The organism is Savagea serpentis, assembly GCF_015351395.1.
Taxonomy (GTDB): Bacteria; Bacillota; Bacilli; order Bacillales_A; family Planococcaceae; genus Savagea; species Savagea serpentis.
In genome coordinates this window covers 173,014-634,386 of sequence record NZ_JADKPV010000001.1, presented here as the reverse complement: position 1 = coordinate 634,386, position 461,373 = coordinate 173,014, and the positions used below count along the sequence as shown (strand labels likewise).

Here is a 461,373-nt window from a genome sequence, read left to right as displayed (position 1 = left end):
CTCAAGCGTCCAATGCTCACTCTCCCCTGAAAAAACGTGTTGCACATTTTGTTCCAGCGGTTTCGCATCGCAAGCGCCAAGCAAGAAAGCGACGATGAGCACCGATATGAGAATAAACCTTCTCTTCATCTTACCATCTCCTCCTATTTATTATACAGGAAAGGAAGACGCTACGGACTCATAAATGAAAGGACTCTCTACAAATTAGACTTCCTCTAATCTCTAGAGAATCTTTTCGATTTATGGACGGATTAATTCACAGACAATTTTCTCATTCCTGACATTCGGCTTTGTCGAAGGTGTGGAATATTCCATCAAATAGGCATAATTCAAATTATCTGCTTCTGGATAAATAAGGTAGTACTCTTCTGCCTCAATCATTATATAGTAATAAAGAGCGCGATTATCTTTTCCTTTCTTTCCTGTTGAATAGGTCAACTCTCTTTGTTGATCACATGTCGTATGAATCAATCGTTGATTTTTTGTAAACTCAATCAATTGCAAAGATTCGTTTTCCTCAATGGCCATCCACTCGCCTAGAAAAGACGGAGGACTACTTTGAATGGTATACACGAAATAACTAAGACCACTAAACACGCCCACTAACAACATCACGATTTTTTTGCTCATGCCACTCCCTCCTCATTCATTTATACGGCTATTTTTTCCAAATGTTTCATTATTTTCAGTAAATATGAATAATAGACTAATTCGCTCTAAAAACTTTCACTATGTAGTCTTTCTGGCTCATTCGATGTCACACCGCTTATGAACGTTTCCAAAATTAAAAAACAAGTTTTGCGGGATGCAAAACTTGTTTTTTATTACAATGCTAGAGGACCTGCTACTTTTACTTTGACTAAAATTGCGTTTCCTGGCATATAAGCAAGCGGATAGTCTTCCAATTCAATTACTTCTATTTTACTGCGTTCAGCTCCGGCTTCTACTGCTTGTTCAATCGCTTCTTCTTTCGCTTGTTGAAGCGCGTCTTCATGTGTAATGTTTTCAAGTGCGTACACTTTTTCGACCGTTCCGCTAATATCTCCTAATGCTGCACCTACCGCATTGGCAACGCTCGCATGAGCTGGACGAATCACTTCGGATGCACCTTCTAACACGGTAGGCATTAAAGCTGCGCCACCCCCCACTAAAATGACAGGAATTGGCGTCGCACTCGTTTTCATACGATCGACGGCTTCTGCTACTAATTGTGTAAACAAAGGATAAATGTCATGGACGGGTTCAGTAATTCGAGAACAATCCGCTCCTTCTATTTCAAGTTCTCCTACGGCAAGTGCTACGTCAGTTGCTGTCAACGTTTCCCCTCCAAATGAAATCGCTTCTTGCATTAAACAATACCCGACACTTTCCGGTCCGACTTTCCATGATTCATTTTGTTGGGTGACACAAGTACCTCCTCCGAAGCCAATCGCATAAATGTCTGGCATACGGTAATTCGTTCGCACTCCTCCGACTTCCACCGCTAAAGACGTTTGACGCGGAAAACTATTTACGAGCACACCGATATCTGTCGTCGTTCCCCCGATATCAACGACTATCGCATTGTCTACATTCGATAAATGTGCCGCTCCTCTAATCGAGTTCGTCGGTCCACAAGCGATTGTAAAAATCGGATATTGTTCCGCATAGTCGCCCGTCATTAACGTTCCGTCATTTTGACCTAAATATATAGCCGCTTCAATCCCTGCCTCTTTTAATGCACGACGAAACCCTTGAGATACTTGTCGAATTGTCGTCATAAGTGCCGCGTTCAAAATCGTCGCATTCTCTCGCTCAATCAATCCGACAGAACCAATTTCACTAGACATCGAAATCGGCATATTTGGAAAAGCACGTTGTAAATACTCGACTACATATTTTTCTTGATCTTGTAAAACAGGAGAAAACACACCGCAAACAGCGATTGATTCTACTTTCCCTCTCATCTGTTCAATCACGTGATCTAATTCCTCATGGCGAATGTGTGAAATCGGTTCACCGTTATATTCATACCCTCCATGAATGAGTGCAATTTCCGGTTGTAATGCTTCGACTAAATCATTCGGCCAACCGAGAAATGGTGGAATTGTCGTCCCTGATGGTAAAGAAAGGCGAATCACCCCTACACGATTTAACTGTTTTCTTTCGACGATGGCGTTTGTACAATGTGTTGTTCCTAATGTGGCTACTTGAATATCCTCTAAATTTACAGCAGGATGTGAAGCAAATTGTTGAATAATCGTTTGAATCCCGGTAAATACGTCATCCGTCGTTGGGGTTTTCATGCTTGTAATGACACGATACGATTCATCCATCAATACACCATCTGTATTTGTCCCCCCGACATCTATACCTAATCGAATCATGATAACTCCTCCTCATGCAATTGTTCTAATGGAACATAGTCTACATCATATTTAAAATAACGTGGACCTGCCGTTTCAATCCCGATCGGCGTGCGCCATTTTTCGTGCGCAGGAAAAGCGACAATAATCACGCGCGCTCCGTATCTCAATCCCTCTGTTGTAATAGGCATTCCTGTTTCTTCATCCAAGACAGCAATCAAATCAGGAGTTAATGCAATCGGACGGCCATCTCGTTTCGCGATTAAATGTTCATTTTGGAAATATAAAATACATTCACTGTGCTCATCGTCATCCATTCCGGTAAAATGAGCTTCTCCTCTTGTAAAACCACCTTGAATACCTCGTTTAATGAGTTGCGCTTTTCCTTTGAAAAGTAAACGCCCCTTTAAAAGTTGCAACATTTTTTCAATGGGATGGACAGCTTCCGTTCTTTTTTCTAACAATTCTCCAATTTTCTGTGCCAATGTTAGCGTATTTGGAATGACGCTCTTTTTCGCTTGTTTTCCATCTACCCCATAATCACTGACAATGGTAGACCCACCCATCGCTACCGTTACTTGGCGAGACAATTTTTCACTCCATAGCCCATTTACAGGCCGTATCGTTACATGGTTCCCTTGTTCGTCAGCCATTGTGACAAGTTCTGGTTTTAATCCATCTAAATGGAAGCTCACCATTTGCGCTTCTGGAAAAGCTCGCCCCATCGCATCTCCGTCTAATATCGGTAAGCCCGTCATCGCCGCAACAGCGACAGGAATGAGTGAATTGACTCCGCCGACTTCAATCGGCATAATGACCGTCACTTTTTTTCCAATCGCTTCTTCATATGCTTTCAGTGGATTTACTAATTGGTCGAAAGATGGTATTTTTTCAACGAGTACACTCGGTGCTCCCATTCCTGAGACAGGAAGGACGAAATCATCATCTTTTAATTCGTCTATATTTATCACTTTGACAGGTCCATGTTTGTCGATAGCTCCTAACGCCATCATCTTTCCGATAAACGGATCTCCTCCACCGCCTGTTCCTAATACTGCTGCTCCTACGGCAATATGTTCAATATCATTTTCTGTTAACCATCTCATGTTTCATAGGCACTCCCTTTTGTTTTTGTAATTGAATAAACAATGCTTGCGCTAAAAAAGCGACAATAAAACTGTCTAAAGAAGAAATAGACGTAATCGTGAATAACGCTAATCCAATCGGAGCTTCCATCGTCAACCAACTCATTAAAGAACCGATAGCCCAGGCGAGGAGGGGCAATTTCCGATAAGCGACGACACACTCTTCGTGAAATGTCGATCGTTTTCCAATATAAAAACTAGCAGTATACACTCCACCGATTGGTGCAATAAACATCGTCATCACCGTTAAAAAATCGATGAAATGACCGTAAATCCCTAAAACAGCTAGCAATGTGCCGATAGATCCTGCCATAACCGTCAATGTTGATTTCTTAATATTCGGAAATATTACAGAAAGACCGAGCCCTGATGAATACGCATTACTTGTGTTCGTCGTCCATTGCGCTAAAATTAACACTAAAATTCCTGGTACACCTAATCCGACCGCAATCATAATCGTCGTTAAACTACTTTCATCCATAACGCGAGATAAAATAATTGCCATCGTAATCATGAACGTATTTCCGAAGAAAAACCCGAAAAATGAAGCGAGTATCGCGTCTTTCGGTGTACGTGCCCAACGTGAAACATCAGGAGAAATGACCGCTCCTACAACAAAAATACTAATGACTAGCGAAATGGCCATACCGATTGAAAATACATTTTCAACGGGCATCGATAATGCGACACTACCATTCATGCGAACGGCTAATATGACCGCTAATACGACTAGCAATAACAGAAGCGGTACACTCCATACGCTTAAACGCTCAATCGCTCGATAACCAATGACCGCTGTCGTCATCATTAAAATGCCACCGATTAAAGATAATATCCACAGTGGAAGAGTAATACCGAATGTCTCAACCATCATCACTTGAGCGTTTTCAGCGAAAAAACCGGTTTGTACCCCGAACCATCCCATCAATGAAATGGCTAAAAATAAAGAAACCATTTTCGCTCCACGCGCTCCAAATGTAAAGCGTGAAATCATCGATGTGGACAATCCCGTTACAGCGCCAACATATGCGCAAAATGCTGCTAAAATACCGAGTAAAACAGACCCGACAACGACTGCGAATAAAGCATCTTGAAAACTCATCCCACTCCCGAGCTCTGCTCCGAAAAGCATCGCTGATAAATCAATCCCTACTGCAATCCAAACAAAACTGATCGATACCCACCATTTCCGTTCGCTTTGCGGTACAACTTCTCTTGCATAATCATTCATCTTAATCCCCTCAATCTTGTAATTGTTTCAAATAAAATAAAATGAAGTGAATCGCTACATCCGTTTGCTTTTTGATCTTTTCATCATCGTAAAAATTCAATTCCCAAAATAACCCGTCCATTTGCAATACAATCAGTTCACTAATCGTTTCATATTCTTGAGTCGACAAACACTCCTCTTTCAAAATGAGCGCGAGGGTTGACGTTAACCATTGGTCGAATGATTGCATATGGTTTTTCAAAATCGGTTGGGCCATGATTGGAGGAGCTGTCACTAAAGCAATATAAGCTCTTGTTTCCGCAGCATGTCTACGATGATAGTCGGAAACAGTGGAGAACAGTGTGCGAATCATCGTTTCTACATCTTCTCCTGATTTCAACACATGCTCCATACTGCGTCGAACATACGCAAAATGCTCCATTAAGACATGTTGAAACAACTCTTGAAAGAGCGCTTCTTTGTTTTTAAAAAAGAAATAAATCGAAGCTGCTTTAATTCCTGCTCCCTTTGCGATTTTTGCCATAGAAGCACCGTGATACCCTTCTGTTGCGTAGAGTTGTAAAGCCGAATTTAAAATATTATCTTTTGTCATAGTTTCACCACCTAATGAACGTTAGGTAAAACTATATCACTCCCTAAATATTCTGACAAGTCTTTCTTTTATATTTCTGTATTTTTATTAATAAACATACAAGACTTCTAAACGATTTTTCTTGTTTAACCTAAAAAAATCTTGCGCAAGGAATACTTTATCAGTTATCAAATCTGAAAAAGCTTGATACTCCTTCTACTCTCTTTCATAATAAAGAAGTAGGAGGGATAGTCATGTGGTGGGGAATCGCTCTTTTTTGGCTCGTCGTATTCGTCTTGATCCGAAAAAGTCGCAAACGACAAGAAACAATGGAACGTGCGTATTATAAACAAGTAAAACTCATTTGGCTCTATGCAGGAGCGGCGGAAGGTTTGGCACTTATTCAAGAAGCGAGGCAAGTCTCAAAGCGAGAATGGCATGTAAAGGTGCAAATCGAAGGACAAACATTCGAGTTGAACATCGCGTTGCCAAAACGCTCTAACATATGTTTTCAAATCGGCGAAGAGTTACCGATTTTATATGCGTACACATATCGAGAAGCAGTTCTTCATCCGATGTATTACGAATGGTTAAAAGGAGACGATACACTGAACGACTACGATGTCGGCATCATCTCTCAATATATTCAACGCCAAAACGCTACAAACTAATATGCAGTTTGTAGCGTTTTTCAATAGAAATCAGAGAAGCTATTTTCAAATATACTTTAATGTGATAAAGTATAGAGGTTTCCATTAACAAAATGTTTGGAAAATAGAGAGGGAGTTTTGCACATGAAAGTAAAGATTGGGTTAGTATGGCGCATTATCATCGCCATCGCACTAGCCGTCCTATTCGGTACCTTTTTGCCGAGTCTGCATGAAGGATTCGCAGAAGGATTCGTCCGATTTTTTGCGACATTTAACTTATTATTCGGCAGTTTCTTAGACTTTGTCGTGCCATTAATTATTATTGCCTTTATTACACCTGGTATTGCGAACTTAGGGAAAGGCGCTGGGAAATTACTCGGCTTATCGACTGTAACGGCTTATATTTCTACCATTATTGCTGGACTTTTAGCGTATGTCGTTGCATCAAACTTACTCCCGAACTTTATCGGAGGGATTGAAGGTGAGTCGATTTTAAGCGCTGGACGCGATCCATTGGACAGCTTCTTAGACATTGAAATCGCACCGATCATGGGTGTGATGTCCGCATTATTGCTCGCATTTATTCTCGGAATTGGTATGGCGTCCATCAATAGTAAAGCGATGCTTGCTGTATTTAATGAGTTTAATGCTTTAATTGAAAAAGTCATTACATATGCAATCATCCCATTACTACCGTTTCATATTTTTGGTATTTTCCTCAACATGACATTCGCTGGGAAAACAGGGAAAATTTTAGCGGTCTTCGCTGGCGTATTCGTCATGATTATCGTTTTACACTTCGTCATGTTAACAGTGCAATATACTGTAGCGGGATCTTTAAACAAGAAAAACCCATTCTCTTTATTAAAAACGATGATGCCTGCTTACATGACGGCGGTTGGAACACAGTCATCGGCAGCGACGATTCCCGTTACATTGCGTCAAGCGAAACAAACAGGAGCGTCGGACCGTGTCGTAAACTTTACGGTTCCCCTTTTCGCTACGATTCATTTATCAGGAAGTATGATTACCCTCGTTTCTTGTTCGATTGGTGTATTATTAATGACTGGAATGCCGATTGAATTTGCAAGCTATGCGAAATTTATTTTCGTATTAGGGATCGCGATGATTGCAGCGCCAGGCGTGCCCGGTGGTGCGGTAATGGCAGCGGTCGGATTTTTAACATCGATGCTCGGCTTCGATGAGTCGATGATTGCGTTAATGATTGCGTTATACTTAGCACAAGATAGCTTCGGAACAGCGACAAACGTTACAGGCGATGGTGCGCTCGCATTAATCGTCGATCGTTTCTCAAAAAACACATCAGCCTCTTAAACAAATAAAACGTCAGTAGCGGGAGCTCTCATTAGAAGAGATTGATCCGTTACTGACGTTTTTCCATTATTTTGTCCATTCTTATAGGCTCTGTTCTTTCACGTCAATCATGCATCGGGAGCCATTGATTGAAAAGCCTGTTTTATCCAGTCTATCTCATTGTCCGAATGAGTAAACATGAGTGTACAGCGTAATCGACTTGTATGTTCCGGTACAGAAGGCGGTCTGATCGCTGGTATGAATAGCCCCAATTCCAATAATTTCTTTTGGAATTGGAGGGCTACTGAAGCCTCCCCTAATAAGATGGGAATAATGGGGGTCATCCCTTGAGGTACAGAATAGTTCAATGTTCGTAAAAAGTGACGCATATCATTTGCTTTCTCCTTCAACATAACATGCCGCTTCTCCGTTTGAATAATATGTAGACTCTTTAAAGCCGCTCCGATATTCCCTGGTGATAGAGAAGTTTGAAAAATAAACGGTCGTGATTTCTGAATGAGGTAATGAATAATCGTTTTATTTGAACAAACAAATCCCCCTTCGCTTCCTAAAGCCTTACTCAATGTTCCAATAATGACATCAGGTTTTGTTGAAAAATGTTCACTCGTGCCTCTACCACATGAACCAATCACTCCTGTCCCATGTGCATCGTCCACAATCAATAATGCATTATATTTTTCTTTCAAATTATTCAACTGATCTAAAGGAGCTAAATCGCCATCCATACTAAATACTCCATCAGTTACAATTAATTTTTTAAAATGATTTTTATACTCTCGCATTTTTCTTTCTAAATCTATCATATCATTATGTTTATAAACGATGATGCAAGCTCCAGATAATCGGCACGCATCGATAATACTCGCATGATTATATTCATCGCTATAAATGATCGTGTCCCGATCTGCTAAAGCCGTTATGACTCCTAAATTCGCTAAGTAGCCACTCGAGTAGAGAAGACATGCTTCTGTTCCTTTAAAATGGGCTAATTCCTTTTCCAATCTTTCATGAATATCAAAATTGCCTGTCGTCAATCTCGAGCCTGTACTCCCCGTCCCATATTTCAAAATCATTTCTCGCGCCGCATGAAGGACTCTCTCATCTTTCGCTAATCCTAAATAATTATTGGAAGAGGCGATGACTTTTAAATTTTGCATCGTCGGGGAAGGTAAACGTCTGTATAAACTCGATTTTTCCCGTTTATTTAACTCATCTTTCAACCATTGAATCATCCTATTTTACCTCCTACTATAACAGGCGTCTGTTCTAAAAATTGTATGATTTCCTCTACATTTGTTTGTTCACTATCGACTAAAAATATCCTTCCTCCGCTCGCTGAATTTTCTTCTTTCATATGAGGAATGCTCGTATATGTATTCTTCAATGTTACATAACCTGTTGTGTAATGAGGGTCATCTGAACAACATAATTCAGCGATTACACCAGAATGTTGAACTTTTGATGCTAGGGCAATTGCTTCTAATTTTCGTTCACTATTACAATCCGGATTCCATCTAATAAAATCTTCTTTTGTTTTTTCTTGCCAATCAAGCCTTGATACACGCACTCCATTTTCTTTCGCATCTAAACGTTCCTGAGAATCGATGTCTATTAATAATGCACCGGAAATACTTGTACCTGTAGTGATGATTTCATATAAAGACTGAATAAATGATGCCTGTAGATTTAATGGCTTTAAAATTTTCATCATCGCACATAAAGCTGAGTTCACACTATAATTTTCAATGTTTTCGATTGTGGAAATTGGAGAAATCACTTTCACTTCTTCTTTTATTTTTTCGATTTTGATAGAGATAAAATCCGGCTCTCCCCTCTTATGGTGAAAAGAACGATCAATCATACTCGCAACGCAATTGTGAATCCCTTCATAATGAACCATCCGCTCAGCCCCTGAAATATGCTGTTGATTTTCAGAAGAGCGCATTCGAATATTATAAAGCTTTTCCATATTGTTTCCCTCCTATTTGTTGATCTGTTTTTCTTAATAACTTTGTAAGTGGAACACTCATGAAAGCTGTTAGTAACATCCCAGGAATGGCTGGAATGATTAAAACGATGGCTGGGACTTGTAATGTGAAAGCTAAAACGATTCTTGCCACTAAAGTGCCGAGTGGTCCTGCAATTAAAATAACGCCAGTATGCCTTCCAAATAGCGCCATACTAATGCCCACTACTATGCGAAATATCATCGCAATTTCCACATGAATTAAAGTATGCGCTCCCATTAAAAATAATGTAATACTTGAAAGAATACCCGCTATTATATAGCGTTTAAATCCAAACACCGCACATATCGCAACAGCAATCGGAGCGGACATTTGAAATTCACTGCCCATTATAAAAGTCGGAATTTTGATAAACCCAGTTACAGAAATGAAAGAAGCTAATAAACTCGTTTCTATTAAAGAATATAATCGATGATTCACCTTTTATTTCTTCCTTTCCCTAAAACCATTGTCCTTTTCATTCGAAAATGATGAGGTTTTTTCCACTTATAAAATATAATATAGCATATGTTAACCTATAACGAAAATAAATTTACTCATTTGTACATTCACTCGATTTATAAAGAGGCGCTAAATGTATGAAAACAATGCTTCCTTTATCGTTCACTACTTCTATAAGAAATCATATGAAAAATACCTGTAGAGGAGACTTTTGAAAAGAGAATCCCCCTACAGGTATTTTTCATATATTTTATTAAAGGATGCCGTTTTGTGTTTAAATAAAAGGCTCTCAATAAACGATGTTTCATAAGTCTTTTAAATTCATCACCCATTTAACGTATTGATTCATTCACTTCACAAAATTCAACTCTTGTCACCAAATATATAGAAGTAAACATCGTTTTTTATGCCATATACGCCTCAAGCGTATCAAACGGCTCAGCAAGTTCTTCTTCTGTCATTAAACAAGCATCGAGTGACGCGCGAATGGCTTGTTCATCCATCTCGATTCCGATGAACACAAGCTCATTGATACGGTCGCCATAGACCGGATGCCAATTTTCACCGAATGACGGATCTTCTTCTTTCGCCGCTCGTTTCGCCGCGTCTGGTAAACTCGCCTGCCAATGAGCTTGCGGTGCGATCGTCACTGTACTTCCTGCTTGGCTCATCGTCATCGCGATATCATAATGGCTCGCTACGTACATAAAGCCTTTCGCGCGCACGACTTCGAGGGGCAGTTCGTTACACCATTCTCGAAAACGCGTCGGATGAAACGGTTCATAGGCACGGTAGACGAATGACGTAATGCCATACTCTTCTGTCTCCGGCGTATGTTGTTCAGGTCCTTGTTCGAGTTCTTGAATCCACCCTGCGTGGTGTAACGATTGTTCAAAATCAAAACGCTTCGTATTGATCACTTCATCGATCTCCACCGCACTATTCGTCGTGCGAATCAATTTCGCAGACGGTTGTACTTTACGTAAAAACGCTTCTAATTGCGACAATTGTTCCTCTTTTAATAAATCGCATTTATTCAATAGCAATACATCACAAAATTCAATTTGGTCAATTAATAAATCCGCGACATCTCGGTCGTCGGTATGGTCGACTGCTTCCTTCCGATCGAGCAATGACTCCCCTGATTGATAATCGTCCCAGAAGCGTTTTGCGTCGACAACGGTCACCATCGTATCTAAACGACAGCGGTCCGATAATTGAATGCCGAGCGCATCGTCCATGTACGTAAACGTTTGAGCGACCGGAATCGGCTCACTGATCCCGGTTGATTCGATAATGATGGCGTCTAGCCCTTCTTGTGCGCTCAATTTTTCAACAGCGAGCAATAAATCTTCTCGCAATGTACAACAAATGCAGCCGTTTGACAATTCGACGAACGACTCCTCTGTTCGCGTAAACGAACTCCCTTGTTCGATTAAATCTGCATCAATGTTCACTTCACTCATATCGTTCACTAAAATCGCAAAGTTTTTGCCTTCTCGATTATTAAGCAAATGGTTCAATAATGTCGTTTTCCCTGCACCTAAGTAACCGCTCAACACCGTCACTGGAATTTGTTCTGTCATTAGTATAGCCTTCTTTCTTTTTAAATCGTAATGATTACTATTTAAAAATACCACGAACAATTGAAGGGCGCAACTCTTTTTTGAAAGAACGACAAAAAAACTTCGAAAGCGAATAAACTTTCGAAGTTTAGATGAGTCCTTTAAAGACGATGGCAAACATTTTACGCAAGAGACGTAACGTTTGTTCTGTAAATTGTGTGACGTCACTCGTCGCGACACTTTGATTGTCGAACATCATTTGAAACGTGTGCAATTGGTCTTCCGTCGGCTCTGTATCGTTTAAAAATAAATGAAGAACGATCATTCCTGCGCGGCGTGCTTCAATGACCGCTTCTCTCGTATCGACAATACCGTTCTGCCCATATTCAAAAGCGGAAGGTTCTCCGTCCGAAAATACGAGTAAAAAGCGATGGGTCACTTGTTCATGTTTTAATGCTTCTGTCATCCAACGAATCGCAAAGCCGTCCCGGTTATCATCATGCGCTTCCATCGAGGCGATGATTCGGTCGCTATTGCGCGTTCCGTCTTGAAAGCGGTGAAATAGTTCAAATGTATTGTACTGCGCTTCTTTCGATGCCGTAATCGAGTCTTCCGAATATCCCGCGATCGCATGGCGGACCGCGAGTTCACGCAATACAGTATGAAAGAGTAAAACCGCTCGCTTCGTTTCATCTAATTTATCATGCATGGAAGCCGATTGGTCGATAAGTAAGCCGAATGCGGCGTCGATCGGTTTTCCTGGATTCGTTTTTTTATAAAATAGTTTCGGACGTTCTTCCGTCCATAACTGCAAGATCGCTTTTTTCGATAGTCGACCGTACGTTAAACCTGTTCGCTCCGCTGTTTTTTTCTTTTCCATCCGTTCATTCATTTCTCGTTTAAAACGTTGGACGAGCGGTGTTTGAACGAGGAGCCATTCTTTTAACTTCGCTTCGTCTATCTTTTGTTGTTCAGCGAGCACTTCTTCATAGACGACGTGACGATTCGCATTGCCGAATGTGTGTCCTGCTTGTTGGCTACTTGAACCAGTCGCGAGCTCCTCTCCTTCTTGCACTTGTTCTGCAGACGCATCGGACTCGCCTTCTCGAATGTGATCGATCGTCGCTTCTGGAGAGCCTGCTGTCGCTTCATCAGAAAGACTGCGACCTTTTGCACCGTGTTCTAATTCGTACTGGAGATGCAAGCCACTTTCGTCTTCTGATTCTCGATGCCACGTGCGGTACACTTCTTCAATCGTCTCTTTTTCGCCTTCTTGTCCGAGCTCACTTTCCTTCATTCCTTCATGGTAATGAAAAGGAGTGAACGCTTCTTCTTTTAAAAATTGTTCAAACGCATAATACGAATAAACGAGGTCTCTTTGTAAGACCGGTTGTAACGCATACATAATGCCGCTTGCCACGTCAATACTGTCTGAAGTCGAGCGAAGGCTGTATACCGATTCCATTAAACGCGCGATGCGTTCCATCGGATACTTCGTCGGAAAAGGACTTTGTGCTAATGTTCCTTCCATTCCATACAATACGCATTGATGAAAAATAGCATCCGCTAAACGACCGCGTTCTAAATTGACCGTTAAACGTTTTTTATGATGTTCAATCATCGTATCTCGACGAATTTGAAATTTTTTCCGTGTTCCTTTTCGCTCTCGTTCGATTCGTTCCATAAAACGAAGTTCTTCCAGTAATAAAATAAGTTGCTCGAACAATTTGGGCGATATGCCGTCATAGTCAGTATTTGCTTCTTGCCATTCCCGCAATCGGAATTCGCGCCAAAATCCGAGCGTCAATAAATAAATATCGGTCAGTCTACCTGCCCGAATGACTTCAGGGTCGCGGTGACGCCAAAAGACAGACATTGCGATTTTTTTCTCTGCAATTTGAATTTCCATCAATTGACGCTCCGTCACATCGACATCTGCCCCGCTCAATGCTTTCGCCAAATAATCGTAAGACAATAATTCATTCGCATCGACGAGTTCATCATTAAATTGAATAAATCGGCGCATCGTTACACCCACATTTCGATTAATTGTAAAACGAGATCACGTTCTAACGGATCTTCTATTTTTTCGACGATCGCATATTGGAGCGCACGTTCAATCGGCATATGAGCAGACAGTTGTAAGGCATCAAGCACACTTCGAATCGACGCGATTTCTTCTGCGAGTAAGCCTTCCTTCACTTGCTTTTGAAGTTCTGTCGCGATGTTGTACATCATGTCGAGTCGCTCATCTTCTAGATCGACACTCTCTGCTAACAACTGACGTAATGCATCGCCCGTTAAATAATCGATGCGCGCGGCGACGAAACGGTTTTTTAACGCTTCGTTCATCGGCGTCGTTCCAACATATCCTTCGTTAATCGCAGCAAGCACTTTAAAATTAGGATGCGCTTCAATCACTTCTCCTGTAAATGGGTTCGTCAATGTGCGACGATAGTCGAGAACACTATGCAAAATGGGCAATGTCTCCGGTTTTGCCATATTAATTTCATCGATGTATAAAATGTGCCCGTGCTTCATCGCATCGACAACTGGGCCATCGACAAATTCAATGACGCTCACGCCGTCTTGTTGCACAATCGTTTTAAAGCCGAGTAATGCTTCTGCATCTAAGTCGACCGAACAGTTAATGCTATTCATCGGCAGTTCGAAAGACTGCGCTAGTGCTTCTGCTAGTTTTGTCTTCCCTGACCCTGTTGGCCCGATGAGAAGGAGCGGTTTTTTCAAATGTAAAACGGCGCGCAAGTCTTCCCATAAAGGCGCTTCTTGTACGCGATATCCAAATTTCATTTCCATACGTCTTCATCCTAACTATTCATTTTAAGGTTTCCATAAATGTGTATTGTATAAGGCGCGAATGGCTTCACGTCTTTTGTTCTCCGTGCGGTACATGTTCCAAATCTCTCGGTCGAGTTCAGGCACCCCTGTCTCTTCCCCTTCTTCTAAACGGCGGAAGTGTCGAAGCCGCGTTCGAATGCTCGGCGTACTGCGCGTAACCGGTGCATCGTCGTGTAAGCGGAAGTGTGCAAGCATCCGTTGTAAAAAGTGAACATCTTCCGCGTTCCATTGACCTTTCGTTTCACAATGGGTCTCGAAAACGAAAAGCACTTCTTCTTCCATCCAACGTCTATTTTTTCGTGTTGTCATCGTCGTTCATCCTTCCTTCATTCATTATAATATAACGCTAGAAGAAACGACATGTAAACGAGTTTTGGTGGACAAAAAAACTTGCGCTCTTAAGAGACACAAGTTTTGTCGTTTATTCGAAGTATGTTTTGTAATAGCCGCCGACTTTACCGCTATTGTCGATGACAAAAATAAATTCTTCTGTTTCGTTTTTCACTTCGTACTGTTTGCCGACTGTTAATTTGTCCGCTACCGTAAACTTTGCAGCATCCGTATGCGTGCACGTTACCGTTTTAATCGTCGGGTTCGTTTCCCACGTTTTAAATACTTCCATTGTCGTTCCTCCTTATACAAAAAATCGACCCGAAACTTCGGGTCGATCCGGTTGAGTAATCTTATGAACCTAAAAGTAAGTCTTCTGGGTTTTCGATTAATTCTTTCACCATTTTCAAGAATCCGACAGAATCTTTTCCGTCGATGACACGGTGGTCATATGAAAGTGCCACGTACATCATTGGACGTAATTCGATTTTGTCACCTACAGCGATTGGGCGCATTTTAATTGTATGCATACCGAGGATCGCTACTTGTGTACCGTTAATGATTGGTGTAGAGAAGAGTGAACCGAATACTCCACCGTTTGTAATTGTGAATGATCCACCTGTCATATCTGCAAGTGTTAATTTATTGTCGCGTGCTTTCGCTGCGAGTTCTGCAATTGTACCTTCGATTTCAGCAAAGTTTTTGCGGTCTGCGTCTTTCACGTTCGGTACAACGAGTCCACCTTCTGTAGAAACTGCAATTCCGATGTCATAGAAGTTTTTGAGTAAAATTTCGTCGCCATCGATTTCAGAGTTCACGTATGGGTATTTTTTAAGTGCTGCTACGACTGCTTTTGTGAAGAATGACATGAAGCCTAAACGCACGCCGTATTTTTGTTCAAATTCGTCTTTTTTACGTTTACGAAGATCCATCATCGCTGACATATCGATTTCGTTGAACGTTGTAAGCATCGCTGTTGATTGGCTTACTTCGAGTAAACGTTTAGCGATTGTTTGACGACGACGTGTCATGCGCTCACGTGTGATGCGTCCGTCATCTGCTTGTGCTGCTGGCGCTGCCGCCGCTTGTGCTGGTGCTGCTTTCGGTGCTTGTGCGTGTGCTGCAACGTCTTGCGCACGAACGCGACCCATTGGATCTACTGGTGATACTTCTGCCAGGTCGATGCCTTTTTCACGTGCTAATTTACGTGCTGCTGGGCTAGCAATTGTACGGTCTGTTGTTGAAGTTGTTTCTTCAGCTTGTGCTGCTGGTGCAGGTGCTGCAGCCGCTTCTTCTTTTGCTGGTGCTGCTTCAGCTTTCGGTGCTGGCGCTGCGCCACCTTCTCCAACGATTGCGATTACCGCTCCGATTTCAACTGTGTCGCCTTCTTCGAAAAGAAGTTCTTGAACGATTCCAGCTTCTTCAGAAGGGATTTCAACGTTTACTTTATCCGTTTCAATCTCAACGATGTTTTCACCTTTTTCAACGTGGTCACCTGGTTGTTTTAACCAAGATGCGATCGTTCCTTCCGTAATCGATTCCGCTAATTCAGGTACAATAATTTCTGCCACAATAAATTCCTCCTCAAGTAAGTTGTGCCTTCAGGCAATAGTACTGCTTCTATTTGGAATAGTCCCCATCTCAATGTAAAACATTAAGATGGGATTGTCTATATACTACAAAAGTTTATTCGTCTTTTTTCAATGCGTCTGCTACGATGCGTTTTTGTTCTTTCGTATGGCTCGCACCGTCACCTTCAGATGGGCTTGCACGGTGAATACGTCCAACATATTCAATCGTGCGCCCTTCTGCGATGTCGAGTAAGTAAGGCAATGCATATGAGTATGATCCCATATTGCGTGGCTCTTCTTGAACCCAGACGAGTTTCTTCGCGTTCGGGAAGCGTGCGATAATTTCTTGAATGCGCGCTTCTGGGAATGGATACAATTGCTCTACACGAACGATGTGTAAGTGGTCGAATCCTTCGCCATCTTTCACTTGTTCCGCTAAGTCAATGGCCATTTTACCGCTTGCGAATAAGATTTTTTCGACTTTCTCAGGGTTCTGACCTGTACCTTGTTGCTCAAGCACTGTCTGGAATGAACCTTTTGTTAAATCTTCTACATCCGCTCCAACGAGTGGGTGACGAAGTAATGATTTCGGGCTCATGATCACAAGTGGACGCTCTTGCTCTGTTCCTACGATCGCTGCTTGACGGCGCAACACGTGGAAGTAGTTTGCCGCACTTGAAATGTTTGCGACTGTCCAGTTGTTCTCAGCGCTCAACTGTAAGAAGCGCTCGAGGCGGGCACTTGAGTGTTCTGGTCCTTGTCCTTCATACGCATGTGGTAAAAGAAGAACGAGTCCTGACTGTTGTCCCCACTTTGAATGGCTCGCTGCAACGAATTGGTCAAACATCGCTTGTGCCATGTTCGCAAAGTCACCATATTGCGCTTCCCAAATCGTTAAGCCTTTTTTGTTTTCTAATGTATATCCCCACTCAAATCCGACAAGTGCGAACTCTGTAAGTGGTGAGTTGTATGCGACGATTGACGCTTTTGCATCTGAAATGTGCTGAAGTGGCGTATACTGCTTCCCTGTTTTCTCGTCATTTAATACGAGGTGACGGTGAGCGAATGTACCACGTTGCACGTCTTCACCTGATAAGCGGACAGGTTTACCTTCTTGTAACATTGAACCGAATGCTAATTGTTCCGCATGTGCCCAGTCAATTTTACCTTTTTCAGGGTTTGTGAATGGTAACTCACGGCGTTGTAAAATACGTCCTAATTTGCTGAATACTGTGAAGTCTTCAGGGTATGTGAGCAATTCTTCGTTCATCTTCTCAAGACGCTCGCGCTCAACACCTGTTTCGATGTTTGGCTCGATGCCTTCTAAAACGATTGCAGGCGTGTCATTCACATGTGGTTCCGCATCTTTCGATTCTTCTTTCACACGATCGTTTGCTGCTTGCATCAATTTGAAGATTTTTTCGTCGAGTTCTTCGACTTGTTCTGCTGTCATAACGCCTTCTTCCACTAAGCGCTGACCGTATAATTCACGCACTGTTGGGTGCTTGTGAACTAAGTGGTACATCATCGGGTTCGTCACGAGTGGCTCATCCATCTCGTTATGACCGTAACGGCGGTAACCGATCAAATCTACGATAATGTCTTTGCCGAATTTTTGACGGTATTCGAATGCGAGTGCTGCTGATTCAATCACCGCTTCTGGATCATCTGCGTTAACGTGCATAACAGGCACTTCAAATCCTTTTGCAGGGTCTGATGAGTACATCGTCGAACGTGAATCCCAAAATTCAGTCGTAAATCCAATCATATTGTTTGCGATTACGTGGATGGAACCGCCTGTGCGGTATCCTTCAATACGGCTGAAGTTGAATGTTTCCGGAACAATTCCTTGTCCAGGGAACGCTGCGTCACCATGAATCATAATTGCATATGCGTCTTTTTCATTGCGAGTCGGTGCACCTGGTTGTGACGTATCTTCCTGTGCTGCACGTGTTTGACCTGCGATGACTGGGTTTGCTACTTCCAAGTGAGATGGGTTGTACGCTAAGAAGCGGTCCATCGCTTCACCTTTATAAAGAGCTCCCATATGGTATTTAACGTCGCCGTACCAGCCGCTCGTTACTTCGAGTGAACCATCTTCTGGTAAAAATGGCTCAGGTGGAACGCCTGCGAATTCGGCGAACATCATTTCATAAGGTTTGTTTAAAATATGTGTTAAGACGTTCAAACGACCGCGGTGAGCCATTGCGATAAGCATTTTCTTCACTGCGTCTGATTCTGAACGACGTACGAGTTCTTCGAGGAATGTAACGAGTGTATCTAATCCTTCGATAGAGAAACGTTTTGCACCGATAAACGTACGGTGAATAAATTTCTCGAACCCTTCTACTTTCGTTAAACGCTCGAGTAATTCTTTCTTTTCGTCTGCGTTAAACGTCGGTTTGTAAGCTTTAGTTTCCACTTGAGAAAGCAACCATTTGCGTTCTTCTTCATCAATCACATGACCGAATTCGTAAGCAATTTTACCCGTATAAAGTGATTTTAAATAGTTTACTGCATCTAAGCCGGTCTCGACTGTCGCTGGCACTTCTTGCAAGAAGAGTGCAGCTGGCATTTTTTCTAAGTCGGCTTCAGTTAAACCGTAGTAAGATAACTCAATACGCGTCGTATCTCGCGGGCGATCTTTCAGTGGATAAATATCCGCTGCTAAGTGTCCGTAATTGCGAATCGCATCGATCAGCGTATACGCCGCTAATACTTTTCCGAAATCTCCTTCCGGAACTTCAGCTGCTGCTTGCGCATGCGCACCTGTAGTACCCGTCATAACCGGTGCACCATAATAGCGGAAAAACTCTGCCATGTCTGGACTCACTGATTCTGGATCTTCTTTAAAATTCTCATACATTTCCATTACATACCCTAGGTTCGGTCCCGAGAACACATCGTAAGGGGAACGATGGGCATTAACGTTGTTCGACATTGTAATATGACCTCCACATTTGCTTTTTCAGCATGTTGTCTATATTAATTTCTGCATATTCATAATAACATTTAACAGGCGGGACGGAAAGTGTTTCGCACTAAGTTCTTTCCTCACAAATAAAGATGTTCAAAGCCCGCTGTCCTTCACGCTTTCTTCACTTTCCATACGAAACAGTTATTTTGCGTTAGAAAGTATTAAATCAACGACTTGAGAAGCTGTTTTTACGCTCGACATCGTCTCCATTTTGTCTTTCATCTTCGGAGCTTCCTCGGCGAAAAGTCCTATCTCTCGTACAACATCACATTGTTCAAACTGCTCTTCTTGAATTACTTTCGCGATTTCGAGTTGTTTAAATAAGTTCGCATTGAGCAATTGATCCCCACGACTTTGCTCCGCGGATAGCGGCACGAGCAACATCGGAATCGATAAAGCGAGAAGTTCGAATATCGCATTGGAACCTGCTCGGCTGATTGCATAGTCGGAAGCCGCAAGTAAATCAGGTAACTCCTGCATGACGTACTCATATTGACGATACCCTTTTTGCTCATCTAACGTACGGTCAATATTGCCCTTTCCACAAAGGTGAATGATGTCGTACGTTGGCAAAAGCTCAGGTAAAGCGAGACGAATTTTTTCATTTAAAATGCGCGCACCTTGACTGCCTCCCATAACGATAATAACGGGTTTATCTCCCGCAAATTTCGTCAAGGCTAATCCGCGGTCACGCTCTCCTTCAAACAGCTCTTGACGAATGATTGGACCGATATGCGCTGATTTTTCCGCTGGGACATGTTGCAATGTCTCTTCAAACACAGTAAAAATCGTTTTCGCAAATGGTAGAGCAATTTTATTCGCAAGACCAGGTGTTACGTCTGACTCATGTGCTATCACGGGGATGTTGCGACGTTTCGCAGCGAGCGCAACAGGCACACTAACAAATCCGCCTTTAGAGAAAACAACACTCGGGTTAATTTTTTTCAGCAGGCGAGATGCTTGACGAACTCCATTTAACACCCGGAACGGATCGGTGAAGTTTTTCGCTGACATGTAACGGCGCAATTTTCCACTTGAGATCGCATGATAAGTGACAAATTCATATTGGCTCATAATGTCTTTTTCAATGCCTTCATAAGAGCCGATATAATGAATGTCGTATCCACGGCGACGCAGTTCTGGCAGGAGCGCTTCATTTACGGAAACATGCCCCGCTGTGCCGCCGCCTGTTAAAACGATTGTCGGACGACTCATCGTACATTCCTCTTTTCTTTCTTTCTTTTCTACCATCTGCCATTATAACAGAAGTTTCGTGCTACAATGGAAGTAATTTTTGGGTGAAGGAGTTTTTTAAAATGAATACAACGATTCCGATTCGTGAAAAATCGAATCGCCTCATGCGCATAATTGGGCCGATTTTAATGACTCAAATTGCGCTTTATTTAATGACTTTTTTCGATATCGTTATGACTGGACGATACGATACCGCCCATTTAGGCGGCGTGTCGGTCGGTTCTTCATTATGGATGCCGATCTATACAGGGCTCGCGGGTATTTTGTCTGGACTGACACCGTTGATTGCCCATGAGTACGGAGCGCGCAAAAAACAAAACATTCGGCCGCTCGTGCAACAAGGACTATACATTTCCATTGCGCTCGCACTGTTCATTTTCGGACTCATTTTTTTACTGTTGCCGAGCGTCATTCAAATGATCGACTTAGAACCACTCGTACGCGAAGTAGCGATGTCGTATTTAATCGGGATGAGTCTCGGGTTATTCCCACTCTTTGCGTATACCGTCTTCCGTTCGTTTTTCGATGCGTTAGGAGCGACGCGTGTTTCAATGTTCATTATCGGACTCACAGCGCCGATTAATATCGTTTTAAACTATATGCTCATTTACGGGAAATTCGGTCTCCCTGAACTCGGTGGAGCAGGGGCAGGATATGCTTCGGGGATTACGTATTGGATCGTCTTTTTCGTAGCCGTCGCCATTGCCACATGGAATCGACAATTCGCTTCGTATCGCCTTCTTTTCAATTGGCCGCGCATTCGCTTTGCCGAATGGGGACATATTTTGAAGATCGGGATTCCAATCGGCATTGCGATTTTTGTTGAAACGAGTATTTTCTCAGCCGTTACTTTACTGATGAGTAATGCGTATTCGACTGAAATTATTTCCGCCCATCAAATCGCCTTGAACTTCACATCGTTCTTATATATGATGCCACTTTCTATTTCCTTCGGTGTGACGATTGTCGTCGGGCAATCAGTCGGTGCGAAAGCGTGGCAAGATGCGAAAGAATACAGCTTTTTAGCGGTCGGTGTTGCGCTTCTCTTTAGCTTAATATCCATCATGATTTTATTGACATTCCGTCATTCAATCGCCAGCATTTATACAGCGGATGCACAACTGATCATGCTGAGCGCAAAGTTCTTTATTTTCTCTGCGTTCTTCCAGCTATCCGATGCTGTGCTCGCACCGATTCAAGGGGCGTTGCGTGGATATAAAGACGTCAATGCGACATTCATTACCGCCATCATTTCCTTTTGGGTCATCGGCCTCCCTGTCGGATATGTGATGGCGACATACACATCGCTCGGCCCTTACGGCTATTGGGTCGGTTTAATTACAGGGTTAACGTTAGGGGCAATCGGCCTCTTCATCCGTTTGCGCATCGTTCAACGGAAAATCATCGCCTAACAAAAAGCGTCACCGCTCTACAATTTGTAGAAAGGTGACGCTTTTTATGCATAAATTGACTCTGGAATGTCGAGTGCTTGAACGTGATCTCCGATAAAGACGAGCACTGGTTTCATTTTCATCATTTCTGGAAGCCATTGAATCATCCCGTATGCGTATTGCACAGAATACGTGCGTATCTCGTCAAGACGGACGTACCCTTTCATGCGGTAAACGGAATCCGGTAATTGCTGAATCCATTCCTCAAAACGCTCTCGGTGAACCGGGCGCTCTACGATGAATGACTTCGATTGTAAATGGTGATGAACATGTTCTGTTTCCCCATACGACGCCACTTCAACCGTTTGTTGCAACGAGTCAAAAATATCCCGCACATTCACTTTAGCATCTGTCGTTTGGACGAGTGGCACATTCGGCAAAAGTTGCGCTAAATGAATCATGACGGAAGCAAGTTCACTATCGGTTAACGTATCCATTTTATTCGCCACGATAAAGTTCGCATGTCGAATTTGTTCCATAAACAACACTTGCATTTGGGGACTCATTCGGTCACGTGCTGCGAAACGTTGCAAGTCAACGACCGTAATAATTCCTTTAAACGTAATTTGATCGGCAAATAGCGGTGAAAATACTGCATCGAGCGCCTCGACCGGATGAGCCGCTCCTGTCGTCTCAATGAACAATACATCGACATCCGGATGCTCGACTAAAATCGTTTGAATTTCCGCTTCCGATTGTTCAGAACCTGTACAACAAATGCAACCATTCAACATTTCGCGCATCGGAATCGCGCCGTCTTTCGTCTCAATCATTTGACCGTCAATATTCGTATCTCCAAACTCATTCATAAAGACGGCCGGTTTCTTTCCTTCTTCTTTCGCTTGTTGCAATAAGCGCATGAGAAGCGTCGTTTTTCCGCTTCCTAAAAAACCGCTCACTAAATAAACATCTACCACTGTCTACACTCCTTAAAAAATAGCCAAAGTTGCATGAACTTTGGCTACTGTTTGTTATTTATTCATTAATTCGTACAATACTTCTGTCGCTTTTTTCAATTGTGGATCATCTTCTGTCATTTGTTCACGCACTTTTTGCATGAGTAAAAATGTCGTATCCCCTTGAAGTTCGCCTGTCACTTCTAATTGTCCTTCACGTTGCAGTTGTTCTACTGCTCGTTGTAAAGAAGCATCAAATTGACTGTTCACTTCTGGAATATCGTATCCGATTGCGATAAACAATTTTTTCGCCACTTCTACAGAAGAGGAAATCATATCGCGTTTTAACGGAACGGCTGGGTCAATAAATGGCAATGACGCATACTCTGGGTAATCGACTTTAATATCTGGCTCGATTCCTTTTTCATGAATGTGATTGCCTTTTGGCGTCAACCAATTCGCTGTCGTCAATTTCAACATCGAGCCATCTTTCAATTCTTCAGGTGTTTGTACCGTCCCTTTACCGAATGATTTCAATCCGATAATCGGATAGTCTGTAGACTCTTTAATCGCACCCGCTAAAATTTCAGAGGCTGATGCACTGCCGTCATCAATTAATAATGTAATCGGTACGTTAATTTTCGTACCACCTGATGCTTCTGTAATTTGACGCGTACCTGATTTATCCGTCTGTTGGAAAATTGGCTTTCCTTTTTCCACGAATAAGTCTGTAATGTATTTCGCCGTATCTAAACGACCGCCTGGGTTTTGACGCACGTCAATGACGAATCCTTCCGCCCCTTGTTCTCCGAGTGATTCAATCGCTTCTAGTAATTCATCGTACGTATTTTGAGCAAAACTCGTAATGCGAATGTGGCCTACTTTATCGTCTACCATTTCTGGATAAACCGACTCAATCGGAATGACGTCGCGAGTGACTTTTACTTCAAATGGCTCTGAGTTGTCGCCACGTTGTACTTTCAAACGTACTTCTGAGCCTTTTTCTCCACGAATTAAAAGGACCGCTTCACTTGAACTTAATCCTTGAATCGACTCATCATCCACCGCCATAATTAAATCATTCGGCAATAAGCCTGCCTTTTCAGCAGGTGAGTTTTTAATCGGAGAGACGATGCGAATATAATTGTCCGATTCGCGAATTTCTGCCCCAATTCCTTCAAATGTGCTTGAAATGCTTTCTGTTAAGCGCTGCGCTTCTTCTTGATTTAAGTAATCCGTATACGGGTCACCGAGCGCGTCGACCATTCCGTTAATCGCTCCTTCAATTGCGGTATTTGCATCGACGTCATGCAAATATTTCTTCTGCAATTCATCGTAGACAAAATAGAGCTTTTTAAATTCATCACGTTCTGTCGACTGTGGACTTACGACTTCTACCACTTTGTCTTCCCCTACGGTTAACGCAAAAAAGGTGACAACAGCAGTCAATAAGACAAGGCCGAACACTAACATGACAAACGGAAAAGGTTTCATGCGAATGAAGCGTTCTGCAGGTTTTGCAGGTGTCACTTCTTTATTTTCTGTCATAACATGTTTCCCCTACTTTCCATCCAACTCGTCACGAAAAAGTCACGACAAGCGTGACTTTTCATTATTTTTGTTTAATTGCTGTCTCGAGCGCTACGATGATCATGTCATTAAATGTCGTCTGACGCTCTTCAGCTGTCGTCACTTCACCTCGAACGATATGGTCACTCACTGTTAAAATCGCAAGTGCTTTACGCCCATGTTTCGCTGCGAGTGTATAAAGTGCCGCTGCTTCCATTTCAACGCCGAGAATGCCATGTTTCGCTAATTCTTCATGCGGTGCATGCTCATTGTAGAAGAAGTCTTCTGTATAAATATTTCCGACTTTTACGTGCAAATCTTTTGCAATCGCTGCGTCGTAAGCATCTTTCAACAAACCGAAGTCTGCTGTCGGTGCATACGATACATTCGGGAAGAAGTTTTGAATGATCGATGAGTTCGTTGAGGCAGATTGCCCGATGATGACGTCGCGCACATTTACGTCTTCACGAATCGCGCCACATGTACCGACACGGATCAAGTTTTGGACATTGTATTCCGTCATTAATTCATTAACGTAAATCGAAATCGACGGTACACCCATCCCTGTTCCTTGAACTGAAATACGGTGGCCTTTGTACGTGCCTGTATATCCAAACATATTGCGCACATCGTTGTATTGGACGACGTCTTCTAAATACGTCTCCGCAATATATTTCGCACGCAATGGATCTCCTGGTAATAAAATCGTTTCTGCAATTTCGCCTTGTTTCGCATTAATATGTACACTCATTTTAAAATACCTCGCTTTCAAATTTCAACACTAATGATACTCGTTTACTCCTCATATTGCAACGGAAGTATCGGTCTTTCATGCAAATGGAGCTCTTCGTACTTTTGGTACAAATCGTCAAAGACAGCCGCTTCCAGTCCTTCGATTTCCGTTTCTTCCACATAGCGAGACAACTCCTCAAAACTTGTCGACTGCTTCGGGAAGCTCGGATCGCGGAAAGCAGCTTCAGCGAATGCTCCTTCTTCTGAACGCTGCTGTTCGCCCCGATACGTCATGACATATTCATAAAACGTTCGAATCATCGCGCGTCATCCTTAAATAACGCAACGTAAGCCCCGTATCCTTCCGCTTCCAACTCATCGACAGGAATGAAACGTAATGCTGCCGAGTTAATGCAATAACGTAACCCACCTTCTTCTTCTGGACCATCTTCAAAGACGTGCCCGAGGTGAGCGTCCGCTTCTTTACTGCGAACTTCTACGCGGCGCATGCCGAAGCTCGTATCGAAATGCTCCGTCACTTCCATCTTTTCAATCGGACGAGTGAACGCCGGCCAACCGCACCCTGCATCGTATTTATCCCTTGAACTAAAGAGTGGCTTCCCGCTAATGACATCGACATAAATCCCTTCTTCAAAATGAGCATCGTACTCATTTTGGAACGGAGGTTCTGTCCCATTTTCTTGTGTCACATGATACTGCATCGGTGTCAGTTTCTTTTTCAATTCTTCTGTCATTCTTTATCCCCCCATACCCGTTGTAAAAACGGTACGCGACCTGAGCCGTATGCATAGCGTTCATAGTGAAACGGTTGTTTTTGATAATAATCTTGGTGATGTTCTTCTGCTGGATAAAATGTTGACGCAGGTAATATATCCGTCACAATTGGACTTTTGAAAAGACCCGTCTCTTCTAACTCATACTTTGAACGTTCTGCAATTTCTTTTTGCGTAGCGTCCATGTAATAAATCGCCGTTTTATAAGAATCGCCAAGGTCCCCAAATTGGCCGTTCGGGTTCGTCGGGTCAATTTGCTTCCAAAAAATCGTGACAAGCTCCTCGTACGTTATTACACTCGGATCAAATGTGATTTCAATCGCTTCACGATGTCCGGTCTCATTAGAACATACCTCTTCATACGTCGGATTCACTGTATGACCGCCCGTGTATCCAGATACGACTTGTTTTACCCCATCATATTTATGAAAAGGCTTCACCATGCACCAAAAACATCCTCCAGCAAATATCGCTTTTTCCATCATCATTTCCCCTCTCCTACTGGAACCGCTACGTCCAGTTGAATGTGATCGTTCGGTAAATCAATCGCATGTACGCGCACTTCAATCCCATTGGCAAATGGAATGCGATCTAGGTTGATGAAAATACGTTCTTCTTTTGGCTGTACTTCCATCCACGTTGGCAATGCTTCCGTATCTCGAATGACTTTTAACACAGCTCTTGGCGAAACATTCAAACGCCCGACTTCCAATTTCGTTTGATTGAGCATTAAATTTCCTTCTTCTGTTGGGACAGGGTCAAAATATAAGCTCACTGGAATTAAGCTCGTAAAAAATGGCACTTCTCCGCTTAAAATAATTTCATCTTCTACGCGCAAATCAACATCGATTGGCGTGTCTTTCGGAATCGCTCGTTGCATATACGTGTTCGCAATCGCTTCAAAATCTTCTCTCGTCGTTTGTACTTGCAATGTTCTCTTCTCTTCTAAATTCAGTGGCTCTTCTTGAATCGGTGCACTCGCGCTTACCGCAAACACTTTCCAATAAATAATGCCGACGATGAGTACGAGAAGGAATAACAATACAAAGAAAGCAATTTTCCATTTATTCATCTTCTTTTACCTCCATCAACCATAAAAGCGGTTCATCCCGACGTTCGTTCCAATACAATAATTGTTGAAACCAATTGTCTGCAATAAAAGCATATCCTTCTGCATTAGGATGAAAATAATCTGCCGAATAGACAGCCGGGTTAGAACTGTATTGCACGTCATCGATTTGAACGAATAGGCGACGTTCTGATTTTTCAGCCATTACATCTTCCATCTCTTGATTCCATTCTTCGATGATCGAAGCAAATTCACGTTCTTCTGTCGTCACGAGATTGACAGGGTTGTAAATACCCGTCAATACAATTGTCGCTTTCGGATTTAATTTTTCTAGTTCTTTTATAATTTGATATAGTCTCTTTTTAAATTTCGGCAATTCTGCTTCAAAAGGGTCTTTTTTCAATTCGAACAGATGTTGTTTCATGACGGCCATAATATCATTGCCGCCAATTGTAAAAGCGATGAGATCCGCTTCTTTTAATTGACTACGCACTTCTTCGTCTTCTTTCAATTGCTTCAACAGCTGTTTCGACGTTCTGCCTCTTTTCGCAAAATTGACGACATGCAATTGCTCAATATGCTCCACTTGAGACAGCTTTTCTGTAATGCGACCGAAGTATCCACCAGATTGCTCATCATCGCCAACCCCTTGAGTTAAAGAATCACCTAGACCGACGATTTGGGCGTGTTCAATCGTTTGTGGTTCATATTTTTTATCCATCATACTCTCTTCCTGACACCCCATCAAAATAAACGCCACACTTATGAATACGATGATTAATCGCTTCATCCCCATCACTCCGTATAATACATAAATCCGATGGCGCCTTCCCCTGTATGCGTACTGACAATCGGTGTCGTAATCGCCACAGATACTTCTACTCCTAGATTTAATGCATCAATTTTTTCTTTTAAAGGACCTGCCATCTTCAAACCGTTCGCATGTGGAATGGCGACGCCTTTTACATGTTTCCCTTCAATCTCTTCTTCAAATATTTTAAACAATTGAGAAGCGACTTGTTTATAGCTACGTGCTTTTCCAACCGGTGTGTACACACCGTCTTCAAGGCGCGCAATCGGTTTAATATTGAGTAAAGAGCCAAGCATCGCTTTTCCTTTACCGATGCGTCCACCCTTCACCATATTATCAAGCGTATCGACAACGACGAATAATGTCGTATTGCGCTTCACTTCCTCCACTTTCGCAACGACTTCTTCCACTGTCTTTCCTGCTTTCGCAGCGAGGGCTGCTTCTTTCACTTGGAAGCCGAGGGCGAATGAAATGTATTCGGAATCAATGACCGTTACATCTGTCTCTGTCATGCTCGCCGCTTGTCCTGCTGCTTTCACAGTCCCACTCATACCCCCCGTCATATGAATGGAGATGACAGAATCACCGTCTTTTCCAAGTTCGTCGTAGAGCTCTTTCAAAACACCGACTGCAGGTTGCGAGCTTTTCGGCAATTCTTCCGATGTTCGCATTAAATCTAAAAATTCATCCGGTTGTAAATCGACGCGGTCGACATACGACTTCCCGTCGATGAAAATATTTAACGGTACGACATGAATGCCGTACTCCTTTTGTTCTGCTTCTGTTAACTCCGCTGTTGAGTCAGTTACGATATGAATCATTTTCACTTTTCACGTCCTCATTTTTGCTGTTGTAATCGTTGTACTTCTTCTTTAATAATCTCCTCTGCATGTTCGGTCAGTTCTTTGCGACTCATCGATATCACTTCTTCCGCTTCGATGAGTGGCAAAATCGAAATTCTTACATGCGCAGGCTTAATCCAATTTTTATTCTTTTCCATAATATCACTCGTGCCGGAAATGGCGATCGGAATGATTGGCACATTCGCATCTTGTGCAACTTTCGCAAAGCCTGACTTAAACTCTTGTACGCCTGCTCCTTTACTGCGCGTCCCTTCTGGGAAGATGATGATAGAGTGGCCTTCTTGTAATTTTGTCGTAGCATCTTTCAACACTTGCATCGCACTGCGACGATTCGTCCGGTCGAGAAAAATACAATTCATCTCTTCCATCCAATCTCGAATAACGGGTAATTTTTTCACTTCCGCTTTCGAAATAAATCCGAACGGCTTTGGAATGTTGGCGATTAATGTAGGGATATCAAAGTTTCCTTCATGGTTGCTAATGAGCAATGCGGGACCATCGATTAAGTTTTCGGTTCCTTCTACTTGAAACGTGCTTTTCGTGCGCTTCAAAATACCACTCGCCCAATGGATCGGCTCCTCATCAACGAAAGCATCTTTCTCTTGAATCGACGTCGATTCAGGCAAAGCTTGCACTTGTTTTAATTTTTTTAACGAAAATGGCAAATACCCGAATAGGTAACCATACGTTCGCATCGATCGAATCACTGCGATTTCTTCCTTTCGTACGTATAAAATGTATATTCCACACCTTCATCATTTTGAAACGTCTCCGACTGTTCCACTACATTGTAATCCGCTTCATCATAAGTAGGGAAATGAGCATCTCCTTCAAAAGTGGCGTCAATTTTTGTCACATATAAACGATCTGCTAAAGGTAATGCCTCTTCATAAATTTGAGCACCGCCAATAATCATAATGGTGTCGCTCTCCCGCTTCGCTCGCTCGATAGCTGCTTCAAGCGACCCGACGAGCACGACTCCTTCTGGCACTTCATAAGACGCATTGCGACTAATCACGACATTTAAGCGTCCAGGAAGTGCACGTCCAATCGATTCGAACGTTTTCCGTCCCATAATGATAGGATGTCCGAGCGTCACTCGTTTAAAATGTTGTAAATCATTCGGCAAATGCCACGGCATCGCATTGTTTTTTCCAATGACGTAATCGTGAGCATGTGCGACGACTAATGCGATCATTTTTACTCCTCCTATACTGCAATCGGTGCTTTAATACTTGGATGTGGGTCATAGCCAAGCAATTCAAAGTCCTCAGTTTGTAAATTAAAAATAGACTCTTTCTGTGCAATGCGCACCGTTGGCAATGCTCTCGGTTCACGCGCTAATTGTTCACGCACTTGGTCGTAATGGTTTGAATAAATGTGCGCGTCCCCTAACGTATGCACGAATTCTCCGAGTTCATAACCCGTTTCGCGTGCAATGAGCATCATAAGAAGCGCATACGATGCGATATTGAACGGCACACCTAAGAAAATGTCCGCGCTGCGCTGATACAGTTGACACGACAATTTGCCGTCCGCCACGTAAAACTGGAACATATTGTGACACGGAGGCAATGCCATATCGTCTACTTCCGCTGGATTCCACGCGGTCACAATATGTCTGCGTGAATCAGGGTTCTGTTTCAAACTTTCGATAACATTCGCAATTTGGTCGATCGACTCGCCGTTCGGACCGACCCACGACCGCCACTGCTTGCCGTATACCGGCCCGAGATCCCCGTATTTTTCAGCGAATGCATCATCTTCTAGCACACGCGTGCGAAACTGCTCCAATTGTTCTTCATACTGTATGCGAAAGGCGTCGTCTTTTAACGCCCGACGACCGAAATCTGTCATGTCTGGCCCATCATATTCCGCGCTATCCACCCATTGTTTAAACGCCCACTCATCCCAAATGCGGTTGTTTTCTTCAATGAGTGTACGCACATTCGTATCGCCTTTTAAAAACCAAAGCAATTCCGAGACGATGAGACGAAATGCGGTGCGTTTCGTTGTCAATAAAGGAAATCCTTCCTGCAAATTAAAGCGCATTTGATACCCGAAAATACTTTTCGTTCCTGTACCTGTACGATCTCCTTTTTCGACACCTTCATCCATCACTTTATGTAAAAGTTGTAAATACTGCTGCATGTTGTGAAACCTCCTTCAAATCCATAAAAACTATTATAACAAACTATGGCCGTATGCGCTCTCTAGAGCTATTTTTAAAAAGGTTTCTTTTACATTATATCACTATAACTTAATCGAGGAATGGATGCGAATAAAAAAGCTATTTTCCATCGATTGATAGAAAATAGCTTACGTGTTCCTATTATGATAACCATTTCGGTGGTGTGTTTTTGCTCCAGTAAATGTCACCGATCGTATGATGCTCATCAAAGTCATCCTCTTGTACGTGATAGTGGAAATTGTAGTAATACCCTTCTTGTGGGCGTTTTTCAGTGCGCACATGGAAATATAGCAATTCGTCTCCTGACTGCGCATCGTATACATTGAACATTTTTTCAGAATAGTTCCCGCTCGGATTTTCAGTTACCGCAAGTGTGCGATTCCCTTCATACACTTGAGCGATCACTTTTTCAATTTCAGGGAAGATGACATCATCAAATTCATTTTGAATTTTCGGCCCAATTTTTGAGCCAAATTTCGTATAGGCGACGGTTTTTGCTTGCTTATATAAATCATCGATACTCGATGGTTGAAATTCACTTTGCCACTCAACTTGGTAATTCTCTCCACTTAATTCCGCTGCTGAGTCGCTAAACGGCTCTGACTTCTCATCCACATTCGCCCATATTTCATGACTCGGTGAGATAACACCTAATGTAAAAATGGCAACGGTTCCAATTAATAGTTGTCTTAACCATTGTTTCATCCGATTCAACTCCTTTCCTTTCTATTATAGACGGACTTTTTATAAAAAAGTTTCATCACGTTCACGATTTCTCCCTCATTTTCCTTTGGAACAGTAGCGAGCGACTGAAAATTCATGGTATACTGTGAAACAGACAGATTGTCTCTTTAAAATGAATATATGAAAGTAAAGGAGGGTTTCTTCATGAATATCGAATTATTCGTTGGTATCGCAATGCTCGTACTTACTTTTTATTTATCTTCACTCAATTTTACACATTAATCTTTCCTTTACGCAACTAAAAAGGATTGCACATTAAAAATAAGCTACTTCCGTTCTAAAGTGAACAGAGGTAGCTTATTTTTTATTGGCACGTTACCCGAACCGAATCACACCGTAATGAAATTTACTCGTCTTGCGAACTTCGCGCTCAAATCCAAATCGCTCGAATAATTGCGATGTGTAATGCCCTTTTAAAATGATTGATTTTTTCGCTACACGCTTCGCTTCCTCGACCCATTCTGCTGTCAACGCATCCCGTGACGCTTTCGTACGCAAGTTTTCGAATGGTGTCGATTCTTCGATAACAGCGTCAAATAGCGGATCGAGATAAATGTGATCGATAGATGCGTCTTGTTGGTCTTGCAAATACGTATACGCATCTGTGCAATGCGTCTGAATACGACGCATCGCCTCACAAAATGTCGGGTCCGCTTCGTCGTAACGCGCAAGCCCCGTCGCTGTAATGTAATGAATGTCGAACTGTTTTTCAAGCGCGGTCACCGAGCCTTTCGAACCGACGCCATGCGATAAAATGATGCTGTCCGCTCCCCGCCCAAGCGTGCAATCGAGCACGGAGTCACCCGGTTGGATTGAACCGATTTCAAGTAGCGGATCTTGATCACCTTTTAATAGTCGTTTATAACGAATGAGCGCCATGTTCGGATGAAAGAAAAACGGCTCCACTGAACCTTCTGTAAACAATTCATCCCGCTCTTCTCCAAATACGAGAATGCGTGTCGCTTCTTGGTACAGCTGGGTAATCGAACGTTTCTTACGCGGTTCGTAGCGAATGTTATGCTTTTTAGCAAAAGATTGGGCACGCATCTTTGTAGCTTCAGATGCGCGCCCTGATGTAGTGACAATCATTCAACAAATTGTGCGAGCACATCCGATAAATGTGTCTCGATTTGTTCCATTTCGTAATTTTCGATTTGCTCACGTGGGATGAAGTATGCGAGTTTCCCATCTTTTAAAAGTGCGATCGACGGGCTTGATGGTGGGACTTCTGTGAAATACTCACGCATCGCTTCTGTCGCTTCACGGTCTTGTCCTGCGAATACCGTCCATAAATGTGTCGGTTTGTTTTCCGCTTTATTCAATGCTTCACGCACTGCTGGACGTGCAAGACCTGCTGCACAACCACAAACAGAGTTGATGACGACGAGTGCTGTTCCTTTCATACCGTTCATCACTTCATGTACTTCTTCTGCTGTCGTCAATTCACGGAACCCTTCATTGACGAGCTCTTGACGCATACCGCGCGTCATTTCCATCATATGTCGTTCATATGCGTTCATATCCATCGTTCCAAAACCCCTTTACCCTTATATTTTTTCGCTTTCAGTATAGCATGTTTAAGCGTCGAATTGCTCGGTCATTTGTTTCCAAATCGAGCCTCGTGCTTCTTCTCCACCTTCAATGCGCTGAATCGCTAATTTAATTTGCAATTTCACTTCGAATTCTGGGTCTTCCTCTACTGCACGCAATGCAGGAAGTGCGCGTTCTGTACCCGTTTCGTACAAGTACATCGCCGCGCGCCAACGAACGAGCTTATTTTTATCTCCAAGGGCGCGAATCGCTGCCTCTTCAAACGCTTGGAAGCCGAGGTCACTCATACAGTCTCCTGCCGTACGACGCACCGCCCAACTTTTATCGTGCAACGCTTTTTCAACGAGAGGTACGACACGCTCATCTTCAATCATGCCTAAGTAAGCCGTTGCGAGTCTGCGAATTGACATTTTCTCATCGTCCAATGCCGCATTTAAAACAGGTAAATCTTCCACATCAGGCTCTCCAATTTGATCAAGCAATTGGAAACGAACTTCCCACGCTTCGTTTGAAAATTGATCTAATGTGACGCGCTCTACCTGGCGCTGTTCCTCTTCTTCGCCACGTTGATGTGCTGCGATGATTGTTTGAAGACGTTCTTTCGGATACGCTGCTTCAATTTCTGCGATGATCGCTTCTCCAATTTCGTCTTTTTCTCCATAACGAATGCCGTAATCTGCCCATTTTCGTAATAAAATGTAGTTTTCCGCTTCCGTACTATGCACGCTTTCCATCGCATGGATAAAACGCTCGCCTAACGCAAAACGCTTTTCTTCCATCGTGTCGAATACTTTCACTTGAATCGGAATGTCTTTATATGTTTGAACGTGGACGTACACTTCACCGAAATGATCATCTTCAACCGCTTCTGTCTCGATTGATGATTGGTCGCTACCTTCTAATACGCCACGAATTTCTTTTAAAATCTTTTCCCATGGCACGTTGGCGATTCGTTCGACGGCCATGAAATCTTCAATGCGGTAAATGCCACGCACTCCGTGAAGGGAAAGCAATTCCTGATAAGGAGATGGTGCACTGTCATCTTTTCGATAATTGTAACGCTCCCCATCTGGTAATCGTTCATCCACAAGGATTTTCATCGAGTTCGGACTCGGCGTTGGTTCAATCGTTATAATGTTCACGTATATCCTCTCCTACTGTTCATTTGCGAGCTGTTCTAAATACTCCCATCGCTCTAATAATACATCAAGCGCTTCGTTTTTTTCATTTAATTGCTCGGTTAACTTCGCAATTTGTTCATAATTGCTTCCTGCTTCTTCCATTTGACCGTTTAACTGTTCAATTTCTTCTTCCAGCTGCATTAAATCATCCTCGATTGTTTCCCATTCGCGCTTTTCATTGTAGCTCATTTTTTTCTTGCGCTCTTTCGGACGCTCTTCTTGCTTCGTCTCTTTGACAACTTCCACAACCTCTTCAGGCTCCGCTAAATATTCGCTATACAAACCGTAATAGCTGTCGACTTTCCCTTTGCCATCTAATGCCCAAAGTGTCGTACACGTACGGTCCAAAAAGTAACGATCATGGGAGATGACGATGACGACACCGCCAAATGTATCTAAAAAGGATTCGAGTACTGTTAACGTTTCGATATCGAGATCGTTCGTCGGCTCATCGAGTAATAAAACGTTCGGTTCTTCCATTAATAAGCGCAGTAAAAAGAGACGCTTTTTTTCACCGCCGGATAATTTGCGAATCGGCGTGCCGTGAACGTGGCTCGGGAATAAAAATCGCTCAAGCATTTGCGTCGCTGACAAACGTTCTCCTGAAGCTGTTTGAATCGAGTTCGACACTTCTCGAATGTAATTGATCACGCGTTCATCGGTATCCATGTTCGGAATATGTTGGTGGAAATGTGCCATTTTCACCGTTTGACCGATCGTGATCGTTCCTTGGTCGGGCTGTTCTTCTCCTGCGATCATTTTAAGCAATGTCGATTTTCCTGCTCCGTTCGGTCCGACAATCGCAATGCGATCTGTCCGTTTCACAAGCGCTGAAAAGTCTTCAATGAGTTGACGGTCGCCGAATGATTTCGCAAGCGACTCAATTTCAATCACTTGCTTTCCAAGACGGGTCGAAGCGACGGCCATTTCGAGTTCGGTTTCCCGCGTTTTCGTCAACACATCATCTTTCAAAATATCAAAGCGTTGCAAGCGTGCTTTTTGTTTGGTTGAACGAGCTTTCGCGCCACGCATAACCCATTTTAATTCATTGCGGTACCGATTTTGTTGTTTGGCAGCCGTTTGAACAGCTAGCTGTTCACGTTCTGACTTTTGCATGACGAAATCGGCATAGTTCCCTTCGTATTCATATAACTTCCCTTGATCAAGCTCATAAATTTTCGTCGCCACTTCATCTAAAAAGTAGCGGTCATGCGTAATGAAAAGTACCGCCCGCTTCGTCTGTTGTAAATACGTTTGCAACCATTCAATCGAATCGATATCTAAATGGTTCGTCGGCTCATCAAGCAATAATAAATCACTTTCTTCGAGCAATACTTTCGCGAGTGCAACACGTTTACGCTCTCCTCCCGAACAGTCGCGCACTCGTTTCGCAGGCTCTAACATATGAAGCTTCGATAAAATCGTCCGCGCTTGCGTATTCATATCCCAAGCCCCTTGCGCATCCATCTCTGCTTGAATATCTGTAAAGCGCTGTTGAATTTTTTCATCTGTCGGATGTTCACTCAATTGGCGTGTCACTTGTTCGTATTCATAGTTTAAACGCATGAGTGGCGTATCGCTTTGGAATAATGTTTCAATAATCGTCAAATCCAAATCGAGACGGTCTTCTTGTGTTAATAGACGAATTGTATAATCATTCGGATGTTTCTTTTCATACTCGTCCGCAATCACTTCATTCGCCAATACCGAGAGCAATGTCGTTTTACCTGTTCCATTTTGACCAACGATTCCGATTTTTTCTCCGGAATGAATCGTAAATTGTATATTTTCAAATAATGTTTTTTCCCCTATTGTTTTTGTCAGTTGCAATACTTGAAACTGTTTCATCTTGCCACTTCCTTCACTAATTGTCCGTTCTATCGTACACGAAAGTAGCGCCTTTCGCCAAAAAACTTTCCTTCTTTCTCCTATAATTCCCGTATAAATTGACGGACAATTTAGATAAGTCCGTTTCAATTCTCGTACTTTCATGTTATTATTATGTAATCTTTACATATCCATTGGAGGTTTTATCAATGACGAACTCAGTGACCAATAAAGAAACAGAAGACGTAGCGAAAAAATTACCGCTACAATTAGAAGATGTCCTCATCGCCAACCAGCTACTGAAAGACATCGTCAGCCACACACCTTTACAAAAAAACGAACGGCTTTCAGAGCAATATGAGTGCAATGTCTACATTAAACGGGAAGACTTGCAACATGTGCGCTCTTTCAAATTGCGTGGCGCGTATTACAAAATTAAACGCATTGAAAATGATGCTCGCAAATATGGCGTCGTCTGTGCGAGTGCTGGAAATCACGCGCAAGGAGTCGCCTACGCATGTGCTCACCTCGAAATCGAAGGTAAAATCTTCATGCCACAAACGACACCGAAACAAAAAATTAACCAAGTGAAAATGTTCGGTCGCCACTTCGTCGAAATTATTCTCGTCGGCGATACATTTGATGAGTCTTCAAAAGAGGCGATGGCATACTCGGAGGAACACGGACAAATTTTCATCCATCCATTTGACGATCCTGACATTATTGCTGGACAAGGTACCGTAGCGGTCGAAGTGATGAACGACATCGACGAGCCGCTCGACTTTATTTTCGCAAGTGTCGGCGGTGGTGGATTAGTCGCTGGTTTATCAACCTACATTAAAAACGTCTCTCCTCACACAAAAATTATCGGGGTAGAACCAGCAGGGGCGGCGAGCATGAAAGCAGCGCTCGCACATGGCGGACCGGTCAACTTGCCACAGATCGACAAATTTGTCGACGGAGCTGCTGTCCAATGTGTCGGCACGATGACGCATCAAGTCATTTCACAATCCGTCGATGATATTATCGTCGTTCCAGAAGGAAAAGTATGTACGTCCATTTTAACGATGTATAATGAACATGCGATCATCGCGGAACCAGCAGGAGCATTACCGATTGCCGCTCTCGACTTCTACAAAGATAAAATTAAAGGAAAATCTGTCGTCTGTGTCGTATCTGGCGGAAATAACGACATCGGTCGCATGCAAGAAATTAAAGAGAAGTCTCTCTTATATGAAGGTTTACTTTACTATTTCATCATCGACTTCCCGCAACGTGCAGGCGCACTTCGCCAATTTCTCGATGAAGTGCTCGGCCCAGATGATGACATTACGACATTCGAATACACGAAGAAAAACAATAAAGAAAATGGCCCAGGTCTCGTTGGCATCGAAATTAAACGTCGCGAAGATTATGCGAGCTTAATTCAACGGATGAAGGAGAACGGCTTCCCTTATAAAGAAGTGAATAAAGATAGTTCTTTATTCGGCCTTTTAATTTAAGTATTACAAACAGCAAATCGTCATGTCGATTTGCTGTTTTTTTATTCATCTCATCAGAAACAATCACGGTTCTTTGACCAAAATAGAATAGATTCCTTCTATCTCTTAATGACCCGAACCATCATTTTCGTCACATATTGTTCGGTATTGCTCGAAATAATTTCATCGAGCATATATTGCTCATAAACATCTCCTGCGACAATGTATTGCTCCGCTTCCATCCATCGTTTAATCCGTTCATACGCTTCTGTAACTGCATTGTAATCTCCTACATGATATGTACAAGCATACGTCCCCGCTTCTTTCATCACCGAACAGTTTGTTTTCGGTTCTTCCACTCGAATGTAAAAACACCCACCCGTTACATAATCCCCTTTTTCAAACTGTTCCTTAGAAAATAGACGGCTCATCGGGTAACCCGCATCACGCTCATTGTTTACGAAATATTGTGCGAAATGTTGAATCCGTTCTGAAATTTCTTTCTCCGAAGTGGCAATGATCGGCTCACTTACAATTAAACATTCCGCTTCCATCTGTTCAATAAAGACCTCTTCTACAACTTGCCCCGCCTCTTGAATGAGCGCTCGCTTCGTGCGAATAATTTGTTGCAGTTCGCTTAATTCTTCCATTTTGCGAATGAGCACTTGTTCTTTTTCTTCCAATAAACGTACCGCTTCTTCCAATTCTTTTTCATTTAAAAATTGCTTAATCTCTTTTAACGGAGTATCCAATCGTTTCAATAAATCAATAACGGCAAAACGTTCCAATTGATGCACCGAATAATATCGATAGCCATTTTTTTCGATAAAGTCTGGCTGCAGTAGTCCTATTTTATCGTAGTAAATAATCGTTTGCTTCGAGATTCCACACGCTTTCGCAAATTCTCCCGTCGTAAAAAATTGTCCTTTATCTTTCATTTCTACTTTCCTCCATTGTTCGCTTGACTATATAGTAACTATATCGTTTAACATATAGAAAGCAAATTGAAATATGAAGGATGATCGCAATGATGACAACTACAGAGAAACTTCAAACGATGAAGCCTTCTCGTTTATTTTTATCGTATTTAATTCCCTCGCTTCTGGGGATGATGCTCATGGCGGTGAATATTTTAATCGATGGACTATTCGTTAGCCACGGAGTGGGAGAACGTGCACTTGCCGGTGTGAACGTCGCAGTACCTGTTTATTCTATTTTACTCTCGATTTCATTATGGATTGGGATGGGTGGCGCGACGATGTATTCAATCGCACTCGGTCGCGGTGAACAAAAACGCGCTCAGTCGATCTTCAGCCAAGCGATTGTGACAGCAGTCTTACTCACAAGTGTCATCATTATTTTTAGTTTAATTTTCGAAAAACAGATGGCTTACTTTTTCGGTGCAACGGATGAAATTTATCCGTTCGTACGCGATTATTTGCACGTCATTTTAGTCGCTGGGCTCATTTATATTTTAGAAAATATTTTAAGCATTTTCATTCGGAACGACGGCAATCCTGTACTCGCTACTGCCGGTCTCGTCGTCAATTCGATTTTGAATATTATTTTAAACTATATTTTCATTTTCCAATTCGGCTGGGGAGTGAAAGGTGCAGCGTGGGCGACCGTTATTGCGACGATTATCGGCACACTCGTCTTACTGCTCCACTTCCGCAAACCGACGAATCATTTAAAATTCATTACATGGCGACTTGAATGGGCGACGGTGAAGTCGATGCTTCTAATCGGTTTACCGAGCTTTATCGTCGAAGGAAGTGCAGCGATTATGATTGTGGCGACGAATATGTCGTTCAAACATTTCACAGGGGAACTCGGCATTACGGCGTTCGCCGTCGTCAACTACGTCCATGCGGTATTCATCATGATCTTCATCGGAGTAGGTGCAGCACTGCAACCGATTACGAGCTATCATCACGGTGCAAAACTGTTCGATCGTCTCCAAACTTTCGTGAAAATCGCCGTTTGGACGGGCTTTGGTATCGGACTTCTCTCTTTTCTCGTCGGATCACTGGCGAGCGATGTATTCATCGACTTATTCGCTATTCAAAATGAAGAAGTTGCGGCATTCACTCGAAAAGGAATCGTACTCTTTTTCATCGGCTATTTATTTTTAGGGGTGAATATGGTGTATGCAGAGTTTTATCAATCGATTGAACAAATCCGCTTCGCTACACTGATCATACTCAGTCGAAGTCTCGTATTTTTATTACCGAGCTTATGGATTTTACCGACTTTATTCGGTCCAGATGCCATTTGGCTCGCCTTTCCTGTCGCGGAAGGTATCACTTTACTGTTATTGATCGTTTTTAAAACATATCACAAGCATCGCGATCAATCGCTCATTTCTTAACGAAAGCGTAGAAGATTAAATCTTCTACGCTTTTTGTACATTCCTTATCTTTTTTACAGCATTTAGGATACTATAAAGAGAGTAACTATTTTAAAGAGGTGATGAGATGAATGATTTAAAATTAACACCCGAACAGTTAAAACATACCGTTTCCGCACAACAGTTTCCGTTCGAAACGACGGAAGAAGTTGAAACACTACAAGCAATTATCGGGCAGAAGCGTGGCGTAGATGTCATGAAATTTGGCTTACATGCGAACCGTGACGGCTACAATATTTATATCGCCGGTCTCCCAGGTACCGGAAAAACGACATTCGCGCGCGCCATGGTAGAAGATTTTGCAAAACGTGAAACATCCTTATTCGACTGGTGTTACGTGTACAACTTCAAAGACCAATACAAACCGAAATTGTTACAACTTCCAGTCGGACTCGGACGTAAATTGTCAGAAAGTATGGAACAATTAATTAAAAACTTAAAAACAGATATTCCGCGCGCTTTCAATGAAGAAAGTTATTTAGCGGAGAGGAAAGAGCTGACAGAACAATTTCATTATGCGAGTACAGCCATCGCTGAAAAAATGAATGAACTCGCACAAGAAGAAGGTTTTATGATTCAACCGACAGCAGCGGGTATCGTCACGATTCCAATCATCGACGGTGAACCGTTGACGGAAGAAGGGTTGGAATTACTTGACGACGAAACGATTGAAGAAATGGAGAAAAATAGTGCAAACTTGCAACAAAAATTATCCATTTATATGAATGAAATTCGAGCATTAGATGATAAATTAAACGAACAACTCGACGCCCTTGATCGCCAAGTCGCCTTACATGCTGCCGGGCATCACCTCGAAAAATTAAATGAACAATTCGAACAATGTCCGAGCATTTTGCAATACGTACAAGAAGTGAAAGAAGATATTTTGAAAAATATCGACCACTTTTTACAAAGCGACGAAGAAACTCAAGAGGAAATGGCGAAAGCTTTAAGCGAGTCCGATGCATTGTTCAGAAAATATGAAGTGAATATTCTCGTACATCATGAAGAAACGAACGGAGCACCTGTCATCATCGCGGACAATCCAACATATTACAATATGATTGGAAAAGTGGAATACGAAAGCCGCATGGGTGTCATGAGCACAAACTTCACGAAAATAAAACCAGGCTTTTTACATGAAGCGAATGGCGGCTATTTAATTATTCAAGCGCGTGATCTGTTGACGAAAAGTTACGCATGGGAAGGATTGAAGCGCGCCCTCCTGCATAAAGAATTAAAAATTGAAAATATCGCAGAACATGCGAGTTTAGTTGCGACGACATCACTACAACCCGAAGCGCTCCCTCTCGATGTGAAAGTCATTTTAATCGGCAATGTCGACACGTATCAAATGCTTTACCATTATGATGAAGATTTCCGAAAGCTCTTTAAAATTAAAGTCGATTTCGACGTAGAAATGGACGCTTCTGAACAAAATATGATGAGCCTCGTCCGCTTTATCCATACACATGCGACGGAACATCATTTGCTTCCTTTTCACCGCGATGCTGTCGCACGCATTATCGAATATAGTATGCGACTTGCAGATGAACAGACAAAATTGTCGACACGTTTTAATGAACTCGTCGAATTGCTCTATGAAGCAGATACGTGGGCAAGATTGGAAGACGCAACAACCATTCACGCCTCTCATATTCAAAAAACGATTGACGAAAAGCAATATCGCAACAATCTATATGAAGAAAAAGTTCAACAAAACGTGTTGGACGAAACGATTTTAATTGAAACATCTGGCGCAAGCGTCGGACAAGTGAACGGGCTCGCTGTTCTCAACCTCGGACAATATCAGTTCGGAAAGCCGACACGCATTACAGCGACGACTTTTGTCGGTGAAAGTGGCATCGTCAATATCGAAAGAGAAAGTGAATTGTCGGGAAGTCTTCACAATAAAGGGGTCTACATTTTAAGTGGATATCTCGGACAAATCTTCGCGCAACAATTCCCACTCTCTTTAACAGCTCATCTTGCATTTGAACAATCGTACAGTGGCGTCGACGGAGACAGCGCTTCGAGCACTGAATTGTACGCACTCCTTTCTAGCTTAGCGAATGTGCCGATTAAACAAGGTTTTGCCGTGACAGGCTCGGTTAACCAAAAAGGAGAAGTCCAACCGATCGGGGGCGTCAATGAAAAAGTCGAAGGGTTTTTTGCCATTTGTGAAAAACAAGGACTGACAGGAGAACAAGGCGTCCTCATCCCAAAAGCGAATGTGCGTCAACTCATGTTGAATGACCGAGTCATTGAAGCGGTCAAAAATAAAAAATTCCATATTTATGCCATCGAAACGGTTGAACAAGGAATTCATATTTTAACAGGTATTTCTGCTGGCTTAAAAGAAGATGGTACTTTCGAACCTAATTCTATTTATGGACGCGTGCATAATCAATTGAAAAATTTTGCGAAATTCGCTAGAAAAAACGATTAATCGCTCGCTTCCCTACTTTTCCTATCTTTTAGGTCTTTCCCCTTATCATAACGAATATTTTTTATTTTTTCATGCCGTTTTATTTTTTTCAATTTGCTATTTTTATAAAGTTATTATATGATGATGACACAAATTTATAGTCCAATTAAAGCGCTCTCAAATATTGAGAACGCTTTTTCATTTGGTCTTTTTTCGAAAAGGAGATGAACAATGTGATTGAAATTAGTACACATTTATGGATTCAGTTTGGCATCTTTATGGCCATTATGGTCGGTGTCAGTATGTATGCCGCACGCAAAACGAAGACGATGGAAGACTTCGCGATCAGTGGCGGTACACTCGGTCCATATGTGCTCGGCTTATCACTCGCTGCGACACTATTTAGCGCCGCGACATTTATGGGGTATCCTGGATACTCATACGCTTGGGGGCTCAGTAACTTATGGCTCTATTTAGCGATCTTTATCGGGGCTCCTCTCGGATTTATTACGATTGCGAAAACCGCATACAAGCGCAATCAAGAGCAACACTCCCTTTCGCTTCCTGACTGGTTAGGCGATTATTACGATAGCGATATTTTACGTGTCGGCACAGGACTCATTATGTTATTTAATTTATTTTACATCGCCGCACAGTTTTCAGCAGGTGCGCAAATTTTCCAAAACATGCTGAATTTAAATTATTTAACAGGGCTCATTTTAATTGCCGTGATTGTCGTTGCATATGTATATGTCGGAGGTTCGTATGCGGACGTCTACACCGATGCGGTACAAGCGATTATGATGGCCGCAACAGGCATTATCGTCTTTTTATCTGGATTGTATTTCTTCGGAGATTGGAGCATTTCAAAAACGTTCCAAGCGATTACAGACAACTTTAAAGAACAAGATATGCAATTACTTTCTGTCTTTAATCCCGATTCGAACTATTATGCGATTTCAGCGGTACTCGGTTTACTCATTATTCAATTTTCTTTCGCCTCACAACCGCAATTATTTAACAAAGTATTATCGTTAAAAAACGAAAAAGACTTGCGTAAAATGATTATCGTTTACATTTTCGCAGCAGCCGCTTCATTGTTCGTTTTATTCGGTGGATTTTTCGCCCGCATAGCTGTTCCAGGATTGGAACAAGCAGACCTCGCTTTACTTGAGTATGTCGCATGGGGCTTCCCTGCTGCGCTCGCTGCATTCGTTGCGGTCGTTATTTTGGCCGCGGCTTTATCGACGACAGACGGTTTGTTCGTCGTCATGAGTACGGTATTTGCGAATGACATTTATAAAAAAGTGCTCGTGAAACGTGGCATCATTAAAACGACACCTGAAAAAGCGGATGCGACTGCGCTTAAAATTAGCCGGATTGTCGTTTTAATCGTCGGTTTGCTCGCTGCACTCATCGTCTTAAACCCGCCGCCATTTTTAGCGGATTTAATGTGGGTCGGCATATCCGGAGTATCTGCAGGAACACTCGGCCCTGTGATGTATGCGGTATTCGGGAAGAAAAAAGCGCATCGTCGTGCAGCGGAAGGTTCGATGATCATTGGCTTAGCCTTTTATTTAGTGATCGTATTTACAGGCCTCGAGCCGAGCCCACTCGCTGCAGGCGGTTGGTCTACGCTCGTCGGAATCATCACGATGTTCGTCTTAGCGAATGTATTACCACGTCCGATAGAAGTAACAAAATAAGGAGGCGTTCCTATGTTTAGTTCTACGATGTTTACCATTTGGATTATTGGAATGATTGCATCTACTGCAATTTTTTCCTTTTTGCTTTTAAAATATTACAAACTAGACTAAAAAAAGGATGTTGCTCATGTATGTGCAACATCCTTTTCTTTATTTTGCCGCCATGCGAATACTTCCATCGAGTCGCACAACTTCTCCGTTCATATATTCATTTTCGATTAAAAATGTCACAAGATGCGCAAATTCTTTCGGCAAGCCAAGTCGCTTCGGAAATTCGACCGTCTCTTCTAAACTTGCGACGACTTTTTCGCCTAACCCTTCCGCCAGCGGTGTGCGGAATAAACCTGGCGCAATCGCATTGACGCGAATGCCCGTCGATGATAAATCACGTGCGGCCGGCAAGCTCATGCCGACGACACCCGCTTTACTCGCACTGTATGCAATTTGCCCCATCTGTCCTTCAAATGCAGCGACAGATGCCGTATTAATGATGACACCACGCTCTCCATGTGTGGAATATGGCTCATTGTTCGCCATTTGTTCTGCTGCAAGACGCATCACGTTAAACGTTCCGACTAAATTCACTTGAATGACACTTTCAAAGTTTTCAAGCGGCATGACACCTTTTCGTCCGAGTATTTTTTGCGGCGGTGCAATGCCCGCACAGTTGACGCAAGCATGAATAGCTCCGAACGTATCGATCGCATGCTTGATGCCTGCTTTTACAGAGTCTTCATCCGTCACGTTCATATGCGCATGCGTCACACGCTCTCCGAATCTGTCACATACTTCTTCTGCTTTCGCTTCATCTAAATCGAAGATGACCGCGCGTCCTCCTTTTTCAACGACAGCTTCTACGACACCTAAACCTAATCCTGAAGCGCCGCCCGTTACGACGACGACATAATTCTCCCATTGCATCATGTAGTTTCCCCCTTTGGAATGATCCGCCCAACGTGACGATACGTTGGCAGATAGTTTTGAAATTGAATCGGTTGTCCGATTTGTTGCACGACGGTTCCATCTTCTTTCGGTACGCCGACAATCATGCCGCGCGCCCGCAATTGTGGGTGGTTCATCGCTTCTTTCAATGTGAGCACAGGCTCCACACAGCAATCTGCTTCTTCAAATACGGCACACCATGATGCAAAATCACGCGTTTTCAACCGTTCTTGCAACGCTTCTTTAAATGCGTGTAACACCATCTCGTCTTCTGTAAATGTCCGCTCATACCATTCCTCTAAGCCGACAATTTCACACAATTTTTTACGAAATGGCGGCTCTAAACTACCGACCGATAAATAGCGGCCGTCCGACGTTTCGTAATAATCGTAAAAGTCGCCCCCATTTAATAAATTCGACTCCGGCTCGACATCTTCCCCCGTCGCGAGTACACTTGACCCGAACAAGACATTGAGTGAAAAACTCGCATCCGTCATACTAATGTCGACGTATTCCCCTTCCCCCGTTTGCGTTCGCTTATAAAGTGCGGCCAAGACACCGACTAAACTGTATAAAGAGCCCCCCGCTAAATCTGCTAATTGAACACCGAGAGGAGATGGACGTTCTCCTTTTCTACGCGAATAGTTCGGAATACCAGCGATTGATAAATAGTTTAAATCATGTCCTGCACGGTCTCGGTAAGGCCCTGTCTGTCCGTATCCGGTAATCGAACAATAAATGATGCGCGGATTGATTTTATGCAATGTCTCATAATCGAGTCCAAGACGAGCCATCACGCCTGGACGAAACTGTTCAAAAATAATGTCGTACTGCTCAATGAGCTCGTAAATGCGCTCTTTCGCTCCTCCTTCTTTCAAATCGAGTGGGAGCACTTCTTTCGAACGGTGCAATTGACGCCCCGCAGCAGACATTCCTTCCTCATCGACCGGCGACAATGTTCGCACGAGATCGTGACGCGTTGGCGAAACGATTTGCAAAACATCCGCTCCGAGATCCGCTAATGTTTGCGTCGCAAATGGCCCGGGCAACAATGTCGTAAAATCTAATACTTTAACCCCTTGTAACATCGTCATCGCATACTCCCCTTTACTTAACGTCCGAAAATATCACGGCTAATAATTTCTTTCATAATTTCAGAAGTTCCCCCGTAAATTCGTTGAACGCGCGCATCGACGAACGCACGAGCGATCGGATATTCACGCATATAGCCGTAACCGCCGAACAGTTGTAAACACTCATCGACGATGCGCCCTTGCGCTTCTGTACATGCGAGTTTCGCCATACTTGCTGTCGCTGTATCGAGCTCTCCGCGGTCGAGCAATTGATAACATTTTTCGATAAATGCACGATTCATCGCTGCTTCCGTTTTCATCTCGGCAATTTTGTAGCGCGTATTTTGGAAGTTGCTAAGTGGCTGGCCGAACGCTTGACGCTCTTTCACGTATTGGATCGTCCACTCTAGTGCTCCTTCTAACGCACCGAGTGCCCCTGCTGCGAGGGACAAACGCTCTTTCGGTAACTCTTTCATTAATGTAATAAATCCGCCGTGCAATTCCCCGAGCAATTTATCTTTCCCGACGACGACATCTTCGAAAAATAACTCCATCGTATCGCATGAAAGAAGACCGATTTTATCTAAATTCGTTCCGCGTTCAAATCCTTCGATCGGCGCATCCACTAAGAAGAGCGACGTTCCTTTTGAAGCGCGAACACTCGAATCCGTACGCGCTGCGACGATAATTAAATCGCTATGCTCCCCGTTCGTAATAAATGTTTTTGCACCATTAATCGTATACGTTTCGTCTGCTTCATTGTAAACAGCCGTCGCTTTCATTCCTTGTAAGTCACTTCCTGCGTTCGGCTCTGTCATCGCGATAGCCCCGACGATTTCCCCCGTCACCATCTTCGGCAAATAGTGTAATTTTTGCTCTTCTGTTCCTGAGCTTAAAATGTAGTGTGATACGATATTCGCATGTACCGAAATGTTCACCGAAATCGAACCGTACCCTAAACGGTTAAACTCTTCAACGACGAGTGCTGCAAATTGATACGGAACCCCAAGTCCGCCGTACTCTTCTGGAATATCGACGCAAAGAAATCCTTCTTCCCCTAACTTATTCCATAATTCGCGTGGTGTATTCCCTTCTTTTTCCCATTGATCAAAATATGGTGCAATGTGCTTTTCAGCAAATGCTTCAATCGACTTTCTAAACAAATCTAATTCTGCTTGCATAATGTTCCTCTCCCTTTGTATGTATGATGCCAATAGAAGAGATGCAATAAGCGTGCCAATCGTTGAAAGATGGCTATTGAAGCGTTTACATTTTTCATGTAAAGTGAAAATGTAAACAAAAATTAACAGAAAAGTGTAAACTGTTCACAATACTTAACGAAAAGGTGGAATGTATATGCTCGTTCGAGATGTGATGACACATCAATTTGCTACATTAGAAACGACGGATACACTACAATACGCACTCGTTCAATTCGCAAAGACGAAACAACATATTTTACCGGTCGTCCAAGAAACAGGTCAACTCGTTGGCATTTTGCCGAAAAACCGCTTGATTGAAGCATTAGCGGACGGTCGTTCTGTCGATAGTTATATTGAAGTGCTCGTCAATTACGAGCCGTACAGCTTGCAACCGACGGAAACGATTCCTGACGTTAGACAAAAATTACTGCGCCTAAAAATCGGTCACGCTCCTGTATTGAATGAACAACAGCAACCGATCGGCATCATGTCGACGACGGAAATTTTAGCAGCGTACAATCAAATTTTAGAACGGATGGAATCTGAACTTGAACTCATGTTCCACCATTTAAACTTCGGTTTGTTTTCCGTCGATTTGCGTGGCCAAATGATTTCGATGAATCATTTCGTTCAAAAACTACTCGGGTGGCCAGATGACTACTTCCATTTCGGAGAGCTTCCTCAAGATGCTCCGCTCGTAGAAGTCGTGCAATCGGTATTAAACGAACGTCAAAGTTTAACCGTCCGTCTCACAATCAATCAACATAGCTTATTTGCTAAAGGGCATCCGCTCTACGACCAACACGACGAACTGATCGGAGCGATGATCGTCTTAGAAGATGTCACCCAACTTGAACAGACAGCGAAAGAACTACATTTTTCAAAAGAATGGGAGCATAAATTGCGCACAGTCGTTGAACTTGCCTATGACGGACTTATTTTAGTGAATGAACAATTTCAAATTACGATGGTGAATGACGGATTTTGTCAATTGTTTAACGTGACAGAACGCGACGTGCTCAACCAGAACATTACGACGCTATTTCCAGAGTTACAAGTGGAAGAAAGCATTCAAAAAGGCGTGCGTCTTCAAAACGTACCCACGTTAATTAAAGAAAAACAATCGCTCATTACGATTTTACCGATCCATGACGGGGACCATTTCGTTGGCGCTATTTGTAAAATTACGTACCAAGGCTTGACCCAACTTCAAAAAGCGATTCAAAAAGTGAATCAACTCGAACAACAAGTGACCTACTACGAACAAGAATTGACCGAAATGAAAGGGACGAAATATACGTTCGCACACATTATCGGAGAGTCAGAATCGATGCAAAAAATGAAACGAGAAGCGTATGCAGTCGCTCAAAGTCGTTCGACTGTTTTATTGCTCGGTGAAAGTGGAACCGGAAAAGAACTATTTGCTCACGCCATTCACGCTTCGAGTAAACAAACGGGCGCTTTCATTCAAATTAACTGTGCGGCGATTCCAGGTGAATTGTTAGAAGCAGAGCTATTCGGCTATGCCGAAGGGGCATTTACAGGGGCGAAAAAAGGTGGAAAAAAAGGGAAATTTGAACTCGCCCAAAATGGAACACTGTTTTTAGACGAAATTGGCGATATGCCGTACCCGCTTCAAACGAAATTGCTACGAGTGTTACAAGAAAAAGAATTTGAACCGCTCGGCAGCCATCAGACGATTCAACTTGACACGAAAATTATCGCCGCAACGAATCGTGATTTACCGAGTTTGATTCAACAAGGGAAGTTTAGAGAAGATTTATATTATCGTTTACACATTATGCCGATTCACATCCCACCGTTACGCGAACGGATGGAAGATTTGCCGAGCATCGTCGAGGAGATCATTCGCGACTTAAACCGTTCAGGCTTTCGCATTCAAGGTATTACACACCCTGCCTTAGCCCGACTGCTCACATATGATTGGCCCGGGAATGTCCGTGAATTGTACAATATGTTAGAACGCGCGGCGAACTTAACGACAATCCACGCCGAATATTACATCGATCTCCACCATTTACCGGAGCAAGTGACACCTGCTCAACAAGACATGCCCATTCACAACCGTTACGAAGCGACAAAGCGTGAAGCAGAACGCGCAACCATCATTCAAGCATTGCGAGAGGCAAACGGCAACAAAGCCCGCGCTAGTCGCCTCCTCGGCATTAGCCGCACATGGTTGTACAACCAAATTCAACAATTCCATATTGAAGAACGAGAATACCTCGACTAAAAAAGCGACCTCAAGAAGAGAGGTCGCTTTTTTTAACACGCCATACGGTTAATATTGTCGTAATCGGAATGACGAGTGCGATCGCCATGCCCGCTGAAAAGATCGTTACCATTTCTGCGCTAAATACTTTTGAATTGATCATTTCTCCGAATGTGTAGGAGAGGTCTTTGAACCAGAGTAAAAGCGCTAAATAGCCGCCGAAAAAGGCGAAAAATAATGTATTCGTATCCGTTCCTAAAATGTCGCGACCGATTCGTATGCCTGAAGCGAATAGTTCACGTCGTGTGATGGCTCGGTCGTATTTGGCTAGTTCATAGAGCGCCGTCACGATGGAGATCGCGACATCCATGATTGCCCCGATTGTACTCATAACGATGACCGCCGCACCAATTTTGACAAAATCTAACCCGACAAGTAAAGAAAAAATCGTCAGTTCGTCCATCTCTTCTTCCCCGAATCCTTGAATACTCCCCATCTCATTCAACCACGTAATCCAGCCAAAAATGAGAAGAGCTGTTAGCAATGTCGAAGCGAAGGCGATTTTCGTCTTTTCATGAACACCGTTGATGAAAAATAAATTGATTACGCCGACGACAACGACGAGTAAAGCCGTCACTAAAATAATCGGTACGTCTGGATTGACGAGGAAAAATAATAAGACGATGAGGGCGCCGAAGTTTAAGAAGAATGCGATAAAAGCACGCACTCCTTGCCACTTGCCGACATAAGTCATTAAAGCGAACAACACAATACTCATCAATACGAGTGCACTCATGTGATCACCTTCTTCCGCGTCAAGTAACGAAGCGTCATATGAAGACTAATTGGAATCGCTAGTACAATGCCGATACTACCTGCAAGCGCCCGCGCAAATTCCAGGGATAAATTCATCGAAAACGTATAATTTAACGGCACATCATTCATGACATAGAGCAACATGACAGGGACCGATCCGCTCATATAAGCGAAAAATAAAATGCTCGTAATCGTCCCCATAATATCGCGTCCGACTTCTTCCCCCGCTCCCTTTAAACGAGCGAGTGTAGCATTCGGTTGTTCGGCGAGTTCAAATAAAGTAGACGCCATCGTCATCGCCACGTCCATCACCGCTCCGAGTGAACCGATGATGAGCCCTGCGATAAATACCGTACGGTACGGACGACTTAAAAATTGCATCTCTTCATAATTCAGCCCTCGCTCATTCGTCCACGCAAAAATGAGCAATACGACACCGAGCGAGACGAATGTCGCGACGAGACTCGTCACAATCGCCACATATGTTTTCGGCGACAACCCACTCACGCTAACGAGCGAAACGACGACGAAACAAATCGCTAACATGATGGCGAGCGCAATTAATGACACGTTATTCGTCTGCACATACAGATGAATCGCCCCGTATAAGAGCAAAACATTCACCCCAAAACTGATGAGTGAAAACATCCCTTGCTTGCCACCGACAAGCAGCAAGAACCCGATAAAACCGAACATCGCTAACACGACGACATGATCCCGCTTCACTTGAACGGCCATCCATTCTCCTTGATGACGCTCCATAAAGACGTGCATCCTTTCTTTCAACAAAAAGTCCGCAGCGCCAGAACGCGAGGCGATATGCGTCCATTCCACTTGCTTCCCTTTCTTTTTACCGTTTTGCCATTCGCCGACAATTTGTTGCGTGACGAGATGGTCTTCATTGCGATACGAATCGACAATCGTCTCTTCTTCTACGACGGTCACTTCTTGTACTTTAACAATCGGTTTGTCATAATACGTCGCATTGTTCCACGTAAACGCTAAACTGAGTGAAGCGACGACTAGAAAAATACTAGCGATGATCCATTTTTTCATTCGCTCACTCCTTTCTCGTTCAGTTTATCACGTTCAAAAAGAGAAAACGAGCGTTCCTCTCGTTATGAGGACGCTCGTCTTTATTAAAAGATCGTGTACATAAGAACAACTACCGCTAACACAATAGTAGGAATGATGACGCTTAAGACGAGAATCGGTTTATACGCCGCCTTATGCGTTTCCTTCGCTACCCCTTGAACGGTCGTGACGATATATCCGTTATGCGGTAAAGAATCGAGTCCACCTGAAGCGAATGCCGAAATACGGTGCATCGCGCCTGGATCTAATCCTTGCGCCATATAAATCGGCGCTAAAAGTGGTAATGCAATGCCGAGTCCACCTGCTGCAGACCCTGTAATCCCGGCAATAATCGTCACGGCAATCGCGAGTCCTGCATATTCTAAACCAGGCATATTCGTCAAGCCATCGACGATTGACGTAAATGCGGGAACTTTGGAAGCGACCGCTCCGAATCCGACGACCGCACTCGTATTTGCAATCGCGAGTAGAGCGTTCTCCACACTGATCGACAAAATCTTCATATGTTCTTTCACATTTCGGTACATGAGCAACCATGCGATAACACTACCGGCAAACAATGCGACAATAACCGCATGTTGTGTCGCGATAAATTTCGCAAGCACGTTCAACACCGTGACGACGGTCACTAAAGGTAAAATCGCAATAATAATCGACGGTAACTTCGCATCATTTTGTACGACCGGCTCCGTTCGTTCATACGGCAATTGGAACATTTCACCGTTGCGCACTGCACGATTCACCATCATTTGGAACGCAATTCCACCAAGAACCATAATCATCAATGCCCCGACGACCCCAATCCAGCCTCCTGCTGTCGGCGTCGTACCGAAATATTCAGTCGGAATTAAGTTTTGAATTTCCGGTGATCCTGGTGACGTCATCGTGAACGAAATCGAACCGAAGACGAGAGCCGCTGGAATAAAGCGGTGAGGAATATTGGCGCTTTCGAATAATGAGACCGCAATGGGATAAATACAAAACGCTACAATATAAACGCTCACGCCCCCGTACGTCATCACCGCTGCCGCTGCAACGACGGCTAATGCTGCTCCTTTATTGCCGACGCGGTGTTTAAACCATTCGGCAATCGCTTGTGCCCCTTTCGTATCTTCCATCACTTTTCCGAAAATGGCTCCGAGTAAAAAGATTAAAAACCACGATTTAAAAAAACCTGTAAATCCTGTCATATAATCTTCTGTTAATGCATCAATTAAATTGAGTCTCCCCGTTAATGCTAAAATAACAGCTGATCCGACAGCGGCAATAATAATATTAATGCCTCGCATCGTCAAATAAATTAATAATGCCAAACTCCCGATTAACCCCAAAATACTAACCATACAGTATCCCCCTCGTTTTATAAAAAAGTAAAGATTCAAGAGCAATCGACTCCCCCAAGTCTTCATGCGCTTGAATCTTCGTATGAAAGCTCATGCCCTTTCATATGCCGATATAAGATATGCAAGGACTGTGCCAATCTTTATTGATAGCGCTTACAATGTTTCTTATATTGACTGTCTATGGCATTCGACAAGTCAATGTCCAATCGTCTAAATGATCTAACAATTAATTCCCTACTTTTAGACAAAAACTATACAAGCAATTCATATAAACGCGCAACATCTAAAACACGTTTATCTTCGAATGCTGGGCCAATAATTTGCATTCCGACTGGTAAATCATGTGCGAAACCTACTGGCACACTTGCAACAGGTAAACCTGTTAAATTAAACGGTCCTGTAAAGCGAATGATATGATCTAATAACGAGACCTCTTCTCCATTAATCGTTGCCGTATGTGAACCGATAGATGGTGCTACAAACGGAATTGTCGGTGTGAATAATACGTCTACTTGTTGGAACATATGTTGAAACTGTATATCTAGTTGCTGGCGAATTTGTTGTGCTCGTAAATAATCAACCGCTGATGGCAATTCCCCGAGCTTCAATAAAAATCGAACATCTTCCCCAAAATCTTCTTCTCGCTCAATTAAATCGTCATGATGAATGGCGCTCGCTTCTGACGTAATCGTAATCATTTCAGCATATTCGACATGAGCTAACGCAGGTACATCTACTTCTACAATGGTTGCACCTGAATCTTCAAACAATTGAATCACTTCTCGTACACGTTTTGCAACTTCGTCATCCACTTGATTGAAAAAATACGATTCATTGACACCAATCCCCAAGTTTTCTAGTGAAATATCCACTTCTCCTGCATAAGATGCTGGCTGTACACATTGAATAGAAGTCGGATCTTTCGCATCGTATCCTGCTAACACATCCAACATGAGCGCGCTATCTATAGCCGTTTTCGTCATCGGCCCGACATGATCTAATGACCAAGCGAGCGGGAAACAATTTGCTTTACTGACTAGACCGTGCGTCGGCTTCAAACCGAATATTCCACAAAAGGCTGCAGGTATACGAATAGACCCACCAGTGTCTGTTCCAAGCGCACCGATCGCCATATTCGTCGCAATCGCGACACCTGATCCGCCACTGGAGCCCCCCGATATTTTCGTTGTGTCATGCGGATTGCGACATGCGCCATAAAATGGATTATCATTCGTCGCCCCCCATGCGTATTCATGCATGTTCAATTTGCCTAAAAACACAGCCCCTGCTTCTCTTAATTTTTTCACGACTGTCGCATCTTCTGTCGGAATGAAATGTTGATGAATTTTCGAGCCCATCGTCGTCGTTTCATTCGCGAAGTAAATATTATCTTTAATCCCGATTGGAATACCGTGTAAAGGACCACGATACTTTCCTTCTGAAATTTCACGCTCCGCTTCTTTTGCTAAATGAATCGCGCGATCTTTTTGAATATCGATGTAGGCATTATGCTGTTGTTCTTTTTCTTCAATTTGTTGAAAAACATCTTCCACTAATTCCACCGGCGATATTTTTTGCGTACGAATTTGTTCAGCGAGAACGTATAAAGATTGTTCACTTAATCTCATCGCACTCACCTCCTGGCTCATACGTTAACGCAATATCCGCTTCATTTAATGTAACGTGTTGAAAATTGTTTTTTAATGCTTCAATGACTTCCCACTGACGATGCAATTGCTCCCATTCTGCGTCTGTGACACGCACTCCTTTTGTTTCTAACATTTCTCTCATTAGTTTTCCCCCTTATTTTTGTAAACGCTTTCTAACTCAATATAAGGGGCGTTTTTTATTATGTCAAACATAATATTATTCTTTTAACAATCAATTATGCTCATTTAACTAATTATTTCGTCCTCTAACAACAAAAACCATGCTCCCTTATTAGAGAACATGGTTATATATTTAATTAATCGAATGTTTTTAAAGGTGTAACGCTTTTTGTGAATGCGCTACCTGCATTTAATGCGCTTGCGATGAATACTGTTTCTGCTAATTCTTCTTTCGTTGCGCCTGCTTTTTTCGCGTTTTTCACGTGTGAGTCGATGCAGTATGGGCATCCTGTAATTAATGCGACTGCTGTTGAGATCAATTCTTTTTCTTTCACGTCAAGTTCGCCTTTTGCTGTCGCTTTCATCGTGAAGTTGAAAAATGCACCGAAGTCGTCCGGCGCTAATTCTTTCAAGCCTGGTACGTGTGATAAGTACGATTTTTTGAATAACTCATCGTCTTCTGCGTCATTAAAGGCTTGGAATGCGTTCGCTGCATGTGCAAATGCTGCGCCTGCTTTCCCTGCGGTTGCGATCATGAGCGCTTCTGCTACTTCTGTTTCTGTTGCTCCCGCTCGTTTTGCGCTTTTACCGTGAACGTCTAAGCAGTAGTCACAACCTGTCGTTGCGGCACAAGCGATCGCCATTAATTCCTTCGTTTTCTGTGAGAGTGCACCGTCTTTAAATGCAACCGCGTTCCACCCTTGAAATGCTTCCGCTGTCGCTGGCGTTAATTTACCGAATTTACCTAATTGTTTCATCGTTTCCATAAATAATTCCTCCTTCACATTGTCACTTCAAAGTAACTTCATTTACAAATATACTAGAGGGGGTATATTTTGTCTACCGTTTTGCTTCCGTTATTATTTTCACGATAAAAAATAGCCGATATCATTGTGAAGTAGGAATTTTAGAAACTCCTCCTCTCTACGATATCGGCTACTCTTTATATTATTTTTCCCAAATGATAATCGTGTCAGCGCTCACTTGTTTTTGTGACTCGCCTTTTGCTTCACCATTGTAGTGAATTTCGATGTAATCTTCTGGGCGGATGCTTTCATACACACTTAAATCGATATTATGTGTCTGTACTTTAATAACGTCACCCGGTTCAAATTCGTATCCCGTCACCGCTTCTTCGACTTCTACTTGCAAGTCACGGTCATTGATTTCTAACACTTCCCCGTAAATGAACCCTTCAGGTGCTTTCGAACGTCCGTCCTCGATTTCCGCAAGTGGATCGGACTGACAAGCCGTTAAAACAACTAAAAAAAGAACCGCTCCGAGCGCTATCATCCATTTCTTCACATTTGCCACCACACTTTCTTTTCATGTCTCGTTCTAGTGTACTTGCTTTTCATGAAAACTTCATGCAAATATTATTTTTATTCGAGTGATGGAGTCAACATTTCTTCCGTGACATAAAAATATTCATTTCACAATTCACCCCTCATGACAAAGTCGGGAATGTGCGCTCTTTTTTCTCATTCCCATGTATGCTATACTTCATAATGTTTCGCATACAGAAACATTAGAGGTTCGCGAAATCCCTCTATAAAAAACTAAGGAGATGAACGATTATGAAATTACATGAAGAAAAAGCGGTCGTCGTATTTAGCGGCGGTCAAGACAGTACGACATGCCTCTTTTGGGCATTGGAACACTTTCAAGAAGTGTATACGATTAGCTTCGACTACGGGCAACGTCACAAAGCCGAATTACAACATGCCGAAGCGATCGCAAAAGACAGAGGTGTTCCTTTTTACGTCATGCCGATGCACGTCATGAACGAGTTGTCCCCGAATGCTTTAACGAAAGCGAACATTCCGATTGCAAAACGAGAGGACGGATTGCCGAACACCTTCGTTCCAGGCCGCAACCATTTATTTTTCTCATTCGCTGCCGTTTATGCGTACTCTGTTGGAGCACGCCACATCATTACAGGTGTGAGCGAAACGGACTTTAGCGGATATCCCGATTGTCGTGACGATTTTATGAAAGCGTTAAATGTCACCGTCAATTTAGCGATGGATGCGAATTTTGTTTTCCATACGCCGTTAATGTGGCTAGACAAAGCGGGTGTTTGGCGCTTAAGCGATGAACTCGGCGCACTCGATTACGTCCGAGAACACACGCTCACTTGTTATGAAGGTATTCCCGCAGACGGATGTGGCACATGCCCTTCTTGTGTATTGCGTCAAGAAGGATTGGAACAATATTTACGCGAAAAGGAGGCAGAAGCATGATTCAACAAATTTACCCTTCTGTCGCTCACGACTTTCGCTATGAATTAAATAAAGATATGCATTTTGCTGCAGCGCATTTCATTCCACATGAAGCGGCGGGAGTTTGTGCGAATATGCACGGGCATACGTATTTCGTCAATGTGACAATCGCAGGTGATGAACTGGATGAAGTCGGCTTTTTAATCGACTTTAAGGAATTAAAACGAGCGATTCATGGCGCATTCGATCATACGGTAATGAACGATCACCCTGCCTTTACAAACATGTATCCGACGACAGAACGTGTCGCAGCATACATTTGGCAAGCGGTGCAGCAAAAATTAGATGATAAACCGAACGGCGCGCGTTGCCTCCAAGTATTCGTGCGTGAAACACCGACGAGTTACATTTGTTATCGTCCGAAAGCGAGTGATTTCCGTGGCTAAAATTCCCGTACTCGAAATATTCGGACCGACGATTCAAGGGGAAGGGATGGTCATCGGTCAAAAGACGATGTTCGTCCGCACGTCCGGTTGCGATTACTCATGCGCTTGGTGCGATTCTGCCTTCACTTGGGACGGCTCTCAAAAGCCAACACTTCTTACGCCAAAAGCGATCATTGAAGAGCTCGATCGTCTCGGACTCTCCCGCACAGGACATGTCACGTTATCAGGCGGGAATCCATTGCTTCATAAAGCGCTCGGCGAACTCGTCACCTTATTGAAAAAACGCGACATTTCACTCGCAGTGGAAACACAAGCGACGTTTTGGCAAGATTGGCTCCTTGAAATTGACGACATTACATTGTCACCGAAGCCACCGAGTTCCGGGATGACGACAGACTTCGACAAACTGGATAGCTTCATCGACAAGCTTGGCTCTGCGAATTACAGCTTGAAAATCGTCATTTTTGATGAAGCGGACTATGCGTTTGCGAAACAATTGTACGTGCGCTATCCGAACGTCCCTTTCTATATTCAACCTGGCAATGCCGAGACGGAACAATCCGATGAGCGAGCAGCTTCTGCTTACTTACTCGAGCGCTACGAATGGCTCATCGAACGCGCGACGAATTGTGACACGATGATTCATGCGCGCGTCCTCCCTCAACTTCACACCCTCGTCTGGGGAAATCGCCAAGGGGTGTAAATGCAAAAAAACGAGAGACATCACGTCTTCTCGTTTTTTATTTCCACAATTTTTTCATCATCATTCAGACGAATGGGTTCACCCCTCGGTGAGAAGCTTATACGTCTGTTGATTCGTCAAGCCCTTCGCTATTCTTTTCGAATCTCCCGATACGAATGTTTTCGCCTCGTCGTCACTGTCTTCAATTCTCGCAACAATTTATACAATTGTTGTTCCATTGCGTTCCCCCTTGAGACTTTTCCTCTTTTTATCATTTAACGTGAGGATAGTCACGATTTATAAAAATAAGGCAATGGCACAGTATATGAGTAAAAGCGCCATAACATTGTTGAAAAGTCGCTCTTCTCGCTCAATCCACGTTTGGAATAGCCCACCGAGCATACTCCAGCTAAACGAACTTAAAAATCCGATTCCACCGAGTAAACAAGCGAATAACAATAAAGAAAGTGGTGAGGTGTAATACGGGATGACGAACGAAGACATGACGGTAATTGCATAAAAGATTGCTTTCGGGTTCACAAACTGCATGACGACTCCGGTGAAAAAGCGATTGTTCGCTTCGATTTGTTCGGTATTTTGTTCGCTTCCTGTACTTTTCCACACTTGATACGCTAAATAGATTAAATAGATTGCTCCGACAATTTTCATTCCCCATTCCATTTTCGGAACCCATGTCGCAAGCAATACCCCAAATACACTACTTGCGACGATTAAACTAAAAAATCCGACCGACACACCGACGCAAAAGCGCAATGTGCGGCGGACGGACGTTTGACTCGCAAACGTCATCGCCATAATATTGTTCGGTCCTGGTGTGAAACTCGACACGACCGCGTAAATGAAAAATGGCATCCACGGCATGATGCTCTCCCCTTTATTTTAATTTCGTCAAACGTTGAACCGCTTCTCGTAATTTCTCTACAGGTTGGACGAGTGCAATGCGGACGTACCCTTCGCCTTCCGCACCGAATGAACTTCCAGGTACCATGACGACACCGACTTTTTCGATTGCTTGAATCGCAAATATTTCATCATCGAGTTCAAACGGATACTTCGCCCAAACGAACATGCCCCCTTCTGAATCCGCGACGTCCCAGCCTAATTGTTCGAGCCCTTCTTTTAAAACATGGTGACGTTCTTTAAATACTTCACGGAGCGGCACAGTAATTTCTTCCGCTCGGTCCAATGCAGAAACGGCCGCTTCTTGAATCGGTTCGAATACCCCGTAGTCTAAATTCGATTTCAATTCTTTTAAAATGCGGATCGCTTCTCGGTTTCCGACGAAGTAAGCGATCCGTGCTCCAGCTAAGCTAAAGCTTTTCGATAATGAATTCGTCTCCAATCCGACTTCTTTCGCTCCTTCTGTCGCTAAAAAGCTCGGGAATGGTTCATCCGTATAATAAAATTCCGAATACGCCGCATCATGCAAAATTAAAATATGATACTTTTTCGCAAAAGCGACGGCCGCTTCAAAAAATTCCTTCGTAGGAGTTGCTGGGACAGGATTTCCCGGCAAATTTAAAATCATCAACTTCGCACGTTTCGCGATCTCTTCTGGTATCGCCTCAAACTGCGGTAAAAATTGATGTTCCTTCAATAATGGCATGTCATACGGTTCCGCTCCTGCTAAACGAATGCCCACATCGTATGCGACATAGGCAGGATTCGTCGTCAAGACAATATCTCCCTCATCACAAAAAGCGAGCGGTAAATGGACGAGTCCTTCTTGAGAACCCATCGTCTGCAAAATTTCCGTCTCAGGATCTAATTCGACGCCGTCCCGTCTTTTATAATAACGCGCGACCGCTTCATAAAAACGCGCTGTTCCTGACATCGTATAGCCGTAGCGACTCGAATCTGCACTCGTCTTCGAAAGACGTTCACGCACGAATGAGGCAGGTGGTAAATCGGGGCTTCCTAAACTTAAATCAATGACAGAACCTCCATCCTTTTTTCTCTTTTCTGTCACTTCACTTAAACGCGAAAAAATGGATGGTTCAAAAATAGACATTCGTTTCGCTTGTTGAATTTTCAATGTAACGTCCTCCTTCAAAATAACATACGAATAGTATACTATATTCTGAATACTCACGATACTTATTTTCAAAAAACGTTTCATTCCCTTTCATAAGAGGTACAAATGCAACAATCATCATCCCTTCACATCCTATTTTTACACTTAGATTACTTGAAAGGAGAATGTGCTATGACAACGATGACTTTTTTACAACTAAATGATGTCCACGGATATTTACATGAACATCCTGAATGGTTTTTACAAGATGGAAAAGAGACGTTTCGACAAGTTGGAGGATATGCGAGGCTGAAGACGATGATCGACCGCATTCGAGCGGAAGAAGAACATGTCGTGTTATTCGATAATGGAGATACGTTTCACGGAACGTATCCTGTCGTCAAAACGAAAGGTGAATCGCTCATCCCGATTTTGAACGAACTCGGATTTGATGCGATGACGGGTCATTGGGATTTCGCCTACGGACCCGAACATTTACAACAGCTCGTTCAACAACTAAACTATCCATTTTTAGCGAATAATTGCTTTCAAAAAGAGACGGACGAACTGCTTTTTCCTCCCTCTCTTCTCCTTCCCATCGGTGACACGATGATCGGAATCATCGGCATCGCATCACCGATTATCGCCAAAACGATGCCTGCTTCTTTTTCAGAAGGCGTTTATTTTACGAACGGGGATGAGCATCTCCAAAAAGACATCGACGACTTGAAAGAACGCGGAGCAGAACTCATCGTCATTTTGTCCCATCTCGGCTTTCCACAAGAGACAAAACTTGCCGAATCATTCGATGACATTGACATTATATTAAGCGGACATACGCATAACCGATTAACGGAACCCGCTACTGTGAACGATACACTACTCATCCAATCCGGTTGCCACGGCTCGTTTCTTGGAAAATTAACGGTGACGGTCGAACGAGGTAAAATCGTTCATTATACGCATGAATTGCTCGAAGCTGAAGCGGGCATTCCAGAACATGCCGAAACGAAAGCGCTCGTTGAGGAAGCAATGGCGCCATTCGAACAACCATTACAACAAGTGATCGGAACGACAGAACTGCCGTTACATCGGAACGCCCAACTCGAAACGACGATGGATACAGTATTGCTTGAAGCGATCGCAGAAGCTGCTAGGGCAACGATCGCCTTTTCTAACGGTTGGCGATACGGCGCACCGATTGAAGCGGGTCCGATCACACTCGAACAACTATACGAAATCATCCCGACGAATCCACCTGTCTCGACTGCCACTTTAACCGGACAAGATATATGGGAGATGTTAGAAGAAAATATCCACGCTACGTTCGCAAGCGATCCGCTCGAACAAAAAGGCGGCTATTTAAAACGGATGCTCGGCATCACCCTCTATTTCAAAGTGGAAAATGCCTATCCGTTTCGCATTCAACAACTTTTCGTGAACGGTGAACAGATTGAGCGTGACAAACAATATAATGTTGCATTCGTCACCGTCCAAGGCGTGCCAGAAAAGTACGGAACGAACCGTCAAAACTTAACCATTCATGCGATTGACGCTTTACGCGAATATATCGCTTCACGTGGAACGATTCGCATCGAACTCCCTCAACAGATTCACCTCATTTAAAAAAATCGCCATTCCTACTCGATGTAAGAATGGCGATTGTCTTAGATGAATAGTAACACGACGAGGCTTAAGACGAGAAAGACGAAAGCATTCGTCGACGCTTGAATCGGATGCTTCACTTTCATATGCGAGCCGATTGCCCCGATCATAATGACAGCGAGAATGCCGGCTCCGATTTTCCCCATGAATGGCTCCCAAAAACCGACAATTAACAAAATAGCTGCAACCCATTGGGCGAGTGCCGTAAAAATGCGAAACCCGTCCGAATAACCAAACGCCTGAAACACTTTCTTCATCGATTCCGCTGTTAAAATTTGATAACCGAAAAACAAAAAGGCCAACACTAAAATCCCTTGAATGATACTCACAATGATTTCCATTACATCCCCTCCTTATGATGAGCGTATCGCAAATAAAAAAAGAGTGCAAAAAAGTTACCTGTTTAACATTCACTTGATGATGGTTTATAGCAACCTCTTTAGTTTTTCAGCCCTTTTATTAATCGTGCTGATGTTAAACACGTTTCCCATTTTTCAAATAAACGATGCGTTTTTTGTCATCTAAGGATTCCACATGATTGCGATTGACGATAAATGCTTTGTGACAACGCTATAACTGTTCATGAACAGATTCAACATCTTTCAAGCGACCATATTATAATTATTCATGCAAACAAATAACATACTTTCCTCTAATTAAATGAAAGCCATTCGTACGAATGGTTCAGCCGTTTGTATACTCGCTTCCATCGCATAATCGATGGGGATGCCACACATACGATTTAATTGAATATCATCGATTGAAATAGTCTCAATCGATTCGATAATCTCCACCTGTATGTGTAAACATTGTGCTTGTGCCTGTATTCATTTCGTTGTCAATCATCCTTTTAAGCTAATTGCTTTCATACGATTCAACATCGATAATGCCATATATTGTAGCTCTTCATTTTGCTCTGTCTTCAAAATATTATTATAAAAATAAGTTTCCAAACCTTCAAAATTTTTATATCGATAATATGACTCTTTATAAAAGGGTTGAAGTACGGCTCACAAAAATAACGCAAGCTGAGAACCTAAACGCTCCTATTGTTTTCACCTATTTAAAAAAACGAAATGACATCATGTCTTTTCGTTTTTTTAAGACGAGCGCTATTTCGCTCTTCAATTTTCGATATGCACTTTAGACATTGACATATCTTTCATTGAATTTTTTCTCAGCCTGTAAAAAGCTATACGATGTTTGGTCCACATGGGTAAGATGCTTGGCATAGCGTTCATATGCTTCAACATTTTGTGTCAATATCGCTTTTGTACGTGCCACCGATAAAGCGTCAAATGCGGGTAAATCTTGTAATTGCGATTCAGTAATCGTCATCGGTTCACCAAGTAAATATTGAGTAGCGACATAATAATGATAGATGGCAGCAAGTTGTCCTTGATGAGAAGCTTGCGACGATATTTGGTGGAGATCAATCGTATGATAAAATTGGCGTAAATGAGACAATTCGCGTGTTTCAACGGCACTATAAAATAAAAACATGAAATAAATCGACAGTTCAGTCGGAGTCAATCGTTTAGCATCAATCGTCCCCACTTCTTCCTGAAGCTCCTTTCCCCATTTTTTGGGTGAATCTTTCGCAAGTAAATGGTTCGTCATTTTATAATAATTAATAAATACGTTATTATTTTTTAAAATTTGAAGCATCGTATATCCGTCTGAGAAAAATCCTGTAGCATTGTAAGGTAACATCGTGACGAGAAATAAGAAAAAGCTTGTGACACCTACAATTTCCAAAAAATAAATAGGTGAAAAGTAGACAGAAGCGAGGACTAAACTGGCGAGCGGCCCACCAAAAACGCTAATTAAAATGGCATTCTCAATTTTTTTCTGATGATGCTCAATCTGCACATATCCTCCAACTTCTGACCAACTATCTACCCACCCCCATTTATATTGATCATTTTCCATACGTTTAATTTTAATAGGGCCCACCGCGAATGTTAAAACTTTAGAACGCGACACCATCGCACCGCATACGTGGCCCAACTCATGAATCATAAGCGCAACAAAAATGGCGAGCAATGTTAAAACTACACTCGTAAAGGCATCAGATTTTGACCAATCTATAATTGCTCCTATTGTTAGTAAACCGAAAATAGAAAGGATCGTACTCGCTACTTTACTCATGGACTACACCTACTTTCTTTAGAATACTTTAAGTATATCAGTTCTGCTTATCCTTTTACGCATATAATTCTTCATTCAGACATCAACGTTCCTCTTCATATCGATGTTGACGCTTACGTCACCATGAACGTTTATAAAAAAACACCCATGCATACTTAAAAGATAAGCAAATGGGTGTCATCATGATTTTCACTATTAATCTGATAGAAATGATTTCTTATTTTACATCCCCTAACCCCTTACTCCACCGTCACGCTTTTGGCGAGGTTTCTTGGTTTGTCTACGTCCAGTCCTTTCGCTTGGGCGATTTCGTAGCTGAGAAGTTGGAGTGGGACAATCATGGCGAGTGGGGCGAAGAGTGGATGGGTTGCAGGTAAGGTGAGCCAGTCGGTCGGTTGTTCGAGCCCTTCTGACGCCAGTACATACACCCGCGCTCCTCTCGCTTCTACTTCTGCGATGTTGCTGCGCACTTGGTCGGCTGTTCGTTTGTTTGAAATGATCGCAATGACCGGTGTCTCGTCTTCGATAAGGGCAATCGGTCCGTGTTTTAATTCCCCGCTCGGGTATGCTTCCGCTTGAATGTACGTCACTTCTTTTATTTTCAGTGCCGCTTCTTGAGCGATTGCATAGTCGAGTCCGCGTCCGAGAATGAAGACGTTTTTCGCATCGACAAATTGGTTAGCCGTTTGTCGAATGAGCGATTGCATTTGGAACGCTTCGTACATGACGTATTGAACGATGGCAAGTTGTTTCGTCATATCAAATGTTTCATACATACCTGATAAACGACCGAGACTTCCTGCGATCAAGCTCAACAATGTCACTTGAGCGACGTACGCTTTCGTCGAAGCGACCGCCACCTCTGTTCCCGCATGCAACAGTAAGACATCATCCGCAAGTTTTGCCATCGTGGAATGTTTCACGTTGACGAGTGCTAATGTTGGCCAGTCGTTCGCACGACACTTTTTCAAAGCGGCAATGCTGTCTGCTGTTTCGCCTGATTGCGAAATGAAGATGAACAATGTGCCGTCTTCGATGAGCGGTGTATAGTAATTAAATTCACTCGCATAATGGACAGTCACGGGAATGCGGGCGAGTCGTTCGAATAATTCTTTGCCGACGAGTCCTGCGTGATAACTCGTTCCACAAGCGACGATTGCGATACGAGAAGCATTCGCTAATTGTTCCGACAAGTGGAGCGGTAACTCGATTTGTCCGTGCATATTCATATATTCTCGCGCTAAGCCACAGACGACATTCGGTTGTTCTTCGATTTCTTTCAACATGTAATGCGCATAACTTCCTTGATCGAATGTCATCGACTCGACCTGCAGTTCATAAGGTTCGCGGTCAATGCGCTCTCCTTGTAAAGTACGCAACATATGACAAGTTGGCTGGATGATGGCCAGTTCGCCATCTTCTAATTGGAGCGCGCTATGGCAACGGTCTGATACGGCCATTTCATCAGACGCGACCATCGTGCTATTTTCTGCGAAAGCGATAACGAGTGGGCTTTTATTTTTCGCCACGTACAATGTTTGTTGATTTTGTCGATCGAGACAAACGACCGCATAAGACCCTTTCAACAATTGAATCGTTTTTTGAAATGCGTCGCTCACGTCCAATCCGTCCGCTACGAATTTTCCTAACAATTGAACGATCACTTCTGTATCCGTCGTCGATGTAAATTCGACGTCCGCAACGTATTGTTGTTTGAGCGCTTCGGCGTTTTCGATGACGCCATTATGGACGAGCGCAAAACGACCGTCCGCACTCACATGGGGATGGGCGTTTTGTTCGGTCGGCTTTCCATGTGTCGCCCAGCGTGTATGGCCGACCCCGATATTTGACTCTTCCACTTGCTCTAGCGCTTCTGCTAATCGTTCGACACGCCCTACTCGTTTCACCACTTCAAACATTTCTCCACCTAATGCGATTCCTGCTGAATCATATCCTCTATATTCTAAACGACGCAACCCTTCTAAAATAAGTTGCTTCGCCAATCGGTCATTTCCGATATATCCTGTAATTCCACACATATTTTTTCCTCCTCACACTCTTTGCATTACTATTCCACGTTTTTTATCATTTAAAACGCATTTTCAAAACGAACGCAAAAAAAATACAGAAGTGTCTAAAACGCCTCTGTATAAGGAAATCATTATGCGTACCAATTGAGAGGAGGGATCTTATCGTAAGTTCAACTTTGCTAGGTTTACTCAGTATTGTATTTTTAATTATTCCTATCGCAATCATTTACTTCGCAATCAAGTATATGAAACGCATGGAAAAACGTTCAGAAGAAAAATTACTATTTGAAAAACAGAGCACAATCACTTTGCAAAAGCGTGTAGATGAATTAAATGAACGTTTAGTCATCATCGAAAAAATGTTAAAAGAGGTAGAATGAAATCTGTGAACTACCCACCACTTAGTTAACCTTACGGTCTACTTGAAGTGGGGGCTTCTCGACTTATCGTTGCTTTTACTAGCCAACGAAAAATGACCGAGCTAACCCTCTTGTTCCAAGAGTTTTTGTTTCTATGCTAATAAGCGTAACCCTTCATTTTTAATGTTGATTGCGGCATTGTGGTCACGTTCTAGCACAAAACCACAAGAACAATGGTATGTACGTTCAGACAAGGGCATTCTCTTTTCAGCACCACAACATGAACATCTCTTAGTAGAGGGAAACCATTTATCAATTTTGATAAGCTGTTTTCCTCGTTCTTTTAGCTTGTACGCTAAGAAAGTAGTGAACATGCCCCAACCGTTATCATGAACGCTTTTTCCAAAGCGAAGGGCTTTAGACATACCTTTCATGTCTAAATCTTCAATAATCACAGCGTCATAGTTTGTTGCTAATTCTTTTGATTTATGATGAAGAAAGTTTTTGCGCTGGTTCGCTACTTTTTCATGCAACTTAGCCACTACTAGTCGTTGCTTATTCCAACGTGCAGAACCTTTCTTCCTTCGAGAAAGAATTCGTTGTGCTTTTGCTAATTTGTCTAACGATTGTCGATAAAAACGTGGGTAATTGGCTTTCTTACCCTGTTCACTTTCGACATATAGACCATCCATAGCGAAATCTAGCCCAACAACTTTTTGAATGGACACTGGCTTGATCTCTTTCTCGTATTCTGTCAAACTCGAAATATAGTATTTCCCTGTTTTTGTTTTAGAAATCGTACAAGATTTGATTTTATGATCAGCGGGTATTTCTCTATGCTGTTTTATTTTTATTGGCTTTTTGATTTTTGGCAATTTGATATGACCATTTTCTAGCTTAATATTGCTATTAACCATGTTGGTTGTGTAAGATTGTTTCTTTTTCTTGCTTTTGAATTTAGGAAACTCCGCACGACCTTCAAAAAAGTTCTTATAAGCATTTTGCAAATGGATCTGTGCGTTTGCTAAAGCTAAAGAATCCACTTCTTTTAGGAATGGAAATTCACCTTTGTACTTTGCAGGAGTAGGAAACTTTTGCTTTTTAAGTGCTTCTTTATCATCTTTGAACTTTTCATACGTTTCTTTGCGTTCAGCTAACATCTTATTGTAGACAAAACGAGCACAGCCGAATGTTTTAGCTAATAGTACAGCTTGTTCTTTGTTTGGTAACAAACGAAATTTGAAAGCTTTATTTTGTTTAGTCATATCCATTCACCTCACTTTGTACGTAATAATGTCGTATATATATATTGATTCTATCGTAGAAATGCCGTACAATCAAGTGAGAGGTGATAATTTTGAAAAATGATAAAGAGCGTGTAGAAGTTCGTATGCCTAAATCAATTATCGAGAAATTAGATAAATACCAAGAAGAAAATGGACTATCTACAAGAACAGCAACTATTCTCGAATTATTGCGAAAAGGCTTAGAAAAATAACTTTGGCTAAAGCCAACCGAAATTCATCTCCCACCTACTCACTGAGCTACATCCTTCACACTCCTTGAGGATGGGAGACTTCTTTCGGAAAGCCGTTAAAAAGTTTAAAAACGCATGAAATCAACCGTTACAATTTGATTTCATGCGTTTTCTTTTTTGAAAATTTTATCGCTTTATGAAGTTTCGTCTTCCATTTCTATCTCTTTTTACTTCACAACAGTTGTTCGATCGGCTTTTCGATCGATTCCGGTTTCGTTTGTGGCGCGAATCGGTCGACGACTTCTCCGTTACGGTCGATTAAAAATTTCGTGAAATTCCATTTAATTTTATCTCCGAACATGCCACCTTTTTGATCTTTCAACCATGTGTACAATGATGCTTCATTGTCGCCATTCACTTCAATTTTTGAAAACATCGGGAAGGTCACTCCGTAGTTGATACTACAAAATTGTTCAATTTTATCATCACTTCCTGGATCTTGACCTCCAAATTGATTACACGGGAAACCTAAAACGACAAGACCTTGTTCTTTATACTGCTGATACAATGTTTCAAGCCCTTCGAATTGTGGCGTAAAACCACATTCGCTCGCTGTATTGACGACGAGTACAACTTTTCCACGAAATTGTTCGAAGTCTACTTCATTTCCTTTAATATCGGGCATTTTAAAATTGTAAAATGTCATGTCTATCATCCTTCCTTTACGCTACTCTTAGTGTACCCGTTTTTTAGAATTTTAGACATGTAAACCGTTAAAATTGGCGAAGAATGTTTGCCATTTCAATCGCAGCGATTGCCGAATCCCATCCTTTGTTGCCTGCTTTCGTTCCTGCGCGTTCAATCGCCTGTTCGATCGTTTCTGTCGTGACGACACCGAAAATCGTCGGCACTCCTGTTTCCATATTGACGTGTGAGACACCTTTCGCTACTTCGTTACAAACGTAATCGTAATGTGTCGTCGCCCCGCGAATGACCGTGCCTAATGTGACGACCGCATCGTACTTTCCGCTTTGCGCCATTTTTTTCGCCACGATTGGAATTTCAAATGCGCCCGGTACCCACGCGACATCCACATCTTCTTTTTCGACACCGTGACGGTAGAGCGCATCTTCTGCCCCACTTAGCAATTTGCTCGTAATAAATTCATTGAATCTTCCGACAACAATTCCTACTTTTAATCCTGTTCCAACGAGTGATCCTTCGTATACCATATTCATTTCCTCCTAGTTTGTTAAAATATGTTCTAATTTTTGTTTTTTCGTTTCCATATATTTTGCATTTTCTTCTTTTAACGGCAGTTCTAATGCGACGCGCTTCGTCACTTGTAAGCCATGTCCTTCAAGTCCCGCAATTTTGCGTGGGTTGTTCGTCAACAAGTGCAAAGTACGCAATCCGAGATCCGCTAAAATTTGAGCACCGATGCCGTAGTCGCGCAAGTCGTCTGGAAATCCGAGCGCAACGTTCGCTTCGACCGTATCGAGCCCTTCTTCTTGCAGTTTGTAAGCGCGCATTTTATTGACGAGTCCAATGCCTCGCCCTTCTTGGCGCATATAAAGTAAAACACCTTCTCCGGCCGCTTCAATTTGACGCATCGCTGCATCGAGTTGCGGACCGCAGTCACAACGTCTCGAACCGAACACGTCTCCCGTTAAACATTCCGAATGGACACGTACGAGCACGTCTTCTTTCCCCGCTACGTCCCCTTTAACGAATGCGATATGTTCTTGATTCGTCAGTTTCTCGACATATGTCACCGCACGAAACTCTCCGTAATCGGTCGGCATTTTCGTCTCGACAATCCGTTCGATCAGTCGTTCTTCATGTCGACGGTACTCGATCAATTGCTCGATCGAAACGATGACGAGATCAAGTCGCTCGGCAATTTTTGCTAAGTCTGGAAGTCGTGCCATCGTGCCGTCTTCATTCATAATTTCACAAATGACACCGACTGGTTCACTACCCGCCAATTTCGCAAAATCGACAGCCGCTTCCGTATGGCCTGCACGTTTCAACACGCCACCACGTTTGGCGATGAGCGGAAAAATATGCCCCGGTCGTTTAAACTCTTCAGGTCGGGCATCTTTCGCAAGCAGTCGTTCGATCGTCGTCGCCCGTTCAAAAGCTGAAATGCCCGTATGACAACTTTCGTGATCGACACTTACCGTAAACGCCGTTCCGTACGGGTCACTATTGTTCGTCACCATCGGATTAAATTGGAGCGTTTCTGCCCGCTCTTCTGTCATCGGCACACAAATTAATCCGCGTCCTTCTGTCGCCATAAAGTTCACCATTGCACCATCTGTAAATTCAGCTAATGATACGAAATCCCCTTCATTTTCACGATCTTCATCATCGACGACGATAATCGCTTTACCACGCTTCAATTCTTCTATCGCTCGTTCAATTGTCGCAAACATAAAACCCCTCCTATACAAATCCATTTTGCATTAATACGTCCATCGTTACACCGCTTGATTGAGTCGTTTGTTCTCTTGCTGTCAACAGTTCATCGATATATTTCGCAAACATATCACACTCGATATTTACCGGATCGCCGACATCTTTCGCTCCTAATACCGTATCGCGTTCAGTCGTCGGGATGAGCGAAATGATAAATCCTCGCTCCGTCACACCAAATAAAGTGAGTGAGGTCCCGTCTACCGCTACTGAGCCTTTTTGAATGAGGTAACGGCGAAACGGTTCTGGAATATCAATTTCGACGTAACGCGCATTATCTTTACGACGCGTCTTCACGATTTGACCGACTGTATCGACATGCCCCGATACGAAATGACCGCCAAATCGGTCTCCCGCAGCGAGCGCTCGCTCTAAATTGACCGCACTTTGTGTGCTGAGTGAGCCTAATGTAGTCGCTTTCATCGTTTCATGCATAACATCTGCGGTAAATGTATTCGCTCCGAGCGTTTCCACTGTTAAACAAACACCGTTCACGGCGATGCTGTCACCAATTTTTGCATCTTGTAACACTTTTTCTCCAGTAATCGTCAATTTCATGCCGGCAGAAGAAGGTTGAATCGCACGAATAGCGCCGATTTCTTCTATAATTCCTGTGAACATGAATCGTCCTCCTTTTCGAATTGAGCATACGCTAAAATATCAGGACCGACTTGTGTCACTCGTTCAAATTGGAGCTTCGTACTGTCATTCATTTCTGCACGGTCCGACGTAAATAAACTCGGTCCGTTCCCGATCAATTTGGGCGCGATGAAAACGTACGCATCTTGCGCTAATCGTTCTTCGATCATACTCGCATGAATGGACGGACCACCTTCGACAAATAGCGTCATAATACCTTCTTCACCTAATTTTTTTAAAACGGTGCGCAAAAAAGGACGTGACGGGTCAATGCGTTCGACTCGTACGAAATGAGAAGGATACGCAACATTTCGGTCGCTCGTCGTAAATATGATCGTTTGTACCGCTCCATCGGTCACAACATTTGCATCGATTGGCGTTTGAAGTCGCCGATCTAAAATAATTCGTATGGGATGTTTTCCACCTTGGGGTAATCGGGTGGTTAAAAATGGGTTATCATCTAAAACAGTGCCGCTTCCGACGAGAATCGCATCGTATTGGTGGCGGAGTTCATGCACGTGGTGACGCGCTTCCGCAGATGTGATCCATTTGCTGTCGCCACGGGATGTGGCGAGTCGACCATCGAGGGTGATGGCTGCTTTCAATGTCGTATAAGGCATTCCTGTTTGTATGTAATGAAAAAATGGTCGATTCAACATGTTTGCTTCTCGTTCGCATAAACCAACGTCCACTTCTATACCAGCTGCGCGCAACTTCTCAATTCCGCGCCCTGCGACTCGTTCGTTCGGATCAACCGTCGCCACGATGACGCGGCGGATTCCGCTTCGAATAATCGCATCGCTACAAGCTCCTGTGCGTCCCGTATGGGAACACGGCTCTAACGAGACGTATAAATCCGCTCCTTGCGCTCGGTCTCCTGCCATTTGTAAAGCGTGGACTTCCGCATGAGCATCACCGGCTCTTAAATGCGTCCCGATTCCTAAAATTTCTCCCTGCTTGACACATACTGCGCCAACAGAAGGATTCGGTGACGTTTGGCCGATCGTCTCTTTCGCTAACTGTAATGCAAACTGCATATAGTGTAAATCTGTCATTGGCATCGCCTCCTCTTGTACGTCATATACGAACAGAGGCATGTTGAAAAAACACGACATTTTCCTTCTCCCATCCAGACTTTAACTGTCGGTGCTGGAATTTCACCAGCTCAACCGCTCGCGATATGCTTGCGGGTCACGGACTGTCGAACCTATTCGTTCGAGTCACCGTCGGTAAGGAATTGCACCTTGCCCCGAAGGAAAAAACATCTTGTGAAAAACTGTATCACAGCATTCTGAAAAATGCAAAGTCTTTTCTTTTATTATTTTTAAATAACTAATTATTATTTTAAAAATTTTTTATTCTATCTATATCCATATTTTAAAATACTTTCATAATGATAAAGAAAATAAAAAAGCGCCAAAAATGAAAGGGATTCACTTTTGACACTTTCCATTTACCCTATTTTTTCTTTCCGTTTTTTCGGAACAGGTTTCCACCAATTCATATTTTCTGTCTTATTGAAATTGATGACCATCACGGTAACGATCGGCGCAAAAATCATACCGATAAATCCGAATACTTTCAGTCCGACATACATGACAAATAAAGCTAAAACAGTGTTTAAACCAAGTTTCGTTCCGACAACTTTCGGTTCCATCACATTGCGTACGAGCGTCACAACTCCGTAAATGACCGCAAGTTGAATGCCTAATGTAATATTTCCATTTAAGAAGGCAATGATGATCCACGGAACCATAATCCCTCCCGTACCGAATACCGGAATCATATCAAAAATGGCAATTCCGGCTGCAATTCCTATAGCGTTCGGTAATCCAATAATTAAAAATCCGATCGCAAGTTCAACGAATGTTATTGATGCAATAATCATATATGCTTTAATATAATCAAAAACACTTTTACCAAAACTGTTTTTTACTTTACTTAAGAACGTAATGGTTTTCGGTTGCAATTGAGCGAGGAAAAATTGTTTTAATTGATCGAAGTCCCAAATGATAAAAATAGAAGCGAGTAAAGCAAATGACACCGTAATGAAGAAGCTCGGTAAAGAAAGTGAGAAAGATGTAATAATCCCTGCTAAATCTCCTGACCATGAAATGATCGCATTCGTAATTGATTTTAAAACATCATTTAACATCGAGCGATATTGCGATGATAATTCAGGTGAAATGCGCGCAAATATCGCTTCACTCCACTCTTTCACTTTTTCGAGCGCTGGCAAAATGCTATCGTAATAAAGATGAGGCGCTTGTTTTACCGCATCTCCAATCCACCCTAAACTTTTAAAAACGAGCCAAGTGATGAGGCTACCGATTAAGGTGTATAGGGCGAAGATGACGATGAGCGCCCACACTCTCACATTGTGAAGTGGTGTCCTTTTCGTCAACCAACGAACGATCGGCATACAAACGGCAGCGATTAAAAAAGCGATGACAAAGGGCATGATGACAGGAAATACATATTTGAAAAATAACACAATCAACGTTAAAATAATCGCGATATATGCGACACGTATAATAAACGTACGTTGTTTTTCAGTGCGAGTCGTAGTGTCCATAACAGTCTCCTTTTATATTATTTCAATATATTTATAGCATATACTATTTATTCCCTTTTTTCCTTCTAATAAAACAAAATAGTTGAAAAGAAGTACAAAAAAGCGCGTCTCATCGACGCGCTTTTTATCATTTTGACTGTTGAATCGCTTGAATAACGATGGTGAACAGTCGTTTCAATTCATCATGGGACATCATCAGAACAGGAACAATCGTTAAAATGGAGCCGAGATTGCGGATGATGAGTCCTTCTTCTTTACAAATCTCTAAAATACGTACGACACGCGCAGCATCAAGCGGCGTTTTAGCCTGTTGGTTTGACACGAGTTCGACCCCGATCATTAACCCTTGCGCTCGCACGTCACCGACTTCTTCCATTTGTCGTAATGCGTCTAAATACGGCTCAATGTACTCGATACTCGATTGCACGTGAGCGATAATTTGACGCTCGTCAAATAGCTCCAAATTGCGAAGTGCTGCGCGACACGTCACTTGATTTCCGGTATACGTGTGACCGTGTAAAAACGTTTGATCGCCGTATCCGTCTCCTAAAAACATATTGTAAATCTCATCCGACGCCACCGTCGCAGCGAGCGGTACATAACCACCCGTTAAGCCTTTCCCGAGACAAATAATATCCGGGATGACGTCTTCTTTTTCAATCGCAAAGAGCGTGCCGGTACGGCCAAATCCGACCGCTACTTCATCGATGATTAATAAAATATCGTATTTGCGACAAAGTCGTTCGACACCTTTTAAAAATCCGTCTGGATGACGCAACATCCCTGCTGCTGCTTGCATGAGTGGCTCTAAAATGAATGCTGCAATTTGTTCGTGATGGCGTTCCATCACGTGTTCAATTTCATCAAGCACACGGTCCCGCGCTTCTTCTTCGGATTCCACATCCATTCGATACGTATGCGGTGTATTCACTTTTAAACTTTTAAAGAGAAGCGGTTCAAAAACGCTATGGAATAAATCAACGCCTCCTACACTAATCGAGCCGATTGTATCTCCGTGATACGCTTCTTTCAATGATAAAAATAAGTTGCGGTCTTTGTAGCGTTCGCCGTCTTTATTTTTCCAATATTGATACGCCATTTTAAGCGCGATTTCAATCGCTGCCGATCCCGTATCTGAGTAAAATGTTTTATTTAAGTTTCCAGGTAATCGTTTCGCTAATTGTTCCGCCAGTAAGATTGACGGGACATTCCCAGCACCGAGTAACGTGGAATGTGCGATTTTTCCGAGTTGGTCGATGATCGCTTCATTCATCGATGCATCATTATGTCCGTGCACATTCACCCAAAGCGAGGCATAACCGTCCAAATACCGATTGCCTTCCGTATCGATTAAATACGAGCCCTCTCCTCGCTCAATGACGAGGGGATCTGATTCAATGTATTGTTTCATTTGTGTAAACGGATGCCATACGTATTCTTTATCTAATTGTTTTAAGTCCATCATAATTCCTCCCATTGTAATTCGTACTGCAACATTTCAACCGATGTCGTAAAGTGGGGAATCGTCGCCCACTTTTTAGGTTGCACGAGATGCGTAATCGTTTCGACATTGTCCCGTTCCATCTTTGACGAGGCATCGTAACGATTAAATAGTACCCCTTCAATTGGTAACCCTTGCGACACCGCATAACTCGCTGTCGTCACCGCATCATGAATCGACCCGAGCTTCGTGCCGAAAACGAGATAGATCGGTATTTGAAGCGCTTTCACAAAGGCGTCTGTTAACACGTAATTTGCTCCGCGTTGCACGAGTGGAACCGCAAGCCCTCCCGCTCCTTCAATCAATGTCGTATCATAACGCGACGCGATTTGTTCAATTCGCGTTTGAATGTCAGCTAAATCGACATCCATTTCCGATTCCTTCAATGCTAAATGTGGCGAACAAGCAGGTGGTAATGCGATGAATGGTTCGTGCTTTATATGTAAATAATCTTCAAACCACGCGAGGTCTGGATAACGCTTTGTCGTTTCATCCAATCCAGTTTGAAATGGCTTCACGACTGTCACCGTTCCTTGGCGCTCATACCATTTAGCTAAAACGGTCGTCGCTACGGTCTTTCCGACATCCGTTCCAATCCCTGTTACAAAATAGTTCATGCGAATGCACGTCCTTTCATTTTTTCTGTATATGGAATAAGGCGCATAACGAGTGCTGCGCATAATAGAGATAATAATAAGTCACCAGGCATCGGGATTAAAAATCCGTATAAAAAGGCATGCGTTAATGTGATCGCTTCTGCACCTACGACGAGTTGCAAGTTCGCCCACATCCAAATGCTTCCGATAATATAGAGTAAAATAACGCCGATAAATTGATGCAAGGCGATTTTAGCGAATGTTTTTTCCTCGAGACGTTCGACTGCCCATCCGACATAAAATCCTGCTACTGCAAACCCTACGATGTATCCGAATGTCGGTACAAATAGATAGCCGAGCCCCCCTCCCGCAGCAAATACAGGCAATCCGATTAACCCTAAAGCGATGTAGACGAGTTGACTGTATCCGCCTACTTTCCATCCGAATAAAGACGCGCCAATATACACCGCCGCAATTTGCAAAGTGAAAGGTACGAACGGAATCGGTATTTTAATAAATGCGCCGATTACACTCAATGCCGCAAAAATCGCAATGAATGCTAATGTTGTCGTTTCATTTCTTCTCAATTAGTTTCACCTCATTAGTTAACTTATTATTAAATTTAGTTTACACAATAAATGATGAATGATTTAAGCTTTATTGTCAACCCTATTTTTATAAAAGTTAACTGAAATAAAAAAATACACAACCCTTCCTAAAAGAAAGGTTGTGTATCGTTTAGTACATCGATAAACCGCCGTCGACTGTTAATGTTTGCCCTGTTACAAATTTCGCTTCTTCCGATAAAAAGAATAAGACGGGACCGACAATATCTACAGCAGTAGCAAGTCGTTTGAGGGGAGTATCTGCGATAATGCGTTCACGCACTTCTCGTTTCGTATGGCGACTCGTATCGGTCGGATAGACGAGTCCAGGTGCTACATTGTTCACTGTAATCCCGAAAGCTCCCGCGTCTTTCGCGAGTTGACGGCTATACGTTTCAATCGCGCCTTTTGCTGTCGCATAATCAGCATAACTGATGCGAGGATCATGCATTAAATTCGTCAAAATATGCACGATGCGCCCTCCTGATTTTTCAAGTAGTGGGAAAGCGTGTTGATTGAGTTGAACGACAGGACGTAACGAACCTGTCAACTGTTCATGAAAGGATTCCCACGTTACATCTAAGGCGAACGTTCGCTTTTCAGGGTCAAAAGCATAGGAACGAAAAGCATTGTGGACAACACCATGTAATTGCCCGTATTCCATTTCAATATCTGCGAGCATGCGACGCACGTCCTCTTCGTTCGTTACATCCGCTTGATACGCCCACGCGTCTCCACCGAATGAGACAATGTCACGTTCGGTTTGTTCAGCCGCTTCTGTATTATTCAAATAATTCACGATAACTTGTGCACCTTGTTTAGCAAGTGCGAGCGCAATTTCACGACCAATTCCGCGCGAAGCTCCTGTCACGAGCATTACTTTTTGATCGAATCTCATCTTGTCACATCCTATGGTAATAAATCATTTGTTACATATTGCTCAATCTCTATTTTATTTTCGATTAATCCTAATTGTTCATACACATCGATGGCATGTTGCATCTCTTCTAAATCGATATAGCCGAGTGGATGTTCCGCTTTTGATTGTTGAGAAGAGCGATTGCGAATGTCAATAATCGCTTCATTTTGCTCGATATCTTGACCATCGATCGCATATGTTTTCGCTAATTGAGCCGCTTCTTGCGGATTTTCCATCATCCATTCCGCACTGCTTCGATACGCTCGTAAAAAATCTTTTAATAATGCTTCATTTTCTTCATAGTACTCGCGTGTGACGACAAATAAATCGCTCGAGAAGTTTAAATAATCTTTCACTTCAAACACTTTATAATCGTCCAAACCTTTTTGCTTTCCAATATGCAAGCCCGTATCGGTCGCTGCTGTTGCATCAACTTGTCCTTGCATGAGAGGAGCAAAATTAAGCAAGCCTGTTTCCACAATGGTCACATCGTCTTCCGTTAAACCCGCTTCATGTAATAAAATTAATAAGTTCTCTCTCGTCCCACTCGCTAATGAATAAACCCCGATCGTTTTGCCTTTTAAATCTTCCGGACGTTCAATCCCTGAATCTTCTTTCGTCACCACATTGAATACATTTTGGGGATAAATATTATAAATCGCTACGAGATCTTCCCCTTGATTCAAGGCATTAAAATAAGAACCAGCATCAGTAAAGGCGATATCTGCATTATTTGCTAAAATGTTTTTAATCGCATCTCCTCCCCCTGCTCCTGGGATAAATTCCAAATCAAAGCCTTCATTTTTGAAAAACTTTGTTTCTTCATCCGCTAAAATATTCGTTTGTTCTGTAATCGGTTGAGACCAACTTGCCATTCGAATTTGTTTATTTTCTGTTGCATTTTCTTTTTCTACTTCTTGTTCTTCTTTTTGTTGTGAACATGCAGCAAGAAGCAACACACTCACTAGCAATACAAACCAACTTATTTTTTTCATTTTATTCTCTCCTTAAATAACGGCGTAACCCATACGTTTCAATCATGTGAACGAGACCGTACAGCATCATGCCGAGCAAAGTTAAATTGATTAATACCGCAAACATGAGCGGTGTATTCATCGTGCCTTGAGAAGCGATAATGAGCGCTCCTAATCCTTCATTCGCCCCGATAAATTCTCCAACAACAGCACCGACGACCGCTAAAATGACCGACACACGAAATCCTGACATAATGTGAGGGATGCCGTTTGGAATTTTGAGACGCATTAAAATTTGAAAACGAGAAGCTTGCATCATTTTGAATAGTTCAATTTGTTCACGCTTCACTTGATGCATCGCGCGCAATGTATTTTCAAGAATCGGGAAGAAACAGACGAGCGCTGTAATGACCACTTTTGACGTCATACCAAACCCGAACCATAAAATAAATAAAGGAGCGAGTGCTAATTTAGGTACAGCTTGGCTCATGATGATGTAAGGCTGTAAAAATTGGCGCATCATGCGTGACTCCCCCATCATAATACCGAGGCCAAGTCCAAAAACAGTACCGATGGATAAACCGTATACAATTTCGCGTAACGTGCGCGAAACATGTGGCCAAAAATAGCCGCTCGTCCACCCGTCTACAAAAACAGATCCAACAACGAGCGGACTCGGCAATACGAGTTCACTCATTGATAAAGATGCGCGATGCCAAAGCCAAATCAAAAGGATAAAGAAGGCGAAATGAAACATATACTTACGCATATGCCCCCTCCAATACCGAACGCAACAATCGCTTATAAGACAGCGCTTGTTCTGTATCACGTCGCACTATTTGCTCACGCAACGGATTTTGTTCTTCATAAATGAAACGTCCCGCTTCCATCACTCGAATTTCATCCGCTATGATGATCGCTTCTTCGATATCATGCGTAATAAAAATAACCGTCATCTCTCGCTCTTGAACGAGAGCGACTAAATCATCTTGCAATTGTTCTTTCGTCATGACATCTAGTGCGCTGAATGGCTCATCTAAAAATAACACGCGAGGATTAGTCATTAAAGCTCGGCAAAGCGCAACACGTGATCTTTGTCCGCCCGATAGTTCGTCAGGATAGCGCTCGGCTAATGCTCCAATCCCCATTTGACTCAGTAAGTGCAAAGCTCGCTTTTCAAGCATGGCATCTTTTCTATGTCGAATCACAAATGGCATACAAACATTTTGTAAAACCGTTTGCCACGGGAGTAAATTCGGATTTTGAAACATGTAACTAAATGAAGCATCTGGATGGCGTAGAGATTGTTTATCGTACATAATATGACCGTTTGTCGGTGTCAATAATCCGCTCGCCAATTTAAGCAAGGTCGTTTTTCCACAACCACTTTTTCCTAAAATGCTGTATACGGTCCGCTCGCGAAATGTCGTCGTCAAATCGGATAAAATCCGTTCTGTTTCGTACGCATAGGACACTTTTTGCAATTGTAACAATGAAATCTACCTCCTCTTAATCGCGATACGAAACGTATCGTTCGCTTTCATGTAATACAGAGGCGTCAATATCGCACATTCGCACAAAGTCTAGCAAACTGAAGCGCCCGTCATGATGCCAACCTGCCTTTGTCTCCGTCATCGTTCCGACAGCAGCAAAACGAGTGACGCCAATAGCACCTAATGATTCCGTCCAAGCTTGCATACGCTCACGTGACATATGAATACTCGCCGTTTGTAAATAATGGCGATACGGGCGTAATACATGCGTTAGCTGGTTCATGTCTTCATACGGCATGACCGTGACATGGCGATTCAATGGGCTCGGTTCAATGCGCACATCCGGCTCATATTTCACACTGAAACGACCGCGTTCATCTTTCAGTAAAAAACTATCACTTTGTAATGCACGAATGGATGCTTCACTATAAAAACGTTGAATTTGTTGCTTATCGGCCAATGTCGCTTCTTGAATTGGATAACGCACGTCTAACTGGCGCAATTCATGATACAAAGCGTGCGCTACACGTTCTGCTGACCATTTTCCTCCTGCTTCTACAAAGAAAAAATGAGGCGAGTAACATCCTTGCTGATCAAAAGCGGCGACATCTTTTGCCATCCTAGCAACCGTTTCCGCAATGTGATAATGATTCAATGTCTCTTTCCCGATCACCCCGAAACTCATTTTATGACCGTATCCGAGAAAACGTGTCGTCACAGGAACTTCACGTGCAATCGTCGCTAATGTGTCATTATGTCCATAAGCGACGACGACTTCAGACGCTTCGTACAATTTATATCGAAATGAAGCATCGTATGGATACGTCATGATGGCTATCGCTTCACTTATGGAAGGGGCAATGCTCGACAAAGCTTGCGCAAAAGCTGATGCGACAAATGGCTCACGTGTCGACACGCGACCGATTAAAGGACCTTTCGTCAATAAATTGGATATGAGACTCCAAAGAGACACTCCTGGAACATTTCCTGACCAAATGTGCGTCGTCAATACAGGAGCATATGCTTTTGCTAATCCCCCTGTGACACGCGGTTGAAATGTATCCAGTACGTGGTAATTTCCAAAGTCCTCTACTAAAAAGCGACGCAATTCTTCCGCACGAAACTGACGTAAATAAGACGACAATTGCTGTTTGACAAATGCATTATCATAAGCTCCGTACCTTGTTAAATCACATTCTAGTTGCTGGCGTATAACGCTATTTCGATCAAGTAATAGGTGAATCGCTTGATCGATTGCGCAAATGATTTGTTCCACGGTATGTTTTGCTAATTCAACGACAGCTTCCTCACGCATATAATGAATGAGCGCATCCATTTCCGCATCACTCATCGTATAGGCTTCTCGCTCTTCATAAAGAAGAACTCGTTCTGCCCGCGTCTGAAAACGCTTAGGAACGTGACCGATTACGTTCATACGTCTTGCACCGCCTGTAAAAAGTCCGATAATTGAACGGAGCAACCTTTCGCTTCCGCACCTTCTGCACGCCCAAGCAAAATGAATCCTTCTTCCGTTTCATACCCGACATCTTCCGTCATGACCGCAATGACAGAATTGACATTTGCTAAATCATAGTGAACGATAATTCCAGTCTCGCCAAATGGGACATCTTCTTCCGTTAACGGATCGATAATGCGCGTCTTCATCCATGGCGGTCCTATTTTTACAGAAGGAACTCGCGCATTTCCCCGGTCGTAATATTGCGTACTCAACTCCGACATGCCGTACATGTTTAGGCAAGAAGAACGCGGAACGTCAAACATAGTAGCTAAACGCTCATAAAACGTATTTAAATCTAGTGCTTCCGATTGATTTTTGTATCCACCCGTATCAAAAATTCGACTTCCTTCTGGCAATGGATACATCGCGTCTTGAAATTGTTCAAAAACGTGTACATAGCTATAAGAAGCACCGAGTAATAAAACGGGAACTTGGTCCTTTTGAGCACGCTGTAAAAATTCAGCAAACGCGTCGTATTGAATCCCTGTTTCATCGATAAAATATCCGCTCGAAGCATCTCCATAGTGCTCATAAATCCAATTTAAATAGTGGGCGAGGCTACTGTTCGGCATGCTTTCTCTACTTGGAAAAATAACCCCGATTCGCCATTTATCGCTCCCTTGTAATACGAACTGGCGCACTGTCTCATCCATCGACGCATTGTAAACATCTAAATGAGCATGATAATGTTTACCTCGCTTTCCAGAAGTAGAGCCACTCGTCATAAAACAAGCTGCTGTCTCTTCCACTGGTTTCCGGCTCAATGTTAAATGTTTGAACGCATCGACAGGCACAAACGGAATTTGATCCCACTTCTTCACATTGCGCAATGTCTTTCCCTTTTGACGACAAAACTTTTGATATGGCATATTCTCTTTAAATTGTCGTTGAAAGAGCTGTATCATTAACTCGTTTAATCGTTCTTCGTCTCGCTCATTTTGTTGAATAAATGCGATAATTTCTCGTTCCACTCTCATCACCTCAAAAAAGCGCACATCGGTGAATTGTCCGATGTACGCATAGTTTCGTATTCGACTCCCTACATTGGCATGACCCAACAGGTTCAAATGGTCTATGATCACATCATACTCTCAGCCTGTTTACAGACTCCCACATCTCGTATTCTTTTGCTTCATTAGTGTAACGTGAAAACCCTATTCCTGCAAACGTTTTTACTGCTTCAAGGCAATGTTTTGAAAGATTCAAGTAATTTTCACAATCGCTTTAAAAAATGCGCTATAATAAAGGAGCAACATATTTTTTCAATTACACAAACGAGGTGGAACCATTGACAAGAGAAACTACATATAACTTTAACGCAGGTCCTTCTGCTTTACCGACAGTCGTGTTAGAACGTGCCCAAGCACAATTGCTCGACTTCGAAGGCAATGGCATGTCAATTATGGAAATGAGTCACCGTGGCAAAGTGTACGAAGCGGTGCACAATGCAGCGATTGAACGCATGCGCAAACTTTACAACATTCCAGAAGATTATGAAGTAATTTTCATGCAAGGTGGCGCAAGCTTACAATTCTCGATGATTCCGATGAACTTCTTAAGCGAAGGCGAAACAGCAGGATACGTCATGAGTGGTTCATGGTCACAAAAGGCATTAAAAGAAGCAAAAATGCAAGGGGTCGCATATGAAGTAGCCTCTTCAAAAGACAATCAATTTAAAAATATCCCGATGGACTGGAACGTACAAGACAATACGCGCTACATCCATATGACATCGAACAATACGATCTACGGTACGCAATTTAAAGACATTCCAGAAGTGAATGTTCCATTAATTGCTGACATGTCAAGTGACATTATGTCAAAACCAGTGGACGTATCGAAATTCGCGATGATTTATGCAGGCGCTCAAAAGAACTTAGGTCCTTCTGGTGTAACAGTTGTCATCGTGAAAAAAGACTTCCTCGAAACAGCGAAAGAAGAAAATCCGACGGTGCTTCAATACAAAACACATGCAGATTCAAACTCGCTCTACCATACACCACCGACATTCGGCATTTACATGTTAGGTGAAGTATTAAAATGGATTGAAGAACAAGGTGGATTAGAAGCAGTCGATCGCCAAAACGAAATGAAAGCAGGACTCATTTACGATGTGATCGATGCGAGCGAAGGCTTTTATTATGGACATGCGGACAAAGATAGCCGTTCACTTATGAACATTACGTTCCGTGTAGCAGATGAAGCGTTAGAAAAGCAATTTTTAGCAGAAGCAGCGGAAGCTGGATTCGTCGGCTTAAACGGTCACCGTTCTGTCGGTGGATGCCGCGCGAGCGCATATAACGCTGTTCCGGTAGCAGCTTGTGAAGCACTTGCAACATTTATGAAAGAATTCCAAGCGAAACATGCATAATAGCTAAAACAAAAGCGAGCGATGATTGTCGCTCGTTTTTTTGTCGACTTTTTGAAAACACCAAAAAACGGCAATGCGGTAAACATTGCCGTTCGTAATGGGATTGTTTGTACAATTAATCTTTTTGTTGATCAGGTAAAATCGTTTGAGCGATATTTGCATCGAGTGCTTCGAAGTCGTGCAATTGAATCGTTTCATACAATTCTGCACGTGATTGCATATTGTCCAATTGACTCTTTTGTGTGCCTTCTTCCATAATTGCGTTAAATACACGCTCGTATGCTTTTGCTGCAACACGCAATGATGTCACAGGATAAATGACGAGATCATATCCGAGTTTTTTGAACTCTTCTGCCGTATAATACGGTGTTTTTCCGAACTCTGTCATGTTCGCGAGCAACGGTGCGTTCACACGCTTACTGAACTCTGCGAATTCTTTCTCATCGTGAAGCGCTTCTGGGAAGATGACATCCGCCCCTGCTTCTACGTATTTGTTCGCGCGTTCGATTGCGCTATCTAAATCTTCTACTGCACGAGCATCCGTACGCGCGACAATGACTAATGTCGGCGCAACTTGCTTAATCGTGCTAATTTTTTGCATCATTTCTTCTGTCGTCACGAGCTGCTTTCCGTTCAAGTGACCACATTTCTTCGGAAGCTGTTGGTCTTCGATTTGAACAGCCGCAACACGCGCTTCGACCATTTCTGTTGCTGTACGAGCGACGTTCAATACGCCACCGAAACCTGTATCGATATCGACAAGTGTCGGTAAGTTCGTTGAGCGGATGAGATCACGTGCACGGTCCGCTACTTCTGTAGACGTTAACATGCCGAGGTCTGGAATTCCTTTACTCGCAGTGTAGGCTCCTCCTGATAAGTAGAGTGCTTCGAATCCTGTTCGTTTTGCAACGATCGCTGCCATCGAATCGTGAGCACCCGGAATTTGAAGAATTTCCGGGCTTTTCACGAGTTCAAGGAAGCGTTCTGCTAATTCTGCTTGTGGCGTTGGCTGTTGGATAATCCACGTCATCGTAATCTTCCTTTCTATGCGTACGTCTTATGCGAATGCAAGTAATGCCATTAATTCGTGTACTGGTGTATCTTGGAGACGCTCATCGTCAAGCAATAACTCTTCGATTGCGTTCGCCTGTTTCGATGCGAAACGTGTTGCGATATTTTGTTCGAACTTTTTGACGATCTCTGGGAACGCTTCTTGACGGCGGAAACGGTGACCGAGTGGGTATTCTACTGCAACATTGTCCGTCGTCGTGCCATCTTTAAATTTCACTTGAACCGCGTTAGCGATTGAGCGCTTCTCTGGGTCTAAGTAGTCTTTCGTATATTGTTCATTTTCAACGACAACCATCTTATCGCGCAACTGGTCGATCATCGGGTTCGCTGCTGCTTCATCTTCATAATCTTCCGCTACTACGTTACCGTTCATCAATGCGATTGCTGTGATGTATTGTAATGAGTGGTCACGGTCAGCTGGGTTGTGGAGTGGTCCACGCTTGTCGATAATACGGATTGCTGATTCGTGTGTCGTAATTGTAATTTCTTCGATTTCGTCGAGACGATCTTTCACTTCTGGGTGCAATGTTACGCCAGCTTCTGCCGCTGTTTGTGCGTGGAACTCTGCAGGGAATGATACTTTGAACAAGACGTTCTCCATGACGTAGCTTCCGAGTTCGCGCTCGAGTGTAACTTCCTGTCCTTTGAAGAGAACATCTTGGAAGCCCCATCCTTTTGTCGTAAGTGCTCCCGGATAACCCATTTCACCTTTCATTGCGATGAGTGCTAATTGAACAGCACGGCTCGTCGCATCTCCAGCAGCCCACGATTTACGTGATCCTGTGTTTGGAGCGTGACGGTACGTACGTAAGCTTCCGCCGTCTACCCATGCGTTTGAAAGTGCGTTTAATACTTCTTCACAGCTTCCACCGAGCATTTTCGCTGCTACTGCAGTCGATGCTACTTTAACGAAGAATACGTGGTCAAGTCCGACACGGTTCAAACTGTTCTGAAGTGCGAGAACCCCTTGAATTTCGTGTGCTTTAATCGACATTTCAAGAACTTCTTTCACTTTTACTGGCTCTTCACCGTTCGCTAAACGAACTTGGCTTACGTAGTCAGCGATCGCTAAGATGCTTCCTAAGTTATCTGATGGGTGACCCCACTCTGCTGCAAGCCATGTATCATTATAGTCTAACCAACGGATAAGAACACCGATGTCGAATGCACCTTTCACTGGATCGAGTACATGTGATGTTCCTGGTACGCGCACACCGTTCGGTACAATTGTCCCTTTCACGTGTGGGCCTAACATTTTTGTACATTCTGGGTACTCTAATGCTAAAATAGCACATGAAATACTATCCATCAATACATAGCGTGCCGTTTCGAAAGCTTCCTTGCTGTCAATCTCCTTGTCGAGTACGTAATCAGCGATTGCTGTGATGATCTCGTCATACTCTACACGTTCGTTTAAATTCGTTAATTCAGTCATCTAACTCTTCCTCTCATATACAATTTATTTTCTATTAGTAGTCGCGTCCGATATACTTAACACGTGGACGGAAAATACGGTTGTTCTCATGTTGCTCAATAATATGAGCTGTCAGTCCTGCTGTACGCGCTACGAAGAAGATTGGCGTGTACAAAATAATCGGAATATTAAGCTTCCAATAGACAGGAGCTGCATAGTAGTCGAGGTTCGGGAATAATCCTTTTTCCTCTTTCATGACGCGCTCACCTGCTTCACACATACGGAGCAATGTATCGTCACCATCGCGCTCTGAAAGCTCACGCAAGTGCTCTTTCATCACTGAAGCACGTGGGTCCATACGGTCCATGTATACGCGGTGACCGAAGCCCATAATTTTTTCTTTGTTTTTCAACTTCTCACGGATGAGTTCTTCGAATGCTTCTGGTGTTGAAACTTCATTCAACATATGCATCACTGCTTCGTTCGCTCCACCGTGTAAGTTCCCTTTCAATGAGCTGACTGCTCCTGTCAATGCACCGTATAAATCTGCGTTTGTCGATGCGATGACACGCGCTGTAAATGTCGAGTTCGGCATTTCGTGCTCACTGTAAAGTAAAAGTGATTTATCGAAGATTTTCACTTCTTGTTCTGTCGGTACTTCCCCAGTAATCATATACAAGAAGTTTGCGCTATACGATAAATCGTCTTTCGGCATCAATGTTGGTTCATCCACTAAAATGCGGTAGCTGTTCGCTGTAATGATCGGTAATTGTGCAAGCAACATGTAAGAACGTTTAATATTCATCGCATGTGAGCGATCTTCTAAATCATCATCATACCCTGCGAGTACAGATACTCCCGTACGTTGTGCGTCCATCGGATGAAAACGACCGTTTTGGAGTTTCAAAATATCGAGCACCGTTGTTGGAAGTGCCTGATACTTATGTAGCTTTTTCTCCACTTCTTGGCGTTGCTCATCTGTTGGTAGTTCCCCTTCTAACAACAAGTGTACAATGTCTACATATGAGTTTGTTTTCGCTAACTCGATTAAATCATATCCACGGATGACGATTTTTTCGACCTCCGTGTCCAATACTGAAATTTCCGTCTCACTAACGACGACCCCTTCTAAACCTGGTTTAAACTGTTCCATAACAATTCCCTCCCCAATAAATTCTAAGCGTGTAAGCCTTTACATTTCTGGCCCGACGTCTTATCTTTACTTTAAAGGATGTGGAGTCATTTGTGAACTAGGCATTTTTGAATACTAGCCATCGAAAAAATCGATTGCTGAGGAGGAATCACCATGAACTGGCAAGATATCGAACTACTCGTTACGTTATATAACACGAAAAACATCACTCATGCAGCGAATCAGCTGTATGTTTCACAATCTACATTATCGTCACGTTTACATAATTTAGAGAAAAAATACGATATTCCGATCGTTTTACGCAAGCGACGTGGCATTACGTTCACCCCAGAAGGCGTCATGTTAGCGAAATTCGCGCAAAATATGCAACGTGAACATGAAAAAATGCGCGAACAACTCGACAATTTACAAGGAGCGGTCGCTGGTACACTGCGCGTCGGCGTCTCCAACTTCTTCGCTTTAAACAAAATGCCAAAGCTACTCCGCCTCTTCCAACGCGAGCATCCGAATGTCGAATGTCACGTCATTACAGGGTGGAGTAGCGAAATGTATCGCAAGCTGCTCAATCATGACGTCCATGTCGTCATCATTAAAGGTGACTATCCGTGGCAAGAAGGGAAGCAATTGCTTTATCAAGAGTCGATCGTCGTCGCTTCCCCTTGGGATTTCGACTGGGTCGACTTACCGAAGCTTCCGCGCATCGACTACCATACCGATCAGACAATGAAACAAACAGTTGAACAATGGTGGTATACGAAATATAAACAAGAACCGTTCACAAATATTTACGTCAACCAAGTTGAAACATGTAAAGAGATGATCGTCAATAAGCTCGGATACGGTATCGTCACCGAACTCGTCGTCCAACGCAATCCCGACCTTGTCATCAACCCACTCATCACGAAAGACGGAGAGTTGTTAACGCGACCGACATGGCTCTATTACGGGTCTGATGCCCTCACATTAAATGTCGTTCGTGCCTTTATCGATTTCGTCTTAAAAGTCGATGTGAAACGATTTTAAAAAGCAGAGAATCTTCTCAACGAGGATTCTCTGCTTTTACATATCGGCTTCTTTCAATGGAAGAACGTGCAAGCATGTTTCGAGCACTTCTAAGTTGTTTAAAATGACGACATATAATTGCTCGCGCGCACGCGTCATATTTTGATGAATCATATGCGCTGCTAAATAATCATTCGGCGTACGATCGACGAGACGTCCTTCTTCATTATAAGTGACGGCCTCTCCAATAATGATGATTACTTTATCAAATTCTTGCCCGATTACTTGAAGGGAATTTCGTTCATAATTGAGCGACATTTCTCGAATCAAATCCCCGTTCATCGGTGGGACAGTATAATCGATGAACTGCCAACCACGACGAGCCTTTAATTGAACGAATTGTTTCGCATCCTGCAAATTCGTAAAATATTGAAAATGAATATTTTCATACGGACGGAGTTGATCCGGACGACGACGGTCGAACAACTTTTTCGTAAATGAAATAATTTCTTTATTTGAACGTATGCGTCCAGTCAATCTGAAGGGGCGCTCCGCAGTCGTCACGCGTTGAAATGTTTCTTCATTGCGGTATTTCGCTTCTTCTCGACCGATATATTGACGCGGATCGTAAGAAAATAATAAATGGACATCGTTTTGATAACTATAGGTAAGCAATTTTTCAATATGACTCGGATGCATGCGTTGCGCTTCATCCACGACGATTAACGATGACTTTGGCAAATGATGATCTAAAACGTGAGCGGCTCGAATATCAAAGCCTTCTTGTTTTAACCTGAGATGTCCTTCATTTAATAAACCACAATGGATGATTGTCACAGCTTGTTGCTGATCATGGAAATGCTTCGCAATATCGTAAGTGAGTAAAGTTTTCCCTGTTCCTGCTTCTCCTTCTACTGCCAAAATTTGATTGCCTAGCTTCGTATGCAATAAATGCAAAATCGTATTTTTAAATTCTTGTTGTTGAGACGTTAAAAAATATTGTGAATTTAAAAAAGGACCGATTTGATTAAATGGGGATACTAAATATTGTGTCGGCGTAAATAATTGCCCAACATCCGCTTCCAACAAATTTTCCTGTCTCGCTAAGACGTCCAGTAATGTCTTTAATGAAGTTTCTTCAAATCGGTCATCTTTTAATGTATACAATTTTCGTTCTGAACTGACGAATGTAAAGAGGTGAACTTCTCGATTTAAACTGTTTAAATAGTATCGGTTTTGACGCAATTGTTTCTCCATCCGCTCTCCTGTCTGTTGACGCTTCAATTCAATATCAACGACGAGCCGATCACAAACACGCAATAAATCAAACTCTTTACTAATTTGTTCAATGCGATAGCCGACAAAAAAATTATGAAGCGGGAAAATTGTCCCATGTTCATAAATCGCTTCGACGAGTAACTCCAAATCTTCCAGTTCGTGCGCTTTTATTTCAATTCCGAAAGAATCTAGAAAACGTTCAAGCATCGGCGTCGGTAAACTTTGTTTCGCCGCAATAATCGATTGCAAATTAATGGCTTTCAACGGATTCTCCTCTTTTCTCATCTTTCGATTCATTTATACTATAATCATTCTTATAGTTTTTCATTTTAACATTTACTATTGAATCATGCATCTTTCTGCTTATTTAAAAAACTACCACTTACTGACTCATTCAGTAAGTGGTAGTCCATTTAATCTTTATACGGATCGAATTCATTCGCTCCTGCCATTGCGACACCGATTGGACGCAATGTGTGTAAAATATCGAGCGTTTCATCATGCTCTGCTAAAACAGAAGCTAACTTCCGGTAAACGAACGGACTTTCATCTGTTCCTCCCCCGCGCAATTCAACGCCTGCTTCTCGAATCGCATCTTGCATCATACGCTCTGTCACCTTCCCACCACGGCGTTTTTTCGTCTTCCAGTTCATTTTGCCTGCCGCTTCCGTTCGGCTCATAATGCGACCTGCTCCGTGCACCGTGCTATACCAAGCTTCACGATTCGCTTCATTATCTTTACCTCGCACAATGACCGATTGATCGCCCATACTTCCTCCGATAAAACCGAGCTGCCCTGGTGCTGAAGGTGTTGCCCCTTTACGCACGACGATGTATTCACGTCCATCATGTTGCTCTTTCCAAGCATAATTATGATGGTTGTGCACTTCAAATGTTGTTTCTGCCCCTAAAATATCGAGCACTTCGTTCATAACGACGTCGCGTCCTGCATACGCGTAAATTCCCGCTAGACGCATCGCTTCCATATACAATTGACCGAGCTCTTCCTCTAAACTTAAAAGCGTTGGCAATTGCTCCATCGACTCTCCTGGCGCACGGTCTAAAAATTGGCGTCCTGTTGCGACATTCAAAAAGCCACTCGCTGTCTTATGCCCGAATCCACGGCTACCGAAGTGATTCGCAACCCAAACATCACCTGTTGCTTCTTCTACGAAAATATCGACGAAATGATTACCCGCTCCTACCGTTCCGAGTTGTTCATAGGCGAGTTTCTTTAAAATATCATGTTCTTGTTGACCGAATTGGCGATACACGTACCAGCCGTCATCTTCAAACAAAGCATGATCGACACGCTCTTTATTTTTCCGACCGATTCCGAATGAAATACGCGATGCGACCGCATCCATAATGTTCGGTAAATCTTCTCGAATGTCTTCATACTTCAAATTCGTACGGACCGCTTTATTTCCGCAAGCGATGTCATACCCTACGCCAGACGGTGCGACTTGCTCTTCATAGGCAATGACGCCGCCGACTGGTTGGCTATAACCGTAATGCCCGTCTGCACAAAGTACACCGCCTCCAACTCGTCCTGTTTGTAAACAGTTTTGAAATTGGCGCAATGTGCCTTCTTCATGTTGACCGAATACTTTCGTCTTCATGTTCATTCTCCTCTAAATGTGAATTTGCCGGTTCACTCTACATGCAATATAATATGTATTTTTTCATTTGTCAATTTCAAGTGAGAAGGCAAGTATCCTCCATACTTTGGATGTACACAACGACTTTTCTTCCATAAAAAATAATAGCTCACTCCACTTACGGAATGAGCTATTATCCATTAATTCAATTGCAATGATTTTTCCGCTGCCATAATCGCATCAACTACGTAGTCTGCTGTAACGATTTCCGCTTCTGGAATTAAATCTTCTGCTTTCACACCGTTGTGCTCCATGCAGTTGGAACATACTTTAATTTTTGCTCCTGCTTCTAAAAAGAGTGGAAGCAATTCACCTACCGCCTTAAATGGTGAACCGATATCGATCGTTTCTGCATAGCCTTTTGAAGCTAAATGAACCGCATCTGATAATAAAAGTAATTCTGTTTTCAAGCCTTTTTGTGCAGCTTTCCAACCCATTGTAAATGCGATTGTGACGTTGTTGCTGTCGCGCTCATGCGCTGTTAATGTGACGAGTAAATCAATTTTATCCATTATTGTTCCTCCTCTTTCTATACCCTTATAGGTATATTAACATGTGAATTTCAGAAGAACAATGTATTTGCTTATTAGTAATAAGGACGAATTAAAATGTAGACGAGCACACCTGTAAAGGCAACATATAGCCATAACGGCATCGTAATGCGAGCAATTTTACGGTGCAGTTCGACATTGCGATTCCATGCGCGCGTGACAGAGATAAGCACCAGTGGTACGATACCTGCTGCGAGCACGATATGGGTAATGAGAACGAAGAAATAAATCGGACGTAAAATCCCTTCTCCTCCGTACGGTGTTGACGGTGCTAAAAAGTGAAATGTGACGTATGTTACTAAGAAAAGTGTCGTCGTCGTCAGCGCCGCATAAATCATTTTCATATGCGCATCGACATTCCCTTTTTTAATCATGATGAGCGCAAGTACTAAAAAAATAAACGTAAAGCTATTGAAAATGGCATTCATGAGCGGAAGAATGGTAATATCAAATGCATCAAAATTTTCTACCCCTGGCAAGCGTGATAAGATGGCGATTGCTCCAATTAAAATGATGGAGACGATCCAAATAAATGGTTTGTAATTTCTTTTTTTATACGGTTTCGTGTAGTAATTAGACATAAAGGACTCCTTTTATTTTTTATTAAAAAATGAACGACCGAGTGTTTCGACGAGACTCGGCATTAAATTGTACAATTTACTCGACCAAAACATTGCTTTCGGTACATTCGTTTCTCTTTTTCTCGTACGCATAATCTGAATGACCGCATCAGCAACTTGTTCAGGAGATAGAAGCCATCGTCCGAGCGACTGTTTATAACTCCCTGATTCATCAGCTAAATCGATGAACGGTGTGTCAATCGGCCCCGGGTGCACGACGCTCACTTTCACATTGTGCGGAGCAAGTTCCATACGGAGCGCGTTCGTATAGCCGATGAGTGCATGTTTCGTCGCAGCATATACGCTCGCTTTCGGCGTCGCGACCTTCCCTGCTTGACTGCCGATATAAAGAAGTTGTCCTCCGCCTTGTGCGATCATATGACGTGCAATTCGCGATGTTAATTTCATCGGCATTTCAATATTTGTGCGACACATTTGTTCAATTTGTGCATCCGTCACATCGACAGCCGCTTCAAAAAATCCACACCCTGCGCTGAAAATGACAATATCCGCTTGCCATTCATCACGCCAAGCATCCTTTAAGCCGTCAAAAGCAGCAACATGATAGCCACATGCCCTCATTTCTGAAAGGCGCACTTCATTGCGACCGAGTACGAGCAATTGACACTGGTCACGCAAGCGTTCTGCCACAGCGTAACCGACCCCACTCGTCCCACCGATAATGATCACACGCTTATGCTCGAACATATTCATACACTCCACACAAATTCAAATGCTCCACAACATCGCCTCGCAATACGAGAAGATCCAGTTGCCCGATCACTTGAGATAACGTAAGACCTAATATTTTATCATATTTCGTCGGGTACATTTCTTTAGTCAATTGAAACACAGTTTTCGGTTGCTCCGTTACATGCTTCCATAAGCGTTCCAAACGACGTTCAATTTGTGCAAGACGCATGTCAATCAGTTCATTCGGACGATCGATGATGATCTCGTCATGCGCCGCATAAACACGACTTAATTCCAAGTTTCGCATTTTCAATAAAGAATCTCGGTATTGTACGAGTGACTTCGGACGTGCCGCTCCAATTTCCAAAGGCGCTTCAAGTAGCGGATTCGGCAAAGTTCCCGACAATAACATATCTCCACCGAAACATTCTCTTGTCTCTTCATGAACGAAAATAAAATGACTTTGCGCATGTCCGAGTGTTTCATAGACGAGCCAATCCGGATGATGAGGTAAATGGTCCCCTTCTTGTAAAAATTGATCCATTGAACGATGCGCCATATATTGAAAATTACCTTCTATAGCTTTTTTCCAATATAAAAAGTGTTCAGGTACCCCGAAAGATAATAAGGTTTGCATAAAGAAAGAATAGTGCCAGTTAAAAAAAGATTCACTTCGCGCCATCCATTCTCCGGTATAACGATGTCCAATCACGACAGCGTTCGGGAATAAATCAGTCCATCCCGCATGGTCGGGGTGATGATGCGTTAAAATAAGTTGTTCGATTTGTTCGAGTTTAATTTGTTGAGCAGCGAGTTGTTCGATAATTTGCGTGCGTGCGACTTCTGTTCTAGGCGCTGCATCGATTAACGAGAGCACTTCGCCATGAAGTAAAAAACTATGAATCGGACCGACTTGGAACGGGGTATCAATCGAAATCGATGTAATCGTTTCACGCATCGGCATCCCTCCTTTATTTTTCATATTGTTCTATTACACATGATTTTCCTCACAATTTCAACTGTCGGTCTTTCCTATGGTAAACTGAAAAGAAAGTTTGTTTTTATGAAAGGATGTTTGAAATGAAAAAAATTGCTTTTATCGGTGCCGGTTCAATGGCAGAAGCGATCATTGCAGGTGTTGTCAAAAACGAAGTCGTCCCTGCGGACGCGATTTATGTAACGAATCATTCCAATGAAGAACGTCTCACACGTCTTCATAAGCAGTATGGCGTCACGCCTTTTCGCGAGATGACAGATATTCAAGATGTTGATGTAATTATTTTTGCGACGAAGCCAAATCAAATTACTGACGTCTTACCGCAATATGCCGCCCTACCGAATGCGGTCATCGTTTCTGTCCTTGCTGGAACACCAATCTCCACTTTCGAAACAATATTCCCAAATCAAGCAGTGGCCCGCGTCATGCCGAATACGTCTGCTACGATTGGCGAATCAGCAAGTGGTATCGCTTGGAATACGAAAGTGACGGATGAAGCGAAGCGCTGGGTAACGTCGCTCGTCGAAGCAATTGGCATCGTCCAAGAAGTGGAGGAAGAACAGTTACATACCGTGACTGGGCTTTCAGGAAGCGGACCCGCTTACGTCTATTTCTTCGTCGAAGCATTAGAAGCTGCAGCAATTCGCGAAGGCTTGGATCAAACGACGGCACGTAAACTCGCGGTTCAAACAATCAAAGGTGCCGCTTTAATGCTCGATGAAACGCGAGAAGAACCTGCTACATTACGCGAACGTGTCACGAGTCCGAACGGTACGACAGCTGCAGGTCTCGAGGCATTGCGCGAACATCAATTCGAACAGACGATTCACGCTTGCGTTCGTGCAGCGAAACAGCGCTCCATCGAACTCGGAAAAGCATAAGGACAAAACAACACGACAATTAAACTGTCGTGTTGTTTATATATAAAGGAACGTCCACTGTCATAAAATCTTCCGCGATCGAAATCGGTGAAAAAACCGCTTCTCCCTGTGCTAAAAACGTAGGTAAGTCATGTTTCATAAATCGAGCGCTAATATGGGTGACGAGGAGATGTTTCACTCCCGCCTCCCTCGCTACTTGTGCCGCTTCTCGTATCGTCGCATGTCCGTACTGTTTCGCAATCGTTGACGTCGCATCGTCGAATGTTGCTTCGTGAATGAGTAAATCCGCTTCGTGTGCAAGTTCTACCGACGCCTTCGTGTAAGAAGTATCTCCTAAAATGGTGACCACTCTTCCTCTTTGCCTTGCTGTCGTCACCTCTTCACTTTTTACGAGGGTTCCGTTCGCTAGTACAATATCTTGTCCATTTTTTAGTTGGCTTAATAAAGGCCCACGTGGTACACCCCGTTTTAACGCTTCTTCAATTAATAATGTACCAGAGCGCTCTTTTTCTTCTACTCGGTACCCATAACTGTCAATCACATGGGCGAGTTTTCGTATAGAGACACGAAATTTCGGAAAATCTATGACCGCTCCATCTTCGATAATTTCATACTGAATGGGATAGGGAATATAGGTTTTTGTCGTTTGCATCGTCAGTGTGAGCCACGCTTCTAAACCAGCTGGACCATAAATCGTCAGCGGAGTGTCACCCCCTAAGAAGGAGCGAGAACTGAGGAAACCAGGAAGCCCAAAAATATGATCTCCATGCAAATGCGTGATGAAAATACGATTAATTTTGGACGGTTTGATCGATGTATGCAACAGTTGGTGTTGTGTCGCTTCACCACAATCAAACATCCAATAATCTTCCCCTTCATTGCGCAAATTCAAAATCATACTCGACGTATTACGTGTTTTCGATGGCATCCCTGCCCCTGTTCCAAGAAATGTGACGTCCATTAACTCTCCTTCTTTCCTTTCGAAATGACATCGCGTCCAAATTTTTGTTGGAGTTGATGTAGCACCCGCAATGTTTCGTTTTCTTTTTCGTAGCGCTCATACGTATCAAATGTCAGTTGTTCTACTATGTCAGTTTGTTCAATGAGCTCACTCACTGTTACACCGATCAAACGGACCGGTTGTCCATTCCATAGTTGTTGCAATAATTGGTCGGCCTTTTGCGTCAAATCATCACTTTCCACTAACGGCACAGTATACGTATGACTGCGGGATTGTTGTTTCCAATTTGCATATTTAATTTGAACGGTTAATGTATAACCTACTCGCTCTAGCTCTTTTAAGCGTCGCGATACTTTTTCGCTCAATTTTCCGAGCGTTCGATACAATTCATTTGAATCCGTCTCATCTGCTGGCAAAGTCGTAGATGAACCGACACTTTTTCGATCTTCTGCGGCTTCTGGGTCAACGATTCTCGTATCTTCTCCGTTCGCTCGTGCATGCAGTCGTTCTCCATGTTTACCTAAATTCCCTTTAATTAGGGCATGAGAAGCATTCGCTAAATCACCAATCGTTTGAATGTTTAATGCATGCAGTTTTTGCTCCGTACTTTCCCCGACTCCGTACATTTCAATGACAGGGAGTGGCCATAATACTTGCGGTACGTCCCGCTTCCGTAAAATCGAAATGCCGAGGGGCTTTTTTAAATCAGATGCTGTTTTTGCCAAAAATTTATTCGGCGCAATACCAATCGAACAAGGCAGATCAAGTTCCGCTAATAAACGCTTCTGAATACTTTCAGCAATTTCAACCGCATGTGTCAAACCGCCGATATCCGTAATATCCATATACGCTTCATCAATCGATACTGGTTCGACAAGAGGTGTAAATTGTCTCAACAAATCAAAAATTTTTTCCGAATATTGGCGATAGAGGGCATGGCGCGTTTGAATGACGACGAGATGAGGGGCGATTCTTCTCGCCTCTCCAACATTCATCGTCGTGTAAACGCCGAGCGCACGCGCTTCGTATGAACATGTTACGACAACGCCTCGACGTTCTCTCGGATTTCCTGCGACTGCGATCGGTTTGCCTTTTAATTTCGGATTTTCCGCTTGTTCGACCGATGCAAAGAAACTGTTCATATCGACATGTAAAATGACACGAACCTTTGCCACTTTCATCACTTCATTTCATTCATCTCATCTTGCGCAAATTCAATAACATCTTCCATACCTTCTGTAGCATTAACTAAAATATCGAAATCGATAATCGTCACAAGCTCATCCTGTAAATCATAAATCGCTCGAAAATAAGGGACTTGCGAATACGTTTGTAAACTTTTTTCAGCGAGTTTACTTTCTTCCATTTGAAGAATTTGATCTGCATGTTCAACGAAAAATGCAATCGTTAATGCTTCCGCTCGGTAAATAATATACGCCTCGCCATCTTTACGACTCGTTTTGCGATCATATAATAAATACCCGAGGTCTAATACTGGAATGACTTCCCCTTGTTGCTTCACAAAGCCGTCGACATAGGCCGGCATTTTAGGGACGAAAGAAACGCGCAAATTATTTTCAATCGACTGTACTTTTTCGATATTGCAAGCAAATCGTTGCCCATTCGTACGGAAGGTTAGTGCGTTCATACGTGCACCGCTCCTTTGACAATTTCAGTTAATAATTCATGTAGTTTTTCCAATTCTTCTACAGGCATGCGCTCATTGACCGTATGGATTTCTTCATATCCTACTGACAAAGTAACTGTCGGTACACCCATTCCGTTGAAAATATTGCCGTCGCTACCGCCACCGCTCGCCATTAACTCTGGAGTACGACCGATTTTTTCAATGGCACGCATCGCCACTTGTACGACATCATCTTGTTCTGTAAATGAAAAACCTGGATACATCTTTTGAACGTCGACCAACGCACGTCCTCCTAATTTTTCCGCTACCCGTTCAAATGTGTCTACCATATGTTGAACTTGCGCGTCTACTTTATCTTCTCGAATTGAGCGGGCTTCCGCTACGATGATCACTTCATCACAGACGATATTCGTCGCTTTTCCACCGTGGAAACTTCCGATATTCGCCGTCGTTTCTTCATCGATGCGACCGAGCTTCATTTCGGCAATCGCTTTTGCAGCAACTTGAATCGCTGATAATCCTTTTTCTGGCGCTACACCTGCGTGGGCTGTCTTCCCTTCAATCGTCACATTCATCTTCACTTGATAAGGAGCAGCGACGACGATTCCGCCTACTTTCTCCGTGCTATCTACCGCATAGCCGTACTCCGCTTCTAATAGCTTAGCGTCCATCGCCTTCGCTCCTTGCAGTCCGCTCTCTTCTCCTGCTGTGATGATGATTTGCATCGGACCGTGAGCGATATTTTGTTCTTTTAATGTATCTAACATTTCAAAAATCGCGGCAATTCCTGCCTTATCATCCGCTCCTAAAATTGTCGTACCATCAGAATAAATATAACCGTCTTCTTTCAAAATAGGTCGGATCCCGATACCTGGTGTCACCGTATCCATATGACATGTAAAATATATGTAATCTCCGTCTACCGTTCCCGGAATGGTCACAATTAAATTTCCTGCTCCGTGACCAGAGCGCTGTGCAGAATCATCTTCTACGACATGATAGCCTCGCTCTTGAAACGCTGCGATTAAATGATCCGCAATCGCTCGCTCATCTTTCGTTTCAGAATCAATTTGTACTAATTTCATAAAGTTTTCTACGATACGTGTTGTCATTTTATGTTCCTTCTTTCCATTCGTGATTGAGGTTTTTATATTTTCTGTTAAAATAGAGATATTACAATGCGATGAGGGGTTTAATAAAAATGAGTAATAAAAAAGTTCAAAAATTTATCGTCATGGCGATGATCATCATTATGCTCGCTTCAACAATCGTCTTTGGCGTCAGCGCAATTTTATAATGGAAAAAAGCGAAGAGTGTTCGAGCTCTTCGCTTTTTTGTTACCATTATACTTCTTCACAAAACTCCATAAATTGTGATTGTAAGTTCGCTACGACAGACATCGGATCATGTCCTTCAATTTCGTAACGACCGACTTCTCCCACTACTTCTCCATCTTTTAATAAAACGAATGAAGGTGATGAAGGTAAATGATCCTCACCGAAGAGCATACGTGCATATGCTGTCGCTTCTTTATCTTGTCCTGCGAATACTGTCGTCAAATGTGTAGGACGATTATCGTGATGAATCGCATGTGTCGCGGCTGGGCGAGCGATTCCTCCTGCGCATCCACATACTGAGTTAATCATAACAAGCGTTGTGCCTGGACGTTTGAACGCTGCATCTACCTCTTCAGGTGTTTGCAATTGCTCATATCCTGCTGCTTCCATCTCTTGGCGCGCTTGATTGACGATATCTTGAACATACATATTAAAATCCATTGTCATTTGTAAATCTCCTTCCTCATCTATCGCATATCTTCATTCAGACATGCTCATTAAATTAGACAGTTCTATTCTAATCGTTCCCTTTCATTTTAACCATATTCCATTTTCGTTGCAAGAATAGAGCGATAGAAAGAACAAAAAGCACTCATTTTTCAAGTTTTTTGAAAAATAAACGCTTTTTTAAGGCTTTTCGAACGTTTTATATTATTTCTGTTTCAATAAATTGATGACTGATTTGTTAGATGGTAAAAAATGTGTACGTGAATCGCGAATGAGTTGAATTCGTTTTTCCGCAAGTTGATTCGCCGCTAAGTGAGAAGGAATGTCGTGTGTACGGGAAATTTCAAAAATTTCTTCCAACACATCATAAATATGATTTACTTTATGGAGTGCGCGTTCACGATTATAACCGATCATTTCATCTGCTACGTTAATGACTCCACCCGAGTTAATAACATAATCTGGCGCATAGACAATGCCTTTTTCACGCAATGCATGACCGTGACGTGGCTCCGCTAATTGATTGTTTGCACTACCTGCGACTGCTTTCACTTTCAATCGTGAAAGTGTGTCATCATTAATGACTGCCCCTAGCGCACATGGTGCGAAAATATCCGCTTCTACATCGTAAATATCATCTGGCCCGACCGCCGTTGCACCGAAATTGTCCACCGCACGCTGTACAGCTTCTTGATCGATGTCCGTTACGATTAATTTTGCGCCTTCTTCATGCAAATGCTCACAGAGACGATACGCAACTTGTCCAACGCCTTGAACCGCAACCGTTTTGCCTTTGAGGGATGGCGTTCCGAACGCTTCATTTGCTGTTGCTTTAATGCCTCGGTACACACCGAATGCTGTCACTGGAGACGGGTTACCTGAAGTGCCGTCGACTGTCGATGTACCTGTTACGTAATCTGTTTCTAAATAAATATAATCCATATCTTGTTCTGTCGTGCCGACGTCTTCTGCTGTAATATAGCGACCGTTCAACCCTTCTACATAACGACCGAATGCGCGGAACATCGCCTCTGTTTTATCCTTTTTCGGATCTCCGATGATGACCGCTTTACCGCCACCTAAGTTTAAGCCTGCTGCTGCGTTTTTGTACGTCATCCCTTTTGCAAGGCGCACCGCATCTTCCAAAGCTTCTTCTTCAGAATTGTAAGGCCACATGCGCGTTCCACCAAGTGCTGGCCCGAGTGTCGTATCATCAATGACGATGATTGCCTTTAAACCAGACGCCTTATCTTGACAAAATACTACTTGTTCCACATCTTGCTCTTCCATCGTTTTAAATAAATCCATTGTACAGTCACTCCTTTTCCTATTCTTATAATTTACAACATTCTTGCTATAGTTTCCATTCTTTTTTAAATAAAATCTAATTTTTCAAATAATTCATCCGATTTTACTTAAGAAAACGTGCTTGACAATTCCGATGAACCACGTAAAATTAACATAACAGATAAGGAGTTGTTTCAAGTATGGTAAGACTTTTAGCGGTCATCGTACTGCTTATTCCAGGCATCGCAGCTGCTTATGGGATTAAAATGATGCGTGATTCATTGTTCGCTATTCCGATTGAATTTTTAAACACGTCTGCTTTCCAATTCATTTTTGCTAGCGGCTTACTTGTAATTGGCGTCGGATTTTTATGGACATTAAAAACCCGCACTTCACATCGCTCTGCTGGAATGACGGTTACAAATATATTGCTCGGACTCATTGCTTTCGGGTTCGGCGGATTTGTATTCTATGATTGGATTCGTAAAGTACCGACAACGTTCTTAACGAATATGACATTCCAATTTATTTTTGGTTTCGTTTTAATGGTGCTAGGGGTCGGATTTTTCGGTGGTTTTTTACTGCGTCGTGACCAACGAAAAGGGCGCGTTCAAGATCGCTTCCAATTGCCCACTGAAGCTCCTGAAAAAAAAGATAATTAAAAACTGTTTTAAACGTCGATCAATGATTGAACGTTTAAAACAGTTTTTTTATGCTTGTCGTACTCGCTTCGGATAATCGGTAATCCATCCGATGATACTCGTCGGTGAGTTTTGCAATACCTTCTCCGAGCCGTCTACTCCGTATAAACGAATCTTATACTTTCTTTGTGCTGCGTAAGCCGCGATTTGACTTGTCCAATACTTTTGATGAAAATGAAAAACATCGGCAGCTTCATAATTCGACCAGTCCATTCGCTGAACTTGCTTTTTCTTTAAGAGATAGGCTGTTTCAATCGAAGCATTGTGACGAATTGATTCTTCAATCAATTCGTAATGAAAAGAAGAAATATGCACTGAAGATGCAATCGGTTCAATGAGGTCCATAATTTGTCTCACTTGCTCAGGGCGTTCTGCTACCGTTTCTTTCAATTCAACATTTAATTTCAATTTATGCACTTCACAAAAATGAACAACTTCTTTCAACGTTGGGATATATAAGTTTTTCGTGCGGCGTTGCCATAGTGAACCTAGTTTCACCCGCGTTAATGATTTGAAGTTCATCTCATCTACGAGACGGTCTCGACTTGCTAATCGACTTAAGTTGCGGTCGTGGATGACGACAGGTACACTATCTTTCGTCAACTGTACATCGATTTCAATGCCGTCTGCCCCTTCAACGACTGCTTGTTGAAAAGCGCTAATGGTATTCTCAAAAGCCACCCCACTTGCACCACGATGCCCATAGATTTCTCTTTTAAACATTGAGTGTATCCCCCACGATTTCAAAAACACCTTGTGTTGGGGAATGGATTGTGGATGATTTCCCTTCGATTTGAATGATGACGCCAGGATGGGCTTCCCTAACGACTTCAATTCTCGGTTTTAAACGAATTTTCATCATTTGCAAATTGTTATAAATAGAACGTTCTAATTGCGAAATAACACGCACTTTTTTCTGAACTTCTTGTTCTAATTTTTCAAATGCTGCGAGCTGTTGACCAACTAGACGCGAAGCATGGGGCTTCACTTTTAACAATTGTTCTTCCAGGCGTTTGCATGCTTTTTGTTCTTCGCTCAATTGCTCTGCCATCTTTTGAGATTCACGTCGCAATTTATCTTTCGGAATCCCGTACACTTCCAAATGTGTCATTCGTTCATGAACATTCCCTGCAAATGCTGTTTCAATATATTCACGAGCACGAATATGTCCTCCAATTACTTTTCCTTTATTGCGATCGATGAATACTTTTTCAGCTTCTACGGTCGAACCGAGCAAATACGAACCGATATGTACTTCTTTCCCTTTTAAGTTTCCGTTGTTCGAATGCTTAATATAGAGCGCCTCTGCTGCTTCAATAATCGTACGATTTGCACCGAAGACGCCCCCTTTAATATAAATAGAGCCTTGTGTCGATCGAATTTCTTTCGCGTTTGAAACACTGTCTCTTCCCTCAATTGAAATATCTCCTGTTGCAACGACCGAGTAACTCGCAAGCACTGTTCCCCGAATGATAATGGAGCCGTCGAATTTAAGAGAACCTGTTTCAGGACCGACGTCCCCTTGAACGACAAGTTGTTTATCGACCGAAACGACACCGTTTTTCCATTGCAATGCGCCACCATGAATGGCACGTAAAACAATCTTATCCTCTTCTTCTACTTCTTCTACTGTTTTTTTATCATAATAGAGCGCAACATCTTCCCCATTGAGTGCTGCAATCGGTTCACCATATACGTTAAATCCTGGCGTCCCTTGTTTTGCCTTCTCTTTTTCGCCTAACCAACCGCCTTGTTCAATCGGCGTTACGAAGTTCATCTCATATAAATCTGCTGAACCATCTTCTCGAATGACTGGACGACGCTCTGGTTTCGGAATGTAGCGCACGATTGCATTTGCACCACGGACAGGCGCTTGTCCTTGTGCAATAATTAATGGTTCCTTCACCTGCACATTTTCTGGAATTTCTTGAATGCCGTGCGTGACGTTTGATTTTGCAACAGTTTCTTTAATTTCAGCGATATACTTTTCACGGTTTTCATCAAATTCTTCTTGTGTGACGTTAATGTATAATTCTGCTTTCATTTTATCTTGAGATACGATAATTTGATACGTCGGAACGTATTTTCCAATCTCATGATTTTGTCCGACCACGGTCAGTGCTTGCCTAAGTGCCATAAATGAGCCGACTTCAATACGGGGATGCTGTTGAACGAGCAAATCCAAATCTTTCATAGAATAGCCACTTTTCTTTAAATGTAAAATGACTTTTCTGTCTTTTACAAATAAATCAAAGTATTCATTTTGTTCTAGCATATCAAGCCCTCCTTACAATAGACGATATTCAAAGGTCATTATGACCACTCGTAGTGCCAATGACTTAATTTACATCTCTTCGTTTTTATTATCTCAATTCATGAACTTAACAAACAATACTACTTTCCAATCATTTTATAACGAATTTCCCTCTTTATTTGCAATTTGTGACTTTCGTCTCTCTGCCAATTGTAAAAGTTCATTCGCTGCTTTTAAAGAAAGCGGAGTAATTTCTGCCCCAGATAACATGCGGGATAATTCTTCGGTCCGTTCTGCTTCCGCAAGCGGTGCAATCGTCGTCGTCGTCCGTTCGCCGGAAACAGCTTTAGCTATGAAATAGTGATAGTCCGCCATCGCTGCTACTTGTGGTAAATGCGAAATGCAGAGCACTTGAGAATGAGCACCAATCATCGCAATTTTTTCTGCGATCGACTGCGCCACTCGTCCACTTACTCCTGTATCCACCTCATCAAAAATAATAGAGGTGATACCACGATGCTCAGAAAATACGGTTTTGAGCGCTAACATCATCCGTGAAATCTCTCCACCTGATGCTACTTTAATCAATGGCTGGAGTGGCTCTCCAACATTTGTTGAAATTAAAAATTGCACGTCGTCATATCCGTACTGATCAAATGTTTGATGGTCTTTTCTTTCAATCGAGACGACGAAATTTGCTTTCGCCATGTGCAAATCAGACAATTGTTCGATAATAGCTTTTTCTAATTTTTTTGCGACTTTTTTACGTTTAAATGATAATTCCTCAGCTTCTATTTGCAAGTCTGCTTCGAGTTGCTCTAGCATTTCTTGTTGAGCGAGGGCAACTTCATCCCGGTGGAGCAATTCATTTAACTTTTCTTCAATCGTTTCTCGATATAACAAAATTTCTTCTACGGTCTGTCCATACTTTCGCTTTAAATTAGCAAGTAAAGCAAGACGACTCTCCACATATTCTACACGTGCTGGATCGTATTCCATTTCGTCAATTTTTTGACGCAACGTATGAACCGCATCTTGCAAGCTGTAAAAGCTTGAAGATATCGTTTCGCATAACGGTTGTAATTCGGTGTCGACCGACATTGCATCTTCTAAATCGCTCATCGCTGAACCGACGTAGTCGAGCCCTTTCGATTCTCCATTTAATGCTTCATACGCTAAATTTAGACGTTCGTATAAGCGATTGTAATGATCAAGCTTCATTTTTTCATTCTCTAACTCGATGTCTTCATCAACTTGCAATTCAGCTTCATCAATCTCTTTTAATTGAAATGAATACAAATCGATATGTTGCGCAATTAATTGCTCGTCTTCAATCGCTCGGGCAATCGTCTGCTTCAATTTCATATAGCGCTCATAGGTCGTACTGTAATGCGCTAATGCATCGTGAAAAGACTCTCCCGCGAATTGGTCGAGTAAGACGATATGATATTTCTCTTGCATGAGCTCTTGGTTTTCATGTTGTCCGTGAATGTCGATGAGGAAACTCGTCACTTCTCGCAAAATTGCGATTGTGACGAGTTTGCCATTTATGCGCGTCGTCGTTTTCCCGTTACGATTCAGCTCGCGTCGAATAATTAATTCATCCTCAGCTTCAATGCCAAATGTTCGAAGTAACTCTTTTAACTGTTCATGAGGAGGAATATAAAACAATCCTTCAATCTCTGCCCGCTCTGCTCCAAATCGAATAAAATGGGTCGATGCTCGACCACCCGCTAAGAGCTGAACGGCATCGATGATGATGGATTTTCCCGCTCCTGTTTCACCAGTAAGCACTGTCAATCCGCCATTAAAAGATACCGTTAATTGTTCAATGATCGCAAAGTTTCGTATCGATAATTCCGCTAACATCGCTCAACCTCTTTTCTATTGTTACAATAATGCTAAAATTTGATTTTTGACACTTTCTGTCTCGCTTGCATCTCGGCAAATGAGCAGGCATGTATCATCGCCACAAATCGTTCCAAGCAGTTGCTCATCCCATCCGAGATTGTCGACAAGCGATCCTACTGCTTGTGCGTTACCTGGCAATGTTTTTAAAATGATAAAGTGACTTGCACTATCAATACTAATAAAGGCGTCTCCAAGCATCCGACTCAATTTTTCTTCCGTATTGTATTTTTGTACTGTCGGCAAACTATATTTATATCGTCCATCTGGAAGTGGGACTTTAATTAAATGTAACTCCTTAATATCGCGTGAAATCGTCGCTTGGGTTACTTCGACTCCTGAAGCTTTCAATTGTGCGACGAGTTGGTCTTGTGTTTCAATTTCATTGTTCGCGATAATATCACGAATACGAATATGGCGTTGGCCTTTATTCATTGATGGTCACTCCATTTCTTTTTCATTCGATTAGCACATTCACTTTGTCTGAAAGTGATAGGTATTCATATTTTTTATTTTTCTAACTAACGTGTACTATACATAATTATACATCGAATGTATAGTTTTTTCACATAAAGAAAGCACGCTCAAGGCGCGCTTTCCCATTTAATTATCGTGCTTCTTCATCTTCGTTTAGCTCAATGATTACTTGTGCAACATCTTCTGCTGTCAAATGAATTTCATTTAATAGTTCGTCCACCGAACCGTGTTCGACATATTCATCTGGTATGCCGAGCACTTTCACTTGTGGGACATCTTCTTGGACGATTGCATTCGCATGATACCACTCAAGCACACCACTTCCGAATCCGCCTGCAATGACGCCTTCTTCCAAAGTGATGATCGTCTTACCTGCGTCACGAATGTCCGCTAGCATACGCTCGTCCATCGGTTTAATGAAGCGTGCATTCACAACTTCTACTGAAATACCACGGCGCTGGAAAGCAAGACGTGAAGCTTCTAAAGCGACAGGAATCATCGTACCAAATGTTAAAATGGTAACATCCTGGCCACGTTCTAACACTTCCCAAGAACCGATCGGTAATGATTGTAACACTTCATCCATCTTTACGCCGACTCCATTTCCTCTTGGGAAACGAAGTGCAATGGGCCCGTCGTCGTACGTTAAGGCTGTTTTCACCATATGTTGTCCCTCGTTTTCATCTTTCGGTTGCATGATAACGATATTTGGTAAATGACGTAAAAATGCGATATCGAATACGCCGTGATGCGTTTCACCGTCTGCTCCGACAAGACCCGCTCGATCAATGCCGAAAAAGACATTTAATTTTTGGCGGGTTACATCATGAAGCACTTGATCATACGCACGTTGTAAAAATGTTGAATAGATAGCGACAAACGGTTTCATCCCATCCGCTGCGAGTCCTCCTGCCATCGTCACCGCGTGTTGTTCGGCAATTCCAACATCGTAAAAACGATCTGGAAAACGCTTCGCAAATTTTTCTAGTTTAGATCCAACAGGCATAGCAGGTGTAATTGCGACGACACGTCGGTCTTCTTCTGCGATTTTTTGAACGGTATCCGCAATTAGTGCGCTCCAGCCTGGACCTTTCGCTGGAGACTTTACGAAGTCACCCGTTTCAATTTTATATGGACCTGTTCCATGCCAAGTTCCAATTTTATCATTTTCAGCGGGTTTGTATCCTTTTCCTTTTTTCGTCACGACATGAACGAGTGTCGGACCGTCTACCTTTTTTGCATAGGTTAACGTTTTTTCAAGCTCTTCATAATCATGACCATCGATTGGACCGAGATACGTAAATCCGAGTTCTTCGAAAAACATGCCCGAAACGACCATATATTTTAAGCTATCTTTCAATTTTTCCGCAGCGTCGGCTAAATGTCCGCCAATTGCTGGGATTTTACGCATAATATATTCTAATTCGTCTTTTGCAGTATTGTATTTTCCACTCGCACGAAGTCTTCCAAGCATCGTATGCATCGCGCCAACGTTCGGTGCGATGGACATTTCATTATCATTTAAAATGACAATCATATTCGTCTTTTCATGTCCGATATGATTGAGTGCTTCCAGCGCCATACCGCCTGTTAATGCACCGTCTCCAATGATTGGAATGACGTAGTTTTTCTCCCCGCGAATATCGCGAGCGGCTGCCATACCCATCGCGGCAGAGAGCGAAGTGGAACTGTGCCCTGTCTCCCATACGTCATGCGCTGATTCCGCGCGTTTCGGAAACCCGCTTAATCCTTTATATTGACGCAACGTATCGAATTGATCGGCACGTCCCGTTAAAATTTTATGGACATATGCTTGATGCCCGACATCCCAAATAAATTTATCTTGCGGACTGTCGAATAATTTATGCAACATAATCGTCAACTCGACCACACCAAGGTTCGGACCGATGTGACCGCCTGTTAACGAACATTTTTCAATTAAAAATTGTCGAATCGTTTGCGCTACTTCTCCTAATTGTTCATAATTGAGCGCCTTCAACTTAGATGGATCGTTAAATTGAGAAATATCCACCGCTATCACACACCTTCATAAATTGATTCCTTGCAAATACTATGTTCATTATATCAGGAAAGGATAAGGACACAATGCAGGAACGCTTATTATAAATTCCGATCAATAATATAATGAGCAAATTGATGAAGCAGCGACCCTTCCTGGAAAAAAGCAATCGCATCAATTGCTTGTGTATAATGCGACTCCATTTGGTCTTTCGATTGCGCTAACCCAAGTATCGCAGGATACGTTGATTTCTCTGAAGCTTCATCACTATTTGCAGGTTTACCGAGTTGTTCCGTTGTGCTCGTCACATCTAAAATATCATCTTTAATTTGAAATGCTAACCCGATATGGTGAGCATAACGTTTTAATTCGCTTCTTTCATATTCGCACATACGCGACAAAATTGCACCTGCTTCAATGCTATATGTTAAAAGTGCACCTGTTTTATGAATGTGTACATGTTCCAGTTCTTCTAATGAAAGTTGTCTCGTCTCGCCTTCTAAGTCTAACACTTGACCGCCAACCATGCCGTCTGCACCACTTGCTCTCGCTAATAATTGCACAAGTTCGATACGCATGTCCGCCGGTATAGCATATGCTTCTGCAATGCTTTGAAAAGCCATCGCCTGCATCGCATCGCCTGCTAATATAGCCATCGCTTCACCGAACTTTTTATGATTTGTTAATTTTCCTCGTCGGTAATCATCGTCATCCATCGCAGGAAGATCATCGTGAATGAGAGAGTATGTATGAATGAGCTCAATCGCCGCTGCAATTGCATAGCGCTCTTCCAACGTATTATCCGCTCCTAACGCATCTTCCATCACCGCTAAAACGAGCAATGGGCGAACGCGTTTCCCTCCCGCTTCAATCGAATAGCGCATACTTTCTTTTAAAGTTTCAGGCATCACACTGTTGTCAAGAAGTGCATAAAGAGCAGCATCTACTTTCGGCAATTCTCGCTCGATAAAAGTTTGTAATGTGCTCATTCTACACTCTCCTCATTTTCCAATGTCGTCTGTTCGCCATTTTCTTGTACGACGGTCATAATTTGTTTTTCTGCTCGTTCTAATTGACCTTTGCAAAGCGCTGAAAGTTCCATGCCCTTTTTATAAAGCTCAATCGACTGCTCTAAAGGAGCCTCTCCGCGTTCTAATAATTGAACGATTTCTTCCAATTGTTCCATCGCTTGTTCAAATGTTAATTTCGTCATCATATGTCCTCCTTTTGCACATCGTTTACTATCGCTTCAATCGAGCCGTCTTTCAGTTGAATTTTCAACGAATCACCCACTTCGATTTGAGAAGCTGACGTCACGACATTTCCTTCTTCATATGTTACCGAAAATCCACGCTCGAGTATAGAGAGGGGGTTCAATGTCTGCATTAATCGAATTTGATGCAGCAAACGGTCTTGTCTTTGTTCTTGCGAAGCGGTCATTGTACGCTGTAATCGTTCTGTCGCATAGCGATGACGATGACGTGCTTCACTTAATTTATTGTTTGGTGATTGAAGAGATAAAGCGTGCGACACTTCAATCATCTTTTGTCTTTTCATCGAAACGGTCTGAATCATGGCTTGATGCAGTGCGCGTTCTACTTGTAAATAATGTTCGATTTGCGGTCGATACAAACGCTCCGCTTGTTGAAAGACATACGACTGTCTAATATGTTCATAGCGTTTTTTACTTTGTTGAAGTTGATGACGAAGCAATTGCGTAAGTGACCATTCTGTTTGCTTTAAACGCTCTTGTAATTCAAGTCGAGAAGGTACTGCTAGTTCAGCAGCTGCTGTCGGAGTGGGTGCCCGTAAATCTGCGACATAATCAGCAATCGTCGTATCTGTTTCGTGACCGACCGCACTAATGACAGGGATGCGCGACTCAAAAATAGCGCGGGCTACTCGTTCTTCGTTAAATGCCCACAAGTCTTCAATCGAGCCGCCACCACGCCCGACAATCAGTACATCATACTCTCCTTCATTTGCACGTTCAATAGCACGTACAATTGATGGCGCTGCGTTTTCGCCTTGCACGAGCGCTTCGTAAAGTGTAAGCTCCACAAGCGGGTAACGTCGCTGAATCGTCGTGTACATATCTCGAATCGCTGCACCTGTTTTCGCCGTAACGATTGCGATTTTTTGTGGATAAGCAGGCAAAGGTAATTTCCACTTCTGCTCAAATAGTCCTTCCTTCGCTAAATCTGCTTTTAATTGCTCAAATCTCAAGTAGAGAGAGCCGATACCATCCGGTTCAATATGTTCGATATAGAGCTGGTATTGTCCCATGCGCTCGAACACTTGAACCGACCCTTCAATGAGTACTTGCATCCCTTCTTCTAGCCGAAACTTTACATGTTGCGCTTGTCTCGCGAACATAACGGCACGAATTTGCGCCCCTTGATCTTTTAATGTGCAATAAATATGACCTGAGGAATGAAATGTAATATTCGATAACTCGCCCCTAACGGACAACTTTGTCAAATGCGGATCGGCTGAAAATTTGCGGGCTACATATTTCGTCAATGCGGTAACGGTTAAATAACGCTTCTCTTCTGTCATCGTACTCCTCCTCTACAAAAGATAACGCTGTCTAATTGAATTAGACAGCGCCCCATTATGTTCTATGCTCCGTATTACTGCTCGATGCCACATGCACGCTTTGCGCTATGCACCGTGTTTTTAAGTAACATCGTAATCGTCATCGGCCCTACGCCACCCGGTACAGGAGTAATGGCACTGCTCACTTCTTTTACAGAATCGAAGTCGACATCTCCACAAAGTTTCCCCTGTTCATCACGGTTCATCCCGACATCAATGACGACTGCACCTTCTTTTACGTAAGATGCATCAATCATTTTAGCGCGTCCTACCGCTACGACTAAGATATCTGCCTGTTTCGTCATTTCAGCTAAATTCGGAGTGCGTGAATGGCAATAGGTAACCGTCGCATCTCGCTGTAATAACAGTTGTCCCATCGGCTTTCCTACAATATTACTGCGTCCAATGACAACTGCATGACGTCCTGCAATTTCAACATTCGTACGCTCTAATAATTCAATGATGCCATATGGTGTACATGATAAATAAGTCGGCTGACCGATGACCATCTTCCCAACGTTTATAGGATGGAATCCATCGACATCTTTGTCCGGTGTGATTGTGCGGATGACTTCATCTTCATCTAAATGTTTTGGCAATGGTAATTGTACTAAAATACCATGAATATCATTATCTTCATTTAACTGACGAACGTGTGACAATAATTCTTCTTGCGTCGTTTCTGCTGAAAGACGGATTAAACGAGAAGTCATGCCCGCTGCAAGCGTCGCCTTCTCTTTATTTTTCACATATGTAGCACTCGCTGGATCATCCCCAACTAAAATCACTGCTAGTCCAGGTTTACATCCTTGTTTAACGAGCTCTTTTACTTCTTCTGCAATTTCTGCTTTAATCGTTTGACCGATTCCTTTGCCGTCGATTAATTGTGCAACCATCTTCTTCACTCCATTACTTATTCATTTTAGATAGTACGCCGTTGACGAATTTACCTGACTTTTCATCGCTGAACGTTTTGCAAAGTTCAATCGCTTCGTTTACGACAACACGCGCTGGAACCTCCGTGTAGTTCATTTCATACACTGCCAGACGTAAGATCGTCCGTTCAATTTTAGGTAAACGTCCGAATGACCAGTTTTCTAAATGTTCCGCTATTAAAGCGTCAATCTCTTCTCTATAAGCAACCGTCCCTCTAACAAGTTGTTCGTAAAATTCATCGAGAGGGATTTCGACGATAAAAGGAATCGCCTCTTCTAAAGTAATTTCGGTTTCATCTAGCTGAAAAAGAGTTTGGACCGCTTTTTCACGTGCTTCATGTCGTTTCATTATACTATCTCCTAACTATTTCAATGTCTCGGGGTTAATCATAGCATATTTTACGCGTTTGCACCTACTTGAAAGTAAAAAAAGAAGCTAGGACAAAAAAGAAGCTTCTTCATGGATTGATGATCATGTTAACGAGAGATTCCAGCGGTTGTTTACACTTTTTCTCTTCCAGTCGTAAAACGACTATGTTAATCATCTATACCCATCGCTCTTTGTCTGCCCTAACCTCTTTCATGCGAAAACTTATTGCTGTGGAAAATGAATGCCTGTAATATGCACATTCACTTCTTTCGTTTCTAGTGATGTCATATGATAGATTGTTTGACGTACTTGTTCTTGAATTTCTTGCGCTACTTTCGGAACGACATAACCATACTCAATGACGCAGTAAATATCAATTGCGAGCTCGTCATCTTGCCACACCGTTTTGACACCTTTGCCATGAACGGTTTTACCAAACTTTTCAACGACATCATCTGCGAAGTTTCCTTTCGTCATCGCGACGCCTTCTACTTCATTTGTTGCGATTCCGATAATGACTTCAAGCACTTCTGGAGCTAAATGAATACGTCCTAATTCTTCCCCTTGCGCTGGACCTTTTCCAACGAACGAAGGATTCGTTTTTTCTGCCATCGTAATTCCTCCTTCAACTATTCCATAACAGAATATGTCTCTAAAAACTTCGTATCGAAGTCACCCGATTTAAAGACAGGATGTTCCATCACTTTCGAGTGGAATGGAATTGTCGTGTGTACGCCTTCGATTAAAAATTCATCGAGCGCGCGCTTCATGCGTTCAATCGCTTCTTCTCGCGTGTTCGCATGGACGATCAATTTCGCAACCATCGAATCGTAATAGGGTGGGATTGTATATCCATTATACACGGCTGAGTCAACTCTGACACCAAATCCACCTGGTGGCATATACATTTCAATTTTTCCAGGAGACGGCATAAAGTTTTTCGCTGCATTTTCCGCATTAATTCGGCATTCGATGGACCAGCCGTTAAACTGAATATCTTTTTGTTTATATTGCAGTTTTTCTCCTGATGCGACGCGAATTTGTTCTTTAATGAGATCCACTCCTGTGATCATTTCTGTCACAGGATGCTCTACTTGAATACGCGTGTTCATTTCCATGAAATAAAATTTACGTTCAATATGATCAAAAATGAATTCCACTGTGCCCGCTCCACGGTAGTTGACCGCTTCAGCAGCTTTCACAGCCGCTTCTCCCATTTTCGCGCGAAGCTTCTCATCGATTGCTGGCGAAGGTGCTTCCTCTATGAGTTTTTGCATACGGCGTTGAATCGAGCAGTCACGCTCTCCTAAATGAATCACATTTCCATGTTTATCTGCAAGCACTTGCACTTCGACGTGACGGAATGTCTCGATAAACTTTTCCAAATAAAGCCCTGGGTTTCCGAACGCTGCTTCCGCTTCTTTTTGAGTAATCTGAATCCCTTTAATCAAATCTTCTTTATTGCGCGCGACACGAATACCACGTCCGCCGCCACCTGCCGTCGCTTTAATGATGACAGGAAAACCGATTTCCTCTGCAATTTCAAGTGCGTCTTCCGCGTCCGCGACGAGCCCCGTAGAACCTGGTACAATTGGGACTCCTGCTTTTTTCATCGTTTCCCGTGCGATATCTTTTGTCCCCATTAAGTTAATTGCTTCAGATGTCGGACCGATAAATTCGATATTCACTTCTTCACAAAGCTCTGCGAACGCGGCATTTTCTGCTAAAAATCCGTACCCTGGATGAATGCCATCACAGTCTGTCAGCTTTGCAACGCTAATGACATTCGAGAAATTCAAATAACTGTCCTTCGATAATGTGGGGCCGATGCAGTATGCTTCATCTGCTAGTTCCACATGGAGCGCTTCTTTATCCCCTTCCGAATAAACAGCAACAGTTTCAATGTTCATTTCTTTACAAGCGCGAATAATGCGCACCGCAATTTCGCCTCGATTGGCTATTAAAATTTTCTTCAAAACAGTTCCTCCTTAATTCGGACGTACTAAAAAGAGTGGTTGTCCATATTCGACGAGTTGACCATCTTCTACTAAAATGTCAACGATTTCTCCATTTACTTCCGCTTCAATCTCATTGAATAATTTCATCGCTTCTACGATACAAACGATCGACGTTTCCGTCACACGATCGCCGACTGCGACATAATTATCCGCTTCAGGTGATGCTGCTGCGTAAAATGTACCGACCATCGGCGATACGATTTCCACTAAACCTTCTTCACTGGGTGCTTCCACTTCTTCTTGTACTGGCACAGGCGCTTCTTGTACAGGTGCATTCGTCACTGCTACAGCTGGCGCTTCCGTTTTAACAGGTGCTGGTTGCGCTTGTTCTTGAACGACTTGTTGCACAACTTGTACTTCTCCCGCTTTTTTCGAAATGTGTAATTTTACTCCGTCTTGCTTAAATTTAAAGCTCGTTAATGACGATTGATCAACTGCCTCGATAATCGCACGAATATCTTCTACTTTTAACATATTGTTCGCTCCTTTAATTTCAAGAAATTTATTCTTTTTACATTGTACCTGTTTTCGAGTGGTCATACCACTTTTTTCTGTAAAAAATTGCTCACCTTCTCAAAGTATGAAAAGGTGAGTCTTTTATTTTGGAATTAAGCGCGTGAAACGTATTCGCCTTCTTCAGTATTGATCACTAATTTATCGCCAGCGTTGACGAAAAACGGCACTTGGACGACGAGTCCTGTTTCCATTTTCGCTGGTTTAGAACCACCGCTCGCTGTATCTCCTTTAATGCCTGGCTCTGTTTCTGCTACTTCAAGCGTAACGGTTACAGGTAAAGAAACACCGAGTACTTCGCCTTCGTATTGCATAATTGAAACTTCCATATTTTCAAGCAAGAATTTTAATTCGTACTCAATTTTATCTGATGGAATTTCAATTTGGTCGTACGTTTCGTTATCCATGAAAACGTGCGCGTCGCCGTTCGCGTATAAATATTGCATTTTACGGTTGTCGATTTGTGCACGATTTACTTTTTCGCCACCGCGGAATGTTTTTTCTTGAATGTTGCCGTTACGGAGGTTACGGAGTTTCGAACGAACGAAAGCTGCTCCTTTACCTGGCTTTACGTGTTGGAACTCAAGTACGCGCCAAATATCTCCATCTACTTCGATTGTTAATCCTGTACGAAATTCGTTTACTGAAATCATATTGTCTCCACCTTTATGTTCATTCGTAATTTTCGGATAATCCGATTATAATATGCGTAATTCTTTTGAAGATTTCGTTAAGCGACGGTTGCCATCTTCTGTGATGACGAGATCATCTTCAATGCGGACGCCTCCGACATTCGGCACATAAATACCAGGTTCTACTGTAACACACATATTCGGTACGAGTACAGTGTCAGAGCGGAAAGAAAGTGACGGATTTTCATGAACTTCCAGTCCAATTCCGTGACCTGTTGAGTGACCGAATTGTTCGCCGTATCCTTTTTCGGTAATGTAGTCGCGTACGATTGCATCCGCTTCTTTACCTGTCATGTTCGGACCGATTTTTTCAACGCCGAGCAACTGTGAATCTAAAACGATTTGATAAATTTCTTTCATCTGTTCAGAAGGTTCACCTACTGCAACTGTGCGTGTCATGTCAGAAATATACCCATTGTATAAAGCACCGAAATCAAGCGTAATCATATCGCCTTCTTCAATTACTTTATTCGATGCGACACCGTGTGGTAAAGCCCCGCGCACACCGCTTGCGACGATCGTGTCAAATGATGACTGTGTCGCGCCGAGTTTGCGCATGTAAAATTCCATTTCGTTCGCAATTTCAAGCTCTGTTACACCTGCACGAATTTTCGTACAAATGTATTCATACGTTTTGTCCGCAATGTCCGCTGCTTGTTGTAAAATAACGAGTTCTTCGTCCGTTTTAATGATGCGGAGCTGTTCGACTAAACCTGAAACGGGAACGAGTTTCGCATCTGTTTGACTGTCGTACAATTCCATTAAACCGTACGTAAGATTGTCTTTCTCGAAGCCGAGCGTTTGGACATTCATCTCTTTTAATTGAGCGCCTGCTTCTTCGAAGATCGTCTTCGTATGTTGCACGATGCGGAAATCTTTCACTTGCTCTGCCGCTTGTTCAGTGTAACGGAAATCCGTAATAAATACCGCATCGTCTTGAGAGACGATGGCGATTCCTGCTGATCCTGTAAACCCTGTCATATAGCGACGGTTGTACGGATTTGTAATAAGTAATGCTTCTACTTCTTTCTCTGCTAACAATTGACGTAATCGTTGTAATTTCAATTGGCGTCCTCCTTTAGTTGTATGAGCGCTTGAAGTGCTAATAAGTAGCCGTTTGAGCCAAAACCAGTCAGCTGACCGATGCAAGCGGGTGCTGTGACCGAATTCGTGCGAAATGATTCGCGCGTATGTACGTTTGAAATATGCACCTCTACCGCAGGCACGGAAACACCACTGAGCGCATCGCGAATCGCGATACTGTAATGGGTGAATGCTGCTGGGTTAATGATGATTCCGTCGAAAGATTCATCTTCTGCACGGTGAATCGCTTCGACGAGTTCATATTCTCGGTTCGACTGCAAACATTGTACTTCAATGTTCCGCTCTGTTGCATAGTGAACAATTTTCTCTTCGATCATCTGTAATGTTTCATGACCGTAAATATGTGGTTCGCGTTTTCCGAGTCGATTTAAGTTCGGCCCGTTTAAAACGAGTATACGCATATGTGTCCACCCCTTTTATTCATCTCATTTATTTTATCATACTCTCGTAGTCGTTGAAATGCTTTTCAGTTTTTTCAGAATGAAAAGCGTTATGAGTAGTCGTTCGGGTCATTTTTTAGTACAATGAACGAATACATTAGATTAAAGTAGGTGACAATATGGCCAAAGAACAATCTTGCCCCACATATGGTGGTCAAGCGCTAGTAGAAGGTGTCATGTTCGGAAGTCGTGAACATACGGTAACCGCAATCCGAAGAAATGATGACACACTCGATTATTTTTATGCGAAGAAAAAATCAAATCCTACGATGCAAAAACTTAAAAAAATTCCTTTTTTAAGAGGTGTCGTTGCCCTTTTCGAATCTGCTATTTTAGGCTCAAAACATTTAAATTTCTCAAGCGACCGATACGATGTCGACCCGAATGAAGAGATTGTAGAAGAAGAGCCCTCTAAACTTGCGATGATTTTAGGTGTAGCCGTCGTCACAGTCCTCTCCTTTTTATTCGGAAAATTCGTCTTCACGCTCGTTCCTGTCTTCCTCGCGCAACTCTTTCAATCCGTCGCTCCTGGAAAAACAGCCCAAGTATTGATTGAAACATCTTTCAAACTCGCTTTGTTGCTCGGGTATATTAGCTTAATTTCGATGACACCACTCATTAAACGGGTATTCCAATATCATGGAGCAGAACATAAAGTCATCAATGCGTTTGAAGCAGGTAAAGAATTAACAGTGAAAAATGTTCAAGCGGCTTCACGCTTGCATTATCGTTGTGGAAGTAGCTTCATTTTATTCACGGTCATCGTCGGGATGTTTATTTACTTCCTCGTTCCACATGACCCACTTTGGTTGCGCATTACAAACCGCATCCTTCTCATCCCTGTCGTACTCGGCGTATCGTTCGAAGTATTACAACTCACGAATGCTGTACGAAACGTCCCTGTCTTAAAGGTCATCGGCTACCCTGGATTATGGCTACAACTCATTACGACAAAAGAGCCCGATGACGAACAAGTCGAAGTCGCGATCGCTTCATTCAATAAATTGCGTGAAGTTGAACGAGTCGGGCTCCACGCATTCGATGATGTTCCTGTCACGATTGATGAAGAAGTGACACTTCCCCAAATTAATAACGAAATATAACTGGCCTCACTGGAATGCTCTCAATTTAAAAAATTGAGGACACTCCAGTTTTTTTATTATGAAAAAGACTTTCATTACAACCTTTTACCATTTTCTGATGTTTTCCCAACTCTTTTCATGTATAATGCTCTATGATTTGTTTACTATTTCACGAGGTGAATGTATGAAACGTTATTATGCTATTTCAGCAATTATTACACTATTTGCTGTCTCTTTAACTCTCCTTTTTTCCTATTTAGCATGGAAAGAACAAAGTCTCGTCGCTCCGAAGGAATTCGAAGCTTCACCCCCTTTGGAAACAAGTTTATCCAAACCTCTTCCGCCGAAAAAAGAAGAGCCTGTCACAGAAAAAAGGAGCGAGACAACGATTACAATCGGCATGATTGGGGACATACTGTTACATGAGCCAATGCTTTATTATGGTGACTATCATTTTGCTTTTAACGATGTTAAAAAACAATTACAAGATATGGACTTTTTATTAGCAAATATCGAATCATTACCAGGAGGACAAGAGCTCGGATTAAGTGGCTATCCGAAATTCAACAGTCCAAAAGCCATCGTTCCCGCGCTCATCAACAGTGGGGTTCATTTCGCATCAATTGCGAACAATCACGTGTTAGATCACGGGGAGCGTCAACTCCAAAGCACGATCGCTACATTTAAAGAATACGATCTTCCCTATACAGGTGCATTTGCATCGGAAGAAGATTTAGCCGAAATGCGCGTCGTTGACGTAGAAGGAGTAAAAGTAGGAATACTCGCTTACACATATGGTACGAATCTGTACAAACAATCCCACCCTGATGGCAAACAATACTTAATCAATATCATTGAAGAAAAACGAGTCGTTCGTGACTTAGCAAAGATGAAGGAACTTGCAGATGTGACTGTTTTATCTTTGCATTGGGGCACCGAATATTCCCATGAAACAACAGAACTTCAAAGACGTTTAAGCGAACGCTTTACAGAAGCAGGTGCTGATATTATTTTCGGGCACCATACCCACGTTTTACAACCGATGCAATTCGTCAATGAACGTCCTGTCTTCTACTCTCTCGGCAATTTTTATTCTGCTCAACCATGGGCTGGAACGAATATCGGCGGCATCGCTCGCGTTTCACTTACTAAAATTCAGCAAGGCGATGACGTCACGATTCAAATAAATGATGCGCATCTTCACCCGACGGCCGTTACGCAAGATATGCAATTTCCAAATGAAAAAAAAGCACGCTTACGCGTCCGCTCCTTAGCGGATGTCGGCAATGTACTCGGTTATACCGTAGACAAAGTGGAAGAAATTGTAGGGACGACGAGTTGGGAATAAAAAATGGCATGAAATCAAATGATTACTTTGATTTCATGCCATTTTTGATGGTCGAATTAACGGCGATACGTCCATTCATCGTTCGCATACTTTTCGCGTTCTAATTGCGCTACATAAGCTTCTTGCTCTTCTGTTAAAACCATCGGCGTCAACTGAAGATCGAGCGCTTGCTGAAAACCTTCACGGAATGCCACGATACATTCTTCAATCGTGATTGGACGCGATGTTAATTGCTCGATGGATACTGCGCGTTCCGGCAAGCTGCGTAATGTTTGTTCTCTCTCTTCTTCACTTTTAAAAATAAAAAGAGAAACTAATTTTTCAATGTCGAGCGACACTAAAATCGCCCCATGTTGTAAAATGACCCCTTTTTGACGTGTTTGAGCACTTCCCGCCACTTTCTTTCCTTCCACGACGAGCTCATACCAACTCGGCGTATCAAAACACACCGCCGACTTCGGACGTTTTAAATCCGCACGTGCTTCTTCTGTATCTGGAACAGAGAACGAAGCGTCCAGTCCTAAATTTAAAAATCCTTGCAGTACACCACCTGAAATCACACGATATGCTTCTGTGACCGTTTCAGGCATCCCTTCTTCACTCACGATGACACTATATGTCAATTCATGTTCATGTAAAACGCCACGCCCGCCTGTCGGACGACGTACGAGACCGAGTCCAAGCTGACTCACTCTTTCTAAATCAATTTCCTTTTTAATCCGTTGAAAATAACCGATTGATAACGTGGCCGGTTCCCATTCAAAAAAGCGTAAAACAGGGCCAATTTCTCCTTTACTATGCCACTCTAATAACGCTTCATCCAATGCCATATTGTACGAAGCGGAACGTTTTCCCGTATATAAGTAGTTCCAATTTTTGTTCATGCTCGTCACTCCTTCTGTAATTCCTACTAATTTTAACAAACTCGTTGAATGTATGCCATCTTATCATTATAATAGACAATGAATATGAAGGAGGAACAGACGGTGACAACATTACAATTTTTCATTGGTTTGGCGATTGCCATTATCATTTATTTCATCATTACGTATGTGCGCTTGAATAAAGCGGTCACAAACTTAACGCAGGAGCAATTTATAGAAGGTTATCGAAAAGCACAACTCATCGATGTTCGCGAACCGAAAGACTTTAAAGCAGGACATATTTTAGGAGCGCGTAACATTCCGTACAGTCAATTGCGCCAACGCTATAAAGAAATCCGTCCTGACCAACCTGTTTACTTATACGATCAAAACACAGGAAAAAGCTCACGTACCGCTTTATTTTTAAAGAAAAAAGGATATACACAACTTTATCAACTAAACGGTGGGTTCCGTACGTGGACAGGAAAAGTAAAAACTAAAAATTAATGCATGCCATCCTTAAAAGTGAAACTTCTCATTTTTAAGGATTTTTTATTTTCTGAAGAGCCAAGTTTTAAGTAACGCGAGCGTTTCTCGAACATGAGCTTTCGACGCTACAGAAGGTGGAGTCGGTGCCGCGATCATCACGGGAGTAAACCCTACTTTCTCAGCTAAATAGCGAGCCCGTTTCAAATGAAAGTCGCTCGATACGATGTAAACATGACGTTCTTCTATGACATATCGAGCATTTGCAAGGTTCTCGTATGTCGACGTAGAACGGCTTTCTAACACAATTTGTTCGCTCGATACACCGTGTTCAATTAAATATTGTTGCATCGCTGAGCTTTCTGTAACAGGCTCATCACTTCCCTGCCCTCCTGTCACTACGATTTTTTCGATATGCCCTGTTTCATATAGCTCGATAACCCGATCTAAACGCGCCTTAAGTGCTGGAGCGGGACTTGCATCTTCTTCTATTTTAGCTCCTAAAACGATAGCGGTTTGTACATTTTCATCGAGCCGGTCTCCTGACTTCTCATTCTCAATCGCTCGATACGTATAGCTATAACAAGTGATAGAAATCCCCGCTGTCACTGCAAAAATTAGCATCCATTTCTTCATTATTCTCTCTTCCTTTCATTCTATTCATTAGTACGTTTTATTTTAAAAAAAGATGCCTGCCATCCGGAAAATCTCCGAATAGCTGTTGACAGTACTGAGTGCATGCGTCATGATTAAACTTTAACTATTAAAGAAAAGGAGTTTGAACAAATGCGCAAAACAATTATTTTCACTGGCTTTATGCTTTTCTCTTTATTTTTTGGGGCAGGTAACTTAATCTTCCCACCATCTGTCGGATTTTTCTCTGGCGATGCCTTCACACCTGCGATTTTAGGATTTACGATTACAGCGATTTTATTACCATTAGCTGCGGTGGTTGCGACAATTATTTCAAAAGACGGACTCCTTTCGATTACGAAACAAGTTGGTCCTGTATTCGGTGTTTTATTCGCCGTATTACTATATATGTCAATCGGTCCTTTTTATGCAATTCCACGTGCCGCAAACATCGGATATAAATTCGGGTGGGCACCAATCATTGGAGAGAATGGAATACACCTCTTTATTTTTTCTATTATTTTCTTCTTAGCCACATATTTCGTTAGTATTCGTCCACAAAAGTTAGTCGATATTGTCGGAAAATTGCTAACTCCGGCACTACTGATCACATTGACAGTACTATTCATTCAAGCGGTGCGTACATTTACTTACACGTCAAAACCACCGAGTGAAAGTTTTTCCGAACATCCGTTTTTAGTCGGATTTTTAGAAGGTTATTTCACACTAGATGCGATTGCGGCACTTGCTTTTGGTATTGTCGTTATCGAATCTTTGAAACTTGCAGGAATTCGTGAACGTGGCGAACTCATTAAAGGGACGACGATGGCGGGTGTCATTGCGGCGATCGGACTCGGACTCGTTTATCTTGCAATCGCATGGATCGGTCGTGTCATTCCATTTGAAGGCACTCCAGGAGACGGTTCTGATTTACTCGTCACTGCATCTAATCTATTATTCGGAACGTCTGGTAACTACGTATTCGGAATTATCGTCTTACTCGCATGTTTAACGACAGTGATCGGACTCATTACAGCATGTAGTCAATTTTTCGTAAAATTGTATCCAAAATTTAGCTACCACACGTATGTCATTGTCTTTATTTTAATCGGATTTTTCTTTACGAACTTCGGACTCGAAAACTTATTAAACATCGCTGTTCCGTTACTCGTTTTCATCTATCCAGCTTCCATCATGTTAATCACATTAACATTATTACAACCGATGCTCGGCTATAGCCGTCAAATGTACCGATTCAGCGTAACAGTTGCAATTCTTTTCGGTATTTATGATGCACTTGGCGCTACATCGATTGATATGAAATGGTCTGAGCCTTTCCTTTCTTGGATTCCATTATTCGACGCTGGACTCGCATGGCTCGTCCCTGCATTTATCGCAGCACTGATTGGATACATGATGGATCGATTGTCTAACAACGTAAAAACAGTTTAATGAAAAAGCCAAATGTTCATCTGAACTTACTTTAAGTTCACACATGACATTTGGCTTTTTCGTTATTCACCTTTTAAACGTGTAATTTGATAAGCGATATATTTCGTGATTTCTCGCAAAGAGCGCTTTTTCGTTTGAACACGAATATGACTCGCTTTCATGTAATAAGGTTTGCGTGCTTTATAAAGCGTAGCGATTTCCTCTTTCGTAGAACGTTGAACGATCGGACGATTTTTATCGGTCGATATACGTCTCCAAATATCTCGAAATGGTGCATTTAAAAAAATGACGAGACCACTTTCTCGCATGAGCCGGATATTTTCATCATTCGTTGCAACTCCTCCACCTGTCGCGATAATGCAAAATTCATCTCGAAACTCACGTAAAAAGTCTGTTTCCATTTGGCGAAATGCAGGCTCTCCATACTTTTCAAAAATTTCTGGTATCGTCATGTTCATTTTTTTACTAATCTCAGTATCCATATCATAAAATGGAATTTTCAAATACATGCTGACCCGCTTCCCAATAGCAGATTTTCCGCAGCCCATAAAGCCGACTAAATATACTTTCTTCATCTTTTCTCCCCTACCTACTGCTCGCGCAACACAGTATATACTGCTTCACGATATATTTTTTCAACGGAATTGTAGTAATGATACATACTGCGATGTTCTGTACTATACGTTACCATAAAGTATACTACAAAAAAGAGTAAAAGGAGGGTAAAAAATAAGAGAGAACCTCGTTCATTGTTCAAGCTCTTCTTGAATGCTCGGATAAAAATACCCTTCAAATTGTTCTCCCCCCTTCATTGTGACAACAACGCGAATCATCTCTCTTTCCATTGAAAAATAGACATCATGCACATTTATGAGCAAAGGAACATGCCCTCCTTGCGCAGAGCGAAAACGAATCATATCTTGATATTTCTCAACGAAGGTCGTGCGATGCTCTTCTATTAAACGTAATGTTGTCTCTGGATGAATGACAATATTACGATATGGCTGAGTCGTGAGCATTTGATGTAACTCATATTCGAACAACCCCCATTGCATTTCGTCAGCAGTTATTTTAAAATGGGTTCCCTTTTGAAAAAAAGTGATAAAAAACACCGTAATGAAAGCGATCATGATAAATGTCGCCACATACAATAATAATTCAATAAGGGTTGAACCTCGTTCTTCATTAAAAGTCATAACACACTTTTTCATCTTCTCTTTCCAAACAAATGGCATGCTCTCCCACCCACTCCCAACGATACGAAATTCCATTGAGTGCTACATGATCTGAAACTCGTTCTTCTTTCATTTTTAACTGGGTCGCAATATAAGCCACTTTCATATCCGTCGCCTTCATCTTCTTCTCTTTCACTTGTTTCATTTCATGTGTCAATACGGGAAGTAATGTTAATGTTAGAATGACGAGGATGGATAAAGCAATAATTATTTCAGCAAGAACAAAGCCACGTTCACATTTCAATACGCACCCTCCCTTTTTGAAATTGTAGACGGAAAAAGATCGGTTTCTCATCTACTTCATAGCGAATTGTGCCGAATTGTGACACATGACCATTCGCTAAAACGAGAATCGATTTCATCGGTGAATGGACCGATAGTTGAAAACTTTCAGGTAAATAATAGCTTTCTACTTCATCCATGTACGGGTCATGCACTCGAATTTCATTAGTTCCAGTCACTAACAAGACATTTAGCGCACCTTTTCGTGAAATTGCACGCATTTGCACTTCGTAAAGAATTCTTTCGAATTGTTCGATTCCATCACGCTCTTCTACTTTTAATAATTGTGTATTACTTAAAAAATAAATAGTGCTCGCTACGAATATGAAAAAAGCAAAAGCGATTAATGTTTCAACGAATGTAAAGCCACTATCATTTTTCGACAATCTTCACTTCCCCATTCGCTATCGTCAATTTCTGACCACCTGGACATTCACTGACTTTATTAGCTTCTCCTTTCGGTAAATATCCTTTCTGCGCTAATTCTTGTAAAGACTTAGGCCGTTCATTCGTCTCCAATTTATACGCCTCCGCAGCACCCATTACCATTTTAGACAACCCATGTAAAAGCAACCTTTAAATATAGTTATTTTAAGTTTTCTTTGTCTTTGTGCCACTGTAATAACTCTGTATCATAGTTTTGCCAATACTCTCTAGCGCTCTTGTGATTACGTCTAAATATCTGTGTTAATTCATCTTCATGAAATTCATCACTGATAGGATCGTGTAAAAACAACTCATTGTACTCTTTAATTTCATCGGAAAAATTAGCATAGTTAAAATGTACAATTACTTGATGGTCATACACCTCAAAATGTTTAACGAATTTAAGTTTATCTTGAGTATCTACTATTGTTTTATTTTCTAATAAATTATTTTTTTCTAAAATATGAAACTTTAAATCCTGGATTGTATCTAAATTAATCCGTTGCATTTGCTTATTTAGCTCTTTAATTTTATTTGTATTATCATCAATTTTTTTAGTTAAATTATCTACAACATTATTTTGTTCTTTCATCATAAAATCTACTAAGTTTTGCGTAATGACTTCATTTTCAAGTTTTAATTTTTCAATTTCTTTTTTCAGATTATCCTTTGTTGAGTTCAATTGTTCAATTTGTTTTTTTAAGCCATCTAATAAATCATGTAATTGTCGATAATATCCCATAGTTTTTGTTGGTTGCCGCCCTATGTTAAGTTGTTTTGTGTAATCATCTAGATACTTTACGCTGATAGCCCTATTATCACAGTGTTGAGTGCCTTTTTTACGTCTTGCTTGACACATGTAACTATATTTAATACCGCTAGGTTTCCGACTCATGTGTCGAACATAGATACTCCCACAGTTACCACAGATAACTTTGCGAAAGTAATCATCATCTGTTGCAGGCTTAGAACCATGTCGCTCACCTTTACTATTTTCAGCGATTCTATTCTCTCTGATTTTTTGGGCTTGTTCCCACATTTCCACACTCACAATAGGCTCAACAGCGCCTGTCAACTCAATCCATTCTTCTTTGTCACGTTTAACTCTTGTTGTATCAGTAACATTTTTACTTTGCCAACGATTCGCAATTGGTGAACCACAATAAACTTTATTTTTGACAATCCGATGTATTGCAGCAGGTGTAAACTCCTTACCTCTTTTAGTTTTATAGCCTTTTCCATTTAGAATATCTGTAATCGGTTTACCACCTAAACCCTCATTGACATAAAGGTCAAATATTAATTTAACAATTGGGCTTTCCTTGGGGCATATTTCAATTGTTTTATCTTCTTTGCGTCTGTATCCCAAAGCGACAACAGCAGGCTTATAGACACCTCTTTGGAGCTGATAACGTTTACTATTGGCGATACGTCTGCCCATTGCTCTTGATTCTTCTTCTGCTATCATAAACAATAGAGAAGTTCTCATTTTCCAGTCGTCATCAATTGTAGAAACACCACTATTTTCAAAAATTATGTAGACTCCAATATCTCTTAGATACTCAGCTATCATTAAACCTTGTTGCATGTTCCTTGATAATCTTGATTGATCCTTTACAATAATGTAATTGAATTTCGGTTTTCGATTTGATTTTGTGAAAGTATCTAGTTCATTTGTTTTTCCACGAATGTAATCTAGTCCTGCTTCATGCAACATTTGCAAAAAATCAGGTCTATTTCTAACATGTGTACCTGTGCCAATATCAGCATAGATTTTAATTAGTTCGTAATTGTTGGAATTACAATATTGCTCATATTGCATACGTTGTATCTCTAATGATTGTTTTTGGTCATCTTTATCAGTTGATACTCTTGTATACACAACAGCTTTTTTCATTTTTGACAACTCCTTTTATTAGAAATTGTACCATATTATAAAAAAATAACGACCCAAGAAAAAACGACTTCTCACAATCTTCTATAAGCTGTTTTTAAGAGTTGGTTAAAGTGTTTGTATTCAATTGTCTTAAACAAGTTCAGACAAGCTCATAAACGTTTTAAACTGTATGTACTTAAAAATAGGCATAAAAAAAGCCCAACTACAACTAAATGTAGTCAGGCTTATAGTGTTTTTTATGGGTAGCTCATTTCACACCACCCTTAGTTCAAGGGTCTGCTCATTTTGAGCAACCCATCTCACGTGGGTAGTTGATTCCATATTCTCACAGCTGAATTTTCAGCCATGAACAATGAATTATAACTGAGTGCTTTATATTTATTTTTTACGTGCTGTATATGACATTAACAATTGTAATGCTTCAAAGTAAGTCATATTAGGTACATTTTTAGAGTGGTCAACTGAAAAAATACCTTCTTCATATGCTTTCTTTGTTAAAGCAACCATATCTTTTTGACGTGTTCCATCTAACTTTTTATCCATCATATCATTTAACTCCTTTTTATCCGTTGGAAGTACAATGTCACCAACTGACTTCTTTTTTAATCCAAAGAACTTTACTAAGCCCTGTGCAATTGCAATTCCTTGTGCTTTAAGTTTAGCGTCAGAACGTAATGCCCCAATGTCAGTTGTGCTATCCATAAAGCCACCTTCTGTTAAGATAGCAGGCATATTACTTGCTCTCACCATGTGTAAGTTCATTGCTTTAACACCTCTATTGCGCAACCCCATAGCATTAACAATCAAAGGGTTGATAATTTCAGCTAATTTATGTGCTTGACCATTGTTTTTACGGTATACAAAGGTTTCTACACCACCCCATGAACCCCATTTAGACGTATTAGCATTGTGGTGAATACTTACAAGAACATCAGCTTTCCAACGGTTAGCTTTATTTGTGCGTGTCACCAAAGGTACATCAGTCTTACCTGTTGGGTCATCTAAGCGTAAAATCTGCACATTTTGATATTTATTAAGCTCAGCTGCACAAGCTAAAAGTACCTTATTATTAAAACTCCATTCACGTTCTCCAATTGGTGAACGCTTACCTGGTGTGTTATAGCCATGACCTGCATCTAATGCAATCTTAACCATTTATCCCATCTCCTTTTTTTCAATTAAAAAAAGATGAATAGAAATTAATCTACTCACCTTTGTCTGTTTGTTCTTCTAGGACTTGCTCAAGTCGCTTGCTAATGAAAGGGAAATAAATACCCATTGCGCCTAAGTTTTCTAGGACACTAAGTCCTTCCATTATATTCATCAGCATGATAGCGCCCGTTGAAATTACAGCGATTCCACCTGATAAAATTAAATCAAGTAAAACAGCCAACCCTATTCCTGCTAAAATAGAAAGCTTTTTTATAAAACCTTTATACGTGTATTTGCTGTTAGCTTCTTTAGTGTATAGTGCTTTAAAAAGTCCTGTGATAATGTCTAATGCCATAACAGCAAGCATCACATAAAATGCCACAACAGGAAATGCTTCTAGTCCAAAACCGATTTCTGTAAAGTGTTGAAAAATAAATTCCATTCGTCCGATCCTTTCTTATAAAATTAAAAATCACTGACTACTCAGCATTAGAGTTATCAATGATTTCTTTTAATTCATTATTTTCTTTTTGTGTCTGCTCTAACTGCACAGTAAGTAACGTATTATCCACTTCTAACTGTGCAATTTTAATCGCCAATTTCTGAATAACTTGCTCATTCATTTTATCTTCTCCTTAATTATCAATCAGGTGTAAAGTAATAAGTTGTATTGCCATCTGACATACGTAAACGTCCATTTGTAAAACCTACCCACATCTCACGTGGACCAGTGCATACTTTTCCTGTTTGACCCGCAGTTTGGTTGTAAACATTAAAAGTACCGTTTATATTAACCCTGTCAGTGAAGGTAGTAAGCCCATCAAATGTTGCCCGTTCGTCAACTTGTATATTATGCAAAAAGCGTGTGTACCCCAATGGAGTAGCTATATTAAGTCTACCACCCGTAGCATCTAAAGTTACTCCACTACCCCCAAAGTGCATTACATATGATTGGTTAACTCCACCACTCCCAAGATAAACGTTACCATTAAGTTGCGTAATACCTTCCATTTCGATTTGGCTTGCTTTGATTTTTACTCTTTCAGGTGACTGATTAATTTCAGAAATTACTTCCCCACGTGAAACCTTTGAAGAAATTTGACCTGCTTGAATAGACACACGTGTGTCTAATCTGTCGACTTCTCCACTCACTGAGTTGATTTCTTTTGATAATCCATTAACTTGAAATTCAAAGCCCTCAACTGTTTGAGTTAAAGATGACATACCTATTTCTACATCATTTTCTAACGATTTAATTTCGCTTCTGATTTGCCCAGCTGTTAGTTCAAACTCAGTTGTGACTTTTTCAAATTTACCATCTGTTTCTTCAATCGCTAATCTGATTTTGTCATTAGTTTGTTCAAAATACGACATAGTTTGTTTCTTGTTTTCATCAATTTCGATTTTTTGTTGAACAAACATATCAGTTGACGTTGAAGGTCTAATATTACCAATAACAACTGATTTTGTTTTTAGTTGTCCACTTTGGATAGTAGTTGTTTTAGACAGTATGCGTGACTTAATTGTAATATCTAATGGCTCATATATTAACCATACTGATTCGCCAAGATCCTTGTCTAACAACTCAATTGTATCTAGTGTAATTGCAATCTCAGGTTCGTCATTTAATTCTTTTTTAATATATTCAACTAGATTATTAGCGATTGTAAAACGTTCATCGCTGATTGGCTCAGCTTCAATGATTCCAAATTTTTCAGCATTAGGTGAAGTATATGCTACCTTAAGTCCATTAGCTCCATAACCAACAATTTTTGTTGCAAGGTTAGTTGTGTCAACTTGTCTATCTAGTGTTTTAATATTGTGCCCATACCGATATTGTGCGTCATTATCAGGTCCAATTTTTTTAGCAAAATGAACGTGATTATTAGGCATAATTTTATACTCAATTTCTGTCGCTGCACAAAGACCTTGTATTAATTTTAGATAGTTGTCGTTACCATAGTTAGCGATTAAGACATAATCATCTTTAATATCTTGATCCATGCTGTACGACCAATTAATATTTTTGAACGTCCACTCTATAAAATCGCTAATCTTTTTTGTGCCACCATATATTTTATCTGTTCGTTCTCCTGACAAATTAAAAAAAGTAGAAACTGCATTAACCTGTTTTGCGTATTGGTTTTCACCGATTTGTTTAATCTTAAAATCATAATCGTTAACCGTTACAATAGATTCTTCTTTTAATAAAGTGTGTGCTTTATTCTCATAATTAAAAGAAGTGAACGACAGCACTAAACTGCCATTCACTTCTTCTACAATTTCTAAATTTTTATAATTAGTTACAGGAGTGTTATTAATGTGGATCATGTATTCAACTCCTTTTTCAACTTTTCATAATCAGCTTCCATAAGCTGAATAATAGCATCTTGTTCTTTTTTTCTCTTATTTCTAGGCATTAGCCTGTCTTTACTTTTAAGTTCATTTATACCTTCGTAAATCTCTTTGTTATATCGATTCAATTTCTCTTGAACTTCTTCACTTAAAAATGAATAATGTTGATTTAAAAATAAAATTAATGTGTCATTTAATACATTATGACGTTTGTCTTTAATATATTCTGCGTGTAAAAACGCCCGAAAATTATCATGTACATCTATCTTTTTATAAAGAAGTTCCTTCTTATTGTTTATTTCAAGCAACCTTACAGAATGTTTGTGCTCATTTTTCTGAATCCTATGTGCTTGATAAAAACTGAATATAGATATAATTATGGATACTATTACGGCAAAAAGTGTTCCCCACGCTGTAAGATTGTCTGTTAATTTAATTGGTGTATTATCGCTTTCTACAATGACTCTTACAATTTCAGGTGATTCTTGAATTGTGATTAAACTCCACATATATGATGCAACTCCTTTTAGTTACATCATATACAATTTCCTATTTAAAAAACACCTTAACTACTCCACTATTACCATCAACATTTTTACTAATGCGTTTCATGACTCTCCAACCATTACTCTTATCACCCTTAGTAGCAACACCATTACTACCAACAGTTGCATAATCTCCAACCTCTAGAGTACCATCATCAATCCAATAAAGCTTACCCATTAAACCTACAGCATCCCATTCAGGACGTTCAGAACGTGGTGTGTAAGAAGCATTTTTATCATACTCAGGGTTCTCAACAAACCATTCATATGTTTCTTCTTCTCCATCTTCATTGATTTCAGTATATTCTTTGCGTAATGGTCGACCAAATTGGTCAGTAACAAAACGCTTATCCCACTCATCAGGGTTATCACCTAAAATTGCAGCAGTTGCTGATACAACACCAATGATTTCATCACCTGAATTAGCTAACTTGATAGATTCACCTTCTCCCCAAGTAACCGCAAGTGCTACTCTATCAATGTTTTCAGGGTTTTTGTCTTCCCACTCAAACATCTCTGCATAATCTGCGCCACCTGTTTTGTATTGACCCAGTAAGTGCATATCTCCGCTTTTAGTAATAACCATGCCATTTAATCTACTGCTTGTGTTAGCACCTAGACCAAACACTAACATTTTATTAGTATCGACATTATCAACGTTAAACTGCCCCAAAGCTAAAGATGATGGAACTGAAGCTATAACACGATTTCCTATTGCAACAGTAAGATTTCCTTCACTAAAACCTCTGCCTATTGCGACACTTTCAATACCACTACTAGAGCTACCAACTCCTATTGCGACACTATTTTTACCGTTTGCTTTACTGTAAGTCCCTCCGATTGAAATGCTTGTTTCGCCAGTGGCTGCGCCTTGACCAATGGAAACAGAAGATTCTCCCAATGTTTTAGCGCCATGACCTATTGAAATCGAAGAAATTTTCTCTGCTGTTGCGCTTCTACCTAATGCAATAGAATATGCACCAGTTGCTTTACTATAATGTCCTGCGGAAAAGGTATAATCTCTTGTAGACTCACAATTCTGTCCAAGCGCTACAGCTGAATCACCACTAGCAACACTACCACTACCCGCTGCAAATGAACCAGTATATTGAGCTACGGTATCCTTGCCGAAAGCAGTTCCATTGTTTTCAGTTGTCACATTATCTTGTGTTACGTGTTCCGTTGTTACGAACTGACTAGTGTCAATAACTGGAATTTCAGATACTTTAGTGTCTGTATAGATTTTTGAATCTTCAAGTGCTTTTGTTGCTTTTGATTGTGCACCTGTTGTCGTTTCCATATTTGTTGTCTTAGTGTCAGTATAACTCTTGGCTTCCTTCAGCTTAGCAGTAGCATCTTCTTTTGTCTCTAAAGCAGATAAATCCACATCACCGATTTTTTCATCTGTGTACTGTTTTGCTTCTGTTAACTTTGCTTGTGCATCTTCTTTAGTTTCTAGTGGTGTTAAATCTACTTCGGGAATGGCACTGATTTGAGTGTCAGTGTATTCCTTTGCTTCTTTTAACTTTGCAGTAGCATCAGTTTTTGTTTCTAACGCTGAAAGGTCTACTTCGGGAATTTCTGAAATTTTGTTGTCCACATACTGTTTATCAGCAATATCACCTAAATTAACATTACCGTCACTATCAGGCATGATACCGTTGACACTACCAACAGCACCTTCGCCATCTACTCCACGTTGTGCAATGAGTTGCCACTTAGATTTATCAGTCGGTTGTGTACCTTTATTATCTTCAATAGCACGATAAGTTGAACCATTATATAAAACTTCTTGGTTCTTTTTGTATTCCACTGATCCTTGCCATTCACCAACATGCTTATAGCTATCAATGACCGATTGAGCATAGTCGCCTTGTTCTTTTGCTTTTAAACCCTGTGCTTGAGTAGTTTCACCCTTGGAAATTACATCTTGTTTTACACTTTCAATATCATCAAGTTTGTTTGCAACAGTATCACCAATTGACTGAGTATAATCAGCTTGTTTTTTAGCATTTTCTGCTTCAACTTTTGCGTTATCAGCCTGAGTATTAGCATTTTGTGTAGCTTTGATTGCGTCAACTTTGAGTGCATCTAAATCATTGTGTGCTTGAGTAATCTCAGTAATTTTATCTTGAGCTAGTTCAGCTTTTTCCTTTGCATAGTCGCCTTGTTCTTTGGCATACTCACCCTGTTTAGTGACTGCTGCCCCAATAGCCACTACTTCATTTCCTTGTTGTTCAGCTGTGTTACCTTGTTGCTCTGCTTTATCACCTTGTGATTGTGCTTTATCCCCTTGACGTTTAGCAGTGTTTCCTTTTTGTTCTGCAATATCGCCTTGCTCTTTAATTAAATCTAAGTCCATGGCTTCAATTAAATTAGTATTTGATAAAATCATCTGCATAAGTTCAGCATCTTTTTTGTTGAGTTTATCAATGTCGCCTTTAACAGCTAAAAATTGATTAACTGTTTCTTGTTCACTTGTGCTTAAATCAGCCATAACTTTATTGATGATATCCCAATTATAGTTAATGTCGTTACGTGTACTTGCGTCCAATGGATTGCCTGTTTTACGTAATTGTTTCATTTTTTAACTCTCCTTTTTTAATAATAATAAAAACTGAAATCAAATGTTGTTGTTGTATTTGTTGCACCAATTAGTTCAATTTCATTTTTTCCACGTTCTAATTTGATTAATTGTTTATTTGTCGACCCAAAAATATTAGTGTTATTTTTATAGCTGTTGATACCGTCAAGTAAGATCCTATCGTTTGCTAAAGTTAAACCGTTGTATGTCCACTTGCTACCATTGGTATGATTAATAATTTGTAGGTTTTTAGTTTCTCCTAACACTTCAATTTTTAGTGGCATCTGTGCAGGGTTGATAGCAATATCCCCAATGTTATTAATCGTAAATTTGTTAGTTGAATGGATATATTTATTATTTTCATCCCAAGATAAGCCTTGTCCAAATTGCCATACATTTTCATCAAAAGTTTTCTTACTCAATGTGCTTGCAACAGACTCTGCATATCCGTTAATAGCAAGAAAAGAAAGGCTATAACTTGCATATGTATAGCCTTTATCTCCCATATGTTCCCCTTGCAAAATGACTTTCCAGCGTTTATAAGGTAATTCTTTTTCATGTAAATACAATTCCTTTTCCTGCGCTAAGAGTCGATATAATTCATCTCTCAACAGATAAGTGTCTTGAAAGTCATATCCTTTTAATAAAAAAACAACATCAATAGAGCGCGGCTGTAAGTGTCTATCTAACACTAGCATTTGCCCTAAATCAGTTGTTTCAGTAATGTAGTCATATGAAGGTGTAGCAATATTACTATGCAAAGGAATGATACGACTTGTATCATACTCAATGCGTTCACCTTTTTTATTTGTAAAATAAAACACTCACATCACACTCCTTTTAAATAATTATCTAGATTTTGTTGTTTACCCATATTGTTATTAATTGTGCTGAATGTTGCATGACCAATGACTTGACCATCTAAAATAATAGGTGCAGGCTCAATGTTGATTGTTTGATTAATTGATTGTTGTTTTTGTGCAGTAACACCTTTACCAATTCCATCAATTAGACCGTTCTTTAAAATTGATTTTGTTTGGTCAGCTGTCCATACTTTCGCACCGACAGGAAGGTCATATAAACCAAAATCAGCAATTCCATATTTACCGTTTGCTTTAAATAGTTCAAGTCCTTCTTCTCCCATAAAAGCTTGACCGCCTGTATGGAAGTTAGTACCGACTGCATAAGCATCAGGTGCTTTACCTTTTGTAAAGAAACTAATAACTTTTGTGATACCTTTACTCCATTTGCTATTTTCCACGTCAGGATCTTTTGTTTGATTGATTTCGACTTTCTTTTTAATATCCTTACCTAATACAGTATTCTGTTGCTCAGCTTTACGTTTATTTTCCTCAATTTTTCTACCTTCTTGAACATGTTCCTCACGTCTTTTTGCAAGGTTTTTATTACCCTCAGTTACCTTGTCATTAATTTCTTGGTTACTTTTTCGGATAGTTGAAAGGTCAGTCTTTGCTTCAGTTAATTTGCGATTTTCTTCATTGCGTTTATCAATCGCTTTTTGTATTTCACCGTTTGTGTCGCCTTGTGTTTTCTTCTTATTTTCTAGTTCTGTTAAATCTTTTTTGTTAGCATTAATGGCTTTATCAATCTGCTCAACTTCTTTACCTTTTTCAAGTGTAATACCTGTTGATTCAGAATGTATTTTTAATAATACATCATATTGCTCATTACTCTTTTTTATTGATTCATTGTTTTGCGATTGTTGATTTTTTAATTCTTCAAGCGTTTCTTTGTTTGTTGCAAGTGATTCTTGTTCAACTTCAAGGTTCTTTTGTGCTTTTTTAATCTTGCCATCCAAAGATGATTTTTGAAGTAATAACTCATCTTTTTGTTTGATATATTCTCTGCTAGTTAACTTCTCCCATGCAGATTTACCTTCTGCCAATTGCTCAAGTTCTGCACCGATCCTTGCTGATTCTTTTTCTAATTCTGCAATTTCTGATTTAGCTTCTGTTGTTGCCTTAGTAGCTTCTTCAATCGCAATTTCTGTATTGTAAATATCATCTAAGAGTTGGTCTTGAGCTTGGAGTTCAGTATTGATTTCCTGAATGTCAGCAAGCATTTCTTCATATACTTCAATACGCATACGCTCTAATTCTGCTTCTGTTAATGCTTTAATGTTGTCAGTTACACCGATAACTGCGTTACCATATTCATCATAAAGTAGAGCTGTGTCGGGAAGTTGTTGCGCTAAGCTGTCTTGAGTTGACATAAATGTATTAAACTCTTCATTTGTCAGACCTGATTTATTTTTCAACTCTTCCATTTCACCTTGAATTTTCGCAATAGCTTCAGGCGATGTAGTGTGTTCTAGTTCGCTATTTAACGTTCTAAATTTAAGAAGTTCTTCATTGGAAAGTTTATTTTTAGCACTTAGCGCTTCAAACGATTCAACCAACTTGTTATTGTTCTGAATTGCTGACAATACACTATTTGCTTTTTCAGTGGTTGCATCAATGTCTGCTAATTTTGCATCTTTGGCTTCGGTTGTTGCTCTAGCTACTTCAAGTTCAGCTTCTGCAAGTTTTTGTTGCTGAATTAAAGCTTCATCTGCTTTAGGTTGCATTAAAGCATATGCTACACCTAGTGCTGTAATTGCACCCACAACAATACCAATTGGTCCTGCCAAAGCTGAAATCATCGGTAGTAACACAGGTAGCATTGTCATAATCTGACCGATACCAACTAGTAACGTTCCACCAACAATCATTAATGGACCAAGTGACGCTAATAACACCCCAATACCTACAACAACTTTCTGCATTGCAGGACTCATAGCGTTTAATTTATCCACCGCACCTTGGATTGCTCCAACGATCCCTTTTAAAGCAGGCTCTAAATTATCGTATAGTTTAATGGCTAATTCTTCTAATGCAGACTTCAAATTTGTGATTTGTCCTTTAAGGTTGTTCTGCATAGTGTCAGCCATTTCTTTAGCCACACCATTAGAGTTATTTATTGAATTAGATAGATTATTAAAATCTTCTTCACTTGCGTTGATGATTGCAAGCATACCTGCCATTGCTTCCTTACCAAAAATAGTTGCAGCTGCACTAGCTTTCTGGTCTTCTGTTAATGTACTGAAAGCTGTACGTAGGTCTCTCAAAAGAACTTCCATTGGTTTCATTTCGCCATTAGCATCTTTAATATTAATACCTAAGTCGTCCATAACATTCTGCATTGCTTTTGTTGGCTTAACTAAGTTTGTTAGTGATGCTCTTAAACTTGTACCACTTTGACTTGATTTAATACCAGCATTTGCCATTAACCCTAATGCCAACGCTGTATCTTCCACTGAGTAACCTAATGCACCAGCAACAGGCGCAACGTACTTAAACGATTCACTTAACATAGCGACGTTAGTATTTGCGCTTGATGAAGCTGAAGCTAATACGTCACTAAATCTACCTGCTTCTTTTGCTTCCAATCCGAACGCTGTCATTCCATCCGTCACTATATCCGCTACAAGCGCTAAATCCTCTCCACTTGCAGCTGCCAAAGATAAGACACCATCAACTGCACTGATTGATTGCTGTACATCCCAACCTGCCATAGACATATACTTAAACGCATCTGTTACTTCACTTGCGCTAAATTTGGTTGAAGATCCTAGCTCTCTTGCTTTTACTTCAAGTTGTGCCATTTCGCTTGCTGTTGCACCACTAATTGCTTGTACCTCAGACAAACCTGCTTTAAAGTCCATTCCGATTTTAGTAGCAACACCACCTAACGCAACTAATGGAGCAGTAACTTTCATCGATAATTCTTTTCCAACTGACTGCATACCTTGACCAAACTCTTTGACTTTTTTACCACTCTCAGCCATTTTCTCAGCAAAAGTTCTTTGTGAAGAGTCTACCTTTTTTAATTGGTTCTCATAGTGCTTTAATTTAGATTCAGTTTCAGCAATTTCACGCTGAAAGTTCCTATATTGCTCTTCACTAATCTCACCATTCTTAAAAGCTTGGGTAACCTGTTCTTGAGCGTCTTTTAAACCTTTGAGTTTGTCACCTGTTGCTTTAACTTGGTCAGCTAATAGTTTCTTTTTTTGAGTTAATAGTTCAACATTTTTTGGGTTGAATTTAAGTAACCTATCTACATCCCTAAGTTCTTTTTGGATATCTCTAGATTTTTTGTTGACACCTTCAAGAGCTTTATCTAAACCCTTCGTTTCGCCATCAACCTCAATCGTAATACCCTTTATACGTCTACTCATTTATCTCTCTCCTTTCTTTAGAAATTGTCGAAATCAGCTTGAGTTGCTTTTTTAACTTGTGGCTGATCCATGCTATCTTGATTTTTAATTCTGATATAATCGGTTGCATAATCTAGACAATCACCAATCGTCATAATCTCCATGTCGTCTAGTGTTAGACCAACTAATTTACAAGTCATAAAAAAAGACTCAGTAGTTAAAATATCTTCATCACTGAGTTCATTGTTTTGTACCGTATTTTCTATTTTTTTTTACGGTGAATGTTACCAACCAATAATTCTAAGAAACCATCTTGTAAAATTAAATCTGTAACAGGTACATATGGTAAGCTATCAAGCCATTTGGCGAACGGTTGCGTTTTTAAATCAGCTGTTTTTAAAAATGCCCATGTCAATTGATAAATTAAGATAGTGTCAAAACCATCAATCAATGCTTCCATTTGTTTGTATTCAGATTTGTTTTCTAGTTCTTGAAGCGTTGCAATATTTTCTACTCCACCGATTGCTTTAAAAGTATCAGCCAAAATATCAGCTTTAAATTGGTTTCTGTAGTGCATAGCTGTGATTGCAGTCGCTTTAATGCGATATTCTTCTTCACCAATCATCATTGTTGTTTCCATTAGTTCCACTCCTATTTTTCTGAAATAAAAAAGGTAAATCAGCAATATAGCCGACTTACCTTTTGATAATTAATCTTCTTCTGTTGTTGTTGCTTCAGCATCGAATGGTGCTGTAAACCATGTGTTATATACTTCATCAGCTGTTTCTGAAGCTGTTTTAGCACGTACAACACCTTTAGCGCTTGGCGCTGCAGTAAATGTTAATTCAGAAGTCTGTGCTTCAATTGATTCTGCGTTTGTCTGTCCTGAGATAGTTGGACGTGAAGCTGTACAGTTATAGAGTACATGACGTGTTGCTTTCTTATCTCCATCAAACTCAAATGCAAGTGCAAATGATTTACCCTTTGCGTTAATATCTTCGACTAAGACTCCGTTAACTTTCTTTTCTCCTAAGATTTCTTCCAAGAAAAATTCAGGAAGTTCAGCCAATTCAATTGATCCTTCGTAACCTGCGTTCGACGTGAACACATGATATGCCATATTGTCAGCATAAAATGGTGTTTGGTCACCTTGTGGGTCTAGTGATAAATTAACTGCTCCACGCACACGTTGAAACTCACCGTATACTTCTTTGTCATCTTTAACATCTTCAATTACTGCAACGTGGACATTAGTTAGTCCGTAACGTACTTTGTTTGTCATTATAAATTTCCCCTTTAATTTTAATTTTTTAATAGAAAAACACCCACAATTACATGTGAGTGCTTTAAATTTCTAGTTCATATGTCTGCATAAAAAGATTTTCTTCTTTTATATATGCTTCATATTTTCCATAGATAATATTTAATTCTGTCAAAATATCATGAACCTTTTGTTCAAGTTCAAAATCTTTACCTTCTGTGTAGAGCTCAATCTCAATGTAATCTGTTTGCATATAAATCTCATTATCAGCCACAAAATTATTAACATGAGGTGAGTAGTATACCACAAAAGGAGGATTAACTGGTTCATTGAAATGGTGATATGCAATAGGTAAACCTAGCTTATCCATTCCTTGTTTCAAGCGTGTGAACTTATTTACTTTATCCATTTTGTATCACCTTAATTACTGCTTTTTCAAATTCGTCAATAACACTCTGTTCAACAGGCTCAATGTGCACAAATGCTCTAGTACGTCCACCCTGTCGCAAAGCATGACCTTTTTCAAGCAAGTGAGTGAGTTGTCCTTTAGTATTATAGATAACCCAACCGCCTTCTTGTTCTTTTGCCTTCCATGCTTTAGCATATTTCCCTGTGCGCTTAGGTGAACTACCTTTAAGTTTATCAGCGCCATCTTTTGCAACTTTTTCTTGCGCTTCTTTCATTCCCTGCTCAACTTCATCGGTGTACTCTTTCATGAGCTTAGTGATAGCATCAGCAAAACCATCAATACTTACTTTAACGTTTGCCAATTTTTTCACCACCAACAATATGCGTAAATTCACCAAGGTCTGATACTCTAATGATTTCATATTCTTTTTTATCATACAGAAAACTAGTTTCATTGTCATAATCACTTGAACGCACAATAAATGCTGATTTATGTCTGATAGCTTGAGTGCTTGCATCATGTCGTACATTGTCACTATAAAATTCAGACGTTGAAACTTGATATTTATTAGCAAATACCAAGCGTTCAGACTTCTCTTTTTTACCGATACCTAATTCATCATAAACAGTTTCTTCTTTGATAAGATAAATTGCATCATTGTATCTCATAACGCCCACCGACTTGATAAAGCCAACTTGCGTTTAATACGCTCATAAGCTCTAAGTTGTTTTTCACTGTCTTTGTTATCATAACCAAAGCTAGATTTAACAAAGAAGATAACAGCAGTTTCAATAAGTTCGTCATCCAAGTCTACATTGATCCCGCTTTCTTCTAAGTCTAATTTTCCTGCTTCAATTAGCATTTTAATTTCATCATCAAATACATCAGCTGATACTCTTAATGCAATCTTACATTTATCTAGTAAAGCCATATTAAATCAACTCCAATGCGTCAATCGCATTTTGTTTACCTTGTACCTTTTCACCGTTTGGAAGAGTATACCAACCTCCACCAGTATGATATTGACTCACATCATTATGCGTTTCTTCAATCGGTGGAACAGTTGGTTTATCTACTTCTTCAGTTTCAGGTTCAATTGGTGTTTCAATTAATTTTTTTTTACACGTACAAAGCCATCTTGTGCTACAACGTTACCGCCTGCAAAGATAGAACCACGATACGCTACAATTCCCTGGTCAAATTTGAAGTCAGCCGAACGTTGTAAATCAACATCTGAGAATACTGCTACTTCATAATTTGCTAAGTTACCGTATGCCATAAAGAATGACTCATGAGCATCTGCAAAGTTGTTAATAATGAATGGTACACCGTCAATTGTTCCTGTGTTACCTGCAACTTTGATTTCGTGTACTTTTGTTCCTAAATCTGTACGTAATTTTGCAAACTCACGTAATGTAGCCTTTGATAAGATTAAAGTAGCATCTCCTTCAACATCTTCGATTCCATAAGAGAATACAATGTCATCTAAAGTATCAGTAGTAATAGCGTCAACTGTAATATCAGCGTCACCTGTTAAAGCAGTAGCTTTATCTGAGAAGATCCCTGCTAAGTTACCTGCTGTGCCATCGCCCAATAAGATTTGTTTATTTAATTTACGTTTTAAACCTTTTAATACTTCACCTTCAACTTCTGCTACATAATTAGCGTTTGGTAGTTTCTCTACTTCTTCTGTGACTTCTGCGTAATCTGTAACTTTTGCTTTGTTAATTTCTGCGTATGCAAATGTAGGTTGTCCTTCATGATATTTTGCGCCTTCTGCTGTCATTCCACCAACTGCATCTGTTGCACGATATGGAGCTCTGTATGACTCTCCACCTGCTAATGCTTTGATTTTTACTGCATCAACTAAAGTTGAAACTGTGTTAAACCCACCATTAATTTCATCGCCTGCGTGTACTGCTAAAGCAGTTTGGTCAACTGTAACCATACGGTTTTCTTTCAATTCTTGTGCACGTACTTCCATTTTATCTACTGTCATTTTACGTTCCTCTTTCTCAATTGTATTTGTGATTTGTTTTCCTTCTTTGATTTCTGCTACATCAGCTAATAAAGCTTGACGTTGCTCAATTTCTTCAACCTCAACTTGTAACTCACGTAATTCTGTTTCAATTTCTTCAAGATTAACCTCTTGTGTTGTATCAGCTAATGCTGTACGTAACTCTACCTTGCGTGTTTCAATTTCTTGTAAACGTTTTTCCATTTTTAATATCCCCTTTTGTTTTAAATCTGTGCTAACAACAATAAGCGTTGTCGCAATTCCTTTTGTTTTTGTTCTTGTTCTAATAAATCTTGTAACCCTTCCATACTGCGTTGACTTACATCGCTGCTATCATATGCAGGCATTGGCACTAAACTTACTTCAACCAATTTAGCTTTATTGATTGTGCGAACAATGTCACCATCAACACGTTCAAATGAATCCTCTTGCTTGATAAAGCCAACACTCATACCTGCAATATCGCCACGCTTAACAAGTTCTAACACGTCTTTTCCTAGCGTTGTATTAGGTAAATCAACTGTTAAATGTAAACCAGCTTCATCAGCAACTAAAAGAGCTGTGTTATTGCTTGTGCGCCCTAACACTTGATTAATGTCATGACCATAGAGCACTAGTTGTTCATCATTTTGCAATGTTTCATCAAATGCTCCCATAGCAAAGTTTTCATAGAAAAAACCATCCGCTGTTGCAATAGGGTTACTCATTGATCCCCATTTGAGCGTATAGCCTTCTACCGTCATACTATTTTCTTTTTTATCAATTGATAAATCTTCAATTAATAGTTCTCTTTTCTCAAACTTCATCTTTGTCACCACCTTTCAAAGTGGTATCGTCCACTACATTATAAAAACGTTCATCATCAACTCTTGCTGTATCAAGTCGTCTGATTGGAATATCTCCGCCTTCAATTGATGGCATATTCATAATTTTTCTTGCTTCATTTGGAGTTACTAAACCTCTATCAACGTAATCAACTAATTTTAACTTTGTTTCCATTGAAGAGAATAAGAAACCTGTGCCATCAAAGATAATGCGATTACCTTTTCTGCGTTCAACCTTTGTGAACAATTTACGTGTAAACTCATTTTGTAATGCAATGATTAATGGCTCAATTTCTGCTTCATAAAAAGCTGACCATTCATCTTCTGTGTAATTATTTTTCACAATTGATTCATTCACCCCAAAATAAGAATAGAGTCGTTCAATTTTTTCCTTCTGAATTGCTGTATCAGGCACATATACTTGTTGCTTAATCTGTTCTAAGTCATACTTGTTATCTGTGCCTGCAATACCGCCTTCATTCTCTATTTGTAAATAATCCTGCCTAAACTGTTCAATTTGTTGGCGCATGTCCTCAGGTCTAATAACGTTATTAAACTTCATCAACCAACGTAACTTAGTGCTGTTTTTAATTGCATGTTCAACTGACTCATCACTTGCAGAAATGGATTTCAAAATATTCTGAATACTATGTGCAGGCGATTGTCCAAAGTACTCTTTCGCATTGTGTTCTTGTTTTAAATGAATAACATCAGCATATGGCACAGTAATTTCTTTTTGACTCATTTTAAACGTAATAAAAAAGTTACCGCTCTTTGATTTGCTCATTTCTGCACTGTTCGATAAAACAGGAATAATTGCAACAGGCTTACCCTTGTTATCACGCTCAATGATTGCATATCCATTGTTGTTGAGTTGCAATTGTGTAACCAGTTTTTCAAGAAGCGTTTGTAAACTATCAATTTCATTCGGTTCATTTAATAAATCGATTAGCTCAGATCCTTGCTCAATATCACCAATTACATGTTTTACTTGTAACTTACCAATTGCTTTAACCTTTGGCTTAATGCACGCCTTAACAATATCGCTAGATTCAATATCTGCTGAGAACGACCAATTAACACCATCGCGCTCAACAACTTGGCTGTTTTGACTTGTGTTAAATGTGACTTTGTTACCTAACAATCTATCAACTAATTTCATTTTTCCACCTCCTTTTTTTAAACTAAATTATCATAGTCGTTTTGTTTATCAAGATAAAGCGTATAACTATTTAACATACTTGCTAGTCCGTCAATACGTTGCCTTTTCCCTTGTCTACTTTTAGTAGGCTTGATGTTACCGTTGCTATCCATTTGCACATGAGTATTACTGATACACCATTTGGTGATTGGATTGTTATTATAGTTCACGTTTTTAGACTTCAATTCAGCTTCTAATCTGTACATTGGAATTGATAGAGTTTTTGCACCTTGTCGAATATTAAACAAGTTATCTGCTCCAATACGTCCTGCAAACTCATCTTTCAATAATGAACTAAAACCCCATTCATCATAACCAAGATAGACAACATAAATATCATGTTTAGCCCTGAGTTCATCGAACCAATCAAGCACATCTTGTTCCTTAACAATTCCGCCTTCTGATAATCTTAAATAACCTTGTTGTACCCATACATCATAAGGTACTTTATCCTCTTCAATTCTCTTGTCCAACACATTAGCAGGCATGAAATACATGTGTTCGAAATATAGTGTTTCATCATTCGGTAGCTTGAAGAAAATATTAGCAGAAGTTAAATCGGTTGTTTTAGATAAATCTAGCCCTGCGATTGCGTATGATGGTTTAATCTGCTCAAAATCAAAGGTTGATTCAATGTTGTAATCATTGAAATTAAGCCAAGCCTGTTCTCTGCTACTTGCAACGTTAAAGTCCTTTGTTAATAAGTTGTTTACCAATAAAGGATTGTGCTTAGCCTGATAAACCTTTGTAGCTAAAGCATCTCTATCTTTGATAGTTCCAATGCCTGGATTGGCTTTCTCCCAATTCTTTTCTTCCTTCCATTCGTTTATGTCATCTAACTCATAAACAAAAGGAAGAATAGTATCATCTTTATAACCATCTTCAACAAACAAGCCGTCAATGATCCGCTTTGCTTCTTCATATTTTAAATCGAATATTCCATTGCGAACAAAACCATTTGTTGTTGTGATTAACGTGACAGGTTGCTTCCTTGCGCTCATACCATCAACTACAACGTTATATAAGTTAGCGTCTTTGTAAGCATGGAGCTCATCATGCACAGCAAAGTTAATATCTAAACCATCAAGACTATTTGATTCAGATGCCAAAGGTTTGAATGAACCATCATTAAAATCTGTTCTGATTTCATTTAAAAGAACATTGGCATTTTTAGATAAGTGTTTACTGCCATTGATAAATCTCTTTGACACATCAAACACCAATTTAGCTTGTTCTCTTTTGGTAGCAACAGATACTAAGCTTGGAGCGTTCTCACCTTCTGCAAATTGCATATATACAGCAATAGCACTGGCTAACGCTGATTTTCCTTGTTTTCTACTCACCATTAACAGCAATTCTCTATATTTTCTCAAACCTGTTTCACTGTGAATAAACCCAAAGAAAGCTGATATAATAGCTCTTTGCCACAATTCCAAGAAGAAAGGTTTGCCTGCGTTGCTGCCCTTGTAATGAGTGATAAAGTTTTCAATGAAAGTTATCGGGTGAATGGCTCTCTTATGGTCATAATAGTAAGTATCATTAACATCTACTTGTTCACTTAGATATTTCATGATTTGTGTTATCTTGTGATTGGCAATAACCTCACCTGACTCAATTGCCTTGTGATACTCTTTTATGTGGTTATAATCATCAGGAAACTTCCATAAACCATTTTCATATTTACGCATCAAGTATCACTCATTAAAAAACTTTTTAGCTTATCATCTGTATCTGATTGATTGATTACTTTCTCAGGTAAGATTTTTATTAGACTGTTGAACAAAGCGTTATATTTAGGAAGTAGGCTGTTGTAAACTTTTGATGAAGGATGTTCAATTAACATTTCTTGCGATCCATTCTTAAATTGATAAGTTGCACCATTTTTATGAATGTCGTATTTTAGCGTGTGAAGTGTAACTTTGATAAAAGCAATCTCTTCAATTATTGGAGTTGCAAGCTTAATATCAGCTTCATCCACTTGCTCACGAATTGTATCTAACAGACTATTTTTAATTTCTTCCATTAATTCCAACTTGCGTTTTTGTGTCATTTTTTTATTAATTTTCAATTTTATAACCTCCCTATAAACGTTTTTTTGATTTGAATATTTTTTGGCGACCCACTCACCGTTCTATACACAATGTCCACCCACAACAAACAAAGGGGCTATGTCCTTCAACAATCTCAACAACAAAATCAAAACTGTATACTCCAAACAAACATAATCAACAACACAAACGTTGAACACAATGTAATGTATAACAACCATTCCACAGCACGAACCAACCAATCAGCCTTAACTCCAAGCAACCTAACACCACCAATCAACCCAGCAAGCAATAGCCATAGTGTCAACACAATCTTTATCGCAATCAACAACATTACCTATCACCTCTCATTCGCATGAACAACTTTCAATTTTGACTTTTCACTTTTCAGTTTTCAGTTTTCGATTTCCACTTTTCAATTTTGGCTTTTCAATTTCCACTCTTGAAACACTCAATCATTATCTGCAACTTCTGTTTTTACTTATTAAAAATCAAACATACAATTAACAACAAGATCCTAACTCACAAACAATTAAGACCGCCCAAACCCTAACTTACATACAGTTAAGCTTCTCACTATTTACTTTTAACTTTTAAGTTTTAACTTTTATAAAACCAAATACAAAAAACCGATTACTAAATTACATAATCAGTTTCACTCATTACTTATTTAATTTTAAAAAAACACAAATATAAAAACCTAATTATCAAAAGTTACTTATCGTTTTTCGTTTTTGAAATCGGAACTAACTCACCATACTGATTAAAGCTAACTCCCTCAACTACATTGCTATGTGTAGCAAAGTGCTCAGTGTTATGACAATCTAAACAAAGATACTCAAGATTATCCCAATTTAAAGTTACGTTAACATCATTGATATTATTATTATCTATGTGCTCAATGTGGTGGACAATATAACCTGCATCACCACAACGCTCACACATGTAATCAATACTACCAATATAAGCATCTCTAGTTTTGCGCCAAGCCTTTGAATTGTAGAACTTCTTGGCAGCTGCACTATACTCTCTCATTTTATTAACCTCATTAAATCAGTAATACTATACTTCTTACTTTTGATTACTTCATTATAGTTTTTCTCCTGTTCCTTAGTTATGGAACGACTGTAATCACCAATCAACTTCTTCTCTTCTGCACTAAGCTCATCATACTCAGCTTTGTAATAAACATCCTCAGCTTTAAGCATCTCTCTGTAAAGTTCCATTTGGAGATAATTCAACACTTCATTCGCAATTTTAATTTTATCTTTAATCTTCTTTGTGCTTTTTGTGTCGAACATCAAATTGAATCTACTATCACAATCAGGACATATGATATAAGCAATGTCTACACCATGCTTAGTTTCCATTTTAATCATTTGACTATCCAACACTTCATCGCACAACGTACATACTACATTTTTATTTTCTTCCATTTGTTATCACTCCTTTTTAATTTGTTACAAAACAATCTAGACCTACACCATTTTTATCAATACCTGTATCAATCAACCACTGATCCAATCTTAATAACTGACTATCAGCCAATGGCTCAGCACTATCAATTACATTATCGATAACTTCTTTAATATAAGCCTGAGTGATAAACACACAGTCATTAATAATAAGATTATATTTATTGTTGTTTGTATCATAAAACAACTGAGCGTGTGCTTCATTAAAATCTCTGTCGAACTCATTGCACACACCATTGTGCCATAGCTTACCTGTTGTTCCACTCTTATTAATGAAGTAATGTCTACTATAATAACTATCACGCATAACATGCAGATAGATTACTTTGTTATCAGGAGTAACAATTGTAATGTCGCTACCTAGCATACGGTCAAGATAGTTGTTCTCAATGATTTTAAACTTAGGATAAGTATATTCAATCATTAATTTAGCAGTATACTCTGCAACAAAACTTGGATAACTTCTAGCTGCACGTGCAATGATTGCTCTAATTAAGCGTTCATTCCAACAAAAAGCATACCATTGTTTTTGTCCATCAAAGTATGGCATCAGCCAACGTTCACCATTGCTATTCATTTTTTTAAAGAAAAACTCTTTGCTATCAACCAAACACTCTTGCACAAATTCTTTTTGACTTGGCATTTCTCCATTGTTGCGTTCCATAAGTCTATCCCAAATATCAGGCATAATCATACTTCCATTCAAACCTTCATATTCAGGAAAGTCCACTACTTCCCAATGTAATTTTTGATACTTCTCATTGTGTAAAACCTTTTGCGCTAACTTATATACTTTACTATTTTTATATTCCATTTCTAATTTTCCCCTTTGCACGAATAAAAAGACCCACCAATCAGCAGGTCTTAAATTGTTAGATTAATAATTCGATTTTTATTTTTTGTTACTTTTGGTTTTTGTGTTTTGATTAACTCACCGTTTTTATAAACTTTAACTTCCCCATGTTTTGCAAACTCTTTATATTTTCTGAGTGCTTCAACAACATTAAAGTCTGAATATTCTGACAATTTCTTATAAAATTTTTTAGGTTGTTTTGATTCATATTCATTTAAAACTTTTAAATAATCATAGTAACCAATCAATACCTCATCAGCAAGATAAACAATATCAGTATCAGGCTGTTTACGTCTTAATGTTTTACGCAACAATTGATACTCTTCATCTACTAGGTTATTTTTTAGAACGTCTGTAAACTTATTAATGTTAGCACTGATCCAATCTGCAATCTCATATTCATCAGTGAGAACAACCAACTGTTGCAATAGATTATATCGCTCAGTGTCCTTAGCATTTTCAAACTTTTCATCAACACGTTTTTTTATATTTTCCATTGTACGTTTTACGTTTTGCTTATCTCTACCGATTTGCTCAGCTAAGTCGTTTGACTGATAACCCGCTGTGCTGTCAGCAAACACAATGCTATCGTAAAAATCTAATTGATTATTAGTTAATACTTCTTCTTTGTTGTCTAAAAACCAATCAATATATACATCATCACTATCAATATCATGGTCATAATCATCAACTGACCAAAATGAATGAGTTACTGTATCAACCAATAGACCGCTGTCAATATCATCATAATCAAGTGGAACGTCCAAGCTGTCAAAACGTTGTGACATTAAAAACACTTTGCCATCGATACTTACACCTTTTATATCATAAGCGTATTCTAGAATTGCTTTTTCGCTTGCAATGATTAATTTTTTGAATAGCATATTTAGATTATCAATATCAGTGCCATTAATCATGTTGTGCCATGATCCATGCGGTACTTCAAAATTGTAAATAACGTTCATTGCTTCATACATAACTTCAGCGATTACTTCATCTTTTGTGATGTAGTTGCTGTATTGAGCTACAATCTTATTCACTACTTTATCTAAATGACTGTTGTTAATTGTAATAACCATTTTATTAACTCTAGTTAGATTACCTTCTTTTGTTTCAATATTGTTTTGCACGAATAAGTTATTAAAAAATTCATCTTTTAATTGTTTTTCTAAGTTCATCATTACGCTTCAGCTCCAAATAAATTTTTAAGTTTTGATTTTTCATTTTCAATTCTCTGTTGCTCCAATTGCTTCATTTCTTCTAACATCTGTTCAACTTCCGTAATCATTTCTTGTGAAGTTTTAAGCATATCCTGCGTTACCTGTTCCATTTTATCCAAATAACCTTGGCGCTCATTTTGTTGCTGTTCTAACTGTCTAATCGATTCATTTAATTTTTTCATTTTTATCTCTCCTGCACGAATAATTTTAAAACACAAAAAAGAAGGCATATCCTGCCCCCTAATAGATAACCTTATTATAGTAATCTTTTTTACCATTTATTTTACATTTTTACATTATTTTATTAATAATTTATTGTAAACCATAAAATAAATCATGTGTAACATTTCTTTCTTTGTTTTTATCCATAATATAATCACTTAACAAATATGACTCTCTGCGTTCTTTCTCAATTAATGCGTTCGCTGCCGAACTAAGCTCAACGCTAAACAGATTATCCTCATTGATTTCTTCTGTTGAATCAACAGATCCTAACTCCTCTTTGTCTGCGAACAACTCTACATTTAACAACTCTTTTTTATAATCTTCCATTTCTGCATTAACTCCTTGCATGACATTTAATTTATACATTTTAATTTTATTTTTAACATCCTTTTGTGCATTTAAAATGCGCTCTTTACGTCCATCAGCATTGATAAACAAGCCATTTTCCATTTCTTTTGTCATTAGATAGTCCTCAAAGTTTGCAACAAATTCTAATAAATCTTGTTCAAACGCTTTCATGTGTTTTGTATCTACTTTGTTTAATAAAACAGTCGCAACTAGATACGGAAAACGCTTTTTAAAATCTGATTGTTTGTGTAAGTTCTGAGCCTGCTCACTGTCTGACTTAAAGTGTCGTCTGTGCATATCAGCAATCATGTCATCAGCTAAGATTTCTTTGCCATTTTCAGTAGTACCATAATTAAAGTCCTTCTGAGCTTGTTCTGACACTTCTGTAATCTGAATAGACTCAAAGGCTCTAGTATATCCAAACTCCTTCATAAGAGCTTCATTGATAGCTTTGTACACTTTACTAAAATATTTCCATTCATCAGTAATCAATTTTTCATTCTGTGAAATATAACGTGTCCATTCCATTGACTTGCTGATGAATTTGCCCTTTTTGTCAAAGCCATGTTCTGATAAAACTTCTGATTCACGTTTCTTAAATTTCTCATATTCTTCTTCTGTGATAGTTTTGTATTCATTTTTATCTACATCAACAACACCTGTGTAAACTGTTTTGAGCTTGATGTGACCATTTTGCTCTGAAATCTTGAACACACTTTGCGCCATACCTTTTGCACGTCCATTGTAACGCTCAACAAAGTTTTTAGTAATGTCGATAGTCCGAAACCACTGGAAGCGTGGCATTGGATTAGTAAACTCTTCCTTTGTGATTGCATCATTAGAGTGCTTTAATTGGAAACCTTGCTCTAATGTACGAACTAACTTTTGAAATCGCACATCATGCTCTGACATAGGTAACAGCTCAATTCCAAAGTGTCTAGCCCACGTTGATAGTGTATATGGCTTATTGATTAAGTCCTGTGTAATGATTAAGCCCATTGCATTGTCATGGAACTCTATTTGGGCTGCACTAACTTTACGACCATTATCAGCACGTCCATCTTCACGTTCAGCAATCTCATCTAACTTTGCGCCAACTGTATAGATACGTTTTTTCCCACGTCCATTGACTTCCACTGATTCAAAGACTTGTTCAATTGTTTTGATGAAAGCTTTTAAACTTTTCCCTGATTGGATAATTCCTTTTTCTTTGTAGTATGTTGTTTGGTTCTGTTTAACTTCTAAACCTTCATTTTGTAAAACCTCAATAATTTCTAATTCTGTAAATGTTGCTTGCATAATAAATCTTCTCCCTTATATAATATAGTTGTGTTTTTTAAAACCTTAATAAAATTTGAATTTGTAAACACACAAACATTAATAAAACTTGTTTCTCAAAAGTAGCCTAATCAAACTCCTACTACTCTCTTTTTATTAGTATGAGTTTGAAGTGGCTACCTTTTTATTTTCAATATAACTCCCTGATTTAATAACACTCCATGCTTTCAGTGCAAGTTCAAATTGTACTGTTTTCCTATACACCCAAAAACGTTTACCTGTTCTTCTGTGTGTGTTTGAATACTCAGGTGTAAAACCCATTGCTATTAAATACTTATACTGTTTGTAGCTAAAGCACTCATAGAACTCTTTGTTATTTTTTCTGTTAGCCATGAGCAAATTCCCCTTTATAATTTTTATTTTAATTAAAAAGAAGGTGCAATTAAGCACCCTCTAGTGATTTATTTTTATGCTATATTGTAGATAACTTTTAAATTATCAAAATTTACTTTTTTAGATTTAGCATGACAATAATTTGTGATAGCTCCTGTCAATCCTGTATAGCCTTCATCATAAACTGCTTTTTTTGTGCCTGTTTCCATAAACACAAAAATTGAAAAATCATCATAAAATTCTCCTTCTTCTTCATTAAAAATTAAATATGAGCCTTGATAGATATCAACCTCAAGCTCTGGGACTCTAATAAAATTACTACCCAATAAGATTTGGTGTTGCTCACTTTCTTCAAATAAAAAACTGTCTGTTGATTCCTCTAATTCTTTTTCAATAAAATCATTAATGTTGTAGATCATTTGTCATTTCCCCTTTTGTTTTATTTTATTAGAAAAGAAAAGGTACTAAACCTTCTCTCACCCTCTAGTCCACCTTTGAGTTACTTTTGTCCGTTTTACATTTCTTCATTTAACATTTCAAAAAATTCATCATTGTCAGTTGTATGACCAATAAACTCATAGTTCGCACCGTTTTTATCGAATGTTAATTTATGCGCTAACATTGCACTTCCATCTTCTGTGTAGATATTGTACGTTGGTGTCACACCATTGTTTGAATAGAAGTCAATTCCTGAATCGTACATCTTCTTGATAAGATCCTTGTGTAATGCAACTCCACCATTATTAATAATTACTACATATTCTTCTTCATTGTGCTGTTCTACGATTTCTACCATTTTGCATTTCTCCTTTTATTTTTAAATTTAGAAAAGGTGCTAAACCTTCTCTCACCCTCTAGTCCACCTTTGAGTTACTTTTGTCCGTTTTACATTTCTTCATTTAACATTTCAAAAAATTCATCATTGTCAGTTGTATGACCAATAAACTCATAGTTCGCACCGTTTTTATCGAATGTTAATTTATGCGCTAACATTGCACTTCCATCTTCTGTGTAGATATTGTACGTTGGTGTCACACCATTGTTTGAATAGAAGTCAATTCCTGAATCGTACATCTTCTTGATAAGATCCTTGTGTAATGCAACTCCACCATTATTAATAATTACTACATATTCTTCTTCATTGTGCTGTTCTACGATTTCTACCATTTTGCATTTCTCCTTTTATTTTTAAATTTAGAAAAGGTGCTAAACCTTCTCTCACCCTCTAGCTCAATCAAGAACATGTTTTGTCCGTTGTTGAGTTAGTTCATACTTGTATTAACACACTTGGGGTCATTTGGTGCATAAAATTGCAAAATACTTTAATTTAATTGCACAAGGTGTTTTTGAGCTTGTTACAGGCTTGTTTGGAGCTCCTGAGTGTATTTGTATGTAAAATAAAAAGAAGGTTCTAATAAGCTCAGATTACGTTGGGAACAATACAACCCCAAACGGTTAATATTGGAACGACAATAAACCTATGCGTATAGCTGTGCGCTTGATAGTTGCATAGAGATAACCCTGTAAGTTTTTTATTTTATTTTGCTTGTAAAGTCGCATGACATCAACGATTGCACCACAAAATGCACCTTCGTTTTGCTCAAATTGAACAGCAAAAGGTGCTTTTGATTTAGCTTTTAATATTGTGCCATAGATTTCATAGATTTCTTTTTCAGTTTCAAAGAAAGTATCAAGAATATCAGCAATTTTTGACGGTATTTTTGCCAACAAAGATTTTTTGATTAATTTTTTAGTTTTATTTTTATTGTTATCCTGTGTATCATCTGTATTATTATTAATTGTTAAAGAAGAAAAAGGTTCATTGTTGTTTTTGTTGTGCTTAGACGTTGTAACAACAGGCTTTATAGGCTCATCACAATTGGTCATTTTCGATTGGTCATAAGGTAAAATCTGATACATATTAGCACCTTTGCCACCTGTGATTTTTCTAGTTGTTTCAATTTTACGAATGATATTGAGCGATTGTAGTTTATTTAAAGCACGTCTAATAGTTTTGTCTGATTTGCCTACATGTTTAACAATAGTGCTGACTTTTAAATGTGAAGCGCCATAATATTTAACGCTATATTGGCTGAGCATCCATAGCACATCACGCTCAGTTTTATTAAGTTTGTTGTTTGATAGATGAGCTGCCACTGCTTCATTTAGTTCATTTTTTGAATTGAATGTTTTATAGTCGTTTAAATAAATTGTCATAGTAATTGCCCCAATCACATATATTAAGAGCAAAAACCTTGTCATATCAACGTTTAAAAAGGATGCTCTTACATATGATTGTATTATGGTACGCTTCGCATCCACGTTCATCGACAGTTGATGAATATTTGAATACATTCGGAACTGTGATAATGACGAGAACTGCTATAATGACGAGCACGAGCATCATTTCCACGAGCGTAAATCCTTTATTATTTTTTAACCATTTCATCTTCATTCCTCCTTAAAATGCTCCCATTAATCGATACATCGGTAATAAAATCGATAAATACGTTGCTATGATTGCACAAGCGATTAATATGAATACGAGCGGTTGAAAAAGTGCAATGAACAATTCGATTCGATGGACGAATGTTTCGCTTACAACTTTTCCGAAAAGCAATAATTCTCTTCCGACAAAACCTCTCCTACTTCCATGCGCAACGAATGTAGCGATTTGACTCAATAAATAAGGATTGAATTGTAAAGCTTCTTCTAAACTCGCTCCTTTTGCGATTTCTTCATAAACGAGATGACTAATTTCTTGGACGTACGGATTGTATCGCTGCTCTTTCAAAATACTTAAGGCTTCCGATACCGTAATTTGCGTTTCTAATAAACGACCGAATTCAATTGAAAAATGCCGTGTCGCATACATTTGAATGATGCGCCGTGTAATAATAAAGCGATAGAAAAAAGAGTCTACTTTGCTCACTCGCCGTATGTGATGCCGATAGAAGTGATATCCAACTAAACATAAAATGATTGTAAATCCGATAACGACATCAGGTAAATTAGTTAGAGCAATTGTCGTCCACTGTTCTCCTACCGTCATTTGAACTTGTTCTGTTTGATAAATGGACTTCATTCGCGGCAAAAAGAAAGTGCGATAAGCAAATAAAATCATCAGGAAAAAAATAATGAGTATGAGGGGATAGATGAGTACTTTTTTAAAACTTTTTTGTAAAGCAATCTTTTGCTCAGTCGCTTCACTCATCTGTTCTAAAGCAACGAGTAAATCACTCGTCACACTCGATGTAATGAGAGGAAGTAAATTAACATACTTTAAGTGGAGCGATTGGAATAATTCATAAGCGTTAGAACCTGCTTTAAATTGGTCATGTAACTGGTCAGCTAATCGTTCTTGATCACGGACATGGTGCGGAACGACTAAAAATAACGCATCATGCAAAGAATAGCCTTCTTTCACTAACTGGTACAATCTTTTCATAAACAGTGATTCGTCACGAATCTTCATTAATTGTTCTTCACGGTAACGATCTTGCCTCATTCGTATAGCGACGTACCACATCTTCAATCGTTTCAGCATCATCACGCTCCCCTGCTTTCACGAGAGCGAATAGTCGATCGAGCGCTTCCGCCGTCGCCATTTGAAATACCGCATAACGATTTTTTGTTGCGGGATGATCGATTAACCGCTGCGTTAAAATTGCTACAATCGTTTGTTCAAGTTGATCTCTCGTCACTCCTAAATCGATGAGACGGTATAAAACACCGATTAAATCTTTCGAGTGAACCGTCGTCAAGACAAGATGCCCACTTAACGCCGCGCGCACTGCTGTTTCAGCTGCATGACGATCACGGATTTCTCCGAGCATAATCACATCTGGTGAATGTCTCAAAATTGCTTTCAAACCAGCATCGTATGTAAATCCAAAACGTTCATTCACCTGTACTTGAAGCACATTTTCGACTTCTCGTTCAACCGGATCTTCGAGCGTAATAACGTGACGATTCAATTTTTGAACACAATGAGACGTGCAAGCATACATCGTCGTTGTTTTTCCGCAACCTGTAGGACCTGTAATAACGATGAGGCCTTGCTTCAAGCGCAACACACGTTCCATCTGTTCACGCCATTTGTCTTCTAAAAACAAATGCTCGAACGAAATGACCGCATCTTCTTTTTGGATACGGACGACGACACTTTCTTTATACATCGCAGGCATCGTGGACACACGGAAGGAATATTGAGCGCCTTCAAAAGCTTTAAAAAAAGAGCCACTTTGTGGTTTACGTGTTTCCGTAATATCCAATTCCGACATAAATTTAAAATAAGAAATCATTCGAGATGATAATGCTCGAGGATATTGAGTCATTTCGTGCAACTCTCCTGATTTTTGAAAATAAATCGTGTAACAATCTGTCTGAGGAAAAAAATGAATATCCGAAGCACCGTACTCGATTGCTTTCTCCAACAGTTGAATACTTTTCAATTCGATAATATTTTCTTCAGTAACCATAACTGTTCTCTCCTTTCTTACCAATAGTATAAAAAACATTATCGCTATTATGGGATTTTTGTCCTTTTTACTATTTTCGATGCTCTTTTCTTAACATTTTCTTTTTTTCTTTTTATTTTACCTTTTTGTCACAATCATTCATCCGAATACAGTTTACATCTTGACGTCTTATCCTATATAATAGATAAGAGCTTATTGTATTGTTTTAAGTAAGGAGGGAACTCACAATGGATAATATGTTTAAATTGCTCGGCTTCTGGACTGGGATTTTCGCAGTTATGTTCTGGGTCGGGGGAATGATTCCTGCTACGCTCATTTTCGCAGCGAGCACATTTTTCTTTATACTTCTCGGTTACTTAAAGTTAACAGAGCGTATGTACTTGTATTTATTTGGAGCATACTTAACGGTGTTCATGGTAGGATTCAGCTACTATGCAACGTTCATCCACGTGCCAGGAAGTCACTAAGACAAGTGGTACGTACATAAGAAAAACAGCTTTGGCGATTGCCTCAGCTGTTTTTCTTCGTTTAGAAACCATTTAAAAATGGATTATCATCTTGTTCCATTTCTGGCGTTGTGACGGGACCGTGTCCTGGATAAAGAATTGTCGTTTCATCCATCGTTAAAATATGTTCATGAATCGACTTTAACAATGTTTCCATACTGCCACCAACGAGATCGGTCCGTCCGATACTTTGGCGGAAAATGACATCTCCGACGAAAGCGACGTCGTGATTTTCTAAATGATACGTGACACTACCTGGCGAATGTCCAGGCGTATGATAAAGTTTAAAATGAAACGGTCCGATATTTAACTCTGTTTCATCCGTTAAATGATAATCTGCCTCGCGGTTTATGACATCGGGTAATTGCGCATATTTCCCTGAACCGTTCAACGCAGGATTGCCGAGCCATTCTTTTTCAATTTCGTGAATATAAACAGGTACATCGAACGCATCTCTCACTGCATCGACCGCTCCGATATGGTCGAAATGCGCATGCGTTAATAAAACCGCTTCCACTTCCACGTTCAAATCTTTAATAAGTTGAACAATTTTATCTCCTTCATCCCCTGGATCGACGACGATTGCTTTTTTCGTAGCATCATCTATTAAGACGTAACAATTCGTCTGAATCGGTCCTAGCGGGTATGTTTGAATCGTAATCATCAATACCACCTCCTCTCACATCGTACTAATTTTTTTGTCACAATTCAATTGTTGTTTCTTGAAATAACCTCGACAAAACGCGAAAAGACAAGTACAATAGTAATGGAATATTGCTTACTTGGCATTCATTTTTCTTGATTTTGAAAGGAGTGTCCTTAAAGATGAACATTTTAGTCGTTATTTTTGGATTAGTTGCTTTGTTCTCAGTCATTGGCTTAGTCCAAAGCTTCAAAGAACGCAATGTCCTCAGCATTATTTTTAACTTAGCGAGTGCAGTTGTGTTCGGTGGATTCACAGTATTGACGGTAATCTTCCAAGGTTACCCACCAACATTATAAGTTGAATAAAAAAGACCTTTCCGCATATTCGCGAAAAGGTCTTTTTTATTTTATTGTTAACCATGGAAGTTGCTCCCCTTCTTGCGATATCTCTTCATACCGCTCTCCTGTGAGGCAACGTAGCCCCGATGGTGAACATTTCAGTTCATATTGCATCGCTCTTTTCTCTTCCAATATGACACGTTCTCCGTCTTTTAACGAGATGAGGTTCCAGCCATTTAATAATTCGTCTAATTCAGCACGTTTCTCTGCCTCAAGCGTCAAAAATCGGTCATCAGCTGTCCACGTATACGGTGGCACAACCCATGCGCCATAATTGCTCACTGCAGGAACTTCATATGTTTTTCCTTTTAATTCATATATGAACGTTTCGGAATCAATCGCGATTGTAGCGATTTCTTTCCCCGCTGGAAAAGCCGCAATAAATGAGCCTTCTTTTTCAATTTGCACCGTTTCAGTCGCTTCATCAAAACGTCCTAAAGAGCTTCCTTCTAACGGATGATTCGCCTCTACTAAACCATACAAAGAACCATTCCAATAAAAGGGAAATGGAAACGGAGAAGCGTCGATCCATCTCGTATAGCGTTGTTGACCATCATAAATAAATGTCTCAAATGACCAGTCGTCCGCAAATACTGTGTAAGCGAAAGTTTGTGCATCTTCTTTATTCAATGCAACGTGAATTTCAGAACCTTCAAAGTCAATCGTTCGCAACACTTGACCGTCTGCCTGTAAAATATGTAAAGTTCCCATATATTGACTATTCGCGGTTTGGACATATAACACAGATTCTATCGGATGAAGCAACACGTCGACTACCGCGTCTTTCGTTTCCCAAATAGTGCGAACTGCTCCAGTTTGTAGATGAAAGGTTTGTAACTCAAATAGTTCCCCTGTTTTCACAACATATAAAATCTCATCTTCCTCTAAAAATCCCGCTACAAAATGAAAAGTTTCACTCGGAAGCGTATGTACATAATGTTCTTTCTTTTGTTCTATTTGTTCTATTTGCTCCTCTTTCGGAGCGCAACTAGCTAATACTAAAATAATCCATAATACGCCGAGCCTTTTCACTTTTTTTCCTCCTACTTTTCAAAAAAAGAGGGGATGCTCATAATGCATCACCCTCTTCTTTCTATTTATTGTGGCAATGAACGAATCTCTGGATTTGGTTTTCCATCTTGCAAAGTTGGTCCGTTTTCTCCATTGGATTGGTCCGTTTTAAAACGTAATAAGTCACCATTGATTAGACGCTCTGAGTAATCCAACTCTTCAGAAACACGGTCAAATGACGTTTCGCAATTTGCGATATCTACTTCTTCTCCCGTTTCAGTATCGTAGCATATTTCATGTGCATAGACATACTCTGGTGTTACAAAACGGCCATCTCGGAAAATGACGAACGGGTCATAGTCTTCTGAGAATAAATCTTGACCGAATTGAATATCTCCACGCGATTCAATGCCAAGAAGATGCAACAAGGTTGGGCGAATATCTAATTGTCCACCTAATTGTTCACGCACTTCTCCTTTATTAGATCCAGGAATGTGAATGAAAAGCGGAACTTTTTGTAACATCGCATTGTCATACGGCGTAATTTCTTTATCTAAATACATGCCCATCGCCTTATTATGGTTTTCAGAAATTCCGTAATGGTCCCCATACATGACGATGATGGAGTTATCGTACAATCCTTTTTCCTTCAAGTCTTCAAAGAATAACTTTACGGCTTCATCCATATAGCGCACCGTTTGGAAATAGTTATTCAAGGTACGAGAATTGGACGTATATTTCGGAATGTACATATCTTCTTCATCCAAAGTAAATGGATGGTGATTCGTTAATAAAATCATGCGCGTTGCAAATGGCTGCTGGAAATGTTGCATCATTTCAGCAGATTGCTCAAGGAATGGAATATCTTTCATTCCCCAGTTTACCGCATCATTTTCTCCAATGTCATAGCTCGCAACATCGTAAAATTGATCGATATCTAACGCTCGGTACATAATGTCGCGGTTCCAGAAACTTCGGTTATTTGCGTGCATAACACTCGTTGCATAACCGTTTTCTCCTAAACGACTCGAAAGTGATTGGTATTTATTTCCGCTATGTGTGAAAAATACGGCACTACCATTTCGTGGATAAAGCGAGTTTTCAACGATAAATTCAGAATCCGACGTTTTCCCAAGTCCTGTTTGATGATAAAAATTCGGAAAATAGATCGTATCCTTATCTTGCGAAAGTTCATTGAGAAACGGTGTAATCACATGTCCGTCCATCGTATTGTTCATCACAAATGTTTGCAATGATTCAAGTGTAATTAAAATGACATTACGGTCTTTTGCAAGTCCAAACATTTCTTCATTTGGCTCCGCATACTTCGCATTCGCATAGTTTTGAATCTCGACGAGTTCACTACCGTCTGCTAAAACACGTTGCGCATGAGATTTCGATTGTAAAAACACATCATATAAATGATAATTGTAAGCTCCGATATTTTTGACGAGTAATTCACGGTCAAAACTGCGGCTTAACAACTGCGGACGTTCCGCTTCTGCAAGTCCTAAGTTAAACATTAAAATCGTCGCACTAACGACGAAATACAATTTGCGCCCTAACGTATGTTGACGTTTTGTCACTTGTTGTTCTGAGACTGTTGGTAACCATTTCATCGCAATATAAATAATGACGACATCTGTAAAGAAAAACAAATCAGTGAAGTTCATATTCGCAAATGCTGAACCTGATAAGTCTTTAAAGTTACTCGTCTGGAACAATAAAGGCAACGTAATAAAATCGCTAAAGAAACGATAAAATACCGCGTTCGCAAACATGATAATCGACGTGATCACACTGACAGACAAAATATACACATTACGTCGTTTCGGTGTTTTAATAAATAAAGCAACTCCGTAAACAAACAATAAAAAACTGAGCGGATTTAAAAATAAAATAAACTGCTGAACGACATTGTCAATTTTCAAGTTAAAACTCATTAAATAACTGAAATAAGTCGTGAGCCACGTCGCAATGATTGCGATGATGAGCACGGAATGTTTTTTCCAATTTGATTGCTTCATTCCACTCTCCCTTTCATTTCAGATTTTATATAAGCGTCGTCTAATTTACAGACGCTTAATAAATAGACGGATGAAACTACAATAAGTTTCACTCTCTTTACATATTTTACGTCTACTTCTCCTGTTTTATCAAGTTTAAACGCTGACGCACAATCGCTGCTGCCCGGATATAGTCTTCACGCTCTAACATTCCACTATCAAATAAGTCCTTGAGTTCACTCTGCATTAAAATACAATCCGCTTCTTGATCGCCAAAATAAACAAAAATATTAAATTGCTTAAGCAATTGTTGCACATCATACATCTCATTTAATTCATGTTTTATATACATCATTTTACAACCTCCACTATGTTGAAGTCAGTGACAATGTAATCTACTGAAATATCATACTGATTCGTCGGCACTTGTACGACAACTTGTTCTGAAAAGGCAAGAGCGATTGTCGGAATAGAACAGTTTGCTAAATAACGGTCGTAATATCCTCCACCAAAACCTATGCGATATCCTCTCACATCGAATACTACTCCTGGAACGATCACAAGATCGATCTCGCTCTTTTCAAAAGAAGTCGTTTCATGAACAATCGGCTCAAGCAATTCAGCATATGCTATTTCTAATTGGGTAAATGACGTAATTTTTCGAAAGTCCATCTCTTTCGTTTTCGGAAGACACCTCGGGACGACAACCGTTTTTCCCATCTCCCATAATGTTTCGATCAGTGCATACGTATCCACTTCCGGGTAACGAGAAATTGTCACAGCGACCACTTCTGCTTCCTCAATCGAAGGTAATCGGAAGAGACGCTTTACGATTTTCGCACTGCGATTTCTATATTGTTCTTCTGTCATCTGATGCAATTGCTGCAACATCGCTTGACGCATTTGAGATTTCATCATGTAAAACTCCTTATCAGAATGAAAAAACCAAAACCATGAGCCGGTTTTGGTCTAAACAATTATTTCGTTTCACGATGTAAAGTAGATTTGTTATCGCGTGAGCAATATTTTTTCATTTCGATACGCTCAGGGTTGTTACGTTTGTTTTTCTTAGTAATGTAATTACGCTCTCCACATTCTGTGCAAGCTAGAGTTACGTTTACGCGCATGTTTAGTCCCTCCCACTCATATATTATTTCAAATTTCATTTGTGAGCTTCATTTATACGACTCATAAATTATAACATATTTTATCTATTTGTCTAGTTCCGAGTTTGAATTTCTTTCTCCTTCTGCCTATGCTAAAATAGCTATACAACATGCTTTGAAAGGAGATTATTCATGACGCTTGAAATCATTTTAATGGTGGCTGGTATCAGTTGCATAATCGCTTCATTGTTCATCAAACCGAAATCTGCCAATCTCGATTTAAAAATCGAAAATGTCTCGATTGCTATGCATGAGCAAATGAACGACTTGCAAAAAAGAATGCGTGTAATCGAAGATGAATTGCTCATCCCTCAACCACTCATGCCTAAGCGCAAACATAAACCGAAAGTAACGAAGAAAATCGTTGAAGAACCAGTACATGCTATTATCGTTAGCCAAATTTTAGCACTTCATCAACAAGGTTATAGCTTGCAAGAGATCGCCAAGCGCTCTTCTCTTTCAGAAACGAAAGTAGTCGAGGTTCTACGTTCGAAAGGGGTTCAAGCATGATTCGCCAACTCTTACTAACCATCGGAATCATTTTATTTACAATCGGTGCTACTTTAACATTCGCTCCTTCTAAAGAGACACCGAAAGAACAGACAAAAGTGACAAAAGAGTTAAAAGCACTCGAAAAAGAATTAGACGACAGTAAAAAAGAACTCTCTGCACTACAAAAAGAATTCGAAACACTGCAACAAGTAAAGGCAGAGACGGAACAACCCGTTGAAGAAGAGCCGAAAAAAGCGACGACAAAAATTGTCATTACGATTGAAGATGGTGTCCGTTCACCTGATGTCGCAGTCAGTTTAGCAGAGGCGAACATTATTGATGACGCTCAAAAATTTAATGATTTCTTAAAAGAAAAAGGCTATGCCTCTAAAATTCAGCTCGGTACATATGAGATTGACCCTACGATGGACTACGAAGCAATCGCAAAAATTATAACGCAACAAGTGAAATAGCATAATAAAACCTCAAAAAACGCATGAAATCAAAAATTAAACCTTTGATTTCATGCGTTTTCTATTTTAATTTTTTTCTTCTAATTGTTCGATCGGTGGTAAAATTAAGCGTTCTACTTCTGACGTTTGCTCTTCCGTTGCCCGACGTTCTTTAATCGCGAAATAACTATCTAAAGCGCTGCGGACGAGATTATTTGTCGTTGCAGACGTTTGGAATGTATATTGTGTCGTTACGTGTGGAATGACGACCGCATAAGCCACTTCTGGATTGTCTGCCGGTGCATAACCGACGTGAGATAAACTAATTGTACTGCGCCCGTCTTTAAACGTCTCCGCTGTACCTGTTTTCCCTGCTGCTGTATATGGTGCGCCTTCCATTAAACGCGCTGCCGTACCATTTGCACCATAATAAACATAGTTCATCCCTTTTTTTACTTGCTCAATTTCTGCATCTGTATTTCCAATACGATTCAACACATTAATTGGTGTTTCTTGTAGAAGAGGGCCGAATTGAATCCCATCTACAGATGGTTCGCGTATTTCTTTCACGACACGTGGAGCGATGCGATAACCACCATTTGCAATCGTCGAAACATATTGCGCCATTTGTAAAGTCGTATACGTGTCATATTGTCCGATGGAAAAGTCCATCAGTTTCCCGACTGTTAACTCTGGACCTTTTACCCCTTCGACTTCTCCTGGTAAATCGATTCCGGTTCGAACGCCTAGCCCGAAGGATGCGAAATTATCACGGAATTTATCATAGGCGGTCGTATCAATTGATGAAGCACGTCCCGGTACATATTGTCCAAGCGATAAAGCAATTCTAAACATATAAACGTTGGATGAACGGCCAAGCGCCGTAACATCATCAATTGATACACGACCGAAACGGTTGAATAAAGAACGTTTCCAAATGCCGCCGACGCGCAAAGGCTCGTCAATTTTACGCTCGCCTAAGCGCACGACACCTTCATTATAACCGGTCAGCATCGTCGCTAACTTCACCGTAGAACCTGCTTCATAGGCAGCGGTGAATGTTCCATAGGCATAGTCTAAAATGTCCCACTTCCCTGTTTCTTCATTGCGGACAATTTGTTTTCCGACGAGTGCTAAAACTTCTCCGTTATTCGGATTCATCATCACGATAAAACCTTGATCTAATTTTGAAGCAGTAGAACTTTGTTTCAAATCACGCAATGTTTTTTCAAGCATTTGTTCTAATTCAAGTTCTAATTCACGGTCAACGGATAAGACGAGGTCTTTCCCTGGCTCTCCTTCATAAACAACTTCTGTCCCGATTACTTTTCCAGCACGATTTTTAATGTTTTTATGAACCGCTTTTTGACCCGATAATAAATCTTCGTATTGTTGTTCTAAATAACTCCGACCAACGCGGTCATTTCGAGAGTAACCACGTGATAAATAATAATCTAAATGAGATTTCGGAATTCCTTCAATTGGACTTGTCGTAGAGCCTAAAATCGCGCTTTTCGACAATTTAACGCGCGTCCAGTCCGTCGTCGTATTCACTCCAGGCAAATCGCTGAGGTGCTCAGAAACGACAGCGAATTCTCGCTCTGTGACTTCTTCACTTTTAACGATGGACGGAGAATACGCATATCCAGCCATCATTTCGCGATAAATCGCAAGCACTTTCAACTCTTCTGGTGTTAGAGAATCGAGTTCCTCTTCGGTAATGCGTTCACGTGTTAATTGGTTAATTTCGCGATCAATTTGCTTACTCGTTTTCTTTTTATCGCTCGAAATTTCTTTACGCTCTTCTTTTGGTACTTTTTCTGCTGCGAGTTCTGGATTCAGTAAAATCCAAAAGTCTCGCTTATCTGCGACAGTGACTCGACGATCATCCTTTTCAATATATGAAGCGAGTTTCTCGGCAATTTCCAGCATGCCATCTTCAGACGTTTGGTTGCCTTCTTTATCATAATTTGCACGGGCTTTCGTCTGGGTCGTCTTCGTATATGTAATCGCATTTTGTGGCTCATTATCGACGAGGACATGGCCAATCCGGTCATAAATTCGACCTCTCGGCATTGTCGTATTAATTGTAATCTCGTCAACACGTGCTAATTCTGCGACGAACTCTTCACCTTTCACAATTTGCAAATAACCTAAACGTAAAATGAGTGTCGAAAAAAGTAAGAAGACTGTGAAAAATAAAAAATTCACACGGAAGACGACTTGCTTACGTTGTTTTTTCTTTAGTTGTTTTCCTTGATTCGGTTGTTGGTTTTCCACAAAGTATCCTCCTTTTTCGTCATACTAGTCTATTATATATGAAAACATAAAGAAAGCACATAACTAGACGTCTAGTTATGTGCTAAAGTTTCATTTTAAATTATTTGCCGTAACGTTTTGCAACTTCATCCCAGTTTACTACATTCCAGAATGCTCCGATGTAGTCTGGACGACGGTTTTGGTAGTTGAGGTAATACGCGTGCTCCCAAACATCAAGTCCGAGAATCGGTGTTTTACCTTCCATAAGTGGTGAGTCTTGGTTTGGTGTACTCATGATGTCGAGTTTACCATTATCCAATACTAACCATGCCCAACCTGAACCGAAACGAGTCGTTGCAGCTTTTCCGAATTCTTCTTTGAATGCATCGAAGCTACCCCATTTTTCGTTGATTTCGTCAGCGAGAGCACCTGTTGGTTGTCCGCCACCATTTGGTGAAAGGATTTCCCAGAATAATGAGTGGTTTGCGTGACCACCACCGTTATTACGTACTGCTGTACGAATATCTTCTGGAATAGCATCCATATTTGAAATTAATTCTTCCACTGATTTAGATGCGAGATCTTCGTGACCTTCTAACGCTGCGTTAACGTTTGTCACGTAAGTGTTGTGGTGTTTTGTATGGTGGATTTCCATCGTACGTGCATCGATGTGTGGTTCTAATGCATCGTATGCGTATGGCAATTCTGGTAATTTGTAAGCCATTGTGTATTCCTCCTTGATAGTTGTTATAAATTTTTCCTACAGTTAAACTGTATCAAATTTGTGAACATTCTTCAATGAAAAGGCTCATTAATCGAATGTTTCCTACACTCTTCTCTTCCCGAATAAAAAAATCTGAAACCCTTTAAAAAAGAGTTTCAGATTGAATACTATCCGCGCTTTCCGAGCACCGCATCCGCAATGTTTACAGCGTGGTCTCCAATTCGTTCTAAATTCGAAACGATGTCGACAAAAATCATACCGGATTGTACCGAACACGAGCCTTCATTCGTACGAATGATATGATTTTTACGATATTTTCGTTCCATCTTATCAATTAAGTCTTCCTGCTCTGCAACTTTCTTCGCTAATTCGACATCATTTGTATTGAGTGCCTGAATCGCTTTTTCGACTGTTTCGATCGTCAATGTAAACATATTGTCTAAGTCTTCCATCGCATCGTCTGTCAAAACGACTTTATTCGTCTCGCGTAAATCGGTCAATTCAACGATGTTTTCAAAGTGGTCTCCAATTCGTTCAATATCTCGAATACTATCCATTAATAACGCATGTCGACTTGATTCAAGTGCCGAAATATTAACAGATGAAATATCAACGAGATATTTTGTGATTTCTCGGTCTAAGTTGTTGATGGCCGCTTCGATTTGATTCGCTGTTTCCGCATGTTGTTTATCGCCTGTTTTAACGTATTTATATGTCTCTTCTAAACCTTGTACGGCGTAATTTCCTGTGCGAATCAACTCTTCTTTTGCCTGTCCGATTGCTACAGAAGGTGACTGTTGAATGAAATGAGGGTCCAAATGTTTCGGACGATATTCAATCGTCACATCTTTCCCTGGAATTAACTTCGTCACAACATATGCCCAAACACCGATGAGCGGGAATTGAATCATCGTATTCGCAATATTAAACGAGCCGTGAGCGAAGGCAATTTGCATTTTTTCTTCTAAATTGAGCAAGCCAGATAACCATTCTACATATATTGTAAATGGTGTTAGTAATACTAAGAAAATAATCGTTCCAAAAATATTGAATAATACGTGTGTTGCCGCTGCACGACGCGCTGCGACAGATGCTCCAAGCGCCGCTAAAATCGCTGTGATCGTCGTTCCAATATTATCTCCGAACAAAATAGGCAATGCTGCTTTCAGATCGATTAAATGTTCGGAATACAAGCCTTGTAAAATCCCAACAGTCGCACTCGAACTTTGAACAATTAATGTAAAAATAGTACCCGCTACTACGCCGAGTAATGGATGTTTACCCATCGAGAGCGTAAATTCAGAAAATGACTCTAGTGTACGTAATGGCTTCATTCCATCACTCATCATTTCAAGCCCTAAGAAAAGTCCACCAAAACCGAAAACGACTTCCCCTAAATTACGAATTTTATCTTTCTTAAAAAAGAATATTAAAAATGAACCGACTGCCATAATTGGTAAAGCATAAGCACCGACGTCTAATCCGATAATAAATGCCGTGACTGTCGTACCAATATTCGCTCCCATAATGACACCAATTGCTTGACGCAAAGTCATAAACCCTGCGCTAACGAGACCGACTGTAATAACTGTCGTTCCCGAACTCGATTGTATTAATACGGTGACGATAATTCCGACGAGAATTCCCATGAACGGATTCGTTGTGAAGCGATCCAGAATTTCCCTCAATCTATCGCCCGCTGCTTTTTGTAGTCCATCTCCCATGTACTTAATTGCGAATAAGAAAATACCGAGACCACCAAAAAATTGAAACAGCATATGTTGCCAGTCGATTTCCATTTTGAACGTTCAACCTCCAATTAATTAAAAACATATCACCTTCAATTATGTAATGAATGTGAAAGGATTGTAAACATCTACCGCCTTATTTTTACACAGTATTTACAAAAGTAAAGTTTTCCGTCACGATTCTGTCGAAAATTTGGATATTTCTGCAGTTTTTCAATGCGTGACTCTCCTCTTCATTTAGTATACTTGATATGCTAACTTAACAATATCACGATTTTTGACATAGGGGAGGATTTCTTTGAATTTAAAATGGCATCAACTCTTTTTCGCTTCATTATATGAACCGAAAAAAATGGCTGCTTTCCGACTACTACCGATTGGAAAGGTATTTAAATATGTTTTTGTCTTCATTTTTTTATTCACTTTCATTTCTTTTGGACGCTTTTTATTTGGAGATATCGATGTTTTTGAAACGACAGAGGAAGTATTGGAATATGGTGAAACCCTCGGAGCTTTACGTTATCCTATCTCATTTATGCTTTCATTTACAATCACGGTCTTCTACATCTTCATTCGTTTATCGGCGATGGCTTTCATCGGCCTCGGGTTATTACGCATTATGAAACGCCGTGGAGAATATCGACACATTTGGCAATCGACGGCATTCGCTATGACCGTTCCTTTATTCATTCAGCTCATCTTTGAAGTTTTTCCGAGCTTACCTACTGAAGGAAAAGTCATTTCTTACATCGTTCATCTTCTATATATGTTTGCGATTGTGCGCTACTATCCGAAATTACCAAAACGATAGTTTCTAGATGATGTTCCTTGTATTTTGAAGGCATTCACTGATAAAATAGAGACACATAAGAAAGAAGGAGAGAACAACATGACTGAAATGATTCACCGTTCAAATACACGCCCTGTTAAAGTTGGAAACTTAACAATAGGAGGAAGTAATGAACTTTTTATTCAAAGCATGACAACGACTAAAACACATGATGTGGAAGCGACAGTGGCGGAGATTAAACGCCTCGAAGAAGCAGGCTGTCAAATCGTTCGTGTCGCATGTCCGGATGAGCGTGCTGCGCTTTCTATCGGTGCGATTAAAGAACAAATTAATATTCCACTCGTTGTCGACATTCATTTCGACTATAAATTAGCCTTAATTGCGATTGAGCAAGGGGCGGATAAAATTCGAATTAACCCAGGAAATATTGGACGTCGCGAAAAAGTAGAAGCAGTCGTCAATGCTGCAAAAGAAAAAGGCATTCCGATTCGTATCGGCGTCAACGCAGGTTCTCTCGAAAAGCATATTTTAAAAAAGTACGGCTATCCGACAGCGGATGGCATGGTCGAAAGTGCTTTACACCATATTAAAATTTTAGAAGATCTCGATTTTCATAATATTATCGTATCATTAAAAGCTTCTGACGTAGAACTCGCCATTGAAGCGTATAAAAAAGCGGCAGCCGCATTCGATTACCCACTCCACTTAGGAATTACAGAGTCAGGTACATTGTTCGCAGGTTCCATTAAATCAGCTGCAGGACTTGGTACATTGTTATCAGCAGGTATCGGGAACACGATGCGTGTGTCTTTATCGGCGGACCCCGTTCAAGAAGTAAAAGTCGCTCGTGAACTATTAAAAATCTTCGGCCTTTCATCCAATGCTGCGACATTAATTTCATGTCCGACATGTGGCCGTATCGAAATTGACTTAATTTCAATCGCGAACGAAGTAGAAGAATATATTTCAACGATTAAAGCACCACTCAAAGTTGCGGTTCTCGGCTGTGCGGTAAACGGTCCAGGTGAAGCGCGCGAAGCGGATATCGGGATCGCTGGAGCTCGTGGTGAAGGTTTACTCTTCATGAAGGGGAAAACCGTCCGCAAAGTTCCTGAAGAAACGATGGTTGATGAATTGAAACTCGAAATCGATAAATTAGCAGAAGAATACTTTGAGAAAAAACGTCAAGAAGAGGAAGCAGCAAATGACTAATTATCGCGCCAGACTCGGCATCGATATCGATGGTACGGTGACGAGCCCCGGAGCTCTTCTCCCTCATTTAAATAAAGGGTTCGGCTTAGAGTTGACACTTGCGGATATTCGTGAATATGATTTAACGAAAGCAGTAAATGTTGATCATGAGACCTTTGCCAAATGGTGGCATACAGTAGAGAATGACGTATACGCTACTTCTCCCGTTCACTCTAATGCTCAACAAATCTTGAAGCTATGGCAAAGTCAGTTTGAATTGCTCTACGTCTCTGCTCGCGGAACAGATTCATATGAAACGACAAAACGATGGTTTGAACAACATTTCATCCCATATGACGATATCCATTTAATCGGTAGTCATTATAAAATTGAGCAAGCTAAAAGATTACAAGTCGATGCATTTTTTGAAGATAAACATGATAATGCTGTAGACATTCATGAAGCTTTAGACATTCCCGTTCTTTTGTTTGATTCTCCTTGGAATCAAGAACCGATTCCAGACGGAGTCATTCGAGTTCATAATTGGTCTGAAGCGAATGAATGGATTCAAAAAAACTTTTAAAAAAGCCATTTCTACTAATTATTTTCAGTAGAAATGGCTTTTTTATGTTTTTTTATTAAATAGTTCTATATTCTTAATCTAAAATACTTGAATATTATCTTTTACTACCATAAAATAAACGATATCCCTTAAAAAATTAGTCTTTAATGACTATCCATTTTTTAGAAAGAAAGGAGTCTTCTTATGGATACAATTGACCTTGCCTCTGTAGAACATTTAAAAGATCAACTTGATTACTTACTCGATGACACGACTGAAGCTATCTTCTTCTATCATCAACGTTATTATCGCATTCATTCTATTCGAGCAAATATCATTTATTTAAAAGAAACAAATTGTTCAGGAGTTCCTCTCGAAACGGAAGATTTCTATCCTGTTGAATTAGAAACATTTAAAAAAGAAGCTCAGCTTGTCGCTATCGTGACTTTCACTGAATAAATAAAAAATCACAAGAGAAATAAATTCTCTCATGATTTTTATAAACAATTCGGACACATGCCATATATTTCAAACTTATGGTCTATAATTTGATGGTGTGGTAATGTCACTTCCATCATTTCCATTGGACAAAATGGAATATGCTCAGTCTTTCCACAATTGGTACAAATAAAATGATGATGATGACTTTCCACATCACATTGCATTCTAAAATGACGTTCTCCATTTAATTCCGTTTCTTCTAAAATAGACAATTCAGCAAATGTAGCGAGATTTCGGTAAATCGTGTCATAGCTTAATCCTGGATTGTCTTTCACTAGCTCATTACGCACTTCTAACGCGGTAATGTAGCGATCATGAGCCATAAAATACTCCAAAATTAATTCTCGATTCTTCGTTCGTTTAAAAGAATTTTTTTGCAATATGTTCCATGCTTCTTCTAAATTCATTTAATACCCCTCCCGACTTCTCATCATTCCGTTCACTTTTTTCCATAAAAGTACACAAACTAATAAAAATATCGAACAAACGACAATCGTTCCACCTGGTGCGATGTCTAAATAAAATGCAGCAATCAATCCGACGATGACAGCAATTTCCCCGAATAAAATCGACAGTCCGAGAGCCCCTTTAAAACTTTTCGCTAGTTGAATCGCAGCGGCTACTGGAATTGTCATTAAAGACGAGACGAGTAAAATTCCGACAATCCGCATCGACGCTCCGATCACGAGTGCGACAATAATCATAAATAACGGTTGCAAATAGCGACCTTTCACACCAGCAACGAGTGCATATTCGCTGTCAAATGATAATGTGAATAATTCTTTATAAAATAATCCGATAAATAAAATGACGACAATCGCAATACCAATAATGACATATAAATCAACACGTCCTACTGCCGAAACGGATCCGAATAAATAGCCAACAAGATCTGTGCTGAAACCTTTCGCAAGCGAAATAAAAATCGCTCCAAATCCAATACCTGCTGATAATATAATCGGAATCGCTAATTCTTCAAAGTCTTTATACGTTTTGCGAAGACGTTCAATTAAAAGTGAGCCGCCTACCGCCGTGCCGATTCCTAAAAAAATCGGATTAAGTGTGGCGAAAAAGGCGACTTGTTGGCTTAAATATAAGCTGCCTGCAATGCCGGCTAATGCCACATGACTCAATGCATCTGCAATGAGCGCTAATCTTCTCACGACGATAAAGAGTCCGAGGAGAGGTGCGATGATTCCGATGATGAGACCTGCCCATACTGCATTTTGTAAAAACTGATAATTGAGCAATGCTTCGATCATTCGGCACCCTCCTTTTGATGGACACGGCGCACTGGATGACCGTACCATTTCGAATATTGTTCATCATCCAATTGCTCGTATTGCTGTTGGCCGCCATGGAAATGCATCGTCTGATTTAAACAAGCGACATGGCTCGCTAAACTTGTGACGAGGTCAATCTCATGTGTGACGAGTAATATGGCAATGCCTTGTTGTTCATTTAAACGATGCAATAATTCATAAAACTTCTCCACATTTTGCTGATCAATTCCGACAGTCGGCTCATCCATAATTAAAATGCTTGGCTTGCTGACGAGTGCACGTGCGATAAAAGCGCGTTGTTGCTGACCACCTGATAATTGTCCAATCGAACGACCTGCGAATTGGTCCATTTGAACAAGTTGAAGCGCTTCATGTACTTTCACTTCATCCGCTTTTGTAAAACGTGAAAATAAACCTTTTTGACTGACGAGTCCACTGCGCACAACTTCAAATACAGTCGCTGGGAAACTCGAGTTAAAGGCATTTGATTTTTGGGATACGTATCCAATTTGATCGCGGTTTTTCAACTGTTGAATCGGCTCGCCGAACCATTCAATCTCCCCTTTTTGGACGGGGAGTAAACCGAGTAATAATTTAATGAGCGTTGATTTACCTGAGCCATTTGGACCGATTAATGCCCAAAATTCTCCTTCCTTTACCATTAGATCGATATTTTTTAAAACATCGACATCATGATATCGGTATGATACATTGCGTATATTAATTAACGTTCTCGCCATTTCACTGATCCTTTCAAAACGAAATGATTACGATTTATTATATCGCAATGCATGAAAATGTAAAGTGCTTTGCCTACAAAAAAGATGTGACGAGGAATTCCTCGCTACATCTTCCATTTAACGTAAAGCGTCGATTCGTGCTGCATCAAATTTTCGATTAAGCAACATATCAATTTCAATCGCATACGGCGCTTTTTTGTTTTTCTTATCTTCGCCGACATACGGCGTTTCTAAAATTTTCGGAATGTGACGGAACTCTTTCAAATGAATAATTTCCGCAAGTGGCTCAAAACCGATATGGCCAAAACCGATATTTTCATGGCGGTCTTTTCCAGCCCCACGCTCATTTTTACTGTCATTAATGTGCAATACTTTTAGACGGTCGAGTCCGATAATTTTATCAAACTCTGTTAACACGCCGTCTAAATCATGAACGATATCATACCCTGCATCATGTACGTGACATGTATCGAATGTGATGGAGAGACGTTCATTATTCGTCACACCATCAATAATACGTGCCAGTTCTTCGAAAGAACGGCCGATTTCCGTTCCTTTTCCAGCCATCGTTTCAAGTGCAATTTGTACGTCATGCTCATCTTCTAACACTTCATTTAATCCTTCGACAATTCTGGCGATGCCTGTATCAACACCCGCTCCGACATGCGCTCCTGGGTGCAGAACAATTTGCTTCACACCGAGCGCTGCCGTTCGTTCAATTTCACTTTTTAAAAAGTCGACACCGAGTCGAAACGTTTCAATCTTTGTCGTATTCGCAACGTTAATAATATAAGGGGCATGGACGACAACTTGTTCCATCCCGTGCTCTTTCATATGTTGTTGCCCTGCTTCAATATTCAATTCTTCAATCGGTTTACGACGTGTATTTTGAGGCGCACCCGTATAAATCATAAACGTGTTCGCTCCGTAACTCGCCGCTTCCTCACTCGCTCCGAGTAACATTTTTTTGCCACTCATCGAAACGTGAGAGCCGAGTAAAAGATTATTTTCCATAACGATTTGTTTTCTTCCTTTCTTTACGTTTAAAATCATCCATTTGTTGACGCATTTTTTTCTTGTATCCTGGTTTTACTTTTTTCGGTTTGCGCACGAAAGCACGCGCTTGTTTATCGATATCACGATCTTGACGTTCACGCTTTTTACGCGCATGACGCTTCGGTAACTCTTTCCATTCTCCCCCTTTTAATTCTTCATGGATGAATGGAACACCTAAGTCTTCAATAATATTGACGAGTTCTTCATCTTTCGGTTCATACAATGTGATTGCATGACCTTCTAAACCGGCACGTGCTGTACGACCGACACGGTGAATGAAAAACTCTGTATTTTGTGGGATTTCATAGTTGATGACATGGCTTACCCCTGGAATGTCGATTCCGCGAGCCGCTAAGTCTGTTGCGACAATGTATTGGAACTGTAAATCACGCACTTGCTTCATCATACGTTTACGTTCACGAGGGGATAAGTCACCGTGAATACGTCCTACTTTAATTTGATCGTCTGCTAACTGATCTGCGAGTTCATCTGCCGCTTCACGTGTATTTGTGAAAATGATCGCTAAATATGGATTCATCGATTGCATAATATCGAGCAATTTTTTATATTTGTTCGCGCTACGAACAGGCACTAATGAATAATGCATCCCTTCGCGCAATGATTTTTCACGACCGATTTGCACATGTTCTGGCTTTTCCATATATTTTGTTAAAAACGGTTTTAACTTTTCAGGAATTGTTGCTGAAAATACATACATCTCTAAATGTGCAGGCATGCGTTGAGCGAACTGATCAATTTCTTCGATAAAGCCCATATCAAACGATAAATCGGCTTCATCTATGACGAGCATCGGTGCTTCATGTACGAAGAGTGCTTGTTCTAATACGACATCTTTAATACGTCCTGGTGTCCCGACAACGATGTGGGGTTGCACTTTTAATTTGGCGATTTGACGCTGTTTGTCCGTGCCGCCAATAAGTGGCATCGTTCGAATTTCGGTTCCTTCTGTTAATTCTTCTAATGCTCGGTACAGCTGATCTGCTAATTCACGAGTCGGTGCTACAATGACAGCTTGAACGTGTGATTTTTCTGAATCGATGCGCTCGACGAGAGGAATTAAAAAGCTATGTGATTTCCCCGTCCCTGTATGCGCTTGGCCGATTGCACTCTTGCCTTTTAAAATGAGTGGAATCATCGCTTCCTGAATCGGTGTTGGCGTTTCGAATCCGATTCGTGCAATGGCTTCTTGTAAAAATGGTTGTAATGAAAACTGTTGAAATGTTGTCATCGTCTAGCCTCCTTAATCTTTTCATATTGTAACATCTTTCACCCAAGATGTATGCAAAAAGCTTATAGCATCCGTTCTTTGAATGAAGCGAAGGGTTCATGTATAATGAAAATACGATTATGTTAGAGGAGTGAATCGATTGAAAGTTATTAAAATTTCACCACGAGGCTATTGTTACGGTGTCGTCGATGCGATGGTGATCGCACGTAATGCAGCACTCGATAAATCATTGCCACGTCCAATCTACATTTTAGGTATGATTGTTCATAATAAACATGTGACCGATGCATTTGAAGAAGAAGGCATCATTACATTAGATGGGAAAGACCGTCTCGATATTTTAAATAAAGTCGATACGGGTACGGTCATTTTCACAGCGCACGGTGTTTCTCCACAAGTGCGTGAACTCGCACGCCAAAAAGGACTCGTTTCCATTGACGCAACGTGCCCAGACGTCACGAGCACACATGATTTAATTGAAGCGAAAACAAAAGAAGGCTACGAAATCATTTACATCGGGAAAAAGTATCATCCGGAACCAGAAGGCGCAATCGGAGTCGCACCGGACCGTGTTCACCTCGTCGAAACGATGGAAGACGTTGAAAAATTAACCGTGCAAAGTGATAAATTGTTAGTGACGAACCAGACGACGATGAGTCAATGGGATGTTGCCCATATTATGCAAGCATTACAAGAAAAATATCCGCATATCGAACAGCATCAAGAAATTTGTCTCGCGACACAAGTGCGTCAAGAAGCGGTGGCAGAACAAGCAGGCGAAGCTGATTTATTAATCGTCGTAGGAGATCCAAAAAGCAATAACTCAAACCGCTTAACGCAAGTGTCACACGAGATTGCTCATACGAATTCATACCGCGTTTCTGACGTTTCTGAAATCAACCCTGAATGGTTGGCAAACATCGAAACTGTCGCAGTAACAGCAGGCGCTTCTACCCCTACGTTAATCGTTCGTGAAGTGATTAAATATTTAGAGCAATTCGATCCTGAAGACGCAAGTACACACGAACCAGTAAGTACACTTGAATTAAGTCGTATTTTACCAAAAATTAAAAATCCTACACCTGTTGAGCGTATCGAACCGTACGACTCATAATTATATAAAAATGCCCAAGATTGAAAGGAAATTCCTTTAACCTAGGGCGTTTTTTTCGTTCATTTATTGGCGTAACGAATTACGAATTTGTTTTCATATCGCAAATTTTCTTCTCTTGAACACCTGCTTTTTTCAACATCATTTCCATCGGACAAATTCCTGTAACGGATGAAAAAATTAACATAAAACCGATAAATCCTGTGAAGTAACTCCAATTCGGATGATGAAGTTGACTTAAAATGACGCTCGCTAAAACGAGTACACCGACGAGCAGTCGAACTAATGAATTTTTACCTGATACGACAAACATGTATATACCCCCTTCCGTATATACATCATAAACTCTTTTCACAAAAAATACAAAAGTTTCATCTTTTCTTCACGTTTATCGAATGTAAGCACGTTCCGTTTCACTGAGCGCATCTTGCAGCCAGCGAGGATGCATCGGTAAAAGAGCAGTCGGCAATTGATCGATTGGGAAAAATCGCATGTCAAGCGATTCTTTACAGTCTGCTTGAATCGTCCCCTCTACAATTTTCGCTAAAAAACAAGTCGTAATGAAATGAACGACTCGGCCATCTGGGTAGTGAAATACTTGCGATGCGGGTTCTGAATATACGCCGACGAGTCGTTCAATGGAGATTTTTACATTCGCTTCTTCCCACACTTCTCGAATGGCTGCTTGTGCGACCGTTTCACCGATTTCAACATGGCCTGACGGAATTCCCCACTGTTTAACATCTGCGCGTTGTTGCAATAATACTTGCTGTTTCGTCTCGTCTAAAATGACGACAGCGACTCCTGGATACACTTGATCAATTTTCATCCTATTTTTCTCCTCCTCCATGATGAATGAACGCAAAAAAAGCCCGAAAAGAAAGAAACAGCGCATGTCAAATACGCTGAACCTTTCCCCTCGGACCTTTTATGTCAATAGGTGCCTTTCGCATGATGGCGAAAGAGATAGCCCTCGGTCCAGACCTCATACGAGCGGAACCCTAGCTACAATTTTCCAGTTCATTCTATCGTTAGGATACGATACATTTGCTCTTCATTCAAGCGCATTATAGGAAAGTGAATGTTTCGGTATTCACTTCAGACTGTAACCACTCGACTTCATATCCCGCTTCTTGGCATAATGTCTTCATTTTTTCAGCAACGCCCGCAATCATCACTTTCTCCGCATGATGTCCTGGGTCAATGATTGCTAAATGTAATTTTTCACAAGCTTGTGCTGTATGGAAATCCATATCGCCTGTCACATAGACGTCGGCCCCTTGTTGTTTCGCCTGATGAATATATTTAGAGCCAGAGCCACCGAGTACCGCTACTTTTTTAATAGAGCGTTCTACGTCACCGACGACACGCACAGCAGGGACGTTGAGCGCTCGCTTCGCATGCTCTGCAAACCCGCGTAATGTCATCGGTTCAGCGAGTGTTCCGATTCGTCCGAGTCCTTTTTCGTCCGTCTGTTGCGCAAGCGGAATGAGATCAAATGCTGGTTCTTCATACGGATGGGCTTGAAGCAATGCTTTCATGACGCGTGACTTCGAAAAGTGTGGGAGGATGACTTCGATGCGTACTTCCTCCACTTCTTCTGCTTCACCTGAGCGACCGATATGTGGTTTCGCACGTTCCGAAGGCGTAAATCGGCCTGTCCCTATCATTTCATAACTGCAATGCGTATATTCGCCGATTTCTCCTGCTCCTGCATCACCGAGCGCTTGACGAATGGCTTCGGCATTTTCAAGCGGTGCGAAGACAACGAGCTTATACAAATCTTCCCCGTAACTTTTCATAAGAGGTGTCGTATTTTCTAATTGTAAGGCGTCCGCCATTAAATCATTAACGCCCCCTTCCGCTACGTCTAAATTCGTATGCGCCGCGTACACTTGAATGTCATGTTTAATACATTTCTCCACGATGCGTCCTTCCGGTGTGTCGGTCCAGACGCGTTTTAACGGACGGAAGAGCAAAGGGTGATGAGCGATAATGAGCTCAGCTCCCCGTGCAATCGCTTCATCAACAATGCGCTCATCGACATCTAAACTAACGAGCACTTTCGTTACTGAACGGTTTAATTGTCCGACTTGTAAACCGACAGGATCCCAATCTTCCGCATAACGCTTCGGTGCCCATGTTTCAAACAATTGAATGATTTGATGACCGTTTACTTGTTTCATTTGGCGATCACTCCTTCAATATTTGCTAATTCTTGTTTTATTTTTTCACTACGACGTTCATTGTCTTTTGTTTTTTGTGCTTTTTGTAATGCTTGTAAAATGTTGCGCTTTGCATTTGCTTCGCGTTGCCACTTTTCGATAAAAACATCATTTTTTTCACGCATTAAATACGGGCCGAATTGTAATTCATCCTCATCATACGTCGCTCGACCGCGCTCTAATACGACAATTTCATAAATTTTCCCATCTTCTTTCATAATCGCTTCATTCACAATTTTCCATTGTTTGTTCACTGCCCATTCTCGAATCGGGCGAGCGTGAATATTCGGCTGTGCAATAATACGTTCAACTGTCGTAAGATGCTTTTCGCCACTTTCTAAAATTTGAGCGATCAGTGGACCTCCCATCCCCGCAATCGTCACCGTATGGATATTGTCTTCTTTATGAATCGCTTGTAAGCCGTTCGCTAGACGAACTTCTATTTTGTCTGAAAATCCACGCTCTCGAACTGTTCGTTGCGCCGATTCAAAAGGGCCTTTTACAACTTCTCCCGCTACCGCATGTGTAATTTGATTACGCTCTACTAAATAACAAGGTAAATAAGCGTGGTCACTTCCAATATCAGCCATACTGACTCCTTCTTGTACGTAAGATGCGACACATCGTAATCGTTTCGATAATTCCATGATTTTCAGCCTCCTTTTATGTGAAAAAACCGTTAGTGAAAGTTCACTAACGGTTCATTTGTCGTTCTTATTTTAAAGATAAGATGTATTCAGCGAATCCATCAAGATCTTCGTCAGCGATCATACCGCCTGGCATACCTGGTGCGCCGTTTTTAATAACGTCTTTAATTTCGTCAGCTGAGAGTGATGTTCCAACTAATGCTGGGCCAACTCCGCCTTCTAAATTACCACCGTGACATCCGATACATGATGAAGTCATACCTTCATACTTACCTGCATCTGCAGTAGCTGTTTCTTCTTCAGCTGGCTCTTCTGCTGGTTCTTCTTCAGTTGCTTCTGGCTCTTCCTTTGCGTCTTCTTCAGTCGCTGCTGGTTCACCGTCTGCACCTAAGCTTAAAATGTACTCAACGAATTCATCCATGTTTGCTGCTGGAACGAGTCCTGCTGGCATACCGTCTGCACCGTTTGTAATAACGTCAGCGATTTCGTCAGCTGAAAGTGATGTTCCTGCTAATGCTGGACCAACGCCACCTTCAAAGTTTCCACCGTGACATGAAATACATTTTCCTTGAGCGAACTCTGCTGGATCGAAGTCGTCTGTTGAAACTTCTTCACCGTTTTCGCCTTCCTCGTTTTGTTTAGCAATGTCCGCCTTTTGGTCAACGCCAATTAAAGACATGAAGAAAATTAATAAGATTCCCATGCTAAATGTAATGAGGTAAGGAACGATAGGATTTGTCTTTTTCATTCAGATTACCCTCCCTTATTCAGGATTCTATTCTGTATATGATACAGTTTACAATCCTTATTGTACCGCATAAGTAGCGAAACGAAAAGAGGAATCCACATAATAATTTCGTTTTCCCCATTTTCCGTTCACTTCTTGTAACAATTCGCTTTCAATTTTTCATTTTAGCGTAATTGTTCTCTTTCACACTACATTCCCTTTTTCCTCGCGTATACTATCGTCCACAAGCTTGATTTCAACTCTTTTTTCTTGCTTTCTCTTTTCACTCAAAAAAGAGGAAAGTCCTTTTAAAAGAAAACTGGACATTTGTGAAACTTTTGTGAACATATAATCTTTTTCTAGGCACTTTTATAAAACGAGGAAAATACCAATTAACACTAACCCAACATACCCCGAAATTGTAAAAAATAGGAGTTGATGTTTTCGACCGATGCCGAGCCAAAGTACGCAATTTAAAATGAGCAGTCCAATTAAAATAAATGTATTGCTAGGAAAAAAAGCATCCCAACTATGTAAAGATACCGATAGTAATAATAAAGAGGCGATCGCAAATAAAACAGGACGCGCATCATTATCTCCTTTATTAAAAAGCTTGCCACCGACGAATAAAAATAGTGCGAATAACGTGACAAAGCTAGTCATCAACACTTGTTGATCCGGTAATAAAAATAAGCTTACTAGTAAAGCCGCTCCTATTATGCCAAGCCATAGGACGCGATTCCACATTTTAGATTTTTCTTGTTCTTTTAATGAATCTTTCACCGTAATTTCTTCAGTCTCTTTTTCGTCTCCTTGTGAATATAAGGCGAGTAAAAAATCACAATATTGATCAGGCAACAACTTTGATTGCTTCCAATATTTTATTTCAGCAACGATGATTTTTTTACGTTGCTCATTCATACGGTCCACTCCTACTCTAATCATAGTGAATCACCCTCACTTTACTCATAAAGTGAGGGTGATTTTTTCTATTCTAAAAAGTCTTTCAAACGTTTGCTACGTGATGGATGACGCAATTTACGCAATGCTTTTGCTTCAATTTGACGAATGCGCTCACGAGTAACACCGAAGACTTTCCCGACTTCTTCTAATGTGCGCGTGCGACCATCATCTAAACCGAAACGAAGTCGAAGGACATTCTCTTCTCGGTCTGTCAATGTATCTAGCACATCTTCTAATTGTTCTTTTAACAATTCATAGGCTGCGTGATCTGCTGGAGATTGCGCTTCAGAGTCTTCAATGAAGTCACCTAAATGAGAATCATCTTCTTCTCCGATCGGCGTTTCTAAAGAGACCGGTTCTTGTGCAATTTTCAAAATTTCACGTACTTTTTCAGCCGTTAATTCCATCTCTTCTCCGATTTCTTCAGGAGTCGGTTCTCTTCCTAAATCTTGAAGTAATTGACGTTGTACGCGAATTAATTTATTGATCGTTTCCACCATATGAACAGGAATACGGATTGTACGTGCTTGGTCGGCAATCGCCCGTGTAATCGCCTGACGAATCCACCATGTTGCATACGTACTGAATTTGAACCCTTTGGTATGGTCGAACTTTTCAACTGCTTTAATAAGTCCCATATTTCCTTCTTGAATCAAGTCTAAGAAAAGCATACCGCGACCGACATAACGTTTCGCAATGCTGACAACGAGACGCAAGTTCGCTTCTGCTAATTTTTTCTTCGCTTCCTCACCGCGCACGATGACGAGGTCTAACTCTTCATCGAAATGATTCGGATCTTCTTCACGCAGTTCAGCAAGCTTCTCTTCTGCTTCCATTCCTGCCGCAATTTTAATCGCGAGTTCGACTTCTTCGTCCCCTGTCAATAAATCGACACGCCCAATTTCTTTCAAATACATACGCACAGGGTCATTAATTTTTACACCAGGAGGAACGCTTAAATCTTTCATATTGAATTTTTCTTTTTTCTTGTCATCATCTTCTTTCGTTGATTCGTCCTCATCTTTACGATTCAACTCAATGCCCGCTTCTTCCACATCATCTAAAAATTGTTCAAATTGTTCCGGCTCCATTTCAAATTGTGCAAGTTCTTTCGTCACTTCATCCAGTGTTAACTCACCATTTTTTTCGCCTAATTCTAACAATGTTTTTTTCGCTTCGTCCAATGTCAATTCTTTCTTTGTCATCGTTGTTCCTCCTTATTCACCGTTACGGCGTGATTGATTTTTTTAATTCAATCACTTCTTGAATGAGCGCCAATGCTCCTTCATAATCCTGTTGTTGTTCTAATTGTTTTGACTGTTGAATTTTATCATCTATTTGTTCAGCTATTTTTAATTTCTTTAAATGTTGAATACAGTCTTTTACTTCTTGATCGGTATCATCGTCCGCTCGCTCATAGGCGATACAAAACATTGCTAGTTCACGCAATTCACGCTCTTCGATTTGCTCGGCAAAACTTTGTGCAAAAGAATCCCCTTCCCCTTCATAGGTTTCATAATGAGCGGCTAATCGTACGAACAATGTCGTAAAATCATCGTCTATAAAAATTTCAATCCCCTCTTGGATAGCGAGATTGAATAAAGAACGTTCGTGCAATAGATGGGAAAATAATAACACTTCCGATCTTCTTTTTTTTCGCTTCGTTTCTGGTACGATGCGCGCCGTTTCAGTAGGTTGACGCTGTGGAGCTTGATGCGTTGTCAATTGCGCTAATTTTTCCCGCAATGTCGTTTCATGCACCGTCGTCAATTCAGCAAGTTGTTGAATGATTAAATCGCGTTCGATAATAGAACGGCGTTCTGCTAATTCAACGAGCACTTCATGAATGTACTGCTCTACTTCGTAATCGAGCGACAAATTTTTACCACGCCTAGCGTATTGTATCATAAAAGACATAAAAGAATGCGACATCTCCAAAATTCGCTCTCTAAATTGTTTACCCCCATATGTTTTAATGTAATCATCAGGGTCCATATTTTGAGGAAGTATCGCAATCGTCGCTTCCATTTTATGCTCTGTCGCAAATTTAGCAAAGCGATAGCTCGCTTCCCAGCCTGCATCATCTCCATCACAACAAATGATTAAGCGATTCGTTAAACGACGCATTTGAATAATATGCTGTTCTGATAATGCGGTTCCCATAACAGCGACCGTTTCATCGATACTTGCTCGTTCTGCGGCAAGCGTATCCATAAACCCTTCGAATAACACGACTTCATTCGCTTTTCGGATAGAAGATTTCGCACGATCTAAATTATAAAGCAATTGATTTTTTTTGAAAATTGGCGTTTCTGGACTATTTAAATATTTCGGAGCGCCTTCTTTTTTTTCAATAACGCGCCCTGAAAAACCGACCACTTCACCACGTTCGTTGCGAAGTGGAAACATAATTCGCTCCCGAAACCGATCATAGTATTGATCATGGTCTTCATAATATGTGAGAAGTCCGCCTTCAGCGAGTAAAGGTAAAGGATAATCATCTTGTAAAACATGGAGTAAACTATCCGATTGATTCAACGTCCAACCGATTTGATGTTCAATCAACTGTTCCTCGGTAAAACCACGCTCATATAAATAGTGGAGTGCACGCTCCCCTTCTACTGTATTCATTAAAAGGTGATGGTAAAATTGAGTCGCTTGTGCATGTGCCGCTTTCAATAACTTTTCGGACTGTGAGTCTTCCTGATGTCGCGCACTGCGTTGTCCTTCTTCTATATCGAGCTCCATTCCTAATCTGCCTGCTAGTGTAGCGACTGCATCGACAAAAGTTCGATGTTCCAATTCCATTAAAAAAGAAATCGCATTGCCACTCGCACCACATCCGAAACAATGGTAGAGTTGCTTATCTTCTGAAACAGAAAATGATGGAGACTGCTCATCATGAAAAGGACAAAGACCGAACCAATTTTTTCCCCTCTTTGTCAGTTGAACATGTTCACCGATGAGGTCGATTATGTCCGTTTCTTTTCTAATTCTTTCAATGACGACTTCATCTATTTTTGACACGTTGTTCAACTCCTACTTCCTTTTCATATATACTATTACGCCATTCATCATAAAAATCCTTTTTATTTTTTGAACAAAATGAAAACTAACCGATTCGAATCGGCTAGTTTTCATTTGTTTAATTATTTCAACTGTTCAATTTGATCTAAAATAATATTTGCTGTCTCTTCTACTGCACGATTCGTTACATTAATAACACGGCATCCAACACGCTCAACTACCTTTTCAAAATGTTCAATCTCTTGTTCGATTCGCGAGACTTTCGCATAACTCGCATCGTCTTTTAAACCTAATGCAATTAAACGCTCTTTGCGAATGAAATTTAACTTTTCTGGTGAAATGACGAGGCCGAAACAACGAGCAGGATCAATTTGCAATAGTTCTGCTGGTGGCTCTACTTCTGGTACAAGTGGAACGTTCGCAACTTTATATCGATGATGTGCTAAATATTGAGATAACGGGGTTTTAGAAGTACGTGAAACCCCTACTAAAACGATATCCGCTAATAAAATACCTCGCGGATCACGACCGTCATCATATTTTACCGCAAATTCAATCGCTTCAATTTTTTTGAAATAGTCATCGTCTAATTGACGGACGAGTCCTGGTTCTTCAAACGGACTCTCTTCTAAACGTCCTCCTATCATATCGACGATCGGCCCAATTAAATCGATCGCTTGAACACCGTTTTCCATCGCGTAATGTGCCATACCTTCACGCATTTCAGACTTCACTAAAGTATGAACAATGAGCGCCTTTTGTCTTTGAGCTAAAAGTGCAATTTCCTCGATTTGTTTTAAATTATCAACATTTGCAAAACGCTTCATCACAACTGTATCGACATCATGACGAAATTGGCTAATCGCTGCCTTTGCGACGAGATCAGCCGTTTCTCCGACAGAGTCAGAAACGATAAACATCGTTAATGGCGTCATCGTTTTCGCTCCTCTCCATAGCTATAAATCATATTCTTCTCCGAGCGCGACAAACGCACCCGTAATATTTGTCTTTGTTATACGGCCGATGACTTCCAACCCTTTCTCGCCTTGTTCCGTGACAGGCAAAGCGTCAATTTGGTTATCAATCATCTTTTTTGCCACCTGTAATAACGAGTCATGCTTCGAACAATGCGTAATATTCGGCATACGTGTCATGATGACATTGACTGGAATTTTATCCATATCAACCCCACCGATACTTGACCGTAATAAATCTTTTCTCGATAATACACCCGCTAAACAGTGGTGATCGTCCACGACAAAAAGGGTGCCGACGTCTTCTAAAAACATTTGACAAATCGCATCGTACACCGACATATTCTCATTTACAACGACAGGAATCGATTGAAAATCTCCCACTTTCATATCGACCATACCGTCTGCCATCGATTGTGCTATTTTTTTACCTGAATAAAAGTAACCGACACGCGGACGCGCATCCAAAAAGCCAGCCATTGTCAAAATTGCTAAATCGGGTCGAATTGTAGCACGTGCCAGATCGAGACGTTCCGCAATTTGTTCTCCTGTGATTGGACCGTTATATTTCACGATTTCCAAAATTTTTGTTTGGCGCTTATTCAGTTCCAATGTGAAACACCGCCCATTTATATGATAATTGCTCAACTAAGTTGAACGTGTTTTCCGTAATAAAAAATTTTCCTATACGAATAGGCCATCCCTATTATCCATCGGTTTTTGACCGAAAATTTATGTTGAAACAAATTTTTACAAGAAGACACGCTTTCTTTTGTGTACGATTAATTATACCATAATGGCTAAAATGTAGCTCAGTTTTAACTTGTTTCTTTATGAAAACAACGCGACTTGTCATTTTCAAAAAATCATGCTATAGTATAGGCTGTTCAAGTGATGAACGGTCTATAAGTAACAATCGACTTAAAAGCGAGCAGTGACAGTGAAAGTCTGCATAGATTGTGAAAAGGCAACCGGGAGCTTGCTTTCTGAAAGTGGGTTAACATTTGGTGTTAACCAATCGAGGTGGAACCGCGGGTTATTATGCACTCGTCCAAACGGGCTCATGCAATATGTGCCCGTTTGGACGGGTGCTTATTTTATTATATGGAGGTCATTGAATATGCCAAAGTACACAATGGATCAAATTGTCAGCTTATCAAAACAACGTGGATTCGTATTCCCAGGGTCTGATATTTACGGCGGACTCGCTAACACATGGGATTACGGTCCACTCGGAATCGAATTGAAAAACAATATTAAAAAAGCTTGGTGGAAAAAATTCGTTCAAGAATCCCCATACAACGTCGGAATTGATGCAGCAATTTTAATGAACCCGAAAGTTTGGGAAGCATCTGGTCACACACAAAACTTCAACGACCCGATGATCGACTGTAAAAAATGTAAATCACGCCACCGCGCAGACAAATTAATTGAAAATGCGGTAGAAGCGACAGGTAAAGAAATCGTCGTCGACGGACTTCCATTTGAAAAAATGATGGAACTCATTGAAGAATATGATATTACATGTCCTACATGTGGTGCGATGGATTACACAGAAATTCGTCAATTCAACCTCATGTTCAAAACGAAACAAGGTGTAACAGACGATTCAGCAAACGATATTTTCTTACGTCCTGAAACAGCACAAGGGATTTTCGTCAACTTCAAAAACGTTCAACGTTCAATGCGTAAAAAAATGCCATTCGGTATCGCACAAATCGGGAAAAGTTTCCGTAACGAAATTACACCTGGTAACTTCACATTCCGTACACGTGAATTCGAACAAATGGAACTCGAATTCTTCTGTAAACCAGGAGAAGACGCGAAATGGTACGAATACTGGAAAGATTACTCAGTCAAATTCTTGAAAGATTTAAGCATGAAAGAAGAAAACACACGTCTCCGTGACCATACAGAAGATGAGCTTTCTCACTACTCAAAAGGTACAGTAGACATCGAATATAAATTCCCATTCGGTTGGGGAGAATTATGGGGCATTGCGAACCGTACAGACTTCGACTTAAGCCGCCATATGGAGCATTCAGGTGAAGATTTCCACTACTTAGATCAACAAACAGGTGAGAAATTCATCCCGTACTGCATCGAGCCTTCACTCGGTACAGACCGTGTCACACTCGCATTTTTATGTGATGCATATGACGAAGAAGAATTAGAAAACGGAGAAACACGTAACGTATTACGTTTCCACCCAGCAATTGCACCGATGAAAGCAGCTGTCTTACCACTTTCTAAAAAGCTGGCGGAAGAAGCACAAGATGTGTTCGCATTACTCGCGAAACACTTCCCAACACAATACGACGATTCTCAATCCATTGGTCGTCGCTACCGTCGTCAAGATGAGATCGGTACACCATTCTGTATCACATATGACTTCGATTCAAAAGAAGACCATCAAGTGACAGTGCGTCACCGTGATTCAATGGAGCAAGTTCGTATGCCAATCGCAGACGTTCCTGCATACATCGAAAAACATTTACAGTTTTAATACGAAAAACCCTCACCAATTACGGTGAGGGTTTTGTTTGTTCGTTCGGGTGCATCAGTTGCTGGAGTAATGTATCTCTCTCCAATTGATCAATGAAGCGTCTTGACTTTAGACGAATGCCTGTCTGTTCATCATAAATCGTCCGCACCACCTTTTGCAAAAATCGCACAGTCGGTTTTTTTAACGAGATATTCCCAAGTTGATCAATTGGAACTGTCATACATGTTCTAATCAAGCGCACTTGCGTCGGACTTAGCCGTGTAATATACGGGTCGACATCATAACAACGATGACAAAGCAGACCAATTTGTTGAAATGAAAAAGCAAATTCTCCTTCTGTCGCTCCGCAATGCGCACATTGATGAACGACCGGATAAATGCCAGCGACCGGCAACATTTGCCATTCGACAAAAAGGGTGATGACTTCTGGATCAAATCCTTCATCAATCGCATGAAGGGCTGCTTTCAACAAATGATAGACACCTCGTGTTCGCTCTTCCATCGGCTCCGTTAAACGGTCAACCAATTCAACGATAAAACTCGCATACGCCGTTTTCTCTAAATCACCGCGCAAGTCGCGCATCGAATCGATAAGCTCACCTTGTTGTAGCTGTCCCATTCCTCTTCCACCCGCATACACTAAAAAGGAGCCGAGTAAAAAAGGTTGAGTCATCGCGGCTAAACGGCTCGCTGGCTTTTTCGCTCCTCGTGCCATCGCCGTGACTTTTCCTGCTTCTTCTGTAAAGAGGGTGACAATTTTATTCGATTCACCGTACGGAATAGACTTTAAAACAATGCCTTCCCATTTGTGCAACAATTGTCTTCCCTCCTCTTTAATATTCGTCTTCTCTAAATCCAAATTCACGCAAATGAATTTGTTTGTTACGCCAATCTTTTTGGACTTTCACCCATAATTCTAAATATACTTTTGACCCGAGCAAACGTTCAATTTCACGGCGCGCCCCAGTACCGATTTGTTTCATCATCGCTCCTTGCTTGCCGATCAAAATTCCTTTTTGAGAGCTACGTTCTACGATAATATTCGCCATGACATGCACTTTTTCGTTTTCATCACGTGAAATTTTTTCAATCGTAACTGCCACCGAATGCGGCACTTCTTCATGAGTAAAATACAATACTTTTTCACGAATTAATTCCGCCATAATAAAACGTTCTGGATGGTCCGTCACTTGATCGTCTGGATAGTATTGTGGTCCTTCTGGGATATACGTCTTCAACACGTCAAATAGACGATCGACATTATTCCCTTGCAAGGCAGAAATCGGTACGATTTCCGCAAAATCGTATTCCGCTTGATACGTTTCAATAATCGGTAATAATTCATCTGGATGAATTAAATCAATTTTATTAATCACGAGAAAAACAGGACTTTTCGTGCGACTTAGTAAATCGATAACGAAACGGTCACCCGGTCCAATTTTTTCATTCGCATTAATCATAAATAAAACGACATCGACATCTGGAATCGTCTGTTTTGCCATTTTATTCATGAAGTCTCCTAGTGCATGTTTCGGTTTATGAATTCCTGGTGTGTCAATAAAGACGATCTGAGAATCATCCGTCGTGACAACCCCTTGTATTTTATTGCGTGTCGTCTGGGGTTTATCGCTCATAATCGCAATTTTTTGTCCGACGATGCGGTTTAAAAATGTCGATTTTCCTACGTTTGGTCGTCCTACAATGGAGACGAATCCTGATTTATAATTACTTTCCATGTAAATCCTCCTTCGTAAATGCGCCTGGTAACAAGGCACTCACGGTCGTTTCTTCTACTTCCCCTTGCATATTCGTTAAATAAACAGGGGTATTTGCATCACTAAACTCTATCATAACTTGGCGACATGCACCACAAGGAGAAATCGGACCTGTCGTATCTCCGATGACTGCAATTGCGACAATATCCATCGCTCCTTCTGAAACAGCTTTAAAAATCGCTGTGCGCTCTGCACAGTTCGTAAGCGGATAGCTCGAATTTTCGATGTTACACCCTGTGAACGTTCGTCCATCTTTCGTAAGTACTGCTGCCCCTACTTTAAAATGAGAATACGGAACGTATGCATGCTCCATTGCTTCTTTCGCAAGGTCCATTAATTGTTTCTTCTCCATTGTTACCTCCACCATTTCGGAATAAATATCATCAGTCCAATACATGCACTCATAAATGCATAAATGAGAACCGCTCCTGCAGCTAAATCTTTCGCTCGTTTCGCTAATGGCGCATAATCTGTCGTCACTAAATCGACGACACGTTCAATCGCCGCATTCATCAGTTCGAACGCAAACATACCACCGATGAGTAAAAGAACGATCACCCATTCTGTTTGAGAAAGTCCCGTCCACATACTCACTCCGATGACGACGATCGCGCTAAACAAATGAAAACGGAGATGTTTCTCCGTTTTCATACCATGGACGATTCCTTCAAGCGCATAACGGAATGAATCGATATATTTTCGCACCCCGTCACCTCGTTAAACCGAACGCTTGTAAAATTTCATCTTGACGGCGGAACATTTCTTTTTCATCTTCTTCCGTCATATGGTCGTAGCCGAGCAAATGGAGAAAACCATGCAATGCTAGAAAGCCGAGCTCTCGCTTTTCTTCATGGTTGTACTCCACTGCTTGTCGGCGCATCGTATCGAGTGAAATAATTAAATCACCTAATAAAATAGGCATTTCTTCCATTCGTTCAAAAGCAATCTCTCCTTCGCCCTCTTCTTCTAAGGCAAAGGAAATGACATCTGTCGGACGGTCGATTCCTCGATACTCGCGATTAATGACTTGAATTTCCTCGTCCGTCGTAAATGTAATACTTAATTCATAATTTCCTTCTAGCTTTTCGTATTGCGCTGCAAACTTTAATAGACGATCGACGAGTTCCAACTGTTCTTCCGTCACTTCATTCGTCTCATCTTGATAATCAATTTGCATCTCGTCACCTCTTATGTTGGATATTCAATCCGATTATGGAAAATGCCATTCAATGTTTCACAAATGACACGTTCGACAATTTTTAATTCTCGCACGGAAATATCGCATTCGTCAAATTGTCCGTCATTCAATTTCCCTTGAATAATATTATGAACGAGATTCGCAATCTTTTCGGGAGTAGGCTCCTTCATTGAACGAACGGCCGCTTCCGTACTATCTGCAATCGATACGACAGCAATTTCTTTCGTTTGAGCTTTCGGTCCTGGATAACGGAAATCGTCTTCCGTCACAGTCGGATCTAACTCTTTCGCCTTATGGTAAAAAAACTGCAAGAAACTCGTACCATGATGTTGCCGTGCGATGTCGACAATTTCTTTCGGCATACCGTGACTTTCTAATATATTTCCACCGTCGATGGCATGAGCAATAATGATTTCTTTACTTTCTGACGGCGTTAATTCATCGTGCGGATTACGTCCACTATGCTGGTTTTCGATAAAGTAATTCGGCCTTACCGTCTTTCCAATGTCGTGATAATAACTGCCGACCCGAGCAAGCAAACCGTTCGCTCCAATCGACTCACAAGCAGCATCCGCTAAGTTCGCAACCATTACACTATGATGGTATGTCCCTGGCGTTTCGACTAAAATTTTCTTTAATAGTGGATGATTCGGATTCGATAATTCGACTAATTTCATGTCAGATAAAATACCAAATACCGATTCAAAGAAAGGCAATAAACCAATTGTCATCGCGCCTGAAAGTAAACCCGACACAATCGCTGCAACTAAGTAAAAGGCCATCTCTTTCCATGTATAAGAAGATTGCGTCATCAATAGGTAGAAGACGATGAAAATGACGTTAGCACCAGCGACCGCGATACTCGTTTTTAAAATGTTTGAACGCCTTCCGTCTTTCCCAAGTACATATAAGCTTGTCAACCCGCCAAACATAATGTACATCATCGTTTCCATTTGTAAAATAGCAGCGTATCCTTCTTGCAAAATAATTCCTGCCATTGCGGCAGTAATGATTGTAACAGTCATCGCAAGTCGCTCATTTAACAATAAACGCACGAGCATTGTCGCAAGAGCTGTCGGGAATAAAAATGCGAGTTGGACATCGAATTGTTCATCAATGAGTCCGAGAAGACGCATACTACCTGTTAAAATAATGAGCAGGACGTAAACGATGAGCAAAGCTTTCTTTTTCATTTGATCAGAGGCAGTCGACGCATTAAAATGCAAAGATAAAATTCCGCTGACAAATAGTAAAAATGTAATGATTGCTAACATCGGCTTTAAAGAACTCGTTCCATCATCTGCAAGCAAACCAATTAATTGTAGTTGGCGATACACTTCTCCGTCGATTAGCTGCCCCTCACGGACGATGACTTGCCCTTGTAAAATACGGACAGGTTCTACGAGCGCTCTTTCTTTATTGCGACGTTCTTCCGTTAACTCTTCGTTCAAAATTTCCGTTTCCGTAATTAAAATACGACTCATCGTAATGAGACTATTTTTTAATGGATTGGGAAGAATCGAGTCTCTTTCAATATTTCCAGCGACACGTGCTCTGATTTGCTCAACTTGTTCTTTCCGAATGGGCTCATCTAATTCTCGTTTAATAATGCCTTGCATCGTACGCGACATTTGCTCGATATCTTGTTCAGACATTTGCAAAATATATGTAATATCACGATCTGGCAATTTAAAAGCCCCATCTTCTTCAACAAGTGCACTCAATTTTTCACGTACGAGCTTCGCTTGCTCACTGAGTGAAGGAGGTGTTTCTTCTTTTGCACTTTCCCGTTTCACTTCAATAAAATAATTGAAAAATGACGCGATAATCGCTTGATGGTTGCGGGAAATCTCTCCTGAAAATTGATAAATAGCTGGAACTTCAGCAGCGACGCGATCCCGTTCCAATTCTGTTTTATACGTATCTTCAACTGTTTTCGTCGCACGGATTGTTTTCGGCGCGACTTCAAATTCGGAAATTTGATAGGTTTCATGTTGCATACGGTCGACCGTAATGACAAAAAGTAAGACGGTAGCAATCGCCATCGTATACAACATAAATTGCGGAAATTTCATATTTCGAAAAAAGTGAATTAGCGATTTAAACAAAGTTAGGACTCTCCCTTCTGTTTAATCGTCCTTCGTTTCATACGCGTCGATAATTTTCGCGACGAGTGGATGACGTACGACATCTCCTTTTTCTAAGTAATGGAAATGAATGTCGTCAATATGACTTAACTTCTCTTGCACCTCTTTCAATCCCGAATAAACCCCTTTCGGCAAATCAATTTGTGTTAAGTCGCCCGTAATAATCATCTTCGACCCGAAACCGAGACGTGTTAAAAACATTTTCATTTGTGCTTTCGTCGTATTTTGTGCTTCATCTAAAATAACGAAGGCATCATCTAACGTACGTCCACGCATATAAGCGAGCGGAGCGATTTCAATAACACCACGGTCGACGAGTCGCTCCGTTTGATCGGCACCAAGCATATCATGTAACGCGTCATACAATGGACGTAAATACGGATCAACCTTTTCTTTTAAGTCACCTGGTAAAAAGCCTAAACTCTCTCCCGCTTCGACAGCAGGACGCGTTAAAATAATGCGTTTCACATGTCCATTTTTCAATGCTTGAACGGCCAGTACAACAGCTAAATAAGTCTTCCCAGTTCCTGCTGGTCCAATACAAAAAACGAGATCTCTCTTTTGGATCGACTTGACATATTGACGCTGTCCAATCGTTTTTGCACGAATGATTTTCCCTTTTGCTGTGCGTGCAATTTCTTCTTCATACAATTCTGCAAAATATTCAATCGTTCCTTGTTTTGCCATTTCAATTGCGCTTGCAACATCTCGCGTGTCGATTTGAATATTACGACGAATCACTTTAAGTAACTGCATCACTAACTGTTCAGCGAGTAAAACATCTTCCTCTTCGCCCTCTAACGTAAAAATCTCACCGCGCGCATATAGTTGAATATGTAATTGGTCTTCTATTAGTTGAATGTGGCGCTCTCCGTTACCTGCGAGCATCATGGCATCGTCAATTTTGTCGATGACAATTGTTTTTTCAATTGTTGTCAATCTATCCAATCCCCTTTATCCTACAGATTCTCTTCTATTTTACATGATTTCACACATTTAAGAAACTAAAGAAAAAACAGAGCGGTCCATTCGGAAGGTTCCGTATGCTACGCTCTGTTTCCTCATTACTTTATTTTCCCGTGTTTCGTCTGTCTTAAACTTTTCGGTGGATGCATAATTTCAGCAAAAATAATCCCTTTTAATAAATCTTGGTTCGTCTTTGGTAAAAGATCTTCTTGCTTTAATTCTTTTTGCTTCGGCGCCCATACATCATCGTATACGGCAAGTCCTTCTGACTCCCATTCCGCTTTTTGTCGTCGTGCACTTTTCATGACTTCTCGCGCAGAGGAACGGTCCGATTGGCGTCCTCGGTCGCGTTCTAGTTCGCGTTCACGCAATTTTTCTTCATACGCGAGTTGCATCGGTGTTTTTTCAACTTCTTGAATAGGCGGTTGAGTTTCCTCAACAGGACGTTGTTCTTTCAACTTTTCGAAAAGTTGACGTGACAAATCTTGTAATGGATCTTGTTTGTCAGTAGTCGGTTCTTGACGACGTTTCGGTTGAGGTACGACCGGCTTCGTCGTCTCCGTTTCTTTTTCTTTTCCTTTATTGAAAAAAGAGCTGAGCGCACTGATGATGAGAAATATGATAATTGCTTCCATCTACGTGTTCACTCCTTCCCTGACACTTGTTCCATTAATCTTCGTCCGTATGCTCGAGGCCTACTTTACTAATGGAATCACGCATTCCTGTATCTGCTTGAATATTTTTGTAATTCATATAATCCATAATACCGATATTGCCGTCGCGTAATGCTTCTGCCATCGCAAGTGGAACTTCCGATTCTGCTTCGACTACTTTCGCGCGCATTTCTTGTGTTTTTGCTTTCATTTCTTGTTCGTTCGCAACAGCCATCGCACGTCGTTCTTCCGCTTTCGCTTGGGCGATGTTTTTGTCCGCTACCGCTTGTTCTGTTTGAAGTTCTGCCCCGATATTTTTACCGATATCAACGTCTGCAATGTCGATTGATAAAATCTCGAATGCTGTTCCAGAGTCCAGTCCTTTTGCGAGAACCGTCTGTGAAATCATATCAGGGTTTTCTAACACTTTCGCGTGATCGACAGAAGAACCGATTGTCGAAACAATCCCTTCCCCGACACGAGCGACGACTGTATCTTCACCCGCACCACCGACGAGGCGGTCAATGTTCGCACGCACTGTAATACGCGCTTTCGCTTTCACTTCAATCCCGTTCATCGCAACCCCTGCGATAAATGGTGTCTCAATTACTTTCGGGTTAACCGACATTTGAACTGCTTCTAATACGTCACGCCCTGCAAGGTCAATCGCTGCTGCACGTTCAAATGTTAAAGCGATGTTCGCACGGTGTGCTGCGATGAGCGCGTTCACAACACGGTCAACGTTACCACCTGCTAAATAGTGACTTTCCAACTGGTTAATTTGCACATCTAATCCTGCTTTATGCGCTTTAATTAACGGATTCACGACACGGCTCGGGATCACTCGACGAAGCCTCATCCCGATCAATGTGAAAATACTAACTCGAACACCCGCTGCGAGCGCACTAATCCACAATGTTACTGGAACAAATGTGAAGAAAATCGCGAGCGCAATAATGACTAAAAAGACGATGATCGACAAACCGACTAAACTACCCGTGCCCGTCGCGCCTAATAAACCTGCTAATTCCATAGTAAAATCCTCCTCTTAAACTATTCCGCCGTTTCTGCAACGACAATTTTTGAACCTTCTACTTCAATGACTTTCACTTCAACGCCTTTATCGATATAACTGCCATCTGAAACGACATCGAGACGTTCACCATTTAACGACACTACTCCTGCCGGGCGCAATGGTGTTAATGTTTTTCCGACTTGATCGATCAACTCTGTACGATTTTCGTTAGATACGTATCCTTGATCGGTACTCGTTGAATCCATCAAGACCATTTTGTTTAACAAATGCAATCGTTTCCCGAAAAACTTCATGAGAATAATCACTCCTAATATTATGACAATGAGTGCAATGAGTACGGCGATTGTCATCTGCATCGGATCCTGTCCTGCCATAATGATACTCAAACCGATTAAAATTGCTCCTGAGACGCCGAGAATGCCTCCTGCGACGAACAACTCCGCAATGACTAAACCGAGTCCGAGAAGGAATATGAGCAATGTCTCATACCCTGCCAGCCCCGCTACGAGATGTCCGAAGAAAAATAAAGCGATAGAGGCAAGTCCCATCGTACCTGCTACGCCAAAACCTGGTGAATATAATTCAACGACAAGCCCTAAACCGGCGATAGATAATAATATGGGAACGATGATCGGATCGGTAATGAAACGTGCGAGTTTTTCAGTGAAGGTGGGATCAATTTGAATGATTGACGATGCCTCAATGTTCAAATGATTTAACAACGCCTCATAATTATTAAAAATACCTTCTGCATACCCGACTTCTTTCGCTTCTTCTGCCGTCAATGTTAATAATTTCCCGACAGGAGCTCGGTATTTCGGAAGGTCGATTTCAGGGTTCGACATCGCTTCTGCATAAATCGGGTTGCGCTTATGTTTGCTACTTTTCGCCGCATTAATCATCGCCGCATTCCATGCGCTCTCCGCTTTATCACCTGCTGCATTGCCGTCTCCTTGAATGACTTGCGCTGCACCGATTTTCCCTTGCGGTGTCATATAAATCGCATCTGCATTCAATGCGATAAAAGCACCGGCAGAAATCGCATTATCTTCTATAAAAACGATAATCTCTTGTTCCGTTTGTCTAAAAAGTTGACCGATTTTTTCAGCGCTATCTGTAAAACCGCCCGGCGTGTCCATCCGAATGATAATTCGATCAGCGCCTGCTTTTTCTGCTTCTTCGAAAGAACGTTGTAAAAACGCATACAAGCCTTTTTCGACATTTTGATTGAGTGGGACTTCATAAACGATTGCTTCTTTTGCCGATGCGGTTGCACCGAATAGCGGAACGAAGAGTAAAACCGTCAATATCAACCAATTCATCCACTTTTTCATCAACTCACCTCGCTTTCATTGCTTCATTCTCATTATACCTATTTACGTAAGGACAAGTAAAAGGTTTCATCTTTTCTAAAAAAATAAGCCGAAAAATCATAATAGATTTTTCGACTCATATTCGTTCACTTTTTAAAATGTCAATATTCATGAGCTAACCGTCTAATAAATTAGAAACGGCGTTTACGAGCAGCTTCAGATTTTTTCTTACGCTTTACGCTCGGCTTTTCGTAATATTCACGCTTTCTAACTTCTTGAATCGTACCACTTTTAGAAACAGTACGTCTGAAGCGGCGAAGAGCATCTTCAAGTGACTCGTTTTTACGAACAGTTGTTTTTGTCATATCTCTTGTCCCTCCCTCCGAACACACTTCGAAACATGACTTTAGCATGTACTCAGAAATTATAACGCATTGTGGGGGTTCGGTCAACGGATATTGTAAAATTAATATTCAGAATTCGATTTTTCACCTTGAACGATCGCGACGCCCGAACTCGCTCCGATACGTGTAGCCCCTGCTGCAATCATCTTTTCGACGTCTTCTAACGAGCGAACACCACCTGATGCTTTCACGCCCATTTCTTTTCCGACTGTTTGGCGCATAAGAGCAATATCTTCTTTCGTTGCGCCTCCCGTTGAAAATCCTGTCGATGTTTTCACATAATCTGCTCCTGCGGCTTTGGCGATTTCACATGCGCGCACTTTTTCTTCATCAGTCAATAAACATGTTTCAATGATTACTTTCACTAACGTACCTTCCGCAGCTTCTACAACTGCTTCGATATGTTCTTTTACGATATCATCTTGCCCTGCTTTCAACGCGCCGACAGGAATCACCATGTCAATTTCAGTCGCTCCTTTACGAATCGCATCTTTCGTTTCAAATGCTTTCGTTTCTTTCGTCATCGCTCCAAGCGGGAATCCGATGACTGTGCACACTTTAGAAGAAGCATCCTTCAATTGTTGCGCTGCCGTTTCGACCCACATTGGGTTGACACAAACAGAAGCAAAACCGTATGTTTTCGCCTCTTGGCACAATTCGATAATTTGTTGTTCTGTCGCATCTTGTTTTAATAATGTATGATCAATCATCGCTGCAATATTCATATAAGTTCCTCCTTAGTTGTCCGTACAACTATTGTAACAGGTATCATTTTGTTTTCCTAGTATAGACGAAAAAGCGAAGGACGATTATCTCGCCCTTCGCTTCGAATTATACGAGTTGTTCATCCATCACTTTCACGAATTGCCCTTCACTATATGGATAACCTGCTTTCGTAATTTTTACACGCACTAATTTTCCGACCATCGATTCGTCTGCTGGGAACACCACTTTTAAGTAGTTCGCTGTATACCCTTCGTATAAACCACTTTCAGGATTTTCTTTAAAACGTTCTTCTGGAATGACGTCGAGCACTTCATCTTCGAATCGAGAAGCGTACTGTTTGGCAAGTTGTTCGTTCAACTCTAATAAACGACGCACACGCTCGTTTTTCACTTCTTCAGGGATTTGGTCCGTCATGCGTGCAGCTGGCGTTCCTGTTCGCATCGAATAAGGGAAGACGTGAAGTTCCGCAAATTCATATTGACGAATAAAATTGTATGTTTCCATAAATTCTTCTTCCGTTTCTCCAGGGAAGCCGACGATGACGTCCGACGTAATCGCTAAGTTCGGGAGCGCTTCTTTTAAGCGGTCGAGACGCTCCGCGAAAAATTCCATCGTATATTTGCGGCGCATTCTTTTCAATACCGTATCTGAACCCGATTGGATTGGAATGTGTAGATGGTTCACGACAATTTTAGAATCGTTCAACACTTCAATCACTTCGTCCGTAATTTGGCTCGCTTCAATTGAACTAATACGAATGCGTTTTAATTCTGGTACTTGCGCTTCTAAATCACGCAACAATTGTGCTAAATTGTACTCTTTAAAGTCAGAACCGTAGCCGCCTGTATGAATGCCCGTCAATACGATTTCTTGGTAGCCCGCTTCTACGAGTTGTTGCGCTTGGCGAATGACTTCTTCCGGATCACGTGAACGCATTAAACCGCGCGCCCAAGGAATGATACAGAACGTACAGAAGTTGTTACAGCCTTCTTGAATTTTTAACGAAGCACGGGTGCGGTCTGTAAATGCTGGCACATCTAGTTCTTCATACACACGGTTTTTCATGATGTTCCCCACCGCGTTAATCGGTTGACGTTCGCGACGGAATTCTTCGATTAAATCGATTAATTTCACACGATCTTGTGTCCCGACGACGATGTCGACACCTGGAATCGCCATAATTTCAGCAGGTGATGTTTGTGCGTAACAACCTGTGACACAGACGACAGCATTCGGATTTTTACGAATCGCACGACGGATCACTTGGCGTGATTTTTTATCTCCGGTATTCGTGACTGTACATGTGTTAATAACGTAAACGTCGCTCATCGCATCAAAGTCAGTTCGCTCATATCCCGCTTCTTGAAACAATTGCCAAATGGCCTCTGTTTCATAATGATTCACCTTACAGCCTAACGTATGGAACGCTACTTTCGGTTGCAAAGCACCTGTATGTTGTTTATCCATCATCTATACTTCCTTCCATCACTTGTAAATTCATAATTCATATCATTGCATTATAATAACACAATTTAGCAATCTCTCAAATGAAACTAGAAGATTCACTTTAGAAATTGTCTTCCATATTGAAAAGACCTTGACGATGATTCATCAAGGCCTTGTGTTCTCCTCATTCGAATTGGTAACTGACCGCGCTAAGCACGTATAAAGGCGCTGTTTCGGTACGCAATATGCGCGGGCCGAGAGCGATCGATTGGAAGTTTGCCTCGCGTAAAGCTTCGGCTTCTTCTTCTGCGATACCACCTTCTGGTCCGAACACGACGAGAATCGATTCACCGGGTGACACTTTGCCGAGTCGCTCGCTGAACGTTTGACGCGCTACTTCCTTCGCGTCATCTTCATAGGCAAAGTACAAATGATCGAACCGTTCACTTTGTGCGATTAAAGCATCGATGCTCGCGACGTAATCAATCGCTGGAATAATCGTTCGATGACTTTGTTCCGCCGCTTCTTTCGCAATTTTCGCAAAGCGTTCTAAACGTTTCGGCGTTTTTTTCGCATCCCATTTTGAAACCGAACGACGCATTGCGACAGGTAAAATCGCCGTTGCTCCGAGTTCAGTCGACTTTTGCGTAATGAGGTCGAGCTTATCTCCTTTCGGAATGCCTGATGCGATTGTGACGTGTACAGGAAGCTCTACTTGCTGAGTTAATTTTTGCGCTAATGTCGCTGTCACGTCGCTGTCGACATCTTCCAGTACCGCAATATACGCAATTCCTTGCGCAACGACGATAATTTCATCACCTTGCTTCATACGCATCACACGCGAGATATGCTTTGCGTCCTCTTGTGAAAACTGAACACGTCCTTCTTGAATGGACTCCACAAAATAGCGTTGCATTATGCTTCACCTTTTTCAGCTGCTATTGCAATCCAATCTTCTTCACGTTTAATTTCTAAAATGCGGAAGCCTTTCGCTTCGAAATCTTTCACGACATCTTCCTCATATTTTCCGATAATTCCTGATGTTAAAAAGAGACCGTTCGGACGGAGTGCATCGAATGCATCTTGTGAAAACGACATAATGATTTCCGCTAAAATATTCGAGACGATAATGTCTGGCGTTTCTTTCACGGAATGAAGTAAGTCGCCTTCAAACACTTCAATTTTCGCGGCGGTATCATTTAATTTTGCATTCTCTGTCGCTGCCGCTACAGCCACATCATCTAAGTCGAGCGCTAATACTTTCGATGCGCCGAGTTGTGCCGCTCCGATCGCTAATACGCCTGAACCTGTACCGACGTCGACAACGAGATCGCCTTCTTTCGTATACTTTTCTAAAAGTTGCAAAGAAAGACGTGTCGTCGGGTGTGTGCCTGTTCCGAACGCCATCCCTGGATCGAGTTCGATAATGATTTCGTCTTCATGTTTTTTCTCATACTCTTCCCATGTCGGAACAATCGTAAAGCGGTCCGAGATGGAAACAGGGTGGTAATATTTTTTCCACGTTTCTGACCAATCTTCCTCATCCATTTCATTCATCGTCACTGAGTAATCCCCGATATCGATGCCTAAATCTTTAAATGACATGATGCGCTGGTCGAGTTGACAAAGTAAATCGTTCACAAGTTCATTCAGTGGCGTATACGCTTTTACTAACACACCCCATGTTGGATATTCCGAAGCTTGTAAATCGTAAATTTCGCCAAAACGATGTTGACGTGAACGTGTCAATTCCATCGAGTCCACGAGTGAAACACCTTTAATCTCGAAGTCGTACAATGCGTTCGTTACAGCGTCAACTGCTTCATGTGTCGTATGTACGACAATCTCTGCCCATTTCATACTCGTTTCCTCCTACTCACCTTTAAAGGTACGTTTTAATTTATCGAAAAATGAACTCGAATATCCTAAATTCGAATCATCATCAAGTGATGCGAATTCACGGAGTAATTCTTTCTGTTTTTCAGACATTTTCTTCGGTGTTACGACATTAACGATGACGTATTGATTTCCTGTTCCGAATCCTTGTACGTTTTTAACTCCTTTACCACGTAAGCGGAATTTTTCACCACTTTGTGTACCTGCTGGAATTTTCAATTTAACATGCCCATCGACTGTAGGCACTTCGATTTCATCTCCTAATGCGGCTTGCGGGAATGTAATATTTAATTCGTAGTAAATATCATCACCATCCCGTACGAAATGTTCGTGTGGGCGCACATGGAAAACGATGTAAAGATCTCCAGGAGGTCCACCGTTAATGCCTGCTTCTCCTTTTCCTGGAACGCGTAGACGTTGTCCATCGTCGACACCTGCTGGGATGGTCACTTTAATTTTCGACGGTTTTTTCACGCGGCCTGAACCGTGACATGTTGGACATTTTTCAGGAATAATTTTTCCTGTTCCGTGACATGTTGTACACGTCGTCTGTTGAACCATTTGACCGAGTGGTGTATTACGTGTCACTGTCTGTTGGCCTGAACCGCCACATGTTGTACATGTTTTTACTGAAGTACCTGGCTTTGCCCCATTACCATGACATGTGCCACATTCTTCTTCTTTTTCTAATTGTAATTCCGTCACTTTTCCGAAGACTGCTTCTAAGAAGTCAAGCGTCATCGTATATTGCATATCATTCCCTTGACGTGGTGCGTTCGGATCTTGTGTGCGTCCGCCTCCGAAAAATGTGCTAAAAATGTCTTCGAAGCCGAATCCGCCACCGAATCCACCTCCACCGCCACCACCGAATGCGCCAGGTCCATCATGACCGAATTGGTCGTATTGTGCACGTTTTGAATCATCGGATAATACTTCGAACGCTTCTGTAATCTCTTTAAACTTTTCTTCTGCCCCATTTTCTTTATTTAAGTCTGGGTGATATTTTTTAGATAACGAACGATACGCTTTGCGAATTTCTTGTTTCGTTGCGTCTTTTGATACGCCAAGAATCTCGTAATAATCGCGTTTACTCATTATGTCACTCTCCTAATGTCGAATTTTCATACAGAAAAAGTCAAAGCCGGAATTTCGGACTTTGACTTTTCCGTCAATCATACAGCGTTCTCCCGTTTACGTCAAACGCGCTTATTTATCTTCTTTTACTTCTTCAAAGTCTGCATCAACTACACCATCGTCTGCTGGACCTTGTTCGCCACCTTGCGCTTGTTGAGCTTGTTGTTGCGCTTGCTCATACATGCGCACTGTGATTGTTTGAAGTAATTGTTCAAGCTCTTCTTTCTTCGCTTTCATTGCTTCAAGATCATTGTCTTCGATCGCTTTTTCAAGTTCAGCTTTTAAGTCAGCGATTTGTGTTTTTTCATCTTCTTGAACGTTTTCGCCGAGCTCTTCTACTGTTTTGTCCACTTGGAAGACGAGTTGGTCTGCACCATTGCGTAGTTCTGCTTCTTCTTTGCGCTTCTCATCCGCTTCTGCGTTCGCTTCTGCATCTTTCACCATTTGTTCGATTTCTTCATCTGAAAGACCTGAGCTTGATTCAATTGTAATGTTTTGTTCTTTCTGTGTTCCTAAGTCTTTCGCTTTAACTGTCACGATACCGTTCTTATCGATATCGAATGTCACTTCAATTTGTGGAACACCACGTGGTGCTGGTGGAATGTCTGTCAATTGGAAACGGCCGAGTGTTTTGTTGTCTGCCGCCATCGGACGCTCTCCTTGTAATACGTGAATGTCTACAGCTGGTTGGTTATCTGCCGCTGTTGAGAACACTTCTGATTTAGATGTTGGAATTGTCGTGTTGCGGTCAATTAATTTTGTGAATACGCCACCCATCGTTTCGATTCCGAGTGAAAGTGGTGTGACATCGAGTAAGACGACATCTTTCGTATCTCCTGCAAGGATTGAACCTTGTACCGCTGCACCCATTGCAACGACTTCGTCAGGGTTAACACCTTTATATGGTTCTTTGCCTGTTTCTTTTTTAATTGCTTCTTGGACTGCTGGAATACGCGTTGATCCTCCCACTAAAATAACGCGGTCGATTTCTGATGCGTCGAGCCCTGCATCTTTCATCGCTTGGCGTGTTGGCACCATTGAACGCTCAACTAAATGTGCTGTCATTTCATCGAATTTCGCACGTGTTAATGACGTTTCTAAGTGTAAAGGACCTGCTTCACCTTGAGAGATAAATGGTAATGAAATTTGTGTGCTCGTTACACCTGATAAGTCTTTTTTCGCTTTTTCAGCTGCATCTTTCAAACGTTGCATCGCCATTTTATCTTGTGATAAGTCGATGCCGTTTTCTTTTTTGAATTCGTCTACTAAGAAGTCGATAATGACATCGTCAAAGTCATCTCCACCGAGTTTATTGTCTCCAGCTGTCGCTTGTACTTGGAAGACACCGTCACCGAGTTCGAGAATCGATACGTCAAACGTACCGCCACCGAGGTCATAGACGAGGATTGTTTGATCTTCTTCTGTTTTATCGAGTCCGTATGCAAGTGCTGCTGCAGTTGGCTCGTTAATGATACGCTCTACTTCGAGTCCTGCGATCGTTCCGGCATCTTTTGTCGCTTGACGTTGCGCGTCGTTGAAGTATGCAGGTACTGTAATAACTGCTTTCGTTACTTTTTCACCTAAGTAGTCTTCAGCGTATCCTTTCATATATTGAAGAATCATCGCCGAAATTTCTTGTGGTGTGTAGCTCGTGCCGTCAATGTCTACTTTGTAGTCTGTTCCCATATGACGTTTTACAGACATGACTGTATTTGGATTCGTAATCGATTGGCGCTTAGCAATTTCGCCAACTTGACGCTCGTCGCCTTTAAACGCTACAACTGAAGCTGTCGTACGGTTTCCTTCTGGTGTTGGAATGACGACCGGCTCGCCACCTTCGAATACTGATACTACTGAGTTTGTTGTTCCTAAGTCAATTCCGATAATTTTAGACATAATAAAATTCCTCCTAAATGTTTTTCGTTATTTAAACGCTCTATTTATTCGTTCACTTGTACCATTGCTGGTCGAATGACGCGACCGTTTAACATATACCCTTTTTGAAGCTCTTGTAAGACAATCCCTGACTCTTTTTCACTATCTGAGCCTGTCATCACTGCTTGATGCACGTTCGGATCGAATGGTTGATCCAACGCTTCAATCACTTCAAGCCCTTCTTTGGCGAGAGCCTCCATCAACGTACGTTGAACCATTTCTACCCCTTCTTTTAAAGCGATAGCATCTTGCGATTCAACCGTTGTTGCCAATGCACGTTCTAAGTTATCAATAACGGCTAATAAATCTGAAATAACTGATTGTGCGCGATATTTACGCATATTGTCAGCCTCTTGTGTTTGGCGACGTCGGTAATTATCGAAGTCTGCAAGCAAACGCAAATATTTATTTTGTTCTTCTGCAAGTTGTTGTTCAAGAGCGGCTACTTCATCCACTTCTTCAACTTCTTCATCTGTTTGAGATTCTACTAATTCTTCATCTTCTTGAGACTTTTCTAATGCTTCGTCTTGCTCCACTTCACAAGTTTCTTCTTGTTCTGCCGTTACTCCTTCGAGCGTTTGCTCTTGTTCTTTTTCTGGCACGCCATTCTCCTCCTTACGACTCTTTTCGATTCGGTTCAAATTCGGTCAAGCGCTTGGATAAATACAAACTCATAGCATCTAATACAGAAATGACTCGTCCGTAATCCATTCTTTTTGGACCGATAATTGCAATCGAGCCTGCGAATGATTCGCCAATTCCATATGTCGCGCTAATTAAGCTGCAATCTTCCATGGCATCATGCACGTTCTCAGAACCGATGCGTACTTGCACTCCAGGTAAATTCACTTTATCATCAAAGAAAATTCCTGCTGGTGTTTTTTGATCCATTAAATTGAATAGTAGTTCCACTTTGTTTAAATCATGAAATTCAGGTTGTTTCATCATGTTCATCTTACCTGCGAAAAACAATCGTTCTTCTTGCTCGATTGCCATCGCCTGGTTCAATGAGCGAAATAGTGAATCAGCCTCTTGAATATGCTCACGAAGTAAAGTGTACACTTCTGTTGCGAGTTTCGCTTGCAATTGACTTAACGGAGTACCGATGAGACGGTCATTTAATATATTGACCATCTTTTCGATATCGTTCACATGCAAATGAACCGGCACGTCAAAAAGACGATTTTCCACTTGTCCAGTATCCGTTACGATAATCGCTACTGCTTTGCTCTCATTTAGAGGCACAATCGCAAATTGCTTAATCGTATGTGCGGAAGTGTCTGGTCCGAGTAAAACTGAAGTGTAATTCGTCAGTTCAGACAAAATTGTCGCTGATTTTCGAATTAATTCTTCCGATTCATTAAACGTCTCTTCAAAGACGGAACGCACGTAATGCTGATCTTCTTGGTTGAGCTTTACTGGCTTCAACAAGTGATCGACATAATAACGATATCCTTTTTCAGATGGAATTCTTCCAGATGACGTATGTGTCTTCTCTAAAAATCCCAATTCCTCTAAGTCAGCCATTTCATTGCGAATGGTCGCAGGACTAAATGGAGCTTCTGGCTTTTTGGATAATTGCCTTGAGCCTACAGGTTGAGCTGATTCAATAAAATCATTCACCGTCAGTTGTAAAATTAACAATTGTCGATTTGTCAACATTGCTCATCACTCCCTTTAGCACTCGATTCATTAGAGTGCTAACACTGATTCTAATTTATCAAATCTCTTTATAACTGTCAATGATTAGGCTCATTCCGTAAGCAAAAATTGCTCAAATACGTCATTTCCATTATATAAACCCTTTGTCGTCAATCGATAATGCTCCTCTTCATATGTGAGATACCCATCTTCTATTAATCGGGTGAGCACAGAACCGTAAATATTTTGTAAAGACTGTCCAAACTTTTTTTCAAAGTGCGAAGAAGATACACCTTTTCTCATGCGCAAGCCTAGAAACATTTCTTCCTCCATCCGTTCTTGTAATGTAACACGATGCGTATCTTTCACAGGACGTTCTCCCGCTTCGACCGCTTTTAAATAATGAGTGAGTGGCCCAATGTTCGAATAACGTTCTCCATCGATATAACCATGCGCACCAGCTCCGACTCCACCATACTCGTCATTTTCCCAATAAATTAAATTATGAATGGATTCTGCTCCAGGATACGCAAAATTACTTACTTCATACTGTATACGTCCTGCATGCTCCATTTGTTCCATGACATACGTAAACATATCCCCTTCTACCGAAGCATCGACAAGTTTTAATTGATTATTATTTTTTAAATTGTAAAAACGCGTCTTCGGTTCAATGATTAAACTGTATGCTGAGTAATGTGGGAGATCCAAAGCGAGGGCATGCCGAACCGTTTCTTTCCAATCGTCCATCGTCTGTTCGGGTAGCGCATAAATTAAATCGATGCTTATATTTTCAAATCCGACGTTGCGCGCTGTTTGAATCACTTCTTCCACGTGATGCGCGCTATGGGTACGTCCGATTTTTTTTAATAATTCGTCGTTGAAGCTTTGCACACCGATACTTAAACGACGAACCCCACGCGCGTATAATAGTTGTAATTTTTCGCGCGTCAATTCATCCGGGTTCGCTTCAATCGTATACTCGCGCAACGTATTTGGATCGACGACACGCTCAATCAATGTGAGTAGCCGGTCCAATTGTTCAACCGTTAAAGCAGTAGGCGTTCCTCCTCCGATAAATACTGTTTCTAATTCATCGGTATACTTGGCATATTGTTGTAATTCCATACCGAGCGCTTCAATATATGCATCGACCGGTTGGTTTGCATAAAATACTTTATTAAAATCACAATAAAAACAAATTTGATGACAAAATGGGATATGAATATACAATCCTCTCATGTCAATCCCTCCAATCCATGCAAAAAAAGAGGGCAGGATACGCCCTCTTTTCACATTTCGTTCTTTCATTGTAGTCGATTTTTTATATTTGTACAAATTAAAACGGTGTCATATCATACGTAATTCGAATCTCTTGAATATCGCCCCGTTGATGTTTCGCATAAACTTCGTCAATCGTTGGTTTAGGCCATGCAATTTGCATATTTTTTTCGTTATCGACACGAATGCGATATGCTTCTCCTTCTGGTTCAAGTGATAAATATGCCATGAGTTGCTCCGCATCATTCGCTTGTAACGTTTCGTCCCATTGTGCGATATAATAGTTTAAACGAACGACTTCATGGTCGACGATGAAAAAAGTAGCTGGAATTGTATCTACTTCATAATGCCATTGATGCAATGTAATTTGTTGACCGTTCGAAGGTGTCGTCCAAACGACCTCTTCTTTCTGTAACGGTTCTCCTAATGCATCGACGAGTTGTTGTTCAGTCATGCGATTGTATTGCTCAATCGACGTAATTGGTTCGACGTCTACACTTTCTTCTGAAGCCGATTCATTTGAACAGCCTACTAATGTCAACAGTGCTACAAAACAGAGCACGAATAATCGTTTTCTCATCCAACTCCTCCAATATTGTTCAATTACACGAATCTTAAAGGAAAAATGTGAAAAATATACGAATTTCAGTTCACAACTTAACGAACAACTACATTTGAAAGGTGTGCATTCTTTGAAAAGAAGTATCACGTTACTTACGGTTTTAACATTGATTGGCTTCATCTTTTATTTCAATACGACGCGCTCTCCATTTCCCGAATACGAAAAACGCTTCAATGTCCATTTACCAAAAAACTTTACGTCTGAGCAAATTGTTCATCTTGAGAAATCACCATTTCAAATAATCGCTGTCTACTCGTATGACGAAGATGTTTCGTTTCCGTCTTTATTTTCTACACTGGACGCGGAAGGGGTGACAGATGCAAACTTTCATATCGATGCCGTCTTAAAACAAATTCCTACGTTCTTTACGATTGAAGCGGAAATAGGTGATGTGTATGAGCATTTGCAGCACGACCGGTATGAACATTTCATCGCACTTTATAAAAAAGATGAACGTCGGCTTTATGTGCTTGTCTCTACTTAGCTCCGAAACAATCGACACGTTGAATGGTCGAGCGCTTGTAATAATGAATTTGACCGTCTTCCAATTCTACTTCTAACCATTCGTCTTTTTGCGTTTGCCACGCTTTCCAAAACGCACTTGCATGGTCACCGTATAAAATATCCGTGCGAAAGGCCCCGAAATAAATTTTAATAAGTTCCACCTGCTCTGCTATTTCTTCTACTCGTGTCTCAATCTCTCGTTGTTCTACATATGTCGTCATAGTAAAAACCTCTCTTTCCGTTGTAGGAAGAGAGGTTGATTGTATTTCAGCGCACTCTTCCTCATCTTTCAAGCTAAGCTTGCTGGAATTAGCACCGTTCCCTTTCATAGGTGGTTGCCGCAGGATCATAGGACCAGTTCCTCCCCTGCTCTTGATAAGGAATTTTATTTGATTGATTACATCTTAAAATAGTTTGAATACTTTGTCAAGAGTAGTCTTTCTGTAAAACACAAGAAACATTGATATTAAAGCGTTTTTATTTAAAAATAAAACAAATGTCTTTCTAGAGAGAACAAATTCAAACAAAAAATCCCCTCACGCAATAGGCGGAGGGGAACATCGATTTAATCTTCGTCCATTTTCAAGACAGCCATGAACGCTTCTTGAGGAATTTCGACAGAACCGACTTGTTTCATTCGTTTCTTACCTTCTTTTTGTTTTTCTAACAATTTACGCTTACGTGAAATGTCACCACCGTAACATTTTGCTAAGACGTTTTTACCGAGGGATTTGATCGTCGAGCGTGCGACGATTTTTTGTCCGATTGCTGCTTGGACAGGCACTTCGAATTGTTGACGTGGGATGAGTTCGCGCAATTTTTCAACGATTGCTTTTCCGCGCTCGTAGCTGAAGTCACGGTGTACGATGAAGCTCAATGCGTCGACTTTTTCCCCGTTTAATAAAATATCCATCTTCACAAGTTTAGAAGGTTTGTATCCGATCATTTCATAGTCTAACGATGCATACCCTTTCGTTTGTGATTTCAATTGATCGAAGAAGTCGTAAACAATTTCTGCGAGCGGTAATTCATAAATAACGTTGACACGTGTTGCGTCTAAATAATCCATCGTCATGAAGTTTCCGCGTTTTTGTTGGCAAAGTTCCATTACAGCGCCGACATACGTTTCTGGAACCATGATCGATGCTTTCACATAAGGCTCTTCCACATAGTCTACTTTTTGTTGTTCTGGCATGAATGATGGGTTATCGACTTTCAATTGTTCGCCGTCTGTTGTGACAACATTGTAAATAACAGATGGTGCTGTCGTAATGAGGTCGATGCCGAATTCACGCTCAATACGCTCTTGAATAATTTCCATATGGAGCAAACCTAAAAATCCACAGCGATATCCGAAACCGAGCGCTTGTGACGTTTCTGCTTCATATTCTAATGCTGAGTCGTTTAACTCTAATTTTTCTAGCGCTTCACGCAAATCGACATATTTTGACGTATCGATCGGATATAGTCCACAGAAGACCATCGGATTCATACGACGGTATCCGTCTAGCGGTTCTTCTGTCGGGTTTTCAACATGTGTGACAGTATCCCCGACTTGTGTATCTCCGACATTTTTGATCGCCGCCGATAAATATCCGACGTCTCCTACTGTCAATTCATCGCGATTTGTCGCATGCGGTGTGAAGACTCCCGTTTCAACGACTTCGAACTCTTTGCCTGTCGCCATCATGCGGATTTTATCTCCTGGTTTTACCGTTCCGTCGATGATTCGTAAATATACGATAACCCCTTTATACGGGTCATAATGAGAGTCGAAAATTAATCCTTTTAACGGTGCGGCAGGGTCGCCTTGTGGGGCCGGAACCTTTTCAACAACTTGTTCTAAAATTTCTTCAATTCCGATGCCTGCTTTCGCTGATGCAAGAACCGCTTCCGATGCGTCAAGTCCGATGACATCTTCCACTTCTTGCTTCACGCGCTCCGGGTCAGCGGCTGGCAAATCAATTTTGTTGATGACGGGCAAAATTTCTAAATCATTATCAAGCGCTAAATAAACGTTCGCCAACGTTTGTGCTTCGATTCCTTGCGCCGCGTCGACTACTAGAATGGCTCCTTCACACGCAGCTAAACTTCGTGACACTTCATATGTAAAATCGACGTGTCCTGGTGTATCAATCAAATGGAAAGTGTATTCTTCTCCATCTTTTGCCGTGTACGATAATTGTACAGCATTCAATTTGATCGTAATGCCACGCTCTTGTTCTAATTCCATTGAATCGAGCGTCCGTGTTTTCATTTCACGGTTCGTGAGCGTTTCCGTCTTTTCTAAAATACGGTCCGCTAATGTCGATTTCCCGTGGTCAATATGGGCGATAATCGAAAAGTTTCGAATATTTTTTTGGCGATTTAATCTTTCACTATTGTTCATCGTCAGTTCACTCCTAAATATGCTACAAGTAAGTATAACAGTGAACGCTTCACACTTCAATAACGAGTGGAGCCGTGTGAAAAAATATATTTTTAGCGTAAAGAGAACTTTCTTTACACTTAAGCATTGCAAAGCCCTTTTTTATTTGTTAAAATAATGCTTGTTGTAAAGAGATATCCGAATTATGTTTTAAGAGGGAAGACTCTTCTATCCAGCAAGTGGAGGTGAAATTCATGCCAAACATTAAAGGTGCGATCAAACGCGTTCGTAAAAGCGAAAAAGTGAACGCTCAAAACTCAAACTATAAAGCAGCGATGCGTACAGCAATCCGCAAAGCGGAAACTGCTCTCGAAGCGAAAGACGAAAACGCTACAGCTCTTTTACAAGACGCTGTTAAACGTTTAGACAAAGCAGCAGTTAAAGGTTTAATCCATAAAAACACTGCAGCTCGTCAAAAATCACGTCTCATGAAAAAAGCATAATAAAAAAGCAATTTGGTCGATTTTCGACACAAATTGCTTTTTTTATGCTTTCATTAAAAATAGTTCAATAATTTGTTCGCGGTTCATCGATGAAGTCTTCAACTGATAATCGACCGTCGCAATGGCATCCAATGCTCGAAATAATTGTTCTTCCGTCGGTTTTTGTCGATTTTGCATGACGAGCTTCACACGGAACGGATGCACTTTTAACTGCTGTGCGATACTTTGCTGTTCTAGCCCTTTTCTTTGCAATGTCGCAACATTGAGCATGAGACGAATTTGCCCTGCAATGAGCGCCGTCAACATGATCGGCTCTTCTCCGTTCGCTAATAAATCTCTGTATATGCGAATCGCTTCACTCACATTGCGCTGCACGAAGGCATTCGTCAACGTAAAGACATCCATTTCTGGCGTACGCGTTACAAATTGACGGATGAGTTCTTCTGTAATCTCTTCGCCTTCTCCTACTGTCGTTGCTAATTTCATCAACTCTTGATGTAACAATGTTAAGTTCTCTCCTACGCGCGCTACAAAAAATTCTGCTGTTTCTTTTGACAAATGCACATTTTCTTTGCTCGCATAAGAAAGTAATGTAGCGACTAAATCTTGCGCTGATAATCGTTCAGCTTCTACAAGTGTCGCTTTTTCTTTCATTAATTTTGTAATTTTTTTACGATTATCCACTTTTTCATACGGTGCGGTAAAAATCGTAATCGCTGTCGGTGAAGGATGTGTTAACCATTTTTCTAAATCGCCTAAACGATGGTCGATTTTTTCCCTACTTTTCTGTTCAGCTTTTAAAAACGCTGCATTTTTTGCAATGATGAGTTTATAATCCGAAAAAAAAGGAACGGTATCTGCCTCTTCGACTACCGCTTCAACAGGAACTTGTTCCAAATCATACGTAAACTTTTCGAGTTCGCCCTTTTCGCGCATTTTTTTTTCGATACGACGAATCGTCTCATCATGTGTCATCTGTTCTTCCCCGACGATTAAATAGATTGACGCTAGCTCTCCTTTATCGATCGCTTGCCAAACCTTTTGAGCCATTGTCATCCTCCTCACTTCTTCTAGTAGTATACATGATGGCTTTTCGACTTTGAAGAGGAATCTCGATTTCTTTCTGCAATGAATTGTGTCAAAATTTCGAGTTCTGTTGCATTTCTCTAGTTGCTCTAGCTTTTTCAAATTGAATCATCTATAATTAGAGAAGTAACTAGGAGGTGTAGCAATGAATGAATTTGAAAAAGACGTTCAATGTAAACGCAATGACTTCAACGACTCAGCTGTCGGTTTCGTAGTAGCTTTCCTCGGTTTCTCGAGTATCTTTGTAATTGCTACAATTATCGACCTCGTTGGAAGTCTATAATAAAAAAATGGTATGTCGATTTTCGACTACCATTTTTTTATTTGAATCGATATTCAATCGTCCCTTCTTCAGCGGTTGAACGAATGTTCACCTGATGCGACTTCAATCGCTCGATGACTTCTTCATGAGGATGCCCGTAGCGATTGTGACGTCCTGCTGAAATGACCGCTTCATCAGGTCTCGTCGCTTGCACCCACTCTTCTGTCGTCGACGTGCGACTCCCGTGATGCCCCGCTTTTAAAACATACGTTCCCGGTCGCCTCTCATAGTTTTTAGCTAATTGTCGCTCCATCTCTTCTTCTAAATCACCCATTAATAAAATCGTATATTCCCCATGAATGATTTCTAATACGAGAGAGCGATCATTGTCATCTGTTATGATTGCATCCTGATGGGGCCACAATAGGCGAAATGTCGTCTTGCCGACTTGCCATTGTTTCGGTGCTGTGATCGGTTGATGAGCAACCTTCCGCTCATCTGCGAGATTTAACAACTCGGCCATCAACTCTTTTTGTTCACTTCCTGGGGGATAAACGATCAATTTCGTACGTACCCGCTCCATCACTTCATCCGCTCCTTCCATATGATCGCTATCGGCATGCGTTACGAATAAAGTATCAAGCGTTGTCATTTGCTTCGCTTTCAATAAAGGCACGACGACTTGACGACCGACTTCATATAGCGATTGCCGCTCTTTCCACGCTTCTTTTTGTTCATAGCGCAACACTCCACCTGCATCGACGAGATACACCCCTTGTCGATGAGGCAACTCAATTAAAATACTATCGCCTTGTCCGACATCGATAAATGTCACGACGAGTTCCTCGTTCCAATACGGACGGCTCTCTAATAAAATAAAAGGAATGACGAAAATAAAGATCGCTCGTTTCCATTGTTTGCGTTCTAGCGCGATAAAAGCATATAAAATACTAAGTGTAATACCACCCATAACCGTTACAGAAATCGCTCCACCTACCCACATTTGATAAGGTAACTCTGCTAACATTCCAGTCACTTGCAAAAGAAAACGCTGAATCGGAACGAATATCATTACGTACCATTCGCTAAATAATGGAAGAAAATAAGACGTACATAAAATGATTAAATAAGAAGGTAAAACGAAAGAGGAATAAATCGGTACATATAAAATATTGATGACGATCGAGGATACGGAAAACTCATAAAAATGGAAGAGTAAAATCGGGTATAAACTAAGTTGGGTAAAGAGCGAGATGAGGAATAATTGAACGACTGGATTCTTTACGCGTCGCAATAGTTGTGCACTTAAAATAATCGTTAATGCTGCTCCGTACGATAGCTGGAATCCCGGAAAGTAAAACAATGTCGGCTTCCAGAATAATAAGGCAATTGCACTGTAACTGAGCGCATCAATCGGCGATAATTTACTGCCTGGTTTTAAAAATAATAAGACGAAAAAAGCCATTAAACTAGCACGCAATACAGACGGACTCGCACCTGCGATTATCGCATACAGTGGCAAAGTAACGAGTAACAAATAATGCGTCGTCTCGTGCGTCATACGCAACCGTAGAAGGGTTCCACGAATAAGTAACATGACGAGACTAACATGTAGTCCACTGATCGCCAATAAATGAGAGATGCCGAGAATTTGAAGTTGCTCGTTAATTTCCGTCGTAAAGTCTGATTTATCTCCGATCAATAAAGCTTTCGCTTCCCAATGTAAATCTTGCGGAAAGATGTGCTCAATTTGTTTCCGTAACTGTTCACGCCAAGACTCTAACGTACTGCGCCACGTCTTTTGCTCTTCTAAATGAACGAACTCTATAATTTCGGCGTAATGATTCGCTCGGTTCATCTTTAAATAATGCGCCATTTGAAAAGCATACGGATGGCTCGACCTTTGTAATTCAGACGGAGCTAAGCGCAATCGTAACGCTGCATCTTGCCATTGGAATCGCTCGAGTCTCATTTTTTCTTCTTCTGAAGAAATTCGATAGGTCACATAAATAAATTCTCCTTCATATTGCACGAACCCTCTCAAACGATCTCCGTCTATTTTTATTTGATTCGTGCCCGTCACTTCGAGCAGTTGTTCACTGTCTAATCGCTCGCTCGGAATCGTCGTTTGAAAGTACATCGTGCTCACGATATAAATCGCACTATAGACGAGTAATAAACGGAACGGTATTTTAAGCAACATGTACATGAGAAACCATGCTAAAAAGGCGGTCACCACATCGAGTGCTTCATACGATGCAATGGCCGCCCATAGTATCGCAATGGCACTATGAAAAGGTCTTATTTCTTTAAGTTGAATAATTGCTCCACCTGCTCTCGGTAGTGAGGCAATGTTTCATCTCCTTGCTGTTCGAGTTTTTCTAATAGTTGCTCGATCAATATTAATTTCTCATCTTGTAAAAAGTCGACATTGCGTGCATCAAACGGAATTTTTTTCGTCACGATACCCGCTTCTTGAAATAACTGTTTCGCATACGGATCATTTTTATAATCTTCCGCGTAATAAACGCGTTCAATGCCTGATTGAACGATCGCCTTCGTACATTGCAAGCAAGGGAAATGCGTAACATATAATGTCGCGCCTTGAACGGGACTCCCGTATTTAGCACATTGCAATAACGCATTGATCTCAGCATGAATCGTGCGGACACAATGATTGTCGACGACGTAACAGCCGACATCGATACAATGTTCTCCCCCGGTAATCGAACCGTTATATCCCCCTGCAATAATACGGTTTTCTCGCACGATTGTCGCGCCTACTGAAAGACGAGTACAAGTGCTTCGAACAGCGAGTAAATGGCTTTGGGCCATAAAAAATTGCTCCCACGTAATACGCTCCATACAGATTCACCTTTCTCATTTCACCGTAATAAACGGCTCGATATTTTGTAATGTTTTCTCACCGATACCTGACACTTCTAATAAATCGCGCACATCTTGAAATTTTCCGACGCGGTCGCGGTATTCTAAAATCGCTTCCGCTTTTTTCGGGCCGATATTCGGAATTTGCATCAGCTCATTCGCATCCGCTTGATTTATATTAATTTTTTGTCCCTTCTCTTCTGAAGAATTCTTTGTCGTTTCCATAGCGACTTCAAATTCAATTTCCCCTTCATACGGGACATAAATACTCCTCTCATCTTCTAATCGCTCCGCTAAATTTAATAGACGGTCATCTGCTTCTTCCAAAAATCCTCCTGACTTTTGAATCGCCTCATAGAGACGTGCCCCTTCTTTTAATTCATACAGTCCAGGACGTGCGACTGCCCCTTTTATTTCAACGACAATGTCCTCTCGTTCATCAAATGAAGCATTCTCTACTTCTTCCATCGAAAATTCTTCAGAAGAATCATCGAACATCGCGACAGGTAATGAAGCGTCAGCTGTCATAAAACGCCTACCAATTAAAATAAGAACGACAACAGTTGCTAAAATATAAGGAAGAAAGTGACGCCATTCATCTCGAATTTTCGATAACATTTCGTCACCTGCTTTCGAATCTGTACGGAGTCACTTTTACTATAACGAAAAAGAAACGACATGTGCTTTTTCGTTCATTTTTTATTTTTACCTGAATAAATGAAAAGATTTTACTTTTTCACTTGGAAAAAAATACGTTCACTCTCTTCATTAGGAGGTGTCAACGACCAATCTGCTGTGATCATTTCAATCGTAAATCCGATATTTTGTAAAGCATGCGCATAATGCTCATACGGATATGTCTGTTGACGATGCGTTTCGTCAAAGCGACGATAGATCCCTTCTTCTTGTTCTACAAAAAAAGCAAGGTGTGAAATGATGGCATTCGGTTCTTCGTCTTCTTCGGTTTCCCAAATGTAAGCGACCTCGCCATCGTCGTAGGTAAATGGACTTTCCTCATATAAAATTGCCATTTTTTCTAAACTATGCACATCAAAAATAAATGTTCCGCCTTCTTTTAAATGCGCATATACCCGCTCAAATGTCGTGACGACTTCTTCCCAAGTCGTTAAATAATTGAGCGCGTCAATTGCGCAGACGATGAGATCGTACTTCTCTTCTAATTGAAAGTCTTGCATGGCGCAGACTTCATAATGAGCTTGAGCGCCTTTTTTATTTTTCGCGATTTCAATCATCTGTTCCGATAAATCGATGCCTGTCACATGCGCTCCTTGTGCTGCTAACTTTTCGGTCAATGTCCCCGTTCCGCACCCTAGGTCTAAAATATGTAAAGAAGCGAGCGAAGTTTGGCTCGCTCGCTCGATCATCGTAACATATTCATCGTACGGAATCGTGACCATCAATCGATCATAGATGGTTGCAAATTCTGTATACGAACTCATTGACTCATCTCAACTTCCATTAAAGGAGCATCACGCCACAATTTTTCTAAATTGTAATGCGTGCGCTCGTCGCGATGAAAGACGTGAACGACAATATCTCCTAAATCAATTAAAACCCAACGACCACCGTCTAAACCTTCGAGACGTTTCGCATGGTGATTTAATTTAGATGCTGCATCGCTCACTTCACGCGCGATCGCTTGTACTTGACGTTCTGAATTTGCATGCGTGATAATGAATTGATCCGCGAGTGGAGAAATGCCTTCCATGTTTAAAACGATGATATCTTCTCCTCGTTTATTATCGATCGCTTCGTACACTGATTGTAATAATGTCAAAATTGGTCACTTCCCTTTCTTTAACATATGTTCATTGTAACATTCAAATGAATCTGGATAAATCGCAACACTTTTTGAAGCTAAAAATTGAATTGAATGGCGAATTGCAATGGCCATCGCATTTTCTAATACTTCATCAAATGCTACTTGACGCAACTGTTCCACCGTTGGAAAATTACGACCTTCTTCAACAAGATCTGCTAAATAGATGACCATTTCTAAACTCGTCATTTGTGCGCGTCCCGTCGTATGGTAACGAATCGCATCCAATATGCATTCTTCTTCTATTCCGAATTCGTCTCTCGCTATAATAGCGCCGACTTTTGCATGCCATAGTTCATGATGAAAAGTGAGCACTTCTAAATCACGGCCTGACTGCTCAATCGCTTGACGCAATTCTTCTTTCGGCATGTTTTTCGCAACATCATGTAGTAGTGCAGCCGTTTTCGCTCGCTCTACAGATACACCATGACGTTCTGCTAATTTTTCTGCCATTTCGACAACACGCAATACGTGGGCATAACGTTTTTCATCGAGGTAAGTCGCAACTTTCTTCTGCATCGCCTCAAACGTCATATAACCCCTCCTCACGGATAATTTGTTCAATGGCGAGTGGTACTAAATGAGAAATCGATTCACCACGCGCTACTTTTTCGCGAATCATCGTAGACGAAATGTCCATAGGCTCCATCTCGACAATTTCGACAGGATATTTTGACAACCCTTTTGTTCCTGGACGCATGACACCAACAAATGTAACGAGCTCGCTAAGCGCGTCAATTTCATGCCATGTTTCCAATGTGTCGATCATATCGCCACCGATGATGAAATAAAAATGAGTAAAATGTTCGCTTTCTGATAAATCTTTCATCGTGTCATACGTGTAAGATAATCCACCTTTGCGAATTTCATAATTGAATGGAAAAAAACGTTCGTAGGGCCAACAAATAAGTTCGACCATGCGCAAGCGCATATCTGCACTGACGTCTTCTTGAACGTGCTTATGAGGTGCAATCGCATTTGGCATAAAGCGCACTTCGTCTAATTTTAAGGCTTCCATGACGGTTTGAGCCATTTTAATATGTCCATTATGAGGTGGATTAAAAGTACCACCTAAAATGCCTACTTTTTTTATTCTTCGCATAATAACTCCTTATGGCAATTTAATCATTTTATTCTCTTCTGACTCTTTATATAAAACGAAAATATTACCGATTTGTTGTGCGACTTCGATACCCGCTTCTTCAAATTTTGCTTGAATGTCCTCTTTCGGTTCTTCACAATTTTGAAGCATTGATACTTTGATCAATTCGCGTACTTCGAGTGCCGCTTCTATTTCAAAAATCATCTGCTCCGTTAACCCACTTTTTCCAATTTGGAAGATCGGGTTCAAATGATGGGCTTTACTGCGTAAAAATCTTTTCTGTTTTCCTGTTAGCATGAGTTGCCTCCTAGTTGTTGACGAATACGTGCAGTCATTTGCTCCGTATCCGGTTGAATATCGAGCCAATGCTGAAATGCAATCGCTCCTTGATGAACGAACATTCCAATGCCGTTCATCGTTTTGCCTCCCAATGCTTTCGCTTGTTTCATCAGCTCAGTCTGCAAAGGGTTATAAATAATATCTGCCACAATTGTACCACGTTTTAATCGCGAAACGTCAAGTGGACTTCCTTCTTGACTATGCACCATTCCGACCGATGTCGTTTGAACGATAATGTCGAATTGTGCGAGTTGTTGTTCTGCTTCACTAAGTGTCATCGCAGATGCGTTCAACTGATCACTTAACTGTTCGGCCGTTTCATACGTGCGATTCGCAATCGTCATATTGCGAAACCCATCTCGGCAAAGAGCGTAACTAATTCCTTTCGCCGCGCCCCCAGCACCGACAATTAAGATTTCTGCATCTGCTTCTACTTCGGGAAACGTCTCTCGTAAAGAAGCGACAAATCCGACTCCATCAGTATTGTAACCGTGAAGTCGTCCTTCTTTTACGACGACGGTATTTACCGCTTGCATCGCTTCAGCGAGCGGGTCGATCTCATCCAAATATGGAATGATTGCTTCTTTATGTGGAACTGTCACATTCCAACCTGAACAACCTAATGTTTTCAAGCTGCGGACCGCTTCTTCCACGGTCCCTCTTGGCACATGAATCGGAATGTACGAAGCGTCCACTTCATTTTGTTGAAGCCACGCTTCGTGCATCGTCGGTGACATCGATTGTGCAATCGGATCCCCGATGACCGCAAACCATTTCTTCATTGTCCTTCCCCCTGTTAAATGATTGATGGACGAACGAGTACAGCAATCCCTTTCGGTGCATGTACCGATACGACAACATTGGGTTGCTGTACTGTAATCCAACCTAAACCTGAAATGACGATATCTGTCGGCTCTTTAATCGAATACTGATATTTTGTAAAAGGTGGCATCGCTTCTAACGTTTCAATAGAAGGGGGAGCCAACATCTTCCCTTTATGATTGTCATACAGTTCATCTGCATTTTCTAATTTTGTACGGTGAAGCGGGATTTGATTCGACACGTAAAATGTAAATGCATTGCGTGAGCCTTGTTCAAAGTCAAAGCGCGCAAAGCCACCGATAAAAATCGTTTGCTGTTCATTCAACTGATACACTTTTGGCTTTAGTTCTTTTTTCGGAAGCGTTAAGCTCAACTCTTTCGGATTTAAATAATGAACGATTTGATGATCATTAATTACGCCTGGTGTGTCGATCATATACTGACCGTCCGCTAACGGAATTTCAACTAAGCCTAATGTCGTCCCAGGGAAATGAGAAGTCGTAATTACTTCACCTTCTCCTGTCGCCGTTTCGATAATTTTATTAATGAATGTCGACTTTCCGACATTCGTCGTTCCGACAACATAAACGTCTTTCTGTTTGCGATGTTGTTCAATAAGTTCCATCGCTTCTTCCACGCCTTCTCCTGTATGCGCGGAAATGAGTGCGACGTCCACTGGCTTTAAACCGAGACGTTTCGCTTCTGCACGCATCCAATGAATTAAGCGATTGCGATTCACGACTTTCGGTAACACATCCACTTTGTTCGCAATGAGCAAAATTGGTTGTTTTCCGACAAATCGATGCAACCCATCAATCCAGCTTCCGTTAAAGTCGAAAATGTCGACCATTTTTACGATTAATGCATCTTTTTCACCGATTGAATGTAATATTTTCAAAAAGTCATCAGCTGTTAATGATACGGGTGCAATTTCATTATAGTTGCGTAAACGGAAGCAACGTTGGCAAATGACTTCTTCTTTTTCGAGTGAAGAAGGAGGAGCATACCCTTCTTTTTGTTTATCTTCTGTTTGAATCTCGACTCCACAGCCGATACATATTAATTGTTCCATACGAGACCTTCTTTCACTTGCAATCCTTGACGGACTAATTTCTTCATAATTTTACTTTCTACGAACCGATTAAATTTCGTCGCTTTCGCATCAGAAGTGACAATTGGTAATACGAGAATCGACTGTAATCGCGCGCGATTTGCGCCTAAAATATCCGTCATTAACTGATCACCGACACAGACGATTTCTGAATCTTTCACTTGAAGCATTTGACGTGCTTTTTTATAAGCGCCTTGCAACGGCTTATTCGCACGCGCAATATAGCGTACTCCGAGAGGCTCAGCAAAAATATTCACTCGTTCCTCATTGTTATTACTCATTAAAATGACCTGAATACCTGCGCGTTCAATCGAGCGAATCCAAGCGATGACTTCGTCTGTCGCATGCGCGCGGTTCCATTCAATTAATGTATTATCTAAATCGGTAATGACAGCTCGAATACCACGCTCTTGCAAACGTTCTGGCGTAATATCACGAAATGATTTCGTGTAAGCGGTCGGGGTAAAGCGTCGAAGCAATGAAATCCCTCTCTTTCAACAAAAGAAAAAGGGAGTTTCCTACTTGATGAGGAAGACCCTCTTTGTTGGAAACACCCTCTTCAAAATTAATTTTCGCGTACTTCAAATGCAATAATTGCTGTTAATAAAGTAGATAGTAAAAAGACACCTAACATTAATCCAAACATGACGATGACCTCCCTGTCTTCCAATACGTAATCTTATTTTACCACGAAATTAATTTAATTTCGACAAAACACGTAAAACGATTTCCGTTGAATGTTTTGCTGCTACTGGTAAAAATTCATCAAAACTAATATTCGATTCTACCCCTGCAATATCAGAAAGTGCACGGATGACGACGAACGGTGTTCCAAACTGGTAGCAAATTTGTGCAACCGCTGCCGCTTCCATCTCTGCTGCAATCATTTTCGGGAAACGAGCACGTGTTTTTTCAACGAGTGCTGGATCAGCCATAAAAGTATCTGCTGAAGCGATTAAGCCGATTGCTGACGGATGCTCTCCAATTTCCGCCACTGCTTCTTGCGCCACTTCCATTAAACGAGCATCTGATTTAAATGTTTCTGGCATTTGTGGAATTTGACCGTACACATATCCGAACACTGTTGCATCCGCATCGTGATGCGTCACTTCGTCCGAAATAACAATCGTTCCGACTGTCAGTCCTTCTCCAAAGCCACCCGCTGAACCTGTGTTAATGACAACATCTGGTGCATAACTGTTTAATAACAGTGTCGTCGCTAATGCCGCATTCACTTTTCCAATGCCGCTTTTAACGAGAACAACTTCTGTACCTTCCAATATTCCTTCAATCATTTCACAATGAGCGATTGTACAAACATTCGGGTTTTCAATTTGCGCGCGTAGAAGTTCTACTTCTTCTTCCATCGCACCAATAATACCTACTTTCATCGTTCTCCTCCTAATATTCAAAATCTAATGTCCGAAGTACTTCCAACTTAGTCGGCTTCCATCCTTTACCGTCTTCCCATTGCAAGTACACTCGATATTTATGTTTTTTATCAAAGGTCGAAACGATACCAATTGAACGTTGCTCGTCACCACCGTTTTTAATTTTCCAGAAAATTAAATCTTCAACATCAAACAACGTAGCATAAGCGATTGCTTCTTTCTTTTCATTCCAGTCAATCGACTTTCCATCATATTTAGATTCGTGATACCCCGTTTGTTTCGTACCGATCGGTTCCCATGATGTATCCACAATCGTTTCGATGACGATGGAATCTTCGTCTTGTTCTGGTTTGCTCACAATTCCAGGAGAGGTCGTTTGTTCTTCAATAGGTTGACTTGTTGATTTTGATGGTTCTTTTATTTCCTCTTCTTTTACATCAGACGGTTCATGCGTTTTTTCTGATGTCGGAATATTCGTTTCACCTTGTTGTTCAGGCGGTGCTGCTACTTGCTTGACTGGCATATCAATATTAATCAAAATGACGGTGGTAACGACAACGAGTAAAACGATACTGAAAATTAATCGATTTAATAGACGTTCTGATTTTCGTTTCCGCTGCTTAGAAGTTCGTGAATTCGGTTCATTCATGGCGATTCACCCTTTCACACATGCGTTTTATTGAACATCAACGATCACGACTTCAATCTCGCCGCCTGGTGTTTGAATTTTTACTTCTTCACCTTTTTTATGACCGATTAATGCTTTCGCGATTGGTGAGTCGTTTGAAATAAGTCCTTCTAAAGGATCTGCTTCTGCGGAACCCACAATCGTATATGTCTCTTCTTCTTCATCTGGTAACTCTTTAAATGTCACTGTTTTACCGAGACCGACTTCGTCTGTGTTTAATTCATCTTCCGTGATGATGACCGCATTGCGAATCATTGATTCAAGTGAAGAAATCTTTCCTTCTACGAACGCTTGATCTTCCTTCGCTGAGTCATACTCTGAGTTTTCCGAAAGGTCGCCGTAACTACGCGCTATTTTAATACGTTCAACGACTTCTTTACGCTTGACTGTTTTTAAAAACTCTAACTCTTCTTCTAATTTTTGTTTACCTGCTTCTGTCATTGGATATTGCTTTTCTGACGCCATAATACAATTCCTCCTAATTATATTCAGAAAAACACTATGCCGCTCCGACCAAAAAATGCGGAGGCGACATAGTGTTTCGTCCTATTCTTTTTTTTAATTATTGCCATCATAGTACAACTATGCTTCAAATTCAACAATTGTTTTTATTTTCGTGACGATGAGATCGATTGCGACATCATTTTCTCCACCTTCTGGGATAATGATATCCGCATATCGCTTCGTCGGTTCAATAAATTGATTGTGCATCGGACGAACGACCGATAAATATTGATCGATGACGGACTGCAATGTGCGGCCTCGCTCTTCCGTATCGCGCACGATTCGTCGTAAAATGCGTAAATCCGCATCGGTATCCACGAATAAATTCATATCCATCAGCTTACGTAAACGTTCGTCTTCCAAAACTAAAATTCCTTCCACGATGATGACGTCCATCGGAGAGACATGAATGACTTCTGTCGAACGTGTGTGACGTTCATAATCGTAAACAGGTTTCTCAATCGGTTGACGAGCGACTAACTTCTCAATATGTTCGATTAACAAATCATTATCAAAAGCGAGTGGGTGATCGTAATTTGTCTTCAATCTTTCTTCAAACGATAAATGAGCTTGATCTTTGTAATAATAATCTTGTTCGATGACGACGACCGAGTGTTCATGAAAAACATCCATTACTTTACGTGTGACACTCGTCTTTCCAGAACCCGATCCTCCGGCGATTCCGATGACGAGAGGTTTCATTCGTTTCATACTTCATCTTCCTTTACTTTGCGTGCGATGAGCAAACCATCTCCAATATTTAAATAAGATACTTCATATCTTGGATGATTGTACATCGTTTCAATAAATTGCTTTAAATTGCGAATCATCGTGCGATTGCGACGTGGGATATCGCTCAACGGCTGTAATACTTGCCCGTCCATCGCAATATTATCACAATATATAATACCGCCAACCTGTACATATTGCTCATATTTTTCAAAAAATCGCTCGTACTGCCCTTTTGCCGCATCAATGAACAAAACATCGAACGTTTTGTGAAGTTTTGTCGTATCCCATTGTAATGCGTCTGTGTGGTGAATCGCAATTTGTCCTTCTAACTGCGCGCTTTGAATATTTTGAACTGCTTCTTGATAGCGCACAGAATCGCGCTCAAGCGTCGTAATTTTAGCATGTGGCAATGCGAGCGCCATACGAATGGCAGAATAACCAATCGCACTCCCTAACTCCAGTATTTGTTTCGGTTGTTGTACAGTTAAAAGCGTCAATAACATATGTAAAGAGCGTTCATCCATAATCGGGATGAAATGCTCTTTCGCATACTGTTTCATATGAAGAAGAATAGGAGAATCCATTTCTGGAAATAAATAATGTTGCGTTGTTTTGGGCTCCATGTTCGATTACTCCTTCGTTCCTGTAATATATTTGTCACGATTAATTAAATGTTGTTCATACGAATCAGTGAAGTGATTATTACCGTCTTTATCTGCTAAGAAGTATAAATAATTCGTATCTGCTGGGTCAGTTACTGCTTCAATAGAAGAACGTCCAGGCGCTGCAATTGGACCTGGTGGCAATCCTTTATTTTGATACGTATTGTATGGATTTTGTACTTCTAAGTCTTTGTATAATACGCGGTCTTTATGTTCACCCAACGCATACAAAACAGTAGGGTCTGTTTGTAAAGGCATATCCGCTTCCAAACGATTGTAAAATACGCTCGCAATCGATTCTCGATCGGCTGCTGCTGTCGCTTCACGTTCTAAAAGTGAGGCGAATGTAAGAAGCCAGTGTACTGTTTTCCCTTTTGACTCCAAATAATCTAAATAAGGGGTAACATTCATCGCCGTACCTTCCATCATTGTTAGGACAATTTCTTCCACAGTAGGATTTTCCTCATAAAAAGGGTATGTCGCTGGGAATAAATATCCTTCTAGCGGTGTGCGGATTTGTTCGTTTTTCACTTCTTCCGTCACAATATTTGGATAAAGCTCCATCATGCGGTCAACGGTTTCTGGATTATTCACATAGGAAACAAACTCATCTTTTGTAATCGTTGTATTTTTCTCTACAACCTCTCCAATTTGTTCAATCGTTAGTCCTTCTGGAATCGTCATTGTAAAGACAGGTGTTCTGTACACTTTTCCAGTTTTTAAACTTTCAATCAATTCGTCTGGAGTCATCGATTTCGTCAAATTGTAAGTGCCTGCTTGAAACTGGGATTCATTATTAAATTTTGCATAGTATTTAAAAATACGTGCATCTTTAATGACACCCGCTTCTTCCAATTTTTTTGAGATGAGTGTCAAACCTGAACCGATTGGGATTTCTACTGTAATTTCAGAGTCATCTTTCGCATCATAAGCTTTCAACCCGCCTTTCACGTAAAAGAAAAGAATTGCACTAATGAGCAAACCGATACTAAGTAATGCAATCGCTGTATACGTAACAACTTTCCTTACAGTTTTCGCTTCTTTTTTACGCAATTCAAAGTTGAGTTGTTCTGTTGGCTTTTGTTGTTCTGTCATTTTTTTCACCTCATTGTAAACGATGAAAGACGGAATGTCTGCGCATTCCGCCTCTCATCGCTTGATTGCTTATTGAATGATTATTCTTCGTCTTCCTCGTCGAGAAATGCGCCGACGATTTCTTCGATCATATCCCATTCCTCATCATCTTCAATCGGCATTAAATCTCCGCCTTCTCCTTCAGAAGGGATAAATGCTGAAGCGTGAATTTCAACTTCTTCATCTTCTTCTGGTTCGCCTGTTAAAACGTGGTAAACAACGTATGAGCGATCGAATTTTTCAGGTTGTGGTGAATCGAAAGTTAAAATGATTTCACAAACGTGTTCATTTCCTTTCTCATCAATGATTGTCATTGTTTTATGTTCTCCGTGTTCCATTGCTTTCACCTCATTAGTTTTTTGAATCGAGATAGCCTTGTAAAATCATAACGGCTGCCATCTTATCGATTACTCTTTTACGCTTCGCACGACTGACATCTGCTTCAATCAGCATACGTTCTGCCGCCATTGTAGATAATCGTTCATCCCAAAGGACGACAGGTAATCCGAATTGTTCCCGCAGAAGCTCAGCATAATTCTCACTCGCTTCGCCACGCGGCCCTACCGTATTGTTCATATTTTTCGGGTAGCCGACGACAAAGCTCGATACTTCATGCTCTTTCACGAGCTCCGCTAATCGCTCAAGCCCGTACTGTTCTTTCGCTTCATCGATTTGAATCGTCTCTACGCCTTGTGCCGTCCAACCGAAGGCATCACTCACCGCGACGCCTACCGTTTTGGAACCGACATCTAACCCCATCGTTCTCAATCCATTTTGCCTCCATGCTCTTTAATGTAAAACTTCACAAGTTCTTCTATGATTTCATCACGTTCGAGCTTGCGCATTAATGTTCGAGCTTCTTCATGACGAGGTATATAAGCTGGGTCGCCTGAAAGTAAATAACCGACAATCTGGTTGATCGGGTTGTACCCACGTTCATGTAAAACATGATGAACGTGAAGCATTACTTGTTTTACTTCTTCGTCTTTTGACTCTTCTGGAAAATTAAACTTCATCGTCTGATCGAATGAATCCATAGGGAACACCCCACTTTCCAATCTTACTCATCTATATTCATCCTCATTCAAGTATACCCGATTTAGAGCTGAGGTTAAATAGATTTGACGTATTCTTGAACAGATTGTAGTGCTTCGTCTAATTTAGAAGCATCTTTCGCACCTGCCATCGCCATGTCTGGACGTCCACCACCACGACCGTCACATTGTGTTGCGACATGGTTGACAATGTCTCCCGCTTTATATGTTTTCGTCAACGGTTTTGAAACGCCCGCTGCTAACATCACTTTATCTCCACTTACTGCGCCGAAGACGACGATAATTTCATCGATTTGTTGTTTCACTTCATCGATCATTTGTCGAAGCGCACCATTATCTTTCGCATCGACTTTTGCAGCGAGCACTTTCACCCCATTTACTTCTACCGCTTGCGCCAGTAAGTCATCTAACTGTGAATTTCCTAGCTTCGCTTGAAGTGATTCGTTTTCTTTTTTCATCTCTTTTAATTGTTGTAATAAGCCTTCCACTTTTTGAACCGTATTCGTTGAGTTCGCTTTAACGAGCGCTTGTACTTGTTGTAAAAGAGCTTCTTCTGACTTCAGAAGTTCGTACGCTTGCTTTCCAGTTACCGCTTCGATTCGGCGTGTTCCTGCACCGATTCCACTTTCAGATTCTATTTTGAACAGTCCGATTTCGCTCGTACGTGCGACGTGGCAACCACCGCAAAGTTCCAAAGAATAGTCCCCGACACGCACAACGCGTACGACGTCTCCATATTTCTCTCCGAATAATGCCATCGCACCCATTTGTTTCGCTTCATCGAGTGAATATTCACCAATTTGAACCGCGATATCTTGCCAAATTTGCTCGTTTACTTTACGTTCGATTTCTGCAAGTTCTTCCGGAGTTACTTGTCCGAAGTGTGAGAAGTCAAAACGTAAACGATCTGGCCCGACATACGATCCTGCTTGGTTAACGTGTTCCCCTAGTACTTCTTTCAACGCTTTATGAAGTAGGTGCGTCGCCGTATGATTTTTAATTGTCGCTTTACGTAAGTCACGTGTGACCAATGCTGTAACCGTGTCACCTACTGCTAATGTTCCTTCGACTACTTCTACTTGGTGAAGGTTTTGACCGTTCGGCGCTTTTTGAACGTCGCGCACTGCTACTTTTCCAGTTTCCGCTTGAATCGTTCCTGCGTCCGCAATTTGTCCGCCACTCTCTGCGTAAAATGGTGTCTCAACGAGGACGAGTTGTGCTTCTCCGCTATCAATACGTTCTACACGCTCTCCATTTTGGATGATTGCTGCAACCGTCGTTTCGACTGTCAATTGATCGTATCCTGTAAATGTGCTCGTTTCCGTTAAGTGATTGAGCACTTCTGACTGAACACTCATAGAATCGACATCTTCACGTGCTGCACGTGCACGATTTCGCTGTGCTTCCATCGCTTCGTCAAAGCCAGCACGGTCTACCGCTACATTTGCTTCTTCTGCGTATTCTTCTGTCAATTCATAAGGGAAGCCGTACGTGTCATAAAGACGGAATGCATCTTTACCCGCAATCGTCGGTGTATCCATCTTTTTCGCTTCTGCAATGACATTTTCTAAAATCGCTAATCCTTCATGTAACGTTTCATGGAAGCGATCTTCTTCGTTTTTAATCACTTTTTGGATGAAGTCGCTTTTTTCCGTTACAGTCGGATAAAACTCTTCCATAATTGCGCCGACTGTCGGTACGAGCTTGTACATGAACGGATCATTCAAGCCGAGTTGTTTTGCGTAACGTACAGCACGACGTAATAAACGACGTAATACGTAGCCTCGTCCTTCGTTTGAAGGTAATGCTCCGTCACCGATTGCGAATGCGACCGTACGAATATGGTCAGCAATCACTTTAAATGCCGTTCCTTTTTCACTGTAAGTGTCGTATGTTTCGCCTGACATTTTTTCTACTTCTTGAATGATCGGCATAAATAAATCCGTTTCGAAGTTCGTCGGAACGTCTTGAATGACGGATGCCATACGCTCAAGTCCCATCCCTGTATCGATGTTTTGCTTCGGTAAAGGTGTGTATGTGCCGTCTGGGTTATGGTTAAATTCAGAAAATACTAAGTTCCAAATTTCAAGATATCGTTCGTTTTCTCCACCTGGATATAATTCTGGATCTGAAAAATCAGCGCCGTACTTTTCTCCACGGTCGTAGAAAATTTCTGAGTTCGGACCACTTGGACCTTCCCCGATATCCCAGAAGTTTCCTTCTAAACGGATGATGCGTGACGGCTCTAAACCGATTTCTTCCACCCAAATACGGTATGCTTCATCGTCCTCTGGGTGTACTGTTACGTATAAAAGTTCTGGGTCGAAACCGATCCACTGTTTATTCGTTAAGAAATCCCATGCGTATTCAATCGCTTCTTTTTTGAAATAATCGCCGATGGAGAAGTTTCCGAGCATTTCAAAGAACGTATGGTGACGCGCTGTTTTTCCGACATTTTCAATATCGTTCGTACGAATTGATTTTTGCGCATTCGTAATGCGGGGGTTATCTGGGATAACACGACCGTCAAAATATTTTTTTAATGTTGCGACACCACTATTGATCCAAAGTAATGAATCATCATCGATAGGTACGAGTGGTGCAGAAGGTTCAATCGCATGACCTTTCGATTCAAAGTAATCTAAATACATTTGTCTAATTTGTGCTGCTGTTAAACGTTTCATCGTTTCCATTTCCTCCTTAAAATTAGGCAATAAAAAAAGCCTTCTCTCCCTAATCTAATTAGTAAGGGACGAAGACATATTCGCGGTACCACCCTCATTCGTCAATCATTTGACATCTCTGAGAAGCGATAACGTAGCTAACGGCTTAAAGCAAACTCCAGAGTAGCATTCAATAGTGAGGGACGGTCATTTTTTCAGCCTGGAAATGACTCTCTAAGTCGTATCACCTATTTACTCGGCTCTTTCATCGTTTAATATTCTTTTGAATATGTAAAGTATAAGAGAAAGCGCGCTTGCTGTCAACTGCTCGCAACAAGCGCTACATGAAGTCATAAGGGGATATATTTTCCATCCCAATCATCGGATCAATCGACATGATTGTTTCTTCAGAAAGGACGAGTGGCGTATCGCCAACATCTTCGTACACTTCATCGGTTAGGCGCTCTTTCAATGTCGTCTGCCTTTGCATCGTGCCGATTTTATGCATCCCTTCTAGCCAAATATCTTCTTCCCCAACTAAAATTAAAAATTGTTTCGCTCGTGTAATCCCCGTATAAATTAAGTTTTTTTGCAACATGTTGCGAAAGCTTCGAACGAGTGGCATAATGACGAGCGGAAATTCGCTCCCTTGCGCTTTATGGATGGAGCAACAGTAAGCGAGGGTCAATTGGTTTAAATCTTGCTTCTCATACGTCACTTCAATCGCATCGAATGCGACGACGACAACGTCTTTTTTCTCTGTCGTCTCTTTCGCATAAAAAATCGCGACGACTTCCCCGATATCACCGTTAAACACATTCGACTCTGGTTGGTTGACGAGCTGTAACACTTTATCGCCAACTCGGTAATGGGTATCCCCGTATACAATTTCTCGCTTCTTGTCATTGAGAGGATTTAACTTCTCTTGAATGCGCTTGTTGAGAGCGTCGATGCCGACATCACCTCGGTACATCGGAGCGAGCACTTGAATGTCGTGGATGGAAAAGCCTTTTTCAACTGCATTCACAATCACTTGTTCGACAGCATCTGCCGCTTGAGCTCCGCGCGCTCGAATGAACGACCGATCGCTACGTTTCATCGTTAAAGAGGAAATCGGTGCGCTCATTTTCATTTGGTGTGCAAGTTCGATAATGCTCGAATCACCACTTTGGCGAAACACTTGTTGCAACTCGATAACCGGAATCGTCTTCGAACGAATAAAATCGGTTAACACTTGCCCCGGACCGACAGAAGGAAGTTGGTCTTGGTCTCCGACGAAAATAATTTGAGCATCTTTCGGAATGGCTTTTAACAATTGGTAAGCGAGCCAGTTATCGACCATCGACATTTCATCGATAATGATCAACTCGCCCGCAATACCGTCTGAATCAAACTCCTCCTCATTATCTTGGCTCGTAAATCCGAGCAAACGATGAATCGTCATCGCAGGAAGCCCTGTCGATTCACTCATCCGCTTCGCCGCTCGACCTGTAGGAGCTGCTAAAACAATCGGAAAATCACGACTTTCATACGCATAATGTTTCGGATCTAACGAATACCCGTGCAATTTAGCGAACGTCTCTACAATTCCTCGAATCACGGTCGTCTTCCCTGTCCCTGGTCCTCCCGTTAAAATCATCATCGGTGACGTAAGTGCACATTGAATCGCTTCTACTTGAGACGGTGCATATGACACGTCAAATTCTTCTTCCACTTCCCCAATCGCTTGGAAAATCTCACTCGCGGGGAAATCTTCGAGCGCTGGGCGTTCCAAATGCCTTTGAATGACGGTCGCAATCCCTACTTCACTCGCATGTAAACTCGGCAAATATAACTTGTCGCGCTCTACAATTAATTTCCCAGACTTTCCGAGTTCAACGACCGCTTCTGCTAACGCGTCATATTCAATGGACACCGAACTGAGTGGTTGGAGAAGTTGCATCGCTTCTGTGAGCACTTGTTCCGTCGTCACGTACACATGCCCTTCTCCGAGTGAAGCTCGCTCTACAATGACGACGACCGCTGCTTGATAGCGAGCGGGACTCGTTTCTTCAATGCCAATACGTCGCCCGAGCTCATCTGCACGTTGAAAACCAATCCCTTGTACATCGAGCACGAGTTGATATGGGTTTTCTCGAATTTTTTCCAACGTTTCTTCTCGGTACGTATTGTATATTTTCATCGCAAGTTGTGGCCCGAATCCCCATTCGTTCAATTGAATGATCGTCTTCTCTAAGCCAAGATGCTCCGTCAACACCGTTTGTAACGTTTCTTTCCGCTCTTTGCTCAAGCCAGGAATACCGTCTAAACAAGAAGGGTCTTGCACAATTTTTTGAATGGCATCTTCTCCGAGCGCATCGACGACATTTTCTGCTGTCTTTTTCCCAATCCCTGGAAATAAATCGCTCGATAAATAATGAATGACACCCGTTTTCGTCGACGGCATTTCTTTCGCAAATTGCGTCACATTAAATTGACGTCCGTACGTCGGATGATTGACAAATGTCCCTGTAAACCGGTAATCATCTTCAGGAGAAAGTTTCGGAAAATGACCTTTCATAACAATTTCTTTCTCTTTATAATCGGTATTCGTTTCACGCTGTTTCACTTTTACAATTGAAAATAAATTCGTCTCGTTATGGAAAATTGTAACGACAGCTCGTCCGATAAAATAAAGGGGTTCATTTTCCATCTGCCTTCCTCCTTACTGTTGTTCTCCTACTTCAATCATGTCATAAATGTAACGCGCTTGCATATGGTCCGGTTCGATTGTATACGCACGCTTTAAATGATGTTTTGCCGATGCTTTATCGTCTGTCGATACTGCATAAACCATTCCTAAATTGTAATGCGCATCTGCATGATTTTCATTTAATTTCAATACGTGATGAAATACTTTTTGTGCTTCTTCAAACAGCTCTAGCTTCGACAAAATGATTCCGTACGTCACTTGAATTTGCTCGTCTTTCACATTGAGCTCAGCTGCTCTTTGTACGTATGGAAGTGCTAACTTATCGTTACCAAGCTGTTCAAAACATTTCCCTAGCATGTAATACGCATCTGCACCTGTCATTTCGTACTGAATCGCTTTTTCATATAACTTCGCCGCTTCTTCAAAGCGTTCTACATTGTAATACAAATTCGCTAAGCTATAATACGCTGTCGCTGCTTTTTCATCGAGCGCAATCGCTTGTTGAAAAAATTGCTCTGCTTTTTCAATGTCATTCACTGCCGCAAAAACGTTCCCGATATTAATATAGGCAACCGCATCTTCTGGGCTCGTTTCGATCGCTTTCATAAAGGCTTCGATCGCTTCTTCATGGCGCTCTTCTTGTAAAGCGCGAATTCCTTGTTCGTTATAGTTCATGTTTATATCACCCTACGTAAGTCAATTTTTGTCCATCTTTATACACTTCATCGATCGTTCCGCCGCCGAGACATTCCATCTCATCGTAAAAAACGACCGCTTGCCCTGGCGTAATCGCGCGAACAGGCGCTGCAAATGTTACGAGCGCTTCACCGTTCGGAAGTCTTTGCACCGTCACTTTCGTATCGGGTTGACGGTAGCGGAATTTCGCTGTACATTCAAATGTTTCAGGTAGCTCTTTCGGCGTCATCCAGTTGACGAGATTCGCTTTTAACGCATCAGAGTAAAGGGCATTGTGGTGGAATCCTTGTCCGACGAGCAGTACATTGCGCTCTAAATCTTTACCTAAGACGAACCAAGGATCACCTGCTCCGCCGATTCCGAGACCGTGACGTTGACCGATCGTGTAATACATCAATCCGTCATGTCGTCCCATCACTTCGCCGTCCATCGTTTCCATATTGCCTGGTTGAGCAGGTAAAAATTCACTTAAAAATTGTTTGAAATCGCGCTCTCCGATAAAACAAATTCCCGTCGAATCTTTTTTCTTCGCTGTCGCAAGTCCTTCACGTTCCGCAATTTCGCGCACCTCACTTTTTTGCAAATGCCCGAGTGGGAACAATGTTTTCTCTAATTGCGCTTGCGTTAATTGATTTAAGAAATACGTTTGATCTTTGTTCGTATCGACTCCTCGAAGCATACGCACACCTTCTTCTGTCCGTTCGACTTGCGCATAATGGCCCATCGCGACGAAATCCGCATCTAAACTCATCGCATAATCAAGAAATGCCTTGAATTTAATTTCTTTATTACACATGACGTCTGGGTTTGGCGTACGTCCTTTTTTATATTCTTCTAAAAAGTATTCAAAAACATTATCCCAATATTCTTTTTCAAAATTAACCGTATAATATGGAATACCGACTTGCTCGGCTACTTTTACAACATCTTCATAATCTTCTGCCGCGGAACAAAAACCGCTATCGTCTGAATCGTCCCAGTTTTTCATAAAGACGCCGATCACTTCATATCCTTGTTCTAATAATAAATGAGCCGCGACCGATGAATCAACACCGCCACTCATTCCTAATACTACTCGTTGTTTTTTTGTCATTGTATTCACTCTTTCCCTCGTTGAAATGTTTCGACGACACGTCCGATAATTTGCGCGGATGCTGTCGCTTCTTCCAACGTCGTTTCTTCCCCAAAACTAATGCGGACACTGCTATTTGCTCGTTCACCTTCTCCAAACATCGCAACGAGTACGTGCGAAGCTTCTACCGCTCCTGCCGTACATGCCGAACCACTTGAAATCGCAACACCTTCTAAATCGAGACGTGCGAGCAGATGGTCAACTGTAATATGCGGAAAATATATATTGACAATATGAGCTAATCTCTGTTCTGGACTATTCATCTCATATTGAATCGGGCACTTTGCTAATTCATTTAAAAATCGCTCTGTTACATCATTCATTTTGTCCTGATCGAAATGATGCAAACTCCGGACAGCCTCAGCGAAAGCAGCGATTGCCGGAATATTTTCCGTACCGCCACGCAGTTTTCGTTCTTGATTGCCCCCTACTTGATGAGCCATTAAAGGAAGTTCACTTCTCACATATAGAAAACCGATTCCTTTAGGTCCACCAATTTTATGAGCAGATGCTGTTAACGCGTCAATATGCATCTCTTCGACATCAATTTTCACCGTACCATATGCTTGTACAGCATCGGTATGAAATGGAATATCTCGCTCCTTTAACAACTGTCCGATTTCGCTGATTGGTTGCATGGAACCGACTTCGTTATTCCCGAACATAATTGAAACGAAAATCGTATCCTCTTGCAATGCTCGTTCTACATCTTCTAATTGGACAAACCCTGAAGTGTCGACAGGTAAATACGTAATAGCAAATCCTTCTTCTTCTAATTGCTTCATCGGTTGTAAAATGGCTTGATGCTCAATTTCGGTCGTAATGATATGACAGCCTTTTGAGCGGAGTGCTTTCGCCAACCCAAATACCGCTAAGTTATCCGCTTCCGTTCCACCCGAAGTGAAAATAATTTCATTTGGACGTGCCCCTATTTTGCGAGCGATTTCTTTTCTCGCTTCATTTAATACACGTTTCGCTTCACGTCCATAACTATGCAAACTGGACGCATTCCCAATTACCATTTCTGCTGTATGCATATACGCTTCCATCACTTCTCGCTTCATCGGGGTCGTCGCAGCATAGTCTAAATAAATCATTGAAACTCCTTCTCTCCTTTAATTAAATGTAAAACATATATCCTTCATCTACTTGTGGCTCTTCTTCTAATAATAAGTCCGCAATCGTTGTCGTATCGAGTACGTGTCGTATGGCTTCGCTCATCTCATGCCACAATTTTTTTTGCTCTACTTTGCCGTCTTCAATTCCTTCGACGACTTGAATGGGACCTTCTAATAATCGGATGACATCTCCTGCTGTAATCGTTTCTGGATCACGCGCTAATTTATATCCCCCATATGCACCTCGCACACTTTTGACGAGTCCACTGTTACGCAGTGGTGGCACGAGTTGCTCTAAATATGCTTCCGATAAATCGTACGTCGCTGCAATTTGACGCAGCGGGATGGGACCTTTTCCATAATGGCGTCCGAGTTCGACAACGACCGTCAAACCGTAACGCCCTCTCGTTGAAATTTTCATAAGTTATCTGTCCTTTTCTCAAATTGCTTCAAATAGTATAGCATAATTGATATGCTTGTTGTTTCTTCATGGCTCGATTTTTCATGTATACTTACAATACAAGGAGGAATGCATATGAGTTACGGACAACCTCTCGCATACCGGATGCGTCCGAGATCATTAGAGGACCTCGTCGGACAGCAACATATTATCGGAGAAGATCAAGCATTGTATCAACTCATTCAAAAAGGACATGTGCCATCGATGTTACTCTACGGCCCTCCCGGTGTCGGGAAAACGTCGTTCGCTAATGCGATTGCTCAATCGACAAAACTACCTTTTTACAGCTTAAATGCGACGACTTCTGGAAAAAAAGATATCGAACAGATGATTGCGAACGCTCGAATGGAAGGTTCGATTATTTTATTTTTAGATGAAATTCATCGCTTTAATAAATTGCAACAAGATACATTGCTTCCACACGTGGAGAACGGATCGATCATTTTAATCGGGGCGACGACAGAAAACCCATTCCATGACGTCAATCCTGCTATTCGTTCTCGCATGGGTGAAATTAAACAATTAAAACGGCTCACGGCAGAAGATTTATTCACTTTACTCAATCGCGCTTTACACGATGAAGAACGCGGCTTAGGAAAACAAAGGATTCATATTACAAAAGAGCAGTTGCAGCGAATTGCAGAAAGTGTCAATGGCGATGCAAGAAAAGCCTTGACACTATTAGAATCTGCTGTGCGTGCAAGCGACGAAGATGAGGAAGGTACGATTACTGTCGAAGATTCGCTTCTTGATTCGCTCATCGGACGAATCGGCGTATTTGGCGATAAAAAAGGGAGTCATTTTTACAATTTACTCTCCGCTTTACAAAAATCAGTACGGGGAAGCGATGTTGACGCTGCCCTTTATTACTTAGCCCATTTGCTAGAAAACGGTGACCTGATTGCCGTCAATCGTCGGTTGCTCGTTATGGCCTACGAAGATATCGGGCTCGCAAATCCTGACGTCGGACCCCACGTGCTCGCCGCAACAGAGGCAGCGATTCGTCTCGGCCTTCCGGAAGGACGGATTCCACTCGCTCAAGCCGTCGTTGAAATGTGTCTTGCGGAAAAATCAAACTCAGCATATCAATCACTCGACCGAGCGATTGCAGCAATTCACGACGGGAAAACAGGAGATATTCCGGATCATTTAAAAGATACACATTACGTTGGAGCGACAGAACTCGGACATGGTGGTTATCAGTACCCTCATGATACAACAATCGGAACATTTGGCGGATGGGTCAATCAACAATATTTGCCCGATGAATTGAAAAACAGTCAATTTTACCGCCCGATTGATGCAGGTAAAGAAGTTCGGCTAAATAAAATTTATCAATATTTACAACAATTAAAAAATAAATCAAACTAAAATTTAATCAATGTACAGCGCATTCACTTGTATGGACTGATGTCCATACAATTTTTTTGTTGATAATTCTGAATTATTATTTTTAAAACATTTTGTGAACTTTTTGTTTTCAATCACTATCTTTTAGGGTATAACTAGTAAATCATCATCTTTTATAAAAGAAGGGAAGTAACGTAAATGGCATTTTTAAATTGGTTGACAGGTCCAGTGAATAACTTCATTTGGACATACGTATTAATTGGCGCTTTACTCATACTTGGTCTTTATTTTACAATTCGTACGAAATTCGTACAAGTACGCCTATTCGGCGAAATGTTCCGACTCATCATCGAAAAGAAAGACCATCATAGTGACGGGGTTTCCCCTTTCCAAGCCTTTACGATTAGTGCCGCATCACGTGTCGGTACAGGAAACGTTGCAGGGGTCGCACTGGCAATTGGAATTGGTGGACCAGGTGCTGTCTTCTGGATGTGGATCATCGCTTTAATCGGGATGGCGACTGCTTTTATTGAAAGTACGCTCGCACAAGTATATAAAGTGAAAGACGGCAGTGCGTTTCGCGGAGGACCTGCTTATTATATGGAAAAAGCACTCGGATGGCGTAAGCTCGGCATTGTTTTCGCGATTTTACTCACATTGGCATTCGGTTTTATTTTCAATGCTGTGCAAGCGAATACAATTAGCCAATCGTTCCATAGTGTATTCAACATTCCAACATGGACAGTAGGAATTGCTCTCGTTCTCCTCACAGCGATTATCATTTTCGGTGGCGTTCATCGCATCGTACAAGTGACACAGTTTATCGTACCGATTATGGCAACATTTTATATCGGTATCGCTCTATTCATCGTTGTGATCAACTTTACAGAAGTACCAAACATGTTTAAATTAATCGTAACACATGCATTCGGTATTGAACAAATAGCTGGTGGTGGAATCGGAGCTGCCTTAATGCAAGGGGTTCGTCGTGGTTTATTCTCAAACGAAGCAGGTATGGGTAGTGTGCCGAACGCCGCTGCTACAGCGAGCGTATCACACCCTGCGAAACAAGGGCTCGTTCAAAGTTTAGGTGTATTTTTCGATACGATTGTCGTCTGTAGTGCGACAGCCTTCATCATTTTACTCTCTGGTTTATACGTAGATGCAGGAGATGACGGTATTTTATTAACACAAGCGGCAATGGAAATGCAAGTCGGTACATGGGCTCCTTATTTCGTTGCGATCGCAATTATGTTCTTTGCTTTCAGTTCGGTCATCGGAAACTACTATTATGGTGAAACGAATATCGAATTTATTAACGCTCATAAAAGCTGGATGACGGCATATCGTGTAGCCGTACTCGGTATGGTCATGTTCGGCGCACTCGCGAAAGTAGCGCTCGTTTGGGATTTAGCTGATTTATTTATGGGAATGATGGCTATTATTAACTTACTCGTCATAGCTATTTTAGGAAAAATTGCATTCCGTGTGTTAGATGACTTTACTGCTCAACGAAAACAAGGAAAAAACCCTGTCTTCCACGCAAGTTCAATTCCTGGATTAAAAGGAGCAGAATGTTGGGAAGATAAAAATAATTAATGATAAAAAAGAAGCCCCTAAAGGAGCTTCTTTTTTTATAAAATGTATTGATCGATTTTTAAAACGAGTTCTGCAATTTCAGGCTTACTCACTTGATCGTCCGCCCCAACGCTTTCCCCTTTATGTTTTAAATCATCTGTGATTAATGAAGAGAAAATAATGACAGGTAACGACGCTAATCCTTTATTTTCACGAATTCTTTTCGTAAAATGATGGCCATCCATTTGTGGCATTTCGATATCTGTTATGACGAGTTGCACTACTTCAGTAATATCTGCCGTTTGATTAAGCATCGATTCTAAATAGTATAGTGCATCTTTGCCATTCTCGAAAAATTCTAAATTGTAGTAACCTGCTTCATTTAAAGTATCATGCAATAATTTGCGAAGTAATGGAGAGTCTTCAGCAATGACGATACGTTTTGACGAACGGCTACGCTGTCCTAATTTTTTCACTGCATCGACGTGAATCCCAGTCGACGGGTTAATGTCTAAAATGATTTTCTCGAAATCTAGGAGTAGTAACATTTCATTATTGCGTTTAATCACTCCAATTACTTGAGAGTTCGATTCTGAATAAATATCAGATGGCTTTTCGATTTGATCCCATGAAATGCGGTGAATTTGTGTCACATCATGCACGTGGAAAACAACATGTTGTTTATTAAATGCTGCCACGATGTATTTCCCTTGATCGCTATCGAATGTTTGTTGGAGTCCCATGACTTTTTCCATATTGATCACTGGAAGCACTTCCCCGCGCAGTTGAATAATTCCTTCAATGGATGGATGCGCATGTGGAATTGGTGTTACTTTCATTGGCAAAATAATTTCTTTTACTTTAATGACATTAATTCCGTAGCGATTTAATCCCATTTCGAACTCAATGATTTCTAACTCATTAGTACCACTCTCTAATAAAATTCCATGATCGTTTGACATAGTTTTCCATCCTCTCAATTGTAACGATATTATATCTATTCGTATCGTTTAAACTGTACGTTGCATTATGTAATAATACCTATTGTAACAACGTTTTCTTTGAGTGACAAGCTTTCTATTGTCCATTCACCCGTTTGATTTCGATATGTTTGATAATTTCACGAACGACCCAGCTTGCACAGATGAGTCCAGCGACAGATGGAACGAAAGCATTAGATGAAGGGGGCAATTGAGCCTTTCGGATGTCGGATTGTTCATTTCCAACCGTTTTTACAACATCTGCACGTTGAATAATCGGACTTTCATCGCTGAACACGACCGTCAATCCTTTATGAATGCCACGCTTTCTTAATCGAGTACGAACGATTTTCGCTAATGGATCGGTATGTGTTTTAGAGATGTCCGCAATTTCAAAACGAGTAGGATCTAATTTATTCGCAGCTCCCATACTTGAAATAATCGGAATTCCTCGTTCGATGCATTGCTCCGCGATATGAATCTTATATTGCAACGTATCAGAAGCGTCAATGACATAATCGGGTTCATGCGCTAAAATATGTTCATAATTTTCTTCCGTATAAAATTCATGAATGGAAACAACTTCACACTGCGGATTAACATCATGAATACGTTCTTCCATCACTTCTACTTTACTCCGTCCAACCGTCGATAAGGTGGCGACAAGTTGGCGATTCACATTCGTAATATCAACGTCGTCTTTATCCACTAAAATAAGTTTACCTACTCCACTTCTTGCACATGCTTCCGCTGCAAATGAGCCGACACCTCCAATCCCTAAAATGAGAACTGATGCCTCTTTCAAAGCTTCTAATCCTTCTCTTCCAAATGCGAGTTCATTGCGTGAAAATTGATGTAACATCGTGCCACTCCTTCTTTTCAACTAAATAACTTTACTTACGTTTACAATACCAGATTCAAAGAAGACATTCATCTGTTGACTAAACAAAAAGAGCCTATTTCAAAGGAAATAAGCTCTTGAATGATTCATATTAGGAACAAATCCCAAATGTGCCGTTAGAAACTGTATCGTTTTGAACCTGCATTCAACAGGTGGGTGCTCGCACAATTGACTTTGACGTCCATAAATGGCATGTCATCCGCAATTGGATTTAAAGCTCCCTTACGATATAATTGTAGGTCAAAACTGTATCGTTCTTCACGTACACCTCAGGATTTGTCATTGCTATAACAATATCACACTCTTATATTTTGTGCAATTATTGTGGTTTTGCTTTTAATTGCAAGTTCAACTCACGCAATTGCGCTTCGCTTACCATGCTTGGCGCTTCTGTTAAGAGACAGCTCGCGCTCGCTGTTTTCGGGAAAGCAATTGTATCACGCAAGTTTGTTGAACCTGACAAGATCATGACAATACGGTCAAGACCGAATGCAATTCCACCGTGTGGAGGTGTACCGTATTCGAATGCATCGAGTAGGAATCCGAATTGTTCTTGTGCCGCTTCTTTTGAAAATCCGAGAGCTTCAAACATTTTCTCTTGTAAATCACGCTCGTAAATACGTAAGCTTCCGCCACCGAGCTCGTAACCATTCAATACTAAGTCATACGCTTCCGCACGTGCATTGTCCGGGTCATTCACGAGAACATCGACATCTTGTGGACGTGTGAATGGATGGTGAGCTGCGACGTAACGCCCTGCTTCTTCATCGAATTCAAACAATGGCCAGTCGACAACCCATAAGAAGTTAAATGCTGACTCATCGATTAAATTACGCTCTTTTCCGAGTTTCACACGGAGTGCGCCAAGTGCATCTGCGACAACTTTCGGTGTATCTGCGACGAATAATAATAAGTCGCCTGCTTCTACATCTGCAGCTGCTGTCATTTTCGCTTGGTCCTCTTCATCGAAGAACTTCGCGATTGGACCTGTGAATCCTTCTTCTGTCACTTTAATCCATGCGAGCCCTTTCGCGCCATAACGTGCGACGTAGTCTGTTAAACCGTCAATGTCTTTACGTGTGTAGTCTTCTGCTCCACCTTTAACGTTAATACATTTTACGTGGTTGCCTTTTTCAGCCATGCTCGTAAACACTTTGAATGAGCTATCTGCAATCGCATCCGCCATGTCGACGAGTTCCATCGCAAAACGTGTATCTGGTTTATCTGAACCGAAACGTGCCATCGCTTCATCGTACGGCATACGTTGGAATGGTGTTTCGATATCGATCCCTTTTACGTCTTTCATAATGCGTTTCATCATGCGTTCATTCAATTCTAAAATATCGTCGAGGGACATGAAACTCATTTCCATATCAATTTGTGTAAATTCTGGTTGACGATCGGCACGCAAGTCTTCATCACGGAAACAACGCGCGATTTGGTAATAACGGTCAAATCCTGACACCATTAACAATTGTTTAAACAATTGTGGTGATTGTGGTAATGCATAAAATTCGCCATCGTGAACACGTGATGGAACGAGGTAGTCACGCGCTCCTTCAGGTGTTGATTTCGTTAAAATAGGCGTTTCGACTTCGAAAAACTCTTCGTCTGCTAAGAAGTTACGAACTGAACGCGTAATTTCTGAACGCATGCGGAAATTGTTCATTAACGGTGGACGGCGAAGATCTAAGTAACGATATTTCAAACGAAGTTCTTCACTCACATCTGTTTCGTCTTCAATCATAAACGGTGGGTTTTTCGCTTTGTTAATGATTTCGACTTCTGTCACTTGTACTTCGATGTCACCCGTTTTAATTTTATTGTTCTTTTGGGCATCCGCACGTTCAATGACAGTTCCTGTCATTTCAACAACATATTCATTACGTAAAGAATCCGCAATTTCAAGCGCTTCTTTCGAAAAATCTGGATTGAATACCATTTGAACAATGCCTGTACGGTCACGTAAATCGATAAAAATAATTTCACCTAAGTCGCGACGACGTTGTACCCAACCTTGTAATGTCACCTGTTCTCCAATTTGTTCTTTCGTTAATTGTCCACAATAATGTGTACGTTTCATCCTCATCTCTCCTATTTCATCAATTGTTGTATTGTCGTTACGACTTCAGAAACAGCTACTTCACGCTGTTCACCAGTTGCCATATTTTTTAATTGTACGACTTGTTGTTCTACTTCCGTCTCACCGATTACGATCACGAAACGCGCTTGTTGACGGTCTGCTGTTTTCATTTGACCTTTCATTTTGCGCTGTAAAAAGTCCGTATCGGTATGAATGTTCGCCGCTCGTAATTGCTGGGTTAACACGAAACCGAATTTCTCCGCTTCTTCACCTAATGTTGCAACGTACACGTCGAGCAATTCATCATTTTCAAACGTTACATTTTCCGCTTCCATCGCAAGTAAAAGTCGTTCGATACTCATCGCAAATCCGATACCTGGTGCGTTCGGTCCGCCAATTTCTTCCGTCATCCCATCGTAACGACCACCACCACAAAGAGTTGTAATCGCGCCGAATCCTTCTGACGTACTCATAATTTCAAATGCCGTATGATTGTAATAATCGAGCCCACGCACTAAATTTGGATCAATTTCAAACGAAATATTTAATGCGGCTAAATAATTTTGTACCGCTTCAAAATATGCAGCATTTTCATCACTTAAATAATCGGTTAATTTTGGCGCAGTCACCATTAAAGGATGCTCATGATCTTTTTTACAATCTAAAATACGGAGCGGATTTTGGTGAAGACGTGTTTGACAATCCGAACAAAACTCCTCAATGCGTGGTTCAAAATGTGCAACGAGCGCCTCGCGGTGTTTCGCACGCGACGCGCGGTCTCCCAATGAGTTAATGACAAGTTTTAAATCTTTTAATCCTGCACGGCGGTACACATCGAGTGCTAATGCAATGACTTCTGCATCAATCATCGGATTATCACTGCCAATTGCCTCTACACCGAACTGGACGAATTGACGGTAACGCCCAGCTTGCTGACGCTCATAACGGAACATCGGACCGACGTAATATAATTTCACCGGTTGATCTGGAATACCGTGCATTTTATTTTCGACAAATGAACGGACGACAGGTGCTGTTCCTTCAGGACGCAATGTCATCGAACGCTTTCCACGATCTTCAAATGTGTACATTTCTTTTTGAACGATATCTGTTGCATCACCGACCGTACGTTGGAACAATTCTGTCTGCTCAAAAATTGGTGTGCGAATTTCGCTGTAACGATACGCGCGACATACATCTGAAATGATTTGTTCCACCTTGTGCCATTTCCATGAATCTTGGGGCAAAATGTCTTGTGTACCTCTTGGAACTTTAAAATTCATAGCGATTCTCCTTTTTTTCATAATAAAAAGCTCCCATCTCTCCTATAACATTATAGAAGGGACGAGAGCAATAGCTTCCGCGGTTCCACCCAAATTGATGCATTTCGCTGCATCCACTCAACTAGATAACGGCTAGTACCGACTTCGCTTACTTTATTTCAGCGAAACGCTTCATCGTTGTCTTTCAAAAAGAGGAATGGATGGAACTTACAGCCACGGTTCACATTCTCTAAAACCATTCGAGTCTCTCTTTTACTTATCGAATCATTAGCTTTATTATAATCATAGTTAATCTTAATCATTTTAGGGTATGAAGTCAATACCTTTCACTTATTTCTAGCATTGAAAAACATTTCTCGTTACAATATAACTCAAGGTGGTGAAGACGATTTGAAAAGAAAAATAACCTTCACTTTGTTTCTGCTTATTTTCGGTTTTGGATTTTTAAATTCGATAACGAGTTTAGCAGCAAGCACGGTGGAAACGAAAGGAAAAATGAATGTTCGTTCTGGACCAGGACTCACCTACGAGATCATCGATACACTCCAAGCGAATGAATCACTTACCGTTCTAGAGGAACAAGATGATTGGTTCCGTGTTTCCTATAAAAAAAATCGAGAAGGATGGATCGCATCTTGGCTCGTTGAACGTAAAAGTGATATCGAATCAAAAGGAGATGTCGTCATTTCTACAACGAATGGTCTTAACGTACGGCTCGGTCCTTCCACACAATCCAATGTAATCGGTAAAATGGACGCTGGAAAAGAAGCGACACTAGAATTAGAGCGAGACGGATGGTCGTATATCATTGTAGATGGTATGTACGGATGGGTACATAGTTCATATTTAACCAAAACAACTTCTGAAACACAAAAAGCCAATGACCAAGTGAACCCTTCACCAGAAGTAAAAGATGGCCAATTCACGGTCATTGTTGACTCTTTGAATGTCCGTTCACGTGCAGGACTCCAAGGAAAAATAATCGGTTATGCTCACCAAGGCGAGACGTACAAAGTGTTAGAAGTGGATCATAATTGGGTGAAAATCCAACTTGATTCTAAAAAAACAGGGTGGGTCGCTAGCTTTCATGGACAATTAAATGCCTCTCAAAAGTCCGGAGAAAAACCTAGCTTGTTTTTAATTTCAACGATTGCCGACGGTACGAATTTGCGTGAAGAACCGACAACCCATTCAAAAGTCGTAAAGCGTTTAGAAGCAGGTTATCACTTAAATGTTTTAAGCGAAGAAGGAGACTGGTATGAAGTTGAAATTGACGGACAACGCGCTTATGTCGCACAATGGGTCGTTTCTACATTAAACAGCCCTGTGATTTCTAAACATGCAGAAGAAGCAGCATCTACCGTGCGAAAAAAAGCTTCCATTCCAGGTACTTTAAATGGCATAACCATCATACTTGACCCTGGACATGGCGGACATGACCGAGGAACGACAGGGGCGCGTGGTACACGTGAAAAAGATTTAACGATGAAAACAGCAGAAGTGTTAGCTCTTAAATTGCGATCTGCTGGAGCGAAAGTGCATTTAACTCGTGAGCGCGATACTTTCATTCCATTGCGTACAAGAGCCCAAATGAAAAGCCAATTGAAGGCAGATGCATTTATTAGTATTCACTATGATGCGAATGTCGACTCGACCGTTACAGGTCATACGACATTTTACTTCCACGATCATCAAAAGGAATTAGCCGATGTATTAAATGCGACAATTGAGCAACAAATTCCTTTACGAAACCGCGGTGTGCAAGTTGGAAACTTCCAAGTATTGAATGAAAATAGTTCGGATGCTATTTTATTAGAACTCGGGTTTTTAACGAATGCAGCAGAAGAGCAAGTACTTTTATCTTCTCAATTTAGAGAAACCGTTTCTTACGGTATTTATGACGGTTTATTACAATTTTTCAATGAATAATGAAAAAGCGTTTGAAATCATATTACTCGATTTCAAACGCTTTTATTATTTTGATTCTACCATTAATGTGACGGGGCCGTCATTGATGAGCGATACGTCCATCATCGCACCGAAACGACCTGTCTCTACATGGATATCAAGCGCACGTAACTCTTGATTAAACTGTTCCCATAAAGGCTCAGCTTGTTCAGGTCGCGCAGCTTGAATAAAGCTCGGTCGTCTCCCTTTGCTCACATCACCATACAATGTAAATTGGGATACGGACAGCACAGCTCCTCCTACTTGAGACAAATCCTGATTCATTTTTCCTTCTTCGTCTTCCCAAATGCGTAATCCTGCAATTTTTTTCGCTACGTATTTCACGTCTTCTACCGTATCTTCATGCGTAATTCCGACAAGTAATACATACCCTTTATCAATCGCCCCTGTCACTTCACCGTTAATTGTGACAGATGCTCGTTTCGCACGTTGTAATAAAACTTTCATACTTTCACTTCCTTAATTCGTTACACGATGTACAGCATGGACATCTGATATTTGTTTAATCTTCTTCACAATTTGATGTAAATGTTCAATGCTCGTAATTTCAATCGTCATTTCGATTTTTGCGATTTTCTCTTTATTTGCACGACCCGTCACTGCTGTGATTGGCACTTTCAACTCTGTGACAGTCATCATTACTTCATTCAATAAACCAGAACGGTCGAATGCTGAAATTTCAATATCGACTTCAAATGTTTTCGAAGAGCGACTGCTATCTCCTACTGCCCATTCCACATCTAAATAACGACTGTCCAATTCATCAGAATGTACAACATTCGGACAATCCGTTCGATGGACAGAAACACCTCGTCCTTTCGTAATAAAACCGGTGATTTCGTCACCTGGTACTGGATTACAGCATTTCGCTAGACGAATTAACATATTGTCGATTCCTCGAACGATTACGCCTGATTCTGTTTCTTTATATTCTTTTTTCTGCGGGGATTCTTTCTTTTTCTCAATGTCCGACTTTACTTTTTCTAATGCGTCGACTTTTTCTCGTTCGCGACGTAATCGTTCTGCTAAACGGTTGACAATTTGCTGAGCAGTAATGCCCCCTGATCCGACATTCGCATACATATCTTCTTCAGAAGCAAAGCTATATTTGTCGAGAACACGGGAGATGTTTTCAGAGGTGAGCACTTCTTTCGGTTCATATACTTGTGCTTTAATTTCACGATCGATTAATGATTTTCCTTTTACAACATTTTCTTCTCTTAATTGACGCTTAAAATATTGTTTGATTTTGCTACGTGCTTGAGAGGTATTCGCAATTTTCAACCAATCACGGCTCGGCCCAAATGATTGTTTCGACGTCAATACTTCCACGATATCTCCCGTAGCTAATTTTTCGTCGAGCGGAACCATTTTACCGTTCACTTTCGCTCCGATTGTACGGTTTCCTACTTCTGAATGAACGCGGTAAGCGAAATCTAAAGGAACGGAGCCTTTTGGCAATTCAATCACATCACCATCTGGAGTAAAGACATAAACCATGTCGGAGAAGAGATCGAATTTTAACGATTCCATAAATTCTTCCGCATTTGTAGATTCGTTTTGAAGCTCTAAAATTTCACGGAACCACGTCAATTTTTGTTCGATATTGTCAGTCGTTTCAGAAGCGACACGTCCTTCTTTATACGCCCAGTGCGCCGCCACCCCATATTCTGCAATGTGGTGCATATCTTCCGTGCGAATTTGAACTTCTAACGGATCTCCCGCTGGACCGACAACTGTCGTATGAATCGATTGATACATATTTTGTTTCGGCATCGCGATATAATCTTTGAAACGCCCAGGCATCGGTTTCCATAATGTGTGAATAATACCGAGTGTCGCATAACAATCTTTAATGCTTTTCAGTACGATACGCACCGCCAATAAATCATAAATTTCATTGAATTCTTTATTTTGCAAAGCCATTTTCCGGTAAATCGAATATAAATGTTTCGGGCGACCTGAAATTTCCGCTTCAATCCCCATACGATCCACTTCAAAACGAATGATATCCATCACTTCTTCTAAATAATCTTCCCGTTCTGCACGCTTTTGTTTCATCATATGAACGATGCGGTAATATTGTTGCGGATTCAAATAGCGAAGTGCAGTATCCTCTAATTCCCACTTAATTGTCGAGATTCCGAGACGATGAGCGAGAGGTGCAAAAATATCGAGCGTTTCTGCAGAAATACGACGTTGTTTTTCTTCATTGACATATTTTAATGTACGCATATTATGTAAGCGGTCTGCCAATTTAATTAAAATGACACGAATATCTTGTGCCATAGCGATAAACATTTTCCGATGATTTTCTGCTTGTTTTTCTTCATTTGAACGGAATTTTAATTTTTCGAGTTTCGTCACACCGTCGACGAGTACCGCAACTTCTTCGCCAAACTGTTCGACGATATCTTCGCGACTCACCTCCGTATCTTCAACGACATCATGCAAAAATCCAGCTGCAACAGTTGCAGGATCCATTTGCAAATTCGCTAAAATACCTGCGACTTGAATCGGGTGTAAAATATATGGCTCTCCCGATTTACGAAATTGGCCTTCATGCGCTTCCTTCGCTGCAATATATGCACGCTTCACAAATTCTACATGTTCTTCATTCATATACGTCGATACGATATGATAAATATCCTCTGCTGTCATGTCTTTTTCTTTCGCCATTGTTTTACACTCCTTTCTTCGTTCTTTCTATTTTTACTTATAGTACGGCAATCCCTTATATGTGTAAAGGAGGAAACGTTTTAAAAAAACATTCTGCGAGTGATTCACAGAATGCTTTTGAATTATTCTTCATCGTATGTGATCAATGTACAAATATCGTATCCTTCAATCTTTTTACGCCCATCTAAGTATGCCAGTTCAATTAAAAAGGCACAGCCTGCGACAATGCCGCCTAATTCTTCGACGAGTTCAATCGTCGCTTTAATCGTACCACCTGTTGCAAGTAAGTCATCTACGATTAAGACGCGCTGTCCCGGTTTAATCGCATCTTTATGAATCGTTAAACGATCTGTTCCATATTCTAAGTCATATTCAACCGATACCGTTTCACGTGGTAATTTTCCAGGTTTACGCACAGGTGCAAATCCGACTTCTAACGCATAAGCTACTGGACATCCGATAATAAATCCTCTTGCTTCAGGTCCAACGATGAGGTCTGCTCTCACTTTTTCTGCGTATTTCACGATTTCATCTGTCGCAAATTTATACGCTTCTCCGTGATCCATCAATGTCGTAATATCTTTAAAGCTTATCCCTTCTTTCGGATAATCTTCAACAATTGTAATATACTGTTTTAAATCCATCTTTCCTTCTTCCTCCTACTGAAGCAATGTTTGTTTTAATTGATTGTATGAACTGTATAATAAATCACGCTCAAGTGAGATTTGACGCTCTCTTTGTTGATAAGTCGGAGCCTCTTCTAAATTTCGTTTTTCTACATTCGGCGCGATCGTGAATACACTACCTTCTAGTGTAACAAATTTTAAGTCTAAAAACACTTTTAACATAAAGACAATCGTGTCTTTTTTCCAACCTTTTTGCTTCGCAATCCACTCCCACTCTTTCACAAAATCGAGATGTCCTCGCTGTTTAATCGCTTGGAACAACCACCCGAACATTTCTCGCGTTGGGATACGCTCCATATAAAATGTTTGCGTAACATAGAAATGACAATATAAACGGTGTGGTTCATGTTGCGTAATAATCGCAAGTAACTGTTCCATATGGTCTGGCAAATCGAGAAAGACGAGCACTTTTTCATCACCCGTTAAATCGTTTGCCATCGTGAGCGGGATATGTTTTGCAAAACGTTCAGCGTGTTGTTTTTGGAATAAAACATACGTCGCGTCTGAAGGTACTTTTGGCAACCATTGTTGCAGTTGGTCAATACCGCGCATGTCGAAAACTTGAACATCTTTCGATTGCAAATCTTCCATCATAAATTGCGGATTGCGCCTGCCGTTCCACTCATTAATTTGAATATCTCCTGCCAGTGCAACGGTTGTGCCTACCGTTAATTCATCCGCTCTATCACCAAATTGGAAGCCGATGCAGTCTAGCGCATCTGTCGTCGTTCCTACTTTCATTTTTAAATGATTGAGAGCAGAACCGATTTTTCTCACTTCGAGCACTTTCACATTTTCAAGTGCATAGGTTGGTTTCGGAAATCCAATTCCGAATGGACGAAGCTTTTGCATGTCATCTAAAACATCTAAGTCAATTTCATCAATCGTCGTCTGAACATCAATCGTCAATTTCGGAATATAATCCTCTGGTGTCAATGTTTCATGCGCAATTTCAATCAATCTTTTACGCAGTGATTCGATTCGCTCGATTGGAATGGTCAAGCCTGCTGCCATCGCATGACCGCCATATTTTTCTACAAGTGGCTCACTTTTTTTAAGCGCTTCGTACAGATGATAACCTTCAATACTACGTGCTGACCCCTTCGCTTCACCCCTTTCAGAATCGATTCCGAGAATGATGGTAGGACGGTAAAACTTATCAGTCATACGAGAAGCAACGATGCCGACGACACCTGGATTCCATCCTTCTTTCGCTAATACAATCACTTCAGGAACCTCATGATAAGCTTGCATCATCTGCTCTGCTTCTTCCGTAATTGTCTGAACCATCTGTTGTCGCTCGACATTCATCTCATTTAACTGTAAAGCGTATGAACTCGCTTCTGTCTCAGTTTCAGCGTTGAGCATTTCGACAGCAAGAGTGGCATCTTGTAAGCGTCCTGGAGCGTTCAAACGCGGACCATAGGAAAACCCTACCGTCTCTTCATCCGCCTCATGCAAATGGCTCTTACTTACTTCTGCAAGCGCACGCAGACCAACATCATCACTCTTTTGCAATAAAGCGAGACCATGTTTTACGATGTAACGATTTTCATCTAGCAGAGGAACAAGATCTGCAACAGTTCCGATTGCCACATAAGGTAAAAGCGTTTCATCCACTTGTCCAAGCAATGCAGTCGCCAACTTAAAAGCTACTCCTACTCCAGCTAACTCCGGAAACGGATAATTGCCTTCAGGATGACGCGGGTGGATAATGCAATCTGCAGGTGGCAAAGTCTCTCCGATTTCATGGTGATCCGTCACGATGACCGTCGCTCCTAACTGTTGGGCATGAGCGATTGCTTCATGGCCTGAAATACCATTATCTACTGTAATGATTAACTCAAAGCCTTCTGCTATTTTCTCTTCAAACAGCTCAGCATTCGGTCCATATCCATGCTTAAAGCGATTCGGAATCGCATAGTCGACAAGGGCTCCTAAAGAGCGTAAAGCACGAAGTAAAACAGTCGTACTCGTCACGCCGTCCGCATCATAATCCCCATAAATTAAAATCGGTACTTGACTATCGATTGCAAACTGAATTGTCTCTACAGCGATATCCATTTGATACATTAAAAATGGATCATGCAAAACAGAACTGTCCATTTCGATAAATTGCTTCGCTTCTTCAACTGTTTGAATATCTCGTGCTACTAATATTTTGGCGAGTAAAGGCGGAATATGTAAAGCCTCACAAAATGATTGAATAAGCGTTTCATCTACGCTTGTCATTTGCCATTTACTTTTTGATTGAATCATTGTTATCACTCCATCTCTTCCTCTAAGTATACCGAATTTGCATTCAAAACGAAAAAGGATAAGTACCCGCTATGCGAGACTGTGCATAGTCATGTACTTATCCTCCACTTATTGTTCGTCGATGACCGTTACTTCATTCGCTTCGTTCGTAATATCGCGAACGACGACATCTTGTTGCGGTATAATGCGCAATTGTTCTTGACGTAACAATTCTTCTTTTTCTTCAATAATCGTTTGGAGATGTTTTATTTCTTGTCTATATTGCATACGACGGAAGAGCGCAAACGATCCACTGATGAATGCTCCGATTAAAACACTCGCTAAAATAACGAGAACGAGTGGCATTTCTGCTGTTGTAAAAACAAAATTGACGATGACTGGGCGAATATTCACGATTGAAAAAATCGCTACGACAATCGCCAACAGTAAGCTAACAATTAACATCCATTGTGTTTTCATTTGAAGTCCCTCCTTCATATCGAGGAAAGGTAGGCAATTTTTTCAATCACCTACCCTTCCTTATTGTTAAACGACAGGCTCGTCTGAACCCCATTTTTTCTTTTCTTTTTCGATGTCAATTGGACCTTTTTCTTTCAACTGCTTCTTCTTCAAGTCAAACCAAATTTGAGCGGAGATGAAGATTGAAGAATACGTTCCAGCAAGTAAACCAATTAACAATGCCACAGAGAATGGACGAATTGAATCCGCACCAAGCGCAATTAATGCGACGACTACGAAAATAACCGTTAAAATCGTGTTCACAGAACGCCCTAATGTTTGACGTAACGATTTATTGACAATCGTTGCCAACTCATCTTCTGTTTTCACTTTACCTGAACGTGTCATATTTTCACGTATCCGGTCAAATGTCACGATTGTATCGTTAATGGAATACCCGACAATCGTTAACACTGCTGCGATAAAGGTAATGTCTACTTCCATTCGAACGATACTAAACACAGCAATCATAAAGAATGCGTCATGCAATAATCCGATGACGGAAGCAACACCCATTTGCCATTCAAATCGGAATGCGACATAAATGATAATTCCAATTGCCGCGAATAGGAGCGCGTACATTGCGTTTTTCGCCAATTCTTTACCAACTTGTGAGGATACAGTTGAAACGTTCGGTTCTGAGCCGTAAATTTCAGCGAGCTCGCTCTTGAATTTATTCACTTCATCTTGAGAAAATTCTTCATTGAAACGAGCGACTCCGATTTCTTTTTTATCACCAGATACGACAATATCTTTCACGTCATGACCAACAACTTCTAAATCTTTTTCAAATTGTTCAACATTAATCGGTTCTTTCGACATCACTTCGACACGTGTACCACTTGAGAAGTCAATACCTAAATTTAATTTAAAGACAGCGAGCATAATGATACCTGCTGTTAATAAAATAGCCGATAACGTATAAAAACGTTTGCGAGCATGAACGAAATCAAAACGATCGAATTTCGTCGTTAAATCGAGTGTATCAATTCCTTCTTCAATGCTATGAACTTTTGATTGCGGAACACCGAATAGTCCTGGTTTACGATCTAAAATCCCGCTATTTACGAGTAAACCTAAGAATAGACGTGAACCCCAAACAGCTGTCAAGAAGCTGACGATAATACTGATGATTAACATCGTCGCGAAACCTTTCACTGAGCTCGTACCGAATTGGAATAACACGACCGCTGCTAACAATGTCGTAATGTTCGCATCAAGAATTGCTGTGAATGAACTTTTCGCTCCTGATTGGAAGGCTGAACGAATCGATTTTCCGACACGTATTTCTTCCCGCACTCGTTCATACGTTAAAATGTTCGCATCGACAGCCATACCGACTCCGAGCATTAAAGCAGCGATACCTGGCAATGTCAATACACCATTGATTGCAGTGAATGCTACTAAAATTAAATAAATATAAATCGATAATGTAATGACCGCAATTAAACCTGGTAAGCGGTAGTAAAGAAGCATGAATAGAAAGATTAAGCTAACCCCGACAATACCTGCTGTAATTGTCTTATCGAGCGCCTGTTCACCAAATTGCGCTCCGACTGATGTCGAGTACACTTCTTCCAATTGAACAGGGAGTGCCCCTGCGTTTAAAATACCAGCAAGTTGTTTCGTTTCTGCTGGCGTGAAGCTTCCTGAAATTTCAACTGCTGACGAATGGATTGGCTCTTTTACCGATGGTGCCGAAATAAATTTCGGTTCTTCTTTCGCCAACTCACTATAAAAAGAGTCTACTCCTTCTTCAAAGTCTAACCAAATGACAAGGACGTTACTTGGCGCTGGCATACGTGAAATTTCAGTCGTAATTTGACCGAATTTGCTCGCATCTTTCAGCTCTAATGTGACGATTGGTTCGTTAAATTGGTTGAAGCTCGGTTTCGCTCCACCGGCCTTTAAATCATCACCGTCTAACATCAAATTATCGTTCGCATCGCGGAATGTTAAATTCGCTTGCGTTGACAATAAATCACGTGCTTGTTGTTGGTTTTCGACACCTGCTAATTGAACACGAATTCGGTTATTCGATTCAATCTGAATGTTCGGTTCACTAACCCCTAACACGTTGACACGGCTATTTAACGCATCTGCCGTATCACTCACTACTTTTTCATCGATGACTTGACCTTCTTTTAAAGGTTGAACTTCGTATAAAACTTCGAATCCACCTTGTAAGTCAAGTCCTAGTTTTACGTCTTTTAATATACTTTTTGAAGTTCCACTGATCGTCGTAGCAAATAAGACAATTAGTAGTAAAAAGGCGACGAGGCGACCTCTACTTTTCATTCATTGTTTCCTCCCTACATCTTACGAACAATATGTATTGCAAACGTTGCACAATGTCACAATTATGAAACAGTCCTCGTGACATGTCAACTATTCGTCATCTTCTTTTTTGAGAAGCAATTGAAGTTCCTCTTGATTCAATTCTGAAAACCAATCGAGCTCTTCTTGTTGGTGATCTACTTGCGTGTATGTCATAAATTGAGCAGGGGTCACGCCAAGTATGTCTGCAACGAGTTGATGTGTGTGATCATTTGAAATATCGGCTTGTTTCCACACATGCTTTAAACAAAAATCCCATAACTGTTCTTCCGGCACCGCATCGTAATTATTTAATTGTAATTCTTCAACTTTGCTCGTAAGTGCGGGTTTTAAACGTTTAAATAATTTTTTATGTTTCATCGTTCACCCTCCTCATGTTGAAAAAAGTCGGCTGTAACTTACGACAGTTAACGGGCCGACTTTCCATTAAACGTTTTTGTTTACTACCGATCCAATCGCTTGACGTTCAAATTTCATCACGACGTCGTGAGCAACTCTCACATGAACGACTGTATCTTCTAAAGCATCAATCGTACCGTGAATGCCACCGACTGTAACGATTTCATCCCCGCGTTGTAAACTATCATGCATCGCTTTCATTTGTTTCATCCGTTTTTGCTGTGGACGAATCATCATGAAATATACTAATGCAAACATTAGTACGAGCATAATGAGTGTGCTTCCTAATTCACCACCCAAGTTATTCCCCTCCTCTAACTGCTAGCTTATAGAATGTGCAAACATTCTATTTTCTTCACATACCTATTTTAACGGAAGTTCATAAATTTTGCAGAGTTTCTACTGCTTTTTTTAAAAGTTTTTTGCATTCGGTTCATTATACCCGTATTGTTCAAAAAATTCTTCTCTGAAGTCACCGAGACGATCTTCGCGAATTGCCTGACGAACATTCTCCATTAAGTTCACTAAGAAGTATAAATTATGGTAGCTCGTTAAACGCAATCCGAAAATTTCTTCTGTTTTAATGAGGTGATGAATATATGCACGTGAATAGTTTTGGCATGCATAGCAATCACAATTTTCATCTAACGGACGGAAGTCATTTTTAAATTTCGCATTGCGCACGACGAGGCGACCTTTACTCGTCATCAATGTACCGTTACGGGCGATACGCGTCGGCAATACACAGTCGAACATATCGATGCCTCGAATCGCTCCATCAATTAAAGAATCCGGTGTGCCAACCCCCATTAAATAACGTGGTTTATCCGCTGGTAAATGAGGGACGGTGAATTCTAGTGCTCGATTCATCACTTCTTTCGGCTCTCCGACAGAAAGACCGCCAATCGCATATCCCGGGAAGTCCAGCGATACTAAGTCTTTCGCACTTTGCACGCGAAGATCTTCATACTCTCCACCTTGTACAATTCCGAATAAAGCTTGCGCATCTTTTCGTTCATGCGCTTCTAAGCAACGCTCTGCCCAGCGACTCGTACGCTCGACTGACTTTTTCATATAGTCGTGCGTAGCAGGATATGGCGGACACTCATCAAAGGCCATCATAATATCCGAACCGAGTACGTTTTGAATTTGCATCGCTTTCTCCGGGCTTAAAAATAGTTTACTGCCGTTTAAATGGTGACGGAAATGAACCCCTTCTTCTTTAATATCGCGCAATTTGCTTAAACTGAACACTTGGAAGCCGCCTGAATCTGTTAAAATTGGGCGATCCCAGTTCATGAACTTATGCAGGCCACCTGCTTGTTCAATCACTTCGGTACCTGGACGCAACCATAAATGATACGTGTTGCTTAAAATTATTCCTGCTCCGATGTCTTTCATCTCCTCAGGTGACATCGCCTTCACTGTCGCTTGGGTACCGACCGGCATGAATACTGGTGTTTCAAAAGAGCCGTGTGGTGTATGGACGATGCCAAGACGCGCTCCTGTTTGTTTACATGTTTTAATATGTTCGTAACGAATAACCATTTAATTTAACTCCTTTTTCTTTCGAATCATCATCGCATCTCCAAAACTGAAGAAACGGTATTTTTCACGCACAGCTTCTTCATAAGCGTGCATCATCATATCGCGTGTCGTTAAAGCAGAAACGAGCATGAGCAACGTCGATTGAGGCAAATGGAAATTCGTAATAAGTCCATCAATGGCACGGAATGTATATCCTGGATAAATGAAAATATCCGTCCATCCACTGCTCGCGACAATTTGACCGTCATGAATACTCGCAACTGTCTCCAACGTTCGGCAACTCGTCGTACCGACCGCAATGACACGACCACCTGCTTTACGTGCTGTTTCAATCGTTTTGGCTGCTTCTTCCGTCACGACATAATATTCGGAATGCATGACATGGTCGTCGATTGAGTCAACGCTCACTGGACGAAATGTTCCGAGCCCGACATGCAATGTGACAAACGCGATATGAACACCTTTCGCTTCAATTTTCGCTAACAATTCATCTGTAAAATGCAGACCAGCTGTTGGCGCAGCTGCCGAACCGCGCTCTTTTGCAAACACGGTTTGATAACGATCTTGTTCATCTAATTTTTCTGTAATATACGGTGGGAGTGGCATTTCTCCGAGCTCGTCTAAAATCTCGTAAAAAATACCATCGTACGACATTTTAAAATGTCTTGCACCTTCTTCTGTAATGTGCGTGCACGTCGCTTTTAAACGACCGTCTCCGAACTCAACAACCGCTCCTACTTTTACACGCTTCGCTGGTTTGACGAGTGTTTCCCACGTATCGTCGCCTACTTCTTTCAACAATAAAATCTCAATATGTGCACCGGTATCTTTCGTTCCGAATAAACGGGCAGGGAGCACTTTCGTATTGTTAAGAACGAGCACATCGCCGCTTTGTAATTCGTCCAACACCGTTTCAAATGTCGTATGCGTTAATTCTCCATTGTCGCGATCGACAACCATCAGACGACTCGCCGTGCGGTCTTTAAGAGGAGTTTGAGCGATGAGCTCTTCTGGTAATTCAAAATCAAAATCTTTGACGTTCATAATAAAATCCACCTATTCTTTATTTTTCTGGATATGGCATTCCTAAATGGTCATAAGCCGTCATCGTAACGACCCTTCCACGCGGAGTCCTTTGCAAAAATCCGATTTGAAGTAAGTATGGTTCGTACACATCTTCAATCGTAATTGCTTCTTCTCCAATTGTCGCAGCGAGTGTATCTAATCCGACAGGACCACCACCGAAATGTTTTACCATATGACGAAGTAAACGATGGTCGATATCATCTAAACCGTAAGAATCCACTTGCAATAACTCCAATGCTTCTTTCGCAATCGTAAACGTAATCGTTCCATCTCCACGTACCTCTGCGAAATCTCGTACACGACGCAACAGTCGATTCGCAATACGAGGTGTCCCCCTTGAACGTCTCGCTACTTCATAGGCAGCATTTCGCTCGATTGGCACGTCGAATAATTTTGCGCTACGCTCTACAATTTGTTGCAACGCTTCAATATCATAATATTCAAGTCGCAAAGGAACACCGAAACGATCGCGGAGTGGCGCGGACAGTTGCCCCGCTCGCGTCGTCGCACCAATGAGCGTGAAAGGTGGCAAATCTAAACGTACCGAACGTGCTGTCGGACCTTTCCCAATCATAATATCTAAACAAAAATCTTCCATCGCTGGGTATAATACTTCTTCTACGGAGCGATGCAAACGATGAATTTCGTCGATGAACAAAACGTCACCTGGTTCCAATGAAGAAACGACCGCTGCAAGGTCTCCTGGACGCTCGATTGCAGGGCCACTCGTCGTTTTCATATTGACATTCATCTCATTTGCAATGACCGCAGCCATCGTCGTCTTACCGAGCCCTGGTGGACCATAGAGCAAAACGTGATCCAAGCTTTCTTGTCGCTGCATCGCCGCTTCGACAAACACTCGCAAGCTCGTCTTCACTTTTTCTTGTCCGACATAATCGTCTAACAGTTGAGGACGAATCGATTGTTCAAGCAACTGTTCTGCTGGCAATTCCTCCGTTGACATCATACGTTCTTCCATGAAGACGCTCCTCTCTTTACGATTGTTTCACTAAAAGACGTAATGCTTCTTTCATATACGCTTCCGTCGTCATTTCTTGTTGTTGCAAAGTCGTTTCAATCCTTTTCAATTCTCGTTCTGAATACCCAAGTGCCTGCAATGCGAGCATCGCTTCTTCTAACGCATCATTCGAAGCGAGTGATGGCGCCTCATTCGGCTCAAATAAATCTCCAAATAAATGATCAAGCTTTCCTTTTAAATCTAAAATCATTTGGCGGGCTGTTTTCTTGCCGACTCCTGGGAATTGAACGAGAAACTTCTCATCTTCTCGCTCAATCGCCTCTGCAACTTGTTGTGGAATACCATTCGCTAAAATCGCTAAAGCACCTTTAGGTCCGATTCCAGATACGGTGATGAGCTTTTCAAATAATTGACGTTGACGAATCGATTGGAAACCGATCAAACTATGAACATCATCTCGTACATGTAAATGTGTATACACTTTAATCATTTCTTCGTCTACATGAAACGCAAATGGATTCGGCGTTTGTAATTTGTAGCCGATATCTCGACATTCTAATGTGACATATTCTGGATGAACTTCTGTAATTTTTCCTTTTATATAATCGTACACGAACTTTCACCTGCTCCTTCATTATCCGTTCTATTATAGCATAAGAACATATTTTCTCTTAGAAAAAAACAAAAAAGTAGACGGAGTCCATTCGACTTCGTCTACTTTAAAAAGGTAGTCAACAGTATGTATTATTTCTTTTTGTTTTTCTTCCCTTTTTTCTTATCTTTCTTCGTTTCTTTTTTCTTATCTTTTTTGTCAGCTTTTTTCGTTTCTTTTTTTGCGTCTTTTTTCTTATCTTTCTTTTTGTCTTGCTTTTTATCTTTTTTCTTGTCCTCTTTTTTCGCTTTCACTACTTTTTCGAGTTCTTCTTTTTTTGCTTTTTTGTCTTTCGCCATATTTTTCACCGCCTCTCTTCTTATGTATCACTATACCAATAAATTTCAAAATTTTCAAACTTTTGTATGTAAAAATAATAGAACACTTTCTTATTATTGAATAAAATAATAAAAGAAAGTGTTCTATTCCATTATTTCATCGGATATGCATCCGTTTAAGTCATTCGTGAAATTGTGTCTTATTCGTTAACTTCCGCATTATGGAAGACATCTTGAACATCGTCATCATCTTCGAGTGCGTCAATTAATTGTTGGAATTGCTCGGCTGGCTCACCGCTTAATTCAACGTATAAGTTCGGAATCATTTCCACTTCAGATGAAGCGAATTCAAAACCTTCTGCTTCTAATGCTTCTTTCACAGCAATTAAATCACCAGGCTCTGTCACAATTTCAAAACCATCTTCGGATGATTCGATATCTTCTGCGCCTGCTTCGAGCGCTGTCATCATCACTGTATCTTCATCCATATCGTCCGTACGCTCAATCATAATGCGTCCTTTACGGTTGAACATGTAGCTGACAGAACCTGTTTCTCCTAAGCTACCGTGATTTTTATTAAATGCAACTCGTACGTTCGTAGCGGTACGATTACGATTTTCTGTCAATGTGTACACTAAAATCGCGACACCATTCGGGCCATAGCCTTCATATACAATCTCGTCGTAATGCTCGTCTGAGTTTGCACCTGTCGCTTTGTCAATTGCGCGATTAATAACATCATTCGGTGTGTTGGCACCTTTTGCTTTTTCAATGGCAAGGCGGAGTGTCGCATTCGTCGTCGGGTCTGCGCCTCCTGCTTTTGCCGCCACGTAAATTTCACGCGACATCTTTTGGAAGATCTTTCCTCGTTTCGCATCTTGTGCGCCTTTACGCGCCTTAATGTTATTCCACTTTGAATGTCCTGCCATTCTTATTTCCTCCTTGATTGATTATGAATAATCATATACGTAGTAAGTGCCGAACGATTGAATTGTACAATCGAGGGCTGCTAATTCTTCAAATGCTCCTTGCATCATCGGGTTCATTTCATCTTCCATCACGTCCACGATGAAAAAATAATTGCCGAGTCCAGTTTTCAACGGGCGCGATTCAATTTTACTCAAATTGAGTCGTCGCCAAGCGAACACGCTTAAAATTTGATGAAGTTTCCCCGATTCATCATCTTCTGGTAAACGAATCATTAATGTCGTCTTCGGCTCAGGACTGCGACCGATTTTTTCGAACTTCTCTTTACGTAATGAAAGAACGACAAAGCGGGTATGGTTGAAATGAAAATCATGAATTCTTTCTTCCGCCATGTGTAAATCATACGTTTTTGCAGCAAGTAAGTTCGCAACTGCGGCAATATTTTCTTCAGGATGTTCCGATACATAACGGGCTGCTTCCGCAGTCGACGTTTTTTGAATGAGTGGAACTCCTCGATAATGATATTGAAAATATTTATGACACTGTGCTAACGCATGTGGATGTGATTGGATCGAATCGATTTCTTTTACTCGTTCCGCATTTTGAGGATGTACGAGTAAATGTTGCTCGATTGGCAACTTCACTTCCGCTGTCATAAATAAATCACTACCGTGAAATAAATAGTCAATCGTTAAAGGCACAGAACCTTCTAAAGCATTTTCTAAAGGGACGATCGCATAAGCGACTTGCCCTTTCGCCACCGCTTCAATGCAATCCGGAATCGTCGGATGTGGGACGAGCCCTTCTTTTCCGAAAAAGCGACTTGCGGCAACGTGTGAGAACGATGCTTCTGGACCTAAGTAAGCAACGCTCGGAACGTACGTAGTCAATGAAATTCCCCCTTTTCCTTACAATGCGCCTGAACTAATTAAATGTACCGAATCGATAAATGGTGCCGACTTTAACTGTCTAATAAACTGCTCGAGTGATGGTTGAACTTCAGTCACGTCGAGTGATAAGGTGACATTCGCTCTCCCTTGCACAGGTATCGTTTGGTGAATCGTAAGCACATTACATTTCGCTTCCGATACCGTTCGCAAAATTGTCGCTAACGAGCCTTTTTGATCTTCTAATTGAATGAAAATCGTAATGACTCGTTCTCTCGCAATCGACTCGAACGGGAACACGGTATCGCGATATTTATAATAAGCACTCCGAGACAAACCGACAAGTTGTGTCGCTTCTTGCACCGTCGTCACTTCACCACTGGCAAGCAATTGCTTCACTTGGAGCACTTTTTGCATCGATTCCGTCAGTACTGTCTCATGAATTAAATAATATTGACCTTCCCCTGTAAGCTTCATCGACTTCCCCTTTCTGAATGTCGATTGATCATTCAATAAATTCAAATTCAAAATCTAAAATACGAACGATATCTCCATCTTCGGCTCCGCGTTCTCGCAATGCATCATCTACACCGAGTGCGCGCATTTGACGCGCGAATTTACGCACCGATTGATCGAAGTTGAAATCGGTCATTTTGAACATGCGCTCAATCGTATAGCCTGATAAAACATAAGCGCCATCATCATCACGACTGATTACGAAGTCTTCCACATCGCCTTCATAGCGATAAAGAACCGATTCATTTTCTTCATCTTGTCCGATTTCATAAAGTGGGAATTCTTCTGTCACTTCAAGTAAATCAGCAATTGCAAAGAGTAATTCATTCACACCTGTTCGGGTCAATGCTGATAGTGGAACGATACGAATCGTTTCATCATCGAGCTTTTGTTTAAATTTCGCTAAATTTTCTTCCGAATCAGGCATATCCATTTTATTCGCGACGATAATTTGCGGACGTTCCAACAAGCGTAAATTGTACGCTTCTAATTCCGCATTAATCGTGTTGTAATCTTCATATGGATCACGACCTTCTAAACCTGACATATCGATGACATGCACGATGACACGTGTCCGCTCAATGTGGCGCAAAAACTGATGCCCTAAGCCGACTCCTTCATGCGCTCCTTCAATTAAACCAGGTAAATCTGCCATGACGAAGTTACGATGGTCTTCTGTTTCAACTAAACCTAAGTTCGGTACGAGTGTCGTAAAGTGATAATCCGCAATTTTCGGTTTCGCACGTGATACGACGGACAGCAATGTGGATTTCCCTACGCTTGGAAATCCAACTAGACCGACGTCTGCTAACACTTTTAATTCAAGTGTTACATTTAATTCTTCTCCCGGTTCCCCTTTTTCAGAAAGTTCAGGTGCTGTATTTTGTGAGGTTGCAAAACGACTATTCCCACGTCCTCCGCGCCCCCCTTTTGCAATAATAGCACGTTGTCCATGTTCCACGAGGTCCGCGATGACTGTGCCTGTCTCTGCATTTTTAACGACTGTTCCCGGAGGTACCGGGATGATCATATCTTCTCCGGCTCTTCCATGTTTATTTTTACTGCCTCCATGTTCTCCACGGGGCGCTTTAAAATGTCTTTGATAACGGAAATCCATCAAGGTACGTAACCCCTCGTCCACTTCGAAAACGACATTCGCTCCTAAGCCACCGTCGCCTCCTGCTGGTCCTCCATATGGGACGTACTTCTCTCGACGGAATGCCACCATTCCATCTCCACCATCTCCACCTTTAACGAATACGGTAACGTGATCGACAAACATTGCGTTCGCCTCCTTCTGTCCGTCACAAATAGACGGATGTATTTACTAATCAATAGTATACCACTACATGACCTATTTTTGTCGAGAAAAAAAGAGCTGCGATGTGCAGCTCTTTCATTACGCTTCCTGTGCTACAGGATAAACGCTAACTTTTTTCTTGTCGCGACCAAGACGTTCGAAACGAACGACTCCGTCTACTTTAGCGAAAAGTGTATCGTCGCCACCACGGCCAACGTTTTCACCTGGATGAATTTTAGTACCGCGTTGACGGTATAAAATTGAACCACCTGTTACGAATTGTCCATCCGCGCGTTTTGCGCCAAGACGTTTTGATTCTGAGTCACGACCGTTCTTAGTAGAACCGACTCCTTTTTTAGATGCGAAGAACTGAAGATCTAAACGTAACATTCGTGCCACCTCCTACCTACTTTGAGATATTTTTATATGTTCGTGATAATCTGTTTCAATGGTTTGCAAAGCGATAATCATCGCTTCGATGATTGTCTGAACACGCTCATCTTCAGCAGTCTTCGGAAATGATACTTTAAGGTATCCGCCCTCGCGACCTTGTTCGATAATTGGTTCGACTTTCGTTAACGCATAAACCGCATTGACTGCACCGAACGATACAGCTGAAGCTCCTGCACAAACTAAGTCTTTCCCATGTTCAGCATAATCGGCATGTCCACTCATTTCAAAAGATGTAATGCGATCAAATTCATCACGCTCAATGATTACAGAAATCATTATGCGTTAATTCCTTCGATAACTACTTTTGTATATGGTTGACGGTGACCTTGTTTACGGCTGTAGTTTTTCTTCGGCTTATATTTGTAAACCGTAAGTTTTTTAGCGCGGCCTTGTTTTACGATTTTCGCTGTAACAGAAGCACCTTCTACGTATGGAGCACCAACTTTAACATTGTCTCCACCTACGAATAATACTTTGTCAAACGTGATCGTTTCATCAGCTTCACCGTTTAATTTCTCGATGTAAACTTCTTGACCTTGTTCTACTTTAACTTGTTTTCCACCAGTTTCAATGATTGCGTACATAATTGCACCTCCTCTTATACTCAGACTCGCCTTATTAGGTGTTCTTTCGACACTTCTTCAAACCTAATGAAGTGCGGTTGTAGCACGGGTGCTACAAACAGTAACATAAAGATATTACCACCTATATGACCTTACGTCAATGCTTTTAATCAAATTCAATATCTGCAGAATAAATCGAGCGAATTGAACCATCTCGAAGCTTCAATTGCAATAAGCCATTTTCGCTAATACCCACCGCTTCCCCACGCAATGTTTCGTTCACCATACGCGCAGTTAACTGCTTTCCGATTGTGACAGAATAGCTTTCCCATAGCATTTTAATCGGAGAAAAGCCATGTGCTTCATACATATGAACATATTTTTCTAGTTGGTTCATGAGTTCACCAATAATTTCTGTGCGCTCCCATTTATTACCTGATTCAATACGTAAAGAAGTCGCAATCGATGTAATTTCGTCTTCGAAATCAGTGATTTGCTGATTGACGTTCATCCCGATTCCGATGATGACCGCTTGAATGCGATCCGGATCCGCTTGCAATTCCGTTAAAATACCTGTGATTTTTTTGCCATTTAATAAAATATCGTTCGGCCATTTAATTTGTGCTTCTAATCCAGTTACTTCTTTTAATGTCTGAATGATCGCTACAGCCGTCACTAAGGTAAGTTGAGGAGCTTGTTCAATTGATAAATGAGGGCGCGCGATCAAACTCATCCAAATCCCTTTTCCATGTGCAGAGTACCACGTGCGCGCTAAGCGACCGCGCCCTCCTGTTTGACTATCTGCGATGACGAGCGTGCCATTCGGAACTTCTTGTTGCGCCTCATCATGAGCAATTTTTTGTGTCGACTCGACCTCATCTAAAATAATTAAATTTCGGCCGTATTGTTCCGTTTTTAAATACGGGGTAATATGCGCTTCGTGTAAAACATCAGGGCTATCATGTAAAACATATCCTTTTTTGCGGATTGACTCGATGGAATATCCTTCTTCCTCGAGTTCTTTGACACATTTCCAAATGGCCGTGCGACTCACTTCTAATTCATCAGCAATATCTTGACCAGAAATCGCTTTACCGTTTGCGCCTAGCAGTTTATTTAATACATAGTCTTTCGTAGACATGTTCATTCACCCACTCTATAATTTCTTCCGTGTCATTGGAGACTTTTTGTAAAACGACAGCTCGTTCAATCTCTTCAAGAAGTTGTCCAATATTTTTACCGCGACAATTAGGATAATATTGCTTCACATCTCTTCCATCAAAAGCAAGATCACGTTTCGATTGGATAGGCAATCGCTCTTTCATTTGTCGCAATTCACTTTCAGTTTCACAACGTGCATTTACACGGCGAACGAATAACAATTCATCCAATGAATAACAGTAAACAATCCACGGAGTCCATTCTTGCTCTTGTAACAATGTTAAATAGCGAGCAATCGCTTCCCGTTCTTTTTTGGAAAGTTTATAGGCACGTGCTAATTCTGTGCTTGCTAACTGATGACATTGCGCCCAAAGAACCCAACCTTCAATCGGTTGTTCGACGTATTCAAATGACTCTAAAGTAATCTCTTCTTTTGTTTCAGGTAAATAATGATGCAAACCTGTCTCATATAAAATCCGAAGCGCCTGAACGAGATAATCCCCTCGAAACATTTTATCGAACTCTTGTTTAATACGCTCTACGGCGAGATGAGAAAGGAGCGATGCATGCTTTTTCATCGCTCGTTGCGTCTCACTTTCAATCGTAAAGCCTAATGTACTGACGAAGCGGACAGCTCGAATGATGCGCAAAGCATCTTCTTCAAAACGTTCATCTGCCTGTCCGACTGCCTGAATCGTTCGCTTTTCAATATGAAACAACCCATTAAATGGATCGATCCATCGCCCTTCATGATTGATTGCCATCGCATTCATCGTAAAATCACGACGCTTCAAATCTTCATGTAAAGAACGTACAAAGGTGACTTTATCTGGGCGACGATAATCTGAATACGTCGATTCAGAACGGTATGTCGTCACTTCTAACTGTTCTTCTCCCACTAACACGATGATTGTCCCATGTTCTTTACCGACATCGATTGTACGACGAAATAAAGCCTCAATCTCTTCCGGTGTAGCAGCCGTAGCGATATCGATATCTTTCGGTGTCAAGCCAAGCGCAATGTCACGTACAGCCCCACCAACGTATACCGCTTCATGTCCAGCTTCAAGCAATCGTTCCATGACAAAACGGCTACCTTCTGTCTCCCATTTAAACATGCTTTGTCACCTTCTCATACAACGCTTCGTATTGATCGACAATATGTTCACAGTTAAATTTCGTCCGTGCTGTGTCCAAAGCTTCTTGTGAAAATTGCTCATATTGAGTAGGCTCTAATAACTGTAAAGCATATTGAGCGACTCGTTCCGGTTCATCGAGTTCAACGAGGTAGCCATTTTTTCCATCCATGACAACTTCCGGAATCCCTCCAATATTCGTCGCAACGACGGGTAAGCCACAAGCAAACGCCTCTAAAATAACGAGCCCGAACGCTTCTTTGTTTGATAAATGCAACATAACATCAGACGCATTTAATAAATCATTCGTATCTTGCCGCTTTCCTGTAAATGTTACTGAAGAAGTAATTTGTAATTTTTCCACATAATGCTCCATCGCTTTTCGTTCTGGTCCATCACCGACGAGTAATAAATGGGCGTTCTTCTGTTTTAAAATACATGCGAAACTATCTACAATATAATCAATTCGCTTCACTTCACGAAAATTAGAAATATGAATGTAGACAGGTTGCTCGGGGGGAATATTAAATTCCTTACGGATATTCGGACGTCTTTTACGATTGACATAGTAGATAGACTCGTCGATAAAATTATAAATCGTTTCAATTGAAGCATCTGGCTGAATGAGCTCATATGTCTCTTCTTTTAAACCATCCGATACAGCCGTCGTGATCGTAGAACGTTCAATTCCGTAGCGAACAGTATCTTTTAAGCTCTCTTTCGCACCTAAAATTGTCACATCTGTTCCGTGCAATGTCGTAATGATTGGGATATCACTTTTTGCCATATCACGACCGAGCGCTGCGGCAATTGCGTGGGGCATCGCATAATGCACATGTAATAAATCTAGCTTCTCCTGTACGATTACTTGTGATATTTTATTCGCTAATGCAATATCGTAAGGAGGATATTGAAATACTGCATAATCTTCAATTTTCACTGGGTGAAATTGCAATTGCTCCGTCAACTCCGTTAATCGAAATGGTTGTTCGGATGCGATGAAGTGCATCGTATGTCCGCGACTCGCCATTTTCTTTCCTAATTCAGTCGCGACTACGCCTGAACCTCCTACAGTAGGATAACAAATCACTCCTACGTTCAATCGTTTCATCTCACTTCACCTCAGTTTAATCTTGTAACAAAATTTGCTCCAACCCGTAAACGAATTGATCTACCTCTAATACGCGTTCGACCGATAGTACGATGCCTTGCTTGAAACTCTCTCGGTCGAATGAGTCATGACGAATCGTCAACAATTCGCCCGCGCTACCGAATAACACTTGCTGATGCGCAAGCAAACCGTGCAGGCGGACACTATGGATTTTCATTCCTTCGATATCTGCACCGCGCGCTCCTTTTAAATCTTCCACTTCGCCAAGAGCCCCTTGTGTATGTGGTTCACGCACTTCTTGAATTAACTGCGCGGTCTTCGTTGCCGTTCCGCTTGGTGCATCGACTTTTTGATTGTGGTGCATTTCGATAATTTCAATATCTGGCATAAACTTCGCAGCCATTTGTGAAAACTTCATCATCAATACCGCGCCAATTGAGAAGTTCGGTGCGATGATGACATTTTTATTATATTGTTCGGCTTGTGCTCGAATTTGATCGAGTGACGCTTCCGTTAAACCACTCGTCCCTACGACGATATGTAATTGATGTTTTAGCGCTTCCATCACATTTTCAAACACAACATTCGGTCGAGTCACATCAAAAAAGACATCCGGTGTCGTTTCTTGTACGAGTTGATCCATCGACGAATAGAATGGTATACCTCCTGTTTCTACAACATCTGCTCCATCAAATTGTTTGCCTTCATGTTTGTAATCATATGCTGCGACTACTTCCATTCCTTCTGTCGCTTGAATGGCTTCAAATGCTGTCTTTCCCATTCTTCCCCGAATTCCTGCAATCACTACTTTAATCATTTGACATCCCCCTTTTTCGTCCAACGGTCCGCATCGCGTGTTGCAAATTTATTCATGACGCGTCCTAGCGCCATATCTAAATTAATTTGTTCGCGATTGGCTAAACAAATAATAACGAATAATAAGTCACCGATTTCTTCTTCTAATGAGCGAATCGCCTCGGTATCTTTTTTCTTTTTTGTGCCATACATATGTTGAATTTCGCGAGCTAATTCACCGAGCTCTTCTTGCAAACGCGCAAGTAATTCCATCGGTGGAAAATACCCTTCTTCAAATTGTGAAATATAAACATCTACGGCATCTTGCATTTCTTCCATCGTCCGTGTCACAGTCATTCCTCCTTAGAAAAAAAGTCCGCCCATTTCGGACGGACTCCCAATTGTTAGTCTCGATTTGTTGCGATTAAAACGAGACGAGCTAGTTCTAATACAGCAACTGCTGCTGCTGCAACATATGTCATTGCCGCTGCACTTAACACTTTTTTCGCATGGGGCTCTTCTTCTTGCCCGATAATACCAAGCTGAACGACTTGATCCATCGCTCGATTCGAAGCGTCGAACTCCACCGGTAAGGTGATGAGCTGGAAAATTACTCCGATACTCATCATAACAATTCCTACCCATAGTAAAGAATTCATGCTTGAGAAGAATAATCCCATCATAATGAAAATCCATGATGCATTGCTCGTTAAATTAACAGCTGGCACCATTTTATGACGGAATACTAAAAACTTATATGCTTCCGCATCTTGAATCGCATGTCCTACTTCGTGTGCCGCTACTGCAGTACCTGCGACAGATGGTTCATCGTAGTTTTGTGGTGAAAGTGCAACCACTTTCGTCATCGGATTGTAATGGTCTGATAAAAAACCTTCATGTCGCACAACTTTCACATTGTACAATCCGTTTTCATCTAAAATTCGTCTTGCCACTTGCGCTCCGGTCATACCTGAAGTTGAACGTACTTTTGAATATTTATTGTACGTTGATTTCACTTTCATTTGAGCATAAATCGGCAACGCTAATATGGCGATAAAGTAAATCCAAAACATAAGGCGTGTACCTCCTATTCTTCTATATTATTATTTTATCTTGTGACCGTTGAATTCGCAACTTTTTCAGCTGTTTTATGCTCGCCATTTTTATGCCAAATGATGAAGGCAATCGCAATCGATACAATGGATAACCAAAATGTGAAATAACCAATTTGCGAACTATATTTCATAATGTCGTAATAAACAGGCATTTGGCCGAAAACATAATCAATCACATCATTATGCAATGTCCAAATCGCTGCAATAATGATATGAGTGATGCCGTATGAATAGTTGCGTGCATAAAGGAGGGCTTGAATCGCCATCGCGCCGTGTGAAGCAACAAGCATCCAACCAGTCCAATGTAAATAACCCGTCTCCCAATACGTGAGCAAGTTCATCACGACTGCCCACACACCGTACTTAAACAAAGTGACCACTGCGAGCGCTTCCATTAATTTAAAAGGCTTGCGCAAAATCCATCCAAGAATCGCAATCGTAAAAAATAAACTGGCAGTCGGACTATCTGGGACGAATAACCAGAAAAGAGGTTCCGTCTTTTCCAATTGCGGCATATACCAAATGTATCCATAAATTGTTCCAAATAAATTTATATACAATAAGACATGTAGAAAAGGACGTGAAAATAAAACGAGGCGAATCCATTGAATAACTGTCATCATTCGTTCTCCTTAAACAAAAAAAGATGCTAGAACCCTAGCATCTTTTTGAAATTATTGATTTAAGCTTTCGATAAATTCAGCTAAAACTTCAAGTTCTTCGTCTGAACCATCGAATAATCCAGGTGACATGTCACCACGTCCGTTAATGACGATATCTTTAATCTCGTCAACTGTAAGACCGTTATTGACGAGCGGATCTCCTAAACCACCTTGGAATGAGTCACCGTGACAGCCGATACATGACGCACCAGCGTAAATTTGGTAACCTTCAGAGTTTTCGTCGAATTCAACTTCTTCAACGATTGCTCCTTGACGTGCTGCCGCTTCCCAGTCGTGGTTAACAACTGACTCCCATGTTAAATAGAAGATTGAAGCGAATGCGAGTAACATAAATGCCGTTGGTAATGGACGTTTTGATGGACGACGCTCTTTTGTCGTATCCATAAATGGTACGAGCATGAGTGCTCCAATCGCAAGTCCTGGCATGATGATAGCCCCTACTACGTTCCATGGACCTGAAGCAAATTCATATTTAAGCAATTGATACATAAATAAGAAATACCAGTCTGGAACAGGGATATATGCTGTATCCGTCGGGTCCGCTTGACGCTCAAGTGGTGACGGATGTGCAACTGTAAGGATTAAATAACCGATGAGGAATACAGCTCCAACCATCCATTCTTTAAGTAAGAAGTTTGGCCAGAACGCTTCCGTTTTTCCTGGATATTCCGAGTAATCTTTCGGCATGTTGACCATACGGCCTTCTGCTTTAATACGAGAATCTCCAACGAATTTCATACCTTTTCCGCGTTGCATGTTGTCCCCTCCTTATAAATAATGTCAGAATTTTTTTGATGCGTTTGTAAAATTATACTTCAAGTAAATCCTATAGAGGACCTGAAATACCTTGTCTTCTGATCATGATAAAGTGAGCTGCGAGTAATCCAAGCAAAGCAGCTGGTAAGAAGAATACATGAATCGCGAAGAAACGTGTCAATGTTTGAGCACCTAAAATTACATCATCTCCAGCGAGGAGAATTTTAATTTGATCTCCGATAAATGGAACCGAACCTGCAATCTCAATCCCTACTTTCGTAGCGAAGAGAGCTTTCATATCCCATGGGAGTAAATAACCTGTGAAACCTAAACCGAGCATCGTTACGAAGATTAATACTCCGACGATCCAGTTAAGCTCACGTGGTTTCTTGTATGAACCTGTAAAGAATACACGTAATGTATGTAGGAACATCATCACGATAACAAGTGACGCTCCCCAGTGGTGCATACCGCGCACAATTTCACCGAATGCAACTTCATTTTGAAGGTAGTAAACAGATTTCCAAGCGTTCTCGATATCTGGTGTATAGTACATCGTTAAGAACATACCTGATAAGATCTGAATTACCGTAACGAAAAACGTTAATCCTCCGAAACAATAAATAAATGCAGAAAAATGATGTGCAGGGTTTACGTGCTCAGGTACTTCGTGGTCAGCAATGTCACGCCAAATTGGTGTGATATCTAACCGTTCATCAACCCAATCATAAATTTTGTTTAGCACTGCGGTCGTACCCCCTAACTTAAATTATACTAATTGATTTTCTACTACTTTTCCTAAGTATACGAAACCGTCTACGACTTCAACTTCATATTGATCAAGTGGACCAAGTGGTGGCGTTCCCGCTACGTTTTGACCATTTTTCTCATAAAGTCCATCGTGACAAGGACAGAAGAATCGGTTTGGATTCTTGTCGTCCCCTTCCCAGTTTACTGTACAACCTAAGTGTTTACATGTAGGATGCAAAGCGATAATTTCATCACCTTGTTTGTAAACCCAAGCTGAATCAGCAACGTCTGATACGTACCAAGCGTCTTTTCGATCTTTGATGACAAAGTCGACTTTAACAGGCTCTTCTGTTAAAGCATCCGCTTTTTGCGATGTCGGAATTAACTCTCCATCTGCTGAAGGTTGCAATACTGGATCGATTGCGAAACGAACCATCGGCATTAACATTGCAGAAGCCATAAATCCGCCCGTACCCATAAGCGTATAGCTTAAAAATTGGCGTCTTGACACTTTACTGCTCATCAATTTCCCTCCTCTTACTTGAATCAGTCCAACGGACATATTTTCTCTAATTGTAATACTAGGACATATCTATGATATATCAATCTTTCATGAAATTCAATCACACTTTAAAATCGTTTTTTCTTTCTGTGAACAAATTTCAAATTTTGGACATATTCATTCTCTTTTTTGTTACAAGAATGGAACATTTTTGTTTTCATTTCGTTACTCACTTTATTTCGTCCACTTTTCAGTGAAGATGGGCAGTACTTGTTGCAATTGATCTTCCATAATTTTCTGCTTTAAATTTGGATCCATACTCTCGATTGGAATTGACGGCAACCAAATCACTTGACCTGCTCCTAACTGCAAAGTAGCTAAAGATGGGTCTGTCGTCATGAAAAACGTGTGTTTAAAAGATGACGATTCAAAATCTGACGCGATCGTTTCAACAATTTGCGCTGCATCAAAACTTGGCGTATATGCGACAGGAGGGGTAAACATCATGCGCCCTTTAAATTGCGCTTCTAAAAACTTCGCTAAATACATTAAGAAATCTGAGCTTGAAGCGCTCGCCTTCATTTTTTCAGCCTCTGTTTCAATTTTCACGAGTGGAATGACGAGTGTGTCAATATACTCTTTTTGTTGAATGTATACATCGACTTCTTGCGCGTTCCAATTCATATTAATCGTCTCCTTTTAAACGAGTGTATTGTTTTTGTAACATCATAAAACGTTCAGGATTATTTTGATCTAAACTTTCGTCAATCAATCGTAATAAGCGCTGTTCATTTTGTTGTTTCTCCAAAGAGCGTAACATTTCTTCGGAAATCGTTCGATTATAATTTTGTTCTTCTTTACTTTTTAATCCATACTCCTCTTCATACACAGCCGCATACGCTAAATCCCATTCGCGTTCTGGGAATCGGCACTCGATATAAAGAGGCGCATCTTCCAATAGTCGCAAGTTATGAAAAGCTCTTTCCACTTCTGCTGTAACAAGTTTATTTTTACGATAGAGAAAAGGAGCGATTGTCGATTCGACTTCAATAATTGCTGTATGAGCATATCCTGTCTCATCCAATGTAAAATGGATACGCTCCAAATGGCCAAGTGGAGAAAGTAAATAATTTAAAAACCAGATGACTTCTTTCGGTTGATTTGGATAACTTTTTAAAAACTGAGTGATAAATTGACGTTTCGCATCATTCGTAACGGTCGATATCATCTTCTAAAGCCATCCTTTCTAAAAAGTCTGACCACGTTGGATCTTCGGTTAATGTTAACAATTTTTGAGCGAAAGGAATCGCTTCATGTGTTCTACCTTCTTCCACTAAGAAAGAGGCGTAACGATGTAAATAATCGACATCCGTTTCTAAATCTTTTGCGATTGAAGCGTATATATTTCCAGCTTCCTCATAATACTCTAACGCTGCATAAGCATTGGCTAAATAAAAATCGAGAAGCGGTGTGTTATTTTCAAAAGTGGATAAGAGCTCAACAATCGACTCATGACGCCCTTCGTATTCGTAGAGTGAAGCGAGATTTAAACGCGCCTCTAAATGTTCAGGGTCAAGCGCGAGTACTTCTTCAAAATGTTTGATGGCTCCATCGCGATTTCCGAGTTTAATCGCCATTTTTCCTGCTGCTAAATAAAGCCCTTTTTCAAAACGATCACGCGTTAGCCCGCGCTCGAATACTTCATATGCCTCTTTATTTCGTTCAAGTTGCGCATATGTTTGTCCGAGCAATGTATACGCCGCGTAGTAATCAGGATCAAGTTCAATTGTTCGCTGTAACGGGGAAATCGCTCGTTCGTACTGTTCCGTTTGAAATAAAGCATGCGCAAACGCAAATTGGGTTGCTGGCAACTCTTCTACTGCTAACAAACGTTCGAAATAAGGAAGCGCTTCTTCGTACGCCGCTCCTTCACTCAATGTCATCGCTATGCGGCTAAGTAAAGTCGCCTCATCAAAGTCACTCTCTTTCGAATGAAGTAACTTTTCATAAAGACGAATCGCTTCACGATATTTGCCCAATTGGCTTAACAGTTCTGCATATCCGTATTGAACAATCGGTTCATGAGGAAGTAATTCATATGCTGTTTCCATTTTTTGAAGCGCTAATTCCAACATGCCGTTCGATTCATAGTAATCTGCCAAAGTTAATAAAGCTTGTACATATTCTTCATCGGCTTCTGAGACATGCTCTAACAATTCGAGCGCGACTTCATCTTCACCCAATTCAAAGCGCATCGACGCCTCATCGACAAATAATTGTGCTTCATGCGGAAAATGAGCACGCATCGCTTGGAAAATAGACGCTGCCCGCTCAAAAAATCCATATTGGATGAGCGCCTCAGACGCCTCGTATAATTCATCGAAACGCCCTTGTTGCTCTTTCTCTTCTAACCATTGATCAACTTTTTCAAATTCGCCGTCAATCAACCATTGTTCTATCATTTATGCGTCACCCACTTTCATCCTCTCATTGTAACGAAGATTGGGTAACTTTATCAAGATGTTTGAAAAATTGCGGATAAGAAATCGCAATACACGCTGTATCTTTCACTTCAATCGGCCCATCGGCAACGAGTGCGGCAATCGCGCCCATCATTCCGATGCGATGATCTCCATAAGAATCGATGACGCCACCTCGAAGCGACGTCGGACCATGAATAATCATGCCATCTTCTAACTCTTCAATGTTCGCACCGAGTGCGTTCAATTGTGAAGCGACCGCTGTAATACGGTCCGTTTCTTTCACACGGAGTTCAGAAGCGTTGCGAATAATTGTCTTACCAGATGCTTGAGTCGCAAGTAATGCGATAATCGGTAATTCATCAATCAATCTCGGCATGAGCGCTTCATCTTCAATCGTTGTGCCCATTAATTGAGATGCGGTGATGATGAGATCTCCGTAAGGCTCTCCGACAGAAGTAGAACGATTGATGATTTCTACCCTTCCTCCCATCGCTTCTACGACGTCTAAAATGCCTGTGCGCGTTTCATTAAGCCCTACTTTTTTCAATGTCATTGTCCCTGCTTTTGCAATTAATGCTGCAACGATGAAAAAGGCAGCTGATGAAATATCCCCTGGTACAACAACATGTGTTGCTTCACCACGTTGCCCCCCTTTTATCGAAACAGTTAAATCTCGCTCTTCAATTTGAAAGTTGAACTGCTCCAGCATGCGTTCTGTATGGTCGCGCGTTTTCGACAATTCATGCACAACGGTCGTTCCTGATGCTTGCAAACCGGCAAATAAAATGGCTGATTTCACCTGAGCACTCGCAACTGGTGGCGTATATTCTATCGGGCGTAATGCTCTTCCTTGAACGGTGAGAGGTAAAACGAGCTCTTCTCGCTCAGACATAATGTGGGCTCCCATATTATGCAATGGTAAAACGACTCGGTCCATTGGTCGTTTCGATAAATATTGGTCACCTATAATTGTCGCAGTGATAGGTGAGCCCGCTAAAATCCCGAGCAATAAACGCGCAGTCGTCCCTGAATTTCCACAATCGAGCGGAACTTTAGGCGACTGCCATTTTTGAATGCCTTCACTTTCAATGATGACATCCGTCCCCGCAATCTCTATCTTTACTCCGAGCTCTCGGAAAATTTGAGCGGTATTTAAACAGTCTTCTCCAGTCAAAAAGTTTTCCGCTGTCGTCTTTCCCGTTACGATTGAACCGAGCATAATCGCGCGGTGAGAAATTGATTTATCCCCGGGTATGACAATTTCTCCATCAACTTTTACATCTTGCAAATGTATCGTTTTCGTCTCCATTCATTCCGCCACCTTTCGACTAAATAATGTGCATGCTATAATCCGTCTCTTCTTCCAATACTTCACGAGCTTTGCGACGATCGTCTGTATTTTGGAAACTGACGACTAAAATTCCGTACACGTCCGTTCTCGTTTCGACGATACGAATATTCGTAATACTAATTTCATGATCCGCAAGCACTTTCGTAATTTCCGCAATCGACCCCGGATGGTCTGGGATATCAATATGCAAATCGAAAGTCATATACAGTGCACCTTGAGTAGCCCCAGCAAAGGTTGAAGGCAAACCGTCGCGCACTTTTTTAGACCGATTAAAGAAAGTTAAAATTTCTTCCCCGTCCGCTCGTTCAATCATGTCCCGGACATTTTCCATCGATGTCATCCAATACTCCACTTGTCTGAGCAATTCGGAGCGATTTTGCAATGTAATATCACGCCACATTTTCGGATCTGCGGATGCGATGCGTGTCAAATCTCGAAATCCACCAGCTGCTAATTTCGCAACGAACGGTTCTTCTTCTTTTTCCTCTGCTAAACGATCGACAAGACTCGATGCGATGACATGTGGAAAATGGCTCACCATCGCGGTCATCCGATCATGTTTATATGCGTCAAGTACGACGACTTTCGCCTTTGTTGGCTGTAAAAGCTCACGCAATGTTTCAATACCCATCTTTTGTTTATCATCATAAGGGGTCAAGACGTAATATGCGTTCTCAAATAGTAATTCTTTTGCCGCTGCGATTCCGCTTTTATGAGATCCCGCCATCGGGTGCCCACCGATAAATGTAACTCCTTGTTCAACTAATGGAGTTGCCGCTTCCATAATGGGAACTTTCGTGCTGCCAGTATCCGTAACAATCACACCGTCACGAAATGTCCAATGCTCCGCTTCTCGTAAGAGCTTCACAGTCGTATTGACCGGTGTAGCGAATATGACAATATCCGCACGCTCTATCGCATAGCGTACGCTCGGCGCAATTTCATCGATAATAGAACGGCGATATGCCTCATCCGTCGTTTGATAACGACGATCAAAACCGATGACGTGAATATTTTCGTTTCTTTGGAGAGCTAAGCTTAACGAACCTCCAATTAAGCCTAACCCGATCATTGCTACTGTTATTGTCATAATCCCTCTACCACTTTCGATTTATAAAAGTTGTTTGAACGCTTCAAAAAATTGATCGTTCTGTTGTTCTGTTCCAATCGTCACCCGCATATACCCTGGAGTTCCGAGTAAGTTTCCGCTACGTACAATCACACCGCGCTTCATCAATTCATCTGCAAGTTCATTCGCATCTCGCTTCGTCTCGATTAATACGAAATTCGTTTCAGATGGATAAATATTTAATCCTTGTTCTTTTGCGAACGTATAGAAGCGTTCACGCTGTTCTGCGTTTAATTTTCTACTTTTTTGTAAAAACTCTTCATCTTCCACTGCAATTTTTGCGATCGTATGTGCCATCGTATTGTTGTTAAACGGATTGCGCACTTTATTGAACTGTTCAATCATGCTCGGATGTCCGATTCCATACCCAACACGAATACTTGCGAGTCCATATGCTTTTGAAAATGTACGTAAAATGAGGATATTCTCATACTTCGGCAACCACTCGAGTGAGTCGACATGGTCTTCTGCCATAATGTATTCAAAATACGCTTCGTCTAACACGATCAAAATATCGCTCGGTACTTCTTCGATAAATGCTTCGAGTTCTGCGCTATTTAACACATTTCCCGTCGGATTGTTCGGGTTACAAATCCAAATGATTGATGTATTGTCCTGTATTGCTTGCAAAAATTCTTCATAGTCGTGATGACCATCTTTTAATGGAATTTCCGTAAATGTTGCCCCTTCTACTTTCGCATTGTGAACATATTGTGGAAATGTCGGTGTCGCCATTAAAACATGTTTTGTTTCATCTAGCATCGAGCGCGAAATAATCGAAATTAATTCATCACTCCCATTACCGATGATCAGTTGTTCTGGCGCTATGCCATTTTTATTCGCAAGGGTTTCTTTTAATGTCGTTGCATTCGCATCAGGGTATAATTGCAATAACTGAGCTTCTGAACGTAACCATTCTGCTACTTTCGGCGAATAACCGTATGGGTTTTCATTAGAAGCAAGCTTAATCACTTCCGTTAAACCGTATTCTTTTTTCGTCTCTTCTATCGGTTTACCCGGCTTATATGGTTGCATCGTATCGAGCACTTTTTTGTAAGGAATCATTTATTTGTCCTCCTTCACTAAATCTGGACGGAGACGAACGGCTTCATTTTGATAAATATGTTCCATCTCACGCTGCGTTTTATTTGTATTGACGTGCATCATGAGTCGAATGCACTTTTGAATCGCGCCGGGCACATCCATTTCATGTGTGCACATAACAGGTACATACGCCCAACCTTCTATCGAGCGAATCGCACGTGCAGGGAAAACAGAATTCACATCCGGCGTCGTTGAAACGATGACCGATGCGATATCTTCTATCTCTATATCATTTTGTTCCACCATTTCAATAATTAATGCTTCTGTCGCCTGTAAGACGAGCTCTTCGCGATCTTCTTCTACCGTGGTCGCTCCACGGATTGCTCTCGTTACCATTCCATTCACCCCTCGATTAATTGACGCATCTCCTCGAACACTTCTCGACATAACGACTCATCCACTGTCATAACATTCGGATGACCGATCTTCTCTAAAATGACGAAGTGCAATGTACCGAACGATGCTTTTTTATCTTTTTGCATAAATTGATACAATGTTTCAAATGAATATTCGAAAATAGAATCAAATAAATAGCCTTGTTGTTTTGCAAATTGAATAAACTTCTTCGCTTCTCCCTGTTGTAAAGTGGACGCTTTTTCACTTAAAAGTAAGGCATACGCCATACCAATCATGACGCATTCACCGTGACTGAGCGTACCGAAGTTCGTCGCCGCTTCAATCGCATGTCCGAACGTATGACCAAAATTTAAAAACTTACGACTTCCATGCTCAAACGTATCTTCTTCAACGATTTTTGCTTTGACCGAAACACCTTTCAGCAGCTGTTCTTCCAACGTATCGAAGGCTGGCTGAACAAATTGTTCATCTTGCAACAGTTGCTCTGTCCACGTTGCATCTGAAATGTACGCATGTTTAATTAGCTCTGCCATACCTGAGCGCCATTCTCTTTCTGGTAATGTTTCAAATATATTCAAATCGAAAATGACCGCTTCTGGTTGATGAAAAGCACCGACCATGTTTTTTCCTTCTGGCATGTTGATCGCGGTTTTCCCACCGACTGCACTATCATGGGCCAGTACCGTTGTCGGCAATTGGATAAAACGAATCCCTCGCATAAAGGTCGCTGCGATAAATCCTGTTAAATCACCGACCGCTCCTCCTCCAAAGGCAAACAATAAAGAATTGCGTGTAAACCCTTTTTGCAGCAAAAAAGATTGTGCACGTCCGTACACGTCTAATGTTTTACACGCTTCACCTTTCGGAACGATGAATGTATGCACTTCATTGTGCAACTGTTCAAATCGTTTCAACTGTTCTGAATACAGTGTATGCACTGTTTCATCGACAATAATTCCGATGCGATCTGTCGTTTTTAATAAAGGGGCATATTCCGTAGCTAAACGTTCGTATCCATTCGGCTCAATGACGACATCATATGTCTTGTTTGGCAATTGAATTGTTAAGACGCCCATATTAAAACTCCTTCGCTTTCGCACGCATCGCATTTACTTGCGCTGCTAGTTCTCCAATCGTATCTGAATGATACTGTTCCACGATTGCTTTCGCGATTTCTGTTGCGATAACATTTTCTGCTACGACGCTCGCTGCCGGAACGGCACAAGGATCACTTCGCTCAATCGTTGCGACGAATGGCTCTTTCGTATCGATATCGACACTTTCTAACGGTTTGTAAAGAGTCGGAATCGGCTTCATCACTCCGCGTACAACGATCGGCATCCCTGTCGTCATACCGCCTTCTAAACCACCGAGTCGATTTGATTTACGGTAGTATCCACGCTCTTCGCTCCATGCGATCTCATCGTGTACTTCGCTCCCCCAACGCTTCGCCATTTCGAATCCGATGCCGAATTCCACTCCTTTGAATGCGTTAATACTCATCATCGCTTGCGCTAATTTACCGTCCATTTTGCGATCGTAATGAACGTAGCTACCGAGTCCTGCTGGAACGCCTGTAATGACAACTTCTACGACGCCACCTAATGTATCACCGCGCTCTTTTGCTTCGTCGATTGCCTGCATCATTTTTTCAGCTGCTGCATCGTCCGCGCAGTATACAGGGCTCGCTTCTACTTTTTCTCGAAGTTCCTCTACTGATAAGTTTTCATACGTCGTGCGGTCTGCTACAATGCCACCAATTTCAGTTACATGTGCGATTGTTTGAATATCGAGTTCTTTTAATAATTGCATCGCCACGGCACCGATTGCAACACGCATCGTCGTTTCACGTGCACTCGAGCGCTCGAGGACGTTGCGAAGATCGCGGTGGCTATATTTAATTCCGCCCACAAGGTCAGCATGTCCTGGACGCGGACGTGTAATTTGACGTTTAATGTCTTCAGGGTTCATATCTTCCGCTAACGGTTCAATCCCCATCACTTTCGTCCAATGTTTCCAATCATCGTTCGTCACCGTGAGGGCAACGGGAGAACCTAATGTTTTGCCATGGCGTACACCTGCTGAAATTTCCACTAAGTCTTTTTCAATTTGCATACGGCGTCCACGACCGTATCCTCCTTGACGACGTTTTAATTGTTTATCGATCATCTCACTCGTTATTGTCATTTGAGCGGGTAAACCTTCTATAATTGCTGTTAATTTCGGACCATGTGATTCTCCTGCTGTAAAAAAGCGCATAATTTTTCCCCTTTCTATCCGCATTACTTTAGCAAGTTAATGCGTTAAAACTAAATATAATTAGTAGTATACCATTTTTCAAAGGTGAGGAAATGCCTAAATGACAATTCCCTCTTTTTATATGAAAATAGACTGCTTCTGGCATATGCCTTATGCAGTCTATTTATTATTTTACTTTTTGATAGAAAAATGTATCGACGACTTCAAAACCGTATTGCTCAGGATTAAAAATTTGCTCCGTACTTCCTACAAACAAAATACCACCAATTTTTAATGCTTTTGAAAAGTTATGATAAATTTGATCTTTCGCTTCTTCAGTGAAATAGATCATCACGTTACGGCAAACGATTAAATCATGATTCGGTTCGTAACGGTCTTCTAATAAATTATGTTGACGGAATGTAACCGTACGTTTAATTTCATCGACAACTTGATAATGAGTACCTTCTTTGATGAAGTAACGATCGACGATGTCCTTCGGAACCTCTTTAATGGAACGCGCACCGTACAATCCAACTTTTGCTTGCTCAATCACTCCTTTATCCAAATCCGTTGCTTGAATGGAAATATCGCGTAGCGGAATATGATTTGATAAAACCATCGCTAATGAATAAGGCTCTTCTCCTGTTGAACATGCTGCACTCCAAATTTTTAAACGTTTATTTTTTTCAAGTAACTGTGGGAAGATTTTATCTTGCAATACTTTCCAACGTTGCGCGTTGCGGTAAAATTCAGAAACATTAATCGTCATTCGGTCTAAAAATTCATCTAATAAAGCCGAATCCCGATCAATCGCTTCAAAGTATTCCGTAAAATTACGGTACCCCCTCTTCTCATAAAGGGAAGTAAGGCGTCGCTTCATTTGCGCTTCTTTATAAAGAGAAAGGTCGATACGTGTTTTTCTTTTGACCTTCTCGATAAACTGTTCATAATCTGACATGGATGAAACCTGCCTTTCAGTATGTAAAAACAGCCTCACGGAATCCGTGAGACTGTATAAGATATTCGTTATTAAACGAGCTCTTCTTCTTTGAAGAATAAGCCGATTTCACGTTCAGCAGATTCAGGTGAGTCTGAACCGTGAATGATGTTTTCACCAACAGTAATTGCGTAGTCTCCACGCACTGTTCCTGGTGTCGCTTCAGCAGGGTTTGTAGCACCCATCATGAAACGTGCAGTTGAGATGACATTTTCGCCTTCCCAAACCATCGCGAATACTGGACCGGATGTGATGAATTCTACGAGTTCTCCGAAGAATGGACGCTCTTTATGCTCGCCGTAGTGCTCTTGTGCAAGTTCAGGTGAAATTTGCATTAATTTCGCACCTACTAATTTATAACCTTTTTTCTCAAAACGGCTAACGATTTCTCCAATTAAGTTACGCTTAACACCGTCTGGTTTAACCATTAAAAATGTTTTTTCCATGTGTAACACTCCATTTCATCAATATGTAAAAACCCAACAATTATCGTACCACTGTAAGCCTTTTGTTTCAACTGTTATCCATCAATATTTACGCTGACCGATGAAGTGAGCAATTTGATAAAAGGCATCTTTTGCGCGCCCCTCTTCCAAAGGTTCGATTTCGTCCATCGCTTTTTGTAAATAGCGATCGCTCATTTGTTGTGCGTATTCAATCGCTCCGCTTTGGCGAATGTATTGCAACATATTTTTACGCTCTTCTTCGGTTAACGTTTCATCGAACGCAGCATTCATATAACCAACGAATTTCTCATCTTGAAGCAAATAAAGAGTCGGTAGTGTTAAATGACCATTTAACAAGTCGCTGCCTGCTGGTTTTCCTAATTTCGCATCTGTAGAGACGATATCTAAAATGTCATCGACAATTTGGAAAGCCATCCCTGCGAAATAACCGAAACGTGTGAGACGACGAATATTCTCTTCAGAAGTGCCAGAAACGCGTGCCCCAAGTTCACAGCTCGTTGAGAGTAAGAGTGCTGTTTTACGTTTAATACGTCGCAAATAATCTCGTAAATTTTGATCAACTCGACGTTGATCATGCATTTGAATGATTTCACCTTTACAAATATCGAGCATCGTCTGCGCTAATGTTTCATGCATTTGTTGATTGCTGATTGCACTCATCGTTTCCAAAGCACGGGCAAACATGAAATCGCCTGTGTACATCGCCACTCGATTATCATAGCGCGCTTTTACTGTTTTTAATCCACGACGCATATCCGAATCATCGATGACATCGTCATGTACGAGCGACGCCATATGAATTAATTCTAGAGCGACCGCTACACGTGCGACATTCTCTTCTTCATACGTTCCAAACTGAGCGCTCAAAATGACAAAAATCGGACGAATTCGTTTGCCACCTGCTTTTAGTAAGTGCATCGACGCATCTTGAATAACAGGGGAAGAAGAACGTACCGAGCGCTCCAATTGTTTTTCTATCAATTGTAAATCTTTTCGAAAGTCTCGATAAAGAGACATCATTTGTAATTTATTCAAGGTATTCCCTTCCCTATTCACTCAATATTTGAAGCCGATATGTCCTGCTGCTGCTCCACCGCTATACCCTTTATACGCTACATCTTGAAAGCCTGCATTCACAAACATTTCAGCGAGCTGTTTACGCCCTGGGAAATCGTCTGCCGACTCTTGTAACCATGAGTATTCATCATAACTTTTTGCGAATACTTTTCCGAACAAAGGCATAATATTTTTAAAATAAAACTTGAACAACTGACGATAGACTGGAAGTTCAGGTTGTGATGTTTCTAAACATGCCGCCATACCGCCTGGTTTTAATACGCGATACATTTCACGTAACACTTGATCGTAGTCCGGCACGTTACGCAAACCGAAACCGATCGTTACATAATCAAATGAGGCATCTGGAAAAGGCAGTTCCATCGCATTTCCTTGAATGAGTCTAGCATTCGGAAAACGAGTGATTTTCGGACGCCCAGCGCTCAACATGTTCTCGCTAAAATCGAGACCGACCACTTCTCCTGTCGGTCCTGCTGCTTCTGCTAATGCAACGGTCCAATCCGCTGTTCCACAGCAAACATCCAATGCTTTTGCGCCTTCAAATACGCGCATTTTCGCCATCATATCGGTACGCCATTTTTTATGTAAATTGAAGCTGATGACCGAATTCATCTTATCGTAATCTTCGGATATACTTTCAAACACTTGGTGTACTTTCTCTTCTTTAGATAACAATGAATTCCCCTTCTTTCTGTTGTACTGTCACACGACCTAACCAAAAATCTTGCTCGCTTGCAGTCATCGATAAATGCTTTGCTTGATTTTCAAATTGTATTTCTAAGTTTTGTTGGAGCGTTCGCCGTTCTTTCTCTGACAGTTGTTGCAATCCCCATCTTTCGCTATTTTGTTGAAGTAAATATAGCGAGTAAGCGATACTTAGTAAAGGGATATATGCTGCTTGTTCACTGTCTTCATAGAGCGTCTCTAACAAGCGCACCTCAATCTCTTTGACATAATGCAACCAACGTTCCGGTGTTAATTGTTGCTCAAATCGATACGTTGTTCGCGCTTCATTCACAGCCATAATCGCTTGTGAAAATTGACCAATTCGTTTAAATTGGCGATGTTCCGCTAATATTTGATAATAAATTCCACTATAATGATCCCCAGCTAAGACCGTTAATTGATCTCGCTCCTCTACTGCATCTAATGTGACATTATCATGCACTTCGAAAGAACATTTCGCGGCGCCTACCGCCAATGCTGGAATCATAGCTTGCTCGTCAAGTTGTTCTTTTTGTAACTGAGGCCATAATGTTAAAAAGATGAATAGAGGCGATACGACAGGCGCACCGAGCTCCTCATTGATAGAACGTTCATAGACGAGGGATTGCAAACGTGTATGATACGTATTTATTTGTCGTTCAACCCAAGTTTTCTTCATCTTTCGTTCTCCATTTCTTTCACGACTCTTTTGGTTCACTTACCATCGTTCCATGAGCGGTGACAATTTCGGCATGTCCCCGAATTTTCATCGCAGAAGTGTGCTCAGTAAATTGTGCAATCATCACTTCACCACAATCTAGCTTTTCTGTATGATGGAATTTCGTATCATTGCCTCGCGTTAACCCGATGACGTTGACGCCATCTTCTTTTGCTTTAATGACGACGTAGTCTAATTGCGCCATTTCCTCCACACCTTTCATCAGTGTCTCACAATCAATCATAACATAATTTTTAACGCTTTCGCAAAGGCGTTACGAACGAATAAATGTCAAAATTTCATTGCGTTTTACAGCATCTGTTTCAAATACGCCACGCGCTACAGTCGTCACTGTTTTTGCTCCTGGTTTTTTAACACCGCGCATCGTCATACAAAGGTGTTCCGCTTCTACGACAACGTACACGCCTTGCGGATCTAGCATCTCTACCATCGCATCTGCTACTGTTGATGTGATACGCTCTTGCAATTGTGGACGCTTCGCTGTCGCTTCCACTGCTCGCGCTAATTTTGACAAACCAGCAACTTTTCCCCCTTTTGGGATATAAGCGATATGGGCATGCCCAAAAAAGGGAACGAGATGATGTTCGCACATTGAATAAAAGGGAATGTCTTTCACTAATACGACTTCCTCGTGTCCTTCATCAAAAACCGTCTCAAAATATTTTTTAGGGTCGTCTTGCAACCCGCTAAATACTTCTGCATACATTTTGGAAACGCGCTTCGGTGTATCGAGTAATCCTTCACGATTTGGATCTTCGCCGACCGCTTCTAAAATCATCGTTACCGCTTGCTCTATCTTTTTTAAATCTACATTCGTCATCGCTCGATGTTCCTCCTAAAAAATCAATATATTGTTTATGTCAACAAGTCTGTCTTTCAAGATAGTAGCATAAAGGACATATCCCGTACAGATAGTAGTTTCAAAATAAAAAAAGAGCGAGTATCGCGCCATTTTTTAAACAATGGCGCATCTCGCTCTTTTTTCGCTATGTTATTATTTAACCGCATCTTTAAGAGCTTTACCTGCTTTAAATGCTGGTACTTTGCTCGCTGGAATTTCGATTTCTTTACCAGTTTGCGGGTTGCGTCCCTTACGAGCAGCACGATCACGTACTTCGAAGTTACCGAAACCAATTAATTGTACTTTTTCACCTTCAGCAAGTGTCTCTTGAATCGTTCCGAATACAGCGTCTACTGCTTTCGCAGCGTCTTTTTTCGGAAGTTCAGTTTTTTGAGCGACTGCATTGATTAATTCTGTCTTGTTCACATCAGTCACCTCCTCTCAAAGGGGTTCATATAAAACCTGTAAACAAAGATTAACATAAGAGAAACCGCGGTGCAACAATATTTGTGCTCATTTCTAAAGTTTTTTCGGTTTTTAAATTAAATTTGAAAAAAGACCTCGAAAATGAGGTCCTTTTCATTAGTTTTCGGCTTTTTCTTCACTGGTACGTGGTGTGATTTCGTAATGCATAACAGGCTCTCCTGCTTCGTTTAATCGATACGGAAGAGAATAAGCAGGCAATACATTAGATGCTTCAGCTAATATATAACGAATATCTTCTTCTTTTTGAACATTCAGCTTCGTATTCGATAATTCATTCGCTAAGTCGATGGAATAATCGACATAAAACTGACCATTTCCTGCCACGACTAGCGGTAATTGAGATTGTGAATAAGGGCTTGGCACCGTCAAAGGTTTTTTAAAGCCCATCGCATCAAAATCAATTTTATAAACATTCGGTGCAATTTCATCACCAAATGGTACCTTACCGTTCACTTGTTTGCGTAAATTTAATTCTCGTATACGCTCTGCCGCTCGAATGTCGACAAGCTTTACACGTGGATTGTCTTCCGCATCATAAATGACATATTGGAAGACGCCTCCTTTTTCATAGGCGTTCATCGGAATTTTCTCTGTATATTGCGGAACGATATTCGAAAATTCAATCGGATATTTAATATAGATATCCGTATCGCTTTCACGTGTTTTAATCGGCAATAAACCACCTGTTTTTTCGCGGTATTGATCGACTGCTCGTTGCATGAGCTCAATTTGATCATCATAAGGCGTACGTAAACTTTCTGGACTTTCTTGAACACCCCCACCACAAGCTGCTAACATGACAAGCATGAAAGTTGCTAGAAACAATTGTAGTATGCGTTTCATAGTAGACCACCTACGATGACGCCCGCACTCGGCGTAGGTCCATTAAAGACGAGATAGACCATGATGAAAAACGATGTAATAAAGAGTACCCACGCAATTAAAGCCGTAAAAAATCGTAAAATTCCATTATCGATTTTATGACGACTCAATAAAATCAAGCCGATTGAAATCGCCATAAAACCGAGACCGTAAAAGGATAGCCACATTTTATCCAACGGACTCATATTTTCTCATCCTTTCAAAACATGTCATCAAAAATATCAGTTACTTCTTGTTTTTTCATCCGCCCCATTAAAGATTGGACTCCTTTATCTAAAGTGATTCCTTCAAATAAAATCGCATATAACACTTCAGTAATCGGCATCGAAACGTCATGGAGTTTAGAGAGTTGATACGTCGCTTTCGCTGTGCGTACCCCTTCGATGACCATGCCCATTTCACGCTCAATTTGGTCCAATGTTTGACCTTGCCCTAGCGCGTATCCTGTTTTCCAGTTGCGCGAATGGACACTCGTACATGTGACAATTAAGTCACCGAGTCCGGCAAGCCCTGAAAACGTTAAAGGGTTCGCTCCCATTTTCACTCCGAGTCTCGTCATTTCAGCGAGCCCTCGCGTGATAAGCGCCGCTTTCGCATTATCTCCTTGCTCCATTCCGTCTGTAATACCTGCTGCGAGTGCGATGACGTTTTTCAAAGAACCGCCAATTTCCACCCCTACAATATCATCATTCGTATACACACGAAACGCTTCATTCATAAAAAGGTCTTGCGCATATTGTGCCGCTTCTAATGAATGAGAGGCAACAGCTACTGTCGTCGGTTTTTTTTCAACGACTTCTTCTGCATGGCTCGGTCCAGATAAAGCGACAATCGATTCGATTAATTCTGGACGTAACACTTCTTCTATCACTTCTGAAACACGAAGCAACGAGTCAGGTTCAATCCCTTTCGATACGTGAATCCATTTTGTCGGTTTTGCCACTATTGTATTCAAATCTGCTAATATCGCGCGCATCGCTTTTGTCGGTACCGCTAAAACGATCGCATCCGCTCCGTCAACCGCTTCTTTCAAGTGAGACGTTGCACGTAAATTATGGGGGAGTTGCGCTTCTTTTAAATACCGAGCATTCGTATGTTGTTCATTTATTTCTGCTACTTGTTCTTCTCGACGTGCCCAAATGACCGTATCGTGATCATTGTTCGCCAAAACGAAGGCAATCGCCGTACCCCAACTACCCGCTCCGAGTACAGCTACTTTCGCCATAATATCCCTACTTTCTTTCATTATGAGCGTTCGCGTGTAATGATGCGGATCGGTGTTCCTTCAAATCCGAATGATTCACGCAAACGATTTTTCAAAAATCGAACGTAAGAGAAATGCATAATATTTGGGTCGTTCACAAAAACGACAAAAGTTGGTGGCTTCGTCGCCACTTGCGTCGTGTAATAAATGCGTAGACGCTTCCCTTTTTCCTGCGGTGCTGGATTGCGTGCGATGCTATCTTCAATGACCTCATTCAATACACTTGACTGAATACGCAGTGCATGATTGTCACTAATTAAGCGAATCATTTCAAATAAATCCGTCACGCGTCGACCTGTTTTCGCTGAAACATATAAAATAGGAGCGTAATCTAAAAACATGAAATGTTTACGAATTTCTTTCGTAAAATTATCCATCGTATTCGTTTCTTTTTCAATCGCATCCCACTTGTTCACAACGAACATGAGTCCTTTTCCTGCCTCTTCCGCATAACCTGCGATGCGCTTATCTTGCTCTCGAATGCCTTCTTCTGCATTGAGAACGATTAAGACAACATCGGAGCGTTCAATGGCACGCAAGGCACGAAGCACGCTATACTTTTCTGTTTTTTCATAGACTTTTCCTTTTTTACGCATTCCTGCTGTATCAATAATTTTGTACTTTTGACCTTCGTACTCATACGGGGTATCTGTCGCATCCGTTGTCGTGCCTGCTACATCACTGACAATCGCACGCTCTTCCCCGACGATTGCATTGACGAGCGATGACTTACCGACATTTGGTCTTCCAATTAAACAGAAGCGAATGACGTCATCTTCAATGATTTCCTCTTCCATATGAGGGAAGTGATTAGCTACCTCATCCAATAGATCTCCAAGTCCCAATCCATGTGAACCTGAAATCGGGAACGGATCACCGAATCCTAGCGAATAGAAATCATACATAAAATCACGTTGTTCGAAATTATCGATTTTATTTACTGCTAAGACGACAGGTTTTTTTGTTTTATATAACATTTTCGCTACATATTCATCCGCATCCGTCACTCCTTCACGACCATTCGTCATAAAGATGATAACATCCGCCTCATCAATCGCTACTTCCGCTTGTGCTTTAATTTGTTCTAAAATCGGTTCATCTCCGATATCAATTCCACCTGTATCAATCATATTGAAGTCATGATTGAGCCATTCAGCAGAGCTATAAATTCGGTCACGCGTTACGCCAGGCACGTCTTCTACGATAGAAATACGTTCACCGACAATGCGGTTGAAGATTGTGGACTTCCCGACGTTCGGGCGCCCTACAATCGCTACAGTTGGCTTATTCATTTCGTTCCTCCTCAAAAAACATTTCTATCACATTATACTTGAAGCGCGATGGCTTTTGCATCTTTTTCTCACAACATAAGAAAAAGATGGTGACACAAATGCGTCACCATCTTTCTATGTCGCTATAGCGAATTATTCAGAAAGCTTTTTTAATTGGTCACCGATGACATCACCGAATGAAAATCCAGTTGATTCCTCAGGTAATTCAACAGGTTCTTCCACTTGTTCTGCGGGTTTCTCTGTTAAATCTTTAATGCTTAATGATAAACGTTCATCCGCTTCGTTCACGTCCAATACTTTCACTTGAACTTCTTGACCTTCTTTTAACACTTCTTCTGGTGTGCCGATATGATCGTGTGAAATACGTGAAATGTGAACGAGTCCTTCAACGCCTGGTAAAACTTCAACGAACGCTCCGTATGAAACAATACGTTGTACTTTACCTTCTAATACGTCACCGACTTGTACTTTTTCACCGATGTTTTCCCACGGGCCTGCGAGCGTTTCTTTAATAGAGAGCGATATACGTTCTTGCTCTGGATCGACAGAAAGTACTTTCACATTCACTTTGTCGCCTTCTTTTACAACATCTTCTACTTTCTCAACATGTTCGTGAGCGAGTTGTGAAATGTGAACGAGTCCATCTACTCCACCGATGTCAACGAATGCACCAAATGATGCGAGGCGTTGTACTGTACCTTCCAATACTTGACCTGCTTCGAGTGTTTCAAGCAATTCGCCTTTTTTCGCTTCTTTTTCTTCTTCTACGACTGCGCGATGTGATAAGATGAGACGGTTTTTCTCTTCGTCCATTTCAACAATTTTAAATGTCATCGTGCGGCCTTTATAGTCTTCGAATGATTCGACAAAATAATCTTCTACGAGAGATGCTGGAATGAAACCACGAACGCCTAAATCGACGACGAGTCCACCTTTTACAACATCTTTCACTTCGGTTTCAATCGTTTCTTGTGACTCAAATTGCTGTTTTAATGTTTCCCATGCTTTCTCTGCATCAATCTGACGTTTTGAAAGGACATAGTTTTCGTCTTCTACTTTTGTAATTTTAAGTTCCAACTCGTCCCCTACAGAAACTGCGTCAGATGCTTGCTCGATATGCAAACTTGAAAGTTCACTAATCGGAATTACTCCATCGAACGGTGCACCAGTCACTTCAACAACGACAGATTTATCTTCAATTTTTGTTACGACACCGTTTACACGGTCGCCTTCTTTAAAATCTTGTACTTCGTTTAAGTTCATTTCTTCAGTCATATGTAGTCCTCCTCATAGTAACATTACCTCTATCTTAGGCGAATCAAACGAGAAAAACAAAAATTTACCCTTATTTTTCGATATTTTTATGTGTATCGATCAAATTTTGTATGCTTTGCATAATGATTTGGGTCACTTCTTCGGCTGATGCCTTACGTTCGCGTAGCTCTTTCATTGGAAGCGGTTGCCCATAAATGACCGTCAAACGTTTAAAAGGTTTATACGGACCAATGATTGCACAAGGAACGACATCACACTCCCCGCGCAAAGCTAAAAAACCAGCTCCTGCCATTCCTTCTCCCAATTCGCCTGTTGTACTTCTCGTTCCTTCTGGAAAAAGACCAACCACTTCACCAGACTTCAACAATTGAAGCGCTTTACGAATCGCTTGGCGATCACTCGCACCACGCTTAACGGGGAAAGCTTGTAACTTCGGCAGAAGCCCTTTTAAAATAGGCGCTTCGAAAAGTTCCTCTTTTGCCATAAAGTTCACTAAACGAGGACTCGTAATCCCTACTGTCGGGGGATCTAAATTATCAATATGGTTTGAACATAGTAAGACACCATTGTCTTTCGGCATATTTTCTTTCCCGATGACTCGAATGCGATAGAGCGGATAAAAAATAATGGATACGAGAGCTTTTCCTAAAGGGTATAAGTTCATTTTGTGATTCGCTCCTTCGCTAATTGTTCAATCTCGCGAGCCACCTCTTCAATCGTGCGTCCCGTCGTATCAATTAATAGTGCATCTTCTGCCTGCACTAGTGGAGAATGTTCACGTTCTGTATCTAACTGATCACGTTTACGAATTTCTTTTTTTAATTCATCAAGTGGCGTTTCAATCCCTCGACTTTTATTCTCAGCATAGCGACGTTCCGCACGTTCTTCTACAGATGCAGTCATAAAAATTTTTAATTGTGCAAACGGTAAAACGGCTGTCCCGATATCACGGCCATCCATGACAACAGCTCCCGCTTCACCAATCGTACGTTGCAATTCGACCATGCGTTCACGAACGGATTCATGTGTTGCAACTTGAGATACCGCATTTGTCACTTCCGACGTACGAATAACATCTGTCACTTCTTCTCCATCTACATAGACGAGCTGTCCTTTTGGAGATGGTTTCAATTCAATTGTGATCGATCGTAATAAATCAGCAAGAAGCGCTTCGTCTGTCACATCAATCTGTTGCTGTTGAGCTTTCCATGTTAAAGCACGGTACATCGCTCCTGTATCGATATAGGCATAGCCTAAAGATTCTGCTACAATTTTAGCAATCGTGCTTTTACCGGCTGCTGCAGGACCATCTATTGCTATACTAATTCGTTCTGTCATGTGTCATTGTCCTCCATTTTTTAAATAAAAAATAATCGTTTTTAGTGTAGCATAAACGATTATCTTTTATCGACTTATAATATTCCAAGACGTTCGTTTCGTTGCTCTAATTGACGCTCGAAACAAAAGCGTACGATGTGTTGTCTCAAACGTTCATCGATGTCGACAAAGCGGAATGAAGCGAGGTTGCGCCCATTATCTTCCCAAATACGGACAATTTCAGCTTTGACAGTGCCGTATTCGATCCCCGCTTTTAAGAATGGCAAAACGAGTGTCAACTGCACGATATCCTTCACTTGTAAATAGTCGAGATTTCGAATATTTAAAGCGACTCCTCCTGCGCTAATGTCAGAAGTAATCAATTGGGCTTTTTCCCCTTTTTCTGTTTCTAGGGTGACATCGACACTCGTTTCTACTCGAACGAACTCACGTCTCTGAATTTTGATTAACTGATCGTCTCCTGGGTAAGTGATTTTCATCATAGGCACTTGACCTTTGACACGCCCCATTACTTTTGAACGAAATGCATAAGAAATTTTTTGTTCATCTACAAATGTCACGTACAACTCGGTCCCGTCCAAAAAGAATGAGGTACGATTCGTTACATTATTAATTGGATAATCAATATAAATTTCGGTTTCTGATCCGTAATCTACAACTCTACTCCTAAATGTTTCTTTTTCTTCCGTATAATCTTCCTCGATTTGAAGATTCGTCCCTATCGAAAGTCTCATTCTATCTTCGCCTCACTAACTCATTTATTTTCTTTTGTATATTATGTCACGAACCAAGTATGATTTCCAACTTTTTTGAGCTGAAATACTCATCTTCCAATAAAAATATAATCATACGTTTTTCAATTTTTCTTATACTGCAATTTGACAAGTAAATGAGCATGCTTCACTTTAGTAAGTCCAAACCACCATAAAAAAAGCATAAAAGGAATGATGAAATATACCCAAAGTCGGTCCAGTGCTAAAATGGAGTTATATGCGATATGTAATGTGAGTGGCGCGATGAAAGCTAAGAGTAAATAACCGTTTTTCTTCTGCTCTGAAAATTTTGCTTTTCCAAAGTAATAGCCCATTACGACCCCGAATAATGCATGGCTCGAAACGGGTAAAAAAGCTCGCATCATCGCAGTGTCCAACCCGAAGGTAAACAAATATAAAATGTTTTCAACCGTTGCGAATCCTAGCGAAATGCTCGCACCGTATAAAATTCCATCATATGCATCATCAAAATCATAATGATTGTAGATGGCAATTAATAAAATAAACCATTTAAAAAACTCTTCCAACAAACTCGTAAAGCCAACTTGTTGTAAGTAAATGGAGTGGAATAGTTGTTCTTCTTCAAAAACATGTTGAATAAATAAAATCGGGAATGTCATCACCGCTCCGTAAACAAATGTTTGAAATAAGGTGACGGACGGTTCTTCTGCAATTTCTCGTCGCAAATAGAAATAACTAAATAAAGCTAAGCTTGGAGCGATTGCAACAGTAAGCAATGTTAGCATGAGGGTGACCTCCTCCAATAATTAAATTATACCATGTTCTGTAGAGGAGGTCGCCTGTATTCTTATTTTTTTAAAGTGTTCGCAATTTGACAGCCGTGAAACTTCCCATTTTCAATAAAAATGGAGTTGGCGTCATTTCCTGCTGCAATGACACCCGCAATAAAGAGTCCTGGGACATTTGTTTCCATCGTCTCTTCATCAAATGTCGGGCAACCTGTAGCATCATCAATTTCAATACCAAGCTTGCGCATAAAATCGAAATCTGGATGATAGCCAATCATCGCAAATATTGCGTCTGCCTTCACAGAGAAACGTTCACCTTTTTTATCAATCAAGACTTCATTTTCTGTAATTTCAACAACTTCTGATTCGAAATGCATTTGTACTACTTCATGACGCACTAAGCTTTCAAAGCTCGGAAGTACCCAAGGCTTTACACTCGGTGAATAATCTGCACCTCGGTAGACAGCCGTCACGTTCGCTCCTGCTTGTGCTAGTTCAATTCCTGCATCGATGGCGGAGTTTTTTCCTCCAATAATAACGACATCTAAACCGTAATACGGATGAGCTTCTTTAAAGTAATGATGCACATGAGGCAAATCAGCTCCTGGTACATCCAATGTATTCGGATTATCATAATATCCTGTCGCTACAATGACATAAGTCGATTTATACTCTCCCTTTGTTGTGATGACGCAAAAGCCTTCTTCATTCTTTTCAACATCGAGCACTTCTTCAAATGTTTTGATATTTAAGTTTTTCAATTGAGCAACTGTTCGATAATAAACGAGAGCATCTAGGCGCTTCGGACGCTCTTTCGCCGTAATGAAAGGCACATCACCAATCGATAGTTTTAAACTCGAACTGAAAAATGTTTGATGGGTTGGATAATTATAAATGGAATTGACAACATTTCCTTTTTCTATAATCATCGTCGTTAATCCTTTATTTTCACACTCAATAGCAGCACTCATACCGCATGGGCCACCACCGATAATAATTACATCTACTATCACTGTAAATCCTCCTCAATCATTCGTTCAATTTTAATGATATGGGTCTCAGCAGGTGCACCGAGTCTCAGTGGAATTTTCGTTGTTCCATACCCATTGCTTACTAGTGTAGCATGACCTTCTCGCACTTGAAAACTTCCTCGCTCGTGCAGTCCAAGCGGGCCAAAACGAATTTGTCCACCATGTGTATGTCCTGCCAATTTTAAACGAATTTTTGCTAATTCATCTGCTTTTTTAAAGAATACCGGGGAATGAGAAACGAAGATTACTTCCTTCGCTTCACTGCATCCCGCTAATGTTTGATAAATATCTGCGCGTCGTGTTGAAGGATCATCCGTTCCACAAATCATCCAATCTGAATGCTGAGTTAAACAGACGCTATTGTTACGTAATACGTGAACGTCTTGTTCTTTTAAGATTCTTTCCAATCTCTCTTCACCAATCTCACGATCATTATTCCCATATACGTAAAATATAGGAGCTATTTTTCTTAATTGTTGTAAATTATGCATAATCCGCTCTTCTGGGACATGTCGCTCTGCTAAATCTCCACCGATGATTACATAGTCAATTTCTTCTTTCATCATCTCTTCCACCCATTTTTTAGGAAGCGTGCGGAAATGAATATCTGAAATGAAAAACAATGTGAGGTCTTGCGAAGAATTGGACGAATGGACGGTATGCCTTAACACTTGACATAATGTTGCTTCATAGCGCATCCGCCCAAAAAGAATTACACTTACCACTAAAATAATACCAATATAAAACAATAGCAATTTTCCTCACATCCTTATGTCATGTATATTTTAAAATAAAAATAGAAGCGAGAAATTTTCCCTCTCGCTTCTGCTTCTATTTCCGTTTTAAGGAATAATGAGTTTTTGCCCTTGATGAATATTATTATCTCTTAAACCGTTAGCACTTTTAATTTTTTCCACACCATCTGGAGAACCATAGTAATTCATAGAAATACGGAACAATGTTTCTCCTCCCTGAACGATATGTGTCTTTCCACTTGTCGCTGGCTTTTCAGGCTGAGGTTTTGGTTCTGGTTTCGGTTGTGGTTTCGGCTCTGGCTTTGGTTGTGGTTTCGGCTCTGGTTTTGGCTGTGGTTTCGGTTCTGGCTTTGGCTCTGGTTTCGGTTCTGGTTTTGGCTCTGGTTTTGGCTCTGGTTTCGGTTCTGGCTTTGGCTCTTTATCCTTCACATCTGTCTGCTCTACCTTTTCAGAATCTTTTTTGTTTTCTGGTGGTGTCACAGGTGTCGGACTCGGATTAACATCTACCTTAGCTGGATCTTTTTTTTCCGCTACGACGAGGTCTTTTCCTTTTTGTTCATCTTCTTTCGCTACTTGTACATTGGCTGGATCTTCTTTTCCACTTGTGTAAAAGTCAATTGCGATGTATGTGATGATTCCTAATGGAATTAACGTAAAGAGCACTAAGAAGATATTAATAATTGTGTTACTTGCTGAACCTTTTTTCTTTTTGCCTCGACGATGTACGGCAGAACGTGATGGTAAATCATCTACTCGTTCATCTTCCATCTCAATCTCTTGACGATTTTCTTCAAAATCGCCTTTCAAATCTTTTTTACTCATATTTGACTCTCCTATCAAACATCTTTTTCTCTATTGCTGATTACTGGAACATTTGCTGTAAACGCTCTTCCCAACTACTATTACTCACCTTAACAGCTGTATCTTCAAAATGCTCTTCGATTTCATGACAATTCGAACAACAACGCTCTTGCGAAACACCTTCGCTATGAAAATAGGTGAGTAAAGCATTTCGATAACAAACCTCACTCGTTAACCAGTGAAAAATCAATTCAAGCTGTCTCTTTTTATTATCGGCATTTTTGCGGATGAGTTGAGCCCTTTCTTCTTTAGAATAATGCGTTTCATAAAACTTTATAATTTCTAAAAAAGATGGTTCAATTCGTAACAACTTCATGACTTCTTCTTCTGACTTACAAGCAGACCGATATCTGTTATACTCCTCAAATAGCTCATTTGTCAACAAATAATTGTTCGAAAATAGTTGTGCCTCTTCTAAGTCCGCTTCTTTGTATAATAAAAGACAACGTGCATTTTGTCCATCACGACCTGCGCGACCGACTTCTTGAACATACTGCTCGAACGATAAAGGGATCGATTCATGAATGACGTGGCGAATATCCGGCTTATCGATTCCCATACCGAATGCACTCGTTGCAAAAATCCAATCGAGCTCTCCGCGCAAAAATTGTTGTTGAATGAGTGAGCGATCTTGCCTGTCCATACCACCATGATAGCTCGCTGCTGCTATTCCTCGCTGAATAAAATACTCGGCATACGCCTCAGCCTTTTTTCGAGTTCGAACGTAGACAATTCCGTCACCTGATACTTGTTCTACATATTGTGTCAATATTTCAAATGGCGACGTAACTTTACGTATATCATAATATAAATTGGGACGGTTCATTTCTCCTCGAAATATTTTAGGTTCTTTCATTTTCAACCAATACCGAAGTTCCTCAACTGTTTCATGATGTGCGGTTGCCGTTAAAGCTAATATCGGTGGACGTTTTAATAATTGTTGAATCCATTGTCCTACTTGTAAATATTCAGGACGAAAATCATAGCCCCATTGAGAAATACAATGCGCTTCATCCAGTGTAATCGCATTGTACGTTAAAGACTGTAATGCTGTCGCAAATTCACTTTTCATCAATATTTCAGGCGAACAAAAAATGTAACGATATTGAGAGAGCTGCGACTTTACTAATTGGCGTTCCGCTTGTGTCAATTGTGATGTTAAAGCAACGACGCGTTTTTCGCCACGTTGTTTAATGCGACGCACTTGATCTTCCATTAAGGAAATAAGCGGTGAAATGATTAACACCCGCCCCGATAGAAGATAGGGTAAAATTTCATAACAGAGACTTTTTCCCATACTCGTCGGAAACAATCCGATAACATCTTCACCACGCGCAATCGAGGCAATCACTTCTTTCTGTCCAGGACGAAAAGAGGAATAGTGAAAATATTGTTGCAATACTTTTTCCATAAAACTCCCCTCTTACAAAGATGTTAAAATGAGACGAATTTGAAAATAACTTAACATATCATACTGCTCTTTTAATTGCTTCAAAGAACGACTACCTTGCTCGACTAATTGCTTTCGGACTTGCTGCAATAAAGTAGAATCGATAAATTGCTCATACGGAAAGTTATCTATCGTATAAGCAATTTCAATGAAATGATCTTGAATCGTGCTTATTTTCAGACGTCGCTTTTCAGCAATTTGTTGTAACGTATAGTGCTGTTGAAATAGTTCATATGTCCGCTCTGCTGTTTTTGTCAGAAAAACAGTACGGGACTTCTTTTGAAAGCCTTGTGTGAAAGAATGTAATATTGGATAATGTGTAGGTTGCTGAAATAATTTATCAAGCAACCGATGCATTCCCTCTACCCCTATTAGACGCACATCAAACGCGTTTAGTTTCAATCTTTCTGCAAGTTGTTCATAAGTTTTACCCGTAAATTGCCGATTCGTCAAACGCTCTACAAATATAATTGGAAAATATGCATTCTTCTGCTCTTCTGCTTTTAATAGGTCGGTTAATTCCTGCTGGAGGTGAGATACTATTTTTTCATCATACAATGAATGTTGTCGATGCCAAGTACTTATAAATTGTTGCACAGCTAAATCTGGAACGATAGGATCAAATTGCTTGATTTGCTCATGACGATAACTCAATGTTTGAATCGCTAAGCTGAGACGCGCAAAATATACTTGCTCAAAACGCTCATATTGCCACCCATTCCAGTCGCGCTTCTCTATTGACATAAATGTCGTTGGATTTACATTAACCTTTACCCAGCCTTCCTCGTCCTCTATAAGCCATCCTTTCATTAGCAATTGTTGAATCCACTCATCATAATGTGCTAATTCTTTTTTAGAAAACAAATAAAAAAAGCGATGCAGTCCGTAGAAGTTTACGTCTTGTATCGTCTGTCCACTCTTTTTGCCCGTCAATATATAATATGGTGCATTTCTTTTACGCAAACCGTTCATCTTGTAAAAAAGAAATAAAATCAGTTGTTCAATTTGTAACATTTAATTGACATCTCCTTAAGTTTTTAAGTTGAAAAACTTGAAGAACAGCTTTAGAATGATATTGAAACTAATTTGAAACGTTCTAGAAAAGAGGAGAATTATACATGTCTAAATTTACAATCGTTGATCAGGATACTTGTATCGCATGTGGTGCATGTGGCGCAGCTGCTCCTGACATTTATGATTATGACGATGAAGGGATTGCCTTCGTTATTTTAGATGATAACACGGGAACTGAAGAAGTACCAGAAGAACTCATGGAGGATCTCGAAGACGCTTTTGATGGCTGTCCGACAGACTCAATTAAAATTGCAGATGAGTCGTTCGAAGGCGACCCATTAAAATACGAATAATTTCGTTACAACCTTTTCAATATGAGAAGGTTGTTTTTAGTTTTTGCATAAAAGCGACATAAAAAGCACAGCGCTTATGAAAGACGCCGTGCTTTAACTTATTATTTTATTTGTAGTTGACGCTGTTGTTTTGTAATCCACGGCTTCATTTTATTAAAGACGAGCACCATAACGAGCGTTAACGCGATTCCTTTAATTAAGTTAAATGGCAACACACCTGCCACGAGATACATGTATAAATCTTGTCCTACGAATGCATCCATTCCTAAAAACTTCGTATACATTGGTAAAAATACAAAATAGTTTAAAACTGTCATACCAAATGCCATCGTTACTGTCCCTGCAATCAATCCCGCTGTTAATCCTTTTGATGTTGATACTTTACGATATACTAAGTAAATCGGAATCAAAAATAAAACACCTGTCGTAAAGTTCGCAATTTCTCCTACTGGTACACCTGTAATACTTCCAGAAAGCATTAAGTAAAAGACATTTTTGAAAAACTCAACACCAATCGCTGCTACTGGACCTAGCGTTAACAATGCAAGTACTGCTGGAATTTCAGCGAAATCAATTTTTAAAAACGGTGGTAAAAATGGTAATGGGAAGTTTAACTTCATAAGTAAAGTCGCAACTCCACTCAACATACCGATGATGATCAATCGTTGTAATTTTGTGTTTCTCATAGCGATATTCTCCTCTGTGCGATTCTCTTCACATAAAGGAAAGGTCTTTTTCGTTCGCCAAATAAAAATCCCTTAAAGTCGTTATCACTTTAAGGGAGAATAGTCGATTTGTCGTACAGAAAATAAACGTTATGTGCACAAAATTCCGTACACGAAAAAACGTTCGACCTTCACCTTCTCCCATCCAGACTTTACTGTCGGCTGTGGATTTACACCACATCAGCTTTCGCTCGCGGGCTCTAAAACGAATGAGTTTTTTACCGCCGGTCGGGAATTACACCCTGCCCCGAAGATGAATCATATATTTTATTATGAATTTATTGTACAACAAGATAATTTTTTTGTAAAGCTTCTCGACCTAAATTTTCAGTCTATTCTGCAATATCGTTAAAGCGAATCGGATTTGCGCTTACTGCTTTCGGCAACGGACGGCGGAAATCGAACTTTTGCCAAGTACCTTGCTTAATGTTCGACAATTGTAACTCCATTCCAAAATTGTTCACCGTTAAGTTCAACCCTTCAATTAAACGATACGCTTCATCGAGCGTGTAGTCGTTCAAATCTAACTCTTCATCAAATAATACTGTGACGCGCGATTGGTCCATTTCTAAAGTGAATGTCACTCCTTCAGGAATAACGGTATCGTAAAAGTCGTTCGGCTTTTCACGCATCGCATCTAGCGCTTGTTCCACCGTGCTATATTTTGCTCCGAAAGAAGGGGCAACATAATAGTGATCATGATAAGAATATGTGTAATAAGCGTAGCGATTTAATTCACTATTTAAAGCAAATGGTTCAGTTATGACTCCCGCTTGAGCAAATTCTACTGGTTTCCCTTCATTATTAAGCATAATCAATTCTTTATATCCATAAAATGTTTGTTCCAATGTCGTGCTGAAAATCTCACTCATCGCACTTGAGCCACTGTAAGATTCAATGTCATTAATACGCATCGTTAAGATGTCTTGTTGCTCTTCAAACGTTGCATCATACGGATGGTACGAAGTGAAATGGTAAGATTCTTCATCAATCGACTCCACATATTGTTCATACAGCTGTAAAGAAGTCGGTGTCGTCGTTTTTAAATCTGAAGAAACGCGGGGTTTCGGAATTAAAATAGATACGGGTACACTTAAAGCATCTTCACTCACTAAACCGAGACGAAATGGAACAAATTGCTTTAAGTCCGCTTCATAAAGTGCATACTTCCCAATGAGCGCTCGGTCCATCGTGAACTTATTCGCTTCATCGGATGATTCCTCTTGCAATTTCAATTTCGTTTCTGACATATAGCTTTCCGCTTCACTTTCTGATTTTTGATCCGCTTGTTCTTTCCCCGTCATATTCGCAATAATGGATGGTGATAAAATTGCCAATATGACTGCTGCTGCAAGCGCAATCCAAAGTGGTAATTTGCTTTTCGGTTTCTTTGGTGGTTGTCCTCTCATACGTTCATCCCCTTGTAAGCTTCTCAACAAATCCTCTTTCGAACGATTGTCTTTCACAGTAGGCATCGACTGTAGTAATTGTTCTAAATCTTTTTCTTCATAATGTTTACTCATCGCTCTCACCTCTTTCATTCGAAGGAGCATTCATCAACTGCTTTAGTTTTTGTAAAGCGCGATGTTGAGTTGTCTTCACTTTTGATTCGGTCCATTCGAGAATCGTGGCGGTCTCTTTAATGGACAATTGTTGCAAGTAACGCAGTGTAATCACTAATTTTTGATCTCCCGTACAGCGGTTTAAACAACGATAAAGTTCACTTTTTTCTTCATTATATGCTACCCATTGTTCAGGTAACCGATCGTCTGCAGGCAATGTTTCTGTTTCCCAATCAAAATGGACGTCATTATATTTTGCGCGAACTGCTTTCTTTCTGAAATGATCGATTGCGACATTTTTTGCGATCGCAAATAACCATGTTTTTTCGGAACTTTGACCACGGAAATGTTTATATGAACGCATAACACGAATATATACTTCATGCGATAAATCTTCTGCGTCCGTCCGATTGCCGACTAAATAAATTAAAAAATGAAATAAATCGTCATGGTATTCATCATATAAGCGGTGGAAAACGGAGTCATCCATTTTCATCCCTCCGTTCATTCAATTAGTCGTTTACGCGACAAAAACGTTACATTATTTTTTCGGTAAGACGAAAGTGAATATCGTCCCTCTTTCTTTTCCACGTTTCACATAAAGCAAGCCTTCATGAGAATCAACGATATTTTTAGCGATTGCTAAACCGAGACCTGTACCGCCTTTTCCACGTGTCCTTGCCTTGTCTGCTTTGTAAAAGCGTTCAAAAACAAATGGGATATCTTCTTCTGGTATGCCGATTCCAGTATCAATCACACTCATCTCTACCGCATCCTCAAAGCTTTGAATTGTCAGTTTAACAGAACCATTTTCTGGCGTGTGACGGATTGCATTGTCAATTAAATTCGTCAACACTTGTTCGATTCGGTCTTCATCCGCCTCAATCATAATTTCAGATTTTGTTGATTCTAATGTCAAATCAACTTGTTGGTCCTTTGCGCGTTGCAAAAATTTATTGATTATCCGATTTGAAAACTTAACGACATCGAACGGCTCTTTATAAAGACGCATATGCCCTGATTCCATGCGTGCTAAATCAAGTAAATCATTAACGAGACGGTTCATCCGCTTCGATTCATCGTGAATAATTTGAACCATTTCGTAACGCTCTTCGTCGTTTTGAGTGACCCCGTCAAGTATTGCTTCACTATAACCTTGCAACATCGAAATCGGCGTGCGTAATTCGTGTGAAACGTTGGCGATAAAATCTGAACGCAACTTATCTAATTGATGTTGTTCCGTCATGTCACGCATGACCGCAACCGCACCCCGAATGCTATTTTCACTGTAGAGAGGACTGATGGAAATCGCATAAAATTGACGACCAATTTCTAACTCATCTTCCACTTCTTCTGCGAACGTAATGACATGATCTAACATATGAACGATTTGCGGTGGTAAAGCTCCCTCAGACACTTCATCTGTAAATTGCCACTTTTGCAATAACTTTTCGGCTGGTGGATTCGTCACGACAATTTCGAATTCATGATTGAAGGTTAATACCGCATCTGTCATCGATGTTAACACGCTTGATAATTGCTCTTTCTCTTGTTTAATTAACTCGACATAATCTTTTAATTGCACACCCATTTTATTAAAGGCTTGTGCTAGTTCTCCAATTTCGTCATTTTGCACATGTGGAATGGTCGTTTCAAAGTTTCCTTTTGATAATTCGAGTGCAGCATGCTTCATATTGCGAAGAGGTCCTGTTATACGAGACGATAAGAAAAAGGCAAAAAATGTCGTTAATAATAAAGCTAAAAAGGCAGATAACAAAACGATATGGGTTGTGCTTTTCGTCGTGCGATGAATGGCATCTAAGCTTTGGTACATGACGATTGTTTCAACAGCACCATCATTCTCTGGAAAAGGTGTAGAAAGTACGAGGTATTGTTCCATCACTTGTTCATCGTGTGTAGAAGGTAAAATGACTTCTTGCACTTTTTCGCGACGCCCTCCGTCTTCCAGTGCTAGTAATTGTTTTTGTATTTCTTTTTCATTAGAACCATTGTGAAACGTATGTAGTATTTTCCCGTCTTTCGAAATAATTAACGCATTTGTATCAACATCGATAATATCATCGATAATTTGGGCGAGAATTGGGACGGAATGATAATCGTTCACAATTTTTGATATCGTTACAGCTTCTCGACGCAACGACTCTTCCGCTTGTTTTGTATGAAAATTATCTAAAAACTCGAGTAAAAGGACCGTAACGATAAAAAGGACAAACGAAACGAGAAGCAATATGGTTGCCCATAGCTTCCCGACGACTGAATTCCATATTCTATTCATTCGGAACCTCGAATTTATAACCGACACCCCATACAGTAACGATCATTTTCGAAGCTTGTTCCGATACGCGACTTAACTTTTCACGCAGACGTTTCACGTGCGTATCTACTGTACGTAAGTCACCGAAAAATTCATAATGCCATACTTCTTTCAACAACTGCTCACGGTCGAATACTTTGTCCGGTGATTTTGCTAAAAAGTATAATAACTCATACTCTTTCGGCGTCAAATTCACTTCTTGCCCTTCCGCTGTCACGCGGTGTGCATCGTGGTCAATCGTCAATTGTGGAAAGACGACGAGATCTTTCGACGATGAGTTTGTTTGTGCATTTGGAAATGCCGCTGAACGGCGAAGCAATGCTTTCACACGTAAAACGACTTCCCGTGGACTGAACGGCTTCACGATGTAATCGTCCGCTCCTGTTTCGAATCCTGTTACACGATCCGACTCTTCACCTTTCGCTGTTAATAAAATAACAGGTGTCATCTTTTTCTTTTCGCGTAAAATTTCGAGCACTTCAAGCCCGTCCATCTCTGGCAACATTAGATCTAGTAAAATACAATCATATTCATTTTCAAGCGCTTTATCTAATGCTTCTTGACCATCAACCGCTTCATCGATTTCGTATCCTTCGCGTGATAAATACATATTTAATAGACGACGAATGCGATCTTCATCATCCACAACTAATAATTTCACTGTCTCTTCCAATGTACAGTCTCCTTTCAAACTTGAGCTTTCACAAAAGTTCCCTACTTCCTATTGTACAAATGATTGCTAGAAAAAGAAACGAAAATACAATATTTCTGTCGACATTCATGCGTATACAATAGGTTTCATTTAAAAAAATAGCGTATTTGTCGATATTTATCGGCAAATACGCTATCTACATTTTTGCTAGTTTTCCTACACCTTATCGCAACTTTCATACCAATGATTATGCGTATGAGTGGAGTCCAGCGATAATTAAATTAACGGCAATTAAGTTGAACATGATGATGATAAATCCAATGACAGCAAGCCATGCTGATTTTTTCCCTTCCCAACCGCGGGATAATCGCAAGTGAAGGAATGCTGCATAGAAAAGCCATGTAATAAGTGCCCAAACTTCTTTCGGGTCCCATCCCCAGAAGCGACTCCACGCTTCATGTGCCCAAATCATCGCGAAGATGAGTGCACCGAGTGTAAATACTGGGAATCCGATTAACACTGAACGATATCCAATTTCATCCATTAATTGCGAGTTCGCTTTTTTCGTTAACGGTTGAACGACCGCTGCGAGTGGACGACGGAAAATGAGTCGCAAAATGATGTAAATAATGGTACCGAATAATACAGACCACGTGAACGTCGTTAATGTTTTCGCGTTCATAATGGCAGGAAGTGATGCGATTGGTTCCATCGCATCTGGTGTGAGTAATTCATACTCATTCATTCCAAATAACGGTGGGTTGTTGTACGTCACTTGTGCAGGGCGTCCATCTTTGTCCACATAGTTGAATTCTGCTTCATATCCAGCGACATTAAAGCTAATTGTTGATACGACAAATCCGACGACGAGGACAACTGTGAACATCACAACTTCAATCCACATACGCTCTTTCGAACGGCGTGACATGTCGATGTTTTTAATTAAATAAATTAAACCTGCAACTGCTGAAATCGCGAGAATTGCTTCACCGAGTGCTGCTGTAATAACGTGAATCGTCAACCATTTACTTTTCAGCGCTGGGATGAGCGGTGTAATATCACGCGGGAACATCGTTGCGTATGAAATGATGATGACCGCAATCGGAAGCGCGAACAATCCGAGTGACGGCGTGCGATACATGAAGAAGAGCAAAATAAATGCCCCGACGAGCATCATCGCAAATGCCGTCGTAAATTCAAACATATTACTTACAGGTGCATGACCTGAAGCGATCCAACGTGTGATAAAATAACCGATATGAGCGATAAATCCGACGATTGTAATCCAAATTCCAACCGTGCCGAACTTGCTCTTTTGATACGCTTTTTCAGAAGTTGATTTGCGTACAGCTCCTCCGAAAAATCCAGTAGCCACAAGATATGTGACGAATGAGACTAACAGTAAGTTAGCGCTTAAAGACGCATAATCCATTACTCATTTTCCCCTTTCTGTTCCTTCAATCGTTCCTTCTCTTCTTTTTCGATGTCCTCACGATCTTCATAAGGAGGCAGTTGAACATGTTCTTTCACCGCATCGATTTCTTTCATTAATCCAAACCAGTTTTTATTCGTATGACCTGCGAGAATGAGTTCCCCTTCATCTCCCGTACAAATCCATACGCGGCGATGTTGCCAATACGAACCTTGCGCGACACCAATCATGAAAATAATTCCACCGATTAATAAAATCCATAATGTTTTATCTTTTCGGATGACGAGCCCTGAAATATCACGCGTGTCTGCTGCTACGAATTTCATTTCATATAAGTTTTCTTCTGTCTCAAGCGTTTGACGAATGGCGACGAAGCTCGTTTCGCCTTTCGGTGTTTCCGGTGTCGTCATTTTAAAAATAAATGCTGGATTATTTGGAACCGGTGACAAGTTTTGTGGCTCCCCATCTTTAATACCCGCATAATCTGAATAATAGTCTAAAATTTCAACTTTTACTCCATTGCCTAAATCATAAGACGGAGCAGGATTATCTAATTGAATCGTCATTTGACCGAGCGATTCTCCTGTCGCTTTTTCATTCAGTGAGAACGTCATGGAATATAATTCATCTAAACGATAGTCCATCTGGAAAATACTATACCCGTCATAGGTTAAAGGTTCATTGACGATGATCGGGTGGCGCTTCACTTCTTCTAACTCGGTCGTACCTGGAAGTGCGCCATCTTTATCCTTGTATAAAATAGCGTCCGTTTGGTAGTTTTTCGCAATCATTCCTGCTTTATCGAGCGCTTCACCGAATACTTCGTCCGCTTCTTCTTTTGAATAATATTCCATTGTGAAGCCTTCACTCTCGATATAATAACCAGGTGCTGAAGGAATCGCTTTACGCTCACCTTCTCGAATCCACATTTCCTCATCGATATAGAACCCTGGAAGACCTCGAAGTAGTATTCCAGCTAAGAAAATGATCAGTCCTGTATGGTTCACATACGGACCCCAGCGAGAGAATCTCCCTTTTTCAGCGAGCATCGCACCATCTTCTAATTTGACATTGTACTTCAGCTTTTTGAACTGTTCCGCTGACTGTTCAACTGATTGCTCAGGGTGATCAACTTTCCCTACCCCGTAAATACGCTGACGCTTCATAAATGAAGGGTGGCGACGCGTTCTTTGTTTTTTCAATGATTTATAAAGTGGTACGACACGGTCGACACTCGCAATGATGATTGACACACCGAGCATTCCGACTAATATTTTAAACCACCAACTGCTGTACATGTCGTTGAATCCGAGCATATGGTACACTTTACCCACTACACCGTAGTGCAATTCATAATAAGCAGCAACCTCTTCTTCAGTTTGCGCTGCGACATACATCTTTTGTGGTAATAGTGTTCCGATGGCACTCGTTACGAGTAAAATAATAATAATCCATACACCGACTTTTACGCTGGAGAAAAAGTTCCACGTTTTATCGATGATTGACATATTGTGGGTTTTCGAACGACGTGCAGCCCCTTCATAGCGCATGTCGGCAATTTTACGTTCTTTTGCTTCTTCTGAAAGTGGTCTACCGCAAGCTTCGCAAAGCTCTGTTCCTTCCGGATTGACGTGACCACACTGACATTTAATTGTGTTGCCCATCTTTATCGTACTCCTTACTTTTCAGGTCGAATCATTTCCATGTAATGTTTCACTTGTTCTTCAGACATTTCACGTGTCACAATGTCGACGATTTTTCCATTCGGATCGATTAAAATGGTCGTCGGTAACGGTTTGATGCGGTACGCTTCTTTCACCGCTTCCGTTTTGTCAATCGCAATAGGGAATGTTAAGCCATATGCATTGCGGAATGAACTCACTTTTAAGTCCGTTTCTTTCACGTTTATGGCAAGTACTTCTACTCCTTGGTCTTTAAATACATTGTATTGACTTTCCATATGAGGCATTTCTCGTTTACATGGTGCACACCATGTACCCCAGAAATTTAAAAATACGCCCTTCCCTTTGTAATCGGATAGCTTATGCACATTTCCCTCTAAATCGACGAGTTGGAAGTCTGGTGCTTGATCACCAATTGCTAAAGTGCGACCTTTCCCAGGTTCTAATGTCAATCCAACAATAATGACAATAACAAATAACATTAAGACGATTCCTCGCCGAATCGTACGATTGCGTTTACGATTTACTTTCTCCGTACTCAACATGCAACCTCCTACTCTTTTTTACGAGATACTAAAATGACAGGAGTCCTTTCTGCCATATAACACTCCATATATGAACGTTTTACTTTAATTGTCCACGTTCTGCGAGAACGCGTAATTGTTTCACTTCATGAATCGTAAGCGGACGGTAATCTCCAGCATTCATACCGATTAAATCAAGCATACCGAAACGTTCTCGTTTCAATTTATCCACTGGGTAACCGATATGGTCAAACATACGACGCACTTGACGATTACGCCCTTCATGAATTGTGATTTCTACGATAGCACGCTGTCTCTCTTTATCGACAGAGCGTGTCTTTACGTAAGCAGGTGCTGTTTTGCCATCTTCTAATTCAACGCCTCGCGCTAACTTTTTCAAATCTTCTCGACGGGGAATACCACGCACTCGCGCGAAATATGTTTTTGGCACTTCATATTTGGGATGTGTTAATAAATAAGAAAAATCACCATCATTGGTCATGAGCAATAAGCCAGACGTATCGTAATCTAAGCGTCCTACAGGGAAAATTCGCTCTTCCACTTGTGGCATGAGGTCGAGAACCGTCTTCCGACCGCGATCATCTTCCACCGTCGATAAATATCCTGTCGGCTTATAAAGTAAGTAATAAACAAATTCTTCTTTCACAATTTCAACACCGTTGACTGCTACTTTGTCTTTATTGCTCACTTTTGTTCCAAGTTCACGAACGACTTCACCATTTACTTCTACAACACCATCTAATATTAATTGTTCTGCCTTACGTCTCGATGCGATTCCTGCCTGTGCAATCACTTTTTGTAATCGTTCCATTAATGTGTTACCCACCTTTATTTATAATAATCTTTTATGATAGTATGATGAATATTATGAAAATGCTTCTTTAAATTGTGACATAAATAAGTCGGTTTCTTCTCGGTCATCTTCTCGTGTCGGTAATGGTGGGAGCTTTTCTAACGATTCTAAGCCAAATTGTTCTAAAAACAAATCCGTCGTACCGTATAAAATAGGACGGCCAATTTGATCGAGACGCCCCTGCTCTCCAACAAGTTCACGTTGGATGAGTCTTTGTAATGGACCATCACTACTCACACCTCTTATATCGTCTACTTCAACACGTGTAATCGGTTGTTTGTAGGCGATGATCGCTAATACTTCCAAAGCGGCTTGGCTTAAAGATGACACTGTCCGATCTGTCGCAAGTTGCTCCACCTGTTCACTGAATTGTTTTTTCGTCACAAACTTATAACGATTCCCATACTTTTTTAATTGGATGCCTCGTTTGTCATCTTTCGCTAGCTCGAGCATCCACTGTTCCAATTGTTCTTCTGTACAAGTCGTGAATTGGTTCAATTGTTTCAAGGTTATCCCTTCTTCTCCACGAACGTACAATAAACTTTCAATCAATGCTTCGTCAAGCACTCGGATCACCTCTTTTCAATGTACACTTCATCGAAATTACGCTGCTGTGTCGCACGTACTTGCCTGTCACGCATTAAATGTAAAATCGCGAAAAACGTCATGACTAATTGAGAGCGGTCGTACGTTTCAAATAGTTCATCAAAACGACACGCTCCATCATGTCGCTCTAACTTCGCTAATACATGCGCAACCGCTTCTTCTACTGTAACAGACGAACGTCCGACACGCGCTTTTTTCGGTTCTTGTTTTACTTGTTTTTTTAACATGTTTTGAAAAGCTGTTACGAGATCGAAGACGTTGAACGTTTCCTCCTCTTCAACAGCCTCCATAACAGTCGGGAGTTTCGCAAAATGTTGGCGTTCTTCTTCGTAAGATGCTTCTAATTGGAGCGCTGCTTTTTTATACTGTTCGTAACGAAGCAAACGTTCCACGAGTGATTCACGCGGATCTTCTTCTTCCTCGGCTACTTCTTCTAATTCTTCATGAACAGGGAGTAACATTTTGCTCTTAATTTCAATCAATGTCGCTGCGAGCACTAAATATTCTCCTAGTTCATCTAGTTGTAAAATAGACATCGTTTCGATATGCTCAACATATTGACTCGTTAATTCCTTCATCGGAATATCGTAAATATCAATTTCCAACCTTTTAATTAAGTGAAGAAGTAAGTCAAGTGGACCTTCGTATACACTTAATTTTACTTCGTAACTCATGAAACGACCACCTTTATAAAGGACTGATTAATAATGATGTATTGGCAAGATCAACGTTTCCTTCAATTTATCCGTTATTTTAATGAAAAACAGGATTATTTCGAATGTCATGAAGTGCTAGAGGAGCTTTGGATTAGAACGAATGTCCAGACGAAAAAACATGTGCTCCCCTTACTCATTCTCATCTCGACTTCATTGTATCATTGGCGAAGAGAAAATTGGCGTGGCGCAGAAAAAACGATGACAAATGCACTCAAACGCTTTAATGAAATCTGTTGGGATGAGCCATATATCGATGAGATACAATTGAAACAACAGTGCGAGCACGCCCTCCAATCGATCACAGAACGAGAGGCTTTTGATTCTTTCACCCTTCATACGGACCCGTCATTAGCTTGGCAACGCGTCACTATTGAAGAAACTCCTGAACAAATGCTCGTTGATAAGCATGTACATGTCTTTCAAGAGCGTTTTAAAAAGACATGAAAACACGTGTAGACAAAGTGAGGTCACTTTGTCTACACGGTTTTTTTACTTCAAAAACATTCTCGTATGTACCGTACCTTTTGCGGTCAAATGCCCGTATTTTTCGTACATTTGATCCACGAGGTACCGAGCGATTCCTTCATTGCGATACGAAGGATTGACAGAGAGATGTTGCAATGTCCATTCTCCCGCTTCCTCATCTACCATCACACCGACGAGTGCAATAAAATCTTCTTCACGCTTCAATAAATAAAGATGCCAGTTCGGATCTTCTTGATAGAGCGTGATCGTTTCTTTCAACTTTTTTAACATCTTTTCAGTCGGTATGTACGATAAAAAACCCATCGCAATTTTTTCATACGCTTTTCGATAACGAAAAAGTTCCACAATTATCCCTTCTTTTCTAATTGTCGTTGCGTCAGCTACCAGAACCTGGTCCGAAGTTCGGTGCGACGTAAAACCAGTACAGGAATCCCCAAATGAGCGACACCGTGACAATGATTAGGAAAAGAATTATATTTCTCTTCTTCAATTTCGTTCCTCCAACCAATCTTGTGGCAATGCTTCATCTAAACGGACGAGATCTTCCAGCTTCTCGCGACGTGCGACGAGTTGGTGACGTCCGTCTTTTATAAAGACGACAGCCGGTTTTGCGAGACGATTATAGTTGCTCGCCATAGCGTAAGTATACGCTCCTGTACAGAAGAGTGCAATAATATCTCCATTTTCTACTGCGCTAATACGTGCACCTTGAATGAGTTGGTCACCCGACTCACAACACTTTCCAGCAATTGTGACAACTGTACCTTTCGGTGCGTTCATCTTATTCGCAACGACCGCTTCATACTTTGCGTCGTAAAGTGCTGGACGAATATTGTCTGTCATACCACCATCGACCGCTACATATTGACGCACATTCGGTACTTCTTTTTGACTTCCGACTGTGTAAAGAGTTGTTCCTGCATCTCCTACGAGAGAGCGGCCTGGTTCGATCCAAATGGCAGGCATCGGATACTTGTATTGCTCCGCTAGTTTCATCACTGCTTCTGTCATCGCCTTCACATACACATGGGGTTCTTCAGGTGCATCTTCTTCCGTGTAACGAATACCGAATCCTCCACCTAAGTTCAAGACAGAACAAATAAAGTGATCCTCTTCTTGCCACGTATGCATTTTTTGCATGAGCGCTTCCGCTGCATGAACGAAACCGTCCACTTCAAAGATTTGGCTACCGATGTGACAATGCATGCCAAGAAATTGCAAATGTTTATCTTCTTTCAATTGTTGGAATGCACGATCCGCTTGACCATTTTTAAGGTCGAAACCGAATTTTGAGTCTTCCTGGCCAGTCGTAATATAATCATGAGTCGACGCTTCTACTCCAGGTGTCACTCGAATTAAAACATTCATCTTTTGATTGCGTTCTGTCGCAATTTTACGCAGTAAGTCAATTTCGTAAAAATTGTCAATGACGATACATCCGATACCCACTTCAAAGGCATAGCGCAATTCCGATTCACTTTTATTATTTCCGTGGAAATGAATACGCTCTGCTGGGAAATTCGCACGTACTGCTGTATATAGTTCTCCTTCGGACACGACATCTAAAGATAAACCTAATGTTTCAGCGACTTGGTATAAAGCGATATTTGAAAAAGCTTTACTCGCATAAGCAACTTGCGCTTTTACACCGAGTTGTTCAAATGTATCCACGAACCCTTTCGCTCGTCTCTCAAAAAGTGCCATATCATAAACAATCGTTGGTGTACTGTATTCTGCAACAATTTCTGTTACATCTACACCGCCGATTTCCAAATGCCCTTCTTCATTCACTGTTTGTGTTCCGTGTAAAAACATAAAATTTCCCCCTTCTCTTCAGCTCGTACGTTCTATTATAGCGAAAAGAAGGGAGAAAGTCTTGAACTAATTCATTTTACGCTTCCCCGATTGTTTCAAAAATGAGCGGTTGTTTTTCTACCTTCGTCGCGCTAATTTGAATCGCTCGTTCAATTTTTTCTCGAGTCGTTGTAATTTCTTCTGTATTGCTGTAAATCGTGACGAGCGATTCACCTTTTTTAACAACATCTCCTATTTTTTTGTGCAAACGCAAGCCGACAGCCATATCGATTTCGTCCTCTTTCGTCGCGCGTCCCGCTCCGAGAAGCATTGCCGCGACTCCGATATCGTTCGCGATAATTTTTTCGATGTAACCGTCTTGCGGTGCGAACACTTCATAAGTGTATGTCGCTTGTGGTAAACGTTTCGGATTGTCGATAATTGAACCGTCTCCACCTTGCGCTTCGATCATTTCTTTAAATAATTGAAGGGCTGAACCGTCTTCAATTACTGTTTTCAACATATGGCGCGCTTCTTCAAAGCTCGACGCTTTTTTCGCAGCGACAATCATTTTACTTCCGAGCACGTAACAAAGTTCTGTTAAATCTTCTGGCCCTTCCCCTTTTAATGTCGCGATTGCTTCTTCAATTTCAAGCGCATTCCCAATCGCTTCGCCGAGAGGTTCGCTCATGTTTGAAATGACCGCCATCGTCTGACGTCCGACCGCTTCACCGATATTGACCATCGCATGTGCTAATTGCTCCGCTTGTTCCACTGTTTTCATAAATGCGCCTTCTCCGACTTTTACATCAAGTACGATCGCATCAGCCCCTGCTGCAATTTTTTTGCTCATAATAGAACTCGCAATGAGCGGAATGCTATCGACGGTTGCCGTCACATCACGCAATGCATAAATCTTTTTATCCGCTGGCGTCAAGTTCCCACTTTGCCCGATGACCGCTGCTTTCAATGTGTTCACTTGGTCGATAAATGCCTGTTCGCTCAATTCAATTTGGAATCCTTCAATCGCTTCTAGCTTATCGAGTGTTCCCCCTGTATGACCGAGACCGCGTCCACTCATTTTCGCAACCGGAACGCCACATGCTGCGACGAGCGGTACGAGGATGAGTGTCGTCGTATCTCCGACGCCTCCTGTCGAGTGCTTATCTACTTTAATTCCTTCGATTTGTGAAAGGTCAATCGTATCGCCACTATTCACCATCGCCATGACGAGATGACCTTGTTCTTCGGCCGTCATTCCTTGGAAGTAAATCGCCATTAAAAGGGCACTCGCTTGATAATCTGGAATCGTGCCATTCGTATATCCTTCAATGAAGAATTCAATTTCTTCACCTGTCAGTTCGTGACCGTCACGCTTTTTTTCTAAAATATCGACAAAACGCATCATTCTTTCACCTGCTCTTTCAATATAGGTAAAAAGCTCGTGCCATGTTCTGGAAGCGGTACATTAAAGTTATCCGCAATCGTTGCACCGATATCGGAAAACGTTTCACGCACATCTAAAGCACGCCCTGTCAATTTTGGTGAGTACATGAGTAATGGCACATATTCACGCGTATGATCTGTACCTGGCGCTGTCGGGTCGTTTCCGTGATCCGCTGTTAAAATGAGCAAGTCATCTGCTCCCATGCGCTTATAAATCTCAGGTAAGCGTGCATCAAACTCTTCTAACGCTTGACGGTATCCTTCTGGGTCGCGACGATGTCCAAACATCGCGTCAAAATCAACGAGGTTCGTGAAACTCAATCCATCAAATGATTGCTCCATCACTTCAAGCAACTTATCAACACCGTCCATGTTAGATTTTGTGCGGACAGCAGCTGTTACCCCTTCTCCGTTATAAATATCGTTAATTTTCCCAACAGCGATTACATCTTTTCCTGCATCTTTCAATTCGTTCATGACGGTGCGACCAAATGGCTTTAAAGCGTAGTCATGACGATTCGATGTCCGTGTGAAATTACCTGGCTCACCGATGAACGGACGCGCGATGACACGACCGACTAAAAACTCTGGTTGCAATGTCAATTCACGAGCAATTTCACAAATCTCATAAAGTTCTTCTAACGGTACAACTTCTTCATGTGCTGCAATTTGTAAAACAGGGTCCGCGGACGTGTAGACGATAAGTGCTCCTGTTTTCATATGTTCTTCGCCATAATCCTCAATGACAGCCGTGCCGCTCGCTGGTTTATTGACGATCACTTTACGTCCCGTACGTTCTTCTAACTGCTGGATGAGTTCTTCTGGGAATCCTTCTGGGTATACTTTAAATGGTTTATCGATGTTAAGTCCCATAATTTCCCAATGTCCTGTCATCGTATCTTTCCCGACAGAAGCTTCTTGTAATTTTCCGTAAATCCCTTGCGGGTGTTCTGTCGTTGCAAGCCCTTCGATTGGACGAATGTTGCCAAGCCCGAGTTCGACTAAATGCGGAACGTTTAGCCCGCCTGTCGCCCGGACGATGTTGCCGAGTGTATCTGCTCCTTCGTCTCCGAAATCTTTCGCATCTGGTGCTTCTCCAATTCCTACTGAATCGAGTACGATTAAATGAATACGTTTAAATAATGATGTCATCTTTATTTCCTCCTTACGCACGTGGATGATATTGATCATACATCTCTTTTAAATGTTTTCTTGAGACGTGCGTGTATATTTGTGTTGTCGAAATATCTGTATGTCCCAGCAGTTCTTGCACCGCTCGTAAATCCGCCCCATTTTCTACTAAATGCGTCGCAAATGTGTGGCGCAACGTATGAGGTGTTAACTCTTTCTGGATGTTCGCAAGAATCGCATACTGTTTGACAATTTTCCAAATGCCTTGTCGCGTCAAACGCTTCCCTCTCATATTAACAAAAAGTGGCGTTTTATCATATTGTTTTTGTAAAAAAGTAAGTCGCGCTTCTGTTATATATTTTTGTAAAGCTTGTTTCGCATGCTTTCCTAAAGGTAAAATACGCTCTTTATTTCCTTTTCCGATGACGCGAATAAAGCCGATTTCAAGCTGCACCGAATCGATATCACTATCGACGAGTTCCGAAACGCGAATTCCTGTTCCATACAACAATTCTAACATCGCTCGGTCGCGAACTCCTTGCGGTTTGCTCAAGTCAGGTTGAGCGAGTAAACGATCGACTTGTTCAATCGTTAAAATGGTCGGCAATGTTTTTGCAATTTGAGGGAGCTGTAACAAAACTGTGGGGTCGTGATCGCTTAACTGTTCCCGTATTAAAAATTGATGAAACATGCGCAATGTCGAAATGTGACGAGCGAGCGTACGTGATGAGCGCCCTTCTGCTTGTAACTGTTGCAAGTAATCAACAATGAGTAAGCGGGTCATCTTTTGCCACTCTGAAATGCCTCGTTCTTTACGGTATTGTTCGTACAATGTTAAATCGCGGCGATACGCCTCAATCGTATTGTGTGCAAGTTGCCGTTCTACAATTAAGAAATGAATAAATTCATCGATGTCTCGCATAAGTATCCTCCTTTAAATAGAAAAAGGACGGCATGTGCCATCCTCTCTACTTCTTTTTATTTTCTTTCTGTTTACAACGTTTGCAAATGCCGTGAAACGTAAGCCAGTGGTCTTTCACTGTAAATTGGAAACGTGTTTCGACAATTTTTTCCACTTCGCCGAGTAAATCTTCTTGAATCTCATCTACGGAACCACATTCGATACAGATGAGATGATGGTGGAAACGAGTCGCTCCTTCTTGACGCAAGTCATAGCGTGCGACACCATCTCCGAAGTTAATTTTGTCGACGATTTTTAATTCAGTTAATAATTCTAATGTGCGGTATACGGTTGCCAGGCCAATTTCTGGCGCTCGTTCTTTTACGAGTAAGAAGACGTCCTCTGCGCTGAGGTGATCTTCTTCATTCTCAAGTAGTACCATAACAGTCGCTTCGCGTTGTGGCGTCAATTTATAACTTGCCCCGTGCAACTGCTTTTTTATTCGTTCAATTCGGCTTTCCATGACGACGCCTCCTTCAAGTCACTATCTATTATATCAAATGAAGAAATGATGTGACAATAGAAAGCGTGTCGGTTTAACAACATGTTCATCATTCTCAACCTTCTATCTTTATACTAACGAGTTATTTAGACTAATTATTATTTAGTATACGGGAACTGCTGTTGTACGTAAAGTAATGCGAACGCCGTTTTCGCGTCGTAAATTTTTCCTTCCGTCATCCATTGTAACGCTTCGTCTAAAGAAACTTCATGAAGGCGAACAAATTCGTCCTCGTCCCCTTCGCGTGGCGCACTCAGTTTCTCAAGGTTTGACGCTAAATAGACGTGAATAATTTCATCGGCAAAGCCTGGTGATGTCGCAAATGATTGGACATGTTCCAATTTATGCGCTAAATAACCTGTCTCTTCTTCCAGTTCACGAAGCGCGCAATTTTCTAACGTTTCTCCCGCGTCGATTTTCCCTGCTGGAATTTCAATGATGGCACGTTCGAGTGCTTTTCGATATTGTTCAACGAGCACGATGTTTCCGTCCTCCGTTAAAGCAATCACTGCGACCGCTCCTGGGTGTGTCACAATTTCTCGTTTACTTTGTAAGCCGTTCGGTAATTCAACATCGTCGACATGCAATGAAATGATTTTTCCTTCAAAAAGCGTTTCTCGTCTCACTGTTTTTTCTTCTCCGAATTTCATCTCGTCAACCCCTTTTCATATTCTTTTTCATTACATCTATTGTATCATGAGAATGAAGGGGGAACGATTATGAAGACTAGAACAATTGGTAAGAGCGAACTCGTCGTTTCTGAACTTGGGCTCGGGTGCATGTCACTCCCGACAAATCAAGAGAAAGCGCGCTCAGTCATCGACGCGGCTTTAGATTATGGCATTACGTATTTCGACACAGCCGATTTATACGATGCAGGACAAAATGAAATTGTCGTCGGACAAGCACTCAACAAACGTCGACACGAGATCATTCTCGGGACAAAAGTCGGCAATGCGATGAATCCTGATGGGAAAACGTGGACATGGAATCCATCGAAAAAACATATTATGTCGAGCGTAAAAGAAAGTTTACGTCGCTTGCAAACCGATTATATCGACTTATATCAACTTCACGGAGGGACGATGGAAGATGACGTAGAAGAAACGATTGACGCTTTCGAGACGTTAAAAAAAGAAGGACTCATTCGAGAATATGGCATTTCATCGATTCGACCGACTGTCATTGAACGTTTTACAGAGATGAGTAAGGGGGTTTCGGTCATGATGCAATACAATTTGCTCGACCGTAAAGCGGAGCAAGTATTTCCATTGCTCCAACAACGAAACAATAGTGTCATCGTGCGCGGTTCGATTGGCAAAGGTTTACTGACGGAAACATTCGCTAAACGACTCGCTAATCACGCGGCATTCCCACCGTTTACAAACGTACAACTTTCAGAGCTTCTTCCAAAAGTCGAAGCGATTGAACCGCATATGCAGGCAGTTGCCCTCCATTATTTATTGCAGTCACCTGTCGTAGCGACGGTATTGATCGGCTCTCGCACAGTAGAACAACTGCAAAGCTCCTTGCATGCCTACAATCAAACGATTAGCGAAGAAACATTGCAACAAATTGAACAGCTCATCCCATTTCACCCGTATCAAGAACATCTTATCGATTTTGAGCATTATCATTAAAAAAACATGGGGCGAAAAATTTCGCACCCATGTTTTTAGATTATAAATCGAATGTCGCCGTCACCGGACAGTGGTCGCTCCCGAGCACTTCTGACTCGATCGTCACCGCTTGTAAACGGTCGGCTAGACGGTCGCTCATCATAATGTAATCGATACGCCACCCGATATTGCGGTCTCGCGCTTTATTCATATAACTCCACCAAGTATAAGCGCCTTCTGCATCGGGATAAATGTGTCGAAACGTATCGGTAAACCCTGCTTCTAAAAACGCCGTATGTTTCGCACGCTCTTCATCTGTAAACCCTGAATTCCCGCGGTTCGACTTCGGATTTTTCAAATCAATTTCCGTATGTGCGACGTTCAAATCCCCACAATAAATGATGGGCTTTTTCGCATCGAGCATCTGTAAATAATGACGTACATCCTCTTCCCACTGTAATCGTTCTTCTAAACGGCTTAAATCACGCTTCGAGTTCGGTGTGTACTCCGTGATGATATAATAATTATCATATTCTAGCGTAATGATGCGGCCTTCTTTCTCGGATGTTGCTTCTCCTACTCCGTAATGAACGGAAAGCGGTGTATGCTTCGTAAAAATAGCTGTGCCAGAGTAGCCTTTTTTCTCCGCATAATTCCAATACATTTCATACCCTTCTAAATCTAACTCAATTTGTCCTTCTTGCAATTTAATTTCTTGTAAACAGAAAAAATCGGCATCCGCTTCATGAAAATAATCTAAAAAACCTTTTTTCACGACAGCGCGTAATCCGTTCACATTCCACGTTACGATTTTCAAACTATTCATCCTTCCTGAATCGATTCAATTGTATAATGTTCTTTCGGTAAAACTGGTTGTTCTCCTAAAACGAGACGCGCAAGTTCCGCTCCGACGAACGGACCGACGGTTAAGCCTGAAGCTCCGAGACCGTTAGCCGTCCATACATTATTTGTCGACGGAACAGTCCCATATACGACAGAATACATCGGTGTATGAGGTCGCACACCGACTCTCACTTCAAGCAAGGTCGCTTCTTCTAGTTTCGGAGCGACGGTGAACGCTTTGTCTAAAATAGAATGCACTCCCCCTGCTGTCACGTTTAAGTTCGTATACTCATCCTCATGCGTTGCTCCACAAATGATGCGATCGTCTTGCGGAACGATATAATGATTACCATCTGGCATGACAACAGGTAAATGCGACACATCTTCCACTACTTGCAAGTGCGCAATTTGTGCTTTTTGACCTCGCACTGGGAAAGGCACTTCAATCGATGCGAAAGTTTCCGCAGCCCAAGCACCAGTAGCAACAACGATGCGGTCTCCTTCGACACGTTCACCATTTAAAGTGACGAATACCTCTTGCCCTTCGCGATGCAATTTCGCATCTCCTACAAGCTCTTTCAAATGATAATGGCGAGCCGCTTTAAGTAAAGCACTTCGCAATTGCTTCCCGTCGACACGTGCTCCACCTGTGACGAATAAAGAAATAAACCGTTCATCGAGATAAGGGAAGCGCTCCAAAGTTTCGCGTTCATTTTGTGTGTCACATCGTCCGATTTCGGGCGCGTCTTCTGTTCGTTTTATCATTAACTTTTCGATTTTTTCTCTCTTTTTTTCATCTTCATATAGACGAACGACACCATTTTGTGCATACCCGATTTGTTCGACACCGTCTTCTCGCAACATTTGACGTAGCACATCGTAATATTTCGCTCCTTCTTTCGCTAAAGCATACCACGGCTTGTTTCGTCGCTGCGACAGCCAAGGAGCGACGATTCCTGCAGCGGCATCTGTCGCTCTTCCTCGTTCTTCACGGTCGATCAACGTTACCGCGACTCCTCGTCTTGCGAGATGGTATGCGGTACTCGCTCCGATAATTCCACTTCCGATTACAATCACGTTCATAAAGCTACCTCCACTTTGTATTCACTTCTTGTAGCTTATCAAAGTTTACGCTTTTTTTCAGAACAAAAAACTCGGTAGTGTAGACTACCGAGTTCAACTTAACTCAACAAAGCAGCGTCGTTCACGAGTTGTTCTCCGCGTATTTTTTGGAATTGTTCCATCAACTTCGGAATCGTCAACGTCTTTTTCTCTTCTTCGCCTACTTCTAAAATAATTTGGCCTTTATCCATCATGATGAGGCGGTTGCCGAGGTCGAGCGCTTGCTGCATATTATGCGTAACCATCACTGTCGTCAATTGGTCTTTCTCGACGAGTGTTTTCGTAATGTCCGTAATCGATGCTGCACGCGACGGGTCGAGTGCAGCTGTATGTTCGTCTAAAAGTAAAATGTTCGGGTTCGTAAAAGTCGCCATCAATAAAGATAACGCTTGACGCTCTCCCCCTGATAACATGCCGACGAGTGTGTTCATTCGATTTTCAAGATGAAGACCGAGCGTTTCAAGCGACGTTTTAAAATATTCACGACGCTCTTTCGTCACACCGAGACGGAGGCGACGACGACGGTTTCGCGAATAGGCGATCGCTAAGTTTTCTTCAATCGTCATCGAAGGTGCGGTTCCTGCCATCGGGTCTTGGAAGACGCGTCCGATATATTGCGCACGCTCATGTTCTTTCAATTTCGTCACATTATTACCTGCGATATAAATATCTCCTGCATCTGGTGTGAGTGCTCCTGAAATCATATTGAGCATCGTGGACTTTCCCGCCCCATTACTTCCGATGACCGTGACGAAATCTCCTGCTTGTAGATGTAAATCGATATGGTCGAGCGCCACTTTTTCATCGGGTGTTCCTTCGTTAAACACTTTCCAAATTTGATCAATTTTTAACAAGGAGATCCCCCCGTTCTGCATCCAATGCGGCGCGTCTTTGTAATTTTTTCTTTTTATTCCGTCGTTCTTCAAATAATCGCGGAACGACAAGTGCAATGACGACGATGATCGCTGTAATTAATTTCATATCGCCTGGGTCTAAATTGATGCGCAATGCAAATCCGAGAATAATGCGATAAATGACAGATCCAATAATGACCGCAAATGTCGTACGGACAATCGTCTTCGTTCCGAAAATGGCTTCTCCGATAATGACCGAAGCGAGACCGACGATAATCATTCCGACCCCCATCCCGTTATCTGCGAATTTATTATATTGAGCGATGAGCCCACCTGCCAATGCGACGAGACCGTTTGAAATCCCGAGCCCTAAAATAATGAGGCGGTCTGTATTCGCTGAAAAACTGCGAATCATGCGTTGGTTATTTCCTGTCGCACGAATTGCTAAACCGATTTCAGTTTGTAAAAAGAAGTCGACGATTAATTTAATGACGATAATGACGATAATCATTAACGCTAAAATACCGTAACTTCCCGGTAAACTTTGCGCACCGAGTGCACTGAACATACCGTTAATCCATCCGTCTACTGGCAATGTTTTCCAAAAGGCTAAAAAGGAGCTAAATACCGTCTCTTCATTTAAAAGTGGAATGTTCGGACGTGTCACACTCGTTTCTGTCGACAAGCCCATAATGCGCAAGTTAATGGAATAGAGCGCAATCATCATAATAATCCCGGAGAGTAGCGGATTAATTTTCCCTTTAGTGTGCAAAACCCCTGTGATTGTTCCGGCAAAAAATCCAACAATGATTGCAAGCAATGTCGCAACGATTGGAGAATAACCGAATGTGATCATCGTTGCGACAATCGCAGCTCCTGTTACGAAGCTGCCATCTACCGTCAAATCTGGAAAATCTAAAATACGGAATGTTAAATATACACCGAGTGCCATAATCGCATAAATAACACCTTGTTCAATTGAACCGAATAATGCAGCTAAAGCAAGCATCGATTATTCCCCCTTTCTTATATTATTTTAATTCTGCGTTCCATTCTTCTTTAATTTCAATATTTAATTGTTTCGCTTTCTCTTCGTTAATTAGTAAACGTAAGTTTTGTGGGACTTGTACTGGAATGTCTGCTGGCTTTTTGCCATCTTTCAAAATTTGAACAGCCATTTCTCCCGCTTCGTATCCGATATCGTAAAACTCAAATCCGAATGCTCCTAAACCACCGCGTGCTACTGAATCGAACTCAGCGACGAACATCGGTAAATCATGTTCTTCTGCTACGCCTACGACAGATTCTAAAGCGTTGACGACTGTATTATCTGTAATGATGTAAATACTGTCGACTTTACCGATTAACGATTCTGTCGCCTGTTTTACTTCAGCGCTCGATGATACCGCTGCATCAACGATTTCAACGCCGTATTGTTTAGCTGCTGCTTTCGCTTGGTCAATTTGAACACGTGAGTTTTGTTCTCCTGAGTCAAACACCATTCCAATTTTCGTTGACCCTAATTCATCTTTTAAAAATTCAATACTTTTCGCGACTGCTTCCGGGTGGTTGTCTGTCGTTCCTGTAACGTTGCCACCTGGTGCTTCGTTCGAATCAACTAAGTTCGCTTCCACTGCGTTCGTCACCGATGTGAACACAATCGGAATATCGTCTGTCGCTGCTTTCGCTGCGAGTGCGCTCGGTGTGGAGTTCGCAAAAATTAAATCGACTTGATCTCCGACTAAGTTCGTCGCAATTTGCGCGTTAATGCTTTGGTCATTCTGTGCGTTTTGCACGTCATATTTCACATCTAAACCAGCATCTTCTAAAGCTTTTTTAAATCCGTCAAATGCTGCGTTTAACGATGGATGTTCTACAATTTGTGTTACGCCGATGACGTATTGCTCTTTGTCACCACTCGCTTCCCCTTCATTCCCTTCCGCCTCTGTCGACGGTTTGTCATCTCCTCCGCATGCTGCAAGCACGAGTAGTGCCAATAATGCGAATAATGTAAATATATTCTTTTTCATTGAATAGCCCCCTTTGAATAGTTTCGATATAAATGGTATCGTACAATGTTCTTTTCATTCCGTCAATCTATTTTCGTGATTTTTCTGAAAGTTCTAACGCTGTTAAAATGGCTTAAAATAGCGCTTAAGCTATGGTACTTCAATGATTCAACGCTTTAGTGTGATGAAATAATATTTTCAAAAAAAGTTACTCAGTAAGAGAGTAACTTTCATTAATAATTATTCATATTTTTGAATAGGCCCATCATATTCTGCTAATAGTTCTTCGAAGCTTTTATTTTTTTCACGTTCTTCTCGCTCTTTACGTTTTCTTTCACGTTGCTGTTCTAATTCTTTTTTCTCTCTTTGTTGCGCTTCTTTTTTCACCGTTTTCAACTCTTTTTGTAACGCTTCATTCAGTTGATCTGCGAGTGTGAATTTTTCATCAATCATCTTACACGCCTCTCCTTCTATTCAATGGTATACTTATTGTATCAAATCTTGCACAGAAGGTGATTCATTTGCGCTTACTAAAATTGCTCATGAGCAGTTTAGGCATTTTATTTAGCGCGTTCGTTTCTATCGGTTATTTACTGACGAACCGCATGATGTTCATCAAAAAGAAAGACCCCTCTACCATTTATGAACGAGAAATTTTACTCAATGAAGAACAACGGAAGTGGTATGAACGCGTTCCTAAAAAAGAAATTCAAATTGATTCGATGCACGGGTATCCTATTCAAGCGACGGTCATTCAAACAATCGATGCGCCTCGTTATGTCATCTTTAGTCATGGCGTGACAGAAACACGACTGAGTTCCATTCAATTTGCGATGTTATTTGAACAGTTCGGTTACAATGCAGTCATTTATGATCAGAGAAGACATGGAACGAGTGGTGGGAAAACGACATCTTTCGGCTACTATGAAAAAGTCGATTTAAAAGCGGTCGTTCAATATGTAGAACAATGGAGAGGTCCCGAAGCTGAAATTGGAGTTCATGGCGTTTCGATGGGGGCAGCGACTGCTCTTTTATATGGAGGAACATATGAAAATACTCCAATTTCATTCATCATAGCGGATTGTCCTTTTTCCAGTTTCTCAGAACAACTCGCTCACATCGCTAGCGCCGAAACTTCCCCTTATTGGACCGAGCAAGCACTACGCGTGGCCAATTTATTTCTTCGATGGCGAGATGGCTACACACTCAGCGAAGTTTCTCCTATCAAAGTAGTCGACCAAATAAAAGTACCCATTTTATTCATCCATACGTTGAAAGATACTTTTATTTTACCTCATATGAGTGAAGACTTGTACGAAGCAGCCAATGAGCCTAAACAACTCGTGTTATTACCAGAAGGAAAACATGCGCTCGGGTATCGAAAAAATCGAGAAGCATACCGAGATGCGATCGCTGACTTTTTACAACATGTTAAAAAAGACTGACTCTCGTTAATGAGAAGTCAGTCTTTACGTTTTATTTTTTGTTTTTTTGCTTGTCACTTACACGGTTCATTTGATTCATCATTTGATTAATTTTCTTCTGTGATGGTTTTTGACCCATTTGCATCATCATCACACGTAACATCTCTTCGTTAATCGGTGGGTTTTCTTCCAAGTAGTTTTCCATATATTTTTTAGAAACCCAAAATCCGATGAAAACGCCGATAATTAAAGTAGCAAGTGCAATGAGGACTACCCAAATTGTACTCATGTCGTTCCTCCTTAACTGCTTTATTCGATAAACTGTCCACTATGCATTATACAACGACTAATTCCGAATAGCAATAACTCGTTCATTCAAATGGTACGACGTCTTTCTTCTTTTCACAATAAACAATCGCTCCCAATAAGATTATAGCGAACAGTCCGATGCTACCGAGCTGAACCCACGTATAGAAAGGCGGATACCACGCACTAAACAGACGGGTAATGGAAAGCGGTAAAAGAATCGCCGCACAAGCGATCACAGCTAAAATAACTCCTCCTGCAAGTTGCAATGCGTTTTTCGCATACGTTCCGATCCACATTCCGACGATCGTTGAGACGAACGTGAAAAAGAATAATACAACGACCGTCATCCATAACCATTCTCCAATTGTCCAATCGAACCAAATTTCACCTGAAATTAACTCCCGAATCGGCACGTCGACAAAGTATAGATGACCGTTTCGTTCCATCAAATACGCATAGACGACGATCATAATGAAAGTAAGTATACCGCTGACCGTCATACTAGCGAGCCATTTCACAAAAGGCAAACGTCTGCCGTATGTCGTACTGTATTGTAACGGAATCATTCTTTGCATGCGATCTTGATAATGAACGGGTGCTGTAATGAGTAAAGTGACGAGAACGACGATGAGTACGGCAGACGTCGTTAAATTGCGAACGATGAGAAAAATTCGTTCAGGTTGCGCTACAATCGTAGACTGTTCATACAATTGTTCGTAATAGTCAGGGGACGCTGCGTCACGATGACCGGGTCCATGTCGATTTTGCTCAATGTATGTCTCATTTCCTTCGTAAAAACTTAACAGGCGGTCATATTCTTGCCAAAGCCAAAAATCTTCCGACTCATTTGATTCAAAAATCCAATCGTCATGTAGAGCGGAAGCCCGTTCTCCCCGTTCATTTTCTTCCCAAATGAGCTGTTGCCATTCTTCAAATGTGTTCACGCCTAATTGTCGGAGCTCCACATCGTTTTGAACGTATGCATCTAACTTTGTTTGATACAGCGCTGTTATTCGTTTGACATCTTCCCAATCCTCTTTTGTCATCGACGGACCGTATGTGTCGACGAGTTCTCGGTGGACGATGATGCTTGAAGCGGTAGATTTTCCTTGATTCATCATCCGAATATCATAATCTGTCAGCAACATGTACGTAATGAAATGCGCACTTAAAACAAACAATAGAAGGGGAAGTGACCGGTATTTTTTACACTCATTCCAAAAGATTTTCATCACTCTACCTCCTGCCAATCTTTTCTTTTAAAATGTCGCCATGCGTAGAAGGAAATTATTCCAATCATTATTGCAGAAAGAAGCAATGTTTTCCATTCAAAATGAGGATCGAGCGTATACCCTTTCCACATCATGAGCCAATGAGCAGTTCCTACGATGAGCGTCGATAAAGTATAGGTCGCATAAATGAGCAAGCTTGAACTTTTCGAAATGAAGGCAGGCACGATAAACAATAAAAATAAAATCGCGATCACGGCTGCCGTTGCGATATACGTTTGATGCCAATATAAACTGATCGCCCACGTCAAACAGACAACGAGCACGATAATGGAAAGCCCAATTCCCCACTGCACTGATACATATTGAATAAATGTGAAAGGATACCATGTCATAAATAAGTTCGGCCCTTCTACGTTCCAACTACTGCTCACATAACTTGTCCATAAAGATGGAGTCGTGTAAAGCGCGATATACGAACCGATTGATAACAAAAATAATCCAACATATGTACTGCTTGCGACGAATAAACTCGACAGCCATTTCGCTATTTGAACTTTTCTTCCGACCGTTGAGCTGTAGACGACGGATGCTGTGCGATGTTCGCGCTCGTAACTCGTCAGCAAGGCAGTAATTAAAATAGTGATCAACACCGATTCCATCAGTACAGCACGCATCAGTTTCCCGAACAGTGCATCATGCTGGCTAAAAAGAGCGTTCGGCGCATAGTGGGTCGGCGCTTCTTGTGCGATTAACTTGGAAAAACGCATTTCTAATGCTGGAATATGCTGGCGTAATGTTGCTGCTGCATTTCCTGTTAATCCGTACATCCGAACAATTTGCTCAACTTTTTCGTCTACTTGTAACGCAGCACGCTGCTCGTGTAATGCGATAAAATGATCCCAATACACTTCTTCTGTCAACAATTTTAAAAACTTCTCATCTTCTATGACATTTCCTTTGTTTAATGCTTGTCGATATACCTCAACGAGCGTCATCTCTCCTTTTCGCAACGGTTCACTCGCTTGTTGATTCATTTTTTGTCGTTCTTTCATCATCTCATTCGTCCACACTACTTGAGGTTCATTCACTTGTAAAAAACGCTTCACATCCGAACGAACGTAGTCATTATTCCATAAAAATAAGCCATTCCATAAGAGTGCTATGATGAAAAATATATAAAAAATACGTAGCGACAATACTTTCTTCACTTCTTGTCCAACGATTCGCCTCATCGCTCTACCTCATCTCGATACTCAAATAAAAAGACATCTTCTAATTGAGGCGGTACTTCTTGTGCTCCTTGTACGGGATGCGTCGTAATAAAACGAATGTCCATCCCGCCTGTTTGTTGACGTTCACTTACAATTAAGTGCTCGCTAGCGAAAGAAAGGTATCGGTCATCTGGAACGAACATTTCGAATACCTGTCCTTGAAGCGATTGGCAAATATGAGGAACAGTATGCGCATATCGAATACGCTTGTTTTGAATCATAATAATTTCATTCGCGATCGATTCTATATCACTCACAATATGGGTGGAAATCAGGACGATTCGATTGCGCGCTAACTTTGTTAAAATTGAACGAAAACGTGCGCGTTCTTTCGGATCGAGTCCTGCAGTCGGTTCATCGAGTACGAGGATATCAGGTTGCCCTAATAAAGCTTGCGCAATGCCGACGCGTTGAATCATTCCGCCTGAAAATTGCTTCATTTTTTTCTTGCGCACGTCAAACAGCGCCACTTCTTCCAATAACGTCGGAATTTGTTCTCGCAATTGTGCTTTCGAAATCCCTTTTAACGTCCCGATATAATGTAAAAATTGCTCTGGATTATATTGTTTATAAAATCCGAACTGTTGAGGCAAGTAACCAACACGTGCCCGATACTCGCTTCCGAGCGCTTCAATCGGTACACCGTCCCATAAAATTTCCCCTACGGTCGGACGAGTTAATGTCACAATCATTTGCATTAATGTCGTTTTCCCTGCCCCGTTTGGCGCTAATAAACCATATACACCGGGCGATAGCGTTAGTTGAATATCTTCTAGAGCTGTAAACGATCCGTATGATTTTGTCACATGATCAATCGTAAGCATAGTAATCTCCTCTTTCTACGCGCATACAAAGGCGCATCACTTCTTGATAAAATAAAACATATAAAGCGCACAATAAAAAAGTAGCGACGATGAGTTCTCCTACATGAAGGGTCATTTCATTTATATTTAAACGCATCATGAAACCATTTCCACCTAGCCAAATCCCCCACCATAGGACGCGCCATAAGTAAAATCTGGCATGCACCATTAAGAAAAAATGACCGAATGTTAGAATGAGAATACTCCCGTTCATAAGTAGGGCTACAATCCAAAAACTCGGCATTTGAAACAAGAGCGCGCTACAGGCAAATAAGCTTGTTTGAATGACGAGTACTGCGCTAACGAGTACTAATAGATGAGCGGCCATCACTTGCATGCTTGTATAACGCGTCGTCATTTCTAACTCATACGTTCCCGCTTCTTTTTTTCGCCAAAAGGTCAATAGTAAAAAGCTCGCAAAAAGTAAAGGGATACCTACCAAAATGGATAGACCATTAGAATTCAAAGATTCAGATAGAGACGCAGCATTCGTTACGATGAGATGAATTAAAGCGATTGCGCTTATACAATAGATGATTAACTGCTGTGTGATCAGACGCCATCCAATCACCGTCCATAACTGTTTAAATAACTGCGTTCGAGACATCGGCTTTTTCATCTCATTTAAAATGAAATGAATCGACTTTTCTTTTTTTTCATCCGATGGATACGGAATCGGGCGATTTTTTTCCATTTTACTCCTCCTGTGTCAAGCGCACCATTTGAAGCGCGCGATAATATTTTGTTTTCACAGTAGAAAGAGGCAACTGCTCTTGTTCAGAAATTTCTTTTAAAGTGTACGCTCCGAACCATTTTAAGCGAACGATCATTTGTAAGTCAGGCGACAATTGTTGAATCGCTCTCATCACCTCTTCGTAACGTTCTTCTACTTCAGGCCTTGTTAATTCCTCTACTGCTTCATACATTGTCCAATCTTCCACATATTCTGTACGCTTCATATGTTGGTACGCTTTAGAACGATAATAGTCGATTAAATGGCGAGACGCGATGCGATAGAGCCATGTGCGAAAAGAAGCTCGTTTTGCATCATACGTAGGCAAACTTTCCAACATGCGAATCATCAATTCTTGCGTTAAATCGAAAGCGAGTGTTTCATTTAACGTTTGTTTATAAAAATAACGATACATTTCATCGTAATAGTGTCGAATGATCTGTTCAGCAGCATTTCGATCTTGCTTTTTTTGTACGCGGCGAATGTTGCGCTGTTCTACTCGATTTGTCCATTCCGTCATGATGCATCTCCCTTCTATTCATACATTCGTAAAAAGTTTCAATAAAGTTTTAAAAACAGAAAAAAATCGATGAAGTGTTCACTTCATCGATTTCTTTATCTCATTATTATGCGAGCAATGTTTTCACACGTGCGACCACATTGTCTACTGTAAATCCGTATTCTGCCATCACGATATCTCCTGGTGCACTTGCGCCAAATGTATCGATTCCAAGTACATCGCCGTCTGTACCTGTATATTTGTGCCATCCCATCGAAGCGCCCATTTCAATTGCGAGGCGTTTCGTTACAGATTTCGGTAATACTTGTTCTTTATATGCTGCATCTTGTGCGTCGAAACGATCCCAAGAAGGCATTGAAACGACAGAAACGATAATATTCTCTTTTTCAAGTGCTTTTTGCGCTTCAACAGCCAAACTCACTTCAGAACCTGCAGCGATTAAAATCGCATCTAGATCGCCATTTGCTTCTGAAACGACGTACGCTCCTTTGCCAACACCTTCAAATGCACGTTCTTTCGTTGTCGGTAAAACAGGTAAGTCTTGACGTGAAAGCACGAGTGCTGTCGGAGTTGACTCAGATGTGACTGCATAGTACCAAGCAGCTGATGTTTCGTTCGCATCTGCCGGGCGCATAACCGATAAGTTCGGCATCGCACGGAAACTTGCTAAATGTTCGATTGGCTCGTGTGTCGGACCGTCTTCTCCTACTGCGATACTATCGTGCGTAAAGACGTAAGTGACAGGTAAGCCCATCAATGCTGATAAACGAACAGCTGGACGTACGTAATCGCTGAATACGAAGAATGTTGCTCCATACACTTCAAGTCCACCGTGTAACGCCATACCGTTCAATGCTGTACCCATTGCGAATTCACGCACACCGAACCAAATGTTACGGCCTGCATATTGTTGAGAAGGTAAGAAGTCGCCTTCGCCTTCCATCATCGTTTTATTTGAGCTTGCAAGGTCAGCACTTCCACCAAACAGTGAAGGGACTGCTTTTGCAATCGCATTAATTGCTTTATGTGAAGCAGAACGTGTTGCGATTGATTCGCCTTCTTCGTATGTCGGCATCGCTTCCTTCACATCGACTGTCAATTTACGATCAATCGCATCGCCTAATTGTTTTGCTAGTTGTGGATACGCTTGTTCATACGCTTCAAACATTGTATTCCATTCAGCTTCTACTTCACGACCGAGTGTTGTCGTCGCTTCTTTAAATGTTTCATACACTTCTTCAGGTACATGGAATGGTTCGTGCTCCCAAGCGTACGCTTCTTTCGTAAGTGCCATCTCGTCTGAACCGAGTGGTGCACCGTGCGCTGCTGATTTTCCTGATTTATTCGGTGAACCGTAACCGATGACTGTTTTAACTTCAATCATTGTTGGACCGCCATCATTTGCTTTCGCTTGAGCGATCGCTGCATTTAATGCATCCACATCGTTTCCATCTTCTACGCGGATGTAATTCCAGCCGTATGATTCAAAACGCTTTTGAATATTTTCAGTAAATGACATGTCGAGTTCGCCATCTAATGAAATATCATTACTATCATAAAGAACGATCAATTTATTTAATTGCAAGTGACCTGCTAATGAAATCGCTTCTGCTGCGACTCCTTCCATTAAGTCACCATCTCCACATAATGCGTACGTATAATGATCGACTACATTGAATTGTTCACGATTGTAAGTCGCTGCTAAATGACGTTCTGCCATCGCCATTCCGACAGCCATTCCGACACCTTGTCCGAGCGGTCCTGTCGTCGCCTCAACGCCAATTGTATCTCCGAATTCAGGGTGTCCTGGTGTTGCTGAACCCCATTGGCGGAAGTTTTTAATTTCTTCCATCGGTAAATCATATCCTGATAAATGCAACAAGCTATAAAGTAACATCGAACCGTGGCCTGCCGATAATACGAAACGGTCACGGTTGAACCAATTCGGATTATCCGGGTTATGATTCATCTGTTTCGCCCATAGCGTATAAGCCATCGGAGCAGCTCCCATCGGAAGTCCTGGGTGACCAGAGTTCGCCTTTTCAATCGCATCAATCGATAATGTACGGATCGCATTAATCGCTAATTGATCTTTTTCTTTTGTCATCAGTTTTGTACATCCTTTCACATATGAACATTATTAGAACTATCATGTATTAGTTTAGTCAATTCGACATCGAAATACAATGTCTATCCCGTTAATTCAATTTATTGTGACGCTTTTCCTTCACTTTTTCAGGAGTGACATCGTTTCCTTCTGGATCGATTACTTTCACATGTTCAATTGTGTCGCGCATCGTGTTGCGAAATGTTTCTAAATATTGTTTGCGGAGCGACGTCTGCTCTTTCGCTTCTTCTATCGATAATCCTGTCGTTTTCGCTTTTTTCGCTAATTCGTTAATTCTTTGTAATTTATCTGGTGATAACATGTCTTCATTCCTCCAATATTTTTCACTATGTAGACGTTATACAATATTGGAGAAAAGTGCAACTACTTACGCTTGATCTTTTTCATACTCTTTATAACGGCGATGAATCGTCGCTTTGCTCGCTTCATATCCTAATCCGTTTAAAACCGTCGTAATTTCATCGAATGTCATCCCTTTATTGCGCAAAGAGACGATCTCTTCAATCGGAACCGTCAAACGCGCGCGCCCTTCTGGATTTCCTCGGTTTTTTAAGTTTAATTCGGGGCGATATCCTTGTTCGATCGCTCGCTTCATTCCACGCTTAATTTTCGCATTATGAATTTTGCGCTGATACTCCTCCACGACCGCTAAAATTTCTAACACCATCGCATCCATATCCGATAAGACGAACGGACCTTGATCGCTGTTCGTAATGAGTGTCGTATTGGTTTTCTCCAATAAGTGTAAAATCGCGATGCGTGCATGCCCCCGACCGATGCGTGTTTCATCTTGAATGAATAAAGCATCTACTTTTTCATCTTTCAAACATTCCAATAAATCCATTAACCCGTCGCGTTCGACATCATATCCACTCGCTTCATCTTCGAACACTGCGATCGTTTTATAATCCATCGACTTCGCTAGTTCAAGAAGCTCTTCTCTTTGACGCTGTAAAGACGTCTGTTGTTGTTCTTTCTCCGTGCTCACACGGCAGTAAATTACCGCTCGTTTCACTTCCGTTCCCCTTCCTTTCGCGTTTCTTTTTTGTAATAGGCAATTTCTTTATCCCATATCAATTGTTCTTGTTGAACGAGTGTCGGAACAACTGGATTGAACTGTTCTTCCTTTTTTTCACCAGATGTTCGATCATCTATATATAATCCGATTAATGCTATACATGATAACACGATACTTAACATAAAAAAATAACTGTATTGTTGAATATATTTCATTTGAATCCCTCCAAAAAGAATGTCTGTTCGCAAATGTATGTTCTCATTATAGAAAGTACGTTCGCATTTGTCAACAGGTTTTACGAACTATTGTTTGCCTTGCATGCGAACACATGTTATAATCACTTTATAAAATAGTAAGGGAGGAATTCCATGAAAAAAATTACTGCACGTCAACAAAGCATTTTAGATTTCATTAAAAGTGAAGTAAGAGAGAAAGGCTATCCACCTTCTGTCCGAGAGATCGGCGAAGCGGTTGGACTCGCTTCTAGCTCAACTGTTCATGGACATCTCGACCGTTTAGAAAAGCGCGGATTTATCCGCCGTGACCCTACGAAACCACGCGCGATTGAAGTGCTCGATCCTCATGGAATCGACGAATTAAAATCACCAGTCATTCATGTACCGCTTATCGGCAAAGTGACAGCTGGTGCACCGATCGATGCGATTGAAAATATCGAAGAATACTTCCCCATTCCAGACACGTTCGGAACGAAGGATTCACAATTGTTCATGCTTGAAATTCAAGGTGAAAGTATGATTGAAGCAGGTATTTTAAATGGGGACTATGTCATTGTGAAACAACAGATGACAGCTGAAAACGGGGAGATTGTCGTTGCGATGACAGATGAAGATGAAGCGACGGTCAAGCGTTTCTTTAAAGAAAATAACCACTTCCGTTTACAACCTGAAAATAGCTCGATGGATCCGATTATTTTGCCGAACGTTTCGATTTTAGGTAAAGTTGTCGGTGTGTTCCGCACATTCCATTAAAAAAATCCTTTACGCAAATTTTGCGTAAAGGATTTTTTATTTATAATTGAATCATTTGTTTTTCAATGAGTTGTTCAACCGATGAAAGAACAGCTGCTTTCACATGTTCGTACGTTAAACCACCTTGCACATATGCCGTATACGGTGGACGAATTGGACCATCTGCTGTCAATTCAATACTCGATCCTTGAATGAATGTTCCAGCTGCCATGATGACATCATCCGCATAGCCTGGCATGTATGATGGTTCCGGCGCGTAATGTGCATCCACTGGTGAATGTTGTTGAATCATTTGACAGAAACCAATCATTTGTTCTGGCGTTTGGAAATTGACCGATTGAATTAAATCTGTTCGTTTCGCTTTATAAGATGGCGTCGTATTCATACCGAATGATTCTAGTAGAGCGGCTGTAAAAATAGCCCCCTTCACAGCTTGACTTACAATATGAGGTGCTAGGAAAAAGCCTTGATACATTTCGAGCAATGTATCTAAAGAGGCGCCCGCTTCACGACCGAGACCAGGGGAAGTCATACGGTATGCACAGCGATTTACGAGATCTTCACGTCCTGCAACGTATCCACCTGTTCGTACAAGTCCGCCACCTGGGTTTTTAATTAAAGAGCCCGCCATTAAATCTGCACCTACTTGTGTCGGTTCGAATTCTTCTACAAATTCTCCGTAACAATTGTCGACAAAAATAATGACATCTTCTTTCATTTTGCGCACTTCTTGGATCATTTCATCGATTTCTGCAATCGTGAATGAACGACGATCCGAGTATCCTTTTGAACGTTGGATTCCAATCACTTTCGTCTTGTCTGTAATGCTTGCGCGTACAGCGTCAAAATCGACATTATCTTCTTCTGTCAATTCAACATGACTGTATCCGATATTGTAATCTTTCAATGAACCTGTATCTTCTTCCCCACCATCTACAATGGAAGCGAGCGTATCATACGGCTCTCCGGTAATGTACAATAGGTCATCGCCCGGACGTAATACGCCAAATAAGCTAATCGCGATCGCATGCGTTCCTGAAATAATTTGGTTACGAACGATACAGCTTTCTGCTCCGAACGCATCCGCATAAATTTGTTCGATTGTATCGCGTCCAATATCGTCGTACCCATATCCTGTTGAACCACTTAAATGGAAGTCGCTCACTTTATTCTTTCCAAAAGCTGCGAGCACTTTGCGCTGATTGTGAAAGGCGATCCGTTCTACTTCTTTCGTATACGGTTCAATTTGTTTTTCCACTTCATCGACACGCTTCATTAAACGTGCATCAAATGGTTGAATCATCATCATGTACCATCCTTTTCTCTGTTTACAATACTGGTTTTGCTGGGACATATGTAGAAATGGCGTGCTTGTAAATCAATTGTTGTTTGCCATCTGTTTCAAGCAATACTGTGTAGTTATCATATGATTTAATAATCCCTTTTAACTGAAAACCGTTCGTTAAAAATACGGTGACAAAAATACCGTCTTTGCGCAAGTTATTTAAAAAAACATCTTGCATATTTTGTGTCGTCATCTGCTCTCCTCCTATCCTTTTACGTACTATACGACATTTTACCTCATTCTTCCTGAAGACGTCTAATGATTTCTGTTATTTTTTGTTCCATCGGAGATCTCGCATCGAGCCAATGAACGTCCATTTTATTGTTGAAGTATGTCATTTGGCGCTTCGCATAGCGACGTGTATTACGTTGAATGAGTGCCACGACCTCTTCTTTCGTCCGATTCCCTTCAAAATAAGGAATCCATTCTTTATAGCCGATGCCACTCATCGACTGTGCCTTTTCCAATCCTTTATAATAGAGGGCTTCCACTTCCGCTTCTAATCCTTCTTTCATCATGAGCTCCACTCGCTCATTAATGCGTTCATACAACTCCGAACGATCCCATTCTAAACCGATGAGCAGATGAGGATAGACAATATCGTGCCCTTTTTGTTGTTCATGCTCGCCTTTCGTTCGCCCAGTCGTATCATAAATTTCGAGTGCTCGAATGATGCGCCGACCATTGTTTGGATGAATCGTTTTCGCGCTTTCTGGATCTTTTTCAACGAGTTCTGCGTACAGTATGTCTAAGCCTTCTTTAGCTGCTCGTTGTTCATATACACGACGCACAGTTTCATCCGTCGCTTGTTCTGTAAATTGAAAATCATACAATACCGCTTGCACATAAAGGCCTGTTCCCCCTACGATGATTGCCTGCTTACCTCGCGCTTGAATGTCGTCGATCGTTTGGCGCACGAGCTTTTGGTAGTCGCTCACCGAAAACGACGCTTCGGGTTCTAAATAATCGAACAGATGGTGAGGGATTCCTTCTTTTTCTTCTTCTCGAATTTTTGCGGTTCCAATCGATAGCTCTTTATACAGTTGCATCGAATCGCCATTGATCACTTCACCGTCGAGACGCTTAGCGAGTTCCACACTGAGCGCTGTTTTTCCTGATGCTGTCGGGCCGAGTATCGCAATGACTTTATTCATTTTGCAGCCAACTTTCCATCACAGCATAAACGGATGCTTTCGCTCGTTCATGGAGCAGCTCATGTCGCGCGTTTTCCATCATATATAACGTAACATCATTATATTTTGCATATCGCTTCGCTAGATGACGAATATCACGGCCTTCTTTACCGACAGGGTCTTCTGTTCCACCTAAGAACAAAATGCGTTTCTGGTGAGATAAGTTCCGTTCATTATGGTACATTCGCTCAATTAGAGAAAATAATTCTTCGTGAAAACGTGAATTTGCAACCGCTCCTGTCATCTCGTCTGCAACGTAGCGCTCGACCGCTTTCGTATCACTCGATAACCAATCCACATCCGTTACTCCTTCAAATTTTCGATTAAAACCGAGAAACGTCAACTTGCTTAAAAGATTGTCTTGTTGCTTGTCGCGATATTTAGCTATTGTTTTTCCAGCGCGAACTGCCAACCTCGGTGGGCAACCTGTTGAGGCAATAATCGCTTCTTGAATCGTGTCATCCGTTAAGACGAGTTGACGCGCGATGAAAGAACCCATGCTATGACCGAATAAAATATAACGTTGCGCTCGGTCTTTTACGTAATGTGCTCGTACCGCTTGTGCGTCCTCTTCGTAATACATCGAGTTATCGACGATGCCCAGTTGATCATTCGCGGTATGTCCATGCGCGCGTTGATCGTGAGCAAATACGATGTAACCGAGCGATGCAAAATAGCTCATCATTTCGTCATAACGCCCCGTATGCTCTAACATGCCATGCAACACTTGAATGTATCCTTTACACTTTCCTAAAGGCTCATAGCAAACCGTATAAACATTTATCCCATCTCTCATTTGTAATGGCTTCGACGAACGTTTCACTTGCAGTTGCAAATCTTGCATTGTCCTCTCCTCCTCACATAATTCGTTTAAACATTTTTTCGATTTCCATCGTCGTAAAGTGAATGAGCACAGGTCGACCGTGCGGGCATGTATATGGGTGCTCGGCTTTACTTAAATCATGTAGTAACTGTTCCATATGCTCTTTCGTTAAATAATGATTCGCTTTAATCGAGCGCTTGCAACTCATCATAATCGCTGCTTCTTCGCGCAAAGCGGTAACATCTATTTTTTGATGCGTCAGTAATTGTTCAATGAGCTGTTCGATCGTTTCTTCCACTTCTTCTTCTGGAAACCATGTCGGATATTCGCGCACGGTGTAGGAAGAAGGGCCAAATGGTTCTAAAAAAACGCCGGCTTGTTCAAGCAATGGTTTGCGTTCTTCAATTTTCTCCATCTCTGCTTTCGAATAATGGAAGATGAGCGGGATTAACAACTGATGACGTTCTTCGCCAGTCGCTTTGCCGAGTTGCTCTTTAAAAAACTCATATTTAATCCGCTCTTGCGCGGCATGTTGGTCAATCATATAAAACCCGTCTTCATTTTGCGCGATAATATACGTCCCATGTACTTGACCGACCACTTCTAACGTCGGAAAAGTCGCTTCTTCCTCTTGTGACGGAATCGTTAATATTTCTTCTTCCGGTTCGCTATAAAAATCGACGACAGGTAAAGGTGGCTCTTCTTGTATATTTGATTGCTGCGAAAAGGTCGGACGTTCAACGATAGGTGGTGCTTCTTTTTCCCAAATGGTTGGCTGATATGATTCAACATGCTTCGGCTTCGGTGGAACCGCTACTGGAATCGTCACACGTTCTTGAACCGCACGACGAATCGTGTCGCGTATTAATTGTAATAAAGATGCCTCTTTCCCTAACCGTACTTGTTGTTTGGACGGATGGACGTTCACATCTGTCAATTGAGGGTCTGTCGTAATTTCCAAGACGACGATTGGGAATCGACCGATCGGTAAAAAGGTGTGCATACTGTCTAATACAGCTTGTTGAATCGCATAGCTTTTCACCCAGCGACGATTAATTAAAAAAGTCATATAATTCCGATTCGCGCGCGTCACTTCCGGTAAACTGACATATCCTTTTATTCGATAATCTTGATTTTCCGCTTGAAAAGCGACCATTTTTTGAGCGATTTGAATGCCGTAAATCGATGCGATATTGCGCAATTGGTCGTTTCGTCCCGTCGTTTCAACGATCGGTTTACCGTCGCTCACTAATTTGAAGCTCACTTCCGGGTGGCTAAAGGCGAGCCGATTTACTAAATCGATGCAATGTCCGAGTTCCGTCTGTAATGATTTCATATGTTTCAGTCGAGCAGGCGTGTTGTAAAAGAGCTGAGACACTTGAAAATCTGTTCCTTTTCTTGCAGGAGCCCCGTCTACTTGTTGAAACTCACCACCATGTATTTCCACATAGGTGCCGACTTGTCCTGTCGATGTCGTCATTTGCACTTTGCTCACTGCGGCAATACTCGCTAATGCTTCACCACGAAAGCCGAGCGTTTCGATTCGGAATAAATCATATTCATTTTTCACTTTGCTCGTCGCATGTCGTTCAAATGCTTTCGTCGCGTCTTCCCGGTCCATTCCCGCTCCGTCATCGATAACGCGAATAAGGCGTAATCCGGAATCTTCTACATACACTTCAATATGCTTGCTTCCCGCATCGAGCGCATTTTCAACGAGCTCTTTGACGATGGAAGCAGGGCGTTCTACTACTTCTCCAGCGGCAATTTTATTCGATAAACGGTCGTCCATAATATCAATATTGCCCATAAGCGATGCGTCATCTCCATTTCTTTTGCCATTCGGCTAATTGTTGTAAAGCTTCAAGAGGCGTCATATTCAGTAAGTCGAGTTGCTGAATTTCTTCTTCAACTGGATGCGTCGTTTGTATGTCAGGCTCTTTCTTATTCACTTCTTCAAAAAAGGATAGTTGTGCGGGTTGCTCTTGAATGACTTCTTCTACTTGTTGCTCTCCTGATATTTTTTCAAACGATTGCGTTTCACTTTCAAATTGAGTGAGCAATTCCCCTGCACGAGTTAAAATCGATTCGGGTAATTTCGCAAGTTTCGCCACATGAATTCCGTAACTGCGATCTGCTGCGCCTGGTGCTACTTTGTGTAAAAAGACGACATCCCCGTCTTGTTCTGTCGCTTGTACGTGAACGTTTCGCAGTTGATCTAAGTTTTGTTCTAAAGATGTCAATTCATGATAGTGCGTTGAAAATAAAGTGTTCGCACCGATTTCATCATGAATGTATTCCATCATCGCTTGCGCTAAACTCATTCCGTCATACGTGGACGTTCCACGACCAATTTCGTCAAACAGTAATAAGCTGCGAGGCGAAGCATGTGTAATCGCATATTGAGATTCCATCATTTCCATCATAAATGTACTTTGACCGGAAGCGAGATCATCCGCTGCGCCGATGCGTGTAAAAATTTGATCGGTAATCGGCAAATGCGCACGATCGCACGGCACATAGCTACCGATTTGCGCCATAACAATCGTCAAAGCCACTTGTCGCATATACGTACTTTTCCCCGACATGTTCGGTCCGGTAATTAATAGCATATTGCTCGATTCAGTCAATTCACAATCATTTGGAACGTACAATTGAGCATCCATCATTTGTTCAACGACGGGGTGACGTCCGTTCGTAATCGTAAGCGCTCGCCCTTCGTGGAACGTTGGGCGGACGTAATGGTAACGTTCCGCTAAGTCAGCGAATGCGACGAGCACATCTAGTTCACTCAAATGATGTGCTAGCTGTTGCACTTCTTGAATGTGCGCTTGACTGTCACTTCGCACTTTTGTAAAGAGCGTATATTCAAGTTCTAAACTTTGTTCTTCCGCATTTAAAATGAGCGCTTCTTTTTCTTTTAACTCTTCTGTAATGAAACGCTCCGTATTCGCTAATGTTTGTTTTCGCTCGTAGCGCGCTTCGTCCATTAAAGTAGCATTGGCACGTGTCACTTCAATAAAATAACCGAAAATACGGTTGTAGCCGATTTTCAAGTTTTTAATTCCTGTTTTTTCTCGCTCTTCTCGCTCTAATTGTTGCAACCACGTTTTTCCGTTGCGGGAAGCATCGCGCAAACGATCGAGCTGTTCATCATAACCATCGCGAATCGTGCCTTCTTCTTTCACAGAAATCGGCGGTGTTTGGGCGATCGCTTCTTCTAACAATGTTCGGAGTGGAACGCATGGATTTAATTGTTCAGCTAATAAAGTGAGTGCGGGTACTTCCGTTTCGCGCAATAGTTGTGTAATAGCTGGAACATGTTGTAAAGAATCGCGCAATTGTGCTAAATCTCGCCCTGACGCGGACCCCATCGCAATGCGTCCCGCTAAACGTTCTAAATCATACACTGATTTCAATTCTTTTTTTAACGCGTCACGTGTAAAGTATGCTTCAATCAATGCATCGACACGGTCGAGTCGTTCATTGATGAGACGCTCATTTGCTAGTGGCTCGTGCAACCACATTTTTAGCTTGCGTGCTCCCATCGCTGTCGTCGTCACATCAAGCAACTCGTATAGCGTACCTTCTTTTGAATTGTTGCGAATTGACCGAACGAGTTCCAAGTTGCGCATCGAGTTCGCATCGATTGTCAATGTTTCCGCACGTTCTATCCATTCAAACGGTTGAATATGATCTAAGCTCGTCTTTTGCGTCTCTTGTAAATAACGCCAAATAAGTGTAGCCGCTTCGACTGCTGTTTTCGGTAACGCTTCGACTAACGACGGTTTCACTTCCCCGTCCATCGTCGGAAAGCTGATGAGAAAATGACGGTCTTTCGCGTACTTTTCAAATGCGTCATCTTGCTCTGCTAAAACGAGCTCTCTTATTTGAAGCGCATCGGCTACGTGAAGTACATCTTCCATCGTACCATGTACGACTTCACATTTTGCAATCCCTGTCGCTAAGTCTACGTAAGCGAGATAGCTCGCTTCCCCTTCAAAGTGGATCGCTCCAATAAAATGATGACTCGTCGCATCGACTGTTTTTCCTTCTGTCAACGTTCCAGGTGTGACAATTTTAACCACTTCTCGTTTGACGAGCCCTTTCACTTCTTTCGGGTCTTCTACCTGTTCACAAATCGCAACTTTATATCCTTTTTGAACGAGTGTTTCAATATAGTTTGTTGCAGAATGATACGGTACGCCACACATCGGAATCCGTTCTTTTCCTTTCGCTGCTTCCCGGCTCGTTAACGTAATTTCAAGAATCGATGAAGCGCGAATCGCATCATCAAAAAACAATTCATAAAAATCGCCTAAACGAAAAAAGAGAAACGCTTCTTCATGCGCTTGTTTAATTTGTAAATATTGTTGAATCATCGGTGTATATGTCGTCATCTCTCGTATCCTTCCTCTACTGTATCTTTTACCATTATAACAAACTATTGTATCCCGACAAAAAAGAAAAACCGTTTAAAGACCCATGTTAAATGGATATTTAAACAGTTTTATCAATTAACTACATGTACGCGGACCCGCATTTTGAATATATGAGCCCGTTTCGCCTCGTAAGACGTCGCCACCTGTCGCTTCAATAATTTCGGTCGTTACTGTATTGGCAATCGCAGATGTGACAATTTGAAGCAAGTCATTCACTTCGATTTGCGCTTGTTTAAATTCTGTCACAACTGGAATTGCATCTAATTCTTCTTCGATTTTTTCGATTTTAGCTTGCGTTAATTCATAAGCACGTTTTTTGTCATATTGTTGGTAGTTTACCGCTTGTTGATTTAACACTTTTAAGCTTGCAATACTTTCACGCACTTTTTGATTTTCATTAATTTTTGCTTCTGCATTTTTGAAAAATTCTACTTGTTCTGTCGATGCGATCATTTGTGCTAATTTCTGCGCCGCTTCTACAATCTCATCTTTCGTATACAATTTTGTCATCATACTGTCTCCTTTTGTTTAACTAAACCGATGTATTCTCCATCGAGTGACCACGTTTTAGCATCGGTCACTTTCACTTCAACAATCTCACCGATGACCTCTTTCGGTGCTCTAAAGTTGACGAGCTTATTCTTTTCTGTGTAGCCCGAAAGCACTTCAGGATCTTTTTTACTTTCGCCTTCTACGAGTACTTTAACTGTTTGGCCTTCATATTGCGCCATCGCTTTCGCACTCGTTTCATTGACGAGTTTATTTAAGCGTTGCAAACGTTCTTTTTTCACTTCCATCGAGACATTATCTTGCATTTTCGCTGCAGGTGTCCCTTCTCGAGGTGAGTAAATGTACGTATACGCTGTATCAAAACCGACTTCTTCAAACAAAGTCATCGTCTCTTCAAATTGTTCATCTGTTTCATTCGGGAAACCGACGATAATATCTGTCGTCAATGTCACATTTGGAATCGCTTTTTTAATTTTAGCGACGAGTTCTAAAAATTGCTCGCGTGTATATTTACGCGACATCATTTTCAAAATAGCTGAAGAACCTGACTGTACTGGTAAATGAATGTGATCGACTAAATTTCCACCTTTTGCGAGCACTTCGATTAAACGATCGTCGAAATCTCTCGGATGACTCGTCGTAAAACGAATGCGCGGAATATCGATTTTGCGAAGATCGTCCATTAAATCACCTAATGTGTAATCGAGGTCTTCTAAATCTTTTCCGTACGCATTGACGTTTTGCCCAAGCAATGTAATCTCTTTATATCCTTGCGCTGCCAATTCTCTCACTTCTTGAATAATATCTTCTGGGCGGCGGCTGCGTTCTTTTCCACGCGTATACGGGACAATGCAATACGTACAAAACTTATCGCAACCGTACATAATGTTCACCCATGCTTTAATATGACCGAGACGCTGTTTCGGTAAGTTTTCAATAATGTCGCCTTCTTTTGACCATACTTCAACAACCATTTCTTTCGACATATACGCTTCATGCAAAATGTTTGGCAAGCGGTGAATATTATGCGTTCCAAAAATCATGTCGACATGAGGTTGACGGCTTAAAATCTCGTTGACGACCGACTCTTCTTGACTCATACATCCACATACACCGATGAGTAAATCAGGGCGTTCACGTTTTAAAGATTTCAAATGGCCGAGCTCTCCGAATACTTTATCTTCCGCATTTTCTCGAATCGCACATGTATTTAATAAAATGACATCCGCTTTGGTACGGTCTGGTGTGAATGTGTAGCCGAGTGCCATGAAAATTCCCGCCATCACTTCCGTATCGTGCTCGTTCATTTGGCAACCATAAGTTTGAATGTGAAACTTGCGCCCGTTCCCCATCTCTCGAAAACGCTCATCGATTTGGAAGTCATCATGATACTCGACTTCTTCCTTCCCACGACGTTTTGCGTCCTTTAATGATGGTGGTTGATACACACGATTAAAATATTGGCTATAGTCTTTTTCTTCTGTTTTCACTTCTGAGCCATCGGGTGTTTTATTTAAACGTTGTTCTTCGTTCATAGCGCAATGCTCCTTTCATAAAATCATCAAATCTATTATATGATACATTCGTTCATTATAACACTTTATTACTCGTAAACAATGCTATGCAAAGAAACGAATTTCGACAATTGTTGTACAGGAGGGATATTTTTCTATATTCGCTTCGAATTAAAAATGGTATGCTGAACGTATAAAAAAGGAGGTACGATGATTTGAAAAATTTAGGGAATTTACTCGCGGTCCTCATCTTGAGCATTTTGCTTATGCCTACGATCGGTGAAGCGAAACAACTATTTACTGATGTCGGAGACCAGCATGCTGCAAAAAAAGAAATTGATTATTTAGCTCAACAAAAAATTATTTCCGGTTACTCAAATGGTACATTTGGAGTGAATGATTCCATTACGCGATTACAAGCCTCTATCATGCTCGTGCGCGCTCTACAATTGCCAACAGCGAATCGTCCAGACCCAAAATTAAAAGATATTCCAAACACACATTCTGGTTACGCCATGGTCGCAACCGTTGTCGATGCGGGTATCATGACTGGAAAAAAGGACGGGTCTTTCGCGCCTTATGAATCATTAACTCGTGCTCAAATGGCTTCTATTTTAGTTAGAGCTTTTCAGTTAGAAGGCCAAACTGACTTAGCTTTTCGCGATATGACTGCCACACATTGGGCGACACGTGACGTACAGACATTGTACGCAAACAATATTACAACCGGTTATCCAGACAGTACATTCCGACCGAATGCCGCGATTACACGTGCTCATTTTTCTGTTTTTCTTGCGCGTGTTCTCGAACCGAAATTTCAACTTGCAAAAGTATGTTACACACCTGCTGTGGAAGAAAAACAAGTGATCGATGTAGCCGTCACGACCCTTTGGTCAAAACCGAATATCGCACGCATCATCGACCGACCTGCTATATCTCATCCTGTTGATCTTGCGAGTTGGACGCGCCAAATGACATATCAACAAAAGCTCGGCTTATTAGGGAAAATTGATACACAAGCGTTATACGGCCAAGAAGTAACCATTTTAGAAGAGAAAGACAATTGGTATAAAATAGCCGTCCACGAACAATTTAGCCCCATTCAAAAAGAAGGCTATCCTGGATGGGTACCTAAAAGCCATGTCGCAACGCAACAGGCGAATGTGAATGCTTGTGATGCGACGATTGTAACTGCTAATAAAACATTGTTACGCCACTTAGATGGCAAACCTTTTCGCGAAATTAGCTTCAATACGATGCTTCCAGTCGTGAAAGAAGATGAAAAACGCATTTATGTAAAAACACCGACGAATGGTACGAAATATATTATAAAAGAAGATGCGATGACAATACCTAGCTTTGAACATTTGCCAAAACCAACAGCTGAAAACCTTGTCGCCACAAGTAAACAATTTTTAGACTTACCGTATTTATGGGCGGGGACTTCGGGATATGGCTTCGATTGTTCAGGCTTTACGTATAGTATTTACAAGCAGCACGGCATTTTAATTCCGCGCGACTCTACCGTTCAAGCGACACATGGCGTCGCCGTTGCGAAAAAAGATTTACAAGTAGGCGATTTATTATTTTTCGCGCATGACCGAGGAAAAGGTGCCATTCACCATGTCAGCATGTATATTGGTAACGGAAACATGATTCACTCTCCTGATTATTCAAAACCGATTGAAATTATACCTATCACGCGTGAACCATATCAGTCTCAATATGCAGGAGCACGTCGTTATTTAGCACAATAGTGAAAAGAGAAGCAATCGTTTATACGACAGCTTCTCTTTTTTTACTTTTGAAATTGAAATGGTTGGTCTTCATTAATACGAATACGTTCAATATGTGTTGCCTTCCCTGTTTCGTCATCAATCTGAATGAACGCACCATTTAATTGAGCACGTCCTTGTTTCGGAACTTCAAAACGCGTAGGTAAATTTGTTTTAAAACGATATAAGACGTCTTCTTTTTTCATTCCTAAAATTTCATCATACGGACCTGTCATTCCAGCATCTGTCAAATACGCAGTGCCTCCTGGTAAAATACGCTCATCTGCAGTTTGTACGTGCGTATGTGTCCCGACGACAAAGCTTGCGCGACCATCTAAATGCCAACCCATCGCAATTTTTTCACTCGTTGCTTCCGCATGTAAATCTACAATGACGAGAGGAGTATCAATTTCATTCAAAATTTCATCGACTTTTTTGAATGGATCATCATGAGGAGGTAAAAATGTGCGCCCGTGCAAGTTAATGACCGCAATTTCTTTTCCTTTTTTCTCAACCACCGTATATCCTTGTCCTGGTGCTTCTTCTGAGAAGTTAGCAGGGCGCACGAGAAATTCTGCATCGTCGATAAAATCATAAATGTCTCGATTGTCCCACGTATGATTTCCCATCGTAACCACATCAACTCCAGCATGTAGTAAATCGTCGTAAATGCGCTTCGTAATCCCTCGACCTGCCGCTGCGTTTTCCCCATTTGCAATGATGAGATCCGCTTCATATTTTTGGCGTAAACGTGGCACATAATCAAAAATCATATCACGGCCAATCGATCCAACGATATCTCCGATAAAAATAATATTCATTTTTCATTCCTCTTTCCATGAAAAAAAGGGATTCGCCTTAACGAACCCCTTTTGTTTTTTATTTCGCGTATTCGACCGCTCGTGTTTCACGAATCACAGTCACTTTTATGTGGCCTGGATAATTGAGTTCTTCTTCAATTTGCTTACGAATGTCTCGCGCTAATCGATGTTGCGTAATGTCATCAACATGGTCTGGACGTACAATGATACGTACTTCGCGGCCAGCTTGAATCGCATATGACTTTTCTACACCTTCATACGACTCGGCGATTTCTTCTAAACGCTCTAATCGTTTAATGTAGTTTTCTAAAGTTTCGCTTCGAGCACCAGGGCGAGCAGCAGATAATGCGTCCGCCGCTGCAACTAATACTGCAATAATTGAAGTTGCTTCTTCATCACCGTGGTGAGAAGCAATACTATTAATTACGACCGGATGTTCTTTATACTTAATTGCTAATTCTTTCCCGATTTGAACGTGGCTACCTTCCACTTCATGGTCGATTGCTTTCCCGATGTCATGCAATAAACCTGCTCGACGTGCTAATGTGACGTCTTCGCCAAGTTCTGCTGCAAGAAGTCCTGTTAAATATGCGACTTCAATCGAGTGTTTTAACACGTTCTGTCCATAACTAGTACGGAAATGGAGTCGGCCTAAAATTTTAATTAAGTCAGGGTGCAAGTTATGAATTCCGATATCGAATGTCGTCTCTTCCCCTTTTTCACGAATCAGTTCATCTACTTCGCGACGTGATTTATCGACCATCTCTTCGATGCGCGCTGGATGAATTCGTCCATCTTGGACGAGCTTTTCAAGCGCTAGTCGAGCTACTTCACGGCGAACAGGATCAAATCCTGATAAAATTACTGCTTCCGGCGTATCGTCAATAATGAGATCAATACCTGTTAACGTCTCAAGTGTTCGAATATTTCGTCCTTCACGTCCAATGATGCGACCTTTCATCTCATCATTCGGAAGGTTTACGACAGAGACTGTTGTTTCAGCAACATGGTCCGCTGCAAAGCGTTGCAAAGCGAGTGACAAAATTTCGCGTGCTTTCTTTTCAGACTCTTCTTTTGCACGTTGTTCTGACTCTTTCGTCATTACTGCAATATCGACGGCGAGCTCTTTCTCAACACTTTCGAGAATGTAATCTTTCGCTTCATCTCGTGTCAGTGCTGCAATGCGTTCTAACTCCGTTTGCTGAGTTTTTAATAGCTCTTCCGCCTTGCGTTCCATCTGTTCAATATGCTGTTGTTTCTTAGTCAATTCTGATTCCCATTGATCTAAGCTCTCTTCTTTTCTGTTAAGAGTTTCATCTTTTCGATCGAGTAATTCTTCACGTTGCATTAAGCGATTTTCTTGCTTTGCAACTTCAGATCGTCGTTCGCGGATTTCTGCTTCCGCTTCGATTCTTAACTTGTGATTTTCGTCTTTTGCTTCCAGTAGTGCCTCTTTCTTCATTGCCTCCGCTTCTCGCTTCGCCTCTTCGACAATTTGAGTCGCTTGATGCTTGGCACCCGTCACCTTGGATTCATTCACGTTTTTATTGTAAAAATAGAGTACAATTGCACCGACGATAAAACCGAGCAAAGCGGAGATGATATATTCAGACAATCCTGGTCACCTCCTCTTGCTAATATTCTTTTCAGTCGGCTCGTATATTAAATTGCAACATACTGCCAATGCATTTCAATTTAGTATGATGTGACACACTTATCATTGTAACGATGTAGCTACGTGCTGTCAAGACTCGTGAACTTGCTCTTGTGAGAGGAAATATACAACGATATGAGGTAAAAAATGCCAACATCTCGAATCGAAATGTTGGCATTTTAAGGATTTATTCTTCTTTTTTTGGAATTAACTCTGTCAATTCATCTTCTTCTTCATCATGCTCACCGATGACATAATTTTGGCTTGCAATTCCGTAAGATGCACGGATTTTTTCAGCTATTTCATCGCGAATTTCTGGATTTTCAATGAAGAATTGTTTAACATTTTCACGACCTTGACCAAGACGCTCTCCTTCATAAGAATACCAAGAACCACTCTTCTGAACGATATCGAGTTCTGCACCGATGTCGACGATTTCACCTTCTTTTGAAATCCCTTCACCATACATAATATCTACTTCTGCTGTACGGAATGGTGGAGCTACTTTATTTTTCACGACACGAATACGTGTTTTATTCCCCATAATGTCCGTACCTTGCTTAATCGCTTCACCACGACGTACTTCTAAACGTACAGAGGAGTAGAATTTAAGCGCACGACCACCCGGTGTAACTTCAGGATTACCGAACATCACGCCAACTTTTTCACGGATTTGGTTAATGAATACGGCAATCGTTTTCGATTTATTGATTGCTCCTGATAATTTACGCAAAGCTTGTGACATTAAACGCGCTTGAAGACCGACGTGCGAGTCACCCATCTCTCCTTCAATCTCTGCTTTCGGTACGAGTGCTGCTACTGAGTCCACGACAACGATATCTACTGCACCACTACGAACGAGCGCTTCAGCAATTTCCAAAGCTTGCTCTCCCGTATCTGGTTGAGATAAAAGTAAATTGTCGATATCAACGCCTAATTTTTTTGCATAGACAGGGTCCAATGCGTGCTCAGCGTCGATGAATGCCGCTTGTCCGCCATCCGCTTGTACTTCAGCAATCGCATGAAGTGCGACTGTCGTCTTACCAGAACTTTCTGGACCGTAAATCTCAATTACCCGGCCACGTGGATATCCACCTACTCCTAAAGCTGCGTCAAGTGCGAGTGAACCCGATGATGATGTTGAAATTTCGTGATCTGTCGTTTCACCTAACATCATGACTGAACCTTTACCGAATTGTTTCTCTATTTGTTTTAAAGCATTATCTAGTGCTGTTTTTCTTTGCTGATCCATATTTATTACATCCTCCTCAAACATCACCGAATGGATGTTCTTTTTTCGTTAATTTAACTATACGACTTTTTTGCTCATTTGACAAGAAATAAGCGAACATTTATTCTGATTTTGAATTTTATATGTCTTTTGAGCTTAATTTCTCGCTTTCTAACAATTGGATTAAGTAATGGTAAGCAAAGTTTGTAGTGCGCATGCGATTCGTGTTACGCATTCCCGATAGTTGAAGGCGATACGTATGCGACTCACCTTTATAAGAAATACCGATCCACACCGTTCCAGCGGGTTGCCCGTCATGACTGTCTGGTCCCGCCGCTCCTGTCAATCCAATTCCTATATCTGATGCAAATTGACGACGCACTGCATCAGCCATTTGCGCTGCACAATATTCAGAAACTACTCCATGCTGTTCAAGCGCTTCTCGGTTCAACCCGAGTTGCTTTACCTTTTGATCAATAGAGTAGACGACCATCCCACCTCCAAATACCGCACTAGCTCCTGTAATTGAAGCAAGTTGTGACATAAACTGACCGCCCGTTAAACTTTCAGCAGCCGCAATTGTCAATTGTGATGTTTGCAATAAATCTACTGCTTTTGAGAATAATGTTTCATCATCAATTCCGAAAATATATTCGCCGATGAGAGCACGGATATCCGCCTCCACTGGAGCAATGTGCGCAAAAGCTTCTTCCACGGAAGTAGCTTTTGCTGTTAAGCGCAATGTGACTCCTTTTGGACTCGCAAGCGGTGCAACTGTAGGATTTGTCTGAGTTTCTAAAATCGATTCGATGCGTGACTCTAGTTCTGCTTCTCCAATTCCAAAACAGTTGAGGACGCGAGAGACAATGACTTCTTGACGCTCATCCAAATTTAATAAATAAGGAATCACTTCTTTTTCAAACATCGGTTTCATCTCGTGCGGAGGTCCAGGCATTAAAATATACGTATTTTCATCATTTGTGTAAGCCATACCTGGCGCCATTCCCGTATAATTTTTCAGCACCGTACTATTTTTAAAAACGAGCGCCTGTTTTTTATTGTTTGGCGTCATGACGCGGCCTTGTCGTTCAAAATAATCGGTAATATGTTCGATTGCCGCATCGTCGTAATCTAACTCAATGCCTAAGTGACGAGCAATCGCTTCTTTCGTCAAATCATCTTTCGTCGGTCCTAATCCACCTGTAAAAAGCAAAACGTCTGCACGTTGCTCCGCAATTTTAATCGCATCGACTAATCGCTCTGGATTGTCTCCGATAACGGTATGATAATAGACATCTACCCCAATTTCAGCGAGTCTTGCTGAAATAAACTGCGCATTCGTGTTCGTGATTTGTCCTAATAATAATTCTGATCCGACTGCAATAATTTCTGCTTTCATCTTCCGTCACCTCACATTGAGTCTAATAAAACATGGCGATTTTTATAGAAATAGTCTGCCCCTGACCAAATCGTGAATATTAAAGCGATATATAACATAATGTCTCCTGCTGGAATGTTCGCAAGTGTGAAAAAGGCATTGTCAAACAATAATAAAATAATGGCTAACAATTGAGCGACGGTTTTAATTTTCCCTAAATTGTTCGCTGCAACGACTTCCCCTTCACCCGCTAGCAATAAACGCAAACCGGTCACAGCAAACTCACGACTAATGATCACAATGACAATCCAACTTGCCGCAAGATGCATTTCGACTAAAATAATAAATGCTGCTGAAACGAGTAATTTGTCAGCTAATGGATCTAAAAACTTCCCCATATTCGTCACTAAATTATGTTTGCGTGCTAAATAGCCATCTAGCCAATCTGTCATCGACGCGATGATGAAAATCAATGTTCCGATGAAACGTTCGATAGAAATTGTCACACCACCGAAAGATAGGTCGCCCATCCCAAAATCAACAATCATAAAAATGATAAAAATCGGGATGAGAAGTACGCGTAATACAGTTATTTTATTCGGTAAGTTCATGTCTAAGTCTCCTTTTTATTTAGAATGAAAATAGTCATCTAAATAGATGACTATTTTTCAAATTGAATATAAATCGTCTGATCGACACGTTCTAACTCATAAGGTAATTCTTTATCATTAATAAATACTTTCGCATCATTTGTACGGCCGAGACGAATTCTTATTTGAGATTGATCCGTCACATCTAAATCCACGACATCTCCATCTTTTAAAACCGCCGCGCCTCCAGGAGTTAATTCTTCTTGATTGTCCGTTAAAACACTCACCCAAGATTCTCCTGATAATTCGATGCGTAATTTAAATTGCTCCGCTTCACTCAAACGATATGTTGTCGTATCTCCTGCAACACTAACGACTTCGACTTTCTGTTCCATCACAGGCTCTTCCGGTTCTTCTTCTGGCTCTTCTTTCGGCTCTTCTTCAACGACAGGAGGTTTAGGAGGTTCTTTTTGTTGAACAGTCACTTTATTGTCTTCTGGCAAATCATCGACCGGACTATTCTCTCCTTTTCCATTCATCGTCCATTTCATAAGCAATGCAATAATTACCACGATTGCAATAATAATAATAGCGAAAAATAATTTAGGCATCATTTGTTTCATCGCATTATTCGAACGTACTCGGCGATGTCTCGACCTTAAGGGCGTCACTTCTTCTTCCGCTTCCGCTTCAGGTGAAGGATGCTCTTCTTTATAGAGACTCAATATTTCTTGCGGATCTAAATCTACCGCTTCCGCATATTGTTTAATAAAAGCTCTCGCATAAAACGCTCCTGGCATCGAGCTATAATCTTCTTTTTCAATTCCGGAAAGGTATCGTTTTTGAATTTTTGTTATCGATTGTAAATCATCCAGCGAATACCCTTTCGCTTCTCGAGCCTCTCGTAATAGCTCACCTAATCCGGTCAATACAACCACCCACCTCAATAATATTTGACAATTGTTTAAAAAGGAAACATATCCATGCTTTGAATCGGTGCCATCGGGACATCTTTTTCTAAAAGATCGTACGTAATTTCTTCATCTTCTGTCGTGCGCAGTTCAATAATGTAATCAAAATCATCCATCGTATATTCCGAATGTTTGACGAATAAGTCAGGGTGTTCAATCACTTTCACACCAGGGATACTCATAATTTCACGCACGAGTTGCATATGCTTTTCATCTCCTGCCCGACGCGTCACAATGCCGTCAAAAATGAAAATATTATTCGGATCATATTCATCCCCTTGGAGACGATTACGCACGGTCTGTTTCAATAAAGTAGAGGATAAAAACACCCATTTTTTATTCGCTGACACACTTGCCGCAACAATGGCTTCTGTTTTTCCGACTCGCGGCATCCCTCGAACCCCTATCAACTTATGTCCTTCCTCTTTAAAAAGTTCAGACATAAAATCAACAAGTACTCCGAGATCGCTACGCACGAATCGGTAAAGTTTACGGTTTGTACTCGAACGTTCGATATAACGACCATGACGAACTGCTAGGCGATCTCGCAATCTAGGCTTTCGAATTTTACGAAGTTCAATCGCTTCCATCGTACGCGCAATTAAGGAGAAACGTTCAATTTGTTTATCGTCTTGCGCTTTCACTAACATGACACGTCGATTATTTTCCACGACACCATTAATCGTTATGATATTTACTTTTAACATCCCAAGTAAAGATGCGATATCCCCTAAGAGACCTGGCCGATTAATTTTGATTTCATATTCTACGTACCATTCACTCATCCGTCGACACCTACCTTTATCGTTTCAACTGTGTAACCCTATCATAACGGATAGCATTAACAATTTAAAGGAAAAACACTGACTTATGTCGACTTATGAAATATACCAACCGCCATTTAAGTTAATGACCTCGCCCGTCATGTAATCAGCACGCCCACTCACTAAAAATGTCACATAATTCGCGACATCAGCAGGTGTTCCAATTTGTTGGAGCGGAATGGACGTTTGCGCTTCTTTGCGCTCTTCCTCATTGAACATACGATTCATTTTTGTGTCGATCCATCCAGGCGCGACACCGTTCACCCGAATGCCTAAAGAAGCGACTTCTTTTGCATAAGCGCGTACGAAGGCATGCTGTGCTCCTTTTACTGTCGAGTACAACACTTCATTCGCCGCACCCGCACTGCCCCAGATGGAACCTATAAAGATGACGTATGAAACGAGCTTATGTTGCATGCGTGCACTTAATGTACTAATAATTTTAATCGGAGATTGAACGTGCACTTTCCATAAGTAGTCCATCTCTTCATCTGTCGTATCGCTCACGAGCTTCAATAGCTCCACGCCATGCGCTACGATAATCGCTTCCACTTCAACAATCGATTGTGCCAATTTTTCTACTTGTTCCGGATCATACAAATTCGCTTGCATCGGTAAAAAGTATTGCTCCGGATACATCGTTTCTAATTGTTGTAGCAACTGTTCAATACGCGATACATTCGTCGAATAGTGCAAGTAGAGCGACCAGCCATCTTGTGCTAATTCGCGACAAATCGCGTGGCCAATTTCTCCAGATGCTCCTAATACGAGGGCAAATTTCATGCTTCTTTCTCCATCGGCACGATTTGCATGACTGTCGAATTATTCGATTGTACAAACCATTCAAGACCTTCTTTCACATCTTCTAATGTGATTGAGCGATAAACCTCGACATGATCGAATAGCATCGTGTCGTGGAATGCATAGTTTGTAAATTGGTTTGCGATAAATTCTGGACTATTTAAAGAACGAATAAATAAACCGATTTTTCGTTTAATGAGGCGCTCTAACGCTTCTGCTTCTAGCAATTCATTCCGGCGTTCGAACGTTTCTCGGACTACTTCGCGGAATCTTTCTGCTTCAAATGTATCTGTGCTGATCGTCGCAAATGCAAATGTGCTTTCTAACGTCACATCGTAACCGAAGGATTCGTCGATTAGCCCTTCATCATATGCTTTCTCATAAAATGGTGTCGTTGTGCCAAATAATAAGTCTAGGCCGAGCTCGTAAATTAGTTCACGCTTTAAAAACGCTTGTCCTTTCAATTGACCAGCAGGCAATTTAAAGCCGACATTCACTTTCGGTTTAAAAACGTCCATTGCAATCGTACGCTCTTTTACTTGTACTGTTAAATCTTCTTCTTCAATAAAGCGCTCCACATTCGGTTCATTCGTCAATTCACGCGCTCCTTGATTGTTGCGAATGAGCTGCATCATTGGCTCTACATCGACTGCTCCCACAACGAATAATAGCATGTTGGACGGATGGTAAAATGTTTCGTAGCACGTATATAAATGATCTTTCGTAATCTCTTGAATCGATTCCACTGTTCCTGCAATATCGATTCTTACAGGATGTTTACGGTACATATTTTCCACCGCCCCGAAATAGATGCGCCAGTCTGGCGAATCGTCATACATCATAATTTCTTGTGCGATGATGCCTTTTTCTTTCTCTACTGTCTCTTCTGTAAAGTAAGGCGCTTGAACGAAGTCGAGCAAAGTCGTCATATTTTTTTCCACATTGCTCGTCGCTGAAAATAAGTATGCTGTTCGTGTAAATGATGTATAAGCATTCACAGAGGCCCCTTGTTGACTGAATGTATGAAAAATATCGCCCTCTTCTTTTTCGAACATTTTATGCTCTAAAAAATGCGCAATTCCATCAGGGACAACAATCGGTTCTTTCGCATGAAGCGGCGTGAACATTCGGTCAATTGAACCGTACTTCGTTGTGTACGTCGCGTACGTTTTGGAATATTCTTTTTTCGGAAGGATGTATACCGTCAGTCCGTTCGGCAGAACTTCTTTATATAATGTTTCTTCCACTGCTTGCAATTCAATCTTCTCCATCTTCACGCTCTCCTTTCAATAAAAAGATCGCTTCTTTTTTCAATGTTTGAATTGCGGCGATCACTTCTTCTTTCGTCACAGCATTCCAACGTTTAATTAAAGCTTGCGCTGAAAAGTTCGCATAGTCTTCTTTATATTGATCAAATAAAACCATTTGACCACGAACGGTATCGAGTGCACTGCGAATAGAGTTCGCGAGCAACGCTTTCGTCTGTTCTAATTCCAATTCTGAAATGTCTCCGCTCTGCATCATCGCAATTTGTTCATTAATTAAACGAATTACTTTATCCTTTTCGTTCCAATCAATTCCACCGCTAATTGTCAATAATCCATATTGGCTAATGTAACTACTGCTGATCGTATATGCCATGCTTTCTTTTTCACGTACGTTTTGGAAGAGTTTGCTATGTGCAAATCCTCCTAATATACCGTTTGCGACTTGCATCGCTGCAAAGCGCTCATCATGCAAGGTAATCGGTGTCGAATAACCGATGTTTAATTTTCCTTGACGAATCGCATTCGTTTCTTCTTTCTCTTGTATTTCAACACACGTTGAAACGGTTGGCGCATAAGTCGGAATTTCCTCATATTCACGCTGTTGAATGATTGGTCGGAACGTATCGATAATGAGTTGCTCATCAATATCTCCGACGACATAAATCGTCAACTTATCTTCTTTCAACATCGCTTCGTATTGTTCCACTAATGAAGCCGGTGTAACCGCTTGTACGAGCTCCTCTGTACCGAGTCGTGACTTTGCGACATAATCGTCTGGTCGCATCATTTGAATTAATTGACGATACGCATAGCGGTCTTTATCGTCATAAATAGATTGAATTCGCTCAACAATCGAACGCTTCTCACGTCTCACTGTCGCTTCATCGAATTTGCCGTCTTTCACATTCGGCCGCTGAATCGTTTCTGCTAAAAATGTGAGCCATTCTGCGAAATGGTTCTCACTGCGAACGAAACGTTCATGTACCGTCTCTGAAAAAAGAAGAAAACGATGTTTATTTTCGCGTTTTGAAACATCTGTAATTAATGTAGAACCGTAAAGTTCATCTAGTTTATTTTTGTACTTGGCGTACGTTGGATAACGCTCGTTTGAATCTTGCAAAACATTTGATAATACGGCGCGGTGTGCAGCCGATATTTCATCAAATTCACGATCCCATTGCATGAGAATCGTGACGGTTTTAAATTGTTGTGTCGGTCGAATATATAAATCGACCCCGCTTGAAATCGGATAATGCTTAAACATGGTCCACCTCATTCTAAATATTACAAAGCTTCCTTCACTATACATGTTCAGTGAAATAGTTCGCAACCGTTACACGTTCATTTCGTTGAAAAACGTCACATTTTTCAATCTACGGTTCTCATTTAAAAAACTCCCTCTCCAAAATGGAGAAGGAGTGAAATAATTAACGGCTTCCTTTAATATACGGTTGTCCGTTCGCTTTCGGTGCACGTGCACGACCGATAAATCCTGCGAGTGCTAAAATTGTTAAGACATATGGTAAAATGTGCAAATATACATCTGGTACATTCGCTAAAAACTCGATGTTTGCAGAACTGATTTTGAGCGCTTGTGCGAATCCGAAGAATAATGCTGCTCCCATCGCTCCAAGCGGATGCCATTTTCCGAAAATCATCGCAGCTAGCGCCATGAATCCTTGACCATTAATCGTCGTATGGTCGAAGTTACCTGTCATCGTTTGTGCATAAACCGCTCCACCGATTCCAGCGAGCGCTCCTGAAATAATTACCGCAATATAGCGCGTACGGGTCACATTAATCCCCATCGTATCCGCTGCCATCGGATGTTCTCCAACCGAACGTAAACGCAAACCGAACGGTGTTTTATAAATGACGAACCATGCGATCAGTGCAACGGCAATCGCTAAAATGCTCGTTCCATATACCGTTTTAAAAAACATCGGTCCAATAATGGGAATGTCTTGTAAAATCGGCATATCGAAACGCGGAATTTTATAGTTGACGTATTCAGTCTGACCTTTTCCATACATCATTTTAATCGAGAAAAGTGCGACGGCGATACCGAGCATATTAATCGCAACCCCTGAAACAACTTGATCTGCGCGGAATGAAATCGATGCAACCGCGTGTAAAATGGAGAACACTCCTGCAACGAGCATCGCCACAAGAATCGAAATCCAAGGTGTCCAAGCACCGAATGTTCCTGCGAAAGTTAAGTTAAAGACGATTGCGATAAACGCTCCAATCACCATCAACCCTTCTAAACCGATGTTCACGACACCTGAACGTTCTGAAAAGACTCCACCAATTGCTGTGAAAATAAGAGGCGCCGCATAGGCAATCATCATCGGCATGATGAAATATAATGCTGTTAACATTTACTTCGCCTCCTTTTTCTTGCTCATTTTCTCTAAGAAGACACGGATAATATATCCGCTTGCTACGAAGAAAATGATTAACGCGATCACGATGGATACAATCTCAATCGGTACGCCTGCTGCGTTCGGCATATTGAGTGAACCGTACTTTAACGAACCGAATAAAATCGCCCCAAACAATACGCCAATCGGTGTGTTCGCTCCGAGCAATGCGACAGCAATCCCGTCGAACCCGATGCCTGTGAAGTCGGTACTTTCTGTAATGTAACCGAATGTTCCAAGTCCTTCCATCGCTCCTGCAAGTCCAGCAAATCCGCCTGAAATCATCATCGACACGATAATGTTTTTCTTCACGTTCATTCCGGCATATTGTGAAGCATGGTCGTTAAACCCGACTGCTTTTAATTCAAATCCAGTTTTCGTGCGTTCTAATAAAAACCACATGAAAATAACCATTAAAATTGCGACGATAAACCCGTAGTGCAGTGTTGAATAATCTGTCAACTGTTCTAAAAAAGGAGAACGCAATGACGCGCTATCATGAATCGTCTCTGTTTTATACGTTCCTGATGACGCTTTAATGAGTGCGTTCACAACGTGCAATGCGATATAGTTCATCATGATTGTGACGATTACTTCGTGCACTTGCAATGTCGCTTTCAATAAACCTGGTAAAAACGCCCATAATGCACCTGCTGCAGCTGCTGCGAGTAAAGCGAGTGGTAAATGGATAATCGTCGGTAATTCAAACGTCGTTCCAACATAGGCTGCTGCAAACCATCCGACGAGCAATTGCCCTTCTACTCCGATGTTAAATAACCCTGTTCGGAAAGCGAATGCAACAGCTAGACCTGCCAAAATATAAGGTGCAATTTGACGTACTGTTTCACCCATCGCATAGGCATCTCCGAAAATACCGTTCCAAAGTGCCACGTAGCCTTTAATCGCATCATAGCCACTTAACCACATGATGATCGCTCCGATTAATAAACCGAGGACAATTGAAATAAGTGGAACTAAAATGCTTTTACTATTAAATTTCGACTTCACAGACGGTCACCTTCTTCGCTATTTCCGACATGTCCTGCCATGAGTAGGCCGAGCTGTTGCTCTGTTGCATCTTGCGGTTTCACTGTTGATACGATTTGTCCATCGTAAATGACCGCAATCGTGTCTGAAACGTTCATCACTTCGTCTAATTCAAATGATATGAGCAACACCGCTTTTCCGTTATCACGCTGTTCGATCAGACGCTTATGAATAAATTCAATCGCTCCAACATCAAGCCCACGTGTAGGAAGTGCCGCAATTAATAAGTCAGGATCGCGAGATACTTCACGACCGATAATTAATTTTTGTTGGTTTCCTCCAGAAAGAGCACGTGCTAACTCATGCTCCCCTTGAGTACGAACATCGTATTCTTCAATAATTTCGTTCGCAAATTTGGACACTTCTTTATAATTCATAATGCCACCTTTAGAAAATGGTTGCTTATAATACGTTTGTAAAACGGAGTTGTAGCCGACTGAAAAATTTAAAACGAGACCATGTTTATGGCGGTCTTGTGGAATATGACCGACACCTGTCTCTGTAATTTTACGCGGCGACTCATTTGCAAGATCATGCCCTCCAAGACGAATCGTTCCCGATTTCGTTTTGCGCAAACCGGTAATCGCTTCAATCAATTCTGACTGACCATTGCCATCAATCCCTGCAATTCCGACAATTTCTCCGTACCGCACTTGTAAATTTAAGTTTTTTACTTTTGCGATTTTACGATTGTCTTCCACCACGAGATTTTGAATGTCTAAAGCGACTTCACCTGGCGTCGCTTCTGTCTTTTCCGTTTTAAACGTCACTTGACGGCCTACCATGAGCGAAGCGAGCTCTTCTGGACTAGACTGATCCGTTGTAACCGTACCGATTCCTTCTCCTTTACGGATGATTGTGACGCGGTCTGAAACAGCCATAATTTCATTCAACTTATGGGTAATCAAGATGATTGATTTTCCTTCATCGATTAAGTTTTTCATAATGTGCATTAATTCATCGATTTCTTGCGGTGTTAAAGAAGCGGTCGGTTCGTCAAAAATGAGAACTTCCGCTCCACGATACAATGTTTTTAAAATTTCCACGCGTTGTTGCATCCCGACGGATATGTCTTCAATTACTGCTGACGGGTCGACAGCCAAGCCGTATAACTCTGATATTTCGGCGACTTTTTTCTCAGCTTCTTTAATATTGATGACGCCCATCTTCGTCGGTTCATTACCTAAAATAATATTTTCCGTTACCGTTAAATTTTCAACGAGCATAAAGTGTTGGTGCACCATGCCAATTCCAAGGTCGTTCGCAATATTTGGGTTCGCGATGTCCACTTCTTTACCACGAACTTTAATCGTTCCTTCTTCCGGTTGATACAAACCGAAAAGAACGTTCATCAAAGTGGATTTTCCCGCTCCATTTTCTCCTAAAAGTGCGTGAACTTCTCCCTTTTTAAGTTGCAATGTAATGTTTTTATTCGCATAAAAATTTCCGAACTTTTTGGATATGTTCAACATTTCGACTACGTATTCCAACGCCGTCACTCCTTCACTTCCATACTTCTTACTACAGTAAAAATGGTCGACCTAAATTTTTAGCATAGTAAGCTTAAAAAAATCTAGAATATCAGCCGCTTCTACACAGTACGATACTGCGGACGAACGACGATTCTAAGAACGATTCGCGTTCGTCGCAGAAGGGACATATTATTCTAGATTCCATCACAATATTTCAATATTATTTGACTGGTTCTTCTGGTACTTCAATTTCTCCGCTCGCAATTTTCGCTTCAAATTCAGCAACTTTCGCTAAAACTTCTTCAGAAATCGCGCCGCGTGAATCTGCTAAAATAACACCTTCATCTTCTAAACCGTAAACTAATGTTTCGCCACCTGGGAATTCCCCTTTGTTAGCGCGTTCTGTAATGTCTGTAACTGCTACGTCAACGCGTTTTAACATCGATGTTAATGTCACGTTTGTATTTTCATCCACTTTACCTTCTTCGTATTGATCAGAGTCGACTCCAATCACCCAGAAGTTTTTGTCTGGTGATGCTTTTTTCAATTCTTTCGCTTCAGCGAATACTCCGACACCCGCTCCTCCAGCTGCGTGGAAAACGATGTCTGCGCCACTTGCGTACATGCGGCTCGCCGCACCTTTACCGAGCGCTGCGTCTGTAAATGATGCGACGTATTGAACGTCTACTTTAATATCAGGGTTAATCGCTTTGACGCCTTCGATAAATCCAGCTTCGAAACGTTTAATGACTGGGATATCCATACCGCCAACGAAACCGATTTTATCTGTTTCTGTCGTAAGGGCTGCAGCAACTCCTGCGAGAAATGCTCCTTCTTGCTCTTTAAACATGACGCTCGCTACGTTATCGCCTTCTACTTCAGAGTCTACGATGACGAAGTTTGTATCTGGCTTTTGTGACGCGATTTCTTTAATGGCATCATCCATTAAGTAACCGATTCCGAATACGATATCGAAATCACGGCGCACTAAGTTGTTTAAGTTCGGTTTAAAGTCTGCTTCCTTCGTTGACGGAAGATAATCATATCCACCGTCTCCACGTTCTAAACCATTCGCTTCACCATATTCTGTAATCCCTTTCCAAGCAGATTGGTTGAATGATTTATCATCGACACCACCTGTATCTGTAACCATTGCTACTGATAGTACCTCATTACTTGGAGTATCTGTTGCTGTACCTTCATCTACCGGTTTTTCAGCTTCTGGTTCTTTATCTCCACCACATGCTGCTAACAATAATCCTGCTGACATCATCACTGATAAAGCTAAACCTTTTTTCTTGAACTTCATAATAAAGTCCTCCCTATGTTCATTTTTTAGTAGTTACCTATACACGTTTTCGTACAACTTGAAACTGAAACTTGTCCGCTCGAAAGTAATTCGTTGAATAAAGTACAACTTGTCCTTCTTCATTATAATGGCGTTGAATGAGAACAAGTAATGGAACATCGATGCCACAACGTAAAATAGCCGATGCTTCTTCATCATACCCGAGTGGTACAATTTCAGCGACTGCTTGAACAATTTTCATCTGCCCATTTAATTCTAAGCTGTCGAAAAGAGAATCGTTATAAATTCCTTCACCGTCCAATGATAAATGGCGACTGAGTGCATGATCAATGCAATAAACGACCGGTTCACCGTCCGCAGTTCTCACCCGTTTAATTGTCACGATTTCCTCTTCTAAATCACATTCAAAAATGGGCGCTAAATGCGAGTTCACGATGTGATGATCTACTGTTTTATAAATCGTTCCTGGTTCCATTCCGGCATTGCGAATCATTGTGGAAACACTTGCTAGTTGTTCAATTCCTGAATGGAATAGCGGTTTTGAACTGACAAATGTGCCGACTCCGTGTTTTCGCACGATGACTTTCTCTTCTTCTAAAATACGAAATGCCTCACGTAATGTCGCTCGACTCACGCCGAGTGAGCGGGCGAGTTCGAATTCGGATGGGAATCGTTCATTCTCTTGATAAACGCCATCTTCAATATCTTGTTTAATCTTTTCAATCACTTGAACGTAAAGATGGCGCTGATCGATTTTCACCATTTATTCACCTACTCTCCTTGTAAAAGTCTGACATCTGACGTTATACAACACTACTAACTCAATTTTAACTATATCATCTTCCTATTTAAAAATAAATAGTCCGTCTACCATTTTCCCCCTTATCCATTATGCTTCTTCGTTTTATTCACATTTTTGTACTTATTCTGATATGGAATCAATGAGCAATTTCCTAGGTTTGCTTCCTTCACTAGGCCCTACGATACCGCGCTCTTCCATTTGATCTACGATGCGCGCAGCTCGAGAATAACCGATACGCAGCCTTCTTTGCAACATGGAAATCGAAGCTTGGCCTTGTTCTAATACAATGTCTACTGCTTCGTCAAACTTCTCGTCAACTTCTGCATCATAGTCTATCTCATCGACTTCTGTCGGAATCATGCTTTCCTCATATTGTGCTTTTTGTTGTTCAATACAGTGGTCAACGATGCGTTCGACTTCTTGATCCGATACAAATGCCCCTTGCACACGAGTCGGTTTCGAAGCACCTGATGGTAAAAATAACATATCTCCCCGACCGAGTAATTTTTCTGCGCCATTTCCATCTAAGATCGTGCGAGAGTCAACAGAACTTGATACCGCAAAAGCTATGCGAGAAGGTATATTTGCTTTGATGATTCCTGTGATGACATCGACACTTGGACGTTGAGTCGCAATGATTAAATGAATTCCTGCAGCTCGCGCCATCTGTGCTAAGCGCATAATCGCTTCTTCTACATCATTGGAAGCGACCATCATTAAATCAGCTAACTCATCCACGATGACGACAATATAAGGCATGCGTGGATGTTTCTCGTCATTTTCCTCATTCCACTGATCGAGTTGCGCATTATACCCTTCGATGTTGCGCGTTCCTGTATGAGAAAATAATTCGTAACGGCGTTCCATCTCTGAAACAACTTTTTGCAATGCTTGAGCTGCTTTTCGGGGGTCGGTCACGACGGGAGCTAGCAAATGCGGAATGCCATTGTACACATTGAGCTCGACCATTTTCGGATCGATCATCATCATTTTCACTTCATGCGGTTTTGCCCGCATTAAAATGCTAATAATAATCCCGTTAATACATACACTTTTACCACTTCCTGTTGAACCAGCGACGAGGACGTGTGGCATTTTGTTTAATTCAGTGAGCACAGCTTTACCTGTGACATCACGTCCTAAAGCGACTTGTAATTTTTTTGAAGCGTCTGCCCCTTCTTCTTCAAGCACTTCTTTCAAACTGACCGCAGATACCGTTTGATTCGGCACTTCAATGCCAATCGCAGATTTCCCAGGAATCGGTGCTTCCATTCGGATATCTCGTGCAGCGAGCGCTAACGCTAAATCGTCTGTCAAGCCGACAATGCGGCTCACTTTTACACCGGTTGCGGGTAATATTTCATATTTCGTTACAGCAGGGCCTAGATGGATTTCGCTCACATGGGCTGCAACGTTGAAACTTTTAAACGTTTCTTCTAATTTTTGCGCATTATTTTTTATCCGTTCAATTTCACTGCTTTGATCTATTGTTTCGATATCGTCTAATAAATGAATGATTGGTAATTGATACGGACTTTCCTCTTCCTCATCGTCACTTGGTTCAAGCAAAAATTGTTCTACTTCTTCCTCTTCTACTAACTCTTGCTCTTTTTGCTCGATTGGAGCAGGTTCACGACCTTGTGTGAAATGATTGATCGATACATCGCGAGCAGGTTCAATCGCCACTGGTTGATCCTCGACTTCTACTTCGACTGTGTTTATTGTATGGCGAGGTTGTTCTTTCTTTGCATTGATGGATTGTTTACGCTCGAGATATGTTGTTTTTAATTTAGCATATGAAGATTTTACCGCTTCAACTGTCGGACGAACGACTTCTCGGTCGAGGCCAAGCACAATTGCAATCAATAAAAATATTAAACTGACGACAAATGTACCTACGCGGTCGAATAAGAACGATAAAATACTGTACAGTGTGGCTCCGACTAAGCCACTTCCGTATAAATTTGTTCGGTTAGACACCCCGCTATCCGTTACAAGCGCTTGCCACGAAGCTTGCCACGGTCCTACGTTGTATAGCTCCATCATTTTCCCAACGAAGACGAAATGAGCTAAAGTGAAACTGACAATCGCTAACAATACTACAACGACGATTTGTTTTCGCGTCCATTGAATTTTGCCTTTGCCCGTCACTTGATAAACACTCCACGCAATTAACCCAATCCACAACACCCAATGTAATTGTCCGACGAGCAAAAAAGTGAGTGTAGCAATCGAGCGACCGACAAAGCCGAATTGAAATAGGACAACGAGCGCTGTCGCAATGATGGCGAGACTGATCACTTCTTGACGTAATTGAAAAGTCTTCTTCTTACTTTTTCGTTTCGCCATAATTATGCACTCCTTTGGAAAAGGAGATTTCCGTCTACGTTAAGCGTAAACAAAAATCTCCTCGTTCTTTCAATTAATTAATATTCCATTAAAATTGGAATAATCATCGGACGACGCTTCGTCTGTTGGTATAAATACGAACTTAACGTGTCGCGAATTTCTTGTTTAATATTCGACCATTCAAATGTTTCTTTTGCTACATATTTCTCAACGACTTTGCGAATAATCTTTTTCGCTTCGTTTAAAAGTTCTTCTGATTCACGTACGTAAACGAATCCGCGTGAGACAATTTCAGGTCCCGCTGCGATTGTTTTCTTTTTGCGGTTCAATGTGACGACGACTGTGAAAATTCCGTCTTGTGACAATAATTTACGATCGCGTAAAACGATATTTCCGACGTCGCCTACTCCGATTCCGTCAATTAATACATTTCCTGCTTGAACGCGTCCTGTCATGCGCATTTTATCGCCTTTGTACTCGACGACATCACCCTTCTCAGCGATGAAGATTTGCTTTTTCTCCATGCCGACTTCTTGTGCTAATTTCGAGTGGGCGATGAGCATTTTATATTCCCCTTGAACAGGAATGAAGTATTTCGGTTTCATTAAATTCAACATTAATTTCAAGTCTTCTTGACTACCATGTCCTGAAACGTGAATATCTTTTGATGATGTCATAACATCTGCGCCAGCTTTTGCCAACTCATTCATCATGCCATAAAGTGAAAGTTCCATCATCGGTGCCGCTGTGAATGTAATGAGAACTGTATCGGTCGTTTTAATCTTAATGTCGCGATGTTGCTTTTTCGCAATGCGGCTTAATGCGTCAATCGGTTCTCCTTTATTGCCTGTCACGATGATGACAATTTCGTTATCTTCGTATTGATCGATATCTTTTGCATCAATCAACACGTCTTCCGCCACTTCTAAGTAACCGAGTTTCAATCCGATGTGGAAGTAAGTTTCCAAGCTTTCTCCAACAACCGCTACTTTTTTACCTGTTTTCATCGATTGTTCAAGCACTTGTTGAATACGGATGAAGTTCGATGCATAAAGCGCGACTAAAATACGGCCTTGTGCACGGTGGAATGTTTTTAAAAGACGTGTCGCAATCACTTGCTCACTCGTCGTATAACCTGGCTTTTCTGCTTCTGTCGAGTCCGACATCAGTAAAAATACGCCTTCTTCTCCTAAGTTCGCCATTTTTGCGATATCTGGACGGTATTTGCCTTTCGCGGATTGGTCGAATTTAAATTCTCCTGTATGCACGATCGCTCCTTGTGATGTATGGAAGACGATACCGAGTGAATCTGGAATACTATGCGTTGTATTGAAAAACGTCACATGTGTACGTTTGAAATTCATGCGGCTTTCATTGTTTACTTCGAAGAAACGAATCGCTTGTGGAGCGGGCATTTTGTGCAAATGCTCTTTCGCAAGTGCAATCGTTAATTTTGATCCGTACACTGGCGCTTGTACTTTTTGAAGCAAGTAAGCGAGAGATCCAATCGCATCTTCGTGTCCGTGCGTTAAGAAAATTCCTTTCAGTCGATTTTTGTTTTCGACAACATATGTGATGTCCGGAATGACGATGTCAATCCCGAGCATCTCTTCTTCTGGGAACATGAGGCCTGCGTCGACGATGAACATCTCTTCATCAATTTCGACAACATACATCGATTTCCCAATTTCACCCACTCCTCCGAGTGGAATGACTTTAATCGTTTCATTAATAATTTGCGTCACAATATTTTCCTCCTAATGTCTTTTTTCTTTTTAATTTCAATTCATATCGTTTTCTTTTTAAAAATCCGAACAGAACGACTATGTTTCATTATACGGGAAAAAGACCGTTCTGTACAAACAAAAAAAGCTAGCGCGTGGCTAGCTTTCAATTATTCTTGAATTTTCATCATATATCGGTCCCAAGAAGCATCAAATGATGCATGATCTGCTTCTAATGGAATGAGTGGTAAACGTACGGAACCAACTTCGATCGATTGACGATTCAACACATGTTTCAACGGAACAGGGTTCGGTTCTGAGAACAATGCTTTGAACGCTGGTAATAAACGGCGGTGCATTTGAGCAGCGGTCGCGAATTCTCCCTGTTCAAATGCTTGCATCATTTGCTGCATCTCATTGCCGAGCACGTGAGCAGCGACAGAAATGACCCCTTTCCCACCGATAGATAGCAACGGTAATGTCATGCCATCATCCCCGCTGTAAACAGAGAATCCTTTTGCAGCACCTTCTACAATCATCGCCATTTGTTCGATGTCGCCACTCGCTTCTTTCACAGCGCGAATGTTCGACACTTTTGAAAGTGCAATCGTCGTTTCAGCCGTCATGTTAACGCCTGAACGGCCTGGAATATTGTACAGTAAGACGGGTAACTTCGTTTCTTCTGCAATGGTGCTAAAGTGGCGGTACATCGCCGGTTGATTCGGCTTATTGTAATACGGTACGACGAGCATGACACCGTCCACACCGAGCTCTTCCGCTTCTTTCGTCATCTCAATCGATTCTGCTGTATTGTATGAGCCAGTGCCCGCAATGATCGGTACGCGACCCTTCGCAGCATCCTTCACCCAACGGAGCATTTGAAGCTTCTCTTCACGTGTAACGGTAGGTGATTCTCCTGTCGTTCCGTTAATGATTAAACTGTCCGTTCCATTTGTAATTAAATGTTCTACGAGGCGATGAGTCAGACCTTCATCAATTTGACCTTGTGCGTCAAATGGCGTGACCATCGCCGTTCCAATTCGTCCTAATTCCAACTTACGTCATCCTTTCCAATGCTTATTCTTCGATTTGGCTTAAATACGTCTCAGCGATTTGTACAGAGTTCAGTGCCGCCCCTTTAACGAGGTTATCTGACACGATCCATAAGTGGAATCCGTTTTTCTTATCGCGATCTTTACGTACACGCCCGACGAATACTTCGTCTTTGCCTTCTGCGAATAATGGCATTGGATACGTTTGTGTCGCTGGGTCATCTTCTAAGACGACGCCTGGGACTGATTGAATTGCTTCTTGTAACTCGGCAACCGTTACATCGTCTCGGTCTAATTCGATATAGACGGATTCTGAGTGACCTGTCACAACTGGTAAACGCACACATGTTGCCGCCACTTCCATCTCATAATCGTCGAAGATTTTCTGCGTTTCGTTCATCATTTTTAATTCTTCTAATGTATACCCATCGTCGCCGAATACATCGATTTGCGGCAAGACGTTATAAGCGATTGGATAATGCTTTTTGTCGCCACCTGATGGTAAAATATTCGCTTCATTCTCCGCACGATTCGCGAAGTTTTTGCTCTGCTGTTCTAACTCATGAATCGCATCCGCACCTGCACCAGACACCGCTTGATACGTCGAAACGATCAAACGATTCAATCCGAATTGGTCTTTCACGCCTTTTAATGCTGCGACCATTTGAATCGTTGAACAGTTCGGGTTCGCGATGAGCCCTTTATGTTCACGAATTTTTTCGGGATTCACTTCTGGTACGACGAGAGGAACTCCTTCCGTCATACGGAATGCACTCGTATTATCAATGACGAGCGCTCCTGCATCGATTGCCGCCTGTGAAAAGCGTTCTGTAATTGAGCCGCCCGCACTGAAAAATGCAATATCTATATTTTCAAACGCTTGATCTGTCGTCTCTTCAACAGTGTACGTTTCATTTCCAATCGTAATCGTTGAGCCAGCTGAACGTTTAGATGCGAGCAACTTCAATTTATTTACCGGAAACTTTCGTTCAATCAACTTTTCAATAATCATCGTACCTACAGCGCCTGTCGCTCCAACAACTGCAACATTCATTTGTCTCATTTTCGTTCTCTCCTTTGTCAATGTCCATATTCAAATAATGATGACTCTCTTTAATCCTTTACTTGATTAAACTGTCATTGTTCGAATTATATCAGCTTTTCTGAAATTTGTGAATACCTGTTTCTCATTTCCTTTAGACATTTAGTCATTTAAGTGAATATTTATGAAGTTTTTGAATATTCGCTATTTATTTTAAGCAAAACAAAATGAAGGATCCTTAGAGAATCCTTCATTTTAGTCATTACATATTTATTCGTCTTTTTTCGCTTCTTGTTCTTTCACGACTTGTTTGCGTGATAAATTGACACGACCTTGACGATCGATTTCGATGACTTTCACCAGTAATTCATCATCTACTTTTAAAACGTCCTCTACTTTGTTCGTACGTTTTTCTTGAATTTCTGAAATATGGAGTAAGCCGTCTTTCCCTGGGAACAGTTCGACGAAAGCACCGAATTTTTCAATGCGCTTTACTTTACCTAAGTAATATTCGCCAACTTCTGCTTCACGGACAATATTTTCAATCATTTCTTGCGCACGTGCGTTCATTTCTGAATCTGGTGAAGAAATGTAAATCGTACCGTCTTGTTCCGTATCGATTTTAACATTTGTTTCATCGATAATTTTGTTAATCACTTTACCGCCAGGTCCAATGACATCACGGATTTTGTCCGGATTAATTTGAATGCGCACAATTTTAGGTGCATATGTTGATAACTCTTCACGTGGTGTGTTAATCGTTTCAAGCATATGTTCTAAAATGTGAAGACGACCTTTTTTCGCTTGTGCGAGTGATTCTTCTAAAATCTCTCCTGCGAGTCCGTCAATTTTAATATCCATTTGCAATGCTGTGATCCCTTTTGCTGTTCCTGCTACTTTAAAGTCCATGTCGCCTAAGAAATCTTCCATTCCTTGAATATCTGAAAGAATCGAGTAGTTGTCACCTGTTTTAACGAGTCCCATCGCAATTCCTGCAACTGGTGCTTTGAGTGGTACACCTGCATCCATCATCGCCATCGTTGACGCACAGATTGATGCTTGTGAAGATGAACCGTTTGACTCGAGTACTTCTGCTACGAGACGTATCGTGTATGGGAATGTGTCTTCATCTGGAATGACCGCTTCTAATGCGCGTTCTCCGAGTGCACCGTGACCGATTTCACGACGACCTGGTCCACGAATCGGGCCTGTCTCCCCTACTGAGAAGTTCGGGAAGTTGTAGTGATGCATGAAACGTTTCGATTCTTCTAAGCCGAGTCCATCGATAATTTGCACTTCACCGAGCGCTCCTAATGTACAAACGCTAAGCACTTGAGTTTGTCCACGAGTGAACAAGCCTGAACCGTGCGTACGTGGAAGAATACCGACTTGTGAAGATAATGGACGAATTTCATCTAAGCCACGTCCATCTGGGCGCACTTTATCTTCTGTAATGAGGCGACGCACTTCTTCTTTTACCATATCATCTAAAATCGCCTTCACTTGTTTCATCGTATCTTCATCCGCTTCTTCAGCTTCATACTTTTCGATAATTACTGTTTTCACGTTTTGAATATTTTGTTCGCGCGCTAATTTCTCTTCTGTTTGAATCGCTTGAACGAGTTCAGCACCGATTGTTTGTTCAATCTCTGCATAAAGCGTTGGATCGAGTTCAAACAATTTAATTTCTGCTTTTTCTTTACCTACTGCCGCAATAATTTGCTCTTGGAATTCAATCAATTGTTTAATTTGTTCATGACCGAATAAAATCGCTTCTAAAACGATTTGTTCTTCTACTTCTTTCGCACCTGCTTCAACCATATTAATCGCATCTTTCGTTCCTGCAACGACGAGATCGAGATCACTTTGTTCTAATTGGTCAGGTGTTGGATTGACGATAAATTCACCATCCACACGTCCGATTTGAACGCCAGCAATCGGTCCGTCAAACGGAATATCCGATACCGAAAGTGCTAAAGATGAGCCGAGCATCGCTGCCATTTCAGATGTTGCTTCTTGGTCGACACTTAAGACGAGTGAAATAACTTGTACGTCATTGCGGAAACCATCTGGGAATAGTGGACGAATTGGACGGTCGATTAAACGACTCGTCAATACGGCTTTCTCTGATGGACGACCTTCACGTTTAATGAAGCCTCCTGGAATTTTACCTGCTGCGTATAGACGCTCTTCATAGTTCACCGTCAGTGGGAAAAAGTCGAGTGCTCTCGGCTCTTTTGATGCTGTCGCTGTTGACAAAATTGTCGTGTCGCCGTAGCGTACAAGGACTGCACCATTTGCTTGTTTTGCTAATTGATTCGTTTCAACGATGAGTGGACGACCTGCCCATTCCATTTGAAACGTCTGTTTTTCTTGTCCCATATTCATTAAGACCCCTCTCATTTGTATAGATCCGTATATGTAAAATATCACTATCTCTTAGTGTATCAAATTTCATCGTATATTGCGAAACTAAATGTGCTTAAAACAAATGTAGACAAAGTGAGGTCACTTTGTCTACAAGTTGTAAGCATGTAATGCTTCGTATTTTATCACTTCGATTATCGACGTAAGCCGAGTTTAGCGATAAGATCACGGTAAGCTTGTACGTTCGTATCACGTAAATAACGTAATAGACGACGACGTGTACCGATCATTTTGTAAAGTCCACGACGTGAGTGGTGGTCTTTCTTATGCGTACGTAAGTGATCGTTTAAATTGTTGATCTCTTCAGTAAGGATAGCAATCTGCACTTCTGCAGATCCTGTATCGTTCTCATGAGTTTTGAACTCATTGATAAGTTCAGCTTTACGCTCTGTAGTCATAGCCATCCTAGTCACCTCCTAAATTAAAATATCCCCATATCCCGAGCAAACGTTGGTGATGCGTATTGCCAAGGAAAGGTTCTTGTTACACTCAAGTATATTACCATCTTCCCATCATTTAAGCAAGCACTTCATCTAATATTGCGTCAGCACTTTCTTTATCCGCTTGAATCTGGGCGATCAGTGCGTCGATTCCATCAAATTTTTGTTCGTCACGAATGCGCGCTACCCATTCTACGGTCACTTCTTCACCGTAAATCATGTGATCAAAATTTAAAATATGCACTTCAACTGTGTACGTATTGCCATCATTAAATGTCGGAACCGTCCCGACATTACAGACACCTTTGTAACGCTTTCCACGTACAGTAAAATAGACAGCGTAAACGCCTTTTAACGGAAGCATTAATTCTGGGTGCACTTCGATATTGGCTGTCGGAAAACCGAGTTGACGACCGCGTTTCTCTCCGTCTACGACGATACCATCTGTTTCATAATATCTGCCGAGGAATCGGTTCGCCAAATCGATTTTGCCAGATTGCAATGCATGGCGAATATATGTAGAAGATACCGTTTCACCGTCAATCGCGACTTCTTCTACTGTCGTCGTTGTGTAACGTCCTGCACTTAATTGTTCCATCGTCGTCATCGTACCAGATCCTTTTACTCCAAATGTGAAATCAAAACCTGCGACGACATGTTTGACATTTAAGTCTTCGATAAAACATTGAATGAATTGTTCAGGTTGTAAACTTGCTAAATTCCAGTCGAATTCAACGTAAAATAAAGCTTCCACGCCCATCTTCTTTAAATAGCGCTCTTTTTCTTTTTTCGTCGTTAAATAAAGACGTTCTGGACAATCTTTTTGAAACAAACGCTTCGGATGTGGTGTAAATGTCATAACCGCTGGTGTAATTTCTTTCTCTTTCGCTACACGAAGCGCTTCTTGAATGACGCATTCGTGCCCATGATGGACTCCATCAAAAAAACCTAAAGCTAAGCTATACGTTTTTAAAGAAGGTACCGTCATTTGCTCCGGATACTGCAAATGAAAAATCTCCATAACTTCCTCCTCCTTATCGATTGAAAGGAAACATTTTGAAAGGCTTCATCAACCCTTCTTTCGTCGGGTGTTGCATATAAATCGCGAGCGCTTTCTCTTCATGCATACACACGACATATGGCTCGTTCATCAATAAATCAAGCTGTGGTAACACTTGACCATTTTCAATTAACGGAAGCATCGCTCGTTCAATTTCAACTTGTGGGAACTGTGCCAACGCTTCTTCTAAAGGACGAATAAATTGCGCTTCATTCTCTTCATCTACCGCTTGTTGCAAATCACCTAGCGTAACACATTGCTCCGTGCGAAATCCTCCAGACATCGTACGCTCTAATCGAGACATATGTGCCGGATAGCCGAGCAACTCGCCAATTTGAACAGCGAGTGTACGAATGTAAGTGCCTTTTCCACAAGAAACGTGAATCGAAAACTCAATCGCCTCTCCTTCAAATTGTACCGCATCATCCAGTAGTTCGATAGCATCAATTTGCACGATGCGACTCGGACGCTCAATGACTTTTCCTTCACGTGCATATTCATATAAACGTTTTCCGTTCACTTTAACCGCAGAATACATCGGAGGGGTTTGCTCAATTTCCCCTGTCAATTGCGTGAGGGCATTTTCGATTTGTTCGCGTGTCAATTGCTTATACGAATCATCGCGTTCTACAACTGCTCCTGTTTGATCTTCTGTTTCTGTCGACCAGCCGATTGTAACGGTTGCGACATATTCTTTCCCCGTATCGGTAATTAAACTCGCAATACGTGTCGCATCGCCGAGACAAATCGGAAGTACACCTTCCACTTCTGGATCGAGTGTACCGGTATGTCCAATTTTTTTCATTTTCAATATTTTTCTCAATTTGAAAACGACATCATGTGAAGTCATGCCGCGCTCTTTCCAAACAGGTAAAATACCGTGTTTCATTTTCTTCACCTCAAAAAAAGGAGTTTATGCAGTATGCATAAAACTCCTTTTTATTATTGTTCTTCTTTTACTTGTTTTAGCAACTGTTCGATTCGATCGCCATATTCAATTGAATAGTCAAATTCGAATTCGATTTCAGGTACTTTACGTAAACGGATTTTTTTACCGATTTCAGAACGCAAAAATCCTTTTGATTCGCGTAAACCTTCTAACGTTTGACGTTTCTCATAATCCGTGCCGAGTACAGAGACGAAAATCGTCGCCTCTTGTAAGTCGTTCGTAATTTCAACGTCTGTAATCGTCACAAATCCAATTTTCGGATTTTTCAGTTGCGTACCTACAATCATGCCGAGTTCTTTTTTAATTTGTTCTGCTACACGATTTGCTCTCAGTGACATCCGTTTCACCTCATTTCACTGTTAAAAATAGTCTTTGACAAGTTCCGTCAGCTCCCACTCGACTTCTGATTCGAAAAGAGCGAGAACTCGTTCGACTTCCCGTTCAGCAACAGCCTTCGTTTCCGAGACCGCGACGACTGCAATGGTCGCCCTTTGCCAAACGTCTTGAAAGTCAACTTCCGAGACGGATACATTATATCGTTGTCTCGCTCTTTGGACCATGCGTTGCACAATCGAGCGTTTCGCCTTTAGCGAGTGGACAGCGGGTATGAAGAATGTACATTCATAGGAAACGATCAAACACGTTTCACTTCTTCCATGACGTACGCTTCAAAAATGTCCCCTTCTTTAATATCATTATAGCCTTTAATCGTAATTCCACATTCATATCCTTTCGCTACTTCTTTCGCATCGTCTTTGAAACGTTTGAGCGTATCGAGCTCTCCTTCAAAAATAACGATGTTGTCGCGAATGATTCGAACGCCTGAATCGCGTGTAATTTTTCCATCTGTGACGTAACATCCAGCAATTGTACCGACTTTCGATACTTTGAATGTTTCACGCACTTCGACTTGTCCGATTACTTTTTCCACATATTCTGGATCGAGTAAACCTTTCATTGCCGCTTCGATTTCTTCAATTACTTTATAGATGACGTTATGTTGACGAATTTCAACGCCTTCTTCTTCTGCTGCACGCTTCGCATTCGTGTCAGGACGAACGTTGAATCCGATGACGATCGCATTTGAAGCTGCCGCTAAGTTAATATCTGACTCGTTAATCGCACCCGCACCTGTATGGATAATTTTAATGTTGACGCCTTCTACTTCGATTTTCATAAGTGACGCCGCCATCGCTTCTACCGTACCTTGTACGTCCGCTTTAACGATGATGTTCAATTCTTTCATATCGCCTTGTTGCATCTGTTCAAATAAGTTATCAAGCGTGATGCGTTGCGTTTCTCCACGTTGTTCTAACAACGCTTCTGATGCACGCGCTTCACCGATTTGACGCGCTTTTTTCTCGTCTTCAAAGACGACGAAACGGTCTCCTGCTTGTGGCACACCGTTGAGCCCTGTAATTTCAACAGGCGTTGATGGACCTGCAGATTTCACGCGACGTCCGAGGTCGTTAATCATCGCACGAACACGGCCGTACGTATTCCCGACGACGATTGGATCTCCGACATGTAGTGTACCGTTTTGAACGAGCAATGTTGCGACTGCTCCTTTACCTCGGTCAAGTTCTGCTTCGATGACTGTACCGCGTCCTAAAATGTCTGGGTTCGCTTTAAGTTCGCCTACTTCTGATACGAGGAGTACCATTTCGAGCAATTGATCGATTCCGTCGCCTTTCAATGCTGAAATTGGAACGAAAATCGTATCTCCACCCCAATCTTCTGATACGAGGCCATGCTCTGTTAATTCTTGCATGACGCGATCTGGATTTGCTGTTGGCTTATCCATTTTGTTCACCGCAACGATAATTGGCACTTCCGCTGCTTTCGCGTGACTGATCGCTTCTACCGTTTGTGGCATGACGCCATCATCCGCTGCGACGACGAGGATCGTTAAGTCCGTCACTTTCGCACCACGCGCACGCATCGTTGTGAACGCTTCGTGACCTGGTGTATCGAGGAATGTAATTTTCTTACCGTTCTCTTCAATTTGGTAAGCACCGATATGTTGTGTAATACCGCCCGCTTCTCCTTGTGTCACTTTCGTGTTACGAATCGAGTCGAGCAATGTCGTTTTTCCGTGGTCAACGTGACCCATAATCGTCACGACTGGTGGACGTTCGACATTTCCTTCTGCGATTTTCGCAAGCATCTCTTCATCTTCTGAACCTTCGAAGTAGTTTTCAAGATCTGTCGCATCGATGCGTACTTCTTCTTCTACTTCTACTCCATAGTCTGCACAAATTAATTCAATTGCGTCTTGATCGAGCTCTTGGTTAATTGTCGCCATAACGCCAAGCATGAACAATTTTTTCACAATTTCAGCCGGCTCACGATGTAATTTTTCTGCGAGTTCTCCAACTGTTAACGTTTCGTAAAACGTAATTTTCTCTGGTAATGGACGTTCTACTTTCGGCTGTTGCGCTGGACGATGACGTCGACGACCTTGGTTAATTCCTCGAACCGGACGACCGTTACGACGTGCTGGACGTTGACCGCCACCTTGTGGACGATTGCCCCCACCGCTCGGACGACTTGCATTTCCTGACGGCTTATTCGCATTATTCGCTTGTTTGTTCGTAGTTGTTTGTTTATTCGCTGGTTTGTTTGCATTTGTTTGTTTATTCTGTGTCGATTTATTCGCATTGTTGCTTGCTGGGCGTGCTTTTGGAGCGTCGCCTTTTTTAGCTACTGGTTTATTTTGTTTCGGAGCATTTGATTTCACTGGAGCGTCACCTTTTTTAAATTGCTTATTTAGTAGATTAATTTCTTTTTCTTCAATTGTCGACATGTGATTTTTCACATTGACATTTAATTTTTCGAGTGCATCGATTACTTCTTTACTCGTGCGTTTGACACTTTTCGCGTATTCATGAACACGTTGTTTTGTCATGCGCTCACCTCCAAGATTATTCGTTCAATAATTGAATGAGTTTTGCGGCGAGTTTACGCTCTGCAATTGCGACCGTCACACGTGCTTCCTTTCCGATCGCATGCCCGATTTCATAACGTGTGCCCCATTCAATTAAGGGAACGTTGTAACTATTACATTTGTCGGCTAGCTTCTTTTTTGTATTATCTGAGGCATCGGTTGCCATAAGAACGAGTGCCGCTCGTCCTGCTCTCACATCACGGACGACCGTATCTTCTCCAGATACGATCTTTCGTGCGCGCATCGCTATTCCGAGCATTTGAAAAATCGCTTGTTCGTTCATTTCAAATTCTCCCGTCGAATGACGTACAATAACTCATCGTAAATCGCATCTTCAACTTTGACGCCGAGCTGCTGTTCGATCGCATGGTTACGTCGCGCTAATTCGACTGCTTCTTCTGTTTTGGAAACGTACGTACCGCGTCCAGATTGTTTTCCCGTTACATCGACAAATACTTCGCCTTCTTTTGTGCGCACGATGCGAATCATCTCTTTTTTCGGAAACATTTCGCCTGTCGCTGCACATTTACGCAACGGTACTTTTCTCATTTTCGTCATGTCGTCTAACCTCCTTGAAACGATTACTCGTTATGCTCTTCATCTGCATATAAATCAATTGGTTCTTCCACTTCATCGACTGGAGAAATCTCTTCTAACAAGTCTGCTAATCCATTTTCTTCGCTCTCTTCGAACATTTCTCCATCCACTGGATAAATGCCGAGTTCACGCGCATCTGTTTCGCTCTTAATGTCGATTTTCCAACCTGTCAATTTCGCAGCAAGACGCGCGTTTTGACCGCGCTTCCCGATCGCGAGTGACAATTGGTAATCCGGTACGACGACCGTCGTCGAACGTTCTTCTTCGTCCACTTGTACATTTAATACTTTTGATGGACTCAGTGCGTTCGCTACGAAGACAACAGGATCTTCTGACCATTCGACGATATCGATTTTTTCACCTGATAATTCATTCGAAATCGATTGCACTCGTGCGCCGCGCGCGCCGACACATGCGCCGACTGGATCGATCTCTTCATTTGCTGTATAAACCGAAACTTTTGAACGGTCTCCCGCTTCACGTGCGATCGATTTAATTTCGACTGTACCGTCATAAATTTCAGGTACTTCCATCTCGAATAAACGACGGAGTAAACCTGGATGCGTACGTGATACGAATACTTGTGGACCGCGTGATGTTTTTTCAACTTTTGTAATGTACACTTTCACACGATCATGCGGTTCGTACGATTCTGTCGGAATTTGTTCTGTTTGCGGAAGTACCGCTTCTACTTTACCGAGTCCGATAAATAAGTTTTTCGCATCGAAGCGCTCAACGATTCCGTTGACGATATCTTCTTCACGATCGACAAACTCATCATAAATGATGCCTCGCTCTGCTTCGCGTACACGTTGTGTAACGACTTGTTTCGCAGTTTGTGCAGCGATGCGACCGAAATCGCGCGGTGTCACTTCCTGCTCAACGATATCTTCCAATTCATACACTGGATTAATTTGTTGTGCTTCTTCTAATGAAATTTCTAAACGTTCGTCTTCCACTTCTTCTACGACGTCTTTACGTGAATACACTTTCATCGTACCTTTTTCTAAATTCAAGTCGACACGGACGTTTTGTGCTTGGTTAAAGTTTCGTTTGTACGCTGTAACAAGCGCAGCTTCAATCGCTTCTACGAGAATATCTCTTGAAATACCTTTCTGTTTTTCAAGGGCTACCAACGCATCGAGTAGATCACTACTCATGTTCAATCACTCCTACTTTTATTATATTGAGAAATCTATGGCGAGACGTGCAAGTGCAATTTTTGTTTTGTCGATCGTCTTCGTTAAAGTACGCGTCTTGATCTTAAATTCAATCGTTACACTTTCTTCATCATTCGCTCGTAAATAACCTTCAAACTCTTTCATACCGTCAATCGCTTCGTATGTTTTAATAAATACGTAAGCGTCTACCGCTCTTTCGAAATCTTCTTCCTTTTTGAGTGGACGTTCCGCTCCTGGAGAAGATACTTCTAAAAAGTAGTTTTGTGGAATCGGATCCGCCTCGTCTAATTTCTCACTGAGACGTTCGCTGACGAGCGCACATTGGTCAAGGTCAATACGACCGACTTGCGCGTCGACATAGACTCGTAAAAACCAGTCTTGTCCTTCCTTCACGAATTCAACATCTACAAGCTCTAGAGCGAGTTCTTCAACGATAGGCTCTGTTAATTGCTCGACGATTTCTGTAACTTTGCTCAAATTCAACCCTCCAAAATTGGTGAAATTCCGATATAGAACAACAGAAAAGAGTGGGAAAACCCACTCTTTCGGCGTGTAATTATTACAAAAGTTAATTTTATCATAGCATAACGACACGTTTCATGCAAATATCCTAACTATAGGTCAAAAATACTTAATTGGTTCGTATCTGGAAGCCCTTCGAGACATCCAAGTTCATCCATATATTCCGTCACCGTTTTCGACACACGTCCACGGCGTTGAAGATCTTCCTTCGATAAAAACTCGCCTTCTTCTCGCACGACGACAATTGTTTTCGCAACGTTCGTACCGAGCGATGGGATTGAATTAAATGGTGGAATTAACGCATCCCCATCGATGATGAAATCTGTCGCATCCGAACGATACAAATCAGGCTTTTCAAAACGGAAGCCACGTTCACACATTTCGAGCGCAATCTCAAGCACTGTTAATAAGTTGCGTTCTTTTGGACTCGCATCCAATCCTTTGTCATCAATCTCTTTAATTTTAGAACGAATGGTACTCGCTCCACCCGTCATTGTGACAAGATCATAATCGGATGCACGGACTGTGAAATACGCTGCATAATACATGAGTGGATGGTGCACTTTGAAATAAGCGATGCGCAATGCCATTAATACGTAAGCAGCGGCGTGTGCTTTCGGGAACATATATTTAATTTTTTTACATGAATCGATATACCATTCTGGCACATTGTTCTCCCGCATCGCTTCTTCAAATTCAGGCTGCAGTCCTCTTCCTTTACGCACATGCTCCATAATGGTGAAGGCGAGAGATGGCTTCAACCCTTGATAAATGAGATATACCATAATGTCATCTCGACAACCGATGACGTCTGAAAGTTCGCATACATTGTTTTTGATCAGTTCTTGCGCATTTCCTAACCAAACGTCTGTCCCGTGAGAGAGTCCAGAGATTTGAATTAACTCTGAAAATGTCGACGGCTTCGTCTCTTCTAACATTTGGCGAACGAAACGCGTTCCGAACTCTGGCACACCGAGTGTTCCTGTTTTACAGTCGATTTGTTCTGCTGTGACGCCTAGCGCTTCAGGACTTGAAAATAGCGACATAACAGCAGGATCATCGGGTGGAATCGTAATCGGATCGATGCCTGATAAATCTTCCAACATTTTAATCATCGTCGGGTCATCATGACCGAGAATGTCGAGTTTTAGCAAGTTTTCATCAATGGAGTGGAAGTCGAAATGGGTCGTCTTCCAACTCGCTTCTTGGTCATTGGCAGGGAATTGAATCGGCGTGAAATCATAAATGTCCATCGTGTCAGGCACGACGATAATTCCCCCAGGGTGTTGTCCCGTACTTCGCTTTACTCCGGAACAGCCTTTGACGAGACGATCAATTTCTGCACCGCGATACGTCACATTGAAATCATTCATATATCCACGAACATATCCGTACGCTGTCTTTTCCGCAATTGTTCCAATCGTTCCTGCACGATACACGTAGTCTTCTCCGAATAAGTCTCGCGTATAGTCGTGCGCCTCTGGTTGATATTCACCACTGAAGTTTAAGTCGATATCTGGAACTTTGTCTCCTTCGAACCCGAGGAATGTTTCGAACGGAATGTCTTGCCCATCTTTACGCATATCGACGTCACACGTGTCACATTTTTTGTTCGGCAAGTCATATCCGGAACTGACTGAGCCGTCTGTAAAGAAATGGGCTTCGTGACATTTCGGGCAGACGTAGTGCGGTGGGAGCGGGTTCACTTCCGTAATTTCCATCATTGTTGCGACGAAAGAAGAACCGACAGAACCACGCGAGCCGACTAAATAGCCGTCATCGAGTGAACGCTTCACGAGCTTATGAGAAATTAAATAAATAACAGCGAATCCGTTATCGATGATTGACTTCAATTCTTTATCAATACGCGCTTGAACGATTTCTGGTAACTGTTCACCGTAAATATGATGGGCCATGCCGTAAGTGAGTTCACGAACTTCTTCATCGGCCCCATCGATATTTGGCGCGTACAAATCATCTTTAATCACTTGCACGTCTTCAATGCTGTTTGCAATCTGTTTCGGATTGTCTAAGACGATTTGTTTCGCTACTTCTTCCCCTAAAAACTCAAACTCTTTCAACATTTCATCCGTCGTTCTAAAGTGCGCTTCCGGCAATTCTGAACGATTGAGCGGATTCGCCCCTCCTTGAGAACGGATGAGGACTTCACGATACTTGGCATCGGTCGGATGCACGTAACGTACATTCCCTGTCGCACAAAGTGGCAAATTAACCCGTTTACTCAGTTTGACGAAGCGGCGCATAATGTCTTCTAAATTCCATTCATCATGAATGATATCTCGCTCGACTAAATGTTGATACATCGCTTTCGGATGAATCTCTAAATAATCATAAAACTGTGCGACACGCTCCGCTTCTTCCAAAGGCTTTTGCATCACTGTTTCAAATACTTCTCCATTATCCGTACCTGAACCGATCAACAATCCTTCCCGATGCTCGATTAAAACAGAACGCGGAATACGTGGTACTCGGTAAAAGTAGTTAATATGTGAATAAGAGACGAGCTTAAATAAATTTTTCAACCCAATATCGTTTTGAACGAGCAATGTACAACTCGTCGGGCGAGAACGCTTATACGAATCTCCTTTTCCGACTTGGTCATTCAATTGATCCAAATATTCAATTCCTCTATCCATCGCATCTTTTAAAAATTTCACAAATAAATAGGCGGTCGCTTCCGTATCATAAATGGCACGGTGATGTTGTGTTAATTCAATATCAAAACGTTTCGCCAACGTGTCGAGGCGGTGATTTCGCATATCTGGGTATAAGTAACGTGCCATCTCAACCGTATCGATATACGAATACTTGGGCACTTCAACGCCTGCTGTTTGACAAGCAGCGTAAAAGAAACCCATATCAAAGTTCGCATTATGTGCAACTAAAATGGCATCCTCACAAAACTCGACAAATTTTGCAATCATATCCCCCACTTCAGGAGCATCTTGCACCATATCATCGGTAATCCCTGTTAAACGTGTCGTCGTTTCAGAAAGAGGATGATGAGGATTCGCAAAGCTTTCGAACGTATCGACAATTTCGCCATCCTTTAAACGGACCGCTGCAAGTTCGATAATCGTATCGTATGCAGAAGATAAACCTGTCGTTTCTACGTCAAAGACGATATACGTTTCGCTCGCTAAATGACGATGCGTCGCTTCGTACGCAATCGGAACACCATCATCGACGAGATTGGCTTCCATTCCGAACAACACTTTTATGCCATTTTTCTTTCCAGCATTAAAAGCTTCTGGGAAGGCTTGAACATTTGCTGTATCTGTAATCGCTACCGCTTCATGTCCCCATTTTGCCGCTTGCTCGATAATATCGCTCGCACTTGAAACACTGTCCATTTGACTCATTTTTGTATGGGCATGAAGCTCAATGCGACGCTCTCCTTCAGGTGCTTGATCTTGTCTAAGCGTCACTGAAATTTGCATGATGTCTTGGGCCATCATCACGAGGTCACGAATGTACGTATCGTTTTGAATACTTCCGCGCGCACGTACCCACATTCCTTTTTTCATATGTTTCATGCGCTCTGCATCTTCTTTGTCGCGCGAAAACATTTTCACGATGATCGAATCTGTATAATCGGTCACTTTCAATGTCATAATTGAACGACCGCTTCGTAACTCTCGCACTTCCGCATCGAAGACATACCCTTCAATCGTAATGCGACGCTCTTCTTCTTGAATCGTTTCAATCGGTGTGATTTCTTCATTTTCTTTAATGAAAATACCGAATTGAAGTGGTCCCCCGATTTCTTTATTGTCTTCACGCATCTGCTCCATCTTTTGCATTTGTTGTAATGCTTGTTGAGCATATGCTTCTTCTTCTCGACGTTTCGCTTCTTCAAATGCACGTTGCTCTTCTACACGATCTTCCGCCGCTTCTTGTACGACGACTTCAACTGGACGGGTTTTTAACCCACATTGACTTAAGCGTTCCTGCATGACGGGTAAATAACTTTTGCGAATCGATTCTGCTAAAAAGTCCCGCTCTACCGTACGTATAATTTTTTGCCCTTCAAATTGCAGTGGTCGCTTCGTCATCGCTTCATAAATAGGAGGTGACATCGCATCGAGCGTTTGAACGACATACATCCAATATTGTTCATATTCTCCATTTGTCACCTCTCCTTCAGCCGTCTCGATTGACAGTAGAGGATGCGCGATAGACTGAAATGTTTGATGCAAACTATCCGTCATTAAACGGTATAACTGAAAAGGAAGAGGCTTTTGCAGTCGAACGAGAAAATGCCAACGTTTCGATTTTTTATGAACGATTAACTTGGATAATTCACCGCCTGCAAAATGCGTCATATGCACATCTTCCGTTAATCCGATTTGCTGCAGTAAAATGAGTAGTTTCTCTTTTTCATTCATCGGTATGACTCCTTTCATGCGACGAAAAAAGGAAGCGAATGCGCTCCCTTTATAGTTCCGTAAAATATTGTTGCAACTTCTCTGTCAATTCTTCTTTTTGCCATTCACTCTGCTCGCCATTCGCACGATATTTTACTTCAATGATACCTTCTGAAGCTTTTTTCCCTACTGTAATGCGAATTGGCAAACCGATTAAATCAGCATCCGCAAATTTGACACCGGCACGCTCATCTCGGTCATCGTACAAAACATCGTATCGATACGACTGAAGAAGTGCATACAATTCTTCCCCGAGCGCTCGCTGTTCATCATTTTTCATGTTGACGACAACGAGGTGAATTTGATAAGGCGCAAGTTGTGCTGGCCATTTCAAACCATGTTCGTCATTATATTGTTCGGCGATTGCCGCAAGTAGGCGCGATACACCAAGACCGTAGCAACCCATTTGGAATGGTTGGGCGCGTCCGTCACAATCTAAGGCTGTCGCTTTCATCTTCTCACTATATTGCGTCCCTAGTTTGAAAATATGACCGATTTCAATCCCTTTTGTAAATTGAATCGTTCCTTCACCGTCTGGAGATAAATCGCCTTCTTGAATGTTGCGAATATCTGCATAACGGTCCACCGCAAAATCATGTTCAGGATTAACGTTCACATAATGATAGCCGTCTTCATTCGCTCCACATACACCGTTACGTACTGTACGAACCGACCAATCCGCAATCACTTTCATGCCGACTGGAAGTTTCACAGGGCCGATCGAACCGACATGACAACCTAATTGTTCATGAATGAATGCATCCTCTGCCAGTTCCACTTGTTCTGCATGTAACACGCGCTTTAATTTAATCTCATTCACTTCGTAATCTCCGCGACAAAGAACTGTCGTTAACTGACCATCCACGAGGAATAATAATGTTTTAATCGTCTGTTCAATCGGAATTTTGAGTGATGTAACAATTTCTTCAATCGTTCTTTCATTCGGTGTTGCCACACGTTCCATTGGTAAAATCGCGTCTTGTTCTTCGGCATTGAGAGCGATCGGTAAAACTTCGGCCATTTCACGATTCGCTGCATAATTTGAAGCGTCGCTATACGCAATGACATCCTCTCCAACATCAGAAAGTACCATAAATTCATGTGTATCCGTACCACCAATTGAACCACCATCTGCTTCTACCACTTTAAAACGCAAACCGAGACGATTGCAAATTTTCGAGTACACATCTTTCATTTGTTCATACGTTTCATCTAAGCTATCTTCATCTAGATGAAATGAATAAGCATCTTTCATAATGAATTCTCGTCCACGCAACAATCCGAAACGTGGGCGACGTTCATCCCGAAATTTCGTTTGAATTTGGTAAAGCGTTAACGGTAATTTTTTGTAAGAGTTCAATTCGTCGCGTACGAGAGATGTAATGACTTCTTCATGTGTCGGACCTAATGCGAAATCTCGGTCATGACGGTCTTGCAAACGAAAAAGCTCTAATCCATATTCATCCCAACGTCCTGTTTCATGCCATAATTCCGCAGGCTGCAAAGCAGGAAGTAACACTTCAATCGCTCCTACACGTTCTAGCTCCTCTCGAATCACTCGTTCAATCTTTCGCAATACGCGATTTGCTAACGGTAAGTATGAATAAACGCCAGCCGCACTTTGACGAATATATCCAGCACGGAGTAATAGTTGATGCGAAGCAATCTCTGCATCAGCGGGTGTTTCGCGCATCGTTGGAATTAAAGTACATGTCTGTCTCATCGGCATCTCCACCTCATTCTATGATTAAACATTAAAGAAAAATCGTTGAATATCGTTCCACGTTACGACGACCATTAAAACGAGTAAGAGGACGATTCCGATAAAATGAACCATGCCTTCTTTTTGCTTATCGACTGGTCTGCCACGCACCGCTTCAATGGCGAAAAATAATAGACGTCCACCATCTAACGCTGGAAGTGGAAGTAAATTCATAATTCCTAAGTTGATGCTGAGCACAGCTCCCCAACTGAGTAAGTTAATAAATCCACGTTCCGCAATATCTCCCGTCGCTTTATAAATACCTACCGGACCCGATAAAGCTTCCATGTTTAACTTTCCAGTGACGAGTTGACCGAGAAGGTCCGAAATTTTTCCGAACCAATAGATGAGTTGTTCTCCGCCGTAAACGATCGACTTCATCACACCATGTTCGACAGGACTACTGTAGTACACACCAATGCGCCCGAACTGTTGCCCTTGCTCTTCCAACATCGTCGGCGTCACAAGCGCTGTAATGGTTTCACCAGCACGAGTCAATTGCACTTCTAATTCTTTATTCGGATTATCATAGATTGTTTCAAAAAATTGCGTCCATTTCTTCACTTCTTTACCATCGACCGCTGTAATATAGTCGCCCGCTACAATGCCCGCTTCAGCTGCAGGTGATCCTGCTTCCACATCCGCAATGATCGGTTCTTCTGTCGGAACACCTTTCAATAAAGCTAAAATGATAAAGAGGAAAAATGCTAAAATGAAGTTGAACAATGGACCTGCAAAAATCGCCATCGTTCGCGCGCCTAATGATTTCGATTCAAATTGGCGATCAAATGGTGCAATCGTCAATTCTTCTCCATCTTCTACTACCGTTGCTGTACGACTCACTTTATAGCGATGTAACTCGCCCTCTTCGTCATACCCTTCGATATATAATTCACGGTCTAAATCCGCTTTTTCCGTCTCTAAAAAGAGGACGTTTGGATCGTCAACACTTTGATTCATATACAATTTAATAATTTCTTCATCTTCATTCAACACGACTCCGATGCGGTAACCTGGCTTTAATTCTACCGTATCGAAATCTTGCCCTGCCATACGCACATATCCTCCGAGTGGAAGGAGACGAATCGTATAGAGTGTTTCACCTTTTCGCATACCGAATATTTTCGGTCCGAACCCAATCGCAAATTCGCGCACCATAATGCCTGCACGTTTCGCAAAAATAAAATGTCCAAGTTCATGGAAAAAGACGAGTGAACCGAAGACGAGTATAAATGCAAATATCGTTTGCATAATTAACCACCTTTACTAGCACATGCTCGTTTTCTATTTCTCTATTGTAGCTGTAATTTCACGTCTTGTCATCGCATCGACTTCAAGAATCGTTTGTAAATCTGGATTTTGAATGACGGTATGTCGCTCCATCGAACGTTCGACCATTTCGTCAATTTGTAAAAATGAAATACACCCTGCCATAAATGCCGCTACTGCTACTTCATTCGCCGCATTCATAACAGTCGGTAATGAACCGCCCGTACGTCCAGCTTCATAAGCGAGAGCAAGCGCTTTAAAACGATTTACGTCCAATGTTTCAAAATTCATCTGTCCAAGTGCTACTAAATCGAGCGTTTTCGGCTCTTGCATCGGAATACGGTCTGGATAGGTCATCGCGTACTGAATCGGGACGCGCATATCTGGACTACCGAGTTGCGCAATCATACTCGTATCGCAAAATTCCACGATTGAATGGATGATGCTTTCTCGGTGCATTACACAGTCAATTTGATCAAATGGTAAATTGAATAAATGATGTGCTTCAATCACTTCTAGTCCTTTGTTCATCATCGTTGCAGAATCGATTGTCAATTTATTCCCCATCGCCCAGTTCGGATGCGCGAGCGCTTGTTCAACTGTAACATTCGCTAACTCATCACGTGTTAAATGACGGAAGCTCCCGCCAGACGCTGTAATGATTAAACGACGAATCGTTTTCGGATTTTCTCCATTCATCGCTTGGAAAAGCGCCGAATGTTCGCTATCGACAGGAATGATCGGTACATTTAGCTCTTTCGCACGTTTCATAACGATATGCCCTGCTGCAACGAGCGTCTCTTTATTCGCAAGCGCAATCGGAATGCGCGCTTCAATCGCAGCTAATGTCGGCTCGAGCCCAACACTCCCAACGACCGCTGTAATGAGCAAGTCCGATTCATACGTCGCAACTTCTTTTAAACCTAATGTCCCGCTAACAAATGATGTATTCGGATAACGTACGCGTAAACGCTCTGCATCCGCTTCTTCCATCACCGAAACGAGCTTTGGCTGAAAGCGTTCAATCGTCTGTTCAACGAGTGGGATATTGCGCCCTGCACTCATTGCAACGAGCTGAAAACGCTCTTCGTTATTTTGAATAATATTTAACGTTTGTGTGCCGATTGAACCTGTCACACCAAGAATACTAATTTTCTTCAACGTAAACTTCCTTTCGTTAACCGATTAAATGTAAAAAGTGTAATAAAGGTAAGACGAATAATAAACTATCGAAACGGTCCATCACACCACCGTGTCCTGGCAACAATGTCCCTGAATCTTTCACATTATAATGACGTTTTAAGGCAGACTCCACTAAGTCGCCGAGTTGACCGAACATCGATGCGACAATCGTGACGATCAGTACGGTAACGAAGGACGGATGAATCGTGAAAAATTGTTGGTAAATGAGCACCATGACGACAGCGCTCAATACGCCTCCCCAAAATCCTTCCACCGTTTTATTCGGTGATATTTCAGGCCATAGTTTGCGTTTTCCGACTTTTCGTCCGATAAAATACGCTCCTGAATCGGTCGTCCACACAATTAAAAGCGCATAAAAAATATACTCAACACCGAATGTTCGTGTTTCGATGAAGTAATGGAAGCCGATTCCGACATATAAAAAACTTAAAATGATAAATCCAACATGATCGAAGGTAATTCGATTTTTAGAAATAACGGTGACAATGAGCAGTAAAAAGACGATGATGAAAATCATTTCAACAATTGATAGTGTCGTCCACTGTTCTAATTGTGCTACGTATTGACTCGGTAATAAGAGGAGTGCTAATGCAATCCAACTTAATATCCCTTCGATTGAAAAAATCGATAACTCGCGCATGCGTAACATTTCGAAGAGTCCAATTGACGCGATCGCATAAATGATAAGCGTCAAAGGAAGCCCTCCGATAAAAATGAACGGAATAAAAATTCCGAACGCAATAATTGCTGTTATAATTCGTTGTTTCACGCTTTTTGCTCTCCTTCCACGCTTCCGAAGCGACGATGACGTGATTGATATTGCTCCACCGCATCTAAAAAATGATGCTCCGTAAAATCAGGCCACAATACATCCGTAAAAATAAATTCCGCATATGCTAGTTGCCAAAGCATAAAATTCGATAATCTCACTTCTCCACTCGTACGAATGAGCAAGTCAGGTTCATCTAAATGCGCGGTCATTAACTGTGCATTCATCGTTTCATCTGTAATGTCTTCTACTGATAACTGTCCGCTCTGTACAAGTTCAACGATTTGTTTCGTCGCTTGGACAAGTTCAGCACGACTGCCGTAATTCATCGCAAAGTTTAAAATGAGTCCGTCGTTCTGTTGTGTCTTTTCCATTGCGTTATGAATCGCATCCAACGTATGTCGGGGTAGATTTGACGGATCGCCAATCATTTCAACTTTCACATTTTGTTCAATGAGCTCTGGTAAATACGTATGTAAAAATTCGCTCGGTAATTTCATTAAGAAGTCGACTTCTTTTTTCGGCCTCTTCCAGTTTTCGGTTGAAAAAGCATACATCGTTAACGCACCAATCCCTAGATTACTCGCAATGCGTGTAATTTTTTTAACGGTATTCATCCCTTCATGATGCCCTGCAATACGCGGTAATGCACGACGACGTGCCCAACGACCGTTACCGTCCATAATGACGGCAATATGTTTCGGTAATGGTTTTTGCTGTAATTGTTGAACTCGTTCTACGAGCGAGTCTTGGTTTTTTTGTTTTCCTAACAATCGATTAATCATTGTATTCCCCCACCCATCGTTTTAGAGCAAGTCCATCATTATCGTACCAAATTTAAGCGCAAGTTTCTATGCGCAACTGCAATTGATGATTCGTTTATGTACAAAAAAAGACGCCCTTCTGTTGAGGACGTCTTTTTCGATAGAAAGTTCACTTTCTAAGATCCACCAATACTATGAATTGGAAATTAAATTTCCATAATTTCTTCTTCTTTTTCTTTCGCTAAAGCGTCAATTTTCGAAATGTACGAATCTGTCAATTGTTGAACATCTTCTGTCCCACGACGTAATTCGTCTTCCGTAATGTCACCATCTTTTTCAAGCTTTTTCAAGTCATCATTCGCATCACGACGGATATTGCGAATGGCAACTTTTGAATCTTCCGCTTCTTTGCCAACTTCTTTTGCGAGTTCTTTACGACGCTCTTCTGTGAGCGCTGGAACTGCTAAACGAATTAAGTTTCCATCGTTCGAAGGTGTGATGCCGATATCTGATGCAAGAATCGCTTTTTCAATATCTGCCAGTACTGTTTTGTCATAAGGTTGGATGACGAGTAAACGTGGTTCAGGTACAGAAATATTTGCCATTTGATTCAATGGTGTTTGTGCACCGTAGTATTCCACTGTAATGCGGTCTAACATCGTTGCGTTTGCGCGACCTGCACGAATGTTCGCCAATTGACGTGTAAAAGCTTGAATCGATTTTTCCATCTTTTCTTTCGTTTCGTTCATCAATGCGTTAATCATCTTAATTCCTCCCAATCACTGTTCCAATTTCTTCTCCAAGTACTGCTTTTTTAATATTGCCTTCTTCCATAATAGAGAATACTACGAGTGGAATATCATTGTCCATACATAAAGTAGAAGCCGTTGAATCCATCACTTCTAGGCCTTGACTAATGACGTCTAAATACGATAACTCATCATACTTTACAGCTGTTGAGTCTTTCATTGGATCTGCTGAGTAGACACCATCTACATTGTTTTTCGCCATTAAAATAACGTCTGCTTCAATTTCAGCTGCGCGTAATGCTGCAGTCGTATCCGTTGAGAAATATGGATTACCTGTTCCTCCTGCAAAAATAACGACGCGTTTCTTTTCCAAGTTACGAATCGCTTTGCGACGGATGTATGGCTCTGCCACTTGACGCATATCAATGCTTGTTGCGACACGCGTTTCCACATCCCACTTCTCAAGTGCATCTTGAAGTGCCATCGAGTTCATCACTGTAGCGAGCATCCCCATATAGTCTGCAGTCGTGCGGTCCATGCCCATTTCGCTACCGATTTTCCCACGCCAAATGTTACCGCCACCGACAACAACGGCTACTTCTACACCGAGTTCTACGACTTCTTTCACTTGTTTTGCAACGTTTTTAATGACTTCTGGCGATAGGCCGAAACCTTTATCCCCTGCTAATGCTTCTCCACTCAATTTTAGTACAATACGTTTATATTTAGGCGCGCTCATGTATGTATCCTCCATCTAGTACGTAATTTTGTTGAAAAATAGGGAACACGCATTGTGTCCCCTATACTGTCTTTTTATTAGTTACCTTTTACTTGACCCATTACTTCGTCCGCGAAGTTTTCTTCACGTTTTTCTAAACCTTCTCCAACTTCGTAACGAACGAATTTCACCAATTTACCACCTGTTGCTTCAACGAATTTACCAACTTTTTGGTCTCCGTCTTTGACGAATGGTTGCTCAAGTACACAGATTTCTTCGAAGAATTTGCCGAGGCGACCTTCTACCATTTTTGCAACGATATTTTCTGGTTTACCTTCGTTAAGTGCTTGTTCTGTTAATACTTTACGCTCGTGCTCTACTTCTTCAGCAGACACTTCGTCGCGTGAAATGTATTTCGGGTTCATAGCAGCGATATGCATTGCAACGTCTTTCGCTGCTGTTTCGTCTGTTGAACCTTCGAGTAATGTTAATACTGAAATGCGTCCACCCATGTGCAAGTATGGTCCGAATGCGTCAGCATCTGTTTTTGTCATAATTTCGAAACGGCGAAGTGTAATTTTCTCACCGATTTTTGCAACTGCGCTAGAGATGTGATCTGCAACTGTTGCACCGTTTGACATTGTTGAAGCTTCCGCAGCTTCAACGTCAGCTGGTTTATTCGCTAAAAGGTGTTCAGCGATTTCTTGTACTAATGTTTGGAACGCTTCGTTTTTCGCTACGAAATCTGTTTCAGCGTTGATTTCAAGGATAACTGCTTCGTTGCCGTTAACGAGTACTGATGTTGTACCTTCTGCTGCGATGCGGTCTGCTTTTTTCGCTGCGCTTGCAAGACCTTTTTCACGTAAGAAGTCTACTGCTGCGTCCATGTCACCGTCAACTTCTGTTAATGCTTTTTTACAGTCCATCATACCGACGCCTGTTTTTTCACGTAATTCTTTTACCATTGCTGCTGTAATTTTAGCCATTATATATTCCTCCTAAGATGAATTTAACTTCTGTAAAAAAGACGATAAGGGGATCAGCCGCTTATCGTCTTTTCATTCGTAAACATCCCATGCGAGACGAGATATTCGAGCAAACGCTCACGAATGATTGTTGTGCTTCATACTTCAACGATGAAAGTCGAATTATTCTGCAGCTTCTTCAGTTGTTGCTTCTTGAGCTACTTCTTCGTCTTCACCTTGGTTTCCTTCGATTAATGCATCAGCCATTTTGCTCGTTAAGAGACGAACTGCACGGATTGCATCATCGTTCGCAGGGATTACGTAGTCGATTTCGTCTGGATCACAGTTTGTATCGACGATTCCTACGATTGGAATATTTAATTTATTCGCTTCTGCAACTGCGATATGTTCTTTGCGTGGGTCCACGACGAACATAACGTCAGGTACGCGTTTCATTTCACGGATACCGCCTAAGAATTTCATAAGACGAGTGTGTTCTTTTGTAAGTTCAGAAACTTCTTTTTTAGGAAGTACTTCAAAAATGCCGTCTTCTTCCATTTTTTCGATTTCTTTCATGCGTGCTACACGCTTTTGAATCGTTTCGAAGTTTGTGAGCATTCCACCTAACCAACGTTGGTTAACGTAGTACATGCCTGCACGTTCTGCTTCTTCTTTAACTGCATCTTGCGCTTGTTTTTTCGTTCCGACGAAAAGAACTTGTCCTCCGTCTTCTCCAACTTGACGCATAAATTTGTATGCTTCTTCAAGTTTCTTCACCGTCTTTTGAAGATCGATGATGTAGATTCCGTTACGCTCAACGAAAATGTATGGTTTCATTTTCGGGTTCCAACGGCGTGTTTGGTGTCCGAAGTGTACACCAGCTTCAAGTAATTGTTTCATTGAAATAATAGCCATTACTAAATTCCTCCTATTGGTTGTTTTCCTCCGCAATGTTCCTCTAAGGAAACGACAGCAAGCTGCACCATTTTCCCTATCCCGATTGCGTGTGTAGTAATACCGTAAGCTAATATATCACATACCGCTTACAGTTGCAAACTTTTTAACGATGAAATTTTAAGAGCAATTCAATTTCTGTTGTTCCGCAATTGAATCGCTTCGCTAAAGCTTCTATCGATTCTCCTTCATCGTATAAGCGCTTTACTTGCGCTTCGTATGACTCTTCTTCGATTCTCTCTGCTTGTGTTTGCATTGATTGATCTAATCGCTCTTGTTGTTCTGCTCGATTTAGTTGGGGTTTAACCACTCGTGCTGATTCTTCTGGATTTTCTATCGCAACTAGCTTTTTGCGTTGCTCTTGAATGAGACGCGCTTGAAGGTGTGATGCATACGTTGGTGGAGTCGCAACAAACTCTTCTTCAATCAGCGGAGTCTGAACGCGTTGTGATTCTGAAGTTACTCGTTCTGCCATTTCTTTTGAAGAACGCTCAGTTAAACGCTCAAGCAATTGTTCATTTTCTTTTTTTATTTCATCTAAGTATACTTGCATCGACAGTTCAAATTGCTCGACAAGCTCACTTTGTTCTTCGTACAATCGTTCATTCTTTTGCAAGCGCAAGTAAAGGATGACAAGTGCGGCGAGCGTTAAAAACTGCAATAAAAATAAAATGATTATCGTTGTGATCATTTATGTTGTCAAGTCGATGAATGAACCTTTGTACGGGTGCGTTTGCGATTTTTTCTTTTCTTCTTCGCTCTCTGCTTTTTTCCGTTTTGATTGCATCATCTGTTCCTTTCGTTTTTTCTCTTCGTCTTCATCTCGAATTTTTGCTGACTCTTCCGCTTCGAGTACCTTTCCTTTTTTACGCTTTTCTTCTCGCTCGACGAGTGCGCTTGCCAAATCTTGGTTCACTTGCGATTGCTGTTGTTTTTGCTCAGCAATTTTTCCAGCTTCAAATGTTTTCGGTAAAGCGATTTGTAGTTCGATTCCTTTCAAACTCATAAAATCCCTCCGTCTATGACTTCTGGTGCGAGTAAGTCTTTCAATTTTAACAGCGCTTTCGAATGGATTTGAGAAATGCGCGAGGTAGACAACTCTAAGATTTCTCCAATTTCTGTTAGCGTCATATCTTCCGAATAAAAAAGTTGCAATACCATCTGTTCATTTTTATTCAATGTTTCAATTTGTTTCATTAATTCTTGAATGAGTTCATTTTTCATCACTCTATTTTCAGGCGTTTCAGCTTGATCGTTTTCAATGAAATATTGATGATCTGCATCATCATCCTCTTGGTTTACTTTTTCATCAATCGATAAAACATTAGAAAAATAGCGTTCTTGCGTCACTTCGTAAACATCATCAATCGTCCACTCTAAATAAGCAGCTATTTCTTCTGGTTCGACATGGCGTTGGTATTGCTGTTCTAAATGTTGAATCGCTTCATCTAAACGTTTCGTACGTTCGCGTGAAGCGCGAGACAGCCAATCTTCTTTTCGCAAGCCATCGATAATGGAGCCGCGAATGCGAAACGACGCATATGTATCAAATTTTAAATCTCGTTTTCGATCGAACTTTGTTAAAGCGTCGAACAACCCTTGCAACCCTAAGCTCATCAATTCATCCTGCGATACTGAACGAGGCACTCGTGCACGAATGCGCTGCACATGATACTGAACGAGTGGTTTATATTCATTGACGAGAATATCTCCAGATAAAGGGTCGCGATTGTCCATCCACTTATCCCAATGAGTGTCGATTGTTCGTTCTCTATTGTTTGACACTATGCTCCGCCTCCTTATATTGATTTGTAAGTAAATTATACCAATTTCAGTGAAAAAAGGCGACTGAAATTATTCAGCCGCCTGCTTAAATGTCTTTTATTCCTTCGTTTACGGTACGTATGTTTAACATCGATGTCTCTGGATCAAATTCAATCGTTCGACCTTTCGTACCCCCCACATCTTCAGCGATAATCGGGATAGACAACTTTTTTAGTTGTTCACGCACCGCTTCGATGTTTCGAGGCCCGATCCGCACCGTATCACTTGAACCGAACTGGAACATTTGAGCGCCCCCCGCCATTTTCGCCTTGAGAGAGAATGTGCGCGCCCCTTCTAATTTCAACATCTCAACTAATGCCGGAACTCCTGTATCAGCAAACTTCGCTACATTTATACGCGTGGATTTTCCTAAGTTTGAATCAGGCAACATGACGTGTAAAAGCCCTGCTATTTTACGAGTCGGATCATAAATTACAACACCGACACATGATCCAAGGCCAGACGTTCGAATCCTTTTTGGTCCTACCACGATGTTCATGTCGGCTATGCCAACTCGAACAACGGTTTGATTTTGCATCACAATCACAACACTCCTAACGACTTAAAAATCGTCACATAGGACGGTGGATCAGGCAAAAGGAAAAACTGTCCAGCAAAACTCGATACGCCATCTCCTTGATCTTGAGTAATACATGTATTAATGACAATGACTTCGTCGCTATAATGTGACAACTCCACAAGCCCGAAACTGACGATGGCTCCCACCATATCGATAGCGAGTGATGGTACAGTCGGATAAATGTTTAATTGTGTAAAATCAGATAGTGACGATAAATAGGATCCTGATAAAATATTCCCCAATTCTTGTAAAGCAGAGGCGCCCATCTCTTTCTGTTCTACATTATGAAAATCAAATGTTTCATCTTGGATTAAATTACGAATGAATTGATTGGCAGATTCAATCGATAAAACGAAAAACATCGTTCCTGTAATGCCACCTTCAATACGCAAATAAATACTCGCTACTTCTTTCTCCGCTCCGCCCGCTAATTCAAACATTTCGTCAAAAGAAACGAGTTCCACCTTGGGGACGTGCATGTCGATTTTTTGGTTTAATAATTGAGATAGTGCTGTCGCTGCATTACCAGCGCCAATATTCCCGATTTCTTTCAAAATGTCTAAATGCATATTCGTAATTTCGAAATTATCGCTCATCGTTCGACACTCGCTTAATAGGTTGTAATACTTTTTCTAAATTGAGCATGACGAGTAAGCGTCGCTCGACTTTCGCAACACCTGAAATAAATTCGGATTCAATCGTACCAACAACTTCTGGCTGTGGCTCAATTGAGTCCTCACGAATGTCGATGACGTCATTTGCCATATCGACGACAAGGCCGACGTCAAATTCTTCCGTCGTGACGATAATAATGCGTGAATTATCATCCATTTCCTTTTCAGGCAAACCGAAACGTTGACGCAAATCAACGATCGGTGTCACGACTCCGCGCAAGTTAATAACTCCTTTGACGTAGTCAGGCGTATTCGGGACGCGCGTAATCGATAATACTTTTTCAATCGTCGTTACGACATCAATTGAAATGGCATATTCTTTATCCATCAATTGGAAGACGATTACTTTCATCTCTTTTGAATCCACGATTTCTTGTGTAGTCATCGTATTCACTCCTTATCGTCATTTATTTAATTAATGAATTACATTCCACGATTAGTGCTACTTGACCGTTGCCTAAAATCGTTGCTCCTGAAATAGCGAAGACACTTTGCAAATAGTTACCGAGTGACTTCAAAACAATTTCTTGTTGCCCGATGAATGAATCGACGACAAGACCAGCAAGTTTCTCGCCTTTACGTACGATGACGACAGACTGGAATTCACCTTGCTCTTCATTTTGTTCCATTTCGAATATTTCTTTTAAATCAACGAGTGGAACAATATTTCCTCGGAAATCGATCACTTTTTGGTTATGTGCATTTAAAATGTCCGACGATTGAATAATTGCGGTTTCGATAATTGAGGATAAAGGTATCGCGTAAATTTCTTTATCCAATTCAACTAGCATGACTGAAATAATCGATAATGTTAATGGTAATTGTACTTGGAATAATGATCCTTGCCCTTCTTTAGAATCGATTGAAATGTACCCTCCAAGCGATTCAATCGTACTTTTCACGACGTCTAGACCGACACCACGACCCGAAACGTCTGTGACTGCTTCTGCTGTTGAAAATCCAGAAGCTAAGATGAGTTCTGCCACTTGTTTATCTGTCAATGTTGCCGCTACTTCTTCTGTTACTATGCCACGCTCGATCGCTTTTCCTAAAACACGCTCTCGATTTACGCCTGCTCCGTCATCTTCAAGTTCAATGAAGACGTGATTTCCTGAATGATAGGCACGCAAAGTGATAGTACCTGTCTCAGATTTACCTTTTGCGACACGTTCTGCCGGTGTTTCGATTCCGTGATCGAGCGCATTTCGAATTAAGTGCACAAGTGGGTCTCCGATTTCATCGATGACTGTACGATCAAGCTCTGTTTCTGCACCGATAATTTCCAAATTCACTTTTTTGTCGAGATCGCGCGCTAATTGACGAACCATTTTCGGGAAGCGGTTGAATACCGTTTCTACTGGAATCATACGCATGTTTAAAATAATATTTTGTAGGTCGCCTGAAACACGCGTCATACGTTCGACCGTTTCATTTAACTCTTGATTATGTAACTCACTCGCAATCGACTGCAAACGCCCGCGATCTATCACAAGCTCTTCGAATAAATTCATTAATACGTCGAGACGTTCGATGTTTACACGGATTGTTTTGTTTGAATTACCGCCTGTTGAGCGACGCTTTTTAGGCGTATCTTCTTTTTTCACTGGCGCTTGTTTCTGAGCTTTTGGCGTTACTGTTTCCTGCTTCGGCGCTTTTTCAGCTGCCTCCTCTTCTTCACTAGCCCCCAACGTTTCTCGTGTAATAGCTGTAATTGTCACTTGTTCGACTTCAGACACTTTCATCGCTTTTCCTTGCAATGCATCTGCTGCTTCTTCCGTCAATAAAATGACATGGAATGTTGTATCGAAATCTTCACTCTCTAGTTGCTCTACATGTGGACTCGATTTAATTACTTCTCCTGCTTGTTCGAAAATTTCGAATAGCATGAATACACGTGCTGCTTTTAAAATGCAGTCGTCACGCAATTCGATCGTTATTTCGTAAGCGTTAAAGTTTTGTTCAAGTGATTGTTCAATCACAGTTTTTTCAAAGTCATCCAATGCCACTGATCCTGCTGAAGCGGTTGGAGTAATAGCCGCCTGTGTTGGCCTAGCTGCTGACGTTTTCGGTTCAGCTACTAGCTCTTCGCCAGATGCTAAACGGTTCAATGTGTCAACAAGTGTTGTGACATCCTTTTGCCCGGTGCCACCTTCCTCAATATCCATCACCATCTCTTCTAAATGGTCCACCGATTCAAATACGACGTCTAAAATCTCGGTTGAAACGCCGATTTGTTCATTGCGAATTGCGTCTAAGACGTTCTCCATCTTATGTGTTAAGTCAGCGATATCCTCATAACCCATCGTCGCCGACATACCTTTTAACGTATGCGCTGAACGGAACACTTCGTTCACAATTGCTAAATCTTCTGGATTTTGTTCTAGTTCAAGTAAGTGCTCAGTACAAGATTGAAGGTGTTCTTTACTTTCATCGAGGAACATGTCTAAATATTGATTTGTATCCATCATTTTTACCCCCTTAGACTTAACGTTTTCATAATCGAGTTTGCAATATCGCCTAACTCCACTACTTCGTCTACTAATTTTTCTTCTATTACTGCTTTTGGCATACCGTAAATGACTGCTGTTTTTTCACTCTCAGCAATCGCAAATGTTCTACTCTCCACTTCACGTAATGCGCGCAGACCGTCTCGGCCATCATAGCCCATGCCCGTCATTATAACCGTGACATATTGCAGCTCGGTCTGGGTCGAGGCGTTCTCTAATAAGACGTCGACAGCAGGGCGATGCGCTTTACGGGGGGGTTCTGATTTATCGAGCCAAATGACATAACGCGTACCTTCTTTTTTGAATTTGAGATGGTAACCACCTGGTGCGATGTAAGCGACATTATCTTGTATCGTTTCACCTTGTTCTGCTTCTTTAACCGTAATGTCACATAAATTATTCAACCGTTCTGCTAAAGAGCGAGTAAACCCTTTCGGCATATGTTGAACGATTAAAATTGGCGCTCCTACATTGGCTGGTAATTTCGTAAGAACTTCCTGTAAGGCTCTAGGTCCTCCAGTCGATGTACCTATTATAACAAAAGTCTTATGTTTTTTCGAAAGTTTCACTGGGTTATTCGTTAATTCGCCATATTGTATAGGTAAATTTGATGAGTGAGCAGTAGATTTGAAGCGCTCTACCGAATTGGCTACTGGCGAATATTCTTGTTTGACGAGACGAGACACTTGTACTCTAGATGCTTCGATTACTTTATCAATTAAAATATGTTCAATTTCTGCTAAGTTGAGAGAAATTGCACCTCCTGGTTTTGCAACGAAATCTACCGCGCCTTTTTCAATAGCTACCATCGTGCGATCCGAGCTTGCTTTCGCTGTGCTCGAGAGCATGACGACAGGAGTCGGAATCTCTTCCATAATATAATCGAGCGCTTCCAAACCATTCATGACTGGCATTTCGATATCTAAAGTAATGACATCTGGCTTGAGACGAATTGTTTTCTCCACAGCTTCCTTGCCGTTACGCGCAACATCCATCACTTCAATTTTCGGATGTTTATTTAACATGTCGGAGATAATTTTGCGCATGAAAGCGGAATCGTCCACCACGAGCACACGTATAGTATTCATCATGACATTACCTACTTCCTTTCATGAAGAACCCTTTCAATTTTCGAATGAAATGATTCGGCTCTTCAACTCGTTCAAAAGGATTGCCCATAAACGTTTGCGTGATTTGAGTGAGTTGCTTTGAAATCGTTGCGTTTGGCTTCAATTCTGTGAACGGCTTTTGAGCGATGACCGCTTCCGTAATAAATGGGTCTTCTTGCAAATTCCCTAAAATAGTTGTTTCTTTCTTTAAAAAGTTCTTCATCGCATATTGTAAGCGGTGAGACACTTGTTGCATTTGTTTATTATTTTGCACACGATTCGTAATGATATGAAGCGGTTTCGTTGGGTCGTTCATGACGATGTACTTCATCATGGAATAAGCATCCGTAATCGATGTTGGTTCAGGAGTAGCGACTACAATCACATCATCCACTGCTCCGATTAATTCAATTGTGCGTTTCGTAGCTCCTGCCCCCATATCGAATATGATATAATCATACGTCTTTTGCATATCTTCAAATACACTCATCAGCCTCCGAACGGTATCATTTGTCCATTCCATAATGTCATCCAGACCACTACCGCCTGCGATATAATCTAGATGCGCATTGTACGAGTTAATCGTTTCCTCAATGAACGCCTCTCCTAATAAGTAATCTTTCAAAGAAAATTTCGGTTGTTGACCGAGAATAATATGAATATTCCCCATCCCAACATCCATATCGATCAACATTACTTTTTTATGATTGCGAGCTAGTTCTAGTGCGAAATTTACAGAAATATTCGTCTTCCCGACGCCACCTTTTCCACTCACGATAGCGACGGTACGCGCGAGAGATAAATATGAACGCGCACCAGTTTCATTTCTCGATTGATCAATCGCCTGAACCATTCGTTGTCTTAATTTCGCCGCTTGATCATTCATCTTTATTCACACCCTCTAACAATCGATCCACTAATTGTTCCACTGATGCTTCTTCTAAATCTTCAGGTACTTCTTGACCATCTGTAATATAGGCTACTCCAATGCCAAAAGCATCCATCATATTAAAAATAGAACCGACACTCGTCGCTTCATCTGCTTTCGTAAAAATAAAACGACGGATGGGCACATGTTCAAATTGCTTCGCGATATCCATCATATCACGCTCTTTTGAAACGAGTGAAAGGACGAGGTATGATTCCATCGTTTGATCAAACTGGATTAATTGTTCTAAATCTTTGACGAATTGTTCATCCTTATAATTACGCCCTGCTGTATCGATAAAAACGATATCATAATCCGCATAGCGTTCCATCGCACGTTCAAAATCGTCACGACGATAGACCACTTCTACAGGTGCTTGTAGCAAATTGGCGTACGTCTTCAATTGTTCAATCGCTGCGATTCGATACGTATCTGTCGTGATAAATCCTATTTTTTTCTTTTTTTCCAAAAGAGCTCGTGCCGCGATTTTGGCAATCGTCGTCGTTTTTCCAACACCTGTTGGCCCGACGATATTGATGAATTTTTTATCGAATGTTACGCCTCCATATGCGTACTGTTCGAATTTTTGCAACATTGCTTGGCGGACAAGTTTCATCAGTAGCTCATCATCGATGACATCCTTCGTTTTAATCTTCTGATAAACAGCGTCGCAAATTTGCAATGTTAATTTTTCATTCAACTCATGATTCATCAACCCTTCATAAATCACTTGTAAAGGTTTCGGATAATGATCTTTGTTCGATTTTGTTTGCAATTGTTGCAACATTTTTTTCATCTCGAGCAATTGTTCTGTCATACGCTCTGATTCTTTCCGCTCTAATTCGCGGTCCGTATCTTTAAGTTGAACTAAACGAGATGACGCCGGTCGAATCATAGGTTCTTCAAGACCGGCGACAACTTCTACTTTATTTTTTTTAAACATGCCGAGGAAACCCTTCGTTTGAATAACTGAAGAACGAATGATGACGGCATCCTCACCAAAGTCAGCGCGCACTAATTGCATCGCTTCCACCATCGAATCTGCTACATATGTTTTTTGTTTCATCCGATATCCACCACCCCAACACTTTGTACTTCAATCGAAGCTTCAAGTTCATTATATGACAAAATAGGGATTTGTGGGAAGTAGCGCTCTGTAATTTGACGCAAATACATGCGAATCGCTGGCGAACAAAGTACGACAGGTGTTTGATTCATTAATGCGACACGCTCAATTTCTTGTGCGAGTGATTCTAATATTTGTTGCGATTGTTCAGGCGCGAGTGATAAATAGCTGCCATGTTCTGTCTGTTCGATGTGATCGGCCATTAATTTCTCGACATTTCCTGAAACGGTGAGTACTTTTAAAGCACTGCCATCTTGTGGTGCGTATTGCATCGTAATTTGACGAGCGAGCGCTTGACGACAGTATTCGATTAATAAATCGATATCCGATGTATATTTCGAGTAATCTGCCAATGTTTCGAAAATGATAGGCAAGTTACGAATCGATACTTTTTCACGCAATAAGCCGGCCAACACTTTTTGAATCTCTCCGATTGAGAGCGGTGTTGGAGTTAATTCGTCCACGAGAATTGGACTCGATTCATGAATGTGATCGACGAGTTGTTTCGTCTCTTGACGGCCGAGAAGTTCCGACGCATTCGCGCGAATAATTTCAGTCAAATGAGTCGAAACGACGCTCGGTGGGTCAACGACGGTGTAACCCATAATTTCGGCTTCTTCTTTCACATCTTCGGTAATCCACTTCGCTGGAAGTCCAAATGATGGCTCAATCGTATCAATGCCTTCAATCGTATCATCGCCTCCAGGGCTCATCGCTAAGTAATGATCGAGTAAAAGTTCTCCTCTTGCCATTTCATTTCCTTTAATTTTAATGCGATACTCATTCGGTTGAAGTTGGATGTTGTCGACGATTCGAACAACTGGAATGACGAGACCGAGTTCAAGTGCTAATTGACGTCGAATCATGACGACACGGTCTAAAATATCTCCGCCTTGTTCAGCATCGACGAGTGGAATAAGTCCATACCCGAATTCAAATTCAATCGGATCGACATTCAATAAATTAATCACATTTTCTGGACTTCGCATTTCATCTGTTTCGACTTCTTCTTCAATTTCTAACAATTCATCCGGATCTTCCTCTTCTTCTTTACGATTCGTCATATACGCACCGAATACTAAAGCTCCTGCGATTAAAGAGGTTAACAATGGATTGATTGGCGTTGTGACACCGAGTAAGAAAATCGTTGCTCCTGCCACATATAAAAGCTTCGGTTGTCCGAGTAACTGGTCGGTAATGTCTGTTCCGAGATTCCCTTCTGAAGCTGCTCTTGTTACAACAATCCCTGTCGCTGTTGAAATGAGGAGCGCCGGAATTTGCGAGACAATGCCGTCCCCAACTGTTAAACGTGAAAAGCGTTCTGCTGATTCTGCAAATGTTAAGCCCATTTGCGCAACCCCGATAATCATACCAACGAGCAAGTTGATGATGACGATAATAATACCGGCAATCGCATCCCCTTTAACGAACTTTGTCGCTCCGTCCATCGCACCGTAGAAGTCCGCTTCATTGCTAACTTTTTCACGACGTTCACGCGCATCGATTTCAGAAATCATCCCTGCGTTTAAGTCGGCGTCAATACTCATCTGCTTACCTGGCATCGCATCAAGTGTGAAACGTGCTGCAACTTCAGATACACGTTCCGACCCTTTCGTAATAACGATGAACTGGATGATGATTAAAATGACGAAGACGACGAGACCGACGATGACATTACCACCCGTTACGAACGTACCGAATGTATCTACGACGCCCCCTGCTTCTCCACGTGTCAAAATCGCACGCGTTGTCGACACGTTCAATCCGAGTCGGAATAACGTAAGTAAAAGCAAGAGGGATGGGAAGATTGAAAATTCGAGAGCTTCCTTCATATTCATCGCTGTCAACAAGACGAGTAATCCTAATGTGATGTTCACGATAATTAAAAAACTTAACAGCCATGACGGTAATGGGATGACGAGCATCGCGACGATCATAATAACCGATGCGAGTACACCTAAATCTTTAAATTGCATGTCATCCCTTCTTTCTTCCTAAATTTTATATTTTGCGTTTTAAACGGTAAACATACGCGAGCACTTCTGCTACCGCTTTGAAAAACTGTTCTGGCACCGCTTGATCAATTTCGACTTCATCGTACATCGCACGAGCGAGCGGCCGGTTTTCGACCATGACGATATCATGTTCTTTGGCAATCATTTTAATTTTTTGAGCGACGAAGTCTACCCCTTTAGCAACGACGATCGGTGCATCCATCTCGCCGTCTTTATATTTTAAGGCGATCGCATAATGTGTCGGGTTCGTAATGACGACGTCTGCTTCTGGAACTTCCTGCATCATTCGGCGCATCGCCATTTCACGCTGCGTTTGTTTAATGCGTGATTTGATGAGGGGGTCCCCTTCCATATTTTTATATTCATCTTTAATATCTTGCTTCGACATTTTTAAGTTTTTTTCGTAATCGTACTTCTGATAAAAATAGTCGAGGACGGAAATAAACAGTAATACGAAAGCCGCTATAATTCCCATAATGCCCACGAGCTTGGCTACTGTCAGTAATGTTTCAGCAGGTGTTTTAAATGCTAAGCCGAGCACTTTTTCAATATTTATCATGACGATTGTTGCCGTTACAGAACCGATGAATGATATTTTTAAGATAGACTTTAACAATTCAACGATTGCACGAACTGAGAAAATACGCTTTAATCCTTTAATCGGATCGATTTTCTTTAAATCGAACTTCAATGGTTCCGTCGTAAAGAGAAAACCGAACTGCATTAAGTTCGCACCAATTCCTGCAATAATTGAAACGATGAAAACAGGCAATAAAATGACGGCCATTTTCATTAATATTTGTATGTATACGAGCATGATTGAATCTTTCGTAATCGAAGGAGTCGAGACAAGCTCTGTGAATGTAAATTCAAAAAAGTGGAAAACTCTTTCTCTAAAAAAAGGAGCTGCAAAAAATAAAAATAGAAACACACATAAAATAACGAGCGCACTCGTCACATCTTGACTTTTTAACACTTGTCCTTTTTTTCGAGAGTCTTCTCTTTTCTTTGGTGTCGCTTTTTCTGTTTTTTCACCCGAGAAAAATTGCAGATCGAGACGTAAATATTGCATCTTTAGCCGCCTCCTAAAATAAGCATCAAATCGCGCATCGAATACGCCATAAATTCAAATAAACGACGGATGAGTGCAACCATGACAGGAACCATGACGACGAGTACGAGAAAGCTCACCGTAATCTTAATTGGGAACCCGACGACGAAAATGTTCAACTGCGGAACAGTTCGTGCCGTAATTCCGAGAGCTAAATCGACTAAAAATAACGTAGCGACAATGGGCACAGCCATTTGAAACGCAATGAGAAACACTTGCGCAAAAGTTTTTGTAATAAAGACTGCAAAATTTTCTTCACCAAATGTGAGGCCTAATTGCGTTAAGCCGATGAAATCGTAGCTGTAAAAAATACCGTCTAATAGAAGATGATGTCCATTCAAAGTGAGGAGGAGTAATAAGGCGACCGCATTAAAAAACTGACCAAGCAAAGGAGATTGCGCTCCTGTTTGAGGGTCAATAACGTTCGCGATTGCAAACCCCATCTGGAAATCGATAAACCCTCCAGCAATTTGAATCGCACTCATAACGATAAAAGCGACGATGCCGATCGCTAAGCCGACGACAACCTCTTTCATAATGAGTAAAAAATATGTACCATCCAGCGGTATCGGCTCCGCTGTTTGAATCGAACTTACGAGCAACACTGCCAAAATGAGCGCGAGAATTAATCGTTGCACATTCGGAATCGTCCGATAAGAAAATAAAGGAGCTACGACAAAAAACGCAGAAATTCTCATAAAGACGAGCAGTAAGGTCGGTAGGATGAGAACGAATTGTTCCATTCAAATCACCCGATGTACCGAGGTAAGTTTTGTAAAATATCGCTTGCAAAATTGGTCACACGCGTTAACATCCACGGTCCGAAAATAACAATCGATACGAGTACGGCGACAATCTTCGGAACGAAAGCGAGCGTTTGCTCTTGAATTTGCGTCGTCGCTTGGAAAATACTAACCGATAAACCCGTGACTAAAGCGATAATTAAAAGGGGACCTGACGTCAATAATACGATGCTAATCGCACGTTCTGCAATCGAGATAACCATTTCAGCTGTCATTTGTCTAATCCCCTTCCTAATAACTTTGCAGCAGTGATTGAATGACTAAATACCAACCATCTACTAAAATGAATAATAAAATTTTAAACGGTAACGAAATCATAACAGGCGGTAACATCATCATACCCATTGACATTAAAACACTCGCAACAATCATATCCATGACGAGAAATGGGATGAAAATCATAAAGCCCATTTGAAACGCTGTTTTAATTTCGCTGAGCGCATAAGCTGGAACTAACATCGTGAGCGGAATTTCTTCCACAGTTTCTGGTCGTTCCACATCATTGTATTTTAAAAATAAATCCAAATCTTTTTGACGCGTATGCTTGCTCATAAATTGTTTGATTGGGACACTTGCATTTTCATATGCTTCGTCTAATGAAATTTCCTCATTGAACAGTGGCGTGAGCGCTTCTTTATTTATTTCTTGAAATGTCGGTGCCATAATGAAAAACGTTAAAAATAGAGCGAGACCGACGAGCACTTGGTTCGGTGGCATTTGCTGCGTAGCAAGCGCCGTTCGAACAAAGGAAAGCACGATGACAATTCGTGTGAATGACGTCATCAATATGAGAATTGCTGGGGCAAGCGAGAGTACCGTGAGCAATAACATCAATTTAATAGATGTCGAAATATTCGTCGGATTGCTATCCGAGAAAAATTGCATAAAATCAGTCACGTCGCTCCCTCTCTTCCTTCAAAAGCTTTTCCATTTGCGCTTTACGTTCTTGTTGTACTTTATCAAGTTCTTGTTGAAACAATTGATCGAACGGTTCCTCTTTTTTCGATTCGCGAGAAGGGATTGGCTTCTTTTTCAAAAGTTTTTTGATTCGATCGACGATTACCATGGATGGTTCTTCACCGTCATTACTTTCTAACTCTACGAACGCGCGAATTGATTCCAGTTCTTCTTCTGTCTCAATCTCCTTCAAAAGCCGGACATCATCCCCTACTCCAATTAAGTAGTAACGTCCACCGACTGACAGCAATTGAACAGATTTTTGAGTACCGACTGAAACACCACCTAAGTTGCGCATCAGACGCGCTTGTCCGAATTGTTGATTGCGTCGATTGACGAATTTCAACAAGAAATATAGTAAAAAAACGACAAAAGCAAAAGCGAATACTACTTTAATGTATGAGCCTATAGTCGGTGCGCTATTCGCTTGAACTAAAGGCTCTTGTTCTGTTGCGGGCTCCTCTTCGCAGTCTTTCCCCTCTACACAGTCACTTACAAAGGTTTGCGCATGGGCTGTTAAGGGAAAGAGAGCACTGCTCGTTGCTACGAGTAACATCATTGCGATGGTCATGATTCGAAACAGACGCATCATTTTTATCCTAAAGCTTTTTCAATTGCTTCAATAACACGGTCTGCTTGGAAAGGCTTTACAATAAAGTCTTTCGCTCCAGCTTGAATCGCGTCGATTACCATCGCTTGCTGTCCCATCGCTGAACACATAATGACTGTCGCTGCTGGATCTTTTGCTTTAATTTCTTTTAAAGCGGCAATTCCATCCATCTCAGGCATCGTAATATCCATCGTTACTAAATCAGGCTTAAGTTCTAAGTACTTTTCTACTGCTTGCAGACCATTTTCTGCCTCTCCCACTACTTCAAAACCGTTTTTCGTCAAAATATCTTTAATCATCATGCGCATAAATGCAGCATCATCCACAATTAAAATTTGTTTACCCATAGTTCCGTTTCCTCCTCAAAATAATTATCGTAAATTGTGAAGACGATCAGCTTGACTTAAAATGTCCGTAATACGAACTCCGAAATTCTCATCAATGACCACTACTTCACCCTTAGCAATATAACGATTATTTACTAAAATATCAACTGGTTCACCAGCCAATTTATCTAATTCAATAATCGATCCACTCGACATTTCTAATATTTCTTTCACAGAACGTTGTGTTCTTCCTAGCTCGACTGTCACTTCTAACGGAATGTCCATTAGTAAGTTTAAATTATGAGTTTCTTCCTGGTTTAACTGTGGTGCTTCAAAATTAGCAAACTGTGCTTGCTGAACATTGACTGGTTGTTGTTGAACAGGCGGTGGTGCAACAGGCGGTGCTTGTTGTACGGGCTCTTGCTGTACAGATTGTTGCCGTGTTGGTTCCGGAGTCGGTGCTGATAAATCAACCGATGGAATCTCTTCTTCCGCTTCGTCCCCTCCACCCATCATCGCCTTTTCCAAATCGGAAACTAAACCTTTCGCAAAGTCAATTTGGAATAATTGCATAATGTTCGAGTCGATTAATTCACCTACTTTTAAATTAAACGATACGCGAATAAGTGGGCTTTCTTCTGGAATATGCTCAGTCCCTTTATCGAGAGAGATGTCCATAATGTCCGTCGTCGGTGGTGAAATATCCACTTTTTTATTGAAAATGGTCGACATGGATGTCGCTGCTGAACCCATCATTTGGTTCATCGCTTCTTGAACGGCACTTAAGTGAATTTCACTCAAATCAGGATTTGGATTTGTTCCATCTCCACCGAGCATTAAATCTGCAATAATCGCAGCGTCACTTTGTTTAATGACGAGCAAGTTTGCGCCTGTTAAACCGGCTGTGTACTCCACTTGTACCGCGACATAGGGTTGAACGAACTCATCGACTAATTCTTCCCGGCTAATGACTGACGTTGTCGGTGTCGTAATTTCGACTTTTTGACCGAGCAACGCAGATAACGCAGTCGCTGCACTACCGAAAGACATATTCCCAATCTCGCCTAACGTGTCTTTTTCCATATCACTTAAAATATCATCAAAATTTTCTTCCTGGGATGATGTTTCTTCTTCGCCGCTATCTCCCGCATCATCGCCGCGAAGCAATGCTTCAATTTCCTCTTGCGAAAGTATGTTATCACTCATCATCTTCATCCCCTCCGTCTACTATCGTTTCAATTATTTGAACGGCCATACGGTTACGTATTTGTCCTGGCTGCCCTTTAAATTTCGGTATGTCTCCTACTTTGATTGTTAATAATTCATCCATTCCTTTATCGAGCGTCAACATGTCACCGCGCTGTAAATAAAGCAATTCTTGAATGGACATCCGACTTTTTCCGAGTTCTGCAATGACAGGGAGTCGCGCTTGTTTTAAGCGTTTTTCCAACTGTTTGCTCTGCTCTTCTGTCGGTTCTTTTTTATTAGATTGCATCCAATATCGGACCGATAAGTTCGGTACGATCGGTTCTAATACGACGTGAGGGATACAAATATTAATCATCCCACTCGATTCGCCGATTACGATGTTAAATGATATGACGACAACCGTCTCGTTCGGGGAAATCATCTGCAAGAACTGCGGATTCACTTCCATTTCCGTTAAGTACGGATCGATGTCAATAATGCTAGACCATGCTTCTCGTAAATTATCGAAAGAGCGTTCATATAAATTCGTTAAAATTTTCGTTTCGATTTCAGTCAAATCATCCGCTTTTGAAGACGGTCCGCCCGTTCCACCCATCAATAAATCAAGCATGGAATACGCAACGTTCGGATTCACTTCCATTAAAATATTCCCTTCCAATGGAGGCACTTCAAAAATGTTAATGAGTGTCATATTCGGAATCGACCGAATGAACTCCTCAAATGGAATTTGGTCTACACTGGCGACATTAATTTGAACGTATGTGCGTAATTGCGCCGAAAAATACGTCGTCAACAGTCGCGCAAAGTTTTCGTGAATTCGAGTTAAACTTCGAATTTGATCTTTGGAAAATCGGAGCGCGCGTTTAAAATCATACGCTTTGACCTTCCGGGTCTCATCTTCTTTTTTCATTTCTTCTGCTGACATTTCACCTGTTGAAATTGCCGAAAGTAGCGCGTCAATTTCGTTTTGTGATAGTACATCCCCGGACATACGGTCACCTCCTCAATTGAATAGTAGTTTGCATCTTATTGAATGATGTAGGACACGATGTAAACTTGTGTCACTTCTCCTTCTTGCATCAACGGGTTAATTTGCGCTTTAATCGTTTCTTCAAACGCTTGTTTTCCCGCCTTGCCTTCAAAGTCCTCTGGAGACATTTCCGACAATTCTTTAATGACTTTGCTGTTCACTTGGAATTTACGTTTCTCTAATTCTTCTGCTGCTTTTTTGCTATCCGTTTCGATCGTTAATGAAATACGGATAAATTGACGTGCATTCAAATTGGTCGTAATTTCTTCAAATTCAACCGTCTGTTCAACGACTTCATCGATTGAAGGCTCTTTCGGTGCAGCGTCTCCTTTGGAGAAATTCAACCAAAGTACAATCCCGACGACGCCAATTAAGACGACCATGACGAGCGCAATTAAAATCATCATAAGTCCTTTGTTATTTTTCATTATTTTCACCTCGAATATGTGGATTAGATAACAATTGAACCCTTTGATAAAACTGAATAATTCGGTCGTACACTTCCTCTTTCGAGTCACGCACGATATATTTGGTGCCCGTCGTCAATGTGATCGTCGTATCTGGAAACGACTCGACGCGCTCTATGTATAAGGCATTGATGGAAAATTCCTGCCCGTTTAACCGTGTCACTTTAATCATATGTAAGGGCCGAGCGTGGTCGGCCCGACCCTCCCTTCAAAAATAAAATTATCGTTTCAAATTGACAAGTTCTTGTAAAATTTCATCCGATGTCGTAATAATACGCGTGTTCGCTTGGAAACCACGTTGCGCAACGATCATCTCTGTGAATTCTTCCCCGAGGTCAACGTTTGACATTTCGAGGGAGCCAGATTGAACTGTACCCATTCCTTGTTCAGTTGCTGTTGCTGTATAAGCAGCTCCTGAGTTCGCTGTAGGTTGATAATAGTTTGCGCCTACTTTTTGTAATCCACCAGGATTAGGAAACTTTGCCATAATCATTTGGCCCGCTATCTTTAAAGTACCTTCAGCGTCGACATAAGTGACTAAACCATTATTTCCAATTGACATCGTTTGGGCGTTAGTTGGGATTCGTATAGGTTTTGGTGTATACCCATTGATAACAGTTCCTGTAATCCCTAGTTTTCCTTGGTTATCGACTTTCATTCCCCAGCCCGCATCCGGCGTTTTTCCAATATTTGTACCTTCAAAATTAGCATGAGTATCATTTCCAACACCCACTAAATATTTTCCATCCGCATTGACTAAGAAACCATCATTGTCCATATAAAAATTACCAGCACGAGTATAAACAGGATTGGAAAAGTCAGTACTCGTTGGCTTACCATTAGCAGGACGATTTGTTGTCCCATCAGCGACAATAAAGAACCCATCACCCTCAATCGCAAGGTCAAGTGTATTTCCTGTAAATTGTGTGGAACCACCCGCATGAATCGTGTCAATTGCGCCGAGTTGAGCTCCTAATCCGACTTGTTTCGCATTTACCCCACCACGTGTCGCTGTTGCTGACGAAGCTCCTGCTACTGTTTGTGAGTAAAGGTCTTTGAAGATGACGCGGCCTTTTTTGAAGCCATGTGTGTTGACGTTGGCGATGTTGTTACCGATGACGTCAAGTTTCGTTTGGAAGTTTTTCAATCCTGAAATTCCTGAGTACATTGAGCGTAACATATGTGTATCTCCTCTTTCGTTTATATTGTTCTACTTCAATCAGTCCGTAGAACGAGGCATCCGCATGCGGTCCTGCCTATAATAGTATCGTTCCATCAATATTCGTAAAAATTTGGTTTGCCGCTTCCTTGCGATTCATCGCGGTAATGACGGTGCGATTTTTTGCACTAATGATCATCGCGACGTTGTCGAGTAAGACGAGGGAGTCTTTTACCCCTTTCGTTCTCGCTTCATCAATTTTCGATTCGATGCGCATCCATTCAGCATCACTCACTTCAATCGCACGTTCGGCGAGTCGACGTTCGGCATGTTTGCTCACTTTTAATTTCGGTGTGAGTGCTTCATGAAATGTTTGCTTGAACGATTGACTCGACTTCGCTTGTGGTTGTCGTGTCGTCGGATGATGAGGTCCGATTGCAGGAAGGCGGTGGAAATGTACTTTATCCACAAATATTCCCTCCTAGCGGGCAATTTCTAAAAAGTCATTGCTCGTAATTTTCTCTTTATTTGCTAATACGTATTGAACGTTTCCGTCTTTCATCGTGACTGAAATGACTTCTGACGTTTTCATTTCTTCGCCGTCTTTATACGTCACATTGCGTCCGATGAGCATGCTCGCTTGTACGAGACTATTCCCTCCACCCGTCACACTGCCGCCATCATGTAATTCTGAAATATTCGCAGCTGTAATTTCACGACCATTATCGAGTGTAAAAATCGCGACACCATCTTTATACTTAATCGACTGGATGAGGTTCATTCCTTCTTCCGTAATCGGCTTGCCATCTTCATCTTTTTCACTTGTGATTTCGTGCCATTTTACTGTTTTACCGACGAATTGGTTGTATTGAATGAGTTGAGCATCGTTTTGTGACTGTGCAAACTGTTCGAATGCTTTCGCCATGTTCATCGTCTGTTCGAGTGCCGAAAACTGCGCCATCTGTGCGATGAACTCGTTATCTTTCATCGGGTTTGTCGGGTCTTGGTTTTGAAGTTGCGCAATTAAAATTTTCATAAATGCGTCTTTCCCCATCGAATCAGGACCTGTCACACGTTGATCGCGTTTTTTATTTATTAAATACATCGAATCATCGATTTTTTGTTGACCTGTTAAACTTTGTGTATTGTTCGTCATTATGCTTCCTCCTGTTCTAAATCGATTAAGAACTGTGCGAAGGACTGTTCATCTTCTTGTTCTTCTTCCGTCTCTTCTGTTTCCTCACGTGTAGCGCCGTGACGTGTATCTTGTTGCATCAATTGTTCTCGCTCGGTTTTGTCAGAAGCTTGAAGCATTTGAGAAAGTTCGATGCGCTCTACTTGTAAGTTTTGCGAGACGAGTGCTGCGCGAAGTTGATGTAAGCGTGAGTCGAGCATGTCACGCGCTTGTGCGCTCGATGCGAGAATGCGGGCTGTTAACACTCCGTTCACTTCCTGTAACTCAATTCGAAGCGTACCGAGATGTTCTGGATAGAGACGGATCGATAAACGGTTCGCTCCTCCAATTTGGCCGAAGTTTGCTCGCTTTAAAATCGCTTGTAATTGCTTCATCAATTCTTCTGCACGGCTCTGTTCTGGTGATTCCACTTGCGTTAATGTTTGGAAAAAGACCGATGTTGCGCTCGGTTGATTCATCGATGACAGTAGTTGTTGATTGCTCGTTTTCGGTTTTGTCTCCACTTGCAGACGTAATTGTTCCGCTTCCGTTTGGACGAATTGTTGCATCATTTGTTGGAAGTTTTGCAATTTATTATCGTGGATAACGTGCATATCCGCTTGCGGTGCGACTTGTTGAATATACTGAGCAATGACTGCAAATTGAGCGACTTGCTCTCCGTTGAATGGTAGTTCTTCACCGTGCTGTTGCAGTACTTCAATCGCTTCTGTCAATTGGGTCAAGTGATTCCAAAACGGTTCGGCTCCATCGTCGTCCTGTTTTTCTACCAATGGCTCGGATAATTTTTCTAAAGCATTTGCAATTGTTGTCACAAGTTCTCCGTATGTATCAGACGATTGAAGCAGTTCGTATACATCGTCTAAACTTGCTTGATACGGAATCGTTGCGACGAGGTCAGTTAATTGTGAGACAAAATCTTCATCGAATAGTTCGGATAATCGTTGTTCGAGTTCTTCTGTCGACATGTTGAGCACTTCTAACAAAATCGCTAAAGTATCTTCTGCTGAGTTTGGCGTCTCTTCGAATTTCGCCATTTGTGATTCGCTTGAGCCGAGCGTTTTAGCCATGACTGATGCGAAGACGTCCTTCGATGAATGATTGCCTTTCATGTCGCTTATTGCTGACTTCTGCGTAGCAACAGCAGCCATTTGTAACACTTGGATGTTCACTTGTTGTTTTCACCTCCTTCAATATTTTATTTTGATAATAATGTCGTGAATTTCGCTGCTTGTTCAGGCTCCATCTTTTCTAAAATCGCTGCGACAGTGTCTGGTTTTAAACTTGCTAAAATTTTCAATGCGTCTGCCTCATTCATCGCGAGTAAAATCGGCGCTGCATTTTTTGCGGATAGTTTTTCGTAAGTGGCAATAATTTCTTTAAATTCTTTTTTCGATTCTTCCGCACGATTTTGCACTTTCGCAATTTCATCCGTTAAACGTTCTTGTTCAATGACAAGTAATTCGTTTTCTTCTTTTAACATTTGGAGTTGTTGTTCTACTTTGGCAATTTCGTTATCTTTTTGTTGTAACTCTGCTTGCAATGTTACGACTTTTTCATCATTCGAAAAGTCCGGTTGCTCAAGCTGTGGATCCGGTTCACCTTTAATAACTTCGGTCGTCCATTTTTTCGCTTGGTCAATAACGTTAACATCGGCCACTTTGGCGACGATGAGCAATACAGCAGAAACGAACAATAGAGGAACGACGAGCCATAATATTAAAATCTTTAAAATAGACGGCTTCTTTTTACCTTCTTCCACCTCTAGTTGCTCTCTTTCTTCCGCCATATGTTACCACCTGCTTTCCTTTCGACTAAACTGTTGTGTTGACAATTCATCGAGTTGAAGTGCCTCAAGATGTTCCATCTCTTTTTTATACAACTGTTGATCGTGTTCTTTCATCTTTTCATACTTGCGCACTTCAATCGTATCTTCGAGCAATTTTTCTTCAAACCAGTTCATCTTCGCTCGGTATTCGATTACTTTCTTTTGACTTTGTGCGATTTCTTCTTCTAATCGTGTTAAATAGCGCGCGTAGTATTGTAAGCTTTCAACCGAAAAGCCGTATTTCAATTTTTCTTCTTGCTCTGCGAGTAAGTCTTCTTTTTTCTTCAGCAAATCATATAGTTCAGTCGCGACACGTTCAAATTCTTCGATAGAATGTTTATAGTCGTTTTCAGAATCGAGTTTTTTTTGTTCTTGAAACGTCAATATATTTTCGAATCGATACGCATATTGTTTCACGTCGTTTGACCTCCTGCGGCAAGTGTAATCAATTCATTGACCGTATCTTCCGCGCTAATATTATCCCTGAAACCTTGCTTTAAAAAATTCGTAATGAGCGGTTCGTATTCAATCGCCTCATCAATTTCGCGAGAAGTGCCTCGCTTATAAGCTCCGATATTAATTAAATCTTCGGATTTGTCGTATGTATAGTACAGTTCACGCAAACGTTCTGCCGCTTTCACATGCTCTTCTGACGCGATATGGTTCATCAATCGGCTAACGCTCTTTAATACGTTAATCGCTGGATACTGGCCTTTATTGGCAAGTGTGCGGTCTAAGACAATGTGACCGTCTAAAATACCACGCACTGCATCCGCAATCGGTTCGTTCATATCGTCTCCATCGACGAGCACCGTATAGAATGCGGTAATTGCCCCTTTTTCACTCGTTCCTGTACGTTCAAGCAATTTCGGTAAAATGGCAAATACAGAAGGAGTATATCCTCTCGTTGCGGGAGGTTCTCCAACCGCGAGTCCAATTTCACGTTGTGCCATCGCAACACGTGTGACAGAGTCCATCATAAGCATGACATTATAGCCTTTCTCACGGAAGTACTCTGCGATTGCTGTCGCTGTAAACGCGCCTTTAATCCGCATGAGTGCAGGTTGGTCGGATGTCGCCGCTACGACAATCGTTTTTTTTAGTCCTTCTGGCCCTAGATCTCGTTCGATAAACTCCCGTACTTCACGACCACGCTCTCCAATTAAGGCAATGACATTAATGTCAGCGACCGTGTTGCGGGCAATCATGCCGAGCAACGTACTCTTCCCGACTCCAGAACCTGCAAAAATACCGACACGTTGACCGTTTCCAACTGTCAACATCCCATCGATCGCTTTCACACCGACCGATAATGGAGCATTGATCGGTGGACGTGTTAAGACGTTCGGTGGATCTTGTTCTGTTCTCACAGTCGTTAAGCCTCGTGGTAAAGGAGCCCCATCAATCGGATTACCTAGTGAATCGAGCACTTGCCCGATCAAGCCCATCCCGACTTTCACTTCGAGTGGATGGCCCGTATTTTCGACAAGGCAGCCACTACCGATTTCTTGAATATGTGTGTAAGGCATAAGGATGACGATTTCTTCACGGAAACCGACGACTTCCGCCATAATGGTAGAATTTTCCGTCGGTTGTAGGGCATCGTGAATATGAATGTGGCATACGTCGCCGACAGAACATTGCGGACCTTGCGACTCAATCATAAGACCGACCACTCGCACGACACGTCCGAATTTCTTATATGTTTCCATTTTTGGAATGACATCGATCAGCTGCTCTGCCTTCTTCATTCATCAGTCACCACTTTCTAATATTTCAATTAGTTGCTCTTTCAATACTTTCAATTGTTCATCAATGGTCACGACGATACGGCCATGGTTCGTTTCGATGTAACATTCTTCATCTTCAAAATCATCGTTCGCAAAGATGAGAAATGGAATGTCTGAAGGGAAAATTTCAACGAGTTCTTCTCGACTTCGGCTGACGACTTCATAATATTTTAGGGAGACGTAAAGTTTAATCTCTTTCATTTCACGCGCTTCTTTCAAAGCACGCTTTACAACGTCAAGATACACTTCTTCATCGCGTTCCAAAGTAATATTCAAAATGCGTTCAGCTGCCTGCATCGCCATATGTAATATGACAAACTCTTGCTCTTCACGGTATTTCACACCGTCCGCTGCAGCTCGCTCGACAATTCGATTCGCTTCTTCGATCTTTTCTTTCCACGCTGCGTGCGCTTCTTGCAATCCTTGATTGTACCCCGCTTCATACCCTTCATCATAAGCTTGCTTCTCCAATTGCACTTTCTCTTCATCCCATGCTTTTCGCATCGTGTGGATGTCCTCTAATGCTATTTGTCGCATATGTTCTGTCTGTGAACGGATTTCGGAAATTTCCACTTCTACTTTGCGCAACATATTTTCACGCTCTCGTTGAAGCGCTTGACGTTGCGCATGGACGTCGATTGTTTCGACGACTTCTTCATCTTTTTCTATCGGTTCTTGCTCAAATGTTCGAATCGGAATATGGGCTTTCTTCTCAACCGGAACGTATTTGTATGAACGGATGATTCTAGACAATGATGTCATCTCCTCCGCCACGTGCGATAATAATTTCACCCGCGTCTTCTAAACGACGAATGGTCGATACGATGCGCGATTGAGCTTCTTCAACATCTTTCAAACGGACTGGTCCCATAATTTCCATTTCGTCTTTGAACGATTCCGCCATACGGGATGACATGTTTTGGAATAAAATTTCTTTTACTTCCTCGCTCGACACTTTCATCGACAAAATTAAATCTTCGTTCTCTAAATCGCGAATAATACGTTGAATCGAACGATTGTCGAGTGTGACGATATCTTCGAACACGAACATGCGCTTGCGAATTTCTTCTGCAAGTTCCGGATCTTGAATTTCGAGCGTATCGAGAATCGTTTTTTCTGTCGAACGATCCACACCATTTAGCACTTCGACAACGGCGTCGACGCCACCTGTTTCTGTGAAGTCTTGTGTGACCGTCGATGATAACTTGCGCTCTAATACCGACTCGATTTCGCTAATCACTTCTGGACTCGTCGATTCCATCGTTGCGATCCGCTTTGCGATATCCGCTTGAACATCTTGAGAGAGAGACGATAATATCATCCCTGCTTGCTCTGGTTCTAAATAAGATAAAATTAAAGCGATCGTTTGCGGATGTTCGTTTTGAATGAAGTTCAACACTTGAGCTGGATCCGCTCGTCTCGCAAAATCGAATGGACGCACTTGTAAAGATGATGTTAAACGGTTAATAATCGTTTGCGCATGATCTTTTCCGAGCGCTTTTTCGAGAACTGTTTTCGCATATCCGATACCGCCTTGTGAAATGTAATCTTGCGCTAAAGCGATATTATGAAATTCTTCAATGACTTGATCTTTCACCTCGGATTCTACTTTTTTGACTCCTGAAATTTCGAGCGTTAATTTTTCCATCTCATCTTCGTCCAAATGTTTGAACACTTGGGCAGACAATTCTGGTCCTAAAGAGATGAGGAGTAACGCTGCTTTTTGACGTCCTGTCATCTCTGCTTCTTTTTTAGCCATTCGTTATCCCTCCATCAATCTTCAGAAATCCAAGTGCGCAATAACTTCGCAAATTCTTCTGGTTTTTCTCTCGCCATCTTCTCAAGTTGTTTACGTCGGACTGTCGATTCTGTCTCTTGTTCATCATTAATATCATCTACCATTAACTCTTCTTGCTCCTCCAGTGCTAATTGTTGTTCTTCTAACTCTTCACGCTTACGTTTACGTAAGAATAAGATAACTAACACGATGATCACGATGAGTAAAATCATACCTACGATGTACACCCAAAGCGGAATCTTCGTTTCTTTATCGCCAAATTGCGATGCTACCGAGCCATTGAATGGCTGAATCGACACAGCGATCTTTTCGGCGAGCACTTCGTCTGTCAATTCCATATTTTCTTCTTTATGAATAGAGGTGCGAACGATTGTCGTTAAAATTTGTTCGACATCATCTTGTAAGTTTTGTGGAAGTTCTGTCACTTCCCCCTCTTCATCACGAGGTGGGTCGATGATGACCTGAATTCCAATATCTCGTACTTTGTATGGACTTTCGACGATTTCTTTACGCACACGGTTCACTTCGTTGTTAATGGTTTCTTCGAAGCGTTCGTAGTCTCCATTAGAGAAGCCCCATGCTCCATAAGTATCTGTCATATTGTCTGTCGGGTCTCCGCCTTCTGGAGTTCCTTCAGCAATTGGACCATTCCCTGTGAACGTCTCCGTAATTCGTTGAGCGCTCATCGCAATACCTTCCATATTCTCTTCATCGACCGGTGTAACGATATCCTCTTGACGGTTCTCCGCTTTAAAGTCAACCTCTGTCGATACAGTTACCGCTACTTTATCGTGACCCATCATTAAGCCGAGCATTTGTTGCACTTGACGTTGAATATCGCGCTCTATTGACTTTTTCACACTCATTTGATCCGCAAGTTGTGTGCCTGTATGTTTATCTGGGTCTACTTGATCATAAATTTCAGAGAACTGATTCATAATCGTAATGTTTTCGACGTCTAAATTGGGTAAACTTTTAGATACTAGGCTATACATTGCCCGAATTTGTCCTTCTGTAAATTCTTGCCCAGGACTTGTCTTTAACATGATTGCTGCTGTAGCATCTTCATTGACATCCCGAACGAATACGCTCGGTGTTGGCAAAGTTAACATAACGGAGGCGTCTTGCACTCCTTCAATACCTTTGATTAAATTAGCGAGTTCTGTTTGTAATGTTGCTACTTTCAACATATTGAACTCATTGTCTGTCGTTCCAAAACCAGCGTTATCTGCGAAGAACGAGTAGTCAATTGTTCCTGAATTCGGGAAGCCCTCTGACTCCAGCATGACGAGTAATTCATTCACTCGTTCTTTCGGTACTAAAATCGATGTACCCCCTGGTGCGATCTCGTTCGGAACATTCAAAGAATCCAAATGCTCTTTCATTCGTCCAACTTCTGCCCGTGATACATCTTTATACAGCGGAACATATTCTGTTCGCGATAAAAAGAATGTGAGCAGTGCCGCCACTAGAATGATTCCAAGCGCAGAACTAACGTATACAATTTTTTGGGTTTTCGAACGCTTCGACCAGAACTCGCTAACATCAGCTCTGATTTTCGCTACTCTTTCTTTCATTCATAATCCCCCGTTGCCTCGCTTTACATTATAGCGGCATTCTACTAATTTCTTGGTATGCTTCTACTACTTTATTACGTATTTCCAACGTCGCACTAAGTGCAATATTTGCCTTCTGTGCTTCAATCATCACATTATGTAAATCGACATTTTGACCCGCGACGAGTTGCCCTGTTTTAACATCAGATACTTTTTGCATATGATCGACTTGGGCAATTGCTTCTCTTAAATATGTACCGAACGATTGTTCAACTTGCTTAGATTCATTCTGAATTTCGAATATATTTTTCGGTGGAATGACCGCTTGCACAGATTGTATTTTAGGCATTTTGTTCTCCTCCTTTATTTAAAACTTTTCTCATATTTACTTTCCAATTTCTAATGCTTTCATCAACATGGACTTGTTGGCATTGAACGCAGTGATGTTCGCTTCATACGAACGCGTTGCAGACATCATATCAATTGTCTCACGCAATGGATCAACATTGGACATGCGCACGTAGCCCATATCGTCTGCATCTGGATGACTAGGGTCATAGACAAGTTTAAACGGTGTCTCCTCATCTTCGCGAATGCGCGAAACGACTACACCGTTGCCTACTGCATGTTTATGTTGTTTCCCGACCGCAGCATTAAAGAACGATGTGAACTGTCCTTCTTTTGTCGCCATCGTTACTGTTTTACGGCGGTACGGTTCCCACTCACCATTCACACGACGAGCTCGAGTTGTATCGATGTTCGCCATGTTTGATGATATGACATCCATCCGTAAGCGCTGTGCAGTTAGCGCAGATGCTGTCGTTTGCATACTATGGAAAATCGTCATCTTTAACGGCCTCCTTTAATCACTTGTTGTAAACTGTTAAATTTACCATTCAAACGGTCAATGAGTGCATTGTAGTAAATTTGATTCTCCGCCATGTTCGCTTGCTCTTTATCCATATCTACACCATTGCCCGTATGTCTATAGGCTTTCATATATGTGCGAATACTACTTAATTCACCCGAACGGGCAAATGGAATATGTCGTTCGTCCGTACGATATGCTTCTAATTGCTTTGTTTTTGCTTCATTGAAAACATCTTGGAAACTTACTGCTTTCGATTTATAGTTCGGCGTATCTACGTTAGCAATATTTTGCGCAATCGTTTTTTGTGTGAGCGCTGCATAATCTAAACCTTTTTCTAAATTTTGGATTGTTGAGCTAAACAACATCTTTTCTCTCACCCCTTGCTATTATTAAAAATATTAGGACATACACAAATTTTCTATTATCGTCATTGTATCGAAAAATTAGCGTATTTGTCTATACTAAACGGATATTTTATACCGTTTCTCATAATATAAGTCACTGTTTTTTCACGATATCTTCATTTTTTGGGTCTTTAGACTATTTTTTAGTGAAATACCATACTTTTTATAGCAAATATCTATTATCGTTAAACTATTTTTTATTTTTATTTTTTGTTATTTTTTTGACCCAATCCGAGAATGTTATACTTTCTCGTTCACTTATTTTTTCAATACTTTTTATTTTTAAACATAACGAAAAGAAACGAAGTCCTATTGACGCATGCCTAAAAGATTTCTCCGCTTCTCCCCAAAACGACATTTTAGTAAGTCCTTTTCTCCCAAAAAGAAAAAACTTACTTCCAATTACATATTTCACTCACATAAATATTGATTGTATCAGAAAAAAGAAAAAGCACAATGCAGTGCTTTTTCTTCTCATAATCATTCATTAAATTTGGCGTTTTTCTAATTCTGCTAAAAATTTGCTGTTTAATACTTTAATATACGTTCCTTTCATACCGAGCGAACGTGACTCGATGACGCCTGCACTTTCTAATTTGCGAAGTGCGTTAACGATTACTGAACGTGTAATACCTACACGATCCGCTACTTTTGATGCGACGAGCAAGCCTTCGTCGCCATCTAATTCTTTAAAAATGTGCTCAATCGCTTCATGCTCACTATAGGAGAGTGAATTGATCGCCATTTGGACGACCGCTTTACTGCGCGCTTCGATTTCGATTTCTTCCGATTTTTCACGTAAAATTTCCATTCCGACAACCGTTGCACCGTACTCTGCTAAAATGAGATCGTCTTCTGTAAACTCCTCATCCATACGTGCTAAAATGAGTGTTCCGAGACGTTCCCCTCCACCGATAATAGGAACAATTGTCGTTAAACCATTTTGGAATAACTCTTTGTTCTCTACAGGAAAGGCCGTATATTCACTATCGATTCCGATATTTGGTGATGTTTCGTGAATGGTGAATAAACGCGTCGTATAGTCTTCAGGGAATTTTTTCTCTTCAAACATACGTTTAATTCTTTCGTTTTCAATCTTCTGATGAATCTCAAGGCCGAGTAATTTCCCCTTACGGCTGACGATGAATGCGTTACAGTTAATAACGTCACTCAATTGTTCCGCCATTTCTTTAAAGTTGACAGGCTTTCCTGCTTTTTCTTGAAGCATTGCGTTAATTTTTCGTGTTTTCGCTAGCAATGACATGTTATATTTTCCTCCTAATCGTTATAAAACGAACTCTCTATATACAATCTCTTTCCATTTTAACTCTTTTAATTGTCGAAATAAACTCATTTGTTTGAATTTACAAAATAAATCGTGAAAGGTCTTCATCTCCGACAATTTTTTGAAGTTTTTCATCGACATATGGACGGGTGATGAGCACTTCAGTCGGTGCGATATCCGGCGCTTCGAATGATAATTGTTCAAGCAATTTTTCCATGATCGTATGAAGGCGTCGCGCTCCGATGTTTTCTGTTGAATCGTTCACTTCGTAAGCAATTTCAGCAAGACGACTGATCGCCTCATCCTCAAAACGAATCATCACTTCTTCCGTTGCGAGCAATTGCTCGTATTGACGCAATAAAGAATGTGCAGGTTCGCGCAAAATACGTTCGAAATGTTCCACTTTTAATTTATTAAGCTCCACTCGAATCGGGAAGCGTCCTTGCAATTCGGGTATGATATCCGATGGTTTCGAAATATGGAATGCACCCGCTGCGATGAACAAGATGAAATCTGTGCGAACGACACCGTATTTCGTCGTCACTTGTGATCCTTCGACAATCGGTAAAATATCTCTTTGCACACCTTCACGCGATACATCTTGAGATTGTTGTGCTCCGCTACGACTTGCAATTTTATCGAATTCGTCGATGAAGACAATCCCGGATTGTTCAGTCAATTCAATCGCAAGGCGCGCTACTTTTCCTTCATCTAATAGCTTGTCTGCTTCTTCCTCTTCTAACACTTTACGTGCATCTTTCACTTTCATCGTACGCTTCGCCGTCTGGGTCGGCATGATGGAAGACAATGCATCTTGAAGTTGACCGAGTTGCTCAGCGTTTGCACCCGGCATCATGCCGAGCACATTCGATTGTGGCATCGCTACGTCGAGTTCTACAAGTTCTTCTTCAAGCTTCCCGATTCGCAACATCGCACCGATTTCAGAGCGTTTCCGCTTGCGTTCGGTTTCTTCTTGTGGGTCTTCCTGTTCTTCTTGCTGTTGGCCAAATAACATCTCAAATGGGTTCGTCATCCCTTGTTGTTTTTTCTGTTTCTTTTTTGGGACGAGTAATTCTATCAGTCGTTTTTCGGCATTGCGCACTGCTTCTTCTTTCACATCTTCACGCATTTTTTCTTTCACGAGACGAATGGATACTTCTACTAAATCGCGGATAATGGATTCAACATCACGCCCGACATAACCGACTTCCGTAAACTTAGTCGCTTCTACTTTAATGAATGGCGCTTCGATAAACTTTGCCATACGACGAGCAATCTCCGTCTTACCTACTCCTGTTGGACCAATCATTAAAATATTTTTCGGGATGACTTCCTCTCGCACTTCTTCAGGCAGACGCATACGGCGATAACGATTCCTTACCGCTACTGCAATTGCTCGTTTCGCCTCATCTTGACCAATGATATACTTATCTAAATATTCGGTTAACTGTCTCGGTGTATACTGTTCTTGTTTCGTCATTACAGCACCTCCACAATGATGTGATTGTTCGTATAAACACATAATTCCGATGCGGTTTCAAGCGACGCACGCGCAATTTGTTCAGCATTCAAGGAGTCTCCACTATACTTTTTCAATGCGCGACCTGCTGCGAGTGCATAGTTGCCTCCTGAACCAATGGCAAGCACACCATCATCAGGAGCGATCACTTCCCCAGTCCCTGACACTAATAATAATTGCTCTTCATTCATGACGATGAGTAACGCTTCTAATTTGCGAAGCGCACGGTCTCCCCGCCACTCTTTTGCGAGCTCTACTGCAGAACGCTCTAATTGACCATTGTACTCGTTTAACTTTTGTTCGAAACGCTCGAATAATGTAAAGGCATCGGCGACCGAACCTGCAAAACCTGCAAGCACCTTACCATTGTGTAATTTACGTACTTTTCGTGCTGTATTTTTCATGATGACGGCATTGCCCATTGTCACTTGGCCGTCCCCACTCATCGCGACTTGCCCTTTATGATGAATGGCAAAAATTGTTGTTGCGTGAAATTCCATCTATTCTTCCTCCTTACGCTCGCGGATGTGTCCGATCGAGCACTTCTTTTAAACGACTCGTCGTCACATGCGTATACTTTTGAGTCGCCGCTAAGCTTTGATGTCCGAGTAATTCTTGAACGACGCGTAAGTCTGCTCCATTGTTTAATAAATGGGTTGCGAAAGTGTGACGTAATTTATGTGGGTAAAGCTTGCCGTCGAGTGCTGCCTCTTTCATCAATTGAGTTAAAATATACCGCACACCCCGTTCTGTAATCGGTGCACCTTTCATATTGACGAAAAGAAATGGATGTTGTTCTCTTTTCATCAAACTTTGACGAGTTTCTTCTATATATAGGCAGAGTGCATCTTGTGCGAAACTACCAAAAGGTACGTAACGTTCTTTCCGTCCTTTTCCCATAACCCGGACGATACCGTAATCGAGATCGACATGTGAGACTTCCAGTGCGACAAGTTCTCCTACTCGCATTCCAGTCGCATATAACATCTCTACTAAAGCACGGTCTCGAATCATCTTTCGACTTTCTCCATGCAATGACGCAAAAAGAGCTTCCAATTCTTCCTCATAAAAAAAAGAAGGTAATCGTTCTTCTTTTTTCGGATGATATAAAAGTTGAAAGGCTTGATTGTCAATGCCATATGTTTTTTTTGCATAATTGAGGAAAGTTCGAATCGATGTAATTTTGCGTGCTACGGTCGCACGAGCGAGTCCTACATCATACAATTCCGTCACGTATAGACGCGCTTCTTGATACGTCAATTGTGATAAATGAAGTTGTTGACGCTGCAAAAAAGAACCAAATTGTTCAATATCGCTCATATATTCTTGAATCGTATACAATGCATAGTTTTTTTCAATACGCATATAGTTAAGAAATTCTTGCTTTAATGGCTCGAATTCCATACGATCACCTCGATTTTCCGTCAGTCCATTGAATACTATACATGAAAGGTCTTAATTTTCGCAACTATTTCAATGCGGTGGTCAGACTTCTTTGTGTACTGTTCATTACTACGTCACAATTTTAGGCTATTTCGTCATTTTTATCAATTAATTAACATTTGAACGTTTGTCTTTGTAAGCGTCATCTTCTTGAAAATTATATGTGTCTTTTTCACGCGTACATATTTCACCAGTAATTAACACGGAAAATCCCTTTCTCTCCATTGAGAAAGGGATCACTTCCTACTGATTGAGTGTTGTAACAAATTCATCCATCGATGCTAATGCACGCTCTGCATATTTCTCAGCGCGTTCTGCTTTTGAACGAATACGTTTTTCAAGTGGTGGGAATAAACCGAAGTTGACATTCATCGGTTGGAAATTATCTGGGTTCGCTTCCGTAATATAGCGAGCTAAGCTCCCGATTGCCGTTTCGTCTGGCATACGGTAGAGCAATTCTCCTTGCGCTAAACGTGCAGCATTCATTCCTGCGACTAAACCAGAAGCAGCCGATTCTACATAACCTTCTACTCCTGTCATTTGACCTGCGAAAAACAAATTCGGATGTTGACGCATTTGGTACGTCGGCGTCAAAATTTTCGGTGCGTTCATAAATGTATTTCGATGCATAACACCGTAACGAACGATATCGACATTTTCAAGACCTGGGATGAGCGATAACACTTTTTTCTGTTCGCCCCATTTCAATTGCGTCTGGAAACCGACAATGTTATATAGAGTCCCCGCCCCGTCATCTTGACGCAATTGAACGACAGCATACGGTGTTTCGCCTGTCTTTGGATCTTCGAGTCCTACTGGCTTCATCGGACCGAATAATAATGTTTTTTCGCCACGTTTTGCGAGTACTTCGACTGGCATACACGCTTCGAAAAATAAGTTCTTCTCAAAATCTTTCATCGGTGCGACTTCCGCTTCAATTAATGCTTCGTGGAAACGATCAAATTCTTCTTTCGTCATCGCACAGTTTAAATAAGCGGCTTCCCCTTTATCATAACGCGATTTTAAATAGACTTTATCCATATCGAGCGACTCTTTCGTGACGATTGGTGCTGCAGCGTCGTAAAAGTAAAGGTCTGTCTCTCCAGTGAGTGTTTGAATTTGTTCCGTTAACGCTTCAGATGTTAACGGACCCGTTGCGATAATTGTAATACCTTCTGTCGGAATCATCGTCACTTCTTCATTCAACACTGTAATATTCGGATGTTCTTTCAACGCCTTCGTAACGTTCGCCGAAAATTCATGGCGATCCACCGCAAGTGCTCCCCCTGCTGGAACGGCACATGCATCTGCCGCACGAATAATTAAAGAATCCAACTTTCGCATTTCTTCTTTTAAAATCCCTACCGCATTCGTCAACTGATTCGCACGAAGCGAGTTACTGCAGACGAGCTCTGCGAATTGATCGGTATGGTGAGCAGGCGTCTGCTTCACTGGTCGCATTTCGTACAAGCGAACTTGTACGCCGCGATTTGCAAGCTGCCAAGCCGCTTCACTTCCCGCGAGCCCGGCACCAATTACGTTTACAACTTGCATATTTTCCCCTACTTTCTATTCTTGTGGTTCTTCTTTATAGTCACATTCTTCATTTGTACATTGTACTTGTACGCCTTTTTTCAAGCGCTTTTCGACAAGTGTCTGTTCATTACATTTCGGACAAGCACGTGCGATCGGCTTATCCCACGATACGTATTCACACTCTGGATATTGGTCACAACCGTAGAAAATACGACGCTTTTTACTTTTTCGTTCGACGACTTCCCCTTCTTTACATGTCGGGCATTTCACATCAATTTTCTTCACAATTGCTTTCGTATTGCGACATTCCGGGAAGTTTGAACAGGCCATAAACTTCCCGTAACGTCCCATTTTATATACCATTTCAGAACCGCACTTTTCACAATCTTCTCCAGCAGGCTCGTCTTTAATTTCGATTTTTTCCATTTCAGCATCCGCTTTTTCAACATGCTTTTCGAATTCCGTATAAAATGCGTCAATCACTTCTTTCCAAGCGATTTCACCTTCTTCAATACGGTCTAAATCATTTTCCATACTCGCGGTAAACTCGATATCGATAATATCCGGGAAATATTCATTGACCGCCTCGTGGACGATTACACCGAGTTCCGTCGGTACGAAGCGACGCGCATCGAGCGTGACGTAACCGCGCTTTTGAATCGTATCGAGTGTTGGAGCGTATGTTGACGGACGACCGATTCCGAGTTCTTCTAACGTCTTCACAAGACGCGCTTCCGAATATCTCGGAGGTGGTTGTGTGAAATGTTGTTTCGGTTCGATTTCTTCACTTTTTAGCTGTTCTTCTTCTACAAGTTCTGGCAACATTTTTTCATCGACAGGTTGTTCTGTCGCATCGTCATTGCCTTCAATGTATACTTTCATAAATCCGGGGAACTTCACTTGTGAACCGTTCGCACGGAATTTATAATCATTATTCATTAAATCAACTGCGACCGTATCAAGAATTGCTGGAGCCATTTGACTTGCGACGAATCGCTCCCAAATGAGCTTGTATAAACGGAGTTGGTCGCGCGATAAATATTGCTTCATCGCAGCTGGTGTGCGCTCTACAGAAGTTGGACGTACTGCTTCGTGCGCATCTTGAGCATTACTTTTCGATTTCGTTTCTTTTTTCTCCGTTGGGATAAACTCTTCTCCGTACATCGTTTCGATAAATGTTTTTGCTTCTTCTTTCGCTGTATCCGAAATACGTGTCGAGTCGGTACGCATGTAAGAGATCAGTCCGACTGTTCCTGCACGGCCAAGCGGAATTCCTTCATACAATTGTTGCGCGAGCATCATCGTTTTTCGTGCGCGAAAGTTTAATTTGCGCGCCGCTTCTTGTTGAAGCGATGATGTTGTAAAGGGCAATGCCGGATTACGACGACGTTCTTTTTTTACAACTTTCATCACTTCGAAAGGATTGCCTTCTATGGCTTTTAAGACATTTTGCACTTCTTGTTCATTCGATAATTTAAGTTTCTTTTCATCCGTTCCATAGAAAGCTGCGTCAAATTTCGTTTGATCTTTTTCAAATTGCGCCGTAATGCTCCAATATTCTTCTGGAATGAATGCATTAATTTCATTTTCACGGTCGATAATCAATCGAAGTGCGACAGATTGCACACGTCCAGCTGAAAGACCTTTTTTAACTTTCTTCCATAAAATCGGACTAATGTTGTATCCGACGAGGCGGTCTAAAATACGGCGCGCCTGTTGTGCATCGACTAAGTCCATATCGATCGGACGCGGTGTTTTAAATGAATTTTTCACAGCATCTTTCGTAATTTCGTTAAAGACGACGCGGCAATCTGAATCGATGTCTACACCTAATTGATTCGCTAAATGCCAAGCGATCGCTTCTCCTTCGCGATCCGGGTCAGCTGCGAGATAAATTTTCTTCGCTTTTTTTGCTTCTTTACGTAAATCTTGTAAGATCGGCCCTTTACCACGAATCGTAATATATTTCGGCTCATAATTGTTTTCGGTATCAACGCCCATTTGACTGCGTGGTAAATCGCGCAAATGTCCTAAAGACGCTTTTACTGTGTAACGTTTTCCTAAATATTTTTCAATCGTCTTTGCCTTTGCTGGCGACTCGACGATGACTAAATTGTCTGCCATGTACACATATCCTCCCCAGTAGTAGAAGTTTGTCATTCTGTTTGTATTTCAATGAATCGACCTATTCGTCTACTTTTCACTTCTGTTGCAAAATGTATAACAGTTTCAATGGAAAATCAACCATTATTGTATATTCCACGATTTATTTCTCGCTCTTTTCGCAGCATTTCTTGAAATTGTGTCGGTGAAATGACCGGAATCGCCCCTTGTTCAATTAAAGCATTCGGCCCTTCATGAAGCGGGTTTGTAAACGGCCCTGGATAAGCGAAAATCGTACGTCCATGCGATAATGCATAGTCAACCGTGCTCATTGTGCCACTTTTTATTTTCGCTTCAGTGACGATGATACTTTCACTCATTCCTGCAATAATGCGATTGCGTTTCGGAAACATCCAACGTCTTGGTTGCATCGATGGCGGGTATTCTGAAATAATGAGCTCATGCGATTGTAAATGTCGTTGTAACGCTCGATGATGTTTCGGATATGTATTGTACATGCCATGTCCTAAAACTGCAATCGTTCGCACTTTTTGTCGAATCGCTTCTTCGTGAGCCATCGCATCTGCCCCCTGTGCCATTCCTGACACGACTGTATAGCGTTCGTCTGCCAAAATAGGCATAAGTGTGCGAATCCCTTCTGCGCTGTATGACGTCGCCTTACGCGAGCCTATAATCCCAATCATAGCAGATGTTAATAAGCTTACGTCGCCTTGCGCATAAAGTAAAGCAGGCGGGTCAAATGTATGACGTAAAAAGGGCGGATAAAGAGGATGTGTGTAGGCAATGACTTGAATATGCGCCTCTTCTAATTGACGTTCATACGCCTCTATCGAAAATTGTTGCGCTCTTTCAATCCATTCTTCTTTTTCTTTCATAACAATTGGTATATCGAGCCACTCTTCCACTGTTTTTATTTCTTCTTCTACATTTGCATAATATTTAAAGAGTGGTTGAAAAAACCGATAATCTCTCTGCGTTATATAATGAAGGAACACGATAAATTGTTTGAAATTCATGCTCTTTTTTCTCCTTTCTCATTATTTGATTGAACGCAAAATACCCCTCAACCGATTCGATTGAGGGGTATTTTTTATAAATTAGTGAGTTTTACACTTGTCGTATAAACCTTCTTCTTTTAATACTTTAATTAAAGTTTCACCGATTACTGATGGTGTGTCCGCAACTTGAATACCTGCTGCGTTCAATGCTTTAATTTTTTCAGCTGCTGTTCCTTTACCGCCTGAGATGATCGCACCAGCGTGTCCCATACGTTTTCCAGGAGGTGCAGTTTGACCACCGATAAAGCCAACGACTGGTTTCGTCATGTTCGCTTTCACCCATTCAGCTGCTTCTTCTTCCGCTGTTCCACCGATCTCACCGATCATGACAACTGCGTAAGTTTCTGGATCTTCGTTAAATTCTTTTAAAACGTCGATGAAGTTTGTACCGTTGACTGGGTCTCCACCGATACCAACTGCTGTCGTCTGACCGATTCCAGCTTCTGATAATTGGTGAGTTGCTTCATACGTTAATGTACCAGAACGTGATACAACACCTACGTGACCTTTTGTATGAATGTATCCTGGCATAATACCAATTTTACATTCGTCTGCCGTGATAACACCTGGGCAGTTCGGTCCGATTAAGCGTGTATTTTTGCCTTCCATATAACGTTTAACTTTAACCATGTCGAGAACTGGAATGTGCTCTGTAATACAGATTGCCATATCAAGTCCTGCGTCCGTTGCTTCCAAGATCGCATCCGCTGCGAATGGAGCTGGTACGTAAATAACTGAAACTGTTGCGCCTGTTGCTTTTACCGCTTCTTCAACTGTGTTGAAAACAGGTACGCCTGCCGCTTCTGTTCCACCTTTACCAGGTGTTACACCACCGACAATTTTTGTTCCGTATTCTAACATTTGCTCTGTGTGGAAAAGAGCAGTAGAACCTGTGATACCTTGTACGATTACTTTTGTATCTTTATTAATATAAATACTCATCAGTTTACCCTGCCTTTCTTACCCTACGAGCTCAACGATTTTTTGTGCACCGTCTGCCATTGTGTCTGCTGGAGTGATTGCGAGTCCAGACTCGTTCAATAATTGCTTACCACGGTCAACGTTTGTACCTTCTAAACGTACGACGAGTGGAACTTGAAGTTGTACTTCTTTCACAGCTGCGATGACACCTTCAGCAATAACGTCACATTTCATAATTCCACCGAAAATGTTAACGAAGATTCCTTTTACGTTCTCATCTGAAAGGATGATTTTGAATGCTTCTGTCACTTTTTCAGCAGTCGCGCCGCCCCCAACGTCAAGGAAGTTAGCCGGTGAACCGCCGTAATAGTTAATCGTGTCCATCGTCGCCATTGCGAGTCCAGCACCGTTAACCATACATCCGATATTACCATCTAAAGAAATATAGCTTAAGTCATACTTAGAAGCTTCAATTTCTTTTTCATCTTCTTCTGTTAAGTCGCGTAATTCTTGAATGTCTTTATGACGGAAAAGACCGTTCTCGTCGAAGTTGAATTTCGCATCAAGCGCCATTACTTCGTCTTCTTTCGTTACAACGAGTGGGTTGATTTCAACGATTGAAGCGTCTTTGTCGATGAATACATCGTAAAGACCGAGCATGAATTTCGCTGCTTTATTTACTAAGTGTGTCGGAATGTTCATGTTGAATGCCATACGACGAGCTTGGAAACCTGTAAGTCCAACAACTGGATCGATTACTTCTTTGAAGATCTTTTCAGGAGTTGCTTCAGCTACTTCCTCGATGTCCATACCGCCTTCTTCAGAACCCATTAAAACGACTGAGTCTGTTGCACGGTCTACGATTAAGCTGATGTAATATTCTTTCTCGATGTTAGAACCTTCTTCAACGAGCAAACGTTGTACTTCTTTACCTTCTGGTCCTGTTTGTGGCGTTACGAGCACTTTGCCGAGTAATTCTTCAGCGTACCCTTTCACCTCATCTAAAGATTTTGCGATTTTGACACCGCCAGCTTTACCGCGTCCACCTGCGTGAATTTGTGCTTTCACGACATAAACGTCTGTGCTAAGTTTTTTTGCAGCTTCTACAGCCTCTTCTGGCGTAAAAGCAACATGTCCCATTGAAACAGCTACTCCGTAATCACGTAGTAATTGTTTACTTTGGTATTCATGGATATTCATCTTACATCCTCCAATCAAATATATAACATCTGTACTACCAATTATATTGTAATAAAGTTCTGTTGCTTTGTCCACATGAAGCGTTGTAAATTGTCCGTTAAACGAAATTTTTTATTAATTCAGTCTGTTTTTTCTTTCTTTATCGACATTATAAACAAAGGCAAACACTTCAGCGACTGCATTATACAGATTTTCCGGGATTGAGTCATTAATATCCAGTTCCCCAAGCAGTTGGACGAGCGTCGGGTCCTCTTGTATCGGGACGTCGTGGTCTTTTGCCTTCTGCAAAATGTTATCCGCGACTTGCCCTTTTCCTTTCGCGACGACGACGGGAGCTGTTGTAGTGTCCAAATCATATTTTAGTGCTACAGCTTCTTTTCTTCGTTCTTGTTTCGTCATATTCGAATATCCACTCCTGAACGTTTTGGTTGTTGGGTAAACGACTGCTTTTTCGGTTTCGGCGCGTGGCGCTCTTCAATTGTTTTGAAAAATAGCCCCGACAATTTATAACGATGTTGTTCCAAGCCTTCTTTTAGACGGTCTTCAAACTGAGTTGACAATTTCTGTAAATGAGGCGTTTCATTAAAAATAGTCAAAGTGACGATGCGATTTTGCACTTGCATATCGACAATCGTTTCCTTTAATGTTTCCAACTTTAAGTAAAATAAAATACGTGCGTAATTTTCATCGATTTTTCCGTCATCTGTCATTTTTCCTGACCATTGCAATGTAGCGTCAATTTTCTTCCCTAAAAAGTCGAGAGGAACGTTCATAATAATTTGTTGTGGGAGCGATTGCTCTTGACTCGTTTGAATGATTGGCGCATTCATACGGGCGACGAGTTGTTCGACCGCTTCTTTCGTTTGTAGTGTGAGCGTTTCGCTTTGCAATAGTTGAATGAGTTGTGGTTTCAACTGTTGTGTCAATTGCGCGAGGTGCTCTGGTGTCGCTCGTGGAATTTGACTTTCATAGTTGAGGCCAAGCTGTTGGATCGTCTGTTTCAACACTTGTTTGATCGCTTCCCCGTCAAGCTGTTGCATAATGTTCGCTTCCGCTCGCGCTTGGGCCCCTGGTTCTTGCATGAGTTGAACGAGGCGCTCCATCACTTGAGGTGGGATGCGTTCCGCTGTTGCGAGTTGTTCGGTCGATGTTGTGAGCGGTGCCGTTTGTTTCAAAGCATGCGCCTCTTGCGTTAACGTCTGAATCATTTGCTGAACGAGTTGTTGTGGTGCATTTTCTTGAAGCACAGGTTGCCCCGTACTCGTTTGTGCTGTTAAAGCAGTGATCGCTCTTTGCAGTTGAGCGCTCAACTGTTCCACTGTCGCAGGCTGCAATGTCGTCATTTGCGGAAGTTGTTGCGCAAGTTGTGTCAGTTGTGCTGGGCGTTCTGCAGGTGGTGACGCTAATATTTGTTGGAGTGCTTTCGTCAATTGTTGCACTTGATGAATTTGAGCGTCCGTCCCTTTCGCAGCGAGTTGCGTCAGCTGTTCTCCCGTCGGTGTTTGAACGATGCGTGCGATGACGTCATTCATTAAGATGCGCGTCATCGGTGTTTCTTGTTTCGTCATCAATTGTTGGAGTGCTTCTTGATGGACGACCGATTGCGCTCCTTGTTGGATTGGTGTCGAGATGCGATGGAACACTTCCGCAAGCTGTTGTTTCATCGCTTCTGGAATTTTAGCATCTTGCATAATGAGCGTCATCGCTTGTTGGAGAGGCGCTTGTAAAGGATCACGGTTCATGACTGCAATGAAGCTGCGAACGTTGCTTTCTGTAATCGGCAACTGCAATTGATTTAATTGCGCGACTGCCCGAACGACTTGCTCTGCTTTTCCTTGTGGCATCGCTTTTAAAATTTGTTCCGCTTGTACGAGTTGCTCGCGCGTGAGCGGTACTTTTTGGTCGAGCATTTGACGTACAATTTGTTGCATTTCTTTCGACTGAGGTAATTTTAAATTTTGCATCAATTGTTGTAAAGATTGTTTCGGATCGGAAGAGAGTGGTTCAGAAATGACGCGCAATTGCAATTCTGGCTCCGTCTTCACCACTTGGAAATAATGGCTGTCTCCCGCTTTCATCGGCACTTCTAATTTCGCCACCATCTCTTGTTGGCCAATTTGAATTTGCGCCGTTTGGTTCGGAAATAACTGTGAGATTTTACCGTGAAACACTTGTCCTTCTCGCATCGCAAGTGGCTGACGTTCTACCGTATTCGTTTGAGCGGTCATTTGCGCTTGTATTTGCATCTCTTTCATCCTTTCATTTCATCATCGAGCGAATCGGTTCAAATGTCCGACGGTGCTCGTCTATAATGCCATATTCTCGAATAGCTGTTAAGTGTTGCGCTGTGCCATAGCCTGCATGTTGAGCGAAACCATAAACAGGGTAGCGCTCATCCAATTCATCCATATAAGCATCACGCGCTGTTTTCGCTAAAATGGATGCTGCGGCAATTGCCAAACTTTGTGCATCGCCTTTAATAATCGGTGTCGTAGGGACCTCTACTTGTTGCAAAGGCATCGCATCCGTTAAAACGTAGTCAGGTTTTATGTTTAATTGTTGAATCGAGCGTGTCATGGAATCGGATGTCGCACGATAAATATTTAATTCATCAATTTGTTCACGTGTCGAAAAGTCAATCGTATAGTCGAGCGCATGTTCTTTAATAAGTTCCGCGAGTCGAGTGCGCGCTTCTTTCGAGAGTGCTTTCGAATCATCCACTTGAATAAGTGCTTCGCGCGACGCGGGGTCAAGAATAACAGCAGCTGTCACGACAGGACCAGCGAGCGGACCTCTTCCCGCTTCATCGACACCTGCTACACGAGTCCCATAAGCATCATCAAAAGCACATTTACGTTGAAATTGCGCATATGCTTCCTGTTCTTTCGCTATACGACGGTCATACGTGCGCAATGCTTGTTGGACTCCTTTTCTCGAATCCGTTCGATAACGTGTCAACTCTTCTTCTGTCAGTTCATGTTGTAAGCGTTGTTTAATTTGTTGAATCGTTTCTTTTGTCATTCATCTGCACTCCTTATATGTAGTATATCGTCTTTTTCCTCTTCTTCTCCAATTGAATGGCTGAATTATTAAAAATAAAAAGCACCCCATCATTACAATTAGATAGGATGCTACGCTTCATTCAGTTTCTTCTTTAAATGTATCGAATGTTAATTTGCCAAGTTCACCTTGACGAACGTCTTGCACGATCATTTCGGCTACTTTGCTGTAGTCAATCTCGCCACCTCGTTCATAAGCGCCACGCAACTTTCCGATGGCATCGAATGTGTCGACGATCTCGTCATGCAAAGTCGCAAAACCGTACCGCGCTTCTAAACGTTCTGGATAATGTTCGGCAATATAGTGTAAACCGTAAATTGCCACATCATCTAAGCTGAGCACTTGGTCTTTAATCGCACCTGTTAACGCTAGTTTATAACCCGCTTCTCTATCTTCAAACTTCGGCCATAAAATACCAGGTGTATCTAAAAGTTCAAGCTCTTTGCCGACTTTGATCCATTGTTGCGCTTTCGTCACGCCTGGTTTATTGCCTGTTTTCGCAATATTTTTACGCGCGAAACGGTTGATCAATGTCGACTTCCCGACGTTCGGAATGCCGACGACCATGGCGCGAATAGCACGTGGGCGGATTCCTTTCGCCTGCATTTTTTCGAACTTTTCCTTCAAGACGAAGCGGCTCGCTTTCAACACATCTTGAAGTCCTTCGTTTTGAAAGGAGTTGATCGCCACCGCTTGCACGCCTTGCTGTTCATAATGGCGAATCCAACGTTCCGTCCAACGCGGATCAGCTAAATCACGCTTATTGAGTAATACGATGCGCGGTTTTTCACCGAGCACTTCATCAATCATCGGGTTACGCGATGATTGTGGCAAGCGTGCATCGACTAATTCGAATACGATGTCGACTAATTTTAACTGCTCGGACACTTCACGGCGCGCTTTCGCCATATGTCCTGGAAACCATTGAATCGTCATTGTTTTTCCCTCACTTTACAATCCCTACATGTGACATCGGCCAGAAACGAATGCTCGCTGTGCCGACAAATTCATCTAATGGAATAAATCCAACGTCATAGTGACGCGAATCATTACTGCGGCGTCGATTGTCCCCGAGAACGAATAGATGTCCTTCCGGCACAACGTCGACGTCTAGTTTTTGCTCCAATGTGAAGTCTTCAGTAAACGGCGTATCATACTCTGCCTTATAGGCGTCTAAATACGGTTCATCAACTGCTTCACCATTGATATACAATTGATCATTTTCGTAAGACACCGTATCGCCTGGCAATCCAATCACTCGCTTAATATAATCACTGCCATCTGGCGCATGAAAAATGACAATATCGAAACGTTTCGGATCAGACACTTTATAATTCAATTTATTGACGAACATGCGATCACCGTGCTCAAGTGTCGGCATCATCGACACGCCGTCAACGATAATAGCGGATACGACATATGTTTTTACGACAAAAGCAATTAATAATGCAATGACAATTGCTTTCACCCATTCAAAAAACTCATTTTTCGTTTTTTCTGGTTGTTCTACTTCCATTTCGTCACCATCCTATCTATCCTCATCTACGTACTCAATTCATTCAGCCTAGTTGATTATACTACAACCATTTCGCTCCGCCAAACGTTTCTATTTTGTTTAGCGCTGTGAAGAGACGAGGTTTTTCATACTTTGGAGCGGCCAATATTTAATGAGTGCCCGCCCACCGATTAAATCTTTATGTATAAGGCCAAACTCACGCGAATCTGTACTGTTCATTCGATTATCTCCGAGAACAAAATAATGTTCAGGTGGTATGCGATGGGGATAAATATAATTCACACTCGGCCAATCGTGTAAATAATTGCTTTTTAAATAAGGTTCCAAAATTGGTTCTCCATTCACATATAGTTGATTATGAATAATATAAACCGTATCGCCAGGTAAGCCAACAATGCGCTTCACGTACCAGTCTTCTTCTGTCGCTTGAAAAATGACGATATCGAAACGTTCATAATGCCCCGCTTGTGCAACGAGCAAACGATCTCCTGTTTGTAATGTCGGTTCCATCGATTCGCCATTCACGACGGTCGATTGCATAATGAATGATTGTACTAAAATGCTACAAGCGATGACGATGACGATGAAACGAAAGATCGCATTCTTTTCTGCGCGGTGACGTTCTTCTGTATAAAGACTATCATATAGCAAGCTTCCCACCTCTTTCTTGCACTATAGAAAAACAGCAGACGCCGTTTGCACGATGTCTGCTGTTTCAATAGTTGTCGATTAGCGACGCTCTGTAATACGAGCTGCTTTACCGCGAAGGTTACGTAAGTAGTATAATTTCGCGCGACGTACTTTACCACGGCGTGTTACTTCAATTTGAGCAAGTTTCGGTGTGTGTACAGGGAATGTACGCTCAACACCTACACCGTTTGAAATTTTACGAACAGTGAATGTTTCAGAAATGCCGCCACCGCGACGTTTAATAACAACACCTTCGAAAATTTGGATACGTTCACGTGTACCTTCAACGATTTTAACGTGTAAACGTACTGAGTCTCCCGCACGGAATTCTGGGTGATCTGTGCGTAATTGGTCTTTTGTAATATCTGCGAGTAATTGTTGCATGTATAATCTCTCCTATTTCCTCCGACGCTCTTACACGTGAAATCTTGTAGCGGAACATCAGGTAATATGCACTTTTACATAAAAGTACATTTTTGAATATACCATAATTATTGCTTTTCTTCAAGTTCTTTTTTTATTTGTTTTAACATTTCACAATCTTCTTTTGTGAGCGGATATGTTTTAAGTAAATCAGGGCGACGTTTATACGTGCGCTTTAAAGACTCGTACTGACGCCACTCAGCGATTTTCGCATGATTTCCTGATAACAGTACATCCGGTACTCGGAAGCCTCTAAAGTCCGCAGGGCGCGTGTAGTGAGGATACTCTAACAATCCCGTCGAAAAAGAATCGTCTTCGTGACTTTCTTGCTTGCCGATCGCATCTGGAAGTAAACGGACGACACTATCTGCGATTGTCATCGCCGCAAGCTCCCCTCCTGTTAAGACAAAATCGCCGAGCGATAGCTCATCGGTAACGAGATGCTCGCGAATGCGCTCATCGTATCCTTCATAGTGGCCACAAATGAAGACGAGTTCCTCTTCTTGCGACAGCTCTTCCGCCTTCGCTTGCGTGAAGCGTTCTCCTTGTGGGCACATTAAAATGACGCGACGCTTTTTTTCTGTTTTTGTCACCGCGTCGACCGCGTCGAAAAGTGGCTGAGGTTGTAACACCATACCAGCGCCACCTCCATACGGATAATCGTCGACTTTTTTATGTTTATTTTCCGTATACTCACGGAAATCTGTCACTGAAAATCGGACCGCACCTTGATCTTGTGCTTTTTTCATAATCGATGATTGTAAAATGCCAGGGAACATTTCAGGGAACAACGTTAAAAAATGAATGTGCATTTAATTTAACAATCCTTCCATCACTTCGATGATGACTTTTTTCTGTTCGATATCGACTGATTTCACGACATCGTCAATGTACGGAATGTAGTGCATTTTTCCTTTCGCATCTTGCACTTCCCATACGTCATTTGCACCCGTTAAGACGACTTGTGTAATTTCACCGATTTCTTCGCCTTCTGTCGATTCGACGTGGCAACCGATAATTTCGAAATGGTAGTATTCGCCTTCTGGGAGCGGTTGTAAATATTCCGCTGACACTTTTAAAATCGAATCGCGGTATTGCTCGACGTCGTTAATGTTCGGGTGTCCTTCAAACGTTAAAAGATCGAAGTTTTTATGTTTGCGATGACTCGCTACCGTCACATGAATCGGCGTTTTGCTTTTCTTTTTAAAGATGGCGAGCTTCGAGCCCACTTTATAACGCTCTTCCGGGAAGTCCGTGCGGCTAATGACGCGCACTTCTCCGCGTATTCCATGTGTATTGACAATTTTACCTACATTTAACCAATCCATCTGTCCACCTCAACTCATTCATTTTTTATCATTTTACAAGATTGTCACTCAAAGTTAAACCTCTACGCGCGAGTAGTTTATCATTCATTGGACAAAAAAAGAAGAACAGCAGGAGCTATTCTTCTAAGAATCAATAATATCAAGGTATACTTTCTTGTCATATTCATTTCGTGATGCAGAATAAACGAGCGTCCGAATCGCTTTCGCCACACGTCCTTGCTTTCCGATAATCTTTCCCATATCGTCCGGAGCGACAGTGAGTTTGAAGACGACCTTCTCTTCTCTTTCGTCCTTATTGATTTGGATTTGATCGGGAGCGTCGACGAGCGGTTCAATTATGGTACGAATAAGTTGCTCCATGTATACCTCTCCTCAATTATTTATTGTTTTTTGCGTTATGGAATTTTTCCATAATGCCTTGGCTTGAGAACAAGTTGCGTACTGTATCAGATGGTTGTGCACCTTTTGCTAACCATGCTAAAGCTAACTCTTCGTCAATTTTGAGTTCAGCTGGTTGCGTAAGTGGGTTATACGTTCCAACTGTTTCGATTTGACGACCGTCACGTGGTGAACGTGAGTCTGCTACTACGATACGATAGAAAGGAGTTTTCTTAGCTCCCATACGTTTTAAACGAATTTTAACTGCCATTTTGATTTACACCTCCGAATAGTTTCACACAAGTAATTATATTAGCAAGTGTTTCATTGTTTGTAAAGTGTTTTTTCTTAACACCTACAAATTTATTTGAAAAACTGGTCGAAACTCGGCATTTTCTTCTTTTTTCCTTTGCCTGCCATTCCTGACATTTGTTTCACCATTTTTTTCATATCTTCAAATTGTTTCAATAGACGGTTCACTTGTGAAATGGTCGTTCCTGAACCTGTTGCAACCCGTTTTTTACGGCTCGCATTCATCTTTTCAGGGAACGTGCGCTCTTCAGGAGTCATCGAGCGGATGATCGCCTCGATTTGTCCCATTTGTTTCTCATCGACTTGCGCATTTTCCAAGCCTTTCATTTTGTTCATGCCTGGAATCATTTTTAACAATTCATCGAGTGGCCCCATTTTTTTCACTTGGTCCATTTGCTCGAGGAAATCGTCCAATGTGAACGTTTGGTTCATAAATTTATCTTCAAGCTCTTTCGCTTTCTCTTCATCGACATTCGCTTGTGCTTTTTCGATTAAACTCATCACGTCACCCATGCCGAGAATACGAGAAGCCATGCGCTCTGGATGGAACGGCTCAAGCGCGTCCATCTTTTCACCCATCCCGACAAATTTGATCGGTTTGCCCGTCACTTCTCGAATAGAAAGTGCCGCACCACCGCGTGTGTCCCCGTCTAATTTCGTTAACACGACACCTGTAACACCGAGTGCGTCATCGAAACTTTTCGCGACGTTGACCGCATCTTGACCTGTCATCGCATCGACGACTAAGAAAATTTCGTCCGGTTGTGCGAGTTCTTTAATGTCGACGAGCTCTTGCATTAAGTTTTCATCGACGTGAAGTCGACCCGCCGTATCGATCATGACGACATCTTGATGTTCTTCTTTCGCATGTTCGAGCGCTTGACGCGTAATTTCCACAGGGGATACGTCCGTCCCTAGTGAAAATACAGGCATGTCGATTTGTTTTCCGAGCGTTTCTAACTGTTGAATCGCTGCCGGACGATAGACGTCTGCTGCAACGAGTAAAGGTTTACGGTTATGCTTTTTGCGAAGGACAGTTGCAAGTTTCCCCGTCGTCGTCGTTTTCCCCGCTCCTTGAAGACCGACCATCATAATGACAGTAGGTGGTTTGCGTGAAAATTGAATCGGATTTTGTTCGCCACCCATCAACTCCGTCAATTCATCTTTTACGATTTTAACGACTTGTTGACCTGGCGTTAAACTTTTCATCACTTCTTGCCCGATTGCTCGTTCGCTCACTGTTTTCACGAACTTCTTCACTACTTTTAAGTTGACGTCTGCTTCGATCAAGGCAAAACGAACTTCACGCATCATGTCTTTAACGTCTTGTTCTGTAATTTTTCCTTTGCCTGTAATCTTTTGCATCGTCGCTTGTAGCCTTTCAGCTAAGCCTTGGAATGCCATGGATGATCCTCCTATTCATATTCTTTTAACGTGTGGAGGAGCGCAGTTATTCGCTCCTTGTCCATCACTTGTAATTGTTCTTCTAACTGTTGAATAATTTCCATACGCTGTTGAAATTTTTCAAACAATTTTAGTTTCTCTTCGTATTGCTCGAGCATCGCTTCTGTGCGCTTCACATTGTCGTATACTGCTTGGCGTGACACTTCATGCTCTTCCGCTATTTCACCGAGTGAATAGTCATCTAAATAATAAGCTTGCATGTATGCGCGCTGCTTATCGGTTAGTAAAGAATGATAAAAATCATATAAAAAGTTGACACGTGTCGTTCGTTCTAACAATATACTCACTCTTTTCTCAATACCGTTTATCGTAAGCTGTAACGATGTGTCTGTCAAGTACTTTTACTTGTCTTCTGTAACACTTTCCATTTCAAGACCGTCTGCGAATAAACCGTAGACGTATTTATCTGGATCAAACGGTTGTAAATCGTCAATGCCTTCTCCGAGTCCGACAAATTTCACTGGAATGTTCATCTTTTTGCGGATCGCTAACACAATTCCACCTTTTGCTGTACCGTCTAATTTCGTTAAGACGATTCCTGTAACATCCGTCGCTTCTTTAAATGTCTCCGCTTGAACGAGCGCGTTTTGACCTGTTGTCGCATCGAGTGCAAGCAATACTTCATGAGGTGCTCCTGGCAACTCACGACCGATGACACGGTGAATTTTTTCAAGTTCTGTCATTAAGTTCACTTTATTTTGCAAGCGCCCTGCTGTATCGCAAATGAGCACGTCCACTTTGCGTTTTTTCGCCGCTTGAATGGCATCAAACATGACCGCTGCAGGATCTGAGCCTTCCGCTTGGCGAATGACTTCGACTCCAGCACGCTCTCCCCAAACGACGAGTTGGTCGATCGCTCCCGCACGGAACGTATCTCCCGCGGCGAGCATAACAGTCTTCCCTTCTTTTTGGAAACGCGCGGCAAGCTTCCCGATTGTCGTCGTTTTTCCGACACCGTTTACCCCAACCATTAAAATGACCGTCGTTTCGCCTTCTGGCTGCATGTTGAGAGACATATCTTCATCATCTCCTGCAGCGTTATAAATGTCGACGAGCTTTTCAGAAATGAGTGATTGCATACCTGATGTATCTTTAATGTTTTGGCGCTTCACTTCCATTTCAAGTTCGTCGATTAATTCCATCACCGTTTCGAACCCGACATCCGCTTGTAGCAATACTTCTTCTAGTTCTTCGAAAAATTCTTCGTCCACTTCTCTAAATTGTGCAACGAGGTCGTTAATCTTCGATGTGAAACTGTCGCGCGTTTTCGCTAAGCCGAGTTTGAATTTACCGAAAAGCGATACTTCTTCTTCCACTTCTTTCTTCTTATCTTCTGGTACATCTTCTAAAATGGAATCAAGCATCGTCATTTCGGCCTGTTCTTCTTGTTCTTCAACTTCAGCTTCCACTTCAACGACTTCTTCTAATTCTTCTACTTCTTCTTGTTCAACAGCGCTTTCTTCTCGCTGGTCGAGTTCAGGCTTTTCCTCTACGACAACATCTTCGACAAGTTGTTCTTCTGTCGTTTCAGGAGCTCCTGTTAATTTTTGTTTTAACTTTTTAAACCATGACATCGTTCTGCCTCCATTATGTTAATCCTATTTTCTCTTCTACTTCCGATAATTGTACCGACAACATCGTCGATACCCCCGCTTCTTCCATCGTGACGCCGTATAAGACGTCCGCTCCTTCCATCGTCCCTTTCCGGTGTGTAATGACGATGAATTGCGTCGATGTTGAGAAATGCTTCAAATAATCACTATAGCGTAAAACGTTCACTTCATCGAGTGCCGCTTCCACTTCGTCTAAAATACAAAACGGCACAGGACGCGCTTCGATTAAAGAGAAAAGTAAAGTGATTGCCGTTAACGCGCGTTCCCCGCCGGATAGTAAACTTAAGTTTTGCAGCTTTTTTCCTGGTGGTCGTGCGACAATATCGACGCCAGTTTCGAGTAAATTGTTCGGGTCTGTCAATTTTAAATCCGCTTCGCCTCCACCGAACATCTTTGTAAAAATGTCTTGGAAATGGTGTCGGATTGCGCGGAATGTAATGATGAAACGCTGTTCAACTTCTTCATCCATCTCTTCCATCGCATCTTGTAGCGTAATTTTCGCTTCGATTAAATCGGTTCGTTGCTCCGATAAGAACGTATGACGTTCGAGCACTTCTTCGTATTGTTCGATCGTCGATGGGTCGACAGGACCGATTTGCTTTCGTTCCTCTTTCATCTTCGCTAATCGTTCACGCGCATCCTCGATCGATTCGATTTCAGGACATTGTTCAATCCGTCCGTAAATGCCGTATTTCGTTTGCAATTGTTCCACTAACGCACGCAAAGTCGTTTCGATTTTTGCGAGCGCTACTTTCGTTTCCGTCACTCGTTGTTCGGTCTCCGTTAATTGATGCTGACGTCGCGTTCGTTCTTCTTCAAGTTGGCGCAATTCATCCGACGTATGTCGCTGTTGTTCTTGAAGCTCTGTTAACGCTCGTTGCGCCCCATTTAAATCGTGCGTCGTCTGCTGTAAATGTTGTTCAATTTCTTCGCTCGTAAATTGCTCAAGTTCATCATTTTCAATGAGCGTTAGTTCTGACTCCACTTTTTCAGCTGCTTTTCGAACATTCATCCACTCTTTTTGGACGCGCTGTAATTGCTGACGGACCGATTGTAACTTTTCTTCAGACAGTTCACACGTTGAGCGAGCGGTGTAATATTGCTCCGTTAATGCCGTATGTTCCGTGCGTCGCTCCGTGAGCAATTGCGTCTGTCTAGCTATTTCTTCTTTCATTTCTTCAATCGTCTTTTGAAGTTTTTCATGTTCCGATTGGAGCTTTTCACGTTGTTCCGTCATCGCGGTCACGGAAGCGGTCGTTTCTTTTAGCTGCATCTCGTACTGCTTATAGTTTGCGACGTGTTGGTCTTTTTGCGCTTTACAATTTAAACGTTCGATTTCTAACGTTCGGTTTTCAACGCTCAATTTCTCATAGTGCGCTCGTTCTCGTTGCGCTTGTTCAAATGCTGCATTCGTTTGGCGCTTCGTCACTTCCATATGACGCTCCGCTTCTTCGATATCACGTTGAAGTTGAGCAACACGTTTTCGTGTCGCATGAAGTTCTTCTTTTTGCATGAAAGGAGACGGTCGTCCTTTTCCGCGTCCTCCTGTGAGAGAACCACCACTATTGACGACGTCGCCATCCAATGTAACGACGCGGTAACGATAATTGAGACGTTTCGCAATCACTGTCGCTCCGTCCAACGTTTCGGCGACGAGCGTGCGACCTAAAATCGACTGAATGATCGCTTCGTAAGATGACTCATAACGAACGAGTTCAGATGCTACTCCGACATATTCCGGCATTTGTTGGACCGCTTGTAAGTCGCTCGGTGACACAGAACGCCCTTGAATCGTCGACATCGGTAAAAATGTCGCTCGACCTAATGTGCGCTCTTTTAAATAGCGAATCGCTGCTTTGGCGCTCGCTTCATCCGCTGTGACAATTTGTTGACTCGTCGCTCCAAGAGCTGTTTCGATTGCTTTCACAACGCGCTCTTCTTGAGCTTCTACTAATTGCGATACCGCTCCGTGAATTCCTTTGAGCGCTTGACGATTCGATGCTTTTAACACTTCTTGAACGCTCGATGTATAGCTTTTAAATTGTTGTTCGATACTTTCTAACACTTGAAGACGGCTGCGCCATTCAATGACGCGCTCAGACGCTTCTTTCACGAGCTGTTCTTGCATCGCTAGTTTTTTACGATTGTCTTCGTACATCGCCGTTAATTGTTCCAATTGTTCTTTCGCTTGCATTCGTGCGCTTTCATTTTGTTTCCACGCTTCATCAAGCTTTTCGTATTGGATGATTACTTCTTCTTGACGACGTTTTAACTGTTCAGCTTTCGCATCGTTCGTCGTGCGCATTTTTTGTGTCGTCAATTGTTGTTCCGCATGTTTTAAATCGTTGCGAATCGTCGCCTCTTCGTTTAAACGGTCGATATAGACCGACTTTAATTGTTCGAGTTGTTGTTCGAGTTCATCAATTGGTGTATCGAGTGCGCGTTCTAACTGTTCTACTCGTTCTTGTTGTTGTTTCGCCTGCTGTTCGAGTTGTTGTAACTCGCTTTGCAACGTGTCGCGCTCTTCCTCTAACTTTTGTTGTTGTTCCGCTGTCGATTGCACCGTAAACTGCAATTGTTCCACACGTTCTTTTTTATGTTTCGCTTGTTCGTGCGTAAGAAGTTTGCGTCCTTCCCATTTTTCGACCGCCGCTTGCAAATCCGCAATTCGTTGCTGTATTTGTTCGCGTCGCTCTTGCAATTGATCGCGTGCACCTTGATAGCGCTCTACTTCTTCATGATCTTTTGCGACCGCTTCAGCCAATTGTTGTTGCTCGCTTTCAGACTCGACGAGTTGCTTTTCGAGCTGTTCATACTGTTCCGTCTGATGGAACACGTCATATTGTAAAACGTCGCGGTCTAATTGCGTTAACGCTTCGTCTAAACGAGCGGCTTTTTTCGCTTTTTCGCTACTGATGCGAAGCGGTTCAAGTTGTTGATTTAATTCATTTAAAATGTCGAGCACGCGTTCAAGATGTTCCGACGTTTTATTTAATTTATTCGTCGCTTCTTCTTTACGCTTACGGTATTTTAAAACGCCTGCCGCTTCGTCAAAAATGAGACGGCGTTCGACAGGGCTACTGTTTAATACTTCGTCGACACGACCTTGAGAGATGATAGAGAAAGCCGCTTTTCCGACACCGGAATCGACAAATAAATCCGTAATATCTTTCAAACGACATCTTTCGTTATTCAAATAAAAAGTGCTATCTCCACTCCGTGTCACTTTACGCGTCACTTTCACTTCGCTATATGATATCGGAAATTGTCCTGACGTATTGTCGAGGACGAGTGACACTTCTGCCATATTCACTTTTTTGCGCGAGTCGCTTCCCGAGAAGATGACATCTTCCATTTTTTGACCGCGTAAAGAGCGGATGGACTGCTCTCCTAACACCCAACGAATCGCATCGATAATATTGCTTTTCCCACTACCATTCGGTCCGACAATCGCTGTGACACCGGGAACAAAATCAATCGTCATTTTATCTGGAAATGATTTGAATCCGATGAGTTCTATCTTTTTTAAAAACATCGCTTACTCCTTCTCATCGTACTGCTCAATCGCTATGCGCGCAGCTTCTTGCTCCGCTTCTTTTTTAGAACGGCCGACTCCTGTTCCGATGACCGTTTCATTAATTTTGACGACGATGATAAACTCTTTCGCATGCGCTGGTCCTTTTTCTTCAATAATTTCATATTGAATCGCGCCATGTTCTTTTTGTTGTACTCTTTCTTGCAATTGGCTTTTATAGTCCATCACATGCGAAAAAGTGCCGTCAGTAATTTTGGGAAATACGACTTTTTGTAAAATACGTTCAACTGATTCCATCCCTTGATCTAAATAAAGTGCGCCGATAAATGCTTCAAAAACGTCGGCAAGCAAGGCTGGACGTTCACGACCGCCCGTTAACTCTTCCCCTTTACCTAATAAAATATATTGGCTAAAGTTCAACTCCGTTGAAAATTCGACGAGGGAAGGCTCACATACGATGGAAGCTCGTAACTTCGTCAATTCTCCTTCTGACATGTTCGGCTCATGTTGATATAAGTAACGAGAAACACCCAGTTCTAACACTGCATCCCCTAAAAACTCAAGGCGCTCATTATCTTCGTATTTTTTTTGACGGTGTTCATTCACATATGATGAATGGGTGAAAGCCGTCATTAACAAACGTTCATTACGAAATGACACATCTAACTCATTTTGTAATTGTTGAAATTGTTCTTGTACTTTAGCAAAATCGAGATTCGATTTTTTTGTTCGTTTTTGTTTAGACATTCAATCCATCCTTTCTACTTCATAGTATTCTGTTTCATTTTACAACTTTCAATGCGGACTTGCAAAAGAAGAAAAAAAGATGTCACACGCTCATGAATATCATTCACGAGAAGCGACATCTCTTTTTCAATTGCAATTAGTTTACTTGTTCTTCGATATATTTCACTGCGTCGCCGACTGTTGCAATTTTTTCTGCGTCTTCATCAGAAATTTGCATGTCAAACTCATCTTCAAGTTCCATAACGAGTTCTACGACGTCTAAAGAGTCAGCACCTAAATCATCACGGAATGAAGCTGTTTCAGTTACTTTCGCTTCGTCCACGCTCAAACGGTCGACAACTACTTTTGTTACGCGCTCTAATACTGTAGCCATGTTGTCACCTCCTCTCAAAATGTACACTGTTATACTTTACATCACCATACCACCATCGATATGGATTGTCTGTCCCGTAATATAGTTTGCATCATCCGATAGTAAAAATGCAACTGTTTTCGCCACATGTTCTGGTTCGCCGAGACGTTTTAGCGGAATCATTCGAAGCATGCCTTCCTTCACTTCTTCAGGGAGTGCCTCTGTCATATCTGTCGTGATAAATCCTGGTGCGACAGCGTTCACTAAAATGTTGCGGCTCGCGAGTTCTTGAGCCGTCGTTTTCGTCAAGCCGATGACGCCTGCTTTCGCTGCGACATAATTCGCTTGTCCCGGGTTGCCTGCTACACCGACGATTGACGCGACGTTGACAATTTTACCTGAGCGTTGACGCATCATTTGACGCGTCACTGCTTTCGTGCAGACGAAGACCCCTTTTAAGTTAATGTTCATCACATCGTCCCATTCGTCTTCTTTCATGCGCATGAGTAAATTGTCTCGCGTAATTCCTGCGTTATTCACTAAAAAGTCAATTTTGCCGAATTTCGCGATCGTTTCGTCCATCATCGCTTTCACGTCTTCTGAATTGGAAACGTCAGCGCGCACTGCGATCGCTTCGCTACCGAGCGCTTCAATTTCAGCGACGACTTCTTGTGCTTTCGCTTCGCTGCCGCTGTAATTGACGACGACTTTCGCGCCTTCTTTCGCTAATGTTTTCGCAATTTCAGCACCGATGCCACGGCTCGCTCCTGTCACGACAGCGACTTTATCTTCAAATCTCATTATGCTTTCCACTCCTCTACTAATCGCACAGCTTCTTCCATCGTTTCACGATCGGATACGCTCACGACCGTCACATTGCGATCGATTTTGCGCATTAAACCCGCAAGTACTTTTCCAGGGCCACATTCGATGAAATATGTGACGCCTTCTTCATCGATTAAACGGCGCATCGAATCTTCCCAAAGAACAGGAGAGTATAATTGTTCGACGAGTTGTTCTCGAATTTGTTCCCCATCCGTTACAAGTTGTGCGTTAACATTCGCGACAAGTGGGAATCGCGCAGGACTGAAATCAATCTTCGTCAAGGATGCACGCAATTGGTCCGCCGCTCGTTCCATTAAAGAAGAGTGGAACGGTCCGCTCACCGCAAGTGGCATGACGCGACGAATCCCTTCTTCTTTCAATCGTTCGGATGCGAGCGCAACTCCTTCTGCTGAACCTGAAATGACGATTTGTCCCGGACAGTTTAAATTCGCAAGTTGCACAGGTGCTGTTTTGCTCACGTCTTGCGTGATGCGTTCTAACAATTCACGGTCTGCACCGAGCACAGCCGCCATCGCACCTTCCCCGTTCGGGACTGCCTCTTCCATGAAGCGACCTCTCTCGTATACTGCTCGCACCCCGTCTTCAAATGACATGACATTCGCTGCAACGAGCGCTGTATATTCCCCTAAACTATGCCCTGCGACATAATCAGGTGTAATGCCTCGTTGCATCAATTCATTGGCAACGAGTGTCCCGACTGTTAAAAGTGCAGGTTGGGTATGATACGTTTCTGTCAACACTTCTTGGGGTCCTTCTTTCATTAATGTTGTCAATGAAAATGGGAGTTGTTCGTCTGCGATTTGTGCGAGTGTTGCGCTCGTTTCATTCGTTTCGATCAAGCTCGTCCCCATACCGACTTGTTGAGCCCCTTGTCCTGGAAAAATAAATGCTAATTTCATGTCGTTACTCCTTCCCTACCGCTTCTTTCATCGTATTGCTTACGTCGTGCTCCATCATAAGGACCGCTTGGCGAATGGCGTTAAATATCGCATTCGCATTTGAAGAACCGTGCGCTTTAATGACGGGTTCATTCAACCCGAATAATGCCGCTCCCCCATATTCTGTATAGTCCATCAAACTTTTCATCGAGCGTAAATCATTTTTAATAAGCATCGCTCCCATTTTCGTCTTTGTCGACGACATGAGGACATCTTTTAATGCTGAGAAAATATTGATTGCCGTTCCTTCTAATGTTTTCAATACCATATTGCCCGTGAAGCCATCTGTCACGACGACGTCTGCTACACCGTTTAACAAGTCGCGCGATTCGACATTCCCGATAAAATTGATCGGCGCTTCTTTCAGCAAATTGTACGTCTCTTTGACAAGTTCGCTTCCTTTACCTTCTTCCGTCCCGATGTTGAGTAATCCGACGCGCGGATTGCCGATACCGCGAACCCGTTCTGCATAGACCGCGCCCATGCGCGCAAATTGGTATAAATGGTTCGGTTTGCTATCGGCATTTGCTCCAACATCTAAAAAGACGAATCCTTGTTTGTCCATCGTTGGAAGTGTAGGAGCGAGCGCTGGACGTTCCACCCCTTTAATGCGGCCGACGATAAATAGTCCTGCTGACATGAGTGCTCCTGTATTTCCCGCAGAAAGCACCGCGTCCGCTTCACCGTCTTTCACCGCTTGCGCTGCACGTACCATCGAAGCGTCTTTTTTACGACGAATGGCACGTACGGGCTCGTCGTCCCCTTCAATCACTTCTGTACAATGGATGACGGTGAGGCGGTCATGTTGTTTCACATAAGAAGCCATTTTCGCTTCGTCTCCGTACAGTTGGACATGCAAATTTGGATATGCTTCTAATCCTAAGTAAATACCTTCTATAATCGATTGCGGGGCATTGTCCCCACCCATTCCATCTACTGCTAATCTCATCATCATTCAGACCCTTTCCGATCATTCGAACGATACATTTCAAACGTGCCACGAAAAACAATTTTTTGTTTGACAGCTGACTCGATATCGACGATCGTTCGATTCAGTTCTGTTTTTTCTTTCGCTACTGTTGCGCGCGCGATGACGCGATCTCCGACAGTGACAGGCTGAACGAAATGAATCGTCGCTTTCACCGTAAGCGCGAGATCGTCATTCATCACTGCAACGGCTAATGAATTCGCTTGAGCGAATAAATGGTGACCACGCGCAATTTGATTTCGTTGGAACACATGCTCTTCTTGCACATCAAAAATCGAAATCGCCGTTTTGTCTAATTCTATATTTATAATATCGCCGATCACTTCATCTGTCCCGAGCGATTTCACTTCTTCTTCAAAGTTTTGAGTCGCCACTTCTTCCATTCGCTTGCGCAACTCTGGAATGCGGCACTCCATCCGATCGAGGCGAATCGTCTGGACACTGACTGTGAAATGTTCAGCGAGTTCTTCGTCTGTCATGAACGGATTCGTTTTTAACAGACGTTCTAATTCAATTTGACGTTCTCGTTTTCTTAATTTCATCGTCTTGTCCTTTCCGATTAGCACTTGGTACTAAGAACAGTATATAAATTTTCTTGTAATATTGCAATACGTAAGTACAATTAATCGATTCGCTCTCCTGATAAAACGTTCGATTCATGTAAATAACTGCGTAATGGCGCGTATCGTTCCTCTTCCCAAAATGCTGATGTTTCGAGCAATTGTGTCGCTCGTTGTTGCACTTGCTGCATGAGCGCAAAATCATTCACTGGATCCCCGAAATGAAAATCAGGCATACCGCTCTGCTTTGTACCGAATAAGTCTCCACTGCCACGCAGTTGCAAATCTTTTTCGGCGAGTAAAAAACCGTCCGTCGTCGCCACCATTGACTGCATTCTCTCGCGCCCTTCTTCATTTTTCGGGTCCGCGAGTAAAATACAATATGATTGATGTTCTCCTCGCCCGATGCGCCCGCGCAATTGATGTAATTGAGAAAGGCCGAAACGTGTCGCATCATAAATGATCATGAATGTCGCATTCGGTACGTTCACGCCAACTTCTACTACTGTCGTGGAAACGAGCACGTGGACGCGTCCTTCCGCAAATTCACGCATGACGGCATCTTTTTGATCGCTATGCAAGCGACCGTGCATCAATCCAACCGCGTAGCGATCCGCGTAGTATTGTTCTAGTTGTTGATGAACGTCTACGGCGTTTTGGACGTCGAGTTTATCGCTCTCTTCAATGAGCGGACATATGACGTACGCTTGGCGACCTTGTTCGAGCTCCACTTCCATTCTTTTTAAAAGAGGGAGTAGAGCGTCTTCTTTCATCCAATATGTTTCGATTTTCTTTCGCCCTGCGGGTAGTTCATCGATGATGGAAACGTCCATTTCACCGAATGTCGTGACCGCTAGTGTACGCGGAATCGGCGTAGCTGTCATAAAGAGCACATCTGGTGTTTGACCTTTCTCCTTTAACAGACGACGCTGCTCAACACCGAAACGATGTTGCTCATCGGTAATGACGAGTCCAAGATCATAAAAGACGACATCTGGTTGGATGAGCGCATGCGTTCCAATTAACACGTTTAATTCCCCCGTCGCTAAATATTCTAACAATTCTCTACGCGCTTTTACTCGTGTCGAGCCTGCTAAAAATCCAACGCGAAGACCGAATGGTTCCAACCAATCGGCGAGTGTAGCGGCATGTTGTTCCGCTAAAATTTCCGTCGGAGCCATAAAGGCACATTGCTTCCCCGCTGTAATGGCCGCAAACATCGCGACCGCAGCAACCGCTGTTTTTCCAGAACCGACATCCCCTTGCAGTAAGCGATTCATTTGAATGTCGCTTTTTAAATCGCGACAAATTTCATTGACGACCCGCTTTTGCGCATTCGTCATTTCAAAGGGAAGCGACTGAATCATCTCTTTTAACCGGTCATTGTCATAGGCGATGACCGTTCCTGTCCCTGGCTTTTTGCGCTTTTGTTTCATCGCCATCATCTTCAATTGGAATAAGAAAAATTCTTCATATTTTAAACGGTGTCGCGCCCGTTCATTTTCTTCAGGCGACGTCGGAAAATGGAGCTGCTCCAGCGCTTCATCGATGGACAGTAGTCCTTCTTGCAATCGAATGACTTCGGGCAAAGGGTCTACGAGCTGTCCTTTTGTTGCATCGAGTCCTTGACGAATAAGCTTGCGAAACGTCTTTTGATGCATTTTTCCTTTTAACCGATAAACCGGCTCCATCTGTTCTTCGTCCGTTTGGGGCCCTTGAAAATGTTTTTGTGCGGTAATCGTTTGACGTCCACGATCCCATTTCCCGTTCACCGTCACAATTTCTCCTGCCGTTAAACGATCCTTTAAATAATGTTGGTTAAAAAAGACGACTTTAATTAAATGAGGACCGACTTTTAAATGAAATTGCAGTCGCGACCGACCACGACTTGTGAAAAAGACAGTCGCTGGGCTTTCAATACGGCCTTCCACTGTTATTTTTTGACCATGTTCAGCGCGTTCTAAATCGCTTAATGTAAAGTCGTCATGCCTTTGAGGAAAGGTGTAGATGAGTTGTTCAATCGTTTCAATCCCGAGCTCTGTCAATTTTTCTTCTGTCGCTTGGCCGACACCTTTTAAACGCGTAATCGAATCTGTATATTGAATCGTCATGAACATTCGCTCCTTTCATTCAACGAAAAAAGAGAATCGACGCGCGATTCTCCTTTTCTCTTCTTTATTCTACCGATATGATGTACGGGTAAAGTGGTTGTTTGCCGTCGTGCACTTCCACTTCCACTTCTTCGTATTGTTCTTCAATCCATTCAGCTAAAGCAGATGCGTCTTCTTCTGTCACATCTTCTCCGAATAATACCGTCACAATTTCAGAATCTTCATCGATCAATGTCGCAATCGTCTGTTCAACTGCTTGACGTAAACTTGGAAGGGATACAACGATCTTGCTTTGTGCAATCCCCATATATTCATCTTTTTTAATTGTGACGCCATCAATTTCTGTATCACGAACAGCTGTCGTCACTTGACCTGTCTTCACTTCGCTTGCTGCTTCGGTCATATCGCGCTTATTTTCTTCAACCGACGCTTCTGGATTGAATGTCAAAATCGCTGTAATGCCTTCTGGAACAGAGCGTGTTTCGACAACAGCCGCTTCGATATCTAACACTTCTGCTGCTTGCTTCGCTGCCATGACAATATTTTTATTGTTCGGCACGATAATGACACGTTCCGCTTCGATTTTTTTAATTGCGGCTACGATATCTTCCGTTGACGGGTTCATCGTTTGACCACCTTCGATGACGTAACTTGCGCCGATACTGCGAAGTAAATCTGCAATGCCTGCGCCCATCGCTACTGTGACAATCGCATATGGATGTTTCTCGATTTTCTCTTCTCCGACAATCGCAATATGCTGTTCGCGCATATTTTCGATTTTCATATTGATGAGTGAACCGTATTGCTGTCCTAAATTAAATGCTTCTCCTGGTTGCTCCGTATGAATATGTACTTTCGCAATTTCATCGTCGCTAATCACTAATAACGAATCACCAATTTCGCTTAATTCGTTACGGAATGCTGTTTCATCGAATGCTTTTTCTTTCGTCTTTGCCTCTTCGAACTTCACCATAAACTCTGTACAATAGCCATACACAATATCTTCTGTATTCATGAAGTCTTGTACAGAACGGTGATGTTCTGCGCGAATGAGATCATCGAGCGATGCATCTTCTTTGCGTTCTGGTAAAGGTTCGCCTTTCAAACTCGCCAAAAAGCCTTCATATACGTAGACGAGACCTTGACCACCACTATCGACGACGCCGACTTGCTTCAAAACAGGTAGTAAATCTGGTGTGCGTTCTAAAGAAGCTTGACCTTCGCGCACGACTGCTTCCATCACTTCGATGATATCGTCTGTTTGTTCTGCGACTTCGACACCGTGATTCGAAGCATCTTTCGCCACTGTTAAAATCGTGCCTTCCACAGGTTTCATAACCGCTTTATATGCTGTTTCCACACCATATTGTAAAGCTTGCGCGAAAATGGATGCTGTGACTGTTTCTTCTTTTTCAATCGCTTTTGCAAAACCGCGGAATAATTGAGATAAAATAACCCCTGAGTTTCCGCGTGCTCCCATTAAGAGCCCTTTCGATAAAGCTTGTGCAGTACGTCCGATATGCGCTTCTACTTTCGCCGCCGTTTCTTTCGCACCTGATGTCATCGATAAATTCATATTCGTTCCTGTATCCCCATCGGGTACTGGGAAAACGTTCAATGAGTCGACATAATCTGCGTTTGTCGCTAAATGATGCGCTCCCATTTGAACCATTTCATTTAATTGTAATCCATCAATCTTGTCCATGAGATTGAGATCCTCCTTTTACACGTTCGTCACACGAACTCCTTGAACATAAATATTAACTGCTTTCACATCTAATGCAAGCATTTGTTTTACTGTATATTGTACTTTCGATTGCACTTGATACGCTACTTCTGAAATTTTTGTACCATAGCTCACAATAATGTAAACATCGATTTCTAAACCGTCCGCTTGTCTACGTACGACCACTCCACGCCCGTAATTTTCCTTGCGTAAAATGTCTGTTAATCCATCGCGAATTTGGTGCTGTGATGCCATGCCGACAATGCCGTAACATTCCATTGTCGCTTCTCCTACTACTTGCGCAATGACATCGTTCGTCATGTCTATCGTTCCTAAATTTGTTTTTACTTCGACTGACATATGCGTCCCTCCTCAAGCTTACTTTCCTTATATTGTACTACACTGAACGCGAGATTCAAACATTCGTATATTATACCATATTTCTGTTTTACATTCGTGTCATTTCGATGTAAAGTAAAACATCTTGAAAGGCGAGAAAAAAGGGTTGCTCTACGAGAAAACCTATGGTAAAGTGTTAAAGTATGCAATTAGGCATGTCTAATTAAGAGCGAGGAGGTAATAAAATGGCTAAACAATGTGTTATTACTGGTCGCAAAGCACGTACAGGAAACGCACGTTCACACGCGTTAAACGCTACTCGCCGTTCATGGGGCGCTAACTTACAAAAAGTTCGCATCATGGTTGACGGTAAACCGAAGCGTGTTTGGGTATCTGCAAGAGCGCTTAAATCAGGAAAAGTTCAACGCGTATAATTGACGCGTTCATAAGAAAAAACGCCAAGTCGATCGATTGGCGTTTTTTCTTATGCTTTTTTTTCGTCTTCTCGGCTATGCATGACGAGCGCTGTTCCTAATTCGAATGCTACCGTCGCGTTAGATGCAACCATTTCATTGCTCGTAAAACGCGTCGACCCGAGCGGAATTTCATCGTTCGTCACTTCGTACTTCACACCACGTAATGTCACGTTCGTCATCCCTTGTTCCCAAGCGAAAAAAGAAACGTACGGATATCGTTCATCCCGAATGATTGTATGTTTTCCCGCTAGTAAAAAATATTGAATGTTATGCGTATCTTGAATTTGAAAACGAATATGCGCGTATTGTCGTTGACAACGATACATGAGGTGGATCGCTGACATGTAATGGTCGAGCCGGCCCCCTGTCACTTGCGTCAAAATAATTTCTTCAGGATTTAGTTCAACGGCACGCTGTACGGCAAGCTCTAAATCCGTCTCGTCCTTTTCCGCTCCAAATTCTTCTACATGTTGCGCACTCTTTTCAATATCCCGCCATTCTTCTGGCGTCACCGAGTCGAAATCACCGATCGCTAAATAGAGCGGGAGGCGCTGACGAATAATCGCCATCGCCCCTTGATCTGCTCCGATATAATAATCACCTGTCGGAAGTGGGCTCATCTGTTCAGGACTGCCTGCTACGACGATGATTCTCACTTCGCTCGCTCTCCAGCTGCACGAATTCCTTGCAATGCTTTCGCACGGTCTTCTTTATTGAAAATCGCTGAACCTGCTACGAAAACGTTCGCTCCTGCACGCACCGCAGCTTGAATCGTCTCTTCGTTAATGCCGCCATCAATTTCAATGTCAATGTCATATCCTTTTTCATCGATAATCGCGCGAAGGGCTGCCACTTTTTCTAAAACTTCTGGAATGAATGCTTGTCCACCGAATCCTGGGTTCACCGTCATAAATAACACGAGGTCCACTTCGCTTAAAATCGGTAAGATCGCTTCGATTGGGGTATGTGGATTCAATACGACACCTGGTTTTGCTCCTGCGTTGCGAATCATTTGAATCGTGCGATGTAAATGCGGGCTCGCTTCTACATGTACCGTAATGTAATCCGCTCCTGCTTTCGCAAATGTTTCCACGTATTGCTCGGCATTTTCAATCATTAAATGAACGTCGAGTGGCAATTTCGTAACGGGACGAATCGCTTCGACGACGAGTGGACCGATCGTAATGTTTGGAACGAAATGTCCGTCCATTACGTCGACGTGAATCCAATCGGCTCCTGCCGCTTCCACTTCTTGAATTTCCGCGCCTAATTTGGCGAAGTCTGCTGATAAAATAGATGGTGCAATTTTAACCATAATTAATACCTCGGCTTTCGTTCTGAAATTTCATTCATAAATTGGACGTAATGATCATAGCGCGTCTGCATGATGTCTCCTGCTTCCACCGCTTCTTTCACCGCACATTTCGGCTCTTTTAAATGCAAGCAACTCGTAAAGCGACAACGCTCGCTCACTTCGTTAAAATCACGGAATGAAAAGCGCAGTTCCTCTTTTTCAATCGTTTGAAAATCTAACGAGCTGAATCCTGGAGAATCCGCAATCCATCCATCATAAATACGAATGAGTTCGACATGGCGCGTCGTATGCTTCCCGCGACCGAGCGCGGCTGAAATATGCGCTGTTTCTAAATCGAGTTCAGGGAATAAAGAATTTAAAAATGTCGATTTCCCAACACCTGATTGTCCCGCTAATACAGAGATTTTCCCGTTAATGAGCGGGCGCATGACATCATGAGATACCGGCTCTGTCGGATTCGTCTCTAACACAGTATACCCGAGCGCTTCGTAATATTGAAGCGTCTCTCGAATGTGCGCGAGTTCTTCTTCAGAAGTTAAATCCGTCTTCGTCAAGCAGATTAGTACTTCCACATTATATGCTTCAATGACCGCTAAAAAACGGTCGAGCAAATGGACGCTAAACGCAGGTTCCACTGCTGAGAAGACAAGAATCACTTGGTCTAAATTCGCAATCGGTGGACGGACGAGCTCATTTTTACGTTCGTGAATATGAGTGATGAGCGCTAAGTTGTCGCCATCTTCTTCATAGTCGACGAGATCCCCTACTTTCGGATGGATTTTTCGCTTGCGGAACACGCCTCGTCCCGTACATAATACGATGTCTTCGCCAGCTTGTACTTCATACACATCTCGGTTAATTTTACGAATTTGTCCTACGCTTGTCGTCATGTCATCCTCCTATTCAACGTCTTTATAGTCAAACATTTCTTCTTCAATGACTGTCGCCCCGCGCATAATGCGGTAACCTCCACGTTGCCCTTCTTCTAATTCAATCGTTATGCGACGTTTCGTCGTTTCCGTAATGTCGAATGTTTCAATAGGATCTGTCATTGAATGTTTGCGATCTTGCACATATATGCGAATACTTTGTGGTTGTTTCTCCCCGTCTTCCCCGTCTTCTACCACTTCTTCTTCATATGGAATCGTTACAGATTGCACGATTAATTTGACGGGTTTAGAAGGGGGGCCTTTCGAAACGACGACGTTCACTTGGCCGCCGCGCTTTAACTCACTTCCTGCACTCGGCTGTTGAGAAATGACTTTTCCTTTTTCTTGTTCACTTGAAAATTCTTCGCGTACGATACGTATATCAAAACCTGATGATTTCGCATACGCTGTTAAATCAGACTCTGACATACCGATTAATTTATCGACTTTTTTCATTTCAATTCCTTTACTTACCGTAAATATAACAGTCGTCTCTTTCGGGACAATTTCTTCCCCAGCTTCGATATTTTGTTTAATGATCGTTCCAGGTTCTGCTTCATTAAATTCTTCTTCCACTTGAATGTCGAAGTCAAAATCCGCTAACAATTTTTTAACATCGTCGATGGAACGACCGACGTAATTTGCAAATTTCATTCGTTCATGACCACTGCTCACATAAATGGTAATTTTCGAACCTTTTTCTCGTTGAACACCACCATCCGGAATGGTGCGAATGACAATCCCTTCTTCCACTTCATCTGATGGCTCTTCAATCGATTCTTCTACAACAAAGCCTGCTGCTTCAATTATTTCAATCGCTTCTTTTTCTTCTTCGCCAACAACTTCAGGGACTGTCGCCTTTTTAGAACCGAAGAAAAACGGTAATGTAGCGACGAGAAGTAAGAGGACAATCGCTCCTCCAATCCACCATTTTTTCTTACTTTTTTTAGCAGGAGGTGGTGTCGGTTGTTGTTCTTCAAGTTGCGCTTCTATTCGTGGAGGCGGTTGAATGATTGTGTCTGCTGCTTCCATTTTCGGTAAGTCTTTAATCGCTGGCATCACTTTCGTCGCATCATCGTCGTAAGGAATGAAATATTTCGCTTCATTTAAACGATTCGTATTCAATGCTGTCTGCAAGTCTTCGTACATTTCATCCGCTGATTGATAGCGGTGATCGGGACTTTTCGTTGTCGCTTTTAAAATAATATTTTCCACACTTTGTGGAACTTCAGGGTAGTGACTGCGCACGGACGGAATTTCTTCTTGTAAATGTTTCAAGGCGATGGCTACCGCAGTCTCCGCTGCAAAAGGGAGTTCGCCCGTCAACAGTTCATAAAAAACAATCCCTAATGAATAAATATCAGAACGTTTCGTCGCCATGCCTCCCCGTGCTTGCTCTGGTGACAAGTAGTGAACGGTTCCAATGATAGAATTCGTTTTTGTGTAGGCCGTTGCATCTAAAGCCATCGCGATACCGAAGTCTGTAATTTTCACATTGCCTGATGCATCCATTAAAATGTTTTGCGGTTTTATATCACGATGAATGATGCCATTGTGATGCGCATGACTGATTGCTGATACGAGTTGTTGCATGATTGGCACCGCTTCATATGCTGTTAAATGGCCACGTTGTTGAATGTATGTTTTCAATGTTTGGCCCTTAATGTATTCCATCACTAAATAATGAATTTCTCCATCTTCCCCGACGTCATAAATGTCGACAATATTCGGGTGAGATAAACTTGTCGCAGATAACGCTTCTCTTTGAAATCGCTTCTTCAAATCTTCTTCATTCGCAAAATCATAGTGCAAAATTTTAATCGCTACTTCACGGTCTAAAATGACATCGCGCGCTAAATATACACGAGACATGCCGCCTTCGCCAATCACTTGCAACAGTTCATAACGTTCTCCAATACGTTTTCCAATCAATGTGAGCCCACCTCCTTCTTCCACCATTCAATTAAAATGACGGATATGTTATCGTCGCCTCCTAATGCATTCGCACGCGCGATTAAACGCTCTGCTCGCATTTGAAGTGAATATTGGTCTTCTTGAATAATCGATAATATTTCTTCTTCAGACAATAGATTGCTCAAGCCGTCTGTACAAAGTAAAAAGGTAACAGGATCTGATAGACGAATCGAAGCGACATCTGCCACTGTACGTCGCTCTGAACCGACTGCTTTAACAATCCAATTTTTACGCGGATGATGTTCCGCCTCTTCTTTTGTAATTTCGCCACTTTCTAGCAAGGCATTAACGAAGGAATGGTCTTTCGTCAATTGGCGAATATGTTGATCTGCAATCATATAAATTCGACTGTCCCCCACATGCGCAAGTGTGCATTCGGTATCGTCGAGAATGACGACATCCAATGTCGTACCCATCCCTTGATACTTATCATTGCGTAAAGCGAGATCGAATAAATGATAATTAATTTGCTGAATCGTATCGAGTAACCATTGCTCCCAATCCATGTCTAACAGATCGCTCGTAGATAGCTCTATAAATTGCTGACCGATTAACTTAACGGCTGTTTTGCTCGCATAATCGCCCCCGCGATGTCCTCCCATTCCATCTGCAATAACTGCGAGAACGAGGCCCGAACGTTCAGGATGAATGTAAAAAGCGGCACGGTCTTCATTGACTGCTCGCTTCTTACCAATATCCGATAAAATCGCATAATGCATCGTCATACCTCCCTACTCAATCCTTCATTCTTCTTTAACGAAAGCTGCTATAAAGAATCCGTCGCTCTCCCATTCGTTTGGCAATAATTGAATCATTTCCTCTTCCAAGTCCAATTGTTCATGCGCATATGTTTTTTTCAAGCGCATATTTGGAAATTGAGCTAAAACGCGCGTGACGACTTCTTCATTTTCACGTTGATCCATCGTGCACGTACTGTAGACGAGGGTACCGCCTACCTTTAAAAGTGGGATTGATTCTTTTACTAGCTTGAACTGTAAATGTGATAATGCGACGACATCTTCTTCGCTTTTCGTATATTTAATTTCCGGTTTGCGACGAATGACACCGAGCCCGCTACAAGGGGCATCGATTAAAATACGGTCGAATGTACTCGGCTCGTATTGCTCTTTGACGTCGACTCCGTCTAATTCACTCGCTTCAATGTTCGTCAAATGTAAACGAGTCGCTTGTTCTTCAATTTTTGAAATTTTATGAGCATGAATGTCATGCGCATACACTTTCCCTGTATTGTTCATCGATTCGGCGATATATGTCGTTTTTCCTCCTGGAGCTGCACATAAATCAAGAACCGTCATATGTTCTTCTACTTCCAAAGCATCGACCGCCAACATCGAGCTCGCATCTTGAATCGAAAGGCGTCCGTCTCGGAAGGCGAAAGAGCTTGCGAAACTTCCTTCTGCGAGTAAAATTGCAACATCGACGTACGGATGTTTTTCCACGGCATAGCCGAAATCCGTCAATTCTTCCAACACTTCTTCATCCGTCGTTTGTGTGCGATTAATACGCGCTGTTCGTTCAGGGACTGTATTGTTCGCAAATGCTATGCCTTCTGCGGCTTCAAATCCGTATTGATTCACCCATGCCTCGATCATCCAGAGCGGGTGACTCGTTTCTGTCGCTAAACGTTCGAGGGGGTCTTCAATCGCTTCAAATGGAGCCCCTCCCGAACGCAAATAAGAACGTAAAATCCCATTAACCGTGCGAACAATTCCTTGGTGACCGCGTCGTTTAGCAATCTCAACTGCTTCATAAACAATCGCACGGTCCGGAATGCGCGTCAAATAGTCGAGCTGATATACAGAAAGGCGCAATAGTTGGCGCACCCATCCTGATAATTTACCACGCACATATGGGCTCATGCGATAGTCGAGTGCGTCACGCATTTGCAATGTCCCGTAGACGAGTTGTGTCAAGAGACGACGATCTTTTTCATTTAATTCATACGTTTGAATGACATTATTTAATGCGAGGTTGCTATAAGAGCCACCTTCTTCAATGTCCATGAGTAGTTGTAAGGCTGCGTCTCGCACATTTCCTTTTAGTCGTTTTTTCATTCGAATCGGTCGCCCACTTTCCACTTATCGCCGTTTCCATTAATAAATGAAACGACATCGACTTTCTTTTTTCCTGCTGGTTGCAATTCAAGAATCGAAAGTATGCCTTCGCCCGTTTGCACATATAGCTCATTTTTGCTCATCTTCATCATCATCCCTGGTGTTCCTTTAGACGTTTCGTCGACGATGGATGTTCGATATATTTTGACATTCTCCCCATCAAATGTCGTATAAGCGACAGGCCATGGATGAAGTCCACGCACGTGGTTAAAAATTTGACGCGCTGACTTATTCCAGTCGATGCGCTCTTGTTCACGCGTAATATTTGAAGCGAATGTGACGAGTGATTCGTCTTGAGGGATGCTGTCATTCGTGCCAGCGATAATCGCAGGCATCGTTTCTTTCAATAAATCGCGACCGACGAGCGATAATTTATCAAACATCGTCCCTGTATCATCTTCATCCGTAATCGGAATCGCACGTTTTGCGATCATATTTCCAGCGTCTAACTTTTCTTCCATGTACATGATTGTCACACCTGTTTCTTTTTCGCCATCGATGATTGCTTGATGAATTGGCGCTCCTCCGCGATATTTTGGCAAGAGTGAAGCATGGACGTTGACCGAGCGTAAACGCGGAACGTCCAACAATTCGTTCGGCACGATTTGTCCATACGCTGCCGTTACGATTAAATCAGGTTGTAGATTGATTAATTGTTCGAGTTCTTCCGATTTCGATAGACGGTCCGGCTGGTAAACAGGTAAGCCGAGACGTAATGCTTCTTCTTTTACAGGGGTTGGTGTCATAACTCGCTTGCGACCGACTGGGCGATCCGGTTGCGTTACGACGCCTACGATGTCATATCCTTCTTCATGCAACATCGTTAAAATAGGTACTGAAAATGGGGGTGTTCCCATAAAAATAATTTTTGTCACTCTTCTTCCTCCTCAAATGTTTCCGCATCGACACGTGTTTTTATTTTTTGCGTAAATGAAATGCCGTATAAATGGTCCATTTCGTGTAAAATTGCGCGCGCTTCAAAACCTTCTGCCGTAATTTCAAACGTCTTGCCGTATTCATCTTCCGCTTCGATTCGAATCGCTTCTGGACGCTCGACTTCTCCGTATATTCCCGGGTAGCTCAAACATCCTTCCATTTCGACACTTTTGCCATAATATTTTAGCAAGGTCGGGTTGACGAGGACGAGCGGATCGCGGTCGTCTTGAAAGTCGATGACCGCGATGCGTTCATTGCGTCCAATTTGTGGCGCGGATAAGCCGACACCGTCTGTGCGATGCAATGTATCGATTAATATTTTCGCAAGTTGCTGAAGCGATTCATCAAATGTTGTCACTTCTTCCGTCATGCGTTCTTGATTGACTAATGATTGTATATTTACCATAGACGTTCCTCCGTTACATGAGCGATTGCGGTTCCATTTGAATGGACAGGCGCAAATGCTCTTTCATCCACTTCGTTCGGTACATATGCATCAATTGATGCAATACGTCGAACAAGTTGTTTTCTGCTTTGTATTTTATCAAACATTGGTACCGATATCTATCGTTCACCCGACTGATGAGTGATGGTGCAGGACCGACGATAATAAAAGAGTCGTCCAATGCTTGGCGTAAAAAACGTGCGGTTTGATTCGCATAGTGAATCACTTTTTCTAAAGAAGCGTGCGATAACTGTAACGCGACGATATAAAACATTGGTGGATAACCGAAGCGTTTTCTCATTTGCATTTCAACATTGTAAAACGGAATGTATTGCTGTTGTTTCGCCAGTTGAATTGAATAATGTTCTGGTGCGTACGTCTGGACAATCACTTCGCCTTGTAAGTGGGCGCGTCCTGCTCTTCCGCTCACTTGCGTCAACAATTGAAACGTTCGCTCACTCGCTCTAAAATCCGCTAAATGCAAGCTTGAATCAGCGGCTAATACGCCGACTAATGTAATATTCGGGAAGTCGAGCCCTTTAGCGATCATTTGTGTGCCGAGCAACACTTGCGCTTCGCCACGTCCGAATGCGCTGAGCAATTTTTCGTGCGCTCCTTTACGACTCGTCGTATCGACATCCATTCGAATGACCGATATGTCAGGGATCACTTTTTTTAATTCCACTTCCGCTTTTTGCGTTCCTGTACCGAAAAATCGCATCGATTCGCTTTCACAATGTGGACATTTCGGCGGGACATATGTTTCGTAATTGCAGTAGTGACATTTTAAGCGTTCAACGGAGCGGTGGTACGTTAATGAAATATCGCAATGCGGGCATTGCATCGTCGTTCCACAATCGCGACAAAGCATGAAAGATGCGAACCCTCTTCGATTTAAAAAAAGGACGATTTGTTCACCGCGCTCCATCCGTTCGCGAATCGCTTGAATGAGCGCATGAGAATACATCGAACGATTCCCTGTGCGCAACTCTTCCCGCATATCGACGACCGACACTTCGGGAAGTGCAGACTGTTTCGGTCGTTCCGTCATGGAAAGTAATGTGTACACACCTTTTTGCGCTCGTGCAAAGGACTCCAATGCTGGTGTTGCACTCCCGAGCAAGACCGGACATTGATGATAGTTCCCACGCCAAATCGCCACGTCTCTCGCGTGATAGCGGGGAACGTCTTCTTGTTTGTATGTCGATTCATGTTCCTCATCTAAAATGAGGAGACCTAAATTTGTAAACGGCGCAAATATCGCAGACCGTGCACCGACGACAACAGACACTTCCCCGCGTCTAATTTTTCGCCACTCGTCATATTTTTCTCCTTGCGATAAGGCGCTGTGCATGACAGCTACTTTATCACCGAATCTCCCTTTAAAACGCGCGGTCATTTGCGGTGTTAAAGCGATTTCGGGTACGAGGACAATCGCTTGCTCTCCGCGCTCTAACACGCGTTCAATCGCTTGCAAGTACACTTCTGTCTTTCCGCTTCCTGTAATGCCGTGAAGCAAAAAGGTTTCAGCTCGCGATGCATCGATCGCATCGCGCACCGCTTCAAAAGCGCGTTGTTGCTCTGTCGTTAAAGCGAGCTTTTCATCGTACGCCATTTGAGATGCGTCGATTTCTCGGTACACTTCACGTTCTGAGCGTTCGATATAACCTGCTGTGACGAATGTTTGAATCGTCGGACCCGCGACATCCGCTTCTTCACGCACGACTTTTTCAACGAGCGCTTCGTTTGGGTAATTCATCAAATACGCGAGCAATTGCTTCTGTTTGTGCGCACGATTCGATAATTCCCCTTCAATCTGTCGCAAGCGTTCTAAAGACGG

At 41.6% G+C, this 461,373-nt stretch carries 483 protein-coding genes, 1 other RNA gene, 5 riboswitches and 3 other annotated features (2 of these 492 cut by a window edge); of the genes, 46 read left to right on the top strand and 438 right to left on the bottom strand.

Annotation, left to right across the window (positions count from 1 at the left end; translation table 11 throughout):
• The 6 genes from IRY55_RS03260 to IRY55_RS03235 form a co-directional block, all read right to left on the bottom strand.
• Positions 1 to 129, bottom strand: partial view of a hypothetical protein gene (locus IRY55_RS03260; protein ID WP_194561813.1) — the 5' end (the start) only. It extends 333 nt beyond the left edge of the window; 129 of the gene's 462 nt are visible here — the first part of the coding sequence; the start codon lies at positions 127 to 129; its stop codon lies beyond the left edge, outside the window.
• Positions 130 to 240: 111 nt separating this feature from the next.
• On the bottom strand, positions 241 to 630 hold the full coding sequence (locus IRY55_RS03255) for a hypothetical protein (protein WP_194561812.1): 390 nt from the start codon (positions 628 to 630) through the stop codon (positions 241 to 243).
• Positions 631 to 824: 194 nt separating this feature from the next.
• The gene (locus tag IRY55_RS03250; RefSeq protein ID WP_213086641.1) at positions 825 to 2,366 is read right to left on the bottom strand and encodes a hydantoinase/oxoprolinase N-terminal domain-containing protein; all 1,542 of its coding nucleotides are present in this window, start codon (positions 2,364 to 2,366) and stop codon (positions 825 to 827) included.
• A complete protein-coding gene (locus IRY55_RS03245; RefSeq protein WP_194561811.1) occupies positions 2,363 to 3,451 on the bottom strand; it encodes a DUF917 domain-containing protein in 1,089 nt (362 codons plus the stop codon). The genes IRY55_RS03250 and IRY55_RS03245 overlap by 4 nt, the downstream gene beginning before the upstream one ends.
• Positions 3,429 to 4,721 carry a cytosine permease gene (locus IRY55_RS03240; protein WP_194561810.1) on the bottom strand — a complete coding sequence of 431 codons (1,293 nt, stop codon included), beginning with the start codon at positions 4,719 to 4,721 and terminating at the stop codon, positions 3,429 to 3,431. The genes IRY55_RS03245 and IRY55_RS03240 overlap by 23 nt, the downstream gene beginning before the upstream one ends.
• A gap of 10 nt (positions 4,722 to 4,731) precedes the next feature.
• Positions 4,732 to 5,313: a TetR/AcrR family transcriptional regulator gene (locus IRY55_RS03235; RefSeq protein ID WP_194561809.1), complete on the bottom strand. Its 582-nt coding sequence runs from the start codon at positions 5,311 to 5,313 to the stop codon at positions 4,732 to 4,734.
• Positions 5,314 to 5,546: 233 nt separating this feature from the next.
• On the opposite strand from IRY55_RS03235, the gene IRY55_RS03230 reads away from it, so the two are divergent.
• The gene (locus IRY55_RS03230) at positions 5,547 to 5,963 is read left to right on the top strand and encodes a hypothetical protein (RefSeq protein WP_194561808.1); all 417 of its coding nucleotides are present in this window, start codon (positions 5,547 to 5,549) and stop codon (positions 5,961 to 5,963) included.
• A gap of 123 nt (positions 5,964 to 6,086) precedes the next feature.
• Positions 6,087 to 7,277 (top strand): dicarboxylate/amino acid:cation symporter, encoded by a 1,191-nt coding sequence (locus IRY55_RS03225; protein ID WP_194561807.1) that lies wholly within the window; start codon positions 6,087 to 6,089, stop codon positions 7,275 to 7,277.
• Positions 7,278 to 7,384: 107 nt separating this feature from the next.
• Here the strand turns inward: IRY55_RS03225 and bioF are convergent, their stop codons facing one another.
• From bioF to IRY55_RS03170, 11 genes are all read right to left on the bottom strand, one after another.
• On the bottom strand, positions 7,385 to 8,509 hold the full coding sequence (gene bioF / locus IRY55_RS03220) for an 8-amino-7-oxononanoate synthase (RefSeq protein ID WP_194561806.1): 1,125 nt from the start codon (positions 8,507 to 8,509) through the stop codon (positions 7,385 to 7,387).
• Positions 8,506 to 9,246, bottom strand: a complete 741-nt coding sequence (locus tag IRY55_RS03215) for a 6-carboxyhexanoate--CoA ligase (protein ID WP_194561805.1) — start codon at positions 9,244 to 9,246, stop codon at positions 8,506 to 8,508. The genes bioF and IRY55_RS03215 overlap by 4 nt, the downstream gene beginning before the upstream one ends.
• Positions 9,230 to 9,724 carry a hypothetical protein gene (locus IRY55_RS03210; protein ID WP_194561804.1) on the bottom strand — a complete coding sequence of 165 codons (495 nt, stop codon included), beginning with the start codon at positions 9,722 to 9,724 and terminating at the stop codon, positions 9,230 to 9,232. Before IRY55_RS03210 ends, IRY55_RS03215 begins: the two co-directional genes overlap by 17 nt.
• Before the next feature lie 425 nt (positions 9,725 to 10,149).
• The gene (locus IRY55_RS03205; protein WP_194561803.1) at positions 10,150 to 11,331 is read right to left on the bottom strand and encodes a GTP-binding protein; all 1,182 of its coding nucleotides are present in this window, start codon (positions 11,329 to 11,331) and stop codon (positions 10,150 to 10,152) included.
• A 127-nt stretch (positions 11,332 to 11,458) separates the two neighbouring features.
• Positions 11,459 to 13,336, bottom strand: coding sequence for a vWA domain-containing protein (locus IRY55_RS03200; protein ID WP_194561802.1), 1,878 nt, complete (start codon positions 13,334 to 13,336; stop codon positions 11,459 to 11,461).
• A gap of 2 nt (positions 13,337 to 13,338) precedes the next feature.
• The gene (locus IRY55_RS03195; RefSeq protein ID WP_194562377.1) at positions 13,339 to 14,121 is read right to left on the bottom strand and encodes an ATP-binding protein; all 783 of its coding nucleotides are present in this window, start codon (positions 14,119 to 14,121) and stop codon (positions 13,339 to 13,341) included.
• Positions 14,122 to 14,151: 30 nt separating this feature from the next.
• The gene (locus IRY55_RS03190) at positions 14,152 to 14,478 is read right to left on the bottom strand and encodes a hypothetical protein (RefSeq protein WP_194561801.1); all 327 of its coding nucleotides are present in this window, start codon (positions 14,476 to 14,478) and stop codon (positions 14,152 to 14,154) included.
• 112 nt (positions 14,479 to 14,590) lie between these two features.
• The gene (locus IRY55_RS03185) at positions 14,591 to 14,791 is read right to left on the bottom strand and encodes a DUF6501 family protein (protein WP_194561800.1); all 201 of its coding nucleotides are present in this window, start codon (positions 14,789 to 14,791) and stop codon (positions 14,591 to 14,593) included.
• Between the two features lie 61 nt (positions 14,792 to 14,852).
• Positions 14,853 to 16,070 (bottom strand): 2-oxoglutarate dehydrogenase complex dihydrolipoyllysine-residue succinyltransferase, encoded by a 1,218-nt coding sequence (gene odhB, locus IRY55_RS03180; RefSeq protein ID WP_194561799.1) that lies wholly within the window; start codon positions 16,068 to 16,070, stop codon positions 14,853 to 14,855.
• Positions 16,071 to 16,185: 115 nt separating this feature from the next.
• A complete protein-coding gene (locus tag IRY55_RS03175; RefSeq protein ID WP_194561798.1) occupies positions 16,186 to 19,011 on the bottom strand; it encodes a 2-oxoglutarate dehydrogenase E1 component in 2,826 nt (941 codons plus the stop codon).
• Between the two features lie 177 nt (positions 19,012 to 19,188).
• Positions 19,189 to 20,262 (bottom strand): undecaprenyldiphospho-muramoylpentapeptide beta-N-acetylglucosaminyltransferase, encoded by a 1,074-nt coding sequence (locus IRY55_RS03170; RefSeq protein WP_194561797.1) that lies wholly within the window; start codon positions 20,260 to 20,262, stop codon positions 19,189 to 19,191.
• A gap of 101 nt (positions 20,263 to 20,363) precedes the next feature.
• On the opposite strand from IRY55_RS03170, the gene IRY55_RS03165 reads away from it, so the two are divergent.
• Positions 20,364 to 21,713 carry an MATE family efflux transporter gene (locus IRY55_RS03165; protein WP_194561796.1) on the top strand — a complete coding sequence of 450 codons (1,350 nt, stop codon included), beginning with the start codon at positions 20,364 to 20,366 and terminating at the stop codon, positions 21,711 to 21,713.
• A gap of 44 nt (positions 21,714 to 21,757) precedes the next feature.
• Here IRY55_RS03165 and IRY55_RS03160 read toward each other — a convergent pair whose 3' ends face one another.
• The 17 genes from IRY55_RS03160 to IRY55_RS03080 all read right to left on the bottom strand — a co-directional run bounded on the left by IRY55_RS03160 (position 21,758) and on the right by IRY55_RS03080 (position 36,001).
• Entirely contained in the window at positions 21,758 to 22,669 is a 912-nt protein-coding gene (locus tag IRY55_RS03160; RefSeq protein WP_194561795.1) for a CobW family GTP-binding protein, read from the bottom strand.
• 54 nt (positions 22,670 to 22,723) lie between these two features.
• Positions 22,724 to 24,196, bottom strand: coding sequence for a S41 family peptidase (locus IRY55_RS03155; RefSeq protein ID WP_194561794.1), 1,473 nt, complete (start codon positions 24,194 to 24,196; stop codon positions 22,724 to 22,726).
• 64 nt (positions 24,197 to 24,260) lie between these two features.
• On the bottom strand, positions 24,261 to 24,968 hold the full coding sequence (deoD, locus tag IRY55_RS03150) for a purine-nucleoside phosphorylase (RefSeq protein WP_194561793.1): 708 nt from the start codon (positions 24,966 to 24,968) through the stop codon (positions 24,261 to 24,263).
• Between the two features lie 44 nt (positions 24,969 to 25,012).
• Positions 25,013 to 25,270 (bottom strand): YozE family protein, encoded by a 258-nt coding sequence (locus IRY55_RS03145; protein ID WP_194561792.1) that lies wholly within the window; start codon positions 25,268 to 25,270, stop codon positions 25,013 to 25,015.
• Entirely contained in the window at positions 25,267 to 25,704 is a 438-nt protein-coding gene (gene msrB / locus IRY55_RS03140; RefSeq protein WP_194561791.1) for a peptide-methionine (R)-S-oxide reductase MsrB, read from the bottom strand. Before msrB ends, IRY55_RS03145 begins: the two co-directional genes overlap by 4 nt.
• On the bottom strand, positions 25,701 to 26,231 hold the full coding sequence (gene msrA, locus IRY55_RS03135; RefSeq protein ID WP_408015115.1) for a peptide-methionine (S)-S-oxide reductase MsrA: 531 nt from the start codon (positions 26,229 to 26,231) through the stop codon (positions 25,701 to 25,703). The genes msrB and msrA overlap by 4 nt, the downstream gene beginning before the upstream one ends.
• A complete protein-coding gene (locus tag IRY55_RS03130) occupies positions 26,228 to 26,815 on the bottom strand; it encodes a YpmS family protein (protein WP_194561790.1) in 588 nt (195 codons plus the stop codon). Before IRY55_RS03130 ends, msrA begins: the two co-directional genes overlap by 4 nt.
• Positions 26,808 to 27,602: a GDSL-type esterase/lipase family protein gene (locus tag IRY55_RS03125; RefSeq protein WP_194561789.1), complete on the bottom strand. Its 795-nt coding sequence runs from the start codon at positions 27,600 to 27,602 to the stop codon at positions 26,808 to 26,810. The genes IRY55_RS03130 and IRY55_RS03125 overlap by 8 nt, the downstream gene beginning before the upstream one ends.
• A gap of 5 nt (positions 27,603 to 27,607) precedes the next feature.
• Positions 27,608 to 28,450, bottom strand: coding sequence for a DegV family protein (locus tag IRY55_RS03120; protein WP_194561788.1), 843 nt, complete (start codon positions 28,448 to 28,450; stop codon positions 27,608 to 27,610).
• 11 nt (positions 28,451 to 28,461) lie between these two features.
• On the bottom strand, positions 28,462 to 29,193 hold the full coding sequence (locus IRY55_RS03115; protein ID WP_328799606.1) for a lysophospholipid acyltransferase family protein: 732 nt from the start codon (positions 29,191 to 29,193) through the stop codon (positions 28,462 to 28,464).
• On the bottom strand, positions 29,190 to 29,684 hold the full coding sequence (locus IRY55_RS03110) for a dihydrofolate reductase (RefSeq protein ID WP_194561787.1): 495 nt from the start codon (positions 29,682 to 29,684) through the stop codon (positions 29,190 to 29,192). Before IRY55_RS03110 ends, IRY55_RS03115 begins: the two co-directional genes overlap by 4 nt.
• A gap of 11 nt (positions 29,685 to 29,695) precedes the next feature.
• Positions 29,696 to 30,637: a thymidylate synthase gene (locus IRY55_RS03105; RefSeq protein WP_194561786.1), complete on the bottom strand. Its 942-nt coding sequence runs from the start codon at positions 30,635 to 30,637 to the stop codon at positions 29,696 to 29,698.
• A gap of 181 nt (positions 30,638 to 30,818) precedes the next feature.
• Positions 30,819 to 31,382: a YpjP family protein gene (locus tag IRY55_RS03100; RefSeq protein WP_194561785.1), complete on the bottom strand. Its 564-nt coding sequence runs from the start codon at positions 31,380 to 31,382 to the stop codon at positions 30,819 to 30,821.
• Between the two features lie 354 nt (positions 31,383 to 31,736).
• Complete coding sequence (locus IRY55_RS03095) at positions 31,737 to 32,468, bottom strand: class I SAM-dependent methyltransferase (protein WP_194561784.1); 732 nt, start codon at positions 32,466 to 32,468, stop codon at positions 31,737 to 31,739.
• 38 nt (positions 32,469 to 32,506) lie between these two features.
• The gene (locus IRY55_RS03090) at positions 32,507 to 32,941 is read right to left on the bottom strand and encodes a BrxA/BrxB family bacilliredoxin (RefSeq protein ID WP_328799626.1); all 435 of its coding nucleotides are present in this window, start codon (positions 32,939 to 32,941) and stop codon (positions 32,507 to 32,509) included.
• A gap of 57 nt (positions 32,942 to 32,998) precedes the next feature.
• On the bottom strand, positions 32,999 to 34,114 hold the full coding sequence (locus IRY55_RS03085; RefSeq protein WP_194561782.1) for a conserved virulence factor C family protein: 1,116 nt from the start codon (positions 34,112 to 34,114) through the stop codon (positions 32,999 to 33,001).
• A 12-nt stretch (positions 34,115 to 34,126) separates the two neighbouring features.
• Positions 34,127 to 36,001: an ABC-F family ATP-binding cassette domain-containing protein gene (locus tag IRY55_RS03080; RefSeq protein WP_194561781.1), complete on the bottom strand. Its 1,875-nt coding sequence runs from the start codon at positions 35,999 to 36,001 to the stop codon at positions 34,127 to 34,129.
• Positions 36,002 to 36,189: 188 nt separating this feature from the next.
• On the opposite strand from IRY55_RS03080, the gene ilvA reads away from it, so the two are divergent.
• Positions 36,190 to 37,482 carry a threonine ammonia-lyase IlvA gene (gene ilvA / locus IRY55_RS03075; RefSeq protein WP_194561780.1) on the top strand — a complete coding sequence of 431 codons (1,293 nt, stop codon included), beginning with the start codon at positions 36,190 to 36,192 and terminating at the stop codon, positions 37,480 to 37,482.
• A 98-nt stretch (positions 37,483 to 37,580) separates the two neighbouring features.
• Here ilvA and IRY55_RS03070 read toward each other — a convergent pair whose 3' ends face one another.
• Positions 37,581 to 38,399 (bottom strand): MerR family transcriptional regulator, encoded by an 819-nt coding sequence (locus IRY55_RS03070; protein ID WP_194561779.1) that lies wholly within the window; start codon positions 38,397 to 38,399, stop codon positions 37,581 to 37,583.
• An 89-nt stretch (positions 38,400 to 38,488) separates the two neighbouring features.
• On the opposite strand from IRY55_RS03070, the gene IRY55_RS03065 reads away from it, so the two are divergent.
• From IRY55_RS03065 to IRY55_RS03055, 3 genes are all read left to right on the top strand, one after another.
• Positions 38,489 to 39,832 (top strand): MATE family efflux transporter, encoded by a 1,344-nt coding sequence (locus tag IRY55_RS03065; protein WP_235961005.1) that lies wholly within the window; start codon positions 38,489 to 38,491, stop codon positions 39,830 to 39,832.
• Between the two features lie 106 nt (positions 39,833 to 39,938).
• The gene (locus IRY55_RS03060; RefSeq protein WP_194561778.1) at positions 39,939 to 42,320 is read left to right on the top strand and encodes a Lon protease family protein; all 2,382 of its coding nucleotides are present in this window, start codon (positions 39,939 to 39,941) and stop codon (positions 42,318 to 42,320) included.
• Between the two features lie 203 nt (positions 42,321 to 42,523).
• A complete protein-coding gene (locus tag IRY55_RS03055; protein WP_213086640.1) occupies positions 42,524 to 44,005 on the top strand; it encodes a sodium:solute symporter family protein in 1,482 nt (493 codons plus the stop codon).
• A gap of 150 nt (positions 44,006 to 44,155) precedes the next feature.
• On the opposite strand, the gene IRY55_RS03050 is transcribed toward IRY55_RS03055, so the two are convergent.
• Genes IRY55_RS03050 through IRY55_RS03040 form a run of 3 tightly spaced genes read right to left on the bottom strand, consistent with a single transcriptional unit; the run spans position 44,156 to position 47,201 of the window.
• Positions 44,156 to 44,929 carry an SDR family NAD(P)-dependent oxidoreductase gene (locus IRY55_RS03050; RefSeq protein WP_328799605.1) on the bottom strand — a complete coding sequence of 258 codons (774 nt, stop codon included), beginning with the start codon at positions 44,927 to 44,929 and terminating at the stop codon, positions 44,156 to 44,158.
• The gene (locus IRY55_RS03045) at positions 44,926 to 46,041 is read right to left on the bottom strand and encodes a CaiB/BaiF CoA transferase family protein (protein ID WP_194561776.1); all 1,116 of its coding nucleotides are present in this window, start codon (positions 46,039 to 46,041) and stop codon (positions 44,926 to 44,928) included. The genes IRY55_RS03050 and IRY55_RS03045 overlap by 4 nt, the downstream gene beginning before the upstream one ends.
• A 17-nt stretch (positions 46,042 to 46,058) precedes the next feature.
• Entirely contained in the window at positions 46,059 to 47,201 is a 1,143-nt protein-coding gene (locus tag IRY55_RS03040) for an acyl-CoA dehydrogenase family protein (RefSeq protein ID WP_194561775.1), read from the bottom strand.
• A 175-nt stretch (positions 47,202 to 47,376) separates the two neighbouring features.
• On the opposite strand from IRY55_RS03040, the gene IRY55_RS03035 reads away from it, so the two are divergent.
• On the top strand, positions 47,377 to 49,476 hold the full coding sequence (locus tag IRY55_RS03035) for a sigma 54-interacting transcriptional regulator (protein WP_194561774.1): 2,100 nt from the start codon (positions 47,377 to 47,379) through the stop codon (positions 49,474 to 49,476).
• Positions 49,477 to 49,486: 10 nt separating this feature from the next.
• On the opposite strand, the gene IRY55_RS03030 is transcribed toward IRY55_RS03035, so the two are convergent.
• The 7 genes from IRY55_RS03030 to IRY55_RS03000 all read right to left on the bottom strand — a co-directional run bounded on the left by IRY55_RS03030 (position 49,487) and on the right by IRY55_RS03000 (position 55,843).
• Complete coding sequence (locus tag IRY55_RS03030) at positions 49,487 to 50,251, bottom strand: YibE/F family protein (RefSeq protein WP_194561773.1); 765 nt, start codon at positions 50,249 to 50,251, stop codon at positions 49,487 to 49,489.
• Positions 50,248 to 51,327: a YibE/F family protein gene (locus tag IRY55_RS03025; protein WP_194561772.1), complete on the bottom strand. Its 1,080-nt coding sequence runs from the start codon at positions 51,325 to 51,327 to the stop codon at positions 50,248 to 50,250. The genes IRY55_RS03030 and IRY55_RS03025 overlap by 4 nt, the downstream gene beginning before the upstream one ends.
• A gap of 83 nt (positions 51,328 to 51,410) precedes the next feature.
• The gene (locus IRY55_RS03020; protein ID WP_194561771.1) at positions 51,411 to 52,709 is read right to left on the bottom strand and encodes a GntP family permease; all 1,299 of its coding nucleotides are present in this window, start codon (positions 52,707 to 52,709) and stop codon (positions 51,411 to 51,413) included.
• Between the two features lie 251 nt (positions 52,710 to 52,960).
• Positions 52,961 to 54,337, bottom strand: coding sequence for an amidase (locus IRY55_RS03015; RefSeq protein ID WP_194561770.1), 1,377 nt, complete (start codon positions 54,335 to 54,337; stop codon positions 52,961 to 52,963).
• Positions 54,324 to 54,500 (bottom strand): hypothetical protein, encoded by a 177-nt coding sequence (locus IRY55_RS03010; RefSeq protein ID WP_194561769.1) that lies wholly within the window; start codon positions 54,498 to 54,500, stop codon positions 54,324 to 54,326. Before IRY55_RS03010 ends, IRY55_RS03015 begins: the two co-directional genes overlap by 14 nt.
• Before the next feature lie 175 nt (positions 54,501 to 54,675).
• Entirely contained in the window at positions 54,676 to 55,305 is a 630-nt protein-coding gene (locus tag IRY55_RS03005; protein ID WP_235961004.1) for a carboxymuconolactone decarboxylase family protein, read from the bottom strand.
• Between the two features lie 181 nt (positions 55,306 to 55,486).
• Positions 55,487 to 55,843 carry a hypothetical protein gene (locus tag IRY55_RS03000; RefSeq protein ID WP_194561768.1) on the bottom strand — a complete coding sequence of 119 codons (357 nt, stop codon included), beginning with the start codon at positions 55,841 to 55,843 and terminating at the stop codon, positions 55,487 to 55,489.
• Positions 55,844 to 56,063: 220 nt separating this feature from the next.
• Positions 56,064 to 56,107, top strand: a riboswitch (PreQ1 riboswitch).
• An 8-nt stretch (positions 56,108 to 56,115) separates the two neighbouring features.
• Between IRY55_RS03000 and queC the strand changes: the two genes are divergently transcribed.
• From queC to queE, 3 genes are read left to right on the top strand one after another with little or no spacing between them, the layout of a single operon-like run.
• Complete coding sequence (gene queC, locus IRY55_RS02995) at positions 56,116 to 56,781, top strand: 7-cyano-7-deazaguanine synthase QueC (protein ID WP_194561767.1); 666 nt, start codon at positions 56,116 to 56,118, stop codon at positions 56,779 to 56,781.
• Positions 56,778 to 57,206 carry a 6-carboxytetrahydropterin synthase QueD gene (gene queD / locus IRY55_RS02990; protein ID WP_194561766.1) on the top strand — a complete coding sequence of 143 codons (429 nt, stop codon included), beginning with the start codon at positions 56,778 to 56,780 and terminating at the stop codon, positions 57,204 to 57,206. The genes queC and queD overlap by 4 nt, the downstream gene beginning before the upstream one ends.
• Complete coding sequence (gene queE / locus IRY55_RS02985) at positions 57,199 to 57,909, top strand: 7-carboxy-7-deazaguanine synthase QueE (protein ID WP_194561765.1); 711 nt, start codon at positions 57,199 to 57,201, stop codon at positions 57,907 to 57,909. Before queD ends, queE begins: the two co-directional genes overlap by 8 nt.
• A 276-nt stretch (positions 57,910 to 58,185) precedes the next feature.
• Here the strand turns inward: queE and IRY55_RS02980 are convergent, their stop codons facing one another.
• Entirely contained in the window at positions 58,186 to 58,770 is a 585-nt protein-coding gene (locus IRY55_RS02980; protein WP_194561764.1) for a LysE family translocator, read from the bottom strand.
• Between the two features lie 13 nt (positions 58,771 to 58,783).
• Positions 58,784 to 59,944: an aminotransferase class I/II-fold pyridoxal phosphate-dependent enzyme gene (locus tag IRY55_RS02975; protein WP_194561763.1), complete on the bottom strand. Its 1,161-nt coding sequence runs from the start codon at positions 59,942 to 59,944 to the stop codon at positions 58,784 to 58,786.
• Positions 59,945 to 60,115: 171 nt separating this feature from the next.
• Between IRY55_RS02975 and IRY55_RS02970 the strand changes: the two genes are divergently transcribed.
• Positions 60,116 to 61,549, top strand: a complete 1,434-nt coding sequence (locus IRY55_RS02970; protein ID WP_194561762.1) for a bifunctional metallophosphatase/5'-nucleotidase — start codon at positions 60,116 to 60,118, stop codon at positions 61,547 to 61,549.
• Positions 61,550 to 61,590: 41 nt separating this feature from the next.
• Here IRY55_RS02970 and IRY55_RS02965 read toward each other — a convergent pair whose 3' ends face one another.
• The 5 genes from IRY55_RS02965 to glmS all read right to left on the bottom strand — a co-directional run bounded on the left by IRY55_RS02965 (position 61,591) and on the right by glmS (position 65,778).
• A complete protein-coding gene (locus IRY55_RS02965; RefSeq protein WP_194561761.1) occupies positions 61,591 to 61,929 on the bottom strand; it encodes a DoxX family protein in 339 nt (112 codons plus the stop codon).
• 133 nt (positions 61,930 to 62,062) lie between these two features.
• Positions 62,063 to 62,122 (bottom strand): hypothetical protein, encoded by a 60-nt coding sequence (locus tag IRY55_RS13455; protein ID WP_328799625.1) that lies wholly within the window; start codon positions 62,120 to 62,122, stop codon positions 62,063 to 62,065.
• Between the two features lie 122 nt (positions 62,123 to 62,244).
• Positions 62,245 to 62,382, bottom strand: coding sequence for a hypothetical protein (locus tag IRY55_RS02955; RefSeq protein WP_194561760.1), 138 nt, complete (start codon positions 62,380 to 62,382; stop codon positions 62,245 to 62,247).
• A gap of 349 nt (positions 62,383 to 62,731) precedes the next feature.
• A complete protein-coding gene (locus IRY55_RS02950) occupies positions 62,732 to 63,739 on the bottom strand; it encodes a site-2 protease family protein (RefSeq protein ID WP_194561759.1) in 1,008 nt (335 codons plus the stop codon).
• A gap of 239 nt (positions 63,740 to 63,978) precedes the next feature.
• A complete protein-coding gene (glmS, locus tag IRY55_RS02945; RefSeq protein ID WP_194561758.1) occupies positions 63,979 to 65,778 on the bottom strand; it encodes a glutamine--fructose-6-phosphate transaminase (isomerizing) in 1,800 nt (599 codons plus the stop codon).
• A gap of 245 nt (positions 65,779 to 66,023) precedes the next feature.
• Here glmS and IRY55_RS13530 point away from each other — a divergent pair, with 245 nt between their 5' ends.
• A complete protein-coding gene (locus IRY55_RS13530) occupies positions 66,024 to 66,149 on the top strand; it encodes a hypothetical protein (RefSeq protein WP_268920766.1) in 126 nt (41 codons plus the stop codon).
• 131 nt (positions 66,150 to 66,280) lie between these two features.
• Here IRY55_RS13530 and IRY55_RS02940 read toward each other — a convergent pair whose 3' ends face one another.
• Positions 66,281 to 67,393, bottom strand: a complete 1,113-nt coding sequence (locus tag IRY55_RS02940; RefSeq protein WP_194561757.1) for an RNA-guided endonuclease InsQ/TnpB family protein — start codon at positions 67,391 to 67,393, stop codon at positions 66,281 to 66,283.
• A 92-nt stretch (positions 67,394 to 67,485) separates the two neighbouring features.
• Between IRY55_RS02940 and IRY55_RS02935 the strand changes: the two genes are divergently transcribed.
• Positions 67,486 to 67,626: a ribbon-helix-helix domain-containing protein gene (locus tag IRY55_RS02935; RefSeq protein WP_194561756.1), complete on the top strand. Its 141-nt coding sequence runs from the start codon at positions 67,486 to 67,488 to the stop codon at positions 67,624 to 67,626.
• Positions 67,627 to 67,837: 211 nt separating this feature from the next.
• On the opposite strand, the gene IRY55_RS02930 is transcribed toward IRY55_RS02935, so the two are convergent.
• From IRY55_RS02930 to IRY55_RS02860, 15 genes are all read right to left on the bottom strand, one after another.
• The gene (locus tag IRY55_RS02930; protein ID WP_194561755.1) at positions 67,838 to 68,311 is read right to left on the bottom strand and encodes a glutathione peroxidase; all 474 of its coding nucleotides are present in this window, start codon (positions 68,309 to 68,311) and stop codon (positions 67,838 to 67,840) included.
• 67 nt (positions 68,312 to 68,378) lie between these two features.
• A complete protein-coding gene (gene ribH, locus IRY55_RS02925) occupies positions 68,379 to 68,837 on the bottom strand; it encodes a 6,7-dimethyl-8-ribityllumazine synthase (RefSeq protein WP_194561754.1) in 459 nt (152 codons plus the stop codon).
• 12 nt (positions 68,838 to 68,849) lie between these two features.
• On the bottom strand, positions 68,850 to 70,043 hold the full coding sequence (locus IRY55_RS02920; RefSeq protein ID WP_194561753.1) for a bifunctional 3,4-dihydroxy-2-butanone-4-phosphate synthase/GTP cyclohydrolase II: 1,194 nt from the start codon (positions 70,041 to 70,043) through the stop codon (positions 68,850 to 68,852).
• A gap of 10 nt (positions 70,044 to 70,053) precedes the next feature.
• On the bottom strand, positions 70,054 to 70,704 hold the full coding sequence (gene ribE / locus IRY55_RS02915; RefSeq protein ID WP_194561752.1) for a riboflavin synthase: 651 nt from the start codon (positions 70,702 to 70,704) through the stop codon (positions 70,054 to 70,056).
• Positions 70,686 to 71,777 (bottom strand): bifunctional diaminohydroxyphosphoribosylaminopyrimidine deaminase/5-amino-6-(5-phosphoribosylamino)uracil reductase RibD, encoded by a 1,092-nt coding sequence (ribD, locus tag IRY55_RS02910; protein ID WP_194561751.1) that lies wholly within the window; start codon positions 71,775 to 71,777, stop codon positions 70,686 to 70,688. Before ribD ends, ribE begins: the two co-directional genes overlap by 19 nt.
• Positions 71,778 to 71,835: 58 nt before the next feature.
• Positions 71,836 to 71,983, bottom strand: a riboswitch (FMN riboswitch).
• A gap of 192 nt (positions 71,984 to 72,175) precedes the next feature.
• On the bottom strand, positions 72,176 to 73,297 hold the full coding sequence (ytvI, locus tag IRY55_RS02905) for a sporulation integral membrane protein YtvI (protein WP_194561750.1): 1,122 nt from the start codon (positions 73,295 to 73,297) through the stop codon (positions 72,176 to 72,178).
• A gap of 127 nt (positions 73,298 to 73,424) precedes the next feature.
• The gene (bioA, locus tag IRY55_RS02900; protein ID WP_408015114.1) at positions 73,425 to 74,759 is read right to left on the bottom strand and encodes an adenosylmethionine--8-amino-7-oxononanoate transaminase; all 1,335 of its coding nucleotides are present in this window, start codon (positions 74,757 to 74,759) and stop codon (positions 73,425 to 73,427) included.
• Complete coding sequence (gene bioD, locus IRY55_RS02895; RefSeq protein ID WP_194561748.1) at positions 74,759 to 75,415, bottom strand: dethiobiotin synthase; 657 nt, start codon at positions 75,413 to 75,415, stop codon at positions 74,759 to 74,761. Before bioD ends, bioA begins: the two co-directional genes overlap by 1 nt.
• Complete coding sequence (locus IRY55_RS02890) at positions 75,412 to 75,981, bottom strand: biotin transporter BioY (protein ID WP_194561747.1); 570 nt, start codon at positions 75,979 to 75,981, stop codon at positions 75,412 to 75,414. Before IRY55_RS02890 ends, bioD begins: the two co-directional genes overlap by 4 nt.
• Before the next feature lie 151 nt (positions 75,982 to 76,132).
• The gene (locus IRY55_RS02885; RefSeq protein WP_194561746.1) at positions 76,133 to 76,897 is read right to left on the bottom strand and encodes an SDR family oxidoreductase; all 765 of its coding nucleotides are present in this window, start codon (positions 76,895 to 76,897) and stop codon (positions 76,133 to 76,135) included.
• A gap of 11 nt (positions 76,898 to 76,908) precedes the next feature.
• Positions 76,909 to 77,913, bottom strand: a complete 1,005-nt coding sequence (locus IRY55_RS02880; RefSeq protein WP_194561745.1) for an ABC transporter substrate-binding protein — start codon at positions 77,911 to 77,913, stop codon at positions 76,909 to 76,911.
• 1 nt (position 77,914) lies between these two features.
• On the bottom strand, positions 77,915 to 78,661 hold the full coding sequence (locus IRY55_RS02875; RefSeq protein ID WP_194561744.1) for an ABC transporter permease: 747 nt from the start codon (positions 78,659 to 78,661) through the stop codon (positions 77,915 to 77,917).
• Positions 78,654 to 79,385, bottom strand: coding sequence for an ABC transporter ATP-binding protein (locus IRY55_RS02870; RefSeq protein ID WP_194561743.1), 732 nt, complete (start codon positions 79,383 to 79,385; stop codon positions 78,654 to 78,656). The genes IRY55_RS02875 and IRY55_RS02870 overlap by 8 nt, the downstream gene beginning before the upstream one ends.
• A gap of 16 nt (positions 79,386 to 79,401) precedes the next feature.
• Entirely contained in the window at positions 79,402 to 80,865 is a 1,464-nt protein-coding gene (locus IRY55_RS02865; protein WP_194561742.1) for an acyl-CoA reductase, read from the bottom strand.
• Entirely contained in the window at positions 80,817 to 81,881 is a 1,065-nt protein-coding gene (locus IRY55_RS02860) for a LuxE/PaaK family acyltransferase (RefSeq protein WP_194561741.1), read from the bottom strand. Before IRY55_RS02860 ends, IRY55_RS02865 begins: the two co-directional genes overlap by 49 nt.
• Before the next feature lie 42 nt (positions 81,882 to 81,923).
• Positions 81,924 to 82,028, bottom strand: a riboswitch (TPP riboswitch).
• 164 nt (positions 82,029 to 82,192) lie between these two features.
• Here IRY55_RS02860 and serC point away from each other — a divergent pair.
• Positions 82,193 to 83,275, top strand: coding sequence for a 3-phosphoserine/phosphohydroxythreonine transaminase (serC, locus tag IRY55_RS02855; RefSeq protein WP_235961003.1), 1,083 nt, complete (start codon positions 82,193 to 82,195; stop codon positions 83,273 to 83,275).
• Between the two features lie 115 nt (positions 83,276 to 83,390).
• On the opposite strand, the gene prpB is transcribed toward serC, so the two are convergent.
• From prpB to mmgD, 3 genes are read right to left on the bottom strand one after another with little or no spacing between them, the layout of a single operon-like run.
• Entirely contained in the window at positions 83,391 to 84,305 is a 915-nt protein-coding gene (gene prpB / locus IRY55_RS02850; protein WP_194561739.1) for a methylisocitrate lyase, read from the bottom strand.
• A gap of 27 nt (positions 84,306 to 84,332) precedes the next feature.
• Positions 84,333 to 85,781, bottom strand: coding sequence for a bifunctional 2-methylcitrate dehydratase/aconitate hydratase (locus tag IRY55_RS02845; RefSeq protein WP_194561738.1), 1,449 nt, complete (start codon positions 85,779 to 85,781; stop codon positions 84,333 to 84,335).
• 34 nt (positions 85,782 to 85,815) lie between these two features.
• Entirely contained in the window at positions 85,816 to 86,913 is a 1,098-nt protein-coding gene (gene mmgD / locus IRY55_RS02840; protein WP_194561737.1) for a citrate synthase, read from the bottom strand.
• Positions 86,914 to 87,066: 153 nt separating this feature from the next.
• Here mmgD and IRY55_RS02835 point away from each other — a divergent pair, with 153 nt between their 5' ends.
• Positions 87,067 to 87,936: a LysR family transcriptional regulator gene (locus IRY55_RS02835; RefSeq protein ID WP_194561736.1), complete on the top strand. Its 870-nt coding sequence runs from the start codon at positions 87,067 to 87,069 to the stop codon at positions 87,934 to 87,936.
• Between the two features lie 36 nt (positions 87,937 to 87,972).
• On the opposite strand, the gene IRY55_RS02830 is transcribed toward IRY55_RS02835, so the two are convergent.
• The 6 genes from IRY55_RS02830 to IRY55_RS02805 all read right to left on the bottom strand — a co-directional run bounded on the left by IRY55_RS02830 (position 87,973) and on the right by IRY55_RS02805 (position 93,676).
• A complete protein-coding gene (locus IRY55_RS02830) occupies positions 87,973 to 89,457 on the bottom strand; it encodes a DNA/RNA helicase domain-containing protein (RefSeq protein WP_194561735.1) in 1,485 nt (494 codons plus the stop codon).
• 149 nt (positions 89,458 to 89,606) lie between these two features.
• Positions 89,607 to 90,815 carry an RtcB family protein gene (locus tag IRY55_RS02825; protein WP_194561734.1) on the bottom strand — a complete coding sequence of 403 codons (1,209 nt, stop codon included), beginning with the start codon at positions 90,813 to 90,815 and terminating at the stop codon, positions 89,607 to 89,609.
• 179 nt (positions 90,816 to 90,994) lie between these two features.
• Positions 90,995 to 91,366: a DsrE family protein gene (locus IRY55_RS02820; RefSeq protein WP_194561733.1), complete on the bottom strand. Its 372-nt coding sequence runs from the start codon at positions 91,364 to 91,366 to the stop codon at positions 90,995 to 90,997.
• Between the two features lie 74 nt (positions 91,367 to 91,440).
• On the bottom strand, positions 91,441 to 91,986 hold the full coding sequence (locus IRY55_RS02815; protein ID WP_194561732.1) for a DUF420 domain-containing protein: 546 nt from the start codon (positions 91,984 to 91,986) through the stop codon (positions 91,441 to 91,443).
• Between the two features lie 12 nt (positions 91,987 to 91,998).
• The gene (locus tag IRY55_RS02810) at positions 91,999 to 92,733 is read right to left on the bottom strand and encodes an SDR family NAD(P)-dependent oxidoreductase (protein WP_194561731.1); all 735 of its coding nucleotides are present in this window, start codon (positions 92,731 to 92,733) and stop codon (positions 91,999 to 92,001) included.
• On the bottom strand, positions 92,720 to 93,676 hold the full coding sequence (locus IRY55_RS02805; RefSeq protein WP_194561730.1) for an MBL fold metallo-hydrolase: 957 nt from the start codon (positions 93,674 to 93,676) through the stop codon (positions 92,720 to 92,722). The genes IRY55_RS02810 and IRY55_RS02805 overlap by 14 nt, the downstream gene beginning before the upstream one ends.
• 122 nt (positions 93,677 to 93,798) lie before the next feature.
• Between IRY55_RS02805 and proC the strand changes: the two genes are divergently transcribed.
• Entirely contained in the window at positions 93,799 to 94,596 is a 798-nt protein-coding gene (proC, locus tag IRY55_RS02800; protein ID WP_194561729.1) for a pyrroline-5-carboxylate reductase, read from the top strand.
• Between the two features lie 19 nt (positions 94,597 to 94,615).
• Here the strand turns inward: proC and rnz are convergent, their stop codons facing one another.
• The 4 genes from rnz to IRY55_RS02780 are packed head-to-tail and all read right to left on the bottom strand — an operon-like array spanning position 94,616 to position 98,317.
• The gene (gene rnz, locus IRY55_RS02795) at positions 94,616 to 95,557 is read right to left on the bottom strand and encodes a ribonuclease Z (RefSeq protein WP_194561728.1); all 942 of its coding nucleotides are present in this window, start codon (positions 95,555 to 95,557) and stop codon (positions 94,616 to 94,618) included.
• Entirely contained in the window at positions 95,557 to 96,738 is a 1,182-nt protein-coding gene (locus IRY55_RS02790; protein WP_194561727.1) for a DNA polymerase IV, read from the bottom strand. The genes rnz and IRY55_RS02790 overlap by 1 nt, the downstream gene beginning before the upstream one ends.
• Positions 96,738 to 97,205: a chemotaxis protein CheW gene (locus IRY55_RS02785; protein WP_194561726.1), complete on the bottom strand. Its 468-nt coding sequence runs from the start codon at positions 97,203 to 97,205 to the stop codon at positions 96,738 to 96,740. Before IRY55_RS02785 ends, IRY55_RS02790 begins: the two co-directional genes overlap by 1 nt.
• Positions 97,202 to 98,317: a M20/M25/M40 family metallo-hydrolase gene (locus IRY55_RS02780; RefSeq protein WP_194561725.1), complete on the bottom strand. Its 1,116-nt coding sequence runs from the start codon at positions 98,315 to 98,317 to the stop codon at positions 97,202 to 97,204. The genes IRY55_RS02785 and IRY55_RS02780 overlap by 4 nt, the downstream gene beginning before the upstream one ends.
• 89 nt (positions 98,318 to 98,406) lie before the next feature.
• Between IRY55_RS02780 and prli42 the strand changes: the two genes are divergently transcribed.
• On the top strand, positions 98,407 to 98,502 hold the full coding sequence (gene prli42 / locus IRY55_RS02775; protein WP_194561724.1) for a stressosome-associated protein Prli42: 96 nt from the start codon (positions 98,407 to 98,409) through the stop codon (positions 98,500 to 98,502).
• A 46-nt stretch (positions 98,503 to 98,548) separates the two neighbouring features.
• Here the strand turns inward: prli42 and IRY55_RS02770 are convergent, their stop codons facing one another.
• Positions 98,549 to 98,989: a BrxA/BrxB family bacilliredoxin gene (locus IRY55_RS02770; protein ID WP_194561723.1), complete on the bottom strand. Its 441-nt coding sequence runs from the start codon at positions 98,987 to 98,989 to the stop codon at positions 98,549 to 98,551.
• A 204-nt stretch (positions 98,990 to 99,193) separates the two neighbouring features.
• The gene (locus tag IRY55_RS02765; RefSeq protein ID WP_194561722.1) at positions 99,194 to 100,297 is read right to left on the bottom strand and encodes a Glu/Leu/Phe/Val dehydrogenase; all 1,104 of its coding nucleotides are present in this window, start codon (positions 100,295 to 100,297) and stop codon (positions 99,194 to 99,196) included.
• A gap of 179 nt (positions 100,298 to 100,476) precedes the next feature.
• On the opposite strand from IRY55_RS02765, the gene IRY55_RS13610 reads away from it, so the two are divergent.
• A complete protein-coding gene (locus tag IRY55_RS13610) occupies positions 100,477 to 100,938 on the top strand; it encodes a DUF2627 family protein (RefSeq protein WP_194561721.1) in 462 nt (153 codons plus the stop codon).
• A 48-nt stretch (positions 100,939 to 100,986) separates the two neighbouring features.
• Here IRY55_RS13610 and IRY55_RS02755 read toward each other — a convergent pair whose 3' ends face one another.
• The 16 genes from IRY55_RS02755 to aroQ all read right to left on the bottom strand — a co-directional run bounded on the left by IRY55_RS02755 (position 100,987) and on the right by aroQ (position 116,267).
• Entirely contained in the window at positions 100,987 to 101,700 is a 714-nt protein-coding gene (locus tag IRY55_RS02755; protein ID WP_194561720.1) for a glycerophosphodiester phosphodiesterase, read from the bottom strand.
• Entirely contained in the window at positions 101,693 to 103,252 is a 1,560-nt protein-coding gene (locus IRY55_RS02750; RefSeq protein WP_194561719.1) for a DUF342 domain-containing protein, read from the bottom strand. The genes IRY55_RS02755 and IRY55_RS02750 overlap by 8 nt, the downstream gene beginning before the upstream one ends.
• Before the next feature lie 135 nt (positions 103,253 to 103,387).
• On the bottom strand, positions 103,388 to 105,100 hold the full coding sequence (gene recN, locus IRY55_RS02745; protein WP_194561718.1) for a DNA repair protein RecN: 1,713 nt from the start codon (positions 105,098 to 105,100) through the stop codon (positions 103,388 to 103,390).
• 21 nt (positions 105,101 to 105,121) lie between these two features.
• Positions 105,122 to 105,574 carry a transcriptional regulator AhrC/ArgR gene (gene ahrC, locus IRY55_RS02740; RefSeq protein WP_194561717.1) on the bottom strand — a complete coding sequence of 151 codons (453 nt, stop codon included), beginning with the start codon at positions 105,572 to 105,574 and terminating at the stop codon, positions 105,122 to 105,124.
• Positions 105,575 to 105,746: 172 nt separating this feature from the next.
• Complete coding sequence (dxs, locus tag IRY55_RS02735; RefSeq protein ID WP_194561716.1) at positions 105,747 to 107,648, bottom strand: 1-deoxy-D-xylulose-5-phosphate synthase; 1,902 nt, start codon at positions 107,646 to 107,648, stop codon at positions 105,747 to 105,749.
• Positions 107,649 to 107,737: 89 nt separating this feature from the next.
• Entirely contained in the window at positions 107,738 to 108,625 is an 888-nt protein-coding gene (locus IRY55_RS02730; RefSeq protein ID WP_194561715.1) for a polyprenyl synthetase family protein, read from the bottom strand.
• A complete protein-coding gene (gene xseB, locus IRY55_RS02725) occupies positions 108,622 to 108,849 on the bottom strand; it encodes an exodeoxyribonuclease VII small subunit (protein ID WP_194561714.1) in 228 nt (75 codons plus the stop codon). Before xseB ends, IRY55_RS02730 begins: the two co-directional genes overlap by 4 nt.
• A complete protein-coding gene (gene xseA, locus IRY55_RS02720; RefSeq protein WP_194561713.1) occupies positions 108,849 to 110,195 on the bottom strand; it encodes an exodeoxyribonuclease VII large subunit in 1,347 nt (448 codons plus the stop codon). Before xseA ends, xseB begins: the two co-directional genes overlap by 1 nt.
• Positions 110,196 to 110,269: 74 nt before the next feature.
• Complete coding sequence (gene folD, locus IRY55_RS02715) at positions 110,270 to 111,130, bottom strand: bifunctional methylenetetrahydrofolate dehydrogenase/methenyltetrahydrofolate cyclohydrolase FolD (RefSeq protein WP_194561712.1); 861 nt, start codon at positions 111,128 to 111,130, stop codon at positions 110,270 to 110,272.
• A gap of 13 nt (positions 111,131 to 111,143) precedes the next feature.
• Positions 111,144 to 111,518 (bottom strand): transcription antitermination factor NusB, encoded by a 375-nt coding sequence (gene nusB, locus IRY55_RS02710; RefSeq protein WP_194561711.1) that lies wholly within the window; start codon positions 111,516 to 111,518, stop codon positions 111,144 to 111,146.
• Between the two features lie 243 nt (positions 111,519 to 111,761).
• Positions 111,762 to 112,151 carry an Asp23/Gls24 family envelope stress response protein gene (locus IRY55_RS02705; protein ID WP_194561710.1) on the bottom strand — a complete coding sequence of 130 codons (390 nt, stop codon included), beginning with the start codon at positions 112,149 to 112,151 and terminating at the stop codon, positions 111,762 to 111,764.
• A gap of 17 nt (positions 112,152 to 112,168) precedes the next feature.
• On the bottom strand, positions 112,169 to 113,515 hold the full coding sequence (gene accC, locus IRY55_RS02700) for an acetyl-CoA carboxylase biotin carboxylase subunit (RefSeq protein ID WP_194561709.1): 1,347 nt from the start codon (positions 113,513 to 113,515) through the stop codon (positions 112,169 to 112,171).
• A gap of 12 nt (positions 113,516 to 113,527) precedes the next feature.
• Entirely contained in the window at positions 113,528 to 114,031 is a 504-nt protein-coding gene (gene accB, locus IRY55_RS02695) for an acetyl-CoA carboxylase biotin carboxyl carrier protein (RefSeq protein ID WP_194561708.1), read from the bottom strand.
• A 134-nt stretch (positions 114,032 to 114,165) separates the two neighbouring features.
• On the bottom strand, positions 114,166 to 114,723 hold the full coding sequence (gene efp, locus IRY55_RS02690; RefSeq protein WP_194561707.1) for an elongation factor P: 558 nt from the start codon (positions 114,721 to 114,723) through the stop codon (positions 114,166 to 114,168).
• Positions 114,724 to 114,768: 45 nt separating this feature from the next.
• Positions 114,769 to 115,827: a M24 family metallopeptidase gene (locus IRY55_RS02685; protein WP_194561706.1), complete on the bottom strand. Its 1,059-nt coding sequence runs from the start codon at positions 115,825 to 115,827 to the stop codon at positions 114,769 to 114,771.
• Complete coding sequence (aroQ, locus tag IRY55_RS02680) at positions 115,824 to 116,267, bottom strand: type II 3-dehydroquinate dehydratase (protein ID WP_194561705.1); 444 nt, start codon at positions 116,265 to 116,267, stop codon at positions 115,824 to 115,826. Before aroQ ends, IRY55_RS02685 begins: the two co-directional genes overlap by 4 nt.
• A gap of 158 nt (positions 116,268 to 116,425) precedes the next feature.
• Between aroQ and IRY55_RS02675 the strand changes: the two genes are divergently transcribed.
• Both IRY55_RS02675 and IRY55_RS02670 read left to right on the top strand, forming a co-directional pair.
• The gene (locus IRY55_RS02675) at positions 116,426 to 117,409 is read left to right on the top strand and encodes a DUF1385 domain-containing protein (RefSeq protein WP_194561704.1); all 984 of its coding nucleotides are present in this window, start codon (positions 116,426 to 116,428) and stop codon (positions 117,407 to 117,409) included.
• Positions 117,410 to 117,572: 163 nt separating this feature from the next.
• Complete coding sequence (locus tag IRY55_RS02670; protein ID WP_194561703.1) at positions 117,573 to 118,736, top strand: CapA family protein; 1,164 nt, start codon at positions 117,573 to 117,575, stop codon at positions 118,734 to 118,736.
• A 56-nt stretch (positions 118,737 to 118,792) separates the two neighbouring features.
• On the opposite strand, the gene IRY55_RS02665 is transcribed toward IRY55_RS02670, so the two are convergent.
• Entirely contained in the window at positions 118,793 to 119,620 is an 828-nt protein-coding gene (locus IRY55_RS02665; RefSeq protein WP_194561702.1) for a lipoate--protein ligase family protein, read from the bottom strand.
• A gap of 102 nt (positions 119,621 to 119,722) precedes the next feature.
• Between IRY55_RS02665 and IRY55_RS02660 the strand changes: the two genes are divergently transcribed.
• Positions 119,723 to 120,106: a rhodanese-like domain-containing protein gene (locus IRY55_RS02660; RefSeq protein WP_328799603.1), complete on the top strand. Its 384-nt coding sequence runs from the start codon at positions 119,723 to 119,725 to the stop codon at positions 120,104 to 120,106.
• A 45-nt stretch (positions 120,107 to 120,151) separates the two neighbouring features.
• Here IRY55_RS02660 and IRY55_RS02655 read toward each other — a convergent pair whose 3' ends face one another.
• Positions 120,152 to 120,721 (bottom strand): YdcF family protein, encoded by a 570-nt coding sequence (locus tag IRY55_RS02655; RefSeq protein WP_194561700.1) that lies wholly within the window; start codon positions 120,719 to 120,721, stop codon positions 120,152 to 120,154.
• Positions 120,722 to 120,871: 150 nt separating this feature from the next.
• Between IRY55_RS02655 and brnQ the strand changes: the two genes are divergently transcribed.
• Positions 120,872 to 122,170, top strand: coding sequence for a branched-chain amino acid transport system II carrier protein (gene brnQ, locus IRY55_RS02650; protein ID WP_194561699.1), 1,299 nt, complete (start codon positions 120,872 to 120,874; stop codon positions 122,168 to 122,170).
• A 62-nt stretch (positions 122,171 to 122,232) separates the two neighbouring features.
• Here brnQ and IRY55_RS02645 read toward each other — a convergent pair whose 3' ends face one another.
• The 39 genes from IRY55_RS02645 to comGA all read right to left on the bottom strand — a co-directional run bounded on the left by IRY55_RS02645 (position 122,233) and on the right by comGA (position 154,895).
• Positions 122,233 to 122,745 (bottom strand): shikimate kinase, encoded by a 513-nt coding sequence (locus IRY55_RS02645; protein WP_194561698.1) that lies wholly within the window; start codon positions 122,743 to 122,745, stop codon positions 122,233 to 122,235.
• A gap of 171 nt (positions 122,746 to 122,916) precedes the next feature.
• A complete protein-coding gene (locus IRY55_RS02640; protein ID WP_194561697.1) occupies positions 122,917 to 123,405 on the bottom strand; it encodes a ComGF family competence protein in 489 nt (162 codons plus the stop codon).
• Positions 123,356 to 123,649: a hypothetical protein gene (locus tag IRY55_RS02635; RefSeq protein WP_194561696.1), complete on the bottom strand. Its 294-nt coding sequence runs from the start codon at positions 123,647 to 123,649 to the stop codon at positions 123,356 to 123,358. The genes IRY55_RS02640 and IRY55_RS02635 overlap by 50 nt, the downstream gene beginning before the upstream one ends.
• On the bottom strand, positions 123,639 to 124,073 hold the full coding sequence (locus IRY55_RS02630; RefSeq protein WP_194561695.1) for a hypothetical protein: 435 nt from the start codon (positions 124,071 to 124,073) through the stop codon (positions 123,639 to 123,641). The genes IRY55_RS02635 and IRY55_RS02630 overlap by 11 nt, the downstream gene beginning before the upstream one ends.
• On the bottom strand, positions 124,060 to 124,245 hold the full coding sequence (locus IRY55_RS02625) for a hypothetical protein (RefSeq protein WP_194561694.1): 186 nt from the start codon (positions 124,243 to 124,245) through the stop codon (positions 124,060 to 124,062). The genes IRY55_RS02630 and IRY55_RS02625 overlap by 14 nt, the downstream gene beginning before the upstream one ends.
• Positions 124,246 to 124,273: 28 nt before the next feature.
• Complete coding sequence (locus IRY55_RS02620; RefSeq protein WP_194561693.1) at positions 124,274 to 126,010, bottom strand: recombinase family protein; 1,737 nt, start codon at positions 126,008 to 126,010, stop codon at positions 124,274 to 124,276.
• A gap of 378 nt (positions 126,011 to 126,388) precedes the next feature.
• Entirely contained in the window at positions 126,389 to 127,165 is a 777-nt protein-coding gene (locus IRY55_RS02615) for an N-acetylmuramoyl-L-alanine amidase family protein (RefSeq protein ID WP_194561692.1), read from the bottom strand.
• A gap of 49 nt (positions 127,166 to 127,214) precedes the next feature.
• Positions 127,215 to 127,604: a phage holin family protein gene (locus tag IRY55_RS02610; protein WP_194561691.1), complete on the bottom strand. Its 390-nt coding sequence runs from the start codon at positions 127,602 to 127,604 to the stop codon at positions 127,215 to 127,217.
• A gap of 37 nt (positions 127,605 to 127,641) precedes the next feature.
• A complete protein-coding gene (locus IRY55_RS02605; RefSeq protein ID WP_194561690.1) occupies positions 127,642 to 127,785 on the bottom strand; it encodes a hypothetical protein in 144 nt (47 codons plus the stop codon).
• Between the two features lie 19 nt (positions 127,786 to 127,804).
• Complete coding sequence (locus IRY55_RS02600) at positions 127,805 to 129,493, bottom strand: phage tail protein (RefSeq protein ID WP_194561689.1); 1,689 nt, start codon at positions 129,491 to 129,493, stop codon at positions 127,805 to 127,807.
• Positions 129,490 to 130,026, bottom strand: a complete 537-nt coding sequence (locus tag IRY55_RS02595; RefSeq protein WP_194561688.1) for a hypothetical protein — start codon at positions 130,024 to 130,026, stop codon at positions 129,490 to 129,492. Before IRY55_RS02595 ends, IRY55_RS02600 begins: the two co-directional genes overlap by 4 nt.
• 40 nt (positions 130,027 to 130,066) lie before the next feature.
• Positions 130,067 to 132,646: a peptidase G2 autoproteolytic cleavage domain-containing protein gene (locus IRY55_RS02590; RefSeq protein WP_194561687.1), complete on the bottom strand. Its 2,580-nt coding sequence runs from the start codon at positions 132,644 to 132,646 to the stop codon at positions 130,067 to 130,069.
• A 17-nt stretch (positions 132,647 to 132,663) separates the two neighbouring features.
• On the bottom strand, positions 132,664 to 133,470 hold the full coding sequence (locus IRY55_RS02585; protein WP_194561686.1) for a phage tail family protein: 807 nt from the start codon (positions 133,468 to 133,470) through the stop codon (positions 132,664 to 132,666).
• 5 nt (positions 133,471 to 133,475) lie between these two features.
• Positions 133,476 to 136,883, bottom strand: coding sequence for a phage tail tape measure protein (locus tag IRY55_RS02580; protein ID WP_194561685.1), 3,408 nt, complete (start codon positions 136,881 to 136,883; stop codon positions 133,476 to 133,478).
• Between the two features lie 241 nt (positions 136,884 to 137,124).
• A complete protein-coding gene (locus IRY55_RS02575) occupies positions 137,125 to 137,502 on the bottom strand; it encodes a hypothetical protein (RefSeq protein WP_194561684.1) in 378 nt (125 codons plus the stop codon).
• Between the two features lie 69 nt (positions 137,503 to 137,571).
• Positions 137,572 to 138,144, bottom strand: a complete 573-nt coding sequence (locus tag IRY55_RS02570) for a major tail protein (RefSeq protein WP_194561683.1) — start codon at positions 138,142 to 138,144, stop codon at positions 137,572 to 137,574.
• Between the two features lie 64 nt (positions 138,145 to 138,208).
• Positions 138,209 to 138,532, bottom strand: coding sequence for a hypothetical protein (locus IRY55_RS02565; RefSeq protein WP_194561682.1), 324 nt, complete (start codon positions 138,530 to 138,532; stop codon positions 138,209 to 138,211).
• Entirely contained in the window at positions 138,525 to 138,893 is a 369-nt protein-coding gene (locus tag IRY55_RS02560) for an HK97 gp10 family phage protein (RefSeq protein ID WP_235961002.1), read from the bottom strand. Before IRY55_RS02560 ends, IRY55_RS02565 begins: the two co-directional genes overlap by 8 nt.
• The gene (locus IRY55_RS02555) at positions 138,880 to 139,200 is read right to left on the bottom strand and encodes a hypothetical protein (RefSeq protein WP_194561681.1); all 321 of its coding nucleotides are present in this window, start codon (positions 139,198 to 139,200) and stop codon (positions 138,880 to 138,882) included. Before IRY55_RS02555 ends, IRY55_RS02560 begins: the two co-directional genes overlap by 14 nt.
• A complete protein-coding gene (locus IRY55_RS02550) occupies positions 139,197 to 139,463 on the bottom strand; it encodes a head-tail connector protein (protein WP_194561680.1) in 267 nt (88 codons plus the stop codon). Before IRY55_RS02550 ends, IRY55_RS02555 begins: the two co-directional genes overlap by 4 nt.
• Before the next feature lie 177 nt (positions 139,464 to 139,640).
• The gene (locus IRY55_RS02545; protein WP_194561679.1) at positions 139,641 to 140,753 is read right to left on the bottom strand and encodes a phage major capsid protein; all 1,113 of its coding nucleotides are present in this window, start codon (positions 140,751 to 140,753) and stop codon (positions 139,641 to 139,643) included.
• Positions 140,754 to 140,773: 20 nt separating this feature from the next.
• Complete coding sequence (locus IRY55_RS02540; RefSeq protein WP_194561678.1) at positions 140,774 to 141,355, bottom strand: HK97 family phage prohead protease; 582 nt, start codon at positions 141,353 to 141,355, stop codon at positions 140,774 to 140,776.
• Positions 141,345 to 142,535, bottom strand: coding sequence for a phage portal protein (locus tag IRY55_RS02535; protein ID WP_194561677.1), 1,191 nt, complete (start codon positions 142,533 to 142,535; stop codon positions 141,345 to 141,347). The genes IRY55_RS02540 and IRY55_RS02535 overlap by 11 nt, the downstream gene beginning before the upstream one ends.
• Positions 142,536 to 142,552: 17 nt before the next feature.
• Positions 142,553 to 144,262, bottom strand: coding sequence for a terminase large subunit (locus tag IRY55_RS02530; protein ID WP_194561676.1), 1,710 nt, complete (start codon positions 144,260 to 144,262; stop codon positions 142,553 to 142,555).
• On the bottom strand, positions 144,262 to 144,642 hold the full coding sequence (locus IRY55_RS02525) for a hypothetical protein (protein WP_194561675.1): 381 nt from the start codon (positions 144,640 to 144,642) through the stop codon (positions 144,262 to 144,264). Before IRY55_RS02525 ends, IRY55_RS02530 begins: the two co-directional genes overlap by 1 nt.
• 694 nt (positions 144,643 to 145,336) lie before the next feature.
• Entirely contained in the window at positions 145,337 to 145,657 is a 321-nt protein-coding gene (locus IRY55_RS02520; protein ID WP_194561674.1) for an HNH endonuclease, read from the bottom strand.
• On the bottom strand, positions 145,654 to 146,058 hold the full coding sequence (locus IRY55_RS02515) for a hypothetical protein (RefSeq protein WP_194561673.1): 405 nt from the start codon (positions 146,056 to 146,058) through the stop codon (positions 145,654 to 145,656). The genes IRY55_RS02520 and IRY55_RS02515 overlap by 4 nt, the downstream gene beginning before the upstream one ends.
• 16 nt (positions 146,059 to 146,074) lie before the next feature.
• Entirely contained in the window at positions 146,075 to 146,911 is an 837-nt protein-coding gene (locus IRY55_RS02510; protein WP_194561672.1) for a hypothetical protein, read from the bottom strand.
• 50 nt (positions 146,912 to 146,961) lie between these two features.
• Positions 146,962 to 148,131, bottom strand: coding sequence for a hypothetical protein (locus IRY55_RS02505; RefSeq protein WP_194561671.1), 1,170 nt, complete (start codon positions 148,129 to 148,131; stop codon positions 146,962 to 146,964).
• Positions 148,131 to 148,352 (bottom strand): BAR domain-containing protein, encoded by a 222-nt coding sequence (locus IRY55_RS02500; RefSeq protein ID WP_194561670.1) that lies wholly within the window; start codon positions 148,350 to 148,352, stop codon positions 148,131 to 148,133. The genes IRY55_RS02505 and IRY55_RS02500 overlap by 1 nt, the downstream gene beginning before the upstream one ends.
• A 130-nt stretch (positions 148,353 to 148,482) precedes the next feature.
• Positions 148,483 to 150,042 (bottom strand): hypothetical protein, encoded by a 1,560-nt coding sequence (locus IRY55_RS02495; RefSeq protein WP_194561669.1) that lies wholly within the window; start codon positions 150,040 to 150,042, stop codon positions 148,483 to 148,485.
• A 135-nt stretch (positions 150,043 to 150,177) separates the two neighbouring features.
• The gene (locus tag IRY55_RS02490) at positions 150,178 to 150,414 is read right to left on the bottom strand and encodes a hypothetical protein (protein WP_194561668.1); all 237 of its coding nucleotides are present in this window, start codon (positions 150,412 to 150,414) and stop codon (positions 150,178 to 150,180) included.
• A gap of 74 nt (positions 150,415 to 150,488) precedes the next feature.
• Positions 150,489 to 150,833 carry a hypothetical protein gene (locus tag IRY55_RS02485; protein ID WP_194561667.1) on the bottom strand — a complete coding sequence of 115 codons (345 nt, stop codon included), beginning with the start codon at positions 150,831 to 150,833 and terminating at the stop codon, positions 150,489 to 150,491.
• A 95-nt stretch (positions 150,834 to 150,928) separates the two neighbouring features.
• A complete protein-coding gene (locus IRY55_RS02480; protein WP_194561666.1) occupies positions 150,929 to 151,210 on the bottom strand; it encodes a hypothetical protein in 282 nt (93 codons plus the stop codon).
• 89 nt (positions 151,211 to 151,299) lie between these two features.
• Positions 151,300 to 151,581 (bottom strand): hypothetical protein, encoded by a 282-nt coding sequence (locus IRY55_RS02475; protein WP_194561666.1) that lies wholly within the window; start codon positions 151,579 to 151,581, stop codon positions 151,300 to 151,302.
• Positions 151,582 to 151,869: 288 nt separating this feature from the next.
• Positions 151,870 to 152,631, bottom strand: a complete 762-nt coding sequence (locus IRY55_RS02470) for a helix-turn-helix domain-containing protein (protein WP_194561665.1) — start codon at positions 152,629 to 152,631, stop codon at positions 151,870 to 151,872.
• Between the two features lie 46 nt (positions 152,632 to 152,677).
• Positions 152,678 to 152,863, bottom strand: a complete 186-nt coding sequence (locus IRY55_RS02465; protein ID WP_194561664.1) for a competence type IV pilus major pilin ComGC — start codon at positions 152,861 to 152,863, stop codon at positions 152,678 to 152,680.
• Between the two features lie 12 nt (positions 152,864 to 152,875).
• Complete coding sequence (comGB, locus tag IRY55_RS02460) at positions 152,876 to 153,964, bottom strand: competence type IV pilus assembly protein ComGB (RefSeq protein ID WP_194561663.1); 1,089 nt, start codon at positions 153,962 to 153,964, stop codon at positions 152,876 to 152,878.
• Positions 153,900 to 154,895: a competence type IV pilus ATPase ComGA gene (comGA, locus tag IRY55_RS02455; protein WP_194561662.1), complete on the bottom strand. Its 996-nt coding sequence runs from the start codon at positions 154,893 to 154,895 to the stop codon at positions 153,900 to 153,902. The genes comGB and comGA overlap by 65 nt, the downstream gene beginning before the upstream one ends.
• 227 nt (positions 154,896 to 155,122) lie before the next feature.
• Between comGA and IRY55_RS02450 the strand changes: the two genes are divergently transcribed.
• Complete coding sequence (locus IRY55_RS02450) at positions 155,123 to 155,362, top strand: DUF2626 domain-containing protein (protein ID WP_194561661.1); 240 nt, start codon at positions 155,123 to 155,125, stop codon at positions 155,360 to 155,362.
• 61 nt (positions 155,363 to 155,423) lie between these two features.
• Here IRY55_RS02450 and IRY55_RS02445 read toward each other — a convergent pair whose 3' ends face one another.
• Positions 155,424 to 156,065, bottom strand: coding sequence for an MBL fold metallo-hydrolase (locus IRY55_RS02445; RefSeq protein ID WP_194561660.1), 642 nt, complete (start codon positions 156,063 to 156,065; stop codon positions 155,424 to 155,426).
• A gap of 161 nt (positions 156,066 to 156,226) precedes the next feature.
• Between IRY55_RS02445 and IRY55_RS02440 the strand changes: the two genes are divergently transcribed.
• Positions 156,227 to 156,403 (top strand): DUF2759 domain-containing protein, encoded by a 177-nt coding sequence (locus tag IRY55_RS02440; protein ID WP_194561659.1) that lies wholly within the window; start codon positions 156,227 to 156,229, stop codon positions 156,401 to 156,403.
• Between the two features lie 45 nt (positions 156,404 to 156,448).
• On the opposite strand, the gene IRY55_RS02435 is transcribed toward IRY55_RS02440, so the two are convergent.
• The 5 genes from IRY55_RS02435 to rpmG form a co-directional block, all read right to left on the bottom strand.
• Positions 156,449 to 157,477, bottom strand: a complete 1,029-nt coding sequence (locus IRY55_RS02435) for a YqgU-like beta propeller domain-containing protein (RefSeq protein ID WP_194561658.1) — start codon at positions 157,475 to 157,477, stop codon at positions 156,449 to 156,451.
• A 65-nt stretch (positions 157,478 to 157,542) separates the two neighbouring features.
• Complete coding sequence (locus IRY55_RS02430) at positions 157,543 to 159,483, bottom strand: LTA synthase family protein (protein ID WP_194561657.1); 1,941 nt, start codon at positions 159,481 to 159,483, stop codon at positions 157,543 to 157,545.
• 112 nt (positions 159,484 to 159,595) lie between these two features.
• Positions 159,596 to 159,817, bottom strand: coding sequence for a YqgQ family protein (locus IRY55_RS02425; protein ID WP_235961001.1), 222 nt, complete (start codon positions 159,815 to 159,817; stop codon positions 159,596 to 159,598).
• The gene (locus tag IRY55_RS02420; RefSeq protein ID WP_194561656.1) at positions 159,814 to 160,380 is read right to left on the bottom strand and encodes a 5-formyltetrahydrofolate cyclo-ligase; all 567 of its coding nucleotides are present in this window, start codon (positions 160,378 to 160,380) and stop codon (positions 159,814 to 159,816) included. The genes IRY55_RS02425 and IRY55_RS02420 overlap by 4 nt, the downstream gene beginning before the upstream one ends.
• A gap of 59 nt (positions 160,381 to 160,439) precedes the next feature.
• Complete coding sequence (rpmG, locus tag IRY55_RS02415) at positions 160,440 to 160,589, bottom strand: 50S ribosomal protein L33 (RefSeq protein ID WP_194561655.1); 150 nt, start codon at positions 160,587 to 160,589, stop codon at positions 160,440 to 160,442.
• 171 nt (positions 160,590 to 160,760) lie between these two features.
• Here rpmG and IRY55_RS02410 point away from each other — a divergent pair, with 171 nt between their 5' ends.
• Together IRY55_RS02410 and IRY55_RS02405 are read left to right on the top strand one after the other, a co-directional pair.
• The gene (locus tag IRY55_RS02410; RefSeq protein ID WP_194561654.1) at positions 160,761 to 161,138 is read left to right on the top strand and encodes a hypothetical protein; all 378 of its coding nucleotides are present in this window, start codon (positions 160,761 to 160,763) and stop codon (positions 161,136 to 161,138) included.
• Positions 161,135 to 161,593 (top strand): endolytic transglycosylase MltG, encoded by a 459-nt coding sequence (locus IRY55_RS02405; protein WP_194561653.1) that lies wholly within the window; start codon positions 161,135 to 161,137, stop codon positions 161,591 to 161,593. Before IRY55_RS02410 ends, IRY55_RS02405 begins: the two co-directional genes overlap by 4 nt.
• Before the next feature lie 66 nt (positions 161,594 to 161,659).
• Here IRY55_RS02405 and IRY55_RS02400 read toward each other — a convergent pair whose 3' ends face one another.
• The 3 genes from IRY55_RS02400 to IRY55_RS02390 all read right to left on the bottom strand — a co-directional run bounded on the left by IRY55_RS02400 (position 161,660) and on the right by IRY55_RS02390 (position 166,354).
• Positions 161,660 to 163,852 carry a peptidoglycan D,D-transpeptidase FtsI family protein gene (locus IRY55_RS02400; RefSeq protein ID WP_194561652.1) on the bottom strand — a complete coding sequence of 731 codons (2,193 nt, stop codon included), beginning with the start codon at positions 163,850 to 163,852 and terminating at the stop codon, positions 161,660 to 161,662.
• A gap of 100 nt (positions 163,853 to 163,952) precedes the next feature.
• On the bottom strand, positions 163,953 to 164,555 hold the full coding sequence (locus IRY55_RS02395) for a superoxide dismutase (RefSeq protein ID WP_194561651.1): 603 nt from the start codon (positions 164,553 to 164,555) through the stop codon (positions 163,953 to 163,955).
• 167 nt (positions 164,556 to 164,722) lie between these two features.
• Complete coding sequence (locus IRY55_RS02390) at positions 164,723 to 166,354, bottom strand: Na/Pi cotransporter family protein (protein WP_194561650.1); 1,632 nt, start codon at positions 166,352 to 166,354, stop codon at positions 164,723 to 164,725.
• A 247-nt stretch (positions 166,355 to 166,601) separates the two neighbouring features.
• Between IRY55_RS02390 and IRY55_RS02385 the strand changes: the two genes are divergently transcribed.
• The 4 genes from IRY55_RS02385 (at position 166,602) to IRY55_RS02370 (ending at position 169,305) form a co-directional block, all read left to right on the top strand.
• Positions 166,602 to 167,114 carry a DUF1189 family protein gene (locus IRY55_RS02385; protein WP_194561649.1) on the top strand — a complete coding sequence of 171 codons (513 nt, stop codon included), beginning with the start codon at positions 166,602 to 166,604 and terminating at the stop codon, positions 167,112 to 167,114.
• 78 nt (positions 167,115 to 167,192) lie between these two features.
• Entirely contained in the window at positions 167,193 to 168,305 is a 1,113-nt protein-coding gene (ispG, locus tag IRY55_RS02380; protein WP_268920765.1) for a flavodoxin-dependent (E)-4-hydroxy-3-methylbut-2-enyl-diphosphate synthase, read from the top strand.
• Entirely contained in the window at positions 168,298 to 168,867 is a 570-nt protein-coding gene (locus IRY55_RS02375) for a 5' nucleotidase, NT5C type (RefSeq protein ID WP_194561648.1), read from the top strand. The genes ispG and IRY55_RS02375 overlap by 8 nt, the downstream gene beginning before the upstream one ends.
• Positions 168,868 to 169,050: 183 nt before the next feature.
• On the top strand, positions 169,051 to 169,305 hold the full coding sequence (locus tag IRY55_RS02370) for a hypothetical protein (RefSeq protein WP_194561647.1): 255 nt from the start codon (positions 169,051 to 169,053) through the stop codon (positions 169,303 to 169,305).
• A 38-nt stretch (positions 169,306 to 169,343) separates the two neighbouring features.
• On the opposite strand, the gene IRY55_RS02365 is transcribed toward IRY55_RS02370, so the two are convergent.
• From IRY55_RS02365 to IRY55_RS02345, 5 genes are all read right to left on the bottom strand, one after another.
• Positions 169,344 to 169,754, bottom strand: a complete 411-nt coding sequence (locus IRY55_RS02365) for a Fur family transcriptional regulator (RefSeq protein WP_194561646.1) — start codon at positions 169,752 to 169,754, stop codon at positions 169,344 to 169,346.
• Positions 169,755 to 170,609, bottom strand: coding sequence for a metal ABC transporter permease (locus IRY55_RS02360; protein WP_194561645.1), 855 nt, complete (start codon positions 170,607 to 170,609; stop codon positions 169,755 to 169,757).
• Entirely contained in the window at positions 170,606 to 171,370 is a 765-nt protein-coding gene (locus tag IRY55_RS02355; RefSeq protein ID WP_194561644.1) for a metal ABC transporter ATP-binding protein, read from the bottom strand. Before IRY55_RS02355 ends, IRY55_RS02360 begins: the two co-directional genes overlap by 4 nt.
• A gap of 117 nt (positions 171,371 to 171,487) precedes the next feature.
• Positions 171,488 to 172,384 carry a deoxyribonuclease IV gene (locus tag IRY55_RS02350; RefSeq protein ID WP_194561643.1) on the bottom strand — a complete coding sequence of 299 codons (897 nt, stop codon included), beginning with the start codon at positions 172,382 to 172,384 and terminating at the stop codon, positions 171,488 to 171,490.
• Positions 172,374 to 173,675 carry a DEAD/DEAH box helicase gene (locus IRY55_RS02345; protein WP_194561642.1) on the bottom strand — a complete coding sequence of 434 codons (1,302 nt, stop codon included), beginning with the start codon at positions 173,673 to 173,675 and terminating at the stop codon, positions 172,374 to 172,376. Before IRY55_RS02345 ends, IRY55_RS02350 begins: the two co-directional genes overlap by 11 nt.
• Positions 173,676 to 173,814: 139 nt before the next feature.
• On the opposite strand from IRY55_RS02345, the gene IRY55_RS02340 reads away from it, so the two are divergent.
• The gene (locus IRY55_RS02340; RefSeq protein ID WP_194561641.1) at positions 173,815 to 174,789 is read left to right on the top strand and encodes a 4-hydroxy-3-methylbut-2-enyl diphosphate reductase; all 975 of its coding nucleotides are present in this window, start codon (positions 173,815 to 173,817) and stop codon (positions 174,787 to 174,789) included.
• Between the two features lie 79 nt (positions 174,790 to 174,868).
• Here IRY55_RS02340 and IRY55_RS02335 read toward each other — a convergent pair whose 3' ends face one another.
• The 10 genes from IRY55_RS02335 to IRY55_RS02290 all read right to left on the bottom strand — a co-directional run bounded on the left by IRY55_RS02335 (position 174,869) and on the right by IRY55_RS02290 (position 183,961).
• Positions 174,869 to 175,099, bottom strand: a complete 231-nt coding sequence (locus tag IRY55_RS02335; protein ID WP_194561640.1) for a YgaP family membrane protein — start codon at positions 175,097 to 175,099, stop codon at positions 174,869 to 174,871.
• 75 nt (positions 175,100 to 175,174) lie between these two features.
• Positions 175,175 to 175,615 carry an NUDIX domain-containing protein gene (locus tag IRY55_RS02330; RefSeq protein WP_194561639.1) on the bottom strand — a complete coding sequence of 147 codons (441 nt, stop codon included), beginning with the start codon at positions 175,613 to 175,615 and terminating at the stop codon, positions 175,175 to 175,177.
• 238 nt (positions 175,616 to 175,853) lie between these two features.
• Entirely contained in the window at positions 175,854 to 176,972 is a 1,119-nt protein-coding gene (locus tag IRY55_RS02325; protein WP_194561638.1) for a Nif3-like dinuclear metal center hexameric protein, read from the bottom strand.
• Positions 176,969 to 177,658 (bottom strand): tRNA (adenine(22)-N(1))-methyltransferase, encoded by a 690-nt coding sequence (locus IRY55_RS02320; protein ID WP_328799602.1) that lies wholly within the window; start codon positions 177,656 to 177,658, stop codon positions 176,969 to 176,971. Before IRY55_RS02320 ends, IRY55_RS02325 begins: the two co-directional genes overlap by 4 nt.
• Positions 177,659 to 177,725: 67 nt before the next feature.
• Positions 177,726 to 178,406, bottom strand: coding sequence for a cytochrome c550 (gene cccA, locus IRY55_RS13570; RefSeq protein ID WP_194561637.1), 681 nt, complete (start codon positions 178,404 to 178,406; stop codon positions 177,726 to 177,728).
• A 348-nt stretch (positions 178,407 to 178,754) separates the two neighbouring features.
• Complete coding sequence (locus IRY55_RS02310) at positions 178,755 to 179,330, bottom strand: hypothetical protein (protein WP_194561636.1); 576 nt, start codon at positions 179,328 to 179,330, stop codon at positions 178,755 to 178,757.
• 44 nt (positions 179,331 to 179,374) lie between these two features.
• Positions 179,375 to 180,553 carry an RNA polymerase sigma factor RpoD gene (rpoD, locus tag IRY55_RS02305; protein WP_194561635.1) on the bottom strand — a complete coding sequence of 393 codons (1,179 nt, stop codon included), beginning with the start codon at positions 180,551 to 180,553 and terminating at the stop codon, positions 179,375 to 179,377.
• Positions 180,554 to 180,575: 22 nt separating this feature from the next.
• The gene (dnaG, locus tag IRY55_RS02300; RefSeq protein ID WP_194561634.1) at positions 180,576 to 182,375 is read right to left on the bottom strand and encodes a DNA primase; all 1,800 of its coding nucleotides are present in this window, start codon (positions 182,373 to 182,375) and stop codon (positions 180,576 to 180,578) included.
• 122 nt (positions 182,376 to 182,497) lie between these two features.
• A complete protein-coding gene (locus IRY55_RS02295; RefSeq protein ID WP_194561633.1) occupies positions 182,498 to 183,310 on the bottom strand; it encodes a pyruvate, water dikinase regulatory protein in 813 nt (270 codons plus the stop codon).
• A gap of 21 nt (positions 183,311 to 183,331) precedes the next feature.
• Positions 183,332 to 183,961, bottom strand: coding sequence for a helix-turn-helix transcriptional regulator (locus tag IRY55_RS02290; RefSeq protein ID WP_235960999.1), 630 nt, complete (start codon positions 183,959 to 183,961; stop codon positions 183,332 to 183,334).
• Positions 183,962 to 184,469: 508 nt separating this feature from the next.
• Between IRY55_RS02290 and IRY55_RS02285 the strand changes: the two genes are divergently transcribed.
• On the top strand, positions 184,470 to 185,855 hold the full coding sequence (locus IRY55_RS02285; RefSeq protein WP_194561632.1) for a glycine--tRNA ligase: 1,386 nt from the start codon (positions 184,470 to 184,472) through the stop codon (positions 185,853 to 185,855).
• Between the two features lie 19 nt (positions 185,856 to 185,874).
• On the opposite strand, the gene recO is transcribed toward IRY55_RS02285, so the two are convergent.
• The 21 genes from recO to IRY55_RS02180 form a co-directional block, all read right to left on the bottom strand.
• Positions 185,875 to 186,672, bottom strand: coding sequence for a DNA repair protein RecO (gene recO / locus IRY55_RS02280; RefSeq protein WP_194561631.1), 798 nt, complete (start codon positions 186,670 to 186,672; stop codon positions 185,875 to 185,877).
• A gap of 16 nt (positions 186,673 to 186,688) precedes the next feature.
• Complete coding sequence (gene era, locus IRY55_RS02275) at positions 186,689 to 187,591, bottom strand: GTPase Era (protein ID WP_194561630.1); 903 nt, start codon at positions 187,589 to 187,591, stop codon at positions 186,689 to 186,691.
• Positions 187,581 to 187,982, bottom strand: coding sequence for a cytidine deaminase (locus IRY55_RS02270; RefSeq protein WP_194561629.1), 402 nt, complete (start codon positions 187,980 to 187,982; stop codon positions 187,581 to 187,583). Before IRY55_RS02270 ends, era begins: the two co-directional genes overlap by 11 nt.
• 2 nt (positions 187,983 to 187,984) lie before the next feature.
• Complete coding sequence (locus IRY55_RS02265; protein ID WP_194561628.1) at positions 187,985 to 188,335, bottom strand: diacylglycerol kinase family protein; 351 nt, start codon at positions 188,333 to 188,335, stop codon at positions 187,985 to 187,987.
• 4 nt (positions 188,336 to 188,339) lie between these two features.
• Positions 188,340 to 188,807 (bottom strand): rRNA maturation RNase YbeY, encoded by a 468-nt coding sequence (ybeY, locus tag IRY55_RS02260; protein WP_194561627.1) that lies wholly within the window; start codon positions 188,805 to 188,807, stop codon positions 188,340 to 188,342.
• An 11-nt stretch (positions 188,808 to 188,818) separates the two neighbouring features.
• Complete coding sequence (locus tag IRY55_RS02255; protein ID WP_235960998.1) at positions 188,819 to 190,936, bottom strand: HD family phosphohydrolase; 2,118 nt, start codon at positions 190,934 to 190,936, stop codon at positions 188,819 to 188,821.
• A 21-nt stretch (positions 190,937 to 190,957) separates the two neighbouring features.
• Positions 190,958 to 191,866 carry a PhoH family protein gene (locus tag IRY55_RS02250; RefSeq protein WP_194562365.1) on the bottom strand — a complete coding sequence of 303 codons (909 nt, stop codon included), beginning with the start codon at positions 191,864 to 191,866 and terminating at the stop codon, positions 190,958 to 190,960.
• A 173-nt stretch (positions 191,867 to 192,039) separates the two neighbouring features.
• Positions 192,040 to 192,576: a hypothetical protein gene (locus IRY55_RS02245; protein WP_194561626.1), complete on the bottom strand. Its 537-nt coding sequence runs from the start codon at positions 192,574 to 192,576 to the stop codon at positions 192,040 to 192,042.
• A gap of 34 nt (positions 192,577 to 192,610) precedes the next feature.
• Positions 192,611 to 193,627, bottom strand: coding sequence for a flotillin-like protein FloA (gene floA / locus IRY55_RS02240; protein ID WP_194561625.1), 1,017 nt, complete (start codon positions 193,625 to 193,627; stop codon positions 192,611 to 192,613).
• A 20-nt stretch (positions 193,628 to 193,647) separates the two neighbouring features.
• Complete coding sequence (locus IRY55_RS02235) at positions 193,648 to 194,964, bottom strand: NfeD family protein (RefSeq protein ID WP_194561624.1); 1,317 nt, start codon at positions 194,962 to 194,964, stop codon at positions 193,648 to 193,650.
• 170 nt (positions 194,965 to 195,134) lie between these two features.
• Complete coding sequence (rpsU, locus tag IRY55_RS02230) at positions 195,135 to 195,308, bottom strand: 30S ribosomal protein S21 (RefSeq protein WP_194561623.1); 174 nt, start codon at positions 195,306 to 195,308, stop codon at positions 195,135 to 195,137.
• A gap of 101 nt (positions 195,309 to 195,409) precedes the next feature.
• Positions 195,410 to 196,072, bottom strand: a complete 663-nt coding sequence (gene deoC / locus IRY55_RS02225; protein ID WP_194561622.1) for a deoxyribose-phosphate aldolase — start codon at positions 196,070 to 196,072, stop codon at positions 195,410 to 195,412.
• 106 nt (positions 196,073 to 196,178) lie between these two features.
• Positions 196,179 to 197,540 (bottom strand): tRNA (N(6)-L-threonylcarbamoyladenosine(37)-C(2))-methylthiotransferase MtaB, encoded by a 1,362-nt coding sequence (gene mtaB / locus IRY55_RS02220; protein WP_194561621.1) that lies wholly within the window; start codon positions 197,538 to 197,540, stop codon positions 196,179 to 196,181.
• Between the two features lie 163 nt (positions 197,541 to 197,703).
• Entirely contained in the window at positions 197,704 to 198,435 is a 732-nt protein-coding gene (locus IRY55_RS02215) for a 16S rRNA (uracil(1498)-N(3))-methyltransferase (protein WP_194561620.1), read from the bottom strand.
• Positions 198,435 to 199,379 (bottom strand): 50S ribosomal protein L11 methyltransferase, encoded by a 945-nt coding sequence (prmA, locus tag IRY55_RS02210; RefSeq protein ID WP_194561619.1) that lies wholly within the window; start codon positions 199,377 to 199,379, stop codon positions 198,435 to 198,437. The genes IRY55_RS02215 and prmA overlap by 1 nt, the downstream gene beginning before the upstream one ends.
• 12 nt (positions 199,380 to 199,391) lie before the next feature.
• Positions 199,392 to 200,510, bottom strand: a complete 1,119-nt coding sequence (gene dnaJ, locus IRY55_RS02205; protein WP_194561618.1) for a molecular chaperone DnaJ — start codon at positions 200,508 to 200,510, stop codon at positions 199,392 to 199,394.
• A 111-nt stretch (positions 200,511 to 200,621) separates the two neighbouring features.
• Positions 200,622 to 202,445 (bottom strand): molecular chaperone DnaK, encoded by a 1,824-nt coding sequence (gene dnaK / locus IRY55_RS02200; RefSeq protein ID WP_194561617.1) that lies wholly within the window; start codon positions 202,443 to 202,445, stop codon positions 200,622 to 200,624.
• A 44-nt stretch (positions 202,446 to 202,489) separates the two neighbouring features.
• Positions 202,490 to 203,086: a nucleotide exchange factor GrpE gene (gene grpE, locus IRY55_RS02195; protein ID WP_194561616.1), complete on the bottom strand. Its 597-nt coding sequence runs from the start codon at positions 203,084 to 203,086 to the stop codon at positions 202,490 to 202,492.
• A gap of 13 nt (positions 203,087 to 203,099) precedes the next feature.
• On the bottom strand, positions 203,100 to 204,146 hold the full coding sequence (hrcA, locus tag IRY55_RS02190; RefSeq protein ID WP_194561615.1) for a heat-inducible transcriptional repressor HrcA: 1,047 nt from the start codon (positions 204,144 to 204,146) through the stop codon (positions 203,100 to 203,102).
• A gap of 90 nt (positions 204,147 to 204,236) precedes the next feature.
• Entirely contained in the window at positions 204,237 to 205,367 is a 1,131-nt protein-coding gene (gene hemW, locus IRY55_RS02185) for a radical SAM family heme chaperone HemW (protein ID WP_194561614.1), read from the bottom strand.
• 97 nt (positions 205,368 to 205,464) lie between these two features.
• Positions 205,465 to 205,986, bottom strand: coding sequence for a hypothetical protein (locus IRY55_RS02180; RefSeq protein ID WP_194561613.1), 522 nt, complete (start codon positions 205,984 to 205,986; stop codon positions 205,465 to 205,467).
• Positions 205,987 to 206,098: 112 nt separating this feature from the next.
• Here IRY55_RS02180 and IRY55_RS02175 point away from each other — a divergent pair, with 112 nt between their 5' ends.
• Positions 206,099 to 206,512, top strand: a complete 414-nt coding sequence (locus IRY55_RS02175) for a hypothetical protein (RefSeq protein ID WP_194561612.1) — start codon at positions 206,099 to 206,101, stop codon at positions 206,510 to 206,512.
• Here the strand turns inward: IRY55_RS02175 and IRY55_RS02170 are convergent.
• Positions 206,505 to 206,753, bottom strand: coding sequence for a hypothetical protein (locus tag IRY55_RS02170; protein ID WP_194561611.1), 249 nt, complete (start codon positions 206,751 to 206,753; stop codon positions 206,505 to 206,507). The two genes, IRY55_RS02175 and IRY55_RS02170, sit on opposite strands and share 8 nt — an antisense overlap.
• Before the next feature lie 58 nt (positions 206,754 to 206,811).
• Positions 206,812 to 206,914: riboswitch (SAM riboswitch) on the bottom strand.
• A gap of 183 nt (positions 206,915 to 207,097) precedes the next feature.
• Positions 207,098 to 208,921 (bottom strand): translation elongation factor 4, encoded by a 1,824-nt coding sequence (lepA, locus tag IRY55_RS02165; protein WP_194561610.1) that lies wholly within the window; start codon positions 208,919 to 208,921, stop codon positions 207,098 to 207,100.
• A 233-nt stretch (positions 208,922 to 209,154) separates the two neighbouring features.
• Here lepA and rpsT point away from each other — a divergent pair, with 233 nt between their 5' ends.
• Positions 209,155 to 209,403, top strand: coding sequence for a 30S ribosomal protein S20 (rpsT, locus tag IRY55_RS02160; RefSeq protein WP_194561609.1), 249 nt, complete (start codon positions 209,155 to 209,157; stop codon positions 209,401 to 209,403).
• Between the two features lie 42 nt (positions 209,404 to 209,445).
• On the opposite strand, the gene holA is transcribed toward rpsT, so the two are convergent.
• Complete coding sequence (gene holA, locus IRY55_RS02155; protein WP_194561608.1) at positions 209,446 to 210,453, bottom strand: DNA polymerase III subunit delta; 1,008 nt, start codon at positions 210,451 to 210,453, stop codon at positions 209,446 to 209,448.
• Between the two features lie 181 nt (positions 210,454 to 210,634).
• On the opposite strand from holA, the gene IRY55_RS02150 reads away from it, so the two are divergent.
• Positions 210,635 to 210,772, top strand: a complete 138-nt coding sequence (locus tag IRY55_RS02150; protein ID WP_194561607.1) for a YqzM family protein — start codon at positions 210,635 to 210,637, stop codon at positions 210,770 to 210,772.
• Positions 210,773 to 210,809: 37 nt separating this feature from the next.
• On the opposite strand, the gene IRY55_RS02145 is transcribed toward IRY55_RS02150, so the two are convergent.
• From IRY55_RS02145 to cymR, 26 genes are all read right to left on the bottom strand, one after another.
• Positions 210,810 to 212,960 carry a DNA internalization-related competence protein ComEC/Rec2 gene (locus tag IRY55_RS02145; protein WP_194561606.1) on the bottom strand — a complete coding sequence of 717 codons (2,151 nt, stop codon included), beginning with the start codon at positions 212,958 to 212,960 and terminating at the stop codon, positions 210,810 to 210,812.
• A gap of 92 nt (positions 212,961 to 213,052) precedes the next feature.
• Positions 213,053 to 213,616 carry a ComE operon protein 2 gene (locus IRY55_RS02140; RefSeq protein ID WP_194561605.1) on the bottom strand — a complete coding sequence of 188 codons (564 nt, stop codon included), beginning with the start codon at positions 213,614 to 213,616 and terminating at the stop codon, positions 213,053 to 213,055.
• A 15-nt stretch (positions 213,617 to 213,631) separates the two neighbouring features.
• Positions 213,632 to 214,255: a helix-hairpin-helix domain-containing protein gene (locus IRY55_RS02135; protein ID WP_194561604.1), complete on the bottom strand. Its 624-nt coding sequence runs from the start codon at positions 214,253 to 214,255 to the stop codon at positions 213,632 to 213,634.
• Between the two features lie 110 nt (positions 214,256 to 214,365).
• On the bottom strand, positions 214,366 to 215,097 hold the full coding sequence (locus tag IRY55_RS02130; RefSeq protein WP_194561603.1) for a class I SAM-dependent DNA methyltransferase: 732 nt from the start codon (positions 215,095 to 215,097) through the stop codon (positions 214,366 to 214,368).
• Positions 215,094 to 215,438: a ribosome silencing factor gene (gene rsfS / locus IRY55_RS02125; protein ID WP_194562364.1), complete on the bottom strand. Its 345-nt coding sequence runs from the start codon at positions 215,436 to 215,438 to the stop codon at positions 215,094 to 215,096. Before rsfS ends, IRY55_RS02130 begins: the two co-directional genes overlap by 4 nt.
• A gap of 3 nt (positions 215,439 to 215,441) precedes the next feature.
• Complete coding sequence (gene yqeK, locus IRY55_RS02120; protein ID WP_194561602.1) at positions 215,442 to 216,011, bottom strand: bis(5'-nucleosyl)-tetraphosphatase (symmetrical) YqeK; 570 nt, start codon at positions 216,009 to 216,011, stop codon at positions 215,442 to 215,444.
• On the bottom strand, positions 216,001 to 216,579 hold the full coding sequence (locus IRY55_RS02115) for a nicotinate-nucleotide adenylyltransferase (RefSeq protein WP_213086636.1): 579 nt from the start codon (positions 216,577 to 216,579) through the stop codon (positions 216,001 to 216,003). Before IRY55_RS02115 ends, yqeK begins: the two co-directional genes overlap by 11 nt.
• A gap of 9 nt (positions 216,580 to 216,588) precedes the next feature.
• A complete protein-coding gene (gene yhbY, locus IRY55_RS02110; RefSeq protein ID WP_194561601.1) occupies positions 216,589 to 216,876 on the bottom strand; it encodes a ribosome assembly RNA-binding protein YhbY in 288 nt (95 codons plus the stop codon).
• The gene (gene aroE, locus IRY55_RS02105) at positions 216,870 to 217,700 is read right to left on the bottom strand and encodes a shikimate dehydrogenase (RefSeq protein WP_194561600.1); all 831 of its coding nucleotides are present in this window, start codon (positions 217,698 to 217,700) and stop codon (positions 216,870 to 216,872) included. The genes yhbY and aroE overlap by 7 nt, the downstream gene beginning before the upstream one ends.
• Positions 217,701 to 217,714: 14 nt before the next feature.
• Positions 217,715 to 218,812: a ribosome biogenesis GTPase YqeH gene (gene yqeH / locus IRY55_RS02100; protein WP_194561599.1), complete on the bottom strand. Its 1,098-nt coding sequence runs from the start codon at positions 218,810 to 218,812 to the stop codon at positions 217,715 to 217,717.
• Complete coding sequence (locus IRY55_RS02095; protein WP_194561598.1) at positions 218,800 to 219,330, bottom strand: YqeG family HAD IIIA-type phosphatase; 531 nt, start codon at positions 219,328 to 219,330, stop codon at positions 218,800 to 218,802. Before IRY55_RS02095 ends, yqeH begins: the two co-directional genes overlap by 13 nt.
• 216 nt (positions 219,331 to 219,546) lie before the next feature.
• Positions 219,547 to 220,242 (bottom strand): 5'-methylthioadenosine/S-adenosylhomocysteine nucleosidase, encoded by a 696-nt coding sequence (mtnN, locus tag IRY55_RS02090; protein ID WP_194561597.1) that lies wholly within the window; start codon positions 220,240 to 220,242, stop codon positions 219,547 to 219,549.
• 10 nt (positions 220,243 to 220,252) lie between these two features.
• On the bottom strand, positions 220,253 to 220,891 hold the full coding sequence (locus IRY55_RS02085; protein ID WP_194561596.1) for a YrrS family protein: 639 nt from the start codon (positions 220,889 to 220,891) through the stop codon (positions 220,253 to 220,255).
• 27 nt (positions 220,892 to 220,918) lie between these two features.
• A complete protein-coding gene (gene greA / locus IRY55_RS02080; protein ID WP_194561595.1) occupies positions 220,919 to 221,395 on the bottom strand; it encodes a transcription elongation factor GreA in 477 nt (158 codons plus the stop codon).
• A gap of 117 nt (positions 221,396 to 221,512) precedes the next feature.
• Positions 221,513 to 222,145, bottom strand: a complete 633-nt coding sequence (gene udk / locus IRY55_RS02075; RefSeq protein WP_194561594.1) for a uridine kinase — start codon at positions 222,143 to 222,145, stop codon at positions 221,513 to 221,515.
• Entirely contained in the window at positions 222,142 to 222,789 is a 648-nt protein-coding gene (locus tag IRY55_RS02070) for an O-methyltransferase (RefSeq protein WP_194561593.1), read from the bottom strand. Before IRY55_RS02070 ends, udk begins: the two co-directional genes overlap by 4 nt.
• A 6-nt stretch (positions 222,790 to 222,795) precedes the next feature.
• Entirely contained in the window at positions 222,796 to 223,923 is a 1,128-nt protein-coding gene (mltG, locus tag IRY55_RS02065; RefSeq protein WP_194561592.1) for an endolytic transglycosylase MltG, read from the bottom strand.
• Between the two features lie 80 nt (positions 223,924 to 224,003).
• The gene (locus tag IRY55_RS02060) at positions 224,004 to 224,300 is read right to left on the bottom strand and encodes a DUF1292 domain-containing protein (protein WP_194561591.1); all 297 of its coding nucleotides are present in this window, start codon (positions 224,298 to 224,300) and stop codon (positions 224,004 to 224,006) included.
• A gap of 13 nt (positions 224,301 to 224,313) precedes the next feature.
• Complete coding sequence (ruvX, locus tag IRY55_RS02055) at positions 224,314 to 224,730, bottom strand: Holliday junction resolvase RuvX (RefSeq protein ID WP_194561590.1); 417 nt, start codon at positions 224,728 to 224,730, stop codon at positions 224,314 to 224,316.
• On the bottom strand, positions 224,727 to 224,999 hold the full coding sequence (locus IRY55_RS02050; RefSeq protein ID WP_194561589.1) for an IreB family regulatory phosphoprotein: 273 nt from the start codon (positions 224,997 to 224,999) through the stop codon (positions 224,727 to 224,729). Before IRY55_RS02050 ends, ruvX begins: the two co-directional genes overlap by 4 nt.
• 74 nt (positions 225,000 to 225,073) lie before the next feature.
• Positions 225,074 to 227,701: an alanine--tRNA ligase gene (gene alaS / locus IRY55_RS02045; protein WP_194561588.1), complete on the bottom strand. Its 2,628-nt coding sequence runs from the start codon at positions 227,699 to 227,701 to the stop codon at positions 225,074 to 225,076.
• Between the two features lie 61 nt (positions 227,702 to 227,762).
• Positions 227,763 to 227,958 (bottom strand) — a binding site (T-box leader).
• Positions 227,959 to 228,020: 62 nt separating this feature from the next.
• Positions 228,021 to 230,372 (bottom strand): SF1B family DNA helicase RecD2, encoded by a 2,352-nt coding sequence (recD2, locus tag IRY55_RS02040; RefSeq protein WP_194561587.1) that lies wholly within the window; start codon positions 230,370 to 230,372, stop codon positions 228,021 to 228,023.
• 12 nt (positions 230,373 to 230,384) lie between these two features.
• Positions 230,385 to 231,047: a tetratricopeptide repeat protein gene (locus IRY55_RS02035; protein ID WP_194561586.1), complete on the bottom strand. Its 663-nt coding sequence runs from the start codon at positions 231,045 to 231,047 to the stop codon at positions 230,385 to 230,387.
• A 7-nt stretch (positions 231,048 to 231,054) separates the two neighbouring features.
• Positions 231,055 to 232,161, bottom strand: coding sequence for a tRNA 2-thiouridine(34) synthase MnmA (gene mnmA, locus IRY55_RS02030; RefSeq protein ID WP_213086635.1), 1,107 nt, complete (start codon positions 232,159 to 232,161; stop codon positions 231,055 to 231,057).
• Positions 232,162 to 232,166: 5 nt separating this feature from the next.
• Positions 232,167 to 233,297: a cysteine desulfurase family protein gene (locus IRY55_RS02025; protein ID WP_194561584.1), complete on the bottom strand. Its 1,131-nt coding sequence runs from the start codon at positions 233,295 to 233,297 to the stop codon at positions 232,167 to 232,169.
• A 22-nt stretch (positions 233,298 to 233,319) separates the two neighbouring features.
• Positions 233,320 to 233,739: a cysteine metabolism transcriptional regulator CymR gene (cymR, locus tag IRY55_RS02020; protein ID WP_194561583.1), complete on the bottom strand. Its 420-nt coding sequence runs from the start codon at positions 233,737 to 233,739 to the stop codon at positions 233,320 to 233,322.
• Between the two features lie 114 nt (positions 233,740 to 233,853).
• On the opposite strand from cymR, the gene IRY55_RS02015 reads away from it, so the two are divergent.
• Both IRY55_RS02015 and IRY55_RS02010 read left to right on the top strand, forming a co-directional pair.
• Positions 233,854 to 235,149, top strand: coding sequence for a replication-associated recombination protein A (locus tag IRY55_RS02015; protein WP_194561582.1), 1,296 nt, complete (start codon positions 233,854 to 233,856; stop codon positions 235,147 to 235,149).
• Between the two features lie 177 nt (positions 235,150 to 235,326).
• Complete coding sequence (locus IRY55_RS02010) at positions 235,327 to 236,727, top strand: alanine/glycine:cation symporter family protein (RefSeq protein ID WP_194561581.1); 1,401 nt, start codon at positions 235,327 to 235,329, stop codon at positions 236,725 to 236,727.
• Between the two features lie 35 nt (positions 236,728 to 236,762).
• On the opposite strand, the gene IRY55_RS02005 is transcribed toward IRY55_RS02010, so the two are convergent.
• The 5 genes from IRY55_RS02005 to hisS form a co-directional block, all read right to left on the bottom strand.
• Positions 236,763 to 237,668, bottom strand: coding sequence for a chemotaxis protein (locus IRY55_RS02005; RefSeq protein ID WP_194561580.1), 906 nt, complete (start codon positions 237,666 to 237,668; stop codon positions 236,763 to 236,765).
• A gap of 115 nt (positions 237,669 to 237,783) precedes the next feature.
• Positions 237,784 to 238,548, bottom strand: a complete 765-nt coding sequence (locus tag IRY55_RS02000; protein WP_194561579.1) for a tRNA threonylcarbamoyladenosine dehydratase — start codon at positions 238,546 to 238,548, stop codon at positions 237,784 to 237,786.
• Between the two features lie 136 nt (positions 238,549 to 238,684).
• Positions 238,685 to 238,866, bottom strand: a non-coding RNA gene (gene ssrS / locus IRY55_RS01995) — 6S RNA.
• A gap of 40 nt (positions 238,867 to 238,906) precedes the next feature.
• On the bottom strand, positions 238,907 to 240,670 hold the full coding sequence (gene aspS / locus IRY55_RS01990) for an aspartate--tRNA ligase (RefSeq protein WP_194561578.1): 1,764 nt from the start codon (positions 240,668 to 240,670) through the stop codon (positions 238,907 to 238,909).
• 11 nt (positions 240,671 to 240,681) lie between these two features.
• Positions 240,682 to 241,953 (bottom strand): histidine--tRNA ligase, encoded by a 1,272-nt coding sequence (gene hisS, locus IRY55_RS01985; protein WP_194561577.1) that lies wholly within the window; start codon positions 241,951 to 241,953, stop codon positions 240,682 to 240,684.
• Positions 241,954 to 242,007: 54 nt separating this feature from the next.
• Positions 242,008 to 242,230: a binding site (T-box leader), on the bottom strand.
• Positions 242,231 to 242,343: 113 nt separating this feature from the next.
• On the opposite strand from hisS, the gene IRY55_RS01980 reads away from it, so the two are divergent.
• Complete coding sequence (locus IRY55_RS01980; RefSeq protein WP_194561576.1) at positions 242,344 to 243,882, top strand: SH3 domain-containing protein; 1,539 nt, start codon at positions 242,344 to 242,346, stop codon at positions 243,880 to 243,882.
• A gap of 45 nt (positions 243,883 to 243,927) precedes the next feature.
• Here the strand turns inward: IRY55_RS01980 and dtd are convergent, their stop codons facing one another.
• From dtd to IRY55_RS01675, 61 genes are all read right to left on the bottom strand, one after another.
• Complete coding sequence (gene dtd / locus IRY55_RS01975; RefSeq protein ID WP_194561575.1) at positions 243,928 to 244,368, bottom strand: D-aminoacyl-tRNA deacylase; 441 nt, start codon at positions 244,366 to 244,368, stop codon at positions 243,928 to 243,930.
• 12 nt (positions 244,369 to 244,380) lie between these two features.
• Positions 244,381 to 246,600 carry a RelA/SpoT family protein gene (locus tag IRY55_RS01970; protein WP_194561574.1) on the bottom strand — a complete coding sequence of 740 codons (2,220 nt, stop codon included), beginning with the start codon at positions 246,598 to 246,600 and terminating at the stop codon, positions 244,381 to 244,383.
• Positions 246,601 to 246,722: 122 nt separating this feature from the next.
• A complete protein-coding gene (locus tag IRY55_RS01965; protein WP_194561573.1) occupies positions 246,723 to 247,244 on the bottom strand; it encodes an adenine phosphoribosyltransferase in 522 nt (173 codons plus the stop codon).
• Positions 247,245 to 247,259: 15 nt separating this feature from the next.
• Positions 247,260 to 249,545: a single-stranded-DNA-specific exonuclease RecJ gene (gene recJ, locus IRY55_RS01960; protein ID WP_194561572.1), complete on the bottom strand. Its 2,286-nt coding sequence runs from the start codon at positions 249,543 to 249,545 to the stop codon at positions 247,260 to 247,262.
• A gap of 108 nt (positions 249,546 to 249,653) precedes the next feature.
• Complete coding sequence (locus IRY55_RS01955; RefSeq protein ID WP_194561571.1) at positions 249,654 to 250,004, bottom strand: LapA family protein; 351 nt, start codon at positions 250,002 to 250,004, stop codon at positions 249,654 to 249,656.
• A gap of 66 nt (positions 250,005 to 250,070) precedes the next feature.
• Positions 250,071 to 252,341, bottom strand: coding sequence for a protein translocase subunit SecDF (gene secDF, locus IRY55_RS01950; protein ID WP_194561570.1), 2,271 nt, complete (start codon positions 252,339 to 252,341; stop codon positions 250,071 to 250,073).
• A 90-nt stretch (positions 252,342 to 252,431) separates the two neighbouring features.
• The gene (locus tag IRY55_RS01945) at positions 252,432 to 252,740 is read right to left on the bottom strand and encodes a post-transcriptional regulator (protein WP_194561569.1); all 309 of its coding nucleotides are present in this window, start codon (positions 252,738 to 252,740) and stop codon (positions 252,432 to 252,434) included.
• 66 nt (positions 252,741 to 252,806) lie between these two features.
• Entirely contained in the window at positions 252,807 to 253,079 is a 273-nt protein-coding gene (gene yajC, locus IRY55_RS01940; protein WP_235960997.1) for a preprotein translocase subunit YajC, read from the bottom strand.
• Positions 253,080 to 253,190: 111 nt separating this feature from the next.
• Positions 253,191 to 254,327, bottom strand: coding sequence for a tRNA guanosine(34) transglycosylase Tgt (tgt, locus tag IRY55_RS01935; RefSeq protein WP_194561568.1), 1,137 nt, complete (start codon positions 254,325 to 254,327; stop codon positions 253,191 to 253,193).
• The gene (queA, locus tag IRY55_RS01930; protein ID WP_194561567.1) at positions 254,328 to 255,371 is read right to left on the bottom strand and encodes a tRNA preQ1(34) S-adenosylmethionine ribosyltransferase-isomerase QueA; all 1,044 of its coding nucleotides are present in this window, start codon (positions 255,369 to 255,371) and stop codon (positions 254,328 to 254,330) included.
• Between the two features lie 19 nt (positions 255,372 to 255,390).
• On the bottom strand, positions 255,391 to 256,392 hold the full coding sequence (ruvB, locus tag IRY55_RS01925; RefSeq protein ID WP_194561566.1) for a Holliday junction branch migration DNA helicase RuvB: 1,002 nt from the start codon (positions 256,390 to 256,392) through the stop codon (positions 255,391 to 255,393).
• A gap of 16 nt (positions 256,393 to 256,408) precedes the next feature.
• Positions 256,409 to 257,005 carry a Holliday junction branch migration protein RuvA gene (ruvA, locus tag IRY55_RS01920; protein ID WP_194561565.1) on the bottom strand — a complete coding sequence of 199 codons (597 nt, stop codon included), beginning with the start codon at positions 257,003 to 257,005 and terminating at the stop codon, positions 256,409 to 256,411.
• A 131-nt stretch (positions 257,006 to 257,136) separates the two neighbouring features.
• The gene (locus tag IRY55_RS01915; protein WP_194561564.1) at positions 257,137 to 257,343 is read right to left on the bottom strand and encodes a hypothetical protein; all 207 of its coding nucleotides are present in this window, start codon (positions 257,341 to 257,343) and stop codon (positions 257,137 to 257,139) included.
• A gap of 179 nt (positions 257,344 to 257,522) precedes the next feature.
• Positions 257,523 to 258,251, bottom strand: a complete 729-nt coding sequence (locus IRY55_RS01910) for a YebC/PmpR family DNA-binding transcriptional regulator (RefSeq protein ID WP_194561563.1) — start codon at positions 258,249 to 258,251, stop codon at positions 257,523 to 257,525.
• 21 nt (positions 258,252 to 258,272) lie between these two features.
• On the bottom strand, positions 258,273 to 259,139 hold the full coding sequence (gene pheA, locus IRY55_RS01905; RefSeq protein ID WP_213086634.1) for a prephenate dehydratase: 867 nt from the start codon (positions 259,137 to 259,139) through the stop codon (positions 258,273 to 258,275).
• A gap of 18 nt (positions 259,140 to 259,157) precedes the next feature.
• On the bottom strand, positions 259,158 to 259,613 hold the full coding sequence (locus tag IRY55_RS01900; RefSeq protein ID WP_194561562.1) for an ACT domain-containing protein: 456 nt from the start codon (positions 259,611 to 259,613) through the stop codon (positions 259,158 to 259,160).
• A 28-nt stretch (positions 259,614 to 259,641) separates the two neighbouring features.
• The gene (gene obgE, locus IRY55_RS01895) at positions 259,642 to 260,934 is read right to left on the bottom strand and encodes a GTPase ObgE (RefSeq protein ID WP_194561561.1); all 1,293 of its coding nucleotides are present in this window, start codon (positions 260,932 to 260,934) and stop codon (positions 259,642 to 259,644) included.
• Between the two features lie 117 nt (positions 260,935 to 261,051).
• Positions 261,052 to 261,342 carry a 50S ribosomal protein L27 gene (rpmA, locus tag IRY55_RS01890; protein WP_194561560.1) on the bottom strand — a complete coding sequence of 97 codons (291 nt, stop codon included), beginning with the start codon at positions 261,340 to 261,342 and terminating at the stop codon, positions 261,052 to 261,054.
• Between the two features lie 12 nt (positions 261,343 to 261,354).
• Positions 261,355 to 261,681, bottom strand: a complete 327-nt coding sequence (locus tag IRY55_RS01885; protein ID WP_194561559.1) for a ribosomal-processing cysteine protease Prp — start codon at positions 261,679 to 261,681, stop codon at positions 261,355 to 261,357.
• Positions 261,681 to 261,989, bottom strand: coding sequence for a 50S ribosomal protein L21 (rplU, locus tag IRY55_RS01880; protein WP_194561558.1), 309 nt, complete (start codon positions 261,987 to 261,989; stop codon positions 261,681 to 261,683). Before rplU ends, IRY55_RS01885 begins: the two co-directional genes overlap by 1 nt.
• Positions 261,990 to 262,001: 12 nt before the next feature.
• Positions 262,002 to 262,078 (bottom strand) — a sequence feature (ribosomal protein L21 leader region).
• A 56-nt stretch (positions 262,079 to 262,134) separates the two neighbouring features.
• On the bottom strand, positions 262,135 to 263,109 hold the full coding sequence (locus IRY55_RS01875; RefSeq protein WP_408015113.1) for a biotin--[acetyl-CoA-carboxylase] ligase: 975 nt from the start codon (positions 263,107 to 263,109) through the stop codon (positions 262,135 to 262,137).
• A complete protein-coding gene (locus IRY55_RS01870; protein ID WP_194561556.1) occupies positions 263,081 to 264,247 on the bottom strand; it encodes a CCA tRNA nucleotidyltransferase in 1,167 nt (388 codons plus the stop codon). Before IRY55_RS01870 ends, IRY55_RS01875 begins: the two co-directional genes overlap by 29 nt.
• Positions 264,240 to 265,376 (bottom strand): N-acetyl-alpha-D-glucosaminyl L-malate synthase BshA, encoded by a 1,137-nt coding sequence (gene bshA, locus IRY55_RS01865; RefSeq protein ID WP_194561555.1) that lies wholly within the window; start codon positions 265,374 to 265,376, stop codon positions 264,240 to 264,242. The genes IRY55_RS01870 and bshA overlap by 8 nt, the downstream gene beginning before the upstream one ends.
• 16 nt (positions 265,377 to 265,392) lie before the next feature.
• A complete protein-coding gene (gene dapB, locus IRY55_RS01860) occupies positions 265,393 to 266,193 on the bottom strand; it encodes a 4-hydroxy-tetrahydrodipicolinate reductase (protein ID WP_194561554.1) in 801 nt (266 codons plus the stop codon).
• The gene (locus IRY55_RS01855) at positions 266,190 to 266,528 is read right to left on the bottom strand and encodes a nucleotide pyrophosphohydrolase (protein WP_194561553.1); all 339 of its coding nucleotides are present in this window, start codon (positions 266,526 to 266,528) and stop codon (positions 266,190 to 266,192) included. Before IRY55_RS01855 ends, dapB begins: the two co-directional genes overlap by 4 nt.
• A 47-nt stretch (positions 266,529 to 266,575) precedes the next feature.
• On the bottom strand, positions 266,576 to 267,244 hold the full coding sequence (locus IRY55_RS01850; RefSeq protein WP_194561552.1) for a zinc metallopeptidase: 669 nt from the start codon (positions 267,242 to 267,244) through the stop codon (positions 266,576 to 266,578).
• Between the two features lie 35 nt (positions 267,245 to 267,279).
• A complete protein-coding gene (lhaT, locus tag IRY55_RS01845; RefSeq protein WP_194561551.1) occupies positions 267,280 to 267,909 on the bottom strand; it encodes a lipoprotein heptaprenylglyceryl N-acetyltransferase LhaT in 630 nt (209 codons plus the stop codon).
• Positions 267,910 to 267,960: 51 nt separating this feature from the next.
• Positions 267,961 to 268,725, bottom strand: coding sequence for a menaquinol-cytochrome c reductase cytochrome b/c subunit (locus IRY55_RS01840; RefSeq protein WP_194561550.1), 765 nt, complete (start codon positions 268,723 to 268,725; stop codon positions 267,961 to 267,963).
• Between the two features lie 70 nt (positions 268,726 to 268,795).
• Entirely contained in the window at positions 268,796 to 269,470 is a 675-nt protein-coding gene (gene qcrB / locus IRY55_RS01835; RefSeq protein ID WP_194561549.1) for a menaquinol-cytochrome c reductase cytochrome b subunit, read from the bottom strand.
• Positions 269,471 to 269,494: 24 nt separating this feature from the next.
• Positions 269,495 to 270,001: a ubiquinol-cytochrome c reductase iron-sulfur subunit gene (locus IRY55_RS01830; protein ID WP_328799601.1), complete on the bottom strand. Its 507-nt coding sequence runs from the start codon at positions 269,999 to 270,001 to the stop codon at positions 269,495 to 269,497.
• A 210-nt stretch (positions 270,002 to 270,211) separates the two neighbouring features.
• The gene (locus IRY55_RS01825; RefSeq protein WP_194561547.1) at positions 270,212 to 270,661 is read right to left on the bottom strand and encodes a DUF2487 family protein; all 450 of its coding nucleotides are present in this window, start codon (positions 270,659 to 270,661) and stop codon (positions 270,212 to 270,214) included.
• 1 nt (position 270,662) lies between these two features.
• Positions 270,663 to 271,205, bottom strand: coding sequence for a YpiB family protein (locus IRY55_RS01820; RefSeq protein ID WP_194562360.1), 543 nt, complete (start codon positions 271,203 to 271,205; stop codon positions 270,663 to 270,665).
• Entirely contained in the window at positions 271,183 to 272,439 is a 1,257-nt protein-coding gene (locus tag IRY55_RS01815; protein ID WP_194561546.1) for a tetratricopeptide repeat protein, read from the bottom strand. Before IRY55_RS01815 ends, IRY55_RS01820 begins: the two co-directional genes overlap by 23 nt.
• 25 nt (positions 272,440 to 272,464) lie before the next feature.
• Positions 272,465 to 273,769: a 3-phosphoshikimate 1-carboxyvinyltransferase gene (aroA, locus tag IRY55_RS01810; RefSeq protein WP_194561545.1), complete on the bottom strand. Its 1,305-nt coding sequence runs from the start codon at positions 273,767 to 273,769 to the stop codon at positions 272,465 to 272,467.
• A 19-nt stretch (positions 273,770 to 273,788) separates the two neighbouring features.
• Positions 273,789 to 274,901, bottom strand: a complete 1,113-nt coding sequence (locus tag IRY55_RS01805) for a prephenate dehydrogenase (protein ID WP_194561544.1) — start codon at positions 274,899 to 274,901, stop codon at positions 273,789 to 273,791.
• 21 nt (positions 274,902 to 274,922) lie between these two features.
• Entirely contained in the window at positions 274,923 to 276,005 is a 1,083-nt protein-coding gene (gene hisC / locus IRY55_RS01800; RefSeq protein WP_213086633.1) for a histidinol-phosphate transaminase, read from the bottom strand.
• Entirely contained in the window at positions 276,006 to 276,380 is a 375-nt protein-coding gene (aroH, locus tag IRY55_RS01795; RefSeq protein WP_194561543.1) for a chorismate mutase, read from the bottom strand. It abuts the gene before it with no gap.
• A gap of 5 nt (positions 276,381 to 276,385) precedes the next feature.
• Positions 276,386 to 277,477 (bottom strand): 3-dehydroquinate synthase, encoded by a 1,092-nt coding sequence (gene aroB, locus IRY55_RS01790; protein ID WP_194561542.1) that lies wholly within the window; start codon positions 277,475 to 277,477, stop codon positions 276,386 to 276,388.
• Between the two features lies 1 nt (position 277,478).
• Complete coding sequence (aroC, locus tag IRY55_RS01785) at positions 277,479 to 278,660, bottom strand: chorismate synthase (RefSeq protein WP_194561541.1); 1,182 nt, start codon at positions 278,658 to 278,660, stop codon at positions 277,479 to 277,481.
• 166 nt (positions 278,661 to 278,826) lie between these two features.
• Positions 278,827 to 279,600 carry a CheR family methyltransferase gene (locus tag IRY55_RS01780; protein WP_194561540.1) on the bottom strand — a complete coding sequence of 258 codons (774 nt, stop codon included), beginning with the start codon at positions 279,598 to 279,600 and terminating at the stop codon, positions 278,827 to 278,829.
• 71 nt (positions 279,601 to 279,671) lie between these two features.
• Complete coding sequence (gene ndk, locus IRY55_RS01775; protein ID WP_194561539.1) at positions 279,672 to 280,085, bottom strand: nucleoside-diphosphate kinase; 414 nt, start codon at positions 280,083 to 280,085, stop codon at positions 279,672 to 279,674.
• 81 nt (positions 280,086 to 280,166) lie between these two features.
• Positions 280,167 to 281,141: a polyprenyl synthetase family protein gene (locus IRY55_RS01770; protein ID WP_194561538.1), complete on the bottom strand. Its 975-nt coding sequence runs from the start codon at positions 281,139 to 281,141 to the stop codon at positions 280,167 to 280,169.
• Positions 281,142 to 281,162: 21 nt separating this feature from the next.
• Positions 281,163 to 281,858, bottom strand: coding sequence for a demethylmenaquinone methyltransferase (locus tag IRY55_RS01765; protein ID WP_194561537.1), 696 nt, complete (start codon positions 281,856 to 281,858; stop codon positions 281,163 to 281,165).
• Complete coding sequence (locus IRY55_RS01760) at positions 281,848 to 282,567, bottom strand: heptaprenyl diphosphate synthase component 1 (protein WP_194561536.1); 720 nt, start codon at positions 282,565 to 282,567, stop codon at positions 281,848 to 281,850. The genes IRY55_RS01765 and IRY55_RS01760 overlap by 11 nt, the downstream gene beginning before the upstream one ends.
• A gap of 19 nt (positions 282,568 to 282,586) precedes the next feature.
• Complete coding sequence (mtrB, locus tag IRY55_RS01755) at positions 282,587 to 282,811, bottom strand: trp RNA-binding attenuation protein MtrB (protein WP_194561535.1); 225 nt, start codon at positions 282,809 to 282,811, stop codon at positions 282,587 to 282,589.
• A gap of 69 nt (positions 282,812 to 282,880) precedes the next feature.
• Positions 282,881 to 283,447: a GTP cyclohydrolase I FolE gene (folE, locus tag IRY55_RS01750; RefSeq protein WP_194561534.1), complete on the bottom strand. Its 567-nt coding sequence runs from the start codon at positions 283,445 to 283,447 to the stop codon at positions 282,881 to 282,883.
• A 174-nt stretch (positions 283,448 to 283,621) separates the two neighbouring features.
• Positions 283,622 to 283,894: an HU family DNA-binding protein gene (locus IRY55_RS01745; RefSeq protein WP_194561533.1), complete on the bottom strand. Its 273-nt coding sequence runs from the start codon at positions 283,892 to 283,894 to the stop codon at positions 283,622 to 283,624.
• Positions 283,895 to 284,050: 156 nt separating this feature from the next.
• Positions 284,051 to 284,797 carry an LptM family lipoprotein gene (locus IRY55_RS01740; RefSeq protein ID WP_194561532.1) on the bottom strand — a complete coding sequence of 249 codons (747 nt, stop codon included), beginning with the start codon at positions 284,795 to 284,797 and terminating at the stop codon, positions 284,051 to 284,053.
• Complete coding sequence (locus IRY55_RS01735; protein ID WP_194561531.1) at positions 284,794 to 285,021, bottom strand: DUF2768 domain-containing protein; 228 nt, start codon at positions 285,019 to 285,021, stop codon at positions 284,794 to 284,796. Before IRY55_RS01735 ends, IRY55_RS01740 begins: the two co-directional genes overlap by 4 nt.
• Positions 285,022 to 285,035: 14 nt before the next feature.
• Positions 285,036 to 286,061 carry an NAD(P)H-dependent glycerol-3-phosphate dehydrogenase gene (locus tag IRY55_RS01730; RefSeq protein WP_194561530.1) on the bottom strand — a complete coding sequence of 342 codons (1,026 nt, stop codon included), beginning with the start codon at positions 286,059 to 286,061 and terminating at the stop codon, positions 285,036 to 285,038.
• A gap of 20 nt (positions 286,062 to 286,081) precedes the next feature.
• On the bottom strand, positions 286,082 to 287,392 hold the full coding sequence (der, locus tag IRY55_RS01725; protein WP_194561529.1) for a ribosome biogenesis GTPase Der: 1,311 nt from the start codon (positions 287,390 to 287,392) through the stop codon (positions 286,082 to 286,084).
• Between the two features lie 132 nt (positions 287,393 to 287,524).
• Positions 287,525 to 288,667, bottom strand: a complete 1,143-nt coding sequence (gene rpsA, locus IRY55_RS01720; RefSeq protein ID WP_194561528.1) for a 30S ribosomal protein S1 — start codon at positions 288,665 to 288,667, stop codon at positions 287,525 to 287,527.
• Between the two features lie 70 nt (positions 288,668 to 288,737).
• Complete coding sequence (locus IRY55_RS01715) at positions 288,738 to 289,331, bottom strand: lysophospholipid acyltransferase family protein (protein ID WP_194561527.1); 594 nt, start codon at positions 289,329 to 289,331, stop codon at positions 288,738 to 288,740.
• Complete coding sequence (cmk, locus tag IRY55_RS01710) at positions 289,328 to 290,005, bottom strand: (d)CMP kinase (protein ID WP_194561526.1); 678 nt, start codon at positions 290,003 to 290,005, stop codon at positions 289,328 to 289,330. The genes IRY55_RS01715 and cmk overlap by 4 nt, the downstream gene beginning before the upstream one ends.
• A 74-nt stretch (positions 290,006 to 290,079) precedes the next feature.
• Complete coding sequence (locus IRY55_RS01705) at positions 290,080 to 290,739, bottom strand: flagellar brake protein (protein WP_194561525.1); 660 nt, start codon at positions 290,737 to 290,739, stop codon at positions 290,080 to 290,082.
• A 122-nt stretch (positions 290,740 to 290,861) separates the two neighbouring features.
• A complete protein-coding gene (gene prsW / locus IRY55_RS01700; protein ID WP_194561524.1) occupies positions 290,862 to 291,524 on the bottom strand; it encodes a glutamic-type intramembrane protease PrsW in 663 nt (220 codons plus the stop codon).
• A gap of 62 nt (positions 291,525 to 291,586) precedes the next feature.
• Positions 291,587 to 292,540, bottom strand: coding sequence for a YpdA family putative bacillithiol disulfide reductase (locus IRY55_RS01695; RefSeq protein WP_328799599.1), 954 nt, complete (start codon positions 292,538 to 292,540; stop codon positions 291,587 to 291,589).
• Entirely contained in the window at positions 292,537 to 293,313 is a 777-nt protein-coding gene (locus IRY55_RS01690; protein ID WP_194561523.1) for a metallophosphoesterase, read from the bottom strand. The genes IRY55_RS01695 and IRY55_RS01690 overlap by 4 nt, the downstream gene beginning before the upstream one ends.
• Positions 293,314 to 293,400: 87 nt before the next feature.
• Positions 293,401 to 294,135: a LysM peptidoglycan-binding domain-containing protein gene (locus tag IRY55_RS01685; protein WP_194561522.1), complete on the bottom strand. Its 735-nt coding sequence runs from the start codon at positions 294,133 to 294,135 to the stop codon at positions 293,401 to 293,403.
• Positions 294,136 to 294,175: 40 nt separating this feature from the next.
• Complete coding sequence (locus tag IRY55_RS01680) at positions 294,176 to 295,585, bottom strand: RecQ family ATP-dependent DNA helicase (protein ID WP_194561521.1); 1,410 nt, start codon at positions 295,583 to 295,585, stop codon at positions 294,176 to 294,178.
• Positions 295,586 to 295,597: 12 nt separating this feature from the next.
• On the bottom strand, positions 295,598 to 296,638 hold the full coding sequence (locus IRY55_RS01675) for a helix-turn-helix domain-containing protein (protein ID WP_194561520.1): 1,041 nt from the start codon (positions 296,636 to 296,638) through the stop codon (positions 295,598 to 295,600).
• Positions 296,639 to 296,742: 104 nt separating this feature from the next.
• On the opposite strand from IRY55_RS01675, the gene IRY55_RS01670 reads away from it, so the two are divergent.
• Entirely contained in the window at positions 296,743 to 296,991 is a 249-nt protein-coding gene (locus tag IRY55_RS01670) for a ferredoxin (RefSeq protein WP_194561519.1), read from the top strand.
• A 101-nt stretch (positions 296,992 to 297,092) separates the two neighbouring features.
• On the opposite strand, the gene IRY55_RS01665 is transcribed toward IRY55_RS01670, so the two are convergent.
• From IRY55_RS01665 to IRY55_RS01615, 11 genes are all read right to left on the bottom strand, one after another.
• Complete coding sequence (locus IRY55_RS01665; protein ID WP_194561518.1) at positions 297,093 to 297,677, bottom strand: ECF transporter S component; 585 nt, start codon at positions 297,675 to 297,677, stop codon at positions 297,093 to 297,095.
• A gap of 168 nt (positions 297,678 to 297,845) precedes the next feature.
• A riboswitch (FMN riboswitch) is annotated at positions 297,846 to 297,975 on the bottom strand.
• Between the two features lie 73 nt (positions 297,976 to 298,048).
• Entirely contained in the window at positions 298,049 to 299,239 is a 1,191-nt protein-coding gene (locus IRY55_RS01660) for a hypothetical protein (protein ID WP_194561517.1), read from the bottom strand.
• The gene (locus tag IRY55_RS01655; protein ID WP_194561516.1) at positions 299,232 to 299,768 is read right to left on the bottom strand and encodes an RNA polymerase sigma factor SigX; all 537 of its coding nucleotides are present in this window, start codon (positions 299,766 to 299,768) and stop codon (positions 299,232 to 299,234) included. Before IRY55_RS01655 ends, IRY55_RS01660 begins: the two co-directional genes overlap by 8 nt.
• 51 nt (positions 299,769 to 299,819) lie before the next feature.
• Positions 299,820 to 301,574, bottom strand: coding sequence for an ATP-binding protein (locus IRY55_RS01650; RefSeq protein ID WP_194561515.1), 1,755 nt, complete (start codon positions 301,572 to 301,574; stop codon positions 299,820 to 299,822).
• Positions 301,567 to 302,286 (bottom strand): response regulator transcription factor, encoded by a 720-nt coding sequence (locus IRY55_RS01645; RefSeq protein ID WP_194561514.1) that lies wholly within the window; start codon positions 302,284 to 302,286, stop codon positions 301,567 to 301,569. Before IRY55_RS01645 ends, IRY55_RS01650 begins: the two co-directional genes overlap by 8 nt.
• 226 nt (positions 302,287 to 302,512) lie before the next feature.
• Positions 302,513 to 303,697 (bottom strand): c-type cytochrome biogenesis protein CcsB, encoded by a 1,185-nt coding sequence (gene ccsB / locus IRY55_RS01640; RefSeq protein WP_194561513.1) that lies wholly within the window; start codon positions 303,695 to 303,697, stop codon positions 302,513 to 302,515.
• Positions 303,697 to 305,361, bottom strand: a complete 1,665-nt coding sequence (locus IRY55_RS01635) for a cytochrome c biogenesis protein ResB (protein WP_194561512.1) — start codon at positions 305,359 to 305,361, stop codon at positions 303,697 to 303,699. Before IRY55_RS01635 ends, ccsB begins: the two co-directional genes overlap by 1 nt.
• A 14-nt stretch (positions 305,362 to 305,375) precedes the next feature.
• Positions 305,376 to 305,921 (bottom strand): thiol-disulfide oxidoreductase ResA, encoded by a 546-nt coding sequence (resA, locus tag IRY55_RS01630; RefSeq protein ID WP_408015112.1) that lies wholly within the window; start codon positions 305,919 to 305,921, stop codon positions 305,376 to 305,378.
• Positions 305,922 to 306,003: 82 nt separating this feature from the next.
• Complete coding sequence (locus IRY55_RS01625) at positions 306,004 to 306,735, bottom strand: pseudouridine synthase (protein ID WP_194561510.1); 732 nt, start codon at positions 306,733 to 306,735, stop codon at positions 306,004 to 306,006.
• A 54-nt stretch (positions 306,736 to 306,789) separates the two neighbouring features.
• The gene (scpB, locus tag IRY55_RS01620; protein WP_328799598.1) at positions 306,790 to 307,344 is read right to left on the bottom strand and encodes an SMC-Scp complex subunit ScpB; all 555 of its coding nucleotides are present in this window, start codon (positions 307,342 to 307,344) and stop codon (positions 306,790 to 306,792) included.
• Positions 307,345 to 307,349: 5 nt separating this feature from the next.
• Positions 307,350 to 308,057 (bottom strand): segregation and condensation protein A, encoded by a 708-nt coding sequence (locus tag IRY55_RS01615; protein ID WP_194561509.1) that lies wholly within the window; start codon positions 308,055 to 308,057, stop codon positions 307,350 to 307,352.
• 33 nt (positions 308,058 to 308,090) lie between these two features.
• Here IRY55_RS01615 and IRY55_RS01610 point away from each other — a divergent pair, with 33 nt between their 5' ends.
• Positions 308,091 to 308,543: a DUF309 domain-containing protein gene (locus IRY55_RS01610; RefSeq protein WP_194561508.1), complete on the top strand. Its 453-nt coding sequence runs from the start codon at positions 308,091 to 308,093 to the stop codon at positions 308,541 to 308,543.
• Positions 308,544 to 308,588: 45 nt separating this feature from the next.
• Here the strand turns inward: IRY55_RS01610 and IRY55_RS01605 are convergent, their stop codons facing one another.
• From IRY55_RS01605 to IRY55_RS01575, 7 genes are all read right to left on the bottom strand, one after another.
• Positions 308,589 to 308,930 (bottom strand): GNAT family N-acetyltransferase, encoded by a 342-nt coding sequence (locus tag IRY55_RS01605; protein ID WP_194561507.1) that lies wholly within the window; start codon positions 308,928 to 308,930, stop codon positions 308,589 to 308,591.
• A 141-nt stretch (positions 308,931 to 309,071) separates the two neighbouring features.
• On the bottom strand, positions 309,072 to 310,400 hold the full coding sequence (gene lysA, locus IRY55_RS01600; protein WP_194561506.1) for a diaminopimelate decarboxylase: 1,329 nt from the start codon (positions 310,398 to 310,400) through the stop codon (positions 309,072 to 309,074).
• Between the two features lie 76 nt (positions 310,401 to 310,476).
• On the bottom strand, positions 310,477 to 311,784 hold the full coding sequence (locus IRY55_RS01595) for a pyrimidine-nucleoside phosphorylase (protein ID WP_194562356.1): 1,308 nt from the start codon (positions 311,782 to 311,784) through the stop codon (positions 310,477 to 310,479).
• On the bottom strand, positions 311,784 to 312,977 hold the full coding sequence (gene deoB / locus IRY55_RS01590; protein WP_194561505.1) for a phosphopentomutase: 1,194 nt from the start codon (positions 312,975 to 312,977) through the stop codon (positions 311,784 to 311,786). The genes IRY55_RS01595 and deoB overlap by 1 nt, the downstream gene beginning before the upstream one ends.
• A 13-nt stretch (positions 312,978 to 312,990) precedes the next feature.
• On the bottom strand, positions 312,991 to 313,878 hold the full coding sequence (gene xerD, locus IRY55_RS01585) for a site-specific tyrosine recombinase XerD (protein ID WP_194561504.1): 888 nt from the start codon (positions 313,876 to 313,878) through the stop codon (positions 312,991 to 312,993).
• A 46-nt stretch (positions 313,879 to 313,924) separates the two neighbouring features.
• Entirely contained in the window at positions 313,925 to 314,380 is a 456-nt protein-coding gene (gene fur / locus IRY55_RS01580) for a ferric iron uptake transcriptional regulator (RefSeq protein ID WP_194561503.1), read from the bottom strand.
• A 137-nt stretch (positions 314,381 to 314,517) separates the two neighbouring features.
• Positions 314,518 to 315,069, bottom strand: coding sequence for an NUDIX domain-containing protein (locus tag IRY55_RS01575; RefSeq protein ID WP_194561502.1), 552 nt, complete (start codon positions 315,067 to 315,069; stop codon positions 314,518 to 314,520).
• Positions 315,070 to 315,138: 69 nt separating this feature from the next.
• On the opposite strand from IRY55_RS01575, the gene IRY55_RS01570 reads away from it, so the two are divergent.
• Positions 315,139 to 316,059, top strand: a complete 921-nt coding sequence (locus IRY55_RS01570; RefSeq protein WP_194561501.1) for an aldo/keto reductase — start codon at positions 315,139 to 315,141, stop codon at positions 316,057 to 316,059.
• A 40-nt stretch (positions 316,060 to 316,099) separates the two neighbouring features.
• Here the strand turns inward: IRY55_RS01570 and IRY55_RS01565 are convergent, their stop codons facing one another.
• The 6 genes from IRY55_RS01565 to IRY55_RS01540 form a co-directional block, all read right to left on the bottom strand.
• A complete protein-coding gene (locus tag IRY55_RS01565; RefSeq protein WP_194561500.1) occupies positions 316,100 to 316,855 on the bottom strand; it encodes an exodeoxyribonuclease III in 756 nt (251 codons plus the stop codon).
• A gap of 5 nt (positions 316,856 to 316,860) precedes the next feature.
• Positions 316,861 to 317,964, bottom strand: a complete 1,104-nt coding sequence (locus IRY55_RS01560) for an NAD(P)/FAD-dependent oxidoreductase (protein WP_194561499.1) — start codon at positions 317,962 to 317,964, stop codon at positions 316,861 to 316,863.
• A gap of 98 nt (positions 317,965 to 318,062) precedes the next feature.
• The gene (locus IRY55_RS01555) at positions 318,063 to 318,857 is read right to left on the bottom strand and encodes an ABC transporter ATP-binding protein (RefSeq protein ID WP_194561498.1); all 795 of its coding nucleotides are present in this window, start codon (positions 318,855 to 318,857) and stop codon (positions 318,063 to 318,065) included.
• On the bottom strand, positions 318,844 to 319,866 hold the full coding sequence (locus IRY55_RS01550) for an ABC transporter permease (protein WP_194561497.1): 1,023 nt from the start codon (positions 319,864 to 319,866) through the stop codon (positions 318,844 to 318,846). Before IRY55_RS01550 ends, IRY55_RS01555 begins: the two co-directional genes overlap by 14 nt.
• A 22-nt stretch (positions 319,867 to 319,888) precedes the next feature.
• On the bottom strand, positions 319,889 to 320,887 hold the full coding sequence (locus IRY55_RS01545; protein ID WP_194561496.1) for an ABC transporter substrate-binding protein: 999 nt from the start codon (positions 320,885 to 320,887) through the stop codon (positions 319,889 to 319,891).
• A 219-nt stretch (positions 320,888 to 321,106) separates the two neighbouring features.
• Positions 321,107 to 321,319: a DUF3886 domain-containing protein gene (locus IRY55_RS01540; protein ID WP_194561495.1), complete on the bottom strand. Its 213-nt coding sequence runs from the start codon at positions 321,317 to 321,319 to the stop codon at positions 321,107 to 321,109.
• A gap of 68 nt (positions 321,320 to 321,387) precedes the next feature.
• Between IRY55_RS01540 and IRY55_RS01535 the strand changes: the two genes are divergently transcribed.
• Positions 321,388 to 322,311, top strand: coding sequence for an alpha/beta hydrolase (locus tag IRY55_RS01535; RefSeq protein ID WP_235960996.1), 924 nt, complete (start codon positions 321,388 to 321,390; stop codon positions 322,309 to 322,311).
• A 31-nt stretch (positions 322,312 to 322,342) separates the two neighbouring features.
• Here IRY55_RS01535 and IRY55_RS01530 read toward each other — a convergent pair whose 3' ends face one another.
• The 10 genes from IRY55_RS01530 to IRY55_RS01485 form a co-directional block, all read right to left on the bottom strand.
• Positions 322,343 to 322,579 (bottom strand): YneF family protein, encoded by a 237-nt coding sequence (locus tag IRY55_RS01530; protein ID WP_194561494.1) that lies wholly within the window; start codon positions 322,577 to 322,579, stop codon positions 322,343 to 322,345.
• An 82-nt stretch (positions 322,580 to 322,661) separates the two neighbouring features.
• Positions 322,662 to 323,831 carry a hypothetical protein gene (locus IRY55_RS01525; RefSeq protein WP_194561493.1) on the bottom strand — a complete coding sequence of 390 codons (1,170 nt, stop codon included), beginning with the start codon at positions 323,829 to 323,831 and terminating at the stop codon, positions 322,662 to 322,664.
• Complete coding sequence (locus tag IRY55_RS01520; protein ID WP_194561492.1) at positions 323,831 to 325,063, bottom strand: hypothetical protein; 1,233 nt, start codon at positions 325,061 to 325,063, stop codon at positions 323,831 to 323,833. The genes IRY55_RS01525 and IRY55_RS01520 overlap by 1 nt, the downstream gene beginning before the upstream one ends.
• Positions 325,060 to 325,926 carry an ATP-binding cassette domain-containing protein gene (locus IRY55_RS01515; protein WP_194561491.1) on the bottom strand — a complete coding sequence of 289 codons (867 nt, stop codon included), beginning with the start codon at positions 325,924 to 325,926 and terminating at the stop codon, positions 325,060 to 325,062. The genes IRY55_RS01520 and IRY55_RS01515 overlap by 4 nt, the downstream gene beginning before the upstream one ends.
• Positions 325,913 to 326,659 carry a hypothetical protein gene (locus IRY55_RS01510; RefSeq protein ID WP_194561490.1) on the bottom strand — a complete coding sequence of 249 codons (747 nt, stop codon included), beginning with the start codon at positions 326,657 to 326,659 and terminating at the stop codon, positions 325,913 to 325,915. Before IRY55_RS01510 ends, IRY55_RS01515 begins: the two co-directional genes overlap by 14 nt.
• A gap of 1 nt (position 326,660) precedes the next feature.
• The gene (locus tag IRY55_RS01505) at positions 326,661 to 327,218 is read right to left on the bottom strand and encodes an RNA polymerase sigma factor (protein ID WP_194561489.1); all 558 of its coding nucleotides are present in this window, start codon (positions 327,216 to 327,218) and stop codon (positions 326,661 to 326,663) included.
• A 106-nt stretch (positions 327,219 to 327,324) separates the two neighbouring features.
• Positions 327,325 to 329,325 carry a transketolase gene (gene tkt / locus IRY55_RS01500; protein ID WP_194561488.1) on the bottom strand — a complete coding sequence of 667 codons (2,001 nt, stop codon included), beginning with the start codon at positions 329,323 to 329,325 and terminating at the stop codon, positions 327,325 to 327,327.
• 91 nt (positions 329,326 to 329,416) lie between these two features.
• Complete coding sequence (locus IRY55_RS01495) at positions 329,417 to 329,647, bottom strand: DUF896 domain-containing protein (RefSeq protein WP_194561487.1); 231 nt, start codon at positions 329,645 to 329,647, stop codon at positions 329,417 to 329,419.
• A 66-nt stretch (positions 329,648 to 329,713) separates the two neighbouring features.
• Positions 329,714 to 330,361, bottom strand: coding sequence for a YneB family resolvase-like protein (locus IRY55_RS01490; protein WP_194561486.1), 648 nt, complete (start codon positions 330,359 to 330,361; stop codon positions 329,714 to 329,716).
• Positions 330,358 to 330,579: a hypothetical protein gene (locus IRY55_RS01485; protein ID WP_194561485.1), complete on the bottom strand. Its 222-nt coding sequence runs from the start codon at positions 330,577 to 330,579 to the stop codon at positions 330,358 to 330,360. The genes IRY55_RS01490 and IRY55_RS01485 overlap by 4 nt, the downstream gene beginning before the upstream one ends.
• 153 nt (positions 330,580 to 330,732) lie before the next feature.
• Here IRY55_RS01485 and lexA point away from each other — a divergent pair, with 153 nt between their 5' ends.
• Positions 330,733 to 331,353, top strand: a complete 621-nt coding sequence (gene lexA / locus IRY55_RS01480; protein WP_194561484.1) for a transcriptional repressor LexA — start codon at positions 330,733 to 330,735, stop codon at positions 331,351 to 331,353.
• A gap of 40 nt (positions 331,354 to 331,393) precedes the next feature.
• Here the strand turns inward: lexA and IRY55_RS01475 are convergent, their stop codons facing one another.
• The 8 genes from IRY55_RS01475 to miaB form a co-directional block, all read right to left on the bottom strand.
• Entirely contained in the window at positions 331,394 to 332,629 is a 1,236-nt protein-coding gene (locus IRY55_RS01475; protein ID WP_408015130.1) for a methionine gamma-lyase family protein, read from the bottom strand.
• A gap of 52 nt (positions 332,630 to 332,681) precedes the next feature.
• Positions 332,682 to 332,891: an RNA chaperone Hfq gene (gene hfq, locus IRY55_RS01470; RefSeq protein ID WP_194561482.1), complete on the bottom strand. Its 210-nt coding sequence runs from the start codon at positions 332,889 to 332,891 to the stop codon at positions 332,682 to 332,684.
• Positions 332,892 to 332,934: 43 nt separating this feature from the next.
• Positions 332,935 to 333,852 (bottom strand): tRNA (adenosine(37)-N6)-dimethylallyltransferase MiaA, encoded by a 918-nt coding sequence (gene miaA / locus IRY55_RS01465; RefSeq protein ID WP_194561481.1) that lies wholly within the window; start codon positions 333,850 to 333,852, stop codon positions 332,935 to 332,937.
• Positions 333,845 to 334,735 (bottom strand): alpha/beta hydrolase, encoded by an 891-nt coding sequence (locus IRY55_RS01460; protein ID WP_194561480.1) that lies wholly within the window; start codon positions 334,733 to 334,735, stop codon positions 333,845 to 333,847. Before IRY55_RS01460 ends, miaA begins: the two co-directional genes overlap by 8 nt.
• A 13-nt stretch (positions 334,736 to 334,748) precedes the next feature.
• On the bottom strand, positions 334,749 to 336,524 hold the full coding sequence (gene mutL, locus IRY55_RS01455; protein ID WP_194561479.1) for a DNA mismatch repair endonuclease MutL: 1,776 nt from the start codon (positions 336,522 to 336,524) through the stop codon (positions 334,749 to 334,751).
• A 10-nt stretch (positions 336,525 to 336,534) separates the two neighbouring features.
• The gene (gene mutS / locus IRY55_RS01450) at positions 336,535 to 339,114 is read right to left on the bottom strand and encodes a DNA mismatch repair protein MutS (protein WP_194561478.1); all 2,580 of its coding nucleotides are present in this window, start codon (positions 339,112 to 339,114) and stop codon (positions 336,535 to 336,537) included.
• A gap of 117 nt (positions 339,115 to 339,231) precedes the next feature.
• Positions 339,232 to 339,666 (bottom strand): RicAFT regulatory complex protein RicA family protein, encoded by a 435-nt coding sequence (locus tag IRY55_RS01445; RefSeq protein ID WP_194561477.1) that lies wholly within the window; start codon positions 339,664 to 339,666, stop codon positions 339,232 to 339,234.
• A complete protein-coding gene (gene miaB / locus IRY55_RS01440) occupies positions 339,666 to 341,201 on the bottom strand; it encodes a tRNA (N6-isopentenyl adenosine(37)-C2)-methylthiotransferase MiaB (RefSeq protein WP_194561476.1) in 1,536 nt (511 codons plus the stop codon). Before miaB ends, IRY55_RS01445 begins: the two co-directional genes overlap by 1 nt.
• A gap of 194 nt (positions 341,202 to 341,395) precedes the next feature.
• On the opposite strand from miaB, the gene IRY55_RS01435 reads away from it, so the two are divergent.
• A complete protein-coding gene (locus tag IRY55_RS01435; RefSeq protein ID WP_194561475.1) occupies positions 341,396 to 342,937 on the top strand; it encodes an S-layer homology domain-containing protein in 1,542 nt (513 codons plus the stop codon).
• A 41-nt stretch (positions 342,938 to 342,978) separates the two neighbouring features.
• Here the strand turns inward: IRY55_RS01435 and IRY55_RS01430 are convergent, their stop codons facing one another.
• From IRY55_RS01430 to IRY55_RS00900, 107 genes are all read right to left on the bottom strand, one after another.
• Positions 342,979 to 343,776 (bottom strand): TIGR00282 family metallophosphoesterase, encoded by a 798-nt coding sequence (locus tag IRY55_RS01430; protein WP_194561474.1) that lies wholly within the window; start codon positions 343,774 to 343,776, stop codon positions 342,979 to 342,981.
• A 58-nt stretch (positions 343,777 to 343,834) separates the two neighbouring features.
• Positions 343,835 to 345,391: a ribonuclease Y gene (gene rny / locus IRY55_RS01425; protein ID WP_194561473.1), complete on the bottom strand. Its 1,557-nt coding sequence runs from the start codon at positions 345,389 to 345,391 to the stop codon at positions 343,835 to 343,837.
• Positions 345,392 to 345,617: 226 nt separating this feature from the next.
• Positions 345,618 to 346,682 (bottom strand): recombinase RecA, encoded by a 1,065-nt coding sequence (gene recA, locus IRY55_RS01420; RefSeq protein ID WP_194561472.1) that lies wholly within the window; start codon positions 346,680 to 346,682, stop codon positions 345,618 to 345,620.
• A 118-nt stretch (positions 346,683 to 346,800) separates the two neighbouring features.
• On the bottom strand, positions 346,801 to 348,060 hold the full coding sequence (locus IRY55_RS01415; protein ID WP_194561471.1) for a competence/damage-inducible protein A: 1,260 nt from the start codon (positions 348,058 to 348,060) through the stop codon (positions 346,801 to 346,803).
• Between the two features lie 11 nt (positions 348,061 to 348,071).
• Positions 348,072 to 348,650, bottom strand: coding sequence for a CDP-diacylglycerol--glycerol-3-phosphate 3-phosphatidyltransferase (gene pgsA / locus IRY55_RS01410; RefSeq protein WP_194561470.1), 579 nt, complete (start codon positions 348,648 to 348,650; stop codon positions 348,072 to 348,074).
• 50 nt (positions 348,651 to 348,700) lie between these two features.
• A complete protein-coding gene (locus tag IRY55_RS01405; protein ID WP_194561469.1) occupies positions 348,701 to 349,558 on the bottom strand; it encodes a helix-turn-helix domain-containing protein in 858 nt (285 codons plus the stop codon).
• 35 nt (positions 349,559 to 349,593) lie between these two features.
• Positions 349,594 to 350,385 (bottom strand): DUF3388 domain-containing protein, encoded by a 792-nt coding sequence (locus IRY55_RS01400; protein ID WP_194561468.1) that lies wholly within the window; start codon positions 350,383 to 350,385, stop codon positions 349,594 to 349,596.
• Positions 350,386 to 350,478: 93 nt separating this feature from the next.
• Positions 350,479 to 351,207, bottom strand: a complete 729-nt coding sequence (gene ymfI, locus IRY55_RS01395; protein ID WP_194561467.1) for an elongation factor P 5-aminopentanone reductase — start codon at positions 351,205 to 351,207, stop codon at positions 350,479 to 350,481.
• Entirely contained in the window at positions 351,204 to 352,496 is a 1,293-nt protein-coding gene (yfmH, locus tag IRY55_RS01390) for an EF-P 5-aminopentanol modification-associated protein YfmH (RefSeq protein ID WP_194561466.1), read from the bottom strand. The genes ymfI and yfmH overlap by 4 nt, the downstream gene beginning before the upstream one ends.
• Positions 352,483 to 353,757: an EF-P 5-aminopentanol modification-associated protein YfmF gene (gene yfmF, locus IRY55_RS01385; protein WP_194561465.1), complete on the bottom strand. Its 1,275-nt coding sequence runs from the start codon at positions 353,755 to 353,757 to the stop codon at positions 352,483 to 352,485. The genes yfmH and yfmF overlap by 14 nt, the downstream gene beginning before the upstream one ends.
• A 163-nt stretch (positions 353,758 to 353,920) precedes the next feature.
• The gene (locus IRY55_RS01380; RefSeq protein ID WP_194561464.1) at positions 353,921 to 354,874 is read right to left on the bottom strand and encodes an ABC transporter permease; all 954 of its coding nucleotides are present in this window, start codon (positions 354,872 to 354,874) and stop codon (positions 353,921 to 353,923) included.
• On the bottom strand, positions 354,875 to 355,924 hold the full coding sequence (locus IRY55_RS01375; protein ID WP_328799597.1) for an ABC transporter permease: 1,050 nt from the start codon (positions 355,922 to 355,924) through the stop codon (positions 354,875 to 354,877). It lies immediately after the preceding gene.
• Positions 355,921 to 357,453, bottom strand: coding sequence for an ABC transporter ATP-binding protein (locus tag IRY55_RS01370; RefSeq protein WP_194561463.1), 1,533 nt, complete (start codon positions 357,451 to 357,453; stop codon positions 355,921 to 355,923). The genes IRY55_RS01375 and IRY55_RS01370 overlap by 4 nt, the downstream gene beginning before the upstream one ends.
• 202 nt (positions 357,454 to 357,655) lie before the next feature.
• Positions 357,656 to 358,744, bottom strand: coding sequence for a BMP family lipoprotein (locus IRY55_RS01365; RefSeq protein ID WP_194561462.1), 1,089 nt, complete (start codon positions 358,742 to 358,744; stop codon positions 357,656 to 357,658).
• Positions 358,745 to 358,781: 37 nt separating this feature from the next.
• Positions 358,782 to 359,507, bottom strand: coding sequence for a GntR family transcriptional regulator (locus IRY55_RS01360; RefSeq protein ID WP_194561461.1), 726 nt, complete (start codon positions 359,505 to 359,507; stop codon positions 358,782 to 358,784).
• A gap of 159 nt (positions 359,508 to 359,666) precedes the next feature.
• Positions 359,667 to 361,895: a DNA translocase FtsK gene (locus IRY55_RS01355; RefSeq protein WP_194561460.1), complete on the bottom strand. Its 2,229-nt coding sequence runs from the start codon at positions 361,893 to 361,895 to the stop codon at positions 359,667 to 359,669.
• Positions 361,896 to 361,972: 77 nt separating this feature from the next.
• A complete protein-coding gene (locus tag IRY55_RS01350; RefSeq protein WP_194561459.1) occupies positions 361,973 to 363,640 on the bottom strand; it encodes a ribonuclease J in 1,668 nt (555 codons plus the stop codon).
• A gap of 149 nt (positions 363,641 to 363,789) precedes the next feature.
• Positions 363,790 to 364,674, bottom strand: coding sequence for a 4-hydroxy-tetrahydrodipicolinate synthase (dapA, locus tag IRY55_RS01345; protein ID WP_194561458.1), 885 nt, complete (start codon positions 364,672 to 364,674; stop codon positions 363,790 to 363,792).
• Positions 364,675 to 364,696: 22 nt separating this feature from the next.
• Positions 364,697 to 365,734 (bottom strand): aspartate-semialdehyde dehydrogenase, encoded by a 1,038-nt coding sequence (locus IRY55_RS01340; protein ID WP_194561457.1) that lies wholly within the window; start codon positions 365,732 to 365,734, stop codon positions 364,697 to 364,699.
• 249 nt (positions 365,735 to 365,983) lie between these two features.
• On the bottom strand, positions 365,984 to 368,095 hold the full coding sequence (gene pnp / locus IRY55_RS01335; protein WP_194562353.1) for a polyribonucleotide nucleotidyltransferase: 2,112 nt from the start codon (positions 368,093 to 368,095) through the stop codon (positions 365,984 to 365,986).
• A 179-nt stretch (positions 368,096 to 368,274) separates the two neighbouring features.
• The gene (gene rpsO / locus IRY55_RS01330; RefSeq protein WP_194561456.1) at positions 368,275 to 368,544 is read right to left on the bottom strand and encodes a 30S ribosomal protein S15; all 270 of its coding nucleotides are present in this window, start codon (positions 368,542 to 368,544) and stop codon (positions 368,275 to 368,277) included.
• A 112-nt stretch (positions 368,545 to 368,656) separates the two neighbouring features.
• Complete coding sequence (locus tag IRY55_RS01325) at positions 368,657 to 369,601, bottom strand: bifunctional riboflavin kinase/FAD synthetase (protein WP_194561455.1); 945 nt, start codon at positions 369,599 to 369,601, stop codon at positions 368,657 to 368,659.
• 13 nt (positions 369,602 to 369,614) lie between these two features.
• The gene (gene truB / locus IRY55_RS01320; protein ID WP_194561454.1) at positions 369,615 to 370,529 is read right to left on the bottom strand and encodes a tRNA pseudouridine(55) synthase TruB; all 915 of its coding nucleotides are present in this window, start codon (positions 370,527 to 370,529) and stop codon (positions 369,615 to 369,617) included.
• A gap of 53 nt (positions 370,530 to 370,582) precedes the next feature.
• Positions 370,583 to 370,927: a 30S ribosome-binding factor RbfA gene (gene rbfA / locus IRY55_RS01315; protein ID WP_194561453.1), complete on the bottom strand. Its 345-nt coding sequence runs from the start codon at positions 370,925 to 370,927 to the stop codon at positions 370,583 to 370,585.
• 21 nt (positions 370,928 to 370,948) lie between these two features.
• The gene (locus IRY55_RS01310; protein ID WP_194561452.1) at positions 370,949 to 371,227 is read right to left on the bottom strand and encodes a DUF503 domain-containing protein; all 279 of its coding nucleotides are present in this window, start codon (positions 371,225 to 371,227) and stop codon (positions 370,949 to 370,951) included.
• Positions 371,224 to 373,497, bottom strand: a complete 2,274-nt coding sequence (gene infB / locus IRY55_RS01305; RefSeq protein WP_194561451.1) for a translation initiation factor IF-2 — start codon at positions 373,495 to 373,497, stop codon at positions 371,224 to 371,226. Before infB ends, IRY55_RS01310 begins: the two co-directional genes overlap by 4 nt.
• A gap of 16 nt (positions 373,498 to 373,513) precedes the next feature.
• Complete coding sequence (locus tag IRY55_RS01300) at positions 373,514 to 373,819, bottom strand: YlxQ family RNA-binding protein (protein WP_194561450.1); 306 nt, start codon at positions 373,817 to 373,819, stop codon at positions 373,514 to 373,516.
• The gene (gene rnpM / locus IRY55_RS01295; RefSeq protein WP_194561449.1) at positions 373,816 to 374,094 is read right to left on the bottom strand and encodes an RNase P modulator RnpM; all 279 of its coding nucleotides are present in this window, start codon (positions 374,092 to 374,094) and stop codon (positions 373,816 to 373,818) included. Before rnpM ends, IRY55_RS01300 begins: the two co-directional genes overlap by 4 nt.
• 23 nt (positions 374,095 to 374,117) lie before the next feature.
• Positions 374,118 to 375,293 carry a transcription termination factor NusA gene (gene nusA / locus IRY55_RS01290; protein ID WP_194561448.1) on the bottom strand — a complete coding sequence of 392 codons (1,176 nt, stop codon included), beginning with the start codon at positions 375,291 to 375,293 and terminating at the stop codon, positions 374,118 to 374,120.
• Between the two features lie 21 nt (positions 375,294 to 375,314).
• Positions 375,315 to 375,791: a ribosome maturation factor RimP gene (gene rimP / locus IRY55_RS01285; protein WP_194561447.1), complete on the bottom strand. Its 477-nt coding sequence runs from the start codon at positions 375,789 to 375,791 to the stop codon at positions 375,315 to 375,317.
• 137 nt (positions 375,792 to 375,928) lie between these two features.
• Positions 375,929 to 380,245, bottom strand: a complete 4,317-nt coding sequence (locus IRY55_RS01280) for a PolC-type DNA polymerase III (protein ID WP_194561446.1) — start codon at positions 380,243 to 380,245, stop codon at positions 375,929 to 375,931.
• Positions 380,246 to 380,294: 49 nt separating this feature from the next.
• Positions 380,295 to 382,007 (bottom strand): proline--tRNA ligase, encoded by a 1,713-nt coding sequence (locus tag IRY55_RS01275; RefSeq protein WP_194561445.1) that lies wholly within the window; start codon positions 382,005 to 382,007, stop codon positions 380,295 to 380,297.
• A gap of 24 nt (positions 382,008 to 382,031) precedes the next feature.
• Entirely contained in the window at positions 382,032 to 383,297 is a 1,266-nt protein-coding gene (rseP, locus tag IRY55_RS01270) for an RIP metalloprotease RseP (protein ID WP_194561444.1), read from the bottom strand.
• A 33-nt stretch (positions 383,298 to 383,330) separates the two neighbouring features.
• The gene (gene dxr, locus IRY55_RS01265) at positions 383,331 to 384,476 is read right to left on the bottom strand and encodes a 1-deoxy-D-xylulose-5-phosphate reductoisomerase (protein WP_194561443.1); all 1,146 of its coding nucleotides are present in this window, start codon (positions 384,474 to 384,476) and stop codon (positions 383,331 to 383,333) included.
• Positions 384,477 to 384,492: 16 nt separating this feature from the next.
• On the bottom strand, positions 384,493 to 385,287 hold the full coding sequence (locus IRY55_RS01260) for a phosphatidate cytidylyltransferase (protein WP_194561442.1): 795 nt from the start codon (positions 385,285 to 385,287) through the stop codon (positions 384,493 to 384,495).
• Complete coding sequence (locus tag IRY55_RS01255) at positions 385,284 to 386,072, bottom strand: isoprenyl transferase (RefSeq protein WP_194561441.1); 789 nt, start codon at positions 386,070 to 386,072, stop codon at positions 385,284 to 385,286. The genes IRY55_RS01260 and IRY55_RS01255 overlap by 4 nt, the downstream gene beginning before the upstream one ends.
• A gap of 185 nt (positions 386,073 to 386,257) precedes the next feature.
• Positions 386,258 to 386,815 (bottom strand): ribosome recycling factor, encoded by a 558-nt coding sequence (frr, locus tag IRY55_RS01250; RefSeq protein ID WP_194561440.1) that lies wholly within the window; start codon positions 386,813 to 386,815, stop codon positions 386,258 to 386,260.
• Position 386,816: 1 nt separating this feature from the next.
• Entirely contained in the window at positions 386,817 to 387,539 is a 723-nt protein-coding gene (pyrH, locus tag IRY55_RS01245; protein WP_194561439.1) for a UMP kinase, read from the bottom strand.
• Positions 387,540 to 387,616: 77 nt separating this feature from the next.
• Positions 387,617 to 388,504, bottom strand: a complete 888-nt coding sequence (tsf, locus tag IRY55_RS01240; RefSeq protein ID WP_194561438.1) for a translation elongation factor Ts — start codon at positions 388,502 to 388,504, stop codon at positions 387,617 to 387,619.
• Between the two features lie 162 nt (positions 388,505 to 388,666).
• Positions 388,667 to 389,398 (bottom strand): 30S ribosomal protein S2, encoded by a 732-nt coding sequence (gene rpsB / locus IRY55_RS01235; protein WP_194561437.1) that lies wholly within the window; start codon positions 389,396 to 389,398, stop codon positions 388,667 to 388,669.
• 145 nt (positions 389,399 to 389,543) lie between these two features.
• A complete protein-coding gene (locus tag IRY55_RS01230; RefSeq protein ID WP_194561436.1) occupies positions 389,544 to 390,128 on the bottom strand; it encodes a hypothetical protein in 585 nt (194 codons plus the stop codon).
• Positions 390,129 to 390,443 (bottom strand): RNA polymerase subunit sigma, encoded by a 315-nt coding sequence (locus IRY55_RS01225; RefSeq protein WP_194561435.1) that lies wholly within the window; start codon positions 390,441 to 390,443, stop codon positions 390,129 to 390,131.
• A complete protein-coding gene (locus IRY55_RS01220; RefSeq protein ID WP_328799596.1) occupies positions 390,440 to 391,222 on the bottom strand; it encodes a FliA/WhiG family RNA polymerase sigma factor in 783 nt (260 codons plus the stop codon). The genes IRY55_RS01225 and IRY55_RS01220 overlap by 4 nt, the downstream gene beginning before the upstream one ends.
• Before the next feature lie 85 nt (positions 391,223 to 391,307).
• The gene (locus IRY55_RS01215) at positions 391,308 to 391,799 is read right to left on the bottom strand and encodes a chemotaxis protein CheD (protein ID WP_194562351.1); all 492 of its coding nucleotides are present in this window, start codon (positions 391,797 to 391,799) and stop codon (positions 391,308 to 391,310) included.
• Positions 391,800 to 391,804: 5 nt separating this feature from the next.
• Positions 391,805 to 392,437 (bottom strand): chemotaxis protein CheC, encoded by a 633-nt coding sequence (locus IRY55_RS01210; RefSeq protein WP_194561434.1) that lies wholly within the window; start codon positions 392,435 to 392,437, stop codon positions 391,805 to 391,807.
• On the bottom strand, positions 392,427 to 392,900 hold the full coding sequence (locus tag IRY55_RS01205; RefSeq protein ID WP_194561433.1) for a chemotaxis protein CheW: 474 nt from the start codon (positions 392,898 to 392,900) through the stop codon (positions 392,427 to 392,429). Before IRY55_RS01205 ends, IRY55_RS01210 begins: the two co-directional genes overlap by 11 nt.
• Positions 392,901 to 392,922: 22 nt before the next feature.
• Positions 392,923 to 394,980, bottom strand: a complete 2,058-nt coding sequence (locus tag IRY55_RS01200; protein WP_194561432.1) for a chemotaxis protein CheA — start codon at positions 394,978 to 394,980, stop codon at positions 392,923 to 392,925.
• 5 nt (positions 394,981 to 394,985) lie between these two features.
• Positions 394,986 to 396,110 carry a protein-glutamate methylesterase/protein-glutamine glutaminase gene (locus tag IRY55_RS01195; RefSeq protein ID WP_194562350.1) on the bottom strand — a complete coding sequence of 375 codons (1,125 nt, stop codon included), beginning with the start codon at positions 396,108 to 396,110 and terminating at the stop codon, positions 394,986 to 394,988.
• 7 nt (positions 396,111 to 396,117) lie between these two features.
• Positions 396,118 to 397,017 (bottom strand): MinD/ParA family protein, encoded by a 900-nt coding sequence (locus tag IRY55_RS01190; RefSeq protein ID WP_194561431.1) that lies wholly within the window; start codon positions 397,015 to 397,017, stop codon positions 396,118 to 396,120.
• The gene (gene flhF, locus IRY55_RS01185; protein ID WP_194561430.1) at positions 397,010 to 398,125 is read right to left on the bottom strand and encodes a flagellar biosynthesis protein FlhF; all 1,116 of its coding nucleotides are present in this window, start codon (positions 398,123 to 398,125) and stop codon (positions 397,010 to 397,012) included. The genes IRY55_RS01190 and flhF overlap by 8 nt, the downstream gene beginning before the upstream one ends.
• A complete protein-coding gene (flhA, locus tag IRY55_RS01180) occupies positions 398,122 to 400,161 on the bottom strand; it encodes a flagellar biosynthesis protein FlhA (RefSeq protein WP_194561429.1) in 2,040 nt (679 codons plus the stop codon). Before flhA ends, flhF begins: the two co-directional genes overlap by 4 nt.
• Positions 400,162 to 400,186: 25 nt before the next feature.
• Complete coding sequence (gene flhB / locus IRY55_RS01175; protein ID WP_194561428.1) at positions 400,187 to 401,272, bottom strand: flagellar biosynthesis protein FlhB; 1,086 nt, start codon at positions 401,270 to 401,272, stop codon at positions 400,187 to 400,189.
• A gap of 2 nt (positions 401,273 to 401,274) precedes the next feature.
• Positions 401,275 to 402,054, bottom strand: a complete 780-nt coding sequence (gene fliR / locus IRY55_RS01170; protein WP_194561427.1) for a flagellar biosynthetic protein FliR — start codon at positions 402,052 to 402,054, stop codon at positions 401,275 to 401,277.
• Between the two features lie 5 nt (positions 402,055 to 402,059).
• On the bottom strand, positions 402,060 to 402,329 hold the full coding sequence (fliQ, locus tag IRY55_RS01165; RefSeq protein ID WP_194561426.1) for a flagellar biosynthesis protein FliQ: 270 nt from the start codon (positions 402,327 to 402,329) through the stop codon (positions 402,060 to 402,062).
• 16 nt (positions 402,330 to 402,345) lie between these two features.
• Positions 402,346 to 403,011 carry a flagellar type III secretion system pore protein FliP gene (fliP, locus tag IRY55_RS01160; RefSeq protein ID WP_194561425.1) on the bottom strand — a complete coding sequence of 222 codons (666 nt, stop codon included), beginning with the start codon at positions 403,009 to 403,011 and terminating at the stop codon, positions 402,346 to 402,348.
• Entirely contained in the window at positions 403,004 to 403,660 is a 657-nt protein-coding gene (locus tag IRY55_RS01155; RefSeq protein ID WP_194561424.1) for a flagellar biosynthetic protein FliO, read from the bottom strand. Before IRY55_RS01155 ends, fliP begins: the two co-directional genes overlap by 8 nt.
• Positions 403,661 to 403,665: 5 nt before the next feature.
• Positions 403,666 to 404,028 (bottom strand): response regulator, encoded by a 363-nt coding sequence (locus IRY55_RS01150; protein WP_194561423.1) that lies wholly within the window; start codon positions 404,026 to 404,028, stop codon positions 403,666 to 403,668.
• 24 nt (positions 404,029 to 404,052) lie between these two features.
• A complete protein-coding gene (gene fliY, locus IRY55_RS01145; protein ID WP_194561422.1) occupies positions 404,053 to 405,213 on the bottom strand; it encodes a flagellar motor switch phosphatase FliY in 1,161 nt (386 codons plus the stop codon).
• The gene (gene fliM / locus IRY55_RS01140) at positions 405,206 to 406,207 is read right to left on the bottom strand and encodes a flagellar motor switch protein FliM (protein ID WP_194561421.1); all 1,002 of its coding nucleotides are present in this window, start codon (positions 406,205 to 406,207) and stop codon (positions 405,206 to 405,208) included. The genes fliY and fliM overlap by 8 nt, the downstream gene beginning before the upstream one ends.
• 35 nt (positions 406,208 to 406,242) lie before the next feature.
• Positions 406,243 to 406,674 carry a flagellar basal body-associated protein FliL gene (gene fliL / locus IRY55_RS01135; RefSeq protein ID WP_194561420.1) on the bottom strand — a complete coding sequence of 144 codons (432 nt, stop codon included), beginning with the start codon at positions 406,672 to 406,674 and terminating at the stop codon, positions 406,243 to 406,245.
• On the bottom strand, positions 406,664 to 406,885 hold the full coding sequence (locus tag IRY55_RS01130; protein WP_194561419.1) for a flagellar FlbD family protein: 222 nt from the start codon (positions 406,883 to 406,885) through the stop codon (positions 406,664 to 406,666). Before IRY55_RS01130 ends, fliL begins: the two co-directional genes overlap by 11 nt.
• 48 nt (positions 406,886 to 406,933) lie before the next feature.
• Complete coding sequence (locus IRY55_RS01125; protein WP_194561418.1) at positions 406,934 to 407,893, bottom strand: flagellar hook-basal body complex protein; 960 nt, start codon at positions 407,891 to 407,893, stop codon at positions 406,934 to 406,936.
• 76 nt (positions 407,894 to 407,969) lie between these two features.
• The gene (locus tag IRY55_RS01120) at positions 407,970 to 408,341 is read right to left on the bottom strand and encodes a TIGR02530 family flagellar biosynthesis protein (protein ID WP_194561417.1); all 372 of its coding nucleotides are present in this window, start codon (positions 408,339 to 408,341) and stop codon (positions 407,970 to 407,972) included.
• Positions 408,342 to 408,353: 12 nt separating this feature from the next.
• The gene (gene flgD, locus IRY55_RS01115; RefSeq protein ID WP_194561416.1) at positions 408,354 to 409,028 is read right to left on the bottom strand and encodes a flagellar hook assembly protein FlgD; all 675 of its coding nucleotides are present in this window, start codon (positions 409,026 to 409,028) and stop codon (positions 408,354 to 408,356) included.
• Positions 409,028 to 410,236: a flagellar hook-length control protein FliK gene (locus IRY55_RS13565; protein WP_194561415.1), complete on the bottom strand. Its 1,209-nt coding sequence runs from the start codon at positions 410,234 to 410,236 to the stop codon at positions 409,028 to 409,030. Before IRY55_RS13565 ends, flgD begins: the two co-directional genes overlap by 1 nt.
• 26 nt (positions 410,237 to 410,262) lie before the next feature.
• On the bottom strand, positions 410,263 to 410,853 hold the full coding sequence (locus IRY55_RS01105; RefSeq protein WP_194561414.1) for a MotE family protein: 591 nt from the start codon (positions 410,851 to 410,853) through the stop codon (positions 410,263 to 410,265).
• 3 nt (positions 410,854 to 410,856) lie between these two features.
• Positions 410,857 to 411,309, bottom strand: coding sequence for a flagellar export protein FliJ (gene fliJ, locus IRY55_RS01100; RefSeq protein ID WP_194561413.1), 453 nt, complete (start codon positions 411,307 to 411,309; stop codon positions 410,857 to 410,859).
• Positions 411,306 to 412,643 (bottom strand): flagellar protein export ATPase FliI, encoded by a 1,338-nt coding sequence (gene fliI, locus IRY55_RS01095; RefSeq protein WP_194561412.1) that lies wholly within the window; start codon positions 412,641 to 412,643, stop codon positions 411,306 to 411,308. Before fliI ends, fliJ begins: the two co-directional genes overlap by 4 nt.
• A 3-nt stretch (positions 412,644 to 412,646) precedes the next feature.
• Positions 412,647 to 413,435: a flagellar assembly protein FliH gene (gene fliH, locus IRY55_RS01090; RefSeq protein WP_194561411.1), complete on the bottom strand. Its 789-nt coding sequence runs from the start codon at positions 413,433 to 413,435 to the stop codon at positions 412,647 to 412,649.
• A complete protein-coding gene (fliG, locus tag IRY55_RS01085) occupies positions 413,428 to 414,441 on the bottom strand; it encodes a flagellar motor switch protein FliG (protein WP_194561410.1) in 1,014 nt (337 codons plus the stop codon). Before fliG ends, fliH begins: the two co-directional genes overlap by 8 nt.
• Positions 414,442 to 414,455: 14 nt before the next feature.
• The gene (gene fliF / locus IRY55_RS01080; RefSeq protein ID WP_194561409.1) at positions 414,456 to 416,057 is read right to left on the bottom strand and encodes a flagellar basal-body MS-ring/collar protein FliF; all 1,602 of its coding nucleotides are present in this window, start codon (positions 416,055 to 416,057) and stop codon (positions 414,456 to 414,458) included.
• Positions 416,058 to 416,085: 28 nt separating this feature from the next.
• On the bottom strand, positions 416,086 to 416,385 hold the full coding sequence (gene fliE / locus IRY55_RS01075) for a flagellar hook-basal body complex protein FliE (protein ID WP_194561408.1): 300 nt from the start codon (positions 416,383 to 416,385) through the stop codon (positions 416,086 to 416,088).
• Between the two features lie 36 nt (positions 416,386 to 416,421).
• A complete protein-coding gene (flgC, locus tag IRY55_RS01070; RefSeq protein WP_194561407.1) occupies positions 416,422 to 416,883 on the bottom strand; it encodes a flagellar basal body rod protein FlgC in 462 nt (153 codons plus the stop codon).
• A gap of 2 nt (positions 416,884 to 416,885) precedes the next feature.
• Complete coding sequence (gene flgB, locus IRY55_RS01065) at positions 416,886 to 417,272, bottom strand: flagellar basal body rod protein FlgB (protein ID WP_194561406.1); 387 nt, start codon at positions 417,270 to 417,272, stop codon at positions 416,886 to 416,888.
• Between the two features lie 526 nt (positions 417,273 to 417,798).
• Positions 417,799 to 418,575: a GTP-sensing pleiotropic transcriptional regulator CodY gene (codY, locus tag IRY55_RS01060; protein ID WP_194561405.1), complete on the bottom strand. Its 777-nt coding sequence runs from the start codon at positions 418,573 to 418,575 to the stop codon at positions 417,799 to 417,801.
• A 100-nt stretch (positions 418,576 to 418,675) separates the two neighbouring features.
• A complete protein-coding gene (gene hslU / locus IRY55_RS01055) occupies positions 418,676 to 420,076 on the bottom strand; it encodes an ATP-dependent protease ATPase subunit HslU (RefSeq protein WP_194561404.1) in 1,401 nt (466 codons plus the stop codon).
• Complete coding sequence (gene hslV / locus IRY55_RS01050; protein ID WP_194561403.1) at positions 420,076 to 420,615, bottom strand: ATP-dependent protease subunit HslV; 540 nt, start codon at positions 420,613 to 420,615, stop codon at positions 420,076 to 420,078. The genes hslU and hslV overlap by 1 nt, the downstream gene beginning before the upstream one ends.
• Before the next feature lie 13 nt (positions 420,616 to 420,628).
• Positions 420,629 to 421,519 (bottom strand): tyrosine recombinase XerC, encoded by an 891-nt coding sequence (locus IRY55_RS01045; RefSeq protein WP_194561402.1) that lies wholly within the window; start codon positions 421,517 to 421,519, stop codon positions 420,629 to 420,631.
• A 282-nt stretch (positions 421,520 to 421,801) separates the two neighbouring features.
• The gene (trmFO, locus tag IRY55_RS01040; RefSeq protein WP_194561401.1) at positions 421,802 to 423,112 is read right to left on the bottom strand and encodes an FADH(2)-oxidizing methylenetetrahydrofolate--tRNA-(uracil(54)-C(5))-methyltransferase TrmFO; all 1,311 of its coding nucleotides are present in this window, start codon (positions 423,110 to 423,112) and stop codon (positions 421,802 to 421,804) included.
• A gap of 15 nt (positions 423,113 to 423,127) precedes the next feature.
• Entirely contained in the window at positions 423,128 to 425,218 is a 2,091-nt protein-coding gene (gene topA, locus IRY55_RS01035) for a type I DNA topoisomerase (RefSeq protein WP_194561400.1), read from the bottom strand.
• 116 nt (positions 425,219 to 425,334) lie between these two features.
• A complete protein-coding gene (dprA, locus tag IRY55_RS01030; protein WP_194561399.1) occupies positions 425,335 to 426,234 on the bottom strand; it encodes a DNA-processing protein DprA in 900 nt (299 codons plus the stop codon).
• A gap of 81 nt (positions 426,235 to 426,315) precedes the next feature.
• Positions 426,316 to 427,218, bottom strand: a complete 903-nt coding sequence (sucD, locus tag IRY55_RS01025; RefSeq protein WP_194561398.1) for a succinate--CoA ligase subunit alpha — start codon at positions 427,216 to 427,218, stop codon at positions 426,316 to 426,318.
• A gap of 18 nt (positions 427,219 to 427,236) precedes the next feature.
• Positions 427,237 to 428,397 carry an ADP-forming succinate--CoA ligase subunit beta gene (gene sucC / locus IRY55_RS01020; RefSeq protein WP_194561397.1) on the bottom strand — a complete coding sequence of 387 codons (1,161 nt, stop codon included), beginning with the start codon at positions 428,395 to 428,397 and terminating at the stop codon, positions 427,237 to 427,239.
• Between the two features lie 114 nt (positions 428,398 to 428,511).
• Positions 428,512 to 428,796 carry an EscU/YscU/HrcU family type III secretion system export apparatus switch protein gene (locus tag IRY55_RS01015; RefSeq protein ID WP_194561396.1) on the bottom strand — a complete coding sequence of 95 codons (285 nt, stop codon included), beginning with the start codon at positions 428,794 to 428,796 and terminating at the stop codon, positions 428,512 to 428,514.
• The gene (locus tag IRY55_RS01010) at positions 428,793 to 430,643 is read right to left on the bottom strand and encodes a hypothetical protein (protein ID WP_194561395.1); all 1,851 of its coding nucleotides are present in this window, start codon (positions 430,641 to 430,643) and stop codon (positions 428,793 to 428,795) included. Before IRY55_RS01010 ends, IRY55_RS01015 begins: the two co-directional genes overlap by 4 nt.
• 13 nt (positions 430,644 to 430,656) lie before the next feature.
• Positions 430,657 to 431,418, bottom strand: a complete 762-nt coding sequence (locus IRY55_RS01005) for a ribonuclease HII (RefSeq protein WP_194561394.1) — start codon at positions 431,416 to 431,418, stop codon at positions 430,657 to 430,659.
• A 117-nt stretch (positions 431,419 to 431,535) separates the two neighbouring features.
• Positions 431,536 to 432,393 (bottom strand): ribosome biogenesis GTPase YlqF, encoded by an 858-nt coding sequence (ylqF, locus tag IRY55_RS01000; protein ID WP_194561393.1) that lies wholly within the window; start codon positions 432,391 to 432,393, stop codon positions 431,536 to 431,538.
• A gap of 10 nt (positions 432,394 to 432,403) precedes the next feature.
• A complete protein-coding gene (gene lepB, locus IRY55_RS00995) occupies positions 432,404 to 432,973 on the bottom strand; it encodes a signal peptidase I (RefSeq protein WP_194561392.1) in 570 nt (189 codons plus the stop codon).
• A 99-nt stretch (positions 432,974 to 433,072) separates the two neighbouring features.
• Positions 433,073 to 433,624: a signal peptidase I gene (gene lepB / locus IRY55_RS00990; RefSeq protein ID WP_213086631.1), complete on the bottom strand. Its 552-nt coding sequence runs from the start codon at positions 433,622 to 433,624 to the stop codon at positions 433,073 to 433,075.
• 78 nt (positions 433,625 to 433,702) lie between these two features.
• Positions 433,703 to 434,047, bottom strand: a complete 345-nt coding sequence (gene rplS, locus IRY55_RS00985; protein ID WP_194561391.1) for a 50S ribosomal protein L19 — start codon at positions 434,045 to 434,047, stop codon at positions 433,703 to 433,705.
• Positions 434,048 to 434,154: 107 nt separating this feature from the next.
• The gene (gene trmD / locus IRY55_RS00980) at positions 434,155 to 434,898 is read right to left on the bottom strand and encodes a tRNA (guanosine(37)-N1)-methyltransferase TrmD (RefSeq protein ID WP_194561390.1); all 744 of its coding nucleotides are present in this window, start codon (positions 434,896 to 434,898) and stop codon (positions 434,155 to 434,157) included.
• Positions 434,899 to 435,414 (bottom strand): ribosome maturation factor RimM, encoded by a 516-nt coding sequence (gene rimM / locus IRY55_RS00975; RefSeq protein ID WP_194561389.1) that lies wholly within the window; start codon positions 435,412 to 435,414, stop codon positions 434,899 to 434,901.
• 123 nt (positions 435,415 to 435,537) lie between these two features.
• Positions 435,538 to 435,774, bottom strand: a complete 237-nt coding sequence (locus tag IRY55_RS00970) for a KH domain-containing protein (RefSeq protein ID WP_194561388.1) — start codon at positions 435,772 to 435,774, stop codon at positions 435,538 to 435,540.
• A gap of 16 nt (positions 435,775 to 435,790) precedes the next feature.
• A complete protein-coding gene (gene rpsP / locus IRY55_RS00965) occupies positions 435,791 to 436,063 on the bottom strand; it encodes a 30S ribosomal protein S16 (protein ID WP_194561387.1) in 273 nt (90 codons plus the stop codon).
• A gap of 92 nt (positions 436,064 to 436,155) precedes the next feature.
• Positions 436,156 to 437,508, bottom strand: coding sequence for a signal recognition particle protein (gene ffh, locus IRY55_RS00960; RefSeq protein ID WP_194561386.1), 1,353 nt, complete (start codon positions 437,506 to 437,508; stop codon positions 436,156 to 436,158).
• A gap of 11 nt (positions 437,509 to 437,519) precedes the next feature.
• Positions 437,520 to 437,849, bottom strand: coding sequence for a putative DNA-binding protein (locus tag IRY55_RS00955; protein WP_194562348.1), 330 nt, complete (start codon positions 437,847 to 437,849; stop codon positions 437,520 to 437,522).
• Between the two features lie 60 nt (positions 437,850 to 437,909).
• On the bottom strand, positions 437,910 to 439,142 hold the full coding sequence (ftsY, locus tag IRY55_RS00950) for a signal recognition particle-docking protein FtsY (RefSeq protein ID WP_194561385.1): 1,233 nt from the start codon (positions 439,140 to 439,142) through the stop codon (positions 437,910 to 437,912).
• Between the two features lie 13 nt (positions 439,143 to 439,155).
• A complete protein-coding gene (gene smc / locus IRY55_RS00945) occupies positions 439,156 to 442,716 on the bottom strand; it encodes a chromosome segregation protein SMC (RefSeq protein ID WP_194561384.1) in 3,561 nt (1,186 codons plus the stop codon).
• Positions 442,717 to 442,719: 3 nt separating this feature from the next.
• On the bottom strand, positions 442,720 to 443,463 hold the full coding sequence (gene rnc / locus IRY55_RS00940; RefSeq protein ID WP_194561383.1) for a ribonuclease III: 744 nt from the start codon (positions 443,461 to 443,463) through the stop codon (positions 442,720 to 442,722).
• A gap of 136 nt (positions 443,464 to 443,599) precedes the next feature.
• A complete protein-coding gene (locus IRY55_RS00935) occupies positions 443,600 to 443,836 on the bottom strand; it encodes an acyl carrier protein (RefSeq protein WP_194561382.1) in 237 nt (78 codons plus the stop codon).
• Between the two features lie 36 nt (positions 443,837 to 443,872).
• The gene (fabG, locus tag IRY55_RS00930; protein ID WP_194561381.1) at positions 443,873 to 444,616 is read right to left on the bottom strand and encodes a 3-oxoacyl-[acyl-carrier-protein] reductase; all 744 of its coding nucleotides are present in this window, start codon (positions 444,614 to 444,616) and stop codon (positions 443,873 to 443,875) included.
• Positions 444,616 to 445,560 carry an ACP S-malonyltransferase gene (gene fabD / locus IRY55_RS00925; RefSeq protein ID WP_194561380.1) on the bottom strand — a complete coding sequence of 315 codons (945 nt, stop codon included), beginning with the start codon at positions 445,558 to 445,560 and terminating at the stop codon, positions 444,616 to 444,618. The genes fabG and fabD overlap by 1 nt, the downstream gene beginning before the upstream one ends.
• Positions 445,561 to 445,564: 4 nt before the next feature.
• Positions 445,565 to 446,548, bottom strand: coding sequence for a phosphate acyltransferase PlsX (gene plsX, locus IRY55_RS00920; RefSeq protein WP_194562347.1), 984 nt, complete (start codon positions 446,546 to 446,548; stop codon positions 445,565 to 445,567).
• Between the two features lie 2 nt (positions 446,549 to 446,550).
• Positions 446,551 to 447,129: a transcription factor FapR gene (gene fapR / locus IRY55_RS00915; RefSeq protein ID WP_194561379.1), complete on the bottom strand. Its 579-nt coding sequence runs from the start codon at positions 447,127 to 447,129 to the stop codon at positions 446,551 to 446,553.
• 80 nt (positions 447,130 to 447,209) lie between these two features.
• Positions 447,210 to 449,258: an ATP-dependent DNA helicase RecG gene (recG, locus tag IRY55_RS00910; RefSeq protein WP_194561378.1), complete on the bottom strand. Its 2,049-nt coding sequence runs from the start codon at positions 449,256 to 449,258 to the stop codon at positions 447,210 to 447,212.
• 64 nt (positions 449,259 to 449,322) lie between these two features.
• Positions 449,323 to 450,963 (bottom strand): DAK2 domain-containing protein, encoded by a 1,641-nt coding sequence (locus IRY55_RS00905; RefSeq protein ID WP_194561377.1) that lies wholly within the window; start codon positions 450,961 to 450,963, stop codon positions 449,323 to 449,325.
• Positions 450,964 to 450,981: 18 nt separating this feature from the next.
• The gene (locus IRY55_RS00900; RefSeq protein ID WP_194561376.1) at positions 450,982 to 451,344 is read right to left on the bottom strand and encodes an Asp23/Gls24 family envelope stress response protein; all 363 of its coding nucleotides are present in this window, start codon (positions 451,342 to 451,344) and stop codon (positions 450,982 to 450,984) included.
• 224 nt (positions 451,345 to 451,568) lie between these two features.
• Between IRY55_RS00900 and rpmB the strand changes: the two genes are divergently transcribed.
• Entirely contained in the window at positions 451,569 to 451,757 is a 189-nt protein-coding gene (gene rpmB / locus IRY55_RS00895; protein ID WP_194561375.1) for a 50S ribosomal protein L28, read from the top strand.
• Between the two features lie 50 nt (positions 451,758 to 451,807).
• Here the strand turns inward: rpmB and IRY55_RS00890 are convergent, their stop codons facing one another.
• The 9 genes in view from IRY55_RS00890 to priA are tightly spaced (at most 24 nt apart) and all read right to left on the bottom strand, a layout consistent with a single transcriptional unit that may run on beyond the window.
• Positions 451,808 to 452,455, bottom strand: coding sequence for a thiamine diphosphokinase (locus IRY55_RS00890; protein WP_194561374.1), 648 nt, complete (start codon positions 452,453 to 452,455; stop codon positions 451,808 to 451,810).
• A complete protein-coding gene (rpe, locus tag IRY55_RS00885) occupies positions 452,452 to 453,114 on the bottom strand; it encodes a ribulose-phosphate 3-epimerase (RefSeq protein WP_194561373.1) in 663 nt (220 codons plus the stop codon). Before rpe ends, IRY55_RS00890 begins: the two co-directional genes overlap by 4 nt.
• Positions 453,115 to 453,116: 2 nt before the next feature.
• Positions 453,117 to 454,004, bottom strand: a complete 888-nt coding sequence (gene rsgA, locus IRY55_RS00880) for a ribosome small subunit-dependent GTPase A (protein ID WP_194561372.1) — start codon at positions 454,002 to 454,004, stop codon at positions 453,117 to 453,119.
• Positions 454,005 to 454,013: 9 nt separating this feature from the next.
• The gene (gene pknB, locus IRY55_RS00875) at positions 454,014 to 455,975 is read right to left on the bottom strand and encodes a Stk1 family PASTA domain-containing Ser/Thr kinase (RefSeq protein ID WP_328799593.1); all 1,962 of its coding nucleotides are present in this window, start codon (positions 455,973 to 455,975) and stop codon (positions 454,014 to 454,016) included.
• Entirely contained in the window at positions 455,972 to 456,736 is a 765-nt protein-coding gene (locus tag IRY55_RS00870; RefSeq protein WP_194561370.1) for a Stp1/IreP family PP2C-type Ser/Thr phosphatase, read from the bottom strand. Before IRY55_RS00870 ends, pknB begins: the two co-directional genes overlap by 4 nt.
• Before the next feature lie 24 nt (positions 456,737 to 456,760).
• A complete protein-coding gene (rsmB, locus tag IRY55_RS00865; RefSeq protein WP_194561369.1) occupies positions 456,761 to 458,092 on the bottom strand; it encodes a 16S rRNA (cytosine(967)-C(5))-methyltransferase RsmB in 1,332 nt (443 codons plus the stop codon).
• The gene (gene fmt / locus IRY55_RS00860; RefSeq protein ID WP_194561368.1) at positions 458,089 to 459,027 is read right to left on the bottom strand and encodes a methionyl-tRNA formyltransferase; all 939 of its coding nucleotides are present in this window, start codon (positions 459,025 to 459,027) and stop codon (positions 458,089 to 458,091) included. The genes rsmB and fmt overlap by 4 nt, the downstream gene beginning before the upstream one ends.
• A complete protein-coding gene (gene def / locus IRY55_RS00855) occupies positions 459,024 to 459,494 on the bottom strand; it encodes a peptide deformylase (protein ID WP_194561367.1) in 471 nt (156 codons plus the stop codon). The genes fmt and def overlap by 4 nt, the downstream gene beginning before the upstream one ends.
• A 13-nt stretch (positions 459,495 to 459,507) precedes the next feature.
• Positions 459,508 to 461,373, bottom strand: partial view of a primosomal protein N' gene (gene priA / locus IRY55_RS00850; protein WP_194561366.1) — the 3' portion only. Its footprint extends 540 nt past the window's final position; only the last 1,866 of its 2,406 coding nucleotides appear in the window; the start codon falls outside the window, past its right edge; its stop codon occupies positions 459,508 to 459,510.

Coding starts and splice junctions, on each gene's coding strand:
- IRY55_RS03255 (WP_194561812.1), bottom strand. CDS start 630: ATGAGCAAAAAAATCGTGATGTTGTTAGTGGGCGTGTTTAGTGGTCTT.
- IRY55_RS03250 (WP_213086641.1), bottom strand. CDS start 2,366: ATGATTCGATTAGGTATAGATGTCGGGGGGACAAATACAGATGGTGTA.
- IRY55_RS03245 (WP_194561811.1), bottom strand. CDS start 3,451: ATGAGATGGTTAACAGAAAATGATATTGAACATATTGCCGTAGGAGCA.
- IRY55_RS03240 (WP_194561810.1), bottom strand. CDS start 4,721: ATGAATGATTATGCAAGAGAAGTTGTACCGCAAAGCGAACGGAAATGG.
- IRY55_RS03235 (WP_194561809.1), bottom strand. CDS start 5,313: ATGACAAAAGATAATATTTTAAATTCGGCTTTACAACTCTACGCAACA.
- IRY55_RS03230 (WP_194561808.1), top strand. CDS start 5,547: ATGTGGTGGGGAATCGCTCTTTTTTGGCTCGTCGTATTCGTCTTGATC.
- IRY55_RS03225 (WP_194561807.1), top strand. CDS start 6,087: ATGAAAGTAAAGATTGGGTTAGTATGGCGCATTATCATCGCCATCGCA.
- bioF (WP_194561806.1), bottom strand. CDS start 8,509: ATGATTCAATGGTTGAAAGATGAGTTAAATAAACGGGAAAAATCGAGT.
- IRY55_RS03215 (WP_194561805.1), bottom strand. CDS start 9,246: ATGGAAAAGCTTTATAATATTCGAATGCGCTCTTCTGAAAATCAACAG.
- IRY55_RS03205 (WP_194561803.1), bottom strand. CDS start 11,331: ATGACAGAACAAATTCCAGTGACGGTGTTGAGCGGTTACTTAGGTGCA.
- IRY55_RS03200 (WP_194561802.1), bottom strand. CDS start 13,336: ATGCGCCGATTTATTCAATTTAATGATGAACTCGTCGATGCGAATGAA.
- IRY55_RS03195 (WP_194562377.1), bottom strand. CDS start 14,121: ATGAAATTTGGATATCGCGTACAAGAAGCGCCTTTATGGGAAGACTTG.
- IRY55_RS03190 (WP_194561801.1), bottom strand. CDS start 14,478: ATGACAACACGAAAAAATAGACGTTGGATGGAAGAAGAAGTGCTTTTC.
- IRY55_RS03185 (WP_194561800.1), bottom strand. CDS start 14,791: ATGGAAGTATTTAAAACGTGGGAAACGAACCCGACGATTAAAACGGTA.
- IRY55_RS03175 (WP_194561798.1), bottom strand. CDS start 19,011: ATGTCGAACAACGTTAATGCCCATCGTTCCCCTTACGATGTGTTCTCG.
- IRY55_RS03170 (WP_194561797.1), bottom strand. CDS start 20,262: ATGAGTCGTCCGACAATCGTTTTAACAGGCGGCGGCACAGCGGGGCAT.
- IRY55_RS03165 (WP_194561796.1), top strand. CDS start 20,364: ATGAATACAACGATTCCGATTCGTGAAAAATCGAATCGCCTCATGCGC.
- IRY55_RS03155 (WP_194561794.1), bottom strand. CDS start 24,196: ATGACAGAAAATAAAGAAGTGACACCTGCAAAACCTGCAGAACGCTTC.
- deoD (WP_194561793.1), bottom strand. CDS start 24,968: ATGAGTGTACATATTAATGCGAAACAAGGCGAAATTGCAGAAACGATT.
- IRY55_RS03145 (WP_194561792.1), bottom strand. CDS start 25,270: ATGATTCGAACGTTTTATGAATATGTCATGACGTATCGGGGCGAACAG.
- msrB (WP_194561791.1), bottom strand. CDS start 25,704: ATGACAGAAGAATTGAAAAAGAAACTGACACCGATGCAGTATCATGTG.
- msrA (WP_408015115.1), bottom strand. CDS start 26,231: ATGATGATGGAAAAAGCGATATTTGCTGGAGGATGTTTTTGGTGCATG.
- IRY55_RS03130 (WP_194561790.1), bottom strand. CDS start 26,815: ATGAATAAATGGAAAATTGCTTTCTTTGTATTGTTATTCCTTCTCGTA.
- IRY55_RS03125 (WP_194561789.1), bottom strand. CDS start 27,602: ATGAAGCGATTAATCATCGTATTCATAAGTGTGGCGTTTATTTTGATG.
- IRY55_RS03110 (WP_194561787.1), bottom strand. CDS start 29,684: ATGATCGCATTAGTCGTCGCACATGCTCACGATTACGTCATTGGAAAA.
- IRY55_RS03105 (WP_194561786.1), bottom strand. CDS start 30,637: ATGCAGCAGTATTTACAACTTTTACATAAAGTGATGGATGAAGGTGTC.
- IRY55_RS03100 (WP_194561785.1), bottom strand. CDS start 31,382: ATGAAACAATGGTTAAGACAACTATTAATTGGAACCGTTGCCATTTTT.
- IRY55_RS03095 (WP_194561784.1), bottom strand. CDS start 32,468: ATGCGTGCCCAATCTTTTGCTAAAAAGCATAACATTCGCTACGAACCG.
- IRY55_RS03090 (WP_328799626.1), bottom strand. CDS start 32,941: ATGAACGCATATGAACGACATATGATGGAAATGACGCGCGGTATGCGT.
- IRY55_RS03080 (WP_194561781.1), bottom strand. CDS start 36,001: ATGAAACAGTTTCAAGTATTGCAACTGACAAAAACAATAGGGGAAAAA.
- ilvA (WP_194561780.1), top strand. CDS start 36,190: ATGACGAACTCAGTGACCAATAAAGAAACAGAAGACGTAGCGAAAAAA.
- IRY55_RS03070 (WP_194561779.1), bottom strand. CDS start 38,399: ATGAAAGATAAAGGACAATTTTTTACGACGGGAGAATTTGCGAAAGCG.
- IRY55_RS03065 (WP_235961005.1), top strand. CDS start 38,489: ATGATGACAACTACAGAGAAACTTCAAACGATGAAGCCTTCTCGTTTA.
- IRY55_RS03060 (WP_194561778.1), top strand. CDS start 39,939: ATGAATGATTTAAAATTAACACCCGAACAGTTAAAACATACCGTTTCC.
- IRY55_RS03055 (WP_213086640.1), top strand. CDS start 42,524: ATGAACAATGTGATTGAAATTAGTACACATTTATGGATTCAGTTTGGC.
- IRY55_RS03050 (WP_328799605.1), bottom strand. CDS start 44,929: ATGATGCAATGGGAGAATTATGTCGTCGTCGTAACGGGCGGCGCTTCA.
- IRY55_RS03045 (WP_194561776.1), bottom strand. CDS start 46,041: ATGACGATGTTACAAGGGGTTAAAGTATTAGATTTTACGACATTGTTG.
- IRY55_RS03040 (WP_194561775.1), bottom strand. CDS start 47,201: ATGCAAGCAGAATTAGATTTGTTTAGAAAGTCGATTGAAGCATTTGCT.
- IRY55_RS03035 (WP_194561774.1), top strand. CDS start 47,377: ATGCTCGTTCGAGATGTGATGACACATCAATTTGCTACATTAGAAACG.
- IRY55_RS03030 (WP_194561773.1), bottom strand. CDS start 50,251: ATGAGTGCACTCGTATTGATGAGTATTGTGTTGTTCGCTTTAATGACT.
- IRY55_RS03025 (WP_194561772.1), bottom strand. CDS start 51,327: ATGAAAAAATGGATCATCGCTAGTATTTTTCTAGTCGTCGCTTCACTC.
- IRY55_RS03020 (WP_194561771.1), bottom strand. CDS start 52,709: ATGGTTAGTATTTTGGGGTTAATCGGGAGTTTGGCATTATTAATTTAT.
- IRY55_RS03015 (WP_194561770.1), bottom strand. CDS start 54,337: ATGAGATTAAGTGAACAATCTTTATACGTTCTCGCTGAACAAATTCGT.
- IRY55_RS03010 (WP_194561769.1), bottom strand. CDS start 54,500: ATGAGAGAAATGTTAGAAACAAAAGGAGTGCGTGTCACAGACGCAGAA.
- IRY55_RS03005 (WP_235961004.1), bottom strand. CDS start 55,305: ATGGAAACGATGAAACAATTAGGTAAATTCGGTAAATTAACGCCAGCG.
- queC (WP_194561767.1), top strand. CDS start 56,116: ATGAAATTACATGAAGAAAAAGCGGTCGTCGTATTTAGCGGCGGTCAA.
- queD (WP_194561766.1), top strand. CDS start 56,778: ATGATTCAACAAATTTACCCTTCTGTCGCTCACGACTTTCGCTATGAA.
- IRY55_RS02980 (WP_194561764.1), bottom strand. CDS start 58,770: ATGCCGTGGATGCCATTTTTCATTTACGCGGTCGTGTCGAGTTTCACA.
- IRY55_RS02970 (WP_194561762.1), top strand. CDS start 60,116: ATGACAACGATGACTTTTTTACAACTAAATGATGTCCACGGATATTTA.
- IRY55_RS02965 (WP_194561761.1), bottom strand. CDS start 61,929: ATGGAAATCATTGTGAGTATCATTCAAGGGATTTTAGTGTTGGCCTTT.
- IRY55_RS02950 (WP_194561759.1), bottom strand. CDS start 63,739: ATGAGTAAAGTAGCGAGTACGATCCTTTCTATTTTCGGTTTACTAACA.
- glmS (WP_194561758.1), bottom strand. CDS start 65,778: ATGTGTGGAATTACAGGATATATCGGAAATGACCGATTGGCGAAGCAA.
- IRY55_RS13530 (WP_268920766.1), top strand. CDS start 66,024: ATGGAAAAACGTTCAGAAGAAAAATTACTATTTGAAAAACAGAGCACA.
- IRY55_RS02940 (WP_194561757.1), bottom strand. CDS start 67,393: ATGACTAAACAAAATAAAGCTTTCAAATTTCGTTTGTTACCAAACAAA.
- IRY55_RS02930 (WP_194561755.1), bottom strand. CDS start 68,311: ATGACATTTTACAATTTTAAAATGCCCGATATTAAAGGAAATGAAGTA.
- ribH (WP_194561754.1), bottom strand. CDS start 68,837: ATGGTATACGAAGGATCACTCGTTGGAACAGGATTAAAAGTAGGAATT.
- IRY55_RS02920 (WP_194561753.1), bottom strand. CDS start 70,043: ATGTTTGCGACAATTGAACGAGCGATAGAAGAATTGAAGCGTGGTAAA.
- ribE (WP_194561752.1), bottom strand. CDS start 70,704: ATGTTCACAGGAATTATAGAAGAAATCGGCGCTATTCGTGCGATTCAA.
- ribD (WP_194561751.1), bottom strand. CDS start 71,777: ATGACAGATTTACACTATATGCAGTTTGCATTACAGTTAGCGAAAGAG.
- ytvI (WP_194561750.1), bottom strand. CDS start 73,297: ATGGACACTACGACTCGCACTGAAAAACAACGTACGTTTATTATACGT.
- bioA (WP_408015114.1), bottom strand. CDS start 74,759: ATGGACTTAAAACAATTAGATAAAGAATACGTATGGCATCCGTTTACA.
- bioD (WP_194561748.1), bottom strand. CDS start 75,415: ATGAACTATTTTGTAACAGGGATTGGAACGGATGTCGGAAAGACCGTA.
- IRY55_RS02885 (WP_194561746.1), bottom strand. CDS start 76,897: ATGAGATTCGATCAAAAAGTAATGCTCGTGACAGGAGCTTCGCGCGGA.
- IRY55_RS02880 (WP_194561745.1), bottom strand. CDS start 77,913: ATGAAAAAAATAAGTTGGTTTGTATTGCTAGTGAGTGTGTTGCTTCTT.
- IRY55_RS02875 (WP_194561744.1), bottom strand. CDS start 78,661: ATGCGTAAGTATATGTTTCATTTCGCCTTCTTTATCCTTTTGATTTGG.
- IRY55_RS02860 (WP_194561741.1), bottom strand. CDS start 81,881: ATGAGAGTGGAACGAGAAATTATCGCATTTATTCAACAAAATGAGCGA.
- prpB (WP_194561739.1), bottom strand. CDS start 84,305: ATGACGTGGATTATCCAACAGCCAACGCCACAAGCAGAATTAGCAGAA.
- IRY55_RS02845 (WP_194561738.1), bottom strand. CDS start 85,781: ATGACTGAATTAACGAATTTAAACGAACGTGTAGAGTATGACGAGATC.
- mmgD (WP_194561737.1), bottom strand. CDS start 86,913: ATGGAACAGTTTAAACCAGGTTTAGAAGGGGTCGTCGTTAGTGAGACG.
- IRY55_RS02835 (WP_194561736.1), top strand. CDS start 87,067: ATGAACTGGCAAGATATCGAACTACTCGTTACGTTATATAACACGAAA.
- IRY55_RS02825 (WP_194561734.1), bottom strand. CDS start 90,815: ATGAAGACGAAAGTATTCGGTCAACATGAAGAAGGCACATTGCGCCAA.
- IRY55_RS02820 (WP_194561733.1), bottom strand. CDS start 91,366: ATGGATAAAATTGATTTACTCGTCACATTAACAGCGCATGAGCGCGAC.
- IRY55_RS02815 (WP_194561732.1), bottom strand. CDS start 91,986: ATGTCTAATTACTACACGAAACCGTATAAAAAAAGAAATTACAAACCA.
- IRY55_RS02810 (WP_194561731.1), bottom strand. CDS start 92,733: ATGTTCGAGCATAAGCGTGTGATCATTATCGGTGGGACGAGTGGGGTC.
- IRY55_RS02805 (WP_194561730.1), bottom strand. CDS start 93,676: ATGCGTGAAACGATTACATCGATTTCGATTGATACCCCGTTCCAAGTC.
- proC (WP_194561729.1), top strand. CDS start 93,799: ATGAAAAAAATTGCTTTTATCGGTGCCGGTTCAATGGCAGAAGCGATC.
- rnz (WP_194561728.1), bottom strand. CDS start 95,557: ATGGACGTCACATTTCTTGGAACAGGGGCAGGGATGCCATCGAAAACA.
- IRY55_RS02790 (WP_194561727.1), bottom strand. CDS start 96,738: ATGAAAGTGGCAAAGGTTCGTGTCATTTTACATGTCGATATGAACAGT.
- IRY55_RS02785 (WP_194561726.1), bottom strand. CDS start 97,205: ATGAACGCACTAACCTTCCGTACGAATGGGCAACGATTTGCTTGCAAT.
- IRY55_RS02780 (WP_194561725.1), bottom strand. CDS start 98,317: ATGACAACACGTATCGTAGAAAACTTTATGAAATTAGTACAAATTGAT.
- prli42 (WP_194561724.1), top strand. CDS start 98,407: ATGAGTAATAAAAAAGTTCAAAAATTTATCGTCATGGCGATGATCATC.
- IRY55_RS02770 (WP_194561723.1), bottom strand. CDS start 98,989: ATGACAATGGATTTTAATATGTATGTTCAAGATATCGTCAATCAAGCG.
- IRY55_RS02765 (WP_194561722.1), bottom strand. CDS start 100,297: ATGGATTTATTTAAAACGATGGAAGAGCAAGATGTGGAACAAGTAGTA.
- IRY55_RS13610 (WP_194561721.1), top strand. CDS start 100,477: ATGGTAAGACTTTTAGCGGTCATCGTACTGCTTATTCCAGGCATCGCA.
- IRY55_RS02755 (WP_194561720.1), bottom strand. CDS start 101,700: ATGTTTAAAAGAGAAATCTATGGGCATCGTGGTGCAAGTGGGGTGGCT.
- IRY55_RS02750 (WP_194561719.1), bottom strand. CDS start 103,252: ATGCTAGAACAAAATGAATACTTTGATTTATTTGTAAAAGACAGAAAA.
- recN (WP_194561718.1), bottom strand. CDS start 105,100: ATGTTAGCGGAATTATCGATACGAAACTTTGCGATCATTGAACAATTA.
- ahrC (WP_194561717.1), bottom strand. CDS start 105,574: ATGAATAAAGGCCAACGCCATATTCGTATTCGTGATATTATCGCGAAC.
- IRY55_RS02730 (WP_194561715.1), bottom strand. CDS start 108,625: ATGAGCACATTACAAACTTTTATCGAGCGAGAATTGCCGAAAGTAGAT.
- xseB (WP_194561714.1), bottom strand. CDS start 108,849: ATGACGAAATTAACATTTGAACAAGCGATGGAACAATTGGAAGAAATC.
- xseA (WP_194561713.1), bottom strand. CDS start 110,195: ATGACAGAAGAGAAGCGTTATTTAACCGTTACCGCATTGACGAAATAT.
- folD (WP_194561712.1), bottom strand. CDS start 111,130: ATGGTTGCACAATTAATCGACGGCAAAGGAATCGGTCAAACGATTAAA.
- nusB (WP_194561711.1), bottom strand. CDS start 111,518: ATGAAACGACATGAAGCACGTGAAAAAGCGGTCCAAACTCTTTTTCAG.
- IRY55_RS02705 (WP_194561710.1), bottom strand. CDS start 112,151: ATGGCAGAAAAAACGAATCCTTCGTTCGTTGGAAAAGGTCCAGCGCAA.
- accB (WP_194561708.1), bottom strand. CDS start 114,031: ATGTTAAAAGTAGAAGATATTCGTGCGATTATCGAGGCAGTTGATCAA.
- efp (WP_194561707.1), bottom strand. CDS start 114,723: ATGATTTCAGTAAACGAATTTCGTACAGGATTAACAATCGAAGTAGAT.
- aroQ (WP_194561705.1), bottom strand. CDS start 116,267: ATGCGTATACTCGTTTTAAACGGGCCGAACTTAAATCGACTCGGAAAA.
- IRY55_RS02675 (WP_194561704.1), top strand. CDS start 116,426: ATGGCCAAAGAACAATCTTGCCCCACATATGGTGGTCAAGCGCTAGTA.
- IRY55_RS02670 (WP_194561703.1), top strand. CDS start 117,573: ATGAAACGTTATTATGCTATTTCAGCAATTATTACACTATTTGCTGTC.
- IRY55_RS02665 (WP_194561702.1), bottom strand. CDS start 119,620: ATGAACAAAAATTGGAACTACTTATATACGGGAAAACGTTCCGCTTCG.
- IRY55_RS02655 (WP_194561700.1), bottom strand. CDS start 120,721: ATGAAGAAATGGATGCTAATTTTTGCAGTGACAGCGGGGATTTCTATC.
- brnQ (WP_194561699.1), top strand. CDS start 120,872: ATGCGCAAAACAATTATTTTCACTGGCTTTATGCTTTTCTCTTTATTT.
- IRY55_RS02645 (WP_194561698.1), bottom strand. CDS start 122,745: ATGAAGAAAGTATATTTAGTCGGCTTTATGGGCTGCGGAAAATCTGCT.
- IRY55_RS02640 (WP_194561697.1), bottom strand. CDS start 123,405: ATGCCATTTGTTTGGAAAGAGAAGATGAAAAAGTGTGTTATGACTTTT.
- IRY55_RS02620 (WP_194561693.1), bottom strand. CDS start 126,010: ATGAAAAAAGCTGTTGTGTATACAAGAGTATCAACTGATAAAGATGAC.
- IRY55_RS02615 (WP_194561692.1), bottom strand. CDS start 127,165: ATGGTTAAGATTGCATTAGATGCAGGTCATGGCTATAACACACCAGGT.
- IRY55_RS02610 (WP_194561691.1), bottom strand. CDS start 127,604: ATGGAATTTATTTTTCAACACTTTACAGAAATCGGTTTTGGACTAGAA.
- IRY55_RS02605 (WP_194561690.1), bottom strand. CDS start 127,785: ATGAATGAGCAAGTTATTCAGAAATTGGCGATTAAAATTGCACAGTTA.
- IRY55_RS02600 (WP_194561689.1), bottom strand. CDS start 129,493: ATGATCCACATTAATAACACTCCTGTAACTAATTATAAAAATTTAGAA.
- IRY55_RS02595 (WP_194561688.1), bottom strand. CDS start 130,026: ATGTGGAGTTTAATCACAATTCAAGAATCACCTGAAATTGTAAGAGTC.
- IRY55_RS02590 (WP_194561687.1), bottom strand. CDS start 132,646: ATGAAACAATTACGTAAAACAGGCAATCCATTGGACGCAAGTACACGT.
- IRY55_RS02580 (WP_194561685.1), bottom strand. CDS start 136,883: ATGAGTAGACGTATAAAGGGTATTACGATTGAGGTTGATGGCGAAACG.
- IRY55_RS02575 (WP_194561684.1), bottom strand. CDS start 137,502: ATGGAAACAACAATGATGATTGGTGAAGAAGAATATCGCATTAAAGCG.
- IRY55_RS02570 (WP_194561683.1), bottom strand. CDS start 138,144: ATGACAAACAAAGTACGTTACGGACTAACTAATGTCCACGTTGCAGTA.
- IRY55_RS02565 (WP_194561682.1), bottom strand. CDS start 138,532: ATGGATAAAGTAAATAAGTTCACACGCTTGAAACAAGGAATGGATAAG.
- IRY55_RS02555 (WP_194561681.1), bottom strand. CDS start 139,200: ATGAGATACAATGATGCAATTTATCTTATCAAAGAAGAAACTGTTTAT.
- IRY55_RS02550 (WP_194561680.1), bottom strand. CDS start 139,463: ATGGCTTTACTAGATAAATGTAAGATTGCATTAAGAGTATCAGCTGAT.
- IRY55_RS02545 (WP_194561679.1), bottom strand. CDS start 140,753: ATGGAAAAACGTTTACAAGAAATTGAAACACGCAAGGTAGAGTTACGT.
- IRY55_RS02540 (WP_194561678.1), bottom strand. CDS start 141,355: ATGAAGTTTGAGAAAAGAGAACTATTAATTGAAGATTTATCAATTGAT.
- IRY55_RS02535 (WP_194561677.1), bottom strand. CDS start 142,535: ATGAAATTAGTTGATAGATTGTTAGGTAACAAAGTCACATTTAACACA.
- IRY55_RS02530 (WP_194561676.1), bottom strand. CDS start 144,262: ATGCGTAAATATGAAAATGGTTTATGGAAGTTTCCTGATGATTATAAC.
- IRY55_RS02520 (WP_194561674.1), bottom strand. CDS start 145,657: ATGAGAGAGTATAGTGCAGCTGCCAAGAAGTTCTACAATTCAAAGGCT.
- IRY55_RS02515 (WP_194561673.1), bottom strand. CDS start 146,058: ATGGAAGAAAATAAAAATGTAGTATGTACGTTGTGCGATGAAGTGTTG.
- IRY55_RS02510 (WP_194561672.1), bottom strand. CDS start 146,911: ATGGAATATAAAAATAGTAAAGTATATAAGTTAGCGCAAAAGGTTTTA.
- IRY55_RS02505 (WP_194561671.1), bottom strand. CDS start 148,131: ATGATGAACTTAGAAAAACAATTAAAAGATGAATTTTTTAATAACTTA.
- IRY55_RS02500 (WP_194561670.1), bottom strand. CDS start 148,352: ATGAAAAAATTAAATGAATCGATTAGACAGTTAGAACAGCAACAAAAT.
- IRY55_RS02495 (WP_194561669.1), bottom strand. CDS start 150,042: ATGCAAGCAACATTTACAGAATTAGAAATTATTGAGGTTTTACAAAAT.
- IRY55_RS02490 (WP_194561668.1), bottom strand. CDS start 150,414: ATGGCTAACAGAAAAAATAACAAAGAGTTCTATGAGTGCTTTAGCTAC.
- IRY55_RS02485 (WP_194561667.1), bottom strand. CDS start 150,833: ATGATCTACAACATTAATGATTTTATTGAAAAAGAATTAGAGGAATCA.
- IRY55_RS02480 (WP_194561666.1), bottom strand. CDS start 151,210: ATGGTAGAAATCGTAGAACAGCACAATGAAGAAGAATATGTAGTAATT.
- IRY55_RS02475 (WP_194561666.1), bottom strand. CDS start 151,581: ATGGTAGAAATCGTAGAACAGCACAATGAAGAAGAATATGTAGTAATT.
- IRY55_RS02470 (WP_194561665.1), bottom strand. CDS start 152,631: ATGACAATTTATTTAAACGACTATAAAACATTCAATTCAAAAAATGAA.
- IRY55_RS02465 (WP_194561664.1), bottom strand. CDS start 152,863: ATGAAATGGTTAAAAAATAATAAAGGATTTACGCTCGTGGAAATGATG.
- comGB (WP_194561663.1), bottom strand. CDS start 153,964: ATGATGCTGAAACGATTGAAGATGTGGTACGTCGCTATACGAATGAGG.
- comGA (WP_194561662.1), bottom strand. CDS start 154,895: ATGGTTACTGAAGAAAATATTATCGAATTGAAAAGTATTCAACTGTTG.
- IRY55_RS02450 (WP_194561661.1), top strand. CDS start 155,123: ATGGATAATATGTTTAAATTGCTCGGCTTCTGGACTGGGATTTTCGCA.
- IRY55_RS02445 (WP_194561660.1), bottom strand. CDS start 156,065: ATGATTACGATTCAAACATACCCGCTAGGACCGATTCAGACGAATTGT.
- IRY55_RS02440 (WP_194561659.1), top strand. CDS start 156,227: ATGAACATTTTAGTCGTTATTTTTGGATTAGTTGCTTTGTTCTCAGTC.
- IRY55_RS02430 (WP_194561657.1), bottom strand. CDS start 159,483: ATGAAGCAATCAAATTGGAAAAAACATTCCGTGCTCATCATCGCAATC.
- IRY55_RS02425 (WP_235961001.1), bottom strand. CDS start 159,817: ATGATGTATATAAAACATGAATTAAATGAGATGTATGATGTGCAACAA.
- IRY55_RS02420 (WP_194561656.1), bottom strand. CDS start 160,380: ATGATGAAATCTCAAATGCGTCAAGCGATGTTGCAGCAATTGCATCAG.
- rpmG (WP_194561655.1), bottom strand. CDS start 160,589: ATGCGCGTAAACGTAACTCTAGCTTGCACAGAATGTGGAGAGCGTAAT.
- IRY55_RS02410 (WP_194561654.1), top strand. CDS start 160,761: ATGACGCTTGAAATCATTTTAATGGTGGCTGGTATCAGTTGCATAATC.
- IRY55_RS02405 (WP_194561653.1), top strand. CDS start 161,135: ATGATTCGCCAACTCTTACTAACCATCGGAATCATTTTATTTACAATC.
- IRY55_RS02395 (WP_194561651.1), bottom strand. CDS start 164,555: ATGGCTTACAAATTACCAGAATTGCCATACGCATACGATGCATTAGAA.
- IRY55_RS02390 (WP_194561650.1), bottom strand. CDS start 166,354: ATGGAAATCGACTGGCAACATATGCTGTTTCAATTTTTTGGTGGTCTC.
- ispG (WP_268920765.1), top strand. CDS start 167,193: ATGACTGAAATGATTCACCGTTCAAATACACGCCCTGTTAAAGTTGGA.
- IRY55_RS02375 (WP_194561648.1), top strand. CDS start 168,298: ATGACTAATTATCGCGCCAGACTCGGCATCGATATCGATGGTACGGTG.
- IRY55_RS02370 (WP_194561647.1), top strand. CDS start 169,051: ATGGATACAATTGACCTTGCCTCTGTAGAACATTTAAAAGATCAACTT.
- IRY55_RS02365 (WP_194561646.1), bottom strand. CDS start 169,754: ATGAATTTAGAAGAAGCATGGAACATATTGCAAAAAAATTCTTTTAAA.
- IRY55_RS02360 (WP_194561645.1), bottom strand. CDS start 170,609: ATGATCGAAGCATTGCTCAATTATCAGTTTTTACAAAATGCAGTATGG.
- IRY55_RS02355 (WP_194561644.1), bottom strand. CDS start 171,370: ATGGCGAGAACGTTAATTAATATACGCAATGTATCATACCGATATCAT.
- IRY55_RS02350 (WP_194561643.1), bottom strand. CDS start 172,384: ATGGAAAATAATCTTTTACTCGGCTCTCACGTTTCGATGAGTGGCAAA.
- IRY55_RS02345 (WP_194561642.1), bottom strand. CDS start 173,675: ATGACAACATTTCAACAGTTTTCATTACAACCATTTTTACAAGAAGCC.
- IRY55_RS02335 (WP_194561640.1), bottom strand. CDS start 175,099: ATGTTTGTCGTATCAGGTAAAAATTCATTAGTTCGACTGCTCGTCGGT.
- IRY55_RS02330 (WP_194561639.1), bottom strand. CDS start 175,615: ATGAAAATTGATCAAGTGTATCCAGGAGTCGCTGTCGTCATTTTAGAC.
- IRY55_RS02325 (WP_194561638.1), bottom strand. CDS start 176,972: ATGAAACAAGTAAACGGTCATCAAATCATTCAATTGTTTGAAACATGG.
- IRY55_RS02320 (WP_328799602.1), bottom strand. CDS start 177,658: ATGGAATTATCGAAACGATTACGATGTGTCGCATCTTACGTACAAGAA.
- cccA (WP_194561637.1), bottom strand. CDS start 178,406: ATGAAAAAGACAAATCCTATCGTTCCTTACCTCATTACATTTAGCATG.
- IRY55_RS02310 (WP_194561636.1), bottom strand. CDS start 179,330: ATGATTAGAGTAGGAGTGGACCGTATGAATGAGCAACGTAAAAAAATC.
- rpoD (WP_194561635.1), bottom strand. CDS start 180,553: ATGACAAAGAAAGAATTGACATTGGACGAAGCGAAAAAAACATTGTTA.
- IRY55_RS02295 (WP_194561633.1), bottom strand. CDS start 183,310: ATGACGCCATTAACGATGTTTATCGTTTCTGACTCTGTCGGAGAAACG.
- IRY55_RS02285 (WP_194561632.1), top strand. CDS start 184,470: ATGCCAAAGTACACAATGGATCAAATTGTCAGCTTATCAAAACAACGT.
- era (WP_194561630.1), bottom strand. CDS start 187,591: ATGGAAAGTAATTATAAATCAGGATTCGTCTCCATTGTAGGACGACCA.
- IRY55_RS02270 (WP_194561629.1), bottom strand. CDS start 187,982: ATGGAGAAGAAACAATTAATGGACCTTGCGAAAGAAGCAATGGAGCAT.
- ybeY (WP_194561627.1), bottom strand. CDS start 188,807: ATGCAAATTGATTATCAAGATGAGACGAATGAAGTGACGGAAGAACAG.
- IRY55_RS02250 (WP_194562365.1), bottom strand. CDS start 191,866: ATGATGCTCGCAGGTAACGGAGAGCGCCACATTCAACTAATAGAAGAC.
- IRY55_RS02245 (WP_194561626.1), bottom strand. CDS start 192,576: ATGGAAGCAATTATCATATTTCTCATCATCAGTGCGCTCAGCTCTTTT.
- floA (WP_194561625.1), bottom strand. CDS start 193,627: ATGGAATTAGCAGGTTTATTAGGCGCGACGGGCACGGGTAGTTTAGTC.
- IRY55_RS02235 (WP_194561624.1), bottom strand. CDS start 194,964: ATGAAAAAGTGGATGAATTGGTTGATATTGACGGTTTTACTCTTCGTT.
- rpsU (WP_194561623.1), bottom strand. CDS start 195,308: ATGACAAAAACAACTGTTCGTAAAAACGAGTCACTTGAAGATGCTCTT.
- deoC (WP_194561622.1), bottom strand. CDS start 196,072: ATGAATATTGCAGCGATGATTGATCATACATTATTAAAACAAGATGCG.
- mtaB (WP_194561621.1), bottom strand. CDS start 197,540: ATGGATAAACAACATACAGGTGCTTTGCAACCGAAAGTAGCGTTCCAT.
- IRY55_RS02215 (WP_194561620.1), bottom strand. CDS start 198,435: ATGCAACGCTATTTTGTGGAGTCCATTCAAGAAGGACGTGTTCAGTTT.
- prmA (WP_194561619.1), bottom strand. CDS start 199,379: ATGAAATGGGCAGAGATTGTCGTACATACGACACATGAAGCAGTTGAC.
- dnaJ (WP_194561618.1), bottom strand. CDS start 200,510: ATGAGTAAACGCGATTATTACGAGATTCTTGGCGTATCAAAAGACGCA.
- dnaK (WP_194561617.1), bottom strand. CDS start 202,445: ATGTCTAAAATTATCGGAATTGACTTAGGAACAACAAACTCAGTAGTA.
- hrcA (WP_194561615.1), bottom strand. CDS start 204,146: ATGTTGACAAATCGACAATTGTTAATTTTACAACTGACGGTGAATGAT.
- hemW (WP_194561614.1), bottom strand. CDS start 205,367: ATGAGAGGATTGTATATTCATATCCCATTTTGTCATCAAATTTGTTTT.
- IRY55_RS02180 (WP_194561613.1), bottom strand. CDS start 205,986: ATGAGAAAACGATTATTCGTGCTCTGTTTTGTAGCACTGTTGACATTA.
- IRY55_RS02170 (WP_194561611.1), bottom strand. CDS start 206,753: ATGACGACATATGTAGAACAACGAGAGATTGAGACACGAGTAGAAGAA.
- lepA (WP_194561610.1), bottom strand. CDS start 208,921: ATGAACAATAGTGAAAGATTAAATCGCCAAAAAAATATTCGAAACTTT.
- rpsT (WP_194561609.1), top strand. CDS start 209,155: ATGCCAAACATTAAAGGTGCGATCAAACGCGTTCGTAAAAGCGAAAAA.
- holA (WP_194561608.1), bottom strand. CDS start 210,453: ATGGCTCAAAAGGTTTGGCAAGCGATCGATAAAGGAGAGCTAGCGTCA.
- IRY55_RS02150 (WP_194561607.1), top strand. CDS start 210,635: ATGAATGAATTTGAAAAAGACGTTCAATGTAAACGCAATGACTTCAAC.
- IRY55_RS02145 (WP_194561606.1), bottom strand. CDS start 212,960: ATGTACATGTTGCTTAAAATACCGTTCCGTTTATTACTCGTCTATAGT.
- IRY55_RS02140 (WP_194561605.1), bottom strand. CDS start 213,616: ATGGAGCGTATTACGTGGGAGCAATTTTTTATGGCCCAAAGCCATTTA.
- IRY55_RS02135 (WP_194561604.1), bottom strand. CDS start 214,255: ATGTTATCGAAAATTCGAGATGAATGGCGTCACTTTCTTCCTTATATT.
- IRY55_RS02130 (WP_194561603.1), bottom strand. CDS start 215,097: ATGAGTTCGTATACAGAATTTGCAACCATCTATGATCGATTGATGGTC.
- yqeK (WP_194561602.1), bottom strand. CDS start 216,011: ATGACGTTTGAGGCGATGCAGAAGAAAGTTGCGACTTACCTCGATGAA.
- IRY55_RS02115 (WP_213086636.1), bottom strand. CDS start 216,579: ATGCGAAGAATAAAAAAAGTAGGCATTTTAGGTGGTACTTTTAATCCA.
- yhbY (WP_194561601.1), bottom strand. CDS start 216,876: ATGCTAACAGGAAAACAGAAAAGATTTTTACGCAGTAAAGCCCATCAT.
- aroE (WP_194561600.1), bottom strand. CDS start 217,700: ATGAAGAAATGGTTTGCGGTCATCGGGGATCCGATTGCACAATCGATG.
- yqeH (WP_194561599.1), bottom strand. CDS start 218,812: ATGGAACAATTAATATGTATCGGCTGTGGAGTCGAGATTCAAACAGAA.
- mtnN (WP_194561597.1), bottom strand. CDS start 220,242: ATGAAAGTAGGTATTATTGGTGCGATGGAAGAAGAAGTAGAACTTCTA.
- IRY55_RS02085 (WP_194561596.1), bottom strand. CDS start 220,891: ATGAATGAACCGAATTCACGAACTTCTAAGCAGCGGAAACGAAAATCA.
- greA (WP_194561595.1), bottom strand. CDS start 221,395: ATGGCGTCAGAAAAGCAATATCCAATGACAGAAGCAGGTAAACAAAAA.
- udk (WP_194561594.1), bottom strand. CDS start 222,145: ATGAAACGAATGAAACCTCTCGTCATCGGAATCGCCGGAGGATCGGGT.
- IRY55_RS02070 (WP_194561593.1), bottom strand. CDS start 222,789: ATGGAGCCCAAAACAACGCAACATTATTTATTTCCAGAAATGGATTCT.
- mltG (WP_194561592.1), bottom strand. CDS start 223,923: ATGACAGAACAACAAAAGCCAACAGAACAACTCAACTTTGAATTGCGT.
- IRY55_RS02060 (WP_194561591.1), bottom strand. CDS start 224,300: ATGGAACACGGAGAACATAAAACAATGACAATCATTGATGAGAAAGGA.
- IRY55_RS02050 (WP_194561589.1), bottom strand. CDS start 224,999: ATGGATTCATTCGATCAGACGATGAAGTTTAATTTTCCAGAAGAGTCA.
- alaS (WP_194561588.1), bottom strand. CDS start 227,701: ATGAAACGTTTAACAGCAGCACAAATTAGACAAATGTATTTAGATTAC.
- recD2 (WP_194561587.1), bottom strand. CDS start 230,372: ATGGAAAATGAACCCCTTTATTTTATCGGACGAGCTGTCGTTACAATT.
- IRY55_RS02035 (WP_194561586.1), bottom strand. CDS start 231,047: ATGAACTATAACGAACAAGGAATTCGCGCTTTACAAGAAGAGCGCCAT.
- mnmA (WP_213086635.1), bottom strand. CDS start 232,161: ATGACAAAAAAACAACGAGTAGTATTAGGAATGAGTGGCGGTGTTGAT.
- IRY55_RS02025 (WP_194561584.1), bottom strand. CDS start 233,297: ATGATTTATTTAGACTATGCTGCGACGACCCCGATGAAGCGAGAAGTG.
- cymR (WP_194561583.1), bottom strand. CDS start 233,739: ATGAAAATTTCAACGAGAGGGCGTTACGGTTTGACGGTCGTTGTCGAA.
- IRY55_RS02015 (WP_194561582.1), top strand. CDS start 233,854: ATGAGTTACGGACAACCTCTCGCATACCGGATGCGTCCGAGATCATTA.
- IRY55_RS02010 (WP_194561581.1), top strand. CDS start 235,327: ATGGCATTTTTAAATTGGTTGACAGGTCCAGTGAATAACTTCATTTGG.
- IRY55_RS02005 (WP_194561580.1), bottom strand. CDS start 237,668: ATGTCAAACGATCATGGAATTTTATTAGAGAGTGGTACTAATGAGTTA.
- IRY55_RS02000 (WP_194561579.1), bottom strand. CDS start 238,548: ATGTTACATCAATTTTCACGCAATGAACTCGCATTTGGAAGAGAAGGA.
- aspS (WP_194561578.1), bottom strand. CDS start 240,670: ATGAAACGTACACATTATTGTGGACAATTAACGAAAGAACAAATTGGA.
- hisS (WP_194561577.1), bottom strand. CDS start 241,953: ATGAATTTTAAAGTTCCAAGAGGTACACAAGACATTTTGCCCCAAGAT.
- dtd (WP_194561575.1), bottom strand. CDS start 244,368: ATGAAAGTTTTATTACAACGTGCGAAACGAGCATCTGTCACAATTAAC.
- IRY55_RS01970 (WP_194561574.1), bottom strand. CDS start 246,600: ATGGCGAAAGAAAAAGACATGACAGCAGAGGATATTTATCATATCGTA.
- IRY55_RS01965 (WP_194561573.1), bottom strand. CDS start 247,244: ATGGATTTAAAACAGTATATTACAATTGTTGAAGATTATCCGAAAGAA.
- recJ (WP_194561572.1), bottom strand. CDS start 249,545: ATGATTCAATCAAAAAGTAAATGGCAAATGACAAGCGTAGATGAAACG.
- IRY55_RS01955 (WP_194561571.1), bottom strand. CDS start 250,004: ATGAAAACACAATGGATGTTAATTGTTAGCTTACTGTTGGCGATTGTC.
- secDF (WP_194561570.1), bottom strand. CDS start 252,341: ATGAAAAGTAGAGGTCGCCTCGTCGCCTTTTTACTACTAATTGTCTTA.
- IRY55_RS01945 (WP_194561569.1), bottom strand. CDS start 252,740: ATGAAACATAAAAAATTATTTAAACGTTTAAAACCCGCACTTACGAGC.
- tgt (WP_194561568.1), bottom strand. CDS start 254,327: ATGGTTATTCGTTACGAACATATTAAAACATGTAAACAAACAGGAGCG.
- queA (WP_194561567.1), bottom strand. CDS start 255,371: ATGAACGTCAAAGATTTTGATTTTGAATTACCAGAAGAGCTCATCGCT.
- ruvB (WP_194561566.1), bottom strand. CDS start 256,392: ATGGAAGAACGTATGATGTCAACGGAGGAATTGCCAGCAGAACAGTTG.
- IRY55_RS01915 (WP_194561564.1), bottom strand. CDS start 257,343: ATGGCGAAAGACAAAAAAGCAAAAAAAGAAGAACTCGAAAAAGTAGTG.
- IRY55_RS01910 (WP_194561563.1), bottom strand. CDS start 258,251: ATGGCAGGACATTCAAAGTGGAATAACATTAAGGCGCGTAAAGGCGCA.
- IRY55_RS01900 (WP_194561562.1), bottom strand. CDS start 259,613: ATGAAGCTTACAGGGGAAGGTCAATATTATTTAATTCATGAGACAGTA.
- obgE (WP_194561561.1), bottom strand. CDS start 260,934: ATGTTTGTCGATCACGTTACCGTATTCGTTAAAGGTGGAGATGGTGGA.
- rpmA (WP_194561560.1), bottom strand. CDS start 261,342: ATGTTACGTTTAGATCTTCAGTTCTTCGCATCTAAAAAAGGAGTCGGT.
- IRY55_RS01885 (WP_194561559.1), bottom strand. CDS start 261,681: ATGATTTCTGTAATCATTGAGCGTGATGAATTTGATCGCATTACATCT.
- rplU (WP_194561558.1), bottom strand. CDS start 261,989: ATGTACGCAATCATTGAAACTGGTGGAAAACAAGTTAAAGTAGAACAA.
- IRY55_RS01875 (WP_408015113.1), bottom strand. CDS start 263,109: ATGTCTACGAAAGACTATGTATTAAATAAACTGCTAGGCGCAAACGGT.
- IRY55_RS01870 (WP_194561556.1), bottom strand. CDS start 264,247: ATGTTTAAATGGGAGACAGAAGGTAGCCGTTTTGTCATGGAACGATTG.
- bshA (WP_194561555.1), bottom strand. CDS start 265,376: ATGAAACGATTGAACGTAGGAGTGATTTGTTATCCTACTGTAGGAGGT.
- dapB (WP_194561554.1), bottom strand. CDS start 266,193: ATGATTAAAGTAGTGATTGCAGGAATTCGGGGAAGAATGGGAAAGACA.
- IRY55_RS01855 (WP_194561553.1), bottom strand. CDS start 266,528: ATGACTGTGACACGGACGATGGAAGAAATGCAAGATGCCGTAGATGTT.
- IRY55_RS01850 (WP_194561552.1), bottom strand. CDS start 267,244: ATGTTTTGGATTTACTTTATCGCCATATTAGCGTTGCCGATTTATGCT.
- lhaT (WP_194561551.1), bottom strand. CDS start 267,909: ATGATGACAGTTATTCAATGGATTCGCCTCGTTTTATTTTCACGTCCT.
- IRY55_RS01840 (WP_194561550.1), bottom strand. CDS start 268,725: ATGCAACGCGGAAAAGGTATGAAATTCGTTGGAGATTCTCGTATTAAA.
- IRY55_RS01825 (WP_194561547.1), bottom strand. CDS start 270,661: ATGAATTGGAACGCGCAAGAAGTCGATGTATACATTCAACAAAAAGAG.
- IRY55_RS01820 (WP_194562360.1), bottom strand. CDS start 271,205: ATGATATCGACCGTTACGAATGATGCGAAACGTCAATTTATCACTCAG.
- IRY55_RS01815 (WP_194561546.1), bottom strand. CDS start 272,439: ATGATAGAACAATGGTTGATTGACGGCGAATTTGAAAAAGTTGATCAA.
- aroA (WP_194561545.1), bottom strand. CDS start 273,769: ATGGAGACGAAAACGATACATTTGCAAGATGTAAAAGTTGATGGAGAA.
- IRY55_RS01805 (WP_194561544.1), bottom strand. CDS start 274,901: ATGACAATAACAGTAGCAATGATCGGGTTAGGCTTAATTGGAGGTTCG.
- hisC (WP_213086633.1), bottom strand. CDS start 276,005: ATGATTCCTTACAAAAAAGTGCTCGATACGATGCAACCATATAAGCCG.
- aroH (WP_194561543.1), bottom strand. CDS start 276,380: ATGGTAACGAGAGCAATCCGTGGAGCGACCACGGTAGAAGAAGATCGC.
- aroB (WP_194561542.1), bottom strand. CDS start 277,477: ATGGGCGTCTTAACAATTCAATTGCCAAACAAGACATATGATGTCGTC.
- aroC (WP_194561541.1), bottom strand. CDS start 278,660: ATGCGCTTTTTTACAGCAGGAGAATCACATGGTCCGAAATTAACAGCA.
- IRY55_RS01780 (WP_194561540.1), bottom strand. CDS start 279,600: ATGTCAGATTATGAACAGTTTATCGAGAAGGTCAAAAGAAAAACACGT.
- ndk (WP_194561539.1), bottom strand. CDS start 280,085: ATGGAAAAAACATTTTTAATGGTTAAACCAGACGGTGTTAAGCGTAAC.
- IRY55_RS01760 (WP_194561536.1), bottom strand. CDS start 282,567: ATGAAGAAAACTTGGGTTGAACGACAAATAAATACGTATCATACACGT.
- mtrB (WP_194561535.1), bottom strand. CDS start 282,811: ATGGCGCAATTAGACTACGTCGTCATTAAAGCAAAAGAAGATGGCGTC.
- folE (WP_194561534.1), bottom strand. CDS start 283,447: ATGACGAATGTAGATTTAAAAAAGATAGAGCAAGCGGTAACGATGATT.
- IRY55_RS01740 (WP_194561532.1), bottom strand. CDS start 284,797: ATGAAACGCATACTACAATTGTTTCTAGCAACTTTCATGCTTGTCATG.
- IRY55_RS01735 (WP_194561531.1), bottom strand. CDS start 285,021: ATGAGTCCGTTGGATAAAATGTGGCTATCCTTTTACGGTCTCGGTTTT.
- IRY55_RS01730 (WP_194561530.1), bottom strand. CDS start 286,061: ATGGCGAAAGTAGCTGTACTCGGAGCGGGTAGTTGGGGTACGGCGATT.
- der (WP_194561529.1), bottom strand. CDS start 287,392: ATGAATAAGCCAACTGTAGCGATTGTAGGGCGCCCGAACGTCGGGAAG.
- rpsA (WP_194561528.1), bottom strand. CDS start 288,667: ATGACTGAAGAAATGAACTTAAACGAAGTACAAGATTTTAAAGAAGGC.
- IRY55_RS01715 (WP_194561527.1), bottom strand. CDS start 289,331: ATGAACTTATACCCTTTAGGAAAAGCTCTCGTATCCATTATTTTTTAT.
- cmk (WP_194561526.1), bottom strand. CDS start 290,005: ATGACAGAACGAATTAGTATAGCAATAGATGGTCCTGCAGCAGCCGGT.
- IRY55_RS01705 (WP_194561525.1), bottom strand. CDS start 290,739: ATGAGACTTTCGATAGGGACGAATCTTCAAATCGAGGAAGATTATACG.
- prsW (WP_194561524.1), bottom strand. CDS start 291,524: ATGCTAACATTGCTTACTGTTGCAATCGCTCCAAGCTTAGCTTTATTT.
- IRY55_RS01685 (WP_194561522.1), bottom strand. CDS start 294,135: ATGAGTAAAAAAGATTTGAAAGGCGATTTTGAAGAAAATCGTCAAGAG.
- IRY55_RS01680 (WP_194561521.1), bottom strand. CDS start 295,585: ATGGAAAAAGTATTGCAACAATATTTTCACTATTCCTCTTTTCGTCCT.
- IRY55_RS01675 (WP_194561520.1), bottom strand. CDS start 296,638: ATGTTACAAATTGAACAACTGATTTTATTTCTTTTTTACAAGATGAAC.
- IRY55_RS01670 (WP_194561519.1), top strand. CDS start 296,743: ATGTCTAAATTTACAATCGTTGATCAGGATACTTGTATCGCATGTGGT.
- IRY55_RS01665 (WP_194561518.1), bottom strand. CDS start 297,677: ATGAGAAACACAAAATTACAACGATTGATCATCATCGGTATGTTGAGT.
- IRY55_RS01660 (WP_194561517.1), bottom strand. CDS start 299,239: ATGAGTAAACATTATGAAGAAAAAGATTTAGAACAATTACTACAGTCG.
- IRY55_RS01655 (WP_194561516.1), bottom strand. CDS start 299,768: ATGGATGACTCCGTTTTCCACCGCTTATATGATGAATACCATGACGAT.
- IRY55_RS01650 (WP_194561515.1), bottom strand. CDS start 301,574: ATGAATAGAATATGGAATTCAGTCGTCGGGAAGCTATGGGCAACCATA.
- ccsB (WP_194561513.1), bottom strand. CDS start 303,697: ATGGATTATGCGTCTTTAAGCGCTAACTTACTGTTAGTCTCATTCGTC.
- IRY55_RS01635 (WP_194561512.1), bottom strand. CDS start 305,361: ATGGGCAACACAATTAAATGTCAGTGTGGTCACGTCAATCCGGAAGGA.
- IRY55_RS01625 (WP_194561510.1), bottom strand. CDS start 306,735: ATGGAACGATTACAAAAAGTGATTGCACAGGCAGGAATCGCATCGAGA.
- IRY55_RS01615 (WP_194561509.1), bottom strand. CDS start 308,057: ATGAGTTACGAAGTAAAATTAAGTGTATACGAAGGTCCACTTGACTTA.
- IRY55_RS01610 (WP_194561508.1), top strand. CDS start 308,091: ATGATGTATTGGCAAGATCAACGTTTCCTTCAATTTATCCGTTATTTT.
- lysA (WP_194561506.1), bottom strand. CDS start 310,400: ATGTTTTTACACGGAACACAAACAGTGAATGAAGAAGGGCATTTGGAA.
- IRY55_RS01595 (WP_194562356.1), bottom strand. CDS start 311,784: ATGCGTTTTGTCGATATTTTAGAAAAAAAGCGTGACGGTCACGAACTG.
- deoB (WP_194561505.1), bottom strand. CDS start 312,977: ATGACATCATTATTTAAACGTATTCATTTAATCGTACTCGATTCAGTA.
- xerD (WP_194561504.1), bottom strand. CDS start 313,878: ATGCGAGACATCGATGAATTTATTCATTTCTTAATTGTAGAACGGCAA.
- fur (WP_194561503.1), bottom strand. CDS start 314,380: ATGGAAAGCCGAATTGAACGAATAAAAAAGCAGTTGCACGGGGCAAGT.
- IRY55_RS01575 (WP_194561502.1), bottom strand. CDS start 315,069: ATGAAATTCGGAGAAGAAAAAACAGTGAGACGAGAAACGCTTTTTGAA.
- IRY55_RS01570 (WP_194561501.1), top strand. CDS start 315,139: ATGAAGACTAGAACAATTGGTAAGAGCGAACTCGTCGTTTCTGAACTT.
- IRY55_RS01560 (WP_194561499.1), bottom strand. CDS start 317,964: ATGAACGTGATTGTAATCGGAAGTGGAATTATCGGAGCGAGTACCGCA.
- IRY55_RS01550 (WP_194561497.1), bottom strand. CDS start 319,866: ATGCTTGCTTTAGCTGCATTATTCGGTTCAATTGAACAAGGTGTTATT.
- IRY55_RS01545 (WP_194561496.1), bottom strand. CDS start 320,887: ATGAAAAAGAATATATTTACATTATTCGCATTATTGGCACTACTCGTG.
- IRY55_RS01540 (WP_194561495.1), bottom strand. CDS start 321,319: ATGATTGATGAAAAATTCACACTCGCAGATCAACTGAATGAAGCGTTA.
- IRY55_RS01530 (WP_194561494.1), bottom strand. CDS start 322,579: ATGAGTACAATTTGGGTAGTCCTCATTGCACTTGCTACTTTAATTATC.
- IRY55_RS01525 (WP_194561493.1), bottom strand. CDS start 323,831: ATGAAAATCTTTTGGAATGAGTGTAAAAAATACCGGTCACTTCCCCTT.
- IRY55_RS01520 (WP_194561492.1), bottom strand. CDS start 325,063: ATGAGGCGAATCGTTGGACAAGAAGTGAAGAAAGTATTGTCGCTACGT.
- IRY55_RS01515 (WP_194561491.1), bottom strand. CDS start 325,926: ATGCTTACGATTGATCATGTGACAAAATCATACGGATCGTTTACAGCT.
- IRY55_RS01510 (WP_194561490.1), bottom strand. CDS start 326,659: ATGGAAAAAAATCGCCCGATTCCGTATCCATCGGATGAAAAAAAAGAA.
- IRY55_RS01505 (WP_194561489.1), bottom strand. CDS start 327,218: ATGACGGAATGGACAAATCGAGTAGAACAGCGCAACATTCGCCGCGTA.
- tkt (WP_194561488.1), bottom strand. CDS start 329,325: ATGACAAAAGAAAAAGATCAATTAGCGATTAATGCGATCCGTACATTA.
- IRY55_RS01495 (WP_194561487.1), bottom strand. CDS start 329,647: ATGTTATCACCAGATAAATTACAAAGAATTAACGAATTAGCGAAAAAA.
- IRY55_RS01485 (WP_194561485.1), bottom strand. CDS start 330,579: ATGAAATATATTCAACAATACAGTTATTTTTTTATGTTAAGTATCGTG.
- lexA (WP_194561484.1), top strand. CDS start 330,733: ATGAAAAAAATTACTGCACGTCAACAAAGCATTTTAGATTTCATTAAA.
- IRY55_RS01475 (WP_408015130.1), bottom strand. CDS start 332,629: ATGAAGCGTGTCGATGAAGTGGAAAAACAAATTGAACCGTATACGAAA.
- hfq (WP_194561482.1), bottom strand. CDS start 332,891: ATGACGACACAAAATATGCAAGATGTTTTTTTAAATAACTTGCGCAAA.
- miaA (WP_194561481.1), bottom strand. CDS start 333,852: ATGAATAAAGTCATTGCGATACTCGGCCCGACAGCATCAGGAAAAACA.
- IRY55_RS01460 (WP_194561480.1), bottom strand. CDS start 334,735: ATGCAAGATTTGCAACTGCAAGTGAAACGTTCGTCGAAGCCATTACAA.
- mutL (WP_194561479.1), bottom strand. CDS start 336,524: ATGGGCAATATTGATATTATGGACGACCGTTTATCGAATAAAATTGCC.
- mutS (WP_194561478.1), bottom strand. CDS start 339,114: ATGACGACATATACACCGATGATTCAACAATATTTACAAATTAAACAA.
- IRY55_RS01445 (WP_194561477.1), bottom strand. CDS start 339,666: ATGACAAAATTGTATACGAAAGATGAGATTGTAGAAGCGGCGCAGAAA.
- miaB (WP_194561476.1), bottom strand. CDS start 341,201: ATGAACGAAGAACAACGTTTAAATAAAACACCCGATGGCTCAGAAGTG.
- IRY55_RS01430 (WP_194561474.1), bottom strand. CDS start 343,776: ATGAATATTATTTTTATCGGAGATATCGTTGGATCGATTGGCCGTGAT.
- recA (WP_194561472.1), bottom strand. CDS start 346,682: ATGGATCAGCAAAGAAAAACAGCACTAGATAATGCTTTAAAACAAATA.
- IRY55_RS01415 (WP_194561471.1), bottom strand. CDS start 348,060: ATGAAAGCAGAAATTATTGCAGTCGGATCAGAATTATTATTAGGACAA.
- pgsA (WP_194561470.1), bottom strand. CDS start 348,650: ATGAACTTACCGAATAAAATAACTGTATTACGCGTACTTCTCATCCCG.
- IRY55_RS01400 (WP_194561468.1), bottom strand. CDS start 350,385: ATGAGTGAATGGTACGTAGAATATGAAATCAAAATTAATCGGCCAGGT.
- ymfI (WP_194561467.1), bottom strand. CDS start 351,207: ATGAAATTTGCCCTCGTATTAGGAGCATCTGGAGAAATTGGCCACGCG.
- yfmH (WP_194561466.1), bottom strand. CDS start 352,496: ATGGAGAAGATTGAATTGCAAGCAGTGGAAGAAACATTATATAAAGAA.
- yfmF (WP_194561465.1), bottom strand. CDS start 353,757: ATGTTTAAGCATTATCCGATTTCAAGCGGGGTCGATTTATATATTCGA.
- IRY55_RS01380 (WP_194561464.1), bottom strand. CDS start 354,874: ATGTTAACAGCATTATATTTCATCATGCCGATGATGATTGCCTATGCG.
- IRY55_RS01365 (WP_194561462.1), bottom strand. CDS start 358,744: ATGAAGTTCAAGAAAAAAGGTTTAGCTTTATCAGTGATGATGTCAGCA.
- IRY55_RS01360 (WP_194561461.1), bottom strand. CDS start 359,507: ATGGTGAAAATCGATCAGCGCCATCTTTACGTTCAAGTGATTGAAAAG.
- IRY55_RS01355 (WP_194561460.1), bottom strand. CDS start 361,895: ATGGCGAAACGAAAAAGTAAGAAGAAGACTTTTCAATTACGTCAAGAA.
- IRY55_RS01340 (WP_194561457.1), bottom strand. CDS start 365,734: ATGAGACAAATGAATGTTGCAGTTGTTGGAGCGACAGGCGCTGTAGGT.
- pnp (WP_194562353.1), bottom strand. CDS start 368,095: ATGGGACAAGAAAAACAGACGTTTCAAATGGAATGGGCAGGTCGTCCA.
- rpsO (WP_194561456.1), bottom strand. CDS start 368,544: ATGGCTATGACTACAGAGCGTAAAGCTGAACTTATCAATGAGTTCAAA.
- IRY55_RS01325 (WP_194561455.1), bottom strand. CDS start 369,601: ATGGAGATTTTTCATTTGCAGTATCCGGAGCAAATGACGGTACCTTCT.
- truB (WP_194561454.1), bottom strand. CDS start 370,529: ATGAAACACGGTATTTTACCTGTTTGGAAAGAGCGCGGCATGACTTCA.
- rbfA (WP_194561453.1), bottom strand. CDS start 370,927: ATGTCACTGAGAGCAAATCGTGTAGCAGAACAAATTAAAAAAGAACTC.
- infB (WP_194561451.1), bottom strand. CDS start 373,497: ATGACAAAACAACGTGTTCATGAATACGCGAAAAGTGTCAAACGCACG.
- IRY55_RS01300 (WP_194561450.1), bottom strand. CDS start 373,819: ATGAACGAACAAGCGATTTTTCAAATGCTCGGAATAGCGATGCGCGCA.
- rnpM (WP_194561449.1), bottom strand. CDS start 374,094: ATGACGAAAATGAGAAAAGTACCGTTGCGTAAATGTGCAGCGACAGGC.
- nusA (WP_194561448.1), bottom strand. CDS start 375,293: ATGAGTAGTGATCTACTCGATGCGTTGGTAGCCCTTGAAAAACAGAAA.
- IRY55_RS01280 (WP_194561446.1), bottom strand. CDS start 380,245: ATGAATGAAAAAGAGAAACTACTCATTTTACTGCAGCAAATCGGATTA.
- IRY55_RS01275 (WP_194561445.1), bottom strand. CDS start 382,007: ATGAGACAGACATGTACTTTAATTCCAACGATGCGCGAAACACCCGCT.
- rseP (WP_194561444.1), bottom strand. CDS start 383,297: ATGCAAACGATATTTGCATTTATACTCGTCTTCGGTTCACTCGTCTTT.
- IRY55_RS01255 (WP_194561441.1), bottom strand. CDS start 386,072: ATGATTAATCGATTGTTAGGAAAACAAAAAAACCAAGACTCGCTCGTA.
- frr (WP_194561440.1), bottom strand. CDS start 386,815: ATGATTAACGCATTGATGAACGAAACGAAAGAAAAGATGGAAAAATCG.
- pyrH (WP_194561439.1), bottom strand. CDS start 387,539: ATGAGCGCGCCTAAATATAAACGTATTGTACTAAAATTGAGTGGAGAA.
- tsf (WP_194561438.1), bottom strand. CDS start 388,504: ATGGCTAAAATTACAGCAGCAATGGTAAAAGAATTACGTGAAAAAACA.
- rpsB (WP_194561437.1), bottom strand. CDS start 389,398: ATGGCTATTATTTCAATGAAACAATTACTTGAAGCTGGTGTACACTTC.
- IRY55_RS01230 (WP_194561436.1), bottom strand. CDS start 390,128: ATGATCACAACGATAATCATTTTATTTTTATTGCAGTTTTTAACGCTC.
- IRY55_RS01225 (WP_194561435.1), bottom strand. CDS start 390,443: ATGAGTTTGAAAGGAATCGAACTACAAATCGCTTTACCGAAAACATTT.
- IRY55_RS01215 (WP_194562351.1), bottom strand. CDS start 391,799: ATGCAAAATCAAACCGTTGTTCGAGTTGGCATAGCCGACATGAACATC.
- IRY55_RS01210 (WP_194561434.1), bottom strand. CDS start 392,437: ATGAGCGATAATTTCGAAATTACGAATATGCATTTAGACATTTTGAAA.
- IRY55_RS01205 (WP_194561433.1), bottom strand. CDS start 392,900: ATGACTACACAAGAAATCGTGGATTCAAAAGAGATGAAAGTAATCGTC.
- IRY55_RS01200 (WP_194561432.1), bottom strand. CDS start 394,980: ATGGATACAAATCAATATTTAGACATGTTCCTCGATGAAAGTAAAGAA.
- IRY55_RS01195 (WP_194562350.1), bottom strand. CDS start 396,110: ATGAATACTATACGTGTGCTCGTGGTGGACGATTCCGCTTTCATGCGC.
- IRY55_RS01190 (WP_194561431.1), bottom strand. CDS start 397,017: ATGAATGATCAAGCGGCGAAATTAAGACAACGAATGGTTCAGGCGATT.
- flhF (WP_194561430.1), bottom strand. CDS start 398,125: ATGAAACAAAAAACATATGTAGCAGATTCGATGGTGGAAGCGATGCAA.
- flhA (WP_194561429.1), bottom strand. CDS start 400,161: ATGCAATTTAAAGATTTAGGTGTACTCGCATCGGTTATTATGATCGTC.
- flhB (WP_194561428.1), bottom strand. CDS start 401,272: ATGCAATATTTACGTCTCGATCTGCAATTTTTCTCGGGTGAAAAAACA.
- fliR (WP_194561427.1), bottom strand. CDS start 402,054: ATGGAACAATTCGTTCTCATCCTACCGACCTTACTGCTCGTCTTTATG.
- fliQ (WP_194561426.1), bottom strand. CDS start 402,329: ATGACAGCTGAAATGGTTATCTCGATTGCAGAACGTGCGATTAGCATC.
- IRY55_RS01155 (WP_194561424.1), bottom strand. CDS start 403,660: ATGCGTCTGTTTCGAATCATGACCATCGCAATGATGTTACTCGTAGCA.
- IRY55_RS01150 (WP_194561423.1), bottom strand. CDS start 404,028: ATGGGTAAACAAATTTTAATTGTGGATGATGCTGCATTTATGCGCATG.
- fliY (WP_194561422.1), bottom strand. CDS start 405,213: ATGAGTGATAACATACTTTCGCAAGAGGAAATTGAAGCATTGCTTCGC.
- fliM (WP_194561421.1), bottom strand. CDS start 406,207: ATGTCCGGGGATGTACTATCACAAAACGAAATTGACGCGCTACTTTCG.
- fliL (WP_194561420.1), bottom strand. CDS start 406,674: ATGAAAAATAACAAAGGACTTATGATGATTTTAATTGCGCTCGTCATG.
- IRY55_RS01130 (WP_194561419.1), bottom strand. CDS start 406,885: ATGATTAAAGTGACACGGTTAAACGGGCAGGAATTTTCCATCAATGCC.
- IRY55_RS01125 (WP_194561418.1), bottom strand. CDS start 407,893: ATGTTACGCTCAATGTACTCAGGAATTTCAGGATTGAAAAACTTCCAA.
- flgD (WP_194561416.1), bottom strand. CDS start 409,028: ATGACGAACAATACACAAAGTTTAACAGGTCAACAAAAAATCGATGAT.
- IRY55_RS01105 (WP_194561414.1), bottom strand. CDS start 410,853: ATGGCGGAAGAAAGAGAGCAACTAGAGGTGGAAGAAGGTAAAAAGAAG.
- fliI (WP_194561412.1), bottom strand. CDS start 412,643: ATGAAGAAGGCAGAGCAGCTGATCGATGTCATTCCAAAAATGGAAACA.
- fliG (WP_194561410.1), bottom strand. CDS start 414,441: ATGGCTAAAAAAGAAGCAGAGATGACAGGACGTCAAAAAGCAGCGTTA.
- fliF (WP_194561409.1), bottom strand. CDS start 416,057: ATGAAAGAAAGAGTAGCGAAAATCAGAGCTGATGTTAGCGAGTTCTGG.
- fliE (WP_194561408.1), bottom strand. CDS start 416,385: ATGCCTAAAATACAATCTGTGCAAGCGGTCATTCCACCGAAAAATATA.
- flgC (WP_194561407.1), bottom strand. CDS start 416,883: ATGACGATTTTCCATAGTATGCAAACGACAGCATCTGCGCTAACTGCA.
- flgB (WP_194561406.1), bottom strand. CDS start 417,272: ATGTTGTTTAGCTCAACAATCCAAAATTTAGAAAAAGGTTTAGATTAT.
- codY (WP_194561405.1), bottom strand. CDS start 418,575: ATGTCATTGCTAGCGAAAACACGAAAAATTAACGCAATGCTTCAAGAA.
- hslU (WP_194561404.1), bottom strand. CDS start 420,076: ATGACGAAACAAGAACAGTATACACCGAGACAGTTAACCGAATATTTA.
- hslV (WP_194561403.1), bottom strand. CDS start 420,615: ATGGAATTTCACGCAACAACAATTTTTGCCATTCATCATAAAGGGCAA.
- IRY55_RS01045 (WP_194561402.1), bottom strand. CDS start 421,519: ATGGAATTCGAGCCATTAAAGCAAGAATTTCTTAACTATATGCGTATT.
- trmFO (WP_194561401.1), bottom strand. CDS start 423,112: ATGCAAGTTGTAAACGTAATTGGTGCCGGGCTCGCGGGAAGTGAAGCG.
- topA (WP_194561400.1), bottom strand. CDS start 425,218: ATGGCAGACAATTTAGTCATCGTCGAGTCGCCAGCAAAGGCAAAGACG.
- dprA (WP_194561399.1), bottom strand. CDS start 426,234: ATGAATTTCAAACAATTTATCGTGTTCCTTCATTATATAACGCAGAGA.
- sucD (WP_194561398.1), bottom strand. CDS start 427,218: ATGAGTATTTATATTAATAAAGATACAAAAGTAATCGTACAAGGTATC.
- sucC (WP_194561397.1), bottom strand. CDS start 428,397: ATGAATATCCATGAATACCAAAGTAAACAATTACTACGTGATTACGGA.
- IRY55_RS01015 (WP_194561396.1), bottom strand. CDS start 428,796: ATGACGAAACAAGAACGAAGAAAAGAAGCTGTAGCACTAAAATATGAT.
- IRY55_RS01010 (WP_194561395.1), bottom strand. CDS start 430,643: ATGCAAATACAAGCGCAAATGACCGCTCAAACGAATACGGTAGAACGT.
- IRY55_RS01005 (WP_194561394.1), bottom strand. CDS start 431,418: ATGACAAAAGAAACGATTCAACAAATTAAACAACGCTTACAACATGAA.
- ylqF (WP_194561393.1), bottom strand. CDS start 432,393: ATGACGATTCAATGGTTTCCAGGACATATGGCGAAAGCGCGCCGTGAA.
- lepB (WP_194561392.1), bottom strand. CDS start 432,973: ATGGAAGTAGAACAACCAGAAAAAACGAAAAATGAGTTTTTTGAATGG.
- rplS (WP_194561391.1), bottom strand. CDS start 434,047: ATGCAACAATTACTCGCAGATATTACAAAAGACCAATTACGCACAGAT.
- trmD (WP_194561390.1), bottom strand. CDS start 434,898: ATGCACATTCATTTTTTAACGTTGTTCCCTGAAATGTTCCCTGGCATT.
- rimM (WP_194561389.1), bottom strand. CDS start 435,414: ATGGATTGGTTAAATGTAGGTAAAATTGTCAATACACATGGAATACGC.
- IRY55_RS00970 (WP_194561388.1), bottom strand. CDS start 435,774: ATGGAGCAACTTATTCGTACCATAATTGAACCGCTCGTCGACGCTCCC.
- rpsP (WP_194561387.1), bottom strand. CDS start 436,063: ATGGCAGTTAAAATTCGTTTAAAACGTATGGGAGCTAAGAAAACTCCT.
- ffh (WP_194561386.1), bottom strand. CDS start 437,508: ATGGCATTCCAAGGCTTAGCTGAAAGGCTACAAGCGACGATGCAAAAG.
- ftsY (WP_194561385.1), bottom strand. CDS start 439,142: ATGTCATGGTTTAAAAAGTTAAAACAAAAATTAACAGGAGCTCCTGAA.
- smc (WP_194561384.1), bottom strand. CDS start 442,716: ATGTTTTTAAAAAAGATAGAACTCATCGGATTCAAATCATTTCCAGAT.
- rnc (WP_194561383.1), bottom strand. CDS start 443,463: ATGTCTAAACAAAAACGAACAAAAAAATCGAATCTCGATTTTGCTAAA.
- IRY55_RS00935 (WP_194561382.1), bottom strand. CDS start 443,836: ATGGCTACAGTATTAGAGCGCGTAACAAAAGTAGTTGTCGACCGTTTG.
- fabG (WP_194561381.1), bottom strand. CDS start 444,616: ATGAGATTTGAAGATAAAGTCGCTGTCGTGACAGGAGCGAGCCGTGGC.
- fabD (WP_194561380.1), bottom strand. CDS start 445,560: ATGAAATTAGCATTTATTTTTCCAGGACAAGGGGCTCAACAAGTCGGT.
- plsX (WP_194562347.1), bottom strand. CDS start 446,548: ATGAGATTAGCAGTAGATGGAATGGGTGGGGACAATGCCCCGCAATCG.
- fapR (WP_194561379.1), bottom strand. CDS start 447,129: ATGAAATTAAGAAAACGAGAACGTCAAATTGAATTAGAACGTCTGTTA.
- recG (WP_194561378.1), bottom strand. CDS start 449,258: ATGACGATTCAATATACAGATTCGATTACGCGTTTAAAAGGTGTCGGC.
- IRY55_RS00905 (WP_194561377.1), bottom strand. CDS start 450,963: ATGGACAAGATTGATGGATTACAATTAAATGAAATGGTTCAAATGGGA.
- IRY55_RS00900 (WP_194561376.1), bottom strand. CDS start 451,344: ATGTCAGTCGAAGTAAAAACAAATTTAGGAACGATAGACATGACGAAC.
- rpmB (WP_194561375.1), top strand. CDS start 451,569: ATGGCTAAACAATGTGTTATTACTGGTCGCAAAGCACGTACAGGAAAC.
- rpe (WP_194561373.1), bottom strand. CDS start 453,114: ATGGTTAAAATTGCACCATCTATTTTATCAGCAGACTTCGCCAAATTA.
- rsgA (WP_194561372.1), bottom strand. CDS start 454,004: ATGACGACAAGCGTAGGACAAATTCGTAAAATTAACCGAGATGTGTAT.
- IRY55_RS00870 (WP_194561370.1), bottom strand. CDS start 456,736: ATGCATTATGCGATTTTATCGGATATTGGTAAGAAGCGAGCAGTCAAT.
- rsmB (WP_194561369.1), bottom strand. CDS start 458,092: ATGAAAAAACGACTAAAAGGAAATGTGCGAGACGCAGCCTTACAACTA.
- def (WP_194561367.1), bottom strand. CDS start 459,494: ATGGTAAATATACAATCATTAGTCAATCAAGAACGCATGACGGAAGAA.